We start from the raw sequence: 450472 nt of genomic DNA, 5'->3' as shown, positions 1-450472 counted from the left end.
GAATAAGCCTGGACACTGCCGCTGAAATTCTGGTCCAGCAACAGGTCCACGGCATGCTTGCGGTTGGCCAGATCATCGATCGCGGCAATCCTCGGCGCCCATTGGCGAGCGGCGCTCTGCCATTGATGATCAAGGCCGTAATGATCCACCAGCACCCAGTCGAAGGCCGGCTGAGAGGCCAATGCCAGCTGCAGCGCGGCAATGTCCGCCTGCCAGGGCAAAGGCGCCTCGATCCCCAGCTCTGGATGCTCGCCGACGTAGCACTCCGGCAATTCAAAGGCCTGGAAGCCCTCGGCCCGCAGCGCCTCCAGGCGATGGCCGGGCAGACGCCGACAGGCGAACGCCACATCAGCACCCTGACGGCGCAGTTCCTGGGCCAGGGTCAGGCAGCGGGCCACGTGGCCACTGCCGATGGCCGGCGACGCGTCGGCGCGGATCAGCACCCTCACTCCAGCTCTCCTGCGGCCTTCAGCGCGGCATACAGGTATTCAGCTCGCTGCCAGTCCTCTTCGGTATCGATGTCCTGCACCAGATGACGGGGCAGGATCACCGGCAGGCTGCGGGGCGAGAACAGCACCTCCCCCTCCAGCCAGGACTGGCTCCTGCCCCAGTAGAACTGCCCGGCATCCTGATAGGCCGGTGGCAGATCCTGGGAACGGCTCTGGCGAAATTCCGGGTACAGGGCATTGAGCGCCCCCTGCTCATCGAGGGTCAGCGCCCGCTGCACGGGAAAGCCGAAGCTGCACACCGAGAAGGCGAACGCCTTGTCCGGGTGCTGCACCAGCGTCTCCAGCCCCTGGCGCAGATAACGCACCTGCAGCAAGGGCGCGGTGGCGTAGATACAACACGCGTACTCAAACACTTGCCCCTGCTCCTGCAACGCCTGCAGGGCATGGACAATCACCGCTGCCGTGCCGGTGAAGTCATCTGCCAGGGACTGTGGCCGAATAAACGGCACCTCGGCGCCACAGGCGAGCGCCAGTTCGGCGATCTCTGGATCGTCGGTGCTGACCACCACTCGCTGGAACAATCCGCAACTCAAGGCCTTGTCAATGGAGCGAGCGAGCATCGGCACCCCATCAAAGGCCCTGAGGTTCTTGCGCGCGATACGCTTGCTGCCGCCTCGGGCAGGAATGATGGCGATTGCGCTCACGATATTGACGGCTCCTGAATCCAGCGTCGCACCTGCTGGACAACATAGTCCTGCTCGCTGTCACTCAACCCGGGATAAATCGGCAGGCTGATGGCTTCTGCGTAATAGTGCTCAGCCTCGGGAAAGTCCCCCTGGGCGAAGCCCAATGCCTGGTAATAGGGCTGCAGGTGCACCGGAATGTAATGCAGATTGACCCCGATTCCCGCCTCACGCAGCCCCTCGAAGACCTGCCGATGGGAGCGCTGCAATCCGTCGAGCTGCAAGCGCACCACATACAGGTGCCAGGCCGACTGCGCATCAGCCTGAGCCTTGGGCAGCGTCAACGGCAAGTCCTGCAACAGCTGCTGGTATCGGGCTGCCAGGTACTGGCGTCGCTGTACAAAGCCATCCAGTTTTTTCAACTGTGACAAGCCCAGCGCCGCCTGAAGATCGGTCATTCGATAGTTGAAGCCCAGCTCCACTTGCTGGTAATACCAGGGACCATGGCTGGCCTCACTCATCTGTTGCGGATCACGGGTCATGCCGTGGCTACGCAAGCGCCGTAAACGATCCGCCAACTCAGGACGATTGGTCAGAACCATCCCTCCCTCGGCACTGGTAATGATCTTCACCGGATGAAAGCTGAACACGGTCATGGCGGCAAACTCGCCGCACCCGACGGGCCGGCCGGCATAGCGCGCACCCACCGCGTGAGAGGCGTCCTCGATCACGGTGAAGGCATAACGCTCGGCCAGTTCCGCCAACTGGCGCATGTCACAGCTCTGTCCGGAAAAAGCCACCGCCACCACCACCTTGGGCAGGCGCCCCATGGCCTGGGCAACCTGCAGCTTGCCAGCCAAGGCCTCGACATCAAGATTCCAGGTCTGCGGATCGATATCGACAAAATCCACATCCGCGCCGCAATAACGCCCGCAGTTGGCCGAAGCCAGAAAAGTGTTGGGGCTGGTCCACAGCCAATCGCCTGGCCCCAGGCCGGCCGCCAGGCAAGCAATGTGCAAGGCCGCCGTGGCATTGCAGACGGCCACCCCAAAGGCTGCTTCGCAACGGGCCGCCACGGCCTGCTCAAAGGCATCTATGGTGGGTCCCTGAGTCAGCCAGTCGGACTGCAAGACGGCCAGAACCGCATCAATATCCGCCTGATCCACGCTCTGGCGGCCGTACGGAATCATGCCGAAATCCCGTCATGCAACTCAGCAATCTGCCCCACCGAGAGAAAGTGCGGATTGGTATCGGAGCGGTACTCGAAATCCTCGGCGACCGAAACGCCCCTCTCCCCGACCCCATCAACGGCAAAATCGACATTGACACTGGTGAAGCGAATGGACGGTTGAATCGTGTAGTGATCGGCAAACTCCAGGGTCATGCGCGCATCATCCAGAGGCACCATCAACTCATGGAGCTTCTCCCCAGGACGGATGCCCACCTGTTTCTGCGGCAGATGAGAGGCCATGCCCGACGCCAGGTCGACAATGCGAATCGAGGGAATCTTGGGCACGAAGACCTCACCGCCATGCATACGGGCAAAGCTGTCCAGAACAAACTGCACGCCGTGATCCAGCGTGATCCAGAACCGCGTCATGCGCTCATCGGTGATCGGCAGTTCCCTGGCGCCCTCGGCAATCAGCTTGCTGAAGAACGGCACGACCGAACCACGGGAGCCGGCGACATTGCCGTAGCGCACCACGGCAAACCGGGTTGGCTGCTCACCGGCAATATTGTTCGCCGCCACAAACAGCTTGTCCGACAGCAGTTTGGTGGCGCCGTACAGGTTGATCGGGCTCGCTGCCTTGTCGGTAGACAAGGCCACGACCTTCTTCACCCCGTTGTCGATGGCCGCGGCAATGATGTTCTCCGCACCATTGACGTTGGTACGAATGCATTCCGTGGGGTTGTACTCGGCAGCCGGCACCTGCTTCAGGGCGGCAGCATGGATCACATAGTCGATGCCGCGCATGGCTTGGCGCAAACGCTCGGCATCACGCACATCGCCGAGAAAATAACGCATGCAAGGGGCATTGAAGGTTTGCTGCATTTCATACTGTTTGAGTTCGTCACGGGAAAACACCACCACCCGCTTGGGCTGATACTGCTCCAGCAGACGACGAATGAAATTGCGCCCGAACGAACCGGTGCCACCGGAAATGAAAATCGACTTGCCGTTGAACATGACTGAATCCTTATCCGAGCAACTGGGCCCAGTTGACCGCACTGGCAGCACCCAGGGCAAAACCCTTGCCGCTCAACGCCAGGTTCTGGTTATAGGCAATATCCTGGGCAAAGCGTGCCGCCCATTTGTCTTGCAGGGCCGCGGCCGCCTGTGGGTGTTGCGGCAACGTCCCCGGATGCTGCACCTGGGCCTGGGGCGTCAGTACCGTGAGGTAACCGGCATCGGCCACTTTCAGGCACAGGTCGACATCGGCGAAAGCCTGGTCGAAATGCTCTTCATCCAGCCCGCCCACCGCCTCGAACAGCGCTTTGCCGATCATCAGACAGGCACCGGACACCGCTGAATAATTCTTCTCCACCCACAGGCTATTCATGTAGCCCGCAGCCTCCTTGGTCTCACCGGCGAAGGCCGCACCCAGGTGGCCGTCGAACCCCAGGATCAGCCCGGCCTGGGTGGTCACGCCGTTTTCGTTCACCAGCTTGGCGCCAACAATCCCGACTTCCGGGCGTTGAGCCTGGTTGAGCAAGCTCTCGATCCAGTTGGCGTTGACCACCTCGGCATCGGCCGCAAGCAGCACCAGGTACTCGCCCCGAGCTTCCCGGCACGCCATGTTGAACAAGGCCGAAGCGCTCAGGCGTTGGCCACTGCGCAACACACGAATGCGCTCGCCGCGGCCTTCCAGGCTGGTCAGCCAGCTGTCGAGCTCGACACTCTGGTTGTGGTTTTCGGCGATCAGCACTTCATAGCGCTGGTAGCGGGTGCGCTGCAGCACGCTGACCAGGCAACGTTGCAACTCGGCGAAATTGTCCTGGCTGGGCAGGATGATCGATACCAACGGCCGCTCGGCGTGCTGATACTCGATCTGGTAGGTACCCGGCTGCGCCGAACCGACCTGAGCGCGATAGCCTCGTGCGGCCAGGTGCCGGGTCAGCACCTGCCGCTCTTCGGCGTCAGCCTCGTCCCCCGGAGCCTGACAAATCAGCAAGGGCTCGGCCAGGTGGGCCAGACCGGCCAGGCCGCCGTCCTGGATCAGGCGCAGCAGCAGGTCCAGCTCCAGCGCCTGCTTGAGCTCACGGGAGAAACCACCAGCCTGCAGCACCGTCTCGCGGTCCAGCAACCAATGCCGGGCCATCAGCGCCGGTGTGCCTTGCAATTGATCGAGGTTGACCCCGGGGCGGAACACCGAAGTCAAAGTGGCATCGGCACGGCGCTGGATCTCGTCCATGGCCACGGCACGAATGCCTTCGGCGCCGAGCAATTCCAGGCTCGCCCGCAGCAGGCCGCTGGCGGTGAACTGATCACCGGCCTCGGCCAACAGCACCCAGTCGGCACGGGACTGGGCCATGGCCTGATTGATGCGCTCGACGTAGTTGTTTTCCGTGACCTTGACGAAATGCAAGGTGTCCTGGGCCGTGGTGGTGGCCGGCAGCTCGCCCGTGGTGAACACCACCAGTTTGAACGCCTTGTAATGACCGGCCAGCAGGCTGTCGAGCGTGGCCTGCAACTTGACCAGGTCAGCGTCCAGATCCAGCAGCAGGATCTGCACTTGCGGGCCACCGGCATGGCGGGCCAGGTGCGCAGCGATGGCACTCAACTGTGCCGGCTCCGGAGCACGGGCCTCGAGCCATTTGAGCAAGCGTCCCGACTCGGTCGCGTTGAACAGCGCACGGCTGTCCGCCCCCGGTACCGACGCCAGGCGCTCGGCCCAGGCCTGCAGCTTGCGCGCCTCCTCGGGCTCGTCGCTGTCTTGCATCGACTCGGCCAGGCGCTTGACCACCTCGCGGTTGAACAGGTTCAGGGTCAGCGCTTCCCACAACCGGGCGCGCAGGCTCTCTGGTGTGTCGTTGGGATGAACCCGCATCAACTCTTCCTGACGCAGCAACACACCCTCCAGCTCTTTGAGCTGCAGACGCCCGGTGGGCATGGCATGCATGAGGAATTCCAACTCGGTCAGCAGATCGAACATCGGCTGGTTGTAGAACGGCATCTCGACGAACTGCTCGGGACCGAAGGAGCGTACCGGCTCGGCTCCGACCTCGACCCAGGCCGAACGGAAGATCGCCGTGCCCTTGAGGGAACGTCCGCTGAGCAGGCAGTCGGCCATGGCGGTGAAACTGTCCAGGGCGATCTGCTTCACCTGCTCGGGGTCCCGACCACTGAAACCGGTGGGCAGCGAGGCGAGGAACTCGGCGAACGCCTCACGCTGGGCCACCGATTGCGCGTCCTTGTAGGTCAGCACCGTCAGCACATTGGTGTTGTGCTCCGAGGCCCCGTAGTTGGCCTCACGCACGGCAAACGGAATCGGCAGGATCCGAGCCTTGGCACAGGCCAGCAGGAAGAAGGAGTGACCGATTTCCTGCCATTCGAAACTCACTCCCGGCGGCAGCAGCTCATACCACTGGCGCAGCAGGTCGGTGCGGGTTACCGCATAGAACGGCGGCAGGAAATGCCCCATGAAGTTCATCACCCGATCCTGGGCATCATGGGAGTCATAGTCCTCCATGACCCGGCGATCACGGCGGTAGTAATTGGTTTCCGAAGCCCGGGCCAGATACATCATCCCGTAGCCATGGCACAGCCCGTAGTCGGGATGGGCCTCAAGAAACTCCAGGGAGCTGGTCAGCGCATCATGGAGGAGAAAATCGTCATCGGCAGCGAACGCCATATAAGGCGTGGTCACCAGGCTCATGCCGTAGGTCAGCTTGTCCTGCAGGCCCTTGTAGCCGAACTGCGGCAGATGCCGGTAGTCGACCTGGGGATAGAGCTGCGCCAGGGACTCATCCGCCTCCAACGACGAATCCAGTACCAGGATCGAGCACGGATAGGTGCTGTAATACTGCAAGGTGCGCCGCATGAACGCTTTGCGGTTGTGGGACAACAGCACAAGGGTGAAACGCTCACTCAGGGGTGCTTTGTCATTCATTGCTTTGTCTCCAACCCACATAGGTACTTCCCCACAACCGGCCAAACGCCTTGAACCTGCAACCATTGATAGTTAACGAACCCGACGCAGGTAACCGTCCGGCGCCACGGTGATCAGCAGCTTGTTCTGCATCTGGTAGTCGATCTCGAAATCGCGGTTCTCCTCCAGATAGGCCCAGACCGCGGTTTTCGGGTTGTCACCCGGGCCCCACGGACGATCCGGGAAGAAGCTTTCCGGCATGTCCTCGACCACGGTGTCCATGACCACGCAGTAGCTGTCCACCGACACCAGCGGCGCATACAGACGCAGCTCTTCGAGCACGTGCTCGTGGGTATGGTTGGAGTCCAGGACCAGAATCACCTTCTTGCCGGCGGCTGCAGCCCGTACCTGCTCGGCGATGGCCGGGTCGATGCTCGAACCTTCGATCATGCGGATCCGCTTGCTCATCGGGTGCTGCTCGATGGCTTCGCGGTTGTGCGGGCGGATATCCAGGTCGATGCCCAGCACTTCGCCATGGCCCTGCAACTCCAGCAGCGAGGCGTAGTAGATGATCGAGCCGCCGTGGGCGATACCGCATTCGATCACCAGGTCCGGCTTGACCTGCCAGATGATTTCCTGCATCGCCATCATGTCCTGGGGCAGCTGGATGATCGGCCGGCCCATCCAGGAAAAGTGATAGCTGTACTTGTGGGTCGCCGACTCGTTGAAAAAGTCACGGGCCAGGCCCTTGAGTTTTTCATCCTGGCCCTGGGCGCTGATCTGCGCCTGGCATTCTTGTTCAAAGGCTTGAATGACGTTGTGCTCGGTCATGTTCGGTTCTCAATGGCAAATTAGCTGAACGAAGCGCTGTCGACGGCGTGATAGACATAACGGCCGTCGGTCATGCGCTTGATTTCTTCGAGGTAGTTGGAATTCATCACGAACAGGTTGGCGCCTGCCGGCAGTGCCTCCATGGCTTCTTGTGGCGATGACACACGCATGCCACTGAGCGGCAGGTACCGGCCCTGTTTGGCCGGGTTGATATCGACGACCTGATCCACCGCCACACCCGCGCGTTGCAGGAACAGCGAATAGATCACGCCCTTGGACGAGGCGCCCCAGATCCCGGCAGCGGTGTGCGGCGCCGAGCCGATGATGCGTTTGGCGCACTCGATGCTGGCGGTGAAATCCGCCGGCATCTGCAAGGGCTGGATCGGCGCCGGCAACGACGACGTCAAGCTGCCCAGGTCCGCCACCACGTACAGGTACTGGCCGCCGAACAGGTGCCCGGCCTCGTGCACGGTGCCGAACATGCGCTGCAGGTCCTCGAGGCGGAAGTAGTTGACGTGCTCATAGAACACGTCGAACCAGGCGCGATGCTCGAGAATCCAGTCGAAACACGGCACTTCGATATAGATCTGCCCGCCCTGGTTGGCATCGGCAATCTCTGCCAGAAAGGCCAGCGGATCAGCAATATGCTCCAGCACATGACGCAGCACGATGGCCTCGGCAGCCAGCCCCAGGCCACGGGTGAAAGGCGCCTTGATCACCTCGGGGTTGGTCCCCTCGTAGGCCGGGTCGATGCCGGTGATGGCATAGCCCTCACTGCGCAGCAGTTCGAGGAAATAGCCCTTGCCGCAACCGACCTCGATCAGCTCGCGCCCCTTGAAGTGCCGGGCGATGATGCCCTCCACATCCATCAGGTGCTGCTGGAACTGCGCCGAATGGGCCTGTTCGTTCTGATAGTCGCTGTCGTAGCTGAGCTTGTCGGCATCGAAGGCCTGATTGAAGATCAGCCCGCTCTTGAGATCCTGCACCAGCACGATATCCGCAGACGCCGAGGCCCGGGCACTCTGGGCATCGGCGAAGGTACGGTTCTGCAACACCGGCAAGTCGGCGACCCGATACAACTCATGCGCCATGTTCGGCTCCTGTTATGTCCAACAAGCGCTGGTTCAAACCCCAGAACGCCATGGGTTCGTAATCCGGATACGGGTAATGCCCCAGGTTCAAGCGGATCGAGGCATCGCGCTGGGCGATACGCTGTTCCACCAGGGAGCGCACGGCTATCGGCCTGCCACTAGAGCAATTGACCACCCCGGAAAATTCTCGCTGCTCGAGCAGCGCCGCCAGGTAGCCGGCAGCCGCCTCGATGTCCAGGTAGTCCCGCAGTTGTTCGCCGCCGGACATATTGAAAACCTCGTCACCGGCATCGATCGCTCGGTCCAGTGCCGCCAGCAGGCTCTTGGGATTCTGTCCGGGGCCATGCAGGTAGAACAGCCGCGCCCACTGCAAGCTGAAGGGCAACTGCTGCTGCAGGGCCTGGAGGAACAGGTGCAGGCTGTGCTTGGCCAAGCCGTAGGGATTGCCTGGACGAGCCTCGGTCTGTTCTGTCAAAGGTCCGCTCTGCATGCCGTACTCGAAGCAGGTGCCGGTGACCAGCACCTGGCTCACCCCCGCCTCGACCACCGCCTTGATAAAGCGATAGTCGGCCATCAGGTTGTGCTCCAGGTGAAACAGCGCCTGGTAGTTCGGCAATCCGGGCCAGGCCAGATGGGCCAAGGCATCGACCCCGTCCACCAGGGCCTCGACATCCAGCTGCGGGTCATGCACATCCAGCGCGCGAAACTCTACCGCGTCGAACCAGGGCATCTGCCGCGCCTTGTCCAGATCCCGGGCCAGCGCCCGGACCCGGCAACCCCGGGCCAGCAAGGCCGCGACCAGATGCCGGCCGACAAAGCCGGTGGCGCCGGTGACCAGCACCGTCATGCCCTTCACAGCAGCTTCAACTCAGGCACGGCAATCACGAAACGCCCGCCCCATTGCCGCACCTGGGCCAGTTGCTCGCTGACTTCGCCCAACAGGTTCCAGGGCAACACCAGCACATAGTCCGGCTGCTCCTGGTCGATGCGCTCGGGGGCCACCACCGGGATGCGACTGCCCGGCAGGAACTTACCCTGCTTGTGCGGGCTGGCGTCGGCGACCCAAGCCAGCAAGTCGGCCTTGACCCCAGCGTAGTTGAGCAAGGTATTGCCCTTGGCTGCCGCGCCGTAGCCCACCACGCGCTTGCCTTCGGCCTTGGCCTGGAGCAGGAAGCGCAGCAGCTCGTGCTTGATCCGCTCAGCGGCTGGCGCCAGGGTCTGGTAGTACTCGGGCGTGTTCACCCCGGCACGCTGTTCCAACAGCAACTGCTGCGCCACGCTGTCTTGCACCGGCCGGCGCGAGCCGTCGATGCGCTGCACGAAGACCCGTAGCGAACCGCCATGGGTGGCCAGGGTCTGGACGTCGAAAACTTCCAGGCCGTTGCGCTGGCACAGGCTCAGGACGGCGGTCAGCGACAGGTAGGAATAATGTTCGTGGTACAGGGTGTCGAACTGCTGCCCGGCCATCAGGCTCAGCAGTTGGGGAAACTCGAAAGTCGCCACGCCCGTCGGCTTGAGCAACGTAGCGAAACCACAGAGGAAATCGTTGATGTCCGGCACATGGGCCAGCACATTGTTGGCCGCCATCAGGTCGGCGGCCCAGCCCTCCTCCAGCAACTGCGCGGCAGTGCCACGGCCGAAGAACAACTCACGGATCTGCAGGCCCTTGGCCCGCGCCGCCTGGGCGGTGCTGCGGGTCGGCTCGACCCCCAGGCAGGGAATGTCACGCTGGGCCACGTACTGCAGCAGGTAGCCGTCGTTGGCCGCCACTTCCACCACCCGGCTCCGGGCGTCCAGGCCGAAACGCTCGACCATCTGCGCCACGTAGTCTCGGGCATGCTGCAACCAGGTGCTGGAGAACGAACTGAAGTAGGCATAGTCGGCGTCGAACAGGTGGTCGGCGCGGGTGTAGTCCTCGGTCTGCACCAGCCAGCATTGCTGGCACACCTGGACCTTGAGCGGCACCCACTGCTCGGCCTGATCCAATTGCTCGGCCCGCAGGTAGGCGTTGGATGGCGGCGAGGTGCCCAGGTCGATCAGAGGCAGGCTCAGGCATGCGCCACAACCGCGGCAATTCATAGTCTTACTCCAGCGAAGGCAGCATCGAGCAAGGGGTGGCTGGCATCCCGGGTCGACAGATTATTGACAGGCAACGGCCAGTTGATCGCCAGTCGCGGGTCCAGCACCGACAACCCGGCCTCGTGCTCGGGGGCGTAGTCGGCGCTGTGCAGGTAGAGCAACTCGGCATCGTCGCTCAGGGCCTGGAAGCCATGGGCGAAACCCGCCGGCAGCAACAGGCTGCGCCCATCGCCGCCACGCAGGTGCTCGGCATGCCAATGCAAAAAGGTCGGTGACTCGGGGCGCAGGTCCACCGCCACATCCCAGACTTCGCCGCGCAAGCAACTGATGAGCTTGGCTTCGGGCCGGGCGGCGGTCTGATAGTGCAAGCCACGCACGCTGCCCTGTTCGCGGGTGCAGGAGTGGTTGATCTGGCGAATATGGAAGGGCTGGCCAAAGGCGCTCAGACTGCCTTCGCAGAACAGCCGGGAGAAATGCCCGCGCTGATCTTCGAAGCGTTTGTGGCGCACCTCGAACAACCCGGCCATTGGCAGAGCCAGGACCTGGAACTCGCTCACAGCGCCCCCCGGTACAGGTTCAACTGCCCAAGGGTCACGGCACGCATGTCCGCGCCGCTCTTCCAGGCCAGGTGCCAGTCCAGGGTCTGCGCCAGGCACTGTTGCAGCGTCCAGCGAGGTTTCCAGCCCAACAGCTGGCGCGCACGACTGCTGTCCAGACGCAGCAGGCCGGCTTCGTGCAGCTCACTGGGTTCGATTCGCAGGCCCGGGGCCTCGGGCCATTGCCGGGCCAGCAACTCCACCACTTCACCGACGCTGCACATGTCCTGTTCACCGGGCCCGAAGTTCCAGGCACCGGCGTATTGCGGGCCGTTCACGTACAGGCCGGCTGCCAGTTGCAGGTAACCGGCCAGGGGCTCCAGGGCGTGCTGCCAGGGGCGTACCGCCTGGGGATAACGCAAGGTCACCGGCTCGTCGGCCGACCAGGCCTTGAGCACGTCGGGAATCAACCGCTCGGGGGCGAAATCGCCACCGCCCAGCACGTTGCCGGCCCGGGCCGTGGCCAGGGCCAAGCCGTGCTCGGCATAACGCTCGGCAGCAAAGAAGGATGAGGCATAGGACTGAGCCAGCAACTCGCAACAAGCCTTGCTGCTGCTGTAGGGGTCATGGCCGCCCAGGGCTTCGTTTTCCCGATAGGGCCACAGCCATTCCTGATTGGCGTAGACCTTGTCAGTGGTCACCAGGACGCAGGCACGGACCCCACCGACCTGACGGATCGCTTCCAACAGGTTGAGGGTGCCCATGACGTTGCTTGAGTAGGTCCCCAGCGGATCACGGTAAGCCTCGCGCACCAGGGGCTGGGCCGCCAGGTGCAGGACGATTTCCGGCTGCACCTGGGCGATCAGCTCCAGCAGGCTGCCCAGGTCTCGCAGGTCGCCACGATGATCGTCGACACCTTCGGCCACCCGGGCCAGTTCGAACAGGCTCGGCTCGGTCCCGGGGTCCAGGGCGAATCCGCTGACCTGGGCCCCCAGGCTTTGCAGCCACAGGCTCAGCCAACTGCCCTTGAAACCGGTATGGCCGGTCAGCAGGACCCGCTTGCCACGCCAGAATTCCTGGCTCAGTCCCATTGCTTCCACGGGGCCTCCCCGCTTTGCCAGAGCTGCTCCAGATGATTCTTGTCCCGCAGGGTATCCATGGACTGCCAGAACCCCGAATGCTCGTAGGCGCTCAGTTGCTGATCCTTGGCCAACTGGATCAGCGGCTCGGCCTCCCAGGTGGTGCTGTCGCCATCGATGTAGGACAGCACCTTGGGCGACAACACGAAGAACCCGCCGTTGATCCAGCCACCGTCGCCACGAGGTTTCTCGGTGAAGCCCAGGACCTGGTCGCCATCGCGATCCAGGGCGCCATAGCGGCCCGGGGGCTGCACGGCAGTGACCGTGGCCAGCTTGCCGTGGGACCTGTGGAAATCCACCAATGCACCGATATCCAGATCGGATACGCCATCGCCATAGGTGAAGCAGAAAGCCTCGTCTTCCTGCAGATAACGTCCGGCCCGGCGCAAGCGTCCGCCGGTCATGGTTTCCTCTCCAGTGTCGATCAGCGTCACGCTCCACGGCTCGCTGTAATTCTGATGCACGTCCATGCGGTTGTTGCGCATGTCGAAGGTCACATCCGAAGTGTGCAGGAAGTAGTTGGCGAAGAAGTCCTTGATCGCGTAGCCCTTGTAGCCCAGGCAAATCACGAAGTCATGAATCCCGTGGGCGGAATACTGCTTCATGATGTGCCAAAGAATTGGCTTGCCACCGATCTCGATCATGGGCTTGGGCTTGAGGTGGGACTCTTCGCTGATTCGCGTACCCAGTCCACCTGCCAGAATTACTGCCTTCATCGCTGTCCTCTTGCTCTTCGTGGGCCAGCCCAGCCCTTTCAGGACTGGCACGGCGCCAGATGCAGATCATTCATCGCAACCAAAGGGGCCCTTGCACTGCGCCGCAGTGAAGGATTTATGGCGATTTGCCGAGGACTTGCAGGAAGTGCGCCAATTGCGTGCGCGGCGCCCGCAGGCGCCGCAGAAGACAGCGAGAGCAACCACCCGAACGGAGGATTGCCCCACATCCCGGCCAACGACGATGGCAATCGCCGGCCCGGGGGAGGACGATCAGTCCGCCAACCATCCCCACAGCCAGTGCCGCAGGTTGTCGTCGCGCAGCATGAAGTCGCGATGCACCGCTTCTCGCAGCTCATCCCCCATGCGGTAACTGGCTGCCGGGTCGGACAGGTGCATGCGGATCGCCTGCAACCATTCCTCGGTACTGTTGCTGCGGACCTTGGTGCAAGGCAGGAAACCGCGATAGGCCTCGGTGTCGGTGCAGATCACCGGGTAACCGCAGGCACCGTATTCCAGGAGCCGCAGGTTGCTCTTGCAGTCGTTGAAGATATGAAACTCCAGCGGCGCCAGCGCCAGATCCAGGTTCAGGCTGGCCAGCTTGAACGGATAGCTCTGCAGGCTGGTGAGCGAGTGAAATTCGTGTACGTAAGGACGCAGGTCGTCAGGGCACATGCCAAAGAATACCCACTCGACCTCGTTCGCCAGCTCGCGCACCACCTCGGCGATGATCTCCAGGTCGCCGGTATGGCTGGTGCCACCGCCCCAACCCACCCGCGGCTTGCTGGAGGTACCACGACGACTGGTCAAACTGGCCCAGGGGTCCAGCGCCAGCATGTTGGGCACCACGCGAATGTCGCTGTGCATGCTCGACAGGGCATCGGCCAGGGGCTGGGTGGTCACCACCACGCGATCACACAAGCCGATGCCTTCGCGCAGCATCTGCTCGGTGTTCACCGGCTTGTTCCGAGCGTGGGTGTTCTTCTTCGGCGCACTGACGATGTAGTCGTCGAGCTCGAAGACCCGCAGGGCGCTGGAGTATTTTTTCATCCGCAGAATGTCACTGGCCGCCCCTTCGCTGTAGCGGCACTGCAGGATGATGGTATCCGGCGACAGGCGCTCGATGTCCGCCGTGGACGGCGACTCGTAGGCCACCCGGGCAATCACCCGCCCCGCTTCTTCCAACGCCGTCAGGGGACCGGTCACCCGGTAATGCCCGACCGCGGAACTGTTGACCGGCAAGCCGAGGATCAAGGGCAAGGCGCGACTGCAGAACGGATTCCAGTTGTTGCGCAAGGAAGGCTCCAGACTGAAGCTGGAGTAGCCCAGGCTCAGGGCCGGGTTATAGGCCGGATCGCGAGCGATCTTCGCCATCCACTGCTGGTAGAAGCGCTCCTGCTCGGCCTCGCGGGCCAGCTGCCGCTCGCTGTCATCACCGGCAGGCGACGCTGGCCGCAGCATCAGGGTAGCGTGAGGCGTCCAGACCACCAGATAGCCGTTGCGGTCGACCCGCAGGCACAGGTCGGTCGCACCCAATTCGTCGGCGAACGCCTGCGCATCCAAGCCGCCCAGGCTGTCGAAGACCTCCTTGCGTACCATCAGGCAATCGCCACTGACCGCACTCCAGTTCTGTACCACTTGCAGCCGTTGCATGTAGCCCCGGGCGTCCATGGCTTCGCCGACAAAGGGCGAACTCGCAGGCCCGGCCATGCCCAGCACCTGGCCGGCATGGAGAATGGAGCCATCGGTGGCCAGAATCCGCGCCCCCACCACGCCCACCTCCGGACGCTGGGCCTGATTGAGCAACTCATCCAGCCAGTCGCCGCTGCAGATCAGCGCCCCCGGATTGAGCAGCAACAGGTAGTCGCCACGCGCCAGGCTCGCCGCACTGTTGATCAGCGCAGCCTGGCTGTGCGGACCGACATAAGGCAGAACCCGCAGCATCGCACCACCCAGCTGGGCCATGGCCGCCAGCCAGTCGGCCATGGCCGGGTCGCGACTGCCGGCATCCACCAGCACAATTTCGTAGTGGTTGTAGGCCGTCTGCTCGATCAGGCTTTCAACGCAGCGCTGCAGGGTCGCCAGGGAGTCACCGCACGGCAGGATGATCGACACCAGCGGCCGGCTGCCATGCAGGTAATCGATGCGATTGAGCAGGGGCAGGTCATCGTGAACAATCCGGTGTTCCACACCGATCCGCTGCAGATGCGCGGCCACCAGCCCTTCACTGGCCTCGATCACCTGGGGGCGGGACAACCACTGGGCGAAGCTGAACTCGGACTCCAGCTGGATATCGGCAATGTGCTCGATGGTCCGGGGGCCCGCCGCCTCCACCATCCGCCATAGAAGATCATGGGGCGCCAGTTCGCCATGGCGCGGATCGAACCCGCCTTCGGCCATGAAGCGCTCGCGGGAAAAAGCCAGGGCACGACCGACATAGGGATAGGAGCGCATCAGGTCGAGGTTGAAGTCAGGCTTGAACACCGGCTCCGACGACTCCCCCTCTACCAGCGCGCCTTCATCACTGTAGGCGCAGAGCATGGCCGGGGTATTGGCGATGCGCTCGGCAAGGATCAACAGTGCCGACTCCTGCAGGCGATCACCGGCCTGCAGCAGATAGAACCAGTCGCAACCTTCCAACTGCGGCACCAGCTCATTGAGCTGCTGCACCCAGTCGCCTCGCAGAGGCTGGTGCAGAACCCGGTCACGCACCTGCTCCTCGCCCACCGACAACACCAGCACCGCGGCAGGCGCGAACAGCTGGCCATCAATGCTGTCCAGAGTCCGGGCAAGCGCTTCGCCATCGCCCTCGAAGTCAAGGACCACCGGCACCAACTGCACCCGCCGCGGCCAGCTGTCGATGCGCTGAGGCATCAGCCGCTGCTCCACCGCCGAGAACTTGCGTACCGACAGCCACTCTCGATAGAAATCCTCGTAACTGATGCTCTCGCCACCCACCCGGCCATCGACCACGGTACTGCGGTTGCCCAACACCCGGGTCACGCACAGCTCCTGCCAGTTGCGCGGCTGCCCGGCCTCCCGAGCCATATCGACATACCGCACCCAGCCTGCCGCCGGCGCCGACTCGCCACTGCGGGCGGCCAGCATCTGCACCAGCCACTCCCACTCACTGCGTGCCTGCTTGAGCATTTCCGGGGTAGCGCTCAGGCGCCCCGGGTACAGGCGTTCGCAACTGAGCACCGTCACCAGCGCCGCGAGGTTGCCACGGCGCATCAGGCAGATGAACAGGGCGAAATCCAGCAGCGCGACAAAACCCGCGCCCTCCTGGATCAATGCCGGCAGCAGCTCCAGCACATCGGCACGACGCATCAGTGCCGAGCTGAAGTTGCCGAGGAAATTGCGTGGCGTGCTCTCGAAGATCGCCAGCATATCCTCGCCCTTGAGCACGGCATCGTTGTAGGTAAAACGGCAGTTGTCGACCCGCGGCGGCAGGATGAAATTCCCAGCGTCACTGAATACCCGCAGCGCACACACCAGATTGACATCCGGATTGTCGATCAGCACCGGCGCCTGCAGTGCGATGCTGGGTGCAAACAGCCGATCGTCGTCACACAACACCTTGATCAGCTCGCCACGCGCCTCTTCAACACAGCGCAGAACGTTCTTCTGCAGCCCAAGGCGTTGCGGGTTGCGCAGGTACCGCACAGGGTGCGCAGGCTCGGCCACGGCTTCAACGATACGCTGGATCTGATCGTCGGCACTGTCGTCGCAAATGACGATTTCCAGAGGCTGGTAGGTTTGGGCCAAGGCACTGTCGAGGGCCTGGCTGAAGAAGCGCGGGTTGAAGGCGGGGATAACGATGCTGACTAGAGGGGCTTGGTTCACGGTTGCAAACTCTCGAGCGGCGAGCCCTGGCCAGAAAGAACAGGGCTGCAGAACCGCTTAAAAAAGACGGCTGACGGCTCGACGGTCATGGCGTTCGAGCCGCAGCTCGAACGCCATGTTCTCAGACCTTGTTGAACAGGCCGAGCTGAGTGATCTTGCTGAAGGCCAACTGCGAGGCCTGCAACATGGTCTGCTGCAGGGTCAGGCGGGTCATGACTTCGGCCGGATCGGAATCACTGATGGCAGAACGGGTGGTGACGTTGGCTGCCGCCAGACTTTCGTTGATTTCGTTCTGGGTGGCCAAAGCCGAACCACGACCACCGATGGAGCTGATGCCGATGGACAGCTGATCGACACCACTGGCCAGGTTGGCCATGCCCGACGCGAGGTCGGCCAACTGCTTCTGGGTTGCCAGGACGTCACCGTCAGTGGGTGTGCTCAACGCGTTTTTCAACTGACTCACGGTGTCCAGGATGTTCTGGGTTTCGTGGGTGTTAACCGCCACGCTGAACTGATCGTTGGCGGCCGGCGAAGGAGCGCCCGTCAGGGTGAAGCTCACGCCTGCCGCAGTGGCGATATTGCCCGGCCCTACCACACCCGAAGACACCGGTTTGCTGTCTGCCGTCAGCGGCGCGGCATACAGATCGAAGTTGGTGGCGCTGGTGAACTTGAGCACGGCAGAGCCACTCGGGAACGTCGAGTTGTAGGCCACCGGATCAGTCACGCTGGCGGCCGAGACCTGAGTCATGCTCGGGTTGCCCGGAGAACGCGCAACGTTGAAGGTGTCCGGCTTCGACGCCAAGGTGAAACTGTGCCCCGGCAGCACCGCGCCAGCGACATCGCCGGACTTGAGATTGATGTTCAGGTTCAGATCGACACCACGGAAACTCACGGTCTGATTCGGCGAAGTACCGATCACGCCGCCCTTGCTGGCCTCGGCCGTCACATCGTTGCCGCTGCCATCGAGGATCTGCAACTGGGTACCGCTGACGAACGACACGGTATAAGGCTCGCCACCGCGGAACTGGCTGTTGTAGGTGCCGCTGTTGGTCATCTGGCCATTGGACAGGGAAACCCGCCCATCATCCACCACCGGCGAGGTCATGGTGACCTGGCTACGACTGGTGTTGAGCGCCTGCTGGAACACATCCCAACCGGTGCTGTTGGCAGCCATCATCATGGTGTCGCCCACCGGCAGCTTCAGGCTGCTCTGGTCACCGTTGTAGCTGTAGGTGCCATCGGAGTTGCGGCTGAACGGCGGAACGTCGTCCTTGGAGCCGCCAAAGAGATACTTGCCGTTTTCGTCCTGAGAGTTCATCAGGCTCAGCAGCTGCTCTTCGATCTGCCCCAGCTCGGCAGCATTGGCCTGCCGGTCGGCATTGGTGTAACCGGCGCTGCCGGCGCCGACGGCCAGTTGCTTGGCCCGGTCCAGAACGTTGTTGATGCTGGTCATCACCGACTCGGCCTGGCCCAGGGAAGCCTTGATCGAGTTGCTGTTGGCCTTGTACTGATCAAGCAGGGAAGCCTGCTGACCCAGCTGCAGCAAACGGGCAGCGCCCACCGGATCGTCGGCGGCGGTCTTGACCCGGACCAGGCTGCTGGCCTCTTCGCCGCTCTTGATCGCGTTGGAGAAGTTCTTCTGATAGTTGGCAGCCGAAGTCTCGTAATACTGGGCGGTGGAAATGCGCATGGGCTACGACTCCTTAAAGGCTGTTGATCAGCGTGCTGAAGGTTTCCTGCGCAGCCTTGATGATCTGCGAAGACGCGGTGTAGTACTGCTGGAACTTGACCAGGTTGCCGGTCTCATCGTCCAGGTTGACCCCGGACAGCGAGTCACGGGCACCCTTGGCGTTGGCCAGGATGGAACCGTTGGCAGCACTGTCGAGCTTGGCCTGGCTGGCCTTGGCGCCGACGTTCTCGATCAGCTTGCCGTAGGCATCCACCAGGGTGATGCCCTTGCTCGCCGAACCGGTGTCCACGGTCTGCTTGGTCTGCAGACCCGACAGCGCCAGGCCGTTGCGGTTATCCGAAGAACCGGCACCATTCACCGAAATGTTCATGTTGTCGCCGGCATTGGGCGAACCGGCGACGGTCATCTGCACCGTGAAGGTCTTGGTCACAGGTGGCGCGCCGCCGTCAGTGATCGGGTTGCCGCTGGCATCGAGCATCTTGATCTGCAGGTTCAGGACATTGCTCTGCCCTGGCACGATGGAGCCGCTGCCCATCTTGACGCCCTTGGCGTCAAAGTAATCGTAGGTCTGGCTGCCGCCGGACGCCGCATTGAACACCACCTTGACCGGGCCGGAGTTCTTCAGGGCGGTCTGCATTTCCAGCTTGCTGGCTGCATCGTAGTTGTTGATCGGCACCGCCAGGGACGGCTGCGCAGAGATGCTCAGGGAGCTCTTGACCCCGGCACCGATCTCGGCCTTCAGCGGCGCAGCCAGAGCCAGGCGCTTGGCGTCGGTCATTTCCGTCTGGATGGTGGCTGCGGCATTGCGGGTCGGGGTGATCTTGAAGCTGTCACCGGCGGCCACCGTACCATTGAGGTTCAGCGAAAAGCCGTCGATCACGGGTGCCGGGCTGGTCGTGGTGCTGAAGGTGCCCATGTCCTTGCCGTCGGAACGCTTGACGCTGTAATTCGTGGCGCTGCTGAAGGTCACGGTGTAGTCGCCGGTGCTCAGCTTGCCGGTGTCCTTGATGGTCACATCGAAGTTGCCCGAGCCCGCGCTGTTGGCGGCGCTGGCCATACTGCGCTGACTGATCATCCGCAGGCTGTTGATGTCGTTGAACAGGTTGCCGCCGAACTCACCGTTCTTGTCGATACCCTGGGCCATCTGGCTGTTCATCTGGTCGGCAACCACCAGGGCCACGCGCCCCAGTTCATTCATTGCCGGGTCCAGCACTTCACTGCGATAGCGCAACAGGCCACCAATCTCGCCACCGGTGGTGACGTTGGTGATGTCCACGGTGCTGGTGCCGCGATTGAGCTGCAGCATGGAGCGCGTCGGGTCGTTCTTGCCCTGCACCACTTCCAGGGTGTTGGCGGAGTTGCCCATCACCAGCGGCTGGCCACTGCCCAAGTACAAGTCGAGGCTGGAACCACGCTCCGACACCTGGACGCCGATAAAGGTCGAAAGCTGGCGCACGGTTTCGTTACGGGCATCCAACAGGTCGTTGGGCATGCCGTTGCCGTTGGTCGACAGTTCGGAAATCTTCTGGTTGAGCTGGGCGACGGTATTGGCCAGCTTATTGACCTGGTCGGCCATGCTCGCCATGTTGCCGTTGATGTTGCTGTTCTGTTCGTTGAGCTGGCTGGACACCGAGTTGAAACGGTTGCTCAAGGCCTGGGTGTCGCTGAGCAGCAACTGCCGGGAAGCCTCATCGGTAGGCTTGGCGTTGAGGTTCTGCAGCGAGGCGAAGAATTTGGTCAGCGCGCCATTCATGCCGGTGCCGTTGTCCGACAGCAACTGGTCGACCGGGCTGATCTGGCCCTGGTAGGCCGCGACGTCACTGTTCAAGGACGTGGCGGTGCGCAACTGGGCATCGAGGAAGCTGTTGTACACCCGGCGTACGTCCGCCAGGGTGGTACCGGTGCCGATGAAGACATTGCCGAATTGAGCGGAGGCCTTGGTGCCCTGCACGGTCTGCTGGCGCGAGTACCCGGCGGTGTCGGCGTTGGCAATGTTGTTACCTGTAGTCACCAACGACGTTTGGCTGGCGGCCAGCCCCGACATCCCAATATTGAGCAAACTCATGATTCAGACCTTATAAATTCGTGGAAACGCCCGCCGCAGCGTAGCTCTCGTAGTTCTTCATCTGCTTGGCTATCTGCGAAATCTTGCTAGCGTAATCCGGGTCCGTTGCATACCCGGCTTTTTGCAACTCGCGAACAAACTGTTCTGGTTTATCGGCAACCTTCAGCACTTCTTGATAGCGATTATTGCTCTGCAACAAGGTCACCAGATCGTGGAAGCTGTCCTGGTAGGAATCATAGGAACGGAACGCCGCCGTCTCCTTGACCATCTGCCCATCGCGGAACTCGCTGGTGATCGCTCGGGCCTGAGCGCCCTGCCAACTTTTGTTGGCCTTGATGCCGAACAGGTTGTGACTGCTGCTGCCATCCTGCTGACGCATGACCGATTTACCCCAGCCGGTTTCCAGCGCGGCCTGGGCTACCAGATAACGCGGATCGATACCGATGCGCTGGGCCGCCTGCTGCGCCATCGGCAACATGGTGGCGACAAAATCATCTGCGGAACTGAAGGCGCGCTTGGCCGGCGCCAGCGGCGGCTGAGCCATGGCCCGGCCATACACGCGCATCTTGCCCTGGGACTCGGCGTAGCCCTGGTTGACCCGCCACTCGCCACGCAGCACTGCATCGGCGGCTGCGCTATTGCGGGTGGGCACAACGTTCTGGGTAGAGGCGTCAGCAGTCGCACCGGCCGAAGGCACGATACCGGTCAACAGGCGATCGGTAAGCTTGCTCGGCAACGACAGGCGCCGTTGATTGAGCAACGCCATATCGTTATGCGACACCGTGCTGCGCAACGGGTCCTGGGCACGCGAGGCCCACATTGGACGCTGACCATTGACCCGGCTCAACGGACCATCCTGGGCGGTGGTACCGGCGGCAATCGGGGTCGGAGTCGCCACCGGCGCCGCGGCTGTCAAGGCCGTATGGGTCGCGCCCGGGTTGGCCGGCTTGTTCTTCATCATCTGGCGCATCAGCACATTGGCCAGGCCGATACCGCCACCCTCGCGAGACAGGGACACCGCCAACTGCTGGTCGTACATGTCCTGGTACTGCTTGGCGGCCGGGGTGTTGAGCGGGTTGTCCTGGGCAATGACATCGGTGGCCTTGCGCATGGACTTGAGCATTTCATTGAGGAACAGCGACTCGAACTCCTGCGCCACTTTGCGCACGTTGGCTTCGCCGTTCTTGTCGCCGACCTTGAGTTGCTGCAGGCGATTGAGGTCGGAGTAAGACCCGGAATCGCCGCTGCCAATCAGTCCGCTCTTACGAATATCCATGGCGCTCACCTCAAATCACGATCAGGTCGGCCTGCAAGGCGCCGGCCTGTTTCAAGGCTTCGAGGATCGCCATCAAGTCACCTGGCGCAGCCCCGACCTGGTTCACCGCACGGACGATCTCATCCAGGGTGGTGCCCGGGCCGAACTTGAACATCGGCTTGGCTTCCTGCTGGGCGTTGACCCGCGAACGCGGCACCACAGCGGTCTGGCCATTGGACAGAGGGCCAGGCTGGCTGACGATCGGGTCTTCGGTAATGGTCACGGTCAGGCTGCCGTGGGTCACCGCCGCCGGCGACACCTTGACGTTCTGGCCAATGACGATGGTGCCGGTACGGGAGTTGATGATGACCTTCGCCACCGCCTGCCCCGGATCGACTTCCAGATTCTCCAGGATCGACAAGTAGTCCACGCGCTGGCTTGGGTCCAGAGGCGCGGTGACCCGGATCGAACCGCCATCGATGGCCTGGGCCACGCCCGGGCCGAGCATGTCGTTGATCTTGTCGACAATGCGCTTGGCGGTGGTGAAGTCCGAACGATTGAGGTTCAGGGTCAGGCTGTTGCCCTGATTGAAACCGCTGGGCACGGCGCGCTCCACCGAAGCACCACCGGGAATCCGTCCGGCAGATGGCACGTTGACGGTGATCTTCGAACCGTCACGCCCCTCGGCATCGAAACCGCCCACCACCAGGTTGCCCTGGGCAATGGCGTAGACGTTGCCGTCGATCCCCTTGAGCGGGGTCAGCAGCAAGGTGCCGCCACGCAGGCTCTTGGAGTTACCGATGGAGGAAACGGTGATATCCACCTGCTGACCCGGCTTGGCGAATGCCGGCAGATCGGCGCTGACCGACACCGCCGCGACGTTCTTCAACTGCACGTTGCCGGAGCCGGCCGGCACCTTGATGCCAAACTGCGACAGCATGTTGTTGAACGTCTGCAGAGTGAACGGGGTCTGGGTCGTCTGGTCGCCGGTGCCGTTAAGCCCGACCACCAGGCCGTAACCGATCAATTGGTTGGAACGCACGCCGGAAATACTGGCAATGTCCTTCAACCGCTCGGCCTGGACGCCAAGGGAAGTGGACAGCAACAACGCCGCCGCCATCAGGTGCTTGAAGTTGAACATGAGGCTTCTCATCACCTAGAAAGGGAACAGCGGACTGAGGAAGAAACGATCGAACCAGCCAGGCTGGTTAGCATCGGCAAACGAGCCGGTACCCGAATAGGTAATGCGGGCATCTGCCACCCGGGTCGAGGAGACGGTGTTGTCGGTAGCGATATCGTCTGCCCGTACCAGACCGGCAATGCGCACCAGTTCGTCGCCGGTGTTGAGCGTCATCCACTTCTCGCCGCGCACCGCGATGATGCCGTTGGGCAATACATCGGCCACGGTGACGGTGATCGAACCGGTCAGGCTGTTGCTCTGCGCGGCCTTACTGTCGCCCTTGGTGGCGCGATTACCGCTGTAGCCGGCATTCAACGTCAGGTCGCCATCGCTCAACGGGTTGTTGACATTGGGCACAGCGCCAAACAGCGAGGTCAGGCCGATGCTGTTGGAGCTGGTCTTGTTCAGGGCCGAGTTGGCGCCCTTGCTGGCACTGGTCCGCTCGTTCAGGGTGATGGTAATGATGTCACCCACCCGGAACGCCTTGCGGTCGCTGTACAGGTTCTGCTCAAAACCGGCCTGGTAGATCGAGCCGTTGTTGGACGCGGAAGGCAGCGGCGTGCGCGGCAACACCGGGGCGTAATAAGGGTCATTGGGCTTGGGCGGCGGAGCAACACAGCCCGCGAGCACGGCACTCCCACTCAGCGCTAGAACACACATAAACCGATTCATGACCCTTCCTCACGATGTTGCCGGTGCGCCACTTCAGACCCGTGGCGACCTCAAGACTTGATTACAGCTTCTGCGTAATGAACGAGAGCATCTGGTCCGCAGTGGAGATCACCTTGGAGTTCATCTCGTAGGCCCGCTGGGTGGTGATCATGTTGACCATCTCCTCAACGGTGCTGACGTTGGACGCTTCCAGGGTGTTCTGCAGCGTGGTGCCGAAGCCGTTAAGGCCTGGAGTACCAATTTGCGGCGCGCCACTGGCGGCGGTTTCCAGGAACAGGTTGTTGCCCTGGGACTGCAGGCCAGCCGGGTTGATGAAGTCGGCGGTTTGCAGGTTACCGATCACCTGGGAAGCCGGGTTGCCGGCGATGGTGATGGATACGGTGCCGTCCTGACCCACGGTGAAGGTCTGTGCGTCGTTGGGCACAACCACCGCAGGCTCCAGGGCAAAACCGCTGGCAGTGACGATCTGGCCATCGGAATTGAGGTGGAACGTACCGTCACGGGTATAGGCCGTGGTGCCGTCGGGCTGCAGGATCTGGAAGAAACCACGGCCATTGATGGCCAGGTCCAGAGGCTGCTCGGTGGTCTGCAGGCTGCCGGCAGTGAAGTTCTTCTGAGTCCCGACAATGCGCACACCGGTACCGACCTGCAGGCCGGTTGGCAGTTCGCTGTCCTGGGTCGACTGGGCACCGGGCTGGCGCTTGATCTGATACAGCAGGTCCTGGAACTCGGCGCGATCACGTTTGAAACCCGTGGTCGAGACGTTCGCCAGGTTGTTGGAAATAACACTCAGGTTGGTGTCCTGGGCGGACAGACCGGTTTTGGCAACCCATAGAGCCGGAAGCATTCGATTCTCCTCTCGCGCCTGTTTTACGGCGCTAGATACTGGTAATTAGCTGATCTGCAAGACCCGAGCCATGGCCTGGTCGTCTTCTTTGGCGCTGTTCATCATCTTGACGTGCAATTCGAACTGGCGGGACAAGGCCAGCACCGCGGTCATTTCTTCCACGGCATTGACGTTGCTCGACTCCAGGAACCCCGAGACCAACTGCACATTGGCATCGGCAGGCGCCGGCTGGCCGTCCTTGGTCTTGATCGACCCATCCAGGCCCTTGGTCAGGTTCTTGATATCCGGATTGACCAGCTTGATGCGATCGACCTCGGCCATGACCCGCGGACCTTCACCCATGGCACGAATGCTGATGGTGCCGTCCTGGCCGACTTCGATCTTCTGCTCTGGCGGCACGGCGATAGGACCGCCATTGCCCATGACCGGCATGCCATTGCCTGCACGCAGCACGCCCAGAGCGTCGACATTCAAACTGCCGGTACGCACATAGCTTTCGCTGCCATCGGGGCTCTGCACGGCGATCCAGCCCTTGCCGCTGACGGCCACGTCCAGGTCACGGCCGGTTTCCACCATGGAGCCGGGAGTAAAATCCGTTGCCGGCCGCTCCCCCATGGCAAAGGCCCGCGCCGGAAAACTGTCACCAAACACCGGCATCGCGCGCGCCTGCTCCAGGTCGCGCTGAAAACCGTTGGTGGAGATGTTCGCCAGATTGTTGGCATGAGCCTTTTGCGCCAGAGCATTCTGGCTGGCGCCGGTCATTGCCACATAAAGGTACTTGTCCACAATCGTTCCTCATCTGCCGGACGTTTGCCGCCCCACACTGTACTGAGCATGGCGTAAGCAATTTCTACACCAACTTTAACTTCCAACAGCGCTCCCCATGCAGGCCGGGGCTTTGCCGCGAGCAACGGGTTTTTCAGGGCGGAATGAGAGACGAAAAAACGGCGGACTTATGCCGCTAACGGCAAGTCTCGGTCGCACGCCCCGGGTTCGTTCCGCACTCGAGCTGGACACTTTGTGAACGGATCTTGCTAGGCACAGTGACTGGCTATCGCAACTTCAGTTTGCGCAGGGGTGGCCGACACCTAAGCCAGTGACTGCCAAGGAGAACCACTTTGAACCTGTACCTCAATCAGCTGCGCAAGACAGCTGACTTCAAGGAAGCCATCTATTCCGGGGATATCTTCCTGGACACTGACCTGGCCACCGCAAAAGAACTCTGCGGGTACGCCAAGGAAAGCATCACCGCGGCATTCGATGGCGAAACCAACCACCAGGCTCTGCACACGATGATGCCGGTAGAAGAGTTCGTCAGCCGGGTTACCCGACTCAAGGGCCAGTTCACCAACAGCCAGCGCGTCAAGGATCTGATCCTTGGCTTCATTCACGAGATCGGCATCGATCCTCGGGACTACATTTTCGACGTACCGCGCCTGCGGGTCGTGCCCAACTACGACTACCTGCACGCTGGCGTCAGCTACGCCTACAAGCCTCATCGCGACAGCTGGTACGGCAGCGTGGATTGCCAGATCAACACCTGGATGCCGGTCTACACCATCACCCCGGACCAGACCATGATGATCAACCCCAGCTACTTCGAGAAGCCGGTGGCCAACACCTCGAAGGACTGGAGCCTGAAGGACTGGATCAGCAACCAGCGACACAAGGCCAAGGACAACCTGACCGAAGAAGTACGGGTCCACCCGGTGCCCCTGGGGGAGATCGACGACAGCTCTGAACTGCGCATCGCCGGCAACTCAGGCGAGATGCTGGTGTTCTCCGGCTCGCACCTGCACGGCACTGTCCCCAACCGTACCGACCGCACCCGCTTCAGCGTGGACTTCCGCCTGATGCACCTCGAAGACCTGAAACACAACCGCGGAGCCCCCAACGTAGACAGCGCCTGCCCCGACGTCGGCTCCGGCTTCAAAGACTACTTCCACGCCCACGACTTCTCGAATTTCCAAGGATTCAAGCCATGACCAAACGTCGCCTTACCCCCGCCGAAGCCCAATACAACGAAACCCGCGCCGGCGTACTCAAGCGGGTCGACGCCGAGTACGTAGCCGACGCGCCCTTCGTCTTCGCCAACCGCATCAACGTCACCGCCGCGCTGTCGCGCATGGAGCTGTTCAAGAAGGTCATGGATGTGCCCGGGGCGATCATCGAGTGCGGCGTGTACAAGGGCAACTCGCTGATGCTCTACATGCACCTGTCGATGATCCTCGAGCCTTATGCCATCAACCGCTCCATCGTCGGCTTCGACACCTTCGAAGGCTTCACCAGCATCAACAAGGACGAGGACCCGGCCGACATCAACGAAAGCATGTTCTCCGACACCGACCAGTCGCTGATCCAGGACATGATCGATGCCAACGACCTGCTGCGTCCGGTGAACCGCATCCCGCGCTGCGAGCTGGTCAAGGGCGACATCTGCAAGACCGTGCCGGAATTCGTCAAGTCGCGTCCGGACCTGGTAGTGGCCATGCTGATCCTCGACACCGACCTGTACGAGCCCACCAAGGTCGCCCTGGAAACCTTCCTGCCGTACATGCCCAAGGGCGCTATCGTGGTTCTCGACGAAGTCGCCTACCGCAACTTCCCGGGCGAAACCAAGGCCCTGCGCGAAGTGTTCGACATGAACAAGATCGAACTCAAGCGCCTGCCTTTTGACTCCTGTGTCGGCTACTTCCATATCTGAAGACAGCCAGCCCCGAGCCAAACGAAAAGCCCCGCTTCATAAGCGGGGCTTTTTTCATTCCGGCGACTCCTTGCCGACCTCGTACTGGCGCAACTTGTTGGCGATGGTGGTATGGGAAACCCCCAGGCGCTTGCCCAGTTGCCGACTGCTGGGATGCTCGGCATAGAGACTTTCCAGCACCGCCTTTTCAAAGCGACCGACAATCTGCTCAAGGCCGCCTTCCAGGGAAAAGTCCCCCAGGGGCTGGCGCGCGCCATAGTCCGGCAGACGGATATGCTCGGCCTTGACCATGCCGCCATCACACAGCGAGACCGCCTGGAACAGCACGTTCTCCAACTGCCGGACATTGCCCGGCCAGTGATAGTGACTGAGGCGCTCCATGGCCGCCGGAGCCAACCGTGGCAGCGGACAGCCGATCTGGCGACTGGCCTGATCGAGGAAGTGCTCCACCAGGGGCGTCAAACCATCGAGGCATTCGCGCAGCGGCGGAATATGCAGGGACAGCACGTTGAGTCGGTGGTACAGGTCCTGGCGAAACTCGCCCCGGGCACAGAGTTCGGACAGATCCACCTGAGTCGCACAGATCACCCGCACATCCAGGTACACCTCCTCGTCACTGCCGACACGACGGAAGCAGCCATCCTGGAGGAAACGCAGCAACTTGACCTGCAGGCGCGGGCTCATTTCCCCCACACCATCGAGAAACAGCGTGCCGCCGGCCGTCAGCTCCAGCAGCCCGAGCTTGCCCTCGGCCCGAGCCCCTTCGAAGGCCCCGGGGCCATAGCCGAACAGCTCGGTCTCGGCCATGGATTCCGGCAGCCCGGCGCAGTTCAGAGCCATCAGCGGCGACTGGCCCCGAGGGCTGGCCAGGTGGCAGGCGCGGGCCAGCAACTCCTTGCCGGTGCCGGTCTCGCCTTCAATCAACAGAGGCGCATCCAGGGGCGCCATGCGCCGGGCTTCCCGCACCACCGCTGCCATGACTTTCGAGCTCTGGAAAATACTGTCAAAGCCCCGCAGCTCCTGCTTGCGCACATTGTAGATACGCTCACCAACCCGATCCGCCCGATGCAGGGTCAATACCGCACCGGCCATAGCCTCGCTGTCATCGTGCTCGGATTGCAGCGGGGCGATGTCCGCCAGAAACACGTCGCCCTTGACCTTGACCCGCAGCCCGTTGATCCGCGACTGGTTGGCCCGCACCAACTCCGGCAAATCGAAGTCCTCGGCGTAGCGTGACAGCGGAATCCCCGGCACTTCATCCACCCGCACGCCCAGCAACTGCGCTGCCGCTCGGTTGGCGGCCACGATGGAGCCGCCCATGTCGATGGACAGCACCGGGAACTCCAGGGCACCCAGCAGCGCATTGAGCTCCATATGCCGACGCTCGCTGGGCATCAGCCCGACCCTTTTGACGCCAAACACTCCGGCGATGGATTCGAACTTGGGGCGCAATGCCTGGAACTGCAGGTTGATCAGGTTCGGACAGTGCAGATAGATGGCGTTGCCATGCTCGCCCCCCACCTCGCCCCGGGCCACGTTGATCCCGTATTCCACCAGCAGATTGAGGATGTCCCGCAGGATGCCGATGCGGTTCTGGCAGTGAACTTTGATACGCATGAAGAAAGGCCCGAAGCGGATAATGGAGGGCATAAACGCCGAAAACCGACGCTTTTGACGTCGGCATTTGCAAACTTTCTGCTGGATGGCGCAGATAATCGTCAAGATTATGTGACAGCAAAGGGCTTTTTCAAACCTGAAAACCCACAATACTTGGGAGCCCTGGGCAAAACCGTAACGATTAGTTTACAAATTGACGTCCTAACCCCCTCCGTCAGCGCCAGTCAGCTGCTGCAAAGCGTCGCACCCTGGGGTATCACTGGGGTCACACATAACAAGAACGCATCCCCTGGCAGGAGAGCAGCATGAAGCAGACGCAGTACGTGGCCCGCGAGCCCGACGCGCAAGGTTTTATCGACTATCCACCCGAAGAACACGCGGTGTGGAACACCCTGATCACGCGCCAGTTGAAAGTGATCGAGGGGCGCGCGTGCCAGGAGTACCTGGACGGCATCGACAAACTCGGACTGCCCCACGACCGCATCCCGCAGCTGAGTGAAATCAACAAGGTCCTCGGCGAAACCACGGGCTGGCAAGTGGCCCGGGTGCCGGCACTGATTCCTTTCCAGACCTTTTTCGAACTGCTGGCCAGCAAGCGCTTTCCGGTGGCGACCTTCATTCGTACTCCTGAAGAGTTGGACTACCTGCAGGAACCGGACATCTTCCACGAGATTTTCGGCCACTGCCCGCTGCTGACCAACCCCTGGTTCGCCGAATTCACCCACACCTACGGCAAGCTCGGCCTGCAAGCCACCAAGGAAGAGCGCGTTTACCTGGCGCGTCTGTACTGGATGACTATCGAGTTCGGCCTGGTGGACACCCCCGACGGACGACGCATCTACGGCGGCGGCATCCTCTCCTCGCCCAAGGAAACCGTCTACAGCCTGTCCGAAGAGCCGGAGCACCAGGCCTTCGATCCGCTGGAAGCCATGCGCACGCCTTATCGCATCGACATCCTGCAACCCATCTACTTTGCCCTGCCCAACCTCAAGCGCCTGTTCGACCTGGCCCATGAAGACATCATGGCCCTGGTCCACCAAGGCATGCAGCTGGGCCTGCACGCCCCCAAGTTCCCGCCAAAACCCAAGGCGGCCTGAGCAGCCCGCCCTCGCGGGCGGCTGCGAAAGATAGTAACTTCCAACAAGAATCGAACTCAGGAATACACCATGACCGCTCTGAACCAAGCCCATTGCGAAGCCTGCCGCGCCGATGCCCCTCAGGTCAGCGACGAAGAACTGCCGGTACTGATCAAGCAGATCCCCGACTGGAACATCGAAGTGCGTGACGGCGTGATGCAGCTGGAAAAAGTCTTCCTGTTCAAGAATTTCAAATTCGCCCTGGCCTTCACCAATGCCATGGGCGAGATCTCCGAGGCCGAAGGCCACCACCCGGGCCTGCTCACCGAATGGGGCAAAGTCACCGTGACCTGGTGGAGCCACTCGATCAAGGGCCTGCACCGCAACGACTTCATCATGGCCGCCCGCACCGACGAAGTGGCCAAGACCGCAGAAGGACGCAAGTAATGCATTTCGATGCCATCGGTCGCGTACCCGGCGATCCGATTCTCGGCCTGATGGAGGCCTACGCCAACGATCCCAATCCGCGCAAATTCGACCTCGGCGTGGGGGTCTACAAGGATGCTCAGGGCCTGACGCCGATCCCGCAATCGGTGAAGCTGGCGGAGCAGCGCCTGGTGGATCGCCAGACCACCAAGACCTACATCGGAGGCCACGGTGACGCGGCCTTCGGCAAGGTAATCAATGAACTGGTACTGGGCAGTGATTCGCCACTCATCGCCGCGCAGCGCGCCGGTGCTACCCAGACCCCGGGCGGCACCGGCGCCCTGCGCCTGAGCGCCGACTTCATCGCCCAGTGCCTGCCGGGCCGCGGCGTTTGGTTGAGCAACCCGACCTGGCCGATCCACGAAACCATCTTCGCCGCAGCCGGGGTCAAGGTCAGTCACTACCCCTACGTGGGCAGCGACAACCGCCTGGACGTCGAGGCCATGCTGGACACCCTGAACCGGGTGCCCGAAGGCGACGTGGTGCTGGTGCACGCCTGCTGCCACAACCCCACCGGCTTCGACCTGAGCCAGGCCGACTGGCAACGGGTGCTGGAGGTGGTGCGCAAGCGCAACCTGCTGCCGCTGATCGACTTCGCCTACCAGGGCTTTGGCGACGGCCTGGAACAGGATGCCTGGGCGGTGCGGTTGTTCGCCGCCGAAGTGCCGGAAGTACTGATCACCAGTTCCTGCTCGAAGAACTTCGGCCTGTACCGCGATCGCACCGGGGCCCTGATCGTCTGCACCCGGGACGCCGAAAAGCTCCTCGACGTGCGCAGTCAACTGGCCCATATCGCCCGTAACCTGTGGTCCACACCACCGGATCATGGGGCCGCAGTAGTCGCCACCATCCTCGGCGACCCGGAGCTGAAAAGCCTCTGGGCCGACGAAGTGGAAGCCATGCGCCAGCGCATCGCCCAATTGCGCGCCGGCCTGCTGGAAGCCTTGCAGCCCTATGGACTGGCCGAGCGCTTCGCCCACATCGGCGTGCAACGCGGCATGTTCTCCTACACCGGCCTGAGCCCGTCTCAGGTCAAGGAACTGCGTGAACACCACAGCGTGTACATGGTCAGTTCCGGCCGGGCCAATGTGGCCGGAATCGACGCTTCGCGCCTGAACCTGCTGGCTGAGGCGATCGCTCGGGTCGTCTAAAAGCAGAGCGCGTGCTTGCCGGCGCGGGAGGCCCTGAGGGTGCCTTCGCTGGCAAGCCGGTTCCTGCCGCCGCTTTGTCCTTTCATCCCGAAATCGCGATAAAAATCTTTTTGTCATTTCCAGTGCTGTATCCTGCCCAGGCTTTTTAAAAGCGCGGACCTACCCAGCGATTTAAAAAACAGACTTTGCGAGGAGCAACGACATGCATGAGATCCCGAATCTCCCCTTCCCAAGCCTGCACGAAACTGAGCAGACAACCACGCCACAAGCCAGTGCCGAAAAGCCTGTAGTGCAAGAAGCCGCCGACAGCCGCAAGGCCGACAGCGAAGACTGAAAAGAGCTGTAACCAGACCGTGTGGAAAGCGCTACTCAAGCGCTTTCCACACCGCCTGAATCTTTCCCCCCGAGCCCCTGCCGAACCATGACCGACTCCTTCAGCGAAACCCAAGCCAGCGTACTGCTGGGTACTGCGGAAAAAATGATCGAGATCTGGAATCGCCTCAGCCCGGAAAAACAGGCCGCCCTGCTGGCCCGTTTCGGCACCCAGGAAAATGCCCTGGCCGCTCTGGTCACCACTCAGCTGCTGAGCGCCAAAAACGCCTGACTCAATCCCTCAACCAGGGACGTTCTGAACAACGCGTCGATTTCTGCCCCTGCATCCCCGTCCACATCGGTATCATAAGCAGCCTATCTATTGAGCTGTCGCAGTGGACCCATTCCCATGCCAGATACCCAGCGCCCCTTGACGGTCACGCTGCAAGTCGTCTCCATCGTCCTGTTCACCTTTATTGGCTACCTGAATATCGGCATTCCCCTGGCGGTACTGCCAGGCTACGTCCATAGCGACCTGGGGTTTGGCGCGGTGATCGCCGGCCTGGTGATCAGCGTGCAATACCTGGCCACCCTCCTCAGCCGTCCCTACGCCGGACGCATCATCGACAACCTGGGCTGCAAGCGCGCTGTCATGTACGGCCTGGCCGGCTGCGGCCTGAGCGGCGTGTTCATGCTGCTTTCCGCCTGGCTGCAGGGTCAGCCGACCCTGAGTTTGATCAGCCTGCTGATCGGCCGCCTGGTACTGGGCAGCGCGGAAAGCCTGGTGGGCTCGGGGTCGATTGGTTGGGGCATCGGTCGGGTCGGCGCACAGAACACCGCCAAGGTGATTTCCTGGAACGGCATCGCCAGTTATGGCGCCCTGGCCATCGGCGCGCCCCTGGGGGTTTGGCTGGTCAACCGCCTGGGCCTGTGGAGCATGGGGGTAAGCATCATTCTGCTGGCGGTGCTCGGCCTGCTACTGGCCTGGCCAAAACTCGCCGCGCCGATAGTCGCCGGGGAACGCCTGCCGTTCATCCATGTGCTGGGCAAAGTCTTCCCTCACGGTTGCGGCCTGGCCCTGGGCTCCATCGGCTTTGGCACCATCGCCACCTTCATCACCCTGTACTACACGACCCAGCACTGGTCCAACGCGGTGCTGTGCCTGAGCCTGTTCGGCGCCAGTTTCATTGGTGCACGCCTGCTGTTCGGCAACCTGATCAACCGCCTCGGCGGCTTTCGCGTGGCCATTGCCTGCCTGTCGGTGGAAACCCTCGGCCTGCTCCTGCTGTGGCTGGCCCCCGATGCCAACTGGGCCCTGGCCGGCGCGGCCTTGAGCGGCTTTGGCTTCTCCCTGGTGTTCCCGGCACTGGGCGTGGAAGCGGTCAATCTGGTGCCGGCCTCCAGCCGTGGCGCGGCGGTGGGCGCCTACTCGCTGTTCATCGACCTGTCATTGGGCATCACCGGACCACTGGCCGGGGCGATTGCCGGCGGTTTCGGCTTTGCCTCGATCTTCCTGTTTGCCGCCATCGCCGCGTGCTGCGGCCTGCTGCTAAGCCTGTACCTGTATCACCAGGCCCCCAAGCAGCGTAAGGAACGTTCGAACCGCTAGAAGTCCACTTTGCCGCGGCCAGCCTTGATGCTGCCGCGCTTGGCCTTGCTCTCCAGGCGGCGCTTCTTCGAGCCCAGGGTCGGCTTGGTGGGGCGGCGCTTCTTTTCCACCTTGACGGCGCTGAGGATCAGCTCGGTGAGACGCTCCAGGGCATCGGCGCGATTCTGCTCCTGGGTGCGGTACTGCTGGGCCTTGAGAATGATCACGCCGTCACTGGTGATGCGACTGTCGCGCAGCGCCAGCAGGCGCTCCTTGTAGAAAGGTGGCAGGGACGAGGCCGGAATATCGAAGCGCAGATGCACTGCGCTGGACACCTTGTTGACGTTCTGACCACCGGCGCCCTGGGCGCGGATGGCGGTCAGCTCGATCTCGGCATCCGGCAGATGCACGTTGTTGGAAATCACCAGCATGGAACAGGAATCCGTCTTCAGGGCGCACAGGATACCCCCATTCCCCACGCTCTTGCGGACCTGTTCGCTGGCAAGCCAGCGCCTGCAACGGTCAGCTCCCATGCAGGAGCCGACTGGCCGACGAAAGCGATCTCGCTCCCACAAAGATCACAGGCATGAAAAACCCGGCCGGAGCCGGGTCTGTCATGGCCGAGGCCGCGCTTACTTCAGCGCAGTGCTGGCTGCTTGCAGCGAGTGCTGAGCACTGCGCTTGTTCTTGATCAGGTAGCAGCCCCACATGAACACCACCCACACCGGGATCGCGTACACCGAGATCTGAATGCCTGGAATCATCAGCATGATGCCGAGGATGAACACCACGAACGCCAGGCAGACATAGTTGCCGTAGGGGTACCACAGCGCCTTGAACAGCGAGGTCTGACCGGTACGGTTCATGTGCTGGCGGAACTTGAAGTGCGAGTAGCTGATCATGGCCCAGTTGATCACCAGGGTTGCCACCACCAGGGACATCAGCAGCTCAAGGGCGTGCTGGGGAATCAGGTAGTTGAGCACCACGGCAACGAAGGTCACCACCGCCGAGGCGAGGATCGACAGCACCGGCACGCCGCGCTTGTCGATCTTGGCCAGGACTTTCGGCGCATCGCCCTGCTCGGCCATGCCCAGCAGCATGCGGCTGTTGCAGTAGGTGCCGCTGTTGTACACCGACAACGCTGCAGTCAGGACCACGAAGTTGAGGATGTGCGCTGCCGTGTTGCTGCCCAGCATCGAGAACACCTGGACGAACGGACTGCCGCTATAGGCATCGCCGGAGGCATTCAGGGTCACCAGCAGGGTGTCCCACGGGGTCAGCGACAGCAGCACCACCAGGGCGCCGATGTAGAAAATCAGGATGCGGTAGATCACCTGATTGATAGCCTTGGGGATCACGGTTTTCGGCTTGTCGGCCTCTGCTGCAGTGAAGCCGAGCATTTCCAGGCCGCCGAAGGAGAACATGATGATCGCCATGGCCATCACCAGTCCGCTGACGCCGTTGGGGAAGAAGCCGCCATGGGACCAGAGGTTGCTCACCGATGCCTGCGGGCCGCCGTTACCGCTGACCAGCAGGTAGCTGCCCAGGGCGATCATGCCGACGATGGCCACCACCTTGATGATGGCGAACCAGAACTCGGCCTCGCCGAACACCTTGACGTTGGCCAGGTTGATGACGTTGATCATCACGAAGAACACCGCCGCCGAGGCCCAGGTCGGCACCTCCGGCCACCAGTAATGCACATACTTGCCGACCGCGGTCAGTTCCGACATGCCCACCAGGATGTAGAGAATCCAGCAGTTCCAGCCGGAAAGGAAACCGGCAAAGCCGCCCCAGTACTTATGGGCGAAGTGACTGAAAGAACCGGCCACCGGCTCTTCAACGATCATCTCGCCCAGCTGGCGCATGATCATGAAGGCGATGAAACCGCAGATGGCGTAACCGAGGATCATCGACGGACCGGCGGATTTGAGCACCCCGGCCGACCCCAGGAACAAACCGGTACCGATCGCGCCACCCAGGGCGATCAGTTGAATATGGCGATTTTTCAGGCCGCGTTTCAGCTCGCCCGAATGCGAGTTTTGTCCACTCATGAAAAGGTTCTCACGCAAGGTTTGATGATGTTTGCAAGACGTTGCCGCCCGGTGAAGGCTTAAGCGACGCGGAGCAAACCCCAGCGCAGGCACCCGAAGTTCAGCGTTTTTCTAACGGTCATGCGTCACCTGTTTGTTTTTATCTGTGACGAAATCGAACCCACCACGCTCGTGACGCGGCGGAGTGAACAAGGTGGATAACCTTGAGTTTATTGGCCCGGCAGCAGTGTCTTCAGCGCCCTGGTAGCAGGCTGAAACACGCGGCGCAGACGCAAAGTGCGCGGGTACGCAGTTGGGTCACAGTTAAAACGCCGCGCATTGTACACCCCTGACCCCCTGCCGCCAGACACCGCTGTATCAGCGTGCCGGTAACCGGGATCCTGAGGGGCCTGCTCGATGCTCGGCATCGGCGGCGCAAAGTTGGACGGACCGAGTGGGGTCGTCGATGAAGGTGCGATGACCATCGCCCTTCGAAGGGTGTCGGTGAAAGTCGGTTACGGCGTTCATTGCGCCTCCTTCTTGTTATGCACCTGTACGCAGGCAGGTGTGCATCTCACCTGCCTTGGCGCCCTGGAACAAGCGGGCCAGAGCTCTGGCGAGCGGATTAACCGATGCCCGACGGCAGCTTTTCCTTACAGCGTCCGAGCCTTGGCCGATTCAGGGCGAAACACGGAGGATTTCGTAATACTTTCTTTACAGTGCGTAACGTTAATTTGCCAAACCAGATCGACCAGCGCGGCGACTGCAAATTGACGCGCACGCCATCCCACATCGGAAAAAGCCTTAGCTTTTTGTTTTCAGGTGATAAATTTCCGCCCTTAAAATAGAAAATAAAGTTCAGTAGAAAATAATCTAATTATTTTTTTGCACTTCAAAATCCCCTGAACTAGGTTTCCAGCCACTTGCCGGATGCCTCATCCGACAAGTACGAGGAGTGGATGAGCAGCCCTCGCAACCATCCCGTTCGCCGCTGTTGATCCGTTCCGCCAATGGACTGCTGTGCCCTATGTCATCTAGGAGAGTCACCATGCAAACACTGGAACAAGACCTGGAAACCGAACTGCAACTGGACGATTGGTTCGAAGCGGCAACCCACGATGCGGCCGTGGAAATGATGCAGGCCGAGGCGGTGGTGCCGTTCGGCACGGCGATGTGGCCGATGTAAGGCGCCCGGACCGGAGCAGGCCTCGCGCCTGCCCCGGTCACCTTTGTCCTCCAGGGAGGTTTTATGGACCAGACCCGCGCCATCCGCCATTTCCTGTACTACCTCGAACGCCATCCGGCCTTGAGCGGTGCCCAGGCATCGAATGTGGTGATCGGTCATACCGCCGACTACCAGGCCATGGCCAACGCCATCATCGAACAATCGCGCCAGGCCACACCCCTGACTGTCAGCGCCCTGCGCCTGGACCTGGAGCCGGCCGAACGCCTCGCCCAGGCGATCATCGACTGTGACCTGTACATCTTCTTCTACGACTCCTCGACCCTGCCCCAGCCACGCCCCGATGGCCCGGAATTCCTCCGCCCCCTGCATGGCCTGATGGCCGAACACTGGAAGAAGTCCCTGCTGTTCAAGGATTACGGCGACTATTTCTACGACACCTTCAGCGTCGAGCCACAACGTATCGCCGACCTCAACGCCACCTTGATCCGGCGCCTGTCCCACGCCAGCACCCTGAGCTTCAGCGATCCCCAGGGCTCGTATTTCGAGGCGCCCCTGAACAGCGTGAAGAAGTGGACCGACATCAACGGCGTGGGCAATTACGACCTGGCACCGGGTGAGATCGCCACCCACAGCGATGCAATCAATGGCCATGTGAAATTCCTCGGCACCTTCCTCAGCACCATCCCCTTTGCTCGCAAGTACGGGGTGCTGCAGACTCCGCTGGAGCTGTGGATCGAGAACTCCAGCATCCGCCAGGTCGCCACCCTGGTGCCCGGGCTGGCCAATGACTTCAACAAGTACCTGGACGCCAACCCGTCGAACCGACGCATCGAGGAGCTGGGGATCGGCACCAACGAAGGCATCAAGTCCTTGTACGGACGCAACTCCGGCTTTGAAGAGCGTCATTGCGGCCTGCATCTGGGGCTGGGAGGCGGAGCCAAGGGCAGCCACCACCTGGACCTGATCTTCAGCGCCGGCGTGCTGGCGGTGGACAACAAACCAGTGTTCGACGGCCAGTTCGCCTTTTAACCCTCCTTGATGCAGGAACCGACTTGCCGGCGAAGGCGATCATGAGCCTTGCCCAAGGCTTGAGAGTCTATTCGCCGGCAAGCCGGCTCCTACGAAACACCGGGCAAAAAAAACGCCAACCCGAAGGTTGGCGTTTTTTTGTCTGCGGGCCGGAGCTTATTCCGGCTTGCGACGACCGAAGCCTGGACGCTGGCCGCTACCGGCCGGGGCACCACGGCGCTTGCCGGACGGTGCGTCCTTGTCCAGCACCAGGCTTGGGCGCTTGGACTTCGGTGCCGGCTTGGCTGGACGCTTGGTGTCCGCCGGACGCTCGGCTACTGGAGTACCACGGCCGCTTGCCGGACGCGGTGCACGTGGCGCGCGCTCGCCATCCTGACGGGCCGCCGGCTTGCGCCCTGGACGCTCGCCTTCGATCTGCGGCTCGCGGGACACCCGCGGATTGGCCGGTGCGCCATTGGCCGGACGCAGGGTGCGTACACGCTCGCTTTTGCCCACCGGACGCGAGGATTTGCGCTGCATGCGCTCCAGCTTGTCCTTGGACTTGGCGTTGAGCTGTGGCAGCGCCACCGGCGTCAGGCCGACTTCGGCGCTGAGCACGTCGACTTCGTACTGGCTCATTTCGCGCCAGCGCCCCATGGGCAGGTCGGAGTTGAGGAACACCGGGCCGAAACGCACGCGCTTCAGTCGGCTCACCACCAGGCCCTGGGACTCCCACAGGCGACGCACTTCACGGTTGCGGCCTTCCATCACCACGCAGTGGTACCAGTGGTTGAAACCTTCGCCGCCAGGCGCCTGCTGGATATCGGTGAACTTGGCCGGGCCGTCTTCGAGCATGACGCCCGCCTTCAGGCGCTCGATCATCTCGTCGTCGACTTCACCACGCACACGCACTGCGTACTCGCGGTCCATTTCGTAGGACGGGTGCATCAGGCGGTTGGCCAGCTCACCGTCGGTGGTGAACATCAGCAAGCCGGTGGTGTTGATGTCCAGGCGGCCGATGTTGATCCAGCGGCCCTCCCGCGGACGCGGCAGCTTGTCGAACACGGTCGGACGGCCTTCCGGGTCGTCACGGGTGCAGATCTCGCCGTCGGGCTTGTTGTACATGATCACGCGGCGCACCGATTCGGCGGCCTCTTCGCGCTTGATCACCTTGCCATCGATGGAAATGGCGTCATGCAGGTCGACGCGCAGGCCCAGGGTGGCCTCTTTGCCGTTGACCTTGATCCGGCCCTGGCTGATCCAGGACTCGACGTCGCGGCGCGAGCCGACGCCAATGCGGGCGAGGACTTTCTGCAGCTTCTCGCCGGCTGGACGGATTTCCTGGTCGTTCTGATCGTTATCGCTCATCTGGGCACCTCCCGGTGTATCGCTTCAGGCTAGAGCGGCCTGAAGACGTGAAAACAGGTTCTCTGGCGAAGGGATCGCCAAAGGGTCGCGAATCATACGCTCATGGCGGCGGTTGCGCATCACAGACTAGTTGATAAGTCGCCGCCCAGGCTTTTTTCCGCCCACCGGCGCCCCTTCTGCACAAGCCGGCTTGCCGGCGAAGAGGCCCACACGCCTTGCACCCAACCGGTCGACACCTTCACTGGCCAGCCAGCTACGGTCAGTCGTCCAGCAGACGGCGTTCGTTTTCGATCGCTTCGGCCAGGGCCAGGGCTTCGGCCTCTTCTTCACTCAAGTCCGGCGCCGAAGGCTCCAGGGCCGCAACGGCAGCCAGCAACTTGGCTCGGGCCTCGGCAACGCCCAGCACATCGTCCTCGGCGTCAAGCAGCGGCTCCTCTTCGGGCTCGACCGCAAGTTCATCGGTGTCATCAGAGTTGTCATCAGGGACGGCAGCCTCGGTTTGCCCCTCAGGCTGATCGAACAGCGGCTCCGGGTTCTCTGACTCAACCGCGCCATCACGATGCAGGTCGTCGAAGTCGGTCTTGATTCCCTCCTCCATGGAGTCCAGCTCCAGCAGCAGGCTATGGAAGCTGGTTTCTTCCTTGGGTTCCTCAGGCTCGGCGCTGGCATCGGCCAACTGCTGCAGGTGCTCGGGCACCGGCGCATCGTCGAACTCCAGCACCGGCTCGGCCTCGATCTCCCGCAACTCGGCCAGGGGCGGCAGGTCATCGAGGTTCTTCAGGTTGAAATGGTCGAGAAACGCCTTGGTGGTGGCGAACATCGCCGGTTTGCCCGGCACATCGCGGTAACCCACCACCCGAATCCACTCGCGTTCGAGCAGGGTCTTGACGATGTTGCTGTTGACCGCAACGCCGCGCACATCCTCGATCTCGCCCCGGGTAATCGGCTGACGGTAGGCAATCAGGGCCATGGTTTCCAGCAGGGCACGGGAGTAGCGCTGCGGGCGCTCTTCCCACAAGCGGCCGACCCAGGGCGCGAACTTTTCACGGATCTGCAGGCGATAGCCGGAAGCCACTTCCTTGAGCTCGAAAGCCCGCCCTTCGCAGGATTTGCCCAGCAGGGTCAGGGCCTTCTTGAAGACGGCCGGGTCCGGCCGCTCGGCTTCTTCGAAGAGCTCGAACAGGCGCTCCAGGGACTGGGGTTTTCCCGAGGCCAACAGAAAGGCTTCGAGCAGGGGCGCCAGCTCGCGGGGTTCATTCAAATTCATGATTTAAGCTCGTTATTCGGCTCGCGCCCGTACGTGGATGGCCGCAAAGGGCTCATTCTGCACCAGCTCGACCAGGGATTCCTTGACCAGTTCGAGGATCGCCATAAAGGTCACCACCACTCCCAGGCGCCCCTCTTCTGCGGTGAACAGCTCGACAAAGGGCACGAAGCCACCGCCTTTGAGCCGCTCCAGCACATCACTCATGCGTTCGCGGGTGGACAAGGCCTCGCGGCTGACCTGATGGCTTTCGAACATGTCACCACGGCGCAGCACCTCGGCCATGGACATCAGCAACTCTTCCAGGGCCACATCCGGCAGCAACTTGCGCGCCCGGGCCTCCGGGGCATCAAGCTTGGGCACCACCACGTCGCGGCCGACCCGGCTCAGGCCGTCGATGCCTTCGGCGGCCGCCTTGAAGCGTTCGTACTCCTGCAGGCGGCGAATCAGTTCGGCCCGGGGATCGTCCTCTTCTTCCTCGATCTCAGCGGAGCGCGGCAGCAGCATCCGCGATTTGATCTCGGCCAGCATCGCCGCCATCACCAGGTACTCGGCGGCCAGCTCCAGGCGCACCGACTGCATCAGCTCCACATAGCCCATGTACTGACGGGTGATTTCCGCCACCGGGATGTCGAGGATGTTGATGTTCTGTTTGCGAATCAGGTACAGCAGCAGGTCCAACGGGCCTTCAAAGGCTTCGAGGAAGACCTCCAAGGCATCCGGGGGGATGTACAGGTCCAGGGGCATTTCCATGACCGCCTGGCCGTAGACCATGGCGAATGGCAGCTCCTGTTGGGCGCCGGCCTGCTCGTCGACGGTTTCCAGTACGGACATCTAGGCCTCGGCCATGAACGGCGCAGGGTCGCCGCAACCGACGCGAATCACTTCCGGCTCACCATCGGCCAGGCTGATCACCGTGGAGGACTCGGTGCTGCCAAAGCCGCCGTCGATGATCAGGTCCACCTGATGCTCCAGTAGCTGGCGCATTTCATAGGGGTCGCTCAGAGCCTCGGTATCGCCGGGCATGATCAGGCTGACACTCATCAGTGGCTCACCCAGCTCGGCCAGCAGCGCCAGGGCAATAGGATTGCTCGGCACCCGCAGGCCGATGGTGCGGCGCTTGGGGTGCAGCAGCAGGCGCGGGACTTCCCGGGTGGCGTTGAGAATGAAGGTGTAAGGCCCCGGCACATGAGCCTTGAGCAGGCGGAAAGTGCCGGTATCGATCTTGGCGAACAGCCCCAACTGCGACAGGTCACTGCAGATCAGCGCAAAGTTGTGCTTGTCGTCCAGTTGACGCAAGCGCCGCACTCGTTCGATCGCGCCCTTGTCACCCATCTGGCAGGCAACGGCGTAGGACGAATCCGTGGGATAAATCACCACGCCACCGCCGCGAATGATCTCGACGGCCTGTTTGATCAGACGTGGCTGTGGGTTTTCCGGGTGGATCTGGAAAAATTGACTCACTGTCTCTACCTGTTCAGGCGGCAATAATTGGCTCATGTTTGAACCGACACCAAAGTGGCGGCAGGTCCTCCGGAACCGGACGATACTCGCCGATCTCGGACCAGCCTCCTGGGCCATGAAAGTCACTGCCAGCGCTGACCAGCAGTCCGAATTCACGAGCAAGGATAGCCAAACTGCCCACTTGCTCTGCAGGTTGGTGGCCATTGACTACTTCGATTGCATGGCCGCCGGCTTGAATATAGTCGGCAATCAAGCGGCGGCGCTTGCTGCGGGTGAAATCGTAATGCCAGGGATGGGCCAGACTGACCCAGGCCCCCGCCTCGCGAAGGGTGCCGACGGTGTCTTCCAGTGTCGGCCAATGCTGTTTGACGTCCCCCAGCTTTCCCGCCCCCAGCCATTTGCGAAAAGCTTCGGCACGATCCTTCACAAAACCGGCACGTACCAGATAGTCGGCAAAGTGCGGCCGCGCCGGGGCATTGCCACTGTCCCCCAACTCCTGCTGGATCGCCCTGGCGCCTTCCAGCGCCCCGGGCATACCCTTGAGGGCCAGCTTGCGGCTGATCTCCTCGGAGCGCAGCCAGCGCCCCTCGTGCAGTTTGTCGATGGCCGCCACCAGAGCCGGGGCCTGGGTATCGAATCCGTAGCCCAGCACATGAATAGTGGCGCCGCCCCAGGTGCAGGACAGCTCGACGCCGTTGACCAACTGCATGCCCAGTTGCGCCGCTGCCTGACGGGCCTCCGCCAGGCCTTCGAGGGTGTCGTGGTCGGTCAAGGACAGGATTCGCACGCCTCTCTCGTACGCACGCGCAACCAGAACCGCAGGCGCCAGGGCGCCGTCGGAGGCCGTGCTATGGCAGTGCAAATCAACATTCACAGGACGATAAAACCTCAAGTCAGCTGGCGCTTTCGCTACCAAGGATGTTTGTTATTATGCCGCCACATCCTGCTTCTGGCTGCCACTGTGAAACAATTCATCGACTTCATCCCGCTGTTCCTGTTTTTCATCGTCTACAAAATCGATCCCCGGATCGTCGACCTTGCCGGTCACGAAGTCAGCGTGGGCGGTATCTACAGCGCCACCGCAGTACTGATCATCAGTTCCCTGGTGGTTTACGGCGCACTGTTCATTTCCCAGCGCAAACTGGAAAAAAGCCAATGGCTGACCCTGATCGCCTGCCTGGTCTTTGGCAGCCTGACCCTGGCCTTCCATAGCGAAACCTTCCTTAAATGGAAGGCGCCGGTAGTCAACTGGCTATTCGCCCTGGCCTTTGCCGGCAGCCACTTCATCGGCGATCGCCTGTTGATCAAGCGCATCATGGGCCATGCCCTGACCTTGCCGGACCCGGTGTGGACCCGCCTGAACATCGCCTGGATCGCCTTCTTCCTGTTCTGCGGCGCCGCCAACCTGTTCGTCGCCTTCACCTTCCAGAGCATCTGGGTCGACTTCAAGGTCTTCGGCAGCCTGGGCATGACTGTATTGTTCCTGGTGGGCCAGGGCGTCTACCTGTCGCGCCACCTGCATGACGCTGATCCCACTACCCCGAAAACCGAGGACTGACATGCTTTACGCAATCATTGCCACAGACGTCGCCAACTCCCTGGAAAAACGTCTGGCCAACCGGCCGGCGCACCTGGAACGGCTGCAAGTGCTCAAGGACCAAGGGCGTGTGGTGCTGGCCGGCCCACACCCGGCGATCGACAGCAATGACCCTGGCGCCGCCGGCTTCACTGGCAGCCTGATCGTCGCCGAGTTCGACTCCCTGAGCGCCGCCCAAGCCTGGGCCGACGCCGACCCCTTCGTGACCTCCGGCGTCTATGCCCATGTGCAGGTCAAGCCGTTCAGGCAATCGATGCCGTAAATCCTCCCTGACGCGATGAACCTTCACGGTTCATCGCGTTCTCAATCGCTCATTATTCTCGTTTGACGGCCGACAACCTGCCCAACACTCGATTGGAATCAGGAGTTTCGATGCGCCAAGGTCCGCTGTGCCTGCTGTTGGTCATGTTGTCGATCGGGGCTCCGGCCCTTGCCGAGGAAACCCAGGAAACCGGCCATTCCACGCCGCTGTCCCTGAGCGCCGGCAGTCAGATCACCGAGTTGCAGCAACGCTTGAAAGAAAGCGAACGCCTGCGTGAAGAGCTGAGCAAACAACTGCAGAGTGCCGATGCCGAACGGGAAAGCCCGCAGCTGACCCGCTTGCGCCAGGAGAACCAGCGCCTCAAGCTGCAACTCAAAGAGGCCCAGGCCAACCCGGCGCCACGCCTGCTGACCGACCAGCAGCAATGGTTCGTCACCGGCGGCGGCGTGGCCCTCATCGCCCTGCTCTGCGGTATCTTTGCCAGTGGCGGACATCGCAAGCGTCGACAATGGCTAAATTGAGTGATTCATGAGCGACCTGTTACTGATTGATGACGACCAGGAGCTGTGCGAGCTCCTGAGCAGCTGGCTCGGCCAGGAAGGCTTTCAAGTGCGGGCCTGCCACGATGGCCTGGGTGCACGCCGGGCCTTGTCGGAAATGGCCCCGTCTGCCGTAGTCCTGGACGTGATGCTGCCCGACGGCAGCGGCCTGGAGCTGCTCAAGCAACTGCGCAACGACCACCCCGACCTGCCGGTACTGATGCTCTCGGCCCGGGGCGAGCCCCTGGACCGTATCCTCGGCCTGGAACTGGGCGCCGACGACTACCTGGCCAAGCCTTGCGACCCTCGCGAACTCACCGCCCGCTTGCGCGCCGTGCTGCGCCGCAGCCACCCGGTGGCAGCCTCCAGCCAGATGGAGCTGGGCGATCTGTGCTTCAGCCCAGTGCGCGGTGTGGTCAACATCGACGATCAGGACATCGCCCTGACCGTTTCCGAAAGCCGCCTGCTGGAAGCCCTGCTCAAGCAGCCTGGCGAGCCCCTGGACAAGCAGGAGCTGGCGCAGATCGCCCTGGGCCGAAAACTGACCCTGTATGACCGCAGCCTGGACATGCACGTCAGCAACCTGCGCAAGAAGATCGGCCCCCACCCCGACGGCCGCCCACGAATCGTCGCCCTGCGCAGCCGCGGCTATTACTACAGCCTGTGATTGCAATGTGCCCTGGCGCATTTGTCAGGGCCCGGAAATACCTTCTTTACCCAAGCTTTACCCTCCGCTGACTGCCGCTGACCTTGATCTGGGTAACCTGAACTCATCCGGAACTTACCGGGAATGAGACAAGGAGAGACACCATGCGCAAGACCCTGATCGCCCTGATGTTCGCCGCCGCCCTGCCAACCGTGGCCATGGCCATGCCTGAAGGCAACGGCCCGATGGGCCCGATGGACGGCCCTCGGCACAGCGAACACATGCGCGGCAAAGGCCCCTTCAGCGAACTGGACCTGAGCCGTGAACAGCGTCAGCAGATCGGCAAACTGATGGGCGAGCAAATGCACGACCGCAAGGCCGTGGTGGAAAAGTACCTGGAGAAACTCTCGCCGGCCGACCAGAAAGCCATGAAGGATGAACTGGCCGCCAAACAGCAGAAAACCCAGGCCGACATCCGCGCCCTGCTCAAGCCCGAACAACAGAAAGAGTTCGACGCCATCGTCAAGAAACAAGAGGAACGTCGCGCCGAATGGGCCCAGTTCAAGGCCTGGAAAGCGCAACAACCGCAAAAAGCGCAATAATGCGTTAGCGTTCACCCTAATAGCCCAGTGGCCTCCCCCACTGGGCTTTCGCGTTCGAGGAGTTCCTGTGCGTTCATTGTTCTGGCGCATCCTGGCCAGTTTCTGGCTGGCCATCACCCTGGTTGCAGGACTGTCGATCCTGCTTGGGCACATGCTCAACCAGGACGCCTGGATTCTCAGCCGCCATCCGGGGCTCAACAGCCTCACCGCGCAGTGGACGCAAACCTACGAGACCCAGGGCGAAGACGCCGCCCAAGACATCCTCCAGCAGCGCAAGCGCCAGTACCACATCGATGTTCAGGTACTCAACGAGAGCGGCGACCCGGTGGTACGCGGGACTTTCCCGCGCCGCGCGGCTGCCTTCGAAGCCCGGCAGAACAACGATGACCGCCACCTGCCCTGGCGCCGCCTGACAGCGGAATACACCAGCCCGACCACCGGCGACACCTACCTGTTCATCTACCGCATCCCCCATCCGGAACTGGATGCCTGGCATCGCGACAGCCTGACCTGGCCCCTCAGCGCCCTGGCCATTGCCCTGGTGGTGCTGACCCTGTTCAGCCTGCTGGTGACCCTGTCCATCACCCGCCCCTTGAGCCGCCTGCGCGGCGCGGTTCACGACCTTGGCCAGGCCACCTATCAGCAGAACAGCCTGGCGCGCCTGGCCAATCGCCGTGACGAGTTCGGCGTGCTGGCCCGAGACTTCAACCGCATGGGTTCACGCCTGCAGAGCCTGATCGGCAGCCAGCGCCAACTGCTCAGGGATGTCTCCCACGAACTGCGTTCGCCCCTGGCGCGCCTGCGTATTGCCCTGGCACTGGCGGAGCGCGCCGCCCCCGAAGAACGGGAGAGACTCTGGCCACGCCTGACACGGGAATGTGATCGTCTGGAGGCGCTGATCAGCGAGATCCTGGTGCTGGCTCGGGTCGATGCGGACAACGCCAGCGCCGAAGAGGTCGACCTCAACTCCTTGCTGCAGGCCCTGCAAAAAGACGCGCAACTGGCCTGTCCCGAGCAGCAGGTCCAGATCACTGCCCAAGCGCAACTGAGCCTGCGGGGCTGGCCGACCATGCTTGAACGGGCGGTGGACAACCTGCTGCGCAACGCCCAGCGCTTCAATCCTGCCGGGCAACCGATCGAAGTCACGGCCCTGCGCCAGGGCGAGAAGATCCAGATCAGCGTGCGCGACCATGGTCCTGGCGTGGATGCCGAGCACTTGCGACAACTGGGAGAGCCGTTCTTCCGCGCCCCAGGGCAGAGTGCTCCAGGCCATGGCCTGGGGCTGGCCATCGCCCGCCGCGCAGCGGAACGCCACGGCGGCAGCCTGATACTGGGCAACCATCCCCTGGGCGGATTCATCGCCACGCTGGAGCTGCCCCTGGTCCCGGGAGCCGTGGTGCAGGCCTGAATGCAACGCGGGCAAGCCGCTGCTGCGAGGTTCGACAGCAGCGGGCTTGCCCGCAAGGTACTCAGCTTTCGAAGGGGATAATCAGGCCCTGGCGGTCCAGGCGCTGACGAACTCGGCGGTGTCGACTTTCGGTGCGACCCGCGGTTCGTTCAGCGGCGTGCCCAGGTAAAGGAAGGCGATGATCTCTTCGCCGTCTGCCAGGCCCAGCCCCTTGGCCACATGGGGCGAATAGGACAACTCGCCCGTGCGCCATACCGCGCCGATACCCTGGGCATAGGCTGCCAGCAAAATACCGTGGGCTGCACAGCCCGCCGCCAGCAATTGCTCGGACTTGGGCACCTTGAAATGCTCCTGCAGCCGTGCCACGACCACGACCACCAGCGGTGCACGCAGCGGCATGGCCCGAGCCTTGTCCAACGCGGCCTGAGTCACTTCGCCGCCTTGCAGTTGTACCGCTTCGACCAGCAGTTCGCCCAACTGGTCACGGGCTTCGCCTTCAACGGTGAGAAAGCGCCAAGGGCGCAGTTGCCCGTGATCCGGCGCCCGCAAGGCGGCAGCGAACAGTGCTTCGCGTTGCTGCGCTGTGGGGGCTGGCTCCACCAGGCGCGGCACGGAAACACGGTTGAGCAAAGCGTCGAGAGCCTCCATCGGCCACCTCCTGAAAAAAATGTCCGGCTATTCTAGCGGTATCTGCCGGCCGGGTGCCGGTTTACATGCCCTGCACCGCAGGTAGAATGGGCGCCCTTCTCATACCAGCCCGAGCGGAACACATGGCGTTGCCGACCTTAAGGATCATTGGTTTCATTATCGGCATCTTCCTCATCACCCTGGCCATCGCCATGGTGGTGCCGATGGCGACACTGGTGATCTTCGAACGCACCGGCGACCTGCCGTCCTTCCTCTGGGCCAGCATGATCACCTTCATCGCCGGCCTGGCTCTGGTGATTCCTGGCCGTCCCGAACACATTCACCTGCGCCCCCGGGACATGTACCTGCTGACGGTCTCCAGCTGGGTGGTGGTGTGTATCTTTGCCGCCCTGCCGTTCCTGCTGACCCAGCACATCAGTTACACCGACTCGTTCTTTGAAAGCATGTCCGGCATCACCGCCACCGGCGCCACCGTGCTCAGCGGCCTGGACAGCATGTCCCCGGGCATCCTGATCTGGCGCTCGATGCTGCACTGGCTGGGGGGGATCGGCTTTATCGGCATGGCGGTGGCGATCCTGCCGTTGCTGCGCATCGGTGGCATGCGCCTGTTCCAGACCGAATCTTCGGACCGCTCGGAAAAGGTCATGCCGCGCTCGCACATGGTGGCGCGCCTGATTGTCGCCACCTACGTGGGCATCACCATCTTCGGCAGCCTGGCCTTCTGGTGGGCCGGGATGAACATCTTCGATGCCATCAACCACGCCATGTCGGCGATCTCCACTGGGGGCTTCTCTACCTCTGACCAATCCCTGGCCAACTGGCAGCAACCGGCGGTGCACTGGGTGGCGGTGGTGGTGATGATCCTCGGCAGCCTGCCCTTCGCCCTCTATGTGGCAACCCTGCGGGGCAACCGCAAAGCCTTGATCAAGGATCAGCAGGTCCAGGGCTTGCTGGGCATGCTCCTGGTGACCTGGCTGGTGCTCGGCACCTGGTACTGGTGGACCACCAACCTGCACTGGCTGGAGGCCTTGCGTCACGTAGCACTGAACGTGACCTCGGTGGTCACCACCACCGGGTTTGCCTTGGGTGACTACAGCCTGTGGGGCAATTTCTCACTGATGCTGTTCTTTTACCTGGGGTTCGTCGGCGGATGTTCGGGGTCAACGGCGGGCGGGATCAAGATCTTCCGCTTCCAGGTCGCCTACATCCTGCTCAAGGCCAACCTCAATCAGCTGATCCACCCCCGGGCAGTGATCAAGCAGAAGTACAACGGCCATCGCCTGGACGAGGAAATCGTCCGCTCGATCCTGACCTTCTCGTTCTTCTTCGCGATCACCATCTGCATGATCGCCCTCGCCCTGTCGCTGCTGGGCCTGGACTGGATGACCGCCCTGACCGGCGCCGCCAGCACCGTATCCGGGGTGGGCCCGGGCCTGGGAGAAACCATTGGCCCGGCGGGCAACTTCTCCACCCTGCCCGACGCTGCCAAGTGGATCCTGTCCCTGGGCATGCTCCTGGGCCGGCTGGAAATCATCACGGTGTTCGTGCTGTGCATTCCGGCGTTCTGGCGTCATTGATCGAGCCCGGCAGCGCCAGCAACCGCGCCCGGTACTCACCGGGCGTGACATCAAACCAGCGACGGAACGCCCGGAAAAAATTGCTGGGATCGGCAAACCCCAACAGGTAGGCAATTTCCAGCAAGGTCATGCGCGGCTGTGCCAGGTACTGTTCGGCCAGCTCGCGGCGGGTGTCATCGAGCAGGGTCTGGAAGCTGGTGCCCTCCTCCTGCAAGCGGCGTTGCAACGTACGCTGGGACAAGTGCAGGGTCTGCGCCACCATCTCGCGCTTGGGCTCGCCCTGCGGCAGCAGACGGCACAGCACTTGCCGCGCCTTGTGGGTCACCCGGCTCTCGGAGAAACGCGCCAGGTATTCGCCGGCGAAACGATCGTGCAACAAGGCCATGGCCTCGTTGGCAGTCGGCAGTGGCGCTTCAATGTCAGCCCGCTCGAAAATCAGCGCATCAAAAGGCGCAGCGAACACCAGCGGCGCATGGAACATATCCTTGTAAGGCTGCACATCCTGCGGTTGCGGCCCTTGCAACAGCACTTTGCGCGGCTGCAGGGCGCGCCCCGTCAACCAGCCACACAAGGCCAGGGCGCAAGCCAGCGAGGCTTCGGAGCTTTGCCGGGTAGGGGGCAGATGATCGCCATGCACCGTCAGAATCAGCGCATAACCCTCAGGTAAAAGACGGAAACTCAGGTCAGCACTTTCAGCAATGATCCGTTGATAACGCACCAGGCGCTGAAAGCCCTCTACCAGGGTGCGGCTCGACATCAGTGCATAACCGGCCACATGGAAGGACGCCGGGCGAACCAACTTGCCCATGTTCAAGCCAATCGCCGGGTTGCCGGACAACTCGACCGCACGCTGCCAGAGCCGTGTCATCGAGTCCTGGGTGAAACGTGCGTCGGGGTCGTCGAGGGCGCCATAGTCGAGCCCTAACTGCAGGAACAAAGCGCGGCAATCCAGGCCGTCCATCTCCAGGGCCTTGACTATTCCCAAGGCCCAGCTTGCAGAAGTCGTTCGTTCGCTCATGAGGGTTTCTTACATGATGAGCCGCATGCTACGGCCAATTTCCCAAGGATACTAAAGTGGCGCCTATTGTCACTGGCCAGCGCTGCCAAGGACTCTAGACTCAAATAAGCTCCCCGCAGAACATCCGCTCACAGAACAACAAGCACAGAGATCGCGGCCATGGAAAACATCCGACAGTTCAACAGCTTCGCCGAGTTCTACCCCTATTACCTGAGTGAGCACAGCGACAGCACCTGCCGTCGCCTGCACTTCATCGGCACCAGCCTGGTGATCTTCCTCCTGGCCTTTGCCATCGGCAAAGGCGCCTGGCTGCTACTGCTGGCCTTGCCGGTTGCCGGCTATGGCTTTGCTTGGGTCGGGCATTTCATCTTCGAGAAAAATCGCCCGGCCACCTTCCAGCATCCGCTGTACAGCCTGCTGGGGGACTTCGTCATGTACCGCGACATGATTCTCGGCAAGGTCCCCTTCTAGGCCCGGCCGGACAGCAAGCCGCCCCCTACAGCCACTGTGGTGACGGGACGCAGGCATAGACTCCAGCCCCAAGCGTCGCTGTACAAGGCGGCGATGGAACAGGCCAGCCCCACCTGAAGCCTGATCGACAACCCATCGCTCAGGCCGGCTCCGCCATCTTCATGCGCTCGGCCTTGAGCTGGGCTTCCCGGGCCTGGGCCTCGGCCAGGCGATAGAGTTCGATGCTGCCGTCCCAGTGCTCGATCAGGGCTGTGCAGGACTCCACCCAATCGCCGCAATTGAGGTAATCCACCTCGCCCACCTTACGGATCTCGGCATGGTGAATGTGGCCACAGACCACCCCGTGCAACTCACGCTTGACGCACTCGTGGGCAATGGCTTCCTCGAAGTCGCTGATGAAGCTCACCGCAGTCTTGACCTTGTGCTTGAGGTAGGCCGACAGCGACCAGTAACCGTAGCCATAGCGCGCCCGCCAATGATTGAGCCAACGATTGAGGGTCAGGGTGAACTCGTAGGCCGAGTCGCCGAGAAAGGCCAGCCAGCGGTGATATCGCGTGATGACGTCGAACTGGTCACCGTGGATCACCAGCAGATGGCGGCCGTCAGCCGTGACGTGCACGGCTTCGTCCACCAGTTGGATGTTGCCCAGGATCAGCTTGGAGTAACGGCGCAGGAACTCATCGTGATTGCCGGTGACGTAGATCACCTCGGTGCCGCGCTTGCTCATGGTCAGCAAGCGGCGGATCACGTTGGTATGGGCCTGGGGCCAGTACATGCCGCCCCGCAGTTTCCAGCCATCGATGATGTCGCCAACCAGATAGATACGGTCGGCCTGATACCCCTTGAGAAACTGCGCCAGGTGTTCCGCCTGACAATCCCGGGTGCCCAGATGCACATCGGAAATCCATAAGGTCCGTACCCGTTGCTTGCGGCTGGGCTTGGCGAGTTCGGCATGGGTCATGGACGCTCTCCGGGATTTTTTGCGAGCTTGCGCCGCAGCGATTAATAGCCCATGACAAAAATGCGGCAGTGCGATGACAACGCGAGCCCTCCGACCGCCGGTGTACACTGGCCGCCTGCCAAGGAGACCGTGATGGGATCTATTCTCACCCTGCGCCACTACACCCATGACCTGATCGCCCATAGCCACGAGCATGCGCAACTGGTGTTCGGCCTGCGTGGCCAGCTCCAGTTCGAAGTCGAAGGCCAGGGCAGCCAAGTGCAACAGCAGAGCTTCGTGGTGGTGCCGGCCGGCGCCCAGCATGTCTGCGGCAGCCCCAGCGGAAGCCATTGCCTGGTGTTGGACATACCCGGTGAACGCTGGGTGCAACAGTCTTTGGGCGAACATGCCGAGGCCAGCCGACGTTTGCTCGATGCGCCCCGACATCAGGTCTTGGGGCCGAGCCAGAGCCGCTTGGTCAACTGGCTTGCGGACAGCCCGGTCGACGACCCCTTGATTGCCCAACAAGGCGCTGTCCTGCTGCTGGCCAGCCTCAACCATTGCGCCGACAGCCAGCCTGGCGAGCGCCGCCTGCCCTATGCCGCCCTGAATGCCCACATCGATCGTCACGCCGCCCACCCCTTACAGGTGGCCGACCTGGCCCGCATCGCCGGGCTGTCCGCTGCCCGTCTGCACGCACGGTTCATCGCCGAGTGCGGGGCCAGCCCCATGGAGTACGTGCGACGCCGGCGCCTGCACATGGCCCTGGAACTGTTGCGCGGATCAGCCTTGCCCATGGGCGAAATCGCCAGCCGCGTGGGTTATAGCTCCCAGAGTGCCTTTGCCGCAGCAATACTGCGGCAGTACGGCCACTCGCCGCGCCAACTGCGCCAAGGAGCAGACGCTAGTCCCTCGACAAAAAACGCCAGGATCGCGACAGACCAACAGATCGCCCGCCCCTAGACTGAGCCCATTGCCGCCTAGGCTCTGTACGAAAAGTGTTGAGACGAAGGTCAGGCAAGGCGAAAACGGTCGAGGAACGGCTGGGGTCGCGTTCGACTTTACGGGGTGTAAATGAGCATTCCGATCGGACTCGCGCACGAGACCGTTTTCGACGCAGCATCACCGAGTATCAAGGCTTTTTGTACAAAACCTAAGGCCATTACTGCCCGTCTTGTGGCTAAGGATAGAGATGACTCCGCGTACCGCCCTTGGCGCCCTGCATATCGGCGCCCTGATGTTCGGCCTGACCGGTGTATTCGGTAAGCTCGCCGCCGCTTCGCCCGCGGTCATCGTCTTCGGCCGCGCAGCCTTTGCCGTACTCGCCCTGGGCGTCTTTGCCCGGCTGGCCAGCAATACCCCCTGGCAGAAACTGGCCGCCACCGATGGACGGCGCCTGCTGCTCAGCGGCCTGCTGCTGGCCGGCCACTGGGTGAGTTTCTTCGTCGCGGTAAAAGTTGCCGGGGTGGCCATTGCCACCCTGGGCTTCGCCAGCTTCCCGGCCTTTACGGTGATTCTCGAAGGCCTGATCTTCCGCGAGCGAATCCGCTTTAACGAGATTCTGCTGGTGATCCTCGTGAGCATCGGCCTGGTGCTGGTGACCCCGGACTTCGATCTGGCCAGCCAGGCCACCACCGGTTTGCTCTGGGCTGTGGGGTCGGGCCTGCTGTTCGCCCTGCTGTCACTGAACAACCGCGCCAGCTCCGGACGTATTCCTGCGGTGCAGGCGGCCCTCTGCCAGAACGTGGTGGTAGCCCTATGCCTGTTACCGGTGGCGGCACCGGAGCTTGGCCAGGTGCGGGCCATGGACTGGCTGTGGATCAGTCTGCTGGGAATCTTCTGCACCGGCCTGGCCCACAGCCTGTTTGTCGCCAGCCTGGCAGTGATCAAGGCACGCACCGCGGCAGTGGTCTTCGCCTTGGAGCCGGTCTATGGGATTACCGTGGCCTGGCTGCTGTTCGGCGAGAATCCGACGCTGCGCATGCTGATGGGCGGGGCCTTGATCATCGTTGCCATCGTGGTTTCAAGTCGCCTGTCGATAGGCTCAGGCAGCAAGGCAGCCACGGCTGAAGCCGGCTCTCACTGAGTACGATCGTTGTGGCCCAGGTTGCGCTCCGGATCGATCTGGTCGCGCACCCGTTGCTTGAGTACCTTGGCCTCGGGAAAACCGCCATCGGCCTTGCGCTCCCAGATCTGCACGCCATCGCAGGAAATGCGGAACGTGCCACCGGTAGCAGGCTCCAGAGACACTTTGCCCAAGTCATCGCTGAACGTGCTCAGCAACTCCTGGGCCAGCCAGGCGGCTCGCAACAGCCACTGGCATTGGGTGCAATAGGTGATGACCACTTCGGGTTTACGTTCAGTCATGGTACGGCAGACTCCTGAGTTCAAGGGCGTCGCTATAATAGCCGGCTTTATCGTCCGTCCCCGAGAACCACGATGCGCCGCCTGCTGTCCTGCCTGTTCCTCTGCCTGCTGCCCCTGCTCGCTCAATCCAGTGAAGCGCCGCGACCGAAAATCGGTCTGGTGCTGTCCGGAGGCGCTGCCCGTGGCATGGCGCATATCGGCGTACTCAAGGCCCTGGAAGAGCAAGGCATCCGCATCGACGCGATTGCCGGCACCAGCATGGGCGCGGTGATCGGCGGGCTCTATGCCTCGGGCTACAAGATCGACGAACTGGAAAAACTCGCCCTGAACATCGACTGGAGGCAAGCGCTGTCCGACGCTCCGCCCCGGGAAGACGTACCCTTCCGGCGCAAGCAGGACGATCGGGATTTCCTGGTCAAACAGAAACTCAGCTTCCGTGACGACGGTAGCCTGGGCCTGCCACTGGGGGTGATCCAGGGCCAGAACCTGGCGTTACTGCTGGAAAGCAAGCTGGCGCACGCCAGCGATACCCGGGATTTCGACAAGCTGCCCATACCCTTCCGGGCCGTGGCCACCGACATCGCCAGCGGCGAAAAGGTGGTGTTCCGCAAGGGCCACCTGCCCCAGGTGATCCGCGCCAGCATGTCGATTCCGGCAGTGTTTGCGCCGGTGGAGCTCGATGGCCGGCTACTGGTCGACGGCGGCATGACCGACAACATTCCCCTGGACGTCGCCCGGGACATGGGGGTCGACATTGCCATTGTGGTGGACATCGGCACGCCGCTGCGCTCGCGCAAGCAACTCAACACCGTGGTCGACGTGCTCAACCAGTCCATCACCCTGATGACCCGGCGCAATTCCGAGGAACAATTGGCGACGCTGCACAAGGACGACGTGCTGATCCAGCCGTCGCTGTCGAGCTTCGGCGTCACCGACTTCGGTCGAGCCCAGGAGGTGATCGACGCCGGTTATCGCGCCACCCGCATCCTCGACGCCCGCCTGGCGCGCTTGCGTGCGACCCAGCCTCAGGATGCGCAACTGGCCGCCGCGCGCCTGCCCAGCCAGCGCACGCCGATCATCAGCGCAATCAAGGTGGAGAACGACTCCAAGGTTAGCGATGAGGTCATTCGCTACTACATCCGCCAACACATCGGCGAACCCCTGGACCTGGGCCGCCTGGAAACCGACATGGGCACCCTGTACGGCCTGGACTTCTTCGAACAGGTGCAATACCGCGTGGTGCACAAAGGCCAGGACAACACCCTGGTGATCAGCGCGCGGGGCAAGCGCAGCGGCACTGACTACTTGCGCCTGGGCCTGAACCTGTCCGATGACATGCGCGGCGACAGCGCCTTCAACATCGGCGCCAGCTATCGCATGAACGGTATCAACAGCCTCGGCGCAGAATGGCTGACCCGGGTGCAGATCGGCGACCGACAGGAAATCTACAGCGAGTTCTATCAACCCTTGGATGCCGGTTCACGCTATTTCATTGCGCCGTTTATCGCTGCCCAAGCGCAGAATGTCGAGGCGGTGCTGGATAACGATCCGATCGCCGAATACCGCCTGGAACGCTACGGCCTGGGCCTGAATCTGGGGCGGCAGATCGGCAACAGCGGCGAAGTGCGTTTCGGTGTGGGCGAGGCCTGGGGCAAGGCCGATGTGAGGATCGGCGATCACGACCTGCCCAGCGAGAACTTCAATGAGGGTTATTACCAGCTGCAGTACTCCTTCGACTCCCTGGACAACGTCTACTTCCCCCACTCCGGTGAAGACATCGGCCTGACCCTGCGCCAGTTCGAACCGAGCTTGGGTTCGGACAATCGCTACCGCCAGTGGGAATTCAAGCTCGACAAGGCCTTGAGCAGCGGCCCCAATACCTTCGTACTGGGAGGGCGCTATGGCCGAACCCTGGACAATGCCGATGTCGTGACCTCCAGCTTCCTCCTGGGGGGCGCACGACAGTTGTCCGGCTTCCGTCAGGATGCCCTGTCCGGGCAGAACATCACCCTGGCCCGCGCCGTGTACTTTCGCCGACTCACACCACGCTCCTACCTGCCACTGGATTTCCCGCTCTACCTGGGCGGCTCACTGGAACGCGGGCGGGTGTGGAACAACGACAACGCCTTCGACAGCGGCTATATCAATGCCGCGAGCATCTTCCTAGGCTTCGACACCCCGCTGGGCCCATTGAACTTCAGCTACGGCTTCAACGACGACAACCAGAAGGCCCTGTCGCTGAACCTTGGCCAAACCTTCTGACAGGCGCACAAATGCAGCACCGGACGGCGCAATCAGCAGGATTCAAGGGAAGCGAAAATAGGACGAACCGGGGTCAGGCAACCCCGGCTGAAGGCATCAGGATTTTTCCAGATTAGCCAGGATGCGCCCATGAACGCGCATGCAGACCCGCAGGTCTTCGTCGTCGACGCCAATGAACAATTCATGGCGCAAGGCAGTGGCGATGGTCTCGATCTGCTCGATCAAGGGCCGCGCGGAAGGACAGAGGACGATCTTCTTCGCCCGGCGATCTTCCACCACCGATTGGCGCTGGACCAGGCCCTGGGTTTCCAGGCTATCCAGCAGCCGAGCCAGGGTTGGCCCTTCTACGCCAACGCTTTGCGCCAGCTCACGCTGGGTTGGCGCGTCTTCAAAACGGGCCAGGTGCAGCAGCACCAGCCAGCGGGCCTGGGACAGGCCAAGCCCGGCCAGGCGGCGGTCCAGTTCGGCACGCCAGCCGCGAGACATATGCGCCAGCTGCATACCAAAACGGTGTTCATCGGTTAACGGCATAAAACACTCATGATCAGACTGAAAATAAAGAAAAACTAATTATTAGTCAGCTAAGCATGACACTTGCCAGGAGGCAAGGCCTCTAAGGGACTGAATCGTTACAACATTGACGCACCCCTTCACATTTCAAACTCCGACTGCAGCGCGGCACGCACGCAGTACAAAACACCTTCGGGGACTCGTCCGGCAAACACTTGGCTGATCTCGACCACGGGCGGCAGTTCGCCCTCACCGTCGAGGAAAGCGTCCTGGATTTCACCCAGCAAGTCTTCTGGAAGATCCAGCGCCTGCTCCAGGGACAGTTGCTGCTTGCCAATGGCTTCAGCCAGCAAGGTGTAGACGTTCTTTTCCGTGCACTGCAGCTGCCCGGCGATCTGCACCGGGGTCATCCCGGCACGGGCCAGGGTAATCAGCTCGTGGCGGATATCGGCGACCACCTTCGGCGCCTCGACACCGCCCCCCAGCACTTCGAGGAACGCTGCGCCATAACGCTCCAGCTTGCGCGCACCGACACCACTGACCTCGGCCATTTCCGCCATGGAGCCGGGCTGGCTGCGAAGCATCTCCAACAAGGTTGAGTCGGGGAAAATGACATAGGGCGGCACCCCATGTTCTTCCGCCAGCTTGCGCCGCAGGGCTCGCAGCGCCTCCCATTGCTCGCGCTCCTCGCCACGTACCAGTTGGCTGGCCTGGCTGGTGCTGCTCTTGGGAGTGCTTTGCGGCTTGAGATCGCGTCGCAGCTCCAGGGTTACCTCGCCCTTGAGCAAGGGCCGGCACGTGTCGCTCAGACGCAGACCGCCATAACCTTCAAGGTCGATGTCCGCCAGCCCGCGAGCCACCAGTTGGCGGAACAGAGAGCGCCATTCGCCTTCGCTACGGGCCTTGCCGACCCCGAACACCGACAAGTGCTGATGACCGAAGCTGCGGACCTTTTCGGTGTCCTTGCCCAGCAACACGTCCACCAAGTGACCGACACCATAACGCTGACCAGTGCGATAGATGGCCGACAGTGCCTGGCGCGCCGGCTCGGTGGCGTCCCAGGTTTGCACGCCATCGACGCAATTGTCGCAATGGCCACAAGGCTGGGGCATGTCCTCATCGAAATAGGCCAGCAATGTCTGGCGCCGGCAGCGGGTTTCCTCGCACAGGGCCAGCATCGCATCGAGCTTGTGCTGTTCAAGACGCTTGTGGCGTTCGTCGCCTTCGGAGTTCTGCAGCATCTGCTTGAGCATCAGCACATCTTGCAGTCCGTAGGCCATCCAGGCGTCCGCCGGCAGGCCGTCACGGCCGGCACGACCGGTCTCCTGGTAGTACGCCTCCAGGGACTTGGGCAGGTCCATGTGGGCCACAAACCGCACGTTGGGTTTGTCGATGCCCATGCCGAAGGCAATGGTTGCCACCATGATCAGGCCTTCCTCATTGAGGAAGCGTTTCTGGTGATAGGCGCGCAACTCGTTGGGCAGGCCAGCGTGATACGGCAGCGCGGTAAAGCCCTGTTCACAGAGGAAGGCCGCCACTTCGTCAACCTTCTTGCGCGACAGGCAATAGACGATCCCGGCATCGCTGCGCCGCTCGTTGAGGAAAGCCTGCAACTGCTTGCGCGGCTGTTCCTTGGGCACGATGCGATAGAAGATGTTCGGTCGGTCGAAGCTGGAAAGAAAACGCTCGGCGTCCTGCAAGTGCAGGCGATTGACGATCTCTTCCCGGGTACGCTTGTCGGCGGTGGCGGTCAGGGCAATGCGCGGCACGTTCGGGAACATTTCCGCCAACTGCCCCAACTGCAGGTATTCAGGACGGAAGTCATGCCCCCACTGGGACACGCAGTGAGCTTCGTCAATGGCGAACAGAGCAATATCGAGGTTCTGCAGGAACGCCAGCATACGTGGCTGAACCAGGCGCTCCGGTGCCAGGTAGAGCATTTTCACCTCGCCGCGACGAATACGCGCCGCCAGGTCACGCTGCTGCTCGGCGCTCAAGGTCGAGTTCAAGGCGGCGGCCGCAACACCGAGTTCCTCAAGGGTGGCCACCTGATCGTCCATCAACGCGATCAAAGGCGAGACCACCACCGCCAGGCCTTCGCGAAGCAGGGCCGGAACCTGGAAGCACAGCGACTTGCCACCGCCGGTGGGCATCAGTACCAAGGCATCGCCGCCGCTGGCAACGCGCTCAATGATCGCACCTTGGCGACCACGGAAACTGTCGTAGCCGAAGATGTCCTTGAGGACGCGTTGAGCCTGTTCGAGCATGAAAAACTCCAAAAATCGCCGATTTCCCTGGATGCAGACTGGCCGAAAAGTCGGCGTGGTTCACCGACAAATGCGTTAGCGGACTTGTCCGCACTTGCCGTCGGGCCTGCAGGGCATCACAAAACGCGCGAGTATACCCGAGCCCTTCCCGGCAGAGGGCGCCGACAATGGACCGCTGGTAACCTTTAGAACCGCTCAAATCTGCCCCGTGGCTGGCTTGAGCGCTCAAGAAAGCCTAGAATTCAGCATCGTTTATTCCCCAAGGTAGCCGTCAATGTCCTTCGCTGAGCAACTAACCCGCCTGCAAGTCTTCCTCGACGCAGATGATCTGCACGACGAGGCGCTGGACTACGTGGCCGCTCACGGCTACCTGACCGCGCTGTCGATCTGCTCGGAAAGCGTTCCCGACCGTGAATGGATCGACGCCTTGTTCGCCGAGGAGCCGCATTACAGCGACGATGCCGAGCGCGAAGCCATCGAATCCACGCTGCTGGCCCTCAAGGCGCACATCGCGCGCCAACTGGCTTCCGATGAAGAGTTCGAGCTGCCTTGCGAACTCGATCTGGGCGACGACCCGGACGACTCCGACCTGCGCGGCTGGTGCATCGGTTTCATGGAAGGCGTGTTCCTGCGTGAAGCAGCCTGGTTCGAAACCGCAGAGGAAGAAGTCAGCGAGATGCTGCTGCCGATCATGGTGGGTTCCGGCCTGTTCGACGAGCAGCCGGAATTCTCCGACATCGCCAGCGATGCCAACCTGATGGACGACATGATCGTGCAGATCCCCGAAGCACTTACCGCGCTGTACCTGCTGTGCAACGCACCCGACGAAAAACCGGCGCTGCTCAAGCCTCGCCACCACTGAGTCGGCGCCTATGGCCAAGCCCATAGGCCAACGCCCCCTGGTATTGCGTTACGTTCTGCTGGCCATCGGCTGGCTGAGCGTAGCGCTGGGGGTACTCGGCATCTTCCTTCCGGTATTGCCCACCACCCCTTTTCTACTGCTGGCGGCCGCCTGTTTCGCCCGTAGCTCTCCACGCTTCTACCAATGGCTGGTGCAACACCCGCGCCTGGGTCCGTGGATCCGCGACTACCTGGATGGCAATGGCATTCCGCTCAAGGGCAAGGTGTATGCGATCGGCCTGATGTGGCTGAGCATTGGGCTCTCGTGCTACCTGGTGCCACTGCCCTGGGCACGAGGTTTCATGCTGACCAGCGCGGTGCTGGTCAGCATTTACATCCTGCGCCAGAAAACCTTGCGGCGCCCTTGAGCAGCCCCAGCAGCCGCTGCCTGGGCAGCGGCCTCAAGGACCGTGACAACCATCAGACGGTATCCACCTTCAACGAGTGATCGTTGAGCATGCCGTTGATGATGGTGGCCGTGTCCGCCCCTCCGGCAATCACCCCGCCCGCCCCTGGCGTGACTCCGTAATGGCTGGCCAGGTCGACCCCCGCCAAGTCAATGGTCTGGGTCGGCGTCGCCCCTGCCACCGCGCTGACATCGATGCTGGTGACCAGGGTTGCGCCACTGCCAGTGACCTTGAAGTGCAGGTAGTCATCCAGGGAAGCGGAAGTCGCATTCTCTCCCTGTAACAACTGCGACAGGTCCAGCTTGTCGGTGCCCGGCGTAAAGTCGGTCACCACATCGTGCCCATTGTTGCCCTGCAGCCACTGGAAGGTATCGCTGCCGCCGCCTCCGGTCAGGGTGTTGTTGCCCATCCCGCCGATCAGCAGGTCATCGCCACCACCGCCATTGAGCACATCGTTCCCCAGCCCGCCGGTAATGACGTTGGCGTTGCCATCGCCGGTCAAGGTGTCGTTGTAGTTGGAGCCCACCAGGTTCTCGATGCCGGTCAGGGTGTCAGTGCCCGCGCCCAGGGTGTTCTGCGCCCCCGCCAGGCCGAGGTTGACCGTCACCGCCGCCGTGGCATGGGCGTAACTGGCGGTATCGATACCCGCACCGCCATCCAGCAGATCGTTGCCCGGCCCGCTGAACAGCAGGTCATTGCCGCTGCCACCATTCAGGGTGTTGTTGCCCGAGCCTGCGGTGAGCACATCGTTGCCATCGCCGCCATTGAGGATGTTGTTACCACTGCCCGCCACCAGCACATCGTCACCGGAAGTGCCGGTCAGGGTGTTGCCATCCTGATAGGAGATGCTCACCGCCGCCACATCGCTGCCACCGTGACCATCGCTGGCGGTGTAGGTGCCGTGGTAATCCGGGGTGACGTCCTGCGCCCCGGAGTAATTCACGGTCATGGTCAGCTGATAGTTTTCCGCTGCCGTGGTGTTGCTGCCGCTGGTGTTGGTGATGTTGACGATATGGATCTGGTAAGGCCCATCCGCCGCCGCCGTGAAGGTGCCGCCATCAGCGATCGCCGTATAGGCTCCACCGTTAAAGGCGTATTCCATGGAGACGCGGCCGGCGGCCAGATTGTGATTCAGATTCAGGGTTTCCCCCTGTTTGAGATTGACGGTGATCACGTCCTCATCGTTGGCATTGGCGTTAGTGACGGCTCCCAGGTAACCGCTGACCAGCACCACCGCGGTCATGGTCGCGGCGTTGGCATTGAACGAGGCGCGATCGATGGTAATGGCCTGGTTGGCGGCATTGTTGCCATTCCCGGCAAAGCCGATGGTCTGCTGACTCGCCGCCGTGAACGCCGCGCCCTTGGCCGCCCAGCCGGTGTTGAAAGTGGTGGGCGCCGCATTCAGAGGATCACCATTGACGTCACTGTCGTTGGCCAGCAGTGCATCCTCGGGAATCGCCACACTGCTGGACAATACGTTGGTGATGATGTGGTCATCCCCGGCGACCGGAGACGCATTGGGATTGACCTTGACCACCAGAGTCGAGCTCGCCAGGTCACCGTCGTTGTCGCTCACCGTATAGCCAAAGGTTTCGGTGATTACGGCGTTTGTGACCTTTTGCGAGCTGTAGCTGAAGTCCCCGGTATCGAGGTTCACCACCAGGGTACCGCCATTGCTGGTGGCAATGCTGATGCTGTTGTTGACGGTATTGAAGGTACCGTTGTTGGTGGTGCCGCTGAAGGTCAGCGAGCCCTGGTTGCTGTTGCCTTTGGGGTCGTAGGTGTAGGTTCCGCCATCCACCACGATCGACTTGATGAACCCGCCGTCGGCACCAAAGCTGCCGCCATCCCCCAGCAAGCTGCCGGTGACCGGAGAGCCTTGCACCGTACCGGCCAGCACCGAATTGAGCTGGTTCAGGTCGGTGACCACCACCGCATTGGTGTTGACGTGAGTACTGCCGTCATAGGCCAGTGGATCGAGGTTGCCATTGCTGACCCCGCTGCCCAGGCCGATCGCATAGTTCTTGATGCCATTGGCATCGAGGAAGGCTCTCCAGGCCGTCTCGTCTGCGGTGCCGATTTCCTGACCCGAGGTCGGTGCGCCGTCGGAGAAGAAGTAGCCGACATTCTGCGCGCCACTGAGCTGGCCACTGGTGACAAAGGCCAGCTTCGCCGCCGCCACCGCCGCGTCGTAGTTGGTCCCGCCTCCTGCCACCAGCGTGGCGACAATTGCCTTGGCCGTGGCCACGTCTACCCAAACCGGAGTCTGGGCGGTAGCGGAGCTGCTGAAAGTGACGAGCTGGACTTTGACATCGCCCATGTTGTCGTACTTGTCGAGCAAGGCGCTGATGGCCTGCTTGGCCAGGCCCAGCCGCGTCAGCCCGGAAACACCTGAAGGATCAGCCATGCTGCCCGACACGTCGATCACCAGCAGCAGGTTGGAGTCCACCTCCACCGCCGTGACCGAACGCTCGCTGGCCACTGCCTTGGGCACATCATCGACAATGCTCACCAGGATGCTGCCGGTGGTGCTGTTGCCCAGGGCATCGGTGGCCTTGTAGGTGAAGCTCTCACTCAAGGTATTGGCGCCATCGTTGGCGTTGGGGGTGGTTTTCGGCGCCGAGGTCAGGGTGTAGGTGTAGGTGCCATTGGGGTTGAGCAGAATCTGCCCGTAGCTGCCCGTGGCACTGCCCACCAGACTGAAGGTGATAGCTCCAGAGCCGCCGGTGACCGAGCCCACCAAGGTACCGCTGGCGGTTTCCGCGGTGGAGCCCGGATCGCTACCAGCCACGGTGCCAGCAGCCAGGTCCTGACCATCCTTATTCAGGTCCAGGGCCTTTTCATAGACAGTGACGTCCTGATCGGTCACTGCCTTGAGGCCGCTGTCAGTGACATTGATGGTCAGGGTGGTGGTGCTCTCATCACCATCTCTGTCGCGGATGGTGTAGGTGAAGACATCACTGGCCCCGGGCGGGCTCACCGAGTTCGGATTGCTGTGGTACACCGCGTTGCCGGCGGCATCCAGGGTCAGGGTGCCGTAGGTGCCGGCAATGCTGCTGCCCAGCCCGCCGATGGCCGAGGTGGCGGTATTGCTGCCGGCGCGCACGCCGACCACCGCGCCACCAACGGCTGCACCATCGGCGCCCAGCACATCATTGCCCAGCACACTGACATTGATGGTGGCGCCTTCCGTGCCGCTGGCCGTATCCGCCACGGCGCCGGGCAGGTCATCGACGATGTTGACGTCTATCACCCCGGACGCGGTACTGCCGTCGCCATCGGTGGCCACCACATTGAATTGTTCAGCAATGCTATTGGCACCCAGCGCCGTTGGATGGGCCTCGTTATCCAGCAAGGTGTAGCTGTAGCTGATGACTCCGGTGCCGGCGTTGTAGCCAGTGATGGTCAGGGTGTTGCCCAAGGCGGTGGTGACGCTTTGCGGGAAGCCCGCAGCCACACCGCCGCTGACCACATTGATGCCGCCCACGGTCAGGGTTTGCAGGCCGTCCAGCGCGGTCACGGTAAACGTGCCGCTCTGGGTCAACGCAGGGGTATCCGGGCTGCTGCCATCGCTGAGGTTTTTCTCATAGACCGTCAACTCGCCACCGTTGACGTTAAGGCCGTTCAAGGTCACCGGATCGTCGTTGTTATGAATCTGCAGCACCAGGTTCGCTGTGCTGGGGTCGCCATCGGAGTCAGTGACGGTATAGGCGAAGGTCTCTGTGCCGTTGCCATTGCCGCGCAGGGCTTTGAAGTCGGCATCCGCAGTGTTCAACGTGTAGGTGTAGGAACCGTTGGCATTGAGCACCAGGGTGCCGTAGGTGCCAGTAAAGGTTCCGGCTGTCACCGGCCCGCTGGGCACTCGGTCTGCCCCTTGAGTGTCGTTGGTCAACACGTTGCCCGTCAGGGTCAGTTGGCTCTCCGAGGCAGTGGTCGGATTGCTGTCGTTGACCGCAGTCGGCAGGTCGTCCACCACGTTCACATCCAGGGTCCCGGTGGCACTGCTGCCATCCACATCCGTAGCCACCACATTGAACTGTTCGCTGAGGCCGTTGGCACCGTTGGCGCTCGGGTGGGCCTCGTTGTCCAGCAAGGTGTAGCTGTAGCTGATGACTCCGGTACCGGCGTTGTAGCCAGTGATCGTCAGGGTGTTGCCCAAGGCGGTGGTGACGCTTTGCGGGAAGCCCGCAGCCACACCGCCGCTGACCACATTGATGCCGCCCACGGTCAGGGTTTGCAGGCCGTCCAGCGCGGTCACGGTAAACGTGCCGCTCTGGGTCAACGCAGGGGTATCCGGGCTGCTGCCATCGCTGAGGTTTTTCTCATAGACCGTCAACTCGCCACCGTTGACGTTAAGGCCGTTCAAGGTCACCGGATCGTCGTTGTTATGAATCTGCAGCACCAGGTTCGCTGTGCTGGGGTCGCCATCGGAGTCAGTGACGGTATAGGCGAAGGTCTCTGTGCCGTTGCCATTGCCGCGCAGGGCTTTGAAGTCGGCATCCGCAGTGTTCAACGTGTAGGTGTAGGAACCGTTGGCATTGAGCACCAGGGTGCCGTAGGTGCCAGTAAAGGTTCCGGCTGTCACCGGCCCGCTGGGCACTCGGTCTGCCCCTTGAGTGTCGTTGGTCAACACGTTGCCCGTCAGGGTCAGTTGGCTCTCCGAGGCAGTGGTCGGATTGCTGTCGTTGACCGCAGTCGGCAGGTCGTCCACCACGTTCACATCCAGGGTCCCGGTGGCACTGCTGCCATCCACATCCGTAGCCACCACATTGAACTGTTCGCTGAGGCCGTTGGCACCGTTGGCGCTCGGGTGGGCCTCGTTGTCCAGCAAGGTGTAGCTGTAGCTGATGACTCCGGTACCGGCGTTGTAGCCAGTGATCGTCAGGGTGTTGCCCAAGGCGGTGGTGACGCTTTGCGGGAAGCCCGCAGCCACACCGCCGCTGACCACATTGATGCCGCCCACGGTCAGGGTTTGCAGGCCGTCCAGCGCGGTCACGGTAAACGTGCCGCTCTGGGTCAACGCAGGGGTATCCGGGCTGCTGCCATCGCTGAGGTTTTTCTCATAGACCGTCAACTCGCCACCGTTGACGTTAAGGCCGTTCAAGGTCACCGGGTCATCGTTGTTATGGATCTGCAGCACCAGGTTCGCTGTGCTGGGGTCGCCATCGGAGTCGGTGACGGTATAGGCGAAGGTTTCTGTGCCGTTGCCATTGCCGCGCAGGGCTTTGAAGTCGGCATCCGCAGTATTCAGCGTGTAGGTGTAGGAACCGTTGGCATTGAGCACCAGGGTGCCGTAGGTGCCCGTAAAGGTTCCGGCTGTCACCGGCCCGCTGGGCACTCGGTCTGCCCCTTGAGTGTCGTTGGTTAGCACGTTGCCCGTCAGGGTCAGCTGGCTCTCCGAGGCAGTAGTCGGATTGCTGTCATTGACCGCAGTCGGCAGGTCGTCCACCACGTTCACATCCAGAGTTCCGGTGGCACTGCTGCCATCCACATCCGTAGCCACCACATTGAACTGTTCGCTGAGGCCGTTGGCACCGTTGGCGCTCGGGTGGGCCTCGTTGTCCAGCAAGGTGTAGCTGTAGCTGATGACTCCGGTACCGGCGTTGTAGCCAGTGATCGTCAGGGTGTTGCCCAAGGCGGTGGTGACGCTTTGCGGGAAGCCCGCAGCCACACCGCCGCTGACCACATTGATGCCGCCCACGGTCAGGGTTTGCAGGCCGTCCAGCGCGGTCACGGTAAACGTGCCGCTCTGGGTCAACGCAGGGGTATCCGGGCTGCTGCCATCGCTGAGGTTTTTCTCATAGACCGTCAACTCGCCACCGTTGACGTTAAGGCCGTTCAAGGTCACCGGGTCATCGTTGTTATGGATCTGCAGCACCAGGTTCGCTGTGCTGGGGTCGCCATCGGAGTCGGTGACGGTATAGGCGAAGGTTTCTGTGCCGTTGCCATTGCCGCGCAGGGCTTTGAAGTCGGCATCCGCAGTATTCAGCGTGTAGGTGTAGGAACCGTTGGCATTGAGCACCAGGGTGCCGTAGGTGCCCGTAAAGGTTCCGGCTGTCACCGGCCCGCTGGGCACTCGGTCTGCCCCTTGAGTGTCGTTGGTTAGCACGTTGCCCGTCAGGGTCAGCTGGCTCTCCGAGGCAGTAGTCGGATTGCTGTCATTGACCGCAGTCGGCAGGTCGTCCACCACGTTCACATCCAGAGTTCCGGTGGCACTGCTGCCATCCACATCCGTAGCCACCACATTGAACTGTTCGCTGAGGCCGTTGGCACCGTTGGCGCTCGGGTGGGCCTCGTTGTCCAGCAAGGTGTAGCTGTAGCTGATGACTCCGGTACCGGCGTTGTAGCCAGTGATCGTCAGGGTGTTGCCCAAGGCGGTGGTGACGCTTTGCGGGAAGCCCGCAGCCACACCGCCGCTGACCACATTGATGCCGCCCACAGTCAGGGTTTGCAGGCCGTCCAGCGCGGTCACGGTAAACGTGCCGCTCTGAGTCAACGCAGGGGTATCCGGGCTGCTGCCGTCGCTGAGGTTTTTCTCATAGACCGTCAACTCGCCACCGTTGACGTTAAGGCCGTTCAAGGTCACCGGATCGTCGTTGTTATGGATCTGCAGCACCAGGTTCGCTGTGCTCGGGTCGCCATCGGAGTCAGTGACGGTGTAAGCGAAGGTTTCTGTGCCGTTGCCATTGCCGCGCAGGGCTTTGAAGTCGGCATCCGCAGTGTTCAACGTGTAGGTGTAGGAACCGTTGGCATTGAGCACCAGGGTGCCGTAGGTGCCCGTAAAGGTTCCGGCTGTCACCGGCCCGCTGGGCACTCGGTCTGCCCCTTGAGTGTCGTTGGTTAGCACGTTGCCCGTCAGGGTCAGCTGGCTCTCCGAGGCAGTAGTCGGATTGCTGTCGTTGACAGCAGTCGGCAGGTCATCCACCACGTTGACGTCCAGAGAGCCGCTGGCGGTGCTGCCGTCCACATCAGTGGCCAGCACACTGAAATGCTCGCTGAGGCTATTGACGCCATTGGCCGTCGGATGGGCATCGTTGCCATTGAGGGTATAGCTGTAGCTGACTACCCCGGTGCCTGCGTCATAACCGGTGACGGTCAAGGTGTTGCCCAGGCCGGTGGCGATGGATTGCGGAAAACCCGCCACCACCCCGCCGCTGATCACGCTGATGCCGCCCACGTTCAGGCTCTGCAGACCATCAAGGGCCGTTACAGTAAAAGTGCCGCTCTGGGTCAACGCCGGAGTATCCGGGCCGCTGCCAGTGGTCAGGTTCTTCTCGTAAACAGTGAGTTCGCCACCATTGACCTCCAGGCCGTTCAAGGTCAACGGGTCGTCATTGTTGTGCACCTGCAGCACCAGATTGGCCATACTGGGGTCGCCATCGGCGTCGGTCAGGGTGTAGGTGAAGGTGTCGGTAGCATTGCCGCCCCCGCCCAGCGCGAGGAACGCAGGGTCGGTGGGATGCAAGGTATAGGTGTACGAACCATCCGCTGCCAGCACCAGGGTGCCGTAGGTTCCGGTGAAGGTGCCGGCCGTGATCGGCCCGGAAGCGACCCGGTCGGCGCCCTGTACGTCGTTGCCCAGCACATTGCCAGTCAGGCTCAACAGGCTTTCCGAAGCGGTCCCGGGATTGCTGTCGTTGACCGCCGTGGGCAGGTCGTCCACCACGTTCACATCCAGTGAGGCGCTGGCACTGCTGCCATCCACGTCAGTGGCCACTACATTGAACTGCTCGCCAAGGCTATTGGCGCCATTGGCGTTCGGATGGGCATCGTTGCCATTGAGGGTGTAGCTGTAGCTGACCTCGCCGCTGGCCAGGTTGAAACCGGTGATGGTCAGGGTATTGCCCAGGCCAGTGGTGACGCTTTGCGGAAAGCCCGCCGGTACGCCGCCGCTGACCACGGTGATACCGCCGACAGTCAAGGTTTGCAGGCCGTCCAGGGCGGTCACCGTGAAGGTGCCGCTCTGGGTCAGGGCCGGGGTATCCGGGCCGCTGCCGGTGGTCAGGTTCTTCTCATAGACAGTGAGCTCGCCTCCCTCGACCTCCAAGCCTCGCAGCAGCACCGGATCGTCATTGTTGTTCACCTGCAGCACCAGGTTGGCGGTGCTGGCGTCGCCATCGGAATCAGTCAGGGTATAGGCGAAGGTTTCAGTGCCGCTGCCGCCGCCCTTGAGCGCCAGGAAGGCCGGATCGCTGGTGTTCACGCTATAGGTGTAACTACCGTCCGCCGCCAGCACCAGGGTGCCGAAGGTGCCATTGAAGGTGCCGGCGGTAACAGGTCCGGCCGCCACCCGATCAGCGCCCTGCACATCATTGGTCAGCACATTGCCGCTCAGGGTCAGTTGGCTTTCCGAGGCGGTGCCTGCGTTGTTGTCATTGACTGCCGTCGGCACATCGTCGGTGATATTGACGTCAAGGGTGTTGCTGGCCGAGTCGCCATTGCTGTCGATGGCAACCACGCTGAACTGCTCGCTCAGACTGTTGGTGCCATCCGCCGCGGAGTGCAGATCATTGCCATTGAGGGTGTAGCTGTAGCTGACCACCCCGGTGGCCGCGTTGAAGCCGGTGATGGTCAGGGTATTGCCCAGGCCGGTGGCGATGGATTGTGGAAAAGCCGCCGCCACGCCGCCGCTGACCACATTGATGCCACCGACATTCAGACTGAACAGCCCATCCGGGGCCGAGACTGTGAAAGTGCCACTCTGGGTCAGGGCCGCCGAGTTGCTTGCCGAGCCCTGCTCCAGGTTGGCTTCATTGACCGTGAGTTCACCGCCCTCCACCGCAAGCCCACTCAGGCTCACCGGGTTGTTGGGGGTTGCACCATTGATCGGAAGCAGGCCGTCGATGCGCTCAGGGACAAATTCGGGGATGCCATTGAAGCCCGCAGTCGGAAAGCCGATCACTGGCTCGACCCGGCCCCCGACTTCTTCCAGCAGAACAAAGCTGTGACCGCCGCCCTCGGCACCCGGCGCGCCACCGGTACCGGTGGGGCCCGCCGCAGTGGCTTCCGCGGTTTGGGTTGGGTCATCACCGGCGGCAATGGCTTGTTGCAGTTGTTCGACATCGCTCAGTTGCGCATCGCTGGGTGCCAGCACTTGCGGGGTATCGACCTGAGTGGCCTGCTGGTCAAGCAACTGCGCCGTCAGTTGCTGGCTGCTGTCACGGCCCAGGGTCAGATCCTGGCCATTTTGCAGATGCACTGCCACCGCACCTTCGGCTCCAGTGACCAACTGCTCACCGACAAACAGCCGGTCCCCTTCCACCAGGAGACGACGGGCGCCATCCGCGCCTACCGCGTAAACCTGCCCGATCACCTTGGTCACAATGCCGATTAACGTTGCCATGTGCACTCCTCCGATACCGAGAACAATCGGCATCCGCTTGCTAGCGGCAGCGCAGACAGCGTTAACCCGTGGTTGAACAGACCCTGTGTCTGGCCGCTCCGCCCCCATGGCGAAGCGCGCCAGTCTTGATGTCCCGCCCTCCCTTGCTACCAGTCGGACGGCTGATACCGCAGGGCGCCGGACAAAACAGCCTCATCCGTGCCTTCGGATCGCTCACCAACTACATTGTGCGAAACAGGTCAAAAGGCGAAATCGCCAAAAAAATGCCGCCATATCCTGTTCCGTACCTTCTTCCTTGTAACCACTTCCCCGCCCTGAACTACCTGAAATTTGAACGTCCCCAGAAATTTCAGAAAATGCCTCAACGCCTGAAAATTCCGGGCCTGCGATTGGAACAATGTCTTGCTTTGACAAACATGCATAAGTTTTTTTTGGCATAAAACTTATGAATTTTTTTTCTTAGCTATCCTTCTGGATGTTCTTAGCTCTGTTGTAAACAAGATGAGACGGTTAAGTCTCAATTTTTTAGTCATATTTTTGACGAAAACACTGTTTCACTGGATCAGGGAGAGACACCCATGCGCGTTTTCACCCCCCTCAGCGGTGCAATTCTTTTGGCCTCAATCTGCGTCAGCCCGGCTCAGGCCATGTCTTTGACTGAAGCGATCCAGAGCACTCTGGACAACCACCCTGAACTTCGCGCCAGCCAGAACAACCGGCTGTCTGCCGACGAGGATGTGAAGGTGGCCAAGGGTGGCTTCTATCCCAGCCTGGACCTCAATGCCGGCTATGGCCGCGGCTACAGCGACAACAGCACCACCCGCGGCTACGGGGTGGCACGCGGCACCGGCAACCACAACACCGAGACCCTGAATTACACCCAGTCGGAACTGCGCCTGCGGCAGATGCTCTTCGACGGCTTCAACACGGCCAATGAAGTGGGCCGCACCCAGTCGGTGGTCAACTCCCGGGCCTACTTCACCCGCGGCACCGCCGAAAGCCTCGCCCTGCGCACCATCGAGGTGTACCTGGAGGTGCTCAAGCGCCGTGAACTCTTGACCCTGGCCAAGAACAACCTGCAGGCCCACCTGCGGGTCAACGACCAGATCGGCCTGCGCAGCCAGCAAGGCGTGGGCAGTACCGCCGACCTCGACCAGTCCAAGGCCCGGCGTGCCCTGGCGGAGAACAACTACGACACCGCTCAGGTCGACCTGGCCGATGCCGAGGCCAACTTCTACAGCGCAGTCGGACGCTTGCCCGACGAGCTGGAAAGCCTGCCGTCGATCCGCGGCGAAATCCCGCAGAACCTCAACGACGCCAAGCAGAGCATGCTGCTGAACAACCCCTACCTGAAGTCCGCCCAGGCTGACATCCAGGCGGCGGAGAGTCAGTACGAAGTGGCCAAGTCGCCCTTCTATCCACGCTTCGACGCCGAGGCCGCAGTCAACGCCAACGACAATGTGCAGGGCGACCTGGGCCACGACAACGAATGGCGGGTCGGGGTGATCATGAACTACAACCTGTTCCGCGGCGGCAGTGACAAGGCCCGCCTGCAGTCCAACGCGCACAAGATCAACCAGGCCATGGACATCCGCAACAACGCCCTGCGCATGCTCAACGAAAACATCACCCTGGCCTGGAACGCCATGCTCAACGCCAAGAAACAGACCCCCACCGCCCGGGAATATGCGGAAACCACCACCCGAGTGCGGGCCGCTTATCAGGACCAGTTCGGCCTCGGCCAACGCACCCTGCTCGACGTTCTGGACAGTGAAAACGAGCTGTACAACGCCAACCGCCGCTACACCGAAGTGCGCTACACCGAAGAGTTCTCCATGTACCGGGTACTGGCCAACATGGGCGAACTGCTGAGCAAGGAAAAAGTCGTGGTACCGGCCGAAGCCATCGCCCAAAGCGAAGTGAAAAGCGAGGCGCGCCTGCCGGAAATGAAGTAGTCCCGTGGAGGACTCAATTTGACCAGCCTCGAACCCGGGAGCCCGCACGCCGATCCGCGTGCCAGCTTCGATGACCCGCTGTTGGACGGATTACTGATCCTGTGCCGACTCCACGGCTGCAACGTCAGCCGGGGCAGCCTCAGCGCAGGCCTGCCCCTGGACAAGCAACGCCTGAGCCTCGACCTGCTGCCCCGGGCCGCGGCCCGGGCCAGCCTTCAGGCTCGCCTGCTGCGCCGGGAACTGGGGGCGATATCCGCTCTCAACCTGCCGGTGCTGCTGATCCTCCAAGGCGGTCGTTGCGCAGTGCTCAGGCGCTGGGGCGAGGATGGCCAGGCCCTGATCCTGCCCAGCGAGGCCGAAGGTGGCGAGCAGTGGGTGAGCCGCGAGGAACTGGCCCGGGAATACAGCGGCCAGGCCCTGTTCGCACGCCCCCGCCATGAACTCGAAGACCTGCGCAGCCCCCTGGTGCCCAGGGTCGACGCCTGGTTTCGCGACACCCTGAAGCTCTCGCGCTGGCTCTACAGCGACGCCATTCTCGCCAGCCTCCTGATCAACCTGCTGGGCCTGATGGTGCCGCTGTTCGTGATGCAGACCTACGATCGGGTGGTGCCCAACCAGGCCACCTCGACCCTCTGGGTGCTGACCCTGGGCCTGCTGCTGGGCACCGGGTTCGAGCTGGTGTTGCGGGTGGTACGGGCCCACCTGCTGGACCAGGCCGGGAAAAAGACCGACGTGATCCTCTCCGCCACCCTGTTCGAACGCATCACCGGCATGAACATGAAGGCCCGACCAGCCACCATCGGCGGCTTTGCCCAAAGCATCCACGACTTCCAGGGCCTGCGGGAGTTTCTGACGGCCGTGACCCTGACCAGCCTGATCGATCTGCCCTTCGCCCTGCTGATGCTGGTGGTGATCGGCCTGCTCGGGGGCTGGCTGGTGGTGATCCCGATACTCGCGTTCCCCATCACTATCGTCTTCGCCATGCTGATCCAGGTGCGCCTGCGGGACACCGTGCAAAAAAGCCTGGCCCTGGGCGCCGAACGTCAGGCGCTGTTGATCGAGACCCTCGGCGGCCTGGAAACCCTCAAGGCCTGCAGCGCCGAAAGCGAACGCCAGCACAAGTGGGAAAGCACCCACGGCGCCCTGACCCGCCTCGACAGCCACGCCCGCAACCTCTCGGCCCTGGCCACCAACGGCACCCTGTTCATTCAGCAGTTGTCCGGCATGGCCACCATCGTCGCCGGGGTCTACAGCATCATCGCCGGCAACCTCAGCGTCGGCGCCCTGGTGGCCACCTATATGCTCGGAAGTCGAGTCCTGGCGCCATTGGGACAGATCGCCGGGCTGATCACCCGCTACCAACAGGCGCAGTTGACCATGCGCAGCACCGACGCCTTGATGGCCCTGCCCCAGGAACGCGATGCCCGTCAGCGGCCTCTGGAGCGCACCCAGTTGCACGGCGCCCTGGAAGTCAGCCGAGTGAGCTTTCGCTACCCCGGGCAAAGCACCCCGGCGCTGAACAACATCAGTTTCAGCCTCAAGCCCGGAGAGCGGGTCGGCATCATCGGCCGCAGCGGCTCGGGGAAAAGTACCCTGGCCCGGCTGTTAATGGGCTTTCTCGCCCCGGAGGAAGGCCAACTGCTGCTGGACGGCCTGGATCTGCGACAACTGGACGTGGCCGACCTGCGTCAACAGATCGGCTACGTCGCCCATGACCTGCCGCTGCTGGCCGGCAGCCTGCGGGACAACCTGACCCTGGGCGCGCGCTACATCAGCGATGCCCGAATGCTCGAAGTCGCCGAGCTCACCGGGGTCACCGAACTGGCCCGCGCCCACCCCCAAGGCTTCGACCGACCGGTGGGTGAACGTGGGCAACTGCTGTCCGGCGGCCAGCGCCAAGCCGTGCTGCTGGCCCGTGCCCTGCTGCTGGACCCGCCGATCCTGCTGCTGGACGAACCCACCAGCGCCATGGACAACAGCAGCGAAGACGCACTACGTCAGCGCCTGCACGCCAAGGTCCAGGGCAAGACTCTGCTGCTGGTGACCCACCGCACTTCGATGCTCAGCCTGGTGGACCGCCTGGTGGTTCTGGACGAAGGACGGATTGTCGCCGACGGACCGAAAGACGCGGTTATCGATGCACTGCGCAAGGGCCGTGTTGGCTCTGCAGCCGTCTAGGAGTGCCGAGCATGTCGACACCATCGTCACCCCGCAGTTACCTGGGCAGTTTTCGCCGAAGCGCGGAAAGCGAATTCATGCCGGAAACCGCAGAGGCCTCGTTGCAAGACTCGCCCCGCAGATCACGGTTGACGGTCTGGATCGCCGCCGCGCTGATCCTCTGCGCGCTGGTATGGGCCAGGTTCGCGGTGCTCCAGGAAGTCACCACGGGCGAAGGCAAGGCCATTCCTTCAAGCAAGATCCAGGTGATCCAGAACCTGGAAGGTGGCATTGTCACCGAGATTTTCGTCCGCGAGGGGCAGATGGTGGACAAGGGCCAGACCCTGCTGCGCCTGGATGACACGCGCTTTCGCTCGAACAAGGGCGAGAGCGAGGCGGATCGCTTCGCCTTGATGGCCCAGGTCGAGCGTCTGTCCGCCGAAGCCGAAGGCAAGCCCTTCACCCCATCCGCCGAAGTGCTGAGCAAGGCGCCGCAAGTGGCAGAAGACGAACGCTCGCTGTACGACCAACGCCAGCGACGCCTGGCCAGCGAGCAGCGCACCCTCAGCGAACAGTTGCGGCAGAAGACCCAGGAACTGGCGGAATTTCGCTCCAAGCAGGGGCAATACAGCTCCAGCCTGGCCCTGCTCAATCAAGAGATGAACATGTCGGCCCCCCTGGTGGGCACTGGCGCCGTGTCACCGGTGGAAATCCTGCGGCTCAAGCGCAGCGCGGTAGAGATTCGCGGCTCCCTGGACGCCACTACCCTGGCCATTCCACGGGCCGAATCGGCCATCAACGAGATCAAGAGCAAGATCGATGAATCGGTGCAGACCTTCCGCTCCGATGCCGCCAAGGAACTCAACGAGAAACGCACCGACCTGTCGAAGATCACCGCGTCGGGGATCGCCATCGATGACCGGGTCAACCGCACCACGGTGGTATCACCCGTGCACGGCGTAATCAAGCTGCTCAAGGTCAACACCATCGGCGGCGTAGTCCAGCCCGGCAGCGACCTGGTGGAAATCGTGCCCATGGAAGACAACCTGCTGATTGAGGCCAAGGTCCGGCCTCAGGACGTGGCTTTCCTGCACCCCGGACAGAAAGCCATGGTCAAGTTCAGCGCCTATGACTACACCATCTACGGCGGCCTGAGCGCCAAGCTGGAGTTGATCGGCGCCGACACCATCACCGACGACAAGGGCAACAGCTTCTATCTAATCCAGGTACGCACCGACAAGAACCACCTGGGGGGCGACGCCAATCCACTGCTGATCATCCCCGGCATGGTGGCCACGGTGGACATCATCACCGGCGAGAAAAGCGTGCTGGACTACCTGCTCAAGCCCGTGCTCAAGGCCCGCACCGAAGCCATGCGCGAACGCTGACTGCCGGCTACGTAGGAGCCGGCTGGCCGGCGAAGAGGCCCTCTGACTTTGCCGCAGACTTGAGAGTGCTTTCGCGGGCAAGCCCGCACCGACAGGCAAGACGTCAGGGTTTGGCGCCGTGGTTGCGTTGGTAGGTGTCTTCGCCCATCGCCGCGATCTGCCCTTCGATCAGGGCCTCGAAGGGGCGCAGCAAGGACTCGAAGGAGGCCGGCGCCTCCAGGACCTGCAACGCCTGGACAATGGCTTCCAGGGTCGACAGCGCACCCGGTCCCGGGGCTTTGCGCAGGCGATAGCGCGAGGGCGTCGCGGCGGCCAGGGTCACTCGCGGCAAGGCCGCCAGCAGCGGATTGAGGTGCAACAGCTTGCGGGCCTTGCGCCAGGTGCCGTCGGGCACCACCAGCAGCAGCGGTTCATCCGTCTCGGCATAGGCCTGCAGCGGCTGGGCATCGTCCGCCGGGAACAACAGGCAGGCACGGTATCCGGGTTGAGCGAGCAGCGTCGGCAGATCCTCGAACACCTCACCCACCCGCAACTGCGCATTGTTCAGCCCCAGGGCCGCCAGCCGCGCCGTGTTCAAGGCGTGGTTGACCTCACTGGGATGCTGCAGCAGCAACACCCGGGTGCGGCTGGGCAAATCCGGGATCAGCGGGCACAGACAATGGCCTGTGGGACGCAAGCAACGCTCGCAGCGTGCTCTGGACATGGGAATTCCTTATGACTGGTTGAGCTGGGCCTTGAGCAGATCGCGAAAGGTCTGGATCAGGGGTTCACGGCCCCGGCCACGACGCATGATCATGGAGAACGGCGCCTGGTAGCCGAAGGTTGCCGGCAGCAGCACCCGCAGGTCGCCCTTGTCGGCCCAGGCCTGGGCATAGTGTTCCGGCAGGTAGCCGATGTAGGCGCCGGACAGCACCAGGATCAACTGCGCCTCCATGCTCTCCACGGTCGCCGCGCTGTGCTTGAAACCGTGCCGAGCCAGTTCCGCCTGGCTCCAGTAGCCACGGCCGACCATGCGCTGCTGGGTGATGACCTGCTCCGGAATGCGCCGCTCGCTGTACAGCGGATGCCGGTTGCTGCAATACAACCAGTGCTGCTCGCGGTACAGCGGCATGTACACCAGGCCGCTCATACGCGTGGAAAAGGCGCCGATGGCCAGGTCCAGGCGGTTGTCCTGGACACCCAGTTGCAGTTCGTGGGGGCTCATCACCGACAGGTGCAAATGCACCGCCGGATGCTCCTGGCTATAGGCGCCGATGGCCTCGGCGAACGGCAGGGCCTTGTCGCTGACGGTGGAGTCGATCACCCCCAGGTTCAGGGTGCCGCGCAACTCGCCCTTAAGGGCCGCGGCGTACTGTTCGAAGCCCTCCAGCTCCCCCAGCAGACGCAAGGTCTCCTGGTGGAACAGCTCCCCCTTGCTGGTCAGGCTGAACCCGCCACGGCCACGGTGGCAGAGCACCAGCCCGAGGGCGCCTTCGAGCTGGCTCATGTAGGTGCTGATGGCCGACGTCGAGAGATTGAGTTCGTGCTGGGCATTGGCGAACCCCTGATGTCGCACCACGCTGACGAAGATGCGCAATAGTTTCAGATCAGGTAAAGCGTTGGCCATGACAGGCTCCGATAACAGGCAAAACAACCACTTCCCTGTGCCAAGAGAGCGTACTGACGCCGGGCGACCAAGCAGCCCCGATGACCTCCATGTGCACTTTCAACCAGACCCTGCAACCCGGATAACGGTGGCTACGCCACCGAGCGGATGCTCGCTCACTCACCACGCAGGGCCCTGGAAGCCGTGCGGGAGTCTAGCGCGACCCCGGCCATTAGTTTAGAAAAATCTGAACTAAGTATTTGTTCGTAGCGATTCTTTCCCCTCACTACATTTCGCAGAATCGGCCCAATCGGTTGAACGGGCGATACCTGCTGTGCCCTCAGCCCCATAAATATAAAACAACGATGAGGCCTATCCCGTGGACAAGATTCTCCACCAACCACTGGGCGGCAACGAAATGCCGCGCTTCGGCGGCATCGCCACCATGATGCGTCTTCCCCATCTGCAATCCGCTGCCGGCCTGGACGCTGCGTTCGTCGGCGTGCCTCTGGACATCGGCACCTCGCTGCGCGCCGGCACCCGTTTCGGCCCGCGGGAAATCCGCGCCGAGTCGGTGATGATCCGCCCTTACAACATGGCCACCGGTGCCGCTCCGTTCGACTCGCTGTCGGTGGCCGACATCGGCGACGTGGCGATCAACACCTTCAACCTGCTGGACGCGGTGCGCATCATCGAAGAAGCCTATGACGGCATCCTCGAACACAACGTGATTCCCCTGACCCTGGGCGGCGACCACACCATCACCCTGCCGATCCTGCGGGCCATCCACAAGAAACACGGCAAGGTCGGGCTGGTGCACATCGATGCCCACGCGGACGTCAACGACCACATGTTCGGCGAGAAGATCGCCCACGGCACCACCTTCCGCCGCGCAGTGGAAGAAGGCCTGCTGGACTGCGACCGCGTGGTGCAGATCGGCCTGCGCGCACAGGGCTATACCGCCGAAGACTTCAACTGGAGCCGCAAGCAGGGCTTCCGTGTGGTCCAGGCCGAAGAGTGCTGGCACAAATCCCTGGAACCGCTGATGGCCGAAGTCCGTGAAAAGGTCGGCAACGGTCCGGTGTACCTGAGCTTCGACATCGACGGCATCGACCCGGCCTGGGCTCCAGGCACCGGCACCCCGGAAATCGGCGGTTTGACCACCATCCAGGCCATCGAGATCGTCCGTGGCTGCCAGGGCCTGGACCTGGTGGGCTGCGACCTGGTGGAGGTTTCGCCGCCTTACGACACCACCGGCAACACCTCGCTGCTGGGTGCCAACCTGCTGTACGAAATGCTCTGCGTACTGCCCGGCGTGGCCCACCGCTGAGTCTCGGCCCTGGGAGGGCTGGTGCCGCGCTCAAGCACGAGCGCGGCCATGGAACCGTCATGCAAAGGAGCGCAACACCTTAGCCAACGTGGTCGGAGCAGATCATGAATAACAATAAAGAAAACAGCCTTAACAACATGAACAACGGGGACGCCCAGATTCCCGCCCCTCGACGCAGCACCCTGTACGACCTCTCTCGAAACAGGCCCCCCTTGGCCTGAACTGCCCCAGCAACCGCAGCTCTTCCGGAAGACCGGCCTCCACTGGTCAACGGGGTGACCGTCCGCATCGGCGGGTGGCAACAACAATAACAACTTGCTTGTGAGGACCCGAACATGGGCTTGGATATTCTCGTAGTACTGATTTATGCCGCCGGCATGATCACCCTGGGCTGGTACGGCATGCGCCGGGCCAAGACCCGTGATGACTATCTGGTAGCCGGCCGCAACCTCGGGCCGGGCTTCTACCTGGGTACCATGGCGGCCACCGTACTGGGCGGCGCCTCGACCATCGGCACCGTACGCCTGGGCTACGTCCACGGCATTTCCGGCTTCTGGCTTTGCGGCGCCATCGGCCTGGGCATCGTCGGACTCAGCCTGTTTCTGGCCAAACCCTTGCTGAAACTGAAGATCTACACCGTCACCCAAGTGCTGGAGCGCCGCTACAACCCCGCGGCACGCCACGCCAGCGGACTGATCATGCTGGTCTACGCACTGATGATCGGCGCCACCTCCACCATTGCCATTGGGACAGTGATGCAAGTGCTGTTCGGCTTGCCGTTCTGGGTATCGATCCTGGTGGGCGGCGGTGTGGTGGTGCTCTACTCGACCATCGGCGGCATGTGGTCGCTGACCCTGACCGACATCGTGCAGTTCCTGATCATGACCATCGGCCTGGTGTTCCTGCTGATGCCGCTGTCCATCGTCGATGCCGGCGGCTGGGATACCCTGGTGGCCAAACTGCCCGCCAGCTATTTCGACTTCACCGCCATCGGCTGGGACACCATCCTCACCTACTTCCTGATCTACTTCTTCGGCATCTTCATCGGCCAGGACATCTGGCAACGAGTGTTCACCGCCCGCAGTGAAGGGGTAGCCAAGGTTGCCGGGACCGCCGCCGGCATCTATTGCGTGCTCTACGGCCTGGCCGGCGCGCTGATCGGCATGGCCGCCAAGGTGGTCCTGCCGGATCTGGATAACGTCAACAATGCCTTCGCCAGCATCGTCCAGACCAGCCTGCCCAACGGCGTTCGCGGCCTGGTGATTGCCGCGGCTCTGGCAGCCCTGATGTCCACCGCCAGCGCCGGCCTGCTGGCGGCCTCCACCACCGTGACCCAGGACCTGTTGCCGCGGCTGCGCGGTGGCCGTGAAAGCGGCAATGGCGACGTGCATGAAAACCGCATCGCGACGTTGCTGCTGGGGGTTGTGGTGCTGGGTATCGCCCTGGTAGTGAGCGACGTGATCAGTGCCCTGACCCTGGCCTACAACCTTTTGGTGGGCGGCATGCTGATTCCGCTGATCGGCGCCATCTACTGGAAACGCGCCACCACGGCCGGGGCCATCACCAGTATGTCTCTGGGCTTCATGACCGCGCTGTTCTTCATGTTCAAGGACGGCCTGGACGCCAACACACCGATTTACTACAGCCTGGCCGTGGGCCTGGTGAGTTTCGTGGTGGTGAGCCTGGTCTCCCGGCGCTCGGTGCCTCTGGCCAACGCGATCTGACCTGAAGTCAGACGCCTGAAGCTTTCTTCGACGGGTGCGGCGTCGGTGGCCGCACCCGTTTTTTTCGTCCACGAAAAAGTGCCACAACGCCGGATGACGCTCGCTTCAGCCCGACCCAGGAAGCCGCCCACAGGACGAGCGGTCACCACCGCCGGAAAAAACCTCTGCTGTAATCTGATTCAGCGACGACTGTTACTGAACAGTACAAGGATCGCTGGCAGCCTCAGGGCACGCTATCGCTTCACCCTTGGACGGGGTCAAAAAACAATCAGAACCTCTCCCCTGCCCCGAGGTGTTTATGGACCGTTTCGACATCCAGCCAAGCATCCGCCTTGATCCGGACCTTGATCTGTACCGGATCAACTCCATCAGCGAACTCAGCCAGGTCATCCTGGAAAAGACACGCGCCGACGCTGCCCGTCCCGCCTGACCTGCTCGCTCCTCGGGAGTAACGCGATGAAACGGGCCGAAGCACGCGTGGCCGTACACCTGCTCATCCGTCGGGGGCTGGATGAACTCACCGACTTCGATGACCAAAGCGCTCTGCAAGCACTCGGACTCGACCGGGAGGATATCGAAGCGCTGCTCTGGCGCCTGGAGGACAGGTTCGATCTCTGCATCTCCCCCCGGGAAGAGCAGCGAGCGCTCTGGCGCCTGGAAAAGGTCGACGACCTGGTGCAATGGTTGCTGGAAAAGTCCCGGCAAAATCAGGATTGACCCGATTGCCTCGGGTGGATGGCCGAGCGACTGCCGGCCAGAAAACCCTGGCGAGAGCCGGAGTCTGCACTCCGCTCTCGCCCTGAGCTCAACGACGACGTTGCTGACGGCGCCGCAGTTCTTCGTCGGTAGGAATCGGCACCGGTTGCAGCGGTGGCTCGATCAGGCCCAGTGCGACACCAAGGTCGTGCAGCCAGCTTTGCAGTTTGTCTTTCATAGTGCCCCCTCAGGGTCGTGCCGAGCGGCGATACTGCGCCGCCTCAAGCAGATAATAGTCCTAACTTTTCCCGCGCGCTGCCTCGCAATAGCAATGAACTGTTACTGGATTGAAGCGAATCGGCCAAGGCTATTCAGCCATTGGCCCGCAGCGCCTGTGGCGCCTGCCCGACAGGCGCATGGGCAGCGGCTTATAGAAAGCGCTTGATCCGCCGACGCAGCCATTGCTCGGCGCTGACAAAGGTGATGCCCAACAACACCAGCAGCGCCCCCAGCACAAAGTTGAGGCTCAAGGGTTCACCCAGCAACAGCACGCCGAAGGTCACGCCAAACATCGGTGTCATGAACGAAAACACCGCCAGGTTCGCCGCCAGATAGCGACGCAGCAGCCAGAACCAGGTCAGGTAGCTGAAGAACGACACCACCAGCCCCTGGAACAACACACTGGCCACGGCCACCGGGGTCAGGCTGACCTGGGTCACCTGGCCGCTGAGCACCGCAATCAGCAGCAGGCCGACGAACCCGACGATCAACTGATAGAACAGGGTCAGTGTGGCTGGCGCTTCCGACAATCGCGAGGCGCGTACCACCACCGTGGTCGCGCCCCAGGCCAGCCCCGCCAGTAATCCCAATACATCGCCCAGGAGCATGCGCCGATCCAGATTGTCCAGGGAGATTCCACCGGCAAAGGCGATGCTGATGCCAATGAAAGCAAGGATGATCCCCAACCATTGCAACGGCCGCAGCCGCTCACTGGGCAGCAACCAATTGACCCCAAGGGCAGTGAAGATCGGGGCGGTGTAGAGGAACACCGACATATGCGCGGCGCTCGTCAGCTTCAGCCCCTCGGCAATGAACAGGAACTCCAGGCCGAACAGGGCGCCGGCCAGTAAACCGCCGCGCCAGGTACTGGAGACCTGGGACCAGCCCCCTTTCCAGCACATCAGCAGGGCCACCAGCAGCGCCGAAATCCCGGAACGAGCAGCCGCCTGCATCACCGGGGCAATATCCGCCGCCGCCCATTTGATCATCACCTGCTGCACGCCCCAGATCAGGCACAACCCCAGCATCACCTGCAGGGCAAAACCATCGGCGTTGCGCCGCTCGATGCTCACCGCAGTCCCTCAGATTGATTCATCGACATGACAGCTACCCGCTGTGGAAAAGACAACGCCCCCAGGCGCGCGCCCAGCCGTCGTGCTGCAAGGCCGGCCGCACCAGGAAAGACAAGCAACACGAGACAAAGAAGAGGTGGGGCTTTAAGCACATCCACCCCAGAGCGAAACAAGAATCAGCTTAGCTCGATACGATCTGCGTGAATGACAATCTGGCCCTGTTTATAGAGCGCGCCGATGGCCTTCTTAAAGTTGCCTTTGCTGACCCCGAACAAACTGCTGATCAAGGCCGGATCGCTCTTGTCGCTGACCGCCAGAGAGCCATTGTTTTCGCGCAACTTGGCGAGGATCTTCGAGTTCAGGCTGGTGGCCGCTTCTTCACCCACCGGTTGCAGGCTCAGGCTGATCTTGCCATCGGCCCGCACTTCCTTGATGAACCCCTTCTCTTGCATGCCGGAGCGCAGGAACTTGAACACTTCGTTCTTGTGAATCAGGCCCCAGTGCTTGTTGTTGATGATCGCCTTGAAACCCATGTCGGTGGATTCAGCCACCAACAGGTCGACTTCCTGACCAACCTTGTAGTTAGCCGGAGTCTTGTCCAGGTAGCGGTCCAGGCGAGCCGTGGCCGTGATACGACGGGTGTGCTTGTCCAGATAGACATGCACCACGCAGTACTCGCCGGCATTCATCTGGCGCTTCTCTTCCGAGTAGGGCAGCAGCAGGTCCTTGGGCAATCCCCAATCCAGGAATACCCCGATACTGTTAACTTCGACGACTTTAAGACTGGCAAACTCGCCAACTTGAACTTTCGGCTTTTCGGTAGTTGCGATTAACTTGTCGGCACTGTCCAGATAAACAAAAACATTCAACCAGTCTTCATCTTCACTGGGAATGTCCTTGGGAATATAACGATTGGGCAGCAATATTTCGCCGTCCGCCCCTCCGTCCAGATACAAACCAAAGTTAGTGTGTTTAACCACTTGCAAACTGTTGTAGCGCCCGACTAAAGCCATTTCCAATACCCTCATTGCGTGGGCGGCATTCTACCTGTTTTCCACGCCCAGGTTGGCGCTCCTGAGTCCCGGACCGGAAAATTCCGTGAAGAGCCTTGGTTTTTCTAGCATCACTGGCGCTCAAGCGGCCATTCGTCAGGCCAACAGCGACCTGCCGGGTAAGGGCAAACAGCCACCAGGCCGCATTTTCAGTAACGGGTCTTTATTTAAAACAGCCACTTAGGAAGATGTCAGCAAGATCAACTTAAGGAAAAAGCCCAAAAAACTGCCCTTTGTTTCAGAGGATATTTACCAAGCAATTGTCAAGTATTTCTGATAAGATGCCTGGCCAAATTAATTTTCCAAAAGGTTAAATGGCCGCCATGCGAGTAAAAGCCTCCAACAGCAAAGCAAAACCAGCTCCCGCCGTTGAAACCAGCGAATCGATCAACGAACAAATCGCGGCCTTCCTGAAATCGGGCGGCGAAATCCAGCAAATTGCCAAAGGCGTCAGCGGCCAGACTTTCGGCCCATCCAAGCAGATCAGCCTCGGCAAAAAGTAATTCCCCCGCATTATCCTGGTCCCTTAGCGCTTTGCCCTCAAAGCGCTAGGACTGGCACCCCTTCTCTCCTCCCCCTAGCACTAAAAGTCGACCAACGGCCCTTATCCGCTGTTCCTGGCCGCTATCCTTTCAGCTCTCTGGATCAATAGTTTCAGCCAACTCGCAGTTCATCACTGCCGGCCTTCCGCCCTGCGACTGAACGGCTGGCAGCCTTCCGGGTTCAGATGCAGGAACCCGAACTCGCAAGGACTCGAACATGGCGCGCCAGTGGCCCCTGCTTATCTCGTTGCTGATCCTCAGCCTGCTGCTCGGCGCCTGCAGCCGAGTCGGCCTGGCCTATCGCAACCTGGATGTAATCATCCCCTGGACCCTCAACGACTACCTGGACATGAACAGCGAGCAGAAAAGCTGGTTCAACCAGCGTCTGCAGCAGCACCTGAGCTGGCATTGCAGCACCCAGTTGCCCGGCTATCTGGACTGGCTCGATCGCCTGCAACTGATGGTGCAGAGCAATCAGGTCAGTGATCAGGACCTGCAAGCACGAACCCGGGAAGCCAAGCAGGCCATCGCCGAGACTGTAAGACAGATCACCCCTTCCGCTGTAGAACTGCTCCAGGGCCTGGACGACGGGCAAGTCAAAGAGATGAACAACGCCTTCGCCAAGGACCAGCAAGAACACCGCGAGCAGTACCTCACGCCATCATTGGCGCAACAGATCCAGCAGCGCAGTCAGCGCATGAGCAAGCGCCTGAATGCCTGGCTCGGCCCCCTGACCCCCAGCCAGCAACAACGAATCGAGCAATGGTCTGCCTCCCTGGGAGAGCAGAACCAGCAGTGGATCGCCAATCGCGTCCATTGGCAGACGCAATTCAGCGCCGCGGTGGCGCAACGCCGAGACAGCGATTTCCCACAGCGCATCGAGCAGTTGCTGATCAACCGCGAGAGTTTATGGACAGACGACTACCGCCAGGCCTACGCCCACACCGAACAGGCCGCACGCAGCCTGTTGGTTGACTTGATGGCCGCCAGCAGCGTGGACCAACGCCAGCACCTGCTGAAGAAAATCGACGGTGTACGCAAGGACTTCGCCGCCCTGAAATGCCTGCACAACGCAAGCCAGGGCTAGCATCGCGAAACTAGGCGATCTGCGCCTTGGAGGCCACCTCGTCAAAGGTATCCGCAGCCAGGGCATCAGCCTGTTCATCCAGCACCTGACGCGGGTGATCGTTGCCCGGAATACTGCTGTCGATCAGACACAACAGGCTTGAGCCGCGAGGCGTCAGTACAAAGTTCTCGCCGTTGCCGCCTTCTTCCTCGGGCCTGGTTTCAATAAAACCCCGGTCCAGCAGCAACTTTTCGTACTGGGTGGCGGTGACTTTCAGCTCATCCAGATTGCCGGTGGGCTCACCCTCCGCCTCCTTGGCCGCCGCATGCTGCTCGGCGTAGGGGCGAGGCGTGAAACTGTGGCCGGCGCCGTTCTGCACTTCGTGCAGCAGTCGTTCAATCAGATCCCAGTTATATGTGGTCATTGCGGTTCAACCTCCAGACATGAGAATGAAATGCCGTTCATAGGTTGTGACCGACCGGGTTTTCAGCCGTTCAGGAAATACGCCGCGCCAGCCTGACCCCTGATCGGAAAACCGCTGGGCAGCTTGTCGATCCAGCCCTGCGCCAAACGACTAGCGTGTGTAAGACCCATGCCCCCTGCCTTGAGGAGAAACGCCATGAGCACTACCGATCACCCCGTGGTCTCCCGGGAACAATGGCTGCTCGCACGCAAGCAGCACCTGATCCATGAAAAGGCCTTTACCCGCCAGCGCGACCAGCTCAGTGCCGAGCGACGGGCGCTGCCCTGGGTCAAGATCGACAAGCCCTACCGCTTTCAAGGCCCCGACGGAGCACTGAGCCTGGCGCAACTGTTCGGCGAGCGTAGCCAGTTGCTGGTTTACCACTTCATGTTCGGCGCCGGCTGGGAAGAAGGCTGCAAGGGCTGCTCCTTTCTTGCGGACCACTTCGACGGCGCCAACCTGCACCTGGCCCATCACGACGTAACGCTGGTGGCTGTCTCCCACGCGCCCTATGCCCAATTCCAGAGCTTCCGTCGACGCATGGGCTGGCGCTTCGACTGGTATTCCAGTGCCGGTGACGACTTCAATCAGGACTTCGGTGTCAGCCTCAGCGCCCAGCAGCTAGCCGCGGGCACCGCGACCTACAACTATGAACAGGCCAGTGGCGATGAAGCCGAGTTGCCCGGCCTGAGCCTGTTCTATCGCAACGACCAGGGTGAGATTTTTCACACTTACTCCACCTATGCCCGCGGACTGGACCTGCTGGTGGGAGCCTATAACTTCCTCGACCTGACGCCCAAAGGGCGCAATGAAGAGCAGATCATGGACTGGGTCCGCCTCCATGACCGCTACGAACAGACACCCGAAGGCAAGGGAAGCCACCAGTGCTGTGGTGACGCTTAAGATCGTGTTCACCGGCAAGCCGGCTACGGGGGCGTTTGTAGGAGCCGGCTGCCGGCGAATCGTACCGACAGGCGATTCGCTCTCACAAACGGCACAAATCTGCGGCAGACTGCAACGTCCGCCCCACAGCCAACTAATCTGCAAACATGAGCGCCGCCTACCACAGCCTCCACGAATACACCCTGCGCATGAGCCGGGTGCTGGAGCATATCGACCAACACCTGGACCAGCCCCTGGAGCTGACGGATCTGGCGCGGGTGGCGCATTTCTCGCCCTACCACTTCCACCGCCTGTTCAGCGCCTGGGTCGGAGAGCCCCTCGGGGCCTACCTGCGGCGTCGGCGCCTGGCCTGTGGGGCTTATCTGATGGCCAGCCGCCCCGAAGCCTCAATCCTGGAAATCGCCATGGATGTCGGCTTCGGCTCCGGCGAAGCCTTCTCCCGGGCCTTCAAGCAACACTTCTCGGTCTCACCCAGCACATGGCGCGACACCGAACCCAAACGCTGGCACCGCCGCCTCGACGACATCCGCGAACGCCGCCTGCGTGAATTGAGCAATCCTGATCAGACCCACATCCCGGCCTTCGACGATCCTGACGCCTTCATTCATCTGAAGGAAACCAGCATGAACGTCACCCTGCAGCAACTGCCCGCCACCCGCGTGGCCTACCTGCGCTACATCGGCGCCTACGGGCCCGGCATCGGCCTGTTCTGGCGCGAAACCGCCATGCCCTGGATGCTCGAACACCAGCTGTTCAACCAGGTGCGCTACGGCATCGGCCACGACGATCCGGACCTCACCCCCGCCGACAAATGCCGCTACGACGCCTGCGTCGAAGTGCCCAAGGACTTCAAGGCCAGCGCCCCCGCCGTCGTCACCACCCTGCCCGGCGGCCTGTACGCCGTGGCCCACTTCCGCGGCTTGGGCCCAGCTATCGCCGACGCCTGGATCGAACTGTGCCGCGACTGGCTACCCAAGAGCGGCCTGCAGTTCGACCCGCGCCCGGCCTTCGAGCGCTACCCGGCGGATGCGTACTACGACCTCAAGACGGGAGAGCTGGAGTGTGAGATCTGCATTCCGGTGAAGAAGCTGTAACCCCAAAAGCACGTTGATCCCCATGTAGGAGCTCGCTCGCGAAGAACGCCAACGATAATGCGCTGTTACTGACAGAGCGCGGCGCCATCGGGTTCATCGCGAGCAAGCTCGCTTCTACAATCCCGACACACCCACTCAACGAGAAGGAATGGCCGTGATATCACGAACGATGAACTTCGGCAGAGCACGAATGTAGAAGTTCTCCACATCCGAATTACCGCTGTTGGTGATCGCCCCCAACATGGTCTTCATATTGCGCAACTGGCCCACGGCCCCGGCAGGCTGCAAACCATTGCGCTCCTGGGCGAAATGCAACACCTCGGCGCCGTCGCGCTTGACCTGAACCTTGTAGCCGAAATCGACACTGGCAAGGATCGTATTGTCATCGACAACCATCGACACCAGCCCACCCTTGGAATCACTGAGGCGGCGCTTGTACACCGCATTCACATCCAGCAGGTAGTCGGCGCTGTCCTTGGTGGCGGCGTAGCGATTGGCATTGCCCAATTGGCGGATCAACTCCATGCCCAGTTGTTGGCGCAGCTTGTCCTCGGGCAGAAAGCGCTCGCTCTCGCCGACCAACTGCAGGTTGAAGGTATCGATCCAGTAAGTGGCGGTAGCGGGAATCTGTACTGGTTTGGGCGAGATGTAATAGTCCGGGGTGGAAGCACAACCGGCGAGCAAAGCGAGGGTGAAGAGCAAAGACAACAGACGCATGACGGATCTTCCTTGAGAAGGTTTTCAACAACGCACCGCCACCTGAAAACCACCTGTGGCATGGCGATAAGCGGCGGCATTGTAAGCCAGGAAAATCGCGGCGGACCGGCTCGAAAAGATACGCTCGGCAAATTAGGAATTGCCTTACGGCAGAAGCAGACGATCCAGTAGGAATGGGGCTTTAAGGACAGGGGGGACGCTGGATATAGTCGAGGGGTCGTTGAAAGGACGACCGGGTTTGGCGACCTGATTTACAGAGTCCTCAGTCAAACTAAAGAGGCTCAATAAATGACGCGTTATCAAGCTATAACCGGCCACGACTGCAACATTCCCTCCCTGCTGATCGATACCCAAGCCCCCATCGACGTCCTGCACGATGCAGCGGCTTACCGCATTCGCGCTGTGACTCAACTACTGGAAAACTTCGCGGTTTCTGATGAAGCGCCCAAAGGTGCAGTGGTGCTGCAGGAACTGTTGCTGGTGTGCAGCATTTTGCTGCGCGATGGATGTGATTTGATAGATGTGACGACAAGGCGAATGCAGGAGCAGGTGCTCCAGTAAGCAAAAAAGGGCGGCTTGAAAGTCGCCCTTTTTTATCGCAATTGATCGGATACCGATCAAAGGCTTACTTGCTCTCTTTGACGATAACGCCCAAGCCTGCATCCTGGACCAGATAACAGCCCTCAACCGAACGACTATCACACCAACTTCGACTTCCGACTTGAGAGAGATAGCCCTCGCCCTCACCGTCACAAGCATATCTGTCCGCTTTTAGACTTTGGACTGTTCACGTGCTAACCGGGAGCAATGTGAAACAGATATATTGATTGCGACGACTACAGCCCATTCACCTCTATCGCACTAGTTACCTTCGACTTCCCCCGCCACATAGATTCTCATATAAATCTTCTTCAGATCCTCAACCAGCTCCAGAGCACTTTCAGCATCACAAACCTTATATCCACTTCTATTTACACACTCAACTGGATAGTTATCACCAGCTTGCAAAGCCTTTATAGAAAAATCAAAAGTTCTCAAATAATTTTCGTGAAGGCCAGGATAACAAAAACTCAAAGACGCCATATCCTCAGCAGCCTCTTCAAGTGTCTGTTGATTCACAGTAGCAGCAAAAATATCAAGCAAATGTTCTTTCCACTCAAGACTAGCCACATGTCTCTCCATTAGAATTCAGGATGTGCCGTATGAATCATATAACTACGTTTCCCATCAGACTTAAGAACTAAGTTAACATTAGGCATAGGTCTAACTATTTTAGAAATCTGACCACCTGTAGTAAGAACTTCAAATCCTCGCCCCGAATTCCCTAACCCTGGATCAGCCAGGAAGGCCTTAGTCATACCCGCAAGAGGTGAGGATGCCAACCATGAATTCAAATCTTGCACTTTAATTAAAAATGTTTTGGCTATAGCATCCTCCACTTGCGCACGATCATTGAACGCTATTCGTGAGCCTGTACGCTTACTATTAATCAACTCATTTTGAACCCTATCTTCAAGGTATCCATCACTAGCATCGGACCCATGCTTTTCTAACGGGTGAGTCGGGCTGGACAATTTCCCATTTGGCTTAACCACTTGACTACCCTCAGTAGATGCCAGTCCTCTTGGTTGAGACAACTCTGAGTGCGGAGAGTTACTAAACCACTACAGGCACTTGGTGCAACATGCTGGGTTGGGTGTCAATCAGAAGATCAGAATTGAAGTCAGTAAGAATAGGCTCGTGATTACATCAGAGTGACAACAAATATTCCCTGGCAATGCCGGGAAATATTAATTTTCGATAACAATAATATAATCCAGATAACTTGTAGCATCGACGATAGTGCCCTGACGCAGAGAGAGGCCTTTTTCCTACAAATAGACGTAGATGATCGCAAAGATCGCAGGTACCAGTTGATGCTTTTCCAGCAGATGCCGGAAATTCATGATTGTGGTGTCTTTGGGGATCGTCGCGCTCAGCGTCAGGCCTGCGAACTGGCGCATGGGTTTGATTTCGTAGGGCGCTTCTTCCATGTCCAGATCGCTCAAAGAGAACCAATTCTGCAACAGATGGATACACAGCATGGTTTCCAGCGGATAAGGTTTTCGGCCGCCGCCAGCCTTCAGGTAGTACAGCTCGATGAGCCCTAGCAAACCACTCTAGGGCGCGACCTGATCCATCTCGGCCAGGAAGCGTTCGCGGCGCGTCTACTTGCGCCTGCCGGCTTACTCGAAGTAGGAAAAGCTCATCTGGCTCATAGGCGGCTCGTATCAGGAAGTCAGGTGTATTTCAGCACATTTGCAAACTTGATCGAAGAACCCCTAAAAACATCTAGTACATAGCAACACGAAAGTAGATACAACACCAAGAAACATAACAACAAAATTTATAATAGAGACAAACAACCAAACCTAGCCGATAAAAACATCAGCCAATCACGCCACATATCGACTACATCAATTTCTATTTCGCCTCAAGCGATGAACCAAGCTTAGCTCATCACAATACTCATACTCCCGCACATCAATTCCTCGTCTTTCAATAGCCAACCCATCGATCAAGCACGAACAAATCACTCTTAAATCTTGCGGAAAATCAAAAGGCACCGGCAACGACTCTAAAGATACTCCACCAGGAAGACAACCAACATGAAAAAAGTAAAGTATAGAACTTGAGATCACCCCCTTACTCCAAGTATCAAATGAGTCATAATAGGGCCTAACATACTCAGAAATAACCTCTCTTAATTGCCGTTCATCTTCACCATCAACACAAGCAAGCTTTGAATACAGAGGTTCCTGAGGCTCGATTATTGGAGCCAATACAGCTTCCAGAACAACAAAACCAACCTTAATCATAAATCACCTCAACTTTGGATAAGCCGTATATGGTTTACCGTTGATATCGAACCGCACAACGGCCTTTGTAGTCTGCACATAACTACCCCCACCCTTTAAGTATCCCTCCCCAATAACTCGTCCCAAATCAACTGTAACAGAGGTTTGTCCGTTTTTTCTATAGATCGCCTGAGCATTCTGAAATGCTTCAGACATATCCTGATATGAGGCCCATCTAGATGCATCAATTGGTCGCTTCGACTGATTATCTGGAGTCATTCCTGTTTTCGCCCTAAGCTCCTGTTGAATCAACGTTGTCTCTGGTCCATGCAGTGAAACAAAATGAGCATCATTGATAATTGCTTCCAGTACTTTTAACTCAGCAGCAGCTGCGGGCTGCTCTGCCAGAGATGCCCGAACTTTCAACTCCAGTCTTCCGCACTCGTGGCTGTCTGACCTCGGTCTCTCTTAAGTTTCTTATCAGCTCAGATCTCTAACAAATCACCTACAGCCCCAGCTTTAATATCGCCGCTGTTTGCACACATTAACATTTTCAACAAGCCACGTAGATCCCACTCGGTTTTTACAACACTCTCCACATTGGAGTCGTAATGATAAACTGCATCATCACCCTTTAAAGTCTGGATAAAATAGTACTGAGTCTCAGAAACCCACGCCAAGACAAATGGCCTATTCAGAAACTCATAATGCCCGGCTTCTTGCATCTGACTTAAGAACTCAGCCTGAAAAAGCAAATGAGTACGTACTCTCCAAGACGGGCGATACAACTGTATGAATGAGTCTCCAATCAATCCACCATCACTTCGCCCCATTTCAAATAAAAATGACTGTAGTTGACCACTGATACGAATATCGTAAAGCCTCTTGATCTTCTCCAGCTCATCTAAAATATAACCCAAAAACTCAATATTCCCCTCAAGAAGATCTTTACTTACAAGAGACTTAACAAACTCACCAATCATGAATCAACTCCCGTAGCACTCTAAAAAAGCAACGTCAAGAACATGGTTATTTTCAGAAAAAACTTACTTATCATTGAACATCCACTACACATAACGGACTTGGCTGCGGAAGTATTCTGTACGTCATCTGATGACACGCCAAAAGGTGCAGTGATGCTGCAAGAACTGTCGCTGGTGTGCAGCATTTTGCTGCGCGATGGGTGTGATTTGATGGATGTGGCAGGGCGACAGCAGCAAGAAAAATTGTCAATCTAAATCACAATGGGCGGTGTTAAGCCGCCCAGTCTTTGTGTATTCGGCAATATAAAACCTCCTGAAATTCCTGCCCTATCGTTCCGCAACCACTTTCAAATGACTGAACGGCCAAATAAAAAGTTTAGCGATCTAGTAAACCATCAACTACCTCTCACCCACAATAAGTCCTCGCAGCCCAATTAAAGCCTCTTCAATCAACTCAACCTTATAGTCCTCAACCAATTTTATTTTGGTCCTTACAAGAATTGCATTCAATCTATCCTTTGGATAAAACCCCGACACAAACTCCAAATTTCGAGCAACCTCTCCAATCAGGCTTACAATCAAGCTTTCACGTTCTTTATTGGTCAGATAAAAATCTAACTGCAGATCAATACAACCGGGACCATCATAACAAATTGAATCAACCCAAGCTTCAAACACATCACCAAGGAAAGTTGAAGCCATACCACTTCCAACTTCGATCACAAGAAAACAGGCAATACTTAAATCCAAATCATGAACCCGTATAAATCGTCCAGAAAACTCCAAAATTGAATAAGCCAAAAATACACCTCATTCAATATAAACAATGTGATTTTTTGATATGACGACAAGGTGAATGTAGGAGCAGGTATTTCAGCAAGCCAAAAAGGGCGATTTGAACGTCGCCCTTTTTCTCTCACCATTGATCCGATACCGATCAATCAAAGGCTTACTTGCTCTCTTTAGCGATAAAGCCTAGAACTGCATCCTTGACTAATAACAGTACTCCAGTCTGATTTTCGTATCTCAAAGCACCAACTAACCCATCATTTTCCACACGAGCCCCGGATTTATCTACTCCGTAATATGACGTTAGGATCCTTTCAAGTTACGGGCTATCCGCTTGTCTGTACATCGGACCGAGGCTGCCATCAATTGCCTTTGCACCGGGGAAATTAAAAGTGTCAGTTCCCAATCCGCTTTTTACATTTCACTATGATTCATAACCCTCAAACTCCCAAAGCCCTAGGCGTGAAACTTTTCTTGCAACTTCCCCCCAATCTTCACCAGAACAACCCAGCAAAAAAATCCTTATAGATTCAATAATTTTTTTATAATTATACTCACGAACAATCAAATAGTGACTTCCGATAATAACCACATCTTGCGCGCAATTTTCTTCAATCCATTTTGGAGTACAAACTTCTATATCAAATGACTCTTCCCCGTCCTCCCCCACTGGACCAATCATCGCTTGAAGGAGAAAACTAAAGTTCGCTGGTGATTCCGGCTTATAATTTTCCAGATCATAAATATCTGGACTATGAAGCCGTTTTAATTCTGCATTCATATTCTAATCCGTTATATTAAGATGACCATTTGATTGCCATCTCTTTGATTCTTGACCTGGGAATCTTTGCTCAAAGTTAGCTTGCGCCTTCCCCTGATTTGGTTTGTAAGTTGGTGGCCTATATTGCTTTAAACCGTCACTACTGACTAAGGTTTTTCCATCACTAGCAACCTTATACCCATCTCCTACCCATGCTTTTCCTAAAGCATCAGCTTGCTCTCTTGTACCAGTACCAATATTAAAATTACCTTTACCTTGCGAGGCATCTCTGAGCTGGCCGCTTAGTTTGGCCCAATCATCTGCTCCTGCTTTTGCATTCTGCAAATCAAGCATCGTATTCGGCGTCTTGCCCGTCAGATCAGGCCCTTTCGCATTGCTCCCAATACGATCCAACACCGCCTTTTCAGCATTGACTAAAGCCTCCGTTTCCTTAGCTGTTCCTTTTGCAGCATCATAGATCTCTGGTACCGACCCATGAATCGAACACGATCCATTATTACAGCTATAGCAAGGCCCAACGTTATGCACCCACGTACCAAGCTTACCAACATAGAACGTATGGCCAATATCCACCGTCAGGTTGTAGGTTCGCCCCTGAGGTTGCAGCAGCTCGACAGACGCCACCGTAATCGAACTGCCTTCACCAGCCCCATCCCCCAACGACTGTAGGCGATCACCGGATTTGAGCTCAATAAGAGGGACAAAACCCTTGCGTGCCGGAACATAGAATGGATGCCCTGGAGTCACCTCCAGCGTCTCCGACGCTGTAACGCCACCTAAACCGTCCTTTCTCAAACCCAAGCGATAGATAGGCTGATCAGTTCGAACATGAGTTGCGGTGATAGCTGCAGCGAAGGGTTCGCCACCCTGTTCAGGCTTGCTCCAAACAACATCACCGATCTTGAGCGTTTCAATAGCCCGCTCCCCTTTGGGAGTCGCGACCATAGTGCCGGCGGCAAAACAGCAGGGTTTATAGCCTGCCAGCTTGGCCTCGGACTGAGAGATCAACTTACTTCCTGTAGCGCCAGCAGAAGCTCCTTGCGTCGCCAACTCTTGGTCACGCAACGAGTTGGCAACCTTGCCAAGTTTGCCAGCCCGGTTGATAACCGCAAAATTCAGTGCAAACTCAGTCGCCCACTTCATCCTGACTTCAAGAGCGGCGCCAGGATTTCCCTGTAATTCGTACAAAAACGCCAAGTTCTCTGCATCCTGCTTGGCGCTATTAAAGGCAGCAATTACCTCTTGCGGGTTACTCGCAGCTCGTATCAAGCCATGGGTGACCCCATTGGCAGTGTTAGCCGTGTCTAATAACAACCCCTTGCCAAAGCCATAGAGATCCTCAGCACTGCCCTTAAGGGCACCGCCTATACCCTTTGCTGCCCCTGAGCCCTCTGCAAGAATGTCGAACTGGCGGTAATCGAGATTATTTTTATAGTAATCCCGCTGCTCTTTATCAGTGATGTACTCAAGATTAACCATCGGACTGAAGAAGTCAGCATGGGTAAACTCATAGTTTTTCAACATCGCCAAGGTTTCAGATGGCGTATAGGTTTTCCCCGGGCCAGGAGCGACAGGAATATCCCCTACAACCTCGGTCGGTGTGTCATAGAAAGCCCCCAGCGGTGCCAAGGCCTGTCCCAGATGCGCCAGAGTACTGTCCGCAAACACCACGCCTGATCTGCTCAGCTTTGTTTGCCAAGCCTTGTCCGTATAAAAAGCGAAGGCTTCAGCCAAACGTCGCTCTGCCTCTGCAACGCTGATTTTTTGTTCATCGGCCAACACCTTGGCCTGTTGTTGAATACGCTTGCGCTCTTCGGGGTGCAGTTGACGGTTGTAAGCGGTAGCGTTCTTGGCAATCTCTGCGCCTTTAGCCACATCACCATTGACCGCAGCTGCAGCACTGATACCTATGAGCTGAGAAACCATCAGCTCAAGGTTCTTGTCGTTACCAATCAGTCCAGAAAGGCGAGTAATAAGCGCTTCACTGGCCCCCGCTGCTGCGGCACCGGTAGCGAAGTCCCCCCCTGTCGCCTTGCTGAGGGCACCGCCAACAAGCGCATGGAAGGCAATCTTTTCTACGCTACCTTCTTTCCAGTCGTACTCATCCGAAACGTCCCCGACCCAATTGAAAACACCGGCCTGCAGCAAGTGCTGCCCTTGTGCAGTGAGGGATTTGCTGAGGTTTTCACTGAAACTGCCGCCCTGAATGACGCTTTGCGCCCCTGCCTGAACAACTCCCTGAGCGCCGAGGTAGGCGCCGAACTTGCCAAGATCCTTCACGCTGCCCAGATCAAAGCCCTTGGTCACTTTGTTGACGTTGTCGCCAGTGACCCCGAAGGCGTTATCCAGAACTCCGGCGGTGAAGCCTGCGGTCACCGCACCTGTGGCATAACCTTTGAGCGCGTCCTTGGAAGTGATGTCCTTTAACACCGCCCCCAGGTTGCCTTTGTTGTTGACGGTGCTGACTGCAGCGCTACCGGCCATGGAGCTCAGAATGCTGCTGGCCATGACGTTGCCCCAACCGGCTGCAACGGTGGTGGTGGTCGTCACACCTCCGACCGTAGCGGTCGTCGTCGTTGCAGCAGCCATTGCCGAGCCCTGAGCCGCCCCGGTCGCGACAAGACCACTGGCTAAACCTGCCGTGAGGTAGCTCACCAGAATCATGATGACCAACTGGGCTCCAACCCCCAGCCCGGAGTGACTGTAGTCCCAGCTGTCGTGCAACTCCTTGACCCGGCGCCAATCCACATCGCCGCGCTTCTCGGCCTCCTTGAGCCATGCCAGTTGCGGATCGGCTTGCACCATGGCGTCGATGGTTTGGCTGATGGATTTCTGGTCGATTTGCTTGATGTCGATCTTCAGGCCATCAGCTGCCTTGATGATCAACTCGCCTTTGGCCATCAACTGGCTCTGACGCAAGGTTTCATCCGTGTTGCCCTTGCCCTTGGAACTGGTCCAAGCCAGATCGCCCTTACTTTGTTCGTGGCTTTCTTGAAGAAGATCCTTCACCCCTTCAAAGGTGATAGCGCCACCACTCTCCAGGGTCAGGTCCTTGCCACTCTCCAGCTTGGCGACCTGATACCTCTGGTCACCATCGCTCTTGAGCGTCAGGTTGCCACCAGCGCTGATCTCACTGCCAACATGGGTAACCCGGGTGACTTCATCGCGCTTGGTTTCCTTGCTGCCCCAGCCCCCCTTCTTCTTCATGTCATACAGCGAATGCTCACTGTCCTGCTCCGCCAGCAGGTTCAACTGACCACCAGCCACCAGATAGGCTTCATCCCCGGCTTTGACCTTGCTGGAAATCAGGTTCATGTCCTGGCCGGCCTTGAGCATCACATCCCCGCCCGCCGTCACCGTGGTGGCTTGTTGGTGGACGCGATCCTCTTCGCTCTTGGTGGTACCGGTCTTGCTGGCCCAGTGTTGTTCATTGGCGGCCGAGGCCAAGGTCAGGTTGTCCTTGGCCGTCATCGAGACGTCGCCCTCGGCGTCGATCTGGCTAGCGACGGCGGTGACGTTGCCTCCGGCCTCAATGCTCAGGTCGCCGCCGCTCTCCAGGGTGGCGCCGTGCTGGGTTTTGCTCTGGTCGAGGTTGCCGATGCCGCGGTCGTTGCTGACCACTTGTTCGACGGCGTTGAGGCTGACGTTGCGACCGGCCTTGATGCGGGTGTCGCCGCCGCTGTGCAGGACGCTGCCGTTGCTGTCGAAGTCCCGTTCGGCATCGATGCTCAGGCTGTTGCCGGCTTCGATGCGGGCGGCGCTGTCGAGGAAGTCGCGGCGCTGCTCGCGGACGTAGTCTTCGCTGCTGCTCTGGTGGGTGGTCAGGGTGCGGTCGTTGATCACGTCGCCCTGGGTGGTGGTCAGGGTCACGTCGCGCCCGGCGATGATGCCGCCAGCACGGTTGACCAGGTAGTTGCCCGCGAGCAGATCCTGGCGGTTGCCCGCCTCCACCAACCCACTATTAACCAGGTTCTCCCCCGCCACCGCCGACAGGTCATTAGCCGCGCGCAGGGTGCCGACGTTGTTCAAGTCTTTACCGGCAATCAGGCTCACGTCCTTGCCGGCGATCAGCGCGCCGTTGGGCGCCAGGCGGTTGTTGGCCTGGGCCAGGTACAGCACTGGCACCAGCACCTGTTCGCCGTTCACTTCATGGCTTTCCAGCCAGACGATGTCGTGGGTCAGGGCGGCGATTTGTTCGGAGGTCAGGGTCACGCCCACCGACAGGTCAAGCTGTTGCTTGCTCTGGATGGCGTTGTCCATCAGGTGCTTGAAGAGCTTTTCGTTGCTGTCCTGGCCGTCGATAAAGCGCTGGCCGGTGCGGGCCACCATGGCTTGCTGGATGAGTTTCTGTTCGTAGAAACCGTCCCCCAGGCGTTTGGCGCTTTCGTCCGGGTTGTAGCCGAGGTGGGACAGCAGGTAGTCCGAGCTCATGAACTGCTTGAGGTTGGTCAGCGCCGGGTTGGTCTCGATCAGGTACTTGTGCGGCCGGGACAGGCTTGCGGCGTCCGGCAGGCCGGCGATCTGCGCAGGCGTCGGAGCCTGGGCCAAGGTGCTGCCCTGGCCGCTGAGGCGGAACAGGCCGTTGCCGCTGGTGGGCAGGGTGAAGCCCGGCAGTACCAGGGGGTTGACCTGTTGCTGGGCCAGTTCCGGGGGCAGTTGCGGGTTGATCCGGATCGGCGTCGAGTAGCCGTTGCCAACGCCGGTGTCGGTCAGGGTCTTGCCGGCGCCGACGTACTCGTAGAAGGAGCGGATCACGCTGTTGTCGAGGGTTTTATCAGCCTTGAGGTTGACCTTGCCGCCAGCCTGGATGGTGGCGGCGAAGGATTGGTCGCCATCCACCACTTTGCTGCTGGAGGACAGCAATACCCCGGTCCAGGCGATAAAGGCGCTGAGGTCGGAAGCAAAGCTGGCAGACGGAGTCGGGTTGTTGCGGGCGTTGAACGCGGCGGCACGGGCGGCGGCGTTGCCGGTTTCGTTGACGTAGCTCTGATACCGCCGCAGGGTGGTGATTTCCTGGGGTTGCAGGCCCTGGTTGTGGACGGTCTCGGCTTTGACGTTGATGTCGCCGGCCGCGGTGATCAGGCTGCTGGTGTTGGTCAGGATCTGGGTGTCGATCTGTAGGTCCGCGCCGCTGTTGAGGCTGGCGGCGGCGCTGCTGTTGGTCACCCGCAAGCGGTCGGTCTCGGCCACTTCCCATAGGCCGTTGATGCGACCACCGCCACGGTCGTCGCAACCAATCCACTCACACGGCAAGCGAGTGATACTGGCCGCGCTCTTTTCGTGCTCGGTGTACTCCAGCACGTCCATGACGTTGTTGACGGTGCTGGCGGCGATGCTCAGCTTGCCGAGGCTTTCGATATCCCCGGAACGGTTGTCCAGCAGGTCGGCGCGGGTTTGCTGGTCGTCCTTGGCGATCAGCGCGGTGCCCAGGCTGTACACCTGGGCGTAGCGGTTGCTGAAGCTCGTGGTCAGCAGCTGCATATTGCCGCCGCTGGAGATCAGGCCGTGGTCATTGACCAGGGTGGCGGCGGTGAGGTTCAGGTCTTCGCCGCTGCCCAGGGTGCCGTGGTTGTTGATGCTGGCGGCCGTGAGGTGCAGGTTCTGCTTGGCGGTGATGCGCCCGGCGCTGTTCAGCGCGCCGTCGACCTTCAGGGTGCTGTTGGCGCCGCCGGCGATGCTGGCGCTGTCCGCCAGGTCCAGTTGGGCGGCATGCAGGTCCAGTTGCCCGAGGCTGCTCAGGCGCCCCTTGCCGCTGTAGTTGCCGCTCAGGTCGAGGTTGAGCGCGGCGTCGCTGCCGATCAGGCCGTCGTTGCTCCAGTGGCTGCCGCTGCCGGTCAGGCCGTTGCCCGCCAGGAGCTGGCCATCGGCGGTCTGGGTCAGGTGGTCGACCTTGACCAGCAACTGGTCGGCCTGGATTGCACTGCTGTTGGTCCAGCGCTCGGCCTCCAGGGTCAGTTGGCCGGCGGTCTTCAGGCGGCCGCCGACGTCTTCGAGGTTGGCCATGGAGATGCCGAACACCCCGCTGCCGCTGTGCAGCAGGCTGCCGCCGCGGTTGTTGAAGCCGCCGGCGTCGAAGGCCAGGTCGTGGTTGGCGGTTTCCAGGAGGCCGTCGCGGTTGTCGAAGGTGCCGCCGATATCGAAGCGGGTTTTGCTCACCAGGCCCAGGGCCCGCAGTTGCCCGCGCTGGTTGTCCAGGCTGGCGGCGGCGGTGGCCAGGGTGCTGCGGCTTTCGATCAGGCCCTGGCGGTTGTCCAGCGCGCCAGCGAGTTCCAGCTCGATCTGCCGGGCGCTGATCTGGCCGGCGCTGTTGTCCAGGTCCTTGGCGCTGATATGCAGGCCCTGCTGGGCGAAGAGCGCGCCGTCGCGGTTGTCGAGGCGGCCACCGGCAGCGGTTTCCAGGGTGGCGCCGCCGTTGAGGGCGGACACCTTGCCGGCCCTGTTGTCGAGGTGGCCCGCCTTGAGCGTCAGGTCGCCCTGCTGGGCAATGATCTGCCCGCCCTGGTTGCCGGCAGCGGCGGCAACCTCAAGGCCCAGGGTGGTCTTGGCCTGCAGCAGGCCCTTGGCGTTATCCAGGCGCTCGGCATTGAGTTGCAGGTCGGCTTCGCGGCTGAGGATCTCGCCGCCATCGCTGTTCTGCACTTCGCCACTGGCGCTGATCAACACCGAGTCATTGGCCGCTACCCGGCCTTTCTGACGGTTGTCCAAGTGTTCGGTGAACAGCCGCAGCCACTGCTGGCTGGAGAGTTCGCCGCCCTGGTTCTCAACCTTAGTGCTGCGCTTGAGCAGCAAAGGGCCGGCGGCAGACAGCGTGCCCTGGTTGTTGATCAAGTGTCCCAGCAGATCGAGGGTGACGCCCTGCTTGCCGGTGAAGGTGCCGTGGCTGTTGTCCAGGTCACTGCCGATGAATTCCAGGTCGCCAGTGGCGTTGACTGTGCCGCCCTGGTTGCCCAGGGCCATGGCCTGCAGGGTCAGGGTGGCGGCGCTGTCGATGGAGCCGCCCTGGCTGTTGTCCAGCCGGTCGCTGAGTTTGAGGCTCTGTGCACCCGCGCTGGAGATCACGCCCTTGAGGCTGTTGTCGAGGCTCGCGGCCTTGACGTCCAGGGCCTGCTGGCTGACCAGGGCGCCGCCCTGGCTGTTGTTCAAGGCGTCGCTGAGGGTGATGTCGACACCGCCCTTGAGGCTGGAGACGGTGCCTTTGTTGCTGTTGTTCAGGCCGGTGCCCTTGAGGGTCAGGCCCTGCCAGCCCGACAGCAGCCCGCCCTGGTTGTCCAGTTCCGCAGTACCGGTAATCTCCAGGGTCTGTTGCGCCAGCACCACGCCGGTGAGGTTGTCCATGCCGGCCAGCACCAGGGTGCTGCTGCCCTGGCTCGACAGCTCGCCACCGCTGTTGCCCAAGTGGCCCAGGGTGGCGTTGAGGGACTGCTGACTCTTGATCAGGCCGCCCTGGCCGTTGCGCACTTGCTCGGCATTGAGTTGCAGGCGCTCGGCGCTCAGCAGCTTGCCCTGATGGCTGTTATCCAGAGTCCCAGCGCTGACCGTTACCTGGCGCTGCCCACTCAGGGTGCCGCCCTGGTTGTTCAGGGTCTGCTTGGTCGTGACCGTCAGATCACGGCTGGCCACCACGCTCTTGCCGCTGTTGTTCAGGTTTTGCGCCGTCAGGGTGACATCGCCGTTCGGGTTGCGGCTGTTGTCGAGGTTGACCCCGGCTTCGATGATGCCGTGGTTGTTCAGTTGCCCGCCGCTGCCCAGATTGATGCTGTTGGCCGCCGCCAGGGTGCTGTGGTTGTTCAGGTCGTCTTGGGTTTGCACCTTGAGATCGGTGCCGGCGTAGACCGCGCCCTGAGCGTTGAGGCTTTGCGCCTTGATCGCCACCGCGCCCTTCTCGGCAGTGGCTTCGGCCATGCGCAACTGGCCATTGGCATCCAGTTGGATATCACCGCCACTGGCGATCAGCTTGCCGTCGAGCTTGACCCCGACCCCGGCTTCAGTGCCAACCAGCTTGATGGCCCCGGCGTACATGCCGCCCAGGGCTGATGAGTCGATCGCCAGTTGCGGCGCATCCGCCGGGTTGGCGGTCCGCGCCGTGGCGTTCAAGGTCTTGGCGTCGACATCGTTGGCCCCCGCGATCACCGCCAGGTGCTTGGCCTGGATCTCGGCGTTGATTTTCGCGCTGCGGGTGATGATTTCGAACTGGTCGATATTGCTCGCGTTGAGCCCCGCGCCTTCAATGGCGACGCTGCCTTGATCCACCTGGTAACGCTGGAGCTGGCCGTTCTCGATCACCGGTTTGCCGGTGGTCAGGGTGGCTTTCGGGGTGTTGATGAAGCCGCAGCCGTTGCAGCTGACGCCGTAGGGGTTGGCAACGATGACATGGGCCGACTGTCCGGCCACTTCGGTGTAGCCCTTGAGCTGGCTGGGGCTGCCGCCGTTGACCTCGTTGAGGATCACATTCGCCGCGCGGCCACCCAGGTTGGGGTTGCCGAGGATGATCCCGCCAAGTTGGGTTTCCTGGGTGCGGTTGACGGCGTTGTTGAGGATCACGCCCTGCTGGCCGACGTTGTAGTCGCTGAACTGGTTGTGGGACAGCCCGCTGCCGTTGGGCGCGGCAATGTTGACGATGGGCACGCCATTGCCGGCCTGACCCAGTGTGGTGCCGCTGCCGTTGACCACAATGCCGTCGGCCATCGCCACCACGGGCTGCCAGAACATCATGTTGGCGAGGATGAACGCCAGTCCGCGCTTGGACAGCCCCCAGAACGTATCCCGCGCTTGCAGGGTGGCGGAAGGCTGGCGGGCCAGAAAGGCAAACTGACGAGCGTCCATGTCATGTATCTCGGGTAAAGAGCGGAATTAAAGGAACAGGTCCAAACGGAAATAGATCGGTGCTTCGCGTTCACTCAGGGCTTCGGGCCGTTCGAGGGAGTGAGCAAAGGTCACGCTGGCGGCGAGGTTCTTGCCACGGGCAAAGAACTCGATGGAGTCGCTGGAGACCCGGCCATGCTGCTCGGCGTTGTAGCGGTCGTTGCGGATCGCGCCGAGGTCATAGCCCAGCCCCGTGCCGTACTCGGCGAACACCGGGCGCAGCCAGTCCCAGGTCACCGGGCGACTCCAGCGCAGGTCGTTGCGCCAGTAGTAGCCGCTGTCGCCATTGAGGCTCTGGTCCTTGTAGCCACGGATCGAGGACTGGCTGCCCAGGCTCATGCGTTGCGAGCTGAACAGCACATCCTCGCTGCGCTGGCCGGTGACCAGGCTGCTGAACACCAGGGACTCGTCCCACAGCTTGAACGGCTGCAGGTAGCTGGCGGTGGCGGTGTACTTGCGGTAGCGGGCGTTGGCCTGGCGATTGCCGTATTTGTCGCGCTGGTTTTCGCGCTGGGCATCGAAGGCGCCAATACCGTCCTGCAGCCCCAGGTCGAGGTTGAGGAAGGCACTGCCGATACGCCGGCCGTGGTTGATGCCGAACTGGGCTTCGCTGAGGCGGTTGCTGCTGTTACTCAGCTTGCTGTCTTCGATGTAGTTGTTGGTGCGCAGGTAGCTCAGGCCGCTGTTCAGCGAGGTCTTGCTCACGGCATCGCGGTGGATCACTCGCTCAAGGCGCAGTTGATGGTTCTGGCTGTCGCCGGTCTGCTTGAAGTTGAAGCCCACGGCCTGGGCCAGGGAGCGGTATTCGCTCTGGCTGTAGCTGTAGCTGAGGTTCCACCAGCCAAACGGCAGGTTGTAGTAGAGCATGGCGTTGCGCGAGGTTTTCTGGTGGTCGCTGACGGCGTCGTGGCCGCCGCGCAGCACCAGTTGGTCGGCCAATCCCAGAGGGCTGTCCCATTCGAAAGAGCTGCCCCACTGCTGCTCGCCGGTGCTCTTCTGGCCCTCGTTGCTGCGCGACAGACCGACGCGCCAGGGCTTTTGCGGGTTGTTCTTGACCAGGACTTCACTGCCGCCCACGGCCTGCCCCGGGGCCAGTTCCATCTGCGCCTGGTTCGACGGCAGGCGGTTGAGCTGGTCCACCATCTGTTCGATCTGCCGCAAGTTGAGCAGCTCACCGCTGCTGCCGGGAAAGGCCATGTTCAGTTCGCGGGCTGTGAACTTGCTGCCCTCGGCGGCCTTGAGCCCTTCGAGCTTGCCCTCTACCACCAGCACCTGCAGGTGGCCGCTGGACAGGTCCTGTTGCGGCAGGTAGGCGCGGCTGGTGACCAGGCCCTTTTCGATGTAGCGGTTGGTGATGACCTTGAGCAGCTCGTTGAGCTGGGCCACCCCCAGGCACTGGCCGATATAGGGCTTGAGCAGGCTCTCGCGTTCGCTGGCGGACAGCGAATCGGCGCCTTTGAGCTGGATATCCTGAATCGGGAAGCAGCGGCTATCGCTGGGCGCGCTGGGCGCTACAGGCGCGGCGCTCTTGCCGGGCAGGTCCTTGAGTTCTTCGAGACGCCGCTGCTGTTCTTCCAGCAGGCGGTTCTGCCGGTCGCGGATCAGGTCCTGGTCACCGGGGTTGAAGGTCGGTGCGGGCAAGGGAGCGGCAACAGCCATGTGTACGGTGCCGGCCAGCAGTAGGCAAGACAGGGCACAGCACAACCTCATCCCGAGGGTGGGGATAGACATATTCGGTCCTTCGAAAGGGCAGCAAGGGTCAAGACAGGGCGCGCGATGTTAATGTGCCACCATCTTGGCGTCAAATAAGCGCTGAGCGCCCCGACAAACTGCGTATCCCCGCATAATCCGGGCACTGGAGCGGGTGCCGATACTAGATAGACCCCGGCAAGCGACACATCAGACGCTTCTGAATCTTCAGGAAAGTTTTCTTGGCAACGGACTGTTGATCCGCCAGAAGCGTCTCTTCGAGCTTTGGCCACTTAGCCAAAACTCGGGGGCATGGCCCAGATTGCCCGGGATGCCGGAATGGGCCGGGAAACCCAAGGCCAGTTGAGCCATCGAGGCCCGGAGTAGCTCTGAAAGCCAGCCAAAAAAAACCCGGATCAGGTCCGGGTTTTTCGTTTACCGCTGGCCGCTGGCTTATTCAGCTACCGGCGCCTGTGGCTTGCGGCGCTTGAGCGGCGCCAGACCGTCCTGGCTGACCAGGCTGTCGCTTTTCGGCCGGTTGGCGGTCTTGCGCTTGGTCGGGGCCTTGGCCACGGACTTTTTCTTGTCGCCCTTGGCGTCGGTCTTTTTCTTCTTCACGCCAACGGCCTTGCCGGACGCCTTGACCTTTTTCGGGCCGCTGTAGGTGCCTTTGACTTCCTTGATGGTGCGGCGCTCGAAGCTCTGCTTGAGGTAGCGCTCGATACTCGACATCAGGTTCCAGTCGCCGTGGCAGATCAGCGAGATGGCCAGGCCATCGTTGCCAGCACGGCCAGTACGACCGATGCGGTGCACGTATTCGTCGCCGCTGCGCGGCATATCGAAGTTGATCACCAGGTCCAGGCCATCAACGTCCAGGCCACGGGCGGCGACGTCGGTGGCCACGAGGATCTTGACCCCGCCCTGCTTCAAGCGATCGATGGCCAGCTTGCGGTCCTTCTGGTCCTTCTCGCCGTGCAGGACGAAAGCCTTGTAGTCCTGGGCCACCAGGCGGCCATAGATGCGGTCGGCCATGGCCCGGGTGTTGGTGAAGACGATGGCCTTCTGGTAGGTCTCGTTGGCCAGCAGCCAGTTGACGATCTGTTCTTTGTGCTGGTTGTGGTCGGCGGTGATGATCTGCTGACGGGTGGTTTCGTTCAGCTGGCTGACACTGTTGAGTTGCAGGTGCTCAGGGTTGTTGAGGACCTTGGCGACCATCTCGCGCAGGCCGGAACCACCGGTGGTAGCGGAGAACAGCATGGTCTGCTGGCGGTTCGGGCATTCGTCCACCAGGCGCTGCACGTCTTCGGCAAAGCCCATGTCGAGCATGCGGTCGGCTTCGTCGAGCACCAGCACTTCGACTTCTTTGAGGTCCAGGTTGCCGGCGTTGAGTTGCTCCAGCATGCGCCCCGGGGTGCCGATGAGGATGTCCGGCACCTTGCGCAACATGGCGGCCTGGACCTTGAAGTCTTCACCGCCGGTGATCAGGCCGGACTTGATGAAGGTGAACTGGGAGAAACGCTCGACTTCCTTGAGGGTCTGCTGGGCCAGTTCCCGGGTCGGCAACAGGATCAGGGTCTTGATGCTGACGCGGATCTTCGCTGGGCCGATCAGACGATTAAGGATTGGCAGGACAAAGGCCGCGGTCTTGCCGCTGCCGGTCTGTGCCGTCACCCGCAGGTCACGCCCTTGCAGCGCGAGCGGAATAGCCGCTGCTTGCACCGGCGTCGGCTCGACAAATTTAAGCTCGGCCACGGCTTTGAGCAGGCGTTCGTGCAGGGCGAATTGGGAAAACACGGGTGCTACCTCGAAGATATGCAAAAAAACAGCTGCATAGGGTAACGGTTTCGAGCGCGCAGGCCGAGTTTCTTTGTGCAAACGGTGGCAAAGAGTTGGTTTTTTGTTAGCCGATTTGTCCTTAACCGTAACTTTCCCAGGGTTAAATGCTCTAATCCTGCCCTTGTGCCTCATAGAAGAATCGTTTTAGCCCATGGATTTCAAACAGCTCTGGCTCAATACCCAGGACCTCTGGGGAGCCCTCGATCAACACCCTCTCCTGCACGCCGGCATCGGCCTGGCCCTGTTACTGGTGATCGCCCTGGTGCTCGGACGAGTGGCCCGCTACCTGGTCCTGCACGCCGTCAGGCTGCTGGGCCGCCAGCCGTCCCTGCACTGGCTCAATGACCTGCGCCACAACAAGGTGTTCCACCGCCTGGCGCAAATGACCCCGTCCCTGGTGATCCAGTTCGGCCTGCACCTGGTGCCGGAGCTGAGCAAGACCAGCCTGCTATTCCTCGGCAACCTGGCCATGGCCTTCACCATCCTGTTCCAGCTCCTGGCCCTGAGCGCCCTGCTCAACGCCCTGCTGGACATCTACGCGCGCACCGAACACGCCCGCACACGCTCGATCAAGGGCTACGTGCAACTGGCGAAGATGGTGCTGTACGTGTTTGGCGCAATCATCATCGTCGCCACCCTGATCGACCGCTCGCCGCTGTTGCTGCTGTCCGGTCTGGGCGCCATGTCGGCGGTGATCCTGTTGGTCTACAAGGACACCCTGCTGTCCTTCGTCGCCAGCGTGCAGTTGACCAGCAACGACATGCTGCGGGTCGGCGACTGGATCGAGATGCCCCAGGTGGGCGCCGACGGCGATGTGGTGGACATCACCCTGCACACGGTCAAGGTGCAGAACTTCGACAAGACCATCGTCTCCATCCCGACCTGGCGCTTGATGAGCGAGTCGTTCAAGAACTGGCGCGGCATGCAGCAATCCGGCGGTCGGCGGATCAAGCGCAGCCTGTACATCGATGCCAGCGGCGTGCGCTTTTTGCATGACGAAGAGGAACAGCGGCTGAGCAAGGTGCGCCTGCTCACCGACTACATCGGGCGCAAGCAGGCCGAGCTCAAGAGTTGGAACGAAGCCCAGGGCAACGTCGCCGCGCTGTCGGCCAACCGCCGGCGCATGACCAATATCGGCACCTTCCGCGCCTATGCCCTGGCGTACCTCAAGAGCCACCCGGAGATCCAGCCGAACATGACCTGCATGGTGCGCCAGATGCAGACCACGGCCCAGGGCATTCCGCTGGAGATCTACTGCTTCACCCGCACCACGGCCTGGGTGGATTACGAGCGCATCCAGGGGGATATCTTCGATTACCTGCTGGCGGTGATGCCGGAATTTGGCCTGAACCTCTACCAGCAGCCCAGCGGCACCGATCTGCGGGCCGGTTTGCTGCCGGCGATAGCGGGCGCCAGCCATGTTCCACAACCAGAAAAGCACGCGCTTTAACCTGTAGCCGCTGCCGAAGGTTCGGGCCGCGTTCGGACGATCGGCCCCGCAGGGGCCGTGAAACCTGTGTTGGCGGTTCGCCTGGTCATACGCGGCGGCCGCCTTGCGAGTCCTGCGGACTCGGTCGCAGCCTGCGGCAGCGGCTACAACCAGCCCGGCAGCGCCGCCAGCATCCAGCCCCTGGATCGCTGCCTCAGCGAGTCGCCAGCAGCGCAGAGCCGCGGCGGCTGATCCACACCGCCCCAAGGATCACCAACCCGCCCAACAACAAGCGCCCCAGGTCTTCATGCTGGTTCCAGATCAGCAGGTTGACCAGCAGCCCCACCGGCACATGCAGGTTGTTCATCACCGCCAGGGTGGCGCCGGTCACCAGGCACGCGCCCTTGTTCCACCAGTACATCCCCAATGCCGTGGACACCAGGCCGAGAAACAGCAGCACCGCCCATTGCAGCGGCGCGTCAGGCAGGTAATGGGCCTTGCCAAACAGCAGGAACGCCGGCAGTACCACCAGCAACGCCCCCAGGTAGAAGTAGCCGAAGCGCCGGTAATGCGGCAGGTCGCTGGGGTAGCGTGCCACCAGGTGCTTGTACAGCACTTGTCCGGCGGCGTAGGTGAAGTTGGCCAGTTGCAGCAGCAAGAAGCCGATGAAGAAGTCCGGGTTGACGCTGTCGTAGCGAATCACCACCGCGCCCGCCACCGCCACCAGCGCCGCCAGCAGCCCCCAGGGGTTGAAGCGCCGGTTCAGGGCGTCTTCGATCAGGGTCACGTGCAGGGGCGTGAGGATGGTGAACAGCAGCACCTCCGGCACCGTCAGCACCCGAAAGCTCAGGTACAGGCACACGTAGGTGATGCCGAACTGCAGGGCCCCGATCAGCAGCATGCCGCGCATGAAGGCCGGTTCCACCCGGCGCCAGCGGGTCAGCGGGAGAAACACCAGCCCCGCCAACAGCACCCGCACCAGCACCGCGAAGTAACTGTCGACATGCCCGGCCAGGTATTCGCCGATCAGGCTGAAGGAAAATGCCTGGATCAGAGTGACAAAAAGTAGATAGCCCATGTTCGCCTCATCTTGAATGGCGGCGACGATAGCGGTTTTGCCGGTACAGATGAAATCCCGGGCAAAAAAAAGCCCGATCTCGCTGGGCGTGCAATCGGGCGTCGGCACTGAAGAAGCAACCAGTGCAAAGGGAGGTTCGATGCGCGAACCGGCTTGAAGGGGATCCGCAGGCGCTACTTGAACACCGGCGGATTATCTACGGATTAACGGCGCCCATCTTGCAGCGCCGCTTCGTCCAACGGGGCTCAGGCCACCTGGGCCAGCTTGGCGTTGGCCTGGTTCAAGCCCTTTTCGTGGAAGTCGCCGCCCAGGTTCAAACCTTCGGCGTGGATGAACTCGACGTCGTGGATACCGATAAAGCCCATGACCTGACGCAGGTAGGGTTCCTGGTGATCGGCGCTGCTGCCGGCGTAGATGCCGCCCCGAGCAGTGAGCACGTAGGCACGCTTGCCGGTGAGCAGGCCCTGGGGCCCGGTGTCGGTGTACTTAAAGGTCACCCCGGCACGCAGCACATGGTCGAGCCAGGCTTTCAGGGTGCTGGGAATGGCAAAGTTGTACATCGGCGCGGCCATCACCAACACGTCGGCGGCCAGCAGCTCCTCGGTCAGCTCATTGGAGCGCTGCAGGGACTCCTGCTCGGCGGCGCTGCGCTGCTCGGCAGGTTTCATCCAGCCTCCCAACAGGTTGGCGTCCAAATGCGGCACCGGGTTGCGGGCCAGGTCACGCACCGTGATCGAGTCGCCGGGGTGAGCGGCCTGCCATTGCTGGATAAAGGTCTGGGTCAATTGCCGGGATACGGAATCCTGCTGGCGGGCACTGCTTTCAATGATCAGGACGCGGGACATGGCTGAAGCCTCCATCGGGGTATGCGTAAGTCGATGGAGCGCAGATTAAACAGAGTGATATCGATGAAAAAGCGCAAATAACTGCTATAACCAATCAACAAATTCGTTTATAAGCGGAGCCAGCCCCAACGCAGCACGCCGGGACGGCCCAGAGTCCATCATTTGGCCTGGCAGTTCAGGTCCAGGCGCAGCTTGATGATCTTGCGATTGAACTTGGCGGTCACGTTCTTGCTCTTGCCGGCCGCCACTTCCACCTTGCGGGTGCGGGGCGCCTCGGGGCCATTGCGAAACACCACCGAACACACGGCGTCGTTCTTGCCGTAGTTGTTCAACTGGATGGAGCCGATGTCTTCATCGGTAGCAAAGGTGGTGTAGTCGATGCTCTGGCCGTTCAACTGCTTCTCGACATCGATGGGATAGGCCCAGGCGCAGAGGGGCAACAGCGCCAGCAACACACAACAGAATTTTCTCATTCGGCAGTCTCCAATAAGGAGCGCCAGCTTAGGACAAGAGGAGTCCCTCATGAAAGCGCCCCGCGTGACCCTGGATCAATGGCGCACCCTGCAGGCGGTGGTCGATCACGGCGGCTTCGCCCAGGCCGCCGAAGCCCTGCACCGCTCGCAGTCCTCGGTCAGCTACACCGTGGCGCGCATGCAGGACCAGCTCGGCGTGCCGCTGCTGCGCATCGATGGCCGCAAGGCGGTGCTCACCGAAGCCGGCGGCGTGTTGCTGCGCCGCTCCCGGCAACTGGTCAAGCAGGCCAGCCAGCTGGAAGACCTGGCCCACCATATGGAACAGGGCTGGGAAGCCGAGGTGCGACTGGTGGTGGACGCCGCCTACCCCAACGCGCGCCTGGTGCGCGCCCTGACCGCCTTCATGCCGCAAAGCCGTGGCTGCCGCGTACGCCTGCGCGAAGAAGTGCTGTCCGGGGTCGAGGAAGTGCTGCTCGAAGGCGTGGCCGACCTGGCCATCAGTGGCTTCAACATTCCCGGTTACCTGGGCACCGAGATGAGTTCGGTGGAGTTCGTCGCTGTGGCCCATCCAGAACACGCCCTGCACCGCCTGCAACGGGAACTGCATTTCCAGGACCTGGAAAGCCAGCTGCAAGTGGTGATCCGCGACTCCGGCCGCCAGCAGCCGCGGGATGTGGGCTGGCTCGGCGCCGAACAACGCTGGACCGTGGGCAGCCTGGCCACCGCCGCGACCTTCGTCAGCAGCGGCCTGGGGTTTGCCTGGCTGCCCCGGCACCTGATCGAACGGGAGCTGCGCGAAGGCCTGCTCAAGGTCCTGCCCCTGGACCAGGGCGGCAGCCGCCATCCGACCTTCTTCCTCTATTCCAACAAGGACAAACCCCTGGGCCCGGCCACGCAGATCCTCGTGGAACTGCTGCGCACCTTCGACACCGCGCCCCTGGATGCGCCCTTTGCCGCCCCCGAGCAAGCCTGACGTCCCACCCACCAGAACAGGAGTTCTGCCATGGCGTATTTCGAGCATGAAGGTTGCACCCTGCACTACGAGGAATACGGCCGGGGCGACCCCCTGCTGCTGGTTCACGGCCTGGGCTCCAGCGCCCTGGACTGGGAAAAACAGATCCCCGAGCTCGCGGCCCGCTACCGGCTGATCATCCCGGACATTCGCGGTCACGGGCGTTCCGACAAACCTCGGGAGCGCTACAGCATCCCGGGCTTCAGCGCCGACATCGTGGCGCTGATCGAGCACCTGAACCTGGGTCCCGCGCACTACGTCGGGCTGTCCATGGGCGGCATGATCGGCTTCCAGCTGGCGGTGGATCAGCCGCAATTGCTCAAGAGCCTGTGCATCGTCAACAGCGCCCCCGAGGTCAAGCTACGCAGCGCCAATGACTACTGGCAGTGGTTCAAGCGCTGGAGCCTGGCCCGGGTGTTGAGCCCGGCCGCCATCGGCAAGGCCCTGGGGCCGCGCCTGTTTCCCAAGCCGGAGCAGGGCGAGCTGCGGCAAAAGATGGCCGAGCGCTGGGCAAAAAACGACAAACGTGCTTATCTCGCCAGCTTCGACGCCATCGTCGGCTGGGGAGTGCAGGAACGTCTGGGGCGGATCACCTGTCCAACCCTGGTCGTCAGCGCCGACCGCGACTACACCCCGGTGGCGGTCAAAGAGGCTTATGTCAAACTGCTGCCGGATGCACGGCTGGTGGTGATCGAGGACTCCCGACACGCCACGCCGCTGGACCAGCCGCAGCGCTTCAACCACACCCTGCTGGACTTCATAACCACAGTCGACACCACCACTCAGGATCACTGAACCATGCTGAAAAAAATCGCCCTCGTCGCCGGCTCCGTGCTGTTCGCTGCCAACCTGATGGCCGCCCAACCGGCCAAGGCGCCTCACGTCCTGCTGGACACCAGCTTCGGCAAGATCGAAGTCGAACTGGATCCGGTCAAGGCACCGATCTCCAGCAAGAACTTCCTCGACTATGTCGACAGCGGCTTCTACAACAACACCATCTTCCACCGGGTGATCCCGGGGTTCATGGCCCAAGGCGGTGGTTTCACCGCGCAGATGGTGCAGAAAGACACCCGCGACCCGATCAAGAACGAAGCCTCCAACGGCCTGCATAACGTTCGCGGCACCCTGTCCATGGCCCGCACCTCCAACCCCAACTCGGCCACCAGCCAGTTCTTCATCAACGTCGCCGACAACGCCTTCCTCGACCCGGGCCGCGATGCCGGCTACGCGGTGTTCGCCAAGGTGGTGAGCGGCATGGACGTGGTGGACCAGATCGTCAATTCCCAGACCACCACCAAGCAAGGCATGCAAAACGTGCCTGTGGACCCGGTGCTGATCAAGTCGGCCAAGCGCATCGACTGAATTCCGCAGCCTGTCCCGACGGCGGCGCCCTACCCGGCGCCCCGTCCGCTTTCAGAACAGGAGAGCCCGTACCCCGGGCTTCAAGACCCCCATGCTCTTTCGTCGTTTTGAACAACTGATCGATATCTTCCGCGACGCCCCCAGCGCCACCCCGCCCAATCGGGTCCTGCCGTTCTACTTCCACTACATCAAGCAAGTCTGGCCCAGCTTCGTCGCCCTGCTGGTGGTGGGCCTGTTCGTGGCCCTGATCGAGGTGTCGCTGTTCAGCTACCTGAGCACCATCATCGACCTGGCCCAGGGCACGCCCAGCGTCCAGGTATTCACCGACCACGGCCTGGAGCTGGCCTGGATGGCGGTGGTGGCCCTGCTGTTCCGGCCGCTGATGGTGGGCCTGCACGACCTGTTGATGCACCAGACCATCAACCCCGGCATGACCAGCCTGATCCGCTGGCAGAACCACAGCTACGTGCTGCGCCAGAGCCTGAACTTCTTCCAGAACGACTTCGCCGGGCGCATCGCCCAGCGCATCATGCAGACCGGCTATTCGCTGCAGGACTCCTCGGTACAGGTGATCGACGCGCTGTGGCACGTGACCATCTACGCCATCGGCTCCCTGGTGCTGTTCGCCGACGCCGACTGGCGCCTGATGATCCCCCTGCTGCTGTGGATCGCCGGTTTCATCGGTGCCATGCGCTACTTCGTGCCACGCATCCAGAAGCGTTCGGTGGACGCCTCCGACGCCCGCTCCAAACTCATGGGGCGGATCGTCGACGGCTACACCAACATCACCACCCTCAAGCTCTTCGCCCACACCCACTTCGAACAGAGCTACGCCCGCGAAGCCATCGCCGAGCAGACCGAGAAAAGCCAATTGGCCGGGCGCGTGGTCACCGCTATGGACGTGACCATCACCAGCCTCAACGGCCTACTGATCGTCAGCACCACGGGCCTGGCCCTGTGGCTGTGGAGCCAGTCGCTGATCAGCGCCGGGGCCATCGCCCTGGCCACCGGCCTGGTGATCCGCATCGTCAACATGTCCGGCTGGATCATGTGGGTGATCAACGGCATCTTCGAGAACATCGGCATGGTCGAGGACGGCCTCAAGACCATCGCCCAACCGCTGCAACTCACCGACCGCGAGCAGGCGCCGAAGCTGGCGGTGGCCAAGGGCGGCGTGCGCTTCGAGCATGTGGAGTTCCATTACGGCAAGGCCAACAAGGTCATCAGCGACCTCAACCTGGACATCCGTCCCGGGGAGAAGATCGGCCTGATCGGCCCGTCCGGGGCCGGCAAATCGACCCTGGTCAACCTGCTGCTGCGCCTCTACGACCTGCAGGGCGGACAAATCCTCATCGACGGCCAGAACATCGCCGAGGTGACCCAGGAAAGCCTGCGCGAGCGCATCGGCATGATCACCCAGGACACCTCGCTGCTGCACCGCTCGATCCGCGACAACCTGCTCTACGGCCGCCCCGATGCCACCGACGAGGAGCTCTGGGAAGCGGTGCGAAAGGCCCGGGCCGACGAGTTCATCCCGCAGTTGTCCGACGCCCAGGGCCGCACCGGCTTCGATGCCCACGTTGGCGAACGCGGGGTCAAGCTGTCCGGCGGCCAGCGCCAGCGCATCGCCATTGCCCGGGTGCTGCTCAAGGACGCGCCGATCCTGATCATGGACGAAGCCACCTCGGCCCTGGACTCGGAAGTGGAAGCGGCGATCCAGGAAAGCCTGGAGACCCTGATGCAGGGCAAGACCGTAATCGCCATCGCCCACCGTCTCTCCACCATCGCCCGCATGGACCGCCTGATCGTCCTGGAACAGGGGCGCATTGCCGAAGCCGGCACCCACGCCGAACTACTGGCCCATGGTGGTTTGTACGCGCGCCTGTGGCAGCACCAGACTGGAGGATTCGTCGGCATCGACTGACCGGCGGCGGCGACTGATCTGTAGCCGCTGCCGCAGGCTGCGATCGGCACCGCCGGGGCCGCAGAACCTGCATCCGCGGTTTGCCTGGTCAATCGCGGTGGTCGCCTTGCGAGTCCTGCAGACTCGGTCGCAGCCTGCGGCAGCGGCTACAGCAATCAGGTGCAGAAGGTTGTGCCTCGCAACGCCAGGGCCCCGTTTCCAGGGGCCCTGGCGTTTTTTTGTGGGCTGGAATTGCGCCAAAAGCCTGCTGTACTGAGCCTAGGTTCCGGGACAGAACCTGCAGTTAACCCGCGGGATGCATAACAGTTGTATCGCGTTGATAGGTTGACCTATCAAGGAATCACTCATGTCTTTGTTCAAACGTTCCATGACTGAATTGCTCGGGACCTTCTGGCTGGTTCTCGGCGGCTGCGGCAGCGCCGTGCTGGCGGCGGCGTTTCCCAATGTCGGCATCGGTCTGCTGGGCGTCGCCCTGGCCTTCGGCCTGACGGTGCTGACCATGGCCTTCGCCATCGGCCATATTTCCGGCTGCCACCTCAATCCCGCCGTGTCCGTGGGCCTGGTGGTGGGCGGACGCTTTCCGGCCAGGGAGCTGCCGGCCTATATCGTGGCGCAGGTCATCGGCGGGGCCATCGCCGCAGCGCTGCTGTATTTCATTGCCAGCGGCAAGCCCGGCTTCGAGCTGGCCTCGGGGCTGGCCTCCAATGGCTATGGCGAGCACTCCCCCGGCGGCTATTCAATGGCAGCGGGGTTTGTCTGTGAACTGGTGATGACCGGGATGTTCGTGGTGATCATTCTGGGCGCCACTGACAAACGCGCCCCGGCGGGGCTGGCGCCCATTGCCATTGGCCTGGCCCTGACCCTGATCCACCTGATCTCGATCCCGGTGACCAACACCTCGGTCAACCCGGCCCGCAGCACCGGCCCGGCGCTGATCGTCGGCGGCTGGGCCCTGCAGCAACTGTGGCTGTTCTGGCTGGCACCGATACTCGGCGCAGTGATCGGCGCCGTGCTCTACCGCTGGCTGGGCAAGGAAGACGGCTGAGCAACGGCGGCGAGGATCACGCCTGCCGATAGGGCAAGGCGTCCTTCGCCTCCTCGGCATAAGCGCGAATTCCGACCCGCTCCCGATGCAGGAAATCCTGCACCGCGGCATTCAGCCCGGGGTGACGCAGGTAATGCCAGGAGCGGGTGATCACCGGTTCGAAGCCCCGAATCAGTTTGTGCTCGCCCTGGGCCCCGGCGTCGAAGCGCTGCAGCCCCTGGGCGATGGCGTAGTCCATGCCCTGATAGAAACAGGTCTCGAAATGCAGGCGGTCAAACTCCGCCAGGCAGCCCCAATAGCGGCCGTAGAAACTGTCGCCCCCCACCAGGCTGAAGGCCATGGCCACCGGGCGCCCGCCCTGCTTGGCCAGGACCACGCGAATCGCCTCGGGCATGCGCTCGGCCAGCAGGCTGAAGAAGGCCCGGGTCAGGTACGGCGACTGGCGCCGCACCGCATAGGTATTGGCGTAGCAGGCATAGACGAAATCCCACAGTGCCTCGTCCAGTTCATGGCCTTCGAACCACTGAAAATCAAAGCCCTGCCCCGCCACCTGTTCGCGCTCCTTGCGCATCTGCTTGCGCTTGCGCGAGCTCAAGGCGTCGAGAAAATCCTGAAAATCCCGGTAGCCGCGATTCTGCCAGTGGAACTGACAGCCCAGGCGCTGCAACCAGCCCGGTTGCTGTTCCAGGGCCTGATCGCTGAAGTCATCGGTGAAGTTGATGTGAGCGCTGGAAAGCCCTTCGATCTCCAGGTAACCGGGCAGGCTTTTCAGCAGCTCGAAGGCATCCGCCTGGGTCGCTGCCAACACCCGGGCGCCGCTCACCGGGCTGAACGGCACCGCGGTCAGCAGCTTGGGGTAGTAGTCGATCCCGGCCCGCGCGCAGGCATCCGCCCAACCGTGATCGAACACGTATTCACCGTAGGAGTGCCATTTGCGATAGCTGGGCAGGGCCGCCAGCAGCCGGCCGTCTTCTACATGCAGCAGGTGCTCGGCCTGCCAACCGGAGCCCGGGCCCAGGCTGCCACTGTCTTCCAGGGCACTGAGAAAGGCGTGACGGACAAAGGGTTGCCCGTCCTTGAGCAGGCCATCCCATTGCACAGGATCGACGGCAGACAGACTGTTCAAGGATTGCAGCGGCATGGGGGTCCCCGGAATTCAGATCGAACGACCCGGCGAGTATCCTCCATCCCCGGACTCACCGAAACCGCCAGCACCCTGCCCCCCCTCTCAATGCCCCAGGTGTTCGGCGAGAAAATCGATGAACACCCGGGATTTGCGCGGCAAGTGGGCGCTGTTGGGAAACAGCACATGCACCGGCTGCGGCGCCAGGCTGTACGGCGGCAGCACCCGCACCAGGCGCCCGTTGGCCAGGTCGTCGAGCACCAGCCATTCGGGCAGCACCGCCAGCCCCAGGCCGGCCAGGGCCAGGGCGCGAATCGCCGTCGCCGAATTGGACTCATGCCCGGGGTTGACCCGCACCTCCACCTCGCCCCGACGCGGATGATTGAAGGTCCAGCTGGGCGGCCCCGCCAGATTGCTGTTGCCGATCCACGGCAAGAGGCAGAGATCCTCGGCCTGCGCCAGTTCCACGCCCTTGAGCAGGTCCGGGCTGGCCACCAGGGCGATGCCGTAGTCCGCCAGCTTGCGACCCTTGAACCCCGAGTCCGCCAGGTGGCCGAGGCGAATCACCAGATCGAGCTTTTCCGCCACCAGGTCATTCAACGACGAATTGAAGTGATAACTCAGGCGCACCTCGGGGTAGCGCGCGGTGAACAACGGTAGGATCGGCAGCACGAAAGTCTCGGCGTACTCCGCCGTGGAGCTGATGCGCAACTTGCCGCTGACCCGGTTGCGTCCGTGCAGCACGTTGTCAAAGGCGGTATCGATATTGGCGACAATCCCCTTGAATTCGTCATACAGGTCCTGGCCACTTTCCGTCAGGGCGATATGCCGCGTGGTGCGGATCAGCAAGGTACTGGCCAGGGCCTGCTCCAGCGCCTTGATATGCAGGCTGGCCATGGCCTTGCTGATGCCCAGGTACTGCGCGGCGCGGGTGTAGGAGCCAAAGTCCACCACCGCGAGAAAGGTCTGCACCCGGTGCAGTTGGCCGTGAAAGGTCTCGCTCACTGTCAAATCCTGTTAAACAATGCGTCAAGTATAGGCACCTCGACAGTCTCCGCCCAAGCTCCCTAAGCTGCGGGCAAAACGGAGGCGGCATGACCTACAGATACAAAGTGGCGGTGGTATTTCTTCTCGGGTTCTTTATCGACTGCGTGAACATCTTCATGTCGGCGGTGGCCCTGCCGAGCATCGCCGCGCACTGGCAGGTCTCCAGCGCCAGCGTGGCCTGGGTGGCCAACGCCTACATTCTCGGCCTGACCCTGGTGATTCCCATCAGCACCTGGCTGGCAGGACGCTTCGGCAGCCGGGAGATCCTCTGCGCCTCGATGCTGCTGTTCAGTGGCGCGGCCCTGCTCTGCGGGCTGGCCGACGACTTCAGGTGGCTGGTGTTCTGGCGACTGGTGCAGGGCATGGCCGGCGGCCTGCTGATTCCCCTGGGGCAAGCCCTGACCTTCAACCTGTTCCAGGGCCCGCAACGGGCGCGCATCTCGACCCTGATCATGGCCGTGGCATTGCTGGCACCCGCACTCTCGCCGACCCTGGGCGGTGCAATTGTCGACCACAGTTCCTGGCGCTGGGTGTTCTTCGCCAGCCTGCCGCTGTCCTTGCTGGCGGCGCTGCTGTCCTGGCGCTGGGTCCGCAGCGAACGCACGCCGCATCCGGCCCGACCGGACCTGCGCGGCCTGCTGCTGGTGAGCGCCAGCCTGGGCAGCCTGCTGCTGGGCATGTCGCTGTACGGCAGCGGCTACCCGGCCTATCAGGCCCTGCTCTGCCTCGCCGCCGGCCTGCTGTTGGCCGCGCTGTACCGCAGGCACTGCCAGGCTTGCCCACAGCCCATCGTCGATCTGCACCTGCTGAAAAATCCCCGCCTCGGCCTGTCGGTGGGCATCTACCACGCGATTCCCGGGATCTTCACCGGCGTCAACCTGCTGAGCCTGTTCTTTCTGCAGGACAGCCTGCACCTGAGCGCGCAACACAGCGGCATGTTCATGCTGCTGTATGCCGCCGGTGCCCTGCTGGCGATGCTGGCCTGCGGGCGTTACTACCACCGCATCGGCGCCCCGCGACTGTTCGCCATCGCCCTGGTGCTGCACAGCACCGGCATCGCCACCTTGTGTTGGGTCAACGCGACATCCGACCTGCCGCTGATCATGCTGGCCTACCTGCTGATGGGCCTTGGCGGCGGCGCCGGTGCCAACACCGCCCAGACCACCGCCCTGCTGGACTTCAGCGGCAGCGACACGCACAAAGCCAGCGTGATCTGGAACATCAACCGGCAGATGGCCTTCAGCCTTGGCGCAGCCTTGCTGCTGATGCTCTACAACCTCCTGCTCAGGTACCTGGACGCTCTCGCGGCCTATCACCTGAGCCTGCTACTGGCCGCCCTGGCCGGCCTGCTTCCCTTGCCGGCCCTCGGCAGACTCACTCCACAAAAGGCCTCCCATGCCCAACTCGATCGTTAAACAGGCACAGCACAGCGTGCACTGGATTCATCAACTGATTCACCGTGTCTTCACCGATCAACGGGGGGATGGCGCGGCCTGCATCGAGCAACTGCTGCCGCTGTTCGCCGAGGATTTCCAGATGGTGACCACCAGCGGCGCCCTGGTTGGCCGGGCACAGGTGGAGCAGCTGTTTCGCAGTGCCCTGGGCACCCGCGCGGGGCTGGAGATCATCGTCAGCGATCTGCACTGCCTGTGGCAGGAAGGCCACAGCGCGGCGATCCGCTACAAGGAAACCCATTGCCTGAACCAGAGCCAGACCTCGCGCCTGTCACTGGCGATCATCCGGGTCCAGGACGATGCGGTGCAGTGGCTGTACCTGCACGAAACCGCTTGCCCCTGAGCCCTTTGCCCGAGGCGCGGCACGCGCCCCGCCTCGGCAAAGCACGGCATCACATGGTGTCGACCACCTCGATCCCCAGCAGCCCCAGGCCCTCCTTCAGGGTGCGGGCGGTCAGTTCACAGAGTTTCAGCCGCGAACCATCGACACGCTCGTCAGCAATCACCGGGCAGGACTCGTAGAAACGCGAAAACGCCGTGGCCAGCCCGTACAGGTAGGCACACAGCACGTGGGGCAGGCTTTCGCGCAGCACTTGCAACATCACATCCTCGAAACGCAGCAGCTCGATGGCCAAGCTGTGTTCATGGGGCTCGATGATCTGCAGGCCTTGCTCCTTGACGCTCCCGGCCCGGGTCAGCACGCGGTTGGCCCGGGTGTAGGCGTATTGCAGGTAAGGCGCGGTATTGCCCTCGAAGGACAGCATCGCGTCCCAGTCGAACACATAGTCGGTGTTGCGATGACGGGACAGGTCGGCGTACTTCAGCGCGCCGATGCCCACCACCCGGGCCACGTGTCGACGGGCCTCGGGGTCCAGCCCGTTGTTCTTCGCGACGATCAGCACCTCGGCCCGCTCCACCGCCTCGGTCAGCAACGCATCGAGCTTGACCGACTCGCCGGACTTGGTCTTCAACGGCTTGCCATCGGCGCCCTTGATCGTGCCATGGCTGACATGCTCGAAATCCGCCTGGGGCGGCAGGAAGCCGGCCTTGCGCGCCACCAGGAACAACTGCTGGAAATGCAGGGACTGACGCACATCCACCACATACAGGCAGCGGTCGAGCTTGAGCTGGCGAATGCGAAAACGGATCGCCGCCAGGTCCGTGGTGGCATAGAGAAAGCCACCGCCCTGCTTCTGTACGATAAAGGCCGCCTCCTGGCCCTCCTTGTTGGCGTACTCCGCCAGCATCACCACCCTGGCGCCCTGGCTTTCGGTCAGCAGGCCCTTGTCCTGCAGGGCCTGGACCAGGGGCTGCAGGTCATCGTTGTAGAAACTCTCGCCACGGATGTCCGACTGTTTGAGCAACAGGCCCAGGCGCTGGAAGATATCCAGGGAGTGGGACAGCGACACCTCGACGAAGGTGTGCCACATGCGCAGCACCTCGGCGTCTCCCTGTTGCAACCGGACCACATAATCCCGGGCACGGCGGGCAAAATCCTCCGATTCATCGAAGCGCAGCTTGGCCTGTTGGTAGAAGCGGTTCAGGTCCCGCAGTTCGTAGTCCTGCCGGCAGGTATCGGTGGCCTCTTTCATATAGGCCAGGAGCATGCCGAACTGGGTGCCCCAGTCGCCGACGTGACTCTGCAGGATCACGTCCTGGCCCATGAACAGATTGATCCGCGCCAGGGCGTCGCCAATGATGCTGCCGCGCAGGTGCCCGACGTGCATTTCCTTGGCCAGGTTGACCGAGGCGTACTCCACCATCACCCGCTTGGCCGGCTGCGGCTCGACCCCTAGGTTGCGGGTCAGCAGCGCATGCTCCAGGCGTTCGCGCAGGAAGTCCTTACTGAGGGAAATATTGATAAAGCCCGGCCCGGCGATCTGCAGGTGCTCGGCGATGCCCCGCAGGTCCACCCGCTCCACCAGTTGCAGGGCCAGCTCACGCGGCGCCAGGCCCAGCTTCTTGGCCGCGGCCATGACTCCACTCATCTGGAAGTCGCCAAACTCGGGACGGCTGGCCAGTTGAATCACCGGCGGACTGTCAGTGGCGCCCAGGCCGTTGAGGGCGGCCGCGAAACGTTGGTCCAGAATGCGCATTACAGACATGTCGGATACACCTCATCCTTGAAGATTTCGAACCTCAGGCGGCAACCCTGCCCTTTACCTGACGGCGTAGTTTTGTACCACCATGACCAGCCCGCACAGTGCGGCCAATCCTATGAACATCCATTGCCCCCCCACCAGGTCGAGCATGCCGCCACCGTAGATCGGCGACAGCGCAATGCCCACCCGATAAAGGCTGGAGACCCCGAAATAGGTGCCGCGCAGACTCTCCTGAGCCAGCCGATCGACCTCGATGCTGAAGATCGGGAACACAATCAACTCGCCCACGCTCAACAGCAGCGTGGCCAGCGCCAGCCCCCAGAACAGCGTCACCGGCGAGCCGGCGAACACCAGCTGCGACGCTAACATCAGGGCCATGCCCCAGAACAGCCGGCAACGAGTGGAATAAACCTCCAGCAAGCGCAACAGAGGAAACTGAGTAAAGACCACAATCAGCGAGTTGAGGGTGATCAGGATCACCAGCAGGGTCACCGGGTCCTGTACTTCGCTACGCGCCAGGTACTGCGGCAGGGTCGAGTCGAACGAGGCATAGACGAAGGCCGCCACGGTGTTGCACAGCATCAGCAGGGTAAATCGCCGATGCTTGAGCACCGCACCGAAGGCCACCAGGAAGTTGGGGGTCGGAGCGCTGGCATGCCGCTGCACCCGGGCCTCCTTGTCCCGCAGCAGACGCCACAGCAGCAGGCCGAACACCGTGTACACCAGGGCGCAGACGGCGAACACCAGGGAGCGCACGCTGGACAGCAGCAACATGCCGATCAACGGCCCGATGGAGCCACCGACGTTCACCAGGAAATAGTTGGCATACAGTGCCAGCTCCCGGGACTGCAGATCCTCCACGTAATCGCCGATCAGCACTTTGCAGGTCGACTCCAGCAGCGAGCAGCCGATGCTCACGCCGGCCACTGCCACGCCGAACCAGAACACCGAGCCGGCCTCGATGAACAGCAAGAACGACAGCGCGCTCAACAAGGCGCCCGCCAGGATCAGGCGCCGTCGTCCGAAACGGTCCGAGAGCCAGCCGGTGTAGATACTGCTCAGTGCGCCGCCCACCATGGCCACCGCCAACAGGGTGCCGATCAACGTCGCCCCCAGGTGATAGTCCTGGTACAGGAAGATCGCCAGGAACGGCCAGATCATGAAGAACGCGCTACGGGTCAGCAGGGTGCCGAACAGCACCACATGGATCTCCCTGGGCAGGGTGGCGTAGCGCGCCCAGCTGAAGGTTCTTTCAATCATGGGCCGGCCCACTTCTCCCGCCAGGGGGAGCCTGTCCTCCCCGGCCCTGGTTCATTGCGCTAGAGGGCACGGTTCAGGCTCCTGGGTCTTGAGTTGCGCCAGCAGCCGCTGGTGCTCCTGGTCGGTGATCGGCAGCGCCCAGCCCGGCATGCCACCGGACAGCACATTGACCGCCCTGGAGCGACCGTTGCAGCGCAAATACAGGCCCGACATCTGCTGATTGATGTAGTACAGGCCAAACACCACGAACTGCTCCACCGGCTGGTTCCAGAAGGCCTGGGGCAAAGCATAGGAGCGCTGGCGGATGGTGGCCTGGGCAATCCATTCACTGTGACTTGGACCGATGCAGGCGCGGATCAGTTCGTCAGTGGCTTCCTCACCGAGGATCACCCCCTTGCCACCGGTGGAGTTGCAGGGCTTGAACACCAGCTCTTGGCGCCGCAGCAGCAAACCCTCAAGGTTTTGCGCACTGACCCGCACCGTCATGGGTATCCGGCGATCGATGGCGGCGCGCTGTTCATCGTCCAGCACCGCCCGCAGCGCCGGCTCATGAAACAGCGAGAACCATGACTTGCAGCTGCTCACGTAGTTTTCAAAGGTGTTGAGCAGCAAGGCGCCCGAACAGCAGATACGCCGCACCAGATCGCCGCCATCGACGATTTCCTCCTCCAGGAACAGGCGATAGACCAGGGTTCGCGCGCCTTCTTCGGCGCTCAGCCACTGCGCCTGGTACTGGTGCTCCTTGATCAGTACCACTTCCAGATCCGCACAGGCCTGACGCACATGGCGCAACAACGGCTGGTAGGCCGAAGCGCCTGCCCAGTGGTCATAGGCTTCAAGATCCAGGAGCACCACACGACTGCGCCGCTGCTCCTTGCACAGGCGCTGGATCAGCCGCGCCAGATCGACATAGGGCGATTGCCCGTGTTCGAAGCCACTGAGTTGCACCCCTCGCGTCTCCAGAAAACGCGAGCAGAATTCGTGCAACTGCGGGCCTTCGATGGCCGGGCCGATGTTCAGTTCGCACAGCTGGTACTGGCCATCCTCGCTCAGCAGAACGTCCGCACGGCCAATCAGCCGCCCGCCCTTTTCCAGCAGCGACCAATCCACCAGGTCGCGGACCTGAACCGGCACATTGAACAATTCCAGGATGTGCTCACGGCTGTGCAGGGTCAGCAAATGGGCAAGCATCCGCGACTGCGCCGCCAGGATCAGACGCAGGTCGGCGGCCACCGCCTGAAAGGCAGCGGCGGGAAACAGGGCCAGGGGAAAGGGGGTCGCCTTGTATCCCTGGGGCTTGATCAACTGCGGATTGCGCTGGCCAAACACATCGAACAACGGGCGATTGAGCTCTTCAAAATTCATGGATCGCGCTTCCTGATGCAAATGAGGGGGCAAGCCCTCGGTGGGAATGGATCAGAGGGTCGCTTCGCCGCCATCGATCACGATGTCGGCACCGGTCACCCAGGCGGCTTCATCACTGGCCAGAAACACCGCCGCGCCGGCGTGATCCTGGGGCGTGCCGGCGCGGCCCAGGGGAATGTCCTTGCCCCGTTCGCGCCACAACTGCGGATCGTTGTGCCACTGGTTGCGGTTGCCCTGGGTGGCGGTCAGTCCGGGTGACAGGGTATTGACCCGGATGCCCTGGGCAGCGAACTCGTAGGCCAGGCTCTTGGACAGCATCGACAGCCCGGCCTTGGATGACTGGTAGTGGGCCATCTGGCTGATGGCCTTGAAGGCACTGATGGAAGACACGTTGATCACACTGCCGGCGATCCGCCGTTCGAGCATGTGGGCGATCACCGCCTGGGTCAGAAAGAACGGAAACCGCAGGTTGGCATTCATCACCTTGTGGTAGTCCTCGACGCTGGTTTCGAGAAACCCCGTGCGTGTGGTGATGCCGACATTGTTGACCAGCACATGCAGCTCATCGAACCCGGCGAGGACTCGACCGGCCAGTTGCGGCGCGGCACTGGCCTCCCCCGCATCCACCTGGAAGGCCTGGCATTTCACCCCCAACTCTTGCAGTTGACCCAGCATCTGGGCCGCGGCGGCCTCATCGCGCTGATAGGTAAACGCCACATTGGCCCCTTCTCGCGCCATGGCCAGGGCGATGGCCTGGCCAATGCCATGACTGGCGCCGGTGATCAGCGCGTTCTTGCCGGACAATCGTTGTTCTGCCATGTATTCATCCTTGTCATGCCTGGGCCCCAGGCACTGTAGTTTCAGAGGCTGTGGTTTCAGAGGCTGACGCGTGTGCCCAGCCCCTTGGTCCGTGCCGAGCGCAGCAGGGCTGCCGCCACCGCCACATCCTGAATCGCCGTGCCCACTGACTTGAACAGGCTGCTGGCGGTGCCCCGCGGGACGACGGAGCCGCCCAGCAGGCTGGCGATTTCCTGCACATCCCCGGGCATCAGAACCCCCAGGCGCAGGCTTTGAATCAGCTCGCCGGCCTCACGCAGAGCGGCATCGCGCTCCTCGACGTACACCGCCGCCTGTCCCAGCAGCAGCGGATCGATCTCGCAGGCGATTTCATCGACCCCGCCGATGGCATTGATGTGGGTCCCGGGGCGCACATCCGCCGCCCGCACCAGCGGCTCGGCACTGGCGGTGGAAGTGGCCGTGCAGATCACGTCCGCCATGCGCACAGCCCGGGCCACGCTGTCGGTCACCATGACCTGGGGGCACAACCCACGATCGCTGACCCAGGCCGCCAGGGCCCGGGCCTTGTCCAGGCTCCTGGAATGCAGCAACAGCTGTTCGATGGGGCGCACCGCACAGACCGCCTCGATCTGGCTGCGGGCCTGGACCCCGGCACCGATCACCGCCAGCACCCGGGATGCGGGCCGCGCCAGCAGGTCGGTGGCCAGCCCGGCCATGGCCCCGGTACGCAGGGCCGTCAGATGGGCGCCTTCCATCAGCGCCAGGATTTCCCCGGTCTGGCTGCTGAGCAGGATCACCAGGGCATGGATCAGCGGCCGACCGTGGCGGGGGTTGTCCGGGGTGATGGTCGAAACCTTGACCGCCACCGCCTGGGCCAAGGGCAGGGCCGCCGGCATCACCAGCACTTGGTTGCTCTCGGCACTGTCGCCCAGGGTCATGATGGTTCGCGGCGGCACTTGCACGCCGTCCGCCATGGCCGGTGCCAGGGCCTGGCGCAGGGCCTCGATGGCCTCGCCCATGGACAGTGCCCGAGCCATGGCCTGGCGATCGAGGCTGAGAAAATTCATGGCACCTCCTGTTCGGCCGCGGGCAAGGCCAGGGGCTCGCGCCGGGGCACCAGGAATGAACGCTGGTAACTGAGCACCACACTGCCATCGGCCTTGAAGCCTTCGGTCTCGATGGTGGCGATCCCCTGCCCCGGCCGTGAACGGCTGGGGCGGATGGCCAGGACCTTCGACTTGGCGTAGAGGGTGTCGCCGATGAACACCGGGGCCGAGAGCCGCACCTGATCCCAGCCCAGGTTGGCCAGGGTGCGAAAGCTCATGGTCTGCACCGACATGCCATTGATGATGGCGAAGGTCACCACGCTGTTGACCAGCACCTTGCCGAACTCCGTGTCCTTGGCGTACTCCTGGTCGAAGTGCAGCGGGTGATGGTTCATCGACAGCAGGGTCAGCCAGGTGTTGTCGGTTTCCAGCACGGTGCGCCCGGGCCAGTGACGAATCACGTCGCCGGGCTTAAAGTCCTCGAAGAACATCCCCGGCGACTCCAGGTACTCACCGTTGTCCAGCCGTTGCAGGGTCGAGATCATGGATGTGGCTCCTGGGTAAAATTGTTCAGCAGCTTGCGGGCCTTCTTGATGAATGGAGGACCGATCATGTCGCCATCCAGGGTGAAGATTTCGCCCTGGCTGTGCTCCGCCCGACGCAGGATCTCCCGGGCCCGTTCCAGCTCGCCGGGGCTGGGGCTGAACACCTCCATGACCGTGGCCAGCTGGCGCGGGTGGACGATGGCCTTGCCATGGAATCCCAGGGCCTTGACCGCCCGGCTTTCCTGCAGCAACAGCTGCGGATCGTCCAGGTGATAGCAGGCGGTGTCGATGGCGGCGATGTCGTAGCGCGCCGCTGCGTTAGCGATGCGCTGGCGGGCGTAGAGCATGTTTTCCCAACCGATTTCCACCCCCAGCTCGGCCGCAAAGTCCGCCGAGCCGAACACCAGCCCCGAGCACTGGCTGGCAATCGGGTCGATGGCGTCGATGGCCTCCAGGGTCTCCACGGTGACGTACAGCTGCACCGGGTGCTGCAGCTCGCTGAGCTGGGCACGCACGATCTCCAGTTCGCAGGCATCGCGGACCATGGTCAGCATCACGATGTCCGGCGCCAGGCCATGGCGGATGAAGGCCTCAAGGTCCAGCAGGCCTTGGGGCGAGCGCAGTTCGTTGATCCGCACCGCCACCCGGGACGCCGACGCCGGAGCCTTGAGCAATTGCAGGCAATGCTCCCGGGCCAGGGCTTTCCTGGCTGGGGGCACCGAGTCTTCCAGGTCGATCAGGCAGACATCGGCCCCCGCCTCCCGAGCGCCTTGCAGCCGCTCCAGGTTGAAGGCCGGGGTGTAGAGGATCGAACGGGGCAACCGGGGAATGGGGGCAACTGAATAACCACGGGTTTGCATAACCGGACACTCGCAGCAATGGATGGGTTCAGGACTCGATGCAGCCACGCAGCAGTTCGCACATCGACAGCACCTGCTCCTCGCTGATGGTGGAGCGCAACATGACCCGCAGCCCGGCGTTGTCCTTGGCCACGATGGGGAAGAACACCGGCGACACATAGAAGCCGTTTTCGAACAGCAGCCGGCCGCTGCGGATCACCTTGTCGTTGGGCAACTGCACCAGGCGGATCGGAAAGGCATTGCCGGCCTGCTCGGTGCGGATGAACTCGTCGAACAGCTGGATGTTGCGCGACAGGGCGTTCTGCCGCAGCGCCAGTTCCGGGCCGCGATGCAGATCGGCAGACGCCAGGGAGGCGCCGATGGCCGCGGTGTTCATCGGCTGCGACCAGGCCATCGGCCCACCGAAACGGGTCAGGATGTCCTCCACCTGCTTGCCCTTGGGGCCGAACATGATGGCTGCGCCACTGGCGCCGAACGCCTTGTTCAGGGTGGCGACGATGATGGTGTTTTCATTGACCTGATCGATGTGCGAGCGCACATAGCCCTCGCCGTGGCGACCGACGATGGACAGCGAGTGTGAATCGTCCAGGTAGAGGAACAGGCCGTACTTTTCCTGCAGGGTCAGCAAGTCCCCGAGGGCCGCGTGGCCGCCCATGCTGTAGGTGCCGTCGGCGACATAGGCGACCTTGCGATACTTGCGGCACAGGTCTTCCAGGGCATTCATGTCGTTGTGGCCGATGGTGAACACCTCGGTCTCATCGCCGCACACCGGCTTGTACAGGCTCATGGAAAAGTGCGCGAACTTGTCGAAGGCCATCACCGGGCGCACGCCCTGGGTCAGGTGCCCGGACGCCAGCAGCGGGAGGATGCCTGCCGTGGCCGCACCTGCGGAAATGGCGGTGATGACCTTGGCCTCGAACAGCTGCGAGAGCGACGCCTCCAGCTCCAGCAGCGCCGGAATCTGGATGCGGATCCGGGAAATGCAGTGATCCAGCACGCCGTAGCGATGCAAGGCGTCGATGGCGCCCTGGACAATGCTCGGATGGGAATCCAGGTCCAGGTAGGAACAGCAACTGACGTTGATGAAACGATGGCCATCGGCGGTTTCCAGGCTGCCGTCCCCCACCAGGTTGGCGACGATGCCCGCCAGGCCGTTGCGTTCGGATTCGTCCCAGAACTGGTTGCCGTAATCGAAGGCCTTGAGGTTGTTGCGGTACTTGTTGGTGACCTGAGGCTGAGTGTTGTCGGTCATGATGCTCTCCGGAATTCGAGTGAGTAGGTGCCTGTCAGGTAGGCATGACGTCGAGGGCCTGGGCTTCGAACACCGCCAGCCGCCGCTTGAAGTCGCTGTCGGTTTTCCACACCGCGAAGATGTCGCCACTGGCGCCGACCATGATCAGCGCGTCCATGCCCTTGGCCCGCTTGAGGGTCTGCAGGGCATGGGCCGGGGTCTGGGCGATCGGGCTGCCGACGTTCAGCGAAGTGTTCACCGAGGCCTCGACCCCGCACTGTTTCCCCATCTGCTTGAGGTAGGCGTGGATCAGCGGGTTGAGGGACTGGCGCACGATCTGCAGGCGACTGGTGCCGTCCACATGGACCACCGCTGGAACCCGGCTGCGGGCCTCGGGGCGTGCCCGGGCGGTGAGCACCATGTAGTTGTAGGCCGAGTAGTCGTCGGTCTTGGCCCCTTCATCGAGCTCGAACAGCCGATGGGCTTCTTCCAGGGTGACCATGGGCGCCAGCGGCCGGATCTTCTCCCGGAACTTCACTTTCGAGTTGAGCAGTTCCAAGGTGTTGGGATTGCGCGGGTTGGCCAGGATGCTGCGATTGCCCAAGGCCCGCGGACCGGTTTCCGCCGGGCCCTGGAACACCCCGATCACGGCGTTGTTGCACACCAGGCTGGCCATGAAGCGCGCCACCTCGGTCAGGGAATCGGCCTGGCTCAGGGAGCCGATCTTGCGGGCTTCGACCCCCTGCTCCTCGATCACTGCGCGCTGGATCTGCGCCGTGGACGGTGCCAGGCCACACAGGTACGGGCTGGCGAAATCGTTGCGCGCGTCGGCGCCATTGCGCATGGCGAACTGTATCGCCGCGCCCAGGGCCACACCGCAGTCGCTGGGGATCGGCGGCACCCAGATCTTCAGGCACTGGTCCTGGCCCAGGTAGCGCTGGAAGTAGTCGCGATTGAAGTGCTGGACCAGATGCATGTTGGCAATGCAATTGAGCGCCGTGCCGCCGGTGAGCACCAGCTTGTGGGCACAGGTCTTGCGGATCAGGTGATCGACGATATGGAACAGCGCGTCCTCGAACACCAGTTGCAGGGCCTGGGCCTTGTCGACCCGATCCTGGGTGATGTCCGAATGCTCGATGTCGTCGACGCTGAGCACGCTGTCCGGGTTCCACATGTCCCCCGGAGCGATGGGCGCGCCGAGGATGTCGATCAGCGGCTGGCCATAGGGCTCGGTGTGGCTCTTGATGTGCCAGTTGACCATGGTCCGGTTGACGTGGATGTTGCCTTCCTCGGCGAAATACAGGATCTGCCGCAGGCGCTTGTAATAGGGGTTGGTCAGCCGGCTGGCATTGCCCCAGGCCGCGGCGCCCATGTAGCGCCCTTCGGAGCTGAGGAAACTCCAGCCGCCCTGGGTCGAGCTGATGTAGCCGTACAGGTAGCCCAGGGAGTCGATGGTGCTCTGGTTTTGCCGGTGACAGATGACCTGGCCGTCGCGGACTTCGTACAGCGAGATGGCACCGTTGTCGCCAGTGCCGTCGAGCACGGTGAGGATCACCGGCTCAGGCTCCCGGGCGAACGGCGACAGGGCATAGGCCAGGTAGGCATGGTTGTTGTGGTGATGCATGCCGATCAGCGGCTGGGTGGTTTCCAGGCCCAGGCTCTGGGAGATCCGCTTGGGCGCCCCCAGGCCCTTGACCAGGTGGCTGAGGTTGAAGTTCGGGTCGTGCCGCGGGTTGAGCAGGGTCAGGCTGCTGGGGGCATGTTCGAAGATGATCTTCAGGTCAAAGCCCAGGGCGCGGATGTAGTCCCAACTGCCAAGAATGCAGAAGATGTCCTGCGCGCTGATGTTGCGGCTGGCCATGATCAGGCGGATCTCTGCCAGGCTGTGCTGGGGAAACTTGTTGGAGTGTTTTTCTGCGCTGAAGCGCTCCTCCTCGTTGTTGGCAATGATGTGGATGCCATCCTTGGCGCTGACCTTGATCAGGGCCACGCCGGTGTTGTGCCCGAAGGGGCCGACCCCCAGCAGGTACAGGCTCTCGCCCTGAGCCAGACGCCGGGCGAACTCCGCTCCGCGCTCCTGGGCGAAGGCGCTTTCACCGCTGTAGAAATGCTGCCGCCGGCCCAACTTCTCGTAGACATAGTCGGTCACGCGCTTGACCCACTCGGGCAGGCGCTTGAGCTTCGGCCCGTAGGTTCCATATACCGTGGTCATGTCGACACTCTCCTGAGATAAACCTCGAACCCGTCCTGGGTTCAGTTCCGGCAACGATCTTCGGCGGCCCGGACTGCCGCACTGGTGATGATGTCCAGATTGCCCGCATAGGCCGGCAAGTAGTCCCCTGCCCCCCTGGCCCGGACCATGGTCACCACTTTGCCGTCGATCAGGCTGGGTTCCATGATCAGCGAGTAGCCGGGCATGTACTGGCGCACCTGATCGAGCATCACGCGGACACTGTGCCGCAGCTCGGCCATGTCCGGTTTGTCTATCAGGGCGAAGACCGTGGTCTGCATGTCCACCGGCGGATCGGCCGGATTGATGTTGAGGATCGACTTGACGCTCGGGGCGCCGGAGAAATGCTTGAGGGCCTTCTCCGTGGTGCACAGGTACTCGTTCACATTCAGCCGGGTTGCGGAGCCGGCACTGCGGGCGGAAATCGACGACACCGCCTCCACGTAGTTCAGGTGCTGCCCGGTGCGCCGCAGCGCGTGCACGATCGGCAGGGAGGCCTGGCCACCGCAGGTGACCATGTTGAGGTTCTCTACATCCCGCAACGTGCTCGAATTGATCGTGGGCACACACCAGACGCCGGTATCGGCCGGAGTCAGGTTGATCAGCAACTTGCCCTGCCCCTCCAACACTTGGGCATGTTGCACATGGGCCTGGGCACTGCTGGCATCGAACACCACATCAACTTCATCCAGATGTTCAACTAACTTATCAATACCGCGATGATCACAACGCACTCCCAGTTTTGCGGCATAGTCCAGCCCCGCCGACTGTTGATTGCGCCCAATAAAATAATCACAGCGCAAATAAGAACTGCGCATGACCTTCAACAGAAGATCACAGCCAATATTACCGCTGCCTAATATCGCGACTCTAAGTACCATAAAGCGCTCTCCTTGCTTATGGGAAGTCAGTTGAATTCACAGCGCCTTGGCCAGATTCATCGCAACTTCAATAATCAGGTCTTCCTGACCTGCCACTACTTTTCTTTTGCCCAGCACGCGATATATATCCAGCGCCGCGACACCATGTTGTTGTGCGGCCTTCAACACCGGTTTTTCAAACCCCGAGAACACCCCGTACAAACCGCTGACAATGTTCATGGCACTGATATGGGGCTGCGCGCTCTTGATCCGGTCCGTGCTCTGCTCCGAGGCGACGATCATGGCAAAGGCCCGAGCCTCGTCCACCAGACCGAGCTTCATCAGCGCCGCGCACAACACTTCCAGGGGGGTATTGCCGGCGCCGGCGCCGAGGCCGTTGATGGTGCCGTCGAGCAACCGGGCTCCGGCCCTGACCGCGCTCAGGCTGTTGGCCACCGCCAGCCCCAGGTTGTTATGCCCGTGAAAACCTATGGGCACCGGCAACTCCTGGGCCAGCAGCGAGACCTTTTCAAAGGCGTCCTGCTCCATGTAGGCCCCGGCGGAATCCATCAGCACAATGGCGTCGGCGCCGTAGCTGACCTGCAGTCGGGCCTGCTCCAGCAGGGTCCGGGCACTGGCCATGTGGGTCATCATCAGCACGCCCTGGGCCTCGGCGCCCCGTGACTTGACGAAGTCGATGTAGCGCGCGGTGATATCGGCCTCGGTGCAATGGCAGGCGATGCGCAGCACATCCACGCCCTGCTCGATGGCCATGTGCAGATGATCGATCCTGGCGAACCCGGGAATCGCATGAATCCCCAGGCGGGTCTGCTGCAAGGCTTCCCGGGCGGTGCTCAACATCGCTTCATCACTGTGGGGAGCCAGCCCCAACTGCAGGGACGAAGCGCCCAGGCCGTTGCCATGACCGACCTCCACGCAATAGAGCCCACAGGCATCCACGGCGCGGCAATAGGCACTGATGTCCTCCAGGCCAAGGCGGTGCCCGAGCGCATGATTACCGTCCCGAAGTGTCGGGTCGTAAAGTTCAACTTTCGTCATGTCAGCAATCCCTTGCGACCCCCGGTACAGGGGTACTTAATGACTCTGCCCCACCCTTCACTTCCTTGAAGGGCTTATCGGGCCGGGGCATGACCAAACCAACCAGCGCCGGCCACCAGCGTATTAACAATCCGGTTAAAGCTCTAACTTCCCTGACAACAATCAGCCTGACCAGCTCTACAAAACTCCATGTAGAACACTATCTTTCAGACAACTTCCCCAATGCTTGATCTGAAATCTTTTTTGATACTTCCATAGCCATTCCGAGACTGTCAACCGCACTAATTTCATTCTAAAAAACCGTAATATTTTTTAAGAAAGAAAATCACTCCAGAAAAAAAACCATATCGACGCCCTCGCCTCATCCACCATTGCCCCGTATCGACTGGCCCATGAGCACTTTCGCCAACGGCTGTAGCGAGAGCGATTGATGGCGGATTTCAACAGCGAAAATAAACTCGACGGGAACTATCCAGAGGCTATTTATTTTTTAAATTTGACGCCTGCCAAGGGGCTAACTAGCGTCCTTCGATCGCTATAACTTTCACTCCAGAAACAGCGTATTGCCGTATTCGGGCAAAAAAAAACCCCGCCGCAGCGGGGTCAAAACGAGAGGAGCTATAACGGATGAGAAAGAGCTCTACCTGGATGTTGCAACAGCCTTAGAACACGTACTGCACGCGAGCCACCAGGGCGTCGCCACTGTCATCGCCAACGCTGTTGCTGATCTTGTCGGTGCTGACCTTGATGTAGTTGGCGGACACCTTGATCGCCTCGTTGGCGTACCAGTTGACCCCGATGGTGTTCATGTTGGCCTTGGCATCGCCAACTTCACGGGTAGCGGTGGCGGCGACGATGTTCTTGTCATCAACCTTGATGTTGTCGTAGCGGTAGAACACTTCCCAGGCACCGTACTGCTTGTTTTCCGGCTTGATGGTGTCGAACTTGGCGCCATCGAGTTTGTAGACCCGGGATTCGCCGGTCAGGGTGTAGGCCAGTTGGCCGTAGAAACCGTTGGCCTTGACGTCCTTGTAAGCGTTGCTGTCGGCTTTGAGCTTGCGAGTCAGGTATTCCGCCTGGGCCGAGAACGGGCCACTGGCGAAGGCGAACTCGCCGCCGAACACTCGGTCATTGTCATAAGCGCCTGCTGTCGTCAGGTTCGAGGCGTTCAGGCCCACGCCACCGCCGAAGGTAGCGCGGTTGCCGTTGGCGCCGGCATCGTTGCCGCCGTTGGTGGCGATGCCACGCACGCCCAGGCGAGGACGAATCCGCGAGTCGAAGGCGGTGTCGCCCAGATCGCGGCTGGCGAAGTCCAGGCCGAAGTGCAGGACGTTGCCGGTTTCATGCAGCGGTGCAAACACGGCACGGGCGTTGAGCTGCTTGACGCTGTCGCCATCGCTGTCGTTGATGTCCTTGGCCGAGACGCTGCCGGACAGGTAAGCCATGTCGGCCACCACCGAGCTGACCTGCAGCCCCATGCCGTTCTCGTGGGAGTTGATCCAGTCGGCCAGCTCGTAGGCGGCGTTACGCTCCATGGAGGTGACCCACTTGGAGCTGGTGGCCTTCTCCAGACCGAAGTCGGCGTCGAAACGACCGGCGCGAATGGTCACCGGCTTGAAGCCCACATAAGAGATGGACGCCTCGTCGAAGTAACCGTCATCGGCGGTGCCCGAGTTGTGGGAGAAGTCGTAGCTGATCTGGTATTTCCAATCCTTGTAGGCGGTGCCGCCCAATTCCAGATAGGCGCGGCGGAAGTAGGCGCCGTCGCCGGTATCACCATTCTTGGTGTAGAACCCGTCGAAACGGCCATAGTCGGCTTGCAGACGACCGCCCAGCTTGAAGCTGAATGCGGAGTCGGTGGTAGCAACCTCAAGGCCGCCCTTGGTTTTGACTACGATATCGGCGCCGTCGGTGGTGACGGTGCCAGCGAAAGCCTGGGCGGTTACTGCCAGGGCCAGGGCGCTGGCGGCAAAACCGGCGAAGTGCTTACGGATCATCGAAGAGTTCCCCTAATTGGTGGTCTGTAGCGTTGGAAAACACGCGGGGTTGGCCCGCTGGTGTTGGGTGGGAATCTTGGCGATGGGTTATTTCAGCCGGGTTGCTGATAGATAAAGATTTAATTACAGGGGAACTTTTTTACTTCGAAATGCAATAAGGCAAAAAGCCCGTGCTAGAGCGCTTTCGCCAGGGTTTGCGGGGGAATGGGGGGACATTACAGGGCTGTCACCTTCGATCGGATGACCGATTGATGACAGATGCGGATGCACGGCGGCATCCGCATGGGGGAAAGGTCAGAGGTCGCGCTTGTGCTCGGCAGCCAGGCGTTCGGCCAGTTCGTCCAGGCCTTCCAGAGGCGGCTCGGGAAGCACCCGCAACGTAGCCTGGAGCAGGCGCATCTGACGAATGAAACGCCGGCAATTGGGGCAGAACAGCAGATGATGGCGAACCATCAGGCGCTCGCGAAAACTCAGCTGGCCGTCCAGGTAGTCGCTGGAACGTGCCACTTGTTCCTTACAGGTCAGCATTGGCCGGTTTCCTCAAAATGCTCCACGGTGGCGAAGACTTTCAAACGCGCCCGGTGCAACAGCACCCGTACATTGGAGAGCGTGAGCCCCAAAAGATTACAGATTTCTTCCAGCTCCAACCCCTGACGTTCGCGCAACAGCAGGACGCTGCTTTGCAGTTCCGAGAGGCTGAGCAGAGTGTGCTCCAGGCAGTCACGCAGCTCGGACTCGGTCAGCAGGGCCTCCGGGGTGTCTTCGTGCCAGGCGAAGGGCGCCACCAGCCAGTGGCCATCGCTGGAAGAGAAACGCTCATCGCCCACAGTGCCGTGGGGGGCGGGCAAGTCATCCAGCAGGACTTCCCGGCGATTCTGTTTGTAACGGCCCTTGGCCGCGTTGGACGTGATGGTCAGCAGCCAGGTCTTGAGGCTGGAACGCCCCTGAAACCCTGACAGATTGCGCACCACCGACAACCAGGCGTCCTGTACCACTTCATCGGCATGGCGGTTGCCGACAATGGCGTAAGCCACCGCGCGCATAGCGCTCTGGTAGGTACTGACCAGTTCCTTGTATGCCTTTTGCTCACCCGCCAAAAGGCGCTCTAGCAGTTGCGTGTCATCAGCAGCAGCCATTCGTGCCTCGTTCAATCATGCAGGTTTGAGAGGGTGTGACGCGCCAACCCGGCCCTGCGCCACACCCGCATCAGCCTAGATCAACGCTTGCGCAGCAGTACGCTGCCGATGGAGTAGCCGGCGCCGAAGGAACTGAGCACGGCCAGGGAGCCGCTGGCCAGGTCGTCCTGGTACTTGTGGAAGGCAATCACCGAGCCGGCCGAACTGGTGTTGGCGTAAGTGTCGAGAATCACCGGGGCCTCTTCCACCGTGGCTTCACGGCCCAGGAGTTTCTTGACGATCAGGTGGTTCATGCTCAGGTTGGCCTGGTGCAGCCAGAAGCGCTTCACGTCGCCGACATTGAGTTGGTTTTCTTCCAGGTGGGCCGCGATCAGTTCGGCCACCATCGGGCATACGTCACGGAACACCTTGCGGCCTTCCTGGACGAACAGCTTGTCCCGGGCACCTATGCCCTCTTCCGCCGCGCGGTTGAGGAAACCGAAGTTGTTGCGGATGTTGTTGGAGAACTGGGTCAGCAACTTGGTGCTGACGATCTCGAACTGCTGGGCCGAGGTGGCGAGGTCGGCACGCTCGATGATCACCGCGGTGGCGGCGTCGCCGAAGATGAAGTGGCTGTCGCGGTCACGGAAGTTCAAGTGTCCGGTGCAGACTTCCGGGTTGACCATCAGGATGGCCCGGGCCTGGCCCAGTTGCACGCTGTTGCAGGCAGCCTGGATGCCGAAGGTCGCCGAAGAACAGGCCACGTTCATGTCAAAGCCGAAGCCCTGGATGCCCAGGGCGGCCTGGACTTCGATGGCGATGGCCGGATAGGCACGCTGCAGGTTGGAACAGGCAACGATCACCCCGTCGATGTCGGCGGCGGTCTTGCCGGCCCGTTGCAGGGCCTGTTCGGCGGCGGCGACCGCCATCTGGCAAAGCACCGACCATTCGTCGTTGGAACGTTCCGGCAGGCGCGGAGCCATGCGTTGCGGGTCGAGGATGCCGTCCTTGTCCATGACGAAGCGACTTTTGATCCCCGAGGCCTTTTCAATGAAAGCGGCGTTGGATTCGGTCAGGGCCTGCACCTCGCCCCGCTCGATGGCCGCGGCGTTGTCGCTGTTGAACTGGTGGACGTAGGCATTGAAAGATTCCACCAGCTCTTCGTTGGAAATGCTGTTGGCCGGGGTAAACAGGCCGGTGCCGCTGATGACGACGTTATGCACGGTCGTTCCTCTAGTGTGATGAGGCAGAAGGTCTTGGCACCGCCGTGCCAAACCATAAACGGACTGCCCCGCTGGTGGGAGCCTTCCTGGCATCGCTTTATTCCGATCCGCCCGTTTGCCTGGGGTACAGAACAACAGGGCCGGTATTTATGACGGCGGAGTTTGCCATAAACACCGGCATTTCGCCGCAATTGCAGTGTGCCCGGTGGGCGCCGGCTTGCCGGCGAAGGGGCCTTGGAGCCTTGAGTTGCCCACGCAGACACCTTCGCTGGGGAGCCGGCGCCTGCATGGGCTCAGGCTTCGACCTGGCTCCACTGCTTGTTCAGGCGTTTGTCGGAAATCGGCACCTTGGTCCCCAGTTGCTGGGCAAACAAGGACACCCGGTATTCCTCCAGCCACCAGCGATACAGCTCCAGTTGCGGGTCGCGCTTGCCTTCCTGGGCATGCTTCTGCGCCCGGGTCTGGTACTGGCTCCACAGGCCCGCCAGCTCAGTGCTCCAGACCCGATCCTTCTGCAGCTGGCTGCCGAGTTTCTCGAAACGCAGTTCCACCGCCTTGAGGTAGCGCGGCAGTTCCTTGAGCCACAGGGCCGGGGTTTCCCGGACAAAGCCCGGGTACACCAGATTCGCCAACTGCGACTTGATGTCGTTGAGGGCCACCGCCTGGGCCAGGTCGATCTTGCCCTTGAAGCGTTTTTGCAGGCCGTGCCAGAGCTTGAGAATCTCCAGGGTCAGGCGCGCCAGACGCTCGGCGTGCTCGGTCCAGGCGCCGCGCTTGCGCTCGGCCAGGGACGCCAGGCCCGCGCCATCGCGAGGCAGCGAGGCTTCGCCGTCGAGGATGCAGCTGTCGAGGCTGGCCAGGAGGATATCCTCCACCAGGGCATCGACCCGGCCCAGTTCACGGTACAGCAGGCCCAGCTCAGTCAGCCCCGGCAGCTTGCCGCGCAGGAACTTGGCCGGTTCGGCCAATTGCTGCAACAGCAGGCGCTGCAGGGCCCGGCGATGCTGGAATTCGGCCTCGGCGGCGGTGGAGAAACGCCCTTCCTTGACCATCCCCGCCTCTTCCACCAGGGCCGGGTACACCGTCATCGACAGTCCGGCGATCTTCTGCTGGGTCTTTTCCGCGACCGCGGCAAACACACGGGCCTCCACCGGCTGCTGGCTCTTGGCGGTTTGCGGCACGGCCAGGGCGGCCTGGCTGGCTTCGGCAAAACGCGCGGTCAGTTCGGCCAGGTCGCGACCTTCGCCAAGGAACTTGCCCTGGGCGTCGACGATTTCCAGGTTCATCCGCAGGTGGCTCTCCACCTGCTGCGCGGCCTCGCTCCAGGCCTCGTCGCTGACCCGGGCACCGGTCATGCGCAACAGTTCGCGGCCCAGGGCCTGGGGCAACGAGCCTTCGGCGAAGACCATGCGCTGCAAGGCCGCCTTGACGAAGTCCGGCACTGGCACGAAGTTTTTGCGCAGGGCCTTGGGCAGGTTGCGCACCAGGGCGATGCACTTGGCCTCGATCAGTCCCGGCACCAGCCATTCCAGGCGTTCGGCGGGCAGCGCCGGCAGCAGGGGCGCCGGCACCCGTAGGGTCACGCCGTCCCGGGGGTGGTTGGGCTCGAAGTGATAACTCAGGGCCAGTTCCAGATCGCCAATATGCAGGGTGTCCGGGTACTGCTTGGCGGTGACTTCACTGGCCTCGCGAGCCAGCACGTCTTCTTCGCGCATGATCAACAGCTGCGGGTTCTTCTGGCTGTGGACCCGGTACCAACTGTCGAAGGTCGCGGTCTGGTGGATCTCCGCCGGCAGGCGCTCGTCGTAGAAGGCGAACAGGGTTTCCTCGTCCGCCAGGATGTCCCGGCGCCGAGCCTTGGCTTCCAGGGCGTCGAGCTGTTCCAGCAACTGGGTGTTGGCGCTCAGGCACTTGGCCTTGGACTGGATCTCACCGCGCACCAGGGCTTCGCGGATAAACAACTCGCGGGACACCACCGGGTCCACTGGCCCGTAATGCACCGGCCGACGGCCGACCACGATCAGCCCGAACAGGGTGATCTGCTCGTAGGCCACCACCTGGCCACGCTTCTTCTCCCAATGGGGTTCGAAGTGGTTCTTCTTCACCAGGTGGCCGGCCAGGGGCTCGATCCAGTCGGGCTCGATCTTGGCCACCATGCGCGCATAGAGCTTGGTGGTCTCCACCAGCTCGGCAGTCATCAGCCATTGCGGGCGCTTCTTGCCCAGGCCCGAGGACGGGTGAATCCAGAAACGTCGCTGACGAGCCCCCAGATAATCGCCGTCTTCGGTCTTCTGGCCGATCTGGCTCAGCAGGCCCACCAGCACTGCCTTGTGCAGTTTCGGGTAGTCCGCCGGTTCCTTGTTCAGGCTCAGTTGCAGGTCGCGGCAGATCAGGCTCAGCTGCCGGTGCGAATCGCGCCATTCCCGCAGGCGCAGGTAATTCAGGAAGTTCTTGCGGCACCAGTTGCGCAGCGGGCTGGCGGTCAGGGCCTGGCGCTGCTCTTCAAAGCCGCGCCACAGATTGACCAGCCCGGCGAAGTCCGAATCCACGTCCTTCCACTGCGCGTGAGCCTGGTCGGCGGCTTGCTGACGCTCCGGCGGACGTTCGCGAGGGTCCTGGATCGACATGGCACTGGCAACGATCAGCACTTCCTGCAGGCTGCCGAGCTTGGCCGCTTCCAGCAGCATGCGGCCCATCCGCGGGTCCACCGGCAGCCGCGCCAGTTGCCGGCCCAGAGGCGTCAACTGGCTGTTGCGGTCCACTGCCGAGAGTTCTTGCAACAGGTTGAAACCGTCGCTGATGGCCTTGCCATCCGGCGGCTCGATAAACGGGAAGGCGGTGATTTCCCCCAGGCGCAGATGGAGCATCTGCAGGATCACCGCCGCCAGGTTGGTACGCAGGATTTCCGGATCGGTGAACTCCGGCCGGCCGAGGAAATCTTCCTCGCTGTACAGGCGCACGCAGATCCCCGGCTCGACCCGGCCACAACGGCCTTTACGCTGGTTGGCGCTGGCCTGGGACACCGCCTCGATGGGCAGGCGCTGGACCTTGGCCCGGTAGCTGTAGCGGCTGATGCGTGCAGTGCCGCTGTCGATCACATAGCGAATGCCCGGCACGGTCAGCGAGGTTTCCGCAACGTTGGTCGCCAGCACCACCCGCCGGCCCGGGTGGGACTGGAAGATCCGCTGCTGTTCCGCCGGCGACAGGCGCGCGTACAGCGGCAGGATCTCGGTGTGCTTGAGCTGAGCCTTGCGCAGCATGTCCGCGGCGTCGCGAATTTCCCGCTCCCCCGGCAGGAACACCAGCACGTCTCCGGGACTGCGGCGTTCGCTGCGCTCGTAGGCGGCGATTTCATCCAGGGTGGCGAGGATCGCCTGGTCCACCGTCAGGTCGTCCTCGACCCGGTTGCCCTCCTCGTCCTGCTCCAGGGTCAGGGGGCGATACCAGGTTTCCACCGGAAAGGTGCGGCCAGAGACTTCGACGATCGGCGCGTTATCGAAGTGCTTGGAGAAGCGCTCCAGGTCGATGGTGGCCGAGGTGATGATGACCTTCAGGTCCGGACGCCGAGGCAACAGGGTCTTGAGGTAACCGAGGAGGAAGTCGATGTTCAGACTGCGCTCGTGGGCCTCGTCGACGATGATCGTGTCGTAGCGCTCCAGGTAACGGTCGTTCTGGGTTTCCGCCAGCAGGATGCCGTCGGTCATCAACTTGATCAGGGTGCTGGAGTCGCTCTGATCCTCGAAACGCACCTGGTAACCCACCAGCGCCCCTAGGGGCGTAGCCAGTTCTTCGGCCACTCGGCTGGCGACGCTACGGGCAGCGATCCGCCGGGGCTGGGTATGGCCGATCAGCCCCTGCTGGCCGCGACCGATCTCCAGACAGATCTTCGGCAACTGGGTGGTTTTGCCCGAGCCGGTCTCACCGGCAATGATCAGCACCTGATGCTTGAGCAGCGCCTCCTTGATCTCGTCGCGCTTGGCGGCGATCGGCAGGCTGTCGTCATAGCGGATCAGCGGCACGCTGTCGCGCCGCGCCGTCACCAGGTTGCACGACGCCTGCATCCGCTCCAGCCACTGGGCGAGCTTGGCCTCGTCGGGCTTCTTGCGCAGTTCAAGCAACTGCCGGCGCAACCGGTGGCGGTCGGCGAGCATGGCTTGATCGAGGTTTTTCAACAGTTGGTCGATTGCAGGCGATTCGGAAGTCATCAGGTACGCAAAATGTCGTCTATGTAGGCAGGGCGCGATTGTCGCAGAAAAGCGCAGGCAATACGTAGGAGCCGGCGTGCCGGCGAAGGCGTGCTCACGGGCACCTTCGCTGGCACGCCGGCTCCTGCACTTCTATTCGTCTTCCAGGCCTTTGCGCCGGTAAGGGAAGACATCGATGATCTTGCCAGCGCGGATGGCGTCCTGCAGGCCCTTCCAGTAGTCGGCGTTGTACAGCTCGCCGTGCAACTGGTCGAACAGCTTGCGCTGGCCGGCATCGGCGAACAGGAACGGCGGGAACTCCTCGGGAAACACGTCGTGGGGGCCGATGGAATACCAGGGCTCGGAAGCCATCTCGTCCTCCGGCGTACGGGGCGCCGGAATGTGACGGAAGTTGGCTTCGGTGAGGTAGCAGATCTCGTCGTAGTCGTAGAACACCACCCGGCCGTGACGGGTCACGCCGAAGTTTTTCAGCAGCATGTCGCCGGGGAAGATGTTGGCTGCCGCCAGTTGCTTGATCGCCAGGCCGTAGTCCTCCAGGGCCTCGCGGACCTGATCCGGGTTGGCGTGCTCCAGGTAGAGGTTGAGCGGGGTCATGCGGCGCTCGGTCCAGCAGTGGCGGATCAGCACGGTCTGGTCTTCCACGGCCACGGTGGACGGCGCCACTTCCAACAGTTCCTCAAGGCAGGCCGGGTCGAACTTGCTCAGGGGGAAGCGGAAATCGGCGAACTCCTGGGTATCGGCCATGCGCCCGACCCGGTCGACGCTTTTCACCAACCGGTACTTCTCGATCACCGTGGCCCGGTCGACGTTCTTCGACGGCGAGAAGCGGTCCTTGATGATCTTGAACACGGTGTTGAAGCCCGGCAGGGTGAACACGCTCATGACCATGCCGCGCACACCGGGAGCCATGATGAAACGGTCATCGGTGCTGGCCAGGTGGTTGATCAGGGCGCGGTAGAACTCCGACTTGCCGTGTTTGTAGAAGCCGATGGAGGTGTACAGCTCGGCGATGTGCTTGCCCGGCAGGATGCGCTTGAGAAAGCCGATGAATTCCGCCGGCACCGGCACATCCACCATGAAATACGAGCGGGTGAAGGAGAAGATGATCGAGACATCGGCTTCGTCGGTGATCAGCGCATCGATCTGGATGCCCCGGCCTTCACGATGCAGCAGCGGAATCACCAGTGGCCACTGTTCCTCGTGGGTGAAGATGCGCCCCACCAGATAGGCGCCCTTGTTGCGGTAGAGCACCGAGGAGAACAGTTCCAGGGTCAATTCCGGGTCCTTGCACACCCAGTCCGGCAGGTTCTCCCGCAGTTGCGCCTCCAGGCGCCGCAGGTCCCCCGGCAGGTCGGCATAGTCCTCGCTGAAGCGGTAGTCGGCGAACACCTGTTCGAGCATCGCCGGCAGGTTGCCCTTGGGGTGGTAGCTGCGGGTCTGCGCGGCCCGGGCCCGGCGCAGGCTGGGCCGGGTGGTGTGGATGAACATGCAGCCGTCGCTGATCAGGTCATGGCTGAACAGCCCGCAGAAGATCGAGTTGTACCAGGTCTCGGACAGCTCATCGTCAAAACGCAGGTCGATCAGGCTGATGTAGGCGCTTTTCACCAGGGGCCACTGGCCGACATCCATCAACGCATCGTCGCTGAAGGACTGGTGCAACCGGGCCACGGTTTCCCCGACCTTTTCCTCATACAGGTTGATCCGCGCCGCCGAGGCCCTCTGCGCTTCCTGCCATTGCGCCTGCTCGAAGCGTTGCCGGGCACCGTCGGTGATCTGGCGAAAATGCTCGCGGTAGTCGTCGAAGCCATCGAGGATCATTCGAGCGATATCGGCGGCGGGCCATGACTGCGGCATAAGTAGACCTCTGCGGGAATTTACGATGCCAGAGCTTAGCCAGTGAAACGGCTTGAGGAGAAGCGTATTTTTGTGATCAAGCGTACGCCGGAAAATGACCCGGCAGTCGCCCTGCTCCCCAGGCTTGTGTGGCGGATCGTGGGACACAACAAACCCAGTGCCGGGTTTCTTCGCCCTGTGCGCCAATAAGGTTTGCCATGCCCGCCAGCGCTGGGCAAGATCCCCGCCCTCAAACCGAAGGATCCTTCCGTGAGACTTGTCGATCTCCTGCGTCTGTTGTCGCTGGCCGCCATCTGGGGCGCGAGCTTTTTATTCATGCGCATCATCGCCCCGGTGCTGGGCAGCGTACCCACGGCGTTTTTCCGGGTGTCGATTGCCGCGCTCGGGCTGCTGGTCATGCTGGCGCTGATGCGGGTCGACTGGAATTTTCGCGGCAAGCTCAAGACCGTGTTGCTGCTCGGTGTGATCAACTCAGGCATACCGGCAACGATGTATTCGGTGGCAGCCCAGGTGCTGCCTGCCGGCTACTCGGCGATCTTCAATGCCACCACGCCCTTGATGGGGGTGTTGATCGGCGGGCTGTTCTTTCATGAGCGGCTGAGCCTGAGCAAGATCGCCGGCGTCTGCCTGGGCTTGTTCGGCGTCGGCATCCTGACCCGCGCCGGCCCCGTGGCCTTCGACCATGAACTGCTGCTGGGCGCCCTGTCCTGCCTGATGGCCACCACCTGCTACGGCTTTGCCGGCTTCCTCGCGCGGCGCTGGCTGGATCAGGCCGGCGGCCTGGACAGTCGCCTCTCGGCGCTGGGCAGCATGCTCGGTGCCACCCTGCTGCTGTTGCCCCTGTTCGCCTACAACGCCATCAGCCAGCCGCCAGCCAGTTGGGGTGGCTGGAGCGTGTGGCTGTCGCTGCTGGGCTTGGGGCTGGGCTGCACGGCGTTTGCCTATGTGCTGTATTTCCGTCTGCTCAGCGCCATCGGTCCGGTGCGATCAATGACCGTGACCTTCATGATTCCGCCGTTCGGCGTGTTGTGGGGGGCCTTGCTGCTGGATGAGCCGCTGTCCATGGCGCATCTGTATGGCGGCGCGCTGATTGGCGCCGCCCTGTGGCTGGTGCTGCGGCCCACGGTCACGAGCAGCGCTCGCTGACCCGTGGCTCTTGTGGCCACGGCTAGCGCGGGTCGTGTAGCCGCTGCCGCAGGCGGCGAACGGCTTGGGCGGCATTGCGACGCAGCAGACGCGGCCATCTGGCGCCCGCACAAGGTTCGGCAGCAGACCGTCAAGCAAGGCCCTGCGGGCCTTTTCGCAGCCTCGCCGGAGCTCGGCAGCGGCTACGGAGCCTAAAGCGCGGCGTTGCTCATTTCGCCATCCACCAGACGCCGAATACCCAACGGGTTGGCATTGCGCAGGGCTTCGGGCAACAGCGCGTCCGGGTAGTTCTGGAAACACACCGGCCGCAGGAAGCGCTCGATCGCCAGACTGCCCACCGAGGTGCCCCGGGCATCGGAAGTGGCCGGGTAAGGCCCGCCATGAACCATGGCATCGCAGACTTCGACCCCGGTCGGATAACCGTTGAGCAACAGCCGACCGACCTTGTCCTGCAGGGTCTCGGTCAACCAGCGATGCTCCAGCAACTCCGGCTCCTCGCCGATCAGGGTCGCGGTCAGTTGCCCGCGCAGCCCCTGCAAGGCCGCTGCCAGCTCGCTCCAATCAGCCACTTCGATGACGATGCTGGCTGGGCCGAAGACTTCCTCCTGAAGCCGTTCATCCCCCTCCAGCAACAGGCTGACATCAGCCTGGAATAGCTGAGCCTGTGCCTGGGCGCCCTGTTGTGGCCGACCCGCCAGGTGCCGCAGGCGGGGATGCTGGTGCAAGGCTTCAACACCCTGGCAGTAGCTGGCCAGCGTGCCGCTGTTGAGCATGGTCTGCGGCGCCTGCTGGTCCATCTGCGCGCTGAACGCTTGGAGAAAGGCGCTGAACTGCGGCGAGCGCAGGCCGATGATCAGGCCCGGATTGGTACAGAACTGACCCGCGCCCAAGGTCACCGAGCCCGCCAGTTCGGCGGCGATCCGCGCGCCCCGGACCCTGAGTGCCTCGGGCAGCAGGATCACCGGGTTGATGCTCGACATCTCGGCGAACACCGGGATCGGCTGCGGCCGGTTCGCAGCCATCTGACACAAAGCGTTGCCGCCCTTGAGGGAGCCGGTAAAGCCCACCGCCTGGATCGCCGGGTGCTTGACCAGCCACTCCCCGACCCCGGCGCCGTAGATCATGTTGAACACCCCGGCGGGCATCTCGCTGCGCTGCGCCGCACGGATGATCGCGTCGGCCACCCACTCGGCGGTCGCCATGTGTCCGCTGTGGGCCTTGAACACCACCGGGCAACCGGCGGCCAGGGCCGCAGCGGTGTCGCCACCGGCCGTGGAGAACGCCAGGGGAAAGTTGCTCGCACCGAATACCGCCACCGGGCCCAGGCCGATATGGTACTGGCGCAAGTCCGGGCGCGGCAGCGGCTGGCGCTCGGGCAAGGCGCGGTCGATGCGTGCGGCATAGAAGTCGCCCCGGCGCAGGACCCTGGCGAACAAGCGCAACTGGCCGCTGGTACGCCCACGCTCGCCCTGGATACGCCCGGCGGGCAAGGCGGTTTCCCGGCAGACGGTGGCGATGAAGTCATCGCCGAGACGATCCAGTTCATCGGCAATGGCATCGAGAAACTGGGCGCGCCTCTCGGCGCTGAGGTTGCGGTACATCGGGAAGGCCTGCGCGGCGGCCCGGGCCGCGGCATCCACTTCTGCCGCAGTCGCCTGGAAGAAGCTTCCCGGCAGGGCTTGGCCACTGTCGGCATCCAGGCTGTGCAGCTGTACCTCACCCTGTGCGCTGCGGCCGCCGCCAATGTAGTTGTGTCCAGACAAACGAGTCATGAGGCATTCCTTGACCGGCGCCAGGGGCCGGTGATTGAAGGTTTACAGGGCACGCACCTGGCCAATGGCCAAGGGCTGGGCGCTTTCGCCGATGGTGTTTTCCAGGGGCGCACCGAAGGCTTCGAGGCTGATCTGGAAGCGGTCGCCGGGACGCGTGCGCACCCCATCGGCAAAGGACAGGGTGGCGGTGCCGAAGTAGTGCACATGGACGTCACCGGGACGCAGGAACTGCGCGTACTTGAAGTGGTGGTATTCGAGGTTGGCCAGGCTGTGGCACATGTTGTCCTCGCCGCTGAGAAACTCCTTTTCCCAGAGCACTTCAGCGTCGCGGATGATGCGGCTGCGGCCCACCAGGTGCCGGGGCAGTTCGCCGACCCGCAATTCCGGGCCATAGGCGCAGTAGCGCAGCTTCGAGTGGGCCAGGTACAGGTAGTTGCGCCGCTCCATCACATGGTCGGAGAACTCGTTGCCCAGGGCATAACCGACGCGGTACGGCAGGCCATCCTCGCCGATCACATAAAGGCCGGTGAGCTCCGGCTCCTCGCCGGCATCCTCGGCAAAGGGCGGTACAGGAAAATCGCCGCCGGGAGGTACGACAATGCTGCCGTCGCCCTTGTAGAACCATTCCGGCTGGGCTCCCACTTGCCCGGCTGCGGGCTTGCCGCCTTCCAGGCCCCATTTGAAGATGCGCATGGTGTCGGTCATGCCGGCTTCCACCCCAGCGTCATGCTGGTGCATCTTGTCCCGGGCCGAGGCGCTGCCCAGGTGAGTCAGGCCGGTGCCGCTGATCAGGCAGTGGGCCGGGTCCTCATGATCCAGGGGCGGCAGGACCCGGCGCTGCTGCAGCAGCTGTGCATAGTCCGGCCCCGGATCACTGCCACGCCGTTGCGCTTCCTGCTGCAGGGTGCGCTGGTTGCGGATCGCCGCCAGGGCCAACTCTCGGGTGCTGGCGGTGTTGCGCAATACTCGCAGTTGCTGCTCTTCGATCACCCCGACCTGACGCTGACCGGTGCTGCTGAAAAATTGAATCAAGCGCATGTTCGCTCTCCCACAGGTCTGCACAGCGCCGCCCGCAAGCGGCGCCCGAGGCTTATTCGATGATGTTGAATTCGCTCAGGTAATCTTCGGAGATTTCCAGGCCCAGGCCCGGTTTGTGGTCGTCGAGCTGGATGTAGCCCTTGACCGGCTGCGGCTCGCCCTTGAACACGTAATAGAAGAGTTCGTTGCCGACCTCGACGTCGAACACCGGGAAGAACTCGGCCATCGGCGAGGCCGTGGTGGACAGGGTCAAGTGGTAGTTGTGCATCTGCCCGGCATGGGGAATCACCGGCACCGACCAGGCTTCGGCCATGGCGTTGATCTTGCGCGCGGCGGTGATGCCACCGACACGGTTGGTGTCGTACTGGATCACGTCGACGGCGCGACGTTCCAGCAGGTCCTTGAAGCCATAGGAAGTGAACTCGTGCTCGCCGCCGGAGATCGGCATGATGCCCATCTTCTTCAGCTCGACGTAGCCTTCGAGGTCATCGGCGATCACCGGCTCCTCCAGCCAGCGCGGCTCGAACTCCGCCAGCTTGGGCAACATGCGCCGGGCGTATTCCAGGGTCCAGCCCATATAGCACTCAAGCATGATGTCCACGTCCGGGCCGACCAGTTCGCGCAGGGCGCGTACCTGCTCGATATTGCGGCGCATGCCGAGCGGACCGTCCTTGGGGCCGTAGCCGAAGCGCATCTTCAGCGCGGTGAAACCCTGGTTGAGGTAGCCCTGGGCCTCTTCGAGGAACAGATCGAGATTGTCATTGGCGTAGAGCTTGGAGGCGTAGGTCCAGATCTGGTCCTTGGTGCGCCCGCCGAGGAGCTTGAATACCGGCTTGTTCACTGCTTTGCCCATGATGTCCCAGAGGGCAATGTCGATCGCCGAGATGGCCGCCATGCCGATGCCCTTGCGCCCCCAGGCGTGGCTCTGACGGTACATTTTCTGCCAGATGTATTCGTTGTCGAAAGGGTCCTCACCGATGGCGATCGGGGCCAGGTAGGTGTCGATGATTTCCTTGGCCACCCGCGGCGCCAGGGCGCAATTGCCAATGCCCACCAGGCCGTTGTCGGTTTCCACTTCCACCACCAGCCAGCCGTGGAAACGGAACGAGCCCATGGCATCGCCACGCTCGAAGAGGATGTCCGTGGCGTTGGTGCAAAAGTGCGCCTGGGGTGGCACGACTTTGCCTTTCCACTCGAATACACGGGTACGGATCGCGGTGATTTTCATCAGGAGGTTTTCCTTGCAAGGCGTGGGTAGTGATCAGCCGACCTGGGCCGGTGTGAGCTGTTTGGGAGTGGTCGGGGTGTGCCGGGTATTCAGGCGTGACAACAGAATGGCGCCGAGGATGCCGACCAGGGCCAGGGCGAACATCCCCGCACGCGGGTCGGCAAACTGGGTTTCCATCAGGGTCTTGAGGTTCGGCGCGACAAAGCCGCCGAGGTTGCCGATGGAGTTGATCAGGGCGATGCCGCCGGCCGCCGCGGCGCCGCTGAGGTAGCCGGTGGGAATGGTCCAGAACAGCGGCTGCACGGCGACAAAGCCGGCGGCGGCGAAACAGAAGGCCAGGACCACCGGCACCATGCTGCTGCCCAGCGCCGAAGCAGCGATGCCCAGGGCGGCCATGCTCAGCATGACCACCGCCAGGTGCCGGTGCTGACCACTGCGGTCGGCATAGCGAGTCACCAGACGGGTCACCAGCAGGGCGCAGATCCACGGAATCGCGGTGATCAGCCCGACGCTAAGGCCGACGTGGCCATCCAGCAGCCCGGCGATGCGTGTCGGCAGGTAGAACACCACGCCGTAGACGCTCATCTGGATGGTGAAATAGGCCAGGCAGAATTGCAGGACCCGGCGGTTGCGCAAGGCACTGAAGAAGCCGTGGGGGCTGCTGTCCTTTTTCCTCGCGTCCTCTTCGGCCAGGGCCTCATGCAGCGCCTGCTTCTGCTCGTGGCTCAACCAGCGTGCATCGCCGGGACGATCCACCAGGTAAAAGTAGGCGGCGACGCCGACGACCGAGGCCATCAGGCCCTCGACCACGAACAGCCATTGCCAGTTGGTCAGGCCGAACACGCCGTGGAACTCCAGCAACCAACCCGACAGCGGGCTGCCCAAGACCAGCGCCAAGGGCAGACCGAAATAGAACAGCCCCAGGGCCTGGCCCCGGCTCTGGGCCGGGAACCAGTAAGTGAGGTACAGAATGATCCCCGGGAAGAAGCCGGCCTCGGCCACGCCCAGGAGAAAGCGCAGCACATAGAAGGTCTGGGCGTTGTGGGCGAACATCATCGCCGCCGACACCAGGCCCCAGGTGACCATGATCCGGCACAGCCAGACCCGCGCACCAAGGCGATGCAGCATGTAGTTGCTGGGCACTTCGAAGAAGGCGTAGCCGATGAAGAAAATACTCGCGCCAAAGGCGAAGGCCGCATCGCCGAGGCCGGTATCGGCTTGTAATGCGGCCTTGGCGAAGCCGACGTTGGAGCGGTCGATAAAGGCCAGGATGTACATCAGGATCAGGAACGGCAGCAGACGCAGCCGGCTTTTGGAGATGGCGCTGGCGAGCGCCAGCGCGGAATCTGGACGAGTCATGTGGATGTTCCTTGAGTGCCGATCATGCCTTGCGCAAGGGACAAGGCGGGCTTCTTGTAGTTGTTCGATCGCTTGAGGGAGTCGCTGGCAGCCGCTCAATCGATGGGGCGACTTTAGCCAGCGCCGACAGCACCGGCTAATCACTTATGGGTATCCAGCGATAACCACCGGTGATCGCAAGAGACCTTTTATTGCCTTTCAGGGTTATCAGAGAGAGCGCCTGCCTTTCGCCGGCCAGCCGGCTCCTACAGCCATGCCGGCCCAGGCGTTCCGGCAAACGGCGGATGCCAGAAAGCATTCCCATGCCTAGGCATGGGAATGCGCGAGCAAGCAAACGCTGCGATCAGTGGCGGTGGGCGCCCATGCGGCAGGCGATCTCGAAGGCCTGGCCAATGGCGCCGGCATTGGCCAGGCCCTGCCCGGCAATATCGAACGCCGTACCGTGGGCCGGCGTGGTGATGGGAATAGGCAAGCCGCCCTGCACGGTGACGCCACGGGAAAAGCCCATGAGCTTGATCGCGATCTGCCCCTGGTCGTGGTACATGGTCACCACCGCGTCGAAGGCACTGGCGTCGCCCTGGACCTTGAGGAAGATGGTGTCAGCCGGATAAGGCCCGTCAGCGCCGATACCCAGGGCCTGGGCGGTCTTCACTGCCGGGCCGATGATATCCAGCTCCTCGCGACCAAAAGAGCCATGGTCGCCATTGTGCGGATTGAGACCGCAGACGCCGATGCGCGGCCGTGCCAGACCATTGCGTTTGAGGGCCTGATCGATCAGTTGGATGGCCTCCAGCACTCGCGCCTGGCTGAGCAGGCCCGGCACCTCGGCCAGGGCCACATGGGAGGTCACCCGTGAGGTCCAGAGGTTGTCGAGGACGTTGAACTCACAGAACGGCCCGTGGAAGTCCAACCGCTCAGCGAACCAGTGCAGCTCATCGCTGTGGGCCATACCGGCCATGTGCAGCGAGGTCTTGTTCAAGGGGCCGAACAGCACAGCGTCGGTGGTCCCGTCGCGGGTCAGGCCCAGGGCCACTTCGAGGGTGTCAAGGCAATAACGCCCACCCACGGCGCTGGCTTGGCGGCGCGCAAACTCGCCTACTGCATTGCCGCGAAAATCATAGAACAGCGGCGTGTCGTCAGTGAACGCCAACGACTCCAGGGTACTGACCTTGCGATAGGCAAACTCGCACCCGGCGATGTCCATGCCGCGACGCATTTCTGCTTCATCGGCAATCAGGATCACCTTGGCCTGGGCCCGCACCTGGGGCTGGCTCAACAACCGGGCAATGAGTTCCGGGCCGATGCCAGCCGGGTCCCCCAGGACCATGGCGATGGTGCTCTTGCTCATGCTTCACTCCTTGCAGGTTCAGGCTCGGGGCGCGCATCCACGCCCGGCTCGCAACGGAAGAGCTGTTGCGCATTGCTGTAGAACAGGCGCTGCTGATCGGCCCGTGGCAGATCGGCGACCCTGTGTTTGAAATTGTTGTAATGCATGCAGCGCTCGACTGGGACAGCGCCACGTTGGGGGCACTATCGAGGCCTTGGAGATAACCGTCTAATCAAAACTTGAGATACACCGATAGCTGGAAGATATGCCTACAAGGGATTCAGAGAACTCCGAAGCTCTACGGTATTTTCCAACCGCCGTTCACAAAAGGCTCTGAACCGCCTGTTTCAGCGTCTTCCCTGCTGCGCCGCCCCGTCGATCTATAACCCCAGGCTATCGGTGTATCTCATGTTTTGAGTAGACGTCGTGCCACCGGCTTCCCACACTCGGTTCCAGGCTTGCGGCCTCAGGCCACGGACAAGCCACTCATAACAACGACAAGAACCAGAGGCTCTACCATGCGCTCAACCTTCGTTCGTCGCACGTCACGCCTATTGCTCGGCGCCAGCCTGCTCTGCGCCCTGCCCGCCCTGGCCTGGCAGCCGGAAAAGAACGTCGAGATCGTAATCGCCGGTGGCCCCGGAGGCGGTACCGACCAACTCGGCCGACTGATCCAGTCAATCATCACCACCCACAAGCTGCTGGACGTCAACACCGTGGTCCTGAACAAGGGGGGAGGCAACGGCGCAGAGGCCTTCCTTGACCTGAAGATGGCCCAGGGCGATCCAGGCAAGCTGGTGATCGGCACAAACAACATCTACTTGCTGCCGCTAGTGGCGAAACTCGGCTACCAGTGGCAGGAGCTGACGCCGGTGGCCGCCCTGGCCGAGGACGACTTCATCCTCTGGACCTACCAGGACGCGCCCTGGAAAGACGCCAAGGCTTTCTATGAGGCAGTCAAAACCGAGCCGAAGCTGCGCATGGGCGGCAGCCAGTCCAAGGACGTCGACCAGACCCTGACCCTGCTGCTGAACCGCACCATTGGCAGCAAGCTGACCTACATCCCCTTCAAGAGCGGCAGTGAGGCGGCCACCCAGTTGGCGGGCAAACACATCGCCAGCAACGTCAACAATCCCGCAGAAAGCATCAGCCAATGGCGCGGCAATCAGGTCCGGCCACTGTGTGTGTTCAGCCGCGAGCCCATGCAGTACACCGACAAGGTCGCCGGCGAACGCTCCTGGTCAGACATTCCCACCTGCCACTCCCAAGGCCTGGGGATCGACCAGTACCGCTTCCCGCGCACCGTGTTCATGCCCGGCGGGGTCAGTGCCGAGCAGCGAGCGTTCTACGTCGAGCTGCTGCGCAAGGTCACCCAGGCTCCGGAATTCAAGGCCTATGTGAGCCAGAACGCCCTGGTGCCGACCTTTCTCGAAGGCGAGCCACTGAACGCCTACATCGAGCAGGACACTGCACGGGTGACCCCGGTCTTCAAGGAAGCCGGCTGGCTGCGCGACTGATCCCGCGGGCGGCCCCGCCCCGCCTGAGACTCAGGCAGGGCCGCTGCCGCTCGCCCTTTTTTCGGAGGTGCAAGCATGTCCCATTGCGCAAATTCATCATCACTCCTGGGCACCCGTTGGGTCGAACTCGGGCTGGCCCTGTTCACCGCCCTGATCGGCGCCGCGGTGATGCTCGGTAGCCTCGAACAAGGCATCGGCTGGGGCGACGCCGGCCCCCAGCCTGGGTATTTCCCGTTCTACATCGGCCTGCTGCTCAGTGGCGCCAGCGCCGCCAACGCCCTGCTCACCGGGCTGCGCTGGCACGCCCTGGGCCTGGCCTTCGTCAGCCGCAAGGCGTTCGTCCAGGTGCTCTCGGTGTTCATTCCCATTGCCCTGTTCGTTGCGGCCATGCCGTTCACCGGCATCTACCTGGCCTCAGCGCTGTTCATCGCCTGGTTCATGTGGCGCGACCGGTTGCGGGCCCGGCCTTATGGCAGATGGATGATCAGTGGCGTGTCCTTCGGAGCAGTGCTGGCCAGCTACCTGATCTTCGCCCTGTGGTTCAAGGTGCCGCTGGATGCCGGGCCGCTGGGCGACTGGTTGGCCCTGGCCGGGAGTCGCCTGAAATGAGCGAATTCGACTCCCTGCTGCAAGGCATGAACCTGATCCTCACCCCCGGCCATATCGGACTGATGGTGGTGGGCGTACTGCTGGGTATCCTGGTGGGAGTGCTGCCCGGGCTCGGCGCGCCCAACGGTGTCGCTCTGTTACTGCCGCTGACCTTCAGCATGACGCCGGTGGCGGCGATTATCCTGCTTTCGTGCATGTACTGGGGGGCGTTGTTCGGCGGTTCGATCACCTCGATCCTGTTCAACATTCCCGGTGAGCCCTCATCGGTGGCCACTACCTTCGACGGCTACCCCATGGCCCGCCAGGGTCGGGCGGCCGAGGCCCTGACCGCAGCCTTCAGTTCGGCACTGATCGGTGCCCTCTGCGGCGTGCTGCTGCTGACCTTCCTGTCGACGCGGATTGCCGAGTTCGCCCTGTCCTTCAGCTCACCGGAATTCTTCGCCGTGTACCTGCTGGCGTTCTGCACGTTCATTGGCATGAGCAAGAACCCGCCGCTAAAAACCCTGGTGGCGATGATGCTCGGCTTCGCCATGGCCGCGGTGGGCATGGACACGGTGTCGGGCAACCTGCGACTGACCTTCGACCAGCCGATGCTGATGACCGGCATCAGCTTTGAAGTGGCGGTGATCGGTCTGTTCGGCATTGGCGAGATCCTCTGCACTGTGGAGGAAGGCCTGGTGTTCCGTGGCGAGCACGCGCGGATCACGCCGATGATCATCCTGCGTACCTGGGCGCGCTTGCCGCGCTATTGGCTGACGCTGGTGCGCAGCACCCTGGTGGGCTGCTGGATGGGCATCACACCCGGCGGCCCCACCGCAGCCTCGTTCATGGGCTACAGCCTGGCACGGCGCTTCTCCAGGCACAGCGAGCACTTCGGCAAGGGTGAGATCGAAGGCGTGATCGCCCCGGAAACCGCCGACCACGCTGCTGGTACCAGCGCCCTGCTGCCGATGCTGACCCTGGGCATTCCCGGTTCTGCCACCGCCGCGGTGATGCTCGGCGGGCTAATGATCTGGGGCCTGCACCCGGGGCCGACGCTGTTTGTCGAGCAGCACGATTTCGTCTGGGGCCTGATCGCCAGCATGTACCTGGGCAACGTGGTCAGCCTGATCGTGGTGCTGGCCACCGTGCCGCTGTTCGCCTCGATCCTGCGAATTCCTTTCTCGATCATTGCGCCGATCATCATCATGGTCTGCGCCATTGGTGCCTACTCGGTGCACAACGCCTTCTTCGACGTGGTGCTGATGCTGGGCTTCGGCGCCCTGGGCTACCTGTTCAAAAAGCTCGGCTACCCCATCGCGCCGTTGGTGCTGGCGGCAGTACTGGGAGACAAGGCCGAGGATGCCTTCCGCCAATCGATGCTGTTCTCCGACGGGCAATTGGGGATCTTCTGGTCCAACCCGCTGGCGGGCAGCCTGACCACGGCGGCGCTGATCATGCTGTTCTGGCCCCTGCTGTCTACGGCCTTGCAACACGTGGTCAAGGGCCGCTCGCAGGGTCCGGCCGACAGTCATTCCTCCCCTTGAATGCTACTCCTGGCAACGCCTGGCATTTATTGTCAGGCTTGCCGCTGCCTCTTACTGCGAGCCCGGCCCTATGACCAAGATTCCTGATGCCAACATGATTCACAGTCGCCTGCGCCTGCGCCAATTACGACTGATGCTGGCCCTGCAGGAGTTCGGCTCTCTGCGCCGCGCTGCGGACAACATCGGCATGACCCAGCCAGCCGCTACCAAGATGCTCCATGAGGCCGAGGACCTGCTGGGGGTCGAGCTGTTCGAACGCCTGCCTCGGGGCATGCGCTCCACGCCTTTCGGCGAGACGGTGATCTACTACGCCCAGATGGTCTTCGCCGAACTCAGTGGCATGCGCGAGGAACTGGTAGCCCTGGAATCCGGCAACCTCGGGCGGGTTGCGGTGGGGGCCATTCCAGCCCTGGCCTCAGGACTGCTGACGCGGACCATCGCGACCCTCAAGCAGAGTCACCCCCGGCTGTCCATGAGCATTCAGGTAGACACCAGCGATGTGCTGGTACAGGCGTTATTGCAGGATCAACTGGACATCGTCCTGGGCAGGATCCCCGCTGGCGCACGGGCCGAGGAACTGCTCTTCGACAGCCTGGGTGAAGAGGCCCTGTGCGTGATCGCTGGGGCGCAGAATCCACTGGCACAAGCCACGCACTTGAGCTGGGCACAATTGCAGAACGAAACCTGGGTGCTGCAACAGCATCCCAGCCCCATGCGCTCGATCATCAACCAAGTGTTCCACAACGCCCGGGTCGACATCCCCAGCAGCATCGTCGAGACCACCTCGATCATGACCTTGCTGTCCCTGGTGCAGCAGACCGACATGATCGGTGTTACACCGGTTTCGGTAGTCGAGGACTATCCCGGGCGTCACCTGTTGGCGGTGCTGCCGATCCAGTTCGAGGCGCGGTTGCCGCCCTTCGGGTTGATCACCCGGCGGCACCGCATCCAATCGTCGGCGATGCAGGCCTTCATGAACTCGGTTCGCAAGGAACATGGGTTGAACCGAGACTGAGTGCCAGCAAGGGGCTCAAGGAACGTTCAGGGTAATCAGGTAGGTGCCGGAGGTTACGGCCTTTCCGGCCTGATCAACAAAGGCATAGTGCTGGTTGTAGTAGCGGCCCTGGGAACCGCTGTCGGCCAAGAGCTTGACCTTGACGGCGGAATGATCCGAAGCGCTGACGCTGGCCACGGCTCCCACACGGGCTACGTCGATTGCGGTGCCGCGCGAGCCTTGAGGACACTGGCGTAGGCTAAGCCCTGTGCTGGCGGCGCTGGTGGTGCAATGGCTCTCAACGATACTGCCGGTAAAGCGGATGACCCCCTGTGCCACGGGAGCAGCGGCGAAACAACTGCTCGACAGTCCCAAAAGCAAACCGAAAGCGGTTGAAGCGAACGTTGCGTTCATACTGACTCTCCTTTGTTTAAGGACTATGTCGTCAGTCTAGGTACCGGCTTTAGCTTTTAAGGTTTGTCTGATGGACTAATTTGGAATACCAACAAAAAAGTCTAAGCATCTGGTTATCAAAAGAACCTTGAGGGTTCGCTTCAGTCGCTCATTACGTGCACATACAAGGTTTGAAATCAGACCTTTATTGACCGGCAAAGAACTACACGACGATAGTGGCATCTAGCCACTATTCATGCTTATAGTCGATCATTAATTGAATCAATAATGGGCAAAAGCGACCGAGCATTGCGCTCGGCCGCAGGTCTGGACAACCACCGCGAAGATCGTCGCCCGTAACTATCAGGCGCTCTTACGGAACACGAAGACCAGGCCGACAATGATCAGGCCCATGCCCATCAGGCTCAGCCAGGCCAGACGATTGCCGAAAAAGATAAAGTCCATCAATGCGGTCACCGCCGGCACCAGATAGAACAGACTGGTGACATTCACCAGGTTGCCCTGAGCGATCAAGCGGTACAGCAGCAGTGTGGCCAGTACCGACACCACCAACCCCATCCACAGCAGCGCAATCACGAAGCCGGCGCTGTACTCGAAGTGAAACGGCTGGAACGGCACGAACAGCGCACACAGCAACAGGCCCGCCAGGTACTGCACCGGCAGGGTGCCCAAGGGGTTGTCGGTGATGCGTTTCTGCATGATCGAACCGGCCGTCATGCTGACCAGGGCCAGCAGGCCACAGAGCATGCCGGAGACGGATATCCCCGCCAGACCGATGCCCTGGTAGACCACCATGATCAGCCCGGTGAGCCCCAGACTGAGGCCGAACAGGCGGCTCCAGGAACGCTGGCGCTCCATCAGCACCACGGTGAGGATCGGCTGCACCCCCATGATGGTGGCCATGACGCCAGGGGTGACCTTCAGGTCCAGGGCCAGGATGTAGAAGATCTGGTAGGCCCCCAGCAGCACCAGGCCGGTGGCCATGGCAAAGCCCACGGCCCGACGCCCCCGGGGCAGGCGGAGCTTGAGCAAGGGCATCAGCAGCACCAGCCCCATCAGGGCGATGATGAAACGCAGCAGCAGGAAGGCAAAGGGCGAAGCCTGGGTCAGGCCCCATTTGGAGAAGATCGCGCCACTGCTCCAGAGCAGGACGAACAGGCTCGTGGAGGCCGCCGCAAGTGCGGACTTTTTGGAAATGAGCAACATGAAAACCACCTGTAATCAGGCAAGAAGCCAATTCAGCCAAGGCTGAAGTTCAGTAGTGTTTGGTTCAGGCGGGCACAGGGAACAGCAGCGATTGCTGATCAGCCCGAAAAGCCAACGCCCGGCGGTGATACGACTGCGTACACCGGCGTGCTACTGACAGGTGGGGGGTACTGACCGATCTGCACAGGCTGCTGATTCCCGCACGGCACGACGCCAGCGTTGACCGCTGAAACCACTACCGCGTTGAGAGGGGAAAAGGCCATGAGCTGATCTTTCTTGAAGGGAAAAAACCATGAGTCGGCTGACTCATCGAGCGCCGAATGTAACCGGCGCCCGATATTCATTGCAAGATTTATCCGAACAGCCACTTCCACAAGACCACCAGCACCACCACCGCCAGAACCGGGCGCAGGATGCGGTAGAGCTTGGGATTGCGGCGCTTCCACTGCTTGACCACACCGCTGAAGCTGTCGCTGAAACGCTTGCTCCAGGCGTAAGCCTGGTTAATCCCGCCGACGCGCTCGTCATCAAGGTTCTGCGGCGCGGTCGCACGCCCCAACTGGGCGCTGACCCAGCGATTGATTCGCGTCATCAGCGGGCTGCTCAACGGCCGTTCGATGTCGCAGAACAGGATCACCCGGGTGGTTTCGGTTTCGTTCTTCACCCAGTGCACATAGGTCTCGTCGAACATCACGTCTTCACCGTCGCGCCAGGCGTACTCCTGGCCATCGACAAAGATCCGGCAAGCGTCGGAGTTGGGGGTCGATAACCCCAGGTGATAACGCAGCGAGCCGGCAAAGGGATCGCGGTGCGGGTTCAGGTGACTGCCACCGGGCAGCAGGGCGAACATCGCACCCTTGACGTTGGGAATGGCGCTCACCAGCTCGACGGTCTTGGGGCACAGCGCGGCCGCCGACGGCAGGGGCTTGTCGTACCACTTGAGGTAGAAACGCTTCCAACCCTTCTTGAAGAAGGAACCGAAGCCGGCATCGTTGTTCTTCTCCGCCGCGCGGATATACCCCTCATCGAACAGATGCATGGCCTCTTCGCGGATCACTTCCCAGTTATCCCGCAGGATATCCAGCTCGGGGAACTTGCTGCGGTCCAGGTAAGGCTTGGAAGGCACTCCGGAAAACAGATACATCAGCGCGTTGTAGGGGGCAAACAACGCCGAATGGTTGACGAACTGGCGCAGTACCGGCAGACGCGCTTTGCCGCGCAGATGCACATAAAGGATGCTGCCGACGAACAGCGACAACACCGCGAACTTGGCGGCAAAGGAAAAGCTCATGCAACGACTCCTTGGAAATAGGCACCTGTGCAGGCTGTGTGGGGGAGTGTTCACCCAACCTGGCAGCCGGCAATGATAAACACTCCTGGACCCTGGAAAAACCCGCACGACTCAACATTCAGTGTTAACGGGCGTGCAACAAAGGCGCTTAAGTAGCATAAGCGGCCAGGCCCTTGCCTGATGTAGGTCAGCATTCACCGGCGAGCCGGCGCCTGTCGGCGAATGCCCGAGGTGCGTTACTGCTGGTTTTCCTGCTCGGTGAACAGGTCGCTGAACAGCATGCTCGACAGATAGCGCTCGCCGGAGTCCGGCAGGATCACCACGATGGTCTTGCCCTGCATTTCCGGGGTCTGGGCCAGGCGCACCGCCACCGCCATGGCCGCGCCGCAGGATATCCCGCAGAGAATCCCCTCTTCCTGCATCAACCGCAGGGCCATGGCCTTGGATTCCTCGTCGGTCACCAGCTCGACCCGGTCGACCATTTCCAGATCCAGGTTCTTGGGCACGAAACCGGCGCCGATGCCCTGGATCTTGTGGGGGCTGGGCTTGATCTCTTCGCCGGCCAGTTTCTGGCTGATGACCGGCGAAGTGGCAGGTTCCACCGCCACCGAGAGGATCGGCTTGCCCTGGGTCTTCTTGATATAGCGCGACACGCCGCTGATGGTGCCACCCGTGCCGACCCCAGCCACCAGCACATCCACGGCGCCGTCGGTGTCGTTCCAGATTTCCGGACCGGTGGTTTTCTCATGGATCGCCGGGTTGGCCGGGTTATCGAACTGCTGCGGCATGAAGTACTTGGACGGATCGCTGGCGAGAATTTCCGCCGCCTTTTCAATCGCGCCCTTCATGCCCTTGGCCGGCTCGGTCAGGACCAGCTCCGCCCCCAGGGCCTTGAGCACCTTGCGCCGCTCGATGCTCATGGACGCGGGCATGGTCAGCATCAGCTTGTAACCACGGGCAGCGGCGACGAACGCCAGGCCAATCCCGGTGTTGCCCGAAGTGGGCTCGACGATGGTCATGCCCGGCTTGAGCTTGCCGCGACTTTCCGCGTCCCAGATCATGTTGGCGCCGATCCGGCATTTCACCGAGTAGCCCGGGTTACGCCCTTCGATCTTGGCCAGGATGGTCACGCCGCGAGGGGCGATACGGTTGATCTGCACCAAGGGCGTATTGCCGATGGAATGGGCATTGTCAGCAAAAATTCGGCTCATGGCTGGGTCCTTATGCAGCAGTGAAGAAGTCCTCAAGGGTATGCCTGGTGCCTTTGAGCGTCCAGTCGCGCCGAACGACTGCGACCCCAGGCAGTCAATGCCTCTATACGGCTGGAGACTGCTGATCATGAAACGTCGTTACCGTTGGCCCCTATGGACCCTGGCCGGCCTGCTGGTCCTGCTGCTGGCCCTGCACGTCACCCTGCCCTATCTGGTGCGCGACTACCTGAATGACAAACTGGCGGACATGGGCGACTACCGTGGCCAGATCAGCGATATCGACCTGGCCCTGTGGCGCGGCGCCTACCGCATCAACGGGCTGGAGATCGTCAAGGTCAGCGGCAAGGTACCGGTGCCCTTCGTCAAGGCGCCGCAGATCGACCTGGCGGTGAGCTGGCATTCACTGTGGTACGACCACGCCGTGGTGGCCAAGGTGCAGTTTGTCCAGCCGGAGCTGAACTTCGTCGATGGCGGCGCCGACAAGCAAGCGTCGCAGACCGGTGAAGGCACCGACTGGCGGGCGCAACTGGGCAAGCTGTTGCCCATCACTCTCGACGAGCTGCGGATCAGCGACGGCAAGATCCACTTTCGCAACTTCAGCTCCACTCCCCCGGTGAACATCGGCGCCACCCAGGTCAATGCCAGTTTCTACAACCTGACCAACGTGGTGGATACCCAGGGCAAACGCGATGCGCGCTTCGACGGCAAGGCCTTGCTGCAAGGCCAGGCCCCCATGGAAAGCACCGCCACCTTCGACCCCCTGAGCAATTTCGAGGACTTCGAATTCCGTCTGCGGGCCCGGGGTATCGAACTCAAGCGTTTCAACGACTTCGCCTCGGCCTACGGCAAGTTCGACTTCAATGCCGGACACGGCGACGTGGTGATCGAAGCCCAGGCCGAGAAGGGCCAACTGCATGGCTATATCAAGCCGCTGCTGCGGGACGTGGAAGTCTTCAACTGGCAGCAGGATGTGGAGAACCGCAACAAAGGAGTATTCCGCTCGGTATGGGAAGCCTTGGTGGGGGCCGGGGAAAACCTGCTGAAGAACCAGCACAAGAACCAGTTCGCCACCCGGGTCGAACTCAGCGGCAGCGTGCACCAGCAAGATATCAGCGCATTCCAGGCGTTTTTGCAGATTTTGCGCAATGGATTCATCCAGGCCTTCAATGCCCGTTACGAACAACCCAAGCCCTCGACTGACTGAGTCACCCCGTGACGCTCCATTCAGAGACTGAATGGGGCGTCCACGTTCACAGTCGACCGGGCACCGCGTTATAGTCGCGCCATCACTCTCCATTCAATCGATCTGCCCCGGGCAGCTCGCCGTCACCGTTCGAGGAATTGCAGATGAAGTTCGAAGGCACCAGCGCATACGTCGCCACCGATGACCTGAAGCTGGCAGTCAACGCCGCCATCACCCTGGAGCGTCCGCTGCTGGTCAAGGGCGAACCCGGCACCGGCAAGACCATGCTCGCCGAGCAACTGGCCGAATCCTTTGGCGCCAAGCTGATCACCTGGCACATCAAGTCCACCACCAAGGCCCACCAGGGTCTGTATGAGTACGACGCGGTCAGCCGCCTGCGCGACTCCCAGCTGGGTGTGGACAAGGTCCACGACATCCGCAACTACCTGAAGAAGGGCAAGCTCTGGGAAGCCTTCGAATCCGAGGAGCGGGTGATCCTCTTGATCGACGAGATCGACAAGGCCGACATCGAGTTCCCCAACGACCTGCTGCAAGAGCTCGACAAGATGGAGTTCTACGTCTATGAAATCGACGAGACCATCAAGGCCAAGCAGCGGCCGATCATCATCATTACCTCCAACAACGAGAAAGAGCTGCCGGACGCCTTCCTGCGTCGCTGCTTCTTCCACTACATCGCCTTCCCCGACCGCACCACCCTGCAGAAAATCGTCGACGTGCACTACCCCGACATCAAGAAAGACCTGGTCAGCGAAGCCCTGGACGTGTTCTTCGATGTGCGCAAGGTGCCGGGCCTTAAGAAGAAGCCCTCGACCTCGGAGCTGGTGGACTGGCTCAAGCTCTTGATGGCCGACAACATCGGCGAAGCGGTGCTGCGCGAACGCGATCCGACCAAGGCCATCCCGCCCCTGGCCGGCGCCCTGGTGAAGAACGAGCAGGACGTACAACTGCTGGAGCGCCTGGCGTTCATGAGCCGTCGCGGTAGTCGTTAAGAGGCTGATTCCATGCTGCTCAACCTGTTCAATGAAATGCGCGCGGCCAAGGTGCCGGTGTCGGTACGCGAGCTGCTGGACCTGATCAACGCACTCAAGCAGCGCGTAACCTTCGCCGACATGGACGAGTTCTACTACCTCGCCCGGGCGATCCTGGTGAAGGACGAACGGCATTTCGACAAGTTCGACCGAGCCTTCGGCGCCTACTTCAATGGCCTGGAAAAGCTCGATGACCACCTGCAGGCGCTGATCCCCGAGGATTGGCTACGCAAGGAATTCGAGCGTTCCCTGAGCGATGAGGAACGGGCGCAGATCCAGTCCCTGGGCGGCCTGGACAAGCTCATCGAAGAATTCAAGAAGCGCCTGGAAGAACAGAAGGAACGCCACGCCGGCGGCAACAAGTGGATCGGCACCGGCGGCACCAGCCCCTTCGGCTCCGGCGGTTTCAATCCGGAAGGCATCCGCGTCGGCGATGCCGGCAAGCGCCAGGGCAAGGCGGTGAAAGTCTGGGACCAGCGCGAATACAAGAACCTCGACGACTCGGTGGAACTGGGCACCCGCAACATCAAGGTGGCCCTGCGCCGGCTGCGCAAGTTCGCGCGCCAGGGTGCGGCGGAGGAGCTGGACATCGACGGCACCATCGACCACACCGCCCGGGATGCCGGGTTGCTGAACATCCAGATGCGCCCGGAGCGACGCAACAGCATCAAGCTGCTGTTGCTGTTCGACATCGGCGGTTCCATGGATGCCCACGTGAAGATCTGCGAGGAACTGTTCTCGGCCTGCAAGACCGAGTTCAAGCACCTGGAGTACTACTACTTCCACAACTTCATCTATGAATCGGTGTGGAAGAACAACCTGCGTCGCGGTTCCGAGCGCACCTCGACCCAGGACCTGCTGCACAAGTACGGCGCCGACTACAAAGTGATCTTCGTCGGTGACGCCGCCATGGCGCCCTACGAAATCACCCAGGCCGGCGGCAGCGTCGAGCACTGGAACGAAGAAGCCGGCTATGTGTGGATGCAGCGCTTCATGGAGAAGTACAAGAAGCTCATCTGGATCAATCCCTACCCGAAAGACACCTGGGGCTACACCGCTTCGACCAACATCGTTCGCGAGTTGATCGAAGACCAGATGTACCCGCTGACCTTGCGTGGCCTGGAAGAAGGCATGCGCTTCCTGTCCAAGTAAGCGGCGCGGGACCGTCAAGCAAGGCCTTGCGGCCTTTTCGCAGCCTCGCCAAGGCTCGACAGCGGCTACAGGAAATCCCCTGTAGCCGCTGCCGCAGGCTGCGAACGGTCGCGAAGCGGCCGCCTTCAGCCACTACCCAAACCTGCGCAAGAATGCCACCTGCTGCCGATGCGCCGTTTCCTGCACCACCGGCGTCAATCGCACCTCGCTGCCCGGCAAGCACTGCGCCAACCGCGCCAGTGACAAGGGGGTCAACGCCCCCAATCGCGGATAGCCGCCAATGGTCTGCCGATCATTGAGCAGGATGATCGGCTGGCCGTCCGGCGGCACCTGGATCGCCCCCAGGGGAATGCCCTCGGAAATCATCGGCCGGCCCTGATACTGCAAGGTCGGTCCCAGCAAGCGCGCGCCCATGCGATCAGCGCGGCTGTCCAGGGTCCAGGTGCTGTTGAAGGCGTCGAACAGGCTCAAACCGCTGAACTGGCCGATCTGCGCGCCCAGAATCACCTCCAGGGGTGCTGCGCATTGCCAATCCGGCAACTGCGCAGCCGACAAGCTCCTGAGCGCACCGCCAGTCCCCGAATAACTCAAGGCCCCGCCCTCGCTCAGGGCCCGGCCATGACCATCCGGGCCGCCCAAGGCTTCGCGCAACACACTGGCGCAACTGCCCAGCACCTTGGGCGCGTCAAATCCGCCAGGGGCTGCCAGGTAGGCCCGGGCGCCGAAGAAAGGTTGAGTAAAACGCAGGCGCTGGCCCTTTTGCAGGATGAAACTGCGTCCCGGGCTCAAAGGCCGCTCATCGACATATGCCCCCAGATCGGCCCCGGCCAGGGCCAGCAGGCAATAGTCCTCGGCCAACAGGGTGAAACCGCCCAGGGTGATTTCCACCACCGGCGCATCCAGGGCATTGCCCAGCAGCCAGTTGGCCCAGGACATCGACACCCAATCCAGCGCCCCGCCCTGGGTCACGCCCAAATGGCGCACGCCAAAACGCCCGGCATCCTGCAGCAGGCACAGCGGGGTGCTGGCCTCGATCATCAAACGGCTCATGCCGGCACCTCCAGCGGCGTGTCATCGCCCCCCAGGCGCAGGAACTCGGCCCGCTCCACGGCAGCAAAGCGCACGCGGTCCCCCGGCTGCATCAGGCTGTAGCCTTCGCGTTCGCGATCGAACAGGCGGCTCGGGGTCCGGCCGATCAGGTTCCAGCCTCCCGGCGATACCACCGGGTAAGCGGCGGTCTGGCGTTCGGCGATCCCCACACTGCCCGCCGCCACCCGCTTGCGCGGGGTGTTCAGCCGCGGCGCCGCCAGCGCCTCTTCCACCAGCCCCATGAAGGCAAATCCGGGCGCGAAACCCAGGGCGAACACTTGATATTCACGCTGGCTGTGACGCTCGATCACCTCAGGCACCGACAGCCCGCTGCGCCGGGACAACAGCGCCAGTTCCGGCCCGACACTGAGGTCGTACCACACCGGCAGCACATGCTCGCGCCCGGCCTGAGTGGTACTGGGCGCCAGATCGGTCAAGGCGACCGCGATCCGCTGCCGAGCCTCGGACGGACTCAGGGCCAGCAGGTCGTAATGCACCATCAACGTGGTATAGGACGGCACCAGGTCGATCAGAGACTCGCCAAAGGCCCGCCGCAGCCCTTGGGCGGCGGCCAGCATCCAGGGCATGTTGTCCTCGGCGATCACCTCGAACAAGCGCACCATCAGGCAGTCGATGGCGACGACTTCAACCTGTGGCTTCATAGGCCGGACTGCTGGTTCAAGGCCTCGCGAATGCGCTGCACGGCAGCCACCGAACTGGCGTTGTCGCCGTGCACGCACAGGGTGTCGGCCTGCAGCAGCAAGGCGCTGCCGTCGCTGGCGGTCAGGGTGTCGCCCCGAGCGATGGTCAAGGCCTGCTGGAGAATGGTCTGCGGATCGTGATGCACCGCGCCCGGCAACTGCCGCGACACTAGATGCCCGGCGTTGTCGTAGGCACGGTCGGCAAAGGCCTCGAACCACAGGGTCACGCCGTATTCATCGCCCAGGGCCTGGGCCGTGCTGTTATCCCGCGTGGCCATGAGCATCAGCGGCAGTTGCGGGTCGTAGGCCGCCACCGCCTGGATCACCGCCCGCAACTGGGTCGGCTTGGCCATCATGTCGTTGTACATCGCGCCGTGGGGTTTGACGTAGCTGACCCGCGCGCCCTGGGCCCGGCAGATGCCGTCCAGCGCGCCGATCTGGTAGTGCAGCAGGTCACGAATCTCCTCGGGCGAATAGCTCATGGAGCGGCGGCCGAAACCGGCCAGATCCTGATAGGCCGGGTGCGCACCGATGCGCACGCCGTTGGCCAGGGCCAGGGTCACGGTCTTGCGCATGATGCCCGGGTCGCCGGCATGGAAGCCGCAGGCAATGTTGGCGCAGTCGATAAAGGGCATCACCTCGGCATCCAGGCCCAGGGTCCAGTTGCCAAAGCTCTCGCCGATGTCGCAATTCAATAACAGGCGGCTCATGGTCAGTGCTCCTGTGGTTCTTGTTGTGGGTCAGCTGCAGGGCTGTCGCGCAATGTCCGCGCAGATTATCAGTTAGCGCGCCTCAAGTTCCTTGCCGCGGGTTTCCGGCAGGCTCAGGGCCGCCAGCACCACCACGCCGTAGGACACCGCGGCAAAGCTGCCGATGGCCACGCTCAGGGGTACATGCTGGCTCAGCAGGCCGATCAGCAGCGGGAACAGCGCCGCCAGCGCCCGGCCGCTGTTGTAGCAGAAACCCTGACCGGAACCGCGGATACGGGTGGGGAACAGCTCAGTGAGGAACGCCCCCATGCCGCTGAAAATGCCTGAAGCGAAGAAGCCCAGGGGAAAGCCCAGCCAGAGCATCACGGCATTGCTCACCGGCATTTGCGTATAGAGCAGGACAATGGTGAAAGAGCCGGCGGCGAACAGCACGAAGTTCTTCTTGCGGCCGAGAATATCCGTCAGGTAGGCGCTGATCACATAGCCCACGTAGGAGCCGGCGATCACCATGGCCAGGTAGCCGCCGGTACTGAGCACGCTCAAGCCGCGCTCGGTCTTCAGATAGGTCGGCAGCCAGAAGGTGATGGCGTAGTAACCACCCTGGGCCCCTGCCGCCAGCAAGGAGGCGCGCAGGGTGGTGCTGAGAATCCCCGGGGCGAAGATCTCGTAGAACCGCGCCGGGTTGCTTGGCGCTTCACGTGCCTTGGTTGCCCGGTAGACCTCGGGGTCCTTGACCAGGCGACGAACGAAGATCACGAAAATCGCCGGCAGGATGCCCAGCAGAAATAGTCCGCGCCAGGCGTCCTCCGGCGGCAGCAAGGAGAACAGCAGCGCATACAGCAGCGCCGTCAGCCCCCAGCCCAGGGCCCAGCCGGACTGCACCATGCCCACCGCCTTGCCACGGTTCTTGGCGCGGATCACCTCACCGATCAGCACCGCCCCGGCGGTCCACTCGCCGCCGAATCCAAACCCCATCAAGGTGCGGGCGATCAGCAACTGTTCGTAGTTCTGCGCAAGACCGCAGAGAAAGGTGAAGACGGCAAACCACAGCACCGTGAGTTGCAGGGTGCGTACCCGGCCGATGCGGTCGGAAAGAATCCCGGCGATCCAGCCTCCCAGGGCGGAGGCCAGCAAGGTACTGGTATGGATCAGGCCGGCTTCGGCGGAAGTGATGCCCCACAGCGCGATCAAGGTCGGGATCACGAAGCTGAGCATCTGGGTGTCCATGCCATCCAGGCCGTAACCTATCTTGCAGCTCCAGAATGTCCGGCGTTCCTGCTGGTTGATGTCCCGGTACCAGTCAAACGGGCCGGCGCGGCGCGGAGCCTTGGCGGCCAATGTTTCGGGCGCACTCATGGCGATCTCCAGGGTAGTGTTGTTGGTATTGTTCTGGGCCCCGACGACGCATATCGTGGGTCGGGCCATTCTTCGGTTCAGGCACAACCTGCGTCCAACTAATAAAAACCGCCCCAAGGCATAAGAAAAGTTGATCCCATGAATCTCAAGTTTCTCGAAACCTTCGTCTGGGTAGCGCGGCTCAAGAGCTTCAGCCTGACCGCGGAAAAACTCTTCACCACCCAGGCGGCAATCTCCAGCCGTATCGCGGTGCTGGAAGGCGAACTGGGGGTGAAGCTGTTCCTGCGGGACTCGCGGGGCGTCAGCCTGACCCCGCAAGGGCTCAAGGTGCTGGAGCACGCCGAGCAGATGCTCGACACCCTGCAGGTGCTGAAACAGTCCATCGAGGCGCCGTCGAGCAAGGTCGGGCGGATTCGCATCGGGGTCATGGATACGGTGATCCACACCTGGCTCAGCCCCCTGGTGGCGGAAATGATGGATCACTACCCGCAAGTGGAAATCGAACTGGTGGCCGACACCTCGCTGAATCTCTGCGACCAGCTGCAAAAAGGCTTTCTCGACCTGGTGCTGCAGACCGACTTGCTGCGCCAGGAAAGTATCCGCAGCCGGGAGCTGGCCAGCCACCCGGTGGGCTGGATTGCCGCCAGCAACTCGATCTACAACCGCGACTACGCCAATCTCGCCGAGCTGGCCCGGGAGCGGATCATCACCTATTCGAAGAACTCCCTGCCCCACCAGCAGGTACTGAGCCTGATGCAGGCCAACGGGGTGCTGGCGCCACGGCTCAATTGCGTCAACTCGGTGTCGGCCATCACCCGCCTGTTAAGGGACGGCTTCGGGATTGGCGCCCTGCCGCCGGTGCTGGTCCGCGAGGAACTAGCCCGTGGCGAACTCACCTTGCTGGCCATCGACCAGCGCCCGCCCAACCTGCAGGTGGTGGTGTCGTGGCGTGTGGGCGTGGAGCTGGTGGAGGATATCGTGGAGCTGTGCCAGCGCGTGGTGCAGCGCTATGGGCAGAAGGTCGGCGAGGATCAGCTGGTTCTGATCGCCCCCCAGTAAACATCGCCATCACACCCCGCGTAGGAGCTGGTTTGCCAGCGAAGGCGATCTGCAGCCAGGCGCAAGCCACGCGGCCGCTTCGCCGGCAAGCCGGCTCCTACAGAGGTCAGAGGCCCTTTAGGTCGCGCTCTTCGATCGGACGGCTCTGGCGCAGGCGCCGCCCGCCCAAGACCACCCAGTCGATCAGGCGATACAGGCACTCAAGGCCGAAGGACAGCAGCAAAGCGCCGCTCATGCCCCAGATCATCGCTTCCGGGGTCAGCAGGATCTGGTAGCTGTAGCCGTCCCAGGTTTCCTTGCGGATATCCGGGTCGGCTGCCAGGGCCACTTGCAGTAGGCGGATGTACCACGGGCCCTGCATCGCCTGGTATTGCTTGTCCAGGGCCAGCTGACGATGGAGCAAACCGCTCAAGCTTTCGGCATCGCTGCGAAACACCGGGTCTTCGCTGGCCCGGTAATGGGCCACCAGCGCATTCAGATCGCCCTTGAAGAATTGCTGCGCGGTGCCCTGGAAGCCCCGCAGGCTGTTCTGCGACTCAATCAAGTGGGCTTCCACGCGCTTGGCGTAGTCGCTGATGAAACCCGGCACTTGCACACCGATCAACAGGCCGGCGGCGAACAACACCAGCCGCAGATAACTGAGCAACATAGAGATGTCCTTATTCGGTCTGGCCGTGGCTGACGCATTCACCGCGCCGCCACAGGCTCCATTGGCCCGGCTGATAGCGGGTCCAGGTTTCGTTTTCGGTCAGAGGTTCGGTGGCGATCACCGTCACAACGTCGTTGGGGGTGGTTTCCGCCTGGAAGTCGACAATCACATCGACATCCTTGAGCCGGGCCGGGCCGAACGGCGCGCGCCGGGTGATCTGCGCCAGCTTGGTGGAGCAGAAGCAGAACAGCCAGTCGCCGTCGCTGAGCAAGCCGTTGAACACACCCTTGCTGCGGTACTCGCTACAGGCCTGGATCAGGGTCGGCAGCAGTTGCTCGACCTCCACCGGTTCGGGAAAGGCTTCGCGCACCCGGTTGAGCAAGTCACAGAAGGCCGCCTCGCTGTCGGTATCGCCCACTGGACGATAGAAGCTGGTCTGGGGCTGGAAGTCCGCCAACTGACCGTTATGGGCAAAGCACCAATTGCGGCCCCAGAGTTCACGGACAAAGGGATGGGTGTTGGCCAGGCAGACCTTGCCGACGTTGGCCTGGCGGATATGACCGATGACCACTTCGCTCTTGATCGGGTAGCGCTGTACCAGGTTGGCCACTTCCGACTCGCTGCTGGCCGCTGGGTCCTGGAACAGCCGCAGGCCGCGGCCCTCGTAGAAGGCGATACCCCAACCGTCGCGATGGGGGCCGGTGCGGCCGCCGCGTTGCATCAGCCCGGTAAAGCTGAAGACGATATCGGTCGGTACATTGGCGCTCATGCCCAATAACTCACACATGCTCGGACTCTCGCTGCAATGCCGGGGCCAGGTTACAGACGCGGCTCGACCCGCGTGTTCAGGGGGGTGCCCGCAGCTGGCGGACGACCATAACGGTCATTGCCGGCACCGCCAAAGGGCTGGTCATCCTCGACTTCGGCAGCCTTGGCCGCGGCTTGCGCCGCTTCGTTGCGCTGGCGGCGTTCATTGGCGGCACGCTCGATGGGCCAGCGGATCAGCACGAACAGCAGGTACACGCCAAAGGCGATCATGCCGTACATGAACAAATCGGACACCGCGCGCCAGGCGTTGTTGCCGACCTTGAAGGCCATATCCAGGGCAGTGATGGCCACCGCCGGGGCAAATTTTTCCTTGACCGGGTCGATGATGGTGGGACTGAACAGCAGCACCGCCACCAGTACACGCAGCGGCTCGCGCAGCCAGCGCCACATCCAGCGGGTCAGGCGCATCCACACCAGCAGGCAGCCCAAGGCGGCAAAGGCGTAAAGGCCCCAGGCGATCAGATAGTCGTTCTCGGTCATGGTGTCCATGGCAAGGCAGGCAAAGAGGCGCTTATGATAACGACTTTTCCCGTGTCAGGCTGCACCGCCGTCTGCCAAGCCCTCATTTGTCTTCGTTCGAGAGCCACCCATGCCCCTACCCGCCAACGACAGCAGCGCCCCGATTGCCCACAAGGCCGAAGGCGCTGACCCGTATGCCTGGCTGCAGGAACGCGACACCGACGCGGTGCTCGACTACCTGAACGCTGAAAACAGCTACCAGGAAGCCCGGCTGGCCCACCAGGCGCCGCTGCGCGAGACACTGTTCCAGGAGATCAAGGGGCGAATCCTCGAGACCGACCTGTCCCTGCCCTCCCCCTGGGGCCCGTACCTGTATTACACCCGCACCACCGCCGGTGACGAATACGCCCGGCACTACCGCTGCCCGCGCCCGGCAGACGACAGCCTGACGGTGGACGAAAGCCGCGAGCAGCTGCTGCTGGACCCCAATGCCCTGGCCAACGGTGGCTTCTTCTCCCTCGGCGCCTTCAGCATCAGCCCCGACCACCAGCGCCTGGCCTACAGCCTCGACACCACCGGCGAGGAAATCTACACCCTGTTCATCAAGGAGCTGTCCAACGGCAAGGTCAGCGAGCTGTCCTTCGACAACTGCGACGGCAGCATGACCTGGGCCAACGACAGCCTGACCCTGTTCTTCGGCGAACTGGACGACACTCACCGCCCGCACAAACTGTTCCGCTACCGTCTGGACGGCACGGCCGCCGAGGAAGTGTTCCACGAACCGGACGGACGCTTCTTCCTGCACTGCTACCGCTCAAGCTCCGAGCGCCAATTGCTGCTGTCCCTGGGCAGCAAGACCACCGGCGAAACCTGGGCCCTGGATGCCGCGCAGCCGCAGTTGCCGTTCACCTGCCTGGCGCCACGGGTCGAAGGCCATGAATACGATGTCGATCACGGCCAGCTCGACGGCCAGTGGACCTGGTTCATCCGCAGCAACCGCGAAGGCATCAACTTCGCCCTCTACCAGGCTGCGGACGAAGGCGTTATCCCCGAGGAAAGCGACTGGCAACTGCTGGTCCCGCACAACCCCGAGGTGATGCTCGATGGCGTGACCCTCAATGCCGGCGCCATGACCCTGAGCCTGCGCGAAGGCGGGCTGCCGATCATCGAAGTGCATCCCCAGGACCTGCCCGTGTATCGCGTACAACTGCCGGATGCGGCCTACAGCCTGCACGTGCAGAACAGCCTGGAGTTTTCCAGCGATCGCATCCGCCTGCGCTACGAGGCGCTGAATCGCCCGGCCCAGGTACGCCAGCTGCAACTGGCCGACGGTCAACAGCAAGTGCTCAAGGAAACCCCGGTGCTGGGCCCCTTCGACGCCGATGCCTACGTCAGCCAGCGCCTCTGGGCCACCGCGGCCGACGGTACCCAGGTGCCCATCAGCCTGGTGGTCAAGCGCGAGTGCCTGGGCCAACCGACACCGCTGTACCTGTATGGCTACGGCGCCTATGGCGAGAGCCTCGATCCCTGGTTCTCCCATGCCCGCCTGAGCCTGCTGGATCGCGGCGTGGCCTTTGCCATCGCCCATGTGCGTGGCGGTGGCGAGCTGGGGGAAGCCTGGTATCGCGCCGGCAAGCAGGAACACAAACAGAACACCTTCAGCGACTTCATCGCCTGCGCCGAGCACCTGATCGCCCAGGGCCTGACCAGCGCCCAGCAACTGGCCATCAGCGGCGGCAGTGCCGGCGGCCTGTTGATCGGCGCCGTGCTCAACCAGCGTCCCGAACTGTTCCGGGCGGCCATCGCCGAAGTGCCCTTCGTCGACGTGCTCAACACCATGCTCGACCCGGACCTGCCACTGACCGTCACCGAGTACGACGAATGGGGCAATCCCGAGGAGCCTGAGGTCTATGAACGGATCAAGGCCTACGCCCCCTACGAGAATGTCCGGGCCCAGGCCTACCCGGCGACCCTGGTGATCGCCGGCTACAACGACAGTCGCGTGCAGTACTGGGAAGCCGCCAAATGGGTGGCCAAACTGCGCGCCACCAAGACCGACGACAACCTGCTGCTGCTCAAGACCGAACTGGGTGCCGGCCATGGCGGCATGAGCGGCCGTTACCAGGGATTACGTGACGTAGCCCTCGAATATGCCTTTATCCTGAACATTCTGGGCCTGGACTGAGGAACTACCTGCGGCGCTCTTGTCTTAACTCTGGACCGCCGCCGGCAACCGCCGGACCGGGCCTGCGCCCGTGCAACAGACACAAGAAAAAGACCCTGATCCCATGTCTGAACCCACCTTACTGAACAACGAGATCCGCGACTGGCTGATGGACTGCGGCCTGTTCGACCAACTGCAACCCGCCGACTTCAACGCGGCGGCCGGCTATTTCAGCATCAGCAGCATCGCCGAAGGCGAAGCGATCTTTCGTGAAGGCGATGCCGGCAGTTTCATGTGCATCATCCACAGCGGCCAGGTGGCCGTGCAAAAGAGCACCCTGGACGGCCAGCCCCTGACCATCGCCACCCTGCGCAGCGGCCGGGCCTTTGGCGAAATGGCAGTGCTCGATGGCGAGCGACGCTCGGCCACCTGCGTGGCGGCCAGTGATTGCCAGTTGCTCAACCTGGGCAAGGACTCCCTGGAGAAGATGCTCAACGATGCGCCGAAGATCGCCGCCAAGATCATCCGCGCCCTGGCTATTTCCCTGTCCAAGCGCCTGCGCATGGCCGACGGCCAGTTGCTCGCACAGCAGATCTAGGCTCCTTGCACCTTGGCCTTGTTGTCATTCTGCTCCAGCCCCGGCAGGGTCTGATCCTTGGGCGGCTTGGGCATGTCGATGGGCGGCAGCAAGGGCGCACTGCCACTGCTGCCGGTTTTCGGCGTGCTGGGTGGGGTCACTTGCGGATAAGGCGTGGGGGTGGCCGTGCCCGGGGTGCCTAGGGTCGGCGTCGGGGTCACCACCGGGGCGCTTTGCGGCTCGTCGGCCAGGGCCGGGCCAGCACTCAGCGCCAGGGCGGCGGTCAGGGCGAGCGCCGCTTGGGCAATCACCGTTAGAATAGTGCGCTTCATCAATGGCTCCATTGCTATTGTCTGGCGTCAGGCTACTCCCAACCGGGAGCTTTTGCCTTCCTCAATGAGATCTCCATGAAACGTTTCGTACTGCTGGACACCACTGCGATTCCCGACAACGGCGGTGCCTTGTGCCTGTTCGAATACGGTGAGGATTTCGTCATCAAGATCCAGGGCGGCGACGGCGGCCAATTGATGAACACCCGTATGCACGGCTCCGAGGACGCCCTGGCGCAGATTCCCTGCAGCAAGGTCGCCGGGCGCCCGAACTCGCGGGTGCTGATCGGCGGCCTGGGCATGGGCTTCACCCTGGCCGCGGCCCTCAAGCACCTGGGCCAGAGCGCCGAGGTGGTGGTCGCCGAACTGGTGCCCGGAGTGGTGGAGTGGAACCGCGGCCCGCTCGGGGAAAAGTCCGGCCGGCCGCTGCTGGACCCGCGCACGGTGATCCGCCTGGAAGACGTGGCCAAGGTCCTGCAGGCCGAGCCCCAGGGCTTCGACGCGATCATGCTCGACGTCGACAACGGCCCCGAAGGCCTGACCCAGAAAGCCAACAGTTGGCTCTACTCCAGCGCCGGCCTGGCCGCCTGTGCCCGCGCTCTGCGGCCCAAGGGCATTCTTGCGGTGTGGTCCGCCAGCGCCGACCAGAAGTTCTCCGAACGCCTGCGCAAGGCCGGCTTCAAGGCCGAGGAAGTGCAGGTGTACGCTCACGGCAATCGCGGCACCCGGCATACCATCTGGATTGCCGAGAAGCTCAAGGCCTGAGCTAAACTTTGTCCATTACCGTCATTAGTCCTTCTACAAAGGTGAACCCATGAGTTCGTCCACTCCCCCGTCCAACACCGCCAAGCTGGACCGTATCCTTGCCGACGCCCAGCGCGACCGGGAAATGGGCTACCGCGACAAGGCGCTGAAGATGTACCCCCACGTCTGCGGCCGCTGCGCCCGGGAGTTTTCCGGCAAGCGCCTGAGCGAGCTGACCGTGCACCACCGCGATCACAACCACGACAACAACCCCCAGGACGGTTCCAACTGGGAACTCTTGTGCCTGTACTGCCATGACAACGAGCACTCGCGCTACACCGACCAGCAGTACTTCGGCGAAGGCTCCCTGAGCACCCCGAAAATTGCCAAGGCGACCCACAACCCGTTTGCCGCCCTGGCCGGGTTGATGAAGAAAGACGACGAGTAAGCTTTTCGCGGGCCAGCCGCCCGGCTTGCCCGCGAACCGCCGAGCACCCCGCCACACCCCGCACAATCCCCGTATAATCGCGCTCTTTTCCCCCAAGGCTCCTCGCTCGTGGCAAACAAAAGGTACAGCTGCATCGGTTTGTATAACCCCAAGTCACCGGAGAATGTCGGTTCGGTGATGCGCGCCGCCGGCTGCTATGGCGTCGCCTCGGTGTTCTACACCGGCAAGCGCTATGAACGTGCCCGCGACTTCGTCACCGACACCAAGAAGGTCCACCAGGACATTCCCCTGATCGGCATCGACGACCTGAAGAAAATCCTCCCCCTGGGCTGCATCCCGGTGGCCGTGGAACTGGTGGAAGGCGCCCGTGCGCTGCCGGAATACACTCACCCGGACCGCGCGCTGTACATCTTCGGTCCGGAAGACGGCTCCCTCGACAAGGAGATCCGCGACTGGTGCGAGGACGTGGTCTACATCCCCACCACCGGCTGCATGAACCTGGCGGCCACGGTCAACGTGGTGCTCTACGATCGCCTGGCCAAGGGCAACAACACCCGCTCCGGTCCGAAGTACTGAAAACCCGCCGATCAATCCCCGGGAACCAGCGACGCCCTGGTGCAGTCAGCTTTGTATCCCACACCGCCCTTGGAGACAGAGCATGAGCGAGCGCAAACAGCTGCAAACGATCGAAGCCACACCCTTGCCGAGCCAACCGACCCAGAACGTCCAGGGCTGGGAGCGCATCGGCTCCCTGGCCGGTGGCGTGGTGATGATGGGCAAGGGCCTGCGCCGCGGCGGCGTGTTCGGCCTGATTCAAGTGGCCATCGGTGGCGTGGCCCTGGCCCGGGGGATTACCGGTCATAGCTCGGCGAAAAGCCTGCTGGAGAAGAGCCGCCAGGACATGCACAACGTGCGCAGCAAGATCGAACGCGCCGGGGAAGAACTGCGCACTCTGAAGGCCAATGCCGAAGCGGCCAGCCGCCATGCCAAGGCGGCCAGCAATGATGAAGTGAAGACGCCCAAGGCTTGAGGCGAAGGCGTTCCTGCGGGTCCCCTGCGCGGGCAGAGGTCAGTGCAGCAGGCTGGTGTCCAGGACCTTGGACGATTCGCCCAGCACGTTTTCACTGAGCTGGATGAACTCGGCGGTGCTGACGCTTTCCAGGCGCATCGCCGCTTGCAGTACATCGTCCAGGGAACGCTTGTTGCGGGTCTTGAGGCGGATTTCCCGATCCAGCTCCTGCAACAGCAGCACGGCCTTGGCCACGGTGGCGCTGTCCACCTGCTCGCCCCGCAGGCTGTCGACCTTGTGACTGTCCCGGACCAGGCGCTTGTGCAGCACCTGATAGCGCTCGTCACTGATGCCACCGGCCCGGCGCAACAGTTCAATGCCGTAGTACTCCGCCAGCCCCTCGCTGATCCAGTCGCTGCCCTGGCTGTCGTTGATCCGCGACAGTGACTGCACCAGTTCCCGCAACAGCGGGCTGCTGCCGCTCTCGCTGACCAGGGGCAGGCGGCTATGGAGGAACAGCGAGTCACGCCCCGCCAGACTACCGCGCCACATCGGATCGGCCGCGCCAACGATCAACAGCTTGCCGGGCTGACGCGGGAACACCGCCTGTACTTGCGGCCAGACAAAGGTCAGCAGGGTCAGCACGTCCATGCGGCGCATGCCCTGGCCCAGGGGCGACACCACGCTGACTTCGGTTGCTCCCAGACGCGTGCGGCGGCTGCCCAGGTTGCCGGCCAGCATCCAGCCGGCGGGACGGTCGAACAGCCGCGAGGGATTGTCGATGCGGAAGCGATTCTTGCCGATACGCGGCCAGGCGGTCTCGATACTTTTCCAACCGGCCGGCAAATCGAAGTCCAGGCGCGCCACCAATTCGACGCCATCCTGTTGATCGAGCCGGGCCGGGGGCACCAGGGTCTCACCGCGCAACAGCGCCCAGTTGGCGCTGCTGCGGCTGTCGTAGCTGCCCTTCTTGATGCTGTGACTCAGGCGCACCCTGTAGCTGAGGCTGGCCTTGCCGCTGGCCGGACGCCAGACACCGCGCTGGCCGGCGGCATCCGCCCCAGCCTGCCATTGGCCATCGGCCTTGAAGTCGCTGTAGTCGCCATCCCGCCCCAGGTCGAAGTCCAGGCTGCGCAAGGCCGAGCCCTCGGCCAGGGTCAGGCGCACCTCGGCCTGATCGCTCTGGGGCAGGAAACGCACGTGATAATCCAGATCGACTTTCTTCGCCGCAAAGGCCGATGCGCTCAATGCCAGCATTGCAGCGGCCAGCGCCAGTTTCGCCCCCACCCTCATACACACTCCTTTCCTGGGTAACCTGGTTCTGCAGCCAACGCGGCGAATCCTCAGCCGGCGCGGAAAATCAGATGATCCTCCCAGTCCTCCTCCGCCACACTGCCTTCGGCCAGCATGCGCCCGGACTGGGAAATACGTTCGTGGTGCACCGCATCGCGATCACCGCACACTAGGTGGTGCCAGAGCGGCAGGTCCTTGCCTTCGCTCACCAGGCGGTAGCCACAGGTGGGTGGCAGCCACTTGAATTCGTCGGCCTTGCCCGGGGTCAGTTGGATGCAGTCGGGCACCGACGCCCGGCGATTGGGGTAGTCGCTGCACTGGCAGGTTTTCAGGTCCAGCAGTTTGCAGGCGATGCGCGTGTAATAGACGCTGTTGTCGTCCTCGTCCTCAAGCTTTTGCAGGCAGCACAGACCGCAGCCATCGCACAGCGACTCCCATTCGTCCTGGTCGAGCTGTTCGAGGGTTTTGCGTATCCAGAAAGGTTCGACTTTGGCGGCCATGGCTCAAGCATCAGTATCCGAGGGTGAAAAGGCCGCCAGTCTAGTGCCGAAGGCCCGGCGGGCCAAGCGCTTACGACTGTCGGTAGGCCGGGGCTTGTCAGCAGCAGGCCCGCACAGTAGCTTTGCGCCTCGGACCACCCCGCGTCCGAGTGCCATTAACGCTCGACCGCGTTGCACCCGGCAAACCGCACGGGGTCAGGAATACCCCTTCGCTCAGCTGATCTGCGCTTGCCGGTTTATTCCACCCTTCTCACTTGCTGCCAGGAGTTTTTCCATGAGCGCCAATCCTCGCGTTGCCGATTACGCCATCCACCCGCAGTTCACTCAGCGCTGGTCGCCACGGGCCTTCACCGGCGAAACCATCCCTGAAGAAACCCTGCTGAGCTTCTTCGAAGCCGCGCGCTGGGCGCCTTCGGCCTACAACTCGCAACCCTGGCGCTTTCTCTATGCCCGGCGCGATACGCCGAACTGGGAGCGCTTCCTCGGCCTGCTCAACGAATTCAACCGTGGCTGGGCGCAACATGCCTCGGCCCTGGTGATCGTGATTTCCAAGACCACCTTCACCGCCCCCGGCGCCACGGAAGAAAGCCCGGCCCTGTGGCACACCTTCGACACCGGCTCGGCCTGGGGCCACCTGGCACTGCAGGCCAGCCTCAGCGGCTGGCACACCCACGGCATGGCCGGCTTCGACCAGGAGCTGACCCGCAAGGAGCTGAAGATTCCCGAAGGCTATGCACTGCACGCAGCGATAGCGGTGGGCAAGCTGGGAGACAAGTCGACCCTGGCCGACTACCTGCAGGCCCGGGAAGAACCGAGCCCGCGCCGTCCATTGAGCGAGACCGTGGCCGAAGGCGATTTCAGCCTCTAAAGCCGCGCTCGCCTCTGTAGGAGCGAGCTGGCTCGCGAAGCCCTGAAGGCCGCCGCGCGTGCCTGGCAAGCGCGGCTTTCGCGAGCAAGCTCGCTCCTACGATCAGGCACGGTTCAGTAGCCGCGAGCGAAATCCACTTCGCCGCGCAAGGCCTGCTTGGCCTGGTAGGCCCGCAGGTTGTCGACGAACAACTGCACCATCAGTTCCGGCGAGGTCGGCGCCGAGCTGTGGCCCGTCAGCAGCAAGCCCCAGGCCGTCCAGAACGGGTGCCGTTGCGGCAAGGGTTCCTGGCGGCAGACATCGATCACCGCCCCCGCCAGATGCCCATCCTTGAGGGCCTGCACCAAGTCGCCATCGACCACGGAAACACCCCGCCCCACATTGATGAACAGCCCCGTGGACTTGAATTGCTTGAACAGCGCCGCGTCATACAGGTCGTGGGTACTTGGGGTGTTGGGCAGCAGATTGACCACATAATCCACCTCCCCCACCAAGCGTCCCAGGTCTTCCAGGCCGGCCACCTCGATAAAGGGGGCCTGCTCCCGCGCCTGGCTGGCGATGCCGTACAGCTTCACGCCAAAGGGCAGCAGAAATTGCGCCACGCTCTGGCCGATGTCGCCGGTGCCGACGATCAGCACCTTGCGCCCCACCAGGCTCTGGCCCATGCGGTTGTCCCACTTGCGCTCCACCTGGCTGACCAGTCGCGCCAGCACTTCGCGCTCATGGCCGAGGATGTAGGTGAGCACGTACTCGGCCATTACCTGGCCGAAGATGCCCACCGCCCGGGTCAGGCGGTAATGCCGGGGCAGACCGTCGGCCAGCAACGGGGTGATACCGGCCCAGGTGGATTGCAGCCATTGGGGCTGATGGCCCTGACGCAGCAGGGTCGCCAGCAGGTCCGGCTGGCCCAGCCAGACCGGGCAATCGGCCGCCAGCCGCGACAGTTCGGCGGAATCGCCGCTGGTCAGCACTTCCAGCTCCGGAGCCGCCTGACGCAACAGGCGGGCATAAACAGCGTGATCGTGTTCGGCAATCAGAACGCGCATGGTTCAAACCTTAAAAAACGGTGCAGGCCGCCGCCGACGGAGCATTGCTCCATCGATCAAGGCGGTGGCCAGGTCAGTCAATTGCATTTCACAGCGGCTCGGAACCGAGCCTCTAGAGGTCAGACCGGATCATTGCGGCGCAGCAACTCTTCGGGCAAGTGCTCGATGTACTCGTCTTCCGCCGGCGGCATCTGCAAGTGATAGCCCTGCTTTTCGAGGTTCTCCAGCACCTGGTGGATGTCCTCCCGGGACAGCTTGCGCTCCGGGGTCAGCACCAGATCGAAGGCATGTTGCGGCTTGCCGAAAGCCAGCAGCAGGTTTTCCGGCACGCGTTCCAGGGCCTCGCTTTTCAGGACGTAGAGGTACATCTCGTTCTTGCGCGGGCTTTTATAGATGGAGCAGATACGTTTCAAGGCTGTTCTCCGGCGGTGGCCAGGCTGTCCAGCAGCGCCTGGCCCATCAATTCGCGGCGCCAGCCACGCAGCGAATCAGGCAATTGGTAAGGCCCGTTGGGGTAGCCGCTCTTGAGCAGGCTCTCCAGGGTTTTCTTGCGCAGCATGACTTCCGGGGCGATGCCCAGACGCTCGGCCTCGGCCTGCCCCACTGCCTTGAGGCGCTTGAGCAGGGCCGCGGCTTCGATCGGCAACGGCTCGGGTACGGCCGGCGGCCATTGATCCGGGCCAAGGGCCGCGGTGCGCTTGATCAGGTCGAGGAGAAACTCGCCATCCTGACGCACGGTACGCGGGTGCATGTCTTCGATCTTGGCCAGCGCCGCCAGCGTATCGGGCTGGGTCTTGGCCAGGGGCCAGAGGGCGTGTTCACGCACGATGCGGTTGCGCGGCAAGTCCCGGGCGCGGGCTTCACGCTCGCGCCAGGCACAGAGCTCACGCAGCACCGCCAACTGGGCACGGGAGAGTTTCCAGGCCAGCTTGGCCTCGCGATAAACTTCGTTGGGGTCCACTTCGCGGCACAGGTTGGCCACCAGCTCGGCGCCGTCCTCCAGCACCCAGCGGTACTTGTCCTCGGACAACTTCGGCCGCAGCTCGGTAAACACCTGGGCCAGATGCACGGCATCTTCGGCGGCGTAACTGACCTGGGTTTCCGAGAGTGGACGCTGCAGCCAGTCGGAGCGGGTCTCGCCCTTGGGCAGTTCGATGCCCAGGACTTCCTGCACCAGGCGCGAATAGCCCATGGAAAAGCCCAGGTTCAGGTAGGCAGCCGCCAGTTGCGTGTCGAACAAAGGCGCCGGCAGACTGCCGGTCAGGCGCAGCAGGACTTCGAGGTCCTCACTGCAGGCATGCACCACCTTGACCACCGCCGGGTTCTCCAGCAGGGCCGCCAGGGGCTTCCAGTTGTCGATGGTCAAAGGATCAATCAGGTAAGCGCGCTGCCCATCGCCGATCTGCAACAGGGCGGCGATGGGATAGAAAGTGTCGACCCGCATGAATTCGGTATCGAGGGCGACGAATGGCAACTGCTGCCACTCGGCGCAAAACTGACCGAGGCTATCGTTGTCGCGAATCCAGTGTATATCGATGGCCACACGGCTCTCCCTTGAAGAATGGCGCGCAGTATATATCGCCTCCGGCGATTTCTGAGCATTCACCCGACAAGAGCAAGTGCGAAACCTTATGCCGGACGGCAAGAATAGTCCGAGAGTCGCAATCAGCTGGGTTTTCTAAGGACATAGACCCGCGCCGCCCCACAGCCGGGCAGGAAATCCTGCTGGCTCACGACCTCGAAACCGGCCTGCTTGAACTCGCCTTCCAACTGCACCCTGCCGATCGCCAGTGACGCCGCGGACTCTCCCCGCGCAGTGGCCAGGTGCTTGAACAACGGCTCGACCCGGGTCGCGAGGATCACCGAATCACGGCTGACCCGATGAAACTCCCGCAGCAGCGCCAGACGATCCTCACTGCGGGTCACATGGGCAAACAGTTGCATGCAGATGATGCTGTCCACCGCATTGGCCGACAGACCAATGTCGAACGCCGAGCTGTGCAAGGTCTTGACCCGTTGCAGCAGGCTGGCCGGGTGATGGGTCTGGGCATGATTGAGCATGTCCTGGGAAGGGTCCGACGCCAGGATCACCCGGTTGCCATGTTCGGCCAGCACCGGCCAGTAGCGCCCGGCACCACAGGCCACATCCAGGATCAGTCCCGGCTCGCCGGCCACTTTCAGGGCATGGCGTACCAGGCGCACCGTGCGCCACAGCGCCAGGCGCGCGGCAAGCCCGGCAGGCCGGGGCTCGCCGCAGACCCGGGCGTGCTCCTGGTCATAGCGCCGGGCGAACTCCAGCTCGATGGATGGTGGGGGATGGGACGACATGACTGGCGAACTCTTGTAGGTATCCAGAAGCCACAGGTTAAACAGTCGTTCGTGAAAAAAAGGTCGAAAGCCCTCGAGCGGTTTTGTCCAGGCGGGGCACCAGGCCACCCTTGCCCGACCCAGGGCCGATGCCAATAATGCTTCGGCACCGCGTCCCGCCCTTCACTTCAAGGAACGACCCATGCTGCCCCGCCTCTTGCTCTGCACTCTGCTCGGCCTCAGTGCCCCCGCCCTCAGCTTCGCCCAGGACCCGACCTCCCGTCTGGACCAGGTACTCGAACGTGGCCACCTCACGGTCTGCACCACCGGCGACTACAAGCCCTACAGCTACCTGCGCGACGATGGCCACTACGAAGGCATCGACATCGACATGGCCGAATCCCTGGCGAAAAGCCTCGGGGTCCGGGTGAAGTGGATCAATACCACCTGGAAGACCCTGATGGCGGACTTCCAGAGCCAGCAATGCGATATCGCCGTCGGGGGTATTTCCGTCTCCCTGGAGCGGCAGAAAAAAGCCTTCTTCAGTCAGCCCCTGGGGATTGACGGCAAGATTCCCCTGGTGCGCTGCCAGGACCTCAAGCGCTATGCAACCCTGGAGCAGATCAACCAGCCCTCGGTGCGCCTGATCGAACCACCGGGTGGCACCAACGAAGTCTTCGCCCGGGCCCATGTGCCCAAGGCCGAGCTGATCCTGTTCGCCGACAACGTGAAAATCTTCGATCAGTTGCTGACCAAGCAGGCCGACGTGATGATCACCGACGCCTCGGAGGCGCGCTTCCAGCAGAAGCACAAGCCGGGGCTGTGCGCGGTCAACCCCGAGCGCTACCTGCAATACAGCGAGAAGGCCTTTCTCCTGCCTCGGGATGACATGGCCTGGAAAAGCTACGTCGACCAGTGGCTGCACCTGAGCAAGGCCACCGGCGCCTATGACCAGGTGGTGAATCAGTGGCTGGCGGCGCCGTAGTCCTGGTCCAGCAGCATCTGCCGAAAGGCCTGGCAGGCGGCGCTGCGATAGGCGCCCCGGCGTTCCAGCAGCACCACGCTGCGGGGCGCCGGGGGTGATTGCAGGGCCAATGCCCGCAAGCCCGGCTGCTCGCGGGCGATGGCACTCGGAAGCAGGGTCGCCAACGGCCCGCGACGCACGATCTCGACAATCCCACTCACCGAATTGGCCTCGATGGCGATACGCGGCGCAATGCCCTGTTGCCGGCAATACAGGTCGATATGCTGGCGCGTGGCAAAGTCGGCGCTGAGCAGCACCAGGGAATGACGAGCCAGGGCCGAGGCACTCAAGGGTTGCTGGCCCTGCTGCGGATAGTGCAGGCCGACCATCAGGCTCAGGGTTTCGGTGAACAGCGGCTGGCAGTGGATGTCCGCCAGGTGCTCGCCGGCAAAGGCGATCCCCAGGTCCAGGCGGTCCTCGGCCAGGGCTGCTTCCAGGCGATCCTGGGTCATTTCCTCAAGGCTCAGGTCGATCCCCGGGTACTGCTGGTTGAAGCGGCTGAGCAAGGGGCCGGTGAGGTAGGCAGTGAAGGTCGGGGTCAGCGCCAGGCGCAGTGAACCGCGGCTCAGGTCCTGCACATCATGGATCGCCCGCTTGGCCGCCTGCAGGTCCTGCAGGGCGCGGCGTGCATAGACGACATAGGCCTGACCGGCATCGGTGAGACGCACGCTGCGCCCGGAGCGGTCGAACAACGGCGCCCCCAGGGACTCCTCCAACTGTTTGATCTGTTGCGACAAGGTCGGCTGGGAAACATGCAGCGCCTCGGCGGCACGGGTGAAATTGCAATGCTCGGCCACGGCCAGCAGGTAACGGATATGACGCAAGAGCATGACGGCTCCAACTATAGGCAGGGCTTATGGAAAGCATAATAAACCGGTCTTGGACGCTATAGCCGAACACTTCCATCCTTGCCCCATCAGCGACGCAAGGAGACTCCCATGCAGAACATCATCGACGGCTTCCTCAAGTTCCAGCGCGAGGCCTTTGTGCAACGCAGCGAGCTGTTCAGGCAGCTGGCCAACAAGCAGAGCCCCGGCACCCTGTTCGTCACCTGCTCCGATAGCCGGGTCGTTCCCGAGCTGCTGACCCAGCAGGAGCCCGGCGACCTGTTCGTGATTCGCAACGCCGGCAACATCGTCCCCAGCTACGGCCCGGAACCCGGCGGTGTGTCGGCCACCGTGGAATACGCGGTAGCGGTGCTGGGGGTGAGCGACATCGTTATCTGCGGCCATTCCGACTGCGGCGCAATGACCGCCATCTCCACCTGCAAATGCCTCGATCACCTGCCCGCCGTGGCCAACTGGCTGCGCCACGCCGAGTCGGCCAAGGTGATCAACGCCGCCCGCCAGCATGCCTCCCCCGCCGAGCACCTGGACGCCCTGGTGCGTGACAACGTGATTGCCCAGTTGGCGAACCTCAAGACTCATCCTTCGGTGGCCTTGGCCCTGGAACAGGGCCGGCTGAACCTGCATGGCTGGGTGTATGACATCGAGCGCGGCGCCATCGCCGCCCTCGACGGCAACAGCCAGCGCTTTGTCTCCCTGACCGAACACCCGCAGACCTGCGCCCTGGCCCGCCACGCTTCAACCGCTGCCTGAGCAACCCCTTTCATCCCCCAAGAGGAACAGACCCATGCTGCAATCTCAATTCGCCCAAGCTCCACGCCTGGCCCTGGCCGACACCATCATCGACGCCAAGGCGCGCAAGAACCTGTCGTGGCAGGACCTTGCCGACGGTACCGGGCTGAGCCTGGCCTTCGTCACCGCCGCCCTGCTGGGCCAGCATGCCCTGCCCGCTGCTGCTGCCGATCGGGTATGCGAAAAACTCGGCCTGGACCAGGACGCCAGCCGCCTGTTGCAGAGCATTCCCCTGCGGGGCAGCATCGCCGGCGGCATCCCCACCGACCCGACCGTCTACCGCTTCTATGAAATGCTCCAGGTCTACGGCTCGACCCTCAAGGCCCTGGTGCACGAGCAGTTTGGCGACGGCATCATCAGCGCCATCAACTTCAAGCTGGACATCAAGAAGGTCGAAGACCCGGAAGGTGGTTCCCGCGCGGTAATCACCCTGGATGGCAAGTACCTGCCAACCAAACCGTTCTGATCCACCATGCCTAGTCGCCGCCGCTGCAGGCGGCGCCGGGTCGCAACGAGGCACCGGGCCTTACCGATAAACCGCGGCGCCCGGTTTGCCCCGTCCTGCGCACCGAATCGCAGCCTATGGCAGCGGTTACAGGTCCGCAGTGATATTTAGTTTTTAAATAACACTGCGGACTTTCTGATTTGCCCCGACTGTCCCCCTCGCCGCCTAATCAGCCCCTGTTCCTTGAAGGTCTGGTTATGGAAAACGTTCGTGCAAGTTCCCGTCCCGCGCTCTGGCTGATGGTCAGCGTGGTCCTGGTGGCCCTCAACCTGCGGCCGTCGATGGCCACCGTCGGCCCTCTGCTGTCGGGCATCCGTGGCGATGTCCCGCTGAGTTTCAGCCTGGCGTCGCTGCTGACCATGTTGCCGGTCATGGCCATGGGCCTGGCGATGTTCTTCGGCATGGCCATCAGTCAGCGCCTGGGCGAACACCGCACCGTGGTCCTGTCCTTGCTGATCATCGGGCTGGCCACGGTCTCGCGGTTGTTCATGGACTCGGCGGCGGAGCTGATTCTCAGCGCCGTGCTGGCCGGTGTCGGCATCGCCCTGATCCAGGCACTGATGCCGGCCCTGATCAAGTCGCGCTTTGCCGATAATGTCTCACTGTTCATGGGCCTGTATGTCACCTCGATCATGGGCGGCGCGGCCATCGCGGCGTCCTTCGCCCCACTGGTGATGAACCACAGCGGCAGCTGGCGCCTGGCCCTGGCGATCTGGGCCGGCCTGGCCCTGCTGGCCCTGGTGTTCTGGTCCGCCCAGCGCCGTTCACTACCCAGCCTGCCGGCCGCCGGCGGCGGGCGTGAGTCCTTCAGCGGCAATCGCCGGGCCTGGCTGCTGGCGGTGTTCTTCGGTCTTGGCACCGCGTCCTACACCTGCGTGCTGGCGTGGCTGGCGCCCTACTACGTGGAGAACGGCTGGAGCGAACAGAACGCCGGCCTGCTGCTGGGCTTTCTCACCGCCATGGAAGTGATTTCCGGGCTGGTCACCCCGGCCATCGCCAACCGCAGCCAGGATCGGCGCCGAGTGCTGGTGGCCCTGCTGGTGCTGATCATCGCCGGCTTTTGCGGCCTGATCCTCAGCCCGCAATACCTGAGCCTGCTCTGGCCGTGCCTGCTGGGCCTGGGCATTGGCGGACTGTTTCCCATGAGCCTGATCGTGTCCCTGGACCACTTGCCCGACCCGCGCCGGGCCGGCGGCCTGACCGCCTTCGTGCAGGGCATCGGCTACCTGATCGCCGGCCTGTCACCGCTGCTGGCGGGGATGATCCGCGACCAGTTGGGCAGTTTCGAATGGGCCTGGTGGTCACTGACGGCAGTGATGGGGGTGATGATCCTCATGGTGCTGCGCTTCGACCCTCGGCATTACGCCCGGCACATCCGCTGAGCATCGGCCCGGGAGGCCTGCATGAACCCTGTGAGTTTCACCCAAGCCAACCTCGGCATGCTGCTCTGGGCAGCGCTGATCGCCGCCTCGTTCTTCGCGGCCGCCCAGGTCAGCCAGGCCATCGATCCGGTGCTGCTGACCGCCCTGCGCCTGTTGTTCTCGGCACTGATGTTCGTGCCCTTGCTGTGGTTCCAGGGCGCTGCGGCGCCGACCCGGGCCGGATTGGGCGCCCACGCGGTACTGGGCCTGCTGCTGGCGCTGTACTTTGGCTCGCTGTTCGAAGCCCTGCGCTACACCTCGGCGGTCAACACCGGCACCCTGTTCACCCTGGTGCCGCTGCTGACCCTGGCGTTCGAAGGCTGGCTGTTGCCCGGCGGCAGCCAGCAACGCCGCCTGCTGCCGATGCTGGTGGCCGGCGCCGGGGCCTTGCTGTTGGTGCTCAAGGGGGGCGCGCCGGGGCAGTTACCCTCCCTGTATGCCATGGCGGTCTATGCCCTGGGCTGCCTGGCCATGGCGGCCTATTCGCCCCTCAGCCAGCGCTTCAAGGCTCGCAGCCTGCAAGGCCGCAGCCCGGCCGCCATGACGTTCTGGAACATGCTCTTCGGTGCGCTGTTCCTGTTTGCTGCCAGCCTGGTCAGCGGCGGCTGGCGCAGCGCCGCCCTGCTCGGCAGCAACGACCTGCTGTGGCTGCTGTACCTGGCCCTGTTCGCAACCCTGGCGACCTTCTGGTTGTTGCACCGGGCCATAGGCGTCATCGCCCCTTCCACGGTGATTTCCTACATCTACCTGAGCACCCTGTTCCTCACCCTGTTCCACTGGTTGTGGCTGGGCCAGCGTCCGCTCCTGGGAGAAGGGCTCGGTGCTCTGCTGGTGGCCCTGGGCATGTTCGGTCTGGTGCGCGGCAGCCGTCCCGGGGCAGCCATGGCCTGAAATGACCCTGAGACAGGGGACATTATTCTGCGAGAAACTGCGCAGGTCGTGTTATCGGAATTTAATGTCCGGATGCTGTCCGCGAATCCCCACCCCGGGCATTTGATTAGGACGATCGTTCCGCTAGCATCGACCCGGTTTGTGCGCCACCGGCGCCAGGTGCTCAGCGGGATGGAACAGATGCTCATCAGCAACGTGCTCAGAAAACTCGACATGCAGGACCTGATGGTCTTTATCGCGGTGTACGAGCAAAGCAGTGTCACCGGGGTATCGGAAACCCTGTGCGTCAGTCAGTCGACTGTCAGCTACTGCCTGAAGAAACTGCGCAACGGCTTCGAGGACGAGCTGTTCATCAATACCCGCACCGGCATGCGCCCGACCTACAAGGCCACCAGCATGTACAGCCACGTGCTGAAGATCCTGGAAAGCATCAATCTGTGCCACAGCGGCGTACCGGCCTTCGATCCGACCCGCCAGGCCGTGACCTTCAACCTCTGCGCCCCGGAATACTTCGAGCTGCTGATCCTGCCGCGCCTGCTCAAGGGGTTCGACTACGCCGACCTGCCGGTGACGGTCAATGTGCAGAAGCTTGAGAGCGACATTCCTGCCGAGGAGCTGCGTGACGGCAGCATTGACCTGGTGATCTGCTTTGGTCCGAACTTCCATCGCAGCCATGCCGACTTCAAGTCGCAGATGCTGCTGGAGGACGATCTGGTGTGCGTCTTCGACAAGCGCGCCACACCGCCCAAGGAGCCGCGTTTCAGCCTGCAATCGTTCATCGAACGGCGCCACGTTTTTCCTACGCCCTGGACGTCGGACAGCAACATGGTGGATGGCTGGCTGGCCCGCCAGGCGCACAAGCGGCAGATCGTCGCCCGCTCCAACAGCTACAGCGCAGCGCTGAAAATGATCACCGGCACCGACTTCATCCTGACCCTGCCTCGACGCATCCAGGCCTTGCTGGCCAACGAAGCGGTGTTCAACCATTGCGAGGCCCCCAGCGGCCTGCCGGGGTTCACCCTGGACATGCAATGGAACCAGAACACCGATCAGGACAGCGCGCAGACCTGGTTCCGCGAACAGGTGGTCAAGGTCTGCGCCGAACCGGGCCTGCTTTAGGCCCTGCCCCCATCAGAGACCGACAGCCGCCTTGCTGTAGGACGCGCGGTCGATGTCGATAATCTCCACGCACAACTGCACCGCCAGCTCAGCCGGCCAGGGCGCCAGGTCCTGCAGCAGGGCCAGCAGGCTGTCGGACAATTGCTTCTTGATCTCCGGCGAGCGGCCGCTGAGCAGGGCCAACTTGACGTGGACAAAGGCCCGCTCCCCCAGGCCGGTACCCACCCGGAACGACTCGACCTTCACTGCCCGGCTCTTGATATCGAACTCATCGGCAAACTGCCCGGAGGCCACCAGCCCGTGATTGAGCCGCAGCAGCGCCTTGTCGACGTCCAGCTGGGGCAGGTTGGCGGTGTATTCCATATGCAGGTGCGGCATGGCAGAACTCCTGGTCTGTCAGGGGGAAAAGGCGCTCCATACTACACAAGGCCCGCCCCCGCGCTTGCATTATCCGCCGGCCTCATTGCCCCGCCGTCGCTGCCCGCTCGCGCAGGGCCAGGGTTTCCCAGGCGGCCACGAGCACCATCACCAAGGTGGTCAGGCTGCCCAGGGCCAGAGCAGAAAACAGCTGATTCCAGGCGGCCGGCAACAACAGCAACAGCACCGCGAGCCCGGCCAGGTGCGACAGCGGCGGCAACGGCCGATCGTTCATCACCCACTTGAACAGGGCGCAGCCCAAGAGGAACAGCCAGGGACCACCAACTATCACCAGCACCCTGGCCGGGCTGGCGTGCTCCGGGTGCATCAGCACCAGCTCATCGGCCACGGCACTGACAATGATCCCCGCCACGATCAGCAGGTGCAGATAGGTGTAGGCGATGCGCGCCTGACGCCCCGGGTCGTCGGAATGAGCGATACGGTGGTGGGCACGCTCGGCGCCACTGTCGAAATACACCCACCACATGGCGATGCTGCCCAGCACCGCCACCACGAACCCCAGCAGGCCCTGGGCGCTGGTGGCCAGCTCGGCGAAGGTGGCACCGGTCACCAGCAGCGATTCTCCCAGGGCGATGATCACGAACAGGCCGCAGCGCTCGGCCATGTGATTGCCTTCCACATTCCAGTCGGCCAGGGTCGAACGCCCCAGCCCCGGCACCCAGAAATACAGCGACGGCGACAGTACTTCGATGGCCAGGGCCAGCCCCCACAAGGCCAGCCGCTGCGGGCCCTCCAGCAGGCCGCCGGTGATCCAGAACCCCCCCGAGAACATCAGCCACAACAGGATTCGCTGGAAGTTGCGAGTCATGTTCACCGGCTCGCCGCGCACTGCCCACAGGGAATAGGCGGTGCGGCCCACCTGCATGAACACATAGGCGCCGGCAAACAACAGGCCGCGCTCACCGAAGGCCTGGGGAATCGACGATGACAGCAGCAACCCCGCCACCATCAGCACGAACAACCCGAGGCGGATCGGCAGGGTTTCCGGGTCCAGCCAGTTGGTGATCCACGACGTGAAGATCCACACCCACCACACCGCCACCATCAGCAACGCGACCTGCAGCGCCCCGCCCAGGGACAGATGGGCCAGCAGGGAATGGGACAACTGGGTCACGGCGAACACGAACACCAGGTCGAAGAACAGCTCGACCATGCCAACCTTGCCGCTGTCGTGGCTGCCACGCCCACGCAACAGGGAACGGGAACGACTCATGGGCACACTCCACCGATCAATGTTTCAACAGACGATCCACACAGCAAAGCAGCCGCCTGTGCCTATGCCAAGCTGGCGGCCTCCGTTCACTGCGCCGCTGTAGCCGCTGCCGCAGGCTACGACCCAGTCCGCAGGACGGGCAAGGCCGCCCACCCGATCCGCCAAGCAGACCGCATGGGCCAGTTTCGGGCCCGCTGCGCGGTCCATCGCAGCCTGCGGCAGCGGCTACAAAGCACGATTAGCTCGCGAGGGGCTCCCGCTCGCTCATGAAGGCTTCCAGCCGTGAGCGCAGCCAGCGCTCGGCGGGGTCGGTATCGACATGGCTGAGCCAGACCATGGACAGGTCCAGGGTTGGGGTCTTGAACGGAAACGGCTCGCAGTACAGCTGCCCCGAGGCGGCCATGGCCGCGGCGGCATAGTCGGGCAGGCTGGCGATCAGCTTGGTCCCGGCCAGCAGGGCCGGCAAAGAACTGTACTGCGGCACCGACAACACTACCTGACGGGTGCGGCCGATCTCCGCCAGCCACTCATCGGCGAAGCCGGCGACATTGGCGGTGTGGGATACCAGCACATGGGGCCGCGCACAGTACTCATCGAGGGTCAGCGGCGTGTCGCTGGCGTCGGCCCGCAGCAAGCAGGGCTGAATGTGCCGCAACAGCTTGCGCTTGGCATTGGCCGGCAGGCCCCGGGTCTGGCTGATGCCGACGGTGATGTCGCCGGAGGCCAGCAAGTCGGGAATCCGCCAGTAGTCCACGTGCTGCACCACGACCACCACCTGCGGTGCTTCCTGGCGCAGGGCTCGCAGCAAAGGCGGCAGCAGGCCGAACTCGACGTCGTCGGACAGGCCGATACGGAAGGTCATGGTGCTGCTGGCGGGATCGAAATCGTGGGTCAGGCTCAGGGCCGAGGACAGCGCGTCAAGGGCCGGCGACAGGTGCTGGATAAGCTGCTCGGCACGCGCCGTGGGCTCCATGCGATGGCCGACACGGATGAACAGCGGATCGTTGAACATCGCCCGCAAACGGTTGAGGGCGGAGCTGATGGTGGGCTGGCCGAGAAACAGCTTCTCCGCTACCCGGGTGACATTGCGTTCCAGCATCAACGCCTCGAACACCACCATCAGGTTGATGTCGGCCTTGCGCAGTTCATTGCGATTCATCGGTGCTCCCCCGGTCCCCAGACGGAGGTCAGTGTAGAAAGGCCTGTGGGCCGACGTCCAGGTAAACACCCGAGGCCTGCGGCCGGTGCTTCAGTCGAAGGTGAAGTTGAACTGGGCGCTGCTGTTGGCTGCCCCCTCAGTGATCGGCCCCGTGCGAATGTACTGGGCGCGAAAGCTGAAGCTGGCGCTATCGCTGCCCAACAGGCGCTCCATGGCGTATTGAGTGCCATTGCAATGAATGCGCGGAATCTGCTCATTGAACATGACGATGCCGACGCCCTTGGCGACGGACCGCCCCTGATCCTGAGCCGATTGAGTCAGCCCCAGGACCCCTGTCGGGTCGCAGCGCGAGGCGGGTTCGGCGCTGAACGAGACCTTCGGCAGGCTGTTGAACGAGCAGTCGTTGACCTCAAGCCTGGCCACGGCCGAAGGCGGCGAAGTCGAGCCCAGCGTGGGAAAGTCATGGGCCGAGGGACTGCCCAGACGCAGCGTAACGTTGCGGGTGACCACCTGGCACTTGGCGGCGAACTTGACGCCTTCGGCGCCCAGCAGATCCTGTTCACTGAGCAACAGTTGTTTCGAACACCGATCCCGGTTGTCCTGCTGCGGCAGGTCCAGCAAGTGTTGCCCTACCGTCACCGCCCCCTTGTCCAGATCCAGCGCGTACAGCGCCACCTGGGCACCGCTCAAGCTGTTGACCACCAGCGCGCCCTTGGGCAACTCATCGGCGGGCCGGGTCAGGATCAGCGAATACACGTAGGCCGTGACTACCTTTTTCAACGCGGCACTTGAATGCTCCACGATGTACTTTTCCAGTACCCGGGGATAGAAATTGCCCGTGAGGACATGAGGGTCCGAGCCGGACGGATAGGCCGTCACCTTGAGGCTGATGCCATCGATATTGGTCGGAATGATGCCGTCGGGAAATCTCACCCCCGGCAAATGCGCAGCGGCCACCAATTCATGCCACTCCTGGGATTCAGACTCTTCGGTGGTGTATTCGATGATCGGGTTCACGTGACGCTGCTGCAATACGGACCCCACTGGCGTGCTGCGGGTCAGTGGCGTGATCTCGACCCAGTCTTGGGCAGAGCCGTCATAGCTACTGAATGCGCAGCCTTGGGCCATGCCACTCTTAGCGGCATACGCCGGTAAGCTGCCTTGCAGGCAGGACAGCATCAGGATGATCGCGCGAATCAACAGACCGGGCCGCCGCCCATCGGTGAGGAGCCTGAGCCATGAGTCACTCATCGGTCATTGCCTCTTTTTCCATGCCGGCCCCTGGCGCGCTAGAGCGCCCCGGGAGCCCGCCAATCGATAGTGGATAGGTTGCGGTGCCCGGCGTGCCAGGGACAGTCCCTGGCAGCCGGGCCGAGGTTTTACGGACGATACTTACTCCGTCAGGCTGGCAAACCGCGTCAGACTGTCGGGAACGCGGGCCTTAGAGTAGGTACCTTGGTTGATGCCGACCTGATCATCGGAGGTCTGGAAGTAGTGCAAGACGGTATCGACCTTGACGGTGGATTTCGAGCCTTGGATCTGCCCCTCGTTCACGCCCACCAGGCCACCCAGGGTGGCACGCCAGCCGCCACTGACCTTGCTATGGGATTCGGAGTTGACGATCCGCGACTGGTTGTCGCCGACCAGGCCACCCACCTTGCTGTGCCAGGTTCCATGGACGTCGCCCGTCGCCACTGCACGCTCGATGACGTGGTTGGAGTAGTTGGTGTTAGTACCCACCAGTCCCCCCACCGAGCTGTAGGTATCGCCAAATACCTTGCCATGGGCCTCAACCGAGATCAGGTCGCCATCGTTGTAGCCCACCAGGCCGCCAATATTACTGCTGGCATAGCCCTCCACCGCGCCAAGCGCTTTGGCATCGTAGATGAGCCCACCGATGTTGCTGCCGACCAGGCCGCCGACGTTGGCCTTCAATCCGCCTTTGACCTGTCCCTTGGCCTCGATGTAACCGCGGATCGTGCTGTCATCGCTCTTTCCTACCAGTCCCCCCAGATTCACGCCAGCGCGGTCAATGACATTCCCGGAGGCCTGGACGTTGCTCAGCACGCTTTGGTTCTGCTGCGAGCCGACCAACCCGCCGGCCGCCTCAGTGCCCACCCCATAGACATTGCCGCTGGCACTGGAACCGCTGATGGTGCCAGACCGGTTGACCCCGACCAGGCCGCCAATATGGCTACCCAGCGAGCCATGCACGGTCGCCGAAGAACTGGAGCCGGTAATGGTGCCGTTCTGGTTATTACCCACCAACCCGCCCAGATACAGCCCCTTGTAGAACGGGTTGTAAGTACCGACGGAGCCCTTGCTCGACGAATTGATAATCACCGCGCCATTATTGACCCCCACCAGCCCACCGGCGGCGCCCATGATCTGCCTATGCATATGGGTAGTGATATCGACATGACTGGAACTGCCGCTGATGATGCCGGTGTTGACAAGACCGAAGCGGTTTTCCCCGGCCACGCCGCCGATGGCCGCGGTATGGGCGCCGCCGTACAGCGAACCCGCTACCGAAGAGTCCTTGATCGAACCGCCGTAGTTGACCCCCACCAGGCCGCCCAGCTTGTTGCGCTGGCCGCTCTTGGCGTTGACCTGCATATCACGGGCACTGACCCGAGCGATGCTGCCGCTATTACGCCCCACCAGGCCGCCGATTTCACTGAAACCCTTCGCGCTGTTTTGCCCGTTGACGGTGATCGAGGCCAGCTTCAGATCGCTGATGGTGCCCGAGGACTGGCCGAACAATCCGGCGTACAGGCCCGAACTGTCGATGGTGAAGCCACTGATGGTATTACCCAGACCATTGAGCGAGCCGGTGAACAGCTCATCGCCGCCAATGGAGTTGATGGTCCCTGATCCCTTGATCTGATTGCCCAGGACATAGTGGTCATCGAGCTTGTTGCCGATGGCCTGCAACTGCTGGCTGTTCTGGATCACTTTGTGCTGCTTGCCATTGGCGTCAAACCCGGCGTTATCTCCAGACAAGGTCACCAGGCCCTGGTTGCCCACGACCAGTTGCTCGCCATGATTGACCCCCAGGCTGTTGTTGACGCCGGTGAGGCTCACGTGATTGTCGAGCCGGACCGACTTGTCGGCGTTCAATTCCAGACGCGACTTGTCACCCGTGGCGTTGATCCGTTGATTGACCTTGACGTCCTTGGCGGAGGTCAGGGTCAGTTGGTTGCCGCTTTTCCACTCCACCGCAGCGTCCACCGCCACATCGCCATTGCGGCTACGCAGATGAACGTTGGTGTTGTTCAGGTTCTGGGAGAGCGTGCTGTTGACCAGGGTCGGGCTGCCAGCCACGCCCGTCGAACCCACCTTGACCTCGTTGGACTCGATGACCCAGGTGCCGGCGCGATTGTTCCTGGAGCTGGTATCGACCTCGGCATTGAGCTCGACTCGGGTGACCGCGCCCGATGTCTGCACCGTACCGCCGTCGCCGTAGCTGGATTCGGCCTTGGCCGTCAATTTCCCCCCCACATTGACCACGCCACGCTCGCCACCGTCCAGAACAATGCGCCCATCCTTGTTGGACAGGGTATTGGCCTCGATCACGCCCTGGTTGTTGACCACCGCCTGAGTCAGCGCATTGGCGCTCTTGGCCAGCATCAGCACCTGACCGCCATCGGCCTTGAGCAACGACGTGTTCTGCGCCAACGCATCCGCGGCGGCAGCGTTAATCTGCAAGCTGATCAGATTGTCGTTACCCAGGCTCAGGGTGAAGTCGTTACCAGCCGCCAGTGCCACGGCTCCTCCATTGGCAACGATTTCGCCATTGTTGCGCACCCGCGCGCCCAGCAGTGCCACGTAGCCGCCCTCGGCGGCAGTGATCTTGCCGTCGTTGATCACTTCCACCGCCGATTTTCCGGAGAACTGGTAGCGAGCGTTGGCGAAATCCTCATCACTGATGCCACGGGTAGAGGCCACCAGGCCGCCCACGTTGACCTGCGCACCCTGGCCGATCAGCACACCGTTGGGGTTGATCAGAAACACCTGGCCGTTGGCGTTCAGCGCGCCCTGAATGTTGCTGGCCTTGAAGCCGGTCACCCGGTTCAGGGCGATGGAGTCGCGTCCCGGCTGGTTGAAGGTCACCGACTGATCGGCGGCGATGTTGAACTCGGTCCAGTTGGTGACCAGCTTGTCGGTCTTTTGATTGATCACCAGGTCGTTGCCATAGACGTCATAATTGGCACTGCCGGAAACCGGCGTGCCTCCTTGGGGCAACGCCATCGCCGGCGTCAGTCCTCCCAGGGCAAGCAAGCCGGCTGCCATCACCAGCAACCCCTTGCGCCCACCACTGCGACGCCGGCGCCGCGCGCCCTCGCACGTCACGCTCCAGCGACCTTGGGCCTGGTTCCATACCAACGCATAAATCTTATTCACAATGACTCCTTATTGACGTTTAAACGCTCTGCTGTTTTTCGCAGAACGGCACTACTTCCAAAGCACGCGCAGGCCTTCAGAAAAACTGTGTCGCGCTGACCCAGATCCGTGGGGTGCGCTCGGGACCGTCCCCGGCCTTCTGGTTATCCAGGGGCCAGGCACTAGTCAGGTTGAGTTGCCGCTGATCGCCGCTCCAGCGTGCCCCCAGCCCCGCCGCTTGCAGGCGCTGGGTATTGATTTCGCTCGTCCAGGGCAGGCGGTTGACCTGCACATAGCCCTTGTCGGCAAACAGGCTGAGCTGCCAGCCGGGTGCCAGGGCGTAGCTCAGCTCCAGGCCGGCCTGCCAGCCCTGGTCGCCAATACCGGCGCTCAGGGGATAGGCGCGCACGCCGTAGGGGCCGCCCAGCCCCATCTTTTCCGAGCTGTCGAGGTTGGCCGAGGTCCACTGGGCATTGACTTGGGCATAGAGCTGGAAGCGGTTGCCCAGGCGCTGCAGCCGCGCAACCTGCAGGTTGGTCTTGGCGAAGCCGCCGCCGGTGGCGGCGCTATAGCGATCCAGGCGCTGCTCAAAGGCATCCTCGAAGGTCAGGCGGCCGGAGCCGTAGGACAGGCTGAACTGGTTGTAGCCACCGCCGAGGAACCGGTCCTGACGGTTGCCGCCCAGGCTCAGGGTCCACAACTCGATGTGCTTGCGCTTGCTCAGCTCAAGCAGGTCGATGTCGTCGCGCAGTTGCTTGTTCTCGTACTGCAGTTGCGCACTCAGGTCGAAGGTCCGCCCGCGCAGGATCGGCTGAGCGAGGAACAGGCTCTGGACACTGGCCTGGCCATTGATCTGCAGCTTCTTCAAACGCTTTCTGTTGAGCTCGTAGCTCATGTGCGAATAGGCCGCGCCGACCCGGGTCGACCAGGGCCCGAGGGGCAGCTGATAGGCGCTGCGCCAGTAGCGCTGGTCGCGGTCACTGCCCAACAGGCGCACATTGAGCTGGTCCCCCAGGCCCAGGGGGTTGTTGAGGTTGAAGCTGCCCCCCAGGCGGAACTCGCCGGTGTGGTAGCCGCCGAAGTTGTCCGCCTCCAGGCTGCCACTGGCCCAGGGACCGGGCTGTGCCTCCACCAGCAGATCGCTGGTGCCGGGGGCCTGTCCCGCACGCAACGTGCCCTTGACCCGGACCCCGGGCAGATCGTTAAGCAGCAGCAGGCTGCGCTCAAGGTCCGCGCTGTTGACCGCCGCGCCATCGTCCAGTGCGGCCAGCGGCCCACGGAGCACGCCATCCCGGGCACGGGACTGGTTGCTCAGCTCGACCCGGCCATAGCGACCTTCCATGACCTCGATGCGCACCACGCCGCCATCGATTTCCTGAGCCGGCAAGAAGGCCCGGGCCAGCAGGTAGCCCTGTTGCTGGTAATGGGCGGTGATGCGCTGCGCCGCGTCACGCAAACCGTCAAGGTCGAGTTCCCGCCCGCGCAGATCGTCCAGCAGCGGCTGCAGGTCCTGATCGCTGAACACTTGATTGCCCTCGATGACGAAAGCCTTGACCTGCAAGCGCACCCCAGAAGCATCCGCAGCCGATGTCGACCGCTCGGCCTTGGGCACATCCAGTTGCACGTCATCGGTGGGCGGCGGCAGCGCCGGCTGGGTGGCTTCGATATCCCGTATGGCCTGTCCGGCGCTGGGCACCTGAACCCGCATCTGGGCCTGCGCCAGCACAGGCAACAACAGCGCCAGCAACATCACCGGCCGCCGCGCCAACGGCACTCGCGCCCGCTCCGGACCTCGCCCCTTGCCCACACCAACCGACAGTCCGGCTGGCGCACCACTACAGCTGTACTTGCACACTTCCACTCAGCGTCTCCCCGCTGTCTAAAACCACTTGGTATCGAATTTCTGCCGCGCCGCCGCTCAACACCGGCGCGGCGAACAAAGGCAGGCGCGCCGAGCCGAACGGCTCGACGGTGATGCCCTGCACAGTCATGGGTTGGCCTGGGTCGCCCACATCCACCCGAGCCAGGGACACGTAGTACGGCGTCGGATTGCTCACGCTGAGCAGCGCAGCCCCAGCCGCCTGCGCCGCCATCTGCAGGCTCCAGCGCAGCTGGCGCGCCGCCTCGTCGGCGCGACCCGGCAGGCCCTTGGGGCGATACAGCAGCTTCATGCGCAGGCGGTAGCTCAGGCTCAGCTGGTTGCTGCTCAAAGGCCGCAGGGACGGCACTTCCAGAAAGTTGAGCCAGAACACCGACTCGCGATCGGCAGGCAGCGGCTCACCGCTGTAACGCAGCGACAGGACGGAGCTCTGCTGCGGATCAAGCCGCGACAGCGGGGGCGAAAGCACGAATGGCACCGCCAGCCGGCTCGGATCGACCGAGGCATCGCCCTTGTCCAGCCAGGTCTGCAGCAGCAGCGGCGCCGTCCCGAGATTGCCGACCCGGATGCTCAAGGCCGCCAGCCCCTGGGGATAGATAAAGCGCGTGCCGACAATCGACAGATCGGCGCGCACGCCCTGACTGAACAGCAGCACCGCCGCCAACAGGCACACGCAACGCACCACACCAGCAAGACGGCTACTCAAGATGCAGGCTCCGTGGTGATGGCGCTCTGCTGCGCCCAGCGGTGACACGGCAAGTCGAGCAGAAGCGAATCGTTGCCCGGCTGCGCCGCGGGCGCCGGCAATACATAGTCGATCAGGCACTGCTCGCCAGGTCCTTCGCCCCACTGCACACGGATGCGGCCCCGGTCCTTCTCGCTGCGCAGCACCAGGCGACTGCCCTGCCCCACCGCCCCCAGCTCCTCGCCGCTGTCGGCGTCCAGGGCACTGGCGGCAAAGGGCAGCGGCGCGCCATCGGCCTGCCGGCTGTCGATCAGAAACGCCCGGGCCTTGCGGGTCGGGTAGGACAGCCTGACCACGGCCCCCGCCCGGGGCGCGACATTGCGCGAACTGACCTGCAGTTCGACATCCTCATCCATGCCGCTGGGGTCCAGGTCCACGGTATTGAGCTGATAGGGCGCCAGGCTCGGCAGCACCGCATAACCTTGTCCGTCCACCTGCGTACCGGCGTAACCGACACTGGCGCCCCTGGCATGGGGGGCATGCACCAGGGCTGCGGTTTCACTCAGGGTCTGGGACAGGGTCAGGCCCCCGGAATGCAGGAGCATGCCGCCGGAGGCACCCAGCGACTGGGCCCGATAGTCACGGCCCTGGGACAGACTCGAACTCAGGGTCACCTGCGGCAGGTAGTAGCTCAGGTTGGCGTTGGTCGAGGTTTCCCGCGGCTGGGCATCATGGGACACCGAGACGCCATAGGACGCCGTGTCGTGCTCGCCCAGTGAACCGGAAATGCCGCTGGAGTAACGGGCACCGGAATTCTGGTCGTGACTGGCAAAGGCATTGGCCAGGGTGGAACGCCCGGCGACGCCCCCCAGGGGCAGCGACAGACTGAGGCTCCACAAGGTGTTCTCACTGCGGGTGCGACGCCCCGAGAACTGGCTCGAACCCTGGGTACGCTGGACGCTTAGGGCATAGCTGAGGCCGCGCCACTGGTGGTTGTAGCCCATGGCGTAGTTGCGGGCCTGACCGCGGCTGTTCCAGTAGTTGAGGGAGGAACCGTTGAGGTAAAAGTTACCGCCGATGCCATCCACCCGCTGGTTGATCGTCACATCCAGCCGATCGCGGACACGGGCGAAGTCTTCGAAGCGCGCGCCTCGGTTGACGAAGTCCTCAAGGTCGATGGCGTCCCGCAGGCTCAGGTAGCCCCGGGTGGAATAGCGATAAGCCAGCAACGAGAACTGGGTGCCGCTGTCATGCAGGTTCTTGCTGTAGGAAAGACGCAGGCTGGTGCCCTGCAGGTTGCCATTGCGCGGCACCTGGGTGCGGGACTGGGTCAGGTCGAGACCGAAACCACCGAGCTCGGTGTTCAGCGCCGCGCCGATCAGGCCGGCCATGTAGCTGCCGGTGAGCGAGGCGCCGGCATAACCGGTGACCCGGTTGTCCAGCCCGCGTTGCAGGGTGCCCTGGGCCACATACTGGTGCAGGCCACGCCCTCCGGCCCTGATCACCTGACCGCCGGTCAGGCTGTAGCGGGTGACGCCGGGACGCAGGTGGCGGGCCATGGTGGCAAAGGGCACGGTAAAACGCTGGGTACGGCCATCGGCCTCGGTGACCGTCACCTCCAGGTCACCACCAAAGCTGGCGGCCTGCAGGTCGGCAATCTCGAAGGGGCCTGGGGCAACGGTGGTTTCATACACCAGGTAACCACGCTGCTGCACCGTGACCTTGGCGTTGGTATTGGCCGTGCCGCGCACCACCGGGGCGAAATAGCGCTGGGTGGTGGGCAGCATGCGTTCATCGCTGAACAACTTGACCCCGCGAAACGACACCGAATCGAACAGCTCGGAATCGGTCACGCTCTCCCCCACCAGTAATTGCGAACGCCAGTCGGTCAGGTCGGTCTGGCCGTAGATGTAGCCCCGCTGATAATCGCTGCCGCTGTCGGGCGACCAGGACAAGGTGCCGCTGTGACGCAGGCGCAGGTTTCCCAGGTTCAGGCCCATGCTCAATCCGGCATAACCGTTGGTACTGCGCTGGCCACGGCTCTGGGAGCTGAACAGGTTGGTGCTGTAGTTCAGCCGGGCAGCGTTGATGCCCGAGTCCCAACTGGCCGGATCGACATAGCTGGAGGCGACTTCAGGCAGCACGAACAGCTGTGGAACCGAGAGCTCAAGCTGCTGTTCGGCCATGTTGACCCTGGTGGTGACGTGGTGGATGTAACTGGCAAGGTCCCCGCAGAACAGGCCATCGCCTTGCAGCGGATGGCTGGCAGGCGCCAGCGCAGCGTCGGCTTTGTGCAGGTCGATGCCCAGTTGCGTGAGCAACTCGCGGTCGTAGCAGGGCTGGCTGCCCTGGGGGTCAGCGCTTTCGCGCAATTCGATCTCGATCAGCCCGCGCCAGGCGCCACTGACCCGCACATCCAGCAGGTACTTGCCCGGCGCCACGTAACCCGCGCGCTCGAAGCGCTGCGTGTCGATGAGGGTTCCCGGCCCCTTGAACAGCATCTGGGTATCGAAGAACACCGGGCTGTTCTGCGGCGTGTCGCCGGACACCTCCGACAGCACGGCTTGATCAGCGGTCATCGGCTGGGCAGCCACAGGAGCCGCCAGCCCCAGTAGCCCGGCCAGCACCGACAGTGCTCGCAAGAGCCGGGCCGGACCATCGCCAGGACAGACTCGCGCAAGCACAGGAAAACCCAGCCAAAAGGGCCGCACACTGAACATAATCGATACCAATGCACTCAGCGTTTAATAACCAGGGCCAAGAGCGGAGTTGAATTAACAGGGCAACTAGAGAAGGTTCTTTTCAAGCGGCACCCGGCCACCGAAGTCATTGACTACTTCAAAGTGCACAGCCGCATTGCGTGGCGCTCTTTCAGCGCCTGCCGGCCAGGCGAAGGACTCCCGAGCAAAAGGCGCGACCATCCCGGCCCCCAGGTCGACGGTGCGTCCTTGCACTTGCACCTCGACCTTGCTGAAAGACAGGTAGTAAGGCGTTGGATTGGATACCTGGATGACCGGACCTGCGGCCTGGTCTTTGGCCACTCCCGCGGGCTCAAACTTCCAACTGAGTTTTCCCACCGCCGAGTTGACATCGACCTTCAAGTCCGCAGGGCGAAAGAACAACTTGATCCGATGACGGAAGGTAAAGGCCAATCGGTTTTCATCCTGCTTCTGTTGTGGCGGAACTTCCAGAATGTTCAGCCAGTACAGTGACTCACGATCAGCGGGCAACGGTTCTTTCGAATAACCAATACGCAGTACCGCCGCGGCATTGGGCTCCAGGCGACTGAGTGCCGGTGTAAGTTGAAAGGGCACTTTCATTTCTTCCGGCGCCTTACTGGCATCACCATCATCAATCCAGGCCTGAACCAATATCGGCATACCGCCTGGATTATTCATTCTCAGTGTCACATCACGCGCACTCGCCGGATAAACCACACGAGTGCCATGAATGACTATTTCCGCATTGACTACCGAAGAGAACAAACTCAGGAAGAGGGCGCCGATAACGAACGTTTTAAATACATGCGCTTTCGGCGCCATGAGCAACTCCTTATGTAACTGACAGATGTCAGTTGTACGTCACATCGAAGTTGATATTGGAGTCGGCACGACCTTCGACGATCGTGTCGCTGACCGCCACATAAGAGGCCTTGAACTTCAGCACGGCCTTGTTACCGATAACTTCGGCAACCTGCTGATTGTTGTTTTCCGACAGGTCGATTTTCCCCGGCGTGGCGCCGTTGTTGTGAATCTGGATCTGCACGCCCGAGGCCGAACCGGAACCGCTGTCGATCAGACGCAGGTTGCCGGTGGCGTTATCAATGAAACCATCCTTGTGGAAGCTGACGGCGGCTTTGGAGCCGTCGGTGCAGCCGCCGCCACTGAGGTTGATGTTGAATTCCTTGAACTCGGAAGCCGTGCCGACGCCACCGGTGAAAACCGAAGGCAGGACGTTGCCGAACTTGACCGTGCCGGTGTTCGCTCCGGATTCGTTGGCATCGACCTGAACCTTGCAACTGACACTGGAGATCAGGCCTTCGAACTTCACGTTGCCGGAGTTGAGACCGGTTTCTGCGTAGCTCAATGCCGGAGTCAGTGCCGCAAGCAGCAACCCGGAGGTCGCCATGGATGCAAAAGATTTAAGTTTCATCTGATTCCCTATTATTAAAAACCGTCTAAGAGCACAGTATTCAAAACAACTTCGCCCTCCCGAGACGTACAGCCTTGCTGAACTTCGAGCCAACGAGACATGAGTTGAACACCACAACAACCTCGACCAACCGCTCTCGCCCACAATAAAATGCATATTGACAACAGGCATCTGCATTCCATCCAGAGCGGACATTACGATACCGACTGCCCTCTTCTTTTAGAATAACGACCAATCTTCATGTAACGAGGAGCACTCTCTAAATGAACAAGATTTTTCTCGGAAACTTGTACTACTTAAAAACCACTAAACACACTAAAAACAGCCAATAAATAAGACACTTCTTATATAGAGCCCCATAGACTGCAAACACGCGATATACGACAGAGATTCAGCGCTGTAACCAACTGATCAAGTGACGGTCGGCCGGATCCGGACCCAAGTGCTGGGCAAGCCCCGAACATCCGCCCAACGAAAAACGCCCGGTGCATTGCACCGGGCGTTTGGCCAGAGTTCTCGACAACGCAGCCTGTGCTGCAAGCGCTCACAACGCGTTTGAGCGCCCCGAAACAGGGTGCGCAACTGCGGCCATGGGGCGCACCGGTCGCGGGTCTTCCTGGCCCTGACGCAAGCGCAAGGCCGCCAGTGCCGCCACCAGTAGCACCAGGGCAATGGCCTTGAGGCCGTTCATGGCATCGCCGGTGCTCATCTCGATCGCCCCCATCACCGAGGGGCCGACAAAACCGCCCAACAGTCCGCAGGAGTTCACAAAGCCCAGGCCTCCCGCCAGGGCCGCACCTTTGAGCCGTGACGCCGGGTACAGGAAGATGATCGACTGCACCACAAAGAACATCAGCGCCGCCACGCAGAACCCCAGCAGACTGAACACCGGCCCGGAAAAGGCCGCAATCAGCAGCCCGGCCGCCATCGTCAGCAAGCCGCAGACCAGCAAGCGCCGGGCCCGCTGCGCGCTGGTGGCCAGCCGTGGCAGGCTGATCGCCCCCAGCGCCGCGACGATCCACGGCAAGGAGGTCAGCAGGCCGACGCTCATCAGGCTCAGGCTGCCGTACTTGCCGATGATGCTGGGGAGGAAAAAGATCACGGTGTAGATGGTGATCTGGTGGCAGAAGTAGACAAAGATCGCCAGCAGGATCTGCGGCGTAAAGCACTGCCGGAACGAATGCCCGCCCTGCCCTGCCCCCTCATCGGCTTCGTCGGCCAGGCGCTGCTCGATGCCCCGGGCCTCCTCGGCGCTCAACCAGGGCGCGCGGCTTGGACGGTCCGGCAGGCGCCGCCAGACCACCCAGGCGAAGAACACCGCCGGCAGCCCTTCGAGCAGGAACATCCACTGCCAGCCATGCCAGCCCAGCAAGCCGTCCATCTTCATCAGCGCGGCGCCCAGCGGACCGCCGATGATATTGGCCAGGCACACCCCCAGCAGGAAATAGCCGGTAGCCCGGGCCCGTTGCCGGCGGTCGAACCAGTAGGTCAGGTACAGCATGACCCCGGGAAACAGGCCGGCTTCGGCGATCCCCAGCAGCAGGCGCAGTACATAGAAGGAGGTCTCGCCCTGGACGAAGGCCATGGCGGCGGAGATCAGCCCCCACGTGACCATGATCCGGGCAATCCAGAAGCGCGCGCCGACCTTGTGCATGATCAGGTTGCTGGGCACCTCGGACAGCGCATAAGTGAGGAAGAACAACCCGGCACCCAGGCCATAGGCGGCGGCGGAAATACCCAGGTCCACATCCAGTTGATGCTTGGCCAGGGCGATGTTGGTGCGGTCGAGAAAGCTCAGGACATAGGCCGCGATCAACAGCGGCATGAGTTTGAGAAACATCAGGCGGGTCAGCTGTTGCGGGTCCCGGGGCGCTGCAGTGGTTGCAGTGTTCATGGGGCATATCCCTTTGTAGTTGTTATGCGGGATCGTCAGCGGGCCTGGAGACAGGGCCGCTGACACGGACCTTCAAGGGTCAGAACGCGACGTGCTCACGCCCCTTGAGCCCGAGCAGGGCCCGGGCTTCATCCGGGGTCGCCACACGACCGCCCAGGGCTTCGATGACCGTGCGAATGCGCCGCACCTGATCAGCGTTGCTGGCCGCCAGTTTGCCGGGGCCATCCCACAGCGAGTCCTCCAGGCCGACCCGGGCATGGCTGCCCATGGCCAGGCCCATGGTGGCCAGGGGAATCTGGTTGCGCCCGGCGCCGAGGATCGACCAGTGATAGGCATCGCCAAACAGCCGGTCGGCGGTACGGCGCATGTGCGCCAGGTCCTCGGGATGACCACCGATGCCGCCCCGCAGGCCGAACACCGACTGGATGAACAGCGGCGCCTTGAGCAGGCCGCGCTCAAGAAAATGCGCCGCGGTATACAGGTGACCGATGTCGTAGCACTCGATCTCGAAGCGGGTGCGATTCTCGGCACAGGCGCTGAGGATATGGGCGATATCGCGGAAGGTATTGCGGAAGATCCGGTCGTCGCTCTCCTCCAGGTACGGCCGCTCCCAGTCGTGCTTGAACTCGGTGAAGCGGTTGAGCATTTCGTACAGGCCGAAGTTCATCGAGCCCATGTTCAACGAGGCCAGCTCCGGCTTGAATTCCAGCACCGGCTGCAGGCGCTCCTCGACGCCCATCGTGGGGGCACCACCGGTGGTGAGGTTGATCACCACGTCGCAGGCCGCCTTGATCTGCGGCAGGAAGCGCCGGAACAGCTCGGGGTCCTGGCTCGGCCGCCCGTCCTCCGGGTCTCGGGCATGCAGGTGCACGATGGCCGCACCGGCTTGGGCCGCAGCGATGGCCTCGGCGGCGATTTCTGCGGCGGTGATCGGCAGGTGCGGCGACATGGACGGGGTATGAATCGCCCCGGTGACAGCACAAGTGATGATGACAGGCGTTTTTTCAGACATGACGGTACTCCGACTTTTATTCTTGATGAAAAAAATCCCTGGGTGTCGCTGATGGAATTCACCGCTGACGACCTTCAGCGGTGCGGATCGCGGGCGCGGCTAGAGGTACTCGACGTTGCCGTCGACGCTGATCGCCTGGCCGGTGATGTTGCGAGCCGCCGGCGAGCAGAGAAACAGCGCCATGGCGGCCACGTCCTCGGCGCTGACCATGCGCTTGAGGGAGATCTTGTTCAGGTACTCCTGGCGCATTTCGGCCACCGGCACTCCGGTCTGTTCGGCCCGGGCCTGAATCACCGCGTCCATGCGCGGCCCCTGGACTATCCCCGGCAACAGCGCATTGACCCGGATATCGCTGGCCCCAAGCTCGGCCGCCAGAGACTTCATCAACCCGACAATGGCCCACTTGGTGGCCGCATACGGCGTACGCCAGGCATATCCCAGGCGCCCGGCCACCGAGGCGATGTGCAGCAGATGGGCGTTGTCCGAAGCCTTGAGCAAGGGCACTGCGTGGTGGGCAAAACGGTACTGCGCGGTCAGGTTGATATCGATGGTGCGCTGCCAGTCGGCGTCGCTGACGGCATCGATGCCGGCCGTGGGCCCGGCAATACCAGCGTTGTTGACCAGCACATCAAGCCCGCCGAAGCGCTTCACCTGAAGCTCGAACAGCGCGTGGATCTGTGCCGGATCAGCGACATCGGTGCGGGTCGCCAGCGCCTCGGGGTAGCGATCCCGGAACGCCGCCAGGGCCGCCTCACTGACATCGCAGACGTGCACCTGGGCGCCGGCTTCGAGATAGGCCCTGGCCAGCACTTCGCCGATGCCCGCCGCGCCGCCGGAAATCATCACCCGCAAGCCCGGGTATGGCTGTAAACGCTGCAAGATGCTCATGCCCGACCTCCTTTGAGCGCCGCCGCACCAGGCTTCTTGGCCAACAGCCGGCCCAGAGAATCCGCCGCTTGCATGATGTCGTCGGTGACGGCCGCTCGCACTCCCGGACCATCGCCGGTGGCCAGGGCTTCGACGATGCGATTGTGGGCTTCCATGGAACGTTGCAGGTGGGCCTGGTCCGGTGCCACCAGGGCAAAACACGGCCCCATGTGCAGCCAGAAATTCTCCACCGCGGCCATGGTCAGCTCGGCTCGGGCCACGGCATAGATACGTCGGTGAAAGGCGAAGTTGGTCCACAGGTAACGGGACACATCCACCTCATCGGCAGCCTTTTGCATCTGCCGGCACAGATCGGTGATCTCCTGCAGATCGCTCTTTTGCAGATGCTGCAGAGCTTTTTCCGCCAGCAGCCCTTCCAGGGCCACCCGTGCATCACGGATCTCCCGCAGACGCTCCAGCGTCATCATTCGCACTCGCAGGCGGGAAGTTTCCGTGACCTCAAAGGCATTTTCCGCACTCAGGCGCTGCAGGGCTTCGCGCACCGGCATGGGGCTGGAACCCAGGGCTTCGGCCAGGCCACGAATGGTCAACTTCTGGCCGGGCTGAAAACGCCCACTCATCAAGGCTTCGCGAATCTGCCGGTACACCTGCTCCTGCAAGGTATCGCGAGAAACCTGACGCAACGTGGGAAGGGGGATTGGGCCTTGGGACATAGGACCTTCAGACATGGCATCTACCTGTGTTGTGGTTCTTGTGTCCGACAATATGTGATCACAAATCAAATATGTCAAACATCAGGATTTGATCCACAACCCGTCATGAAGGGCAAATTAACCGTTAAAACATTTAATAAATTCCGCACAGCGGAACAATATTCCGTATTGACCACAATATTCATTGATGACAGGATTATTTTCTCCAAGTGATTCAAATAGCGGAATAAAGCTATCCGTGACTGGGATGTTCTGCTGGTCACCCTCAACGCCATGCCGCGCCCACCGACCTCTCGCTGCCCTTCACCCCGGAGACTGCTGCAATGAGTTGCGAAACAGCCCTGCCAATCGTCGAAAGCGCATTACACGGAAACATCCTGGTGCTGACCCTCAACAACCCGCCGGTCAACGCCCTGGGGGTGGAGATCCGCCGCGGACTGCTGGCGGCCATCGACAGCGCCAACGACAACCCGGTGGTCGAAGCCATACTGCTGGTCGGTGCAGAACGACACTTCTGTGGCGGCGCCGACATTCGCGAATTTGGCCAGACGCCCCAGGCTCCGGCGCTGCCGGAGGTGGTCAAGCGGATCGAGGACAGCAGCAAACCGGTGCTGGCGGCGATCCAGGGCGTGGCCCTCGGAGGAGGCCTGGAAGTCGCCCTCGCCGCCCATTACCGCCTGGCCACCGGCAGCGCCCGGCTCGGCCTGCCAGAGGTGTTGCTGGGCTTGCTTCCCGGGGCCGGCGGCACCCAGCGTCTGCCACGCCTGATCGGTGCCAAAGCGGCTCTGGAACTGATGCTCAGCGGGCGCCATCTGAGCGCCAAGGAGGCCCTGGATCTGGGTTTGGTGGACCGTCTGGGGGACAGCGATGACGCCCTGGCCGAAGGCCTGGCCTACATGCGCCAGTTGCTGGCACAGGGCGCCACTGTCCGACGCACCCGGGATGCTCAGGCCCTTAGCGAGCCAGCCGCCCAGCGCCAAGCGATAGATGCCGCCCGCCAGCAGGCCACGCAGAAATTCCGAGGCCTGCTGTCGCCGTTGCACATCATCCAGGCCGTGGAAGCGGCCCTCGATCAATCCTTCGAAGACGGCCTGCGCGAAGAACGCCGACTGTTTCTGGAGTGCCTCGACAGCCCGCAGCGTGCCGGGCTGGTGCATGCTTTTTTTGCTGAACGGGAAGTGCTCAAGGCCCCCGAGACCCGCGCGGCAGCACCCCGGGCCATTGCCCGGGTGGGGGTGGTGGGCGGTGGCACCATGGGCGCCGGCATCGCCGTAACGGTCCTCGACGCGGGGCTGGAAGTGACCATGATCGAACGCGACCAGGACGCCCTGAATCGCGGCCGCGGCAATGTCGAGAAGGTCTACGACACCCTGATCGACAAAGGTCGCCTGACCCAGGCCGACAAAGCCGCGACCCTGGCCCGTTTCCGCGCCAGCACCGACTACCAGGATCTGGCCCAGGCCGATCTGGTGATCGAAGCCGTGTTCGAGGACATGGCGGCCAAGCTCGCGGTGTTCGCCGAACTGGATCGCGTGTGCAAGGCCGGCGCCGTACTCGCCAGCAACACCTCCTACCTGGACATCAACGCCATCGCCCAGAGCGTCTCGCGACCTGCCGACGTGATCGGCCTGCACTTCTTCTCCCCGGCCAACATCATGAAGTTGCTGGAGATCGTGGTGCCGGCCAAGGTCGCCGCGGAGGTCGTCGCCACGGCCTTCGAGCTGGCGAAACAGTTGCGCAAGGTGCCGGTACGCGCCGGCGTCTGTGATGGATTTATCGGCAATCGCATCCTCGCGGTCTATCGCCAGGCCGCTGACTACATGATGGAAGACGGCGCCTCGCCCTATCAGATCGACCAGGCCCTGCGCGATTTCGGCTTCCCCATGGGCCCCTTCCAGGTGGCGGACCTGGCCGGTGGCGACATCGGCTGGGCGACCCGCCAGCGCAAGGCCGCCACCCGTGATCCCCGGGCCCGCTATGTACAGATCGCCGACCGCCTCTGCGAGCGCGGCTGGTTCGGGCAGAAAACCGGTCGCGGCTACTACCTCTATGCCCAGGGCCCGCGCAGCGCCAGCCAGGCCCCGGAAGTCCTGGCGATCATCGACGCCGAGCGGGCCCGGGTCGGCATCACGCCCCGGGCCTTCAGCAACGCGGAAATCCTGCGGCGCTACATGGCGGCCATGATCAACGAGGGCGCCAACGTGGTGCATGAAGGCATCGCCCTGCGGCCCCTGGACGTGGACATCACCCTTATCCACGGCTACGGCTTTCCGCGCTATCGCGGGGGCCCGCTCAAGTACGCCGACCAGTACGGCCTGCCCCAGGTCCTGGCGGATATCCGCGAGTTTGCCGAAGAAGATCCGCTGTTCTGGACAGCCTCACCCTTGCTGGTGCAGCTGGTAGAGCGCGGCGAGAACTTTGACAGCCTCAATCACAGCCACTGACCAAGGAGCACGTCCCATGCGCGAAGCCGTCATTGTCTCCACTGCCCGCACGCCCCTGACCAAGGCCCATCGAGGTGAATTCAACATCACCCCCGGCCCCACCCTCGCCGCCTTCGCGGTACGCGCCGCGGTCGAGCGGGCCGCCATCGATCCGGGGCTGATCGAAGATGCCATCCTCGGCTGCGGCTACGGCGAAGGCACCACCGGGCGCAACGTCGCGCGCCTGGCAGTGGTCCGCGCCGGCTTGCCCATCAGCATCGCCGGCACCACGGTCAACCGCTTCTGCGCCTCCGGGCTGCAGGCCATTGCCATGGCGGCGGGACGCATCGTGGTGGACGGTGCCCCAGCGATCATCGCCGGCGGTGTGGAGAGCATTTCCCAGATCCGTGGCCGCGGCGCCAGCGACGACCCGGACCTCGACCCCTGGCTCCTGCAGCACAAGCCGGAACTGTTCCTGCCGATGATCGAAACCGCCGACATCGTCGCCGCGCGCTATGGCATCAGTCGCGAGGCCCAGGACCGCTTCTCGGTGGAGAGCCAGCGCAAGACCGAAGCGGCACAACTGGCCGGCCGCTACCGCGAGGAAATCATCCCTTGCACCACCACCATGGCGCTGACCGACAAACAGAGCGGCGTGGTCAGCCAGCTGCAGGTCACGGTGGAGGCCGACACCTGCAACCGCCGCGGCACCACTTACGAAGCCCTGGCCAAACTGCAGCCGGTGCAAGGCCCTGAGCGTTTCATCAGCGCCGGCAACGCCTCGCAACTGTCCGACGGCGCCTCGGCCTGCGTATTGATGGAGGCCCGGGAAGCGTCCCGCGCCAACCTGAGCCCGTTGGGGGTGTTTCGCGGCATGGCGGTGGCCGGCTGCGAGCCCGACGAGATGGGCATCGGCCCGGTGTTCGCGGTGCCCAAGCTGTTGGCCCGGCATGGCCTCAAGGTCGAGGACATCGGCCTCTGGGAACTCAACGAAGCCTTCGCCTCCCAGGCGCTCTACTGTCAGCAGCGACTGGGCATCGCCGACGAATGCCTGAACGTCAACGGCGGAGCCATCGCCCTGGGTCACCCGTTCGGCATGACCGGCGCGCGCCTGGCCGGCCATGTGCTGCTTGAGGGGCGCCGTCGGGGCGTGAAGTACGCCGTGGTCAGCATGTGCATCGCCGGCGGCATGGGCGCCGCCGCGCTGTTCGAAATCTATTGAGGACGTCGCCATGGACCTGAGTTTCACTCCAGAGGAAGAAGCCTTCCGCGACCAGGTGCGACGCTTTCTTGCCGAACACCTGCCCACTGGCCTGAGTGACAAGGTGGCCGCAGGCGAGCGTCTGTCCAAGGCCGACATGGAGCAATGGCATGCGCTGCTCAATGCCCGGGGCTGGCTGGCCAACCACTGGCCCCAAGCCTTTGGCGGACCGGGCTGGAGCCCCGTGGAAAAGTTCATCTTCGAGCTGGAGTGCGGACTGGCCAATGCGCCGCGCATCGTGCCCTTTGGCGTCAATATGCTGGGGCCAGTGCTGATCAAGTACGGCACCCCACAGCAGCAGGACTATTGGCTGCCACGGATTCTCGACGGCCGCCACTGGTGGTGCCAGGGCTATTCGGAACCCGGTGCCGGCTCGGACCTGGCCGCGGTGAAAACCAGCGCCGTGCGCGACGGCGATCACTATGTGGTCAACGGCCAGAAGACCTGGACCACCCTCGGCCAGCACGCCAACATGATTTTCTGCCTGGTACGCACCGACCGTGAAGCCAAGCCCCAGGAAGGCATCAGCTTCCTGCTGATCGACATGGCCAGCCCCGGGGTCGAGGTACGGCCGATCATCACCCTGGAAGGCGATCACGAAATCAACGAAGTCTTCTTCACCGACGTGCGGGTGCCGGTGGCCAATCGGGTGGGTGAGGAACATAAGGGCTGGACCTGCGCCAAGTATCTCTTGACCTACGAGCGCACCAATATCGCCGGAGTGGGTTTGTCCATGGCTGCGCTGCAACGGGTCAAGCAGTTGGCCGCGCAGCGCACCCGCAACGGCCAGCCGCTGCTGCAGGACCCGCAGTTCGCCGCCCGCCTGGCCCGGGTCGAGATCGACCTGGCCAATATGCAGACCACCAACCTACGGGTGATCGCCGCCGTGGCCGGGGGTGGGGCTCCGGGTGCGGAAAGTTCGATGCTGAAGATCTGCGGCACGCAAATCCGTCAGGAACTTACCGCGCTGCTGCGCCGGGCCATGGGCCCCGAAGCCCGGCTCATGCTGGATGACGCCAACGCCCAAGCGCTGGACGCCGGTCCCGGGTTCGCGGCCAACGCCGCGGCGCAGTACTTCAACAATCGCAAGCTGTCGATCTTCGGCGGCTCCAATGAAATCCAGAAAAACATCATCTCGAAAATGATTCTCGGGCTCTGAGGGCGCGCACATGAACTTCGAACACAGCGCAGAACGGCGCATGCTCGCCGACAGCTTGAATCGCTTCATCACCCAGCAATACAACCTGGAAAAGCGCCAACAGAGCCTGCAGTCCGGGCTGGGTTTCAACCCCGATATCTGGCGCCAGCTGGCGGACCTGGGAGTCATCGGTGCCCTGTTCAGTGAGGCCGACGGCGGCTTTGGTGGCGGTGGCTTCGACCTGGCCCTGGTCTTCGAGGCAATAGGCCGCGGACTGCTGGTGGAACCTCTGCTGGGCAGTGCGGTACTGGCCGGCGAGGCCATCGCCAGCGCCGGCACCGAAGAACAGAAAATGCACCTGGGGCCCATCATCGACGGCAGCCTGATCGCCGCCCTGGCCCATGAAGAACCCGGCAACCACTATGCAACCTACCGGGTCGCCTGCCGCGCCGAGGCGGACCCTGCCGGCTGGCGTCTGGACGGAATCAAGAACATGGTCCTCAACGGCCGCCAGGCCGGGTTGCTGGTGGTCGCGGCACGCACGGCCGGAGCCCTGGACGATAGCCAGGGCATCTCGCTGTTCCTGGTGCCGGCGGACACCCCGGGCCTGGAGATCCTGGCCTGCCCGACCCTCGATAGCGGCCCCGTCGCGCAAGTGCGCCTGCACCATGCAAAAGTGCCGGCACAGGCCTTGCTGGGGCCCTTGCATCAGGGCCACGCGATCCTCGAACGGGCCATCGGCCGCGGCCTGTTGGCGCTCTGCGCGGAAGCCCTTGGCGCCATGGAAGTGGCCAAGCTGACGACCCTGGACTACCTGCGCACCCGGCAACAATTTGGCCGTCCTATCGGTAGCTTCCAGGCGCTGCAACATCGCATGGCGGTGTTGTTGCTGGAGATCGAGCAGGCGCGTTCGGCGGTGATCAACGCCGCTGCCGCCCTGGACGCCGACCGCCTGACCCGCGAACGCAGCCTGTCGGCAGCCAAGGTCAGCATCGGCCGCATCGGCGCCCTGGTGGCCGAGGAATGCATCCAGCTGCATGGCGGTATCGGCATGACCTGGGAGCTGCCACTGGCCCATTACGCCAAGCGGTTGGTGATGATCGACCACCAGTTGGGAGACGAGGATCATCACCTGCAGCGCTACATCGCCCTCGGCCAAGCACCGACCCCATGAGTCTCTCGGGCAGACAACCACAGGCCCAGGCCAAACACCCCGCCCCCCGAGCGATGGCGACGAGCCCTGACTCTATCGTTGAACACCAACGACATGGCGAGCACGCCACCGGGGACCGAGGTCCGCGCCGTGGCCTGCACCCGGGGTGGTGGCACGAGGTTCTATATCGCCAGTGACGACCTGCTGGATGCCGAGGATTGACTGCTGGTCAGCGCCAAGGGCGTATTCAAACGTGGCCGCCTGCGTCACGACAGCCTCTGAGGCGGTACGGCGCAGACGGCAGATCGACTGGACCGTGATCGCCTGACGAGACAGGTGCCTGCCTGGCGTAACAGCGTTCCGAGAGGGAATCGTCGATTTCAATTCAAGCGGTTCCGGGATAACATTTTTCCCTTGTTTCCAAGAAACCGCTGTGTGGTCAACTGGCATTGCGCCCGGCACCAGCCCCTACCGGAAGACCCCATGCACGACCCGAACGACGCCCCGGAACCAGCGCCCAAAGACCGCAAGTTCGTCGAAGCCCTGGCCCGTGGCCTGGAAGTCCTGCGGGCCTTTACCCACGGTCACGCGGTACGCGGCAACCAGGACATCGCCCGCATCACCGGCCTGCCCAAACCCACGGTGTCGCGCCTGACCTACACCCTGACGCAGTTGGGCTACCTCAAGTACAACCAGGACCTGGAAAAGTACCAGCTGGATTCGGCGGTACTGGCCCTGGGTTACGCCTACTCCGCCAGCCTGCGAGTTCGCCAGTTGGGCAAACCCTTCATGGACGAGTTCTCCCGGCGCACCAACACCACGGTCAGCCTGACCTGCCGCGATCGCCTGTCGATGATTCACGTGGACAGCAGCCGCCCGCCGGAGGTCGCCAGTCTGCGCATGGAACCCGGACTGCGCCTGCCCCTGGCCACCAGCGCCGCGGGGCGGGCCTACCTGGCGGCCACGCCGAAAATCGAGCGTGACCATCTGCTGCGGGAAGTGGCGAAAAAAGTCGGAGATGAATGGCCGGCCCTGGAAAAGTCCCTGGAGGACTCCTTCCGTGAATACGAAGCCTTTGGCTTCTGCCTGTCATTGGGAGAATGGGACCGCAACGTCAATGGCGCGGGCGTTCCGCTGCGCCTGGCCGACGGCAGCATCATGGCCCTGACCTGCGGCGCCCCGAGCTTTCAGCTGTCCAGCGAAAAACTCGAAAGCTCCCTGGCCCACCAGTTGGTGATGCTGGCCCGGGATCTTGAAAGCCTCGGCGTCTGAAGCACACGCCAGGGCAGATTTTCGGCTTCTGCAACGAGCCGGGGTACATCGGGTACATCATGAATGACCATGAAGCCCCCGAGACCGGCCCCGTTATCAGCGGGGCCGTCCCATCCGTTACTCGTCACCCCACCTATCGTGGCCAGCAATTACCTGGCTATTGCCGAAGGCTGCAGATTGACGAATGTCACCCAAGCCCAGGCCCGCCAGGCCACCCAGCCGAGCATCCCGGTTGCCGGTGAGTTCGCCGTTGGCGAATGTTGGGTTATCGAAGGCGACTGGCACTGCGGTGCCAACCAATGCCGCCATACGTTCGCGAGCCTGATGCTGTGGAGTTAGGTTCCTGCCGAGTGGGTGGCGCGCCAGCTAGGCCATGCCGACTAGAGCGCCCCTGCATGCCGCATCTTTTGCCCTAAAAATGCCCTGACAACTGCCACAGAAACGAAAAAGCCCCCGTAATCTTCAATGATTACGAGGGCTTAGTCTTGTTCAATAATGGCGGAGAGATAGGGATTCGAACCCTAGGTACCGGTGAAGGTACAACGGATTTCGAATCCGTCCCATTCGGCCACTCTGGCATCTCTCCAACGGCGCGCATCATAACAGCACCTTTGCCGGATGCGAAGCCCCCGAGCAAATTTTTTCCGTGCTATCAGATGCTTGCGTCGATTACAGCGGCACGCCCAGGCGCTGGGCGACTTCTTCGTAGGCTTCGATGACATCACCGAGGCCCTGGCGGAAGCGGTCCTTGTCCATCTTCTTCTTGGTGTCCTTGTCCCACAGACGGCAGCCGTCCGGGCTGAACTCGTCGCCCAGGACGATGGAGCCGTCGCTGAACACGCCGAACTCCAGCTTGAAGTCCACCAGCAGCAGGCCAGCGTCATCAAACAGCTTGCTCAGGACTTCGTTGACCTTGAGCGACAGCTCTTTCATGCGCGCCAGTTGCTCGGCGGTACCCCAGCCGAACGCCACAACGTGAGATTCGTTAATGAACGGGTCGCCCTTGGCGTCGTCCTTCAGGAACAGCTCGAACGTGTAAGGGTTGAGCTTCATGCCCTCTTCCACACCCAGGCGCTTGACCAGGCTGCCGGCCGCGTAGTTACGCACCACGCACTCCACCGGGATCATGTCGAGCTTCTTCACCAGGCACTCGTTGTCGCCCAGCAGCTTGTCGAACTGGGTCGGCACGCCGGCGGCTTCGAGTTTCTGCATGATGAAGGCGTTGAACTTGTTGTTCACCATACCCTTGCGGTCCAACTGCTCGATGCGCTTGCCGTCGAACGCCGAGGTGTCGTTGCGAAACAGCAGGATCAAGCGGTCAGCGTCGTCGGTCTTGTAAACCGATTTGGCTTTGCCGCGGTAGAGTTCTTCACGTTTTTCCATGATGGGCTCCGCTTGCTAAGTAGGTGGGCTAGGCGATGTGGCGCCAGTCGAGCCCTGAATCTTGATCGGCCAATTGCAGCCAGTCCGGATCGCACCCGAGGGTGTCGACAAAACATTGCCGGGCCAGCTGCGGCAGGTTGTTCTTGCTGCTCAGATGAGCAAGGACCAGATGCTGCAAGTCCTGCCATCCCAATTCGGCCACCAGGCTTGCGGCCTGATGGTTGTTCAAATGCCCTTGGTCACCGCCGACCCGCTGCTTGAGAAAGTACGGGTAATAACCGCGCGCCAACAGGTCCCGGCAATGGTTGGCCTCGATCATCAAGGCATCCAGGCCACGGTAGCCTTCCAGTACGCCGGTACAGTAGGAACCCAGGTCGGTCAGCAGGCCAAAACGCCGCTGACCGTCGCTGAAGACAAACTGTGTAGGTTCCTGGGCGTCGTGGGCGACGGCAATCACGTCAATGCACAAGGCACCAATCTGCAGTTGCTCGCCACCGCGGACAAAACCTGCAGCCTCCACCGGCTTGCGCATCCCGCGCAAAGTGCCCTGGCTGAGGTAGACCGGTAAATTGTAGCGCCGAGACAGCAAACCCACGCCATGCACGTGGTCGGCATGTTCGTGGGTCACCAGGATGGCGCTCAACTGCGAGGGATGAACTCCCAGGCGCAGCAGGCGCCGCTCGGTTTCCCGCAAGGAGAAACCACAATCCACCAGGATGTAAGTGTCAGCACTGGCGATCAGCGTGCCATTCCCTTGGCTACCACTGCCGAGAACGGCGAAACGCATCTGATCAGCCCAGGTTGTCCTGAATCGCGCCCAACACCTTGCGCGCCACATCGGCCGGCGCCACGGTGTTGATGTTCTTCTCGACGGTCACTTGGACGTTGTCACCCACCTTGCTCAGGCGCACCTGGTAGCGCTCGGCGCGGGCTTCGATCTCTTCCTTGGCCGGCTTGCTGCCGAACAACTTGCCGAAGAAGCCCGGCTCGTCGTTCTTCTTCTCGGCTTTTTCCGCCAGGTTGATGTAGTACAGGCCCAGGCTGCGGTTGATGTCCTCAACCCGCCATTCGCCCTGCTCCAGGGCGCGGCCCACGCTGGACCAGGCACGATCGAGGTCGGCGCCCAGGTTCAGCACCGGGTTGCCGCTGCCGTCTTCGCTGAGGCTGACCCGGCTCGGGGTATCGAAATCGCGAGCAGCCAGCAGGGACACCGAACCGCCCTTCTCGGAGGTACGGCTCATGCTGGCCAGCATGTCATCCACCAGCGCGGCGTCCAGGCCGGTGTTGACCGAACGGTTGGTGAACTCCACATCGGCGGTGCTGCCGGCGGGACGCTCAGCACTGACCACGTAGACTTCACTGGTATTGCGCTGCACACCCGGTTCGATGCGCACCCGCACTCGAGTTTCGCTGTCGGCGGCGACGCCGGCGCTGCTCAGGCGCTTGGCCACGGCAGCGGAAAGCTCGTCGGAACGCTGCCAGCGGGTGCTGAACTCGCCGGTTTGCGGGCGTTGCTGATCCAGGCGGAAACCGTTGTCCTGGAAGAACTGCACTGCCACCGGCCAGACTTCGGCCGGCGGATGCTGGGCCATGACCCAACGGGAGTCGCCGCTTTTCTGCAGGGTGTAGTCGCTGGCATCGGCAATCGCCGACAGCGGCTGCGGACGAGGCACCTGGTACTCGCCCTTGACGTTGTCGTCGGCCACGTTGCGCGGGATTGGCAGCAACGGATCCAGACGCTTGGCGGTCTGGACATCCGGCGGCAGTTGCATTGGTGCTGTTTGTTGCGCTTGCAAGTAATCGCTACCCCGGTCACGGAAGTAGCCTTCCGGGCCCCAGATCCAACCGCAGCCACTGGTGCTGGAGATAATCAAGGCAAGTGCGGAAAGTCCGGCCATTCGCTTCATGCGTTGTACTTCCTCAATTAAACCAAGACGCCGGACTGGCGCATGGCCTGCCGCAGCGGTTCGTGACAGGCGGCACTGAGCCAGGTGAGCGGCAGACGGATACCGTCCGGCATCAAGCCCATTTCGTGCAGGGCCCATTTCACGGGAATAGGGTTGGATTCGATGAACAGTGTCTTGTTCAGCGGCATCAGGGTTTCGTGGATCTCGCGGGCCTTGGCGGCGTCGCCGGCCATGGCTGCGGCGCACATCTGGCTCATGGCCCGAGGCGCGACGTTGGCGGTCACCGAGATATTGCCCTTGCCGCCCAGCAGGATCAGTTCAACGGCAGTGGCGTCATCGCCGGAGTACACCAGGAAATCGTCGGGCACGCCGGCCAGGATGGCCTTGGCACGCTGCAGGTCGCCGGTGGCTTCCTTGATGCCGATGATGTTTTTCACGGAGGACAGACGGATCACGGTCTCGGCCTGCATGTCGCATGCGGTACGGCCTGGAACGTTGTAGAGGATCTGCGGGATGTCCACGGCCTCGGCAATGGCGCGGAAATGCTGGTACAGGCCTTCCTGGGTCGGCTTGTTGTAATACGGGGTCACCAGCAGGCAGGCATCGGCGCCGGCGATCTTCGCATTGGTGGTCAGTTCGATCGCTTCACGCGTCGAGTTGGCGCCGGTACCGGCAATCACCGGGATACGCCCTGCAACCTGGGCCACCACCCGACGAATCACTTCGATGTGCTCGTTGACATCCAGTGTGGCCGATTCACCTGTGGTGCCGACCGCCACGATGGCGTTGGTGCCCTCTTGCAGGTGGAAGTCCACCAGTTTGCTCAGGCTGTCCCAGTCGAGATTTCCCTGTGCATCCATGGGTGTGACCAGTGCCACCATACTGCCCGCAATCATGCAACCGCTCCTGCCGGAAAAAGAGAGCGGTAATGGTACTGGCGCCAAGTTCCTTGCACAAGCGAAGTCCCTTGCCGTGAGCATTCCCCTGAGCGATGGTTTTCGCTACCCTTCAGGCTTTGATCGCTACTGATAAGCATGTAAACCGGGTTATCGCCTGCCTGTTGGATCTGCAAAGCCCCATTCCCGCGTTGCCAGACTGTGTTCCGAGCGTTTCGGGGCCCGTCGCCGGCTTGTGGTTCAAGGCCCTGAAGTTCAGCTTGCAACGCTTGCCTGCTACTGGCTTGTCAAAAAGTACCGACCGCTCATCGCTTTAGGAATGCTGCATGTCCACCCCCACAGTTCGCGAACAATTCCTTGTCATCAGTGCCCTCGGCGCCAACCCCATGGAGCTGACCAACGTCCTGTGCCGCGCCAGCCATGAAAACCGTTGTGCCGTGGTGACTTCGCGTCTGACCCGACACGGCGAGTGCAGCGCCCTGGTGCTGGAGATTTCCGGCAGCTGGGACGCCCTGGCGCGCCTGGAAAGCAGCCTGCCGTCCCTGGCCAAGAAGCACGCCTTCACGGTCAACGTGGTGCGCAGCGCCGCTCTGGAAAGCCGTCCCCAGGCCTTGCCTTATGTCGCCTACGTCAGCGCGGCCTACCGCTCTGACATCGTCAATGAGCTGTGCCAGTTCTTCATCGACCATCATGTCGAACTGGAAAACCTCACCTGCGATACCTACCAGGCTCCGCAAACCGGCGGCACCATGCTCAATGCCACCTTCACCGTGACCCTGCCCGCCGGCACCCAGATCAGCTGGTTGCGTGACCAGTTCCTGGATTTTGCCGATGCCATGAACCTCGATGCGCTGATCGAACCCTGGCGCCCACAGAACCCCATGTAAGGAAGCTCCCATGGCTGTTGCTATCGACCAACCCGTCGCTGATTTCCAGGCCCCTGCCACCAGCGGCCAGACCGTCAGTCTGTCCGGCCTCAAGGGCAAGCAAGTGGTGATCTACTTCTACCCCAAGGACAGCACCCCAGGCTGCACCACCGAGGGCCAGGGCTTTCGTGATCAATACGCCGCCTTCCAGGCCGCCAACACCGAGGTCTTCGGCATCTCCCGCGACAGCCTGAAGTCCCACGAGAACTTCAAGTGCAAGCAGGAGTTCCCCTTCGAGCTGATCAGCGACAAGGACGAAGCCGTCTGCCAGCTGTTCGACGTGATCAAGTTGAAGAAGCTCTATGGCAAGGAATACCTGGGCGTGGACCGCAGCACTTTCCTGATCGACAAGGACGGCGTCCTGCGCCAGGAATGGCGCGGGGTCAAGGTTCCGGGCCATGTCGACGCCGTACTGGCAGCAGCCCAGGCTCTGAACAAGGCCTGAAACCAACGGGGCGGCTGAATCAGCCGCCCCGCGTTATCTAGAGTAAAGGCGCCACCACCGGGTCCTTCCTCGGCCAGGCATCCAGCACAGCCTTGAACAGCGTGGCTAGGGGAATCGCAAAGAAAATCCCCCAGAAGCCCCACAGCCCGCCAAACAGCAACACCGCACAGATGATTGCTACCGGGTGCAGGTTCACTGCACCGGAGAACAGCAGTGGCACCAGCACGTTGCCATCCAGGGCCTGGATGATCCCGTAGACCGCCATCAGGTAGATGAACTGGTCGCTCCAGCCCCACTGGAACAGGGCGATCAGCGCCACCGGCACAGTGACCACAACGGCGCCGACATAGGGCACCACCACCGAAATCCCTACCAGCAGGGCCAGCAGGGCCGCGTAGTTAAGCCCCAGGGCGACGAAGGCGATGTAGGTCACACCACCGCAAATAACGATCTCGATGACCTTGCCGCGGATGTAGTTGGCAATCTGCCGGTTCATCTCGTGGGCAACCCGAGTGATCAAGGTCCGCTCCTGAGGCAGGTAGCCGATAACCCAACGGCTGATCATCGCCCGATCCTTGAGGAAGAAGAACACCAGGATCGGCACCAGCACCAGGTAGATCATGATGTTCACCAGCAAGGGCAGGCTGGACAGGGAGAACGTCAGCGCCCATTGACCGAACTTGCCGATCTCGCCCCGAGCCACTTCGATGGCCTGCAGTACCTGCTCGTCCGACACCAGGTGCGGATAGCGCTCGGGCAACAGCAGCAACAGTGACTGCCACTTGGCGAGCATCCCCGGCAACTCGTTGAACAGGGTGACGAACTGGTGCCAGAGCAAAGGCACCACCACCAGGATGAACACCAGCAGCAGGCCCATGAACAACGCGAACACCAACCCCACCGCCGCCCCACCGGGCAGGCGCAGGCGCTCCAGACTGACCACCAGCCCCTGCATCAGGTAAGCCAGGACCATGCCCGCCAGTACTGGCGCCAGCATCCCACCCAAGGTCAGCACAGCGGTAAAGGCCAGGAACAGCAGCACAGCGAGCACCACCGCTTCTTCATCCGAGAAGTAGCGCTGTATCCAGTCACGTAGCACTTTGAACATCAATGATCCTTAGATGAAAACGGTGAACGGCCGTCAGGCCTTTTTCAGCCAGTAACGATAGACCCCGGCCTCGTCCTCTTCGCGCAACAGGGTATGACCGGCCAGGCGAGCGAAGGTGCGGAAGTCACGCTGGGACCCGGCATCGGTGGCAATGACCTTGAGCACCGCGCCACTGGCCAGGCGATTGAGTTCCATCTTGGCCTTGAGCAGTGGCAGTGGGCAGTTCAGTCCACTGGCATCGAGCTCGGCGTCATGGGCGACAACATCGGTCATTGGCTTACTCCGATCATCAATTCAAGGCGCCTAGAATACCCTGCAAGGCAAAGCCGTCGGCAATAAAGAAGCCTGAAACCAGAGCGCTGCAGCGCCGTGATAGAAGCTCGATGAGGTAGACGTCGGAATTTCCCCGAAAGCACTTTTTTATCCGCAGAGTTTTCACTGGCTTTATCTGGTCCCCGGACCAGCGGGCAGCTACAGTAGAGCCTTTGTCGAATAAGGCTTTGTGCATGAATTTATTGCGCCCTACCCTGCTGACGCTCGCTTGCCTGCTCGCCTCACCGGGCTTCGCCGACGACCTGCCGTCACTTGGTGATGCCAGTTCATCCATTGTCTCTCCACAACAGGAACACCAGCTGGGCCGTGCCTGGCTGGCTTTGCTACGCAGCCAGGTCTCGCAACTCAACGACCCGCAACTCAAGGACTATGTCGAAACCAGCGTCTACAAACTGGTGGAGACCAGCCAGGTCAACGACCGCCGCCTTGAGTTCATCCTGATCAACAGCCCGCAGCTCAACGCCTTCGCCGCCCCCGGCGGGATAGTCGGGGTCAACGGTGGCCTGTTTCTCAATGCCCAGACCGAGGGAGAGTACGCCTCGGTGATGGCTCACGAACTGGCGCACCTTTCCCAACGCCACTTTGCCCGCGGGGTTGAAGCCCAGCGGCGCATGCAGGTGCCAATGATGGCCGCCTTGCTGGCCGGGATCGTGATCGCTGCCGCTGGCGCCGGGGATGCGGGGATCGCCACCATCGCCGGCACCCAGGCCGCGGCCATCCAGGAACAGCGGCGCTTTTCCCGGCAAAACGAACAGGAAGCCGACCGCATCGGCATTCTCAATCTGGAGAAAGCCGGCTACGACCCACGCTCGATGCCCACCATGTTCGAACGTTTGATGCGCCAATACCGCTTCGATGCCAAGCCTCCGGAATTCCTCCTGACGCACCCGGTCACCGAATCGCGAATCGCCGACACCCGCAACCGCGCAGAACAGGCCAAACTCGGAGGCACCGAAGACAGCCTGCGCTATCAACTGATCCGTGCGCGAGTGCAGTTGAATTACGAAGAATCTCCTGGTCTGGCCGCCAAGCGCTTTCGCGCCCAGCTCGATGAAAACCCGAAGAACGACATTGCCCGTTACGGTCTGGCCATCGCCCAGATCAAGGGCAGCCAGTGGAACGAGGGTCGGGAAAACCTCAAGCCGCTGCTGGCCAAATCCCCCAACGATGTCACCTACAACCTGGCCCAGATCGAATTGGACATGGCCAACAACCGCCTGCCGGATGCGCAAGCTCGTGTGGAGCGGATGCTCAACCTGTACCCGGGCAACTACCCGCTGAATCAGATCCGGGTGGACCTGCTGCTCAAGCAGAACCGCCCCGCGGATGCGGAAAAGGCCCTGGAAGGCTTGCTGAAAAGCCGTCCGGACGATCCGGATGTCTGGTATCTGGTGGCGGAAACCCGCGGCCTGTCGGGCAATATCATTGGCCTGCACCAGGCCCGGGCCGAGTACTTCGCCCTGGTCGGCGACTACCGCCAAGCCATTCAGCAACTGGACTTCGCCAAACGGCGGGCCGGCAGCAACTTCCCACTGTCGTCGAGAATCGACGCTCGTCAGCGGGAGATGATGGACCAGGAGCAGATGGTCAAAGACATGATGCGCTGATGTTTCCAGGCGCCATAAAAAAGCCCGCCTCTTACGAGGCGGGCTTTTTACTACGCGAGCACGGCGTCAGACGTATTACTCGGCCAGTTTGAAGGTAATGAAACTGGCTCGCCCCTGACGCAGTACGCGCATGGACACCGAACGGTTCTTCGGCAGCGCCTTGGCGATTTCGGTGAACTCCTTGGCGGTGGTAATCGCCTGGTTGTTCAGGTGGGTGATCACGTCGCCCGGCTGCAGGCCGATCAACGCCGCTGGGCCATCCTGGACTTCCTTGATGACTACGCCACCCTTGAGGTCAAAAGCCTTTCTCTGCTCATCATTGAGCTCTACAACGGCTACGCCGAGACGGTTACTGCTGCGCTCGACGCCGGACTTGGGCAGCATGCTCAGATCCTTGTCTTCTTCAGGAATGGCGCCCACGGTGAGCTCGACATTCTTGCGCTTGCCTTCACGGATCACTTCCAGGTTGGCCTTGGCTCCGGCCTTCAGTGCCCCGACCAGATGCGGCAGGTCCGCCGACATGACAATGGGTTGACCATTGAGGCTGAGAATCACGTCCCCCACTTGCAGGCCGCCCTTGGCCGCTGGGCCTCCGTCCTGAACCTGCGCGACCAGTGCACCGGCAGGTTTTTCCAGGCCAAAGGATTCTGCCAGGTCTTTATTGACCTCCTGAATCACTACGCCCAGCCAGCCACGACTGACCTTGCCACCGGTTTTCAGCTGATTGGAAACGTCCATGGCCACGTCGATAGGGATCGCGAAAGACACCCCCATGAAGCCACCGGAACGGGTGTAGATCTGCGAGTTGATGCCCACCACTTCCCCCGCCAGGTTGAACAGCGGGCCACCGGAGTTACCCGGGTTGATCGGCACGTCGGTCTGAATGAAGGGAACGTAGTTTTCGTTTGGCAGACTGCGACCAATGGCACTGACGATGCCCTGGGTCACGGTGTGGTCGAAACCAAATGGCGAGCCGATGGCCACGACCCATTGCCCGGCTTTCAGGTCCTGGGATTTACCCAGCTTCAGCACAGGCAGGTCCTTGCCATCGATCTTCAACAGTGCCACGTCGGAACGCGGATCGGTGCCTATCAGCTTGGCTTTCAATTCACTGCGGTCGGCCAGACGCACGAGAATCTCGTCCGCATCGGCGATCACGTGATTGTTGGTGAGGATGTAGCCATCCGGGGAAATGATGAAACCCGAGCCCAGGGACTGGGCTTCACGCTGGCGGTCCCCTCTCGGAGAGCGCTGCTGAGGCATGCCACGCTCGAAGAACTCCCGCAACATTGGCGGCAGGCCTTCCAGTTCGGGCATCTGTGCCGAGTTGGAAAACCGCCGATCAGGCAGCTTCTGCGTTGTACTGATATTCACCACAGCAGGCGAGGCCTGCTCGACCAGTTGGGTGAAATCAGGCAACTCCGCTGCCTGGGCAGACACGGCCTGCCCCAGCACCAGCACGGTGGCAAGAATGGTGAAGTAAGACTTCAAGCGTGGTATCGACATACGGCTCCCGTTACGACGAGCGTGGTTAAGCGATATGGAGCAAGTCACACCGAAAATACAGGGGCGGTACTTTTGCTCCAGGAACGACAAATAAGGTCAGAACCGAGGGGTTCTGACCTATAAAAAAACTCTGGGGATTTTGCAAATGAAATTGCTCACCAAACATTTCATCTTCTCAATTGTGGAGTAGGCATTACCGACCTCTTACACAACCAACAAAGGCTCATTGCTTGGCGGTGGCATCGGAACGCATCGACAGCGCAATACGTTCAGCTGTGCCAATGGGGATTTCCCCGACCACGGTGACCATCATTTCGCCTTCAGGCGTGGTCAAGCGACGTGATACGGCAACAGTCGGACCGAGCTGGGTGCGGGTATCGGTAACCGTCGCACCATTGAGTGGCTCGAGGAACACCGAGAACCGCGCCAAACCGTCGTCATACAGCAAACTGTTGACCAGGGTCTTGGTTTGCGGATCCTTGCGGGCGGAGCTACTGGTCAGCTCGAAACCTGGAGGTAGCCAGTCGGAATGCCAGGTTTGCGCAGTCTTGATAGCTGAAGCCTTGTCGCTGTCCAGGCTCACGGGTTTGCAGTCAGCACCAGCTTGCAACTCGGCATCTTCAGGCACATCTGCAGTATCCAGACGAGTGAACTGGAAGCGCTCCAATAGTTGTCCCTTATCGTTCAACAACAGGGATTTGAGCGGCAGGCCGGTTTCCCGATCCAGATGCAACTCAAAGCCATAACGATGTTGATCTCTGGGCGTAACCGAAACGATCACTGCCTGACGCCCAGCCACACGTGACTTGCCGATAACGGCAAGGTCATACCAATTCTTGAGCTTTCGCGGGTCCAGCGCACGGGCCGCAGAGTCCGGAGCATCGCCCAACCCTGCCATCAACGTACCGCTTACGCACTGGGTGCGACCATCGACACGCACCACCTCTTGAGCAGATCCATCGAGCTGAACCAAACGCTCACGGACCTCTCCACCTTGGACGCGATGCCAGATGTTATGGGTAGAAAAACTACCGTTACGCTCGTAAACGAAAGTGCCCTGAAAGCTTTGCTGCTGTTCCGCTTGCCCAAGACGCTGCAACCAGCCCTGGGCTTCATCGGCGTGGGCTGGAACCACAAACCAGCCACTAAGCAGAAGCGAAAGTAGAGGTATGGCGCGCATGATCCTCCTTAGCGGTTTTCCAGGCTTGCCGCACGGGCATAAGGCAGTGCGCTTTCAGTGCCTTTGAGTGCAGCTTGCTGAGCATGCTGACGCAGGTAGCTTGGCAGACGCTGATCGTGCCAGCCTGGCTGCCCTTGCAATACGCCATTAGCCATGGGGCCAGTGGCTTCCGAGCTTTCATTGTAGCCGGCCAGTACAGCAGGGCCCTTAATTTGTGGAGTCGCCAGGGTCGGTTGAGCGGCTTGCTGAGCCAGTTCAACGCCTGCGATCTCATCTTGGTTGTACAGGCGCACACCGGCCAGTACCGCCACAGTCACCGATGCAGCTACCGCCAGACGGCCCAGACTGCGCCAAGGTCCACGGGACGCTTTGGCTGGTACGGCCTCATCAGCCAGAGCTGCCGAAACAGCAGCGGCGATGTCCAGACGTGGAAGCAGCAACTCCTTGTGCATAGCTGCCCGGGCGATTTGATAACGAGCCCAAGTCTCACGGGTTTCTACTTCGTCGACGGCATTCAACACCCGACGCAATTCCAGTTCGTCCGCTTCGTTATCCATCACCGCGGACAGCGATTCCTGCAGGGCTTCACGACTCATGGCGGTTCCTCTCTTGGCTGTCGCCGCTGTCTCAGGTTTCCTGCAACAACGGCTGCAGGGCTTTATCGATGGCTTCCCGAGCGCGGAAAATCCGGGAGCGCACGGTACCCACCGGACACTGCATGACGCTGGCAATGTCCTCGTAACTCAGACCATCGAATTCACGTAAAGTTAAGGCTGTACGCAAATCTTCAGGCAATTGCTGAATGGTTCGATGGACGGTGCCCTCGATCTCATCCCGCAGCAATGCACGTTCCGGCGATTCGAGATCCTTCAGGCCATGATCGCCGTCATAGAACTCCGCATCCTCAGAACTCACATCGCTATCCGGCGGCCGGCGGCCGCGTGAAACCAGATAGTTTTTCGCCGTGTTGATGGCGATACGGTACAGCCACGTATAGAACGCGCTGTCCCCCCGAAAATTACCTAGTGCACGGTAAGCCTTGATAAAGGCTTCTTGTGCGACATCCTGGGCTTCATGGGTGTCGTGCACGAAACGCACGATCAACCCGAGAATTTTGTGCTGGTATTTCAGCACGAGCAGATCGAACGCTCGCTTGTCGCCACGCTGAACGCGCTCGACCAGCTGCTGATCCTCTTCCTGGGTTAGCATGAACACTCCTCGATAAGCTCGGAGGAGGCTTGCATCACTAATCGATCAGGCTTGCAAACATAGACTCGGGCTTTTCGCAAAAGTTCTCCCCCTCCAAGCAAGTTTCCTGCGGGCTCTGATCCGGCACGCACGAAAAACGCAGCGCGGGCAAGGCCGGCTGCGCGAATAATCCTGTCGTCGATTTCTGTCACCAAGGGACAGATTGCAAACCCTGGCCAGAACCGACGCTGTCCCTTCTTTCAGGCAACCTTCTATTGAGTTTGGGGCCTTGGCAAAAGTTCCCAATCTTTATAGCTGCGCCGAACGAAGATTGTGTAACGGTGAAGAGAAAAACAGCCCTACTTCTCCGATCAACCCGCGCGGCAGCTTGAACGCCGCGAGTAGAGGCTGGTCGAGAGCAACGCTTTTGCTCAGCGAAGTCGCACAACGCCATGAAGGCGCGACTATTGTGCCGATCCCCCCCTCTATATACTAGTGGGCTGTGTGGCTGCTTTGACTCGCCGATTCAGGCGTCTGGCGCCAACCCCATATCGGGTCGCTTTGAGCGGAATCCTTCAAATGAGCCAACAGTTTCAACACGATGTTCTGGTGATTGGCAGCGGCGCCGCCGGCTTGAGCCTGGCCCTGACACTGCCCCGCCACTTGCGTATCGCCGTCCTGAGCAAAGGCGATCTGGCCAACGGCTCGACCTACTGGGCCCAAGGCGGCGTCGCTGCCGTTCTGGACGATACCGATACCGTCGAATCCCATGTCGATGACACCCTCAACGCCGGTGGCGGCCTGTGCCACGAAGATGCCGTGCGATTTACCGTGGAACACAGCCGTGAGGCCATCCAGTGGTTGATCGACCAGGGGGTTCCCTTTACCCGTGATGAAGACGCCAGCAGCGATGACAATGGCTTCGAGTTCCACCTGACCCGTGAAGGCGGTCACAGCCACCGACGGATCATCCATGCCGCAGACGCCACCGGCGCAGCCATTTTCAAGACACTGCTGGCCCAGGCCCGACAACACCCCAATATCGAACTGCTGGAGCAGCGGGTTGCCGTTGACCTGATCACCGAAAGACGCCTGGGCCTGGAAGGTGATCGCTGCCTGGGCGCCTACGTACTCAACCGCGGCACGGGTGAAGTGGACACCTTCGGCGCCCGCTTCGTGATCCTCGCCTCCGGCGGTGCAGCCAAGGTCTACCTCTATACCAGCAACCCCGACAGTGCCTGTGGCGATGGCATCGCCATGGCGTGGCGCTCGGGTTGCCGAGTGGCCAACCTGGAGTTCAACCAGTTCCACCCCACCTGCCTGTATCACCCACTGGCCAAGAGCTTCCTGATCACCGAGGCCCTGCGCGGTGAAGGCGCCCACCTCAAGCTGCCCAACGGCGAACGCTTCATGCAGCGCTTCGACCCTCGGGCTGAACTGGCTCCCCGGGATATCGTCGCCCGGGCCATTGACCACGAAATGAAGCGCCTGGGGATCGACTGCGTCTACCTGGATATCAGCCACAAACCGGAAGCCTTCATCAAAACCCACTTCCCCACCGTGTATGAACGCTGCCTGGAATTTTCCATCGATATCACCCGGCAGCCGATCCCAGTGGTGCCGGCCGCCCACTACACCTGCGGCGGCGTAATGGTCGATCAACAAGGGCGCACCGATGTGCCAGGCCTGTATGCCATTGGCGAAACCAGTTTCACTGGCCTCCACGGAGCCAACCGCATGGCCAGCAACTCGTTGCTGGAGTGTTTCGTCTACGCCCGCTCGGCAGCGGCCGACATTCTCCAGCAGCTGCCTCAGATCTCGATTCCCATCGCCCTGCCGGCCTGGGATGCCAGCCAGGTCACCGACTCTGACGAAGACGTGATCATTGCGCACAACTGGGACGAACTGCGGCGATTCATGTGGGACTACGTCGGTATCGTGCGGACCAACAAACGCCTGCAACGGGCTCAACACCGGGTTCGCCTGCTACTGGACGAAATCGACGAGTTCTACAGCAACTACAAGGTCAGCCGTGACTTGATCGAGTTGCGCAACCTGGCCCAGGTGGCCGAATTGATGATTCTCTCGGCCATGGAGCGCAAGGAAAGCCGCGGCCTGCACTACACCCTCGACTATCCGCAACTGCTGCCCGAAGCTCGCGACACTATTCTGCTGCCGCCCACCTACGCCGGCCGAACTTGAGCCGCACCCGCAGACGCCGATGCTCATCGGCGGTCTGCGCGTCCCTCGGCACACAAAGGGAGCGCACCCAGCGCTCGCCCTGCAGACGGAAGCGCAATACCACGATCAGCGGCAATGCCAGGCTGTCAGGCCGCAACTGCACCCCCTGCCAACCCGTGGCCGGACTCCACAGCTGCCAGCCCTCTGATGAATGCCGCAAGCGGCTGAATGCTCGGGAATGGGTCAACAAAATCTGTCGAGGCAGCACCCAGCCGCCGTGCAACAGGCACAGCAGGATGCCCAGCCCCTTGGCGACAGACGGGATATCCAGCAGGAAAATGGCGACCAGGGCGAATGCCTGGGCCAGCAGGTAGGCCGCCAGCAGTTGCCGTGAAGCACGCCAGCGGCACTCGAACAGCCTACTTGGGCTGGACACGGTCCAGAATCATGCGAACCATGCGCTGCAGCTCAGGATCCTCGGACTCGCTGCGCTCCATGAACCAGCCGAACATGTCCTGATCCTCACACTCCAGCAACTTGCGGTAGCACTCGCGATCGGTCTCATTGAGATGCGGGTACACCTCCCTGACGAACGGCACCAGCAATACGTCCAGCTCAAGCATGCCGCGACGGCTGTGCCAGTAGAGGCGATTCAGTTCAACATCTTCAACCATGGAGCGCTCCTCAAATAGAGCGCAAGTATACAGCCCGGGGAACACGAGAACAGTCGGCTTTGGTCGGTCACCACCTGTCCTTTGTGAACTATCCATTTCAGGGGCGCCCCCTTATGATGTGCCCCAGACTTTTTACCCTGCGATGAACCATGGCTGACTCCGCTTTTTTCTGCCCCCTGTCCCACGAAGGCGTCCTCGCCGTCCGCGGCCCTGATGCCAGCAAATTCCTTCAGGGTCAGTTGACCTGCAACCTCAATTACCTCAGCGACAGCCAGTCCAGTCTGGGCGCCCGTTGCAACCAGAAAGGCCGCATGCAGTCCAGTTTCCGTATCCTCCTGGAAGGTGACGGCTGCCTGCTGGCCATGGCCAGCGAACTGCTTGAGCCGCAACTGGCGGACCTGAAGAAGTACGCAGTCTTCTCCAAGGCCAAGCTCACCGATGAAAGCGCCAACTGGGTGCGCTTCGGCCTCAGCCATGCCGACTCCAGCCTGAGCGGCCTGGGCCTTGAACTGCCCCAGGAAGACGGCGCCGTAGTCCGCGCCGACGACCTGATTGCCGTGCGCGCCTCAAGCCACCGCGTCGAACTCTGGGTCCCGGCGGAACGCGCCGAGAGCCTGGGTCAGCAACTGGCCGCGCAACTGCCCCAGGGCGAGCTCAATCAGTGGCTGCTGGGCCAGATCCGCGCGGGCCTCGGCCAGGTCATGGCGCAGACCCGTGAACTGTTCATTCCGCAGATGCTCAACCTCCAGGCCGTGGGCGGCGTCAGTTTCAAGAAAGGCTGCTACACCGGTCAGGAAATCGTCGCCCGCATGCAATACCTGGGCAAGCTCAAGCGCCGCCTCTACCGACTCGCATTGCCCAGCGGCGAACTCCCCATACCAGGCACCCCGCTGTTCTCCCCGACCCACAACAGCTCCATCGGTGAAGTGGTCCTGGCCGCCCAGGCACAAGACCAGGTGGAACTGCTGGCCGTGTTGCAGGCCGAAGCGGCAGAAGATGGCAACCTGCACCTGGGCGCACTCGAAGGGCCTGGTCTGCAATTGCTGGACCTGCCGTACCAGCTGGACCGCGATCGCGAAATCCAGCGCTGACCGACTCCCCCTTTCCTGCAACACCCTAGAGAACTGAAATGACTGAGCTGGCGCAAAAGGTCCAACAGGATTTGGTGGAGGCCATCGACAACGATGACCTGGTTCTGCCAACTCTACCGGAGGTGGCCATGCAGATTCGCCGGGCCGCCGAAGACCCGGAAATCAGCGTCAGCACCCTGAGCAAAGTGATTGGCCGCGACACCGCGTTGTCGGCGCGACTGATCAAGGTGGTCAACAGCCCACTGTTGCGGGCAGCCCAGGAAGTCACCGACCTGCATACCGCCATCACCCGCCTGGGCGTCAACTACAGCAGCAACCTGGCCATCGGCCTGGTGATGGAGCAGATCTTCAATGCTCGCTCCGAGGTGGTTGCACAGAAAATGCACGATGTATGGCGCCGCAGCCTGGAAGTGGCCGGGGTCAGCTATGCCCTGTGCCGCCGCTACACCCAGCTCAAGCCCGACCAGGCAGCGCTCGGCGGACTGGTACACCAGATCGGCGTGCTGCCGATCCTGACCTACGCCGAAGACCACTACGAACTGCTTTCCGACCCGGTCAGCCTCAATCACGTGATCGAACGCATTCACCCGCTGCTGGGGGACAAGCTGCTACGGGTCTGGGAGTTCCCCGAGCAACTGGTGGAGATCCCCGGGCACTACCTGGAGTTCAACCGCCAGACCACCGGGATCGACTACGTCGACCTGGTCCAGGTGGCGACCCTGTACTGCCACAAAGACACAGATCACTCACTCTCGCGCATTGACGCCTTCAGCGTGCCGGCGTTCAAGAAGCTGGGGATCGACCCGGAAAACCAGGCCATGTGCAACGAGCTGCAAGAATCCCGCTCAATGCTCTACTGATCCTAACCCCGCGATAAAACTCACCCGCACCTTGAGCCCCGAAGGCTGGCCATCGTGCAGGCTGATCTGTGCCAGATGGGCGCGACAGATTTCCCCCACGATTGCCAGCCCCAACCCCGAACCGGCCACCTGCTGATTACGCCGGTAAAAACGTTCGAAGACCCGGTCGCGATCCTCCAGGGGAATACCCGGCCCGTCGTCCTCCACCTCCAGCACCCCCGGCGCCGATACCCGCAGCACCACATTGCCGCCCGACGGCGTGTGGGCCAGGGCGTTGTCCACCAGGTTGCTCAGCAGTTCATTGAGCAGGGTTGGCTCGCCCTTGAGCCACACCGGCTCGTCGGCTTCCAGGGCCAGGGCCACCCCCCTGGCATGGGCCAGAGGCGCCATGGCCATGCCCAGTTCCCGGGCCAACTGGCTGAGATCGAGCAACTGTGCGCCGCCCTCGGCGATCGCCCGGGCGCCATTTTCCACCCGGGCCAGGGACAGCAACTGATTGGCCAGGTGGGTCAAGCGATCGGTGCCCTGAGCCGCGCTTTCCAAGGTCGTGCGCCAAGTGTCCGGCTCGCTGGAGCGCAGCCCCAGCTCCAGACGGGCCTTGAGTGCTGCCAGCGGTGTTCGCAACTCATGGGCGGCCTCGGCAATAAACTGTGCCTGGCGCTCGAACTGCCCCCGCAGGCGTTCGGTGAAATGGTTCAAGGCCCGCACCAGGGGCCACAACTCACGCTGTACCGAAACCAGCGGCAGCGGCCGCAAGTCATCGGGCTGGCGCTCCTCCACCGCACCGCGCAAACGTTCCAGCGGACGCAAGGCGGCACTCACCGCAAACCACACCAGCAGCAACGCCCCCATGGCCAGCATTCCCAGGCGCAGCAAGGTGTCGGCCATCAAGCTACGGGCCATGGAGACCCGCGCCTCGTCGGTCTCCGCCACGCGAATTTCCGCCATGCCGTTCATGTTCGGCTCGCTGACCGCCTTGAGCAGGCTCACCACCCGCACATTCTGGCCCTGATAGGTGGCATCGTAGAAACGCGCCAGGGCCGGATAGTCATCGGTACGCGGAGTACCCGGCGGCGGACCAGGCAGGTTTTCGTAACCGGAGATCAGTTGCTGGTGAATATCGTTGACCTGGTAATAGATGCGCCCGGCACTGTCGTAGGCAAAGGTGTCCAGGGCCACATAGGGCACATTGGCGCTGAGGCTGCCGTCACGCTGGGACAACCCGGCGGCGATGGTCCGCGCCGAGGCCAGCAAGGTACGGTCGTAGGCGGTGTCGGCGGCCTCACGGCCGTTCCAGTAGGCACTCAAGCCGCTGGCCAGCATCAGCACCACCAGCAGCAGCGCCAGGTTCCACAGCAACCGCCAGCGCAGGCTGCTGGGCCTATGCATCGCGGCTTTCCAACAGATAACCCAAGCCACGGAACGTCACGATGGCCACTGCATGGCCATCGAGCTTCTTGCGCAGGCGGTGGACGTAAATCTCGATGGCATCCGGGCTGGCCTCCTCATCCAGGCCGAACACCTGGGAGGCCAGTTGCTCCTTGCTCATCACCCGGCCGGGACGGGCAATCAATGCCTCGAGCACGGCCTGCTCGCGGGACGTCAGGGTCAGCAGTTCTTCGCCCAGGGTGAAGCGCCGGGTATCCAGGTCATAGGCCAGCACTCCGCAACGCTGCTGGCGCTCGCCCCCCAGCACGCTACGGCGCAACAGCGCCTTGACCCGGGCTTCGAGCTCGGTCAGTTCGAACGGCTTGGCCAGGTAATCGTCGGCCCCCAGGTTCAGACCGTGAACCCGATCCTTGACGTCGCTGCGGGCAGTGAGCATCAGCACCGGCAGGTTCTTGCCCCGGGCCCGCAGGCGCGCCAGCACCTCGAAACCGTCCAGGCGCGGCAGGCCGACATCGAGGATCGCCATGGCGTATTCCTCACTGCCCAGAGCCAGGTCGGCGGCCACGCCATCGTGCAGCACATCCACGGTCAGGCCGGTGCTCTTGAGCGCCTGGGCGACACTTTCGGCCAGTTGCAGATGGTCTTCGACGAGCAGGACTCGCATGTTTTCTTACCTCGTTCCGGGGGGATCGACGCCGCTCTTTGGCGCGGAGTGTACCGCTGCATTCGCCGCTGTGAAGCCCGAAAACCGTGAAAGTACGTTGAAAGGTTAGCGAAAGGTTGGCCCTTTAGAGTCCGGCTACGGACAGTCTCGACTGCCCTGGCCCCGATGGCCGCTGATACGCAAAACGCCTCGAAGCGTTTTCGTCAAAATAAGAACAATAACGGAGTACCCCTGGATGCCGTCCACGCGCCCTCACGCCGTCACACCTGTATTTTTTTCCCGTCTGACCCCGACTGCCCTGGCCAGCGCCGCGGCCCTCGCCGGTGTCGCGCCCTTAAGCCAGGCCGCCTTCTTCGAAGACAGCAGCGCCACCTTCGAAACCCGCAACATGTATTTCAATCGCGACTTTCGCGACGGCACCAGCGCCCAGCAATCCAAGCGCGATGAATGGGCCCAGGGTTTCATGCTCAACCTGCAGTCGGGCTACACCGAAGGCACCGTGGGTTTCGGCCTGGACGCCCTGGGCATGCTCGGGGTCAAGCTCGACTCCAGCCCCGACCGCACCGGCACCGGCCTGCTGCCGACCCACGATGACGGACGCGCCGCCGACCAGTACTCCAAGCTCGGCCTGACCGGCAAAGTGAAGATCTCCGCCACCGAACTGAAAATCGGCAGCCTGATCCCCGAACTGCCGATCCTCAAGCCCAACGACGGGCGCATCCTGCCGCAGACCTTCGAAGGCGGCCTGCTGACCTCCAAGGAAATCAAGAACCTGACCTTCACCGGCGGGCGCCTGGACAAGGCCAAGGACCGCGACGACAGCAACTACGAGGACATCCGCCTCAACAACAAGAACAGCCGCTTCGCCGGCACCGTGGCCGGCAAGCACTTCAATTTCGGCGGCCTGGACTACAAGTTCACCGACAAGATCACCGGCAGCTACCACTTCGCCCAACTGGACGATGTCTACAACCAGCACTTCCTCGGCCTGGTAGCGTCCCAGCCCATGGGACCGGGCACCTTCGGCACCGATCTGCGCCTGGCCATCAGCGACGACCAGGGCCAGGCCCGGGGCGGCAAGATCGACAACAAATCCCTCAACGGCCTGGTGAGCTATGCCCTGAACGGACATAAACTCAGCGCCGGCTACCAGCACATGTCCGGCGACAGCGCATTCCCCTATGTCGATGGCAGCGACCCGTACCTGGTGAACTTCGTGCAGATCAACGACTTCGCCGGGGCCGAGGAACGCTCCTGGCAGGCCCGCTATGACTACGACTTCGCCAAGCTGGGGATTCCCGGCCTGAGCTTCATGACCCGCTACCTCAGCGGCGACAACGTCGCCCTGAAAAACGGCGACACCGGCAAAGAGTGGGAACGCAACACCGAGGTCAAATACGTGGTGCAAAGCGGCACCTTCAAGGACGTCGCCGTGCGCCTGCGCAACGCCACCTACCGTTCCAACTATTCGGCACGCGATGCCGATGAAGTACGCCTGCTGGTGAGCTACAGCGTGGCCCTGTGGTAAGCCACCCGTATCACGCTGCGTCGTAGGCGCTGGCTTGCCAGCGAAGAGGCCCGCAAGCCCTGTACTAAACCAAGGCCCCCTTCGCCGGCAAGCCGGCTCCTGCGGAAAAAGGGTCGGGGATGACCCGGACATACCGATAACAACAACTCCTGTGGAGACGTTCATGGACCTTTCACTGCGCAAACTAGCCCTCGCCGCCGGCTGCATGCTGTTCGCCGGCCAACTGCTGGCCGCGACCGCCGAGCCCAAGCGCCCGGAATGCATCGCCCCGGCCTCCCCCGGCGGCGGTTTCGACCTGACCTGCAAGCTGGTGCAAAGCGCCCTGGTCAACGAAAAACTCCTCACCAAGCCGATGCGCGTCACCTACATGCCTGGCGGTGTCGGTGCCGTGGCCTACAACGCCGTGGTGGCCCAGCGTCCCGCCGACGCCGGAACCCTGGTGGCCTGGTCCAGCGGCTCGCTGCTGAACCTGGCCCAGGGCAAGTTCGGCCGTTTCGATGAAAGCGCGGTGCGCTGGCTGGCAGCGGTCGGCACCAGCTACGGCGCTATCGCGGTGAAAAGCGACTCGCCCTACAAGACCCTCGACGATCTGGTCCAGGCTCTTAAGAAAGATCCAAGCAAAGTGGTGATAGGTTCCGGCGGCACCGTGGGCAGCCAGGACTGGATGCAGACCGCGCTGATCGCCAAGGCCGCCGGGATCAACCCCCGGGACCTGCGCTACGTCGCCCTGGAAGGCGGCGGTGAAATCGCCACCGCCCTACTGGGCGGACACATCCAGGTGGGCAGCACCGACATCTCCGACTCCATGCCCCATATCCAGGCCGGCGACATGCGCCTGCTGGCGGTGTTCTCCGAACAGCGTCTGGACGAGCCGGAAATGAAAGACATCCCCACCGCCAAGGAGCAGGGCTACGACATCGTCTGGCCGGTGGTACGCGGTTTCTACCTCGGGCCGAAAGTCACCGACGAGGAATACGCCTGGTGGAAAAACGCCTTCGACCAGCTCCTGGCCTCCGAAGAGTTCGCCAAGCTGCGTGACCAGCGCGAGCTGTTCCCCTTCGCCCTGACCGGCCCCGAGTTGGACACCTATGTGAAGAAACAGGTGGCCGACTACAAGACCCTGGCCAAAGAGTTCGGCCTGATCCAGTGACCGTCCCTTGCTGAAGGCGCGACCCTCGCGCATCGAGGGCCGCGCCCAGGAGTTAGCCATGCTCGTTCAACGTCTCTTCGCTGCGGTGTTGCTGCTGGCCTGTGCCGGCCTGGCACTGATGGCCTGGCCGTATCAGGCGGCCTTTTCCTATGAACCCGTGGGCCCGCGGGCCTTCCCTTTGCTGATGCTCGGTCTGATGGGGCTGGCCCTGCTGTACATGCTGTTTCGCCCGACACCCATCAAGCACAGCGAAGATGAACCGCCCCTGGACCGGCAAACCCTGACCAAGATCACGATCTGCGTGACCTTGCTGCTGGTGTTCGCCGGAACCTTCGAACCCCTGGGCTTCATCGTCGCCAGCGTGCTCATCGGCGTACCCATGGCACGGCTCTACGGCGGCCGCTGGCTGCCTAGCCTGGTGATCATCAGCCTGCTCAGTGTCGGCCTCTACTGGTTGTTCGACCGGGTCATGGACGTACCACTGCCCCTCGGCCTGCTCGACGTTCTGGAGAATTGATATGGATACCCTCAGTTATCTGGGCCAGGGCTTCGGCGTTGCGCTGACCCCTTACAACCTGGTCACCGCCCTGTCCGGCACCCTGATCGGCACCGTGGTCGGCCTGCTCCCGGGCCTGGGCCCGATCAATGGCGTGGCGCTGTTGATCCCCATTGCCTTCGCCCTGGGCCTGCCACCGGAATCGGCGCTGATCCTGTTGGCGGCGGTGTACCTGGGTTGCGAATACGGCGGCCGCATCAGTTCGATCCTGCTGAACATTCCGGGCGAAGCCTCCACCGTGATGACCACCCTGGACGGTTACCCCATGGCCCGCAAAGGCCTGGCGGGCGTGGCCCTGTCACTCTCGGCCTGGAGTTCGTTCATCGGCGCCTTCATCGCCACCTGCGGCATGGTGCTGTTCGCCCCGCTGCTGGCCAAGTGGGCGATCGCCTTCGGCCCGGCGGAATACTTCGTACTGATGGTGTTCGCCATCGTCTGCCTGGGCGGCATGGCCGGCGATCGGCCGCTGAAGACCTTCATTGCGGCGCTGATCGGCCTGTTCCTATCGGCGGTGGGCATTGACGCCAACAGCGGTGTGTACCGCTTCACCGGGGACAACATTCACCTCACCGACGGCATCCAGTTCGTGGTGCTGGTGCTGGGCCTGTTCTCCATCAGCGAGATTCTGTTGCTGCTGGAGAAGACCCATCGCGGCCAGGAAGCGGTGAAAGCCACCGGACGCATGATGTTCAACTTCAAGGAAGCGGCCTCGGTGTTCGTGGTGAACATCCGCTGTGGCCTGCTGGGCTTCATCATGGGCGTACTGCCCGGTGCCGGCGCGACCCTGGCCAGCGCCGTGGCCTACATGACCGAGAAACGCATCGCCGGCGCCAGCGGCACCTTCGGCGAAGGCGACAAGCGCGGCCTGGCCGCCCCGGAAACCGCCATCGGCGCCTCGGCCTGCGGCGCCCTCGTGCCGATGCTGACCCTCGGCGTTCCCGGCTCCGGCACCACGGCGGTGATGATCGGCGCCCTGTCGCTGTACAACATCACGCCCGGCCCACTGCTGTTTCAGCAGCAGCCGGACATTGTCTGGGGCCTGATCGCCTCGCTGTTCGTCGCCAACATCATGCTGGTGATCCTCAACATCCCGATGATCCGCCTCTTCACCCGCATCCTCGCCGTGCCGAACTGGGCCCTGGTGCCGGTGATCGCGATCATTACCGGGATTGGCGTCTACGCAGTGCACGCCACCACCTTCGACCTGTTCCTGATGGTGGGCATCGGCATCTTCGGCTACATCCTGCGCAAGCTGGACTTCCCGTTGTCGCCGGTGCTGCTGGGCTTCATCCTCGGCGGCTTGATGGAGCAGAACCTGCGCCGGGCGCTGTCGATCTCCAATGGCGCGATGGAGATCCTCTGGTCGAGCCCGATCACGGTCGGGGTCTGGGTGTTGACCCTCCTCATGCTGTTCATGCCGCTGCTGCGCATCTGGCGCAAGCGCTCGGCCCAGCAACGTGCCGTGGCCGATGTCTGAAGCCCGCTTCAGACAATGGTGGGGCACGCCCCTGGTGGGCCTGGCTGGCGGTTATCTCGCCAGCCAGATCGGCTGGCCATTGCCCTGGATGGTCGGCTCGTTGCTGGCGATCATCCTGGTGCGCTGCCTGACGCCCTGGCAATTGGCGGAAATCCCCGGCGGCCGCAAATGCGGGCAATGGGTGGTCGGCATCGGCATTGGCCTGCACTTCACGCCGCAGGTGATGGAACAGGTCATGAGCCACTTTGGCCTGATCTTCTTCGGCGCCCTGGTCACCAGCCTGTCCAGCGTGGTCGGGGTGTGGTTGCTGCGGCGCACCGGAGAAGACCGGGCCACCGCGTTTTTCTCCAGCATGCCCGGCGGCTCCGGGGAGATGGTCAATCTCGGCGCGCGCAATGGCGCGGTGCTCAGCCGCGTGGCGGCTGGGCAGAGCCTGCGGGTGCTGGCCGTGGTGCTCTGTGTTCCGGCGGCCTTCAAATATCTGCTGGGGGAAGGCACCCCCGCCCTGCATGCCACCAGCGTGGACTGGCAGTGGCTGGCCCTGCTGTTTCCCGCGGGCGCGCTGCTGGCCTGGGTCTGGCAGCGTCTGCACCAACCCAACCCCTGGCTGTTCGGCCCCTTGCTGCTCAGCGCTACGGTGAGCATCGCCTGGGACCTGCACATCGGTCTGCCAGAGGGCGGCAGTCAGGTGGGCCAATGGCTGATCGGCAGCGGCCTGGGCTGTCACTTCAATCGGCAGTTCTTCCGCCGAGCGCCCTCGTTCATGGGGCGGACCTTGATCGGCACCGCCCTGAGCATGCTGATCGCCGGCCTTGCGGCCCTGGGCCTGAGTGTGTTGACCCACTTGGATCTACGTTCGCTGACATTGGGCATGATGCCCGGCGGTATCGCGGAAATGAGCCTGACGGCCGAGACCCTGCAACTGTCGGTGCCACTGGTGACCGCGATGCAGGTGATGAGGTTGTTGTTCGTGCTGTTTCTCGCCGAGCCCCTGTTCCGCCACTGGAACAAAGGCCCCCTATAGCCGCTGCCGCGGGCGGCGACAAGGTCAACAGGACCTTCCACCGCCGCGTCCCTACGGACCGTTCGCAGCCTGCGGCAGCGGCTACAGATATGCCTTGGTTCAAGTCGCAGGTGGTTTTGCCACCAAGCAGCCCCCATCGAGCAATAGTTACAACGGCGGCAGGCGCCACTCGATGGGCGTCTCGCCATTCTGCTCAAGGTATTTGTTGGTGCGGCTGAAATGCCCGCAACCGAGGAAGCCGCGGTAGGCCGACAGCGGTGAAGGATGCACCGAGGTCAGTACCAGATGCTTGGTGGCGTCGATCAGTTTCTGCTTGCTCTGGGCGTGGGCACCCCACAACAGGAACACCAGGTGCGACTGGTGCTCGCTGACCACTTCGATGATCCGATCGGTAAAGAACTGCCAGCCCTTGCCTGCATGGGATGCCGCGTTGGCCCGCTCCACGGTCATGGTGGTGTTGAGCATCAGCACGCCCTGGTCGGCCCAGCTTTGCAGGTAGCCGTGGTTGGGAATGTCGATGTTGAGGTCACGCTTGAGCTCTTTATAGATGTTCACCAGCGAGGGCGGCGCTGGCACTCCGGGCTGTACCGAGAAGCACAAGCCATGGGCCTGGCCCGGTCCGTGGTACGGGTCCTGGCCGAGGATCACCACCTTGACCTTGTCCAGCGGCGTTGAGTTCAAGGCATTGAAGATCATCGGACCCGGCGGATAGATTTCCTTGCCGGCGGCATGTTCCTGGCGCAGGAATTCGCGAAGTTCGCTCATGTAGGGCTGCTCGAATTCGGCACGCAGCGCCTCCTTCCAGCTCGGTTCGAGTTTGATACGATCGTCAGCAGTCATGGCCATGCCCGTGAAAAAAACAATGGCCGCACCCTAGGAAAGCCGACTTCGCTTGTCAATTGATCTGACACGGAACCTGCACTTTCCCTACCAGCGATCATACTGAGCGCTTCTATTTCCCCTCGAGGTCACGATGAACCTGCACGTCGAAGAACTCACCGGCACCGATGGCGCACGCATCGCCATTGCCACCCTGGACGCGGAAAAATCCCTGAATGCCCTGTCGCTGCCCATGATCCAGCAGTTGAGCGAGCGTCTCGATGCTTGGGCCAAGGACCCGCAAGTGGTCTGTGTGCTGCTGCGGGGTAACGGCGCCAAGGCCTTCTGTGCCGGCGGCGAGGTACGCAGCCTGGCCCAGGCTTGCCTCGATCACCCCGGCGAAGTACCGGCCTTGGCCGGGCATTTCTTTGCCGCGGAATACCGTCTCGACTATCGCTTGCACACCTATCCCAAACCCTTGATCTGCTGGGGCCACGGTTATGTGCTGGGCGGTGGCATGGGTCTGCTGCAAGGTGCCGGGATTCGTATCGTCACCCCCAGCAGTCGCCTGGCAATGCCGGAAATCAGCATCGGCCTGTATCCCGACGTCGGCGCCAGCTGGTTCCTCTCGCGGATGCCCGGCAAGCTCGGCTTGTTCCTGGGGTTGACCGGCGCCCACATGAATGGCCGCGATGCCCTGGACCTGAACCTCGCCGACCGCTTCCTGCTGGACGAACAACAGGAAGCACTGATCGAGGGGCTGTTGCAGTTGAACTGGCAGGAACAGACGCCAAGGCAACTCAACAGCTTGCTCAAGGCCTTGCAGCAGGAAGCCTCGGCTCAACTGCCCGAAGCCCAATGGCTGCCGCGTCGGCAGCAGATCGACACCTGGCTGGACGTCAGTGACGTGGCCTGTGCCTGGCGTGCCATCAGCCAGTTGCAGAACCACAGCGATGCCCTCTACAGCCGAGCGGCCAAGACGCTGGTCGAGGGCTGCCCGCTGACCGCGCACCTGGTATGGGAGCAGATCCACCGTGCTCGCTACCTGTCCCTGGCCGAGGTATTCCAGATGGAATACACCCTGAGCCTGAACTGCTGCCGGCACCCGGAATTCGCCGAAGGGGTGCGCGCCCGCCTGATCGACAAGGATCATCAGCCCCATTGGCATTGGTCGGATATCAACAGCGTGCCCGAGGCGGTGGTGCAAGCGCATTTCCACAAGGCCTGGGAAGGACGTCATCCCCTGGCGGACCTGACGGATTACTAAAAAGCCTGCAGCCGCCGACAGCGGCTACAGGCTTTTGGCCCACTCGGGATCAATGGCCGCGACCGCCTCGCCCATGGTCGCCCCGGTCACGATCGCCTCGGCCACGATCACCACGTCCGCCGTGACCGCCCCATTCCCGATGGCCACCATTGTTGCCCCAATTGTTGTTGCCCCAGTTGCTGTGGCGATCGTGCCCGCCCCAGCCCTGGTTCGGATACGGCCGGTACACCGCTCGGGGTGGCTGGTAGTAGCGCGGAGCCGGTTGGTAGTAACGCGGAGCCGACTGGTAATAACGGGGTGCCGGCTGGTAGTAACGCGGTGCGTAGTAACTGCGGCCAGTGGAGTAATAGGAAGAACCACCACCGTAGTAATAGGCCGGCGTGGGAGAACTGTAGACTTCGGAGCTGTAATAGCTTGAACCTCCACCGTAATAAGGGACGCACGCGCTAAGACTCAAACCCAGTAATGCAACAAGCAGAAGTCGACGATACATGGCGGCCTCCTGGACCGCGAAGAAGCCACACCAGCGACGCTGGCAGGCGGCAGTCGACAACAGGCCGACTGACGAAATATCTGACCGCGAAAACCCCTTCTGGTGCGATTTTGGCAACACGTTGATACAAGTCCTTCGACCGCCGGTAACCGCCCTGTCAGGACGACTCAGGGCCGCATTTCCGGCGCCGGAAAAACACCATGCCGCGTGTCGATTCCGAGACAACTCAGTGCGCTGATGAACGAGTTATTTCCGCGCTGTGCCACTAGAATGCGTCATCGGGCCACTATCACGGAATTGCCATGCCGCTTCGTTCTCCCTTGTATTCGCAGCGTTCGCTGGTACTGGTCCTGATCACCTTGCTGGGCAGCGGCTTCCTCGCCACTTCCCTGCTCAGCTACTACGCCTCCCGGGACTCGATCCGCGACAACATCGTCAACACCGAGCTGCCCCTGACCTCCGACACCGTGTACTCGGAAATCCAGAAGGACCTGGTACGGCCGGTCCTGATCTCCTCGATGATGGCCCGCGACACCTTCATGCGTGACTGGGTGGTGGCCGGCGAACGCGACCCTACCCAGATGACCCGTTACCTCAACGAGGTCATGACCCACTATGGCGCCTACACCGCGTTCTTCGTCTCCAACACCAGCCTCACCTACTACCAGGCCAAGGGCGTGCTGAAGCAGGTCAAGGTCGATGAGCCCCGGGACGCCTGGTACTTTCGCGTACGCGATATGGCCACGCCCTATGAAATCAACGTCGACCCGGACCTGGCCAACCAGGACAAACTGACCTTCTTCATCAACTACAAGGTCTACGACTATCAGGAGCGCTTCATCGGTGCGGCCGGAGTGGGCTTGACGGTGGACGCGGTGATCAAGCTGATCGACAAGTACCAGCAGCGCTACCAGCGCAGTGTGTACTTCGTCGACACCTTCGGCCGCATCGTCCTCACCGGCGCCGACGGTGGGCCCCAGGGCGCCCGCAGCGGCCAGTCCCTGCATGACCTGGACAGCCTCAAGGAGCTGATGACCCAACTGCCCAAGCCCCACAGCGGCAGCTATGAATACTCGACCCAGGGCCAGGGGCATTTTCTCAATGTGCGATTCATTCCCGAACTGAACTGGTACCTGTTCGTCGACAAGCGCGAAGACGGCGCCCTCAACAGCATCCGTCAGTCGCTGTACCTGAACCTGCTGATCTGCCTGGTGGTCACCAGCATCGTGCTGATCCTGCTCAGCGGCGTGGTGCGTCGCTACCGGCGCAAGATCGAGGCCCAGGCCACCCTCGACAGCCTCACCCGCCTGCCCAATCGCCGCGGCTTCGATCTGCTGGCAGCCCAGGCTCTGCAGGAAGCGCGGCGGGACATGACGCCACTGTGCGCCCTGCTGCTGGACCTGGATCACTTCAAGCGCCTCAACGACACCTACGGCCATCTGGCCGGGGACCTGGTGCTCAGCGGTTTTGCCCGTGACCTGCAGGACTGCCTGCGCCAGTCCGACATCGTCTGCCGCTGGGGCGGCGAGGAGTTCATTGTCCTGCTCAAGGACACCCAGAGCAGCGCCGCCCTGGTCATTGCCGAGAAGATCCGCCAGCAGACCGAACAACAGCGCTACTACTATGAAGGGCAGCCTCTGCAACTGACCGTCAGTATCGGCTTGACCGCTCTGCAATCGGCAGACACCCTGCACAGCCTGCTGTCCCGTGCCGACCATGCGATGTACCGCGCCAAGCAGAGCGGACGCAATCGAACCTGTGTGGAAATGCCCCACTCCAGCCATGAATGAACCTGACCTTTGCCCGGCCTGCGGTGCCCGCAACGACTGCACCCTGGCCGACCCGCGTACTGCGGACCAAGCCTGCTGGTGCTACAGCGTGAGCATCGACCCGGCAATCATCGAAGCCTTGCCGCCAGAGCTGCGCGACCGCTCCTGCCTGTGCCCCCGTTGTGCCGGGGTCGAGGCGCAGTTGCGCGCCGGCACCTTGCCGCGCTCCTGAACCTCCTCACCTTGCCCCCAAACGCCGATCACCATGCGCATTGACCGTTTCCTCAGCAACCTGCCCCGCTTCAACCGTCAGCAGGTGCGCCTGCTGCTGGTGCAACGCCGCATCCGCATCGACGGGCAGCCGGTAAGCGACCCCAAGGCCGAGGTCCGTGAGTTCAGTCGCGTGGAACTGGATGAGGAAGTGCTCCAGGTCGGCAAGCCGGCGCGTTATTTCATGCTGCACAAGCCCATGGGCTGTGTCAGCGCCACCCGCGACCCGGAGCACAGGACCGTGCTGGAACTGATCCACGAGCCGGATCCCCAGGACCTGCACATCGCCGGGCGCCTGGATTACAACACCACCGGGCTGATGCTGATCACCAACGACGGCAGCTGGTCGCGACGCTTGACCCAGCCGCAGACCAAGCTACCCAAGCTCTACTACGTGGAAACCGAGCAGGAGATTGGCCCCGAGTACATCGAGACCTTCGCCCAGGGTCTGTATTTCGCCTTCGAGGACCTCACCACCCTGCCTGCGCAATTGCAGATCCTCGGCCCCCATAGCGCCAGGCTGAGCATCGTCGAGGGGCGCTATCACCAGGTCAAACGGATGTTCGGCCACTTCAACAACAAGGTGGTGCGCCTGCACCGCGAACGCATGGGACCACTGGTACTGGATGAATGCCTTGCCCCAGGCCAATACCGCCCCCTCAGCGCAGACGAAATCCGCCTGATCTGACGCCGCGTCCCACTGAATGACCGCTGGGCAGAAGCTGTCGAACAATTTGCCCAACGCACTTGCAGGTTCCCGGTTGCCCTGCTTGAATCAGTCCGTCGGCCGAAATGTGACCGATGAGTCACCAACAGACATCTAAGAAACCTTTTGCCGGCCTGAGCCCTGCCTGCTCTGCATTCAACCCGGTAAATCGCCCGCCTATAACAATACCCGTCGACCTGCATTACCGGATCGACATGGGCTCCGATTCCAGGCGTATGCCTACCTGTCACATTGCCCGTGCACACTCAACGTTGCGCGCATACCCGCTTGCCAGGAGTCTTATGACATGAGGCCAGAAATCGCTGTGCTGGATATACAGGGTCAGTATCGGGTTTACACGGAGTTCTATCGCGCAGATGCCGCAGACAAGACCATCATTCTGGTCAACGGCTCGATGGCCACCACTGCGTCCTTTGCCCAGACCGTGAAGAATCTGTACCCGCAGTTCAACGTGGTGCTCTACGACCAGCCCTACGCGGGCCGGTCCAAGGCCCACAACAAGCACGAACGGATGCTCACCAAGGAAGTGGAAGGGCAGATCCTGCTGGAGTTGATCGAGCACTTCGCCGCCGAGCATGTGCTGTCGTTCTCGTGGGGCGGCGCCGCGGCTTTGCAGGCCTTGTCCCAACGTCCTCGACGCATCGAGAAGGCGGTGATCAGCTCGTTCTCTCCGGTGCTCAACGAACCCATGCGCGACTACCTGGAGCGCGGTGTCGACTACCTCGGCAGCCTCGACCGCCATCGCGTCGGCCACCTGGTCAACGACACCATCGGCAAACACCTGCCATCGCTGTTCAAGCGCTTCAACTATCGCCATGTCAGCAGCCTGGCGGAGCATGAGTACGGGCAGATGCACTTCCACATCAGCCATGTGCTCAACGGTGATCGCCAGTGCTACTTGCGGGCGGCGAAGAACATCCAGGTGCCGGTACTGTTTCTCAACGGTGAGTGGGACGAGTACACCTCAGCCAACGACGCCAAGCTGTTCGCCGACCATGTACAGCACGCAAGCTTCAGCACCATCCAGGCCACCGGGCATTTTCTCGACATGGAACACAAGGCCGCCTGCCGCGACAGTCGCCAGGCACTCCTGGGCTTCCTCAAGCCAGCCCAGTACGACAACCGCTCGCGTCCACACTATGTTCATGATCAGCATGCACGGGCCATCTGAAACCCCGTCGCCACAGGCCGTCACCCCGCCTTGAAAAACCCTGTTTTTCCTGGCGGGTGAGGCACCTGTGGCGACCTCAACCGACACGCAAGCACAAGTCAGATAAAGAAAAACTTCAAATCCCCGGCCACTTCTGGTACAAAGTCAGCCGTTCGAGCGGGTGTCGTATAATGGCATTACTCCAGCTTCCCAAGCTGATAACGAGGGTTCGATTCCCTTCACCCGCTCCACTTCCCCAATCTGCGGGCTCCCGCAGATATCTGTAGAAGCTTCTCAAGTCGTTGATTCAAACGATTTCCTCTCCTCTCAGCAGCAAACCTAGCGAACCAAGCCCAAGCCTCGTGCAGATCATTGGAGCGCCGCTGTTTCAGCATTGACCTGTGCCAACGGCCTATCAGCCGGGTGCGTGGCACAACTGATCGGGATTGGCCAAAAAAGCGGCATAGCCATCCGCAACGACGCAGGTTCGGCCCGTCTCATGGGACCACAGCACCACGACCGGCTCACCGGCGTCGCCCAGTACCGCGTAATCGAAGCAGTAATAGTCGCCCGTCCCAAATTGAGCGAACGGCAACAGGCTGGAGCAGTCGAGCTCGATGCCGGAGAAAGTGTCTTGCCAAGCCCGCCAGCCTTGCTCGAAATGGCGGACTATCGACTCCCAGGTCTTGCGGGGATCACGCGCATCAAAGACAGGAAACACTTCCAGCCCCCCCAGCGCCTTGCCGTTGTGCTCCAGCAGCCAGTCCACGAATGACCTGGGCAAGGTTCGCCCCAATGCCGTCTCGGCAGCATGAATGGCCTCTATTGTCGTGCCTATCACTCGCGCTTTGCCCAAGGTGCCTCGCTTAGGGTACAGACCCAGGTTCGGGGGATTCGGTTGGCCCTTACAGACGATCACCCAGCGCTATCGGTTGGCTTGGTGTCGATGACGACGCTGATCGTTTGAGGCGTGGCGCACGATAATGCATAACCCACACTGAGTGAAAATCGCCGTGACCGGGTCAGAGGAAAAACCTCAGCCGCGTCTTTTGCATCATCCGCCCGACATCACGGCTGCACACGAACCTCAAGGAAACGCTGCATGACCCAGAATATTTACGACGATCCGACCTTTTTCCAGGGCTACAGCCAGATGGGCCGCTCCCTCGGCGGCCTCGATGCGGCACCGGAATGGCCAGCCCTGCAAGCTCTGCTGCCCACCATGAACGGTCTCAAGGTGGTGGACCTGGGCTGCGGTTATGGCTGGTTCAGCCGCTGGGCCAGCGAACAGGGGGCCCGACAGGTACTGGGCCTGGACGTTTCGCAAAAGATGCTGGCGACCGCCCGCGCCAGCACCTCGGCGCCCAACATCGATTATCAGCGGGCCGATCTGGAACACCTGAGCCTGCCCGCCTGCAGCTTCGACCTGGCCTACAGCTCCCTGGCCCTGCACTACATCAAGGACTTGCGCGGGCTGTTCACCCAGGTCCATGCCGCCCTGGTACCCGGGGCACGCCTGGTGTTCTCCATCGAGCACCCGATCTTCATGGCCCCGCGCAACCCGGGTTGGCAGGTGGATGACCAGCGCCGCAAATCCTGGCCGCTGGACAGCTACCAGCAAGAAGGCGAACGGGTGACCCATTGGCTGGCGGAGGGCGTGATCAAGCAGCACCGGACCCTGGGCACTCTGCTCAACACCCTGATCGACACAGGGTTCAGCATTCGCCATGTCGAGGAGTGGGGACCGAGCGCCCAGCAAGTGCTGGAGCAACCGGCTCTGGAAGAAGAGCGCGAGCGACCGATGATGTTGCTGGTGGCCGCACAGCGCTGAGGCGGCCGCCGTTGCGCGGCCACCTCGGCAGGCTTGTCCTGCATGCTAGACGCCCTGCTGCAACGGAAAACGCCGGGCCCCGCTGTGAGCGAGGAATTTTTCCTGGGCCATGGGCCGGGCCAGGAAATAGCCCTGGGCTTCGTCGCAGCCAAAGGCTCGTAGCATCTGCAGGCATTTGAAACTCTCGATGCCCTCGGCCACGGTGCGATAGCCCAGCTCCCTGGCCAGGGCAATGACCGAACGGGTGATCTTCTGGTGCTGGGCGCTGCTCTCAAGGTCCGTGACCATGGATTTGTCGAGCTTCACCACATTGGCGGGAATCTGATGCAGGTAGGCGAAGTTGCTGTAGCCGGTACCGAAATCATCGATGGCCACGTCCATGCCCAGGCCGCGTATCTTGCTCAACTGATCCAGCACCTTGGGGTTGGAGCGCAGCCAGGCACCTTCAGTGATCTCCACCTCCAGGCGCCGGGGATCGATGCGGTGACGCTGGCAGGCCTCCCTGAGGACATCGGCAATGTCCTGGTCCTCGAAATCCTGGGGGGACAGGTTGATCGACAGGCGCTGTACATCGCTGGAACTCCAACTGTGCAGCCTGTCCAGCACCGCGTTGATCACCCAATGGGTCACCCGGTGGATCAAGGCGTTGCGCTCCATGACCGGAATGAATTCCGCCGGGGAAATCGGTCCCAGCCAAGGGTGATCCCAGCGGATCAGTGCCTCTGCGCTGACCTGGGCACCATCGGGCAGGGCGAAGCGCGGCTGGAACATCAGGTAGATCTGTCCGCTGTCGAGGGCTTCGCTGATGTCCGACGCCAGATTGAAGGCACGTCGATAGGCCTGGTCCCGCACCACGTCATAGGGCGCCCAGGTGCTGCGCTTCAAGGTCGCCAGCTCCAGGGCGAACATGGCTTTGCGCAGCACGTCCGGCACCGCGTCGCGGTCCGTGGAGAACTCCACGGTGCCCGCACATACCCCGGGAATCATCGGCAGCTCAAGGCCCGGCGGCTGGCGCCGCAAACGCCGAACCAGCCCTTCGAGAAAACGTTCGATGCCCGGCGCTGCCGGTAGCAGAAAGCCAAAACGCTTGACCGAGACGTGATACACCCGGACATGCCGCCCCAGGTAGGTGAGCAGTTGCTGGGCCAGGAAGCGCACGATGATTTCAAACGGAGCCATGCCCATGGCCAGGGTCAGCTCGTGAGCCACGGTCATGTCCACCGCATCCACCAGCACCAGCACGCGCTTTTCACCAGGATGCTGTTCCGCCAGGTCGTACAGATCGCTCTGGAATTGCTCCCGATTGGGCAGGCTGCTGACCGGATCGCGACGGGTCTGGCGCTGACGGTGCTCGATCTGCTCCATCACCAGGCACGCCAGGTCCCGCAGTTGCTGGCGCTCGACGGCATTCAAGCGCTGGGGCTGTTTATCGATGACGCACAAACTGCCGATGGCGTGGCCGGTGGATGTGATCAGCGGCGCGCCGGCATAAAAGCCGATGCATGGATCTTCGGTGACCAGGGGATTGGCATGAAAGCGCACATCCCGGCGGGCGTTTTCCACTTCAAACACATCGCCGGACTTGATGGTGTAGGCACAGAACGATTGATCGATGGGGGTCTGCTCGGCGACGAAACCCACCCGCGACATGAACCACTGGCGATCCCGATCCACCAGGGTGATCAGGGCCGTGGGTACCTTGAAGTACTGCGCCGCCAGGCGACAAATACGATCAAAACGCTCACAACGGGCCGTGTCCAGCAGTTCCAGGGCATACAGAGCAGCCAGGCGCTGCTCCTCGACCAACGCCTTATCGGGCATACCGCGCCTCAGGCAGGATCAACACACTCATCAGAAAACCTATCTCAGCAGCGCAGGGGGAAAACACCACCTGGAAACGGGTTGAGCCCAAAATGGTGGCATTACGACATCCATCGACAGCATGACGCAGTGACTAGTGCTTGCCAATTCCATCCGTCGGACGAACGGTATTGCCCGGAACAATACATCGCGACCTTGAAAAGACCGTTCCAGAGCGCTCGCGCCCCATGACAAAGAGACCTTGCCGGCCATTGCGTCCTGCTCGAACCCCTCTCTGCAAACCCTGGCAGATCGGCAGGTGCGTACCTTGCGAAGACAAAAAAAGCGATCCGCAGATCGCTTTCTTTGCTATTGCATCATCAGGCCAGTTCCAGAGTCCCGACCTTCTTGCCCCCTTGTCACGACCCTGCTCCTGCCGGGCGTCCGAATCTTTTAACAGCCTGCGACTGTCTGCTGGCTGAACCTGCCGGCGGCAAGCGTGACAATTCATGACAGTCCCTTGCCAAGCATGAGCAAAGCCGGAACCATGCGCCGCCCTGCCCATGGATGGAGCCGTACCATGAAAAAACTCGTATTCCTGCTATTCCTCGGCCTGCTGGTGGTGCTCAACGTCGGCTACTACACCGAGCTGGAAGAAGCCGAGACCCACACCCGCTGGTTTATCAAGCAGTCCCCGACGCTGCGCCTGGAGTTCTTCAATATCCACGCCAATGACGGCGACTACCGGCGCGTGGAAAAGCTCACTCCCGAGCACCGGCAGATGATCATCGACTACTGCAAGTACCGTTTGGGCATCGATACCCAGGTCACCACCCAGGCCGACGTGGAACGTTGCGCCAAGCTCTGAGCCCTCCCCTCCAGCACGCCAACCCCGGGTCTTTGGTACTCGTCTCATGGCAACCGGGCCAGCCCCCGGCTAGGGTCGCTACAACTCTCCTGCCCCAGGGGAGCCCTGCGCCCGTCCTTGGTCCAGGGGTGCTATGGTGGTCGGCTGCCCTGCGTGCCAGGGCTCATTGGAGGAGTGCGACGCTGAACGCCTGGTCGTGAAGCTTGAGGAGGTCACTGAATAGATATGTGCAACGCCAAAGATATTTATACCGCGGGTTGGATTCTGGTGGTCATGTCCGGTCTGGTGTCCCTGGTGATCCAGGTCTACCTGGGCTATTTCAAGATCGATGACATGGTCAAGTACCTGGCCCGCTGCCGGGTCATCGCCATTCGCATGCCACTGCTGGGCAAAGACCCTCTCAGCCGTCTGTGCATGCTGGTGTGCATCGGCGGGATGTTCGCCATGCCCCACCTCTTTCTGCGCAATGGCGGCATGGATGTACGGGACTACAAGAACTTCCCCCTGGGCCTGAAATGGCTGATCAATCTGTTCCAGCTGTCAGCCCTGGCCGCGGTCATCGCCTTCCTGGTGTTGTGGTGGGTCAGCCGTCACCTTTGACCGGCAACGGTCTTCATTGCGGGGCGCCACGCAACGGCGCCCCGTCTCCCCAGAGCCAGCAGCCCTTCAAGCGGTCGCTGTCTGCTGATGAAAATCCTCACGGGTCATTTCGAAAAACCGGCTTGGCAGGCCTTCGAATTCGCCGTCGTGAGTGAAACGAAAACCCAGCTTGCGAGCCACCGCCAACGAGGCGCCATTGTCGATGTGAGCATCAGCGACAATCCGCTCGACCTCCGGGTCGGCAAAGGCGTGCTCAACAATGCGCCTGGCGGCCTCAGAGGCCACCCCCCGGCCCCAGGCCCGCCGCACCAGACGCCAGCCCATCTCCAGTTCCGGGCCCACGGCGTCGAAAGGAATGAACGAGACCCAGCCCAGTAAATCGTCCGGGGCCTCCTTGGCGAAGATCGCCCAATAACCGCATCGCTCACCAAAGTCCTGGGTCATGCGCGACTGCAAGAAATCCCGGTGCCATTGCCCACCGTCCCAGATTCCCGGAGTGAAGCGCGTGACTTCAGGGTCCAGGTCCATGCGCAAGCAGGCCTCGAAGTGTTCGAGCGTGCGTGGGCGCAATATCAAGTTGGGGGTTTCGAAGTGCAGATTCATCCGTGATCTCCTGGGTTGATGGTCGACCATGAAACAGCGGCTGGCGGAAAAAGAAAACAGCCCGCCGCAGGAAAATATGTCGCTCCGCACAGCAAACCCGATCAAGCCCCCCTCTTCGTATACAGCTACGCATACACTTTTCGACACCATTGTTCAGAACTATCTGATTGAATGATAATAATTATCTAATGAGAATCGCTTCCAAATAAAACGGAGGCTCTATCTCAATGTCCAGTCCCGCCCGCCCACAACCCTGGAAGTTGTGGTCCACCTCTCTCGGTCTGATGGCCCTCAGCGAAGCCAGCCTGGGAGCCGCTGCTGAAGACGCCAAGCGTCACACCGAGGCGACACCTGTCACCCTGGCGCCAACCCATGTGCAAGGGGTGCATCAGCCCGGCTACAAGCGCGAGGCCTCGGATTCGGTGAAGTTCACCGCGCCCCTGCGGGAAACGCCGAAGTCGGTGACCATCATCACCGACACCCTGATGCAGGAACGTGCCGTGTCGACCCTGACCGATGCCTTGCGCACGACCCCGGGCATCACCTTCGGCGCCGGGGAAGGCGGAACGCCGCTGGGGGATCGCCCCTTCATCCGCGGCTTCGAGGCCAGCACCGACATCATGATCGACGGCATCCGCGACGTCGGCCGGATGAACCATGAAGTGTTCAACTACGAGCAGATCGAAATCGTCAAAGGCCCGGGTTCGGCCTACTCGGGACGCGGCTCCACCGGCGGCACCATCAACCTGATCAGCAAAGTACCGCAGCAGGAGAACTTCAGCGCTGGCAGCCTGACCCTGGGCACCGATCATCAGCGGCGCAGCACCCTCGACCTCAACCAGTACCTGCCCGAACAGAACATGGCCCTGCGCCTGAACGCCATGAAGCATGAAGCCGATACCCCCGGGCGCGATCATGTGCAGGTGTCGCGCTGGGGCGTGGCACCGAGCGTGACCTTCGGCCTGAACACCGACACCCGCGCCACCTTGAGCTACTACCACCTGCAGACCGACGACATGCCCGACCAGGGCATCCCGGTGTCGGAAATCTCCGGCAAGCCGCTCAAGGTCGACCGCGACAACTTCTATGGCTTCACCCAGCGCGACTTCCGCAAGACCTCGGCAGACCTTGCGACCTTGCAACTGGAACATGACGTCAACGACCACCTGACCCTGCGCAACACCACCCGCCAGGGCCGCAGCATGCAGGACTACGTCATGAGCCGGCCGATATCCACGGCGGCGCAGGAACAGGCGAACACCGTGCAACGTGCGGCTCGCGGGCGCAACGTGGTCAACGAATCGCTGATCAACCAGACCGACATCTTCGGCACATTCGACACCGGCTCCATAGGCCACCGCTACAGCGCGGGCCTGGAGTTCTCGCGCGAACGGATCGACGTCAAGAATCGTTATGCAAGCCCCAAGAACAGCAACCTGGGCGACCTCAATCACCCCAATCCCAAAGACCCATTCGCCCCGGTGCTACGAGGCGACGGCCAACACACGGTCACCCAACACAACAACCGCGCCGTCTATGTGATGGACACCCTGGCCCTGCACGAGCAATGGGACCTGAACCTGGGGGTGCGCTATGACGCCTATCACGTCAGGGACCCCAGCCAGAGCAACCGCAGCAATATGTGGACCTACCAAAGCGGTATCGTCTTCAAGCCCCTGCCCTACGGCAGCATCTACCTGTCCTACGGCACCTCGTTCAACCCTTCGGGCGAAACCGCCGGGCAGTCGGGCGGCGCCGATGGCGCAGCAGGCGGCCGGCTCAGCAACCTGGACCCGGAAAAGAGCCGCAGCCTCGAACTGGGCACCAAATGGGACCTGCTCAACGAACGCCTGGCCCTGACCGCAGCGGTGTTCAAGACCGAGAAGACCAACGCCCGAACCTACGACCCGATCAGCAACGAAGTGACCCTGGATGGCGATGTCGAAGTGAAAGGTTTTGAAGTCGGGGCTACCGGCCACCTGACCGATCAATGGGAGGTGATGGCGGGCTACACCTACCTGGATGCCAAGACGGTCAAGTACGCCTCAGGCAGGAACACCGACTTCAACGGCAACCAGATGAAATTCATCGCCCCCAACAGCGCCTCGCTGTGGAGCACCTACATGCTCACCGACCGCCTGAAAGTCGGTGCCGGCGCCAACTATGTGGGCGAGCGCTACACCAACGATGAAAACACCCGCAGCCTCGATGCCTACTGGCGCTACGACGCCATGCTGGCCTATCGGGTGAACAAGAACCTGGACCTGCAGTTCAACGTGCTCAACCTCACCGACAAGACCTACTACGACGCCTCCCACGTCGGCATGTTCGCCACTGTCGCGCCAGGGCGCTCTGCCGAGCTGGCGGCGAACGTCAGGTTCTGATGCTTTCGCCGGCAAGCTAGCTCCTACGTGTGGTTGGAGCTGGCTTGTCAGCGAACACCTGCCTAGAGCAACCGCCGGATCTCCTCCAGCAACTCCCGTGGAATCTGCACCCCGTGCTCCAGGCTGCGCGCCCGTGCCTCGAACCTGCGTTGGGACGGCAACCGCGCTCCATCCCGGGCAATCCCCGCGAACAAAGCCTCCGCCCGCTCCAGCCCCGCCTGATAACCCTGCCCCAGAAACACCTGGGGATCGAACGCCAGCACCAGCTCGCCATGACAAGGCGTCGCCCCGACGCCTTCATCGAAGGCCATGGACTCCACACTGGTGAGGTCGCCAATCAGGGCCCCGGCCAACAACTCGATCATCGCCGCCAGGGCCGAGCCCTTGTGACCGCCAAAGGTCTGCATGGCACCGCGCAATGCAGCCTGGGCGTCAGTGGTGGGTTCGCCGTCGGCATCGATGGCCCAATGGCTGGGAATCGGCTTGCCCTGGCGTGCATGCAATTCGATATCGCCGCGGGCAATGGCGCTGGTGGCGAAGTCGAAGACAAAAGGATCGCCCCCCGGTCGCGGCCAGGCAAAGGCCAGGGGGTTGGTGCCGAACACCGGGTGCCGGCCTCCGGCCGGAGCCACCCAGCTATGACTGGGGTTCATCGCCAGGCCCACCAGCCCGGTGGCGGCAATCGCCTCGACCTCGGGCCACAGGGCGGAAAAGTGGAAACAGCGCTTGATCACCATGGCGGCGACCCCCTGGCTACGAGCCTTCTCCACCAGGACCGGCAGGCCGGTGTGGAAGCCCAGCAAGGAGTAGCCGTAATGGGCATCCACTTCCAGCACCCCAGGCGACACATGCCGCAGGCTGGGCTCGGCCCGGGGGTCGATCTTGCCTTCGCGCACCGAGCGCACGCAGCCCAGCAGGCGATACACCCCGTGGGAATGGCATTCGTCACGCTGGCCCTGGGTAATGACCTCGGCGATCGCCCGACTGTGAGCCTCGGACAGGCCGTGTCGGCTGAGCACCTGGAAAGACAGGCTGCGGACTTCGTCCAATGACAGGGTGATGTATTCAGACATGGTGGAACCTCTATGAGCGGTGAGTGAAAGCTCCTGTGGGAGAGTGTGTTGTGGGGCTGATCGGCCCCTGGCCATCGATCAGTTGCGGCACATGCAACCGATTGCCGCTGGACAGTTCGGCAGGCAACAGCGCCTCGGGCAGATCCTGGTAGGACACCGGGCGCAGAAAGCGCTGGATCGCCAGGCTGCCCACCGAGGTGCTGCGGCTGTCGGAAGTGGCCGGGAACGGACCGCCATGAACCATGGCGTGGGCCACTTCGACCCCAGTGCCGAATCCGTTGACCAGCAGGCGTCCGGCCTTGCGCTCCAACAGCGGCAGCAGCGTGCGGACCTGGGGGTGATCGCCATCGCTCAAGTGCAGCGCAATGGTCAACTGGCCCTCCAGGCTCTGCAGCACCTGTTGCAAGGCGGCAAAGTCCGGGCAACGAACAATCAACGAGGCCGGACCAAAGACCTCTTCCCGCAATTGAGCGCAGCCCATGAAGGCCTCGGCCGAGGTGGCGAACAACGCGCCTCGGGCCTGAGTGCCCTGCCCCGCCAAGCCCTGGGCCAAGGTCTGCACCTGGGCATGGGCCGCCAGGGCGGCAACGCCCTGGCAGTAACTGCGGTGAATGCCTGGGGTAAGCATGGTCTGCGCTGCCTGTGTGGCTAGGGCAGCGGCAGCGGCGCTTTCAAAGCGCTGCAATGCCGGGCCTTCCAGGGCCAGGATCAAGCCCGGGTTGGTGCAGAACTGCCCGGCACCCTGGGTCAGCGAGGCAACGAACGCCGGGGCAATTTGCTCCGCCCGCGCCTCCAGGGCTTGGGGCAACAACAGCACCGGATTGATGGAGCTCATCTCGGCATACACGGGAATCGGCTCAGGACGTAATGCGGCGATCTGCATCAGCGCGACCCCGCCCGTGCGCGAGCCGGTAAACCCCACTGCCTTGATCCGCGGGTCCGCCACCAGTCCCTGGCCGATGGCCCGACCGCTGTCGAACAGCAGCGAAAACACCCCCTCGGGCAATCCCAGGCTCTGCGCGGCCCGGGCAATGGCCTGCCCCACCAACTCTGATGTACCGGGGTGCGCCGAGTGGGCCTTGACGATCACCGGACAACCCGCCGCCAGGGCCGAAGCGGTGTCGCCGCCGGCCACGGAAAACGCCAGGGGAAAGTTCGACGCGCCAAACACCGCCACCGGGCCCAGGCCGATATGCCGCAGGCGCAGCTCGACCCTGGGCAGAGGCTGACGCTCAGGTTGCGCCGGGTCGATCCTGACCCCGAGAAAACCACCGTCACGGACTACCTGGGCAAACAGGCGCAATTGGCCGACGGTGCGCCCCCGCTCACCTTCCAGGCGAGCCCGGGGCAAGCCGGTTTCCAAGTGACAGCGCTCAATCAGCTCCTCGCCCAAGCCCAGAACATGGCTGGCAATGCTCTCCAGAAAGGCCGCCCGCTGTGCAAGCGGCAACTGGCGATAAGGATCGAACGCCGCCTCCGCCAGGGCACAGGCGCGCTCAAGTTCAGCGGCCGAGGCGCCACCGAAAGCCGGTTGCAACACCTCGCCACTGGCGGCGGCCAGCCCATGAATCGAGCCCTGGCCGCCAAGCACGGCGGTGTGACCTATCAGCATCTGTCCGGTAACAGTCATGGATAACCTCGTCTGCATGAAAGTGGTCATGGTCATTCCACCTCATCGCCGTCCAGCACCAGCTTGGCACTGGGCACTCCGGTGTTGGCGCCCCAGTAGTAGATGCACAGGGCCATGAGGGTGACGGTGAGGGTGTCGTAGGGATGAGTCAGGGCGCCGATGCCGCCGAAGCTGCCCAGGTAGGAAATGACAATGGTCAGCCCATAGAAGGCGATCAGCCACAGCGATGAGCGCACCTGCTCGCCCAGGCTCAGGTGGTCGGTGGGCACCAGGCGTTTGCACAGCAGGTAGATCACGAACATCAGGATCTGCAGCCCCAGCAGCCAGGACACCGTGCCCCAGCCGGACCAGTAGACAATCAGTGCCGCGATCACGAACGACACCGGGCCCAGCACTGCAAAGGCGCGGACCCGAAACGGCCGCGCCAGCTGCGGTGCACTCTTGCGCAACGCCGCGACGCTGATGGGGGCCACCGCATAACTGAGCACCAGGGCCGCTGACACCACGTTGATCAGCGCTTCCCACGAGGGGAACGGCAGGGTCCAGAACACCGACAGGCCGAAGGTCAGCCACAGCGCCGGACGCGGGATGCCGGACTCTTCATCGATGCGGGTGAAAACCTTGAAGAAGGTCCCGGTCCGGGCCCAGCCGTAGACCACCCGCGGCGTGGCGTTCATGTAGATGTTGCCGCAGCCGCTGGGGGAGATCACCGCGTCGGCCACCACCAGATAGGCCAGCCAGCCGACCCCGAGGGTCAGAGCAATGTCGCGGTACGGCAGAGAGAATTCCTTGCTGATGCCGCTCCAGCCGTTGGCCAGCATTTCCGTGGGAATGCTGCCCAGAAAGGCCAGTTGCAACAGGCCGTAGATCAAGGTCGAGAGCAGCACCGAGAGAATCAGCGCGATGGGGATGGTGCGCTGGGGATTACGCACTTCACTGGCCACGGAGATGATCGGCGTCAGCCCCAGGTAGGCGAAGATGATGCCCCCCGCCGAGACCGCCATCTCGATCCCCGACAGGCCGAACGGGGCAAAACCCTGGACATGGAAGTTGTCGGGCTTGAAGAAGGTGAACAGCACCGCGATCACCAGCAGCGGCACGATGAACTTGAACAGGCTGATGAAGTTGTTGGATTTGGCGAAGGTCTTGACGCTGTAGTAGTTGAGCCAGAAGAACAGGCACAACAGGGCAAACTGCACCAGCCAGCCGATGATGGTCGGGTTGCTGGAGCCTTCGTGGGTCAACGCCGGGAACCAGGCCGCGGCGTATTGCCGGGCCGCCACCACTTCAATCGCCACTAGGCTGGAAAAGGCGATCAGGGTGATGAACCCCATCAAATAGCCCAGCAGCGGGCCATGGGAGAACACCGGGTAGCGCACCACCCCACCGGCCCGGGGCAGAGCGGCCCCCAGCTCGCAGTAAACGATGCCCAACAGCAGCACGGCGAACCCGCCCAGCAGCCAGGAAAAGATCCCCGCCGGCCCGGCAATCGCCGAAACGTGGCTGGCCGCGAACAGCCAGCCGGAACCGAAGATCGCACCCAGACCGATAAAGGTCAGGTCCACCAGAGAGAGTTGTTTCTTGAATTTGCCTTTGCCTGACATGGGGCTGCGCCTTTTTTGAGGTTATTGGAATAGGCAAGTCGAATGTCACGTCGGCGGAGCCGCTCGACGCTTGCAGCACATGGGGTATTGCAGAAGCGGGTGCCCCCACCCAGGGCACCCGACCAAATCCTGCAGGCCCGTTTCTACAGGCCGACGTCCGGCAGGCTCGGGCGCGTGGCCAGGGCCTTGGCGACCAGGGCTTTGACTTCGGCCAGGGTTTCACCCTGCAGCGCCAGACGCGGCGGCCGGGTAATGGACGAACCACGGCCCACCAGTTCTTCACAGAGCTTGATGCACTGCACCAGGTCCGGACGAGCGTCCAGGTGCAGCAGCGGCATGAACCAGCGGTACAGGGCCAGGGCCTCCTCGAAGCGTTTTTCCTTGGCCAGGCGGAACAGGGTCTCACCCTCCTTGGGGAAGGCCACGGACATGCCCGAGACCCAGCCCTCGGCCCCCACCGCTACGCTCTCGACCACCACATCGTCGAGACCGGCGAACAGCACGAAGCGATCGCCGACCGCGTTGCGCAAATCGATGAAACGCCGGGTATCGCCGGAGGAATCCTTGAAGCAGACGATGTTCTCGCAGTCCTGCAGGGCGATCAGCACCTCGGGGGTGACGTCATTCTTGTAGATCGGCGGGTTGTTGTAGACCATCACCGGCAGGTCGGTGCCGGTGGCCACCGCACGAAAATGCGCCGCGGTTTCATGGGGCTTGGCCGAGTACACCAGGGCCGGCATCACCATCACCCCATCGACCCCGACCCGAGCCGCTTCGCGCACCGTATGGCGGGCGAACTCGGTGGTGAATTCGGCCACCCCGGCGATCACCGGCACCCGACCGCCGGCGGCGTCCTTGGCGACTTCGATCACCGACAGTTTTTCCGCGGTGCTCAAGGAGGTGTTTTCCCCCACGGTGCCGCACACCACCAGGCCGGATACGCCGTCGTCCACCAGGTTGCGCATGACCTTGTGGGTGGCCTGCAGGTCGAGGGAGAAATCGGCTTTGAATTGAGTGGTCACAGCGGGGAATACACCGCTCCATTGGATGGCTTTACGGCTCATGATCTTGTCCTTGTTTGAGGTCGGCCGGGCCGACTGACGTTGAAAACCCAGACCAGAGTCGCCTTTTATCCCCCTCGCAGCTTGAGGCTTTTCGCCCCTGCAAGAGACGAAATCGGCACACTCGCCCCTCACCCCATTGCGGCTCCAGCGCCACAGCGGCCATCGCGAGACTGTGCTGATTTCGTCACCTGCCACAGCGAAAACCCACAAGCAACGCCGCCCCCGCCAAGGCCACTCTGTAGTTCTTTCCCGTCAGGTGCCGCCATGAAAAAAATAACCGTGATCGACTCACACACCGCAGGTGAACCCACTCGCCTGGTGATCGACGGCTTTCCCGAGCTGGGCCGTGGCTCCATGGCCGAGCGCCTACAGACCCTGCGCAGCCAGCACGATCACTGGCGCCGCGCCTGCGTCCTCGAACCCCGGGGCAGCGACGTGCTGGTCGGGGCCTTGCTCTGCGAGCCACAGGCCAGGGATGCCTGTGCCGGCGTGATCTTTTTCAACAACAGCGGCTACCTGGGCATGTGCGGCCACGGCACCATCGGCCTGGTGCGTTCGCTGTACCACCTGGGACGCATCGACTACGGCGTGCACCGCATCGAAACCCCGGTGGGCACGGTGGAGGCCACCTTGCACGACGACCTGTCGGTGAGCGTGCGCAATGTCCCCGCCTATCGCTACCGCACCCAGGTGGCGCTGCAAGTGCCGGGGCACGGCACGGTGCATGGCGATATCGCCTGGGGCGGCAACTGGTTCTTCCTGATCAGCGATCACGGCCAGGACATTGTCCTGGACAATGTCGAAGCCCTGACCCAATTCACCTGGCGCGTGCGCGAGGCCCTGGAAGCCGCCGGGGTGACCGGGGCCGAGGGCGAAGTCATCGACCACATCGAACTGTTCGCCGACGACCCACAGGCCGACAGCCGCAACTTCGTGCTCTGTCCCGGCAAGGCCTACGACCGCTCCCCCTGCGGCACCGGCACCAGCGCCAAGCTGGCCTGCCTGGCCGCAGACGGCAAGCTCGCTCCGGGCCAGACCTGGCGCCAGGCCAGCGTCATCGGCAGCCAGTTCAGCGCCCACTACGAGCAGGCCGGCGAGCGGATCATTCCCACCCTGCGTGGCAGCGCCCATATCAGCGCCGAAGCGACCCTGCTGCTCGATGATAGCGACCCGTTCGCCTGGGGCATCAGCTCGTGAATGCCCAGGGCGAGGCCGACGTGATCGTGGTCGGCGCCGGCATCATCGGTGCCGCCTGCGCCCATGAACTGGCCGGCCGCGGCTTGCGGGTGCAGGTGCTGGACGACGCCCGTGGCGGCGCCACCGGGGCCGGCATGGGCCATCTGGTGGCCATGGACGACAACCCGGCGGAGCTGGCCCTGAGTCATTACTCCATCGGCCTGTGGCGGCAGTTGCGCGAACGTCTGCCCGAGGCCTGCGCCTATCGCAACTGCGGCACCCTGTGGCTGGCCGCCGACCGCGAGGAAATGGACCTGGCGCGAGCCAAGCAGCAGGCCCTGACAGACCACGGCGTCACCGGCCAACTGCTCGACGGCCCGCAGCTGGCGGCGCTGGAGCCGATGCTGCGCCCGGGCCTGGGCGGCGCCCTGAAGATCCCCGGAGACGGCATTCTCTACGCCCCGGCCACCGCCCACTGGCTGCTCAGCAGCCATCCACTGATCCAGCGCCAGTGCGGCCATGTGCGTAGGGTGGCCGGCGATCAGCTGGAGCTGGACGACGGCCGGGTCCTGCGCGCCCCCCGGGTGCTGCTGGCCAACGGTTTCGCCGCCCGGGAACTGCTGCCGGCCCTGCCCCTGCGGCCGAAGAAGGGCCACCTGCTGATCACCGACCGCTACCCGCAACAGGTCCAGCATCAACTGGTCGAACTGGGCTACGCCGCCAGTGCCCACGCCAGTGACGGCACCTCGGTGGCCTTCAACGTCCAGCCGCGTCCGACCGGCCAGTTGCTGATCGGCTCGTCCCGACAATTCGACACCCTCGACCCTCAAGTCGAACCGGCCGTGCTGGCGCCCATGCTGCAACGGGCAGTGGAATACCTGCCGGAGCTGGCAGCGCTCAACGGCATCCGCGCCTGGACCGGCTTTCGCGCCGCCACCCCGGACGGCCTGCCGATCCTGGGTGAACACCCGCAACAGCCGGGCCTGTGGCTGGCCGTCGGCCATGAAGGCCTGGGCGTGACGACCGCCCCCGGCAGCGCGCGGCTGCTGGTGGACCTGATGCTCTGCGAATGCCCGGCAATCGACCCGCGCCCCTATCTGCCCGGACGCTTCGCCGCCCTGACTGGAGAATGCCCGTGATCATCTACCTGGATCAGCAAGCGCTGGAGGTCCGCGGCGGCCTCACTGTGGCCGCCGCTGTGGCCAACAGCGGTGTGCCCTATACCCGCACCGCCTGCAGCGGTGCTCCACGAGCGCCGTTCTGTGGCATGGGCATCTGCCAGGAATGTCGGATGACCATCGACGGTCGCCGTCAACTGGCCTGTCAGACCCTGTGCCGGGATGGCATGCAAGTGGAGCGCAGCCAATGAGCGCCCAACGCCTGCACTGCCAGATCGTCATAGTCGGCAGCGGCCCGGCGGGGCTCGCCGCCGCCCAGGCCGCCAGCCACGGCGCCACCTCGATCCTGATGATCGACGACAACCCGCGGCCCGGCGGACAGATCTGGCGCAATGGCCCCGGGCACCCGCCCACCGCCCTCCAGGCCGAGCGTTTCAAGATCCTGCAGCACCCGGCGCTGCGCTACCTCAGCGCCACCCGCATCATCGCCGCGCTGGGCCCGCAACGCCTGTTGCTGGAGGACGCGCAACAGGCCTGGCAGGTGGACTTTGAACAGCTGATCCTGTGCTGCGGCGCCCAGGAGCTGCTGCTGCCCTTTCCCGGCTGGACCCTGCCCGGGGTCACCGGTGCCGGGGGCCTGCAGGCCCTGCTGAAGAATGGCCTGCAAGTGAACGGTAAAACCCTGGTGATCGCCGGCAGCGGCCCCTTGCTGCTGGCCAGCGCCGCCACCGCGCGCCAGGCCGGCGCCCGCGTGGTGCGGGTGCTGGAACAGGCCACCGCAGCCTCCGTGCTGGGTTTCGCCGGCCAACTGTGGCGCTGGCCAAGCAAGCTGGCCCAGGCCCTGAAGCTGGCTACCCCGGCCTACCGTTGCAACGCCCATGTGGTGGAGGCCCTGGGGGACCGGCACCTGCAAGGAGTACGCATCCGCCAGGGCCGACGCAGCGAGGAAATCCCCTGCGACTACCTGGCCTGCGGCTTCGGCCTGGTGCCCAATACCCGTCTGGCCAGCCATCTGGGCTGTCACCTGGAACACGGCGCCATCGCGGTCGACCAGCAGCAGCGCAGCAGCCTGCCCCAGGTCCTTGCCGCCGGAGAGTGCACCGGCATCGGTGGCAGCGAACTGGCCCTGATCGAAGGCGAGATTGCCGGCTGCGTGGCCAGCGGCCAGAGCGCCCGCGCCGCCGGCCTGATCCGCCAGCGCCAGCACTGGCAGGCCTTTGCCAGGCAGTTGCAGCGTCACTTCGAGCTGCAACCGCAGATCCTCGAACTGGCCCGACCCGAGACGCTGCTGTGCCGTTGCGAAGATGTGCCCTACGCTGCGGTGGCGGCGGCAGCCGATTGGCCCAGCGCCAAGTTGCACAGCCGGTGCGGCATGGGGGCCTGCCAGGGCCGGGTCTGCGCCAGCGCCGCCCAGCGCCTGTTCAACTGGCCCATGGTGGCCCCGCGAACGCCGCTGGTGCCGGCCCGGCTCGCCACCCTGATGCTCGACGAGACCTGCCACGACGCCGCAGACTGAGCCCCTGAACCCACCCTGGCCGGGAACACCCGGCCAGCTTGCACAGCCCTTTTGTACCCCCTGGCTTTATCGACACAGATCCATCCCCCAAGCCCCCTAGAGAGAGGCCGACGATGATCGATAGCGCACAGCTCCACCACTTGCCCAGGGCCATCGCCGCCCAATCCCTCGGGGACATCAACAGCCTGCTGGCCAGCATGGCCCCGATCACCCCCCTGCTGGACTGCATTCCCAGCGCAGTGTTCTTCATCAAGGACCTGCAGGCCCGCTACCTGATCGCCAACCTGACCCTGGCCCAGCGCTGCGGCTTCAAGAACATCCGGCCATTGCTCGGCAAGACCTCCGCCGAAGTCTTTCCGGCGGTGCTCGGCCCGGTCTACACCGAGCAGGACCAGCGCGTGCTGCGCCAGGGCATCACCATCAAGGGCCAACTGGAATTGCACCTGTACGGCAGTCGCGAACCCGGCTGGTGCCTGACCCACAAACTGCCGCTGTATGGACACGACCGACAGATCATCGGCATGGCCGGCATCTCTCTGGACCTGCAGGCAGCCCGTGACACCCATCCAGCCTACGAGCGCTTGGCGGCCGTGGACCGGCATATCCGCGAGCACTACAGCGAAGCCATCCGCCTGCAGGATCTGACCCGCATCGCCAACCTGTCCACGGCGCAGCTGGAACGCTACTGCAAGCGCATCTTCCACCTCACGCCCCGGCAGATGATCCACAAGGCACGCCTGGAGCACGCCTCACGGCTGCTGCTGACCCAGGAGCCGATCACCGAGGTGGCACTGCAATGCGGCTACACCGATCACAGCGCCTTCAGCCGGCAGTTCAAGTCCCTGACCGGACTCAGCCCACGGCAGTTCCGGCTCAACGCCACGACGTAGCCAGGACTTACGCCTGGCAGAAGGTGCAGTAGTCGAACAAGCCCGTGAAGCCGACCTTGCGGTAGATCGACAGGCCGTCGAGAGAGGCCTCGAGCACACAGATTTTCGCGCCCTGAGCCTGGATCAGGCGCAGCACCGAGTGGATCAGCGCCGTGGCATAGCCCCGCCCCTGGCACTCCCGCAAAGTGCCGATATCATCCAGCCGCGCCACCCCCGGCCCCAGGGACAGCGTCAGGGCACTGACCGGACGCTGGTCGACATACAAAGTGAAATGGCGCAGTGCCCTGCCGGCCAGCAACGCCGCCCGGTGCCGCTCCAGGTACAGCTCAATGCCTCCGCCATCGGGCTCGAACGCGCTCTGCACCGGCAGCCCCCAATCCTCCAGATGCTCATCGGTGCAACGCACATCCGCCAGTGGCGCCAGTCCCTCCTGCACTTCGTAGGTCGCCAGATCCAGCACCATGCAAGTGGTCTTGTCCGCGGCCATCAGGTGCTGCTGTTGCAACTGCAGACTGACCCGCGACACCTGCGCCTGAGGGATCACCACACAGAACGGCATGCCGGTGCGCTGCAGGAACGCCACGCCCTCGGCCAGTTGCTGGCTGTTGTCGCCAGGCCGGTCCTTCATCATCAACAGATTCAGGCTGCTGGCTTCAAGCCCGGTGCAATAGGCACTCAGATCGGCGCCGAAGCGCCGATGGAACTGCGAGATGGAAACGAAGAAATAGTCTTCCGCCTGGTGATACAGATCGATGATCGACGCGCTGGGCACCTGCACCATCTGCTACCTCCTTGAGCCTCGCGACGCGCCATGCGCCGCCTGACCCGGGCCACGTTAAGCCCACAGGCCCAGCGGCTCCAGCACAATCCTGTTTTATTGTGCGAAGGGATGTTCTGAGGTGTAAGCAGACGGCGCTAGTTGATCATCACTCAACCCTCCAAGCGCTCGGTGTGACGTCCGGCCTGGATGGCCTTGGCCATTTGCAGGTGGTTCTCCAGCTTGGGCAGGGTTTCCTCGGCGAAGGCCTTGAGTTGCGGCACGTCACTGGTTTGCGCCTGCTGCTGGATCTGTCGGATCGCCGCTTCAGTGGCCTTGATCTGGTTGGCGGCATAGGCGCGGTCGAAATCCGTCCCCTCGGGTAGCTGCGGCATCAAGCGCTTGGCCTGGTCCATGACCTGCTCTCGGGGGGCCACCGGCAGGTCCAGTTGCCTGGCGATTTTGGCCAGGTGTTGGTTGGCCGTGGTGCGATCGTTGATCACCTGAATGGTGTATTCCTTTACCGCCCTGGACGAGGTGTGCTGATGCGCCAGGCGGCTAGCTTCGATATCGGCCATGCCCTTGGCCGAGGCGTCGTCGATAAAGGCCGCGGGGGACTGGGCCAGGGCGTTGCTGGCGCCAAGGCCGAGCAACAGGGCCAGGCCGGCACGACCGAGGATGGTGGCCATGGGGTTCATGCTGGGAGTCTCCTCTTGCAAGTCAGTACGGCGGGAGCCACAGCACCCGCCTGCATAGGGAAAACCCGAAGCCGCAAAGGTTTAGAAGAATCGCCGGTGGAACGACGAATGGCGAGTCGTACAGGCTGGAAGCAGAGCCTCGCCCCTGGCCAGGACCTCAGGCGCTGGAGCGGCTTTTGCGCTCGCGCTTGACCGCGTACATCGCCTCATCGGCGTGCTTGAACAGCTGCTTTTCTTCCAGGCCATGTTCGGGGTACAGGCCAATGCCGATACTCGGCAGGATGTTCAGCGAATGGCCATCCAGGCGCAGCGGCTCGTTGAGCGCGCGGCGAATCTTCTCGGCGACATGCTGGGCATCGTCGCTGTGCTGCACGCTCTCCAGCAGCACCACGAACTCATCACCGCCCATGCGTGCCACGGTGTCGGTTTCCCGTACGCAGCCTTTGAGGCGATTGGCCACCGCTTGCAGCAGCATGTCGCCCACAGCATGCCCGCAGGTGTCGTTGACCTCCTTGAACTTGTCCAGGTCGACATACAGCAAGGCCATGCGTCCCGAGTCGCGCCGGGCCCGAGCCAGGGCTGAACGCAAGCGCTCGCGCAGCAGCTCGCGGTTAGGCAGGTGAGTCAGTTGATCGTACTCAGCCATGTAATGCAGGCGCGCATGCAATTGCGCCCGTTCGATGGCCGCGGCGAGCTGGGCGCTGACGTACTGCAGCAACTCCAGCTCTGCCTCCCCGTAGCCCTGCGCACCGGGTGCACTTTTGACCATGAGCACGCCGATGGTGCCCTTCTGCGAATTCAGTGGCACGCCCAACCAGCAGCGAGGACCTTGAACGACGGCGAACTGGTTCCACAAATCCCGGCTCAACGGACACTCCGGCGCCAGCAGCAAGGACTGGCCGTGCCGCAGCACCTGCGCGCAGAAACGCCCGATCAGGGTCCCGGGCAGTTCCGGGCTGCTTTCGCAGTCATCGACGTGGTAGGGAAAGTTCAGGCTATCGCTGCGCTCGTCGTACAGCGCCAGAACGAAATTGAGCGCCGGCAGCCACTCACCGATGATCCGATGCACATGCTTGAACAGCACCAGCAGGTCCTCGGTGGCGTGGGCCGCTTCGGAAATGGCATACAACGCCGCCTGTTTCGATTCGGCCTGTTTGCGCTCGGTAATGTCCCGGGCCACGGCGATGCGCAACTGGTCCACTTCCGACCAGCGCGCCGACCAGAGGATGTGCGCCACCCGCCCGTCCTTGCGCAGGTAACGGTTCTCGAAATTGGGCTTGGGCACGCCCCCCATGATTTCCCGGGCGGCCTGCAGGGTGCGCTCTCGATCGGCCGGGTGCACCAGCTCGATCATCGGCCGGCCGATCAGTTCATCGGCGGTGTAGCCGAAGACCCGCTCGCAGGCGGCACTGACAAATACGAAACGACCCTGGCTATCTACGGCGCACACGACGTCCAGAAGCAGATCGATGAAACTCGCCAGAGGCGCGGAGTTCTTGGTTGCCATCAGAGAAAGCTACTACCCATGAAAAATGCACTGAGTACCCATCCCTTGAGCCCGGTCAGCCAGTGACGAACACCGGCTGAACACCACCCTCGCACTCCGCGAGCGGCGTTATGCCTTGTTGCCGATCAGCCCCGGCACCGCATGCAGCAGGGCATTGATCGCGAAACCGATGAACATCACCCCGCAGACCCGGGTGATCGCCAGCTCGTGACGCTGATACCAACTGCGTACCTGCCGCGCCCCCACCACGCCGATGAGAATAGCGTAAGCGCCGAGGCCGCCCAGGAAGCTCAGGGCAATCAGGCCGGGAAGCATGGACCAGCTGAGCAGCTCCGCACGGCTGGACAGCAGAGCGGTGAACGTCGCCACCGCCACCGGATAAGCCTTGGGGTTGGTCAGGCCGAAGATGATCCCGTGCCAGAACGGATTGCGCGCTGCTCCCTGAGGCTCATCACCATTGCCACCACGGCTGCGGATCGCCCGCAGCCCCAGCCAGAACAGGTACAGACCGCTGAGCACCCCGAGAATGTTGAAGGCGTCGCTGCCGATTTCCCGGGCGCCGACAATGGCGATCAGTGCCGTACTGCACCAGACCACATCCCCCAGCAGGTGCCCGCAGAGAAACCCTGCGCCAGCCTGTCGACCACGGGAAGCGCCAATACCGAAGACCGCCAGGACCCCGGGCCCGGGGGTGATCGCGTAAATGAAACCCGAGGCGATAACAGCCAGCAACAGCGATGAGGTCATCAGCAAGACTCCAGAACGGATGCACCTCACGGCAACGCCAGGCACAGAACGAATCTGGCGGATTCTGCACGATCAAGGCACCTTGCCACCAGCGGCTTTCGTCAGCTGCTTCCCGGTAGCGGCGCCTCAGTCGGCGGGGTAAAAGCGCATTCCTGCGTAAGGATGTTCGCGACAGGCCCGTAATCGCGAAGCCAAGTCACCGACATGAACCTCCAGTCGATGCCCATCGGGATCGAGAAAATAAAACGATGCGCCCTCGCTGCGGTTGTCGCGCCACTCCGGCACTCGCGCCTCACACAGGCGCTGGACCAGCGCTGCAAAATCCGCAGCGCCGACGCCAAAGGCGTAATGGGTGTAATCGGCAACTGCCGGTGCCTGCCGTTGCGGGTCCAAGGAAAGGCACAGCCACAGTCCCGGCAGTGACAGGTAGGCTCCTGCATCCCAGGTGGCCTCCAGACGCAGTTGCAACAGCGAGTGATAGAAGGCCAGGCTGCGGGGCACGTCGCTGACCGCCAGGGTCAGGTGATTGAGGCCGGTGAGCATCGATTACTGTCCTTTCAGGGCTTTGCTAAGTGCATAACGCTGGCCGTCATAATGCAGGGTCGCCACCGTGTTCCTGGGCGGCAGATCACGGCTTTCACAGCCGTCTCTGCCCTTGAAATGCTTGGTGCTGACTTCACGGGTACGCACGATCAGATCGGCGTAACCGTTGCGCTGGCCACTGCCGACTTCCAGGGTCCGGTGCAGGGTCCGGGAGCGGCCCTCGCACTCACTGCCCCAGCCAAACTCGCCGTGGCTCTCATCCATCACCAATCCTTCCAGCAGCGGCAGGACTTCCTTGTCTTCATGTCGATACAGGGTCAGCACGCTTTTCTCGTAGGGCATGGCACTGGAGCTGTGGTGATAGAGAACCCGCAGGCCAAAGGCTCGCTGCTCTTTATTCAAACGGTAGCGCCCGGTGTCGATCTGCAGCCCCTGCAGGGCCACGGCATCGGAGAACAGAGCGCAATCCTTGTAGTTGCTGGCCAGGGTCCAACCGGAGTCGATGTCCTGCAGCGATACGTCCAGGCTGTAGCTGCTGACGTCGCCAGTCTGGCTCCCGGGCATGGGCGTCGCCCGGGCACTGATGCTCAGCTCCGGCTCCGCGGGCCAGGGCTTGCAGACATAGAACTCTCCGGGAACACCCGTCGTGTTGTCGCACCCCGCCTGCGCCGCCGTGACACCCCCCAACCCGGCACAAAGGGCCAGGCCCAGGCCGCATGATTCAAGCCACTTCATCAAAATTCCCTCAGATACCGCTGTAGCCATTGGGCAGCACGTAACGCTGGCCGTCGTAATGCAGAGTGATGAGCACCGGCTTGGCGGTCACGGACTTGGACTGGCACTCCTCCCCGACTTTTTCGCTCCGGGTACTGACGCTGACCGAACGCACGATCAGGTCGGCATAACCATGGCTGCGGGTCTTGGCGATCTCCAGGGTACGCGTGGTTTCAGTGCCCTCGCCGGCGCACTGGCCATCCCATTCGCCGTTGTAGGAATGGGCCAGGAACTTCTCCAGCACCGGGCGCAGGGTGCTGCCTTCGCGCACATACAGGCTGAGCCAGATCTGATTGAAAGGGTTGACCCGGGACGAGCCCTCGAACCCGGCCCGAACCCCGAAGGCCCGCACTTGTGGCGCCAGTTGGAAGCGCCCGGTGTCGAGCTTCACGCTTTCCAGGCGGAAGGCGTCGGAGACGAAAGCCACAGGCTGCCTGTAACTGGCCAGGGGCTTGCCGCTGTCGCGGTCCAGCACCGCCAGTTGCAGGTTGTAGGTGCCGTCACCGTCGCCGGTGTCGCTGGGGTCCGGGACCTGTTCCGACAGCAGGCTGATGCTCTGGTCGTCAAAGGCCGGCCAGTCCTTGCACAGGGAAAAGCCCGGAACCTCGGCGTTGCGTGGCGGCGGCAGGCACTGGGCCGCGACGGATGTGGTGCCGGCCAGCAGCGCCAGGCTGCCCAGAAGCGGGATCAAAGAAGAGCGACGGAACATTCACGACTCCTTGTGACAGGCGGATACAGCGCGATTTCAGGTCGCACTATCCTCTGCCCCGTCGACGCTTTCAACGCTGGGAGCACGCGCGTGGGAGTGACCTTGCCTTGTAACAACTGCAGACCTGACGAATGGCCGGACCTGGGCTAGGGTATGACGGGGTAATATGTTGTATTACACATCACTACAACGAGACTGCCATGTCCATCATGTCCCTACGCTTGCCCGATGAACTTGCTGAAACTCTGGCCCTGCTGGCAAAAGCCACCGGACGCAGCAAGTCGTTTCTCGCCGTGGACGCCCTGCGTGAATACCTGGCGCGGGAAGCCTGGCAAATCGAGGAAATCCAGAAGGCCCTGAACGAGGCCGACGCAGGTGACTTCGCCAGTGCCGAAGAAGTGGCGGCCATCGCCGGCAAGTGGACCGACAATGCGCATTGAATGGCTACGCAGCGCCCTGAACAACCTGGACGCTGAGGCCCGTCATATCGCCCAGGACGATCCCCGGGCCGCCGGGGAATTTGTCAGGGCGCTGTTGATCAGTATCGAGCAACTGGCCCGGTTCCCCTCAAGTGGCCGCGAAGGCCGCCTGCCCGGCACCCGGGAATGGGTAGTGCCGGGCTGGCCTTACCTGATTCCCTACCGGGTGCGCGGGGACCGGCTACAGATTCTGCGAATTTTCCATACCCGCCGTCAGCCCCCGGCACGTTGGTGAACGCTTCACTTGTAGGAGCTGGCTTGCCAGCGAAATGGACCTACCCGTTCCTCAAAACGCGCTACGGAAAATCTCTTCGATCTGCCGTTGCTCCGCCGGACGCGGGTTGGTCAGGCCGCAGGCGTCTTTCAGGGCATTGGCCGCCAGCAGTGGAATGTCCTGCAACTTGGCGCCCAGTTCCCGCAAACCGGCGGGGATTTCCACGTCCCGAGCCAAAGCGCGAATCGCCGCGATTGCCGCCTGGGCCCCCTCCTCCGGGCTGAAGCCTCGAATATCCGCCCCCAGGGCGTGGGCCACATCGGTCAGGCGCTCGGCACAGACGCTGGCGTTGAAGCTCTGCACATGGGGCAACAGCACCGCATTGCACACACCATGGGGCAGATCATAGAAGCCACCCAACTGGTGAGCCATGGCATGCACGAAGCCCAGGGAAGCGTTGTTGAAGGCCATGCCGGCGAGGAACTGCGCATACGCCATGTTCTCCCGGGCCAGCAAATCGCTGCCGTCGTGCACCGCCTGGCGCAAGTTCGCGCTGATCATGCTGATGGCTTTGAGCGCACAGGCATCGGTGATCGGGTTAGCGGCGGTGGACACATAGGCCTCCACCGCGTGGGTCAGGGCGTCCATGCCGGTGGCGGCGGTCAACCCCTTGGGCATCGCCACCATCAGCGCCGGATCGTTGACCGACAGCAGTGGCGTGACGTTGCGGTCGACGATGGCCATTTTCACGTGGCGCGACTCGTCGGTGATGATGCAGAAGCGGGTCATCTCGCTGGCGGTGCCAGCGGTGGTGTTGATGGCAATCAACGGCAGTTGTGGCTTGCTCGACTGGTCGACCCCTTCGTAGTCGCCAATGTGTCCGCCGTTGGTTGCACACAGGGCAATGCCCTTGGCGCAGTCATGGGGCGAGCCGCCGCCCAGGGAGATGACGAAATCACACTGCGACTGCTGCAACTGCGCCAGCCCTTGCTCGACGTTGGCGATGCTCGGATTGGGCTTGGCGCCATCGAAGATCACCGAATCGATGTCCTGCATGGCCAACTTCTCGGCGATCATGCCCGCCACCCCGGCCTTGGCCAGGCCGACGTCAGTGACGATCAGCGCCTTGCGAAACCCATAATTGCGAATGGCGCTCATGGCCTCGTCCAGGCAATTGATGCCCATGATGTTGACGGCTGGGATGAAGAAGGTGCTGCTCATGAGGAAGTCTCCAGGCGAATGCCCAATGCGGGGTGTCGATTCATGTCTGCCCGACAGGATCGACTCATCGGTCACGGGCGATCTTGATCTGGCTCAAGGGTCGGTCGTGATAAAGTCGCCGCCCTGATGACCTTCTGCCTTGAGACCAATGACCGCGATGACGGATTTCCAGGAATTTGACGCCGAACTTGAAGACTGGAACGGCCTGGGCACGAGCACACCGTTCAATGGCCTGCTGATCGGCAACGGTGCCAGCCGTGCCGTCTGGGAAGACTTTGCCTACGACTCGCTGTTCGAAAACGCTCGCACAGTGGAAGAAAAGCCCCTGAGCCAGTCCGAGCTCAGCGTCTTCGAAGCCCTGCAGACCCGCAGCTTCGAACAGGTACTGGGCGCGCTGAAAACCACCAGCCGGGTCAACAAGGCCCTGGCGGTCAGCTCGGCGGCGCCGCGCAACCGCTACTACGCCATCAAGGAAGCCCTGATCAACACCGTGCATGCGGTGCACATCCCCTGGCGCCTGGTACAGCCGCAAAGCCTGGCGGCGATCAACCAGGAACTGCGACGCTATCCCACAGTGTTCACCAGCAACTACGACCTGCTCAACTACTGGGCGGTGCAGCACGACAACCAAGGCATCGATGACCTGTTTCACGGCGCCGATCCGGCCTTCGCACTGGGCACCACCTCCAGCGCCGCTACCCGCTTGCTCTACCTCCACGGCGGCCTGCACCTGGTGCGCAACCTGGACGGCAGCGCGCGCAAGCTGAGTTCCACCGAAGGCACCCTGCTGGGCAGCTTCGCCATCAACAACACCCTCAAGACCCTGGATGACGTGCCGCTGTTCGTCAGCGAAGGGCCCCTGGCGGACAAGCTCAAGACCATCCGCAGCTCGGACTACCTGTCGTTCTGCTACCAGCAACTGCTGGACCACAGCGGCGCCCTGTGCATCTTCGGCCACAACCTGGGGCCCCAGGACCAGCACCTGGTGCAGGCGATCCGCCAGTCGGCCGTCACGACCCTGGCGATCTCCATCTACCCGCGCAGCGCGGCGTTCATCCAGCACCAGAAGCGCCACTACGCCAAGCTGTTCGAAGGGTTGGAGTTGAACCTGCGCTTCTTCGATTCCAAGACCCACGCCCTGGGCAACCCGGCCCTGTCGGTGCCCGTGGAACGCTGATTGCGCCGGGCGCGGGCGTCCTTGGGATCGCTGCGGGCCTGCGGCCCGTTCGCAGCCTTCGGCAGCGGCTACAGGGCTCATTCTTCGTTGCTGTGTACCACCACTAGCAGCTGCGCCTGCTCGTCGCCCAGGGAGCGGATGCGATGGGGCTTCTGGGCATTGAAGTGCAGCGCGTCGCCACGGTTGAGAATCACCCGCTCGGTCATGAAATCCACTTCCACCTGGCCTTCATGGACAAACAGGAACTCCTCCCCCAGGTGTTCCTTGAAGGTCTTGTCACTGAACTCTTTGGCCGGGTAGATGATGAACGGCAGCAGGTTGCGCTCGCTGACCTGATGGGCCAGCACCGCATATCCCGGCGTCTGGTCGTTGGCCGCCAGTGACTGGCGCTCATCGCTGCGCACCAGGCTGTAGCTGTCCAGGCTGATGCTGTCCTCGGCGAACAGTTCCTCGACCTTGACGTTCAGCGCCTTGGCCAGCTTCAAGGCGGCGGCGATCGACGGGGTGTTCAACCCGCGCTCGACTTTCGACAGGTAGCTCTTGGTCATCCCGGATTTTTCGGCCAGGGCCTCCAGGGTCACGCCAAGTTTTTTTCTCAGTAATTTCAAACGGATAGACATGTGGAGCGATTAATCCATCTAGAAAACAACGATTGGCGCTTGCCAATGACACAAAGTGTCATATAGCCTCTTTAGTGTCATTAGCATTCACCCAACAACCTTGCAAGTAACAGGTGAAGTGCAAACCCGACGTCCATTGCAGCCTCACCAAGGACCCCGATATGGCCAAGACATTAGCACTGCCCAAGGACCAACTGATCAAGCAAGCCCTGACCCAGATGCAAAACACCCTGGCGGATAATACGTGGACCGACCGGCAAAAGCTGGCCCTGACCTGCCGCATTCTGTTCGAGAACGGTCACGACTCGGGCCTCGCCGGGCAGATCACCGCCCGCGGTCCGCAGCCCGGCACCTACTACACCCAGCAACTGGGCCTGGGTTTCGATGAAATCAGCGCCAGCAACCTGCTGCTGGTCAACGAAGACCTGGAAGTCCTCGAAGGCCACGGCATGCCCAACCCGGCCAACCGCTTCCACAGCTGGGTGTACCGCGCCCGGCCGGACGTGAACTGCATCATCCACACCCACCCGACCCACGTTGCCGCGCTGTCGATGCTGGAAGTGCCCCTTGAGGTATCGCACATGGACCTCTGCCCGCTGTACGAGGACTGTGCCTTTCTCGAAGCCTGGCCCGGGGTGCCGGTGGGCAACGAAGAAGGCGAAATCATCTCCGCGGCCCTGGGCGACAAACGCGCGATCCTGCTTTCCCACCACGGTCAGCTGTCCACCGGGGCCAGCATCGAGGAAGCCTGCGTCATCGCCCAACTGATCGAGCGCGCAGCCAAGCTGCAACTGCTGGCCATGGCGGCCGGCACCATCAAGCCGATCCTCCCGGAGCTGGGTCGTGAAGCCCACGATTGGATTTCCAAGCCCAAGCGCCACGGCGCCGCCTTCAACTACTACGCGCGGCAGAACCTGAAAAAACACGCCGACTGCCTGAACTGATCCACCCCTTATGCCTTGCTAGGAGTTGCACCATGTCCACACCCGATATCCACGGCATCATCGGCTACACCGTTACCCCCTTCGGCGCCCATGGCGAAGGCCTGGACCTGGACGCCCTCGGGCGTTCCATCGACCGCATGATCGACGCCGGCGTCCACGCCATCGCGCCCCTGGGCAGCACCGGCGAAGGCGCCTACCTCAGCGACGCGGAATGGGACCAGGTCGCCGAGTTCAGCATCCGCCACGTCGCCAAGCGCGTGCCGACCATCGTCAGCGTCTCCGACCTGACCACCGCCAAGGCCATCCGCCGCGCGCGCTTTGCCGAAGCCCAGGGCGCCGACGTGGTGATGGTGCTGCCCACCTCCTACTGGAAACTCAGCGAAGCCGAGATCCTCACCCACTACCAGGCCATCGGCGCCAGCATCGGCGTGCCGATCATGCTCTACAACAACCCGGCCACCAGCGGCACCGACATGTCGGTGGAGCTGATCCTGAAGATTTTCCACACCGTGGAGAACGTCACCCTGGTCAAGGAAAGCACCGGCGACATCCAGCGCATGCACAAGCTGCACCTGCTGGGTGAAGGCCAGGTGCCGTTCTACAACGGCTGCAACCCCCTGGCCCTGGAAGCCTTCGCTGCCGGTGCCCGCGGCTGGTGCACAGCGGCGGCGAACCTGATCCCCCAGCTCAATCTCGATCTGTACCAGGCCGTGCTGGAGCATGACTTGCAACGAGCCCGGGAGCTGTTCTACCGCCAGCTGCCGCTGCTGGACTTCATCCTCAAGGGCGGCTTGCCGGCCACGGTCAAGGCCGGGCTGGAACTGGCCGGACTGAACGCCGGCGAGCCGCGCCGGCCGGTGTTTGCCCTGAACGAGGGCGCACGCCAACAGTTGCAGGCGCTGCTGCAGACCCTGGGTTGAAGCCCTGACAAAAAAGCCCGGGCGGCTGTCACCGTCCGGGCTTTGGCATGGGCCGCGTTCACGCGTGGCTCAGTGACTGTTCTGCACCACTGGGGCCTGGGCCTTGAACTGCGGGTCCTGCAACATCTGCGCGATGAAGTCGTCGGTGATGCGCTGCACATGCTGGTATTGGCCACCATCGGGATTGGCCCAGCCGCGCCAGGAGCGGGTCTGATTGCTGACCCGATACTTGGCCAGCGGCTGGTCACCACGGCTGACATGGAACATCACCTGGCTGTCCCAGGTGGCCCGGCCCGGCACGATAAACAAGGTCATCGCACTGAGCAGCCCCATGGGAATGTTCTGCCAGCCAAAGTAATCACTGTTGGCCATTACGATCACGTTGTAGCCATCGACACTGAACCCCGACTGCACCTGCTCGAAGGTGCCGCGACGACGCAGGTTGTCACGGATCAGGCCGGCGGGGATGGCTCCCATCACACTGACGCTGATCGCCGGCAACCGCTGCTGATAATCCACCTCGGCCGGCTTGAGACTATGGCTGGTCTGGCAACCGCCAAGTCCCAGCATCAGCACCAGCAACAACCACAACCGACTGCTCATTACAGATCCCCCGACAGCATGGCTTTGAGCATCGACGCCTTGGGCCCCTGCTCCTTGACGATCAACGACGTGACGTCTTCCATCTTCTCTAGATCGACCCGCTGCAGGCTCGGCACCTGCGGGTACTTGGCGCGTACCAGGGCGGCGTCGCGCTCCAGGTGGTCACTGTGCAGAAACACGCACTTGGCCCCTGCCGCCGACAGGCAGCCGGCGCGGAAATCACCGACGTAATAGGCCTTGCCGGCTTCCAGTTCCAAGGGGATGGAGAAGTCTTCGCGGCTCCAGGCGGTGGCGTTACCGCGGTCGAAGTGCAGGTTGTAGATCTCGTAGCGCCCGGGTTTGAGCGGCATCACGAACAGGCTGCCGATGCCGTGCCAGGTCTCGCGCACATCCCGTGGCGTGCGGCCGTAGATCTGGTTGTACAAGCGTGCCGAGGCGAATCCCTCACCACCTCGTGGGCGAATCAGCAGCATCTGTTCGTTGGCGGTGTGCACCGCCTTCGGCCAAATGCCCACCACGCCCACCACATAGGCCACCCCCGACTGCGAATCCGGGCGCATGCTCTCGGCGATTTTCGTGGAAGGCAGGCTGTAGCAACCGCTCAGCGCCAGCAGCGCAGCGAGTAATACGAGAGGGCGAATCATGAGGTCGCAGATCCCTTGGACAATGATCGATAACGTCACCCAAGGTGCCTGGCATGCCGAGCGCCCGGTGACGGGCGCGGAGGATAAAGCAAGTAATATCATTTCGCCATAATTCAGTCGCCAATCGGCTGGCGTCCGCCAGGGGCTCGAACCAAAGCTTGCCGCCATCACGGGCGACAAGCTTCAGTTGGGCAAATGGCGGCGCAGCCGTGCGGCCTTGCCCCTGATCAGGCCGAGCGGCCTCAGGCATTACCGAACCGGGTTCAAACGGCTGTCAGGTCCTTGATGTTGTGGCTCGGACCGTTGGCCTTGACGCTGGCGATGCCCTTGTCCCGGGCCGCTTCCGATGAATAGGCTTCACTGCTGCCGATGATCTGGTGATTGGCCGCCTTCAGCGTGAAATAGGGCTGGCCGTCCTTGGTGCTCTTGCGCTCGTAGCGCTCCTCCAGGGGACTGTTGGCCTGCACCGAGGCAATGCCGTTCTCCGCGGCCGCGCGAGTGGTGTATTGCTCGCTGGTGAGAATGGTCTCGGCGTTGGCCGCCTTGAGCACGAAACGAAATTGACCGTTGCTGCTTTTCTTCAACTCATACCATCCGGACATGCTGTTGTTCCTTGCGTTGATTGATGGGCGTTGATCGATGGGCGTTGCGCCTTGAAAGTAAAGACTCTTTGCGCGATTCAGCCATTGCCCCGATGACTGAAAAATCGGTTTTCCACTCGCGCAAGCCCCAGGTGTTCGCGCAGGGTGTGTCCCGTGTAACGCTGGCGAAACAGGCCCCGGCGTTGCAGCTGCGGGGTGATCAATTGCACGAAATCCTCGATGGCTCCCGGCAAATGGGTAAACAGCACATTGAAGCCATCGGCGGCGTACTCCTCGTACCAGGTCGCCAGTTCATCAACGATCTGCCCTGGCGAGCCGTTCCCAGCACGGTTCAAGGCCTGGTTGATCCGGAAAAACAGGCACCTGCTGGCCAATCATTCGCAAAGTGACAAATAGCAATAATTCTCGATATCATTCGCGACCTTGTGCTCACCGCGTCGTCAAGAAGGATATCCATGTCTCGCTCCAAGACCGACTCTGCGTCGGCGGACTCTGTTCGCGGGTTCTATGCGGACATCCTGCATTTCCTGCGTAAACGCACGGACAACGCCAGCGACGCGGCGGACATGACCCAGGACGTGTTCACCCAATGGCTCGATTACCGTGATCGGGCCCAGGTCGAGCAGCCCCGGGCCTTCCTGTTCCAGATGGCGCGTAATCTGTTGCGCGATCATTGGCGGCGCCAGCAAGTGCGCTCCAAGGTGCACCACGAGGCCCGCCACGAGGAAAATTTCGACAGCGAGCCCCTGGCCGACGAACAGCACGAGCCGCTGCCCGCCGCCCAGCGCCTGCAACGCCTGGAACAATTGAAAGAAGTCCTCGCCCAACTCTCGCCGCGCCGCCGCGAAGCCCTTATGCTGCACCGCTTCGAAGGGCTGAGCCAGGCGCAGATCGCCGAACGCATGGGGATTTCCGTGAGCATGGTGGAGAAACACATCGCCTTTGCCCTGCTGCACTGCAAGCAGCACCTACAACGAGAAAATGGCAAGGAGCAGCCTGAATGACCCGCTTTCCCGGCACCCACGACGACCTCGACAGCGAGCAGATCGATGCCCAGGCCGCCAGCTGGTTCGCCCGTAACCGCAATGATCCGGACCGTGCCACGCGTAAGGCCTTCGAGAGCTGGGTCAGTGAACCGGCCCATGCCCGGGCCTACGCCGAATTCGAGGAGCTGTGGGACGACCTGGCGCAGCTGCAACAACTGAGCCGCCCGGTGCCACTCCCCCGGCGCAAGGCGCCGCTCTGGCGCCCGGCCCTGGCAGTGGCCGCTGCTCTGCTGTGCGCGGTACTGGCGGTCAATCTGGGCACGCCCCAGGCACCCTACCGGCAGCAGATCGCAGCCCAGGAACAGGGAGCGCGAGCCTTCAAGCTGCCGGACGGCAGCACTTTGTACGTCAATGCCAATACCCAGTTGAGCGTCGATTTCAGCGCCCATCAGCGCAACATCTACTTGCAGGCGGGCCAGCTGTACCTGGAAGTCGCCGCCGACAAGGAGCGTCCGCTGTGGGTGCACAGCGGCGAGGCCAAGGTACGGGTGGTGGGCACCGCTTTCGACGTGCGGCGCGGCCAGCGCCAACTGGTGGTCAGCGTGGCCCACGGCCAGGTGGCCTTCAGCCCGGACGGCAAGCCCGGGGAGCTGACCCTGCTGGGCGCTCGGCAACAGGCCACCTATGACCTGCAAAAAGGCACCTTGCGCCAACAGACCCTGGACCGCGACGAGGTGGCCGACTGGCGCAGCGGGCGCCTGGCCTTTCGCAACCGCGACCTGGCCAGTCTGGTGGACGAGTTGAACCTGTACCGCCAGCAACCGGTACAACTGGCCGAGGGCCCGCTGGGTTCCTACAAGGTTTCCGGCAACCTCGACGTCAACGATCCGGATGCCCTGGTCAAGGCTCTACCGGCCCTGATCCCGGTGAAAACCCGGGTCCAGGCCAACGGTCAGCTGAAGATCGAAGCCCGCTAATTTTTTATATGAGAATATTTTGCATTCGCATATGAGGTTTTTTTTCACTGCCGCGTCTTCCTCCCGTCTGCGATCTGTCCGCAGCGCCTTTTTGGCCTTTAAGCCGCTCTGGGGGAAGTCATGTTTCGCGCGTTCTTGCCTGTTCCGTTAGTCCGTACCCGCCCGACCCTGCTCGCCGCCTGCCTGGCATTCAGCCTGCAGGCCCATGCCGGGCCACTGCATTTCCAGTTGCCGGCGCAACCTCTGGCCGCCTCCCTGAGCCAGATCGCCCAGCAGGCGAAAATCCAGCTGCTGTTCGATGAACAACTGCTGCGCAATGCCAAGGCCCCGGCCCTGCAAGGCGACTACAGCCCGGAAGAGGCGATTCGCGCCCTGCTGCAGAACGGCCAGTTCAACCTGATGAAGGTCGACAACACCTACATCGTGCGCCCTGCCGAGACCAGCCTCAGCAGCGGTTCGGCCCTGCAGTTGGGGGCCATGAGCGTGATCGGCAACGGCACCGAAGTGGACGCCGCCAGTGTTGGCCGCTCGACCTTGAACCAGGCGGAAATCGATCGCCACCAGGCCACCAACGTGGTCAGCCTGATCGACACCCTGCCCGGCGTAAGCCTGGGCGGCTCGCTGAAACCCGGCGGCCAGACCATCAACATCTGGGGCCTGGGGGACGCCGAAGACGTGCCGATGAGCGTCGATGGCGCCACCAAGAGCGGCTTCGAACGCTACCAGCAGGGCTCGGTGTTCATCGAGCCGGAACTGATCAAGCGCCTGGAGGTGGAAAAGGGCCCGCACTCCCCCGAGACCGGCAATGGCGGTTTCGGCGGCACCGTGCACATGGAGACCAAGGACGCACCCGACCTGCTGCAAGACGGGCGCAACAGCGGCGCCATGCTCAAGTACGGCTACAGCAGCAACAGCCACGAACAGGCTTACACCGGCGCGGTGTACGGCCGCACCGATGATAAGCGCTTCGACGCCCTGGCCTACTGGACCAAGCGCGACGGCGATGACATGAAGATAGCCAGCGCCCAGCCCGACCCGAAGAATGCCTACCCGATCAACCCCAAGCGCCTGCCCAACACCGCCCAGGACATGGAGGGCGAGCTGTTCAAGCTAAACATGCAACTGACTGACGAGCATCGCCTGGGCTTCAGTTACATGCGTTCCAACAGCGACATCTGGGCGCCCTTCTCGGCCAAGAGCTACCCGACGCCGCCGAGCCAGAGCGACATCGACAAGTACGGTTATGACGGCGCCACCCGCCGCTTCCTGGCGCAGCGCAATACCATCGACACCACCTGGATCGCCAAGTACCAGTACACCCCCGTAGACAATCCCTGGATCGACTTCGAGGCCAAGTACTCCGACTCCACCACCGACCAGACCGACGAACGCGGGCCGAACGCCTACTTCCAGCCGGCCTCCGGTGGCCGCAAGATCACCGTGGGCTATGACGACAAGATCCTGGCCCTGAAAAACACCAGCCGCTTCAGCACCGGCCCGCTGGAACACGCGCTGACCAATGGCATCCAGATCCGCAAGCACACCCGCGAAGTCGACATGTGGATGCCGGGCAAGACCTATGAAGTGCCCAAGTACAACTACGGCCACTACCAGCCGGGCTTCATGCCCCACGGCAAGGTCGACAACAATGCCTTCTACATCCAGGACGCCATCACCCTGGGGGACTTCACCCTGACCCCGTCCTTGCGCTACGACCATGTGCGCAACCGCGGCCAGAAGAACGACGCACCGATCTACAACAGCCCCGACCCGGTGGCGGGCCACGACTACGGCGACAAGACCTACACCGGCTGGTCGCCTCGGCTGTCGGCGTTCTGGACGGTGACTCCGCAATTCGCCCTGTTCGCCGACTACAGCAAGACCTGGCGCGCGCCGGTGATCGACGAGCAGTACGAGGTCCAGTCGGCCGCCTCCACCCGTTCCGCCACCAGCCGCGACCTCGACCCGGAACGTATCACCGCGTTGCGCGCCGGTAACATCACCAGCTTCGCCGACGTGTTCACCCAGGCCGACCGCGTACAAGTGCGTACCACGCTGTTTCACAACACCATCAAAGACGAAATCATGAAGAACCTCGGGATCGGCTGCCCCGAGCAACTCACCAGCGGCAAGAGCATCGGCCAGGTGTGCAACCAGCCGACCATCGGGGTTTATCGCAACATCGGCGACCTGACCATCAAGGGCTTCGAGGTGGAAAGCTTCTACGACTCGACCTACCTGTTCGGCTCCCTGTCCTACTCATGGATCACCGGCAAGCATGAAGGGGCCTACACCAACCCCTGGGGCCCGAACGTCTGGGCCCGGGACATCCCGCCACGCAAGTGGGTGGCCAGCCTGGGGGTGAAGATTCCACAGTGGGATGCGCAAGTGGGCTGGCAGGGCCAGTGGGTGCGCCAGACCGACCGCGTGCCCAGCGATCTCTATGCCGGCGGCCCGGCCAGCGCCCTGGGCGACGCCTACTGGGACCAGTACAAGAACGACCGCTACAACGTGCACGGCCTGTTCGCCAACTGGAAACCCCAGCAGCCTTACCTCAAGGGCACCGAAGTCAACTTCACCCTGGACAACATGTTCAACCGTGACTATCGCCCACCGCTGAGCGGCGAGAACGCCTCCAGCCTGGGACGCAACGCCAAGATCAGCGTGACCCGCTTCTTCTGACGGCAACTGGCTGCGGTGCATCGGACGCACCGCAGCAGGCCAGCCGTTGGCCATCACGGATGTATTGCAAGCCTTTAGCCAAGCCCTGCCGCCCGCTCCTGCCGGGCTAAGATCGACTCCCCCCTGAAAACCGCTGAAATGCCTTTGGGCGCTTTCAGTCGACTTCCCATTGATTGTGTACGACATCTGTCGTACAACCGAGAAAGCATCATGGACAGAGGCTTCAGGAAGGTCAGGCGTGACCTGATCAATGCACTACAGAATGGCGACTATCTGCATGCCGCGCGCGGCTCGATCGAGGTCAAGAACCTGCTGGCCACGGGCGAAGTCTCGGTCGGTCAACTGATCGAGGTCATCAGCGCCTGCAAGGGCCCGGACCACAGTTGCAGCGCATATCACAGCGTCCCGGGCATCGCGGTCCACGTGCTGAAAAAGGCCGGCTGGTACATCAAGTTCTACTTTATCGAGCCAGATGTGTGGTTCATCAGCGTTCACCGATGAGGGCAACCCATGAAACTCTTTCTGCAAGGCGACCGGGGCAAGGCGCTCTGCGAGCATTGCCAACAGGTGGTCGGCATCACCTACCTGCGGCGCGACGTCCCCTTCAGCGACGGCAACGGCCTGGCCCGGGACATCCTGGTGGGGGTCTGCGACCAGTGCGCCACCACCGTGGCCATTCCGCCCCAGTCGACGCCGGCGATCAAGGACACGCGCCAGCACCCGTTGACCTCCATCGAGGCGCGGCTGCCCGCGGTCTATCTGGATGTTCTGGATGCCGCCATGCACTCGGTGATCCAGGACGCCGGGGTGCAGATGCGCAAACTGTTCTTCAGCTACTACTTCAGCGCCCGGGTCGCCCCGTGCCTGGAACGGGTGCATAGCACTTTCACCGCCTACCTGGCCGAACAGGCCGAGGCCCGCCAGCTGCCGGCGGTCCATTCAATGAAACGCCTGTCGCTGAAGGTCAACCACTATGTGGCCGAGGATCTAGCGCGCCTGCTGCAAGCCACCCGGATGACCCAGACCGAGCTGCTGAAATCGCTGATCGCGCAAATGCGCCTGGATGTGCTCGAAGGCGGCAACCCGGCGGTGATCGCCGACCTGCGCCAGCTGGCACGCCTGGGGCTCTAGCCCTCAGCCTTTGCCGCGGCCCTGAACCTTCGCGAACACCTGCAACGCGCCGGCCAGCGCATGCTGCAACGCCTCAAGGTGCTGTCGGTGCTCCCGGAACCGGAGCTACCAGGCTTCCTCAGCAAAATCAGCTGAGCCCTGTAGCCGCTGCCGAGCCCGCGAGGCTGCGCAAAGGTCCGCAGGACCTTGCTTGGCGATCGCCCGTCAAACCTCCGGCGGCCTTCAGAGCCCCGCGTCCCTGCGGGCCGTTCGCAGCCTGCGGCAGCGGCTACAGTGCGTTGCGCCGTACCAGGCTGAGGTCAGGGGCGGCGGTGCGCCGCTGGCTCAGGTAGCGGGTACAGCTGACCCGCAGGAAGGAGGCGAAATTCACCACTTCGCCGCGGTAATCCATGACCTCTTCATACAGCTTGGCGATCAGCTGGTTGGTGGTCATGCCGTCCACTTCGGCAATTTCGCTGAGGATGTCCCAGAACTGGTTTTCCAGGCGCAAGGTGGTGACCACGCCACAGATGCGCAGCGAGCGGGAACGGGATTCGTAGAGAATCGGGTCGGCCTTGACGTACAGCTCGCACATGGCGTGGTCCTCGCTTACAGGGTGATTTTGGTGCCCAGCAGCCCCAGGAAACCCGCCAGCCAGCTGGGGTGCGCCGGCCAGGCCGGGGCGGTGGCCAGATTGCCCTGGACGTGGCCTTCGGTCACCGGGATATCGATGTAGGTGCCACCGGCCAGCCGCACTTCCGGGGCACAGGCCGGGTAGGCGCTGCACTCGCGGCCTTCGAGGATACCCGCCGCCGCCAGCAGTTGCGCGCCATGGCACACCGCGGCAATGGGCTTGCCGGCCTGGTCGAATTCCTTGACCAGTTGCAGCACCTTGGCGTTCAGGCGCAGGTACTCCGGAGCACGTCCGCCGGGGATCAGCAGGGCGTCGTAATCAGCGGAGCTGACCTGGGCGAAGTCGTAGTTGAGGGCAAACAGGTGACCCGGTTTCTCGCTGTAGGTCTGGTCGCCCTCGAAGTCGTGGATCGCCGTGCGCACCGTCTGCCCGGCGATCTTGTCCGGGCACACGGCATGCACCGTATGACCGACCATCAGCAGGGCCTGGAACGGCACCATCGCTTCGTAGTCTTCGACGTAATCGCCAACCAGCATGAGGATCTTTTTCGCGGCCATGGAGTGGACTCCTTTCAGGGAAAGACGTGGGCGGAAGGAGTACTCAAGGTAGTCCCATTGCGCCAGCCCGGGTAATAGCCTGGTACTACAGCGGCTTCAACCCAGATAGCCGTCGGCCTTGAGCAGGGTTTCCAGGCAGTGTTCGCTGATCTGGTAGAAGGCCTTGAGTTCTTCGATCCTGGCCAGCAACTGGGTCGGGTCAACCGGCTCGGCGCGCTTGACCGCCAGGATCATCTTGTTCTTGTTGGTGTGTTCCAGGGAGATGAACTCGAAGACCTTGGTTTCATAACCGCAGGCTTCGAGGAACAGCGCCCGCAGGCTGTCGGTGACCATCTCCGCCTGCTGTCCCAGGTGCAGACCGTATTGCAGCATCGGCTTGAGCAGCGCCGGGCTCTGGATCTGCAGGCGGATCTGCTTGTGGCAGCACGGCGAGCACATGATGATCGCCGCGCCGGAGCGGATGCCGGTGTGAATCGCGTAGTCGGTGGCGATGTCGCAGGCATGCAGGGCGATCATCACGTCCAGCTGGCTGGGGGCTACGCTGCGCACGTCACCGCACTTGAACACCAGGCCCGGGTGTTCCAGGCGCTGCGCGGCGGCGTTGCACAGGGTCACCATGTCCTCGCGCAATTCGACGCCGGTGACTTCGCCCTCGGCCTTGAGGGTGTTGCGCAGGTAATCGTGGATGGCGAACGTCAGGTAGCCCTTGCCGGAGCCGAAGTCCGCGACCCGCACCGGCTGATCGAGCTTGATCGGCGAGCTGCCCAGGGCGTGGCTGAAGACCTCGATGAACTTGTTGATCTGCTTCCACTTGCGCGACATGGCCGGGATCAGTTCATGCTGCTTGTTGGTCACCCCAAGATCGGCGAGGAAAGGCCGGCTCAGGTCAAGAAAGCGGTTCTTCTCGCGGTTGTGCTCGGCCGACGGCACATCACGCTGGGTTTGCGGCTTGCCCTTGAACAGCGAACTCTTGCCCTTCTTGCTGTATTCGAGCTGCACTTCGTCGGTCAGGGTCAGCAGGTGGGCGTTCTTGAACGAAGCCGGCAGCAGCCCGGCGATGGCGGCGATGCCTTCGTCCAGGGAGAAGTTCTTGGTGATGTCCCGGGTCTTGTAGCGGTAGACGAAGGACAGGCACGGCTGCTCCTTGACCGTCAGTTGCTTGATGATCAGGCGTTGCAGGTCCGCCTCCGGGCCCACGTGCTTGGCCAGTACCAGCTTGATAAAGGCGTTTTGCGCAAGGCTGGTGTCGAGCAATTGCAGGAACTGGGCGTGATGATCCGGCGCGGGACGGGCGGAAGGTGCGGTCACAGACATGGGGGCAGGTGCCTCGGGCGATGCGGGGTGTGAATCAGGGAGTGGCAGGTATTTTAGGGAGCAAGCCGCGTCGGGGCACGAAGTTATTCACTCGACGGTAAAAAATCCTCGCCCGAGGGCGGTGCAAGGCTCAGAGGCCATTCGCCGGCAAGCCGGCTCCTGCATGAACAACAGCGATATCGCACCGCCGTAGGAGCTGGCTTGCCAGCGAAGGCGTCCTCAAGGGCGGCGCAAGACTCAGGGGCCTGTTCGCCGGCAAGCCGGCTCCTACGGCGGTGGGCTCAGTTGAGCACCACCAGGCGGTTGGGCAATTCGTTGCGTATCTGGGTCAGGGGCACATGGGTCTTGAGCAACTCGCCGCTGGCTTCAATACAGTCGAGGAAGCCCTGCAGGGTCTGGCCCTGGCGGACTTGCTGGGTAAAGTTGCGCACGATGCCGTTCCACTGCTTGTTATCCAGACGCTTGGAAATGCCCTCGTCCACGAGGATTTCCACGTAACGCTCGGCTTCGCTGACAAAGATCAGCACCCCGGTGCCGCCCACGGTGTGGTGCAGGTTCTGTTCGAGAAACTGCCGTCGGGCCAGGTTGGAAGCCCGCCAATGGCGCACCGAGCGCGGGATCAGCCGGGTGGTGATCCAGGGTAGGCGAAACACCAGGCACAGCACGATAAAGGTCGCCCATTGCGCCAGCAGCAACAGGTGCATGTTCAGCCAGCCAGTGGCGTAGTGCACCAGCCCCGGCACCACCAGCGCCAGCAGGCTGGCCCAGAGCAGCGGGATATAGGCGTAGTCGTCGGCTCGGGCGGCCAGCACCGTCACCAGTTCGGCGTCGGTCTGCTGTTCCACCCGGGCAATGGCTTCGGCCACTTGCCGTTGTTCGTATTCACTGAGTAATGCCATGTCGTTGGATTTCCACTTCTTATTTTGAGTTACCAGCCGCCGGAGGAACCGCCGCCGCCAAAGCTGCCACCGCCGCCGCTGAAGCCGCCACCGCCGCCGGACCCACCACCAAAACCGCCGAAGCCACCGCCTCCGTCACCGCCGCGCCCGCTGGTGGTGGTGATGAACCCGAGCGCCTGCGCCACTATCACCACCAGGATGAACAGCAGCACCATGAAGATGAACAGCCACGGGTGACGCTGGACAAAATCGTCCTGGTCGCTGCTCTCGCCGCCTCTGTCATAGGCCGTGGCCGGCTCGTCCAGCGGCGTGCCGCCGAGCACCAGGAGCATGGCCGAAACCCCGTCGCTGATGCCCTTGCTGAACTGCCCGGTCTTGAACGCCGGGGTGATCACCTGGTTGATGATCACCGAGGCCTGGGCGTCGGTCAGGCGCTCCTCCAGGCCGTAGCCTACTTCGATGCGCAGCTTGCGCTCGTCCCGAGCGACGATCAGCAGCGCGCCGTTGTTCTTGTCCTTCTGGCCGATGCCCCAGTGGCGCCCCAACTGGTAGCCGTATTCCTCGATGCTGGCGCCTTGCAGGTCCGGCAGGGTCACCACCACCAACTGTTCGCCGGTGGCCTGTTCGTGGGCTTGCAGTTGCCGAGTCAGCAGGGCGCTGATGGTCGGCTCGATCATCTGCGCGTCGTCCACCACCCGCCCGCTCAGGGCCGGAAACCTCAGCTCGGCCTGGGCCGTGACCGCAAAGACCCAGAGCAACAGCACCAGGCCGATTTTATAAAGTCGCATCAGCACCTCATCCTTAATGTTTGTCCGCGTGTGCTACCAACTGCCGGACGCCCCGCCACCGCCAAAACTGCCGCCGCCGCTACGGCGGCGGTCAGAGTCGGAACTGGAGCTGGAACGGCTGTTGCGACAATACGGCGCCACTCACCAGCCATAGCGACAGCCGCGTGCTTGGCAGCACGCGCTGCCCGCGGCCCATCAGAATTTCACTTGCGGCGCTTTGTCGGCGTCAGGGCTGGTGGCCTCGAAGGTTTCACGCACCGGCAGGTCGCTGTACATCAGGCTATGCCACAGGCGACCAGGGAAGGTGCGGATCTCGGTGTTGTACTTCTGCACCGCGAGGATGAAGTCGCGGCGGGCCACGGCGATGCGGTTCTCGGTGCCTTCCAGCTGGGATTGCAGGGCCAGGAAGTTCTGGTTGGCCTTCAGATCCGGATAACGCTCGGAGACCACCATCAGACGGCTCAGGGCTCCGCTCAACTGGTCCTGGGCCTGCTGGAACTGCTTGAGTTTTTCCGGGTTGTCCAGGGTCTTGGCGTCCACCTGGATCGAGGTGGCCTTGGCCCGCGCCTCGATCACCGCGGTCAGGGTGGCTTCCTCGTGCTTGGCGTAGCCCTTGACGGTTTCCACCAGGTTGGGGATCAGGTCGGCGCGGCGCTGGTACTGGTTCTGCACCTGGCCCCAGTCGGCCTTGACCTGCTCGTCCAGGGTCGGAATGTTGTTGATGCCGCAGCCGCTGAGCAGGCTGGTAAGCAGCAACAGGGCAGCGATGGGCCAGCTCGAGCGCAGGCTTTGGGTGATGTTCATGGGTGGGGCTCCTTGCACAACCTGATGGAAAAGAATCTTTTGCCCGGTTTCACACATCCTGTGGGGCAAAATCTGCCTGCGCCACTGGAATGCATCGGGCTGATGGGCTAAAAGATGCCCAGCGCGAAAAAGAGTTCAGAAGTGTGCTGGATTTATCTGAACAACAATAGCCGCTCCCTAAATTTTGGCTGTTCGACGCGTCACTCATGCGTCGGTCTTGAGCCCTTGAGAACACTATTCATGAATAAGCTGTGTTTGCTGGGCCTGCTGGTCAGCCTGGCCAGTCACCCTGTGTTGGCCGAATCTGCCCCGGTCCCCCTGGAAAACAAAGAAGCCTTTATCAGCGATCTGCTCAAGCGCATGACCCTGGAAGAGAAGATCGGCCAGTTGCGCCTGATCAGCATCGGCCCGGAAATGCCCCGTGAGCTGATCCGCAAGGAAATTGCCGCGGGCAATATCGGCGGCACGTTCAACTCCATCACCCGCCCGGAAAACCGGCCGATGCAGGACGCGGCCATGCGCAGCCGGCTGAAGATCCCGATGTTCTTCGCCTATGACGTGATCCACGGCCACCGGACCATCTTCCCCATCAGCCTGGCCCTGGCGTCCAGCTGGGACATGGACGCCATCGGCCGTTCCGGGCGCATCGCGGCCAAGGAGGCCAGCGCCGACAGCCTGGACATCACCTTCGCGCCGATGGTGGACATCTCCCGCGATCCGCGCTGGGGCCGTACCTCCGAAGGCTTCGGCGAAGACACCTACCTGGTCTCGCGCATTGCCAAGGTCATGGTCAATGCCTACCAGGGCCAGAGCCCGGCCTTGCCGGACAGCATCATGGCCAGCGTCAAGCACTTCGCCCTGTATGGCGCCGTGGAAGGCGGTCGCGACTACAACATCGTCGACATGAGCCCGGTGAAGATGTACCAGGACTACCTGCCGCCCTACCGCGCAGCCATCGACGCCGGTGCCGGCGGGGTGATGGTGGCCCTGAACTCCATCAACGGCGTGCCGGCCACCTCCAACACCTGGCTGATGAACGACCTGTTGCGCAAGGAATGGGGCTTCAAGGGCCTGGCGGTGAGCGACCACGGGGCGATCATCGAGCTGATCCGCCACGGCGTCGCCAAGGACGGTCGTGAAGCGGCCAAGCTGGCAATCAAGGCCGGCATCGACATGAGCATGAACGACTCGCTGTACGGCAAGGAACTGCCGGGGCTGCTCAAGTCCGGCGAGATCGAGCAGAAGGACATCGACAACGCGGTGCGTGAAGTGCTGGCGGCCAAGTACGATATGGGCCTGTTCAAGGACCCTTATGTGCGCATCGGCAAGGCCGAGGACGACCCGGCCGACACCAACGCCGAAAGCCGCCTGCACCGCAGCGACGCCCGGGACATCGCCCGCCGCAGCCTGGTGCTGCTGAAGAACCACAACGACACCCTGCCGCTGAAGAAAACCGCGAAGATCGCCCTGGTCGGCCCCCTGGCCAAGGCCCCCATCGACATGATGGGCAGCTGGGCCGCCGCTGGCGTACCGGCGCAGTCGGTGACGCTGTACGACGGCATGCGCAACGTCCTGGGTGACAAGGCCCAACTGGTGTACGCCCGGGGCTCGAACATTACCGCCGACAAGAAGGTGGTGGACTACCTGAACTTCCTCAACTTCGATGCCCCGGAAGTGGTGGACGACCCGCGTCCGGCGCAGCAGATGATCGACGAAGCGGTCAAGGCGGCCAAGCAGGCGGACGTGATCGTGGCCGCTGTGGGTGAGTCCCGTGGCATGTCCCACGAGTCTTCGAGCCGCACCGACCTGCACATTCCCGCCAGCCAGCGCGAGCTGATCAAGGCCCTCAAGGCCACCGGCAAGCCTCTGGTGCTGGTGCTGATGAATGGCCGGCCGCTGTCACTGCTGGAAGAAAACCAGCAAGCCGACGCCATCCTGGAAACCTGGTTCAGCGGCACCGAGGGCGGCAATGCCATTGCCGACGTACTGTTTGGCGACTACAACCCGTCGGGCAAGCTGCCGATCACCTTCCCCCGCTCCGTGGGCCAGATTCCCACCTACTACAACCACCTGACCATTGGCCGGCCGTTCACGCCGGGCAAGCCGGGCAACTACACCTCGCAGTACTTCGACGACACCACCGGCCCGCTGTATCCGTTCGGCTATGGCTTGAGCTACACCAGCTTCAGCCTGTCGGACATGGCACTGTCCTCCACCACCCTGAACAAGAGCGGCAAGCTCGATGCCAGCGTGACCGTGAAGAACACCGGCAAGCGTGACGGCGAAACCGTGGTGCAGCTGTACATCCAGGACGTGGCCGGCTCGATGATCCGCCCGATCAAGGAATTGAAGAACTTCCAGAAAGTCATGCTCAAGGCCGGCGAAGAGAAGTCCATTCACTTCACCATCACCGAGGACGACCTGAAGTTCTACAACGCGCAGCTCAAGTACGCCGCGGAACCGGGCGACTTCAATGTACAGATCGGCCTGGATTCCCAGGACGTCAAGCAACAGAGCTTCGAACTGCTCTGATGCCTGTCAGCGGCCGGCGCATGACCTGCGCCGGCCGACTCCTTCTGCAATCCCCGCAATCCCCACAATCGCTGCAATATCTGTAGCCGCTGCCGAGCCTGCGAGGCTGCGAGGCTGCGCAAAGGTCCGCAGGACCTTGCTTGTCGATCTACCGCCAAACCTCCATCGGACTCACGACCGCCGCGACCGCTTCGCGCTCGTTCGCAGCCTCCGGCAGCGGCTACAGCCAGCCATGTCAGCCGTGTCGGTCAGCCGCGCCGGTCCAGCAGGTTGACCACCAGGCGGTCGACCCAACCCCAGATCCGCTGCTTGACCCGCCGCCACAACGGCCGGTTGCGCCACTGTGCCAGGCTGATCTCTTCACTCTGGGCGAAGTCCGCCTCGAAGCTCGCCGCCACGGAGTGGGTCAGTGGCGGGTCCAGGGCCTCCAGGTTGGCTTCCAGGTTGAAGCGCAGGTTCCAGTGGTCGAAATTGCACGACCCCACACTGACCCAGTCGTCCACCAGCACCATCTTCAAATGCAGGAAACACGGCTGATACTCGAAAATCCGCACACCGGCCTTGAGCAAGCGCGGGTAGTAACGGTGCCCGGCATAGCGCACGGCCGGATGATCGGTGTGCGGTCCGGTCAGCAACAGGCGTACGTCGACGCCCCGGGCGGCGGCCTTGCGCAATGAGCGCCGCACCGACCACGTCGGCAAGAAGTAAGGCGTGGCCAGCCAGATGCGCTGCTGGCCGCTGTGCAGGGCACGAATCAGTGAATGCAGGATGTCGCGATGCTGACGCGAGTCGGCATACGCCACCCGGCCCATGCCCTCTCCCGAGTCAGGCACACGGGGCAGATGGGGCAGGCCGAAATCCACGTCGGGCCGCCAGGCGCCCTTGCGCAGGTTGGCGCTCCACTGGCGGTCGAACAGCCTTTGCCAGTCCAGCACCGCGGGCCCGGCGATCTCCACCATCACTTCATGCCAGTCGCAGCTGTTGTCCTCGGGCCGCCAGAATTCATCGGTAACCCCAGTACCGCCCACCACGGCCAGGGACTGGTCCACCAGCAACAGTTTTCGATGGTCGCGATACAGATTGAGAAAGCCCTGGCGCCACTTCAGGCGGTTGTAGAAACGCAGCTCGACACCGGCCGTGGTCAAGCGCAGGCGCAAGGCCTGGGTAAAAGCCAGGCTGCCATAGTCATCGAACAGACAGCGCACCCGCACCCCGCGCTCGGCAGCCTGGACCAGGGACTGGACCAGAGCGTCGGCACATGCGCCGGCTTCCACCAGATACAGCTCCAGCTCCACCTGCTGCCGGGCGCGGGCAATGGCCACCAGCATGCGCGGAAAGAACTGGGGACCGTCGATCAACAGCTCGAAGCGGTTGCCTTCACGCCAAGGGAACACCGCTCCGCGCATTTCAGCGCGCCGTGAAGATCAGTACCGCACCCACCGGTACCGAGAAACTGATGGCCGACAAGCCAGCCACTTTGCGCAGGCTGTCGAGGCCCGGTGCCAGGTTGAAGTCTTCGGCATTGAGAACCAGCGGTTCCAAGGTCACCACCTGGAAACGCCGCTCATCCAGGCGAGTGGCCAGCAGCTCGGCGTTGTAGGTGTGTTCCTGGCCGTGCAGGGCCACGGTGACCGGCAACAGCAGCTCGATCTGCGCCCCGGGGGCCAGGTCGTTGATCGGCCGCAGGTTGATCTGCGTCGTGATCTGCGCCTCGGGAAACTGCTGGACCTGGAACAGCTCCTGGCGCATGCGCTCATCGCGCAGGGGAATGCCGCTGCTGATCGAGTCCAGCTCGATCTGCAACCGGGCCTGGCCCTTGGCGTCGACCTTGCCGTGCAACACCAGAAAGCGCTGGACCTCGGAAATACTGGCGTTCTTGGTGGTCACGAAGGACACCCGGGAAGACTCGTTGTCCAGGTACCAGTTGGCCTGGGCCGGCAGGGCGAGTACCCCGAGCAGGCTGATAAGAAGGCGGATCGGCGTACGCATGCAAGCTCCCGTGAACAGAAGGCGCCACCTTAACCGGCTGCCAGGGGGCTGGCAAACACCGCGCTCAAGTGGGGCCCAGCCGTTGTAGACGGGGAATGGCTCAGGCAATGGACTTCTGCAATTGCTCAATGGTGTCGGCCAGCAATCCCAAGTGACGATTGCGCACCTGCTCGACACAGCTCAGATCCATCGGCCAATGCAGAGCGATGCTGCCGATCACCCGGCCTTCGGCCTGCAACGGCAGGGCCACGGCACGAATCAGAAAAGGCAGGCGTACCGGATATTCCCAGTGGCCCTCGGTACGCTGACCGAAGCCCAGATGCTGGGACTGGGCGCAAGCCTGCTGCTGGTCTTCGGCCGGTACTCGCTCACGCTCGGCCAGACGCTCGACTTCATCACTGGCCAGGGCCCCCAGGCAGGCCTTGCCCATGGCCGAATGAAACAGGCTGGCATGCTGGCCGACAATCCGGCTGTTGTTCGGGTAGCGCTTGCGCAACACCGCAGGCACCGCACTTTCCAGGACCTCAAGGTGCTCACCGTCAAAACTCGACAGGTCGCTGACCAGTCCGGTGCGTGCACTCAACTCCAGCATCCAGGGCGCCGCCTGCTCCACCAGATGGCGCTTGAAGCGTTGCCGGCTGTCGCCGAACAGGCTGCGGGCGCTCAGGCGATAACGCCTGTCGCTCAGGCCACGGTAGATCCAGCCCTGCTCCTGCAGGGTCAGCAACATGCGCGACACCGTGGCCTTGGCTAGCCCCGTCAGGTAGTGCAACTCCTCCAGGCCCAAGGCCTGGTGCTGGCCCAGCAACTCGACGATGGCCAGGGCCCGTTCCACGGAACGCACGCTGCCGGTTTCTACCTTGCTGGCCATAGTCCGAACTCCCTGACTGAAGATGGGTAAAGGTTTTTCCCAGCAAGATGCGGGCCTTAGGCTCTGTACGAAAAGTTTTGAGACGAAGGTCAGGCAAGGCGAAAACGGTCGAGGAAGCGGAGTTTACGGGTTGTAAATGAGCATTCCGAGACCGTTTTCAACGCAGCATCACCGAGTATCAAGGCTTTTCGTACAGAGCCTAGAACCCTATCAACGGCATTTGCCTGGTTACAGCAGGTTACCCGGAGGGCATTGCCGCACCCAGTGCGTCAGTTGCTCGTGGGCATAGGCCAGTTGCAGCACGGCGTGGTCGGCCTGGGCCGGCCCGATGATCTGCAAGCCCATGGGCAGGCCCGCCAGATTGAACCCCACCGGAATGCTGATACTGGGCAGGCCGGCCAGGGTCGGACCGATCACCACTTCCATCCAGCGGTGATAAGTGTCCATTTCCTGCCCATCGATCTGCCTTGGCCAGGCCTGCCGTGCATCGAAAGGGAACACCTGGGCCGTGGGCAGCAGCAGAAAATCGTAACGTTCGAACAGCCGCAGCAAGGCGCGATACCAATCGCTGCGACTCTGGGAAGCGCGATACACGTCCGCGGCACTGAGGCTGGCCGCGCCCTCCACTTCCCAACGCGCCTCGGGCTTGAGCCAGCGGCGCTGATCCGGGTCGTTGTGCAACAGTCCCAGGGAGCCCTGGACCAGCCAGTGCCGGTGCACCAGCCAGCAGTCCCACAGTTGCGCCATGGAAAACTCCGGCTGGCAGCTTTCCACTTCACAGCCCAGATGGGTGAAGTCGGCCAGGGCCTTTTCGCACAGGCTCAGGACGCCCTGCTCCATGGCCAGGTAGCCGTTGTAGTCACCCAGCCAGCCCAGGCGCAGGCCGCGTACATCCCGTTGCAGAGGCGCCTGCAACAGCGCCGGATCGTCCTTGAGGGACAAGGGCACTCGCGGATCGTATCCGGCCTGGGTGCTCAACAACCGCGCCACATCAGCCACCGTGCGCCCCATCGGCCCTTCGGTAGCCAGTTGCTGCACGAACAACTCAGGGGTCGGGCCGAATGGCACCCGCCCCTGGGAGGGGCGCATGCCGAACACGTTGTTGAAGGCCGCCGGATTGCGCAGCGAGCCCATCATGTCGCTGCCATCGGCCACCGGCAGCATGCGCAAGGCCAGGGCCACCGCCGCCCCGCCGCTGCTGCCGCCGGCGCTCAGGCTGCTGTCATAGGCATTGCCGGTGGTGCCGAACAGCTGGTTGTAGGTATGGGAGCCCAGGCCGAACTCCGGCACGTTGCTCTTGCCGACAATGATCGCGCCGCTGGCCCGGACCCGGGCCACGCTGATGGCATCCACCTGGGGTACCTGATCGGCGAACAGCGGCGAGCCCATGCTGGTGGCCAGCCCTGCGGTGGCTGCCAGATCCTTGATTGCCTGGGGCATGCCATGCATCCAGCCCATGGACTGCCCCCGGTCCAGTTGCCGGTCACGCTCATCGGCCTGGGCCAGCAGATCCTGCGGATCGCACATAGAGACCAGGGCATTGACGCCCGGGTTGTAACGCTCGATCTGCTGCAGATAGGCCTGCATCACCTCGCGACAGGACAGCTCGCGCGCATGGATCGCCCGGGATAGTGCCAAGGCATCCAATTCGACGATGGACTCGTTGGCCATTGCTTCGCTGCGCTTGATCAAGACTCGCCTCCCAGGGTCACGGCATCGGGTTTGTCGTCTCTGACCGCGTCATGCATGCAGTAGATACCCAGCAGGCTGAGGATCGAGGTCAGCAAGACATAGAAGGATGGCGCCACCGGCGTGGCCATGACCTTGCTCAGCCAGGTCACGATCAAGGGCGCAAAGCCACCGAACAGCATCACCGTGACGTTATACGCCACCGACACCCCGGTGGAACGCACCTCGATGGGAAACTGCTCGGCCAGGGCCGTAGGACCGGGACCGAAAAAGCCGCCAATGGCACCGCACAGCAACATTTGCATCACCAGCAGGCGCTCAATGGACGGCGCCGCGGCGACCCACACATACAAGGGATAGACCATGACGAAAAACGCCAGGGTGAAGGCCATCAGCACTGGGCGCCGGCCGATGCGGTCCGACAGCGCCCCGGCAAAGGGAATCACCACGGTCATCAGGGCCACGGCGAACATCTGCACCAGCAGCACCTGATCCAGGGGCAGGCCGAGGTTGGTGTGGGCGAAGGTCGGCATGTTCACCAGCACCACATAGAAAGACACCGTGCTGCCGCAGCACAGGCCCATGGAGATCAGGATCGCCCGGCGATGGGCCGACACCACCTGCCACAGCCCCGGCCCCTTGCCACCTGCCTGCTTGCGCGCCTCGATGAAGGCCTCCGGCTCCTCCATGTACTTGCGAATCCACAGTCCCACCGGACCGATCAGCAGGCCGATCACGAACGGCAGGCGCCAGCCCCAGAGATCCAGGGTCTGCGGCGAAAAGAGGTGGGTCACCGCCGCCACCATCGCCGCTCCGCTGAACACCGCCAGGCACTGTCCTACCAACTGCCAGGAGCCATACAGCCCCTTCTTGTCCACCGGGGCACTTTCCACCAGGTAGGCCGTGGCGCTGGCGTACTCCCCCCCGGTGGCAAAGCCCTGGAGCATCCGCGCCACCACGATCAGCAACGGCGCGCCCAGGCCAATGGCCGCGTAGTTGGGGGCAAAGACGATCATCGCAATGGCCACAGTCATCAGCTGGATGATCACCAGCATCGCCGCCTTGCGGCCTTTGCGGTCGGAATACATGCCCAGCAGCACGCCGCCCACCGGGCGCATGAAAAAGCCCACGCCGAAGGTGGCCAGGGCCATCAGCAGCGAGGTGTACTCGTCTTCAGCCGGGAAAAACTGGCGGGCGATAAAGCTGGCGAGAAAGCCATAGACGATGAAGTCGTACCATTCCAGGGCGTTGCCAACCACGGCGGCAACCACTTGCCGGGTCTTGGAAACAGCAGGTGTCGAGACGCTCATGGGAGGTTCCTTGATACTTTTGAGCCTTCTTGCGGGCTCGGAAAAGTGCCGGACGCATGGCACGCCCGGGCCGCACAGCGCTACAGGAACAGGAGGGCTCAGACGGGCTTGAGCCAGCTCTCCGCCAGGGCGCCCCAATAGGCCGCACCGGTGAGCAGGATGTCGTCGTTGAAGTCGTAACCCGGGTTATGCACCATCGGTTGCGCTACGCCATTGCCGATGAACAGGTAGCTGCCGGGGCAGCGCTGCAGCATCCAGCCGAAGTCTTCGCTGCCCATCAGCTTCGGCGTGTGGCCATCGACCGCCTCGGCCCCCACCAGCTCGACACCGACCCGCCGGGCAAACTCGGTTTCTTCCGGGCTATTGATCAGCACCGGATAAGCCGGGCGATGGTCGATGCTGGCGCTGCAGCCAAAGCTTTCGGCCTGGGTGCGGATGATCGACTTGACTCGCTCCAGCATCTGCTCGCGCACCGGTGCGTTGAGGGCCCTGAGGCTCAGGCGCAGTAACGCCTGCTGGGGAATCACGTTGGCCGCCTCACCCGCCTGCAAGGCCCCCACCGTCACCACCGCCGCTTCCTGCGCGTCGATATTGCGCGCCACCACCGTCTGCAAGGCCATGACCATGCTGGCCGCGGCCACCAAGGGGTCCATCGCCAGGTGGGGCATGGAGCCGTGACCGCCGACGCCTTCGACAATCACCTCAAGCAGGTCCTGGGACGCCATCATCGGCCCCTCGCGAAAGCCCAGGTGACCAGCCGGCAGCCCAGGCATGTTGTGCAGGCCGAACAGCGCATCACAGGGGAAGCGTTCCAGCAGGCCATCGGCAAGCATCGCCTCGGCACCGCCCTGGCCTTCTTCCGCGGGCTGGAAGATCAGGTTCAGGGTGCCGTCGAACGCTCGGGTCGCCGCCAGGTAGCGCGCCGCCCCCAGCAGGATGGTGGTGTGGCCGTCATGCCCGCAGGCGTGCATGCAACCGCCATGGCGGCTGCTGTAGGGAACCCCGGAGTTCTCGATGATCGGCAAGGCGTCCATGTCCGCCCGCAGGCCCAGGGTGCGTGTGCCCGTGCCGTTGCGCAGAACACCCACGACCCCGGTTCGGCCGACGCCGGTGTGCACTTCATAACCCCACTCCTGCAGACAGCGAGCCACCAGCGCCGAAGTGCGTTGCTCTTCGAAACCCAGTTCCGGGTGGGCATGAATATCCTGGCGGATGGCCCGCAGATCGCTGGCAATGTCGTTGAGCCAGGCAAGGATGTGCTGGTGTCGGGTCATGGCGAATCTCCTCTGGGCCGGGTGGCTTCCCGTTCTTTTTTTCGGAGCGTTGCACGAGGCGCCGGAGCGTGCTCGAAGCTCGGCGTCAGATAACCGCGAGCCGGAGCACAGGACAATCAAATGTGGTTCCACTGGATGGAACACATAATCTGCAGCGCTGCCTGATCCAGGGATCAGGGGGCGAGGCGACAGCCTTCCCGGGGGCCTAGCCAGAGCGCGCTGTGGGTACGCCCCAGGGCGCTGGCGGTAACACGTCGGCTCTGCGGCTCATCGCTAAAACCGTTGATGGGCAGGTACTGGCGCACATAGGCGCGACAGTAGTCGGCAGGTTGTTGCATCACGTAGCGGCAGGAGCAGTACTCCTTGGCGGTGTAGGCACCGAGGATATCCGGGAAGGCTTGCAGGGCCACCCGGTGCTGCCAGCTCCAGCCCAGCAGCAGGAGCAGCGCCACCAACACCAGGCCGAGCAGCGGATGACGGCGGAAAAAGGCCCGACGCTTCATGGTCGCCCCTGGCTGGAAAACGCCGCCAGGACTCGCTTGAGCAATTCATTGTGCCGATAGCTGCCATCGCGATCATCGCCGTAACGCACGATCACCAGGCGCTGCGCCGGCAGGACATACAGCGCCTGTCCCCAGTGCCCCAGGGCCGCATAGGTATCCGCCGGAGCATCGGGCCAGGGCTGAGGAGCACCGTCCACCGAGCGGTTGAGCCACCAGTGCCCGCCCGCCACCGCCTCATCCTGGTTGGCCCGATAGCCGGCAAAGGGCGTGCGGCTGAACTCGACCCAGGCCCTGGGCAGCAACTGCCGATCACGCCAGCGACCCTCGCGCAGCATCAACAGGCCGACACGGGCCAGATCGCGGGCCGTCAGGTAGAGGTAGGAAGACGCCACGAAGGTGCCGGCGGCGTCGCGTTCCCAAACCGCCTGGGTGATGCCCAGCGGTTCGAACAGGGCCTGCCAGGGGTAGTCCGCGTACTGGTCTGCCCCGACCATCCCCCGCAGGCTGGCCGCCAGCAGGTTGCTATCGCCGCTGGAATAACGGAAGACCTGCCCCGGTGGGGTGGAGCGCGCCTGCTGTGCAGCAAATGCCGCCATGTCCCGATGCCCGCGGGTGTAGAGCATGGCCACCACTGAGGAATTGAGGGGGGCGTACTCGTAGTCTTCCTGCCAGTCCAGACCCGAGGCCCAGTGCAACAAGTCACCCAGGGTGATGGCCGGATGCGGCTGCAGCGCCGGGTAATATTTTGCCGCGGGGTCCTGGAGCTGGAAGCGGCCTTCACCGTAGGCAACGCCCAACACCACCGCCAACAGGCTTTTGCTGGCGGACCAGATGAGATGGGGCGTCTGTGGTCCGGTGGCGCCGGCGTAGCGTTCGTAAAGCACCTGGCCATCGCGGATCACCAGCAAGGCGTCAGTGCGAATGCCTTTTTGGGACTGGTCGTCCCTGGGCACAAAGGCATAGTCCTCCAGAGCCTTGAGCGCCGGGCCGCTGACAGTCGGCCCCCGACTCCATTGCTGCGCCGGCCACTCCTCGGCCCTGGCCGGCAAGCAGAGGTACACCAGTAACGCCAGCAGAATCGGAGCCTTGGCCATGGATGACACTCGAACAACGTCAGTGGCCGAGCCTAGTCCAGGCTGATGACAATTTCACTGCAAGCGCCCCCGTTTGTTGGAGCTGGCTGGACAGCGCAGACGTCATCGAGCCTTGTGCGAGGCCCTCGGGCCCTTTCGCCGGCAAGCCGGTTCCTACGCAAGGGGACGCCGCTGCTGAAACGAGGCCAGGGCTTTGGCCAGGCGTTGTTCCCGAGCGCTGGCCGCCAGGTCCAGGAGGGCCTGGTCCCGGGACCATTGGTTGCGCCAATGCTCGGGGCCATTGGCGAATGCGACGTCGATTTCAGGCCGCAATACCTGGAACTGCGTGAACAAACCAGCCAATAGAATGTGCCCGCCACTCAAGGAGGGATTCTGCCGACTGACTTCGGCACAACCTGCAAGCAACCCCAGCACATGCAACTGCAAGGGCTGCGGCCAGCCGCTGTCCTGCCCCACGCCATACAACCAGGCGAGCATGGCGCTCAGGACATAGATGTCCTCCAGGGTGCGGAAGGGTTTGACATAGGCGTCCCAGCCATCGCCGGCCAGCAGTTCGCAGGCGGCGTTTTCCAGCAACAGGCAGCCGTGGCTGATCTCTGGCATCAGGGCGATGGCGGGCAGGGTCTGGACCTTGACCCCAGGCTCCCCGGCATAGACCACGGTCAGGCGCAAGGCCGCCCGCTCACCCGGGGCCTCGCTGCGGGCCGCCACCAACAGCCAGTCGGCGGCATCGCCAGCGGTCACGAAATCCTTGCGCCCCTGCAGGCGCAGATCCTCCAGCCGGGTCTGCATGTCCGCCGGGCGCAGGCTGCGGCGTTCGGTCGCGCACATAGCCCCCAGGCTTTGCGGCGCACTGGGCCACAACATGCGCAACGCCGCCTGGTAGCCCACCAGGAACGCCAGCCCCGGAGTCTCCATCAGGCGGCCGCCGAGCACCGCCAGTTCGAAGGGCGTAACACTGCCCAAATGGGCCAGCAAAGCCCCGTAGCCCTCGGCCAGATCGGGGTTGACGGGCAGTCGGTCACGGCTCTCGAGCAGGGCTTGCCAGGGCATTCGAAGATCCTCAGGGGCTGTCATATAAGCATCACCAAAGCTTCATGGCGATGACACCGGGGCTACATAGCCTGACTTTGCACAACAAAGTCGATTGGCTGCAACCCAAGGCGGGTCGGTAGCCCGCACGGAGATTCACGATGACTCAGATCGCCCGCATCAGCGACACCGGCACTGAACGCCGCCTGCAAGCCGAACGCCTGATTGGCGCCCAGGCCCTGCAAGAAGCCCAGGCCCTGCGTTTCAACGTCTTCAGCGGCGAGTTCAACGCCAAGCTCAAGGGCGCGGAATGGGGTCTGGACATGGATGACTATGATGTTCACTGCAGCCACATCGGTGTACGCGACTTGAACACCGGGCGTCTGGTAGCCACCACCCGCCTGCTGGACCATCAGGCCGCCAGCAGCCTGGGACGCTTCTACAGCGAGGAAGAGTTCAGCCTGCACGGCCTGGCGCACCTCAAGGGCCCCATCCTGGAAATCGGCCGTACCTGCGTCGACCCGGCCTATCGCAACGGCGGCACCATCGCCGTGCTCTGGGGCGAGCTGGCCGAAGTGCTCAACCAGGGCGGCTACAGCTACCTGATGGGTTGCGCCAGTATCCCCATGCAGGACGGCGGCATCCAGGCCCAGGCCATCATGCAACGGCTGCGCGAGCGCTACCTGAGTACCGAACACCTGCGGGCCGAGCCGAAGCACCCGCTGCCCAGCCTGGATATTCCTTCCAATGTCATCGCCGAGATGCCGCCACTGCTCAAGGCCTACATGCGCCTGGGGGCGAAGATCTGCGGCGAACCCTGCTGGGACCAGGACTTCCAGGTCGCCGACGTGTTCATCCTGCTCAAGCGCGACGAGTTGTGCCCGCGTTATGCCCGGCACTTCAAGGCGGCGGTCTGATGCGCCGGCTGCGGGTCTACGGGCGCATCGCCCGGGTACTGCTGGTGGTCGCGCTGGGCCTGAGCATGGCCAGTATCTTCGGCTTGCTGGAACGCCTGGGGGTCGCCAACTCCATGGTCCGGCGCCAGCGCTGGTCGCGGTTCTTCATGGCTCGCCTGAGCAATGCCCTGCCGTTTCGGGTCACGGTGCACGGCGAGTTGCCTCGCCAGCCGATGCTCTGGGTCAGCAATCACGTGTCCTGGACCGATATTCCGCTGCTGGGCATGTTGACGCCGCTGTCGTTCCTGTCCAAGGCCGAGGTGCGCACCTGGCCGGTGGCGGGCTGGCTGGCGGCCAAGGCCGGCAGCCTGTTCATCCGTCGTGGGGCCGGTGACAGCCAGCTGATCCGCAAGCAGATGACCCGCCACCTGCAAGAGCAGCACCCGCTGCTGCTGTTTCCCGAAGGCACCACCACCGACGGCCGTGGCCTGCGCACCTTCCACGGCCGCCTGCTGGCCAGCGCCATCGATGCCGAGGTGTCCCTGCAACCCGTGGCGATCCGTTATTTGCGCGATGGCCAGATCGATACCCTGGCCCCCTTCATTGGCGACGACGACCTGCTCTCGCACCTGATGCGGCTGTTTGCCAACGATCAGGGCCGAGTGGAAATCCATGTGCTCAAGCCCATTGCCTGCCAGGGCCAGGAACGTGCGGCGCTGGCCTTCCAGGCTCAGCAAGCCGTGCAGAAAGCCCTGTTCGGTGATGTCGTGCAGCCCGCCGAACCACGCCGCAACGGCGAACTGGTCGCCGCCTGAAACTCTCTGTAGGAGCCGGCTTGCCGGCGAAAAGGCCTTCAAGCCTGGCGTCATTCATGAAGGCGCCTTCGCTGGCAAGCCAGCTCCTACCGGGGGAACGTTCGTCAGGGCAACTGGGTGTGCTGCGCGGCGAATGCCTGCAACTGCGGGTAGAAGGCTCGGAAATCTTCGCTCAAGGGCTGATACAGCCGCTCCAGCTCGATCATCGCTGCAGTCAATTCCTCTGGCCGTGACAGGCGTCGGGCAATGCCCCGCAAGACCTGCTCCAACACCGCGAAATCCCGATAGGAACCCAGCCAGTCATCCGCCGCCATGTACGGCGCAATCTGTGCCAGGCGCGCCGGCAGTTGCGGCTCGGCCGCCAGCACCCGGTACACCTCGGCGGTGAACAGCGGCAAGGGACGATCGGCGTAATGAGCCCAGTCACGGGCCAGGCAGTGGTCGAAGAACACGTCGATGACGATGCCGGCATAGCGCCGCCGGGTCAGGGAGAAACGCGACAGTGCCGCCGTCACCAGAGGATGGCTGTCGGTGTAGGTATCGATGCGCCGATGCAGCTGGATCGCCGCCTCGACCTCGGGGGCAAACTGCCCTTGCAGGCGGCCTTTGACGAAATCGCCATACAGGCTGCCGAGTAATTGACCCGGACGCTGGCCGCCAAGGTGTAGATGTGCGAGATAATTCATTCGCGCAGCTTAGCACCGCGCCCAACATATCGTTATAACCCGATATACCGATAAGTGATGATTTAAGATCAAAATCATATTGGTATATCGCGAAATAACGATTTAAATTTCGCCTCATCGCGATACAACGTTTTATGGAAAACGAGCACCGCCATGTCCCTCGACCTCGACGAAATAATAAAAGCCCTGGCACATCCGGTTCGCAGGGAAATCCTGCACTGGCTGAAAGACCCGACAGTCGAATTTCCCGATCAGGCTCACAGCAATGAGCACGGCGTCTGTGCCGGACAAATTGATCAACGCTGCGGCCTGTCGCAGTCGACCGTGTCCGCCCACCTCGCCACGTTGCAACGCGCAGGCCTGATCAGCAGCCGGAAAGTCGGCCAATGGCATTTTTTCAAACGCAATGAGGAAGTCATCCAGCAGTTCCTCACGCAAATGAGCCAACAGCTCTGATCTGACAAGGACCCGACAATGCCCCTTTCACTCATCATCCTGGCCTTGAGTGCCTTCGCCATCGGCACCACCGAGTTCGTCATCATGGGGCTTTTGCCCGATGTGGCGGCGGACCTCGGGGTGTCGATTCCCGGTGCCGGCTGGCTGGTGACCGGCTACGCCCTGGGCGTGGCCATCGGCGCGCCGTTCATGGCCCTGGCCACCGCACGGCTGCCGCGCAAGGCAGCCCTGGTAGCACTGATGGGGATCTTCATTGTCGGCAACCTGCTGTGTGCACTGGCCAGTGATTACAACGTGCTGATGTTCGCCCGGGTAATCACGGCGCTGTGCCACGGTGCCTTCTTCGGTATCGGTTCAGTGGTGGCCGCCGGCCTGGTGCCCGCCAACAAGCGCGCCTCGGCCGTGGCCCTGATGTTCACCGGCCTGACCCTGGCCAACGTACTCGGCGTGCCCCTGGGTACTGCCCTGGGCCAGGCAGCCGGCTGGCGTTCGACCTTCTGGGCGGTGACGGTCATCGGTGTGGTGGCGCTGATCGGCCTGCTGCGCTTTTTGCCGGCCAAGCGCGATGAGGAAAAACTCGATATGCGCGCGGAACTGGCGGCCCTCAAGGGCGCGGGGATCTGGCTATCCCTGAGCATGACCGCACTGTTCGCCGCGTCGATGTTCACCCTCTTCACCTACGTTGCGCCGCTGCTCGGCGATGTCACCGGCGTCTCGCCCCGGGGCGTGACCTGGACCCTGCTGCTGATCGGCCTGGGCCTGACCCTGGGCAACATCATCGGCGGCAAGCTGGCGGACAAGCGCCTGGGCGCCACCCTGATCGGCGTGTTCGCGGCTATGGCCGTGGTCTCCACCGTACTGACCTGGACCAGCGTGGCGTTGATTCCCACCGAGATCACTCTGTTCCTCTGGGCCACCGCTTCGTTTGCTGCGGTGCCGGCTTTGCAGGTCAATGTGGTGACCTTCGGCAAAGCCGCACCCAACCTGGTTTCGACCCTGAACATCGGCGCTTTCAACATCGGCAACGCCCTGGGCGCCTGGGTCGGCGGCAGCGTCATCGCCCACGGTTTCGGCCTGACCAGCGTGCCCCTGGCGGCGGCGGTCCTGGCGATCCTGGCCTTGCTGGTGACGCTGATTACCTTCCGCCAGGGCGGCAACGCCGAACTGGCTGCTGCAACCCACTGATCCGTTCCTTTCCTATATAGAAGGCTGTATTCCATGACCACTCTCTTTGATCCGATCAAGATCGGCGACCTCGAGCTGTCCAACCGCATCATCATGGCCCCACTGACCCGCTGCCGCGCCGACGCCGGCCGCGTGCCCAATGCGCTGATGGCCGAGTACTACGTGCAGCGGGCCTCCGCAGGCCTGATCCTCAGCGAGGCCACCTCGGTGACCCCTATGGGGGTGGGCTACCCGGACACCCCCGGCATCTGGTCCAACGACCAGGTGCGTGGCTGGGCCAATGTAACCAAGGCCGTGCACGGCGCTGGCGGCAAGATCTTCCTGCAGCTGTGGCACGTGGGGCGGATTTCCCACCCGTCCTACCTGGACGGTGAAACGCCAGTGGCGCCAAGCGCCATCCAGCCCAAGGGCCATGTCAGCCTGGTGCGTCCACTGGCCGACTACCCAACCCCGCGAGCCCTGGAAACCGCTGAGATCGCCGACATCGTCGACGCTTACCGGGTCGGTGCGGAAAACGCCAAGGCCGCCGGTTTCGACGGTGTGGAAATCCACGGCGCCAACGGTTACCTGCTGGATCAGTTCCTGCAAAGCAGCACCAACCAGCGTACCGACCAGTACGGCGGTTCTCTGGAGAACCGTGCCCGCCTGCTGCTGGAAGTCACCGACGCCGCCATCGAGGTCTGGGGCGCTGGCCGAGTGGGCGTGCACCTGGCACCCCGTGCCGACTCCCATGACATGGGCGACGACAACCTGGCAGAGACGTTCACCTACGTAGCCCGCGAGCTGGGCAAACGCGGCATCGCCTTTATCTGCTCCCGCGAGAAAGAAGGCGCCGACAGCCTGGGCCCGCAGTTGAAAGCGGCTTTCGGTGGCCCCTACATCGCCAACGAGCGCTTCACCAAGGACAGTGCCAATGCCTGGCTGGCCGCCGGCAAGGCTGACGCCGTCGCGTTCGGTGTACCTTTCATCGCCAACCCGGACCTGCCGGCCCGCTTGAAGGCCGATGCTCCCTTGAATGAGGCGCATCCGGAAACCTTCTACGGCAAGGGCCCAGTGGGCTACATCGACTACCCGGCGCTGTAAGCCTGCCTCTGTAAATAGAAAGCCCCGACTCTCGCGAGCCGGGGCTTTTCTTTGAGTGCCAGGATTAACGCTTGCGTTGACTCCAGGCCACCGCCAGGCCGCTCAGGCAGATCACCGCAATCCCGATAAGGCCGTAGCGGTCCGGGGTATGGTCGAAGATCAGGTAGCCATAAAGGCCAGCGAACAGTATCTGTCCGTAGCTGAAAGGCGCCAGCATCGCCGGGGCGGCATGACGGAAGGCCTGGGTCAGCAGCATATGGCCAAGCATGCCGCAGGTGCCGAGGCCGATCATGAACAGGCCGTGGACAAAGCTTGGCGTGCTCCAGAAAAACGGCAACAACGCGCTCATGATCAGGCTGTTGAAGATCCCGGTCAGGAAGTTGCTGGTGGTCGGGCTGTCGATGCCGCTGAGCTTGCGGGTGAGCAACTGATAAAAGCCGAAGCACAGCGCCGACCCCAGGGGCAGCAGGATCGCCGGAGTGAAGAGAACGCCACCAGGGCGCACCACGATCAGCACCCCGACGAAGCCCGCGAGCACCGCCAGCCATTGCCCGCGGCTGACCCGCTCGCCCAGGAACGGCACAGACAAGGCCGTGACCAGCAAGGGCGCAAGAAAGTTGACCGCGGTAGCTTCCGCCAGGGGGATATAGCGCAGGCCAGTGGTGAACAGCAGGCTGGTGCCGATCAGGCACAAGGCCCGGAGCAGTTGCAGGCCGGGACGCTTGGTTCGTACCACCGCGGAAAAACCGCTGCGAGGGACGAACACCACCAGCATCATCAAGGTATGAACCACGTAACGAGCCCAGACCACCATGACGATGGGGTAAAAGGCCGAGAGGTATTTGGACAGCGTGTCGTGACTGGCGAAGAGCAGAACCGCCAGACAAATCAGGGCGATCCCCTTGATTGGCTGTTCTGCGCCTTTGAACGGTGAAGGGTTCACACTCATTCACACACCCGCAACAAAATCACTACAAAATACGTAGCTCGCTATCTATCAAGATGCAGCCAGCCCGTATATAAAAGCACCCCATCGCGATCCGGCGAGCGCGGTAATGAATCTCCCTCGCCGTAAATCTTGACATAACTGGACTCAATTACGCATTTTGTCTTAATGACGCAGGTTCGGGCTCAAGCGCAGCATGTCCAGCCCGATGTCGATCCAGCGCTCTGCCTCGGTGTGCAGAGCGAAGCTGTCAGGGGCCAGCAGCCATTGATAAAGGATGCCATCGATAAAGGCCCGCATGCTGATAGCCGCTCGCATAGTGTCGAGGTTTTCGGGCAATTGCCCACGATTCACTGCATTGGTCAGCGCCAACTCGATACGCAGGTTGCAGTCCAGGCTGGCGGCACGACGCTGGCGACGCAGGTCGCACATTTCATCGGTGAATTCGCACTTATGAAACAGAATTTCATTAATGCGTCGGGTTTTCGGGTCCAGGGCAACTTGATGAAACAAATGAATGAGCAACTTGCGCATCCAGCCCAACGGATCCATTTCATCTACATTTTCACTGGCGGCAGCCATCTCATCCAAGGGTTCACGCAGGCTGTCGAGCATGGCCTGCACCAGATCGGCCTTATTGCTGAAGTGCCAATAGATGGCACCCCGAGTCACCCCTGCCAGCGCCGCGATATCGGCCAGGGTGGTACGCGCCACGCCACGCTCGTAAAAGGCCTTTTCGGCGGCCTCGAGTATCTGGCTGCGAGTTTCTTGAGCTTCCTCTTTGGTACGACGGACCATGGCAGTAAAACCTCGATCAGGATCTTTCAGCGATGCGTGAAGACCTTCTGAATAAATATGGAACGGCATCTCGAGTGCCGTTTGCCCAACCTACAATTCAACACCTACAGGGGCTTTTGTAACCGGATGGGTACGCCGCCAGGGTATTTACAAACAACCATGAACGTAAGTATATTCCTTAGCAAGCTACTAATCCACTCAGCCAACTCTTTTTACCCTTCCACTTTTCTTGTGCGCATCTTGCGTGCCTGACCCGAGGATCTTCATGCAACTCAAGCCAGCTGTTACCGCTCTGGTCACTGCCGTCGCCCTGGCATCGCTGCTCAGCGGATGTAAAAAGGAAGAGGCGGCGCCAGCCCCTCAAGCCCCTCAGGTCGGCGTCGTTACCCTGCAACCACAAGCCTTTACCTTGACTTCCGAACTCCCGGGCCGGACCACTGCTTTCCGCATCGCCGAAGTTCGCCCACAGGTAAACGGGATCATTCTCAAGCGTCTGTTCAAAGAAGGCGGAGATGTTAAGGAAGGTCAGCAGCTTTATCAGATCGATCCATCGGTCTATGAGGCAACGCTGAAGAGCGCCGAGGCCAATCTGCAATCGACCAAGTCAATTGCAGATCGCTACAAGCAATTGGTCGATGAGCAGGCCGTGAGCCGCCAGGAATACGACACCGCCGTGGCCAACCGTCTGCAATCGGAAGCCTCCCTGCAAAGTGCCCAGATCAACCTGCGCTTCACCAAAGTGCTGTCGCCCTTGACCGGCCGCATTGGCCGCTCCTCGGTGACCGAAGGCGCCCTGGTCAGCAACGGCCAGGCCAATGCCATGGCGGTGATCCAGCAGTTGGACCCGATCTACGTCGACGTCACCCAGTCCTCGGTTGAGCTGCTGGAATTGCGCCGCGAGCTGGAAAGCGGTCGCCTGCAGAAAGTCGGCGACAACGCCGCCAAGGTCAAACTGACTCTGGAAGACGGCAGCCAGTACAAGCTCGACGGCAAGCTGGAGTTCTCCGAAGTCTCGGTGGATGAAACCACCGGCTCGGTGACCCTGCGCGCCGTGTTCCCCAACCCCCAGCACACCCTGTTGCCGGGCATGTTCGTCCACGCCCAGCTGCAAGCTGGGGTGAACAGTGCGGCGATCCTGGCCCCACAACAAGGCGTGACCCGCGACCTGAAAGGCACCCCGACCGCCCTGGTGGTTGGCCCGGACAACAAGGTCGAGCTGCGCCAGCTCAAGGCCAGCCGCACCGTCGGTAGCCAGTGGCTGGTGGAAGATGGCCTGAAAGCTGGTGATCGGCTGATCACCGAAGGCCTGCAATTCGTCAAGCCAGGCATTGAAGTCAAGGCCAGCGAAGCGACCAATGTAGCAACCAAGAACCCGGCCCCTGCACAGGCAACTGACAAAGCTGCAGGCGGCAAAGGGGAGTAAACCATGTCGAAATTTTTTATCGACCGTCCGATTTTCGCCTGGGTAATTGCCCTGGTGATCATGTTGGTCGGGGCTCTATCGATCCTCAAATTGCCGATCAACCAGTACCCGAGCATCGCCCCTCCGGCGATTGCGATCTCCGTGACCTACCCAGGCGCTTCTGCACAGACCGTGCAGGACACCGTGGTCCAGGTGATCGAGCAGCAGCTCAACGGTATCGACAACCTGCGTTACGTGTCCTCGGAAAGTAACTCCGACGGCAGCATGACCATCACCGCCACCTTCGAGCAGGGCACCAACTCGGACACCGCGCAGGTCCAGGTACAGAACAAGCTCAACCTGGCCACCCCGCTGCTGCCGCAAGAAGTGCAGCAACAGGGTATCCGCGTAACCAAGGCAGTGAAGAACTTCCTGCTGGTGATCGGCGTGGTTTCCGAGGACGGCAGCATGTCCAAGGACGACCTGTCGAACTACATCGTGTCGAACATGCAGGACCCGATCTCGCGGACCGCGGGTGTGGGTGACTTCCAGGTGTTCGGTGCCCAGTACGCCATGCGGATCTGGCTCGACCCGGCCAAGCTGAACAACTTCAACCTGACCCCGGTGGACGTGAAGACCGCGGTTGCCGCGCAGAACGTCCAGGTGTCCTCCGGCCAGCTCGGTGGCCTGCCCGCCCTGCCCGGCCAGCAGCTGAACGCCACCATCATCGGCAAGACTCGCCTGCAGACGGCCGAGCAGTTCAAGGCAATCCTGCTCAAGGTCAACAAGGACGGTTCGCAAGTACGCCTGGGTGATGTTGCCGATGTCGCGCTGGGCGGCGAAAACTACGCCATCAGCGCCCAGTTCAACGGCAAGCCGGCTTCCGGTCTGGCGGTGAAACTGGCCAACGGCGCCAACGCCCTGGACACCGCCAAGGCGCTGCGCAAGACCATCAGCGACCTGGAACCCTTCTTCCCGCAAGGCATGAAGGTGGTGTTCCCGTACGACACCACGCCAGTGGTGACCGAATCCATCAAGGGTGTGGTTGAAACCCTGGTGGAAGCGATTGTCCTGGTGTTCCTGGTGATGTTCCTGTTCCTGCAGAACTTCCGCGCCACGGTGATCACCACCATGACGGTGCCGGTGGTGCTGCTGGGGACCTTCGGCATCCTTGCGGCGGCCGGCTTCAGCATCAACACCCTGACCATGTTCGGCATGGTACTGGCCATCGGCTTGCTGGTGGACGACGCCATCGTCGTGGTGGAAAACGTCGAACGGGTGATGCACGAGGAAGGTCTGTCACCCAAGGAAGCGACGAAGAAATCCATGGGCCAGATCCAGGGCGCCCTGGTGGGTATCGCCCTGGTGCTGTCCGCGGTACTGCTGCCGATGGCGTTCTTCAGCGGCTCCACAGGCGTGATCTACAAACAGTTCTCGATCACCGTGGTGTCGGCCATGGCCCTGTCGGTGCTGGTGGCCCTGATCTTCACCCCGGCCCTGTGCGCCACCATGCTCAAGCCTGTGGTTGCGGGGCAGAATCACGAGAAGCGCGGCTTCTTCGGGTGGTTCAACCGCACCTTCGATCGCAGCGTGAAAAGCTACGAGCGCGGCGTCGGCAACATGCTGCGCCACAAGGTCCCGTACCTGCTGGCCTACGTATTGATCGTCCTGGGCATGATCTGGCTGTTCACCCGCATCCCGACCGCGTTCCTGCCGGAAGAAGACCAGGGCGTTCTGTTCGCCCAGGTACAGACCCCAGCCGGCTCCAGTGCCGAACGGACCCAGGTGGTGGTGGACGAGATGCGCGCCTACCTGCTGGACAAGGAAAAGGACACCGTGGCCTCGGTGTTCACCGTGAACGGCTTCAACTTCGCCGGTCGCGGCCAGAGCTCGGGCATGGCCTTCATCATGCTCAAGCCCTGGGGCGAGCGCTCCGCAGAAAACAGCGTGTTCAACCTGGCGGCCCGCGCCCAGCAGCACTTCTTCAGCTTCCGTGACGCGATGGTGTTCGCCTTCGCCCCTCCGGCGGTACTGGAGTTGGGTAACGCCACCGGTTTCGACGTGTTCCTCCAGGATCGCGCCGGTATCGGCCACGAGAAACTCATGGCGGCACGCAATCAGTTCCTCGGCATGGCCGCCCAGAGCAAGGTGCTGTCCCAGGTGCGTCCGAACGGCCTGAACGATGAACCGCAGTACCAGTTGACCATCGATGACGAGCGCGCCAGTGCCTTGGGCGTGACCCTCACCGATATCAACAACACCCTGTCGATTGCCCTGGGCAGTAGCTACGTCAACGACTTCATCGACCGCGGTCGAGTGAAGAAGGTCTACATCCAGGGTCAGGCCGGTGCTCGCATGAGCCCTGAAGACCTGAAGAAGTGGTACGTACGCAACAGCGCCGGGACCATGGTGCCGTTCTCCGCCTTCGCCAAGGGCGAGTGGATCTACGGTTCGCCGAAACTGGCCCGTTACAACGGCGTGGAAGCCATGGAAGTCCTCGGTGCTCCAGCCCCTGGCTACAGTACCGGTGAGGCCATGGCCGAAGTCGAAGCCATTGCCGCCAAGCTGCCGCCGGGTGTGGGCATTTCCTGGACTGGTCTGTCCTACGAGGAACGCCTGTCGGGTTCCCAGGCCCCAGCGCTGTACGCCTTGTCCCTGCTGATGGTGTTCCTGTGTCTGGCAGCCCTGTATGAAAGCTGGTCGATTCCGATCGCGGTCATGCTGGTGGTGCCTCTGGGGATCATCGGTGCACTGATGGCCACCAGCCTGCGAGGTCTGTCCAACGACGTGTACTTCCAGGTGGGGCTGTTGGTGACCATAGGCCTGGCGGCGAAAAACGCCATTCTGATCGTCGAGTTCGCCAAGGAACTGCACGAGCAGGGCCGCTCCCTGGTGGACGCGGCGGTGGAAGCCTGCCGCATGCGTCTGCGGCCGATCATCATGACCTCCCTGGCCTTCGTCCTCGGGGTTGTGCCACTGGCCATCTCCACCGGCGCCGGCTCGGGCAGCCAGCATGCGATCGGTACCGGGGTGATTGGCGGTATGCTCACCGCGACGATCCTGGCGATCTTCTGGGTGCCATTGTTCTTCGTCACCGTGTCGTCCATGGGCCGCAGGAAAGCGGACCAATCAGAAACTACTGCAACTGCTAATGAGGCTGGCCAATGAGCAAGTCGCTACTCTCCCTGGCAATCACCGCCATCGCGCTAAGTGGTTGCTCGCTGATACCGGATTATCAGCAACCGCAGGCGCCGGTGGCGGCGCAATTCCCCCAAGGTCCTGCCTACTCGCCCAAGGAGGCCGCCAACGTGGCGGCCGCCGAACAGGGCTGGCGGCAATTCTTCCATGACCCGGCGTTGCAGCAGCTGATCCAGACTGCACTGGAAAACAACCGCGACCTCAAAGTCGCGGCGCTGAACATCGATGCCTACGCCGCGCAGTACCAGATCCAGCGGGCTGACCTGTTCCCTGCGGTTTCGGCCAACGCCAGCGGTAGCCGCCAGCGTACTCCAGCACGCATGTCGCAGACCGGCGAAGCCGGGATCACCAGCCAGTACTCGGCCACCGTGGGCGTCAGCGCCTATGAGCTGGACCTGTTCGGCCGGGTTCGCAGCCTGAGCGAACAAGCCCTGCAGACCTACTTCTCCAGCGAAGAGGCCCGGCGCAGCACCCAGATCAGCCTGGTGGCCAGCGTGGCCAATGCCTACATGACCTGGCAGGCCGACAAGGAGCTGCTGAAACTGACCCAGGACACCCTCGCTGCCTACGAGGAAAGCTACCGGCTGACCTCCCGCAGCAACGAAGTGGGCGTGGCCTCGGCACTGGACCTGAGCCAGGCGCGAACCTCGGTGGAAAACGCCCGGGTTCAACTGGCCCGTTACACCCGCCAGGTGGCCCAGGATGAAAACAGCCTGACGCTGCTGCTGGGCACGGCGATTCCGAGCAATCTGCCGGCGGCCCAGCCGCTGTCGGCCAATCTGTTGAGCGAGCTGCCGGCCGGTCTGCCGTCGGAACTGCTGCAACGGCGTCCGGATATCCTCGAAGCCGAGTACAAGCTCAAAGCAGCCAACGCCAATATCGGCGCGGCGCGGGCGGCGTTCTTCCCGAGCATCAGCCTGACGGCCAACGCCGGCACCTTGAGCCCGGACCTTTCCGGGCTGTTCAAGGGCGGTTCGGGAACCTGGCTGTTCCAGCCGCAGATCAATCTGCCAATCTTCAACGCCGGCAGCCTGCGGGCCAGCCTGGACTACTCGAAGATCCAGAAAGACATCAGCGTCGCGCAGTACGAGAAGTCCATCCAGACCGCTTTCCAGGAAGTCTCCGATGGCTTGGCCGCACGCCAGACCTACAACCAGCAGTTGCAGGCCCAGCGTGACTTCGTCAACGCCAACCAGGACTACTACCGCCTGGCCGAGCGTCGCTATCGCATCGGGGTCGACAGCAACCTGACCTTCCTCGACGCCCAGCGCTCGCTGTTCAGTGCCCAGCAGGCCTTGATCACCGATCGCCTGTCGCAGCTGACCAGCGAGGTCAACCTGTACAAGGCCCTCGGCGGCGGCTGGAGCGAACAGACCGCGAAGAACGAGCCACTGGCTGAAAAGGCCCCGGCGCTGCACCTGTTCTGAAGCACAGTCTGTCTGTATGAAAAACCCACCTGACCAGGCTGTGTGAAAACGTTGCGAGTGAAGGCAAGACAAGGCAAAAACAGGCGAGGAACGGCCGGGGTCGCGTTCGACTTTAGGGGCCTAAATGAGCATTCCGAGCCTGTTTTTAACGCAGTATTGCCAAACGCAGTAGTTTTCACACAGCCTGTGACGGTGGTTTTTTTATGCCTCGCTCGCCCTCCCCTCAGCCGCCGGCACCATTGAGCAGGAACACCGGCTCGCGCAGGTAATCCAGGCCCAGTCGGGTTTCGAAGGTCTCGTCGCGCAAGGCTGCCGTGGTGCAGCTCTTGAGCCCCAGCGCCGTGGCCACCAAGGCGAAGCTCTGGCTCAGGTGGCCGCAGTCCATCAAGGCCACACGCAAGGCCCGGCTGCCCGGGTATTTCCAGGCCAGGCGCTCAAGCCGCGCGGTGGACAGAAACACCACGGCGGTCTTGCTGATCCAGTCCTGCTCGCCACAGGCTGCGCCAATCCACGCCCTGGGGTCCTCTCGCGACAGCAGTTCAAGCCCGTGCCGACGCACCGAATAGTGGTACAACCCTGCCTCGAAGCCCTGCACATTGAGCAGGATCGGATAGACCTCGATGGCATGCAGAGAGCCGCCGGACGCCGAGGTTTTCTTCAGGAAGAAGTCGCCCATGGGGTTGCGGCGCATCTGGGTAGCGCCCCAGGTGTAATACAGCAGCAGGGACAACTGCCGGGCGCTCAAGGGCGAACCGTCGAAGGTCCGGCAAGTCTCGCGATCGCTCAAGGTATCCACCAGGCCCTGCTGACCCAACGCCGGTGCAGATGCCAACAGAGGATTGTCCAGGGCAAGGAACGGGTGTGAAAAGTAGTCCTTGAACGCCGATGGCTGACGCTGCTGCAACGCCTTGCCAGCCAGCTGTTCTTCCATCTGCGCCACACTGATGTAGGGCGTAGCGGTTTGAGTGCGAGTCCCCAGGTAGAAATCCAGGGCGTCCTGCCAATGGGCCCAGATATCGCCGGCGTCCTCGGGCTCGGCAAGGCCCTGGGACTGCCCGGGCTGCAACAGGCCCAACTCAATCAGCTCCTGGAGCACCGCCAGGCTCTCGCCCTGCAACGCGCCGGGTAGCAAGAGTGCGCTGTCCAGGGTCCGCGGGCAGAGAAAATGCCGTACCAGCGGCAAAAACTCCGTCGACAACTCCAGGTCCAGGCCCCGCCGACGATCGCGCAGGGAAAAGGCCTGATGGGCGAAACCGAGCCAGGTCCCCGGCCGCAGTTCGAACAAGCTCTGGCCATCCACCGCGCCAACCGTCGGGGCCGGCGCGCTGGCAACAGGCGCGGCCTGCCAGAACAGAGGTTCGGGCCGCAGGGCCTTGATCTCCTTGATCAGCGCCGACAACTGCGGGTCCTCGGCTCGATCGGCGATGTCCCACTCGATGGTGACCGCCTTGAGCGGCGCACACTGCAAGAGTTGGCGCAATATGTCCCAGTCCCGGCGCGGATCGCCGATATGCACCTCAATCAGACGTTGCAGCGGCAATGAGCGCAGGTAATCGCGCAAGTCGTAGCCCAGGGCCCTGGCCGTGCTGATGGCGCTGTCCAGGTCCAGAAGAAAGCCACTGTCACTGCGCTCGACCACACTGCAAATGAACCCGCCTTCGGAGAGTTCCTGGCCAATGTCCATGGAAAACAGCCGGGGGGCGTTCTCCAGCACCAGGGGGGTCCGGGTGAAGGCCTGCAGCTCGATGGCATTGGCCACCACCGTATCGGCCACTTCACGGGCCAGGCTCGGCAGAATGAAATGCTGGGTATCACCACCCTGAAACCGTGACCAGGAAATATGCTCGGCCAGCCAGGGGGATGAGGTTCGGTCGCACAGACGACGGGTCATGCGCAAAAACTCCCGGTCCATCTCAATGCCGACGCTGCCCAGGGACAGGCTGGAAGAATGCAGCAGCACCGGCACCCGTCCGCCCAGCTCGTTCAGCCGCGGCTGCAGAATGCAGTGGGTGGGCTGGAACTCCAGGTAATCGAAGTACGGCAGCCCTTCATCCAGAATCCGCTCGATGGTGGGATCAAGCCCTGCTGAGCCGGCCCCGGCGCCATGTGGCAAATGGTATTCCAGCCCCACCCCGGCTTCGGGGAAACGCGAAGAATCGAAGTTTTGCATGTCCGCCTCCCTGGCTCAGGCCGTCAGGTGCAGGGGCGCGGCAACGGTGCTGGCACCCTCGCCCCGACTCAGCAACCCGGCATGACGACGCTCCAGCCGATGCACTTCCTGCATCAGGTTGCCCAGCAGTTCCCGCCCTTGCGCGGTGAAACCCGGTGCGGTTTCGAAATCTGCCAGCGCCTTGCTCAAGCCCCGCAGGATAAACAGCATGCGCTGCTCGGCCCGGCGCATTTCCTCTGCCGGACGGGCCTGGACCCGCTCCAGGTACTTGACCAGGGCGATGTAGACGTAGAAGGCGTGGAAGTAGCCATACAAGTCCCGCTGCTGCCCCGACCAGGGCAAGGAATACAGGGCCTCTTTGGAGGCGTGGGGCTCCACCACCGCAGCGACTTCGACGATGTTGTACAGCAGCTGGTGGGTCGCTTCATGCACCAGCGACTCTTCCATGTCGAGTATCGAGTTGTCCCGGCTCGACAGCAGGATCACCCCGGTATAACGGGACGCCGAGCAACTGCGAAAACTGCCGTCGGGCAAATAGCACACGGCCTTGACCAGCACTTGCCACTGTTCATGACAGGCCGGCCAGGTGTGCTTGATCCGCAGCAGGGCAAGCTGCATGACGTCCTTGAAAAAGGCTTTGGAATAACCCGCCCGCTCCAGCTGACGCCGGGTTTGCTCATCTGGCGGATAGTCATAACTGGGCGGCGTGACCTGGGTGATCAGCGGGTCGACATCGAATCGATAAACCGGCGGGTATTGCTCATCGACCTGTGCATCCTGCGAAGCTTCGATCCGTTGCAGTACTTGCGCAAACTCCAGCAGCCTGGCTTTAACTTCAGCATCATCCAGCGTCGTTCCGGTCAACAGATAGTTAACATCACGAAACGTCAGAATGTTCCAGATCTGAAACACTGGATGGGCGATAAGTTTGGCGCGAACACTGGGTGGAGACAGAATAATATCCAGCGCCTGTTTAAAAAAAAGATTCAACGCAGAATCAGCAGCAAACAACTTTGACAGCTCGGCATATAACGCGACAAACATCGTATAACGATTCTTTTCGACTTGCTCCTGTAACTTTAAAAAACGTTCCGGCTCGCTGTCCGGGAGAAAAGTAGTGCCCTGAAATAGCTCATCAATGGAAAGTTCTGGTTGCTGACTGTTAACACTGTCCATGGTTCAACCTTCCCTTAAGGTCACGGCAAGGGCTTGCTCATCGTCAGGCTGGCGACTTCATAGCCCAGCAGTTCATAAAGACGACGCGCCCCTTGGTTGTGCCCGAAGACATGCAAACGCATCTCGTCACAACCCCACTCACGCGCCGCCGACTCACCGGCCAGCAGCGTCTGCCTGGCGTAACCCCGGCGACGTTCGATCGGTTCGATATAAAGATCGAGGATAAAGGCAATCCGTCGAGAGCCCACCTGGCGCTCGGCGATCCACAACTCGCCCACCGCCCGTCCCGCACACAGCGCCCGCCACAAGTGATTGTGCGTACTCAGACGCCCCTGCGGCAGCAACTGGCGGAACACCTCTGCCGCCTGGAGCGACGCCTGCTCAGGCAACCACTCACCGGCCGCCACCATGCCGGTGGCGTATTCATCCAGGGCTCGCTGGGCGAAACGACTGAAGTCGGCTTCCTGCATCGACACCAGGGTGATGGACACGGACAGGCACTCCACGATGACCTTGAATCCCGGTTCCGGTGTGCCGCACTGATGAAAACTTGAGCGCGGCACACCGGACTGCACACGCCTGGCTCAGTCCATGCGCGCCTGTTGCTGTTGAGTGTCAAAGATTGCCGCGACACCAATTTTGTCGCGAATCGCCGAACCGGCGCTGGTCAGTTTTGCCGTATCGATACTTTTCACTGCACCCACTTCGGTAACACTCAGGTGCACACCGATACCTTTGGCCGCTGCTTCTGGGTCCTTTTGCAACTGTGCGGCGAACTCCTTATCCAGAAGTGCGCGACCGACTACCGACGCCAAGCGTTCCTGATTGACTCTCGTACTCATGGTATTTCTCCTTGTATATTCACAACACGATAAAAAGCCCTCTCCCGACGAAACTTTAAACTTATCCTTGTCCGCCTTGAGGAACTTCAATATAGCAAGGCAAACCTGCTTTTCCAGCGAGCACAAACCTTTCACTTAAACCTTTTTACGATAATCGATAACACCGAATATCAAGTTTAACTGGCGATTAGCCCTATATCCTTTTATATAAGAACAACATCCAACAACAAGGATTTACTACTAAAGCAATAAGTCCTTTTTATTAACTAGTTGATGCCGCCCGCAGCGTCATGGAAATAGCGCAACTTCCAGCATTGATCGATCAGCGAGGACAACCTCAGGATTCATCAGGGATATATACCCTGGCGCCCCACCACACCCGGCCCGATAACTGTTCGTTAATCGCCCAGAACCCGCATTCGCCAATTGATCGGCCCTGATCCGCGACGCACCATTCCCGGCACCCGAACACACCAATAACAACAGGTTCGATGCCATGCCCTCACGTCCTGCCCGCTCCGGCTGATCCTGCAAGCGCCACCTCCCACACCTTGAAAGCTGTCCGCATGGGCTTTTTGCGGCAGTGGATCGTTGCACCCCTAACAATTAGAGAGACCGACGAATGAAGCCAATCACCCCGCCGCAACACCTTCTGCCCAGCCTTCTGGCCCTGGCGCTGACCAGCGCCGCCCTGCCGGTCATGGCCGCAGAGTCGGGCTTTCTCGAAGATGCCCAGGCCAACCTGAACCTGCGCAACTTCTACATCAACCGCAACTTCACCAACCCGAGCAAGGTCCAGGGCAAGGCTGAAGAGTGGACCCAGAGCTTCATCCTCGACGCCAAGTCAGGATTCACCCAGGGCACGGTAGGCTTCGGCATGGATGTATTGGGCCTGTACTCGCTGAAGCTCGACGGTGGCAAGGGCACCGGCGGCACCCAGCTGCTGCCCCTGGACCACGACGGGCGCCCGGCGGACAACTTCGGGCGCCTGGGAGTGGCCTTCAAGGCCCGGCTGTCGCAGACCGAGGTCAAGGTTGGCGAATGGATGCCGGTGCTGCCGATCCTGCGTTCGGATGACGGTCGCTCGCTGCCGCAAACCTTCCGCGGCGGCCAGATCACCTCGAAGGAAATCGCCGGTCTGACCCTCTACGGCGGTCAGTTCCGTGGCAACAGCCCACGCGACGACAGCAGCATGAGCGACATGACGATGTTCGGCAAAGCGGCCTTCACCTCGGATCGCTTCAACTTCCAGGGGGCCGAATACGCCTTCAATGACAAGCGCACCCAGATCGGCCTGTGGAATGCCGAGCTCAAGGACATCTACAGCCAGAAGTTCGTTAACCTGATCCACACCCAGCCGCTGGGCGACTGGACCCTGGGTGCCAACCTGGGCTTCTTCTACGGCAAGGAAGACGGCAGCGCCCGGGCCGGCGATCTGGAAAACCGCACCTGGTCCGGCCTGTTCTCGGCCAAATACGGCGGCAACACCTTCTACGTCGGCCTGCAGAAACTCACTGGCGACAGCGGCTGGATGCGGGTCAATGGCACCAGCGGCGGGACCCTGGCCAACGACAGCTACAACGCCAGCTACGACAACGCCAAGGAAAAATCCTGGCAACTGCGCCATGACTACAACTTCGCCGCCCTGGGTGTGCCTGGTTTGACCCTGATGAACCGCTACATCAGCGGCAGCAACGTGCACACCACCACCGTCAGCGATGGCAAGGAATGGGGCCGGGAAAGCGAGCTTGGGTACACGGTGCAGAGCGGCACCTTGAAGAACCTCAACCTGAAATGGCGCAACTCCACCATGCGCCGTGATTTCAGCAACAACGAGTTCGACGAGAACCGCCTGATCGTCAGCTATCCGCTGAGCCTGCTGTAACCGCGCAACGCCCAACAAAAAGGCCAGCCCGGTGATCGGGCTGGCCTTTTTGTTGAGCCATGGAACGGGTTACACACGCGATTCGGTGCCCAGTTCGTCCCACACCGATTCGGCCAGGTGGAAGGTGGCATTGGCTGCCGGGATGCCGCAGTAGATCGCGCTCTGCATGATCACCTCCTTGATCTCGGCTCGGCTCACGCCGTTATTGGCAGCAGCCCGCAGGTGCAGCTTGAGTTCTTCGTTTCGGTTCATGCCGATCAGCATGGCAATGGTGATCAGGCTGCGGGTATGCCGCGGCAGGCCCGGACGGGTCCAGATATCACCCCAGGCATGGCGGGTGATCATTTCCTGGAACTCCGAGTTGAACTCGTTCAGGGCATTCAGGCTGCGGTCCACATGGGCGTCGCCCAGTACGGCGCGGCGGACCTGCATGCCTTCGTCATAACGTTGTTTCTCGTCCACAAAGGGCTCCTTGAATCCGGGGTCAGGCCAGCAGGAATTCCACGACACGGTCGCTGAACGCGTCACCGGCCTGGACGTTGGACAGATGCGCGGCATAGAACTCGGCGTACTCGGCGCCGGCCACGTGCTGCTGGATGAAGTGACTGCCAGAAGGCGGCGTCACCGCGTCTTCGCTGCCGGCAATCACCAGGGTCGGCACCTTGATCGCTGCCAGTTGCTCACGGAAATCCGCATCCCGCACCGCTGCGCAGTTGGCGGCATAACCCTGGGGCGAGGTGGCGGCGAGCATGTCGGTGATCAGTTTGGCCTGATCAGGACGCGCGGCGGCAAAGTCCTCGGTGAACCAGCGGGCAATGGAGGCATCGCGTAGCGCCACCATGGCGGCCTGGCCGTCACGCAGCACGGTCTCGATCCGTGGGTTCCAGATGGACGGGTCGCCGATCTTCGCCGCGGTATTGCACACCACCAGCTTGTGCAGACGCTCGCCGGCATTGATCCCCAGCCACTGGCCGATCAGGCCGCCCATGGACAGACCGCAGAAATGCGCCCGGCGGATATCCAGGGCATCCAGCAGTGCCAGCACATCCTGGCCCAGTTGCTGGATGCTGTAAGGCCCCTCGGTCACCAGCGAACGGCCATGGCCGCGCGTGTCCATGCGCAACACCCGAAAGTGCCGGGTGAACGCCGCGATCTGCTTGTCCCACATGTGCAGATCGGTGCCCAGGGAGTTGGACAGCACCAGTACCGGCGCGCCCTCTGGCCCTTCGAGTTGATAGTGCAGATCGCCCTCGGCGAGTTTCACGAATCCCACAGCAGTCTCCTTCAGGCCTTCAAGGCAAAATGTTCAGCCACGGCGCGCTCGACCCAGGCCTGGGCCTGACCGAGGTAATGCGCCGGGTCCATCAGACGATCCAGCTCTGGCGCCAACAGCTCGGCGCTGACCTGGGCATCGTCCGCCAATACCTCGCGCAGATGGCGTCGTTCAGCCACCGCACGCTTGCAGCATTGTTCCAACAGGTGATGGGCCGTCTCCCGCCCCAGGCGCTGGGCCAGTTCAATGCTCACCGCTTCCGCCAGAACCAGGCCCTGGGTCAGGTCAAGGTTGCGCGCCATGCGTGCGCTGTCGACCTCCAGGCCCTCGGCGACCAGCAAGGCCTGTTGCAGGGCTCCAGACACCAGGCAGCAGATCTCCGGCAGGGTTTCCCATTCAGCGTGCCACAAGCCGAGGCTGCGCTCGTGCTCCTGGGGCATGGCGGCAAACATCGTCGCCAAGAGGCCCGGAACCCGGGTCGCGGCGCTGATCAATACCGCCGCGCCCACCGGATTGCGCTTGTGCGGCATGGTGGACGAACCGCCCTTGCCCGGCGCCGAAGGCTCGAAGACTTCCGCCGCCTCGGTCTGCATCAACAGGCTGATATCCCGCCCCAGCTTGCCCAGGCTGCCGGCCAGCAGGCCCAGCACCGAGGCGAACTCCACCAGACGGTCGCGCTGGGTGTGCCAGGGCTGTTCCGGCAGGCTCAGTTGCAGTTCTTGCGCCAGGGCCTGGGCAATCGGCAGGGCCTGTTCGCCCAGGGCCGCCAGGGTTCCGGAGGCACCGCCGAACTGCAGCACCAGCAGACGCGGCTTGAGTTGCTGCAGCCGTTCGCGGCTGCGGGTCACGGCCCCCAGCCAACCGGCGATCTTCATGCCCAGGGTCACCGGCGTGGCATGTTGCAGCCAGGTACGGCCGGCCAGGGGCGTGTCGGCATAGCGCTGGGCCTGGGCCGCGAGTATGCCGCCCAGACGGTTCAGGTCCTGCTCCAGCAAGTCCACGGCGCGGCGCAATTGCAGCACCAGCCCGCTGTCCATCACGTCCTGGCTGGTGGCGCCCAGGTGCACATAACGCTCGGCCTCGGCATCGGTCCGGGCGATCTGCTTGCCCAGGGCCTTGACCAGAGGAATCGCCGAATTGCCGGCCGTGGCGATCGCTTCACCCAGGGCCTGGAAGTCATAGAGATGGGCGTGGCAAGCCGCCTCGATGGGGGCAACCGCCGCGCTTGGAATCAACCCGGTGCGCGCCTCGGCCCGGGCCAGGGCAGCCTCGAAGTCGAGCATGGCCTGGACTCGCCCCTGGTCACAGAACACCCCACGCATTTCCCGGGCAGTAAAGTAGGCATCGAACAACTGGTTGCTCGCAGGTAAGGTCATAAACAGTCCTTGGTGCGCCTGTGCCCTGGGCGGGCACAGGCGTACGGGTCAAAGGTCATGGTGCAAGTATGCAGCCTGTTTCGGCAGACGCAGGCTGAACAGGAAAGCAATCGCCATCATCGCCGTGACATACCAGTAGAAGGTGTTTTCCATGCCCATGTTCTTGAAGTTCAGGGCCACCCATTCTGCCGAGCCACCGAAGATCGCATTGGCCACCGCATAAGCCAAGCCTACCCCCAGCGCCCGCACTTGTGGCGGGAACATCTCCGCCTTCACCAGACCGCTGATGGAGGTGTAGAAACTGACGATGGCCAGGGCCAGGGTGATCAGTACAAAGGCCAGGAACGGACTGGTGACGGTCTTGAGGGTCATCAGGATCGGCACCGTGAACAGGGTGCCCAGGGCGCCGAACCAGAGCATCGAGTTACGCCGGCCAATCCTGTCCGCGAGCATTCCGAACAGCGGCTGCATGCACATATAAAGGAACAGCGCGCCGGTCATGATGTAGCTGGCGGTCTTGGCGTGCATGCCCGCGGTGTTCACCAGGTACTTCTGCATGTAGGTGGTGAAGGTGTAGAAAATCAGCGAGCCGCCAGCGGTGTAGCCCAGCACGGTGATAAAGGCCGCCGAGTGATGCTTGAACAGCGCGGCGATGCTGCCGGCGTCCTTGTTCTCACGCATTTCCTTGCTGGTGGTTTCCTTCAGCGAACGCCGCAGCAGCAACGAGATCACCGCCGCGATGGCGCCGATCACGAAGGGAATGCGCCAACCCCAGGCCTTGAGCTCGGCCTCATCGAGGAACTGCTGGAGGATCACCACCACCGACACCGCCAGCAGTTGTCCGCCGATCAGGGTCACGTACTGGAAGGACGCGAAGAAACCGCGCTGGCCCTTGAGCGCCACTTCACTCATGTAGGTGGCGGTGGTGCCGTACTCGCCGCCCACCGACAAGCCCTGGAACAGGCGCGCCACCAGCAGCAGGAACGGCGCCCAGGCACCGATGCTGGCGTAGGTCGGCAGGAAGGCGATGACCAGGGAGCCGGCGCACATCATCAGCACCGAGATCATCATCGAGTTCTTGCGCCCATGACGATCGGCAACCCGGCCGAACAACCAGCCGCCGATGGGACGCATCAGGAACCCCGCAGCGAATACCCCGGCCGTGTTGAGCAGTTGCACGGTGGGATCGTCAGAGGGGAAGAAAGCCGGAGCGAAGTAGATGGCGCAAAAGGCATAGACGTAGAAGTCGAACCACTCCACCAGGTTGCCGGAGGACGCACCGACAATGGCAAAGATCCTTTTGCTGCGCTCCTCTGCGGTGTAGTGACTTGTCGTTGTAGTCATGGTTTTTCACTCATGGGGGACAGTGCGAATCTAGACACACTTTGCAACAACCCCGTTCCCTACGGGACGTGGGCCCTGTGGTTCTGCCCTGTAGCCGCTGCCGAGCCACGGCGAGGCTGCGAAAGGCCGGGCCGCGTTCGGTACGCAGGGCCTTGCTCGGCAATCTCTCGCCAAACTCGCCGCAACCTTGAGAACCCCGCGCCCCTTCGGGTCGTTCGCAGCCTGCGGCAGCGGCTACACAGTGCTCCGGCTCAGTAGTCGAAGAACACGGTTTCGGCGTCGGTGCCCTGGAGGATCACGTTCCACTGATAGCGGCCCTCGGCATCGGACTTGGCCAGCAAGGTGCTGCGGCGTTCCTCGGGTACACAGGCCAGCAAGGGGTCAGTGGCATTGGCCGGTTCACCCTCGAAATAGATCCGGGTCAGCAAGTGCTTGACCAGGCCCCGAGCGAACACCAGCACCACCAGGTGCGGCGCCTGGGTCGTGCCCTTCAGACCCGGCACCGCGCCCGGCTTGATGGTGGTGAAGCGGAAGCGCCCTTCGCCATCCACCGGGACCCGGCCAAAACCCTGGAAGCTCGGGTCCAGAGGTTTGTCCTGGTCGTCCTCGCAGTGGCGGTACTTGCCGGCAGCGTTGGCTTGCCAGACTTCCAGCATGGCGTCGTTGACGAAGTTGCCGTTGCCGTCCACCACCTGGCCGGTGATTGCCACTCGCTCGCCCAGGGTGCCTTCTTCGGTCAGGTCTTCGCGGTTCAGCCAGGTCAGGCCGATGTGGTAGTAGGGGCCGACGGTGTGGGAGGTAGTCGCGGTCAGGCTCATGTTATTTCTCCATCGGCGTGGCATCGCGGCCGCGCAGGACAATGTCCCAACGGTAACCGAGGGCGTAGGAAGGAATGGTTTTCTCCAGGTCGAAGCGGGCGATCAGGCGTTCCTTGGCACGGGTGTCCGGCACGCAGTTGTAGATCGGGTCATATTCCAGCAGCGGGTCCCCGGGGAAATACATCTGGGTCACCAGACGGGTGAGGATGCTCGGGCCGAACAGCGAAAAATGGATATGCGCCGGACGCCAGGCATTGTGGTGGTTGCCCCAGGGGTAGGCGCCGGGCTTGATGGTCTGGAACTGATACCAGCCCTCAGCATCGGTGACGGTACGCCCGGTGCCGGTGAAGTTCGGGTCCAGGGGCGCGTCGTGCAGGTCGCGGTCGTGGTTATAGCGACCGGCGGCGTTGGCCTGCCAGATCTCTACCAGGATGCCCGGCACCGGCAGGCCGTTCTCGTCCAGCACCCGGCCGTGGATGATGATCCGCTCGCCCTGGGGCTGGCCTTGGTGCTGGGCCGTCAGGTCGTTGTCCCGCTCCTGGATCGACTCGGCGCCGATGCTCGGGCCAGTGATTTCCGACAGCGAATGGGGCAGGAACACCAGCGGCTTGGACGGCGAGCGGGTGTTGGTCGACTGGTAGGCCGGGTGCAGGTAATCAGGCTGAGTACCCGCTTGCGGGCGCCGGTAACCGGGCTTGTCACTCATGGTGGTTCCTCGCTCTCTTCTTATATAGGGCAGGCATTCAAACCCGCTCGATGGCCAGTGCCAGCCCTTGGCCGACGCCCACGCACATGGTGGCCAGGCCTTTTTTACCGCCGCTCTTTTCCAGCTGATGCAGGGCTGTCAGCACCAGGCGCGCGCCGCTCATGCCCAAGGGGTGACCCAGGGCAATGGCGCCGCCATTGGGATTGACCTGCGGCGCATCGTCGGCAAGACCCAGCTCCCGCAGTACCGCCAAACCCTGGCTGGCGAAAGCTTCATTGAGTTCGATCACATCGAAATCGCTGACGGCCACACCCAGGCGCTCGATCAGTTTGCGCACCGCCGGCACCGGGCCAATGCCCATCACTCGTGGCGCCACACCGGCGCTGGCCATGCCCAGCACTCGCGCACGTGGAGTCAGGCCGTGTTTCTTGACCGCCTCGGCCGACGCCAGAATCAGTGCGGCAGCACCATCGTTGACCCCGGACGCATTGCCGGCGGTGACGGTCTTGTCCGGGCCGTTGACCGGCTTGAGTTTGCCCAGGGCTTCCAGGGTCGTGTCGGCCCGTGGATGTTCGTCCTGTTCCACCACGCTCTCGCCCTTCTTGTGGGCAATGCGCACCGGGACGATTTCCTCGGCGAAGAAACCGGCGGCCTGGGCCGCGGCGGTGCGCCGCTGGCTGCGCAGGGCGAAGGCGTCCTGGTCAGCGCGGGACACTTTATAGTCGTCGGCCACGTTGTCGGCGGTCTGGGGCATGGCATCCACACCGTACTGGGCTTTCATCAGCGGGTTGATGAAGCGCCAGCCGATGGTGGTGTCTTCCAGCTTCATGTTGCGCGAGAAGGCGGCATCGGCCTTGCCCATCACAAAAGGCGCACGGGACATGGACTCGACGCCGCCGGCGATGGCCAGTTCCATCTCGCCACTGGCAATGGCGCGGAAGGCGGTGCCGATGGCATCCATGCCCGAGGCGCAGAGGCGGTTGAGGGTGACGCCCGGCACGCTGTCCGGCAGGCCCGCCAGCAGCAGCGCCATGCGCGCCACGTTGCGGTTGTCTTCACCGGCCTGGTTGGCGCAGCCGAGGAACACCTCGTCCACGGCAGTCCAATCCACCGTCGGGTTGCGCTCCATCAGCGCCTTGATCGGCACCGCCGCCAGGTCGTCGGCGCGCACCGCCGACAGGCCGCCGCCAAAGCGGCCGATGGGAGTACGAATGGCATCACAGATGAATACGTCGCGCATCAGGCTTCTCCAGGTGCTTGGCCGTGGGCCGCAGCGGTGCGTGCTTCCAGCTCACGCAGGGCGGTCAGTTCGACTTCAGTAGGCGCGGCCGTCTCGGCCACGTGCTCGGCGAAACGGATCGCCCAACCGGTGGCGGCCACCACCTGCTCGCGGGTCACCCCCGGGTGCAGGGAAGTGACGACGAATTCGTGGGTACCGGCTTCCGGTTCCATGATGCACAGGTCGGTGATGATCCCCACCGGCCCGGCGCCGGGCAGGCCCAGACGCTTGCGCGAGTCGCCGCCCTCGCCGTGACCGACGGAGGTGATGAAGTCCAGCTTGTCGACAAAGGAACGGGAAGACTGCTTGAGGATGATCAGCACGCTTTTCGCCGAACCGGCGATCTCCGGAGCGCCGCCGGCCCCCGGCAGGCGCACCTTGGGCCGGTGGTAATCACCCACCACTGTGGTGTTGATGTTGCCGAAGCGGTCGACCTGGGCCGCGCCGAGGAACCCCACATCGATGCGCCCGCCTTGCAGCCAGTAGCGGAAAATCTCTCCGGTGGGGACTACGGTGTCGGCAGTTTCCGCCAGTTCACCGTCACCGATAGACAGCGGCAGCACGCTGGGTTTGGCGCCAATCGGGCCGGATTCGTAGATCAGCACCACGTCCGGCGACGAGGTCAGGCGCGCCAGGTTGGCGGCCTTGGACGGCAGGCCGATGCCGACGAAGCATACCGAGCCGTTCTGCAGGCGACGGGCTGCGGCCACGGTCATCATTTCATTGGTGGAGTAGGTCATTACTGGGCCTCCGAAGCTGCGGCCAGCTTGGCCTGGAATTCGCTGAAGTCGGCACTGCCGTGGATGTATTCGTTGATCCACGCGGTGAAGGTCTCACGGTCGCGGGCGATCGGGTCCCACGCCTGGTAGAAGCGGTTGTCGCGCTCGGAATAACCATGGGCGTAGGACGGATGGGCGCCGCCGGGCACATGGCACACCGCGCTCAGGGCCCAGGTCGGCAGCACGCAGGCGTTCATTGGCGCATTCAGGTCGTCGACGATTTCTTCGACGGTAACGATGCAGCGCTTGGCGGCCAGGGCGGCCTCTTTCTGCACCCCAAGGATGCCCCACAGCAGGACGTTGCCCTTGCGATCGGCTTTCTGCGCGTGAATCACCGTCACGTCAGGACGCACCGAAGGCACCGCCGCCAGCACTTCACCGGTGAAGGGACAGGTCACGGTCTTGATCAGTGGGTTGACCTTGGGCAGATCGGAGCCGGCATAGGCCCGCAGTACCGCGAATGGCAGGCCGGAGGCCCCGGCCACATAGGCGTTGGCCAGGTCGGCGTGGCTGTGCTCTTCAATTTCCAGGGGCTGTGGCCACTGCTTTTCCACGGCGTCGCGCAGACGATGCAGGGAGCCGACACCCGGGTTGCCGCCCCAGGAGAAAATCAGCTTGCGAGCGCAACCGGCACCGATCAACTGGTCGTAGATCAGGTCAGGCGTCATCCGTACCAGGGTCAGGTCTTTCTTGCCCTGGCGGATGATTTCATGACCTGCGGCCGTAGGAATCAGGTGGGTGAAGCCTTCGAGTGCGACGGTGTCACCGTCGTTGACGAATTGCTTCACCGCGTCGTGCAGCGAAAGGATTTCAGCCATGGATGGGGTCTCCCGATTGTTATTCAGCGACTGGAGAAAAGGCGCTCTAGGCGCGCCGCAGTGACTGAAGATTAAGCCGGAGCAATACCCCAAACAATCCGATAATCGACTGAGCGTTCGATTATCGAACGGATTGTTGCGTGGCTATCGATTACCGCTCCTGCGCCCCGAAACAGCCTTGCGGGCCGGCTGTGCGTGCTGCCGTAGGCTGCGATGCACTTCGAGGCACCTTGCGATGGGCCTTCAGGAGCAGCGGGCCCTCCGGGCCCGGTCGCAGCCTGCCAGCGGCTACAGGGCGAGATAGCCTCAGGTCGCGTCCGCGTGGCTGACCATGCCCTTGATCACCACCGCCGTGGTGGCCAGCGCCGCCGGGATCACCAGCGCGGTCAGCACCTGCTCGAAGTTCCAGCCCAGGCCCAACAGGGTGGCGCCCATCCAGGCACCGAGAATGGCGCCGAATCGACCGATGCCGAGCATCCAGGACACCCCGGTGGCCCGTCCCTGGGTCGGATAGAAACGCGCCGCCAGGGAAGGCATCGCCGATTGCGCACCGTTGACGCACATGCCGGCGATCAGCACCAGGGTGGCGAGCACGGTGATATTGCCCAGGCTTTGTCCCACGGCGTAGGCGAAGACCCCGGCCAGCAGGTAGAAACAGCCAATCACCTTGTGCGGATTGAAACGGTCCATGGCCCAGCCCACGGCGACTGCACTGAGCACTCCGCCAAACTGGAACAAGGCGCCGATAAAGGCCGCCTGCTCCATGCTCGCGCCACTGTCGCGCATCAGGGTCGGCAGCCAGCTGGTCAGCAGGTAGACAATCACCAGGCCCATGAAATAGGTGAGCCACAGCAGCAGCGTGCCGACGCTGTAAGTGCCGGAGAAGACCACGGCAAAGACGTTGCGCGCCTTCACCGTCTTCTGCTCCGGCACGCTGAAACTGCCGGCCTCGCTGACGATGGCTGGAGCGATGGGGGCCAAGGTCTTGCGCACCTTGTCGGTGCCACGATTGCGCACCACCAAGTAACGCGCCGACTCCGGCAGCCAGACCACCAGCACCAGGGCCAGGATCAGCGGCAGGACGCCGCCGATCAGCAGCAGGCTGTGCCAGCCGAAGGCCGGGATCAGCTTGGCGGAAATGAAACCACCGCCCGCCATGCCCAGGTTGAACCCACAAAACATGCTGGTCACCAACAGCGACTTATGACGTTCGGGGGTGTACTCCGAAAGCAGCGTGGTGGCATTGGGCATCCCCGCCCCCAATCCCAGGCCGGTGAGAAAGCGCAGCACCAGCAACTGGTCGACGTTGGTGCTGTAGGCCGAAGCCAGGCTGAAGGCGCCAAACAGCAGCACCGCCCCTACCAGCACCACCTTGCGACCAAAACGGTCAGCCAGGGGCCCGGAACCCAGGGCACCGAAGACCATGCCGATCAGCGCCGCACTCATCACCGGGCCCAGGCTGGCACGGTCGATGCCCCAGTCCTGGGACAGCGCCGGGGCGATGAAGCCCATGGCCGCGGTGTCCAGGCCATCGAGAAAGACAATCAGGAAACACAGGATCACGACTCGCCACTGGTAACGCGACAGCGGCTGGGAATTGATGAAGGACTGCACATCGAGGCAGTTCCCTACAGCGGATTGGGGTTGATTCATTGTTTTTATTTCCACACTAAAACGCAGGCGCGCACAGGCCGCCAAGGGCTGATCAGGTCACGTAGAAAAGGTGGCGAAAATCAGGCGATTCGAGCGGGACGGCAGGAACGGTCACGGCAACGACGCAGGGAGAGCATGCTCATGAGTTGGCCTCTTCATTATTATTGGACGGGTCATCGGCCGCAGGCTGGCAATGCCGGCTGGCCGCCGATGACGCTGGCGCGACATTAATGAGCCAGGGGAAAGAGCGTCAATTCGTCAAAGGCGGATCTGTGCGTTTATCGAACGCTTAAGCAAACAGCTGGGCGCTGAGATCGCGGCTGGCGCTCAGCAGGCCGGGGAGAAAACGCTGTTCCAATTCGGCGCGGCTGACCCGACCCGCGTGGGTGCTGACGTTCAATGCTGCCAGCACCTGGCCCGAGGCGTCGTACACCGGCACCGCTATGGAGCGCAGTCCCTGCTCCAGCTCCTGGTCGACGATGCACCAGCCTTGCTGACGCACTTGTTGCAAGCACTCCAGCAAGGCTTCGGGGGTATGCAGGGTACGGCTGGTCTTGGCCTGCAGATCGGCGTGTTCCAGATACTCATGCAGCGAGGAGTCATCCAGCGCGGCCAACAGAATCCGCCCCATGGACGTGCAATAGGCCGGTAGCCGGCCGCCCACCGAAAGATCGACGGAAATCAACCGCTGGGTAGTGGCCGAACGGGCGATATAGAGGATGTCGTCACCTTCCAGGGTGGCCATGTTGCAGGCTTCGTGGAGTTGCTCGCTCATGCGGTCCAGATAAGGCTGCGCGGAAACCGCCAGGGGCGTCGACGACAGGTAGGCGTGACCCAGGGTCAGCACCTTGGGCAGCAGCGAATAGGTACGCCCGTCGGTGGTGGCGTACCCCAGCTTGATCAGGGTATGCAGGCAGCGGCGCACTGCCGCTCGGGGAATCTCCGTGCGGTGGCTGATCTGGGCGATGGTCAGGTGACGCTTGCGTTCCTGAAACGCCTGCACCACCGCCAGGCCACGGGCCAGAGACGTCATGAAATCCGGGTCACCGGTCAACGCCTGAATCCTCTTCGCTGCCGAAGCCACGATAGGCGGCGCCACTGAGGTGAAGGAATTACGCATCTGATCGTTCATTTCAGGGTCTCTGCGATGAAATTCTTCCGTATTACAAGCCGTATTGGAGAGGCAGCACAAGTCAGCCCCTACAAGATTGGGCGATTATCGAACCGTCGACCGATAATCGCAATCTGCGGTACTTGCCGCTGCCAACCACTCGCCCACTCTTTTATTGCAAAAACTCATGGTAATAATCACCAGCAGGCGGTGGACTCAGTGACCATCTTCAAACCTGCCACTTGTATCAAGAGCGGAATAGCCCCATATAGATTTCTACCAACGGAGTACGAAGACGGGAAGCGCCGTGTAGGAATTCATTAGAACTTCCGTGTCACAAAACGCTCACAATAAAGTTGACAGTTTTAAACTTGCCGAGCGTAGAGTTATTCTTTGCCGAGGCTATACTGCCGAAGTGAGTAACGCGCAATCAGTCCCGCTCGTACCTCGCTCAGGTGACCCAAGGCTGCAATCGGTCACCTGTCGCAAGCGCTTGACCCCTAACCAGATTCGGCCAATCCGCTTGCAACAAACAACACTGTTGCTACGACAGTCGTTTTCATCCGGTGACGTGGCCGCATGCAACAAAAGGCTGACTGGAAAGAGCAGGCCCCAAGGCCTCGGCAGGCAATCAGTCTGCTTTCTTGATAGTCGCCCACAAGCAATGCGTTGCACCGGAATGGACCCTTACTCAATTAGGTAACACTGTGACGAAAGACGAACTGCGCGCGGAACTTGAGCGCCAGGAACAACGTTACAAGGAAGTTTACGGCGGCGAGATCACCCGTTATGCCGCCCAACCGGAACCTGAACGCAAACCTTGGCGCAAACGCGCAAGTATTCGCGACCAGGCGTTCACCCAAGAACTGCAAAAGATGGAAAAAGAGCTCAAGGCCGAACAGCCATAATGCCGGCGGCCTGAGCTTCTCAGGGCTTGCTCTCTTGTCCGCTCGATCACCCCAGCGGCCAGGCAGACCATTGATGCTCGCTACCCCGGGCCCCTCACCGCCTCGCCCCACCCACAGCGAGAAACGGTACCCGGCAGGCCCTTTCGTTGAAATTTCATACAAGCGTTTGAACCTTCTCACTCCCGGGCTCAAACCCTCGTCATCGTGCTTTGGCCCAATAAACTCAATGACTTGCCACATTTGGTGAAAATTGGCGAAAACTCTGCTCCCGGTCAGTTTTTTCGTTGAAGAATGTTACCGGTTAGCACCTTGTGCATTGATTAGCAGGGTTTTCTGGCATAATCGCGCCCCCTTATGACCGGGTCAGAAAACCTTCATGATCGATTTATTCAGCGGACTGGATGCTTGGGTGCTTGTGAGCCTCTTGCTCGCCCTGGCTTTTGTCCTCGCCTACGAGTTCATCAACGGCTTTCATGACACCGCAAACGCGGTTGCCACTGTCATCTACACCAAAGCCATGCCGCCACACCTGGCCGTGTTCTTTTCCGGTGTCTTCAATTTCCTCGGTGTGCTGCTGGGCGGCGTCGGCGTGGCCTATGCCATCGTTCACCTGCTGCCGGTCGAGCTGCTGATCAATGTCAACACCGGTCACGGTCTGGCCATGGTCTTCTCGCTGCTGGCCGCGGCCATCGCCTGGAACCTGGGCACCTGGTACTTCGGCATCCCGGCTTCCAGTTCCCACACCCTGATCGGCTCGATCCTCGGTGTCGGCCTGGCCAACGCCCTGATCAACGACATTCCCCTGGGGGACGGCGTGAACTGGCAGAAAGCGATCGATATCGGGGCCTCCCTGGTGTTCTCGCCGATGGCCGGCTTCCTTATAGCTGCGCTGGTGCTGATTGGTCTGAAATGGTGGCGTCCGATCTCGAAGATGCACAAGACCCCGGAACAGCGCCGCAAGGTCGATGACAAGAAGCACCCACCGTTCTGGAACCGCCTGGTTCTAGTGATCTCGGCGATGGCCGTGAGCTTCGTCCACGGTTCCAACGATGGTCAGAAAGGCATTGGCCTGATCATGCTGGTGCTGATCGGCATCGTGCCTGCGCAGTTCGTGCTGGACCTCAACAGCACCACCTACCAGATCGAGCGTACCCGCGACGCGACCCTGCACCTGAGTCAGTTCTACGAGCGCAACCACGACTCCCTGGGCGAGTTCCTGGCCCTGGGCAAGAGCGTGAAAGACGACCTGCCGGGCAAGTTCCGCTGCAACCCGCAACAGACCGAACCCACCATCAGCGCCCTGCTGAGCAGCCTCAAGGGTGTCGCCGACTACCACTCGCTGTCGCCGGAAAGCCGCATCGAAGTGCGTCGCTACCTGCTGTGCCTGGACGACACGGCGAAGAAAGTGGGCAAACTGCCGAACCTGTCGGCCCGTGAAAAGGCTGACCTGGACAAGCTGCGCAAGGACCTGACCGCCACCACCGAGTACGCACCGTTCTGGGTGATCCTGGCCGTCGCCCTGGCACTGGGCCTGGGCACCATGATCGGCTGGAAGCGTGTGGTGCTGACCATTGGCGAGAAGATCGGCAAGCAGGGCATGACCTACGCCCAGGGCATGTCGGCACAGATCACCGCGGCGGGCCTGATCGGCCTGGCGAACATCTTCAGCCTGCCGGTCTCCACCACCCACGTACTCTCCTCCGGCGTGGCCGGGACCATGGTCGCCAACAAGAGCGGCCTGCAAGGCGGTACGGTGAGAACCATCCTCCTGGCCTGGGTCCTCACCCTGCCGGCGACCGTGGCCCTGTCTGCCGGTCTGTTCTGGGCGGCCTCCAAAGTCCTGGGTAGCTGATACCCCAGCACCAACAAAAAAGGTGCGCCCCTCGGGGCGCACCTTTTTTTATGCCTTTTCCACAGGCAAAAAAAAGGGCAACCGAAGTTGCCCAAAATGCCTTGCGTGCTCGTTGCTCTGGAGAGACTTAAGGTTTTTTACGCTTATTCGCGTCTTTCCAGATGAAGAATCCAAACCCTGCGAAAAACAGAACCATGAGGCCGACAGTCAGCACTCCGGCGATCACCACATTGTCGAAAAACATGACTGGCCTCCTGCTCTTGCCCTGTTGCGATGGGGCTAAGTTAACCAAAGAGGCCGCGGGGAAAATTGACCGGGGTCAATGTCGCCCAAGACTGGGCGCGAGGAAGGGGAAATAACTGACCTGTATCAACAGAAAGCGCCCAGTTCAGCGCTTTTTCGGTTTGTTTTTCGGCTTTTTCTTGGCCTTGCCCAAAGGCATGGCCTGCTCGAATGCCTGGCGTACTTCATTCAGCCGTTTCTCGTTCAGGTCATGCACACGCTTGGCGCGTTCGGCATTCAGGTCGATCAGCTTGTCGTCTTGATTCATGGCTTGGCTGGCATCACTGGGAGGTCAATATCAACCGCACTGCTACAGGATGCAGAGCGGCCCTGGCGGATAGGCCAATAATGCGGCGTGCCGCCGCACCTGACCAGTGATCAGACCGGCACAAAGGCAATAAAGTCGCTGCCGTGAAGAGTTTTTATCCGCACAATGGCCCTTTGCAAACCGCCCCACGGAGCCTGATGTGGAAATGCCCAAGCACCTGCCGCCACTGCTGGCCCTGCGCGCATTCGAGGCCGTGGCCCGCCACCTGAGCTTTATCAAGGCGGCTCGGGAACTGTGCGTGAGCCAGAGCGCGGTCAGCCATCAAGTGCAGAAACTCGAACAGCACCTGGGCCAACGCCTGTTCATACGTCGGACTCGCGCCATCGACCTGACCGCCACCGGCGACACCTATTACCGACAGATTCGTCCGGCCCTGGAGCAGATCGCCCAAGCCACCCAGGCGCTGCTTGCGCCCGCTGGGCAACAGGTGTTGCGCATCGGTCTGCTGGCGTCCTTCGCCACCTTGTGGCTGGCGCCTCGCCTGGCAGACTTCAACCGCCGCCATCCAAAGATCCAGTTGGAATTGCTACCGGCCATCGACCTGGCGGATGTCGCCGGCGCCGAGGTCGACCTGGCTATTCGCTACGGCAAGGGCAACTGGCCAAAGGTCCGGGCCACGCGTTTTCTCGCCGAGCAGCTATCGCCAGTCTGCAGCCCTGCCTTCAAAGCCACCTCACTGTCCAATGGCCCCTTGCTGATGGCTCGCTCCCATCAACCCTTCGAGTGGGATGACTGGAGCAGGCAACAGGCTATGGACCTTGCCTCCCACCCCAGGGTGATGCTGCACGACTACAACATCGTGGTAGAGGCCGCGGTGGCCGGCCAGGGCATTGCCATGGGGCGTCGCCAGTTGATCCAACGCCATCTGGCCCAGGGCAGCCTGGTGGATGCCTTCGACCTGCCGCCCTTGTGCAGTCAGATCGGCTACTGGCTGGTGACCGCTGAAGGAGCGTCGAACCCAGCTCTGGAGTGCTTTACCCAGTGGCTGCAGGAGCAAGGCCTCGACCCATGAGAAATTCAGATACGTCAAATTAGATCTATCCGTTTGTCGCTCCTGGACTGAACGCGGATGCTGCAGACCTTGCATCCGAGGACTTCCCATGAGCGACTCCCTGAAACACCGCGTGCAGCAACTGGGGCTTGAACTACCCGCCCCCAGCCAGCCAATCGCCAACTACGTCAACCATGTACGCAGCCAGAACCTGCTGCTGATCTCCGGACAGATTCCCTTGTTGCAAGGTCAACCGACCCTGCAGGGCCGTCTCGGCGAAAGCCTGACAGTGGAGCAAGGCACCCAGGCCGCCGAGCTCGCGGCCCTGGCCTTGCTGGCCCAGTTGAGCGCGGCACTGGACGACGACCTGTCGCGGCTGCAGCGCATCAGCCAGCTCGGTGTATTCATTGCCGCCAGTGCCGACTTCCAGAGCCATGGCATCGTGGCCAATGGCGCTTCCAACCTGCTGGTCAACGCCCTGGGTGAGAAAGGCCGGCATGCACGCACCGCGGTGGGTGTGGCCAGCCTGCCCGCCGGGGTCGCCGTGGAGGTCGACGCGATTTTCGAACTCAAGCCATGAGTCCCCTGGACCCAGCGCACCTCGCCCGTCTGCGCGAGGCCACACCCGGCTGTGCCCAGGTCTGCCACTTCAACCACGCGGGTGCTTCATTGCCCAGCCAGGGCAGCCTGGACGCCATGCTCGGACAACTGCAACGGGAAGCCCGTGAAGGGCCGATGGAGGCCGCCATCACCGGCGCACAGCTGCAGGAACAGGCCCGCGAGGCCGCAGCCCGGCTGCTCAATACCAGTCCCGCTGCAATCGCCTTTGCCAGCAGCGGCTCGGCAGCCTGGAGCATGGCCTTCAGCGCCCTGCCGCCGTGGCAAGCGGGCGACCGGATTCTGGTGGGGCGCCATGAATGGGGGGGCAACCTGGCCTGCCTGGCCCAGGCGGTAAGTGCCGGCGCCCAACTGGAAGTCATCCCCTGCGACCGCCATGGCGCGGTTTCGGTGGAGGCCATTGAATCCATGCTCGACTCGCGCGTGCGCCTGATCGCCCTGACCTGGCTGCCGGCCAACGGCGGCTTGATCAATCCGGCCGCCGCCGTCGGCCAACTGGCCCGAAATAGGCGCATTCCCTATTTCATCGACGCCGGCCAGGCCCTGGGGCAACTGCCCTGTGATGTAGAGGCGCTGGGGTGCGACGTGCTCAAAGGCGCGGGACGCAAATACCTGCGCGGGCCACGGGGCACGGCCCTGCTCTATGTCAGGCCGGGCTTCCTGGAACAGTTGCAGCCACTGCCGCGGGATGTCTTGTCTGCTCCCTGGAACGGCCAGGGCTTCAGTTTGCGAGACGATGCACGGCGCTTCGAAACCAGCGAAGTTTCGCTGGTGCTGCTGGCGGGGCTGGCCAATGCCTTGCAGGAACTGAACAGCATCGGTATCGACGCCATACACCAGCGGATCAAGACCCTGGCCGACACGCTGCGTCAGGACCTCGACCGCCTGCCCGGCCTGCAGCGCCAGGACCTGGGGGTCGCCGGGCAGCAGTCAGGCCTGATTGCCTTCACCCTCAAGGGCTGGGACTGTTTTGCACTGAAGGAAGCGTTGGCTCGAAGGGGCATCAATATCGGTGCTAATGGCGTGGCCTACACCCCGCTGGACATGCAGGCCCGAGGCCTGACCCAGATTGCCCGGATCGCCCTGAGCTATTTGAATACCGAAGCGGAAATCCAGTGCCTGCTGGAGGCGCTGACGGAACTGGCCGAACACGGCCCCGCAGGCTAGACCTGCACGTCCACCCACAGGCCCTGGCGCGGGGCATCCTCGATCAGCGGTGCCACCGGCACGGTGTTGTCGGCGTTCAATTCGTCGCCGGGCACTGCCAGGTGCTGCTCCGGATCGTCATCGGCCTCACGCTTGCGCCGCTGCTTTTCCTGTTGGCGCTGCTGCTCCTCGCGCAAGAGCAGGGCCGACTGCTCGGCATCGCGCTTTTGCAAGTCGATGGTGCTTTCGTTGGAGCTTTCCTGCACCGGCACCACTGGCGGGATATCCGGACGCTGCCGGATCGGGTCCTGCTGGGCGGTGATGGGCACGGCACTCAAGGGGAGCATCGGTGGCAGCATGTTATGGGTCTCCTGTCGGCAGGCTGTCGGCTGCGGCACGGGCGACTTGAGCCATCGGTCGCAAAACTGTGACCCGGTCGTCAGCCGATAGTGCCCTCGGGGCCGACGAACGCCGCTGTACGCTACCTTTTATTCCAGGGGTTTTTATCAGAGTTCTTTGGACTGGAAGCGTCGTTCCGTTAAGATAGTCGGCTTTTTCAAAGCGGGAGTCAGGCAGCATGGCGCAGCAGTATCAACCGGGGCAACGCTGGATTAGTGACAGCGAAGCCGAGCTAGGTTTAGGCACCGTTCTGGCACAGGACGGTCGCTTGCTGACCGTGCTCTATCCGGCCACTGGCGACACCCGCCAGTATGCGCTACGGAATGCGCCCCTCACTCGCGTGAGGTTCTCTCCAGGGGACAGCATCACCCACTTCGAAGGCTGGAAAATGACTGTTCAGGAAGTCGACGACGTCGACGGCCTGCTGGTCTATCACGGCCTCAACGGGCAGAACGAGGCCGTTACCCTGCCGGAAACCCAACTGTCGAACTTCATCCAGTTCCGTCTGGCCAGCGACCGTCTGTTCGCCGGGCAGATCGACCCGCTGGCCTGGTTCTCCCTGCGCTACCACACCCTGGAACACACCAGCCGCCAACTGCAGTCCTCGCTCTGGGGCCTGGGCGGCGTGCGCGCCCAACCCATCGCCCACCAGTTGCACATTGCCCGTGAAGTCGCCGACCGTATCGCGCCACGGGTCCTGCTGGCGGACGAAGTGGGCCTGGGCAAGACCATCGAGGCCGGCCTGGTCATCCATCGCCAACTGCTCTCGGGCCGCGCCAGCCGGGTGCTGATCCTGGTTCCGGAAAACCTCCAGCACCAGTGGCTGGTGGAAATGCGCCGGCGCTTCAACCTGCAAGTGGCACTGTTCGACGAAGAGCGCTTTATCGAAAGCGATGCCAGCAACCCGTTCGAAGACACCCAGTTGGCCCTGGTGGCCCTGGAGTGGCTGGTGGACGACGAGAAGGCCCAGGACGCGCTGTTCGCCGCCGGCTGGGACCTGATGGTGGTGGACGAAGCCCACCACCTGGTGTGGCACGAAGATCAGGTCAGCCCGGAATACGCCCTGGTGGAACAGCTGGCCGAGACCATCCCTGGCGTGCTGCTGCTGACCGCGACCCCGGAACAACTGGGCCAGGACAGCCACTTCGCCCGTTTGCGCCTGCTGGACCCGAATCGCTTCCACGACCTCGCGGCCTTCCGCGCCGAGAGCGAGAACTACCGCCCGGTGGCCGAGGCCGTCCAGGAGTTGCTGGACAAGGGCCGCCTGTCCCCCGAAGCGCACCAGACCATCCACGGCTTCCTCGGCAACGAAGGCGAAGCCCTGCTGGCCGCAGTCAACGACGGCGACAGCGAAGCCAGCGCGCGCCTGGTGCGCGAACTGCTGGACCGCCACGGCACCGGCCGCGTGCTGTTCCGCAACACCCGCGCCGCCGTGCAAGGTTTCCCGGAGCGCAAGCTGCACGCCTACCCGCTGCCGTGCCCGGACGAATACCTGGAACTGCCCCTAGGCGAACACGCCGAGCTGTATCCGGAAGTCAGCTTCCAGGCCCAGCCCGACGCCAGCGATGAAGAACAGCGCTGGTGGAAATTCGACCCGCGGGTCGAGTGGCTGATCGACCAATTGAAGATGCTCAAGCGCACCAAGGTCCTGGTGATCTGCGCCCACGCGGAAACCGCCATGGATCTGGAGGACGCCCTGCGCGTGCGCTCCGGCATTCCGGCCACGGTCTTCCATGAAGGCATGAACATCCTCGAACGCGACCGGGCTGCCGCCTACTTCGCCGATGAAGAGTTCGGCGCCCAGGTGCTGATCTGCTCGGAAATCGGCAGTGAAGGCCGCAACTTCCAGTTCGCCCACCACCTGGTGCTGTTCGATCTGCCGTCGCACCCGGACCTGCTGGAGCAGCGGATCGGCCGTCTCGACCGGATCGGCCAGAAACACGTGATCGAACTGCATGTGCCGTACCTGGAAACCAGCCCGCAAGAGCGCCTGTTCCAGTGGTACCACGAAGCCCTGAACGCCTTCCTCAACACCTGCCCGACCGGCAACGCCTTGCAGCACCAGTTCGGCCCGCGCCTGCTGCCGCTGCTGGAAAACGCCGACGACGGCGAGTGGCAAGCCCTGATCGACGAAGCCCGTGGCGAACGCGAGCGCCTGGAAGCCGAGTTGCATACCGGCCGCGACCGCCTGCTGGAGCTCAACTCCGGCGGCGCCGGTGAAGGCGATGCGCTGGTGGAAGCGATCCTCGAACAGGACGACCAGTTCGCCCTGCCGATCTACATGGAAACCCTGTTCGACGCCTTCGGCATCGACAGCGAGGACCATTCGGAAAACGCCCTGATCCTCAAGCCCAGCGAGAAGATGCTCGATGCCAGCTTCCCCCTGGGCGACGACGAAGGCGTAACCATCACCTACGACCGCAACCAGGCGCTGTCTCGCGAAGACATGCAGTTCATCACCTGGGAGCACCCGATGGTGCAGGGCGGCATGGACCTGGTGCTATCCGGTTCCATGGGCAACACCGCCGTGGCACTGATCAAGAACAAGGCGCTCAAACCCGGCACCGTGCTGCTTGAACTGCTGTATGTGAGTGAAGTCGTGGCCCCGCGTTCGCTGCAACTGGGCCGCTACCTGCCGCCGGCCGCCCTGCGCTGCCTGCTGGACGCCAACGGCAACGACCTGTCGGCACGGGTGGCTTTCGAGACCCTCAACGACCAACTGGAAAGCGTGCCCAAGGCCAGCGCCAACAAGTTCATCCAGGCCCAGCGCGACCAGCTGGCGCCGAAGATCAACGCTGGCGAAGCCAAGGTCGCACCGCGTCACGCCGAGCGCGTGGCCGAGGCCCAACGTCGCCTGGCGGCCGATACCGATGAAGAACTGGCGCGCCTGACCGCCTTGCAGGCGGTCAACCCGACCGTCCGTGACAGCGAGCTGGTCGCCCTGCGCAAGCAACGGGAACAGGGTCTGGCGATGCTGGAAAAAGCCGCCCTGCGCCTGGAAGCGATCCGGGTGCTGGTGGCGGGCTGATTGCCCGACGCCAAGCGCTAAACAAAAGGCCCGCATCGTGCGGGCCTTTTTTTCATCTGCCAGATCAGACCGCCAACGCCGTCGCCGCAGGCTCAGCCAGCGCCAGCCCCTCCTTCATGCGCTGGGCATCGCGGACAAAACAACGAGCGGCCTGGAACAGAAACAGCAGGGTCAGGAACAGCGCCACCGGAATCAGGTACATGGCGTCGTGCAGGCCGATGGCCTTGAACTCCTCGGTCATCAGCTCGGCACCGGCGGCATACATCGCCGAGTGGGCGAAGTGATCCGACAGCGCGCCGACCACCACTGGCCCCAACCCGCCGCCCAGCAGGTACAGACCGGCGAAAAACAAGGCCATGGCCGTGGCCCGCAAACGGGGTTCGACCACGTCCTGCAAAGCGGTATAGACACAGGTGTAGAAGTTGTAGGCAAACAGCCAGCCGACGCTGAACACCGCGACAAATACCCCGATCTCGACGCGCCCGGCATGCAACGCCCAGCCAGTGGCCAAGGTCGAGATGATCAGGCTGCAGGCCGCAAACAGCAGGCGGCCGTTGGCAACCCGCTGATGAATCTTGTCGGCGACCCAGCCACCCAGGGTCAAACCCACCAACCCGGTAACGCCGACAATCAGCCCCGTCGCCATGGCCGCCTCCTGCAAGGGCATGAGGAAGTAACGCTGCAGCATCGGCACCAGGAAGGAGTTGCAGGCGTAAGTGGCGAAGTTGAAGGTCAGCCCGGCCAAGGTCAGCCAGAGAAAGGTCGGAATCGCCAACACCCGGCGAATCGGACGGTCGACAGGCACTTGTGCCACCTTCACCGCTTCCGCCGCGCCGCGCTTGGGCTCCTTGATGAAAAACATGAACACCGCCAGCACCAACCCGGGTACCGCAGCGATGAAGAACGGTGCCCGCCAGCTGTCAAAAGCCTTGACCATGGCCCCGATGGTGAAGAAGGCCAGCACCAGCCCCAGGGGCAGGCCAAGCATGAAGATACCCATGGCCCGGGCCCGGCGGTGCGCGGGGAACAGGTCGCCGATCAGCGAGTTGGCCGCCGGTGCGTAGCTCGCCTCGCCAATGCCCACCCCCATGCGCACCAGCAGGAAACTCCAGAAACTGCCGACCATGCCGTTGACCGCCGTCAGCCCGCTCCACACCGCCAGGCCCCAGCCCATCAGCTTGCTCCGCGAGCCGGTATCGGCCAGGCGCCCGAGGGGCAGGCCGGCGATGGCATAGACGATGGTAAAGGCGGTGCCGATGATCCCCAGCTGGAAGTCACTCAAGTGCCATTCCATGCGGATCGGCTCGATGATGATGGCGGGAATGGTGCGGTCGAAGAAGTTGAACAGGTTTGCCAAAAACAACAGGAACAGAATGCGCCAGGCATTTGCCGCTTGAGTCGAGTTATCCATGGGGTCGATCTCTTTATTGTTATTCGGCCAGACGCGAGCGAGCCTGGAAGCTGCAATCTAGTCAGGCCCGGCCTGGCTGTCTGTGATCATTCGTCAGCCTGATATCAAACCATCGCATGCAGGCCCCGGCCGCGACCTTCAAAACCCTCACAGCGCGGCGCGGCGAATTCGCCACAGCCCCCAGTACCCGGGGCTTTCCCAGTCTTTTCAAGGGCTTGGCCGGCACTGAAAAAATACCTGGCGCCCCCCCTTCCCAAGGCCGATGGGAAGCCTAGAATAGCCGCCTTGCCTGCCCCCCTTACCCTTCCCTCTCCCTTTGAATACGCCTATGTCCGAAGCCAGTCCGTGTCTGAATTGCGGTGCCTGCTGTTCATACTTTCGTGTGTCTTTTTTCTGGGGCGAATGCGCCTCATCCGGTGGCACGGTCCCCGACGATCTGGTGCAGAGCATCAGTCCCACTCGGGTAGCCATGCTCGGCACCGACTGCAAATCGCCGCGCTGCATCGCCCTTGAAGGCGAGGTCGGCCAGGGCGTGAGCTGCTCGATTTATGAGCAGCGTTCCAGCCCCTGCCGGGAGTTCGAAGCCTCCTGGGCCGACGGCCAGCACAACAGCGACTGCGACGCCGCCCGGGCCGCCTTTGGCCTGGCGCCCCTGGAGCCGCTGGATCACGAGCCCTGGTTCGAGAAAAGCGCATAGCACCATTGGCGATAGGGCTCATAAGCAAATCATTAGAGCCAGATTGCCACCTCCCATTGCAGCCAACGGGTGCCTTCTATACTGCAAGCACTTGTTGGCGCGCGGGTCCGCCGACACCACATGACTCAGAGATGGGCATGCTATGGAATGGCTGGGTCTGCATTTCCTCACCGAGCTTCCAGATAGCGGGCAAGTGGTTCTGCAATGCAGTCACAACCCGGTCCTGGTGCTGCTGGCTTATATAGTGGCCTGTGCCGCCAGCTTCGCGACACTGGATATGGCCGAACGTGTCAGCCACGTCGAACAAGCCACCCATCAACGCCTGTGGCGCTGGGTCGGTGTCTGCTGTCTGGCCGGCGGTATCTGGGCCATGCACTTCATCGCCATGCTGGCGCTCGAAGTGCCCCTGGAGATCCAGTACGACCTGCCACTGACCCTGGTTTCCCTGCTCCTCGCCCTGATCGCCGCCTGGCTGGCAATGAACACCTTGAGCCATATCGAGCTGCCGCTCTGGCGCTATGGCGTGGCTTCGGTGTGGATTGGCTTGGGCATCTGCTGCATGCATTACGTGGGCATGGCCGCTATGCGCTCCAGTGCCAGCCTGTACTACGAACCAATGCTCATGGGGCTGTCGCTGCTGGTGGCGATCGGCGGCAGCCTGGCCGCGCTGCTGCTGTCCCGGCACTTGCGCGATGGCAGCGGGATGTTCCATCAACTGCTCAAGTACGCCATCAGCCTGGTGCTGGGGGGCGCCATCGTGCTGATGCATTTCACCGGCATCTGGTCCATGACCCTGGTGCTGCCCGCAGGCAGCCTGCCGACCTCAGTGGCACCCAACGGCCACATGCAACTGGGCCTGACCCTCAGCGTGATCACGCTCCTGATCATCGCCAGCGGTATCAGTGCGGCCCTGGCGGACAAGAAGCTGCAACACAAGGAGCGGGACCTGCGTCGGGTCAACGCCTTGCTCTCGCAACTGGACCAGGCCCGGGTTTCGCTGCAGCAGGTGGCTCATTACGATGCCCTGACCAACCTGATCAACCGCCGTGGCTTCAACCAGCTGTTCGCGGAAAAACTCATGGAGAAAAACACCTTCGGCGGCATGCTGGCGGTGATGTTCCTCGACATCGACCACTTCAAGCGAATCAACGACAGCCTCGGCCACGATGCCGGCGACGAGTTGCTCAAGGTCATCGCCGGGCATATCAAGAGTTCCACCCGCAGCCACGAAGACGTGGTGGCACGCTTGGGTGGCGATGAATTCTGCATTCTCATCAACCTCCATGAGCGAGATGAGGCGCGGCTCATGGCCCAGCGCATCATGCAGAAGATGAAGGAACCGATCGAACTGGGGGGCCGGCGCATGGTGATGACCACCAGCATCGGCATCAGTGTCTTCCCTGACGACGGCAAGACCTGCGAGGAGCTGCTGAAGAACGCCGACCTGGCGCTCTATCAGTCCAAGGGTGCCGGGCGCAACAGCCTGCACTTCTTCAGTTCCGGCCTGAAGACCCGCGCCACCCTGGAGCTGCAACTGGAAGAAGAGCTGCGCAATGCCCTGCGCGACGATCAAGGGCTGCTGCTGTATTACCAGCCGATCTACGACCTCAAGCTCGGCAGGGTCACCAAGCTCGAAGCCCTGGTCCGCTGGCAACATCCGCAGCATGGATTGCTGTTACCGGATCGCTTCATCGACATTGCCGAAACCAACGGCATGATCGCCGAGCTGGACAACTGGGTATTGCGCAAGGCTTGCGAGGACCTGGCCTACCTGTCCCAAAACGGCAGTGGCGAGTTGAAGATCGCAGTCAACTGCTCGGCCCTGAACCTGACCCGTGACACCCTGGCCGAGGAAATCGCGGCCGCCCTGCGTGACGCCCAGGTAGCCCCGCAACGCCTGGAACTGGAGGTCACGGAAAACGCCCTGATGGGCAACATCGCCAGTACCCTGGCCCTGCTCCAGCAGATCCGCGACCTGGGTGTATCCCTGTCGATCGACGACTTCGGCACCGGTTACTCATCCCTGGCCTACCTCAAGCGCCTGCCGCTCAATACCCTGAAGATCGATCGATCGTTCATCCAGGACATCCCCAAGTCGACCCAGGACAGGGAAATAGTCCAGGCAATCATCGTCATGGCCCACACCCTGCACCTGCAGGTGGTCACCGAAGGGGTCGAGACCCTGGAGCAGCAGCAGTTCCTCGAACACTACGGCTGCGACTACCTGCAGGGCTACCTGCTCAGTCGCCCGGTGCCGCTGCAGGACCTGGGTCGGGTACTGGATGAACTGAACCAGCGCCACGACAGGCTCAATCTGCGGATGCCGGGTCTCGATAGAGGCGAACCAGGGTCGCCGGGTCCTGCTCCAGATAGCCCTGACCACCATGCAGACGCATCAACTGTGCAGCTAATCCGCTGATCGGCGTAGCCGAACCCTGCTCCCGGGAAAACTTCACCGCACCGTCCAGATCCTTGAGCAGGGTCCGCACATGCCACTTCACCGGTTCGAAACGGCTCTCAGCCATCTGCGGGGCCAGGATCTGCAGCGGCTTGGAGTCAGCGAAACCGCCAGCCAGGGCCTCGGCAATCAACCGTGCATCCACGCCGGAACGCTCCGCCAGGGCCACCACTTCGGCAATCACCAGGGCATTGCAGGCGACAATCATCTGGTTGCAGGCCTTGGTGACCTGGCCTGCCCCCACAGCCCCCATGTGCGTGACCCGCTGCCCCAGGGCCAGCAACACCGGGCGGACCCGTTCGATATCCGCCGCCTCACCGCCCACCATGATCGCCAGGCTGCCGGACTCGGCACCGGGGGTTCCACCGGAAACCGGGGCATCGACCCAGGCCATGCCGGTGTCGCGAGCCAGCATCGCGGCCATCTCCCGGGTGGCGGTGGGTTCCAGGCTGGACAGGTCCAGCAGCAGTTGCCCGGCCCGGGCGCCCTGGGCGATGCCATCGGCAGCAAACACCACCTGGCGCACCACGTCAGTATTGGCCAGGCACAGCAGCACCAGATCCGCGTGCTCGCACAGCTGCGCGGGTGTGGCCACTTGTCGCGCCCCGGCGGCCACCAGGGGCGCGCACTTCTGCGGATTGCGGTTCCACACCGTCAGCGGATAGCCCGCAGCCAGCAGGCGCCGGCACATGGGCAGCCCCATCAGGCCGATCCCGGCAAACCCGAGTGAAGGTAACGCTGACATCATATTGCCCCCATTTGATTAAAGATCATCGAATACTGGCCGATTCATCATGATTCAGGAAAGGATTCCCCCGAGCGACGCTCAGTAAATACCCTGACGCCTTGGGCAAAATTCGCGCTCCACGCAGCGGCGAGGTCCCATTCCGTGATGGTTCGCTGACACCTCGTCTCGAGCCAACCAGACCAGGCATATGGCGCACAATGACTTCTAAAAACAATCCTGCCAACGCAGTCTCCGAGATGACGCTGACCTCCCCCACATCAAGCCACTCAGATACGAAGCCATTGTCCAGTTCACGCCCCCTGTCGACCCAGCAGTACCTGTATTTCACCGAAACCAACACCGACCGCATCCTCGACAACCTCGATGGCCTGCGCGACTCCGTGTTCCCGCGCCCGCCGCACCTGGAAGACGAGCAGGAAAATCGCCGTGACCAGGAATTCCCGTCGGTGTGCCTGATCGGCCTGGGCCGCTGCGGCTCCAACATCGCCCTGGATGTGGCGGAGCTGGTGTACAACGCCCGCAAGTTCTACCTCAACGAATTCAATAACGAAGACAAGGCCTACGAAGGCGGCTACAGCCCCGGCCAGTGGATCCGCCAGAACCTGCGCCTGGGCCAGAGCAAGGCCAGCAAGCCGGTGTTCCTGGTGGAGCCCCTGGTGATGCTCGGTGACCTGGACAAGGACATCGCCGGGCGCATCCGTTTTTCGCGCAAGGGCGAGAAAAGCGGCTTCATCCGCGACTACAGCAAGATGAAGATCATGGACCTCTCGGAAGTCCACGCCGGTGGCGCCGGTAACGCGCCGATCCTCGGCCAGTACCTGGCCAAGATCATCCTCAACAAGGACACCCAGCGTTTCTCCAGCCCTGACTGGAAAATGATCCACTCGTACCTGATCGATTCCTGCGGGATCAAGGCCAACCAGTCGCGCCTGTACTTCTCGATCTTCAGTGCTGGTGGCGGTACCGGCTCGGGCATGGCCTCGGAATTCGGCCTGGCCCAGCAGTACTCGTACATGAACAAGACCTTCGACACCAAGCCGATGGACGAGCACGACAGCAAGAGCGGGCACTCCTTCGTCTTCGAGCCGATCTTCACCAGCGGCATCTGCGTACTGCCGAACATCTCGGACCATCGCAGCGAAATGTCCGAGGCGCTGCACATCAACGCCGGCCGCCTGCTGTGCAAATACCTTTCGGAAGAGTGGGACTTCTCCTACAACTTCGACAATGAAGACAGCAGCGAAGCCAGTGTCATGGGGCGGATCCGCCCCTGGAACGCGATGATGCTGATCTCCAACGACATCATGCGCTACGCCGAAGAAAGCGATGACGGCAACATCCAGAACATTGACGTCAACGCCATGGAGAAGCACGCCAACCAGTACATCTCCCAGCAGATCTTCAACATCCTCACTGCCCAGGCAGTGACCACCGACTACGACCAGAACTACTTCCGTCGCGCCGGCATCGACATCGGCGAGACCATCCGCCTGGACGCCAACGACCTGTTCATGAGCCTGGCCGGCCCGGTGGCGATCGCCTACGCCGAATCCGTGGTGCCGGAGCAGCCGGTACCCAGCGGCGACAAGTTCAAGGTGTTCGAGAAAGAGCCGCAGCGTCTGAACATCGACGACCTGTTCTTCCGCTCCATCGACCTGCCGCACTTCAACAAGGTGACCCAGGCCATTGAAGGCATCAGCCTGCTGCCCATCGAGTCCAAGCGCTATCGTGCGGCCCTGGAGCAGTACAAGGCCTCGGGGTATGACGCCGCGGCGCTGCACGACCTGCATTTCTTCAAGAACTGCTCGTCGGTGGTATCGATTGTGTCCCTGCCCAAGGACTACAAGCTGTCCTACATGGACCTGAACCGGCTCAAGACTCACCTCAACAGCCTGTTCCCCAACACCACCCTCAAGCGCTACGCGCTGGTGATCGGCGCCTCGGCCAACCTGTCGCTGACCACCCTGATCGCCAAGAGCCCGTGCCTGTCGGATGACTTCCTGACCCTGATCGTGGCCTTTATCAAGCGTTGCTTTGCGCGCAATCCGTACCGCTTCGACGACACCCTGGACAACTCGGTGCTGGATTTCATCGTCAGCGAGCAATTCGACGAAGACCGCATCGACGATCTGCTCAACGAATTCGAGAACCCGGCGAAGATCCTCGACACCAACTGGTACGCGATCAAGCCGATGTACGAGAAGAAGTACCGCGAGCTGATCAACGACAAGGACAAGTTCGTCTCGATCAACGACATCCGCCTGTCCCGCGATTGCGTGAAGAAGGCCATCAAGTACCTGCGCGAGATCTACCGTCACCGCATCGGCAAGACCCGGGTCATCTCCCTCAATAGCCACACCGGCAAGACCGCCTATTAAGAAGGGCTTCGCCAGCGAGCCGGCTCCTACACAGCAGGGAAAAAACCTGCTGCCCTGTAGGGGCGGCCGGGCGGCGTTCCACTCGCCGGCGAATGGTCAATTTGCTCACACCACGAAACAATTAAGCAGCTCGTCGGACCGACTTGAAACTGTGCCCCTTCCGTGAACGTCACCCAGGCTGAAATCCCTGTGGGGCCTTTCTCCACGGCAAGATGCCATCACTGGACTCACGGTTACTCGGCTACACACTTTTGTCCGACAAAATAGCGCACCAGATTGGCGCGCACCTTCAGCGCGACGCCCTCTCCTGGGTCAGAATCCAGGGCGAGACCACCACGGCCCACAGCTGCGGATCACGCTCCAACAGATCGGACGCCCGCGTCGCAGACAGCTTTTCAACCTTCCCTTCGGCCAGCCAGGCCGCGACTTTTTGTGCCTGATTCTCCGCTACCGCCTGGGCCGCCTCGATCAGATCCAGGTCGGCGTCGACCCACAATAGGGCACCCTTGGCAAAGAACGGCTCCAGTTCCTTCCAGCTGATAGATGCGGTCTCACCAAGCAGCTTGGCATAGAGGGTGCTAGGTTCTTGAGTCATGGGACTGTCCAGAAATGAAATCGGCGCAATCATAACGTCGGTGCTCTGGCAGAAAAACCCAGAAGCAAATGCATCACCGATCGAGAAGCTCAGAAGCGCCAGGGACTGACGCCGAACCGGGCGCAAGCCACGCCGCAAATCTGTCTTTTTCTTTCAATTAAGCGACACCCCGCGTTTTTGCCCCCAGCCGCCAGCTTTTCAAGCGAACAACCGGCGCTCTACACTGTACCGGTACAGTTGCCAGGGGCACTTCCGACGGATATTCGCGATATATCTGATTCGGTTCTGCGACCAAGGCCGCCGGAACTATAAAAATTACAACAGTAAGAGTGGAGCACTATGAATAAGGCTACTAAGCAGATTTCCAAACTGTTTGCCGCTATGGTCCTGGCCGGTGTTGCCAGCCATTCGTTCGCAGCTGACACCATCAAGATCGGTATCGCCGGCCCCAAGACCGGCCCGGTAGCCCAGTACGGCGACATGCAGTTCAGTGGCGCGAAAATGGCCATCGAGCAGATCAACGCCAAGGGCGGCGTCAACGGCAAGAAGCTCGAAGCCGTTGAATACGATGACGCCTGTGATCCAAAACAAGCCGTGGCGGTGGCCAACAAAGTGGTCAACGATGGCGTCAAGTTCGTGGTCGGCCACCTGTGCTCCAGCTCCACTCAACCCGCTTCCGACATCTACGAAGATGAAGGCGTGATCATGATCACCCCGGCAGCCACCAGCCCGGACATCACCGCCCGTGGTTACAAAATGGTGTTCCGCACCATCGGCCTGGACAGCGCCCAGGGCCCTGCCGCCGGTAACTACATCGCCGACCACGTGAAGCCAAAAGTCGTTGCCGTCCTCCACGACAAACAGCAGTACGGTGAAGGCATCGCCAGCGCCGTGAAGCAGACCCTGGAGAAGAAAGGCACCAAGGTGGCCGTGTTCGAAGGCATCAACGCCGGCGACAAGGACTTCTCTTCGCTGATCGCCAAGCTCAAGCAAGCCAACGTCGACTTCGTCTACTACGGCGGCTACCACCCGGAGCTGGGCCTGATCCTGCGTCAATCCCAGGAAAAGGGCCTGAAGGCCAAGTTCATGGGTCCGGAAGGCGTGGGTAACGACTCCATTTCGCAGATCGCCAAGGACGCGTCCGAAGGCCTGCTGGTGACCCTGCCCAAATCCTTCGACCAGGACCCGGCCAACGTCGCCCTGGCTGACGCATTCAAGGCCAAGAAAGAAGACCCGAGCGGTCCTTTCGTATTCCCTTCCTACTCCGCGGTTGAAGTGATCGCTGGCGCCATCACCAACGCCAAGAGCGAAGACGCGGCCAAGGTGGCTGAAGCCATCCACGCCGGGACCTTCAAGACCCCGACCGGTGACCTGAGCTTCGACGCCAAGGGCGACTTGAAAGACTTCAAATTCGTGGTCTACGAGTGGCACTTCGGCAAACCTAAAACCGAAGCCTCTCCTCAGTAAGGCGCGCCCTGACTGACTGCCAATAAAGCCCACGGCTCGCCGTGGGCTTTGTTTTACGAATGTATGGGCCTGTGTTCCGTGATCCGGAATCCCGCCCACCTGAAAATCTCAAAACCGTCATCAGCGGTTCGCTGGCAAAACCCAGCCCGAAGTGGGTGCAGATCCACGGGGCCTGGGCGGGAAAATGACTCCACCAGTGAAATGCGTATCAGGTTTTTAGGAGCGTTGTAATGCCTGACCTCTATCACTTTTTCCAACAGCTGGTTAACGGTCTCACCGTTGGCAGCACGTATGCCCTGATCGCCATCGGCTATACGATGGTTTACGGCATCATTGGAATGATCAACTTCGCCCACGGCGAGGTGTACATGATCGGCTCCTATGTGGCGTTCATCGCCATCGCCGGGCTGGCCATGATGGGACTCGACAGCGTGCCGCTGTTGATGACCGCAGCCTTTATCGCGAGCATCGTCGTCACCAGTGCCTACGGCTACAGCATCGAACGGATCGCCTACCGCCCCTTGCGGGGCAGTAACCGCCTGATCCCGCTGATCTCGGCCATCGGCATGTCGATCTTCCTGCAGAACACCGTTCTGCTGGCGCAAGACTCCAAGGACAAATCCATTCCCAACCTGATCCCGGGCAATTTCTCCATCGGGCCAGGTGGCGCACATGAAGTGCTGATTTCCTACATGCAGATCGTGGTGTTCGTGGTGACCCTGGTCGCCATGCTCGGTCTGACGCTGTTCATCTCCCGTTCTCGTCTGGGTCGCGCCTGCCGTGCCTGTGCCGAAGACATCAAGATGGCCAACCTCCTGGGGATCAATACCAACAACATCATCGCCCTGACCTTCGTGATCGGCGCCGCACTGGCGGCCATCGCCGCCGTGCTGCTGAGCATGCAATACGGTGTGATCAACCCCAACGCCGGTTTCCTGGTGGGCCTCAAGGCCTTCACCGCAGCGGTCTTGGGCGGCATCGGCAGTATCCCGGGCGCGATGCTCGGCGGGCTGGTGCTGGGGGTGGCCGAAGCCTTTGGCGCCGACGTGTTCGGCGACCAGTACAAGGACGTCGTGGCGTTCGGCCTGTTGGTTCTGGTGCTGTTGTTCCGTCCGACCGGCATTCTGGGCCGTCCGGAGGTTGAGAAAGTATGACTAGGAATCTTAAATCGGCGCTATTCAGCGCCTTGCTGGTCTGGGCCGTCGCCTACCCGGTACTGGGCCTGAAACTGACCATCGTCGGCATCAACCTGGAAGTCCACAACACCAGCCCGACCATCCTGGCCACCATCGCGGTGTGCTCGGTGCTGATGTTCCTGCGGGTGCTGTTCCATAGCCAGATCAGCGCCGCCTGGAAGTCTTCTCCCAGCATGCCGCTGATTCCGGCCAAGGCCAGCAACTTCCTGACCCTGCCGGGCACCCAGCGCTGGATCATCCTGGCATTGATCGTCGTTGCCCTGGTCTGGCCATTCTTTGGCTCCCGCGGTGCGGTGGACATTGCCACGCTGATCCTGATCTACGTGATGCTGGGCCTGGGCCTGAACATCGTCGTCGGTCTGGCCGGCCTGCTGGACCTGGGTTACGTGGGGTTCTATGCCGTCGGTGCCTACAGCTACGCGCTGCTCTCGCACTACTTCGGCCTGAGCTTCTGGATCTGCCTGCCGATCGCCGGGATGATGGCGGCCACCTTCGGCTTCCTGCTGGGCTTCCCGGTGCTGCGCCTGCGCGGTGACTACCTGGCGATCGTGACCCTGGGCTTTGGCGAGATCATCCGTCTGCTGCTACGCAACATGACCGATCTCACTGGCGGCCCGAACGGCATCAGCAACATCGACAAGCCGACCTTCTTCGGCCTGACCTTCGAGCGCAAGGCAGCAGAAGGCATGCAGACCTTCCACGAGTTCTTCGGCCTGCAATACAACTCGATCAACAAGGTGATCTTCCTCTACCTGGTGGCCCTGCTGCTGGCGCTGGCGGCGCTGTTCGTCATCAACCGCCTGCTGCGCATGCCCATCGGCCGTGCCTGGGAAGCGCTGCGTGAAGACGAGATTGCCTGCCGCGCGCTGGGCCTGAACCCCACCGTGATCAAGCTCTCGGCCTTTACCCTGGGCGCCGCGTTCGCCGGTTTCGCCGGCAGCTTCTTCGCCGCGCGCCAAGGCCTGGTGACCCCGGAGTCCTTCACCTTCATCGAGTCGGCGATCATCCTCGCCATCGTCGTGCTGGGTGGCATGGGCTCGCAGCTGGGTGTGATCCTGGCGGCGATCGTGATGATCCTCTTGCCTGAAATGATGCGTGAATTCAGCGAATACCGGATGTTGATGTTCGGCGCCATGATGGTGCTGATGATGATCTGGCGTCCTCAAGGTCTGCTGCCCATGCAACGTCCTCACATGGAGCTGCGCAAATGAGCCGTGAGATCCTCAAAGTAACCGGCCTGTCGATGCGCTTCGGCGGCCTGCTGGCGGTCAACGGCGTGGCCCTGACCGTCAAGGAAAAACAAGTGGTGGCATTGATCGGCCCGAACGGCGCCGGCAAGACCACGGTGTTCAACTGCCTGACCGGTTTCTACCAGCCAAGCGCCGGCAGCATCCTCCTGGACGGTGAGCCGATCGAAGGCCTGCCGGGCCACCAGATCGCCCGCAAGGGTGTGGTGCGCACCTTCCAGAACGTGCGCCTGTTCAAGGACATGACCGCGGTCGAGAACCTGTTGATCGCCCAGCACCGTCACCTGAACACCAACTTCCTGGCCGGTCTGTTCAAGACCCCGGCGTTCCGCAAGAGCGAGCGCGAAGCCATGGAGTACGCTGGCTACTGGCTGGACAAGGTCAACCTGCGGGAATTCGCCAACCGTCCCGCCGGCACCCTGGCCTACGGTCAGCAACGCCGTCTGGAAATCGCCCGCTGCATGATGACCCGCCCGCGGATCCTCATGCTCGACGAGCCGGCCGCCGGCCTCAACCCCAAGGAAACCGAGGACCTCAAAGCACTGATCAGCGTGTTGCGTGAGGAGCACAACGTCACCGTGCTGCTGATCGAGCACGACATGAAGCTGGTCATGAGCATTTCCGACCACATCGTGGTGATCAACCAGGGCACGCCCCTGGCCGACGGTACGCCGGAACAGATCCGCGACAATCCCGAAGTGATCAAAGCCTACCTGGGGGAAGCGTAAATGCTGCAGTTCGAAAACGTTTCCACCTACTACGGCAAGATCCAGGCGTTGCACAGCGTCAACGTCGAGATCCGCCAGGGCGAAATCGTCACCCTGATCGGCGCCAACGGCGCCGGCAAATCCACCCTGCTGATGACCCTCTGCGGCTCGCCACAGGCCCACAGCGGCAGCATCCGTTACCTGGGTGAAGAGCTGGTGGGGCAAAGCTCGGCGCAGATCATGCGCAAGAGCATTGCCGTGGTGCCGGAAGGCCGCCGGGTGTTCGCCCGCCTGACCGTGGAAGAAAACCTCGCCATGGGCGGTTTCTTCACCGACAAGGGCGACTATCAGGAGCAGATGGACAAGGTCCTGGAGCTGTTTCCACGGCTCAAGGAGCGCTTCACCCAGCGCGGCGGCACCATGTCCGGCGGCGAGCAGCAGATGCTTGCCATCGGTCGGGCGCTGATGAGCAAGCCCAAGCTGTTGCTCCTGGACGAACCGTCCCTGGGCCTGGCGCCGATCATCATTCAGCAGATCTTCGACATCATCGAACAGCTGCGCCGCGACGGCGTGACGGTGTTCCTGGTGGAGCAGAACGCCAACCAGGCGCTGAAGATCGCCGACCGCGCCTATGTGCTGGAAAACGGCCGGGTGGTGATGCAAGGCACCGGCGAAGCGCTGCTGACCGATCCGAAGGTGCGCGAAGCCTATCTGGGCGGCTAAACACCTGCGTCACAAAAAACGGCCCTTCGGGGCCGTTTTTTTTATTCCGGGATAAAAAACTGTCCCGGGCTGTAACGAATGCCAATGAGCCTTCTCTAGAGGGGTAAGCAAGCACAAATGCTTCCTTACCCAACCGATCTGGAGAAACATCATGAGCACCACTCGCACCCTGTCCGCCACCGCCCTGGTCCTGGCCCTGGGCTCCGCCCTGAGCATCGCTGCCGTCTCCACCACCGCGCAAGCCGCCGACGACATGGAGAAATGCTTCGGCGTGGCCATGAAGGGCAAGAACGACTGCGCCGCGGGCGCCGGCACCAGCTGCGCCGGTACCTCCAAGGTCAACGACCAGGCCAACGCCTGGAAACTGGTGCCCAAGGGCACTTGCGAAAAAACCGCCAGCAGCACCTCGCCCACCGGTTTCGGCCAGCTCGAAGCCTTCAAAGCCAAGTCCTGATCCTGCGCCAGCCTGAGTGTCGATGATGAACACAGCCTTGATCCCACGTCCCCGCCACGACATTCAGGCGTCCACCCCGAGCCTGCCGCCCTGTGCAGGCCTGGGGCTCAAGAGCCAACACTTCAAGGACGTCCTCGAACAGCGTCCCGACATTGGCTTTTTCGAGGTGCATGCCGAGAACTACATGGTGACGGGCGGGCCCTTCCATCATTACCTGGGCCTGATTCGCCAGGAGTATCCGCTGTCGCTGCACGGTGTCGGTCTGTCCATTGGCGGCGAAGGCCCCCTGGACAGCGAGCATCTGCGACGTCTGGCGGTCTTGATCGAGCGCTATCAACCCCAGTCCTTTTCCGAACACCTGGCCTGGTCCAGCCACGGCCCGGCGTTTCTCAACGACCTGCTGCCCCTGGCCTACGATGTGCCGACCCTGCTGCGGGTCTGCGACCACATCGACCAACTGCAGAATCATCTGGGGCGAACCATGCTGCTGGAAAACCCCGCTACCTACCTGCAGTTCCAACGCTCGACCCTGGACGAGACGGACTTCATCCGCGAAGTGATCCAGCGCAGCGGTTGCGGCCTGCTGCTGGACGTCAACAACCTCTACGTGTCCTGCATCAACCACCAGCGCGATCCCCTGGCCTATCTGCAGGCACTGCCGCTGCAAGCCGTGGGCGAGATCCATCTGGCCGGGTTCGCCGAAGACCGGGACAACCTCGGCGACCGCCTGTTGATCGACGACCACGGCGCCCCGGTAGACCGGGAAGTCTGGACCCTGTACCAACAGGTGCTGGGGCGGATCGGCCCCATGGCCACCCTGATCGAACGGGACAATCAGGTGCCGAGCCTGACCACGCTGCTGGGGGAGGCCGCTCAGGCCCAGGCGCTGTTACACCAGGCGCGGGTGCAGCCATGAGCAACCACGCCCTCTTTGCCCAGGCGCTACTGAGCGCCGAATCCATCTGCCCGGAGGGGCTTTGCAGCAGCAACGGCGCCGATCCGGCCAGTCGCTTCGCGGTCTATCGCAACAACGTGCAAGGCTCGCTGATCAACGCCCTGGCGGAGGCCTACCCAGTGCTGGCACAACTGGTGGGGCAGACATTCTTCAACGCCATGGCCCGTCTGTATGTGCAGGATTTCCCTCCACACAGCCCGTTGCTCAACGACTACGGCCAGGACCTGGCGGACTTCATCCAGGGCTTCGCTCCGGCGGCGGCCCTGCCCTATCTGGCCGATATTGCGCGCCTGGAACGGCTGCGGGTCGAGGCTTATCACGCCGCCGACGCCGAGCCTCTGCAACCGGCCCAACTGCTGGCGGCGATGAACCAGCCCGATCGCCTCGGCCAGCTCTGCCTGCAGTTGCATCCGTCACTGCGCACCCTGCACTCGGCGTTCGCCGTCGTCAGCCTGTGGGCCGCTCACCAGAGCGACGCTGCCTGGCCGGCGTTCGACCTGCACCAGAGCCAGCACGCCCTGGTGCTGCGCAATGCCCTGGAAGTGCGGGTGATCGCACTGGACGCCGGCAGCGCCACCTTCATCGACAGCCTGCGCCACCACTGGCCGCTGGAAATCGCCGCCGCTTATGCCCTGGACGCCCAGGCCGACTTCGACCTGGGCCAGTGCCTGGGCCTGCTGCTGGCCCACGGCGCCCTCATCGACCTGCAACCTCACCAAAAGGCTTGACCATGAACACCCAGACACCTGCCCCCGTTAGCGGACTGCTGCACCGAATCATTCAAGGGTTCGAGCGTATTCCCTACAGCCTGATCGCCTTTATCGCGCGCTTTTCCATCGCCGCGGTATTCTGGAAATCCGGCCAGACCAAGGTCGAGGGACTGGCCATCGACCTGGTCGATGGCACCTTCGAACTGGGCTGGCCGCGCTTGGCGGACTCCACCATTCCCCTGTTCCAGAGCGAATACCACGTACCCCTGCTGAGCCCGGAAGTGGCGGCGCACCTGGCGGCCTTCGCCGAGCACTTTTTCCCAGTGCTGATCCTGCTGGGCCTGGCCACGCGCTTTTCCGCCCTGGCGCTGCTGGGGATGACCCTGACCATCCAGCTTTTCGTCTACCCCGACGCCTACCCGACCCACGGCACCTGGGCGGCGATCTTGCTGCTGTTGATGGCCCGTGGCCCGGGCGTGTTTTCCCTCGACCACCTGCTGGCCCGGCATTTTCACCACCGTCCTCTGTAGCCGCTGCCGCAGGTTGCGAAAAGGGCCATAGGCCCTTGAACCGATTCAAGTTCGCAACCCACTGGCCGCGGCTACAGACGATCCAGCGCCTCACCGCTGCGGCGGAACCAGTCCATCAGGTAATCGGCCAGCACCTGGGTGCGCCTGGGTAGGCCGCCCTGATAGGGATGCACCAGGTACATCGGCATGCTGCGGGTCTGGTAGTCCCGCAGCAGCCAGCGCAAGCGGCCATCGGCCAACTCGCTGTGCAGCATGTAGGAAGGCAACCGGGCGATTCCCGCCCCCACCAGGGCGGCCTTCTTCAGCAGGTTGTAGTGATTGCTGGCAAAAGGACCGCTGACCCGCACCCGCAGCAGCTCGTGACGCTGGTGATAGAGCCACTCTTCCCGCCCGCTGTAGTGGCTGTTGAGCAGGCAGCGATGCTCGGCCAGCTCCGCGGGAGTCTGCGGCTCGCCGTATTGCTCCAGATAGGCCGGGCTGGCGCAGGTCATCTCATGCCAGGCCAGCAGCGGCCGGGCGACCAGGCGCTGATCGTTGGCCACTTCCGAGCGCACCGCCAGATCAAACCCCTCCCGAGCCAGGTCGCGGTAGCTGTTGTTCAGGTCCAGCTCGATCTGCACCTGGGGATAGTGCCGGGAGAACTCCAGCAGCAGGCCGTCGAAAAAGGTTTCGCCCAAGGACACCGGCACCGTCAGGCGCACCGGGCCGGCCATGTCGTCCTTGAGCCGCGCCAGGGCCTGATGCGCTCGCTCGACTTGAGCCACCAGCGCCTGGGCCTGAGGCAAAAGCGCCGCGCCGGCGGCGGTCAGGTCCAGGCGCCGAGTGGTGCGTTGCAATAGCACCACGGCGAACTTGGCTTCCAGAGCACTGATGCGCTTGGACAGCTGGCCCTTGCTGCACCCCAGTTGCTGGGCCGCCAGGGTAAAGCTGCCCGCCTCCACCAACACTGCAAACGCCACCAGATCATCCATCTCGCTCATGGATTGTTTCCATTTGAAAACCAAAGGTTGCCTATTAGCGCGTTAATCCATGGAAAAAACCACTCTAGACTGCAACCTCCCCCCCTTTTCGAGGAACAGCCCATGAAGATTCTCTTGATCGGTGCCAACGGCACCATTGGCTCGGCGGTTGACCGGGAACTGTCCCAGCGCCACGAAGTGATCCGTATCGGCCGCACCAGCGGTGACTTCCAGGTGGATATCAGTGATGCCCAGTCGATCCGCGCACTGTTCGAAAAGACCGGTCGCTTCGATGCGCTGGTCTGTGCCGCAGGCAACGTCACTTTCGCCCCCTTGGCAGAAATGACCGCCGAACACTTCAGCCTGGGCCTGCACGACAAACTGATGGGCCAGGTCAACCTGCTGCTGATCGGCCGCGAATACGCCAACGACGGTGCGTCCTTCACCTTCACCACCGGCGTGCTGAGCCACGACCCGATCCGCAGCGGCGCTTCGGCCGCCCTGGTCAACGGCGCCATCGACAGCTTCGTGCGGGCCGCCGCCATCGAGCTGCCCCGGGGCCTGCGAGTCAACTCCATCAGCCCCAACGTGCTGCAGGAAGCCATGGGCAGCTATGCCCCCTACTTTCGCGGCTTCAAGCCGGTGCCGGCGGCCGACGTGGCCCTGGCCTACGCCAAGAGCGTGGAAGGCCTGCAGACCGGCCAGACCTACCACGTCGGCTGATCCGGCTTGTGTAGGAGCTGGTTTGTGTAGGAGCAGGCTTGCCAGCGAAGGCGTCCTCCCGAACCACACAAGGCTCCAGGGCCTCTTCGCCGGCAAGCCGGCTCCTGCGGTTGATGGCGCTGCTGCGTTCAATCCGGGGTTGTGGTGACCGGGCGGGCTGCGTAACGTGTCGGCTTCCGCTTGGAGGCCCCATGATGCGCACCGCCCGTTCACTGCTTTGCTTCGCCCTGTTACCGCTGTTTGCCGGCTGTCAGATGTTGCCGATGTTCAACTCTCAACCCGAGGCGCCCTCCATGGCCGGGCTGACCCGGATGCAGGGTGAACTCAGCGCGGCAGACGGCAAGTTGCTGTTCAAGCCCTGCACCGAAGATCGCCGTTATGTGGTCAGCGATGGCGGCGACACCAGCGTGCTGCAAGAGGCCGCTACCCTGGCTGAAAAACAAGGCAAGCTGTTCGCCGACCTGCGGGGCAAGTTTTCCGCCAGCGGCAGCAGCGACGGGCAGTTGGACCTGCGCCAGCTGTATCGCATCGAAGGTTCCGGCAATGCCTGCAACGACCCGAATTTCCAGCGTCTGATCCTGCGGGCCGGCGGCAAGAATCCGGCCTGGAATGTCGATGTCAGTGCCAAGGGCATGATGATCGAGCGCGTCGGCCAGCCAAACCTGGCCCTGCCGTATCTGGAAGAGCAACTGGGCGACGGCCGTTTCAACCTCAGCAGCGAAGCCAATCACCAGCACGTGGAGCTTTGGGTCGCACCGCAACGTTGCGTCGACCCCGTTACCGGCAGCGTCCAGCACCTGAGCGCCGAGCTGCGGGTGGATGGTCAGGTGCAGCGCGGTTGCGGCTATTTCGGCGGCTCGCGCAACGACTGATTCGACGAGCAGCGGTTTTAGCCTCACGGCGACGGTGGATTGCGGCTTATAATCGCCGGTTTGTGCAAAGCAAGCCGGCGCACTGTTGCGCACCGCCTACCCGGATCCTGTCATGTTACGAATCACCGAACTCAAGTTGCCGATCGACCATCCCGATGAAGACCTGCGCGCCGCTATCGTGCAGCGCTTGGGGATCGCCAGCGATGACCTGCTCGATTTCACCTTGTTCAAACGCAGCTACGATGCGCGCAAGAAATCTTCCGAGCTGTGCTTCATCTACACCATCGACCTCAACGTGCGCGACGAAGCGGCGCTGCTGCTCAAGTTCGCCGACGACCGTAACGTCAACCCGGCGCCGGATGTCAGCTACAAGGTGGTGGGCCAGGCCCCGGCAGACCTGAGCGAGCGACCGATCGTGGTGGGTTTCGGCCCTTGCGGCATCTTTGCCGGCCTGTTGCTGGCACAGATGGGCTTCAAGCCGATCGTCCTCGAGCGCGGCAAGGAAGTGCGCCAGCGCACCAAGGACACCTGGGGCCTGTGGCGCAAAAGCGTGCTCAACCCCGAGTCCAACGTGCAGTTCGGCGAAGGCGGCGCCGGGACCTTCTCCGACGGCAAGCTCTACAGCCAGATCAAGGACCCGCAGCACCACGGCCGCAAGGTGCTCCACGAGTTCGTCAAGGCCGGTGCGCCAGACGAGATTCTCTACGTCAGCAAGCCGCACATCGGCACCTTCCGCCTCACTGGCGTGGTGGAAAACATGCGCCAGCAGATCATCGCCCTGGGCGGTGAAGTGCGCTTCGAGCAGCGGGTCACCGACGTGCTGATCGAAGACGGTCAATTGCAGGGCGTGGAACTGGCCAGCGGTGAACAACTGCATTCCCGGCACGTGATCCTGGCCCTGGGTCACAGCGCCCGCGACACCTTCCGCATGCTCCACAGTCGGGGCGTGTACATGGAAGCCAAGCCGTTCTCGGTGGGTTTCCGCATCGAACACCCGCAATCGCTGATCGACAGCGCGCGCCTGGGCAAGTACGCCGGCCACCCGAAACTCGGCGCCGCCGACTACAAGCTGGTGCACCACGCCAAGAACGGCCGTTCGGTCTACAGCTTCTGCATGTGCCCGGGCGGCACCGTGGTTGCCGCCACCTCTGAGCCAAACCGGGTGGTGACCAACGGCATGAGCCAGTACTCGCGCAACGAGCGCAATGCAAACTCCGGAATCGTGGTGGGCATTACCCCGGAAGTGGATTACCCGGGCGGCCCGCTGGCCGGCATCGAATTGCAGGAACGCCTGGAGTCCCACGCCTTCGTCCTGGGTGGCAGCAACTACCAGGCCCCGGCGCAGCTGGTGGGCGATTTCATTGCTGGCAAGCCGACTACCGCCCTGGGCAGCGTCGAGCCCTCCTACAAGCCCGGCGTGAACCTGGGTGACCTGGCCCTGGCGTTGCCGGACTTCGCCATCGAGGCCATTCGTGAGGCGCTGCCGGCCTTTGAACGGCAGATCAAGGGCTACTCGCTGCACGACGCGGTGCTGACCGGCATCGAGACCCGCACCTCATCGCCACTGCGTATTACCCGTGATGCCTCGATGCAGAGCCTGAATGTGAAGGGTCTGTACCCCGCTGGCGAAGGCGCCGGTTATGCCGGGGGAATTCTTTCCGCCGGTGTGGACGGGATTCGTATTGCCGAAGCCGTGGCCCGCGACATCCTCGGCATTCAGGCCTGACGCACCGGCCCTTTCGCCGGCAAGCCGGCTCCTACCGCCTGCCGTAGGAGCTGGCTCGCCAGCGAAGATGTCATCCAGGACAGTGCAAGGCTCAAGGGCCTCTTCGCCGGCAAGCCGGCTCCTACGACAGGTTCAGATGCCGGCACGCAATACGCTGGCCGGGAGTGCCTCGCCACGCTCGACGCTGGCCGCTACCGCATCGATCAAGGCATCCAACTCATACCCCTGCTCCGCCAGCCACTGCTCATCGTAGTAAGTGGTCGCATAGCGCTCGCCACCGTCACAGAGAATCGCCACGATCGACCCCGTCTCACCCGCGGCGGCCATCTGCTGCGCGGCCATCAGTGCGCCAATCAGGTTGGTGCCGCTGGAGCCGCCAACCCGTCGGCCAAGGCGCTGGGCCAGGTAATGCATGGCCGCCAGGGACAAGGCATCCGGCACCTTGACCATGGCGTCGATCACTTTGGGCAGGAACGAAGCTTCGACCCGCGGCCGGCCGATGCCTTCGATCCGCGAACCGCAGTCCAAACGCAAACTAGCATCGCCGCTCAGGTAGTAGTCGAAGAACACCGAACGCTCGGCGTCGGCACACAACACCCGGGTGCCGTGCTGGCGATAACGCACGTAGCGCCCCAGAGTCGCGGTAGTGCCGCCGGTACCAGGGCTGGAGATCAGCCAGCTGGGCTCGGGATAACGCTCGAAGCGCAGCTGCTGGAAGATCGACTCGGCAATGTTGTTGTTGGCCCGCCAGTCGGTGGCCCGCTCGGCGTAGGTGAATTGATCCATGAAGTGGCCGCCACTCTCCCGGGCCAAACGCTCGGATTCGGCATAGATCTGCGTCGGGTCCTGCACCAGATGGCTCTTGCCACCATAGAAGGCGATCTGGGCGATCTTTTCCTGGGAGGTGGTGGCTGGCATCACGGCAATGAAAGGCAATCCCAGGAGACGGGCGAAATAAGCCTCGGAAATCGCCGTGGAGCCACTGGAGGCCTCGATCACTGGCGCACCGGGCTTGAGCCAGCCGTTACACAGGGCATAAAGAAACAGCGAGCGAGCCAGGCGGTGCTTGAGACTGCCGGTGGGATGGCTGGATTCATCCTTGAAATACAATTCAATGCCAGGCAGTCCCGGCAAAGGCAGCGGAATCAGGTGGGTGTCGGCGCTGCGCTGGAAGTCGGCTTCGATGATGCGGATGGCCTCACGGGCCCACTGGCGATTGTCACTCATGTTCTATTCTCGTCAGATCGAACGCCGTACCGGCGCAAGAAGATGAAATGCACCCGGCGGAGATGATCCGGGTTCGTGGCTGACTGGCGTTTTCCCGGGAAAAACAGCTCGGAACGGCCCTGAGAAGACATGTTATGAAATAACTTTCGGACCTTACAGATACAGCTGGGAAGCAATTGGAAACACAACTGCAAAAGCGCATTTTCAAGCAGGCCCTTTAGCCTCTGCATATAATAAAAAAGAATATAATTTTTGTTTTAACAACTATCTGTACGGGTTAGGGTGTGCCACCTTTTTTAGATTTAGATGGAGAGCGACCTTGCCTCTGCGTAGCACTTTCACTCGTTTCTTTGCCATGGAAGCTGCCAGCGGTCTGTTATTGATCGCCGCTGCCATCCTGGCTCTCATCATCAACAACTCGCCACTGTCCTGGCTGTACAACGGCCTGCTGGAAACCCCGGTGGTGGCCCAGATCGGCGCCTTGAAGATCGCCAAACCGCTGTTGCTGTGGATCAACGACGGTCTGATGGCGCTGTTCTTCCTGCTGATCGGCCTTGAGGTCAAGCGCGAAGTCCTGGAAGGGCAACTGTCCAAGCCTTCGCAAATCGTCCTACCGGGCATGGCGGCCATTGGCGGCATGCTGGTCCCGGCGCTGATCTACTGGTTTCTCAACCGGGACAATCCGGCGGCACTCAATGGCTGGGCGATTCCCACCGCCACCGACATCGCCTTCGCCCTGGGGGTCCTGGCCCTGCTGGGCAAGCGGGTGCCGACATCGCTGAAACTGTTCCTCATGACCCTGGCGATCATCGATGACCTGGGGGCCATCGTGATCATCGCGATCTTCTATTCCGGCGCCCTGTCGACTCTGTCACTGATGCTGGCGGCCGCCTGTATTGCCGCCCTGGTGGCGATGAACCGCATGGGGGTGGTGAAACTCGGGCCGTACATGATCATCGGCCTGATTCTCTGGGTTTGCGTGCTCAAGAGTGGTGTCCACGCCACCCTGGCCGGCGTGACCCTGGCCTTCTGCATTCCCTTGCGTACCCGTAATGCCGAACCCTCGCCCTCGCTGGCCCTGGAACATGCGCTGCATCCCTGGGTGGCGTTCGGCATCCTGCCACTGTTCGCCTTCGCCAACGCCGGCCTGTCCCTGAACGGCGTGACCCTTGAGAGCTTCACCCACCATGTCCCCATGGGCATCGCCATCGGCCTGTTGCTGGGCAAGACCATCGGTGTGTTCGGCCTCAGCTGGTTGGCGGTCAAAGCCGGACTTACGGCCTTGCCTGCCGGCGCCAACTGGGGCCAGATCCTCGGGGTGGCAATTCTCTGCGGCATCGGCTTCACCATGAGCCTGTTCGTCGGCTCCCTGGCCTTCGTGCCCGGTAGCAGCGAATACGCCGGCATGGATCGCATGGGGATTCTCACCGGCTCGTTGCTGGCCGCACTGATTGGCTATGCGGTTACCGCCGCCGCCAGCCGCAAGAACACGGCGCTGGCCTCCTGATCCACACCGATCCGACCGCCTGAAAACACAAAACCCCGACCAGTTGCCTGGCCGGGGTTTTGTTTTGTAGCAGAAATATCAGCGGGTAACGCGGCTGGTACCGTTGACGCTCATGATGCGTACGCGATCGCCAACCCGGAACACTTCGTTTTCCTGCACCTGCTGCACATAGGCACGCATGCTGCCGTCGTCTTCACGCACGGTGATTTCCACGCCCTGGGTACGGGTCAGGCCTTCTTCAGTGGCCGAGCCCAGCAGACCGCCAGCTACCGCACCGATCACAGCGGTGACGATGCTGCCACGGCCGCCGCCGATGGCGCTGCCACCCACGCCACCAATCACAGCGCCAGCAGCGCCGCCGATGGGGGTCTTGGTGCCTTCGATTTTCACCGGACGCAGGGACTCGATGGTGCCCATACGCACGGTTTGCACACGACGTGCTTCATCACGGGAGTAGGAGTCACCGGTCAGGTTAGAGGCACAACCGCCGAGCAACATTGCCATCGTGGTGAAAGACGCAACCAGCAAAACAGACTTACGCATAGGATCAACTCCAAAGGACAGATAGCCATTAGACTCCGCAGCTTGACGCCTGTCACGGCACCGCCCGGATAAAATTGGTTTCATTCAGCCAAAGTACAGACTGCAAAAAAGCCAAACCGTCTCAATACGGTAACGCCGATTTCCAGCATAGCGCCAACCAGCAAGGGATTTTCATGGATTACTTCATCATCATCGTGACCACCATCGCCGGTCTGTATTTCCATTGGTGGCTTTACGTGCGCATCAAGCGTTGGGTGGACCGGGACCTGGCTTTGTCCCTGGCCGGAACCGATGAACAGAAGAAACAATTCATGCTGCAACAGCTGGCCGAGGCCCAACGCCAGAAAGTAAAACGCCGGGACCTGCCGCAATGGCTGGAAGCCGCCGCGGCCGGTTATCCCGGCGACTGACCTGCGCGCTTCAGGGGGCCAGGCGCTCCCGGCTCCACTGCCCCGCCTGCAGGCGATAGTTCAAACGGTCATGCAGGCGGCTGGGGCGACCCTGCCAGAACTCGATGCGCTCCGGCAGCAGGCGATAACCACCCCAATGTTCCGGGCAATCGGGCTGACTATCACTGAAACGCGCCTCGGTGGCCTTGAGCAATTCCTGCAACTCGTTGCGATCGGCGATCACCCGGCTTTGCGGTGAAGCCCAGGCCCCCAACCGACTCCCCAGGGGGCGCACCTGATAATAGGCATCAGACTCCTGGGGAGTGACCTTGACCACCTTTCCTTCGATCCGCACCTGACGCTCCAGGGTCGGCCAGAAGAAGGTCATGGCGGCAAAGGGCCGTGCGGCCAGTTGCTCGCCCTTGGCGCTTTCGTAGTTGGTGAAGAAGGTGAAACCCTGTTCATCCAGCCCCTTGAGCAACAAGATGCGGCAGTGGGGACGACCCTCGGTATCGACAGTCGCCAGCGTCATGGCATTGGCCTCTACCGGCGGTTGCTCGGTCTTCACCGCTTCGGCAAACCACTGATGAAACAGCGCGAAGGGTTCACCCGGGGCCTGAGCCTCGGACAAACCATCGCGGGTGTAATCCCGGCGCATATCAGCCAGAGACTGAGTCATGCCTGCTTCCTTATCCTTGAGAATCAGTTTTTAGCCTGAGCAGTAGCCGTTGTTTTCTTCGCTGGAGCTGCGGCCTTCTTCGCTGGAGCCTTCTTGGCGGCAGGCTTCTTGGCAACGGTGGACTTCTTCGCCGGCGCTGCGGCCTTTTTGCCGGAGGCGGCAGGAACGGGCAGCTTGGCATCTTGCACCGCGACCATTTCGGTCTCGGACGGCGTCGGCTGGTTGTACTTGCTCAGCAGGCCCAGCATGGTGCTGCGCTGGGTCAGCATGATTTCCACTCGACGGTTCAGCGAACGGCCTTGAGGGCTGTCATTGGCAGCACGTGGCATGACCGCACCCATGCCACGCAGCATCAGGCGGTCCTGCTTCAAGCCGCTGAGGCTGAAGATGGCAGCAACGGACTGGGCGCGATCACGGCTCAGCTTCTGGTTGGCCAGGGTCGGGCCGGTCGCATCGGCGTGACCGAGAATCAGTACGGCGGTCTTGGGGTCACCTTCAACAGCCTTGGCCACGCGGGTGAATGGGCCCAGGGTCACCGGCAGCAGCATGGCTGGACGGTCCGGGTTGAAGGACGCATCGACCAGCGCAGTCACCACCAGCACGTTTTCGCGACGTTCTACTTGCAGCTTGCTGTCCTTCACCGCTTCACGCAGGCGCGGCTCGTAGTCGTCCAGCCAGGCCTGGGTGATTTTCGGGTCGGGCATTGGAATGTCCGCCACATTGACCTTGCTCAGGGGCTTGGGCTGGCTCTTGGCAAACGGCCACCACCAGTGGGTCTCGGAGTCGGCGGCCTTGGCGACCTCTGGAGCTGGAGTCGGCTCGGCTTTCTTGGTCTCAGCCACAGGCTTGTCGGCGGATTCCTTGGAGGAGAACGGCCACCACCAGTTGCTGCTCTCGGCCTTGGCGGCAGGAGCGGCAGGTGCTGCGGCTACAGGGGCAGGAGCTGGAGCAGGCTCGGCTGCTGCCGGCTTGGCGGCAACCGGAGCTTTGCCTGCCGGTGCTGCCTGCTTCGCGGAGGCGGTGGTTTTACCGGCAGCGGCCGCAGGAGCAGCGGGCTTGGCCGCCACTGCCGGCTTGCCCGCTGGAGCGGCAGGAGCTGGCGCTTCGGCTGCGACGGGTTTTTCAGCGGCCTGCGGGGCTTCCTTGCTGCTGGCCTTATCGGACCCGAACGACCACCAATGGCCGCCATCCGCTTCATTTTGTGGGGTTTGTGCACAACCGGTGACGGTCAGGCAGATGGCCAAGGCTAGAGACTTGTTCGACGACATGGGATATCCACAAAATGAGATAAAAAATTCGGTCTACATGACCGGTACAAACAGACGCTTGGAAATTATAAAAGCCACAGGGTTCCGTCCTGCAGCTTTCCAAGCATGTTTAAGCAAAAAAGTGCTTAACAGCAACCTTTTTACAGACAATCCGACAAAGCCCGCACCAGCTTCTGTGCCCGTGGATCCATCAATACATAAGGCCCCAGGGTATTTGTCACAAAACCGAACGCCACATCATGCTCCGGGTCAGCAAAACCGATGGAACCCCCGGCCCCCGGATGCCCGAACGCCCGAGCCCCCAGGCCAAAAGTGGCATTGGCGACCTGGGGTTGATCAAGCATGCAGCCCAGGCCGAATCGGGTCTGGGTCAGCAGGGTCTTGTCCATGCCCAGGCTGTGCTCGCGGGTCAGCTCTTCGAGCATATCGGCCTCCAGCAAGCTGCCATCGAGCAGGCCGCTGTAGAACCCGGCGAGACTGCGGGCGTTGCCATGGCCATTGGCTGCCGGCTGCTGCATGCGCCGCCATTCGGGTTTGTTGGTGCTGGTCATGATAGACGGTGGATTGGTGAAGGCCCGGGTGGTCATGGCCGTCGGCTCGCGCAGGGTCACCTGCAGCAAGCGCTGGGCTGCTGCGTCACCCACATTGCCCTTGCCACGGGCGATATGCGCCACCCGATGGAACTCTTCGTCGGCCAGGCCGACATGGAAGTCCAGCCGCAGGGGTCTTGCCACCCGGGCCGCAATGGACTCTCCCGGACCGCGTCCATCGGCGCGTCGGATCAGTTCACCCACCAACCAGCCATAGGTGATAGCGGCGTAGCCATGCCCATCACCCGGCGTCCACCAGGGCTGCTCGGCGGCCAGGGCATCGACCATGGTCTGCCAGTCGTAGAGGGCCTCGGCAGGCAGCAACTCGCGCAGGGCCGGCAAGCCCGCCTGATGACAGAGTAATTGGCGCAAGGTAATGGCAGCTTTGCCTGCTGCGGCGAACTCCGGCCAGTAACTGGCGACCGGCGCATCCAGCCGGAGCTTGCCTTCGGCCACCAGTTGCAGGGCGGTGACCGCAGTGAAGGTCTTGGTGCAGGAGAACAGATTGGCGATGGTATCGCTGTGCCAGGCCTCGGCACCGTCCTTGTCGGCGGTGCCGGCCCACAGGTCGATGACGGTTTCTCCGCCGATCTGGATGCACAGCGCCGCGCCGCGCTCCTGGGGATCGTCGAACAGTGCCGCGAAGGCTTCGCGTACCGCCTCGAATTTAAGTTCGTAATGACCCTGAATCTGCACCCTGACTCCCCCAGCACATTTGCTCGACAACGAGGCGCGCATTGTTCCAGCCCGAAACGGATTTGGGAACAGCCAACGGAGCTCTGCGCAGCGCGGCAGAGCCCCGGATCGATCAATGACCGTTAGCGGAATGGCCGCCAGCGTGCTCACCCGCGCCCTTGCCTTCGTGGCCCTTGCCCGCTTCCTCGCTGCCATGCTCGGCGGCTTCAGCCTGCTGCGCCTGAACCCGGGCCTTCTGTGTTTCCTTGGCCAGTTGTTCAATCGCCTGCAGGTTGCTCTTGCGCACATTGTCGACAAAACCCTGGAAGGGCACATCGGTAATGCCCACCAGGCCAAAATGGCCATTTTCACCGTCCAGCAGACGTCCGGTTACCGGTTGGTCGAGATACTGGAACCAATGCACACCGACAATCGATGGCTCACTCACGGCCTGTTTGAGGAAGTTGGCGTAGGCCGGCCCACGATCTTCCTCCCGAGCCAGCTCGGTCACCCCGCCCCAGAACGGGCCACGATCCCGGGAGCCGAAATTGAACTCGGTCACCAGCACCGGCTTGTCCAGGCTGCGCAGGTACGCAAAGTCCTGACCGTCCTGAGGCTTGAGGGTGTACATGTTGAAGCTCAGCACATCGCAGTACTGGGCACAGGCCGCCACCGCCTCGGGATTGCTGACGGCAAAGCGACCGCCCAGCAGCAGATGGTTGGGGGCATGCCACTTCAGCGAGTCGGCGATGGTCTTGAAATAGGTCTCGGCAAAGACTTTCTGGAAATACTTGAAGTCAGCCTCGATCTCCGGGTGTTCGGGACTTGGCTGTGGCGGCACGAAACCCGGGTCTTCCATCAACTCCCAGGCCGGCAGATCGATGCCCCAGGCTTTCGACAGGCCCGCCTGGTTACGATATTTGTCCCGCAGTTGCTTGAGGAAGGCCCGTTTGGCCGGCACATCGGTGGTCAGACGCAGGGTGCCGTAGGCCAGGGCATAGCGGGCTTTCGGATCATCACCGGGACCGGCCCAGGCCAGCTCGTTGTCGGCAAAATAACCAATCAGCCAGGGATCATCCCGATGGTCGCGGGCGGCGATGGCCACGGCGCGCTCGGTGGCCATGGCAAAGCGCGGATCGAAGGGGTCCGGCATGCCGCCCCACCAATCACTGCCCGTGCTGATGCTGGCGTAATCACCCACGATCGACAGCGGCAAGGTGTAGGGCACCCGGTCGGCCGCCCCTAGCGCCGGGGCGCTCCAGTTGCCGATGGTGTTGAATCCCCAGGCCTGCAAGCGGTCCAGGGTGTGGCTGACCCAGCGTCGCTCATCGAAGGTCGGTGCCGCGCATGGGACTGCGGCGGCTTCAGGCGCCGCTGGCTTGCGCTCGGTACTGGAGGCTTCGGCCGGAGCTTCGCTGGCCATTGCACAGGGGGCGCTGTAGGTACGTTGCAGGTTGGCCCGATAGAAGTCGTACCAGCGGCCGGCGTTGTAACCACGTCCCCGGTCGGCGCCGTTGCCGCCACGGTTGTCGCCCTCACCGTAATGGCTCGCCAGGGGCTCGCCATCCTTGGGCAAGGCGCTGAACATCCACTCACGCCCGGCGACATAGGTCTGGCTGTTATCCGGGGCCACGGTGTTGACGCCCAGGGAGTAGAACGGGTGACCTTGCGGAGTCACCAGGAACCAGCGCCCGTCACGCTTTTCCGTGCGGAAGAAGCCGCTGGCCTTGAAGCTCGGGCCCTTGTCCCAGCCGCCAAACTTGTCCAGGGAAGTCTTCTCGCGCTCGCCAAGCCACGCCTTGAGTTGCTGCTGTTCCTTGGCATCGGCCGCCTTGAGCTGATCGTCGCTGGTAATCTTTTCCGGCCAGCGGGACCGGGTCGACTGGCCGTAGCCATCCACCAGGGAACCGTAGACCGCCTTGATCACGCCCTCGCCGTCCTGCACGCCAAAGCGCTCGAGGAGAATACTCTGAGCGGCCTTGGGGCTATCCAGGGACAAGGTCACCGACACCACCTGGCTGCGGTCCAATTGTCCCTCGCTGCTGGCCAGCAGGATGCGCTGGCCGTCCACGGTCATCGGCATCGGCGGCGCGGCCTTCATGCCCTGGCTCAGGGGAGTGTTGGCCACCAATGGCACCAGCAGGGTCTGCGCCGGCCCCGCGGGCAGATCGACGCGGCTGACCAGGGTCTTGCCGTCGTTGCTTTGAATGGTCACATAGAGGGTCAGGGCCCAGTTCATGGCGCTCTGGATGCGCAGGCTCATCATCCCCGACTGCGACCAGTCCCAAGCGCCGCTCTGGGGCGTCAGGGTCAGGCTGGGCCGACTGGTCGGGTTGAAGATGATGCGCCGCAGCACTTCGCCTTCGGCCGTTTGCTCCGCGTTGGACTGCGGCAGGCTGGCATCTTGTGTCGCCACCTGCACCACAGCGGCAGGCCGGACAAAGTTGAACAGCGTCTGTTGTCCGGTCGGGGCCGCCCACACAGGCGCGGTAAACAACAGGGCAAATACAGCGGGCAACGAACGGCGAATCATATGAACCTGGCTCTCCCTAAAGACCGATAAACGGCCGGTGCTGAAGCGGTGATATGAAATAGACAGCAAGGCGCGCAAAGGTGCGCGCCTTGCTTATGATATTTCTCGGCGAAATGGCGGCAAGGCATTGAGGATAGCCTTGCCATAGCGCTGGGTGACCAGGCGGCGGTCCAGCAGGGTGATGGTGCCGCGGTCCTGCTCGGTGCGCAGCAGACGGCCGCAGGCCTGAACCAGCTTGAGAGAAGCATCCGGCACCGAGATTTCCATGAATGGATTGCCACCCCGGGCCTCGATCCATTCCGCCAGCGCCGCTTCCACCGGATCATCCGGTACCGAGAACGGGATCTTGGCGATCACCACGTGCTCACAGTAAGCACCGGGCAAGTCCACCCCTTCGGCAAAGCTCGCCAGGCCGAACAGCACGCTGGAATCGCCACCGTCGACCCGGGCCTTGTGCTTGTTGAGGGTTTCCTGCTTGGACAGGTTGCCCTGGATGAACACCTGCTTGCGCCAATCCCGATCCAGACCGTCGAACACGTCCTGCATCTGCTTGCGCGAGGAGAACAGCACCAGAGTGCCCCGGGAGCCTTCCACCAATTCCGGCAGGTCGCGGATGATCGCCGCCGTATGCGCCGGCGCATCCCGCGGATCGGCACGCAGGTCAGGCACTCGCAACACCCCGGCATCAGCGTGATGGAACGGGCTGGGTACCACCGCAGTCACGGCTTTCTTCGGCAGCCCGGCACGCATGCGGAAGCGGTCGAAGGTGCCCAGGGCGGTCAGGGTCGCCGACGTCACCAGGGCGCCGTAGGCCACGTTCCACAAATTGCGTCGGAGCATCTCCGCTGCGAGGATCGGGCTGGCGTTGACCTCGATGTCGAACAGCGAGCCGCTCTCGGCCAGGGTCAGCCAACGGGCCATGGGCGGATTGTCTTCCGGGTCCTCGATGGTGAACGCGGTCCACAGTTCCCAGTTGCCCGACGCCCGCGCCAGCAGGCTACCGAACAGCGGATACCACTCTTCGGCCTGGTTGCTGGCGATGCCAATATTGACCTCGCCATCCATGCCTTCCTTGAGCAGCTCAGTGAGGCGGGTGAACAGATCGGTGAGACGGGAGAAGCCCTTCTTCAACTCGATGCCCATCTCGCGCATGTGGTCGGGAATCAGCCCGCCGACGAAGCGATGGCGTGGCCGTTCGCGGCCTTCCATGTCTTCGCCGGTCTTGAAGTCGGCGATCTGCTCGCAGGCGCTGAACATGAACTGCTGCTGGGTCTTGATCTCCCGCGCCAGCTCCGGCACTTGCTCGATCAAGCGCCCCAGATCCCCCGGCAGCGGGTGCTGGGCCAGCAACTTGGTGAGGTTCTTGGCGGTCTGCTCCAGCCAGTCGGCGGTGGAGCGCAGCCGGGTGTAATGGGCAAAGTGGCCGATGGCCTTGTCCGGCAAGTGGTGGCCTTCGTCGAACACATAGAGGGTGTCGCGCGGGTCCGGCAGCACCGCGCCGCCGCCCAGGGCCAGGTCGGCCAGGACCATGTCATGGTTGGTGACGATCACGTCCACCTTGCCCATGCCTTCCCGAGCCTTGTAGAAGGCGCACTGGCCGAAGTTCGGGCAGTGTCGATTGGTGCACTGGCTGTGGTCGGTGGTCAGGCGTGCCCAATCGGCGTCTTCCAGGGCGGTGGGCCAGCTGTCGCGGTCACCGTCCCATTTATTCCCGGCGAGCTTCTCGATCATGCTGGTGAACAGCTTCTGGCTGGCTTCATCCACTTCGATCTTGAAGCCTTCTTCCTCGAACAGCTGGGCCGTGGCGGTCTGCGCGTGGCCTTCCTGAAGCAGCATGTCGAGCTTGGACAGGCACATGTAGCGCCCGCGGCCCTTGGCCAGGGAGAAGCTGAAGTTCAGCCCGCTGTTGCGCATCAGGTCCGGCAGGTCCTTGTAGACGATCTGTTCCTGCAGGGCGACGGTGGCGGTGGCAATCACCAGGCGCTTGCCGGCGGCCTTGGCCGTGGGAATGGCCGCCAGACTGTAGGCCACGGTCTTGCCAGTACCGGTGCCGGCTTCCACCGCGACGACCGCCGGGTCGCCACTGCGCCGGCCCTCGTCGTCGGTGTCGATATCACCCAGGACCTTGGCCACTTCGGCAATCATCAGGCGCTGGCCGTAACGCGGCTTGAGGCTCTTGGCTTCGAGAAAACGCGAGTAGGCGCCCTGGATCGTGGTTTTGAGTTCGTTGCTGATCATGGTTTTTCGGGCGCACAAAACGCTGGATAAATTTTCAGTGGTTCGAATCGGCCGCTATCATACCCCGCTAATTCATGTCGCGCAGAACGGAGTACCCGAATGACCGCTTTCGCCCTTGCCTACACCTTGCATGTACTGGCCGCCCTGGTCTGGGTCGGCGGCATGTTTTTCGCCTGGATGGTCCTGCGCCCGGCAGCCGTGGCGGCCCTTGAGGGACCGGCGCGACTGCAGCTCTGGGTGCAAGTGTTTCCGCGTTTTTTCGTCTGGGTCTGGTTCGCCGTGGTGCTGCTGCCGATCAGCGGTATCGGCCTGCTGCATTTGCGCTTCAGCGGCTTTGAAACCGCACCGAAGTATGTGCAGATCATGATGGGGCTGTATCTGGTGATGACCGCCCTGTTCATCCGCATCCAGTCCCTGCAACTGCCGGAGCTGCGCAAGGCCGTCGCGGCGCAGGACTGGCCGGCGGGCGCCGCGGCGCTGGGCAAGATCCGCCGGCTGGTGGGCAGCAACCTGATCATCGGCCTGGTACTGGTGGCCCTGGCAGCGGCCCGGCCAAGCTTCTGAAAGCAACCGCCCGCTACAGGAGCGGGCGGCTGGAACAATCCATCTTTCGAAGTTGACTACAAGCGCTGGACCGTCAGTGACCCCGCCTCGCCCACAGGGCCCGGCTGCCCCTGAGCACCGGGACGCCCGCTTTTGCCGCCGTCGGTTCGGTAAACCAGGCAGCCCTTGGACTTGCCCCCGGCGCCCGGTTTGCCGCCAGCACCGGCCAGGCCGCCGGCGCCACCATCGACCAGGACCTTGATCTGCTCGCTGGGGTAATCACGGGGCAACTCCAACCGGACCACGGCGCCCGAAGCCCCGGGCCGGCCGTCACCGCCGTTGTCACCGTCGGCACCGCGCCCGGCCTGCCCCCAGGTGCAACCCGGCTCCTGGCCATTGGCGCCATCAAGGCCGACGTAACCGGGAGCCCCCTTGCCACCGCGGGCATCCACGAACAATTGCTCGGCCTTCAAGGACTCGATTCGCAGGTTCAGATTGCGCCCCGGCTTGGCCACCTTCTCATAGGTGCCCGGTGCACCACGGGAGCTGATCTGGCTGCCGCTCTCCAACTGCGCATGGCGGACAATCAGTTGCAGGCTTTGCCCGGTAGGCACGATGGCGATCCGCGCGTCACGTCCCAGATGCAGGTCGTCGACCTTGAGTTCGGTGACATTGGCCGGAATCAGCAAGGTGCCGTAGTCCGCCACGTCCAGACGCTCCAGCTGCAGGGTGCTGGCGGCATTGGGCAGGCGCATGAAGGAGTTGGTTTCAACCTGGACCACCTGGGCCACGGCCAGAGGACTGCAGAACAGGGCCAGCAGGCAAAGCTTACGCATGGTCGGTCTCGGCAACAGGAGCAGCAGCGGGAAGGGTTTGCAGGTGGAAGATCCCCACCAGCAGGATGTGTAAACGATCACGCCAGGGATGTGCACGCTCCTTGAGGCTGCCATTGAACAGCAGCAGTTCCAGCAAATGGGTCAAAAGCAACAGGCTACCCGCCAGGTTGACCAGCAGGTGCAACGGATTGATCAATGGATTGACCAGATTGATCAACACCACCAGCCAAAAGACCAAGGTCAGAAACTTCCCCGCCCCCCATAAGACCTTCATAGGCTCCCCTTGTGAATTATTCTTTGCGCGCACAGTAACGACTTACCCCGGGGATACGCCAGAGGTCGATGAAAATTCTTCCCGAAGCGTCTGTTTAGCGGCCCGATCGGCGAGGATCGCCGACCCGGACCGCCTCGTTTCAACGTTGGAGATGCAGTTCCACGCGACGATTCGTTGCTCGCCCCTGCTCACTGTCGTTATCCGCTACCGGCTGACTTTCTCCCAGGCCCTGGCTGCTGATTTTTTCCGACGCCACGCCCTGGCCAACAAGAAAGGCGACGACACTGCTAGCGCGGCGCTCCGAGAGCTTCTGGTTATAGGCATCGGAACCCTGGCTGTCGGTATGCCCGAGCACCTTGATGCTGACCACATCGGCATTGGCCAGCTTGGCCATAAGTCCCTGCAGCTGGCTGCGCGCCTCGGCGGTCAACTCCGCGGAGTCGAAGGCGAACAGCACATTGCCCTGGTCACTGAGGGTGATCACTTCCGCAGGCGCTGCTACCTCAGGCTCCGGCGCCTTGACCACTGCCGGATACTCGGGCATCGGGCAACCGCGATTATCCACCGCCGTGTTGGAAGGCGTGTCCGGGCAACGATCGCGACGATCGAATACCCCATCGCCATCCTCGTCGCCATCCTGGGCATAACAGATCAGGCCACCACCGATCAGCCCCAGGGCCGCGCCTCCAGCCGCCCAACTACCACTCTCGATCGCTCCCAAGCCACCGCCGGCCAGCCCGCCGAGCAGACTACATAGGGGCCAGGTGCGTTGGTTGAGGGGAGCAGTGCCATCACTGTGGGTTGCGCAACCTGTCAGTAGGCCGCCGAGCAACAGGACCGGGAAAACGGCCCGAGGAAGAAGGTTCATCATGAATGCTCCTGTGTCACCGGCAAGACCGGTCACACAGGAGTAAAGACTGCCATCGACGGCTGCACAAGCCGCGCAGGCAAAGGGTTTCAGCGGTTGATCTGGATCTCCGTACGACGGTTCATCGCCCGGCCCGCGGCCGTCTTGTTGTCCGCCACCGGCTTGCTTTCACCGGCTCCGGTCACTGACACGAAACTGTTGCGGGGAATGCCGTTGCTGATCAGATAGTCCACGACCGAGTGGGCACGCTTGTCCGAGAGTTTCTGGTTGTAGGCATCGCTGCCGACGCTGTCGGTGTGGCCGGTCACGCGCAGCTGTGCAGTCGGCGCTTCCTGTTTCAGGCGGCTCACGATGGTGTTGAGCTTGGTCTTGTCGGCGTCGGTCAACTTGGCCGAGTCGAAATGGAAGTAGACATCGCGGATGACGATGGTTTCCTCCTTGACCACCACGACTTCTTCCACCACCGGTGGTGGCGGCGGTGGGCAACCGTCGGCATCGACCTGTACACCTTTGGGGGTATGCGGGCACTTGTCGCGGCTGTCCGGCACGCCATCGCCGTCTTCGTCGCCATCGCCTTTTACCCAGCAGTAGGCACCTGCCAGACCACCGACCAACAGTGCGCCACCACCCGCCCACGAGGCGCTTTCGGTGGCGCCCAACGCCGCGCCCGTGACGCCGCCGACTGCGGCACAGGTTGGCCAGTCGGTTTTCTGCAAACCTGCACAACCAGTCAACACACTGGTTAACAGAACCAAGGGTACTGCCGTCCGAATGATGCTCATCTGATTTCTCCTGAGGGATCGGCTCGAGGCCGATTCACGGAGTAAAGACTGCACATTTCATCTGCGCCAGCACCGGGCTATCAGTGATTTCGCCCCGTAAATACGGGAGGTTCGCCGATTTAGTGGCGAACCGCTCTAGGCCCGAGGGTGCCAGCACGCTAGTCTTGGGCGTTCTGATCGAGGAGCTACAATGAGCGCCGGAATTTCTACCCGTACCCCCCAGCAGGCTCTGGCGGCCTTGCTGGACCGTTACGCCCCCCAACAGCTGCTGCTGATCGGCGCCAGCGACTTCCCCGCCCTGGCCGCATTCAAGGAGGCTCATCCCGCTACCGAGGTGGCTCAGGCGGCCCCCGGCCCCTTACCTGCGGAGCTGGCTGCACGGCGTTTCGACCTGGCCCTGGCGGTGGATTGCCTGGAGCACCTGCCCAAGCGCGATGGCCTGAACCTGCTTGGGGGCATTCGCAACCTCAATGCCAGCCGGATTGCCGTGCTGGCCGACCTGAGTGCCTGCGGCTGGCAGGAGACCGACTTTTTCTCCCTGGCGCTGCAGGCCAGTGAACGCTTCCAGCGGGACGAACAGGTGCTGACCCTGTTTACCTATGATCTGCTTGAATACAAACAAGTGCCCGACTGGCTCAACGCTCGCTTCTGGGCGAACCCGGAAAACTTTGGAAAGTATTGGTGGTAACACAATGAGCGCCTCGATTTGTCCTTGTGGCAGCGGCAACCTGCTGGACGCCTGCTGCGGCCACTACCACGCCGGTCATCCCGCCCCTTGCGCCGAAGCCCTGATGCGTTCGCGCTACAGCGCCTATGTACTGGGGCAAGTGGACTACCTGCTGGCCACCACACTGCCCGTACAACAGGCAGGCCTGGATCGCCAATCCATCAGTGACTGGAGCGCACAAAGCACCTGGCTGGGGCTGGAGGTAGAAAGCTCGGAGGTCTTCGGCGGTCAGCCCGAACATGCCTTCGTCACCTTCACTGCGCGCTGGCATGACAACCAGGGCGAACACAGCCATCGCGAACGCTCGTCCTTCGTGCAGAATCATGGACGCTGGTATTTCATCGACCCCACCGTGCCCCTGAATGCCGGACGCAACGACGCCTGCCCCTGTGGTAGCGGGCAAAAATTCAAGAAGTGCTGCGCCGGCTATTTCACACGCTGAGCCTTTGCAGGCCAGGCACCCCATGCCCAGGACGGGTACAGGGGGTTCAAAGGGAGTCTTGCAATGATCGGTGAACTGCGCGCACTACGGGCCGTCTGCCTGTTCGGACTATTGAGCCTGTCGGGATGCGCGTCCTGGTTCACCGATGAGGACCTGGCCCCTGCGGTCCACCTGGTCAAGGTCGAAGTGGTCAAGGCCAACCTGCTGGAGCAGCGCTTCACCCTGCACCTGCGGGTCGACAATCCCAATGACAGCGACCTGACCGTGCGCCGCTTGACCTACCGGGTCTACCTGGAGCGTTTTCTGCTCAGCGAGGGCGAGCATGAACACTGGTTCACCGTCACGCCCCACAGCAGCCGCTACTTCAAGGTGCCGGTGCGCACCAATCTCTGGCCGCAGATCCGGGATGTGGTGAAACTGTTGCGCAAGCCCGAACGGCCGATCCCCTATCGCCTCGAAGGGGAGCTGGAAATCGGATTATTCATCGGCCAGGACGTGCACCTGAAGCGCAATGGCGTGATAATTCCCGGCGATTTTATCCCGGAGTAACCCGCAATGACCCAGCAACCTCATGTCCATGGCCCGGACTGCAACCACGATCATGACCACCACGATCATGACCATGGCCATGTTCACGGTCCGCACTGCAACCACGCCCACCAGGAACCCGTGCGCAACGCGCTGAAAGACGTTGGCCGCAACGATCCTTGCCCATGCGGCAGCAGCAAGAAGTTCAAGAAGTGCCACGGCGCTTGATCTGATCGCGCAGTAGAGGCCTGTCCGCGCCACGTCGTCGTCCGGCCTCTCCTAAAAAAGCTGCGCCAGGTTCAACACCGTGGCGTACTCGCCGTGCAGGTTGGCCAGCGACATGTCATGCACCTCCTCGGCAGAACGGGCTCGACCGGCAAAGTCGCGCTTGTCGAAGGTGAAGCAGGCGTCGGCCACCACCCATACCGCAAAGCCCAGGTTACCGGCGGTTCTCGCCGTCGACTCCACCGAATTGTTGGTGGCCACACCGACTATCACCAACTGCCCGATCCCCTGCTGGCGCAGATCCGCCTCCAGCGAGGTGCCACAAAAGGCATCCGGCACCTGTTTCTGAATCAGTCCCTCCCCCGTTTGCGGACGAAAACGCGGCTGAAATTCCACGCCGGACTGCCCGGGCCAGAACACCGAATCCGTCGAGCGCGACAGATGCTGCACATGGATCACCGGCCAACCCCGGGAGCGCCAATGGGCCAGCAACTCGAGCATCCGCTCCTCTGCCTCGGGATTGTTTCGTGGACCGAGCCGGGGATGCAGGATGCCTTGCTGTTGATCGATGATTAGCAGCGCGGTGTCGGCCGGAATGGGCATGCAACATTCTCCGTTGGAGCGTCATTGAATTTTGCCAACTTCAACATCACCTGCTGTGACAGGCAAGCCACTCATTACACACCGCACGACCTAATGCAGACGCTTGCTGTCGTGCCATCGTCGAGCATGAAACGACAGATGACGGCGCTCCGGCGCTGGCTATTTGTGGCGCGGTCAAGAAATACCTCCAGCCCCCGCTTGCGCGGCACTCGCCTGCTCACTAACGTAGCGCCTTTATCGACGCTACCCCCCGCAGGAGCTTTGCCATGGCCTCGCCAGCCCTCTCACATTTTCTTCCCCGGTTCGGCGTTGCCGCGGCAGTGGCCGGTGCTCTCAGCCTGGCCGGTTGCCAGTCCTGGAACACTCAAAACAGCCTGCCACCCACCTCCGGCGTACAGCCCCTCAAGGGCCTGGCGCAGAATGTTTCGGTTAGGCGTAGCGTCGTCGGTGTACCGCTGATCGAAAGCAACAGTTTCCACGACGCGCTGTTCACCCTGGGCTATGTACACGCCAGCGATCGTATCGAGCAGATGGTCACCCTGCGCCTGCTGGCCCAGGGCCGCTTGGCGGAGATGTCCGGCGCCGAGGTGCTGGAAGTCGACCGCCTGATGCGCGCGGTGAATCTGAAGAAAAGCGCCGACGAGCTGTACAAGGCCTCATCACCACGGATCAAGCGTTTCTTCGAGGTCTACGCTCGAGGCGTCAACGCCTACCTGTTCCGCTACCGCGACAAGCTGCCGCCAGACCTGGCCGCCCGCGGCTACATCCCTGAATACTGGAAGGCCGAGGATTCGGCACTGATTTTCTGCCTGCTGAATTTCGGCCAGTCCGCCAATCTGCTGGAAGAGATCAACAGCCTGGTACTGGCACAAAAGGTCGGCAGCGACAAACTGCCCTGGCTGACCCCGAGCTACCCCGATGAACCGCTGCCCACGGCCGAGGCCGACAAGCTCAAGGGGCTGGCCTTGCATGTGCCGGGCTTGAGTGAACTCAGCCTGGCCGCCAAGCAGATGTCGACCCTCAACTCACTGGGTGTCACCGCCGGCAGCAACCTGGCCGTCGCCCCGCAGCGCGCTCGCAGCGGTCGCAGCCTGCTGGCCAGCGATAGCCAGATCGGCGCCTGGTACTACGTACAGATCCGCGCGCCGAAATATCAGGCGGCCGGGGCCTCGATCGCTGGTCTACCGGCCATTCTGCAAGGCTTCAACGGCAAGCTGGCCTGGAGCATGAGCTCGGCGATGGGCGACAACCAGGACCTGTTCCTGGAAAAACTCAAACGCCAGGGCAACGCTCTGTACTACCAGAACAACGGAAAATGGCAGCCGGTCATCGTTCGCAACGAGACCTACTTCGTCAAAGGCCAGCGGCCAATTCGCGAAGCGGTGTACGAAACCCGCCACGGTCCGCTGCTCAACAGCACCCTGGGGATCAACGCCAACAATGCCCTGGCCAGTGGCTACGGCCTGGCGCTGCAAATGCCGGAGCTCAAGGACGACAGGAGCCTGGATGCGTTCTTCGATCTGTCACGGGCCCAGAATGTGGAGAAGGCCTCCGACGCCAGCCGCGAGATCCGCGCCATTGCCCTGAATATGGTCTACGCCGATGCCAGCAACATCGGCTGGCAGGTCACCGGGCGCTTCCCCAACCGCCGCGAAGGCGAAGGCCTGCTGCCCTCTCCCGGCTGGGACGGACGCTATGACTGGGATGGCTACGCCGACCCGATGCTCCACCCTTATGACCAGGACCCGGCGCAAGGCTGGATCGCCACCGCCAATCAGCGGGTCATCCCCCGCGGTTACGGCATGCAGCTGTCCAACTCCTGGGACGCTCCGGAGCGGGCCGAGCGCATCGGCCAATGGCTGTCGGGCGGCAAGCAGGACAACCGCAGCCTGATTGCCCTGCAGTACGACCAGACCACCCTGTTCGCCGCCAAGTTGAAGATGATGTTCGAGGCGCCGGGCATGGCCCTGCCGCTGAAAAACGCCATCGACGCCCTGCCTGAGGCAGACCGCGCCAAGGCCCGGGAAGCCTACAGCCGACTGATGGCGTTCGACGGCAAGCTCAGCGCCGGGTCCGCCGACGCCGCGCTCTACGAACTGTTCCTCCAGGAAAGCGCCAAGCAGACCTTCCTCAAACAGCTCGGTCCGGAGCCCGGCGTTGCCTGGCAGGCGTTCGTTGCCAATGCGGGCCTGTCCTATCCGGCCCAGGCCGACCATCTTCTGAGCCGGGAAGACAGCCCGTTCTGGGGCGACTCGCGCAACGGGCAAAAAGAGGACAAGCCGGCCATTATCGCCCGCAGCCTGGCGGCGGCCATCAGTTCGGGCGAGCAACTGCTGGGCACGGACCGCAAGGCCTGGCAGTGGGGCAAGTTGCACAGCTACCGCTGGACCCGCAACAGCGGCCAGGCGATACGCGCCCCCTTGCAGGCCGGTGGCGACCAGAACACCGTCAACAGCGCCGGCTATCGCTGGGGACAGGACTTTGCCATCACCACGACCCCGGCCCTGCGTTTCGTCGTCGACTTCGCGCTGAGCGAGCCGCTGATGGGTCTCAACAGCAGTGGCCAATCCAGCAACCCGGTGAGCCCGAACTACGCCAACGGCATCGACGGCTGGCTCAAGGCCCAGTACCTGAGTTTCCCGATGCAACCGCAGAACTTCGAACGCAGCTACGGCAAGACCCGCCTGACCCTGGTCCCGGGCAAGTAACCTCCCCCCGGCCGAACCCGCTGGCGCATCCTGCGCCAGCGGTGTCGCCCCATAACGATCACTAGCTCTCCAGACGCCAGCGCCCAAACCAGCGGACATGCGCTCTGCAGCGCCTCGTAGTCCGCTCCCCAGCATCGCCGCCCCCTCTTGGCGCCGCGCCGCCCACACGCCTCCTTTCAGTGCACAACAGGCCTTGCCCAGGTGTTGCCAACTGCTTTTAAAACACTTGTTCGGGGCTCTGGTTCGGAAATTGCTACTTTCAATAAGTCTTATGCGTTCCAGTAACAGTACTCATGCGCCACAAGCGCTCATATTGGTTCTTAGGGATTGAATAATGAAAAAAGCATTGCTGACCCTTTCCGCACTGGCTCTCTGCATGGCCGCCGGCTCCGCGCTGGCCAAGGAATACAAGGAACTGCGCTTTGGCGTCGATCCGTCCTATGCCCCCTTCGAGTCCAAGGCCGCCGACGGTAGCCTGGTGGGCTTCGACATCGACCTGGGCAACGCCATCTGTGCCGAGCTGAAGGTCAAGTGCAAATGGGTCGAAAGTGACTTCGACGGCATGATTCCCGGGCTGAAAGCCAATAAATTCGACGGTGTGATCTCGTCCATGACCGTCACTGCAGCCCGGGAAAAAGTCATCGACTTCTCCAACGAGCTGTTCTCCGGTCCCACCTCGTTCGTGTTCAAGAAAGGTTCGGGCTTGAGCGCAGACACCGCCTCGCTCAAGGGCAAGACCGTGGGCTATGAGCAGGGCACCATTCAGGAAGCCTATGCCAAGGCCGTACTGGACAAGGCAGGAGTCAAGACCCAGGCCTATCAGAACCAGGATCAGGTCTATGCCGACCTGACTTCAGGGCGCCTGGATGCCTCGATCCAGGACATGCTGCAAGCCGAACTGGGCTTCCTCAAATCGCCGCAGGGCGCGGGCTACGAAGTCAGCAAGCCGGTGGATGACCCACTGCTGCCGTCCAAGACCGCCATCGGTATCTCAAAAGGTAACAAAGAGCTGAAAGCGCTCCTGGATAAAGGTATCAAAGCGTTACACGATGATGGCACCTACGCCACCATCCAGAAAAAACACTTCGGTGACCTGAACCTCTACAGCGGTAAATAACCTGCCGGCGCCCATCCTCGATGGGCGCCTTTTTTATCGCCACGGGTCACTGATCAATGCTCGAAGAACTTCTAAAAAACCTGGGGCTTTCCGCCTTCAGCCTGAAGGGGTTCGGCCCCCTGCTGCTGGAAGGCACCTGGATGACCATCAAGTTATCGGTGTTGTCGCTCCTGGTCAGCGTCTTGCTCGGCCTGCTCGGCGCCAGTGCCAAACTCTCCAGCGTTGCCTTGCTGCGGGTCCCCGCCCAGCTTTACACCACCCTGATCCGCGGGGTGCCGGACCTGGTACTGATGCTGCTGATTTTCTACAGCCTGCAAACCTGGCTGACCTCCTTCACCGACTTCATGGAGTGGGAATACATCGAGATCAACCCTTTCAGCGCCGGGGTGATCACCCTGGGTTTCATCTATGGCGCCTATTTCACCGAAACCTTCCGCGGGGCGATCCTCGCCGTGCCCCGGGGCCAGGTAGAAGCGGCCACCGCCTATGGCCTCAAGCGCGGCCAGCGCTTTCGCTTCGTGGTCTTCCCGCAGATGATGCGCTTCGCCCTGCCGGGCATCAGCAACAACTGGATGGTGATGCTCAAGGCCACGGCCCTGGTGTCGATCATCGGCCTGGCCGATCTGGTCAAGGCCGCCCAGGATGCCGGCAAGAGCACCTATCAGCTGTTCTACTTCCTGGTCCTGGCGGCACTAATCTACCTGTTGATCACCAGCGCCTCCAACTTCGTCCTGCGCAAGCTTGAACGGCGCTATGCCGCCGGCGCCCGGGAGGCCGTGCGATGATCGAACTTCTGCAGGAATACTGGCGTCCCTTCCTTTACAGCGACGGTTACCACATGACCGGGCTGGCCATGACCATGTGGCTGCTCACGGCCTCGATCTGCATTGGCTTTTTGGTGTCGATCCCGCTGTCCATCGCCCGGGTTTCGCCCAAGCGCTACATCCGCTGGCCGGTGCAGTTCTACACCTACCTGTTTCGCGGCACACCGCTCTATATCCAGTTGCTGATTTGCTACACCGGGATCTACAGCATCGCCGCGATCCGCGCGCAACCGCTGCTCGACGCGTTCTTTCGCGACGCGATGAACTGCACCATCCTCGCGTTTGCCCTGAATACCTGCGCCTACACCACGGAGATTTTCGCCGGGGCGATCCGCAGCATGGCCCACGGCGAAGTGGAGGCAGCCAAGGCCTATGGTTTGAGCGGCTGGAAGCTGTATGCGTACGTGATCATGCCTTCGGCCCTGCGCCGCTCGCTGCCCTACTACAGCAACGAAGTGATCCTGATGTTGCACTCCACCACGGTGGCCTTTACCGCGACCATTCCCGACATCCTGAAAATCGCCCGGGACGCCAACTCGGCGACCTTCCTGACGTTTCAGTCGTTCGGTATCGCCGCCATCATCTACCTGTGCGTGACCTTCACCCTGGTGGGCCTGTTTCGTCTCGCTGAACGCCGCTGGCTGGCCTTCCTCGGGCCGACCCACTAGGACTTGCTGCCGGGAAATCATCAATGCGCCACGAGATCCACGACCTGCTCGCTCCGCTGCCGGGCACCGCGCGCCAGGTCCACAGTTTTCATTTCGGCCCCGCCCAGGCCCAAGGCAAGGTCTACATCCAGTCCTCCCTGCATGCCGATGAAATGCCCGGCATGCTGGTGGCCTGGCACCTCAAGCAGCGCCTGACGGAGCTGGAAGCCGCCGGTCGCCTGTTGCATGAAATAGTCCTGGTGCCGGTGGCCAATCCGGTGGGCCTGGAACAGGTGTTGATGGACGTTCCACTGGGGCGCTACCAGCTGGAAAGCGGGCAGAACTTCAATCGCGGCTTCGTCGACCTCAGTGAAGAGGTCGGCAACGCCATCGAAGGGCTGCTCACTCACGATCCGCAGCACAACCTCGACCTGATTCGCCGACACCTGAGCGATGCCCTGAGCCGTCAACGACCACAGACGCAATTGCAGTCCCTGCAACTGGCCCTGCAACGGCTGGCCTGCGATGCCGACATGGTGCTGGACCTGCACTGCGACTTCGAAGCCGTGGCGCACCTGTACACCACCCCCGAAGCCTGGCCCCAGGTAGAGCCATTGGCCCGCTACCTCGGCGCAGAAGCCTGCCTCCTGGCCACCGACTCCGCGGCCTGGTCGTTCGACGAGTGCTTCAGCCTGCTGTGGTGGCAACTGCAACAGCGCTTCGGCGAACACTTCGCCATTCCCACGGGCACCTTTGCGGTCACGGTCGAGCTGCGTGGCCAGGGCGACGTCAACCACGGCCTGGCCAGCCTCGACTGCCAGGCCATGCTGGACTACCTGACCCGCTTCGGCGCCATTGCCGGCCAGGTTCCGCCGCTGCCTGAGCTGCCCTTTCCGGCCACGCCGCTGGCGGCGGTCGAACCGGTAGCGACGCCTATGGGCGGGCTGCTGGTGTTCGCTGCGCTACCGGGGGAATACCTGGAGGCCGGGCAGTTGGTGGCGGAAATCATCGACCCGATCCATGACCGGGTTACCCCTATCCATTGCAACAATGCCGGGCTCCTGTATGCCCGCTCGCTGCGGCGCATGGCCACCGCCGGCATGGTGATCGCCCATGTCGCCGGCCGCGAGGCCTATCGCAGCGGCTATCTACTTTCGCCTTGAGGATGCAAGCCCCATGTACAAACTGACCGTTGAAGGCCTGCATAAATGCTACGGCGATAATGAGGTGCTCAAAGGTGTGTCTCTGAAGGCCAAGACCGGTGACGTGATCAGCCTGATCGGCGCCAGTGGTTCGGGCAAAAGCACCTTTCTGCGTTGCATCAACTTTCTCGAAACCCCGGACGACGGCGCCATGAGCCTGGATGGCCAGCCGATCCGCATGGTCAGCGACCGCCACGGCATGCACGTGGCCGATCCTGCCGAGCTGCAGCGGATTCGTACGCGCCTGGCGATGGTGTTCCAGCATTTCAACCTGTGGAGCCACATGACGGTGCTGGAAAACATCACCATGGCCCCGCGTCGGGTGCTGGGAGTCAGTAACAAGGACGCCGAAGAACGGGCCCGGCGCTATCTGGACAAGGTCGGCCTGCCGGCCCGCGTCGCTGGCCAGTACCCGGCGTTCCTCTCCGGCGGCCAGCAGCAGCGAGTGGCCATCGCCCGGGCATTGGCCATGGAGCCGGAAGTCATGTTGTTCGACGAACCCACGTCAGCCCTGGACCCGGAGCTGGTGGGCGAGGTGCTCAAGGTGATCCAGGGCCTGGCCGAGGAAGGCCGGACCATGATCATGGTCACCCACGAGATGAGCTTCGCCCGCAAGGTGTCGAGCCAGGTGCTGTTTCTGCACAAGGGCTTGGTGGAAGAGGAAGGCACTCCTGAAGAGGTGCTAGGCAACCCGAAAAGCGAGCGCCTGCAGCAGTTTCTCAGTGGCAACCTGAAATAGCGGCAGCGTAGAACGCCACCGTCCGCGCAAGATTGTCGCGGACGGGGCGACTGACGGTATCCAGTGAGTTCAAGCCACAGGCGCGGGCGGCGGCTCGTCCGGCAAAGTGGGCTCGCCAGGTTCGGTCGGTTCTGGGGGTTGTGGAGAGTCCGGGTCGGGCTGACCGGGAATGCCGCCTGCCATGTTGACAGGCGGATGTGCCAGCAGGGTCCAGGCCAATACCCCAACCTGATTGGGTTCCAGCCTGGCCAAGGTGGCGCTGATTCGCGGATCTATCTTCATGGGGCACTCCTGAGCTGTGCCCGGTACACCTTGCGCATACCGGAAATACACCCAATAGAGTGTGGGTGTGCTCAGGAATTCCCGCTATTTGTCAGACGGACGCAATCAGGTACGCGGCAGGGTCACGCCACGCTGGCCCTGGTATTTGCCGCCACGGTCCTTGTAGGAAACTTCGCACTCTTCATCCGACTCCAGGAACAGCATCTGCGCCACGCCTTCATTGGCGTAGATCTTGGCCGGCAAGGTGGTGGTGTTGGAGAACTCCAGGGTCACGTGGCCTTCCCACTCGGGTTCCAGCGGAGTCACGTTGACGATGATGCCGCAACGGGCATAGGTGCTCTTGCCCAGGCAGATGGTCAGCACGTTGCGCGGAATGCGGAAATACTCGACGGTACGGGCCAGGGCGAAGGAGTTTGGCGGGATGATGCAGACGTCGCTCTTGATGTCGACGAAGCTCTTTTCATCGAAGTTCTTCGGGTCGACGGTGGCCGAATTGATGTTGGTGAACACCTTGAATTCATCGGCGCAACGCACATCGTAGCCGTAGCTCGACACCCCGAAAGAGATCAGCCGATCCGGGCCTTCGCCACGCATCTGGCGCTCTACGAAGGGCTCGATCATGCCGTGCTCTTGCGCCATGCGGCGAATCCACTTGTCCGATTTGATGCTCATGGCGGGTGTCCTGAAATAACGAGGTGAAAAAAATCTGTCCGGCATCTTACCGGGGCGCGGGGTCGGGTTCAAAGTCCGGGACGTTTTTCTCGCCCGACACCAGGATTTTCAAGGGTTCGGCGACGAACGACGGGCCGTCAGTCACGAAAACCGAGAAACCTTGGCCCTAGCCATTGGCACGTTCAGGAAAAAGGGTTAAGGTGGCGCCACTGTGCTGCTTGTGTCACTGAGAATCTCTACACGATGTTGAATTTCGATCCAACCATCTCCAAGAATTTTTCCTGCTCTTTGCACTCAGTCTCGGCCAGGGCTTTTCCTGAGTCGCAGTTAACTTTGTCCAAGGAGATACACCATGTCTAATCGCCAAACCGGTACCGTTAAGTGGTTCAACGATGAAAAAGGCTTCGGCTTCATCACTCCACAATCCGGTGACGACCTGTTCGTACACTTCAAAGCTATCCAATCCGACGGCTTCAAAAGCCTGAAAGAAGGCCAACAGGTTTCTTTCATCGCTACCCGCGGTCAGAAAGGCATGCAAGCTGAAGAAGTTCAAGTTATCTAACTTGTACTGATCCAGTAAAAAAGCCCCGCCCTCAACAGCGGGGCTTTTTTGTGCCCGCAGGTTTTTGCGGCGTGCAGCCAAGGCGCATCCTCGCGAATGCTCCTGGCTGGTACCCCGTTACCAGGTCACGCCAAAGCCCACGGTATAGCGGGTCTTATCCAAGTCGCTGTCCTCGGTACCGCGGATCAGATCCTTTTCCGCCTTGAGGTTGAGCGACGCCCAGTCCGTGACCTTGTAGCGCAGCCCCATCTCCGCATCCAGCGCGTAATCGGCGACGCCGGAAAACGGCCTGCCCACTTCGCCATTAGTGAAGAACTCCACCCGCTTGCCAATCAGGTAACGGTTGTAATCCCACTTCATCGCCAGTGAGTAGAAGCTGTCCTTACCGCCATCGGCGTACTCGTAATCCGTGCGGTTGAGCAGCGAGCCCAAGGAGAACGCCCCAAGCTCATCGTCCCAGAACTGGTAGCCGGGACCCGTACCCACCACCCGTTGCCGCGCAAGATCTTCTACTTTGTCGCGCTTGTAGGTCAGGCGTCCTTCCCAGAACCACTTCTCGGTAATGAAGCGGTCCAGAGCGTACTCGGCATTCCAGTTGTCGGTAGTCACCACCTGATTCTGGAACTCACGGTTGTACTCACCCTGGGCGTTGTGACGCCAGGCACCATGGCGCGCCGAAGTCTTGAAGTCGATGTCATAGTCATCGGTGTCCTTTTCAGCACGTTTGTAATCCATGGCCACGTCGACATTGCCCTTCCAGACCACATCCTCCACCAGCGGCTTGGGTTTCATGATCTGCTGGATACTGGCCAACTCCACGGTCTTGGGCGCTTCACCGTTGGCCAGGACAACCTTGCCCTCCTCCGCCGCCTGCAGCGACTTGGCCTTTTCCCCGGTGTAGGCATCCTGTTTGACCAGCAACTCCTGATCGCTTTCCAGGGTCTTGACCTGCTTCCAATCAATGGAAATGGCGCCACCGTAATCGGTCTGGATCAACAGCTTACCGCCGTCGAAAACCTTGATCTTGCCGCTCAACCGGTCACCGTTCTTCAACCAGACGGTATCGGCCAGAGCAGGCATGGAGGCGCTGAGCACCGCGAAACACAGCAACGTTCTAGGCAACATAAGCAATACAGGACTCGATCTTGCGAAAAAAAACGGCATTATTCCTGCTGAACAAGCCTTAGTCAGGACTGACCCGGGTATCGAGAGTGAGTTCAATACTCACAAGACTTTCATCCTCACAATCTCTCCGTGCCCCTGCCCCTATCTGGAACCGCGAATGTGACCGAACACGGCGAAGACTCGCAAACCCCCGCGCAAATCCGACGCACGGCGCTGTACCTGACCCTGGCCCAAGTCCCCGAAGGCAAGGTCGTCAGCTATGGCCAACTGGCAGAAATGGCCGGCCTGGGCCGGGCCGCGCGCTGGGTTGGACGCACCCTCAGTCAGCTACCCGCCGATACCAGCCTGCCCTGGCACCGGGTACTCGGTGCTGGCGGCCGCATCAGCCTGCCCGTCGGTAGCCCATCAGGCGACGAGCAGCGCGCCAGACTGCGCGGCGAAGGTGTCTCTATCCTGAACAATCGCGTGGATATTCAGCGCCATGGCTGGCGCCCGGTAGAGCACAGCGGTTAGAGTGCGCGCTTTGTTTCCGTAATCTGAGGCAGACTTCAGCCCATGCCCCGTAAAACCTGGCGCGCCGCACTTGCCGCCTATGCCAGCCCCTCGACGCTCGTGCTGTTGCTGCTTGGTTTCGCTGCCGGCATGCCTTACATGCTGGTGTTCTCGACTCTTTCGGTGTGGTTGCGCGAGGCCGGTGTGGCCCGCGAAACCATCGGCTACGCCAGCCTGATCGGTTTGGCCTATGCCTTTAAATGGGTGTGGTCGCCACTGCTCGACCAATGGCGCCTGCCTCTATTGGGCAAGCTCGGCCGACGCCGCTCCTGGCTGGTACTGGCCCAGGTCCTGGTGATTCTCGGCCTGATCGGCATGGGCTTCTGCGATCCGCAAAAACACCTGTCCTGGTTGATCGCCATTGCGGTGGTCGTGGCCTTTGCCTCGGCGACCCAGGACATCGCCATCGACGCCTATCGCCTGGAAATCGCCGACGACAGTCGACAAGCCGCGCTGGCCGCCAGCTACATGTCCGGCTATCGAGTCGCGGTACTGCTGGCCACCGCCGGCGCGCTGTTCTTCGCCGAAGGCTTTGGCTCCACCGGCTTCAGCTATAAGCATTCGGCCTGGACCGGTACCTACGTGCTGTTCGGCGTGCTGATGATTCCAGCACTGCTAACCACCCTGCTGATGCGTGAACCAGCAGTGCCATTGCGCACTCAACTGTCGGCAGGGCGCTACAGCTTCGCCCACCAGTTGATCTCGGTGTTCGTCCTGATCGTGCTCCTGGTTTCAGTGCCTGCCACCTTTACCCAGCTGTACAACACCGACTTCGCCAGCGTGATCTTCGACGGCGTCAGCCTGCTGGACCTGCTGCTGGAAGACCGGGCCTTCCTGCGGGCGATCCTCTACATCACCCTCAGCACCCTGTGCCTGTCGGCCATGGGCCGCCGGGGCCTGGCGCCGGTGCTGACCCCGGTGAACGACTTCATCCTGCGCTACCGCTGGCAAGCCTTTCTGTTGTTGGGTCTGATCGCCACCTATCGCATGTCGGACACGGTCATGGGCGTGATGGCCAATGTTTTCTATATCGACCAGGGTTTCACCAAGGACCAGATTGCCGGGGTCAGCAAGATCTTCGGCCTGATCATGACCCTGCTTGGGGCCGGCATGGGCGGCCTGCTGATCGTGCGCTTCGGCATCCTGCCGATCCTGTTCATCGGCGGTGCCGCGTCTGCCGGCACCAACCTGCTGTTCCTCATGCTCGCCGACATGGGCCCGAACCTGAAAATGCTGATTGCCACCATTTCCCTGGACAACTTCAGCTCGGGAATGGCCACTTCCGCCTTCGTCGCCTACCTGTCGAGCCTGACCAACCTCAAGTTCTCGGCCACTCAGTACGCCCTGCTCAGCTCCATCATGCTGCTGCTTCCACGCCTGATCGGCGGCTATTCCGGAGTCATGGTGGAAAAATACGGCTATCACGACTTCTTCCTCATCACCGCCATACTCGGGGTGCCGACCCTGATTCTGATCGCCATTCACTGGTTCCAGGAGAGCCGCCGCGCCGGACCGAAAGACCCGTCGGAGCAGCCCGCCAAGGGCGCTGTCGTGGGCGAGGAATCCTAGAAAATCCCGGGAGTTGCGGCTTTTCTCCGCGGCTCCCGTCCCCTCAAAGCGCAATCCTGTACGCCAGCGGAACTCGCCCGTACAATGCTCCGTCACTTCCAGTCTCAGCAACCGACAACGGCCTACCATGCGTACCAGTCAATATTTGCTCGCCACACAGAAAGAAACGCCTTCCGACGCGGTCGTGATCAGCCACCAGCTGATGCTGCGCGCCGGCATGATCCGTAAACTGGCTTCCGGCCTGTACACCTGGCTGCCGATGGGCTTGCGAGTGATGCGCAAGGTTGAAGCCATCGTTCGCGAAGAAATGAACGCCGCGGGCGCGCTTGAAGTGTTGATGCCGAGCACTCAACCGGCTGAGCTGTGGCAGGAATCCGGTCGCTGGGAAGAGTACGGCCCGGAGCTGCTGCGCTTCAAAGACCGTCACGGGCGCGATTTCTGCGCCGGCCCGACCCACGAAGAAGTGATCACCGATCTGGCCCGCAACGAGTTGAGCAGCTACAAGCAGCTGCCGCTGAACCTGTACCAGATCCAGACCAAATTCCGCGATGAGATCCGCCCACGCTTCGGTCTGATGCGCGGCCGCGAGTTCATCATGAAGGACGCCTACTCCTTCCACGCCGACCAGGCGTCCTTGCAGGTCACCTACGACCGCATGCACCAGGCTTATTGCAACGTCTTCACCCGCCTGGGCCTGAAGTTCCGCCCGGTTGAAGCAGACAACGGTTCCATCGGCGGCGCCGGTTCCCACGAATTCCACGTACTGGCCGAGTCCGGCGAAGACGATATCGTCTTCAGCAACGGTTCCGACTACGCAGCGAACATCGAGAAGGCTGAAGCCGTGCCGCGCGAAACCTCGCGCCCGGCTCCGACCGAAGAGATGCGCCTGGTTGACACCCCTGACGCGAAAACCATCGCCCAGCTGGTGGAAGGCTACAACCTGCCGATCGAGAAGACCGTCAAGACCCTGGTGGTGCATGCCGAAGAAGCCGGCAAGCTGATCGCCCTGATCATCCGTGGCGACCACGAACTGAACGAAATCAAGGCCGCCAACCAGCCTGGCGTTGCCAGCCCGCTGGTCATGGCCTCCGAAGCCGAACTGCGTGACGCCATCGGCGCCGGCGCCGGCTCCCTGGGCCCGGTGAACCTGCCACTGCCGATCATCATCGACCGCTCGGTGGCGCTGATGAGCGACTTCGGCGTCGGCGCCAACATCGACGACAAGCACTACTTCGGCGTCAACTGGGAACGCGACCTGCCGGTTCCGACTGTTGCCGACCTGCGCAACGTGGTGGCCGGCGACCCGAGCCCGGACGGCAAGGGCACCCTGGAAATCAAGCGCGGCATCGAGGTCGGGCACATCTTCCAGCTGGGCAACAAGTACAGCAAGGCGATGAAGTGCGAAGTGCTGGGCGAAAACGGCAAGCCAGTGACCCTGGAAATGGGCTGCTACGGCATTGGCGTGTCCCGCGTGGTGGCGGCCGCCATCGAGCAGAACAACGATGAAAACGGCATCATCTGGAGCGATACCCTGGCGCCGTTCCAGATCGCCCTGGTACCGCTGCGCTACGAAACCGAGCAGGTTCGCGAAGCCACCGACAAACTGTACGCAGAACTGACTGCCGCCGGTTTCGAAGTGCTGCTGGACGACCGCGACAAGAAAACCAGCCCGGGCATCAAGTTCGCGGACATGGAGCTGATCGGCATTCCTCACCGGATCGTGGTCAGTGACCGCGGCCTCGCCGAAGGCAACCTGGAATACAAGAGCCGTACCGAAGCCCAGGCACAAGCGCTGCCCGTGGCCGACGTCCTGTCCTTCCTCCAAGCCCGTATCCGTCGCTGAAACCAGATAGAGAAGTCATGTTCAAGCGAAACACCTTAAGCCTCGGGGGCGCCGCCTTGTGCGGCGCCCTGCTGGTCAGCGGCTGCGCCAACCAGATGTCGCAACGCAGCGAACACGAGGAACGCGTCGAGCGCAAACTGCTCGACCACAGCCTGCAGATCGATGTCGGTGAGCCTAAGGTGCTTGAGCTGCCGCAACGCCGGGTACGCATCCACGAGCAGAAGACCTTCGAAGTCACCGAATTCGAGGTCACTCGCCGCTACGATCGCTATACGCCCTACCAACCCTGGCGGGAAATCTACGAGATCCCGCTGGGCGCGGTGGCCCTGGTGGCCGGCGTCGGCGCCAATGTGGTCAACGTGTTTGCTCTGGGCAACCTGCCGGACAGCGTCACCAAGGACTGGGTCAGCTACGGCGTGTCCGGGCTCAACCCGTTCATGAACATGCCGTCCCACGGCCGGGCTCAGCAGAACCTGGCGGCCATCGATGAAGTCCAGCGTGACAAGCGCCTGGAGTATTCGAGCCTGCCCTGGAGCGAGCGCCCGGTGCAGGTCAAGGCCGGCAAGCAAACCTACGACATGAGCACCGATCGTAATGGCGTGCTGCGCTTGAACCTGCTGGACGCGCCATTCTCCGAACAGGACCTGAACCACATCGGCAAGTTGCAGATCAGTGTCGAGGATGCTCAGGACGAAGTGCATTCCGACTCGTCCCTGAGCCTGAGCAGCACCCTGCGCGGCAAGCTGGTGGAAGCTCACGCACTGATCTACGACGACCTGGAAGATGACGAAGTGAGCCAATGGGTGCACCGGGTCAAGCGCCTGTCGGAGTTGGGTCTGGAAGAAGAGGCCAGCGAGCTGGAGCAGAGCCTGATCGAGCTGACACGCAACGATCCGGAATTGCAGAGCGAGTTTCTAAAGTCCCTGACCAAGAACGCCGGCCGCCTGGTCGCCGATCCCGGTCACTGATTGACAAGGAGCCGGCTTGCCGGCGAACACCACGCCGCGGATCGATCGCGACGCCAAATTCGCCAGCCAGCCAGCGCCTACAACACGCCCCGAAACAGCTCCAGCTGTTCGTGACCACCGCGTAGATCCTGCAATCGCACGCCAATCCCCAAGAGCCGCACTGGCTTGCCGCCACGCTTGAAGGCCTGGGTCAGCAGTTGCCGATAACTCTCCAGATCCCGTCCGGCCCCCGCCTGCTCAAGAGTGGTCTGGGTAAAGTCGTGGAACTTCACTTTGACGAAGGGTTTGCCCGGCCGATAACTGCTGTCGATACGCGCAATGCGCCCTGCCAGAGTCTCCATCAGCTCCGGCAGCTTCTGCAGGCAGCTATCCAGATCGGGAAGGTCCACGTCGTAAGTGTTTTCCACGCTAATGGACTGCCGCCGACTGTCATTCTGCACCGGCCGCTCGTCGATCCCCCTGGCCAGACTCCACAGGCGTTCGCCGAAACTGCCGAACTCGCGCACCAGGGCCAGCTTGTTCCAGTCGCGCAACTGCAGGCAGTCGACAATCCCCAGGCGACCCAGTTTGTCCGCCGTGACCTTGCCCACCCCATGCAACTTGCTCACCGGCAGTTCGGAGACAAAATCCTCCACCTGATCCGGGGTAATCACGAACAATCCATTGGGCTTTTTCCAGTCGCTGGCAATCTTGGCCAGAAACTTGTTGGGCGCGACCCCGGCCGACACCGTGATATGCAACTGGTTGGAAACCCGCCGGCGAATGTCCTGGGCAATGCGCGTGGCGCTACCGGCGAAGTTCGGGCTATCGGAAACATCCAGATAGGCCTCGTCCAGCGACAAGGGTTCGATCAGATCGGTGTAGTCACGAAAGATCGTATGAATCTCTTTCGACGCCTCGCGATAGGCATCCATGCGCGGCTTGACGATCACCAGGTCCGGGCACAGGGTCAACGCGTGCCGCGACGACATGGCAGAGCGCACGCCATAGGCCCGCGCCTCGTAGTTGCAGGTGGCGATCACCCCCCGCCGATCTGCGGAACCACCCACTGCCAGCGGCTTGCCGGCCAGTTGCGGGTCGTCGCGCATTTCGATGGCGGCGTAGAAACAATCACAGTCGATGTGGATGATTTTGCGCTGCATCATATAAAGGCAGTGATCATTGAAAGCCGAAGTTGGAATTAAAGCGGGCAGCCAGTATCTACCGACACCTGTATATAGCACCAGTACCTTGCATCTCGGATCAATCGGCAAAGCGCCATGAGAAATTTATTCTCTTAATGAGCACCAAGCGTTCCATAGAGCTGAAAGCCACGTTCTACCTGGGCCCAAGCCTCGAAAAACGCTCCTGGAAGCACGCTAAGCGATTGAACAGGAAGCCTTTTTTAAAAATTAATGATTGACAGGCGCCAGCGACGCTGTAGAATCCGCCCACACAGACGCGGGATGGAGCAGTCTGGTAGCTCGTCGGGCTCATAACCCGAAGGTCGTCGGTTCAAATCCGGCTCCCGCAACCAAACATCAAAAAAGGCTACTCGAAAGAGTGGCCTTTTTTGTGCGCGCCTGTTTTGCACTACTCCCTCTCAAACACGGCATAGGCAAAACTCTTTAGCTGTCGATGACTTAAGAGACGGAACCGGCCATTCGACGTTTATTTGACCTGTCGAACCATTAATGGTTGACACTCAGTCGTTCGCCTGTAGAATGCCGCCACACAGACGCGGGATGGAGCAGTCTGGTAGCTCGTCGGGCTCATAACCCGAAGGTCGTCGGTTCAAATCCGGCTCCCGCAACCAAACATCAAAAAAGGCTGCTCGAAAGAGTGGCCTTTTTTGTATCTGTTGAAAAAGTCCTTTCGCAACAATGACCTGGCAAAGTGTTGCGAGCCTTTTAGCGATGCTTCGACCCTTCAAGATGCGAGCTATGCTCTGTCTCGAGCAACCACCCGGCGGCCATCGCCCAGGGTCGCCGGGCCACGGTGAGACGCGTTAATATTTGAAACTATTTTTTCTACAGGGATTGGTAACTTGGCCGGATACCCCCATCCTGTCGCGCACAATCCACGAGGTGATTGATGCGCGCCAACACGTCTGATTCGCAAGACAGCGATACCACTACCGCCACTCAACCTGTGACAACCACTCGCCTGCGCTGGCTGGACCTGTTGAGCAAGTACCGCCAACCCCTGGGCCTGGCCATAACCCTGCTGCTGTTCGCCATTGCCCTGATCGCTTGCCGTCACCTGCTTAGCGAGCTGGACTTCTACGCCCTGCACGACTCGATCCTCGAAGTACCCAAGCCCGCCCTACTGGGCGCCCTGGGCGCGACCATCGTCGGCTTCATCATTCTGCTGGGGTACGAGTGGTCCGCCAGCCGCTATGCCGGAGTCAACCTGCCCGGCCGCACCCTGGCTCTGGGCGGCTTCACCGCCTTCGCCATCGGCAACGCCATTGGTCTGTCGCTGCTGTCCGGCGGCTCGGTACGTTATCGCCTGTATGCACGTCATGGGCTGGGGGCCTCCGACGTCGCGCACATGACCCTGTTTGCCAGCCTCTCTCTGGGTTGTGCCTTGCCACCGCTGGCGGCACTGGCCACTTTGAGCAACTTGCCGGCAGCCTCGGCGGCCCTGCGCCTGCCTGAAAGCCTGCTGGCCGGCATTGCCCTGGCTATCCTGCTGCTGGGCGCGGTACTGGCCGTCGGTATCTATCGCCGACGCCTGCCGGAACAGCCTTTGCGCGACAACCTGCTGGTCCGGGTCGGACGCCGCACCCTGCGCCTGCCTGGACGGCGCCTGACCTTCCTGCAACTGATCATCACTGCTCTGGACGTTGCCGCAGCCGCCACCGTGCTCTACTTGCTGCTGCCCGAAGCACCGCCGTTCGGCGCCTTCCTGCTGGTGTATCTGCTGGCCCTAGCCGCTGGTGTACTCAGTCACGTACCCGGCGGCGTCGGGGTGTTCGAAGCCATCCTGCTGGCGGCGTTTGCCGACAAGCTCGGGGCCGCGCCCCTGGCGGCCGCATTGCTGCTGTATCGCCTGATCTACGTGGTGCTGCCGATGCTGGTGGCCTGCGTCCTGCTGCTGATCAACGAAGCCCAGCGCCTGTTCCAGACCCGACAATCCCTGCGAGTGGCTTCAGGCCTGGCAGCGCCAATCCTGGCGGTGCTGGTGTTTCTCTCCGGCGTGGTGCTGCTGTTCTCCGGCGCCACCCCGGAAATCGATACCCGCCTGCAACACATCGGCTTCCTGATTCCTCACCGCCTGGTGGACGCTTCGCACTTCGGCGCCAGCCTGATCGGCGTGCTCTGCCTGCTGCTGGCCCAAGGCCTGCGCCGGCGCCTGTCCGCCGCCTGGATGCTCACCACCATTCTGTTGCTGGTAGGCGCCCTGCTCTCGCTGCTTAAAGGCTTTGACTGGGAAGAAGCCTGCCTGATGACCCTCACCGCCAGCCTGCTGGCCGTGTTCCGGCGCTCGTTCTATCGCCCCAGCCGCCTCACCGAACTGCCCTTCTCGCCGCTGTACCTGGTGGCCAGCGTCTGCGTGCTCGGCGCCTCCACCTGGCTGCTGCTGTTCGCCTATCAGGACGTGCCCTACAGCCATCAACTGTGGTGGCAGTTCACCCTCGACGCCGACGCCCCTCGGGGCCTGCGTTCGCTGTTGGGGGCTGCGGTGCTGTTGCTGGTGGTGTCCCTGACCTGGCTGCTGCGTACCGCGCGCCCGGTCATCCACCTGCCCACCAGCGACGAGCTGGACAAGGCTGCGAAGATCCTCATGGCCTCGTCCCAACCTGACGGCGGCCTGGCCCTGACCGGCGACAAGGCGCTGCTGTTCCACCCCAACGACGATGCCTTCCTGATGTACGCTCGCCGCGGCCGCAGCCTGGTGGCGCTGTACGACCCCATCGGCCCGACCCAGCAGCGCGCGGAAATGATCTGGCAGTTCCGCGACCTGTGCGACCTGCACCACGCGCGCCCGGTGTTCTACCAGGTACGGGCGGAAAACCTGCCCTACTACATGGACATCGGCCTGACCGCGATCAAGCTCGGCGAAGAAGCCCGGGTCGACCTCAAGCGCTTTGATCTGGAAGCCAAGGGCAAGGAGATGAAGGACCTGCGCTACACCTGGAACCGCGGTACCCGCGACGGCCTGTCGCTGGAGATCCACGAGCCGGGGCAAGCGCCGATGGACGAGCTGAAAGTGATCTCAGACGCCTGGCTGACCGGCAAGAATGTCCGCGAGAAAGGCTTCTCCCTGGGGCGCTTCAGCGACGACTACCTCAAGCACTTCCGCATCGCCATCATCCGTTTTGAAGGACGCCCGGTGGCCTTCGCCAACCTGCTCGAGACCTACAGCCATGACCTGGCCAGCCTCGACTTGATGCGCGCGCACCCGGACGCGCCGAAGCTGACCATGGAGTTCATGATGGTCGGCCTGATCCAGCATTATAAAAATCATGGATACGCCCGCTTCAGCCTGGGCATGGTGCCGCTGTCCGGCCTGCAACCCCGGCGTGGCGCGCCGCTGACCCAACGCCTCGGCTCGATGGTCTTCCGCCGTGGCGAGCAACTGTATAACTTCCAAGGCTTGCGCCGCTTCAAAGACAAGTTCCAGCCCGACTGGGAACCCCGTTACATGGCCGTGCCGGCCGGGCTCGACCCGCTGGTGGCACTGGCCGACACCGCCGCCCTGATCGCAGGCGGCCTGACTGGATTGGTGAAACGCTGATGATTCAACGCTCTTGGCGGTATCTGCTGGCCACACTGGTGGTACTGGCTTTGCTTGCGGGTGGTGGCTACTGGTGGTGGAACCGCCCCGCCCCTGAACCGACCCTGGAACAACTGACCCAGGCCGACGGCTCGACCCTGACCCGAGTGACCCCAGGCGCCAAGGCCAAGGCCCGGGTGGTGGTGGCGGTGCTGCCTGATTCGACCCTGACCGATAAACAACTGCTGGCCCTGAGCCGCAGCGGCGCGGCGCAGATCGTCCAGGTGATCCTGCCCAAGGACGATTGCAAACTGCAGGAACAAGCCCTGCAAAGCGCCCTGCCCCAGCTCAGTGGCCCGGCCACCCTGGTCAGCGGCATCGGCCCGGGCGCCGCCCTGGCCTGGCGCTGGGTCGCCACCCAGAACGACGACAAGGCCCAAGCCGTGTCGGTAGGCTTCACCATCAACCCGGCGCCCGGCTGCACCGATCCACTGCCCAAGACCCTGGCCCACGGCCACTGGCTGGTGGCCTGGAACGACAACCCGGATGACGAAAGTGCCGGCTTCGTGCGTGATACCCCCAACGCCACTACCAGCATCAGCGACTACGACATCCACCTGCCCCAAGTGCTGAACAACGAGCTGCGCAAGCTGCTGGTGGGTTCGGAAAACGGCGGCCTGAACATTCCCGTGGTGGAAGTCCCGGCCGGCCAGGCCAAGGACACCGTGACCCTGTTCCTCTCCGGCGACGGCGGCTGGCGCGACCTGGACCGCGACGTGGCTGGCGAGATGGCCAAGATCGGCTACCCGGTGGTGGGCATCGACACCCTGCGCTACTACTGGCAGCACAAGACGCCTGAGCAAAGCGCCGTTGACCTCACCGAACTGATGCAGCACTACCGGCAGAAGTGGGGCACCAAGCGCTTCGTGCTGACCGGCTACTCATTCGGCGCCGACGTGCTGCCGGCGATCTACAACCGCCTGCCGGAAGCCGAGCAGCAGCGGGTCGACGCCATTATCCTGCTGGCCTTCGCCCGTACCGGCAGCTTCGAGATCGAAGTCGAAGGCTGGCTGGGCAATGCTGGCAAGGAAGCTGCCACCGGCCCGGAAATGGCCAAGCTGCCCGCCGCCAAGGTGGTGTGCATCTACGGTGAGGAAGAAGTCGACGAAAGCGGCTGCACCGACAAGACTGCGGTCGGTGAAGCCATGAAGCTGCCGGGCGGCCATCACTTCGATGAGAACTACCCGGCACTGGCCAAGCGCCTGGTGGATGCCATCGAAAAGCGCCAGGCCAAGGATCAGGCCACCGCTCAAGAGTGAGCTGAGCCTCGCCCCATCAAAGCCCCCGCAGCCTCAGGTTGCGGGGGCTTTTTTACATCAGCGGCCTGAGCTTCCTCGCTGAAGACCGCGTAATGGCGGATGACTCCCGCGCAGGTTGTAGGCAAACTCCGAGAGTTGTGTAAGGGGTGCGTTTTGGGCACTTTGCTGCCTTGTTGGCCTGCGCTTCGACGGGCTAGGCTCCGGGTGTCGCTGAACTTCAGCGACCGGGCTTGGAAACCCGAAGAGTCTGGGCAACTAGCACCCCATAGTGATTGCAGGCGAATTTAGCACCTGTAATCCATCAGTTATGGCGGCTGTGCGTGGGAGACCTTCGGGTCTGCCGGTTTCCTGGATTCCCGGTTTTCCAACCTGCGTACAGCTGCCACCCATTCGCTTGGAAACGAACGTGGTAGCTCCTCAAATTCAGGAGTTGGACCATGAACAATGCGAACCCGCCTCAACTGTCAGATCTGAAAACTATCGGCTTAAGCACTTTCCTTTACTGCTCGGAACGCCCGCTGTTCCAGGTCAGCCCCGGCCTGCCCATTGGCGACGCCCTGGCCCAAGCTTCCGATCTGCTGTCCCTGGCCAAGGCCTTTGCCGAGGACGCTGCCTACAGCAAAGACAGCGATCGTCACGCCTGGGCCGCGCACTACCTGACCGCCATGGGCAAGGCGGTGGTGGACGATGTGGTGCAGGCGCTAGCCGCGTAAAGGCCGGGGCGATCACGGGGCCGGTGGGCTCCGGGGAGAAACCGTCCTGTCATCAGCATCGATGTCGATGGCCAGTCCGTCATCGCGAGCAAGCCCGCTCCTACAGAACCGTAAAAACGAAAAAGCCCCCGCTGCCGCAAGGCAACGGGGGCTTTTGTCTGGTCAGGATTACATCTCGACCTGAGTACCCAGTTCAATCACCCGGTTCACCGGCAGCTTGAAGAAGCGCAGGTTGCCGTTGGCGTTCTTCAACATGAAGGCGAACAACGCTTCGCGCCAGCGGGCCATGCCCACCAGCTTGGAGGCGATCACGGTTTCACGGCTGAGGAAGTAGGTGGTGCGCATGGGGCTGAAGTCCAGCTCGTCCAGGTGGCACAGTTTCAGGGCTTCCGGGACGTCCGGTTCGTCGGTGAAACCGAAGTGCAGGATCACCCGGAAGAAACCTTCACCGTAGGAGTCCACCTCGAAGCGCCGATTTGCAGGCACCCGCGGAATGTCCTCGTAGACCACCGTCAACAGCACCACTTGTTCGTGCAGCACCTGGTTATGCAGCAGGTTGTGCAGCAAGGCGTGGGGCACGGCGTCTGGACGGGCCGTGAGGAACACCGCAGTGCCCTGCACCCGATGCGGCGGCTGTACGCGGATACTGCCGATAAAGATTGGCAGCGGCAGCCCGCCTTCGTCCAAGCGATCCACCAGCAATTCCTTGCCGCGTTTCCAGGTGGTCATGAGCAGGAACAGCACAATCCCCGCCAGCACCGGGAAGGCGCCGCCCTGGAAGATCTTCGGCACGTTGGCGGCGAAGAACAGCCCATCCACCAACAGGAATCCCAGCAGGAGCGGCACCACCAGCATCGGCGGCCACTTCCACAGCAGCAGGATCACCGCCGACACCAGGATGCTGGTGATCAGCATGGTCCCGGTCACCGCCACGCCGTAGGCCGAAGCCAGGGCACCGGAGGACTCGAAACCGAGCACCAGCAGGATCACACCCACCATCAGCGCCCAGTTCACCGCACCGATGTAGATCTGCCCCTGCTCGGCGCTGGACGTGTGCTGAATGTGCATCCGCGGGATGTAACCCAGCTGGATTGCTTGGCGAGTCAGGGAGAAGGCTCCGGAAATCACTGCCTGGGACGCGATCACCGTGGCCAGGGTGGCCAGCACCACCAGCGGAATCAGGGCCCAGCTCGGCGCCAGCAGGTAGAAGGGGTTGCGGGCGGCTTCAGGGTTTTCCAGCAGCAACGCGCCCTGGCCGAAGTAGTTCAGCACCAGCGCCGGCAGCACCAGGGCGAACCAGGCCCGGGCAATGGGCTTGCGCCCGAAGTGCCCCATGTCGGCGTACAAGGCTTCGGCACCGGTCAATGCCAGAACCACCGCCCCGAGGATGGCGACCCCCATGCCCGGATGAACGATGAAGAAACGCACGCCCCACATCGGGTTCAACGCCTGCAGCACTTCCGGGTGCTGGAGAATGCCGTTGACCCCCAACCCGCCAAGGACCACGAACCAGGCCACCATCACCGGACCAAACAGCTTGCCGATGCGATCAGTGCCGTGTTTCTGGATCAGGAACAAGGCCACCAGCACCACCAGCGCCATTGGCACCACCCAGTGTTCCAGGCCGCTGAATGCCAGCTCCAGGCCCTCGACCGCCGACAGCACGGAAATCGCCGGGGTGATCATGCTGTCGCCATAGAACAGCGCCGCGCCGATCAGGCCCAGAATCACCAGCATCGAACGCAAGCGCGGATAGGAACCGGACGCCCGTCTGGCCAGCGCGGTCAGGGCCATGATGCCGCCCTCGCCCTGGTTGTCGGCCCGCAGGACGAACAGCACGTACTTGATCGAAACCACCCAGATCAACGACCAGAAAATCAGCGCGAGGATGCCAAACACCCCGTCATGATTGACCTGAACCCCATAATGGCCGGCAAACACCTCCTTGAGGGTGTAGAGCGGACTGGTGCCGATATCGCCATACACCACCCCGACCGCCGCCACCAGCATCCCCAGAGGCTTGCCCCCGGAGTGCTCGCCACTCGCCGCCTGACTACTTGCCTGACCCATCAATGACTCCTACTACTCAAGACCGGGGCTTCTTATATAGAAAGCGCAAGGTTATACAAGCGCTATTCTCTTAAGTTGCGCAGTTTGCCATGTAATTTGCAGATTCTTATTACCACTAAGGCGCCAACTAACGTCGTATGAAAGCAAGCGGGCATAACGGGAAGAAGCATAGTCCAGCGCTGGTCGTATTTCCCCCGTATAAAGCTGGTCAAGCGCGTCGACCATCGCTAGAATTGCGCACTTTTTGATCAGAGGCGCAGCCAGCGCCCAAGCGTCGCACTTGCCCCCCAAGTGATTCGACACCCAATACCGAGGTTAGACATGTCCACCCCCTCCGCGCCGGCCAACCCGAAAGTCGGCTTCGTATCCCTGGGTTGCCCAAAAGCTCTGGTCGACTCCGAGCGCATCCTCACTCAACTGCGCATGGAAGGCTATGACGTGGTGTCCACCTACCAGGACGCCGATGTCGTGGTGGTCAACACCTGCGGTTTCATCGACTCGGCCAAGGCCGAATCCCTGGAAGTGATCGGCGAAGCCATCAAGGAAAACGGCAAGGTCATCGTCACCGGCTGCATGGGCGTGGAAGAAGGCAATATCCGTGACGTGCACCCCAGCGTGCTGGCCGTGACCGGTCCGCAGCAGTACGAGCAGGTGGTCAATGCCGTGCACGAAGTGGTGCCGCCGAAACAGGACCACAACCCGCTGATCGACCTGGTGCCGCCGCAAGGCATCAAGCTGACCCCGCGCCACTACGCCTACCTGAAGATTTCCGAAGGCTGCAACCACAGCTGCAGCTTCTGCATCATCCCGTCGATGCGCGGCAAGCTGGTCAGCCGCCCGGTGGGCGATGTGCTCGACGAGGCCCAGCGCCTGGTCAAGTCCGGGGTCAAGGAACTGCTGGTGATCTCCCAGGACACCAGCGCCTACGGCGTCGACGTCAAATACCGCACCGGGTTCTGGAACGGCGCGCCGGTGAAGACCCGCATGACCGAGCTCTGCGAAGCCCTGAGCACCCTGGGTGTGTGGGTGCGCCTGCACTACGTGTACCCGTACCCGCACGTGGACGAGCTGATCCCGTTGATGGCCGCCGGCAAGATCCTGCCGTACCTGGACATCCCGTTCCAGCACGCCAGCCCGAAAGTGCTCAAGGCCATGAAGCGTCCGGCCTTCGAAGACAAGACCCTGGCGCGGATCAAGGCCTGGCGCGAGATCTGCCCGGAGCTGATCATCCGCTCGACCTTTATCGTCGGCTTCCCTGGCGAAACCGAGGAAGACTTCCAGTACCTGCTCAACTGGCTGACCGAAGCCCAGCTGGACCGCGTCGGCTGCTTCCAGTACTCGCCGGTGGAAGGCGCTCCGGCCAATGACCTGGACCTGGAAGTGGTCCCGGACGAGGTCAAGCAGGACCGTTGGGAGCGCTTCATGGCGCACCAGCAGGAAATCAGCTCGGCACGCCTGCAACAGCGCATCGGCAAAGAGATCGAAGTGCTGATCGACGAAGTTGATGAGAATGGCGCCGTGGGCCGCTGCTTCTTCGATGCGCCGGAGATCGACGGCAACGTGTTCATCGACGGTGCGGGCGACCTGAAGCCGGGTGACAAGGTCTGGTGCCGGGTCACCGACGCCGACGAATACGACCTCTGGGCCGAGACCCTGTAAGGCGTAAAAAAACTGCCAAGCCCCGCTCTCGCCACGAGATGCGGGGCTTTTTTCGGTCTATCGTTAGCCCTTGCCAATCACTTCAGGGACAAGCGGCATGCGCCACCACTCGGTCATCCACACCCCCAAACTCAGCGACTACCCGGAACTGGTCCGCGTCTGGGAAGACTCGGTGCGCGCCACCCACGACTTTCTCCCGGACAGCTATATAGAGCTGCTGAGAAACCTGGTACTGACCCGCTACCTGGATGCGGTGATGCTGATCTGTACCCGGGATCAGCGGCAACGCATCACCGGTTTCGCTGGCGTGGCAGCGGGCAAGATCGAGATGCTGTTCATCGACCCGGCTCATCGCGGCCAGGGCCTGGGCCGGCAACTGCTGCATTACGCGGTGGAACACCTGAATGCCCAGCAACTGGACGTCAATGAACAGAATCCCCAGGCCCTGGGCTTCTACTTCAAGCAGGGCTTCGAAGTGGTCGGCCGCTCCGAACAGGACGGCATGGGCCAGCCCTACCCGTTGCTGCACATGCGCCTGAAACAACCACAACTGCAGGCCCGACGCGGCTAAAAGCCACAGCGGGCAAATGGACCCGCGATTAACCGGCGCCAGGCAGGTACAATAGCCGCCCTCTTTTGATACGGCCCCTGACATGACTGACCCGATTCGTCTCTCCAAACGCCTCATCGAACTGGTCGGCTGCTCCCGCCGGGAGGCTGAGCTGTTCATCGAGGGCGGCTGGGTCACCGTAGACGGCGAAGTCATCGACGAACCGCAGTTCAAGGTCGGCGCGCAAAAGGTCGTCCTCGACCCCGAGGCCAAGGCCACCGCCCCGGAGCCGGTAACCATCCTGCTCAACGTGCCCGCCGGCCAGGATCTGGACAGCGCCCTGGCATCCATCGGCGCCGACAGCCTGTCGGATGAGCACCGCTACGGCAAACGTCCGCTGCGCGGGCACTTCCTGCGCCTGACCGCCAGTGAAGACCTGCAGCCCAACGCCAGTGGCCTGCTGGTGTTCACCCAGGACTGGAAAGTGCTGCGCAAGCTGACGGCCGATGCGGCCAAGATCGAGCAGGAATACGTGGTCGAGGTCGAAGGCGAGATGATCGACCACGGCCTCAACCGCCTGAATCACGGCCTGACCTACAAAGGCCGCGAGCTGCCGCCGGTCAAAGCCAGCTGGCAGAACGAAAACCGCCTGCGCTTCGCCATGAAGAACCCGCAGCCGGGCGTGATCGCGCTGTTTTGCCAAGCCGTCGGCCTCAAGGTCGTCGCCATTCGCCGCATCCGGATCGGCGGCGTGTCCATCGGCAAAGTGCCGCTGGGCCAGTGGCGCTACCTGTCGGCCAAAGAAAAGTTCTAAAACCGCCCCCATTCAGACGCCGTGCCCTGGCGCGGCGCTCAACGCGCATTGATCAGGACTGTAACCATGATTCATAACGATGTACTGCGCAGCGTGCGCTACATGCTCGACATCAGCGACAAGAAGGTCGTGGACATCATCAAGCTCACCGGCTTCAAGGTCAGCCTGGACGACATCGTCAGCTACCTGAAGAAGGACGAGGAAGAAGGCTTCGTGCACTGCCCGGACGAAGTCATGGCGCATTTCCTCGACGGCCTGGTGATCTTCAAGCGCGGCAAGGATGAAAGCCGTCCGCCGCTGCCGATCGAACTGCCGGTGACCAACAACATCATCCTGAAGAAGCTGCGCGTGGCCTTCGAGCTCAAGGAAGATGACATGCACGCCGTGCTCAAGGCCGCCGACTTCCCAGTGTCCAAGCCTGAGCTGAGCGCGCTGTTCCGCAAGTTCGGCCACACCAACTACCGCCCTTGCGGCGACCAGTTGCTGCGTAACTTCCTCAAGGGCCTGACCCTGCGGGTTAGAGCTTAAGACAGCTGCAAGCCTCAAGCTGCCAGTTCAACGCTTGTAGCTTGCGGCTTGTGGCTCAAAGCTTGAGGCCTGCCAAATGACCTACAGCGTTTCGCCCATCGGTTTCGTGCGCTCCTGTTTCAAGGAGAAGTTCGCCATCCCGCGCCAGCCGCAACTGGCACCCGCCGCCCGTGGGGTACTGGAACTGGTGGCGCCCTTCGATCAGGGCGAGGCGGTGCAAGGGCTGGAGCAGGTCAGCCATGTCTGGCTGCTGTTCCTGTTTCACCAGGCCCTGGAAGACAAGCCGCGGCTCAAGGTGCGCCCGCCGCGCCTGGGGGGCAACAAGTCCATGGGGGTCTTCGCTACCCGAGCGACCCACAGACCCAACGGTATCGGCCAGTCGGTGGTCAAGCTGGACAAGGTCGAGGCCAACCGCCTGTGGATCTCCGGCATCGACCTGCTGGACGGCACACCGATCCTCGATATCAAACCCTACGTGCCTTACGCCGACATCATTGCTGCGGCGAGCAATGACATCGCCAGCGCTGCACCACAGTTGATACCAGTGCAGTGGCAGGACATTGCCCTGCAACAGGCTCAGACCCACGCTCAGCGCCTGCAGGAGCCCTTGGTGGAGCTGATCGAGCAGTGCCTGGCCCAGGACCCGCGCCCGGCCTATCAGGTGCCTACTGCCGAGCGGGAATACGGCGCGCAGTTCTGGGACCTGGATGTGCGCTGGCATTACCCCGAGCCAGGGCTGATCCGGGTGTTGGAAGTAGTCCCGGTGGGCTGAACCGCGGAAACGAAAAAGCCCGCGTTGCCTTGACAGGCAACGCGGGCTTTTTTGCGTTCGGGAGATCGTGCCCAATCAGCACCAATGCGCTGCTTGGGCGATCTTCGCGAGCAAGCTCGCTCCTACTTCTCGACGAAGGCGCGCTCGATCAGGTAGTCGCCCGGTTCGCGCATGCGCGGCGAAACGGTCAGGCCGAAGCTGTTGAGCACTTCGCTGGTTTCTTCCAGCATGCTCGGGCTGCCGCACAGCATGGCGCGGTCGTCCTGCGGGTTGATGGGTGGCAGACCGATGTCGCGGAACAGCTTGCCGCTGCGCATCAGGTCGGTCAGGCGGCCTTCGTTCTCGAACGGCTCGCGGGTCACGGTGGGGTAGTAGATCAACTTCTCACGCAGCGCTTCGCCGAAGAACTCGTTCTGCGGCAAGTGCTCGGTGATGAACTCGCGGTAGGCGACTTCGTTGACGTAGCGAACGCCGTGGCACAGGATCACTTTTTCGAAACGCTCGTAGGTTTCCGGATCCTGGATCACGCTCATGAACGGCGCCAGGCCGGTGCCGGTGCTGAGCAGGTACAGGTGTTTGCCCGGCTTCAAGTCATCCAGCACCAGGGTGCCGGTAGGCTTTTTGCTGATAATGATCTCGTCGCCTTCCTTCAGATGCTGCAGTTGGGAAGTCAACGGACCGTCTGGAACCTTGATGCTGAAGAATTCGAGATGCTCTTCCCAGTTCGGGCTGGCAATGGAGTAGGCACGCATAAGCGGACGGCCATTGGGCTGTTGCAGGCCGATCATCACGAACTGACCGTTCTCGAAGCGCAGACCCGGGTCGCGGGTGCACTTGAAGCTGAACAGAGTGTCATTCCAGTGATGAACACTGAGGACACGCTCGTGGTTCATGTTGCTCATGTACGGGGGCTCCTAGAAATTGCCTGCGCTGACCATGAGCGCAATTGCACAGCATTCTAATGGCGGCGACAATATCTGTTAACTGGATTATTAAGATAAGGGTTATCGGTTATATCGATATGCGATTCACTCTCCGTCAACTGCAAGTCTTCGTCGCCGTCGCCCAGCAAGAGAGCGTTTCTCGCGCTGCCGGGCTCCTGGCCCTGTCGCAATCGGCGGCGAGTACCTCGATCACCGAGCTCGAGCGCCAATCCAGCTGCCAGCTGTTTGATCGCGCTGGCAAGCGCCTAAGCCTCAACGCCCTGGGCAAACAGCTTTTGCCACAAGCGGTGGCGCTGCTGGACCAGGCCAAGGAGATCGAGGATCTGCTCAACGGCAAGTCCGGGTTCGGCTCACTGTCGGTGGGCGCCACCCTGACCATTGGCAACTACCTGGCGACCCTGCTGATCGGCAGCTTCATGCAGGTGCATCCGGAAAGCCAAGTGAAGCTCCATGTGCAAAACACTGCGCATATCGTGCAACAGGTGGCCCACTACGAAATTGATCTGGGTCTAATCGAGGGCGACTGCAGTCACCCAGATATCGAGGTGCAAACCTGGGTCGAGGATGAGCTGGTGGTGTTCTGCGCGCCCCAGCACCCTTTGGCCAAACGCGGCCACGCCACCATGGAGGAGCTGACCCACGAAGCCTGGATTCTCCGGGAGCAGGGTTCCGGGACACGCCTGACCTTCGACCAGGCCATGCGTCATCATCGCAGCGCGCTGAACATCCGCCTGGAACTGGAGCACACCGAAGCCATCAAGCGTGCGGTGGAGTCGGGATTGGGGATTGGTTGCATCTCCAGGCTGGCGCTGCGAGATGCCTTTCGTCGTGGCAGCCTGGTGCCAGTGGAAACACCGGGCCTGGATCTGGCCCGGCAGTTCTACTTCATCTGGCATAAACAGAAGTATCAGACTTCAGCCATGCGCGAGTTCCTCGAACTGTGCCGTTCCTTTACCGCCGGGGTACAGCGAAGCGACGAAATCGTCCTGCCGAGCATTCCTTAGATCAGGATCACGGCCCACACGATGGTGATCATGCTCAGGGCGACAAATTGCGCCGCGCTGCCCATGTCCTTGGCGTTCTTCGACAACGGGTGACGATCCAGGGAAATCCGGTCGATCGCTGCCTCCACCGCCGAGTTGAGCAATTCGACGATCAGCGCCAGCAGGCACACGGCAATCAGCAGCGCGCGCTCGACCCGGCTGACGTTGAGCAGAAAGCTCAAGGGAATCAGGATCACGTTGAGCAACACCAACTGACGAAATGCCGCCTCGCCGGTGAAGGCGGCGCGCAAGCCATCGAACGAATAGCCAGCGGCGTTGAGGATACGTTTGAGACCGGTTTGACCTTTGAAAGGCGACATAAGCTGAGCAACTGAAAAAAAGGAGTGAGGAAACTAGTTCAACCAAAGTCAAAAAAGCGTGAACAAGCAGCCGGTTAATGGCTGGAAATTGACTCAAGTTGTTGCAAGAGCAAGGCCGCCTGGGTACGGGTGCGAACCCCGAGCTTGCGGAAAATTGCCGTCACGTGAGCCTTGATCGTCGCCTCGGAAACACTCAGCTCATAAGCGATCTGTTTGTTCAACAACCCCTCGCAGACCATGGTCAGTACCCGAAACTGCTGAGGCGTCAGGCTTGCCAGGCCTTCACTGGCGGCCTTGGCTTCCGCCGAAACACTGACTTCTTCAAAAGCTTGCGGCGGCCACCAGACGTCACCATCGAGGACACTGCGCACCGCCTGCTGAATGACTTCCAGGGAGCTGGACTTGGGAATGAAACCGCTGGCCCCGAACTCGCGGGAACGAACCATGACGGACGCTTCTTCCTGCGCCGAAACCATCACCACCGGAATCTGCGGATACTGCCCACGCAACAGCACCAGGCCAGAAAAACCGTAGGCACCAGGCATGTTCAGGTCCAACAGCACCAGATCCCAGTCAGCTTTTTCGGTGAGGCGGGCTTCCAGCTCGGCGATGCTCGCCACTTCCACCAGACGCACATCAGGACCCAGGCCCAGAGTGACAGCTTGATGCAGTGCGCTGCGAAAAAGCGGGTGGTCATCGGCAATCAGGATTTCGTATGTGGCCATTTTTCAAATGATCCTGTTTTTCATGGCAGGACTGATGCATTCAGCCCTCACCCAGCAACATGGGGGGCTCGCCAGAATGCGATACCCAAAGAGCACGAACACCGCGAAAAGCCTGAGCAAAACGGTGGTTCAAACAGCGCTGGCGCCCTAATCGGCGCCAAGCATGCCCAGCGAAGCCAGGGTGGTCAAGCGTGAAGCTTTGCGGCATCTTAGCCAGCTAACTAATAAGAGAGCCCTCATGCGAAGCCAAGCCTTGCGTGCCGATGTCCTGATGCTGATCACCGCTGTCATCTGGGGGGCTGCGTTTGTCGCACAATCCTCCGGCATGGATCATATCGGCCCCTTCCTCTATTCCGGCCTGCGTTTTGCTCTGGGCTCACTCTGCCTGCTACCACTGGTACTACGCAGAACGCCCGCTGATCGCCACCCCGCCCCCCTGCTCAATCGTGGCCTGTTGCTGGGCGGCGTACTCATGGGCCTGGCCCTTACTCTGGGGATCAACCTGCAGCAGGTCGGTCTGATGTTTACCAGCGTAACCAATGCCGGGTTCATCACCGGGCTCTACGTCATTGTAGTGCCGCTGCTGGGACTGCTGATTGGCCACAAGACGGGACTAGGTACCTGGCTCGGCGCGGTGCTGGCCGTGGTGGGCATGTTCCTGTTGACTGTCAGCGACAGCTTTCACGTTGCATCCGGCGACTGGCTGCAATTGATCGGCGCCTTTGTCTGGGGCGCACACGTGATTCTGGTGGGAGTATTCGCCAGCCGCCACGACCCGATTCGCCTGGCCTTCCTGCAATTTGCCACCTGTTCGGTGGTGAGCCTGATCCTCGCGCTGTGCCTGGAGCCGATTCACTGGAACGCGATTGTCGCCGCCGGTCCGGCCATTCTTTACGGGGGCGTGATTGCTGTGGGCATCGGCTACACCCTGCAAGTGATTGCCCAGAGGGACGCGATCGCCTCCCACGCGGCAATCATTCTGTCCCTCGAAGCCGTGTTTGCCGCCATCGCCGGGGCCTGGCTGCTGGATGAATCACTGCAGCTGCGCGGTTACTTCGGCTGCGCACTCATGCTCAGCGGCATGTTGGTGGCCCAGCTATGGCCGCAAAAACCCCAGGCCAGCGCCGCCACTACACAAAGGGCTTGAGCCGGGAGTGCACTTCATCCAGAGGATCGATGGCCTTCTGGAACTTCGCCGACAGGTAATGAGTGCTGAATACGTCAAGGTAGGCGTCCATGACCTGGCTGACCTGCTCGTCCCCCGCCAACTCCAGGCACAGGGCAGCTACCTCGGCGGTACAGAAATGGTCGTCACGCTTGGAGCGCCGCAACTTGTAGCGCGAGAGCTTCTCCGATGACAGGCTCAGCACCGGCAAGTGCTCAAGATAGGGGCTCTTGCGAAACATCTTGCGGGCTTCGCTCCAGGTGGCATCCAGCAGAATGAACAGCGGGCGCTTGCCTTCCTGCTGCCGGACCTCGCTGACCACTCGCTCGGGGGCCACGAACTCTCCGGGAAAGACGATATAAGGCTGCCACTGCGGATCAGCCAGTAAGGCCAGCAATTGCGGATCGACCTCGGTACGGGACCAGTGAAACGCCCAGGTATCGGCAATCACATCAGCGATCAACCAGCCGGTATTACTCGGTTTGAGCGGCTCCACATCGTGCATCACCAGGCACATGGCCGACTCGGCGCTGACCTTGGGCCGCCAGGCACACAGGCAGTGGCTGGGAATCACTCGGCAACGCGGGCAGCGCTCAGCGCGTGAGCCCCGCGCAAAAAAGGGTTTGACCGCACGAGCCATGCGCAGATCACGTAGACGGGATACAGCATGGCTCATCGCTGAGCACACCGGCAAAGGACAGGAATCGACACGGAAATAACTCGAAGGGGTAAAAAGTCGGACAAGTTTATCAGAGCCATCAGTTCAAACCTGTACCGCCTTCCTAGCTCTCCCCCTATAATTCGTCGCCACTGAACGCACAGTCGAGTGGCTGGTCGAAGCATCAGTCACTGCACCAGGAGAGTTTCATGTTGCGCTTTACCATCCCTACCGTCGCCCTTCTGCTGGCCTTGCCCCTGGGTGTCCAGGCTGCGTCCTTGCAAGAGTTCGAACTGAGCAAAATGCTGGAGAAGGTCGCTGCGGAAAGCAACGTCGGCACTCCCCGGGAAGTCAACGAGAACATTCTCGATCAGGGTTATACCGTTGAAGGCAAGGAGTTGATCAATCACCTCAGCGTCCAGGCCGGCCACGCCGAACAAATGCGCGCCAACCCCAAGGCCGTCTACTTGCAGCTGGGTGCCAGCGTCTGCCGTAACCCCAACTACCGCAAGCTGATGGCCAAAGGCGCAGTCATGCGCTACGAGTTCACCGAAAACCGCACCAATCGCCCTGTAGCCTCGGCGCGCTTCCAGGAATCGGATTGCCCTTCCCAAAACACGCCCAAGAAGAAGTGAATCAAGAACGGGACGCGCGCCGCTGCTGATCATCAGCGCGCAACTCCGCTACCAGGGCCTGCAGATATCGCGAAGGCCGCTCCTCCCCCGCCAAGCGACGCCGGCACTCTTCCTCAAGACTCAAATGATGGGCTGCCGCCGCAGCTTGCAACAACTGGTACAACTGCGGATCGACTTCCAGCACGACAGTGGTCATCCCTTGCCTCCCTGCCCTCGGCTTGCACGGACGGATGGCCGCGCCCCCTTCCTGGAGCCGGCTCCTGAACCAAGCGCTGCACTTTAGTAAATCAGAGGCTCGAGCCCTTGCCGCGGCGCCTGACCAATGGTGCCAAGGCCGCTAAATTCACTAAGAAGCGGTTGCCAGCCAAGACTTTATGGGCACATGATCAAGTCATGTCCGAAGGTTCCCATCGATTGTTCCAGGACGGTTCAGGAGGCCGTTCTTGTGCGTCTTGCAGTGCAATTTTTTCTTAATAAAGGAAAGCAGAACCTCTGTGGATACCTCGATTGCTGCCCAGCGACGGTCAGCGGTGATCGGGTCAAGAGAGTTGCTCACACGCTGGGCTGAGCAGGCAGCGACACAGGCTGTGTCGTGGCACGTTCGAATACCTCGGCCGTGCACAAGGTTCTGTGCAGAAGGAGAAGCTGAATGCCTTACCAATCGAATGACCTGTTAACTCGTCATTTCCAAAGCAAGGGCGTCGACCTCACAAGCCAGGTCGAAGCGCAACTCAACCAGATTGCCCCCAACAGCCCGAATATCCCCCTCTACCGCGACATGGTTCTCACCGTCCTGCGCATGGCCGAGGACGACCTCAACCGCTGGAACGCCAAGATTACCCTGCAAGCGCTGCGCGAGCTGGAACACGCCTTCCGGGTACTGGAACAGTTCAAGGGCCGGCGCAAAGTGACGGTATTCGGCTCGGCGCGAACGCCCAGCGAACATCCGCTTTATGCCATGGCCAAGGAACTGGGAGCAGCCCTGGCCCGCTCGGACCTGATGGTGATCACCGGCGCTGGCGGCGGCATCATGGCAGCGGCTCATGATGGCGCAGGGCTGGAGCACAGCCTGGGCTTCAATATCACCCTGCCCTTCGAACAGCATGCCAACCCCACCGTGGGCGGCACGGAAAACCTGCTGTCGTTCCACTTCTTCTTCACACGCAAGCTGTTTTTCGTCAAGGAAGCCGATGCCCTGGTGCTTTGCCCTGGTGGTTTCGGCACCCTGGACGAAGCCCTGGAGGTCCTGACCCTGATCCAGACCGGCAAAAGCCCTCTGGTACCGGTGGTATTACTGGACGCACCTGGCGGGCAGTTCTGGCAAGGCGCCCTGGACTTCATCCATAACCAGTTGGAGGCCAATCGCTACATCCTGCCCAGCGACATGAAGCTGGTGCGCCTGGTACACAGCACCGAAGAAGCAGTTAAGGAAATCCAGCAGTTCTACGCCAACTTCCACTCCAGCCGCTGGCTGAAACAGGAGTTTGTCATCCGCATGAACCACAGCCTCAATGAGCAGGCGCTGGAACACATGCAGACAGCATTCGCCGACCTGTGCCTGAGTGGCCAGTTTCGGCAACATACCTACAGTGGAGAGGAGCACGACGAAGTTAATTTCAGCCATCTGACGCGGCTATCGTTCGTTTTCAACGCTCGTGACAACGGCCGTCTGCGGGAACTGATCGACTTTATCAACCTGCCGGAGAACTGGACCAGGCAACAATCCGAGACCCGCCAGCGCGCACGAGAAACCAGTAAAGTCAGCTGACCTGCACCATCACCCGCTGCACCAGGCAGCGGGTACAACCTCAGTCATCCATCCCTCGGCCGCTCAACAGACGGCCGATCATGTCCATGGAATACCCGCGATAACTCAGAAAGCGCCCTTGCTTGGCCCGTTCACGGGCATCCACAGGAAACTGCCCGGCAAACTTGCGCTGCCAGACGTCTCGCAACTGCTCTTGCCAGTCGATACCGCACTCGCGCAGCGCAAGATCGATATCACCTCGCTGCAAGCCACGCTGGCTGAGCTCTTCGCGAATACGCATCGGCCCGTAACCTGAGCGCGCACGATAGGAAACAAAACTTTCGAGATAACGGGATTCGGACAGCAGCCCCTCTTCCGTCAAACGGTCCAGGGCGGCTTCGATCATTTCAGGAGGAGCGCCGCGCTGACGCAGTTTACGCGTCAGCTCGACTCGACCGTGCTCGCGTCGCGCGAGCAGGTCCATTGCAGTTCGCCGCACCGCGACGAGGGTATCGAGTACGGCGGTCATTGGATCAATCAGATATCAGCGTCGGCCATATCGTCTTCGGTCTCTTTCACCGGATTGGCTTTGACGTCTGGCGAAGCGGTCAGCAGCTTCTCGCGGATCTGCTTCTCCAGCGCGTTGCCGATTTCCGGATTGTCCTGCAGGAACTTGGCCGAGTTGGCCTTGCCCTGGCCGATCTTGTTGCCCTGGTAGCTGTACCAGGCACCGGATTTCTCCAGGAAACCATGCAGCACGCCCAGATCGATGATTTCGCCGTTGAGGTAGATACCCTTGCCGTAAAGAATCTGGAACTCGGCCTGACGGAACGGCGGAGCCACCTTGTTCTTGACGATCTTGACTCGGGTTTCGCTACCGACCACCTCGTCGCCTTCCTTCACCGCACCGGTACGACGGATATCCAGACGAACCGAAGCGTAGAACTTCAGCGCGTTACCACCGGTGGTGGTTTCCGGGCTGCCGAACATCACGCCGATCTTCATACGGATCTGGTTGATGAAGATCACCAGGCAGTTGGCATTCTTGATGTTACCGGTGATTTTACGCAGCGCCTGGGACATCAGGCGGGCTTGCAGGCCCACGTGCATGTCACCCATCTCGCCTTCGATTTCAGCCTTGGGCACCAGGGCCGCCACGGAGTCGACGATGATCACGTCAACCGCGTTGGAGCGCACCAGCATGTCGGTGATTTCCAGGGCCTGCTCGCCGGTATCCGGCTGAGAAACCAGCAGGTCGTCGACATTGACACCCAGCTTGCCGGCGTATTCCGGATCCAGCGCGTGCTCGGCGTCGACGAAGGCACAAGTGGCACCAGCTTTCTGCGCCTGGGCAATGACCGACAGGGTCAGAGTGGTCTTACCGGACGACTCAGGGCCGTAGATTTCAACGATACGGCCTTTTGGCAGACCGCCAATGCCCAGAGCAATGTCCAGACCCAGAGAGCCAGTGGAAATGGCCGGGATCGCCTGACGGTCGTGATCGCCCATACGCATTACGGCACCCTTGCCGAATTGACGTTCGATCTGACCCAGGGCCGCAGCCAAGGCTTTCTTCTTGTTGTCGTCCATTAAAGTCCTCACGTAATCAATAAGGCCTGACGGCCAACACCTGTATAAGTAGCCAGTATTATTCCACAGCGCTCGAGGATCGCCTACCCCTGATTTGCGATTTCTGCTGCAGCGTGTTGCAGCAACCCCTCTAGCGCGGCCTTCACCGTTTGTCGGCGAACCTCATCGCGATTCCCGGGGAAGTGTCGGCACTCGGAGGTCAACGTCTCTCCCGCGCCCCAGGCCAGCCAAACCGTACCCACCGGCTTCTGCGCAGAACCGCCATCCGGACCAGCGATGCCACTGACCGCCACCGCAAAATGCGCATGACTCTTGGCCTGTGACCCACGGACCATGGCCTCTACCACTTCACGACTGACCGCACCAACCGAATTGAACAAATCGGCCGGCACATTCAATTGAAGGGTCTTCTGGCGGTTGGAATAGGTGACATAACCGGCCTCAAACCAGGCCGAACTGCCCGGGATCCGCGTGATCGCCTCGGCAATCCCGCCGCCAGTGCAGGATTCCGCCGTGGTGACGTGGGCATTCAGAACCTGCAGACGCCGGCCGAGTTCAGCGGCAAGCTGGGTAATTTCTTTCACAGTTCTCTCCTGATGGGGCTGGCGTGTGCTTACCGTACACCAGGAAAGAAGGCTTGCAAGTGACAAGCTGTCAGGAAAACCAACGGCTCTGGAACAAGGCTTCAGAGGAGCTGGCGCGAACAGTCCATCATTGCGCCAGGAACAGCACCAGCCACCAAGCTGACGCGGCCAGTCCAGTGATCAAAGCCTGCCGAAATGAGCAAAAGCACCGGCGCCTGTTGATCCACCTTCTCTGCGCAGACAGGTCAGGCCAGCAAGTCCCAAGTCAAAGCTATCGCGCCACCCGGAGTGGATGCGTATGCCCACAAGGCCTGGCCTGCGGGAATACGGATCGGGTACGGCATGACAATCTCGGAGTCGCTGCCGGAAATGCTAGAGCCGTTGCCAGAGAAGATGACGGCCGAATTGGAGATGGAAGAGCCGGTCGGTCCCACATACAGGTCGACAACACCGGTCGAGGTCTTGATCAACCCCGTCTGGATGATCAGGCCACCGGTGTTTTGAGCTGCCGAAACGATCTCCACAATCCCTTTTGGAAATACGGTAATGAAGTGCTTGCCCATGGTTACTGCGTTCATATTTTTCACCTTTGAGTGGAATGTTCGGTCACTGAGAGTGCCGTTTTCATGTCGCTCAAAGGCGATTGCCCAAGGCTCGAGGCCTTCACATGATTCAAGGTTCCGCAGCGGGAACATTTGATCTGGAGCTCGGTAAACTCGCCCACACGGGCGAGCAGTCGTTTGCAGTTGCCGCATCTGCATTCTTTTAACATCTGCAAGTCCATTTGATTTCAGTCACTCCACGCGCCTACACAAACCGCGGCAGCGATCCATCTTCATACACGCCTCAAGGCCCTCAGCGCATCGCCGGGGCACCTTGCAGCAACGCCTGAGACTCCCGCACCCACTGCTGCAACGCTTTCAGTTGCTCGGCGTTTGCGTGGCATTGGCTGTAGTTGTCGACGACGCTGGCGGCGACGGTAGAGAGTGCAAGGCCCGAGGTGGCGTCATCAGCGACGCCGGGGCCTGCGGCCATGGGCAGGTTGGCGGCGCCGGCGTCGTGCACCCGGACAAAACCAGCAGGTACAACGCAGGCGTTATCAGCCGCTTTCGAAACATAGATAGGAACCTCCTTGGTGATAGTGGCGCCCGCCTGATAGACCTTGACGACGCGATCGACGTACTCGACCACCACCTTCTCCTTGACCCGGCCCAACGCCTGGCCCTGCTCGAAGGATTGCTGCAGTCGTGCCTCGTCCAGGCGCTGCTGCTTACTGCGTTCGCTGCCGGCACCGCTGACGAAGCCAAGGGCATAGAGCAACCCAGCTACGACGGCGAGAACCAGCCAACTGCGGATATTCATCACGCCCTCCCTTGACCGATGTGAAATGCATCAAGTGGCCTGCAAAAATCCCTGTAGCCGCTGCCGCAGGCTGCGAAAAGGTCCGCAGGACCTTCCCTCCAGGTCCAATCGCAGCCTACGGCAGCGGCTACAGAAGGTGCCCGCCTCCCCATGAACTCAGACCACGGGCAGGCACAGCACCGCCCGCGCCCTGGCCCAGAGTTGCAGGCGATCCTGCAAGCCGTTCAAACCGCCATTGATACGGCGGGTGATGCTGTTGAACTCATCGCGATCAGCCAGAGCATTAAGCCCGCCGCGCTCCCAAAACCAGGCCGCCGACTCGGCGGCCCATTGCGGCTGCTCCAGCAGTTCCGGCAACTCCAGCAGGCGCTCATCGCCAAACAGCCCGAGGCTGCACTGGCGATAGTTGCTGCGCCCGGTGATCTGGATCAGCCCACGCCCGCGATACCGCTGGCCGTCGCCATCGGCCTCGGGGGTGTTGCCCAGGCGTGCCGCGAGCGTGCCGGTGTCGTACTTGCTCAGGTATTGATCACTGCCCAGCTCGCGCACGTATTGCAGTTGCCCGGATTCGTGGCCGATCTGGGCGAGAAAGGCCGCCTGGCGCTTCGGCGTATCGATCTGCCGATGAGCCATGGCGGTGTTGAGTGGAGAAACAAAAACGCCCGCTTGGCGGCGGGCGTTAGGCATGATTTGTTGCAGTTGTTGTTCGGTTATAGACATATACAACCTTCAATCGAAAAAGCGTCCTTGGAGCACCGTGACATTTTACAGAGTCGTCTCAGAATGAGATGTGCACATAGGACGCTCTCCTACCCCTGCTGGCGGCCCTAGTTCATCTGCCAACATCCAGCGCATACGCTCGATCGGGTCAAGCGGAATAACCGACTCCTCGACAAACCAAAAAGACACGCCACCGGGAACGTCCTGACGAGCAATTTCATCGATCGTCAATCCGCAATTGCAGGGTGTCAAAGATGCAACTGGCTCACCAGGCAACTGATAAACAATACGCATAGCCATTACTTACCTCCGAAAATCTGCACGCTATTGTAAGGAAAGTCTGTCGGCTGAAAGTTTGCGCCTGTTCCCATACCAGAAGCGCTAATACTGACAACACGCAAAGAGGTAGAAGTGGGAGTAGTTGTGGCTCCTGAGGCGAGATTCAACGAGTTGTTACTTCCTCCAACCGTATAGCAATAACTAAATCCAGCATTCGTCAGTACACCAGGGATAATGTTGACAGTGAAGTCGCCGACACCATTATCTGTGATGCTCGATACGTTGTAACTATCTCGAATAGTGACCGCTCCGGTCCCATTCCAACTTACCCAGGCTGAGCATGTTCCCTTAGCAGCGCGGTACTTCCTGGGGGTTACTATCAGTGAGTCGTCAATGCCGGAATCGACTTGAGCCTGAGTACTCAACCTCGCAGTTCCCTGCTTGTTTTCGGTTGCCTGGGCCGCTTGGGATGCAAGTGCCGCAATGTCTATATTTCCCTGATTAATCGGAGCATTCCAAGCTTTGATACACCACATGACAGCCAGGTTGCGTGGACGGGTTTCAATGCCACCCGATGAATTTGTCCTTAAGTTTTCATCCTCAGTGACTCCATTCCCTGTATCGCCATAGACCCAGGAGTCAAATACATTTCCAGCGTATGAAGAGTCCTTTACTGAGTGTGTATGACTCTTGAACTCATCAGCTTGCCAACTGCCAAGTCCCCTTCCCGCATCCACCCCCCGACCATGATCCCAACCCCGCAGGAACTCTCCCCGCGACTCCGGCAAACGGAAGTTACCCGCGCCCTCGCCCCCGGTGTTGAAGGTCGTCCCCAGATAAGCCGCCAGATCCGGATAGGTCGCAGCACTCTGCACACTACCATCCACCTCCAGGAATCCCGGTGGCACCGTACCCTTGGGAAACGGCACCATGGCCCCCACCGGTAAGGCCGACATGTTCTTCAGCAACGCTTCGATCTCGGCCTTGGTGTAGGTCACCGACTTGGTGTACGCATCGGTGATCCCATACTCGGCCAAGGTCGTGCGTATCTTTTCCGGCGGAATCGAATCGCGCACGATCGCCTTGATCGCCGCCAACAACTGGTCATGCTCGGCCTCGGCCGGCTCCTTCCCACCCGCACGAATCACGTTGAGCAATTCATCGGTCACCGCATTTCCCCAGTCGGAAGAAATCAGTGAGCCGACTTGCCCCGTGACCGGGTTCTCGTCGACAAACTTCCCATTAACCAACCCAACACTTGGCACACTCTTTGGATAATCCACTCGTCTGTCCTCTCGTTGTCATTCATCCACGCCGACACAGCTCGGCGTGGACATAGTTAGAAAACTGGAAAAGAAAACGCCCCGGCGAGACGGGGCGTTTATTGAACTTGTTTGGCAATCCAGGGGGGCGCTAGCGGACGCAGACCGGCATCGGGGAAATCCACCGATTGCGGCCAGTCGCGCAGGGCTTGCATATACACCAGCAGCTCCTTGAATTGCTCCCCATCAATACTCGTCGGGGCTTGAATTTCGAGCTGGTCGCGATGCCGCTCACGCAGCCACATCACCGAAGTCAGTTCGGTATCACGCCAGTTGCGCTCCGAATCTTCTTTGGTAGGCAAGGCAGTTGTTGCACTGTCGATATAGGCTTGTACCTGCGTTTCGGACATTGGCAACAAGCTGCTCGAGATGAAGTACTCAGGGGCATCCTCATCGTAGGCATGGACTGCGTTGGTCTCGGGGTTATGGAAATACTTCATGTGCGCAACTCCGACCAACACAAGTTAACTGGATTGTTGAGTGTGACTGTATAAGTGGCTCCTGCTGGCACTACGAACGCTGCGTGATAGGCCGAGAAAGATACGTCCACAGGACCTACCCGGGCGTAAACAGCTCCACTCGAGATCGCCACATGCACCTGAATTGGCCGCCCTGTCGTGTTGGTGTAGACCGTTCCAGAAACCCGGCTCGTTGTAAGGTTCTGCCAGACTTGACCATCGCCCAGGCCACGTGGTCTGGCCTCAAGTGCCGCAACGTTTGCGGCCAGGCTTGCGATGTCGATGTTTCCCTGATTGACAGGTGCGTTCCAGGCCTTGATGCACCACATGACTGCCAAGTTGCGAGGCCGGGTTTCTGCCCCTCCTGTCGCTTCCAAGCCAACTGACGACAATACACCTGCTGACGTATACCCTGGGGACCCTAACCCAGTACCTGCGTATGCTCCGTATTGCACACGGTGGGTATGAGACTTGAACTCATCCGCCTGCCAACTGCCAAGCCCCCGTCCTACATCCACCCCCCGCCCATGATCCCAACCCCGCAAAAACTCCCCTCGCGACTCAGGCAAACGGAAGTTCCCCGCGCCCTCGCCCCCGGTGTTGAACGTAGTCCCCAGATAAGCCGCCAAATCCGGATAAGTCGCAGCGCTCTGCACACTGCCATCCACCTCCAGGAACCCCGCCGGCACCGTGCCCTTGGGAAACGGCACCATGGCCCCCACCGGCAGGGCCGACATGTTCTTCAACAGTGCCTCGATCTCCGCCTTGGTGTAGGTCACCGACTTGGTGTAGGCGTCGGTGATGCCGTACTCGGCCAAGGTGGTGCGAATCTTCTCTGGCGGTATCGAATCACGGACGATCGCCTTGATCGCCGCCAGTAACTGGTCATGCTCGGCCTCGGCCGGCACCTTGCCACCCGCACGAATCACGTTGAGCAATTCGTCGGTAACCGCGTTTCCCCATTGCGAGGAAATCAGTGAGCCGACTTGCCCCGTGACCGGGTTCTCGTCGACAAACTTGCCGTTCACCAGCCCTACGCTGGGAACACTTTTCGGATAATCCACTTGTTCTTGTCTTCTCTAGTCATAGTTGATGTACACCTGGGTATGCGCCGGTGCACTGCGATGGATCAGGCACTCCAAGGCGCTGCCCGGGTTCATGCCAAAACGTTCGCCCCAATAGCTCGCGCCGAAGCGCCGGCCCAGTTGCAGGCGGCCGCCGGTATTGAGGGTCCACATGAAATTCGCCCGCCAGGTGCCGAAATGCGCGTGACCAAAACGTGAGCGGCCCATGCGCGGAGTGCTCAGTTCGGTGACGCTGGCATTGGGGTAGCCCTGGCTGCGGGCGATTTCGACGAAGTAGGCGGCGCGCTGGCTGCCCACCGCCAACAGGCGGCGGCGCACGGCCAGGCGCCGGTCTTCGAACAGCGGGGTCAGGCCCAGGCAGGGATCGGGCAGGTTCATGACCTTTTCCCAATCGGTCACCAGTTCGCTGACGCTGGCCGGGTCCATTTCGTTTTGCAGGTCCACGGCCCGGGCGTCGATGCGCGCCAGCTCCTGGGAGATGCCCTGCAACACTCGCTCAAGCTCCGGCACCCGCTCCGGGTCCCAGGCCGGGCCGCTGGGCAGCAGGCTGTGCAACTGATCCTGGTACTGGGTGGCGCTTCTTATTGCTGCCATTGGCAACCTCCGAATACCAGCAACTGATTATTCGCCGCCGGAACATCGGCCAAGGGCGCCAGCAGTTGGTGATCCTGCTCGCCGGTAGCGCTGCTGATGGCTTCGCGGATATGGCTGAGCAACAGGGTCTGGCCCAGGCCCGCCTCGCGGCTGTGCAGATCGCGCAGCTGGTCCTCGACGGCGGCGCGCACCGCGCTGGTGTCGGGAGTCAGGCGCAGTCTGTAGGTCACCGGCAGCATCACCGGGGCCAGCACATGCACCTCGGCGGTCACCGGGCGCAGCGGCTCGATATACGCCTGAACCTGCGCCAGTTGCTCGGCGTTGGGGATCGGCTGCGGGTCATCGTCACGCATGACGAACAGGCCCACAGTGCCCGGCCCCAGGTAATTGCGCCGGCACCAGGCGCGGGTGATCCCCGGGCATTCCAGGGCCCAGGTTTCGTAGTCGTCCGCCGAACCGCCGTGGGGAATGATCCGGTAGGAGCGAATCACCCGGGAGCGCAGGGATTCGAGGCTTTCCCGGGCCACGCCACCGCTCAGCCCCGGGGCCAGGACGGTGAACGCGTTGCCGATGCCTTGCACCGGCTGCACCGCGGTCAATTCCAGGCCCGCATCGGCATTGCCCAGGGTCCCGCCATCGACCGCCTGGATCGTGGTGCTGTTGAGCCCCGCGATGGTGGTGCGGGCGGCCATCACCTTGTAGCTGCGGCCGTCGCTGCTCTGCAGCAGGGTGTCGACATCCAGCACGGCACCGGCCGCGGCGTTGAAGCTGACGCTGCCACGGGCGGCCTGGGCCACCTTGCGTGGCTGGTTCAGACGCAGCGCAGCGATGCGTTCCAGGGTCGACTCATCGGCCTTGTCCGGGAGGATCTGTTCGGCGATCCAATCCAGGTAGCCATACAGGCCAAAGGCGGCACCGCTCAGGGTGCGGGCCAGCACTTGGGCATCGGACTGGCGCAGCGAGTCGCTGGCCAGGTCGCTTTGGGTGCGCTGAATCAGCACCGGCAGCGAAGGGGTTTCAAACGGCATAGGTCACCTGCCAACTGTGAGTGGGGTTGAGGTCCAGGCGTTCGCCGTCGGCCAGGATCAGCACCGTGCGCAGGTTCAGTCGCTGGGCGTCGAGGCGCTCGGTCATGATCTCCACGGCGTTGCAGTGGCCATCGTCGATCAGCCACTGCAAGGCCTCGCGGGCATAGAACTCGGCGTCGAGCTGGGTCTGCCGGCTGAGCTTGACCCGGCGCAGCAGCCACAGCCGCGAGCCGATGCGGTCGTCGGCCACCGTGGGAAAGCTATCGCCCCACCAGCCGTAGCGCTGGTCATCGTCCAGGGCGTCGTCATCAGCAGCACGGCGCCAGGTGAACAGGCTGATTTCCACGGCCCGGGTCAGGGCGTTCTTCAGGTCATAGGTGGCAAACATGCTTAACCTCCCACCGGCGCGCCGGTCTGCCCCGGGCCGGGTTGCACGCCGCTGTGGACGTGGTTGATCTGGCTGATACCGGCGGCGACCTGATCGCCCTGGGAGACGATCTTGCCGCTCATGCTCAGGGTCGGGCTGTCGATGTTGACGCCGCTGCTGGCGCGGATATTCAAGGTCGCGGTGTCGATGTCGATGACCCGACCGCGCTTGAAGTGGATCTTGTCGCCCTCGTCGGTGTAGATCGCCACTTCGCCGGCGGCCAGGGCCTGCAAGCGGTAGCGCCGGTCCGCCACCACCAGCACCACCGCGTGGGAACGGTCGCCACCGAGGAAGGTGGCAATGCCCTCGGCGCCGGCCAGGGGATTGCTGGTGAACCCGTAAGGCTCGAAATGCTCCATGTCGTCGTTGACCTCGCCGGCGGTGAGGCGCATTTGCAGCGATTGCAGTTTGTTGGCCGAGTTGGCGAGCACCACGGTGCCCCGCGCCAACAGGCGTGTCAGTAGGCTCATGCTGAGTTCCTTGGAGGGTAGGAGCCGGCTTGCCGGCGAACAGGGGTTGCGCGGTTTCGTGCCGGATGCCTTCGCCGGCAAGCCGGCTCCTACGGATGGGCGCGGGTTTCAGGTTTTGCCGGGTGTCGGGTTGGCGTCGAAGGTGTGAGGCGGGGCCACCTGCAGGGTGGTGATCGAGCCCTGCTCGGACAGCGACCAGGTGACCTTGGAGATCAGCATGTCCTGATCAAACCCCAGCACCGGATCGATCACTCGCACCAGGGTGTTGTGCCTCCACAAGTCGCCATTGCTCTGGCGCCAGCCCTGCACCTGATAGGTGGTGGTCAGGGCCTTGCCGGTGCGGGTGCCGCGCTCCCAGTCAGCGCGCTGCTGAGCCAGTTCCGCACTCAGTTGCGCCGCCTCGCTGATCACCGTCACCCGTTTGCGTGAAGCACTGGCATCGCTGGACTGGCCGGATACTTCGCTGACTGCAGCCCCACTGCTCTGGTCGCTACCCTTGTGCTGGCCGATCACCCGGTACTCGGAAAACACCGCGGAAAAATCCATGGCGGCATTGGCCGAGAGAATGTTCTTGCCCAGCTCCAGGGCATCGCTGGCGCGCCCACCACTGCCCGGCGCCGCCAGCAGCAGGTAACCGTCAGCGTCGTCGGTGGAAAATACCCGGTACAGAGTCAGCAAACGGTCGATGGAGGCGAACACCGTCTCCCCCGGCACGATGCTGTGGGTGTGCAACTTGCCGGTCGGGGCGATCTCGCTGCGCACCCCGACCCCGTAGGATGCAGCCAGGGCGCGGACGATGCTCAGCACGTCCTGCTGGCGCCACTGGCTCGGCCGGTTGATGGCCGCGCAATCCACCAGATCCTGGGTCAAGGAACTGCCCTGGATGCTCAGGCTGATCTGCTTGCCGTCGTAACTGATCGGCGCCTTGTAGACATGCCCGGTGAGCACCAGATCGCAACCGATGCGCACCTGGCAGCGAGCGCCCGGACGGATGCGTACCTGCGCATCCTGCCCCGGCCATTGCCAGGTGATGTTGAGGCTGAAGGTACGGAACTGACGCTCCAGGTCCGCACTGATTTCGACGCTTTTCCAGCCGCTGTAATCCAGTCCGTCCACCGTCAGGGTGACGATATTTGCCAATTCGTCCATGAGTCACTCCCGAGCGATTTGCAGATCAGCCGGCGGCAGGAAGCCCGGATGAGCCACCCGGTTGCGCTGCACCACTTCGCCGACCCGCGTCGCATCGGCAAACCGCTGATAGGCCAGCACCAGCGCCGGCAGGCTGCTCTTGGGGCTGAGGCTGACCAGCCGCACCCCCGAGGACGCCACCGCATTGAGGTGCCCCTGCACCTGCTGGCGCAGGGTGTTGAGCGCCTGGTAATGCACCGCGTCGGCCTTGAGCGCGGCTTGCCAGATCAGCTCATTGAACTGATCGCGCAGCGCCAGTACATCGTCGGCCACCGGCACTTCCAGGCGCTGCACCGGCCGGCTGGCCTGCTGCGCCAGGGGCGGCGTGTTCTTGAGCTTCACCACCGGGGTAGCTACCGGCAACGCCGACACCAGCCGGGCGATCTGCACCAGCAGCGCATCCTGCACCAGATTGGCCACCGCCTCGGCCGCCGCCGTGGTGTCCTTGCCGGTGGTCAGCTTCGGCGCATCGATGCGCCGGGCCGCCTCCACCTGCTGGGAAATATCGGCGAGCATTTGCCGATAGCCGGTACGGGCAAAGTCCTTGAGCCCGCGTACATCGTCCAGCAACCCCTTGAACTCCGTGCTCAGCTCCTTGGGTATTTCCTTGACCGCTTTGACCAGGGTGTTGAGATCGCCATAGAACTCGATCAACGGCTTGAACTCGTGCTCGATGACCTGATACACGTCCGCCAGCCCCTGGCGCAAAGACGCCACGCCGATCCGTGCCTGCTTGATCAGGTTGGTGGCAAATTCGAACCGCAGCACCGCCGCCCCCAGCAAGGTATCGCTGGCCACCAGCACCTGCTGCTGGGTATTGACCACCGCCGAGGGAAAGCGCAACGGCTGGTCCGGATAGAACTTCAGGCTGAAAGTCACCAGGCCGCCGTCCTGGCGGCTCTGGGTCATCTCGCATTCGCCGACCTTGACCTGCATCCGCCCGAGCCAAGGGTGCACCAGCTCGCCGCTGCCCTCCTCCAGGGCCTTGAGCAGCTTGTCGCGCTGCTCCAGGCAATCGGCACCGACGATAAAGGCCGTCAGATCGTGGATTTTCGCCTGCTGGCCAAGGCCCTCGAAAAACGGCTGGTCGCGCTGTGGGTACTCGTGCAACTGGCCTTTCTGGCCCACCGGGGTTTTCGCCTGATCGACCCAGAACGGCACGCCGCGAAAGGATGCGGGCAACAAACGATCACGCCAGTTATCCGCCATTGGAACCTCCTAGGGAAAGTGAGCGATAGCCCAGGGTCGAAGCCACGTTCAGGCCTGGTTGATTGGTCTTGGCCTGTTCCGCACGCAGGCCGGGAGGGGCGTTCTCAAAGCGCAGCAGCAACCCGCCTTCAAGCCGAGTGCGATTGTTGGCCGCCGCCTGTTGCAGCAGCGAACTGGAGCTTTGCGGCAAATTGCCTGGGGTCAGCAGCGGAGAAGGTGTATCGGTCAGCGAGTCCTCACCCCGGTTTGCCGAGTTGTTGTGCTCCACCACACTCTCGGTCAGCGAATTGATGCTCCCGGTGACACTGACAAGCAAATTGCCAAAGGTCGCTCTGAGCTTTTCGCGGATTGGCTCCAGGACCTTTTCCAGCCGCTCACGAAACGAAGAGAACCACTGGATCAAACCGTCGAGGTCCTTTCTCATCCCCTCACCGGGTGACCAACTGAACAGGCTGGCAACGTTGTTCTTTGCCGTGATCGACAACGCCCAGATCAGATCCCAGATAGCTGCAAACAGGCCTACCACGGGTTGCCAGTTACTGCTTATCAAGCCAAGCGGGCTCCACTCGAAAACCTCTCGCAGGCTGCGAAAAATCACCTGGACAGCCTCTCTGATCGGTTCCAGGTTTCTGATCAACACCCCAAACCCGCTCATGTTGAAGAGCAGATTCAACGCCTGGTACACCCGCCCGGTACCGGCGCTGAAGTCTTGCCAGAGGGCGCTCAGATAAGCGCTAACCGGCCCCCAGTTGGCAATCAATTGCCCAATGGGCGTCCAGGCGAACACCTCCTTGAAAAGACCGACCATGGACATGATCGTGGGTGAAATCTTCCCCCACAGCTGGATGAAAAACCGCGAAACCGGCTTCCAATTGGCCACCACCACACCGGCTACCGCAGCAATCGCCAGCATCGCCAAACCTATAGGCGAGGACAGTGCGGCAAAGACCGTGGCCGCCGAAGCTGCCACCGTAAAGGCGATTGCGGCGGCCGCGAGTCCCTCCACCAACCCGGGGTTATCAGCGACAAATTGACCGACCGATGTCAGTACGGGCTGAAGTCCCGTGACAATGCTGTTGATGGCCGGCAACAGTGCAACCCCCACATTGAGGGTGATTCTTTCCACTGCCTCATCGAAGTGCTTGAGGTTTTGCGCGGTATTGCCCAGCTCATTCTCCGGACTTGACTCCCCCCTGACCGCGGCAGCCGTGACAGCCTGGATGTTCTCCGCCTTGATCGCCGACTGCATGCCCGCAACAAAGGGGGTCAATAGGCCTTGCCCAGAGAACAATCCTGAAAGATCGAGATTTCCTAGGCCACTTTCTTCCAGGCTTTTCCTGAACTTGCCCACCACTTGGCGAATGCCGGTGAGCTCCGGGTCGACGGCCTTGCTTGCGCTCTCGGCCACAGCAGGCTTGACCACCTCAGTTTCGGCTTTGACCTGCTGCACAGGTGCTGCCGGTTTAACCTGTCTTGTCTGCTTGGGCCGCCGGCCCTTGGTCTTGTTTCTTTTTCGATACGCCATCACTGCACCTGCTGCATCGCATTGATCCGTTGCGCGTGCTCCAGGGATTCCCGGAGCACATCCAGTGGCCTGGCCATCATCTGTTCGGGGTCGACCTTCCAGAACCAGGCCAGGTCATAGGCGACAGCGATCAGGTCGGCGATGGCTGCGATGCCGCACTCATGAAAAAACTCGCCACCGCCCAGCTCAGGGCGTTGAGGTCCACCAGGTCCAGCTGGTTCACCGAAGACGGTGGAATGCCGGCGCAGACCGCGATGTATTTGGCCGCGACGTCCATGTCGAGGCTGACTTCTTCGCTCTTGTCGATCTTGTACGGCAGCGCCTTGATCGCCCGCACTTCCTGCACCGTCGGGCGGCGCAGGGTGAGTTCGGCCAGGGGCTCGCCGTGGGCCTCGATGGGCACCTGCAGCTTCACGGTGTTGCTCATTGCCAGGTCCCCTTCTGCCCTTCGAAGTTCAGCTCGATGCTGGCGTCGTCGCCCTTGGCAATAGGCTCGTCCACCAGGTAGGCGCCAGCCAGCACGTAGACCTTGCCGTTGGCGAACTCGCAGGTGACGGTCATGTCGACACCTTCGATCAGCTGCTTGAGCGGAAAGTCCGGGGTGTGCAGCGCGGTGACTTTGAACGACGGGGTGAGGTCGGTTTCCTTGTAGAAACCCGGAACCACGGTTTCCCGCTTGACGGCCATCAGCGGTGCTTCGCAGCCACCGCTGATGGTCAGTTGAGCGCCGTCCACTTTGACGTAGCAGGTGCCCGCAATCAGTTGACCCATGATGTTTCTCCCAAAAAATAAGCCCGCTCAAGGCGGGCTGAAAAAGCGCAGTGATGCAGGTCCGGCTCAGGCCGCGGCGTCGTACTGCAGACGGAATTGGTTGAGCAGCGCAAACACCCGCAGGCCGTTGATGTAGTCCGGCGGGAACAGCACGTTGACCCGGCTCGGGTCCTGCACGTCGCGTTCAACGATCAGGTGCTCGGCAAACAGTTCGGCGTTCTCCACATGGCCTTCCAGCTCCAGCTTGGCGTACTGGGCGATCAGCTCACCGCGAATGGTGCTCGGGGTCACGATCGGCTGGCCGGCGCCGAAGCGGGTGCCGTCCGCGGCCAGCTTGTGGCGCCCGTACTTGCTGGTGATCACGCTTTGCAGCCGGCGCACGATGAACGCCGACTGGTGCATGGTTTCGCTGTCCAGGTAGGAGTTGTCAGCCTGGCCGTAAGCGTTCTTCTGGTAGGTGGTGATCGCCCGCTGAATGCGCATGTAGCCGCCTTCGTAGTAGGCAGTAGCAATGCCGTAGCTGAGCAGCGACTGGCGCTCGGTCAGGGTAAAGCGTTCGCTGGCCGGCGCCGGATCGATCCCCGGCAGGCTACCGCTCTGGGTCGGACGGCTGGCGTCAGCGGAGATGAACACCGAGGTCCGCGCCGCCAGGGCTGCGGCCTGAACCCACACGGGTTGGGGCACGCCGGTTTCCAGGGCCTGGATGGTGATGTGCTGGTCGTTGCGCGCCTGACCGGCCGCCACCAGGGTGCCGACGGTGCCGCGCTTGGCGCTGTAGACATGACCGAACAGCTGCTTGGCCCAGGACCAGCGGCCGGTGTTGTCGTCCATCACCGCTTGCCACGCATTGAGGCTGGCGGTGTCGGTCCAGGGCATGCAGATGAACTCGAACGGCTCGTCGCCCAGGGCCGCCAGGGCCGCGACCTGATCCGGCACGCCGGTGCCGCCGGCCATCTTGCCCAGCACCAGGGTCAGGCCCGCCGGGGTTTCTTCACCATTGCTCTTGCCCAGGCGATTGAGTTGCAGGCTGATGTCATTGCCGCTGTCGCCGGTCCACTTGGCACTCAGGGTCACCGTGCCGTCGACCGCTGCTGCGGTCACCGGCAGATCCACTGCCGCATTGACCTTCAGCGCCAGGGCGCTGGCCGCCTGAGCGGCAGTGGCGCCGCTGACGATCGAGGCCTGCACCCGCACACCGCCGACGTACAGATTGAGCAGGCCGGCGGCGCTGGCGCTACCGGTGAGCTTAAGCTCGGCCTTGGCCACGCTGCCTTCGGTGCTGTGCAGCGGCAGGCACCAGATCTCGCCCACCGGGTCGGTCTTGCGCCAGGTTTCATACATCGAGGCGAGCATCGAACCTTGCCCGCCGATGCTCTTGGCCAGGGCCACGCTGGACACCAGCACCAGCTTGCCGAGGTCATCGCCGGTCTGGTTGTCATTGACTTGGGCGACGATCAGACGGCGCATGGCCGAAGACGCGCTATTGGCCGCCGAGTTGTCCATCTCGGCGTAGAACAGCGGAACACGGATGTCCGCCGGGATATTGCTGAAACCGATCGCCATTATTTGGCTCCTTGAGATTTCGCCGCTTTCACGGCTTTGCTAGTGATATCGCCATCGGCCAGACGCCGGCGCCACCAGGCGTTGTCCGGCACTTCACGGCCGGAGGCGGGCAGCAGATCGCCTGCTTCCGGGTCCGGTACGGCGCGGCCAGCGACCGGCAGCACGGTGATGCGTTTGCTCATTGCTTCAGCTCTCCTGAAAAAGTCAGCTCCAGGCGCCCATCGGGGCCCGGTTTCTTCAAATTGGGGTCCGCCGGATCGATGGCATCGACCCGCACCGTGACCCCGGTCAAGGACGGCAAGCCGTCGAGTTCACGCTCATGCCAGGTTTCCGCCGGCTGCCCGGGCAGATTGCGCCCCAGCTGGAATTCGGCGAAGAAGCGCAGGCGGTAGAGCAAGCGGGTGGCGTCGAACGACACCAGTTCACCGCCGTCGTATTGGATCGGGTTGTACTCGGCGCCGGGCTTGAAACCGACCAGGGCGCGCCAGAGTTCGGCGCGCAGGTCGTGGAGTTGGTCCAGGGCTTGTTGTGGGTTGCTGGCGTCGAGGAGCAAGGCGACTTCGAAGCGGTCGCGGATGGTCTGGCGGTGGACGTTCTGGGCGGTGTTGCCGGAAGCCAAGTCGTTGATCGGAGCCCAGTAGGCAGCCGGTAGGGGTTGGCTGGTGTTACCGCCCAGAGTATCGAGGTTGATGCCCGCCAGAATGCGCCCGCTGAGACGGGGACACTGGCTTTGCAGTTGGTTGATAACAGCACTGAGTTTCATCGAGTGGCTCCGGGACCGGGGCTGCCCCAGGTCCGTTGCGGGCTGCCACGATCGAGCATCAGGGCCTCTCGGGAAGCAGTTGCCATAGGTTTCTCCAAGGCACAAAAAACCCGCCGCAGCGGGTGGGAGAGAAGTAGCCTGAAGCATCCACCCCAGGCCGATGACAGGGTCCTGCGAATGCCCGCAGGACCGCAGGTTCAGGCATAAACGATCACGCACTCGGACAGCGCGGCGTAGAGTCCGGCCGTGACCGGCCCTTGAGTTCCGACCAGTCGAGCCATGAACTGCAACCTGTCGGTATCCGCGGGGTAGTGCGCAGCGGCTTGCCCCAGGGTCATGGCATTGCCGAACGCGTCCAGGATCTGCACACCGACATTTCGCGCCGCGCTCGCTCCGCTGCGCTCGTTCTCCAGTGTCACGCCGTCATGGGTAATACCATCGAAATAGACCTGAACCGTCTTCGCGCCGTGGCACTTTTGCGGGTCAAGCAAGACCTCGAACATGACCGCCGGGACGCCCCCCTGGTCAATCTGCGAGGCCGATGTCGCTCCCAGATCGACAAACCGCTCCCACTCCACGGCGCGAGCACGCAATGGCAGAAGCTCGACATCGGTACACAGGTCGTCGTCGATGCTGCAGGTAGGCGCGACAACCGTTGCCAGGAAGTTCATGAACTGAAGATGTTTTTGCGAAGTCATTGATCTGTTCCTTCAAGTCGACAGGAGCCGATAGACATTGATCTGGCACCTGTATGGTTAAAGCGCAGGCTCCCGGCAACTCCCAGGACATTACGCGCAACGCATAAACTCCCGCCGGCAAGGACTGCGATGCCGCAGGAAACGCGGTTCTACGGCCGCTGTTTTCTCGCTAATCGGCCTCTCACTCCTGCCCGACAGGCAGCAGTGCTCGACCTTCATTGAGCCCCGCCTGCAGCGCCGTCCAGAACTCGGCATTTTCATAGCCCATGGCCCAGACACTGGTACCACCCAGGCCCAGCTTGGTCACCAGTGCGGTCTTGGTCTTGATGCTCGTGGCATCGTCGTACCAGAGCACCGGTTGCGCGCGCTCCGGGGTCCATTCCACGCCATCGGCGAAGCTCTTGACCGGCCCCCAGGTGGCATAAGGCGTTGCGGAAGCGGCGTCTCGGCGGGTGACGGCGCGGTGCTCGGCAATCACTTCCTGATAAGCCGACCAGTGCACTCGGTTGCCAATGCTGTAGTCCTGACCGTAGGCCGGCAGCCCGGCCAGGACCTTGCTCGGCGCAACTTGCGACACGGCGTAGCTGAGCAGCACCTGCTGCCAGTCGGCACCGGACACGGGGCCTGGCCAGACTTCGCCATGGAAACCGCCACTGCTCCAGCCTGGGCCGACCTGGTCGTAGGTCATGACCTGGAAGTAATCCACCGCCGCGCCCAGGGCCTTGTAGTCGTAGCCTTGCAGGTACTCGGGCTCGCGGTCGCTGGACTTGGGCGGGACGCTGATGATCAGTTTCTTGCCGCTGGCATGCAGGGCGTTGCCCAGGGCTTTGACATAGGCGGAAAAGGCCTTGGCATTCCTTGGCTCGACCTTTTCGAAGTCCAGGTTGATGCCGGCAAAACCGCCCTCCCTGGCCAGTCTCACCAGTTGCTTGATGCTGCCGGCACTCAAGGTCTTGTCGTTGACGATGGAGTGGGAAATGGCCGGGTCGAAATCAGCAATGCCTTCGTTGTAGTCGGAGACGGTGGGGTACAGCGGCAGCGATTTGGACTGGGCGAAGCGAATGATGTTTTCGCTGGTTGGGTTCATCCCTTCCTGGTGCAACTGACCGGTGACGGTCAGCCCGTAGGTGCTGCCCAGACCGACAGCAGAAAGGTGGCGGTGGAACGCTTGCAGGTTGCTGTAGGACGCTTCGACCTGGCCATCGGTGTAGGCCAGAACAAAGGGCCCGGCATGGGCTGCAGTTGCCAGCAACAGAGTGCAACCAGCGATCAATGCCTGAAAAAAATGCCGGATGCCTCGCTTCGAGGCCGGGCTGCTGAAGCCTGGATTCATGAATGCTCCTGCGGACTTTCCGCGTGGATTGAAAGGAAATGAATGCTGGATCGGGGGCGATCCGAATGAGCCGCTCGCAAGGATGCTCGCGGCGCCATTGAAGGGTTAAAGCTGCACCACCCTGAGTGGTTTTTTGGCGGGGGTTTTCTTGGCCTTGGCTTTGGCCTTGCCTTGTTTGCCGCCGTTGCATTCGACCGTGGTGCTCCACCCGGAGGGGTTGAACAGCTGCTCCACCGAGTCCACCAGATACTCGCCGTCCAGGCCGGCCTTGAAGCCCTGGGCATTGATCAGGCGCTCGGCAAACAGATCGGTGCGCCCGGGCATTTCCAGGCGCAGGCTGGCGCTGCTGCGGTTGAAGGCTGCCAAGCGGGCCTTGGCCGCTTGCTCGGCGGCGGACTTGTTGGGGTACAGGTGCCGATCGGTGTGCACCGCCGGCACGCTGGCCGGTGAGTCGCTGTTGCCCAGGTCGATGACCTTGAGCGTGCCGCTCTTCGGGTCCTGATGCTTGGTCTGCACCGCCTTGTGGGTGCTGCTGTCACTGAGGCGGAACTGATAACGGCTGACGTCGCGACGGCTGAGGCTGACAACGCCCAGGGCCTTGCCGCTGGCACTCAATCCGGACTGACGGGGCAGCACCAGCAACCTGCCTTCGGCCACCTTGGCGGTGCAGTCGTACTGCCGGGCCAGGCGGGTGATGAAGTTGAAGTCGGACTCGTTGAGCTGGTCGATCCGCGGCACCTTGGTCGCCACCGGACAGACCGCCTGCCAGCCGTTGCGGGCTGCCAGATCGCGGACTATCTGCGCCAGTGCCACGTTCTCCCAGCTGCCGCTGCGGGTGGTCTTGCCACTGCCGCGCATGTCGCTGGCCTTGCCGCGGATCTCGATGGAATCCGGCGGCCCGTTGACCACCACTTCATCCACCGTGTAGCGCCCCAGGCGGGTCAATGCCTGCCCGGCATAGCCGATGAACACTTCGATGGCGGCGCCACGACGGGGCAAGGCGACCGCACCGTCACGGTCATCGATGCGCAGTTCGAACTCATCCGCTTCCATTCCCGGTTTGTCCAGGGTGCGCAGGGTCAGCAGCCGGTCATTGATCTGCGCGGTGATGTCGCGGCCATCGGCGAGGATACGAAAGACCGGGGTCATGGCCTGTGCTCCAGAAAATGAAGACCCCGCACGCAGCGGGGTCTGTTGAGTGGAGGCAAGGTCAGTCCCATAGCTGAACCATCGCTTCTGTGCGAATCGGCAGCTCCGGTAGCAGGATCAGTACCCCGGCCCGAAAGGGTTGTGGCTCATCGGCCAGGCCCTGGTTGGCGTCCAGCACCGCCTCGACGCTGCCATTGAGGTGCCCGTAGTAGCGATGACACAGGGTGTCGAGCAGATCACCGTCAGAGGTTCTGCAGGTCGTTGCCATAGCTCACAAACTCCAGTGAAAACCCTTGTTTGCGGGGAATGCCGCCCGCCAGCAGGTGGCTCTGTTCCTCGTCGATGCTGGTGAGGCACCAGGTGCCCAGCACTTCGCCGTAACCCGTGGTCAGGCTCAGGGGCTGCAAGCGCCGGCCAATGCTGCGCAACGCCTGCAACTGCCCCAACCCACCCTTGAACCCGGGAAAGATCGCGCCCTTGAGGGAGATCTTGTCGTCGCCCTGCCCCACCGCCTGCTGCGCAATGCTGCGGCTCAGGCGCTCCTGGGCCGCCCAGCGAAAGCCGGTTTGCCGGCGCAACTCATCGAAGGCCGCGGTATCGAGGTTGAAGTAGAACGGCTCGGCCGCGGTCCCCAGGGGCTGCAGAATCAGCAGGTGCGGGAAGGGTTTCACCGCCTCCGCCGCCGGGGTGTCCTGAGGCGCCAGCGCGCCGGAAGGGAAGATATTGCCCAGGGCAGGGCTGATCTGCCCGCCGATGCGGTTGATCGCCGCGCCGGCCTTGGCCACCTGTTCCTGCAAGGCGCCAAGACGCTGCTGCATCTGCCCCGCCACGGTCACGGCCTGGCTGTATTTGGCCGCGACTTCACCCACCGCCGACTGCGCCGCGCCGATGCTGCGCATCGTGCGCTGCAGCTTGGCGCCCAGCACCGGGCCGACCCAGGGCAGATTTTCCAGCTCCGAGGCGGCGCCGGTGATGTCGCTGATAGCGCCGTTCATGGGCCCCAGCATTTCATCGGCGCTGCGCCGCCCCGCCTCCGCTGCCGCCACCAGGGACGTGAGCCCCGATTGCAGCTGTTCCATATAGGCCATGCCGCCTCCTTAAACGTGTGCCGCGTCGAACAACTGACGACCTGCCGCCTGACGGCTGTATTCGTCGAACTGAAAGCGCAGATAGGGTTCCAGCTCCCGGGCCAGTTGCGCCGGATCTCTGACATCGCCCTGCACCGAGATCGACAGGTAAGGCGCGAAGCTGAACTGCTGTTCGATCGAAGGTGGCGTCGCCGATGTGAACGGCTCCGCCGGTTTGAGCAGCGAAGAGGTCGATGCCGACGGCGACGGGCTGGCCATCGAACGCACGGCCTGCCCCATCAGCGGAGGTGTCTGCCCCGGCTGGAAGGACTTGGCGATATCGCCCATTACCGGCGGGATGTTCTGCCCGGCGTTGCGCATCATCAGCGGACCGGCTGCAGGCATTCTCTTGAGCGAGTCGTCGGAGCCGAACATCGCCTTGCCAGCATAGGAGCCCAAGGCTCCACCGCCCCAGTAACCAAGAGCGCCACCGATGACGGAACCTATGGCGCCGCCAATGGCTGTTCCAAGGCCTGGCACGACAGAGCCAATGGCAGCCCCGGCAACAACCCCCGCTTTGGCCCCGGCCAATGTGCCTGCTAAACCTCCGAGCGCACCGCCATAGCCTTCGGCCTTCTCATCGCGGGTCTTGGCATTCTGATAGGTGTCTGCGATCTGCAGACCGGCATCCAGTATCGACAGGGCACCACCCCGCTTGAATAACTTCTTGCCGTTACTCCACAGAGACTTCAAGCCGCTTCCGACAACCTGGGCGACTCTCATCCCAGCATTGGCAAGGCGACTCAAATTGCCAGGGCTGAATACATTTTTCAGTGTCTGGACAATGCGACCGAGCACGCCACGCTTGGGTCTTGCGCCACCGGGGCCATTGCCGCCTTTGTTGCCCTTCTTGTTCCTACCACCGTCTACGTCGAAATCACCCGCGCCCATTCCCAGCGCATTGGTGACAAACACGCGCTGGACAACGTTGGGGTCAACCTTCAACCCACCACGCAAGACATTGATCAGGCCCTTGCCCATGGTGTAGACGGCCATGAGCTTTTTCACCGCGACATAAGCAGCGCCCAGGGCAACCACACCCTGCACCAACGATGGGTTGTGCTCCGCCAGTTCGCTCAGCTTGCCGACCACCACGGTGATGCTTTTGGCCACCAGATCCGTCACCGGTTGCAGGGCCTGCCCCACGACCCGCTGGCCTTCATCGATGGCTTGACCTGCTTCAGCCCACAACTGCTTGGAGGCTTCTCGACGCTCCGCGAGGTTCCTGGCGAGAACGCCAGAGGCGCTCAACGAGTCCTTCTTCACTTGCTCATACTGCTGCCGGCCCTGGGTCTGGGCCAGCAAGGCCGCCTTGATCTGCATATCGGTAAACAGGTCACCGGTACGCAGGGACTCTTCCAGAGCCTCAAGCATGGCCTTGGCCTTGGCCGGGTCGGTTTCCTGGCTGATCTTCGCCTGGGCCTCGGCCATCTTCGCCGCCTTGGCCGGGTCGATGGCCCTGACGTAACGCATGGCCAGGGCAAAGCTCGCCTCCAGGCTCGACATGCCCTTCTGGATACCGGTGTTCAGCGAAGCCTGATAATCAATGCCAGCGTCTTCATAAGCCTTGACCGCCTCACTGGAGCCGATTTTCTCGATCCAGTTCTGCAATTGGCCAGCGGCCTGATCAGCACTGCCCGCAGTGTTCATCTGCACTTGCAGCATGGACCCCAGCTGACTCACCGCCTCCATGCCGGTGAGTCCTTCCGCGCTCGCGCTCTTGAGCAGCGCCGGGAGCAAGCGCGCCATGTCGGCCGCCTCGAAATTGCCGGCCTGCCCCTGCAGGGCGATGGCCTCAAGAGCCTGCTCCATGAACTTGGGATCGCTGATCCCGGCCTTCAGCTCCAGGGCCCGCATCAGCTTCGCGGTGTCGTCGACACTCGCGCCCTGCCCCACCGCAAACTTGGCGGCCAACCCTGTGTAGCCTTGTGCCTTGTCCAGCGACATGCCGCTGGCCATCATCTGGCTCACCAGAGCCGCCACATCGTTACGGGCCATGCCCGTGTCACGGGAGGTCTGAATCACCGTGCGGCTCAGCTGCGCTTCCTGAGGCTGGTTGACCACATTGGCCTTGATCGCCATGTCGCGGATCAGCGCTTGATAATCAGCACTGATCTTGACCGGGGCGCGGAGCTTATCGACGCCAAACTTTGCCCAGTCATAAGCCACCTTGAAGTCGGCCTTGCCCTGGGCAACCTGCTGCAGTCCTCGGGCCTGAAGCGCCGAGCCCCGCGCTACATTGCCCAGCGCTTGATATTCCTGGCGCAGCTTGTGCACCTGAATCCCCTGCCGGCGCAGCCCATCCCGGCTCTCCTCCAACCGGCGCAACAGCCCGGCCGCGGAAGCGGCGCCGGTGTCATGGGCCTTTTTCCATTCATCCTGCAGGCGCAGGGTCTGGCCGATGGTCTTTTCCAGCACCCTGGCCTTGCTGCCCTGCCGCTCCAGCTGCTTGATCCGGTCTTCCACCGTCTTGAAGGCGGCGTCCCAGGTCGAACTGAGGGCAGTACCCACTACCACCAGCCCCGATACCAGTTTGTTCGCCATGTGCTTCTCCTGATCCTTGGGTGACGGGCTCAATCCGTGAGCCACCAGACCATGTCGGAAAACCTCATGGTCATGATTTCCTCAGCGGCGAAATGCAGCTCGCGAGCGAGCCGTTTCGCCGCCACCTTCATCACCGCCGGATCAAAGCTCGTCGTCTTGCACCAGGCGAAAATAGCCGGCCTGCAGGCGTTGATAGTCCTTGAGTGCCATGCTCTCCAGGTCCTTGGTACTGATTTGCGCGAGGCTGGCAAACAGCATCAGCTCGCGCTGTTCATCGTCACCAACGCCGGCCGCACTGGCGGCGCGCACATCACGCACCGTCGGCGCTCGCAGGGTGAGCCGGTCGCAGACCACACCGTTCATCTCCACCGGCTTGCTCAGCGCCACCACCACGCTGTCGCTGCTCAGGGTCATCCAGGCCGGGGTCTTGTCGATTGCTTGAGACATGAGGTGTCTTCCTTACAGGCCCAGGGCCGAACGTTGAGCGGCGAGCTGGTCGACGCCGTTAATCACACGCTTCATGCCCAGGGCATCAATCTCGTAGATCAGGCGACCGTCGACTTCCAGCTTGTAGTAGGTCAGGGCCACGTTGTGCTTGATCTCGGCCTTGTCGCCGGACTTCCAGTCGCCCATGTCGACCTCCTTGAGCAGGCCGCGCAGGGTGACGATCACCGGGGTGACCTTGCCCTTGAGGCCCTTGAAGGCGCCACGGAACACACCGTTGAAGCCGCTGCCATCGGCCAGGCCGAACATCTTCAGCGACTCGCGGCGCACGCCGGTGGTGGTGAAGCCGGCCTCTTGTTTCTCCATGCCCATGTCCAGTTCCACCGGCACATCCATGCCACCGACGCGGTGTTCCTCGGTCTTGAGGGTCAACTTGGGCAGGGTCAGGCTCGGCACGTCGCCTTGAAAGCTGATGCCATCGACGAACAGGTTCATGTTCGCCAGGGTTTCGGGAATCATTGCCATTACTGCGGCTCCTTAAGCGGCTTGGTCGAGGACTTCGGTCAACCACTGGTTGGTGACCTCGACCCGGAAGTTGGGGTTTTCGGCGGGCGGTACGTCGGTGAAGCGGATGTTCCAGTACACCTTGCCCTGCTCCAGCTGGCTGGCGGTGTTGAGCTCGGTGTCGGCGTAGACCTCGAAATTGATGATCGCGCCCTGGTTCTTCAGATCACGCATGAACGCTTGCAGGCCCTCGGTGACGTCCTTGACGTAGGTCGCGGTGATCGAGCGGTCCACGGCCCATTTGTGGCCGAAGAGGATGGCGTCCATGACGATGTCCATGGTCCGCACCCGGGTGACGAAGGCCCATTTCGGATCGCTGGACAGCGTGCGGTTGCCCCACAGGCGGAAGCCCGCATCCCGAATGATGGTGGTGATGTTGGCGTTGTTCAGCAGGTTGGCGCGGCAGGTTTCATCGCCGTCGAGGAACTCGATCGGCCGCTTGGTGCCGGTGATGCCGACGAACTCCTTGTTCGACGGCGAGGCCCAGAAGCCGTACTCGTTGTCGGTCCAGGCAAACAGACCGGCAACCCAGGCCGAGGCCGGCGCATCGACGGTGGCATTGGCACCGTTGTCCCAGTGCTGAACACCCGGATCGACCATATAGGCGCGCTTGGCGCCGAAATTCTTGGCGTAGGCCATGGCCGCTTCGTCGGTGGTATTGGGACCATCGAGAATGGCCAGGCCACGCAGCTTGTCCGCCAGGGCCACCAGGGCGGTGCCGATGGCCAGGGTCGAACTGTGCTTGGGGGTGACCAGCAGACGTGGCTGGGCGTTGAAACGGCTCTTGCCGTCCAGCAGCGCCTGCAGACCGGTACGCTTACCGTCGGCCAGCACCCCGCCGATGATCGCCGAAGTCTGCTCGGCCGCATCAGTCATCTTGGCCACGCCACAAGCGACGATCACCGCCTTGGCCCGCTGATAGATGGCCTGACAGGCCTTGGTGATGGCCGCATCCGGGCCCCAGGCCGCAATGGCCTCACGCTCGTTGGTGATCAGCAGCAGGTCATTGACTTTGGCAGCAGCGGTCGGGCCTTCGGTGAAGGTGTCCACCAGGCCGATGATCGAAGACGACGGCAGCGAAATAGTGCGCGTGCCGGTGTCGACGTTAGTAACGGTAACGCCGTGGAAAAAACCACTCATGGATAAACTCCAGACATGAAAAAGCCCCGGATGAAGGGGGCTGTAAGGGATGTTGAGTTAAGGGAAAGCGGGAAAGAAAACGCCCCGGCGGTGCGGGGCGTTTATTGGGTTTGTTCGGCGATCCAGGGCGGCGCCACCGGGCGATGTTCAATCTGTGGAAAGTCCGGGGATTGCGGCCAGTCGCGTAGGGATTGCATGTACACAAGCAGCTCGTTGTACTGATTGTCCGAAAGGGCAGTAGGCACTTTGATTTCAAGCTGATCTCGATGGCGGTCGCGCAGCCATGTAACGGCCGCCAACTCGGCAGCTCGCCAGATTCGTTCATCCTCACCCTGGTTGAAAGGTTCAACCATAGCGTGGAGCGCATCAGGCAGCGGCAACGTGACAGCTGGTGCCGGCCGCATACCTTCGATGACTTTTGCCAATGCCACCGAGTCGATGTCAGGGTTAGTTAAGATTTCTTGGGGGATGTAGTGGTTTAACGTCACATTTCCCCAGTCGACAAGCATGGTGCCAGCGGTAGCCGACACAGAGAGAACTTTAAATCCACTCACAAGATATTCCCCTTTACTCGATCAGGGCTGTTGCCCCCTTCAAAGATCAAGTTGTTGCCATTTTTCTCAATCGAATAGCCACCAGCACCAGGTGCATTGGTCGACGCTGCACCGGGGCTACCAGGAGCGCCGCCTGCGCCACCGTTCCATCCGGCTGTATACCAGCCCCCAGCGCCACCAGCATCCAAACTGCCTGCCGCTGGGTAGCCATAGCCGTAAGTAGAAACTTGATACATTCCGCCACCTGCGCCGCCAGGACGTCCCGCGCCACCGCCACCTCCGGTATGCAGTACGTTGGGCCAGTAGGCATCCCCGCCTCCACCTCCGCCACCGAAAATGTAGCCATTGCGGTTATCGAGCGTTGCAGGAAAATCAAGAACAACAGCTGTAGCGCCTGGCAAGGGCCGAGCGGGATAAGCCCCCGCGCCACCCGCACCACGGATGTAGTGTTCATTGACGATTTTTAGCGTGGAGCCTGGTGGAAAGACTCCCGTTCTCAATGAAAACCCCGTACCACCGCCATAAATCATTGCCCGGTTGATAAAGAGATAACGTCGCGCCTTGGTCGGCTTGCCCATGAGGTCAAAAATGCTCGCACCTGCTCGTTCTACTGTGTTGATAAACACAACGGTTCGACGCCAGACCGTGCGCCACCCACTTTCGGTTTTGATGAACAGCTCTGCCCCTTCTCGCCAGCCATCTGCAAGCTTTACATAAGGCATAACACCAGGTCGGTAACCTCCATCCAGCTTTACGTGGAAGTTCATTATGGTTCCTCGTATTGCAGCCAAAGCGTACCAACCGAACCGTCAGTTGGTTTAGGGGCATTTGGAGAGTAGATAAAACGGTTGGCCGGCAATGCATCGGTGATGCCGTATCCCGCAAGGGTGGTCGCCTTGTCTGCTTTGCGTGTCGGGTCAAAATTGGCGGCGTCCCATAGCAAGTTGCCAAAGACGGTTGCGGACTTGTTGGCAAGGCTCAAAAGAAGCGGCGTTATTGTTTCCCCGCCATAATTTGCAAAAATCCTCACATTGTCATTCAGAAGATCCATGCGGGCTTCGCTGCTGGGCGTCACCCAACCGAACTCCGGAGAGTCGCTACCTTCACTCGACAGTAATATTGAGCCATTCAACCGTCCACCCGTTATGGGAAGGAGCTTGCTGACTGCGCTAGTCAGCTCTGCCTTTGTTGCCCCATCAGCAATCCCATAACCAGACAGAGTTGTGGGGTTGATACCACTAACAACTAGGCCTCGTTTATCGATCGTGACTTGCCGATAAGTACCAGCCACCTTATCCGCCGGAAGTGCAGCAGCCAGGGAGTCGTCCACATACTGGCGGGTAGCAAGCACCACCGCCGGATCAATCTTCAACACGATCTGCGCGGTATTAGCGACGATGAAGTTCATGCGGATGACTTGGGTCTTGCCGGTGCCTTGGGCCAGCAGGGGCTTGAAGCTTGGGGCGCAGTTGGCTACCGCCACTAGGTCACCGTCGGCATCGAACAGGCCGATCTCACGAATCCAGCGACCGCCAACATCAGGCGGGATCACTTGTTCGGTGATGATGATGTTGGGGTTGGCCGGGTCGGTGCGCACCTGGTTGACCGGGGCGCGACGCCATTCGTTGATCAGCTTGGTCTGGGCCCGGTTCGGGATGGGGTCGGTGCCGTTGGCATCGCCGACCGCCATTTCCTTGAAGGTCCAGGGCGTGCCCAGGGCCGTGGCGTTGGCCTGTTTCGCCTCGCCCACCGCCGTGAGAATGGCAAAGAACTGACTGTTGGAATCAATCATGAGTACACATCCAGGGTGTCTGTTTCATCAATACACATGACCTGGCCATAACGGCCGGTCACTTCGATATCGCGGGGTGTCGGGGGGTAAACGTCGATGTCTTCGCCCTGATATTCATAGGCGCCAAGACCAATCACTCCGGAGCTTTCCAGGCTGATGGCCAGGCCAGTCATGTGCCGGCTGACGGGCCTGGCGTCGTCGATCAGCCGGGTCAGCTCCTGGTACATTTCCTCAGTGATACCGGTGTCCAGAACGCCGACTTTCAGGGCAAAGGTGGCCGGTTCGCCTTCAGGGACCGTCTGCCACCATTCGACCACTTCGATCAGGTAGCCCAGCGGTTCCACCACCCGGCGCAGTGCACCGATGGTGCCTTTGCGAGCGTGGATGAAGTACGAGGCACGAATGGCGTTGCGCTTGACCGTCTCGGACCAGCGCGGGTCCCAGCGATCCACCGACCAGGCCCAGGCCAACTGCGGTAGCAGATGCACCGGGCAGGTGGACGGGTTGTACAGGGTGCGCAGCATGATGGCGGTATCGCCCGCGCTGGCCGCCTCGAGGGCGCGCTCCAGCGGCGTGCTATTGATCGGCAATAGGCTGGTCATCTCAGCTCCCCAGCGTGACGCTGTAACCAGTGCAATACGCCGCTTGAGCCTTGGTCGGGGTGATGTCTTGCCAACCCGCCAGATCGACCCGAGCCACGCCGGCCACATGCAACTGCGCATCAATGGCCGAACGGGCCACCTCGATGCCCAGGCGCCGGCGTGGGTTGACCCAGGCAGCCAGCTTGCGCTCGGCTTCTGCCAGGGCAGCGTCACCTTCCGGGCCGGAGCCCTTCATGTGCAGCACCGCGTCGATGCGATACGGCAAGACTTGGGCACTCTGGACCGTGACCCGGTCGCCGAGCGGTCGCACGTCTTCATCATTGAGGGCTGCGGCAACGGTCGCCAGCAAGTCAGGACTGGCCGCGCCATTTCCCTCCAGGCTCAGCACCGTGACCGTCACCCGGGCCGGTGCCGGGCTTTCGGCCTCGGCGTCTGCTACCAGCGCAGAAGCGTTACGGGCATGCAGGATGTAGCTGTTGCGCGGGCCGGCCGTGGTCAGTCCTTCATAGGCCAATTGCACGCGCTCGCGCAGAGCGTCGTCGGCTTCCTTGACCTCCTCCACCGGCGGCACCGCCTGCGGGTCACCCTGCAGGATCACCAGGCGCTGCAGTTTGACGTTGGCCGCCAGGTGATCCAGGTCCGTGCCCTTGGCATGAGCCAGCAGCAGCGCCTTGGCTGCATCGTTGACCCGGGCCCGCAATTGCATATCGCCGTAGGCCGATAGCTCCAGCAGTTTGCTCACCGGATCGCTTTCCAGGTTGGCCGTCCAGTTATCGCCCATATGCCGGCGAAAGGTGGCCAGCTTGCCTTGGTACAAGTCCTCAAAATCCAGGGCCTCAAGCACCTGCGGCGCCGGCAGCGCCGACAAGTCCAACGTACTCATGCCGTCACCTCCAAAACCGCGCTATCACCCAGGTACTGGCCGGTCAGTTGAAAGCTGATCTGACCACCCACCACCGCAACCACTCTTACCCGTTCCAGCTTCAGCCGGGGCTCCCAGCGCAACAGCGCTCGGGCCACTTCGGCCTGCACCGCACTTTTCCACCCGCCGGTTACCGGCAAGTCGACGTAGCGGCGCAGGTTGCTGCCGTACTCCGGGCGCATCCGCCGACTGCCCAGCGGCGTGGTCAGAATGTCCTCGATGGACTGCCGCACATGCTCGATGCCGGACAGCGACAGGCCGGTACGGCGATCCATTCCGATCATCGTGTCACTCCTGCGCTTGCAGATCCGGGTGGGCGTTCAGGTAGTCCAGGGCGACAAGGTCGCCGGCCTTTACCGACACCTGTCCCTGGGCAACCCGCAACTGGCGGCCATCCGGCAGGATCAAATTGCGCGAGGTGTAAAGGGTGTCGCGAAACACCACAGTGCCGGCGCCCACAGGGCGACCGGGAGTTTTCTTAGGGGTGGCCATAGGTATCTCCGGGTACAAAAAAACCGCTCGGGGCGGGTTGATGGGGTGTTCGGTGATAGGTGAGACGTGAGCGCTGAGTCGTGAGGGCCACGACCCGCATGGGTCACTGCGGCGTTGCAGTTGAACCGGGCCCCGGCATCACACCCAGATGGGTATGGGTCGAACCGACGTTGACCCCGTTGTGCTTCAAGCTCCCACCGTTGATGTGCACATCGCCATTCAAGGTGATCGCTCCGGTCAGGGTGATACTGTCGGCCTTGCCGGTCAGGGCGCTGTCGGTCACCACCGCCGAGCTGCCGCCGACCTGAATGGTCACCGTGCCGCTGGGCAGGCTGATGCTGTAGCTCTTGGCCTGCCAGTCATAGACCAGCGAGCCGCCATCCTCGAAACGCCAGACTTCGACGTGGTCGCGGTTGTCCGGCTGGGGACCGGCGTTGCCATACAGGCCGGGAACGAAGGTGCCCTGGGCCGGCTCGCCGCTGGGGCTGATCAGCACGCCCTGCTCCCCCAGGCTCGGCGCCCGCCAGTGCCGGGCCTTGCCGGCGGCCTGGCTGTGCCAGCGCACCCAGGCGCTGGTCCAGCCGGCGCCATCGGACACCCGCACCAGGCCGGCAGCCAGGTCCACGCCGACCACGCTGCAAGGCAGGATCAGGCCGGCAATCATGCGGTCGTGGGTTGCAGACACGTAACTCACGCCATGTGCTCCGGCGACTGGTAGCCGCCCTCATGACCGGAGCCAGTGTCGGGACTGAAACCCAACACCAGCGTGCCCGGTGGTTGATTCGGCCAGGGCCATTGCTCCTGACCCAGGTAGATAAGCTGCTGCCACTGCACGATCCACTCGGCCCGGTAAACCGACTCTGCAGCCGTACCAACAGGCTTGGCCCACACGGCCGTCGCGCCTTCGACAAAGTCCAGATCCCACTGCTGACAACGCAGCAGCTCGATTAACTGAGCCGCCAGAATGGCCGCCTGCAAAGGGGCCTGTGCAAGCTCGGGGTCAACCCGTACCCGGGCCTCCAAAGTGGCCCGCATGCAGCAGCGACCGTCACCCGGGTCGGCTGCCTGGTCCAGGCCGGTGACGGCAAAGTAGAGCGCCGGCTCAGTGGCGCCTTCAAACGCCTTGGGGAATGCCTCAACCGTCTGCAGATGGGGCATCGCCAGCTTGATCGTGGACGTGATGGCGTCTTTTAGCTGGGTCAGTTCGTTCATTGTCTAGTTCCAGAATAAGAGCGAGGCAGCCTAGTCACAGGGGCCTGGGCCGGTGGACCTTGTTGAGGGCCGAAGCCGATCGGGGCTCAAGGCCGATCCGAGTTCGAATCCCGTGAAGGCGGTTCGCAAACCCCGATGCGCTTGGCCGCCCAGCGCTCATAAAGGCCGATGGCGACGTCGGCGCCGGCCATGGCGGTCAGGCAGCCGAAGGCGCAGGCGGTCCAGATCGAGACGCCGGCGGCATACAGCAGCATGATTGCCGAGACCCCGCAGACCACGCAGGCTCCGGAGCGCAGCGCCAGGCGCCGCAGCAGCGACCAGCCACGAGCGCCCTCCTTGTCGGCGCGCCACATTTCGCCGGAAACGCCACCGACCAGCGCCAGGACGATGACCAGCCAGATCGGCATGTCCAGCAACGCTTGTTGCTCGTTTGTCATTCACGTCTCCCGTGCGGATTGAGGCCAGCGAGATGGCCAGTTGATAGAAGGCTGATAACGATGTTTCAAGGGGTCCCTGTCTGTTGGTGGCCCACGTTAGGCAGGCATTCCAAAAAGCCCGGTCGCCCGGGCTTTTCAGTAATGCAAACCTTGGTCTTTCGGCACGACTGGTGCGGTACGGACCCATTCAAATTGTTCCTCCGACCGCGACCCTGTCCGCCGGATAACTGCTTCTGGTGCTTTACGCTGCACACCCGGGTCAGTTGCCAACCCTCTGAACCGTCGAGGCCGGTTCATCGCTGCCTTTGCTTTGCCACTAAAGAGCGTCGTTGCAGCCGTTGTTGAACGGCTTGAGACGGATAATATGCATTCGTGCATATGCAGTCAATGCGTAAATGCATTTATTTATGCATTAGAATTGCGCAAATGCATGAGAGCCGCATAGATGCAGGGCGGGGGGGGATTTTTCGAGGGCGAAAAAAAGCCCGCTCAGTGGCGGGCTTTGTCTGACAGTGATGGCTTAGCGGGCGTACATGCCCCACCAGAAGACGTGACCGAGGATGCTGATCTGCTCCTCCTGGATTTCCTGGAAGCTGTAGTCCTCATCCGGATGCTCATCGCGGTTGAAGCTGCGCAGGCGAATCCCGGTAGGCAAGCGATACAGCTGCTTCACTCGCAGTTGGCCATTGTGGTTTATCGCATACAGGTCGCCATCGACGATATCGCCGATGGCGCACTTGCCAGCATTGACCCCGACCGTGGCGCCATCGCGCAGCACCGGCAACATACTGTTGCCCCGCACCGTGACGCACTTTGCCTGGTCGAACTGTACGCCGTTGTGCCGCAGGCTGCGCTTGCCGAAGCGCAGGCTGGCGCGCTCGCTCTCCTCGATGACGAATCTTCCTGATCCAGCAGCCAATTCAACCTCACGCAGAAAAGGAACCGACACCTCGTCGTCATCGACAGGGGTATCGTCGTCCCACAGGCTTATGTCCTTGAGTTCCGAATGAATCTCGTCGCGGGGCGCAGCAACCCGGGCAGGCGCGATATCCACGCGCCCGCGCAATTGGTCGGTGCTCACCTGGAAGTATTCAGCGATCCGCGAGATGTGTTTATCCGAAGGATCGACGATCTTCCCGCTGAGAATCCGCGAGAGGGTGGATTGAGGCACACCAGTCCGACGGTGAAGCTCCGTGGGGGAGATTCCATCACGATCCAGCAGCTCTCTTAAGACGGTAGAAACATTGCGTATTTGCATAGAACGCATAGTGCTCGAACTTTTAGCCCATGACAAATGCTGTTTTGCATATTTGTGCTGCATTTACCGGACAAACGCAGTAGTGCCTTGGTGTCTGCGAGGCCAGGGCACCCATGGTAACCTTGCCGCCATCTGCAAAAAGCCGGGCCCAGCGCTCCTTTGCTTCACCCATTCAACGAATCCGCCTAAATACCAATGAGTAAAAATACCTCCGATCTGTCCTCCCACACGCCGATGATGCAGCAGTACTGGCGCCTCAAGAACCAGCACCCTGATCAGTTGATGTTCTACCGCATGGGCGACTTCTACGAGATCTTCTATGAAGACGCGAAGAAGGCCGCCAAGCTGCTGGACATCACCCTGACGGCACGCGGACAGTCGGCGGGACAGGCAATTCCCATGTGTGGCATTCCCTACCACGCCGCCGAAGGTTACCTGGCCAAGCTGGTGAAGCTCGGCGAGTCGGTGGTCATCTGCGAGCAAGTGGGTGATCCGGCCACCAGCAAAGGCCCCGTGGAACGTCAGGTGGTGCGCATCATTACCCCGGGCACCGTCAGCGACGAAGCCCTGCTGGACGAACGCCGCGACAACCTGATCGCGGCCGTGCTGGGCGATGAGCGCTTGTTCGGCCTGGCGGTGCTGGACATCACCAGCGGCAATTTCAGCGTCCTGGAAATCAAGGGTTGGGAAAACTTGCTGGCGGAGCTGGAACGCATCAATCCAGTGGAGCTGCTGATCCCTGATGACTGGCCACAAGGCCTGCCGGCGGAAAAGCGCCGGGGTGTTCGACGTCGCGCCCCCTGGGACTTCGAGCGCGACTCGGCCCACAAGAGCCTCTGCCAGCAATTCTCGACCCAAGACCTCAAGGGCTTTGGTTGCGAGACCCTGACCCTGGCCATCGGCGCCGCCGGATGTCTGTTGAGCTACGCCAAGGAAACCCAGCGCACCGCCCTGCCCCACTTGCGCAGCCTGCGGCACGAACGCCTGGACGACACGGTGGTGCTGGACGGTGCCAGTCGCCGCAACCTGGAGCTGGACACCAACCTGGCCGGTGGACGCGACAACACCCTGCAATCGGTAGTCGATCGCTGCCAGACCGCCATGGGCAGCCGCCTGCTGACCCGCTGGCTGAACCGCCCGCTACGGGATCTCAAGGTCTTGCAGGCGCGTCAGTCCTCGATCACCTGCCTGCTGGACGGCTACCGTTTCGAACGGCTGCAGCCGCAGTTGAAGGAAATCGGCGATATCGAGCGGATTCTCGCGCGAATCGGCTTGCGCAATGCCCGTCCTCGGGACCTGGCTCGCCTGCGTGATGCCCTGGCAGCGTTGCCAGAGCTGCAAGAGGCGATGACCGAACTGGAGGCAGAGCACCTCAAGCAACTGGCAGTCACCACCAGCACCTACCCGGAACTGGCCGCGCTGCTGGCCAAAGCGATCATCGACAACCCGCCGGCGGTGATCCGCGACGGCGGCGTGCTCAAGACCGGCTACGACGCCGAGCTCGACGAACTGCAATCCTTGAGCGAGAACGCCGGGCAATTCCTGATCGATCTGGAAGCCCGGGAAAAAGCCCGTACCGGTCTGGCCAACCTCAAAGTCGGCTATAACCGCATTCATGGCTACTTCATCGAGCTGCCGAGCAAACAGGCCGAGCAGGCACCTGCGGATTACATTCGTCGCCAGACCCTGAAGGGCGCCGAGCGCTTCATCACTCCGGAACTCAAGGAGTTTGAAGACAAGGCGCTGTCGGCCAAGAGCCGCGCCCTGGCCCGGGAAAAGATGCTCTACGATGCGCTGCTGGAAACCCTGATCAGCCATCTGCCGCCGCTGCAGGATACCGCCGGTGCCCTGGCGGAACTGGACGTGCTGAGCAATCTGGCCGAACGCGCGCTGAACCTGGACCTCAATTGCCCGCGTTTTGTCAGCGAGCCTTGCATGCGCATCACCCAGGGCCGTCACCCGGTGGTGGAGCAAGTATTGACCACACCTTTTGTGGCCAACGACCTGAATCTGGACGACAACACCCGGATGCTGGTGATCACCGGTCCTAACATGGGCGGTAAATCCACCTACATGCGCCAGACTGCGCTGATCGTACTGCTGGCCCATATCGGCAGTTTTGTCCCGGCGGCGAGCTGCGAGCTGTCCCTGGTGGATCGGATCTTTACTCGGATCGGCTCTAGCGACGACCTGGCCGGCGGTCGCTCGACCTTCATGGTGGAAATGAGTGAAACCGCGAACATCCTGCACAACGCCACTGAACGCAGCCTGGTGCTGATGGACGAAGTGGGCCGCGGCACCAGTACTTTCGACGGACTTTCCCTGGCCTGGGCTGCGGCAGAACGTCTCGCCCATCTGCGGGCCTACACCCTGTTCGCCACCCACTATTTTGAACTGACCGTACTGCCGGAAAGCGAGCCGCTGGTGGCCAACGTGCACCTCAATGCCACTGAGCACAACGAGCGCATCGTCTTCCTGCACCATGTATTGCCCGGCCCTGCCAGCCAGAGCTATGGCCTGGCGGTAGCCCAGCTGGCGGGGGTTCCCAGCGCTGTCATCGGGCGAGCCCGTGAACATTTGAGCCGCCTGGAGACCACCAGCCTGCCCCACGAAACGCCACGACCCGCGCCAGGCAAAGCCTCGGTTCCGCAGCAAAGCGACCTGTTTGCCAGCCTGCCGCACCCAGTCCTCGAGGAACTGGCCAAACTGGATCTGGATGACCTGACGCCACGCCGGGCACTGGAAATGCTCTATACATTGAAGACACGCATCTAACGCGAACGCCTTCAAGCTGTTAGAATCTCGCGCGGTTTGGGATGCTGCGGACTATTAGCCTGGTTCGCAGACTATCGCTCCCAAACCTGGCGACCCCGTCATGTAGGGGCTCCGCTGCCGCCGCCTGAGGAGAGAATTAGAAATGACCTTCGTCGTCACCGACAACTGCATCAAGTGCAAGTACACCGACTGCGTAGAAGTCTGTCCGGTGGACTGCTTTTACGAAGGGCCGAACTTCCTGGTGATTCACCCGGATGAGTGCATTGACTGCGCGCTGTGCGAGCCTGAATGCCCGGCTGTAGCCATTTTCTCCGAGGATGAAGTCCCGGAGGAGATGCAGGAGTTCATTCAGCTGAACGTCGAGCTGGCAGAGATCTGGCCGAACATCACTGAAAAGAAAGAATCGTTGCCGGATGCCGCAGAGTGGGATGGCGTCAAAGGCAAGATCAAAGACCTCGAACGCTGATTGCCCCCGCGTTCCTGAAAAGGCCCCTTGCGGGCCTTTTTGCATTTCTGGGAATAGGGCTCTTGTCCTCGGGACTTTTTCGACAGGCAAAAAAAAGGGGCGGTATGACCCGCCCACATTTTTCCCTAGTCCCTGTGTTCCTTTTCATCATCCTGATGAATCGCTTCCTGCGATGTCCTGACCATCGTCCTTGATGGCTGTGTCTATCCGTCGACACAGGGCTGATATTAGAGAATTCCCTGGTAAGAGCAATCGCACTATTCCCCGGAAAACTTGTCGAACACAAACAGAAAGACTTAAAAAATACTTATAAATCAACAATATAAAAAATCACTTAAACCATTTCAGGCAAGTCTGAAGCAATCGAGAACCGAACACTTACGGAAACGTAATCTATTGCTTACACGCCAGTGAAGAGTAATCCCAACCCTGACCAGAATCCCAGAACTCAGAGCCAAAATAATCACGCAATAAAAAGCCCCGAACAGATCGGGGCTCTTGCGAGTCAGTTCCAGAAGCTACTGAAATAGAGACTCACTGGACAACCCATTCTTCTCAAGGATCTCTCGCAGGCGCTTGAGGCCTTCAACCTGGATTTGTCGAACCCGCTCACGGGTCAGGCCAATCTCCAGGCCAACATCTTCAAGAGTGCTGCTCTCATGACCTCGCAGGCCAAAGCGGCGAACCACCACTTCACGCTGCTTTTCAGTCAATTCGGACAGCCATTGATCGATGCTTTGCGACAGATCATCGTCCTGCAACAGTTCACAAGGATCCGTTGGACGATCGTCAGTCAAGGTGTCCAGCAGGGTTTTATCCGAATCCGGTCCCAGCGAGACATCAACCGAAGAAACCCGCTCATTCAGACCGAGCATGCGTTTGACTTCAGCCACCGGCTTCTCCAGCAGGTTGGCGATTTCTTCGGGAGAGGGTTCATGATCGAGTTTTTGCGTCAACTCACGGGCGGCGCGCAAGTAGACGTTAAGCTCTTTGACCACATGAATCGGCAACCGAATGGTCCGGGTTTGATTCATGATCGCCCGTTCGATGGTCTGGCGAATCCACCAGGTGGCGTAGGTCGAAAAGCGGAAGCCGCGTTCCGGGTCGAACTTCTCCACTGCCCGGATCAGGCCGAGGTTGCCCTCTTCAATCAGGTCCAGCAGCGACAATCCACGATTGACATAGCGCCGGGCAATTTTCACCACCAGTCGCAAGTTACTTTCAATCATGCGCTTGCGCCCGGCGGGGTCGCCACTCTGCGACAAACGCGCAAAGTGCACTTCCTCTTCGGGAGAGAGCAATGGAGAAAAGCCGATTTCATTGAGGTACAACTGCGTTGCATCGAGGGCACGCGTGTAATCAATGTACTTGTGTTGCTTAAGTGAAGCGGAGCTTTTGGATTTGGCGCGAACGGAAGGTGGAGTTGCCCCCTCATTATTCGACATCGAATCCATATCGATACTGCTCTCCATAAGGAGAACTTCATCGTCGATGTCAAACTCCGGCACTTCTTTACTGAGAGCCATTGTTATAGTCCTTTGGTGAGTTCGACCTCAGGCTCAAGCGGCGCCTTAATCCTTGGCAACGCTGGAGCCTGTTCCCTCTACGTGAGCGGAACAGGCTGGTAACGGATCAACGACGTGGCAGGAATTGCAGCGGATCTACAGGTTTACCTTGTCGGCGAATCTCAAAGTGCAGTTTCACCCGGTCTGTACCAGTTGATCCCATCTCGGCAATTGTCTGTCCGACTTTGACCTGCTGTCCCTCCCGAACCAATAGCTTGCGGTTGTGGCCGTAAGCACTGACGTAGGTTTCGTTGTGTTTGATGATGACTAATTCGCCGTAGCCCCTTAAGCCACTCCCGGCGTAAACCACCGTCCCATCAGACGCAGCTAAAACAGGCTGTCCCAAATCCCCGGCGATATCAATGCCTTTATTCAAACTACCGTTTGAAGAGAATTTTCCAATCAGAACACCGTTGGAAGGCCAGCCCCAGCCCGTCGGAGCGGGGCCTGCAGGCGTAACCGGAGCGGGCGCCGGCTTGCTTACAGTAGCTGTAGAAGTGCCCGTTGCGGTGGCTGTCGTTGCCCCCGCCGGACGACGAATAACCGTGGTCTTGCTGGAGGACGATGCACCAGACTGGGTGCTGGTAACCACAGTTGTCGGCGCAACACCCGTGCGACCATCAAAACGAATGGTTTGCCCAGGATGGATGGTATAGGGCTCGGCAATATTGTTACGAGCAGCCAACGCCTTGTAATCCCAGCCGTAGCGAAACGCGATGGAGAACAGCGTATCCCCGCGACGTACTACATATTGTCCCGTGGTCACAGTTGGACGCTGAGGCGCCGCATTATTACTGCGTTCAACCACACCCACACTGCTGGACTTGGTGCTGGAGCAACCGACCAACAAGGAACTCAAGACAAGGCCAATCATCAGTCGCTGAAAGCTTGTTATACCCATACGCTGCGCAATGACTGTGAGACTCACCCGCCGCTCCCTTTATGGTGGTTGACGATATTAATTGCCTGGCTCAGGCATGAAATGACGCAAGTATAACTGGAGGCAGGCGCTTTACGGCTGGCAAAGCGCAACACACAGTCACAAGAGGTTGCCATTGATCGCCGTCCCACTCATTGCCGATCAATACGGCACTAAGACACAACCCGGCAAACAGAATTCACCCAGGCGGCGATAAATGCTCAGGCCAGTGGCCCATTGAGCAACGGCACAAACCGCACCGCCCCCAGGACATGTCGGGCAAAGCCATGTTCTTCACGAATGATCAGCATCAACTGCTGTACTTCTCCGGCTCCCACTGGAATGACCAGGCGCCCACCAGGCGCCAGTTGATCAAGCAGTGCCTGAGGAATATCGGTAGCCACGGCGGTGACGATGATGCCGTTGTAAGGCGCCAACGCTGGCCAGCCCTCCCAACCATCGCCCCAGCGGAACACCACATTACGCAGGTTCAATTCCTGCAGACGCTCCTTGGCCCGATCCTGCAGGACCTTGATCCGCTCCACCGAAAACACCCGCTCAACCAACTGCGACAGTACTGCCGTCTGGTAGCCAGAACCGGTACCGATCTCCAGCACTTTGTCCAGCGGGCCTGCCGCCAACAGCAACTCGCTCATGCGAGCCACCATATAAGGCTGGGAAATCGTCTGGTTATGGCCGATGGGCAGCGCTGTGTCTTCATAGGCACGGTGCGCCAGAGCTTCATCAACGAACAGATGCCGTGGTGTACGACGAATGACTTCCA

The 450472-nt window shown here is 62.2% G+C and carries 427 protein-coding genes, 4 tRNA genes and 3 pseudogenes (2 of these 434 cut by a window edge); 175 read left to right on the top strand and 259 right to left on the bottom strand.

From position 1 onward, the window contains the following. The 20 genes from pseG to PFZ56_RS13925 form a co-directional block, all read right to left on the bottom strand. Window positions 1–449, bottom strand: partial view of a UDP-2,4-diacetamido-2,4,6-trideoxy-beta-L-altropyranose hydrolase gene (pseG, locus tag PFZ56_RS14020; RefSeq protein ID WP_170001276.1) — the beginning only. The gene continues 1057 nt to the left of window position 1, outside the view; only the first 449 of its 1506 coding nucleotides appear in the window; it begins with the start codon at window positions 447–449; the stop codon falls past the left edge of the window. After that, a complete protein-coding gene (pseF, locus tag PFZ56_RS14015) occupies window positions 446–1153 on the bottom strand; it encodes a pseudaminic acid cytidylyltransferase (protein ID WP_170001277.1) in 708 nt (235 codons plus the stop codon). The genes pseG and pseF overlap by 4 nt, the downstream gene beginning before the upstream one ends. Beyond that, window positions 1150–2322, bottom strand: a complete 1173-nt coding sequence (gene pseC / locus PFZ56_RS14010) for a UDP-4-amino-4,6-dideoxy-N-acetyl-beta-L-altrosamine transaminase (RefSeq protein ID WP_102878850.1) — start codon at window positions 2320–2322, stop codon at window positions 1150–1152. Before pseC ends, pseF begins: the two co-directional genes overlap by 4 nt. Continuing rightward, entirely contained in the window at window positions 2319–3320 is a 1002-nt protein-coding gene (gene pseB, locus PFZ56_RS14005; protein WP_170001278.1) for a UDP-N-acetylglucosamine 4,6-dehydratase (inverting), read from the bottom strand. The genes pseC and pseB overlap by 4 nt, the downstream gene beginning before the upstream one ends. A gap of 10 nt (window positions 3321–3330) precedes the next feature. Next, window positions 3331–6264: a TIGR00180 family glycosyltransferase gene (locus tag PFZ56_RS14000; RefSeq protein ID WP_170001279.1), complete on the bottom strand. Its 2934-nt coding sequence runs from the start codon at window positions 6262–6264 to the stop codon at window positions 3331–3333. 51 nt (window positions 6265–6315) lie between these two features. Then, window positions 6316–7053 (bottom strand): cephalosporin hydroxylase family protein, encoded by a 738-nt coding sequence (locus PFZ56_RS13995; protein ID WP_102878847.1) that lies wholly within the window; start codon window positions 7051–7053, stop codon window positions 6316–6318. 20 nt (window positions 7054–7073) lie between these two features. Beyond that, entirely contained in the window at window positions 7074–8144 is a 1071-nt protein-coding gene (locus tag PFZ56_RS13990) for a class I SAM-dependent methyltransferase (RefSeq protein ID WP_110595148.1), read from the bottom strand. Further along, window positions 8134–8991, bottom strand: coding sequence for an NAD(P)-dependent oxidoreductase (locus tag PFZ56_RS13985; protein WP_170001280.1), 858 nt, complete (start codon window positions 8989–8991; stop codon window positions 8134–8136). Before PFZ56_RS13985 ends, PFZ56_RS13990 begins: the two co-directional genes overlap by 11 nt. A 5-nt stretch (window positions 8992–8996) precedes the next feature. Continuing rightward, window positions 8997–10223: a class I SAM-dependent methyltransferase gene (locus tag PFZ56_RS13980; RefSeq protein WP_170001281.1), complete on the bottom strand. Its 1227-nt coding sequence runs from the start codon at window positions 10221–10223 to the stop codon at window positions 8997–8999. Next, window positions 10220–10780: a dTDP-4-dehydrorhamnose 3,5-epimerase family protein gene (locus tag PFZ56_RS13975; RefSeq protein ID WP_102864045.1), complete on the bottom strand. Its 561-nt coding sequence runs from the start codon at window positions 10778–10780 to the stop codon at window positions 10220–10222. The genes PFZ56_RS13980 and PFZ56_RS13975 overlap by 4 nt, the downstream gene beginning before the upstream one ends. Further along, window positions 10777–11859 (bottom strand): CDP-glucose 4,6-dehydratase, encoded by a 1083-nt coding sequence (rfbG, locus tag PFZ56_RS13970; protein ID WP_102864046.1) that lies wholly within the window; start codon window positions 11857–11859, stop codon window positions 10777–10779. The genes PFZ56_RS13975 and rfbG overlap by 4 nt, the downstream gene beginning before the upstream one ends. Continuing rightward, window positions 11841–12614 (bottom strand): glucose-1-phosphate cytidylyltransferase, encoded by a 774-nt coding sequence (gene rfbF / locus PFZ56_RS13965; RefSeq protein WP_102864047.1) that lies wholly within the window; start codon window positions 12612–12614, stop codon window positions 11841–11843. The genes rfbG and rfbF overlap by 19 nt, the downstream gene beginning before the upstream one ends. A 270-nt stretch (window positions 12615–12884) precedes the next feature. Continuing rightward, a complete protein-coding gene (locus PFZ56_RS13960) occupies window positions 12885–16457 on the bottom strand; it encodes a glycosyltransferase (protein WP_170001282.1) in 3573 nt (1190 codons plus the stop codon). 121 nt (window positions 16458–16578) lie between these two features. Further along, on the bottom strand, window positions 16579–18147 hold the full coding sequence (locus PFZ56_RS13955) for a flagellar hook-associated protein 3 (protein WP_102878842.1): 1569 nt from the start codon (window positions 18145–18147) through the stop codon (window positions 16579–16581). 13 nt (window positions 18148–18160) lie between these two features. Further along, a complete protein-coding gene (gene flgK, locus PFZ56_RS13950; RefSeq protein WP_110595145.1) occupies window positions 18161–20212 on the bottom strand; it encodes a flagellar hook-associated protein FlgK in 2052 nt (683 codons plus the stop codon). Window positions 20213–20222: 10 nt separating this feature from the next. After that, window positions 20223–21488, bottom strand: coding sequence for a flagellar assembly peptidoglycan hydrolase FlgJ (gene flgJ / locus PFZ56_RS13945; RefSeq protein WP_170001283.1), 1266 nt, complete (start codon window positions 21486–21488; stop codon window positions 20223–20225). A 10-nt stretch (window positions 21489–21498) separates the two neighbouring features. After that, window positions 21499–22608: a flagellar basal body P-ring protein FlgI gene (locus PFZ56_RS13940; protein WP_016963126.1), complete on the bottom strand. Its 1110-nt coding sequence runs from the start codon at window positions 22606–22608 to the stop codon at window positions 21499–21501. Window positions 22609–22623: 15 nt separating this feature from the next. Then, window positions 22624–23319 (bottom strand): flagellar basal body L-ring protein FlgH, encoded by a 696-nt coding sequence (flgH, locus tag PFZ56_RS13935; protein WP_102864052.1) that lies wholly within the window; start codon window positions 23317–23319, stop codon window positions 22624–22626. Between the two features lie 61 nt (window positions 23320–23380). Then, a complete protein-coding gene (gene flgG / locus PFZ56_RS13930; RefSeq protein ID WP_102864053.1) occupies window positions 23381–24166 on the bottom strand; it encodes a flagellar basal-body rod protein FlgG in 786 nt (261 codons plus the stop codon). A 45-nt stretch (window positions 24167–24211) separates the two neighbouring features. Continuing rightward, the gene (locus PFZ56_RS13925) at window positions 24212–24952 is read right to left on the bottom strand and encodes a flagellar basal body rod protein FlgF (protein ID WP_102864054.1); all 741 of its coding nucleotides are present in this window, start codon (window positions 24950–24952) and stop codon (window positions 24212–24214) included. A gap of 332 nt (window positions 24953–25284) precedes the next feature. Between PFZ56_RS13925 and PFZ56_RS13920 the strand changes: the two genes are divergently transcribed. Together PFZ56_RS13920 and PFZ56_RS13915 are read left to right on the top strand one after the other, a co-directional pair. Continuing rightward, complete coding sequence (locus PFZ56_RS13920) at window positions 25285–26151, top strand: hypothetical protein (protein ID WP_102878839.1); 867 nt, start codon at window positions 25285–25287, stop codon at window positions 26149–26151. Beyond that, window positions 26148–26870 carry a TylF/MycF/NovP-related O-methyltransferase gene (locus PFZ56_RS13915; RefSeq protein ID WP_047302638.1) on the top strand — a complete coding sequence of 241 codons (723 nt, stop codon included), beginning with the start codon at window positions 26148–26150 and terminating at the stop codon, window positions 26868–26870. The genes PFZ56_RS13920 and PFZ56_RS13915 overlap by 4 nt, the downstream gene beginning before the upstream one ends. Window positions 26871–26924: 54 nt before the next feature. Here the strand turns inward: PFZ56_RS13915 and PFZ56_RS13910 are convergent, their stop codons facing one another. Next, complete coding sequence (locus PFZ56_RS13910; protein WP_060838115.1) at window positions 26925–28487, bottom strand: sigma-54-dependent transcriptional regulator; 1563 nt, start codon at window positions 28485–28487, stop codon at window positions 26925–26927. Between PFZ56_RS13910 and PFZ56_RS13905 the strand changes: the two genes are divergently transcribed. The 7 genes from PFZ56_RS13905 (at window position 28470) to PFZ56_RS13875 (ending at window position 33121) form a co-directional block, all read left to right on the top strand. After that, window positions 28470–28796 carry a hypothetical protein gene (locus PFZ56_RS13905; RefSeq protein ID WP_170001284.1) on the top strand — a complete coding sequence of 109 codons (327 nt, stop codon included), beginning with the start codon at window positions 28470–28472 and terminating at the stop codon, window positions 28794–28796. The two genes, PFZ56_RS13910 and PFZ56_RS13905, sit on opposite strands and share 18 nt — an antisense overlap. Further along, window positions 28793–29584, top strand: coding sequence for a phenylalanine 4-monooxygenase (phhA, locus tag PFZ56_RS13900; protein WP_102864057.1), 792 nt, complete (start codon window positions 28793–28795; stop codon window positions 29582–29584). The genes PFZ56_RS13905 and phhA overlap by 4 nt, the downstream gene beginning before the upstream one ends. A gap of 69 nt (window positions 29585–29653) precedes the next feature. Then, window positions 29654–30010 (top strand): 4a-hydroxytetrahydrobiopterin dehydratase, encoded by a 357-nt coding sequence (locus tag PFZ56_RS13895; protein WP_007930096.1) that lies wholly within the window; start codon window positions 29654–29656, stop codon window positions 30008–30010. Then, entirely contained in the window at window positions 30010–31200 is a 1191-nt protein-coding gene (locus PFZ56_RS13890; RefSeq protein ID WP_102878837.1) for an amino acid aminotransferase, read from the top strand. Before PFZ56_RS13895 ends, PFZ56_RS13890 begins: the two co-directional genes overlap by 1 nt. A 202-nt stretch (window positions 31201–31402) precedes the next feature. Next, window positions 31403–31534, top strand: coding sequence for a hypothetical protein (locus PFZ56_RS13885; RefSeq protein ID WP_258009278.1), 132 nt, complete (start codon window positions 31403–31405; stop codon window positions 31532–31534). An 87-nt stretch (window positions 31535–31621) separates the two neighbouring features. After that, a complete protein-coding gene (locus PFZ56_RS13880) occupies window positions 31622–31804 on the top strand; it encodes a hypothetical protein (RefSeq protein ID WP_102878836.1) in 183 nt (60 codons plus the stop codon). Window positions 31805–31921: 117 nt separating this feature from the next. Then, window positions 31922–33121, top strand: a complete 1200-nt coding sequence (locus PFZ56_RS13875) for an MFS transporter (protein WP_102878835.1) — start codon at window positions 31922–31924, stop codon at window positions 33119–33121. Here PFZ56_RS13875 and arfB read toward each other — a convergent pair. Further along, window positions 33118–33531 carry an alternative ribosome rescue aminoacyl-tRNA hydrolase ArfB gene (gene arfB / locus PFZ56_RS13870; RefSeq protein WP_170001285.1) on the bottom strand — a complete coding sequence of 138 codons (414 nt, stop codon included), beginning with the start codon at window positions 33529–33531 and terminating at the stop codon, window positions 33118–33120. The two genes, PFZ56_RS13875 and arfB, sit on opposite strands and share 4 nt — an antisense overlap. Before the next feature lie 201 nt (window positions 33532–33732). Continuing rightward, window positions 33733–35154 (bottom strand): amino acid permease, encoded by a 1422-nt coding sequence (locus PFZ56_RS13865; protein ID WP_110595144.1) that lies wholly within the window; start codon window positions 35152–35154, stop codon window positions 33733–33735. A gap of 1027 nt (window positions 35155–36181) precedes the next feature. Between PFZ56_RS13865 and PFZ56_RS13860 the strand changes: the two genes are divergently transcribed. Together PFZ56_RS13860 and PFZ56_RS13855 are read left to right on the top strand one after the other, a co-directional pair. Beyond that, window positions 36182–36319, top strand: coding sequence for a hypothetical protein (locus tag PFZ56_RS13860; RefSeq protein WP_162884115.1), 138 nt, complete (start codon window positions 36182–36184; stop codon window positions 36317–36319). A gap of 63 nt (window positions 36320–36382) precedes the next feature. Next, on the top strand, window positions 36383–37348 hold the full coding sequence (locus PFZ56_RS13855; RefSeq protein WP_170001286.1) for a leucyl aminopeptidase: 966 nt from the start codon (window positions 36383–36385) through the stop codon (window positions 37346–37348). A gap of 156 nt (window positions 37349–37504) precedes the next feature. Here the strand turns inward: PFZ56_RS13855 and rluB are convergent, their stop codons facing one another. From rluB to PFZ56_RS13830, 5 genes are all read right to left on the bottom strand, one after another. After that, window positions 37505–38695, bottom strand: coding sequence for a 23S rRNA pseudouridine(2605) synthase RluB (rluB, locus tag PFZ56_RS13850; RefSeq protein WP_102878833.1), 1191 nt, complete (start codon window positions 38693–38695; stop codon window positions 37505–37507). 259 nt (window positions 38696–38954) lie between these two features. Further along, window positions 38955–39962: an SMC-Scp complex subunit ScpB gene (gene scpB, locus PFZ56_RS13845; protein WP_102878832.1), complete on the bottom strand. Its 1008-nt coding sequence runs from the start codon at window positions 39960–39962 to the stop codon at window positions 38955–38957. 12 nt (window positions 39963–39974) lie between these two features. Then, a complete protein-coding gene (locus PFZ56_RS13840) occupies window positions 39975–40673 on the bottom strand; it encodes a ScpA family protein (protein WP_170001339.1) in 699 nt (232 codons plus the stop codon). Window positions 40674–40793: 120 nt separating this feature from the next. Then, a complete protein-coding gene (locus PFZ56_RS13835) occupies window positions 40794–41423 on the bottom strand; it encodes an L-threonylcarbamoyladenylate synthase (RefSeq protein ID WP_102864113.1) in 630 nt (209 codons plus the stop codon). Window positions 41424–41436: 13 nt separating this feature from the next. Beyond that, a complete protein-coding gene (locus tag PFZ56_RS13830; protein WP_102864067.1) occupies window positions 41437–42297 on the bottom strand; it encodes a PHP domain-containing protein in 861 nt (286 codons plus the stop codon). An 87-nt stretch (window positions 42298–42384) separates the two neighbouring features. On the opposite strand from PFZ56_RS13830, the gene PFZ56_RS13825 reads away from it, so the two are divergent. From PFZ56_RS13825 to PFZ56_RS13800, 6 genes are all read left to right on the top strand, one after another. Continuing rightward, complete coding sequence (locus PFZ56_RS13825) at window positions 42385–42981, top strand: septation protein A (RefSeq protein ID WP_102864068.1); 597 nt, start codon at window positions 42385–42387, stop codon at window positions 42979–42981. A 1-nt stretch (window position 42982) separates the two neighbouring features. Next, window positions 42983–43282 (top strand): YciI family protein, encoded by a 300-nt coding sequence (locus PFZ56_RS13820; RefSeq protein ID WP_102864069.1) that lies wholly within the window; start codon window positions 42983–42985, stop codon window positions 43280–43282. Between the two features lie 110 nt (window positions 43283–43392). Continuing rightward, a complete protein-coding gene (locus tag PFZ56_RS13815; protein WP_102864070.1) occupies window positions 43393–43803 on the top strand; it encodes a translation initiation factor 2 in 411 nt (136 codons plus the stop codon). A 7-nt stretch (window positions 43804–43810) separates the two neighbouring features. Continuing rightward, on the top strand, window positions 43811–44488 hold the full coding sequence (locus PFZ56_RS13810; RefSeq protein ID WP_170001287.1) for a response regulator transcription factor: 678 nt from the start codon (window positions 43811–43813) through the stop codon (window positions 44486–44488). A gap of 143 nt (window positions 44489–44631) precedes the next feature. Next, complete coding sequence (locus tag PFZ56_RS13805) at window positions 44632–45069, top strand: Spy/CpxP family protein refolding chaperone (protein WP_102864072.1); 438 nt, start codon at window positions 44632–44634, stop codon at window positions 45067–45069. A 67-nt stretch (window positions 45070–45136) separates the two neighbouring features. Next, a complete protein-coding gene (locus PFZ56_RS13800) occupies window positions 45137–46477 on the top strand; it encodes a HAMP domain-containing sensor histidine kinase (RefSeq protein WP_170001288.1) in 1341 nt (446 codons plus the stop codon). A gap of 81 nt (window positions 46478–46558) precedes the next feature. Here PFZ56_RS13800 and PFZ56_RS13795 read toward each other — a convergent pair whose 3' ends face one another. After that, window positions 46559–47125 (bottom strand): nitroreductase family protein, encoded by a 567-nt coding sequence (locus PFZ56_RS13795; RefSeq protein WP_102864074.1) that lies wholly within the window; start codon window positions 47123–47125, stop codon window positions 46559–46561. 122 nt (window positions 47126–47247) lie between these two features. Here PFZ56_RS13795 and PFZ56_RS13790 point away from each other — a divergent pair, with 122 nt between their 5' ends. Further along, complete coding sequence (locus tag PFZ56_RS13790; RefSeq protein WP_102864075.1) at window positions 47248–48702, top strand: TrkH family potassium uptake protein; 1455 nt, start codon at window positions 47248–47250, stop codon at window positions 48700–48702. Here the strand turns inward: PFZ56_RS13790 and PFZ56_RS13785 are convergent. After that, on the bottom strand, window positions 48659–49720 hold the full coding sequence (locus tag PFZ56_RS13785) for an AraC family transcriptional regulator (protein WP_170001289.1): 1062 nt from the start codon (window positions 49718–49720) through the stop codon (window positions 48659–48661). The two genes, PFZ56_RS13790 and PFZ56_RS13785, sit on opposite strands and share 44 nt — an antisense overlap. A 159-nt stretch (window positions 49721–49879) precedes the next feature. Here PFZ56_RS13785 and PFZ56_RS13780 point away from each other — a divergent pair, with 159 nt between their 5' ends. After that, window positions 49880–50191 (top strand): DUF962 domain-containing protein, encoded by a 312-nt coding sequence (locus PFZ56_RS13780; RefSeq protein WP_170001290.1) that lies wholly within the window; start codon window positions 49880–49882, stop codon window positions 50189–50191. A 139-nt stretch (window positions 50192–50330) separates the two neighbouring features. On the opposite strand, the gene PFZ56_RS13775 is transcribed toward PFZ56_RS13780, so the two are convergent. Continuing rightward, complete coding sequence (locus PFZ56_RS13775; RefSeq protein ID WP_110595139.1) at window positions 50331–51152, bottom strand: UDP-2,3-diacylglucosamine diphosphatase; 822 nt, start codon at window positions 51150–51152, stop codon at window positions 50331–50333. A gap of 132 nt (window positions 51153–51284) precedes the next feature. Here PFZ56_RS13775 and PFZ56_RS13770 point away from each other — a divergent pair, with 132 nt between their 5' ends. Next, window positions 51285–52094: an AraC family transcriptional regulator gene (locus PFZ56_RS13770; RefSeq protein WP_170001291.1), complete on the top strand. Its 810-nt coding sequence runs from the start codon at window positions 51285–51287 to the stop codon at window positions 52092–52094. A 229-nt stretch (window positions 52095–52323) separates the two neighbouring features. Continuing rightward, on the top strand, window positions 52324–53217 hold the full coding sequence (locus tag PFZ56_RS13765; RefSeq protein ID WP_170001292.1) for a DMT family transporter: 894 nt from the start codon (window positions 52324–52326) through the stop codon (window positions 53215–53217). On the opposite strand, the gene PFZ56_RS13760 is transcribed toward PFZ56_RS13765, so the two are convergent. Continuing rightward, window positions 53211–53498: a SelT/SelW/SelH family protein gene (locus tag PFZ56_RS13760; protein WP_102864080.1), complete on the bottom strand. Its 288-nt coding sequence runs from the start codon at window positions 53496–53498 to the stop codon at window positions 53211–53213. The genes PFZ56_RS13765 and PFZ56_RS13760 overlap by 7 nt on opposite strands. 72 nt (window positions 53499–53570) lie before the next feature. On the opposite strand from PFZ56_RS13760, the gene PFZ56_RS13755 reads away from it, so the two are divergent. Beyond that, a complete protein-coding gene (locus PFZ56_RS13755; RefSeq protein ID WP_102864081.1) occupies window positions 53571–55760 on the top strand; it encodes a patatin-like phospholipase family protein in 2190 nt (729 codons plus the stop codon). A gap of 96 nt (window positions 55761–55856) precedes the next feature. Here the strand turns inward: PFZ56_RS13755 and PFZ56_RS13750 are convergent, their stop codons facing one another. Next, on the bottom strand, window positions 55857–56291 hold the full coding sequence (locus PFZ56_RS13750) for a MarR family transcriptional regulator (RefSeq protein WP_102864082.1): 435 nt from the start codon (window positions 56289–56291) through the stop codon (window positions 55857–55859). 119 nt (window positions 56292–56410) lie between these two features. Next, on the bottom strand, window positions 56411–58537 hold the full coding sequence (gene recQ, locus PFZ56_RS13745) for a DNA helicase RecQ (protein ID WP_102878823.1): 2127 nt from the start codon (window positions 58535–58537) through the stop codon (window positions 56411–56413). Between the two features lie 274 nt (window positions 58538–58811). On the opposite strand from recQ, the gene PFZ56_RS13740 reads away from it, so the two are divergent. Continuing rightward, window positions 58812–59399 carry a YecA family protein gene (locus PFZ56_RS13740; protein WP_102864084.1) on the top strand — a complete coding sequence of 196 codons (588 nt, stop codon included), beginning with the start codon at window positions 58812–58814 and terminating at the stop codon, window positions 59397–59399. Window positions 59400–59409: 10 nt separating this feature from the next. Continuing rightward, window positions 59410–59805 carry a YbaN family protein gene (locus PFZ56_RS13735; RefSeq protein WP_102864085.1) on the top strand — a complete coding sequence of 132 codons (396 nt, stop codon included), beginning with the start codon at window positions 59410–59412 and terminating at the stop codon, window positions 59803–59805. 52 nt (window positions 59806–59857) lie between these two features. On the opposite strand, the gene PFZ56_RS13730 is transcribed toward PFZ56_RS13735, so the two are convergent. Continuing rightward, window positions 59858–69187, bottom strand: a complete 9330-nt coding sequence (locus PFZ56_RS13730; protein ID WP_394304639.1) for a retention module-containing protein — start codon at window positions 69185–69187, stop codon at window positions 59858–59860. A gap of 578 nt (window positions 69188–69765) precedes the next feature. Here PFZ56_RS13730 and PFZ56_RS13725 point away from each other — a divergent pair. From PFZ56_RS13725 to PFZ56_RS13715, 3 genes are read left to right on the top strand one after another with little or no spacing between them, the layout of a single operon-like run. Continuing rightward, window positions 69766–71142 (top strand): TolC family outer membrane protein, encoded by a 1377-nt coding sequence (locus PFZ56_RS13725; protein ID WP_102861704.1) that lies wholly within the window; start codon window positions 69766–69768, stop codon window positions 71140–71142. Window positions 71143–71160: 18 nt separating this feature from the next. Continuing rightward, on the top strand, window positions 71161–73320 hold the full coding sequence (locus tag PFZ56_RS13720) for a type I secretion system permease/ATPase (RefSeq protein WP_102878820.1): 2160 nt from the start codon (window positions 71161–71163) through the stop codon (window positions 73318–73320). A gap of 11 nt (window positions 73321–73331) precedes the next feature. After that, window positions 73332–74687, top strand: coding sequence for an HlyD family type I secretion periplasmic adaptor subunit (locus tag PFZ56_RS13715; protein ID WP_102878819.1), 1356 nt, complete (start codon window positions 73332–73334; stop codon window positions 74685–74687). 103 nt (window positions 74688–74790) lie between these two features. Here the strand turns inward: PFZ56_RS13715 and PFZ56_RS13710 are convergent, their stop codons facing one another. Both PFZ56_RS13710 and PFZ56_RS13705 read right to left on the bottom strand, forming a co-directional pair. Further along, complete coding sequence (locus PFZ56_RS13710; RefSeq protein ID WP_102878818.1) at window positions 74791–75390, bottom strand: tRNA-uridine aminocarboxypropyltransferase; 600 nt, start codon at window positions 75388–75390, stop codon at window positions 74791–74793. A gap of 9 nt (window positions 75391–75399) precedes the next feature. After that, window positions 75400–76293 (bottom strand): LysR family transcriptional regulator, encoded by an 894-nt coding sequence (locus PFZ56_RS13705; protein ID WP_102878817.1) that lies wholly within the window; start codon window positions 76291–76293, stop codon window positions 75400–75402. A gap of 358 nt (window positions 76294–76651) precedes the next feature. On the opposite strand from PFZ56_RS13705, the gene speB reads away from it, so the two are divergent. The 4 genes from speB to PFZ56_RS13685 all read left to right on the top strand — a co-directional run bounded on the left by speB (window position 76652) and on the right by PFZ56_RS13685 (window position 80043). Next, on the top strand, window positions 76652–77602 hold the full coding sequence (speB, locus tag PFZ56_RS13700) for an agmatinase (protein ID WP_011059912.1): 951 nt from the start codon (window positions 76652–76654) through the stop codon (window positions 77600–77602). Between the two features lie 335 nt (window positions 77603–77937). Continuing rightward, a complete protein-coding gene (locus PFZ56_RS13695) occupies window positions 77938–79326 on the top strand; it encodes a sodium:solute symporter (RefSeq protein WP_102878816.1) in 1389 nt (462 codons plus the stop codon). Window positions 79327–79624: 298 nt separating this feature from the next. Further along, window positions 79625–79756: a hypothetical protein gene (locus PFZ56_RS13690; RefSeq protein ID WP_258381420.1), complete on the top strand. Its 132-nt coding sequence runs from the start codon at window positions 79625–79627 to the stop codon at window positions 79754–79756. Between the two features lie 26 nt (window positions 79757–79782). Then, complete coding sequence (locus PFZ56_RS13685; protein ID WP_123393330.1) at window positions 79783–80043, top strand: hypothetical protein; 261 nt, start codon at window positions 79783–79785, stop codon at window positions 80041–80043. Between the two features lie 88 nt (window positions 80044–80131). On the opposite strand, the gene PFZ56_RS13680 is transcribed toward PFZ56_RS13685, so the two are convergent. From PFZ56_RS13680 to PFZ56_RS13670, 3 genes are all read right to left on the bottom strand, one after another. Next, on the bottom strand, window positions 80132–80260 hold the full coding sequence (locus PFZ56_RS13680; RefSeq protein WP_011059908.1) for a PA1414 family protein: 129 nt from the start codon (window positions 80258–80260) through the stop codon (window positions 80132–80134). Between the two features lie 190 nt (window positions 80261–80450). Beyond that, window positions 80451–81374, bottom strand: a complete 924-nt coding sequence (locus PFZ56_RS13675; protein ID WP_102878814.1) for a DMT family transporter — start codon at window positions 81372–81374, stop codon at window positions 80451–80453. Between the two features lie 176 nt (window positions 81375–81550). Beyond that, window positions 81551–82387, bottom strand: a complete 837-nt coding sequence (locus PFZ56_RS13670) for a S1 RNA-binding domain-containing protein (RefSeq protein WP_060838083.1) — start codon at window positions 82385–82387, stop codon at window positions 81551–81553. A gap of 353 nt (window positions 82388–82740) precedes the next feature. On the opposite strand from PFZ56_RS13670, the gene PFZ56_RS13665 reads away from it, so the two are divergent. After that, entirely contained in the window at window positions 82741–82929 is a 189-nt protein-coding gene (locus PFZ56_RS13665) for a hypothetical protein (protein ID WP_016962619.1), read from the top strand. Between the two features lie 256 nt (window positions 82930–83185). After that, window positions 83186–84055, top strand: coding sequence for a DUF6279 family lipoprotein (locus tag PFZ56_RS13660; RefSeq protein WP_170001294.1), 870 nt, complete (start codon window positions 83186–83188; stop codon window positions 84053–84055). A 10-nt stretch (window positions 84056–84065) separates the two neighbouring features. On the opposite strand, the gene PFZ56_RS13655 is transcribed toward PFZ56_RS13660, so the two are convergent. Next, entirely contained in the window at window positions 84066–84458 is a 393-nt protein-coding gene (locus PFZ56_RS13655) for a transcriptional regulator (RefSeq protein WP_102861695.1), read from the bottom strand. A 195-nt stretch (window positions 84459–84653) separates the two neighbouring features. On the opposite strand from PFZ56_RS13655, the gene PFZ56_RS13650 reads away from it, so the two are divergent. After that, complete coding sequence (locus PFZ56_RS13650) at window positions 84654–85400, top strand: thioredoxin family protein (protein ID WP_170001295.1); 747 nt, start codon at window positions 84654–84656, stop codon at window positions 85398–85400. Between the two features lie 146 nt (window positions 85401–85546). Further along, complete coding sequence (locus tag PFZ56_RS13645; protein WP_170001296.1) at window positions 85547–86494, top strand: GyrI-like domain-containing protein; 948 nt, start codon at window positions 85547–85549, stop codon at window positions 86492–86494. Between the two features lie 135 nt (window positions 86495–86629). Here PFZ56_RS13645 and PFZ56_RS13640 read toward each other — a convergent pair whose 3' ends face one another. After that, entirely contained in the window at window positions 86630–87211 is a 582-nt protein-coding gene (locus PFZ56_RS13640; protein WP_170001297.1) for a hypothetical protein, read from the bottom strand. A 288-nt stretch (window positions 87212–87499) separates the two neighbouring features. Between PFZ56_RS13640 and PFZ56_RS13635 the strand changes: the two genes are divergently transcribed. Then, entirely contained in the window at window positions 87500–87772 is a 273-nt protein-coding gene (locus tag PFZ56_RS13635) for a hypothetical protein (RefSeq protein ID WP_170001298.1), read from the top strand. 300 nt (window positions 87773–88072) lie between these two features. On the opposite strand, the gene PFZ56_RS13630 is transcribed toward PFZ56_RS13635, so the two are convergent. The 6 genes and pseudogenes from PFZ56_RS13630 to PFZ56_RS13605 form a co-directional block, all read right to left on the bottom strand. Further along, the gene (locus tag PFZ56_RS13630; RefSeq protein ID WP_170001299.1) at window positions 88073–88381 is read right to left on the bottom strand and encodes a hypothetical protein; all 309 of its coding nucleotides are present in this window, start codon (window positions 88379–88381) and stop codon (window positions 88073–88075) included. An 11-nt stretch (window positions 88382–88392) separates the two neighbouring features. After that, window positions 88393–88806, bottom strand: coding sequence for an RNase A-like domain-containing protein (locus PFZ56_RS13625; protein WP_170001300.1), 414 nt, complete (start codon window positions 88804–88806; stop codon window positions 88393–88395). Window positions 88807–89085: 279 nt separating this feature from the next. Then, window positions 89086–89400, bottom strand: a pseudogene (locus tag PFZ56_RS13620) (transposase); the annotation flags it as partial. 267 nt (window positions 89401–89667) lie between these two features. Beyond that, window positions 89668–90069 carry a hypothetical protein gene (locus PFZ56_RS13615; protein ID WP_170001301.1) on the bottom strand — a complete coding sequence of 134 codons (402 nt, stop codon included), beginning with the start codon at window positions 90067–90069 and terminating at the stop codon, window positions 89668–89670. 3 nt (window positions 90070–90072) lie between these two features. Continuing rightward, a complete protein-coding gene (locus tag PFZ56_RS13610) occupies window positions 90073–90474 on the bottom strand; it encodes a hypothetical protein (protein WP_146232623.1) in 402 nt (133 codons plus the stop codon). Window positions 90475–90533: 59 nt separating this feature from the next. Further along, window positions 90534–91031 carry an SMI1/KNR4 family protein gene (locus tag PFZ56_RS13605; RefSeq protein WP_222933494.1) on the bottom strand — a complete coding sequence of 166 codons (498 nt, stop codon included), beginning with the start codon at window positions 91029–91031 and terminating at the stop codon, window positions 90534–90536. 42 nt (window positions 91032–91073) lie between these two features. Between PFZ56_RS13605 and PFZ56_RS13600 the strand changes: the two genes are divergently transcribed. Then, the gene (locus tag PFZ56_RS13600; RefSeq protein ID WP_110595128.1) at window positions 91074–91286 is read left to right on the top strand and encodes a hypothetical protein; all 213 of its coding nucleotides are present in this window, start codon (window positions 91074–91076) and stop codon (window positions 91284–91286) included. 144 nt (window positions 91287–91430) lie between these two features. On the opposite strand, the gene PFZ56_RS13595 is transcribed toward PFZ56_RS13600, so the two are convergent. From PFZ56_RS13595 to PFZ56_RS13575, 5 genes are all read right to left on the bottom strand, one after another. Further along, complete coding sequence (locus tag PFZ56_RS13595; RefSeq protein ID WP_170001302.1) at window positions 91431–91832, bottom strand: hypothetical protein; 402 nt, start codon at window positions 91830–91832, stop codon at window positions 91431–91433. 412 nt (window positions 91833–92244) lie between these two features. Then, complete coding sequence (locus PFZ56_RS13590; protein WP_110595126.1) at window positions 92245–92601, bottom strand: immunity 8 family protein; 357 nt, start codon at window positions 92599–92601, stop codon at window positions 92245–92247. A gap of 3 nt (window positions 92602–92604) precedes the next feature. After that, a complete protein-coding gene (locus tag PFZ56_RS13585) occupies window positions 92605–101424 on the bottom strand; it encodes a DUF637 domain-containing protein (RefSeq protein ID WP_178128473.1) in 8820 nt (2939 codons plus the stop codon). 27 nt (window positions 101425–101451) lie between these two features. Next, a complete protein-coding gene (locus PFZ56_RS13580) occupies window positions 101452–103194 on the bottom strand; it encodes a ShlB/FhaC/HecB family hemolysin secretion/activation protein (RefSeq protein ID WP_170001303.1) in 1743 nt (580 codons plus the stop codon). A 411-nt stretch (window positions 103195–103605) separates the two neighbouring features. Beyond that, on the bottom strand, window positions 103606–104946 hold the full coding sequence (locus PFZ56_RS13575; RefSeq protein WP_170001304.1) for a DEAD/DEAH box helicase: 1341 nt from the start codon (window positions 104944–104946) through the stop codon (window positions 103606–103608). Window positions 104947–105139: 193 nt separating this feature from the next. Between PFZ56_RS13575 and PFZ56_RS13570 the strand changes: the two genes are divergently transcribed. Further along, a complete protein-coding gene (locus PFZ56_RS13570; protein ID WP_170001305.1) occupies window positions 105140–106438 on the top strand; it encodes a mechanosensitive ion channel family protein in 1299 nt (432 codons plus the stop codon). A 193-nt stretch (window positions 106439–106631) separates the two neighbouring features. Here PFZ56_RS13570 and PFZ56_RS13565 read toward each other — a convergent pair whose 3' ends face one another. The 3 genes from PFZ56_RS13565 to PFZ56_RS13555 all read right to left on the bottom strand — a co-directional run bounded on the left by PFZ56_RS13565 (window position 106632) and on the right by PFZ56_RS13555 (window position 108813). Beyond that, window positions 106632–107495: a carboxylate/amino acid/amine transporter gene (locus PFZ56_RS13565; protein ID WP_170001306.1), complete on the bottom strand. Its 864-nt coding sequence runs from the start codon at window positions 107493–107495 to the stop codon at window positions 106632–106634. A 245-nt stretch (window positions 107496–107740) separates the two neighbouring features. Continuing rightward, window positions 107741–108340 carry an FMN-dependent NADH-azoreductase gene (locus tag PFZ56_RS13560; protein ID WP_102861686.1) on the bottom strand — a complete coding sequence of 200 codons (600 nt, stop codon included), beginning with the start codon at window positions 108338–108340 and terminating at the stop codon, window positions 107741–107743. Between the two features lie 158 nt (window positions 108341–108498). Further along, the gene (locus PFZ56_RS13555) at window positions 108499–108813 is read right to left on the bottom strand and encodes a 3-phosphoglycerate kinase (protein WP_102878800.1); all 315 of its coding nucleotides are present in this window, start codon (window positions 108811–108813) and stop codon (window positions 108499–108501) included. 49 nt (window positions 108814–108862) lie between these two features. On the opposite strand from PFZ56_RS13555, the gene PFZ56_RS13550 reads away from it, so the two are divergent. The 5 genes from PFZ56_RS13550 (at window position 108863) to aqpZ (ending at window position 114156) form a co-directional block, all read left to right on the top strand. After that, complete coding sequence (locus tag PFZ56_RS13550; protein WP_102878799.1) at window positions 108863–109786, top strand: LysR family transcriptional regulator; 924 nt, start codon at window positions 108863–108865, stop codon at window positions 109784–109786. Window positions 109787–109816: 30 nt separating this feature from the next. Beyond that, complete coding sequence (locus PFZ56_RS13545) at window positions 109817–110620, top strand: alpha/beta fold hydrolase (protein ID WP_115581830.1); 804 nt, start codon at window positions 109817–109819, stop codon at window positions 110618–110620. A 3-nt stretch (window positions 110621–110623) separates the two neighbouring features. Next, window positions 110624–111187 carry a peptidylprolyl isomerase gene (locus PFZ56_RS13540; RefSeq protein ID WP_102861682.1) on the top strand — a complete coding sequence of 188 codons (564 nt, stop codon included), beginning with the start codon at window positions 110624–110626 and terminating at the stop codon, window positions 111185–111187. Between the two features lie 91 nt (window positions 111188–111278). Then, the gene (locus tag PFZ56_RS13535; protein ID WP_102861681.1) at window positions 111279–113111 is read left to right on the top strand and encodes an ABC transporter ATP-binding protein; all 1833 of its coding nucleotides are present in this window, start codon (window positions 111279–111281) and stop codon (window positions 113109–113111) included. 346 nt (window positions 113112–113457) lie between these two features. Further along, window positions 113458–114156, top strand: a complete 699-nt coding sequence (gene aqpZ, locus PFZ56_RS13530; RefSeq protein WP_102861680.1) for an aquaporin Z — start codon at window positions 113458–113460, stop codon at window positions 114154–114156. A 16-nt stretch (window positions 114157–114172) separates the two neighbouring features. On the opposite strand, the gene PFZ56_RS13525 is transcribed toward aqpZ, so the two are convergent. After that, window positions 114173–115297 carry a GNAT family N-acetyltransferase gene (locus tag PFZ56_RS13525; RefSeq protein WP_110651940.1) on the bottom strand — a complete coding sequence of 375 codons (1125 nt, stop codon included), beginning with the start codon at window positions 115295–115297 and terminating at the stop codon, window positions 114173–114175. 87 nt (window positions 115298–115384) lie between these two features. After that, window positions 115385–116290 (bottom strand): LysR family transcriptional regulator, encoded by a 906-nt coding sequence (locus PFZ56_RS13520; protein WP_170001307.1) that lies wholly within the window; start codon window positions 116288–116290, stop codon window positions 115385–115387. Between the two features lie 83 nt (window positions 116291–116373). Here PFZ56_RS13520 and PFZ56_RS13515 point away from each other — a divergent pair, with 83 nt between their 5' ends. Then, window positions 116374–117741, top strand: coding sequence for an MFS transporter (locus PFZ56_RS13515; protein ID WP_170001308.1), 1368 nt, complete (start codon window positions 116374–116376; stop codon window positions 117739–117741). Beyond that, the gene (locus tag PFZ56_RS13510) at window positions 117722–118123 is read left to right on the top strand and encodes a DUF4440 domain-containing protein (RefSeq protein WP_170001309.1); all 402 of its coding nucleotides are present in this window, start codon (window positions 117722–117724) and stop codon (window positions 118121–118123) included. The genes PFZ56_RS13515 and PFZ56_RS13510 overlap by 20 nt, the downstream gene beginning before the upstream one ends. 49 nt (window positions 118124–118172) lie before the next feature. Here PFZ56_RS13510 and argS read toward each other — a convergent pair whose 3' ends face one another. From argS to aceK, 17 genes are all read right to left on the bottom strand, one after another. Further along, window positions 118173–119885, bottom strand: a complete 1713-nt coding sequence (gene argS, locus PFZ56_RS13505; protein WP_170001310.1) for an arginine--tRNA ligase — start codon at window positions 119883–119885, stop codon at window positions 118173–118175. A gap of 54 nt (window positions 119886–119939) precedes the next feature. Further along, the gene (locus PFZ56_RS13500) at window positions 119940–121142 is read right to left on the bottom strand and encodes an MFS transporter (RefSeq protein ID WP_110595120.1); all 1203 of its coding nucleotides are present in this window, start codon (window positions 121140–121142) and stop codon (window positions 119940–119942) included. A 51-nt stretch (window positions 121143–121193) separates the two neighbouring features. Then, complete coding sequence (locus PFZ56_RS13495; RefSeq protein ID WP_170001311.1) at window positions 121194–122507, bottom strand: hypothetical protein; 1314 nt, start codon at window positions 122505–122507, stop codon at window positions 121194–121196. 51 nt (window positions 122508–122558) lie between these two features. Beyond that, window positions 122559–123326 carry an SDR family NAD(P)-dependent oxidoreductase gene (locus tag PFZ56_RS13490; RefSeq protein ID WP_170001312.1) on the bottom strand — a complete coding sequence of 256 codons (768 nt, stop codon included), beginning with the start codon at window positions 123324–123326 and terminating at the stop codon, window positions 122559–122561. Between the two features lie 56 nt (window positions 123327–123382). Beyond that, entirely contained in the window at window positions 123383–124372 is a 990-nt protein-coding gene (locus PFZ56_RS13485; RefSeq protein WP_123393367.1) for an ornithine cyclodeaminase family protein, read from the bottom strand. After that, complete coding sequence (locus PFZ56_RS13480; protein WP_102878788.1) at window positions 124369–124896, bottom strand: MaoC family dehydratase; 528 nt, start codon at window positions 124894–124896, stop codon at window positions 124369–124371. The genes PFZ56_RS13485 and PFZ56_RS13480 overlap by 4 nt, the downstream gene beginning before the upstream one ends. Beyond that, window positions 124893–125756 (bottom strand): CoA ester lyase, encoded by an 864-nt coding sequence (locus tag PFZ56_RS13475; protein WP_170001313.1) that lies wholly within the window; start codon window positions 125754–125756, stop codon window positions 124893–124895. The genes PFZ56_RS13480 and PFZ56_RS13475 overlap by 4 nt, the downstream gene beginning before the upstream one ends. Window positions 125757–125784: 28 nt before the next feature. Continuing rightward, window positions 125785–127008 (bottom strand): aminotransferase class I/II-fold pyridoxal phosphate-dependent enzyme, encoded by a 1224-nt coding sequence (locus PFZ56_RS13470; RefSeq protein WP_170001314.1) that lies wholly within the window; start codon window positions 127006–127008, stop codon window positions 125785–125787. Between the two features lie 34 nt (window positions 127009–127042). Next, a complete protein-coding gene (locus PFZ56_RS13465) occupies window positions 127043–129199 on the bottom strand; it encodes a carbamoyltransferase C-terminal domain-containing protein (RefSeq protein WP_170001315.1) in 2157 nt (718 codons plus the stop codon). A gap of 41 nt (window positions 129200–129240) precedes the next feature. After that, complete coding sequence (locus tag PFZ56_RS13460; RefSeq protein ID WP_394304638.1) at window positions 129241–130035, bottom strand: acetaldehyde dehydrogenase (acetylating); 795 nt, start codon at window positions 130033–130035, stop codon at window positions 129241–129243. Window positions 130036–130134: 99 nt separating this feature from the next. Then, window positions 130135–131136: a 4-hydroxy-2-oxovalerate aldolase gene (dmpG, locus tag PFZ56_RS13455; RefSeq protein ID WP_110595115.1), complete on the bottom strand. Its 1002-nt coding sequence runs from the start codon at window positions 131134–131136 to the stop codon at window positions 130135–130137. A 662-nt stretch (window positions 131137–131798) separates the two neighbouring features. Next, window positions 131799–133133: an OprO/OprP family phosphate-selective porin gene (locus PFZ56_RS13450; RefSeq protein ID WP_110595114.1), complete on the bottom strand. Its 1335-nt coding sequence runs from the start codon at window positions 133131–133133 to the stop codon at window positions 131799–131801. Window positions 133134–133427: 294 nt separating this feature from the next. Then, the gene (locus PFZ56_RS13445) at window positions 133428–133661 is read right to left on the bottom strand and encodes an anti-sigma factor (protein WP_102861663.1); all 234 of its coding nucleotides are present in this window, start codon (window positions 133659–133661) and stop codon (window positions 133428–133430) included. Further along, window positions 133655–134269, bottom strand: a complete 615-nt coding sequence (locus PFZ56_RS13440) for an RNA polymerase sigma factor (protein WP_102861662.1) — start codon at window positions 134267–134269, stop codon at window positions 133655–133657. The genes PFZ56_RS13445 and PFZ56_RS13440 overlap by 7 nt, the downstream gene beginning before the upstream one ends. Before the next feature lie 80 nt (window positions 134270–134349). Further along, window positions 134350–135471, bottom strand: coding sequence for a beta-ketoacyl-ACP synthase III (locus tag PFZ56_RS13435; protein ID WP_102861661.1), 1122 nt, complete (start codon window positions 135469–135471; stop codon window positions 134350–134352). Between the two features lie 293 nt (window positions 135472–135764). Next, window positions 135765–139676 (bottom strand): ATP-dependent RNA helicase HrpA, encoded by a 3912-nt coding sequence (hrpA, locus tag PFZ56_RS13430; protein ID WP_170001316.1) that lies wholly within the window; start codon window positions 139674–139676, stop codon window positions 135765–135767. Between the two features lie 132 nt (window positions 139677–139808). Beyond that, window positions 139809–141530, bottom strand: coding sequence for a bifunctional isocitrate dehydrogenase kinase/phosphatase (aceK, locus tag PFZ56_RS13425; RefSeq protein ID WP_110651930.1), 1722 nt, complete (start codon window positions 141528–141530; stop codon window positions 139809–139811). A gap of 249 nt (window positions 141531–141779) precedes the next feature. Here aceK and PFZ56_RS13420 point away from each other — a divergent pair, with 249 nt between their 5' ends. Next, on the top strand, window positions 141780–142676 hold the full coding sequence (locus tag PFZ56_RS13420; RefSeq protein ID WP_170001317.1) for a DMT family transporter: 897 nt from the start codon (window positions 141780–141782) through the stop codon (window positions 142674–142676). Window positions 142677–142867: 191 nt separating this feature from the next. Here PFZ56_RS13420 and PFZ56_RS13415 read toward each other — a convergent pair whose 3' ends face one another. The 6 genes and pseudogenes from PFZ56_RS13415 to PFZ56_RS13390 all read right to left on the bottom strand — a co-directional run. Continuing rightward, window positions 142868–144448, bottom strand: a complete 1581-nt coding sequence (locus tag PFZ56_RS13415) for an aldehyde dehydrogenase (NADP(+)) (protein ID WP_110651929.1) — start codon at window positions 144446–144448, stop codon at window positions 142868–142870. 42 nt (window positions 144449–144490) lie between these two features. Then, window positions 144491–145486, bottom strand: a complete 996-nt coding sequence (gene araD1 / locus PFZ56_RS13410; protein ID WP_110651928.1) for an AraD1 family protein — start codon at window positions 145484–145486, stop codon at window positions 144491–144493. Between the two features lie 52 nt (window positions 145487–145538). Further along, the gene (locus PFZ56_RS13405) at window positions 145539–146714 is read right to left on the bottom strand and encodes an L-rhamnonate dehydratase (RefSeq protein ID WP_102878776.1); all 1176 of its coding nucleotides are present in this window, start codon (window positions 146712–146714) and stop codon (window positions 145539–145541) included. 33 nt (window positions 146715–146747) lie between these two features. Beyond that, window positions 146748–148073 (bottom strand): MFS transporter, encoded by a 1326-nt coding sequence (locus PFZ56_RS13400; protein WP_102878775.1) that lies wholly within the window; start codon window positions 148071–148073, stop codon window positions 146748–146750. A gap of 343 nt (window positions 148074–148416) precedes the next feature. Continuing rightward, entirely contained in the window at window positions 148417–149421 is a 1005-nt protein-coding gene (locus PFZ56_RS13395) for a 4-hydroxythreonine-4-phosphate dehydrogenase PdxA (RefSeq protein WP_170001318.1), read from the bottom strand. Then, window positions 149418–149561, bottom strand: a pseudogene (locus PFZ56_RS13390) (thioesterase); the annotation flags it as partial. The pseudogene PFZ56_RS13390 and the gene PFZ56_RS13395, both read right to left, overlap by 4 nt. A 357-nt stretch (window positions 149562–149918) precedes the next feature. On the opposite strand from PFZ56_RS13390, the gene PFZ56_RS13385 reads away from it, so the two are divergent. The 4 genes from PFZ56_RS13385 to PFZ56_RS13370 all read left to right on the top strand — a co-directional run bounded on the left by PFZ56_RS13385 (window position 149919) and on the right by PFZ56_RS13370 (window position 154067). Beyond that, entirely contained in the window at window positions 149919–150917 is a 999-nt protein-coding gene (locus PFZ56_RS13385) for a tripartite tricarboxylate transporter substrate binding protein (protein WP_110595107.1), read from the top strand. 75 nt (window positions 150918–150992) lie between these two features. Further along, window positions 150993–151526, top strand: coding sequence for a tripartite tricarboxylate transporter TctB family protein (locus PFZ56_RS13380; RefSeq protein WP_170001319.1), 534 nt, complete (start codon window positions 150993–150995; stop codon window positions 151524–151526). Further along, complete coding sequence (locus tag PFZ56_RS13375) at window positions 151523–153052, top strand: tripartite tricarboxylate transporter permease (protein ID WP_170001320.1); 1530 nt, start codon at window positions 151523–151525, stop codon at window positions 153050–153052. Before PFZ56_RS13380 ends, PFZ56_RS13375 begins: the two co-directional genes overlap by 4 nt. A gap of 70 nt (window positions 153053–153122) precedes the next feature. Then, window positions 153123–154067 carry a LysR family transcriptional regulator gene (locus tag PFZ56_RS13370; RefSeq protein WP_102878770.1) on the top strand — a complete coding sequence of 315 codons (945 nt, stop codon included), beginning with the start codon at window positions 153123–153125 and terminating at the stop codon, window positions 154065–154067. 15 nt (window positions 154068–154082) lie between these two features. Here PFZ56_RS13370 and PFZ56_RS13365 read toward each other — a convergent pair whose 3' ends face one another. The 4 genes from PFZ56_RS13365 to cysK all read right to left on the bottom strand — a co-directional run bounded on the left by PFZ56_RS13365 (window position 154083) and on the right by cysK (window position 158168). Then, complete coding sequence (locus PFZ56_RS13365) at window positions 154083–154460, bottom strand: hypothetical protein (RefSeq protein WP_102861657.1); 378 nt, start codon at window positions 154458–154460, stop codon at window positions 154083–154085. Between the two features lie 342 nt (window positions 154461–154802). Further along, window positions 154803–155666, bottom strand: a complete 864-nt coding sequence (locus PFZ56_RS13360) for a DMT family transporter (RefSeq protein ID WP_102878769.1) — start codon at window positions 155664–155666, stop codon at window positions 154803–154805. Window positions 155667–156018: 352 nt separating this feature from the next. Next, window positions 156019–156957 carry an aspartyl/asparaginyl beta-hydroxylase domain-containing protein gene (locus PFZ56_RS13355; protein WP_102878768.1) on the bottom strand — a complete coding sequence of 313 codons (939 nt, stop codon included), beginning with the start codon at window positions 156955–156957 and terminating at the stop codon, window positions 156019–156021. Between the two features lie 236 nt (window positions 156958–157193). Next, on the bottom strand, window positions 157194–158168 hold the full coding sequence (gene cysK / locus PFZ56_RS13350; RefSeq protein WP_102861654.1) for a cysteine synthase A: 975 nt from the start codon (window positions 158166–158168) through the stop codon (window positions 157194–157196). Between the two features lie 127 nt (window positions 158169–158295). On the opposite strand from cysK, the gene PFZ56_RS13345 reads away from it, so the two are divergent. From PFZ56_RS13345 to PFZ56_RS13335, 3 genes are all read left to right on the top strand, one after another. After that, the gene (locus PFZ56_RS13345) at window positions 158296–159372 is read left to right on the top strand and encodes a DUF748 domain-containing protein (RefSeq protein WP_170001321.1); all 1077 of its coding nucleotides are present in this window, start codon (window positions 158296–158298) and stop codon (window positions 159370–159372) included. Window positions 159373–159515: 143 nt separating this feature from the next. Continuing rightward, a complete protein-coding gene (locus PFZ56_RS13340) occupies window positions 159516–160361 on the top strand; it encodes a MoxR family ATPase (RefSeq protein WP_011059855.1) in 846 nt (281 codons plus the stop codon). 12 nt (window positions 160362–160373) lie between these two features. Beyond that, window positions 160374–161552, top strand: a complete 1179-nt coding sequence (locus tag PFZ56_RS13335; protein WP_102861652.1) for a VWA domain-containing protein — start codon at window positions 160374–160376, stop codon at window positions 161550–161552. Window positions 161553–161684: 132 nt separating this feature from the next. Here PFZ56_RS13335 and PFZ56_RS13330 read toward each other — a convergent pair whose 3' ends face one another. The 4 genes from PFZ56_RS13330 to PFZ56_RS13315 form a co-directional block, all read right to left on the bottom strand. Continuing rightward, window positions 161685–162602 carry a biotin-dependent carboxyltransferase family protein gene (locus PFZ56_RS13330; protein ID WP_170001322.1) on the bottom strand — a complete coding sequence of 306 codons (918 nt, stop codon included), beginning with the start codon at window positions 162600–162602 and terminating at the stop codon, window positions 161685–161687. Next, complete coding sequence (gene pxpB, locus PFZ56_RS13325; RefSeq protein ID WP_115581810.1) at window positions 162599–163303, bottom strand: 5-oxoprolinase subunit PxpB; 705 nt, start codon at window positions 163301–163303, stop codon at window positions 162599–162601. The genes PFZ56_RS13330 and pxpB overlap by 4 nt, the downstream gene beginning before the upstream one ends. Beyond that, window positions 163300–164052, bottom strand: a complete 753-nt coding sequence (locus PFZ56_RS13320) for a 5-oxoprolinase subunit PxpA (protein ID WP_170001323.1) — start codon at window positions 164050–164052, stop codon at window positions 163300–163302. Before PFZ56_RS13320 ends, pxpB begins: the two co-directional genes overlap by 4 nt. A gap of 72 nt (window positions 164053–164124) precedes the next feature. Further along, window positions 164125–165408 (bottom strand): MFS transporter, encoded by a 1284-nt coding sequence (locus PFZ56_RS13315; RefSeq protein WP_102861648.1) that lies wholly within the window; start codon window positions 165406–165408, stop codon window positions 164125–164127. Window positions 165409–165546: 138 nt separating this feature from the next. Here PFZ56_RS13315 and PFZ56_RS13310 point away from each other — a divergent pair, with 138 nt between their 5' ends. Further along, on the top strand, window positions 165547–166467 hold the full coding sequence (locus PFZ56_RS13310) for a LysR family transcriptional regulator (protein WP_102878752.1): 921 nt from the start codon (window positions 165547–165549) through the stop codon (window positions 166465–166467). Between the two features lie 106 nt (window positions 166468–166573). On the opposite strand, the gene PFZ56_RS13305 is transcribed toward PFZ56_RS13310, so the two are convergent. The 3 genes from PFZ56_RS13305 to PFZ56_RS13295 are packed head-to-tail and all read right to left on the bottom strand — an operon-like array spanning window position 166574 to window position 168433. After that, entirely contained in the window at window positions 166574–167116 is a 543-nt protein-coding gene (locus PFZ56_RS13305; protein WP_170001324.1) for a DUF2937 family protein, read from the bottom strand. A 10-nt stretch (window positions 167117–167126) separates the two neighbouring features. Then, window positions 167127–167903, bottom strand: a complete 777-nt coding sequence (locus tag PFZ56_RS13300; RefSeq protein ID WP_110595098.1) for a class II glutamine amidotransferase — start codon at window positions 167901–167903, stop codon at window positions 167127–167129. A gap of 32 nt (window positions 167904–167935) precedes the next feature. Continuing rightward, entirely contained in the window at window positions 167936–168433 is a 498-nt protein-coding gene (locus PFZ56_RS13295) for an MFS transporter (protein WP_102861644.1), read from the bottom strand. A 100-nt stretch (window positions 168434–168533) separates the two neighbouring features. On the opposite strand from PFZ56_RS13295, the gene PFZ56_RS13290 reads away from it, so the two are divergent. Then, the gene (locus tag PFZ56_RS13290; RefSeq protein ID WP_170001325.1) at window positions 168534–170588 is read left to right on the top strand and encodes a S9 family peptidase; all 2055 of its coding nucleotides are present in this window, start codon (window positions 168534–168536) and stop codon (window positions 170586–170588) included. Window positions 170589–170691: 103 nt separating this feature from the next. Beyond that, on the top strand, window positions 170692–171165 hold the full coding sequence (locus tag PFZ56_RS13285) for a cyclic nucleotide-binding domain-containing protein (protein ID WP_102861642.1): 474 nt from the start codon (window positions 170692–170694) through the stop codon (window positions 171163–171165). Here PFZ56_RS13285 and PFZ56_RS13280 read toward each other — a convergent pair. After that, window positions 171162–171476, bottom strand: a complete 315-nt coding sequence (locus tag PFZ56_RS13280; RefSeq protein WP_102861641.1) for a hypothetical protein — start codon at window positions 171474–171476, stop codon at window positions 171162–171164. The two genes, PFZ56_RS13285 and PFZ56_RS13280, sit on opposite strands and share 4 nt — an antisense overlap. Before the next feature lie 75 nt (window positions 171477–171551). Here PFZ56_RS13280 and PFZ56_RS13275 point away from each other — a divergent pair, with 75 nt between their 5' ends. The 4 genes from PFZ56_RS13275 to PFZ56_RS13260 all read left to right on the top strand — a co-directional run bounded on the left by PFZ56_RS13275 (window position 171552) and on the right by PFZ56_RS13260 (window position 173695). Next, entirely contained in the window at window positions 171552–172238 is a 687-nt protein-coding gene (locus PFZ56_RS13275) for a spermidine synthase (protein ID WP_102878749.1), read from the top strand. A 49-nt stretch (window positions 172239–172287) separates the two neighbouring features. Then, window positions 172288–172665 (top strand): YajD family HNH nuclease, encoded by a 378-nt coding sequence (locus PFZ56_RS13270; RefSeq protein ID WP_102861639.1) that lies wholly within the window; start codon window positions 172288–172290, stop codon window positions 172663–172665. Between the two features lie 108 nt (window positions 172666–172773). After that, on the top strand, window positions 172774–173241 hold the full coding sequence (locus tag PFZ56_RS13265) for an RNA methyltransferase (protein WP_102861638.1): 468 nt from the start codon (window positions 172774–172776) through the stop codon (window positions 173239–173241). 82 nt (window positions 173242–173323) lie between these two features. Then, window positions 173324–173695 carry a DUF2892 domain-containing protein gene (locus tag PFZ56_RS13260; protein WP_102878748.1) on the top strand — a complete coding sequence of 124 codons (372 nt, stop codon included), beginning with the start codon at window positions 173324–173326 and terminating at the stop codon, window positions 173693–173695. Between the two features lie 39 nt (window positions 173696–173734). Here PFZ56_RS13260 and PFZ56_RS13255 read toward each other — a convergent pair whose 3' ends face one another. Both PFZ56_RS13255 and PFZ56_RS13250 read right to left on the bottom strand, forming a co-directional pair. Further along, window positions 173735–174967: a hypothetical protein gene (locus PFZ56_RS13255; protein ID WP_170001326.1), complete on the bottom strand. Its 1233-nt coding sequence runs from the start codon at window positions 174965–174967 to the stop codon at window positions 173735–173737. A gap of 50 nt (window positions 174968–175017) precedes the next feature. Next, window positions 175018–175467: a YcgN family cysteine cluster protein gene (locus tag PFZ56_RS13250; protein ID WP_102861635.1), complete on the bottom strand. Its 450-nt coding sequence runs from the start codon at window positions 175465–175467 to the stop codon at window positions 175018–175020. Window positions 175468–175741: 274 nt separating this feature from the next. On the opposite strand from PFZ56_RS13250, the gene PFZ56_RS13245 reads away from it, so the two are divergent. Further along, window positions 175742–176335 carry a nitroreductase family protein gene (locus PFZ56_RS13245; protein WP_102861634.1) on the top strand — a complete coding sequence of 198 codons (594 nt, stop codon included), beginning with the start codon at window positions 175742–175744 and terminating at the stop codon, window positions 176333–176335. A 113-nt stretch (window positions 176336–176448) separates the two neighbouring features. Here PFZ56_RS13245 and PFZ56_RS13240 read toward each other — a convergent pair whose 3' ends face one another. From PFZ56_RS13240 to PFZ56_RS13225, 4 genes are all read right to left on the bottom strand, one after another. Further along, on the bottom strand, window positions 176449–177381 hold the full coding sequence (locus PFZ56_RS13240) for a D-2-hydroxyacid dehydrogenase (RefSeq protein ID WP_102878746.1): 933 nt from the start codon (window positions 177379–177381) through the stop codon (window positions 176449–176451). Between the two features lie 119 nt (window positions 177382–177500). Beyond that, on the bottom strand, window positions 177501–177794 hold the full coding sequence (locus tag PFZ56_RS13235; protein WP_016964446.1) for a YcgL domain-containing protein: 294 nt from the start codon (window positions 177792–177794) through the stop codon (window positions 177501–177503). After that, window positions 177791–178924, bottom strand: coding sequence for a ribonuclease D (gene rnd / locus PFZ56_RS13230; RefSeq protein WP_170001327.1), 1134 nt, complete (start codon window positions 178922–178924; stop codon window positions 177791–177793). The genes PFZ56_RS13235 and rnd overlap by 4 nt, the downstream gene beginning before the upstream one ends. Before the next feature lie 122 nt (window positions 178925–179046). Continuing rightward, complete coding sequence (locus PFZ56_RS13225) at window positions 179047–179709, bottom strand: class I SAM-dependent methyltransferase (RefSeq protein WP_102878744.1); 663 nt, start codon at window positions 179707–179709, stop codon at window positions 179047–179049. 181 nt (window positions 179710–179890) lie between these two features. Between PFZ56_RS13225 and PFZ56_RS13220 the strand changes: the two genes are divergently transcribed. Beyond that, window positions 179891–180673 (top strand): transporter substrate-binding domain-containing protein, encoded by a 783-nt coding sequence (locus PFZ56_RS13220; RefSeq protein WP_110595093.1) that lies wholly within the window; start codon window positions 179891–179893, stop codon window positions 180671–180673. Here PFZ56_RS13220 and cynR read toward each other — a convergent pair. Then, entirely contained in the window at window positions 180652–181542 is an 891-nt protein-coding gene (gene cynR / locus PFZ56_RS13215; RefSeq protein ID WP_170001328.1) for a transcriptional regulator CynR, read from the bottom strand. The two genes, PFZ56_RS13220 and cynR, sit on opposite strands and share 22 nt — an antisense overlap. A 108-nt stretch (window positions 181543–181650) precedes the next feature. Between cynR and PFZ56_RS13210 the strand changes: the two genes are divergently transcribed. The 5 genes from PFZ56_RS13210 to PFZ56_RS13190 all read left to right on the top strand — a co-directional run bounded on the left by PFZ56_RS13210 (window position 181651) and on the right by PFZ56_RS13190 (window position 186285). Then, window positions 181651–182310, top strand: a complete 660-nt coding sequence (locus PFZ56_RS13210; protein ID WP_170001329.1) for a carbonic anhydrase — start codon at window positions 181651–181653, stop codon at window positions 182308–182310. A gap of 34 nt (window positions 182311–182344) precedes the next feature. Next, window positions 182345–182815, top strand: coding sequence for a cyanase (gene cynS / locus PFZ56_RS13205; RefSeq protein WP_102878740.1), 471 nt, complete (start codon window positions 182345–182347; stop codon window positions 182813–182815). 236 nt (window positions 182816–183051) lie between these two features. Next, window positions 183052–184236, top strand: coding sequence for a cyanate transporter (locus PFZ56_RS13200; RefSeq protein ID WP_170001330.1), 1185 nt, complete (start codon window positions 183052–183054; stop codon window positions 184234–184236). A gap of 21 nt (window positions 184237–184257) precedes the next feature. Next, complete coding sequence (locus PFZ56_RS13195) at window positions 184258–185166, top strand: DMT family transporter (RefSeq protein WP_110651915.1); 909 nt, start codon at window positions 184258–184260, stop codon at window positions 185164–185166. Window positions 185167–185346: 180 nt separating this feature from the next. Continuing rightward, window positions 185347–186285, top strand: a complete 939-nt coding sequence (locus PFZ56_RS13190; RefSeq protein WP_102879086.1) for a LysR family transcriptional regulator — start codon at window positions 185347–185349, stop codon at window positions 186283–186285. Window positions 186286–186297: 12 nt separating this feature from the next. Here the strand turns inward: PFZ56_RS13190 and PFZ56_RS13185 are convergent, their stop codons facing one another. The 14 genes from PFZ56_RS13185 to PFZ56_RS13120 form a co-directional block, all read right to left on the bottom strand. Continuing rightward, a complete protein-coding gene (locus PFZ56_RS13185) occupies window positions 186298–186663 on the bottom strand; it encodes a 5-carboxymethyl-2-hydroxymuconate Delta-isomerase (RefSeq protein WP_102878737.1) in 366 nt (121 codons plus the stop codon). Between the two features lie 82 nt (window positions 186664–186745). After that, entirely contained in the window at window positions 186746–187936 is a 1191-nt protein-coding gene (locus PFZ56_RS13180; protein WP_170001331.1) for a low temperature requirement protein A, read from the bottom strand. Between the two features lie 238 nt (window positions 187937–188174). Beyond that, the gene (locus PFZ56_RS13175; RefSeq protein WP_110595086.1) at window positions 188175–189095 is read right to left on the bottom strand and encodes a LysR substrate-binding domain-containing protein; all 921 of its coding nucleotides are present in this window, start codon (window positions 189093–189095) and stop codon (window positions 188175–188177) included. Between the two features lie 90 nt (window positions 189096–189185). After that, complete coding sequence (locus tag PFZ56_RS13170) at window positions 189186–190346, bottom strand: fimbrial protein (protein ID WP_170001332.1); 1161 nt, start codon at window positions 190344–190346, stop codon at window positions 189186–189188. 141 nt (window positions 190347–190487) lie between these two features. Beyond that, window positions 190488–193499: a GLUG motif-containing protein gene (locus PFZ56_RS13165; protein WP_110595084.1), complete on the bottom strand. Its 3012-nt coding sequence runs from the start codon at window positions 193497–193499 to the stop codon at window positions 190488–190490. 76 nt (window positions 193500–193575) lie between these two features. After that, a complete protein-coding gene (locus PFZ56_RS13160) occupies window positions 193576–195228 on the bottom strand; it encodes a ShlB/FhaC/HecB family hemolysin secretion/activation protein (protein WP_170001341.1) in 1653 nt (550 codons plus the stop codon). A gap of 85 nt (window positions 195229–195313) precedes the next feature. Then, a complete protein-coding gene (locus PFZ56_RS13155) occupies window positions 195314–196063 on the bottom strand; it encodes a fimbria/pilus periplasmic chaperone (protein ID WP_262379236.1) in 750 nt (249 codons plus the stop codon). Then, on the bottom strand, window positions 196060–198684 hold the full coding sequence (locus PFZ56_RS13150) for a fimbria/pilus outer membrane usher protein (protein WP_346010514.1): 2625 nt from the start codon (window positions 198682–198684) through the stop codon (window positions 196060–196062). Before PFZ56_RS13150 ends, PFZ56_RS13155 begins: the two co-directional genes overlap by 4 nt. A 144-nt stretch (window positions 198685–198828) precedes the next feature. Beyond that, complete coding sequence (locus PFZ56_RS13145; protein WP_170001333.1) at window positions 198829–199584, bottom strand: molecular chaperone; 756 nt, start codon at window positions 199582–199584, stop codon at window positions 198829–198831. 28 nt (window positions 199585–199612) lie between these two features. Continuing rightward, window positions 199613–200194: a fimbrial protein gene (locus PFZ56_RS13140; RefSeq protein ID WP_170001334.1), complete on the bottom strand. Its 582-nt coding sequence runs from the start codon at window positions 200192–200194 to the stop codon at window positions 199613–199615. Window positions 200195–200738: 544 nt separating this feature from the next. After that, entirely contained in the window at window positions 200739–202088 is a 1350-nt protein-coding gene (locus tag PFZ56_RS13135) for an MFS transporter (protein ID WP_249735487.1), read from the bottom strand. A gap of 79 nt (window positions 202089–202167) precedes the next feature. Next, window positions 202168–203100: a 3-keto-5-aminohexanoate cleavage protein gene (locus PFZ56_RS13130; protein WP_170001335.1), complete on the bottom strand. Its 933-nt coding sequence runs from the start codon at window positions 203098–203100 to the stop codon at window positions 202168–202170. A 99-nt stretch (window positions 203101–203199) separates the two neighbouring features. Continuing rightward, entirely contained in the window at window positions 203200–203988 is a 789-nt protein-coding gene (locus PFZ56_RS13125) for an SDR family oxidoreductase (protein ID WP_170001336.1), read from the bottom strand. Further along, window positions 203985–204701 carry a GntR family transcriptional regulator gene (locus tag PFZ56_RS13120; protein ID WP_102879083.1) on the bottom strand — a complete coding sequence of 239 codons (717 nt, stop codon included), beginning with the start codon at window positions 204699–204701 and terminating at the stop codon, window positions 203985–203987. The genes PFZ56_RS13125 and PFZ56_RS13120 overlap by 4 nt, the downstream gene beginning before the upstream one ends. 323 nt (window positions 204702–205024) lie before the next feature. Here PFZ56_RS13120 and PFZ56_RS13115 point away from each other — a divergent pair, with 323 nt between their 5' ends. The 6 genes from PFZ56_RS13115 (at window position 205025) to PFZ56_RS13090 (ending at window position 211948) form a co-directional block, all read left to right on the top strand. Continuing rightward, entirely contained in the window at window positions 205025–207145 is a 2121-nt protein-coding gene (locus PFZ56_RS13115) for a 3-hydroxyacyl-CoA dehydrogenase NAD-binding domain-containing protein (RefSeq protein ID WP_170001337.1), read from the top strand. A 16-nt stretch (window positions 207146–207161) separates the two neighbouring features. Next, window positions 207162–208346: an acetyl-CoA C-acyltransferase gene (locus PFZ56_RS13110; RefSeq protein ID WP_102878726.1), complete on the top strand. Its 1185-nt coding sequence runs from the start codon at window positions 207162–207164 to the stop codon at window positions 208344–208346. Between the two features lie 10 nt (window positions 208347–208356). After that, window positions 208357–209544, top strand: a complete 1188-nt coding sequence (locus tag PFZ56_RS13105; RefSeq protein WP_110595077.1) for an acyl-CoA dehydrogenase family protein — start codon at window positions 208357–208359, stop codon at window positions 209542–209544. Between the two features lie 10 nt (window positions 209545–209554). After that, entirely contained in the window at window positions 209555–210697 is a 1143-nt protein-coding gene (locus tag PFZ56_RS13100) for an acyl-CoA dehydrogenase family protein (protein ID WP_170004598.1), read from the top strand. Window positions 210698–210775: 78 nt separating this feature from the next. After that, on the top strand, window positions 210776–210898 hold the full coding sequence (locus tag PFZ56_RS13095) for a hypothetical protein (RefSeq protein WP_262379906.1): 123 nt from the start codon (window positions 210776–210778) through the stop codon (window positions 210896–210898). Window positions 210899–211159: 261 nt separating this feature from the next. Beyond that, on the top strand, window positions 211160–211948 hold the full coding sequence (locus PFZ56_RS13090; RefSeq protein WP_102861610.1) for an IclR family transcriptional regulator: 789 nt from the start codon (window positions 211160–211162) through the stop codon (window positions 211946–211948). Between the two features lie 496 nt (window positions 211949–212444). On the opposite strand, the gene PFZ56_RS13085 is transcribed toward PFZ56_RS13090, so the two are convergent. The 5 genes from PFZ56_RS13085 to dapA all read right to left on the bottom strand — a co-directional run bounded on the left by PFZ56_RS13085 (window position 212445) and on the right by dapA (window position 216134). Further along, window positions 212445–212534: transfer RNA gene (locus PFZ56_RS13085), tRNA-Ser, on the bottom strand. An 83-nt stretch (window positions 212535–212617) separates the two neighbouring features. Beyond that, a complete protein-coding gene (gene purC, locus PFZ56_RS13080) occupies window positions 212618–213331 on the bottom strand; it encodes a phosphoribosylaminoimidazolesuccinocarboxamide synthase (RefSeq protein ID WP_011059799.1) in 714 nt (237 codons plus the stop codon). Between the two features lie 28 nt (window positions 213332–213359). Next, entirely contained in the window at window positions 213360–214118 is a 759-nt protein-coding gene (locus PFZ56_RS13075) for an MBL fold metallo-hydrolase (protein WP_102878722.1), read from the bottom strand. Window positions 214119–214122: 4 nt separating this feature from the next. Next, complete coding sequence (gene bamC / locus PFZ56_RS13070) at window positions 214123–215238, bottom strand: outer membrane protein assembly factor BamC (protein WP_102861607.1); 1116 nt, start codon at window positions 215236–215238, stop codon at window positions 214123–214125. A 17-nt stretch (window positions 215239–215255) separates the two neighbouring features. Then, the gene (dapA, locus tag PFZ56_RS13065) at window positions 215256–216134 is read right to left on the bottom strand and encodes a 4-hydroxy-tetrahydrodipicolinate synthase (RefSeq protein ID WP_102878721.1); all 879 of its coding nucleotides are present in this window, start codon (window positions 216132–216134) and stop codon (window positions 215256–215258) included. A 326-nt stretch (window positions 216135–216460) separates the two neighbouring features. On the opposite strand from dapA, the gene PFZ56_RS13060 reads away from it, so the two are divergent. Next, window positions 216461–217021: a glycine cleavage system protein R gene (locus tag PFZ56_RS13060; RefSeq protein WP_102861605.1), complete on the top strand. Its 561-nt coding sequence runs from the start codon at window positions 216461–216463 to the stop codon at window positions 217019–217021. A gap of 10 nt (window positions 217022–217031) precedes the next feature. Beyond that, window positions 217032–217505: a peroxiredoxin gene (locus PFZ56_RS13055; RefSeq protein ID WP_102861604.1), complete on the top strand. Its 474-nt coding sequence runs from the start codon at window positions 217032–217034 to the stop codon at window positions 217503–217505. A 37-nt stretch (window positions 217506–217542) separates the two neighbouring features. Here the strand turns inward: PFZ56_RS13055 and PFZ56_RS13050 are convergent, their stop codons facing one another. Together PFZ56_RS13050 and PFZ56_RS13045 are read right to left on the bottom strand one after the other, a co-directional pair. Next, window positions 217543–218613, bottom strand: a complete 1071-nt coding sequence (locus tag PFZ56_RS13050; RefSeq protein ID WP_102861603.1) for an AI-2E family transporter — start codon at window positions 218611–218613, stop codon at window positions 217543–217545. 33 nt (window positions 218614–218646) lie between these two features. Further along, window positions 218647–218886, bottom strand: a complete 240-nt coding sequence (locus tag PFZ56_RS13045; RefSeq protein WP_011059792.1) for a sulfurtransferase TusA family protein — start codon at window positions 218884–218886, stop codon at window positions 218647–218649. 233 nt (window positions 218887–219119) lie between these two features. On the opposite strand from PFZ56_RS13045, the gene PFZ56_RS13040 reads away from it, so the two are divergent. Continuing rightward, window positions 219120–220553 carry a M48 family metalloprotease gene (locus PFZ56_RS13040; RefSeq protein ID WP_170004600.1) on the top strand — a complete coding sequence of 478 codons (1434 nt, stop codon included), beginning with the start codon at window positions 219120–219122 and terminating at the stop codon, window positions 220551–220553. A gap of 75 nt (window positions 220554–220628) precedes the next feature. Here PFZ56_RS13040 and PFZ56_RS13035 read toward each other — a convergent pair whose 3' ends face one another. The 4 genes from PFZ56_RS13035 to rpoE form a co-directional block, all read right to left on the bottom strand. Further along, a complete protein-coding gene (locus tag PFZ56_RS13035) occupies window positions 220629–222059 on the bottom strand; it encodes a DegQ family serine endoprotease (RefSeq protein ID WP_102861601.1) in 1431 nt (476 codons plus the stop codon). Window positions 222060–222282: 223 nt separating this feature from the next. Continuing rightward, the gene (locus PFZ56_RS13030) at window positions 222283–223239 is read right to left on the bottom strand and encodes a MucB/RseB C-terminal domain-containing protein (protein ID WP_170004602.1); all 957 of its coding nucleotides are present in this window, start codon (window positions 223237–223239) and stop codon (window positions 222283–222285) included. A gap of 8 nt (window positions 223240–223247) precedes the next feature. Continuing rightward, window positions 223248–223835, bottom strand: a complete 588-nt coding sequence (locus PFZ56_RS13025) for a sigma-E factor negative regulatory protein (RefSeq protein ID WP_102861599.1) — start codon at window positions 223833–223835, stop codon at window positions 223248–223250. Between the two features lie 31 nt (window positions 223836–223866). Further along, complete coding sequence (gene rpoE, locus PFZ56_RS13020; protein WP_007930230.1) at window positions 223867–224448, bottom strand: RNA polymerase sigma factor RpoE; 582 nt, start codon at window positions 224446–224448, stop codon at window positions 223867–223869. Between the two features lie 558 nt (window positions 224449–225006). Here rpoE and nadB point away from each other — a divergent pair. Continuing rightward, the gene (gene nadB / locus PFZ56_RS13015; RefSeq protein WP_170004604.1) at window positions 225007–226629 is read left to right on the top strand and encodes an L-aspartate oxidase; all 1623 of its coding nucleotides are present in this window, start codon (window positions 225007–225009) and stop codon (window positions 226627–226629) included. Here nadB and PFZ56_RS13010 read toward each other — a convergent pair. After that, window positions 226592–227044, bottom strand: coding sequence for a protein YgfX (locus PFZ56_RS13010; RefSeq protein WP_123393429.1), 453 nt, complete (start codon window positions 227042–227044; stop codon window positions 226592–226594). The genes nadB and PFZ56_RS13010 overlap by 38 nt on opposite strands. Beyond that, on the bottom strand, window positions 227028–227282 hold the full coding sequence (locus PFZ56_RS13005) for a succinate dehydrogenase assembly factor 2 (protein ID WP_011059785.1): 255 nt from the start codon (window positions 227280–227282) through the stop codon (window positions 227028–227030). The genes PFZ56_RS13010 and PFZ56_RS13005 overlap by 17 nt, the downstream gene beginning before the upstream one ends. 149 nt (window positions 227283–227431) lie before the next feature. On the opposite strand from PFZ56_RS13005, the gene PFZ56_RS13000 reads away from it, so the two are divergent. Next, window positions 227432–228373, top strand: coding sequence for a folate-binding protein YgfZ (locus tag PFZ56_RS13000; protein ID WP_170004606.1), 942 nt, complete (start codon window positions 227432–227434; stop codon window positions 228371–228373). 38 nt (window positions 228374–228411) lie between these two features. Next, window positions 228412–229233, top strand: coding sequence for an HDOD domain-containing protein (locus PFZ56_RS12995; protein ID WP_170004608.1), 822 nt, complete (start codon window positions 228412–228414; stop codon window positions 229231–229233). Here PFZ56_RS12995 and PFZ56_RS12990 read toward each other — a convergent pair. Further along, entirely contained in the window at window positions 229219–230622 is a 1404-nt protein-coding gene (locus PFZ56_RS12990) for a sensor histidine kinase (RefSeq protein ID WP_170004610.1), read from the bottom strand. The genes PFZ56_RS12995 and PFZ56_RS12990 overlap by 15 nt on opposite strands. Continuing rightward, complete coding sequence (locus PFZ56_RS12985) at window positions 230615–231286, bottom strand: response regulator (protein ID WP_102861593.1); 672 nt, start codon at window positions 231284–231286, stop codon at window positions 230615–230617. Before PFZ56_RS12985 ends, PFZ56_RS12990 begins: the two co-directional genes overlap by 8 nt. 235 nt (window positions 231287–231521) lie before the next feature. Here PFZ56_RS12985 and PFZ56_RS12980 point away from each other — a divergent pair, with 235 nt between their 5' ends. From PFZ56_RS12980 to PFZ56_RS12960, 5 genes are all read left to right on the top strand, one after another. Further along, complete coding sequence (locus PFZ56_RS12980) at window positions 231522–232814, top strand: OprD family porin (protein WP_110595068.1); 1293 nt, start codon at window positions 231522–231524, stop codon at window positions 232812–232814. Between the two features lie 163 nt (window positions 232815–232977). Beyond that, entirely contained in the window at window positions 232978–233964 is a 987-nt protein-coding gene (locus tag PFZ56_RS12975; protein ID WP_102878712.1) for a tripartite tricarboxylate transporter substrate binding protein, read from the top strand. A gap of 58 nt (window positions 233965–234022) precedes the next feature. Next, the gene (locus tag PFZ56_RS12970) at window positions 234023–234481 is read left to right on the top strand and encodes a tripartite tricarboxylate transporter TctB family protein (RefSeq protein WP_110595067.1); all 459 of its coding nucleotides are present in this window, start codon (window positions 234023–234025) and stop codon (window positions 234479–234481) included. Between the two features lies 1 nt (window position 234482). Beyond that, window positions 234483–235997, top strand: a complete 1515-nt coding sequence (locus tag PFZ56_RS12965) for a tripartite tricarboxylate transporter permease (protein WP_102861589.1) — start codon at window positions 234483–234485, stop codon at window positions 235995–235997. Further along, complete coding sequence (locus PFZ56_RS12960; RefSeq protein WP_170004612.1) at window positions 235990–237021, top strand: AbrB family transcriptional regulator; 1032 nt, start codon at window positions 235990–235992, stop codon at window positions 237019–237021. The genes PFZ56_RS12965 and PFZ56_RS12960 overlap by 8 nt, the downstream gene beginning before the upstream one ends. A gap of 147 nt (window positions 237022–237168) precedes the next feature. Here the strand turns inward: PFZ56_RS12960 and ung are convergent, their stop codons facing one another. Next, window positions 237169–237861, bottom strand: coding sequence for a uracil-DNA glycosylase (ung, locus tag PFZ56_RS12955; protein ID WP_110595065.1), 693 nt, complete (start codon window positions 237859–237861; stop codon window positions 237169–237171). Window positions 237862–237994: 133 nt separating this feature from the next. Between ung and PFZ56_RS12950 the strand changes: the two genes are divergently transcribed. Beyond that, on the top strand, window positions 237995–239107 hold the full coding sequence (locus PFZ56_RS12950; protein ID WP_115581788.1) for an enoyl-CoA hydratase/isomerase family protein: 1113 nt from the start codon (window positions 237995–237997) through the stop codon (window positions 239105–239107). Window positions 239108–239156: 49 nt separating this feature from the next. On the opposite strand, the gene PFZ56_RS12945 is transcribed toward PFZ56_RS12950, so the two are convergent. Then, window positions 239157–239600, bottom strand: a complete 444-nt coding sequence (locus PFZ56_RS12945; RefSeq protein WP_102878709.1) for a hypothetical protein — start codon at window positions 239598–239600, stop codon at window positions 239157–239159. Window positions 239601–239902: 302 nt separating this feature from the next. On the opposite strand from PFZ56_RS12945, the gene PFZ56_RS12940 reads away from it, so the two are divergent. The 5 genes from PFZ56_RS12940 (at window position 239903) to PFZ56_RS12920 (ending at window position 243767) form a co-directional block, all read left to right on the top strand. Then, on the top strand, window positions 239903–241390 hold the full coding sequence (locus tag PFZ56_RS12940) for a sensor domain-containing diguanylate cyclase (RefSeq protein ID WP_110595064.1): 1488 nt from the start codon (window positions 239903–239905) through the stop codon (window positions 241388–241390). Next, window positions 241383–241601, top strand: coding sequence for a cysteine-rich CWC family protein (locus PFZ56_RS12935; RefSeq protein ID WP_170002678.1), 219 nt, complete (start codon window positions 241383–241385; stop codon window positions 241599–241601). The genes PFZ56_RS12940 and PFZ56_RS12935 overlap by 8 nt, the downstream gene beginning before the upstream one ends. 33 nt (window positions 241602–241634) lie before the next feature. Continuing rightward, window positions 241635–242327 carry a 16S rRNA pseudouridine(516) synthase gene (locus PFZ56_RS12930; RefSeq protein WP_102861582.1) on the top strand — a complete coding sequence of 231 codons (693 nt, stop codon included), beginning with the start codon at window positions 241635–241637 and terminating at the stop codon, window positions 242325–242327. Window positions 242328–242652: 325 nt separating this feature from the next. After that, entirely contained in the window at window positions 242653–243537 is an 885-nt protein-coding gene (locus PFZ56_RS12925; RefSeq protein WP_102861581.1) for an alpha/beta fold hydrolase, read from the top strand. Between the two features lie 156 nt (window positions 243538–243693). Continuing rightward, window positions 243694–243767, top strand: a tRNA-Gly gene (locus PFZ56_RS12920). 164 nt (window positions 243768–243931) lie between these two features. On the opposite strand, the gene PFZ56_RS12915 is transcribed toward PFZ56_RS12920, so the two are convergent. Next, the gene (locus PFZ56_RS12915) at window positions 243932–244357 is read right to left on the bottom strand and encodes an SMI1/KNR4 family protein (RefSeq protein WP_258010234.1); all 426 of its coding nucleotides are present in this window, start codon (window positions 244355–244357) and stop codon (window positions 243932–243934) included. A 261-nt stretch (window positions 244358–244618) separates the two neighbouring features. On the opposite strand from PFZ56_RS12915, the gene PFZ56_RS12910 reads away from it, so the two are divergent. Next, entirely contained in the window at window positions 244619–245347 is a 729-nt protein-coding gene (locus PFZ56_RS12910) for a class I SAM-dependent methyltransferase (protein WP_170002676.1), read from the top strand. A 45-nt stretch (window positions 245348–245392) separates the two neighbouring features. On the opposite strand, the gene PFZ56_RS12905 is transcribed toward PFZ56_RS12910, so the two are convergent. Then, window positions 245393–247168 (bottom strand): sensor domain-containing phosphodiesterase, encoded by a 1776-nt coding sequence (locus PFZ56_RS12905; RefSeq protein ID WP_170002674.1) that lies wholly within the window; start codon window positions 247166–247168, stop codon window positions 245393–245395. Between the two features lie 559 nt (window positions 247169–247727). On the opposite strand from PFZ56_RS12905, the gene PFZ56_RS12900 reads away from it, so the two are divergent. Together PFZ56_RS12900 and PFZ56_RS12895 are read left to right on the top strand one after the other, a co-directional pair. Next, entirely contained in the window at window positions 247728–248015 is a 288-nt protein-coding gene (locus tag PFZ56_RS12900) for a hypothetical protein (protein ID WP_102878703.1), read from the top strand. Window positions 248016–248240: 225 nt separating this feature from the next. Then, window positions 248241–248615, top strand: a complete 375-nt coding sequence (locus PFZ56_RS12895; protein ID WP_110595061.1) for a hypothetical protein — start codon at window positions 248241–248243, stop codon at window positions 248613–248615. A gap of 66 nt (window positions 248616–248681) precedes the next feature. Here the strand turns inward: PFZ56_RS12895 and PFZ56_RS12890 are convergent, their stop codons facing one another. After that, the gene (locus tag PFZ56_RS12890; RefSeq protein WP_170002672.1) at window positions 248682–249218 is read right to left on the bottom strand and encodes a GNAT family N-acetyltransferase; all 537 of its coding nucleotides are present in this window, start codon (window positions 249216–249218) and stop codon (window positions 248682–248684) included. 28 nt (window positions 249219–249246) lie between these two features. Between PFZ56_RS12890 and PFZ56_RS12885 the strand changes: the two genes are divergently transcribed. Both PFZ56_RS12885 and PFZ56_RS12880 read left to right on the top strand, forming a co-directional pair. Then, window positions 249247–249393: a hypothetical protein gene (locus PFZ56_RS12885; RefSeq protein WP_170002670.1), complete on the top strand. Its 147-nt coding sequence runs from the start codon at window positions 249247–249249 to the stop codon at window positions 249391–249393. 52 nt (window positions 249394–249445) lie between these two features. Further along, a complete protein-coding gene (locus tag PFZ56_RS12880) occupies window positions 249446–251602 on the top strand; it encodes a TonB-dependent siderophore receptor (protein ID WP_170002668.1) in 2157 nt (718 codons plus the stop codon). Window positions 251603–251664: 62 nt separating this feature from the next. Here PFZ56_RS12880 and PFZ56_RS12875 read toward each other — a convergent pair whose 3' ends face one another. The 4 genes from PFZ56_RS12875 to PFZ56_RS12860 form a co-directional block, all read right to left on the bottom strand. Beyond that, the gene (locus tag PFZ56_RS12875) at window positions 251665–252675 is read right to left on the bottom strand and encodes an Ldh family oxidoreductase (protein ID WP_170002666.1); all 1011 of its coding nucleotides are present in this window, start codon (window positions 252673–252675) and stop codon (window positions 251665–251667) included. A 10-nt stretch (window positions 252676–252685) separates the two neighbouring features. Further along, window positions 252686–254305 carry an aldehyde dehydrogenase (NADP(+)) gene (locus tag PFZ56_RS12870; protein ID WP_110651888.1) on the bottom strand — a complete coding sequence of 540 codons (1620 nt, stop codon included), beginning with the start codon at window positions 254303–254305 and terminating at the stop codon, window positions 252686–252688. A gap of 32 nt (window positions 254306–254337) precedes the next feature. Next, window positions 254338–255909 (bottom strand): APC family permease, encoded by a 1572-nt coding sequence (locus tag PFZ56_RS12865; RefSeq protein ID WP_102878697.1) that lies wholly within the window; start codon window positions 255907–255909, stop codon window positions 254338–254340. 143 nt (window positions 255910–256052) lie between these two features. Next, the gene (locus PFZ56_RS12860; protein ID WP_102878696.1) at window positions 256053–256973 is read right to left on the bottom strand and encodes a dihydrodipicolinate synthase family protein; all 921 of its coding nucleotides are present in this window, start codon (window positions 256971–256973) and stop codon (window positions 256053–256055) included. A 264-nt stretch (window positions 256974–257237) separates the two neighbouring features. On the opposite strand from PFZ56_RS12860, the gene PFZ56_RS12855 reads away from it, so the two are divergent. From PFZ56_RS12855 to PFZ56_RS12835, 5 genes are all read left to right on the top strand, one after another. Then, window positions 257238–258170 carry a 4-hydroxyproline epimerase gene (locus PFZ56_RS12855; protein WP_170002664.1) on the top strand — a complete coding sequence of 311 codons (933 nt, stop codon included), beginning with the start codon at window positions 257238–257240 and terminating at the stop codon, window positions 258168–258170. Then, window positions 258167–259288 carry an FAD-binding oxidoreductase gene (locus tag PFZ56_RS12850; RefSeq protein WP_170002662.1) on the top strand — a complete coding sequence of 374 codons (1122 nt, stop codon included), beginning with the start codon at window positions 258167–258169 and terminating at the stop codon, window positions 259286–259288. The genes PFZ56_RS12855 and PFZ56_RS12850 overlap by 4 nt, the downstream gene beginning before the upstream one ends. Continuing rightward, on the top strand, window positions 259285–259518 hold the full coding sequence (locus tag PFZ56_RS12845; RefSeq protein ID WP_102879082.1) for a (2Fe-2S)-binding protein: 234 nt from the start codon (window positions 259285–259287) through the stop codon (window positions 259516–259518). The genes PFZ56_RS12850 and PFZ56_RS12845 overlap by 4 nt, the downstream gene beginning before the upstream one ends. Next, entirely contained in the window at window positions 259515–260783 is a 1269-nt protein-coding gene (locus tag PFZ56_RS12840) for an FAD/NAD(P)-binding oxidoreductase (protein WP_170002660.1), read from the top strand. Before PFZ56_RS12845 ends, PFZ56_RS12840 begins: the two co-directional genes overlap by 4 nt. 113 nt (window positions 260784–260896) lie before the next feature. Further along, window positions 260897–261673, top strand: coding sequence for an AraC family transcriptional regulator (locus tag PFZ56_RS12835; RefSeq protein ID WP_102861566.1), 777 nt, complete (start codon window positions 260897–260899; stop codon window positions 261671–261673). Between the two features lie 7 nt (window positions 261674–261680). On the opposite strand, the gene PFZ56_RS12830 is transcribed toward PFZ56_RS12835, so the two are convergent. From PFZ56_RS12830 to PFZ56_RS12800, 7 genes are all read right to left on the bottom strand, one after another. Beyond that, window positions 261681–262454: a GNAT family N-acetyltransferase gene (locus PFZ56_RS12830; protein WP_123393452.1), complete on the bottom strand. Its 774-nt coding sequence runs from the start codon at window positions 262452–262454 to the stop codon at window positions 261681–261683. A 149-nt stretch (window positions 262455–262603) separates the two neighbouring features. Continuing rightward, window positions 262604–263128 carry a DUF4142 domain-containing protein gene (locus PFZ56_RS12825; RefSeq protein ID WP_170002658.1) on the bottom strand — a complete coding sequence of 175 codons (525 nt, stop codon included), beginning with the start codon at window positions 263126–263128 and terminating at the stop codon, window positions 262604–262606. 157 nt (window positions 263129–263285) lie between these two features. Further along, complete coding sequence (locus PFZ56_RS12820; protein WP_102878690.1) at window positions 263286–264635, bottom strand: GGDEF domain-containing protein; 1350 nt, start codon at window positions 264633–264635, stop codon at window positions 263286–263288. A gap of 108 nt (window positions 264636–264743) precedes the next feature. Beyond that, window positions 264744–265382 carry a LysE family translocator gene (locus PFZ56_RS12815; RefSeq protein WP_102878689.1) on the bottom strand — a complete coding sequence of 213 codons (639 nt, stop codon included), beginning with the start codon at window positions 265380–265382 and terminating at the stop codon, window positions 264744–264746. A 126-nt stretch (window positions 265383–265508) separates the two neighbouring features. Further along, window positions 265509–265925 carry a fosfomycin resistance glutathione transferase gene (gene fos / locus PFZ56_RS12810; RefSeq protein WP_170002656.1) on the bottom strand — a complete coding sequence of 139 codons (417 nt, stop codon included), beginning with the start codon at window positions 265923–265925 and terminating at the stop codon, window positions 265509–265511. Window positions 265926–265928: 3 nt separating this feature from the next. Next, a complete protein-coding gene (locus PFZ56_RS12805) occupies window positions 265929–266660 on the bottom strand; it encodes a hypothetical protein (protein WP_170002654.1) in 732 nt (243 codons plus the stop codon). A 10-nt stretch (window positions 266661–266670) separates the two neighbouring features. Beyond that, window positions 266671–267408, bottom strand: a complete 738-nt coding sequence (locus PFZ56_RS12800; protein ID WP_110595049.1) for a hypothetical protein — start codon at window positions 267406–267408, stop codon at window positions 266671–266673. A 200-nt stretch (window positions 267409–267608) separates the two neighbouring features. Between PFZ56_RS12800 and PFZ56_RS12795 the strand changes: the two genes are divergently transcribed. Next, a complete protein-coding gene (locus PFZ56_RS12795; RefSeq protein ID WP_092320301.1) occupies window positions 267609–267848 on the top strand; it encodes a CopG family ribbon-helix-helix protein in 240 nt (79 codons plus the stop codon). Further along, complete coding sequence (locus PFZ56_RS12790; protein ID WP_110595048.1) at window positions 267838–268122, top strand: type II toxin-antitoxin system RelE/ParE family toxin; 285 nt, start codon at window positions 267838–267840, stop codon at window positions 268120–268122. The genes PFZ56_RS12795 and PFZ56_RS12790 overlap by 11 nt, the downstream gene beginning before the upstream one ends. A 51-nt stretch (window positions 268123–268173) precedes the next feature. Here the strand turns inward: PFZ56_RS12790 and yiaY are convergent, their stop codons facing one another. Beyond that, window positions 268174–269322 carry an L-threonine dehydrogenase gene (yiaY, locus tag PFZ56_RS12785; RefSeq protein WP_102878685.1) on the bottom strand — a complete coding sequence of 383 codons (1149 nt, stop codon included), beginning with the start codon at window positions 269320–269322 and terminating at the stop codon, window positions 268174–268176. 157 nt (window positions 269323–269479) lie between these two features. On the opposite strand from yiaY, the gene PFZ56_RS12780 reads away from it, so the two are divergent. Then, a complete protein-coding gene (locus PFZ56_RS12780) occupies window positions 269480–270499 on the top strand; it encodes a DUF4917 family protein (RefSeq protein ID WP_170002693.1) in 1020 nt (339 codons plus the stop codon). 77 nt (window positions 270500–270576) lie between these two features. Here the strand turns inward: PFZ56_RS12780 and PFZ56_RS12775 are convergent, their stop codons facing one another. Next, complete coding sequence (locus PFZ56_RS12775; RefSeq protein ID WP_110651880.1) at window positions 270577–271119, bottom strand: helix-turn-helix domain-containing protein; 543 nt, start codon at window positions 271117–271119, stop codon at window positions 270577–270579. Between the two features lie 161 nt (window positions 271120–271280). Here PFZ56_RS12775 and PFZ56_RS12770 point away from each other — a divergent pair, with 161 nt between their 5' ends. Beyond that, a complete protein-coding gene (locus tag PFZ56_RS12770; RefSeq protein WP_102878683.1) occupies window positions 271281–272063 on the top strand; it encodes an aldolase in 783 nt (260 codons plus the stop codon). Window positions 272064–272095: 32 nt separating this feature from the next. Further along, on the top strand, window positions 272096–272983 hold the full coding sequence (locus tag PFZ56_RS12765; RefSeq protein WP_170002652.1) for a dihydrodipicolinate synthase family protein: 888 nt from the start codon (window positions 272096–272098) through the stop codon (window positions 272981–272983). A gap of 69 nt (window positions 272984–273052) precedes the next feature. Here the strand turns inward: PFZ56_RS12765 and PFZ56_RS12760 are convergent, their stop codons facing one another. The 4 genes and pseudogenes from PFZ56_RS12760 to PFZ56_RS12745 all read right to left on the bottom strand — a co-directional run. Continuing rightward, window positions 273053–273586: a hypothetical protein gene (locus PFZ56_RS12760; RefSeq protein ID WP_110595045.1), complete on the bottom strand. Its 534-nt coding sequence runs from the start codon at window positions 273584–273586 to the stop codon at window positions 273053–273055. Then, window positions 273586–274230, bottom strand: a complete 645-nt coding sequence (locus tag PFZ56_RS12755) for a hypothetical protein (RefSeq protein ID WP_110595044.1) — start codon at window positions 274228–274230, stop codon at window positions 273586–273588. Before PFZ56_RS12755 ends, PFZ56_RS12760 begins: the two co-directional genes overlap by 1 nt. A gap of 263 nt (window positions 274231–274493) precedes the next feature. Further along, on the bottom strand, window positions 274494–274832 hold the full coding sequence (locus PFZ56_RS12750) for a YegP family protein (RefSeq protein ID WP_102878679.1): 339 nt from the start codon (window positions 274830–274832) through the stop codon (window positions 274494–274496). A gap of 77 nt (window positions 274833–274909) precedes the next feature. Next, window positions 274910–275149: pseudogene (locus tag PFZ56_RS12745) on the bottom strand (nitrilotriacetate monooxygenase); the annotation flags it as partial. A gap of 138 nt (window positions 275150–275287) precedes the next feature. Here PFZ56_RS12745 and PFZ56_RS12740 point away from each other — a divergent pair. The 5 genes from PFZ56_RS12740 to PFZ56_RS12720 all read left to right on the top strand — a co-directional run bounded on the left by PFZ56_RS12740 (window position 275288) and on the right by PFZ56_RS12720 (window position 280608). Then, window positions 275288–275836, top strand: a complete 549-nt coding sequence (locus tag PFZ56_RS12740; protein ID WP_102861537.1) for an RNA polymerase sigma factor — start codon at window positions 275288–275290, stop codon at window positions 275834–275836. Next, on the top strand, window positions 275833–276795 hold the full coding sequence (locus PFZ56_RS12735; protein WP_170002650.1) for a FecR domain-containing protein: 963 nt from the start codon (window positions 275833–275835) through the stop codon (window positions 276793–276795). The genes PFZ56_RS12740 and PFZ56_RS12735 overlap by 4 nt, the downstream gene beginning before the upstream one ends. A gap of 120 nt (window positions 276796–276915) precedes the next feature. Next, entirely contained in the window at window positions 276916–279477 is a 2562-nt protein-coding gene (locus PFZ56_RS12730; protein ID WP_170002648.1) for a TonB-dependent receptor, read from the top strand. Between the two features lie 210 nt (window positions 279478–279687). After that, window positions 279688–279978, top strand: a complete 291-nt coding sequence (locus PFZ56_RS12725) for a hypothetical protein (RefSeq protein ID WP_262379549.1) — start codon at window positions 279688–279690, stop codon at window positions 279976–279978. Window positions 279979–279987: 9 nt separating this feature from the next. Continuing rightward, a complete protein-coding gene (locus tag PFZ56_RS12720; RefSeq protein ID WP_170002644.1) occupies window positions 279988–280608 on the top strand; it encodes a hypothetical protein in 621 nt (206 codons plus the stop codon). A gap of 268 nt (window positions 280609–280876) precedes the next feature. Here the strand turns inward: PFZ56_RS12720 and PFZ56_RS12715 are convergent, their stop codons facing one another. The 6 genes from PFZ56_RS12715 to PFZ56_RS12690 all read right to left on the bottom strand — a co-directional run bounded on the left by PFZ56_RS12715 (window position 280877) and on the right by PFZ56_RS12690 (window position 285583). Next, window positions 280877–281182 carry a ribbon-helix-helix domain-containing protein gene (locus PFZ56_RS12715; protein WP_047302295.1) on the bottom strand — a complete coding sequence of 102 codons (306 nt, stop codon included), beginning with the start codon at window positions 281180–281182 and terminating at the stop codon, window positions 280877–280879. 14 nt (window positions 281183–281196) lie between these two features. Further along, entirely contained in the window at window positions 281197–281778 is a 582-nt protein-coding gene (locus PFZ56_RS12710; RefSeq protein WP_123393474.1) for a DJ-1/PfpI family protein, read from the bottom strand. A gap of 96 nt (window positions 281779–281874) precedes the next feature. Next, complete coding sequence (locus PFZ56_RS12705; protein ID WP_102878665.1) at window positions 281875–283092, bottom strand: SAM-dependent methyltransferase; 1218 nt, start codon at window positions 283090–283092, stop codon at window positions 281875–281877. Window positions 283093–283373: 281 nt separating this feature from the next. Next, window positions 283374–283991 carry a TPM domain-containing protein gene (locus tag PFZ56_RS12700; RefSeq protein WP_110595023.1) on the bottom strand — a complete coding sequence of 206 codons (618 nt, stop codon included), beginning with the start codon at window positions 283989–283991 and terminating at the stop codon, window positions 283374–283376. A 29-nt stretch (window positions 283992–284020) separates the two neighbouring features. Continuing rightward, entirely contained in the window at window positions 284021–284779 is a 759-nt protein-coding gene (locus PFZ56_RS12695; RefSeq protein ID WP_110595022.1) for a YgcG family protein, read from the bottom strand. A 195-nt stretch (window positions 284780–284974) separates the two neighbouring features. Continuing rightward, on the bottom strand, window positions 284975–285583 hold the full coding sequence (locus PFZ56_RS12690) for a LemA family protein (protein WP_170002642.1): 609 nt from the start codon (window positions 285581–285583) through the stop codon (window positions 284975–284977). Window positions 285584–285823: 240 nt separating this feature from the next. Between PFZ56_RS12690 and bglX the strand changes: the two genes are divergently transcribed. Next, window positions 285824–288115 carry a beta-glucosidase BglX gene (gene bglX, locus PFZ56_RS12685; RefSeq protein WP_102878661.1) on the top strand — a complete coding sequence of 764 codons (2292 nt, stop codon included), beginning with the start codon at window positions 285824–285826 and terminating at the stop codon, window positions 288113–288115. Between the two features lie 248 nt (window positions 288116–288363). Here the strand turns inward: bglX and PFZ56_RS12680 are convergent, their stop codons facing one another. The 9 genes from PFZ56_RS12680 to PFZ56_RS12640 form a co-directional block, all read right to left on the bottom strand. After that, a complete protein-coding gene (locus PFZ56_RS12680; RefSeq protein WP_102878660.1) occupies window positions 288364–289521 on the bottom strand; it encodes a phosphatidylserine/phosphatidylglycerophosphate/cardiolipin synthase family protein in 1158 nt (385 codons plus the stop codon). Between the two features lies 1 nt (window position 289522). After that, a complete protein-coding gene (locus PFZ56_RS12675; RefSeq protein ID WP_102861522.1) occupies window positions 289523–290104 on the bottom strand; it encodes a YceI family protein in 582 nt (193 codons plus the stop codon). A 100-nt stretch (window positions 290105–290204) separates the two neighbouring features. Continuing rightward, window positions 290205–290975, bottom strand: coding sequence for an IclR family transcriptional regulator (locus PFZ56_RS12670; protein ID WP_102861521.1), 771 nt, complete (start codon window positions 290973–290975; stop codon window positions 290205–290207). A gap of 228 nt (window positions 290976–291203) precedes the next feature. Next, window positions 291204–292646, bottom strand: a complete 1443-nt coding sequence (locus PFZ56_RS12665) for an amidase (protein WP_170002691.1) — start codon at window positions 292644–292646, stop codon at window positions 291204–291206. Between the two features lie 17 nt (window positions 292647–292663). After that, entirely contained in the window at window positions 292664–293974 is a 1311-nt protein-coding gene (locus tag PFZ56_RS12660) for an MFS transporter (protein ID WP_110595017.1), read from the bottom strand. A 98-nt stretch (window positions 293975–294072) separates the two neighbouring features. Next, on the bottom strand, window positions 294073–295248 hold the full coding sequence (locus tag PFZ56_RS12655; protein ID WP_170002640.1) for a M20 aminoacylase family protein: 1176 nt from the start codon (window positions 295246–295248) through the stop codon (window positions 294073–294075). A gap of 173 nt (window positions 295249–295421) precedes the next feature. Then, window positions 295422–295751 (bottom strand): amidase, encoded by a 330-nt coding sequence (locus PFZ56_RS12650; protein ID WP_102878657.1) that lies wholly within the window; start codon window positions 295749–295751, stop codon window positions 295422–295424. Then, entirely contained in the window at window positions 295748–296845 is a 1098-nt protein-coding gene (locus PFZ56_RS12645; protein ID WP_170002638.1) for a serine hydrolase, read from the bottom strand. Before PFZ56_RS12645 ends, PFZ56_RS12650 begins: the two co-directional genes overlap by 4 nt. 153 nt (window positions 296846–296998) lie before the next feature. Beyond that, window positions 296999–297898, bottom strand: a complete 900-nt coding sequence (locus PFZ56_RS12640) for an acyl-CoA dehydrogenase (RefSeq protein ID WP_170002636.1) — start codon at window positions 297896–297898, stop codon at window positions 296999–297001. Between the two features lie 140 nt (window positions 297899–298038). Between PFZ56_RS12640 and olsB the strand changes: the two genes are divergently transcribed. Both olsB and PFZ56_RS12630 read left to right on the top strand, forming a co-directional pair. Further along, window positions 298039–298794 carry an L-ornithine N(alpha)-acyltransferase gene (gene olsB, locus PFZ56_RS12635; protein ID WP_102861515.1) on the top strand — a complete coding sequence of 252 codons (756 nt, stop codon included), beginning with the start codon at window positions 298039–298041 and terminating at the stop codon, window positions 298792–298794. After that, entirely contained in the window at window positions 298794–299588 is a 795-nt protein-coding gene (locus PFZ56_RS12630) for a lysophospholipid acyltransferase family protein (protein ID WP_102878654.1), read from the top strand. Before olsB ends, PFZ56_RS12630 begins: the two co-directional genes overlap by 1 nt. A 104-nt stretch (window positions 299589–299692) precedes the next feature. Here PFZ56_RS12630 and PFZ56_RS12625 read toward each other — a convergent pair whose 3' ends face one another. Beyond that, the gene (locus PFZ56_RS12625) at window positions 299693–300274 is read right to left on the bottom strand and encodes an ACP phosphodiesterase (RefSeq protein ID WP_102878653.1); all 582 of its coding nucleotides are present in this window, start codon (window positions 300272–300274) and stop codon (window positions 299693–299695) included. 153 nt (window positions 300275–300427) lie between these two features. Between PFZ56_RS12625 and PFZ56_RS12620 the strand changes: the two genes are divergently transcribed. From PFZ56_RS12620 to PFZ56_RS12610, 3 genes are read left to right on the top strand one after another with little or no spacing between them, the layout of a single operon-like run. Beyond that, entirely contained in the window at window positions 300428–300730 is a 303-nt protein-coding gene (locus PFZ56_RS12620) for a helix-turn-helix transcriptional regulator (protein ID WP_016965050.1), read from the top strand. A gap of 18 nt (window positions 300731–300748) precedes the next feature. Continuing rightward, complete coding sequence (locus PFZ56_RS12615; RefSeq protein WP_110595012.1) at window positions 300749–301915, top strand: MFS transporter; 1167 nt, start codon at window positions 300749–300751, stop codon at window positions 301913–301915. Between the two features lie 33 nt (window positions 301916–301948). Next, entirely contained in the window at window positions 301949–302998 is a 1050-nt protein-coding gene (locus tag PFZ56_RS12610) for an alkene reductase (protein ID WP_102878651.1), read from the top strand. Window positions 302999–303062: 64 nt separating this feature from the next. Here PFZ56_RS12610 and PFZ56_RS12605 read toward each other — a convergent pair whose 3' ends face one another. Together PFZ56_RS12605 and emhR are read right to left on the bottom strand one after the other, a co-directional pair. Beyond that, window positions 303063–303947 (bottom strand): DMT family transporter, encoded by an 885-nt coding sequence (locus PFZ56_RS12605; RefSeq protein WP_110595011.1) that lies wholly within the window; start codon window positions 303945–303947, stop codon window positions 303063–303065. Window positions 303948–304109: 162 nt separating this feature from the next. Next, window positions 304110–304742, bottom strand: coding sequence for an efflux system transcriptional repressor EmhR (gene emhR / locus PFZ56_RS12600; protein ID WP_102861509.1), 633 nt, complete (start codon window positions 304740–304742; stop codon window positions 304110–304112). 265 nt (window positions 304743–305007) lie between these two features. Here emhR and emhA point away from each other — a divergent pair, with 265 nt between their 5' ends. The 3 genes from emhA to adeC are packed head-to-tail and all read left to right on the top strand — an operon-like array spanning window position 305008 to window position 310769. Further along, window positions 305008–306165 (top strand): efflux RND transporter periplasmic adaptor subunit EmhA, encoded by a 1158-nt coding sequence (gene emhA, locus PFZ56_RS12595; RefSeq protein ID WP_102861508.1) that lies wholly within the window; start codon window positions 305008–305010, stop codon window positions 306163–306165. A gap of 3 nt (window positions 306166–306168) precedes the next feature. Continuing rightward, entirely contained in the window at window positions 306169–309312 is a 3144-nt protein-coding gene (locus PFZ56_RS12590) for an efflux RND transporter permease subunit (RefSeq protein WP_102861507.1), read from the top strand. Beyond that, window positions 309309–310769 carry an AdeC/AdeK/OprM family multidrug efflux complex outer membrane factor gene (adeC, locus tag PFZ56_RS12585; RefSeq protein ID WP_110651861.1) on the top strand — a complete coding sequence of 487 codons (1461 nt, stop codon included), beginning with the start codon at window positions 309309–309311 and terminating at the stop codon, window positions 310767–310769. The genes PFZ56_RS12590 and adeC overlap by 4 nt, the downstream gene beginning before the upstream one ends. A 223-nt stretch (window positions 310770–310992) precedes the next feature. Here the strand turns inward: adeC and PFZ56_RS12580 are convergent, their stop codons facing one another. From PFZ56_RS12580 to PFZ56_RS12565, 4 genes are read right to left on the bottom strand one after another with little or no spacing between them, the layout of a single operon-like run. Then, window positions 310993–312939, bottom strand: a complete 1947-nt coding sequence (locus PFZ56_RS12580; RefSeq protein ID WP_110595009.1) for a DUF692 family multinuclear iron-containing protein — start codon at window positions 312937–312939, stop codon at window positions 310993–310995. A 15-nt stretch (window positions 312940–312954) separates the two neighbouring features. Then, the gene (locus PFZ56_RS12575; RefSeq protein ID WP_102878647.1) at window positions 312955–314115 is read right to left on the bottom strand and encodes an aKG-HExxH-type peptide beta-hydroxylase; all 1161 of its coding nucleotides are present in this window, start codon (window positions 314113–314115) and stop codon (window positions 312955–312957) included. 20 nt (window positions 314116–314135) lie between these two features. Further along, window positions 314136–314678: a GNAT family N-acetyltransferase gene (locus tag PFZ56_RS12570; protein WP_258379214.1), complete on the bottom strand. Its 543-nt coding sequence runs from the start codon at window positions 314676–314678 to the stop codon at window positions 314136–314138. A gap of 21 nt (window positions 314679–314699) precedes the next feature. Then, a complete protein-coding gene (locus PFZ56_RS12565) occupies window positions 314700–314957 on the bottom strand; it encodes an Os1348 family RiPP precursor (protein WP_102861503.1) in 258 nt (85 codons plus the stop codon). Between the two features lie 622 nt (window positions 314958–315579). On the opposite strand from PFZ56_RS12565, the gene PFZ56_RS12560 reads away from it, so the two are divergent. Next, window positions 315580–316842, top strand: coding sequence for an OprD family porin (locus PFZ56_RS12560; RefSeq protein ID WP_170002632.1), 1263 nt, complete (start codon window positions 315580–315582; stop codon window positions 316840–316842). A gap of 69 nt (window positions 316843–316911) precedes the next feature. Here the strand turns inward: PFZ56_RS12560 and pcaC are convergent, their stop codons facing one another. The 11 genes from pcaC to pcaR form a co-directional block, all read right to left on the bottom strand. Beyond that, the gene (gene pcaC, locus PFZ56_RS12555) at window positions 316912–317304 is read right to left on the bottom strand and encodes a 4-carboxymuconolactone decarboxylase (RefSeq protein WP_102861501.1); all 393 of its coding nucleotides are present in this window, start codon (window positions 317302–317304) and stop codon (window positions 316912–316914) included. Between the two features lie 22 nt (window positions 317305–317326). Beyond that, entirely contained in the window at window positions 317327–318115 is a 789-nt protein-coding gene (pcaD, locus tag PFZ56_RS12550) for a 3-oxoadipate enol-lactonase (RefSeq protein ID WP_102861500.1), read from the bottom strand. Window positions 318116–318126: 11 nt separating this feature from the next. After that, window positions 318127–319491 carry a 3-carboxy-cis,cis-muconate cycloisomerase gene (locus PFZ56_RS12545; protein WP_170002630.1) on the bottom strand — a complete coding sequence of 455 codons (1365 nt, stop codon included), beginning with the start codon at window positions 319489–319491 and terminating at the stop codon, window positions 318127–318129. Between the two features lie 48 nt (window positions 319492–319539). Continuing rightward, window positions 319540–320835, bottom strand: a complete 1296-nt coding sequence (locus PFZ56_RS12540; protein ID WP_102878644.1) for an MFS family transporter — start codon at window positions 320833–320835, stop codon at window positions 319540–319542. A 251-nt stretch (window positions 320836–321086) separates the two neighbouring features. Continuing rightward, window positions 321087–321653 (bottom strand): protocatechuate 3,4-dioxygenase subunit alpha, encoded by a 567-nt coding sequence (gene pcaG, locus PFZ56_RS12535; protein WP_102861497.1) that lies wholly within the window; start codon window positions 321651–321653, stop codon window positions 321087–321089. Window position 321654: 1 nt separating this feature from the next. Then, entirely contained in the window at window positions 321655–322359 is a 705-nt protein-coding gene (gene pcaH, locus PFZ56_RS12530; RefSeq protein WP_102861496.1) for a protocatechuate 3,4-dioxygenase subunit beta, read from the bottom strand. Window positions 322360–322396: 37 nt separating this feature from the next. Next, a complete protein-coding gene (gene pcaF / locus PFZ56_RS12525; RefSeq protein ID WP_170002689.1) occupies window positions 322397–323602 on the bottom strand; it encodes a 3-oxoadipyl-CoA thiolase in 1206 nt (401 codons plus the stop codon). Continuing rightward, the gene (locus tag PFZ56_RS12520; RefSeq protein WP_102861494.1) at window positions 323599–324378 is read right to left on the bottom strand and encodes a CoA-transferase subunit beta; all 780 of its coding nucleotides are present in this window, start codon (window positions 324376–324378) and stop codon (window positions 323599–323601) included. Before PFZ56_RS12520 ends, pcaF begins: the two co-directional genes overlap by 4 nt. Beyond that, on the bottom strand, window positions 324378–325235 hold the full coding sequence (locus PFZ56_RS12515; protein ID WP_102861493.1) for a CoA transferase subunit A: 858 nt from the start codon (window positions 325233–325235) through the stop codon (window positions 324378–324380). The genes PFZ56_RS12520 and PFZ56_RS12515 overlap by 1 nt, the downstream gene beginning before the upstream one ends. 306 nt (window positions 325236–325541) lie before the next feature. Beyond that, window positions 325542–326888, bottom strand: coding sequence for an MFS transporter (locus PFZ56_RS12510; RefSeq protein ID WP_170002628.1), 1347 nt, complete (start codon window positions 326886–326888; stop codon window positions 325542–325544). A gap of 289 nt (window positions 326889–327177) precedes the next feature. Continuing rightward, window positions 327178–328020 carry a pca regulon transcriptional regulator PcaR gene (gene pcaR, locus PFZ56_RS12505; RefSeq protein WP_016962563.1) on the bottom strand — a complete coding sequence of 281 codons (843 nt, stop codon included), beginning with the start codon at window positions 328018–328020 and terminating at the stop codon, window positions 327178–327180. Window positions 328021–328706: 686 nt separating this feature from the next. Here pcaR and PFZ56_RS12500 point away from each other — a divergent pair. Together PFZ56_RS12500 and PFZ56_RS12495 are read left to right on the top strand one after the other, a co-directional pair. Beyond that, entirely contained in the window at window positions 328707–328907 is a 201-nt protein-coding gene (locus PFZ56_RS12500; protein WP_102861491.1) for a hypothetical protein, read from the top strand. Window positions 328908–329283: 376 nt separating this feature from the next. Then, entirely contained in the window at window positions 329284–330759 is a 1476-nt protein-coding gene (locus tag PFZ56_RS12495; protein WP_170002626.1) for an inorganic phosphate transporter, read from the top strand. Between the two features lie 127 nt (window positions 330760–330886). On the opposite strand, the gene ccoM is transcribed toward PFZ56_RS12495, so the two are convergent. Both ccoM and PFZ56_RS12485 read right to left on the bottom strand, forming a co-directional pair. Then, entirely contained in the window at window positions 330887–331003 is a 117-nt protein-coding gene (gene ccoM / locus PFZ56_RS12490) for a cytochrome c oxidase subunit CcoM (RefSeq protein ID WP_015634423.1), read from the bottom strand. A gap of 144 nt (window positions 331004–331147) precedes the next feature. After that, entirely contained in the window at window positions 331148–331309 is a 162-nt protein-coding gene (locus PFZ56_RS12485) for a hypothetical protein (RefSeq protein WP_162884110.1), read from the bottom strand. A gap of 205 nt (window positions 331310–331514) precedes the next feature. Here PFZ56_RS12485 and PFZ56_RS12480 point away from each other — a divergent pair, with 205 nt between their 5' ends. The 3 genes from PFZ56_RS12480 to PFZ56_RS12470 all read left to right on the top strand — a co-directional run bounded on the left by PFZ56_RS12480 (window position 331515) and on the right by PFZ56_RS12470 (window position 334145). Then, on the top strand, window positions 331515–332381 hold the full coding sequence (locus PFZ56_RS12480; RefSeq protein ID WP_222933714.1) for a LysR substrate-binding domain-containing protein: 867 nt from the start codon (window positions 331515–331517) through the stop codon (window positions 332379–332381). Between the two features lie 88 nt (window positions 332382–332469). Then, the gene (locus PFZ56_RS12475; RefSeq protein ID WP_102878640.1) at window positions 332470–332940 is read left to right on the top strand and encodes a RidA family protein; all 471 of its coding nucleotides are present in this window, start codon (window positions 332470–332472) and stop codon (window positions 332938–332940) included. Next, window positions 332937–334145, top strand: coding sequence for an aminotransferase class V-fold PLP-dependent enzyme (locus PFZ56_RS12470; RefSeq protein WP_170002624.1), 1209 nt, complete (start codon window positions 332937–332939; stop codon window positions 334143–334145). Before PFZ56_RS12475 ends, PFZ56_RS12470 begins: the two co-directional genes overlap by 4 nt. Here PFZ56_RS12470 and PFZ56_RS12465 read toward each other — a convergent pair. After that, a complete protein-coding gene (locus PFZ56_RS12465) occupies window positions 334142–334483 on the bottom strand; it encodes an aspartate-semialdehyde dehydrogenase (protein ID WP_102861487.1) in 342 nt (113 codons plus the stop codon). The two genes, PFZ56_RS12470 and PFZ56_RS12465, sit on opposite strands and share 4 nt — an antisense overlap. 218 nt (window positions 334484–334701) lie before the next feature. On the opposite strand from PFZ56_RS12465, the gene rapA reads away from it, so the two are divergent. Next, window positions 334702–337551, top strand: a complete 2850-nt coding sequence (gene rapA / locus PFZ56_RS12460; RefSeq protein WP_102878638.1) for an RNA polymerase-associated protein RapA — start codon at window positions 334702–334704, stop codon at window positions 337549–337551. A 64-nt stretch (window positions 337552–337615) separates the two neighbouring features. On the opposite strand, the gene PFZ56_RS12455 is transcribed toward rapA, so the two are convergent. Next, window positions 337616–338962: an MFS transporter gene (locus tag PFZ56_RS12455; protein WP_110595004.1), complete on the bottom strand. Its 1347-nt coding sequence runs from the start codon at window positions 338960–338962 to the stop codon at window positions 337616–337618. Window positions 338963–339290: 328 nt separating this feature from the next. Between PFZ56_RS12455 and PFZ56_RS12450 the strand changes: the two genes are divergently transcribed. Together PFZ56_RS12450 and PFZ56_RS12445 are read left to right on the top strand one after the other, a co-directional pair. Next, a complete protein-coding gene (locus PFZ56_RS12450; RefSeq protein WP_102861484.1) occupies window positions 339291–339659 on the top strand; it encodes a YkgJ family cysteine cluster protein in 369 nt (122 codons plus the stop codon). Window positions 339660–339801: 142 nt separating this feature from the next. Next, window positions 339802–342078: a bifunctional diguanylate cyclase/phosphodiesterase gene (locus PFZ56_RS12445; protein ID WP_102878636.1), complete on the top strand. Its 2277-nt coding sequence runs from the start codon at window positions 339802–339804 to the stop codon at window positions 342076–342078. Here PFZ56_RS12445 and PFZ56_RS12440 read toward each other — a convergent pair. Next, window positions 341969–342865, bottom strand: a complete 897-nt coding sequence (locus PFZ56_RS12440; protein WP_110595002.1) for an NAD(P)-dependent oxidoreductase — start codon at window positions 342863–342865, stop codon at window positions 341969–341971. The two genes, PFZ56_RS12445 and PFZ56_RS12440, sit on opposite strands and share 110 nt — an antisense overlap. 197 nt (window positions 342866–343062) lie before the next feature. On the opposite strand from PFZ56_RS12440, the gene PFZ56_RS12435 reads away from it, so the two are divergent. Further along, on the top strand, window positions 343063–345243 hold the full coding sequence (locus tag PFZ56_RS12435; RefSeq protein WP_102878634.1) for a hypothetical protein: 2181 nt from the start codon (window positions 343063–343065) through the stop codon (window positions 345241–345243). A 289-nt stretch (window positions 345244–345532) separates the two neighbouring features. Here the strand turns inward: PFZ56_RS12435 and PFZ56_RS12430 are convergent, their stop codons facing one another. Further along, window positions 345533–345838, bottom strand: coding sequence for a DUF2288 domain-containing protein (locus PFZ56_RS12430; protein ID WP_102878633.1), 306 nt, complete (start codon window positions 345836–345838; stop codon window positions 345533–345535). A gap of 339 nt (window positions 345839–346177) precedes the next feature. Between PFZ56_RS12430 and PFZ56_RS12425 the strand changes: the two genes are divergently transcribed. The 9 genes from PFZ56_RS12425 to PFZ56_RS12385 all read left to right on the top strand — a co-directional run bounded on the left by PFZ56_RS12425 (window position 346178) and on the right by PFZ56_RS12385 (window position 353827). Further along, entirely contained in the window at window positions 346178–347305 is a 1128-nt protein-coding gene (locus PFZ56_RS12425; protein WP_102878632.1) for a branched-chain amino acid ABC transporter substrate-binding protein, read from the top strand. Window positions 347306–347535: 230 nt separating this feature from the next. Continuing rightward, on the top strand, window positions 347536–348459 hold the full coding sequence (gene livH, locus PFZ56_RS12420; RefSeq protein ID WP_102861478.1) for a high-affinity branched-chain amino acid ABC transporter permease LivH: 924 nt from the start codon (window positions 347536–347538) through the stop codon (window positions 348457–348459). Next, entirely contained in the window at window positions 348456–349712 is a 1257-nt protein-coding gene (locus PFZ56_RS12415) for a high-affinity branched-chain amino acid ABC transporter permease LivM (protein WP_102861477.1), read from the top strand. Before livH ends, PFZ56_RS12415 begins: the two co-directional genes overlap by 4 nt. Further along, complete coding sequence (gene livG / locus PFZ56_RS12410) at window positions 349709–350476, top strand: high-affinity branched-chain amino acid ABC transporter ATP-binding protein LivG (protein ID WP_016967588.1); 768 nt, start codon at window positions 349709–349711, stop codon at window positions 350474–350476. Before PFZ56_RS12415 ends, livG begins: the two co-directional genes overlap by 4 nt. Further along, window positions 350477–351178, top strand: coding sequence for an ABC transporter ATP-binding protein (locus tag PFZ56_RS12405; protein WP_025127774.1), 702 nt, complete (start codon window positions 350477–350479; stop codon window positions 351176–351178). A 151-nt stretch (window positions 351179–351329) separates the two neighbouring features. Continuing rightward, a complete protein-coding gene (locus tag PFZ56_RS12400) occupies window positions 351330–351632 on the top strand; it encodes a DUF2282 domain-containing protein (RefSeq protein ID WP_222933713.1) in 303 nt (100 codons plus the stop codon). Between the two features lie 22 nt (window positions 351633–351654). Continuing rightward, a complete protein-coding gene (locus tag PFZ56_RS12395) occupies window positions 351655–352548 on the top strand; it encodes a DUF692 domain-containing protein (RefSeq protein ID WP_394304637.1) in 894 nt (297 codons plus the stop codon). Continuing rightward, window positions 352545–353315 carry a DNA-binding domain-containing protein gene (locus PFZ56_RS12390; protein ID WP_170002622.1) on the top strand — a complete coding sequence of 257 codons (771 nt, stop codon included), beginning with the start codon at window positions 352545–352547 and terminating at the stop codon, window positions 353313–353315. The genes PFZ56_RS12395 and PFZ56_RS12390 overlap by 4 nt, the downstream gene beginning before the upstream one ends. 2 nt (window positions 353316–353317) lie before the next feature. Beyond that, on the top strand, window positions 353318–353827 hold the full coding sequence (locus tag PFZ56_RS12385; RefSeq protein ID WP_170002620.1) for a DoxX family protein: 510 nt from the start codon (window positions 353318–353320) through the stop codon (window positions 353825–353827). 71 nt (window positions 353828–353898) lie between these two features. Here the strand turns inward: PFZ56_RS12385 and PFZ56_RS12380 are convergent, their stop codons facing one another. After that, the gene (locus PFZ56_RS12380) at window positions 353899–354807 is read right to left on the bottom strand and encodes a LysR family transcriptional regulator (protein WP_102878628.1); all 909 of its coding nucleotides are present in this window, start codon (window positions 354805–354807) and stop codon (window positions 353899–353901) included. Between the two features lie 102 nt (window positions 354808–354909). Here PFZ56_RS12380 and PFZ56_RS12375 point away from each other — a divergent pair, with 102 nt between their 5' ends. The 3 genes from PFZ56_RS12375 (at window position 354910) to PFZ56_RS12365 (ending at window position 358107) form a co-directional block, all read left to right on the top strand. Then, entirely contained in the window at window positions 354910–355509 is a 600-nt protein-coding gene (locus tag PFZ56_RS12375) for a short chain dehydrogenase (RefSeq protein ID WP_102878627.1), read from the top strand. A 194-nt stretch (window positions 355510–355703) separates the two neighbouring features. Continuing rightward, window positions 355704–356381 (top strand): COG3650 family protein, encoded by a 678-nt coding sequence (locus PFZ56_RS12370; RefSeq protein ID WP_170002683.1) that lies wholly within the window; start codon window positions 355704–355706, stop codon window positions 356379–356381. 112 nt (window positions 356382–356493) lie between these two features. Then, window positions 356494–358107: an NAD(P)/FAD-dependent oxidoreductase gene (locus tag PFZ56_RS12365; protein WP_110651847.1), complete on the top strand. Its 1614-nt coding sequence runs from the start codon at window positions 356494–356496 to the stop codon at window positions 358105–358107. Window positions 358108–358239: 132 nt separating this feature from the next. On the opposite strand, the gene PFZ56_RS12360 is transcribed toward PFZ56_RS12365, so the two are convergent. Continuing rightward, window positions 358240–359334 (bottom strand): PLP-dependent cysteine synthase family protein, encoded by a 1095-nt coding sequence (locus PFZ56_RS12360; protein ID WP_102878624.1) that lies wholly within the window; start codon window positions 359332–359334, stop codon window positions 358240–358242. A gap of 319 nt (window positions 359335–359653) precedes the next feature. Here PFZ56_RS12360 and nhaA point away from each other — a divergent pair, with 319 nt between their 5' ends. Further along, a complete protein-coding gene (gene nhaA, locus PFZ56_RS12355) occupies window positions 359654–360841 on the top strand; it encodes a Na+/H+ antiporter NhaA (RefSeq protein ID WP_123393513.1) in 1188 nt (395 codons plus the stop codon). A 78-nt stretch (window positions 360842–360919) separates the two neighbouring features. On the opposite strand, the gene PFZ56_RS12350 is transcribed toward nhaA, so the two are convergent. Continuing rightward, window positions 360920–361384 (bottom strand): glycine zipper 2TM domain-containing protein, encoded by a 465-nt coding sequence (locus tag PFZ56_RS12350; RefSeq protein ID WP_025127763.1) that lies wholly within the window; start codon window positions 361382–361384, stop codon window positions 360920–360922. A gap of 173 nt (window positions 361385–361557) precedes the next feature. Here PFZ56_RS12350 and PFZ56_RS12345 point away from each other — a divergent pair, with 173 nt between their 5' ends. Beyond that, entirely contained in the window at window positions 361558–361794 is a 237-nt protein-coding gene (locus PFZ56_RS12345) for a hypothetical protein (RefSeq protein WP_102878622.1), read from the top strand. A gap of 10 nt (window positions 361795–361804) precedes the next feature. Here the strand turns inward: PFZ56_RS12345 and pdxH are convergent, their stop codons facing one another. The 5 genes from pdxH to dinG all read right to left on the bottom strand — a co-directional run bounded on the left by pdxH (window position 361805) and on the right by dinG (window position 369756). Beyond that, window positions 361805–362452 carry a pyridoxamine 5'-phosphate oxidase gene (pdxH, locus tag PFZ56_RS12340; RefSeq protein ID WP_170002618.1) on the bottom strand — a complete coding sequence of 216 codons (648 nt, stop codon included), beginning with the start codon at window positions 362450–362452 and terminating at the stop codon, window positions 361805–361807. A gap of 23 nt (window positions 362453–362475) precedes the next feature. Continuing rightward, window positions 362476–363720, bottom strand: coding sequence for an OmpA family protein (locus tag PFZ56_RS12335; protein WP_110651846.1), 1245 nt, complete (start codon window positions 363718–363720; stop codon window positions 362476–362478). A 140-nt stretch (window positions 363721–363860) separates the two neighbouring features. Continuing rightward, a complete protein-coding gene (locus PFZ56_RS12330; protein ID WP_110651845.1) occupies window positions 363861–365006 on the bottom strand; it encodes a serine hydrolase domain-containing protein in 1146 nt (381 codons plus the stop codon). A 112-nt stretch (window positions 365007–365118) separates the two neighbouring features. Continuing rightward, window positions 365119–367518: a beta-galactosidase gene (locus PFZ56_RS12325; protein WP_170002616.1), complete on the bottom strand. Its 2400-nt coding sequence runs from the start codon at window positions 367516–367518 to the stop codon at window positions 365119–365121. 93 nt (window positions 367519–367611) lie between these two features. Beyond that, the gene (gene dinG, locus PFZ56_RS12320) at window positions 367612–369756 is read right to left on the bottom strand and encodes an ATP-dependent DNA helicase DinG (protein WP_102878618.1); all 2145 of its coding nucleotides are present in this window, start codon (window positions 369754–369756) and stop codon (window positions 367612–367614) included. A gap of 99 nt (window positions 369757–369855) precedes the next feature. On the opposite strand from dinG, the gene PFZ56_RS12315 reads away from it, so the two are divergent. Then, complete coding sequence (locus PFZ56_RS12315) at window positions 369856–370320, top strand: CopD family protein (protein WP_110651843.1); 465 nt, start codon at window positions 369856–369858, stop codon at window positions 370318–370320. Window positions 370321–370376: 56 nt separating this feature from the next. On the opposite strand, the gene PFZ56_RS12310 is transcribed toward PFZ56_RS12315, so the two are convergent. The 4 genes from PFZ56_RS12310 to PFZ56_RS12295 form a co-directional block, all read right to left on the bottom strand. Further along, window positions 370377–371135, bottom strand: a complete 759-nt coding sequence (locus PFZ56_RS12310) for a collagen-like protein (RefSeq protein WP_110651842.1) — start codon at window positions 371133–371135, stop codon at window positions 370377–370379. Further along, on the bottom strand, window positions 371128–371409 hold the full coding sequence (locus PFZ56_RS12305; protein WP_110651841.1) for a DUF1145 domain-containing protein: 282 nt from the start codon (window positions 371407–371409) through the stop codon (window positions 371128–371130). The genes PFZ56_RS12310 and PFZ56_RS12305 overlap by 8 nt, the downstream gene beginning before the upstream one ends. A 139-nt stretch (window positions 371410–371548) precedes the next feature. Further along, window positions 371549–372277 (bottom strand): OmpA family protein, encoded by a 729-nt coding sequence (locus PFZ56_RS12300; protein WP_110651998.1) that lies wholly within the window; start codon window positions 372275–372277, stop codon window positions 371549–371551. An 89-nt stretch (window positions 372278–372366) separates the two neighbouring features. Next, a complete protein-coding gene (locus tag PFZ56_RS12295) occupies window positions 372367–373059 on the bottom strand; it encodes an OmpA family protein (RefSeq protein WP_110594989.1) in 693 nt (230 codons plus the stop codon). A gap of 190 nt (window positions 373060–373249) precedes the next feature. Here PFZ56_RS12295 and PFZ56_RS12290 point away from each other — a divergent pair, with 190 nt between their 5' ends. The 4 genes from PFZ56_RS12290 (at window position 373250) to PFZ56_RS12275 (ending at window position 374984) form a co-directional block, all read left to right on the top strand. Beyond that, entirely contained in the window at window positions 373250–373747 is a 498-nt protein-coding gene (locus PFZ56_RS12290) for a DUF6231 family protein (protein ID WP_102861456.1), read from the top strand. Window positions 373748–373751: 4 nt separating this feature from the next. Next, window positions 373752–374228 carry a YchJ family protein gene (locus tag PFZ56_RS12285; RefSeq protein WP_102861455.1) on the top strand — a complete coding sequence of 159 codons (477 nt, stop codon included), beginning with the start codon at window positions 373752–373754 and terminating at the stop codon, window positions 374226–374228. A gap of 63 nt (window positions 374229–374291) precedes the next feature. Then, window positions 374292–374777 (top strand): LEA type 2 family protein, encoded by a 486-nt coding sequence (locus PFZ56_RS12280; protein ID WP_102861454.1) that lies wholly within the window; start codon window positions 374292–374294, stop codon window positions 374775–374777. 6 nt (window positions 374778–374783) lie between these two features. After that, a complete protein-coding gene (locus PFZ56_RS12275) occupies window positions 374784–374984 on the top strand; it encodes an SEC-C metal-binding domain-containing protein (protein WP_007923047.1) in 201 nt (66 codons plus the stop codon). Window positions 374985–375035: 51 nt separating this feature from the next. Here PFZ56_RS12275 and PFZ56_RS12270 read toward each other — a convergent pair whose 3' ends face one another. After that, window positions 375036–375584, bottom strand: a complete 549-nt coding sequence (locus PFZ56_RS12270; protein ID WP_102861453.1) for a cysteine hydrolase family protein — start codon at window positions 375582–375584, stop codon at window positions 375036–375038. 266 nt (window positions 375585–375850) lie between these two features. On the opposite strand from PFZ56_RS12270, the gene PFZ56_RS12265 reads away from it, so the two are divergent. From PFZ56_RS12265 to PFZ56_RS12240, 6 genes are all read left to right on the top strand, one after another. Continuing rightward, complete coding sequence (locus PFZ56_RS12265; RefSeq protein ID WP_394304636.1) at window positions 375851–378292, top strand: penicillin acylase family protein; 2442 nt, start codon at window positions 375851–375853, stop codon at window positions 378290–378292. Between the two features lie 334 nt (window positions 378293–378626). Next, complete coding sequence (locus tag PFZ56_RS12260; protein ID WP_102878612.1) at window positions 378627–379409, top strand: transporter substrate-binding domain-containing protein; 783 nt, start codon at window positions 378627–378629, stop codon at window positions 379407–379409. Window positions 379410–379465: 56 nt separating this feature from the next. After that, window positions 379466–380194 (top strand): ABC transporter permease, encoded by a 729-nt coding sequence (locus PFZ56_RS12255; RefSeq protein ID WP_102861450.1) that lies wholly within the window; start codon window positions 379466–379468, stop codon window positions 380192–380194. Further along, the gene (locus PFZ56_RS12250; RefSeq protein ID WP_102861449.1) at window positions 380191–380901 is read left to right on the top strand and encodes an ABC transporter permease; all 711 of its coding nucleotides are present in this window, start codon (window positions 380191–380193) and stop codon (window positions 380899–380901) included. Before PFZ56_RS12255 ends, PFZ56_RS12250 begins: the two co-directional genes overlap by 4 nt. A 23-nt stretch (window positions 380902–380924) precedes the next feature. Further along, the gene (locus PFZ56_RS12245) at window positions 380925–382043 is read left to right on the top strand and encodes a succinylglutamate desuccinylase/aspartoacylase family protein (protein ID WP_170001049.1); all 1119 of its coding nucleotides are present in this window, start codon (window positions 380925–380927) and stop codon (window positions 382041–382043) included. Between the two features lie 13 nt (window positions 382044–382056). Continuing rightward, window positions 382057–382821, top strand: coding sequence for an ABC transporter ATP-binding protein (locus tag PFZ56_RS12240; protein ID WP_110594985.1), 765 nt, complete (start codon window positions 382057–382059; stop codon window positions 382819–382821). 69 nt (window positions 382822–382890) lie between these two features. Here the strand turns inward: PFZ56_RS12240 and PFZ56_RS12235 are convergent, their stop codons facing one another. Together PFZ56_RS12235 and dcd are read right to left on the bottom strand one after the other, a co-directional pair. Beyond that, window positions 382891–383103, bottom strand: a complete 213-nt coding sequence (locus PFZ56_RS12235; protein WP_102861446.1) for a hypothetical protein — start codon at window positions 383101–383103, stop codon at window positions 382891–382893. Between the two features lie 105 nt (window positions 383104–383208). Continuing rightward, complete coding sequence (gene dcd / locus PFZ56_RS12230; protein ID WP_016965530.1) at window positions 383209–383775, bottom strand: dCTP deaminase; 567 nt, start codon at window positions 383773–383775, stop codon at window positions 383209–383211. A gap of 352 nt (window positions 383776–384127) precedes the next feature. Here dcd and PFZ56_RS12225 point away from each other — a divergent pair, with 352 nt between their 5' ends. Then, window positions 384128–384337, top strand: a complete 210-nt coding sequence (locus PFZ56_RS12225) for a cold-shock protein (RefSeq protein WP_002554837.1) — start codon at window positions 384128–384130, stop codon at window positions 384335–384337. Between the two features lie 117 nt (window positions 384338–384454). On the opposite strand, the gene PFZ56_RS12220 is transcribed toward PFZ56_RS12225, so the two are convergent. Further along, entirely contained in the window at window positions 384455–385462 is a 1008-nt protein-coding gene (locus PFZ56_RS12220; RefSeq protein WP_102878608.1) for a DUF481 domain-containing protein, read from the bottom strand. Window positions 385463–385591: 129 nt separating this feature from the next. Here PFZ56_RS12220 and PFZ56_RS12215 point away from each other — a divergent pair, with 129 nt between their 5' ends. The 4 genes from PFZ56_RS12215 (at window position 385592) to PFZ56_RS12200 (ending at window position 390394) form a co-directional block, all read left to right on the top strand. Continuing rightward, window positions 385592–385975, top strand: coding sequence for an MGMT family protein (locus PFZ56_RS12215; RefSeq protein ID WP_375106565.1), 384 nt, complete (start codon window positions 385592–385594; stop codon window positions 385973–385975). A 42-nt stretch (window positions 385976–386017) separates the two neighbouring features. Beyond that, entirely contained in the window at window positions 386018–387583 is a 1566-nt protein-coding gene (locus tag PFZ56_RS12210; RefSeq protein ID WP_102878606.1) for an AmpG family muropeptide MFS transporter, read from the top strand. A gap of 127 nt (window positions 387584–387710) precedes the next feature. Then, on the top strand, window positions 387711–389426 hold the full coding sequence (locus PFZ56_RS12205; protein ID WP_102861442.1) for a proline--tRNA ligase: 1716 nt from the start codon (window positions 387711–387713) through the stop codon (window positions 389424–389426). Window positions 389427–389443: 17 nt separating this feature from the next. After that, window positions 389444–390394, top strand: coding sequence for a hypothetical protein (locus PFZ56_RS12200; protein ID WP_102878604.1), 951 nt, complete (start codon window positions 389444–389446; stop codon window positions 390392–390394). Between the two features lie 77 nt (window positions 390395–390471). On the opposite strand, the gene dinB is transcribed toward PFZ56_RS12200, so the two are convergent. Further along, the gene (gene dinB / locus PFZ56_RS12195) at window positions 390472–391539 is read right to left on the bottom strand and encodes a DNA polymerase IV (RefSeq protein WP_110594983.1); all 1068 of its coding nucleotides are present in this window, start codon (window positions 391537–391539) and stop codon (window positions 390472–390474) included. 294 nt (window positions 391540–391833) lie between these two features. Between dinB and PFZ56_RS12190 the strand changes: the two genes are divergently transcribed. The 5 genes from PFZ56_RS12190 (at window position 391834) to PFZ56_RS12170 (ending at window position 397127) form a co-directional block, all read left to right on the top strand. Beyond that, a tRNA-Met gene (locus PFZ56_RS12190) sits at window positions 391834–391910 on the top strand. A gap of 202 nt (window positions 391911–392112) precedes the next feature. Beyond that, a tRNA-Met gene (locus PFZ56_RS12185) sits at window positions 392113–392189 on the top strand. A 278-nt stretch (window positions 392190–392467) separates the two neighbouring features. Then, window positions 392468–395116 (top strand): bifunctional lysylphosphatidylglycerol flippase/synthetase MprF, encoded by a 2649-nt coding sequence (gene mprF / locus PFZ56_RS12180; RefSeq protein WP_102878602.1) that lies wholly within the window; start codon window positions 392468–392470, stop codon window positions 395114–395116. After that, window positions 395116–396414 carry a virulence factor family protein gene (locus PFZ56_RS12175; protein WP_170001050.1) on the top strand — a complete coding sequence of 433 codons (1299 nt, stop codon included), beginning with the start codon at window positions 395116–395118 and terminating at the stop codon, window positions 396412–396414. Before mprF ends, PFZ56_RS12175 begins: the two co-directional genes overlap by 1 nt. Before the next feature lie 437 nt (window positions 396415–396851). Further along, window positions 396852–397127: a DUF3077 domain-containing protein gene (locus PFZ56_RS12170; protein WP_170001051.1), complete on the top strand. Its 276-nt coding sequence runs from the start codon at window positions 396852–396854 to the stop codon at window positions 397125–397127. Between the two features lie 168 nt (window positions 397128–397295). Here PFZ56_RS12170 and PFZ56_RS12165 read toward each other — a convergent pair whose 3' ends face one another. Beyond that, the gene (locus tag PFZ56_RS12165) at window positions 397296–399137 is read right to left on the bottom strand and encodes a potassium transporter Kup (RefSeq protein ID WP_372820914.1); all 1842 of its coding nucleotides are present in this window, start codon (window positions 399135–399137) and stop codon (window positions 397296–397298) included. Window positions 399138–399518: 381 nt separating this feature from the next. On the opposite strand from PFZ56_RS12165, the gene rimO reads away from it, so the two are divergent. The 5 genes from rimO to tsaA all read left to right on the top strand — a co-directional run bounded on the left by rimO (window position 399519) and on the right by tsaA (window position 403520). Then, complete coding sequence (gene rimO / locus PFZ56_RS12160; RefSeq protein ID WP_047284184.1) at window positions 399519–400856, top strand: 30S ribosomal protein S12 methylthiotransferase RimO; 1338 nt, start codon at window positions 399519–399521, stop codon at window positions 400854–400856. 97 nt (window positions 400857–400953) lie between these two features. Beyond that, window positions 400954–401427, top strand: coding sequence for a GNAT family N-acetyltransferase (locus tag PFZ56_RS12155; protein ID WP_102861435.1), 474 nt, complete (start codon window positions 400954–400956; stop codon window positions 401425–401427). A gap of 82 nt (window positions 401428–401509) precedes the next feature. Further along, on the top strand, window positions 401510–402220 hold the full coding sequence (locus PFZ56_RS12150) for an rRNA pseudouridine synthase (protein ID WP_102878598.1): 711 nt from the start codon (window positions 401510–401512) through the stop codon (window positions 402218–402220). Between the two features lie 66 nt (window positions 402221–402286). Then, complete coding sequence (locus PFZ56_RS12145) at window positions 402287–402748, top strand: DUF1456 family protein (protein WP_110594980.1); 462 nt, start codon at window positions 402287–402289, stop codon at window positions 402746–402748. A 76-nt stretch (window positions 402749–402824) separates the two neighbouring features. After that, on the top strand, window positions 402825–403520 hold the full coding sequence (gene tsaA, locus PFZ56_RS12140) for a tRNA (N6-threonylcarbamoyladenosine(37)-N6)-methyltransferase TrmO (RefSeq protein ID WP_170001052.1): 696 nt from the start codon (window positions 402825–402827) through the stop codon (window positions 403518–403520). A gap of 122 nt (window positions 403521–403642) precedes the next feature. Here the strand turns inward: tsaA and fpr are convergent, their stop codons facing one another. After that, window positions 403643–404422 (bottom strand): ferredoxin-NADP reductase, encoded by a 780-nt coding sequence (gene fpr, locus PFZ56_RS12135; protein ID WP_016966062.1) that lies wholly within the window; start codon window positions 404420–404422, stop codon window positions 403643–403645. Window positions 404423–404541: 119 nt separating this feature from the next. Here fpr and PFZ56_RS12130 point away from each other — a divergent pair, with 119 nt between their 5' ends. Next, window positions 404542–405468, top strand: a complete 927-nt coding sequence (locus tag PFZ56_RS12130) for a LysR family transcriptional regulator (protein ID WP_102861432.1) — start codon at window positions 404542–404544, stop codon at window positions 405466–405468. Here the strand turns inward: PFZ56_RS12130 and PFZ56_RS12125 are convergent. Then, window positions 405465–405827 carry a diacylglycerol kinase gene (locus tag PFZ56_RS12125; RefSeq protein WP_011059587.1) on the bottom strand — a complete coding sequence of 121 codons (363 nt, stop codon included), beginning with the start codon at window positions 405825–405827 and terminating at the stop codon, window positions 405465–405467. The two genes, PFZ56_RS12130 and PFZ56_RS12125, sit on opposite strands and share 4 nt — an antisense overlap. A 74-nt stretch (window positions 405828–405901) precedes the next feature. Continuing rightward, window positions 405902–406552 (bottom strand): response regulator transcription factor ErdR, encoded by a 651-nt coding sequence (gene erdR, locus PFZ56_RS12120; RefSeq protein ID WP_102861431.1) that lies wholly within the window; start codon window positions 406550–406552, stop codon window positions 405902–405904. A 238-nt stretch (window positions 406553–406790) separates the two neighbouring features. Here erdR and PFZ56_RS12115 point away from each other — a divergent pair, with 238 nt between their 5' ends. Further along, complete coding sequence (locus tag PFZ56_RS12115) at window positions 406791–407699, top strand: DMT family transporter (protein ID WP_170001053.1); 909 nt, start codon at window positions 406791–406793, stop codon at window positions 407697–407699. Here PFZ56_RS12115 and PFZ56_RS12110 read toward each other — a convergent pair. Further along, window positions 407683–408393 (bottom strand): tRNA-uridine aminocarboxypropyltransferase, encoded by a 711-nt coding sequence (locus PFZ56_RS12110; RefSeq protein ID WP_102878594.1) that lies wholly within the window; start codon window positions 408391–408393, stop codon window positions 407683–407685. The genes PFZ56_RS12115 and PFZ56_RS12110 overlap by 17 nt on opposite strands. Window positions 408394–408584: 191 nt before the next feature. Here PFZ56_RS12110 and PFZ56_RS12105 point away from each other — a divergent pair, with 191 nt between their 5' ends. Next, complete coding sequence (locus tag PFZ56_RS12105) at window positions 408585–409010, top strand: quorum-sensing-regulated virulence factor family protein (RefSeq protein ID WP_102861428.1); 426 nt, start codon at window positions 408585–408587, stop codon at window positions 409008–409010. A gap of 1 nt (window position 409011) precedes the next feature. Here PFZ56_RS12105 and PFZ56_RS12100 read toward each other — a convergent pair whose 3' ends face one another. Beyond that, window positions 409012–409206: a hypothetical protein gene (locus tag PFZ56_RS12100; protein ID WP_110594975.1), complete on the bottom strand. Its 195-nt coding sequence runs from the start codon at window positions 409204–409206 to the stop codon at window positions 409012–409014. 453 nt (window positions 409207–409659) lie between these two features. Here PFZ56_RS12100 and PFZ56_RS12095 point away from each other — a divergent pair, with 453 nt between their 5' ends. Further along, window positions 409660–410778 (top strand): LOG family protein, encoded by a 1119-nt coding sequence (locus tag PFZ56_RS12095; protein WP_170001054.1) that lies wholly within the window; start codon window positions 409660–409662, stop codon window positions 410776–410778. Between the two features lie 40 nt (window positions 410779–410818). Here PFZ56_RS12095 and recX read toward each other — a convergent pair whose 3' ends face one another. The 43 genes from recX to PFZ56_RS11880 all read right to left on the bottom strand — a co-directional run bounded on the left by recX (window position 410819) and on the right by PFZ56_RS11880 (window position 443972). Next, on the bottom strand, window positions 410819–411286 hold the full coding sequence (recX, locus tag PFZ56_RS12090; RefSeq protein ID WP_102878592.1) for a recombination regulator RecX: 468 nt from the start codon (window positions 411284–411286) through the stop codon (window positions 410819–410821). An 8-nt stretch (window positions 411287–411294) separates the two neighbouring features. Beyond that, the gene (gene recA / locus PFZ56_RS12085; RefSeq protein ID WP_011059579.1) at window positions 411295–412347 is read right to left on the bottom strand and encodes a recombinase RecA; all 1053 of its coding nucleotides are present in this window, start codon (window positions 412345–412347) and stop codon (window positions 411295–411297) included. An 83-nt stretch (window positions 412348–412430) separates the two neighbouring features. Beyond that, entirely contained in the window at window positions 412431–412931 is a 501-nt protein-coding gene (locus PFZ56_RS12080; protein ID WP_110594973.1) for a CinA family protein, read from the bottom strand. A 245-nt stretch (window positions 412932–413176) separates the two neighbouring features. Continuing rightward, window positions 413177–413509, bottom strand: a complete 333-nt coding sequence (locus tag PFZ56_RS12075; RefSeq protein ID WP_102861423.1) for a hypothetical protein — start codon at window positions 413507–413509, stop codon at window positions 413177–413179. A gap of 5 nt (window positions 413510–413514) precedes the next feature. Further along, on the bottom strand, window positions 413515–413709 hold the full coding sequence (locus PFZ56_RS12070; protein ID WP_262379215.1) for a Com family DNA-binding transcriptional regulator: 195 nt from the start codon (window positions 413707–413709) through the stop codon (window positions 413515–413517). A 77-nt stretch (window positions 413710–413786) separates the two neighbouring features. Then, window positions 413787–414293 carry a hypothetical protein gene (locus tag PFZ56_RS12065; protein WP_170001055.1) on the bottom strand — a complete coding sequence of 169 codons (507 nt, stop codon included), beginning with the start codon at window positions 414291–414293 and terminating at the stop codon, window positions 413787–413789. Between the two features lie 156 nt (window positions 414294–414449). Next, window positions 414450–415013: a glycoside hydrolase family 19 protein gene (locus PFZ56_RS12060; protein WP_170001056.1), complete on the bottom strand. Its 564-nt coding sequence runs from the start codon at window positions 415011–415013 to the stop codon at window positions 414450–414452. 45 nt (window positions 415014–415058) lie between these two features. Further along, window positions 415059–415313 carry a hypothetical protein gene (locus PFZ56_RS12055; RefSeq protein WP_170001057.1) on the bottom strand — a complete coding sequence of 85 codons (255 nt, stop codon included), beginning with the start codon at window positions 415311–415313 and terminating at the stop codon, window positions 415059–415061. Beyond that, complete coding sequence (locus PFZ56_RS12050) at window positions 415313–416575, bottom strand: tail fiber protein (RefSeq protein ID WP_346010511.1); 1263 nt, start codon at window positions 416573–416575, stop codon at window positions 415313–415315. The genes PFZ56_RS12055 and PFZ56_RS12050 overlap by 1 nt, the downstream gene beginning before the upstream one ends. Before the next feature lie 98 nt (window positions 416576–416673). Continuing rightward, window positions 416674–417054 (bottom strand): phage tail assembly chaperone, encoded by a 381-nt coding sequence (locus tag PFZ56_RS12045; protein WP_102878588.1) that lies wholly within the window; start codon window positions 417052–417054, stop codon window positions 416674–416676. Continuing rightward, window positions 417051–418136: a phage tail protein gene (locus PFZ56_RS12040; RefSeq protein ID WP_102878587.1), complete on the bottom strand. Its 1086-nt coding sequence runs from the start codon at window positions 418134–418136 to the stop codon at window positions 417051–417053. The genes PFZ56_RS12045 and PFZ56_RS12040 overlap by 4 nt, the downstream gene beginning before the upstream one ends. A 15-nt stretch (window positions 418137–418151) precedes the next feature. Further along, the gene (locus tag PFZ56_RS12035; RefSeq protein ID WP_170001058.1) at window positions 418152–418751 is read right to left on the bottom strand and encodes a YmfQ family protein; all 600 of its coding nucleotides are present in this window, start codon (window positions 418749–418751) and stop codon (window positions 418152–418154) included. Beyond that, entirely contained in the window at window positions 418739–419779 is a 1041-nt protein-coding gene (locus PFZ56_RS12030) for a baseplate J/gp47 family protein (protein ID WP_170001059.1), read from the bottom strand. Before PFZ56_RS12030 ends, PFZ56_RS12035 begins: the two co-directional genes overlap by 13 nt. Next, on the bottom strand, window positions 419769–420167 hold the full coding sequence (locus PFZ56_RS12025) for a phage GP46 family protein (RefSeq protein WP_102861417.1): 399 nt from the start codon (window positions 420165–420167) through the stop codon (window positions 419769–419771). The genes PFZ56_RS12030 and PFZ56_RS12025 overlap by 11 nt, the downstream gene beginning before the upstream one ends. A 2-nt stretch (window positions 420168–420169) precedes the next feature. Continuing rightward, window positions 420170–420676, bottom strand: coding sequence for a phage baseplate assembly protein V (locus PFZ56_RS12020; protein ID WP_170001060.1), 507 nt, complete (start codon window positions 420674–420676; stop codon window positions 420170–420172). 108 nt (window positions 420677–420784) lie between these two features. Next, window positions 420785–421825: a phage baseplate assembly protein gene (locus PFZ56_RS12015; RefSeq protein ID WP_170001061.1), complete on the bottom strand. Its 1041-nt coding sequence runs from the start codon at window positions 421823–421825 to the stop codon at window positions 420785–420787. A gap of 3 nt (window positions 421826–421828) precedes the next feature. Then, on the bottom strand, window positions 421829–423073 hold the full coding sequence (locus PFZ56_RS12010) for a DNA circularization protein (protein WP_159896229.1): 1245 nt from the start codon (window positions 423071–423073) through the stop codon (window positions 421829–421831). After that, window positions 423063–424598 (bottom strand): hypothetical protein, encoded by a 1536-nt coding sequence (locus PFZ56_RS12005; protein WP_110652376.1) that lies wholly within the window; start codon window positions 424596–424598, stop codon window positions 423063–423065. The genes PFZ56_RS12010 and PFZ56_RS12005 overlap by 11 nt, the downstream gene beginning before the upstream one ends. A 130-nt stretch (window positions 424599–424728) precedes the next feature. Continuing rightward, window positions 424729–425025, bottom strand: coding sequence for a phage tail assembly protein (locus PFZ56_RS12000; RefSeq protein ID WP_102861412.1), 297 nt, complete (start codon window positions 425023–425025; stop codon window positions 424729–424731). Further along, window positions 425022–425369, bottom strand: coding sequence for a phage tail tube protein (locus PFZ56_RS11995; protein ID WP_011059564.1), 348 nt, complete (start codon window positions 425367–425369; stop codon window positions 425022–425024). Before PFZ56_RS11995 ends, PFZ56_RS12000 begins: the two co-directional genes overlap by 4 nt. A gap of 66 nt (window positions 425370–425435) precedes the next feature. Next, on the bottom strand, window positions 425436–426932 hold the full coding sequence (locus PFZ56_RS11990; protein ID WP_102878580.1) for a phage tail sheath subtilisin-like domain-containing protein: 1497 nt from the start codon (window positions 426930–426932) through the stop codon (window positions 425436–425438). Continuing rightward, window positions 426932–427114, bottom strand: coding sequence for a DUF2635 domain-containing protein (locus PFZ56_RS11985; RefSeq protein ID WP_047302105.1), 183 nt, complete (start codon window positions 427112–427114; stop codon window positions 426932–426934). The genes PFZ56_RS11990 and PFZ56_RS11985 overlap by 1 nt, the downstream gene beginning before the upstream one ends. After that, complete coding sequence (locus tag PFZ56_RS11980; RefSeq protein ID WP_170001064.1) at window positions 427111–427695, bottom strand: hypothetical protein; 585 nt, start codon at window positions 427693–427695, stop codon at window positions 427111–427113. Before PFZ56_RS11980 ends, PFZ56_RS11985 begins: the two co-directional genes overlap by 4 nt. Before the next feature lie 197 nt (window positions 427696–427892). After that, window positions 427893–428393: a fimbrial protein gene (locus PFZ56_RS11975; protein WP_102878578.1), complete on the bottom strand. Its 501-nt coding sequence runs from the start codon at window positions 428391–428393 to the stop codon at window positions 427893–427895. Window positions 428394–428574: 181 nt separating this feature from the next. Next, a complete protein-coding gene (locus tag PFZ56_RS11970) occupies window positions 428575–429726 on the bottom strand; it encodes a glycosyl hydrolase family 18 protein (RefSeq protein WP_170001065.1) in 1152 nt (383 codons plus the stop codon). A 105-nt stretch (window positions 429727–429831) separates the two neighbouring features. Next, window positions 429832–430875: a phage late control D family protein gene (locus tag PFZ56_RS11965; protein WP_170001066.1), complete on the bottom strand. Its 1044-nt coding sequence runs from the start codon at window positions 430873–430875 to the stop codon at window positions 429832–429834. 61 nt (window positions 430876–430936) lie between these two features. Next, window positions 430937–431143, bottom strand: coding sequence for a tail protein X (locus tag PFZ56_RS11960; protein ID WP_047302087.1), 207 nt, complete (start codon window positions 431141–431143; stop codon window positions 430937–430939). Then, on the bottom strand, window positions 431118–431963 hold the full coding sequence (locus PFZ56_RS11955; RefSeq protein ID WP_170001067.1) for a phage tail protein: 846 nt from the start codon (window positions 431961–431963) through the stop codon (window positions 431118–431120). Before PFZ56_RS11955 ends, PFZ56_RS11960 begins: the two co-directional genes overlap by 26 nt. A gap of 9 nt (window positions 431964–431972) precedes the next feature. After that, entirely contained in the window at window positions 431973–434546 is a 2574-nt protein-coding gene (locus PFZ56_RS11950) for a phage tail tape measure protein (protein ID WP_170001068.1), read from the bottom strand. Between the two features lie 141 nt (window positions 434547–434687). After that, on the bottom strand, window positions 434688–434993 hold the full coding sequence (locus tag PFZ56_RS11945) for a phage tail assembly protein (protein ID WP_110596493.1): 306 nt from the start codon (window positions 434991–434993) through the stop codon (window positions 434688–434690). A gap of 12 nt (window positions 434994–435005) precedes the next feature. Beyond that, the gene (locus PFZ56_RS11940) at window positions 435006–435515 is read right to left on the bottom strand and encodes a phage major tail tube protein (RefSeq protein WP_016965333.1); all 510 of its coding nucleotides are present in this window, start codon (window positions 435513–435515) and stop codon (window positions 435006–435008) included. Window positions 435516–435527: 12 nt separating this feature from the next. Further along, window positions 435528–436694 carry a phage tail sheath family protein gene (locus tag PFZ56_RS11935; protein WP_102878571.1) on the bottom strand — a complete coding sequence of 389 codons (1167 nt, stop codon included), beginning with the start codon at window positions 436692–436694 and terminating at the stop codon, window positions 435528–435530. A 101-nt stretch (window positions 436695–436795) separates the two neighbouring features. Further along, complete coding sequence (locus PFZ56_RS11930; RefSeq protein ID WP_258010200.1) at window positions 436796–437248, bottom strand: phage tail assembly chaperone; 453 nt, start codon at window positions 437246–437248, stop codon at window positions 436796–436798. After that, window positions 437245–438015 (bottom strand): hypothetical protein, encoded by a 771-nt coding sequence (locus PFZ56_RS11925; protein WP_146036617.1) that lies wholly within the window; start codon window positions 438013–438015, stop codon window positions 437245–437247. The genes PFZ56_RS11930 and PFZ56_RS11925 overlap by 4 nt, the downstream gene beginning before the upstream one ends. Next, window positions 438015–439040 (bottom strand): phage tail protein, encoded by a 1026-nt coding sequence (locus PFZ56_RS11920; RefSeq protein WP_102878570.1) that lies wholly within the window; start codon window positions 439038–439040, stop codon window positions 438015–438017. Before PFZ56_RS11920 ends, PFZ56_RS11925 begins: the two co-directional genes overlap by 1 nt. Next, window positions 439037–439642: a phage tail protein I gene (locus PFZ56_RS11915; protein ID WP_102878569.1), complete on the bottom strand. Its 606-nt coding sequence runs from the start codon at window positions 439640–439642 to the stop codon at window positions 439037–439039. Before PFZ56_RS11915 ends, PFZ56_RS11920 begins: the two co-directional genes overlap by 4 nt. A 1-nt stretch (window position 439643) precedes the next feature. Next, entirely contained in the window at window positions 439644–440525 is an 882-nt protein-coding gene (locus PFZ56_RS11910) for a baseplate J/gp47 family protein (RefSeq protein ID WP_170001069.1), read from the bottom strand. Then, on the bottom strand, window positions 440522–440848 hold the full coding sequence (locus PFZ56_RS11905; RefSeq protein ID WP_102861399.1) for a GPW/gp25 family protein: 327 nt from the start codon (window positions 440846–440848) through the stop codon (window positions 440522–440524). Before PFZ56_RS11905 ends, PFZ56_RS11910 begins: the two co-directional genes overlap by 4 nt. Window positions 440849–440852: 4 nt before the next feature. After that, window positions 440853–441056, bottom strand: coding sequence for a hypothetical protein (locus PFZ56_RS11900; RefSeq protein ID WP_102861398.1), 204 nt, complete (start codon window positions 441054–441056; stop codon window positions 440853–440855). Window positions 441057–441159: 103 nt separating this feature from the next. Beyond that, complete coding sequence (locus PFZ56_RS11895; RefSeq protein WP_170001070.1) at window positions 441160–441750, bottom strand: phage baseplate assembly protein V; 591 nt, start codon at window positions 441748–441750, stop codon at window positions 441160–441162. Then, window positions 441747–442268, bottom strand: coding sequence for a hypothetical protein (locus PFZ56_RS11890; RefSeq protein WP_170001071.1), 522 nt, complete (start codon window positions 442266–442268; stop codon window positions 441747–441749). Before PFZ56_RS11890 ends, PFZ56_RS11895 begins: the two co-directional genes overlap by 4 nt. Window positions 442269–442354: 86 nt before the next feature. Beyond that, a complete protein-coding gene (locus tag PFZ56_RS11885; protein WP_110596488.1) occupies window positions 442355–442705 on the bottom strand; it encodes a phage holin family protein in 351 nt (116 codons plus the stop codon). A gap of 520 nt (window positions 442706–443225) precedes the next feature. Continuing rightward, window positions 443226–443972, bottom strand: a complete 747-nt coding sequence (locus tag PFZ56_RS11880; RefSeq protein ID WP_102861394.1) for an XRE family transcriptional regulator — start codon at window positions 443970–443972, stop codon at window positions 443226–443228. Window positions 443973–444158: 186 nt separating this feature from the next. Here PFZ56_RS11880 and mutS point away from each other — a divergent pair, with 186 nt between their 5' ends. Together mutS and fdxA are read left to right on the top strand one after the other, a co-directional pair. Next, window positions 444159–446738, top strand: a complete 2580-nt coding sequence (mutS, locus tag PFZ56_RS11875) for a DNA mismatch repair protein MutS (protein ID WP_102861393.1) — start codon at window positions 444159–444161, stop codon at window positions 446736–446738. Window positions 446739–446880: 142 nt separating this feature from the next. Then, window positions 446881–447204, top strand: coding sequence for a ferredoxin FdxA (gene fdxA / locus PFZ56_RS11870; protein ID WP_102861392.1), 324 nt, complete (start codon window positions 446881–446883; stop codon window positions 447202–447204). 518 nt (window positions 447205–447722) lie between these two features. On the opposite strand, the gene rpoS is transcribed toward fdxA, so the two are convergent. From rpoS to PFZ56_RS11855, 3 genes are all read right to left on the bottom strand, one after another. Next, entirely contained in the window at window positions 447723–448730 is a 1008-nt protein-coding gene (gene rpoS, locus PFZ56_RS11865; protein ID WP_016964675.1) for an RNA polymerase sigma factor RpoS, read from the bottom strand. Between the two features lie 106 nt (window positions 448731–448836). After that, on the bottom strand, window positions 448837–449697 hold the full coding sequence (locus tag PFZ56_RS11860) for a peptidoglycan DD-metalloendopeptidase family protein (protein WP_170001072.1): 861 nt from the start codon (window positions 449695–449697) through the stop codon (window positions 448837–448839). A gap of 212 nt (window positions 449698–449909) precedes the next feature. Continuing rightward, on the bottom strand, window positions 449910–450472 hold the 3' portion of the coding sequence (locus PFZ56_RS11855) for a protein-L-isoaspartate(D-aspartate) O-methyltransferase (RefSeq protein WP_170001073.1). It continues 73 nt past the right edge of the window; only the last 563 of its 636 coding nucleotides appear in the window; the start codon falls outside the window, past its right edge; the stop codon is at window positions 449910–449912.

This window comes from Pseudomonas danubii (assembly GCF_042980055.1).
Taxonomy (GTDB): domain Bacteria; phylum Pseudomonadota; class Gammaproteobacteria; order Pseudomonadales; family Pseudomonadaceae; genus Aquipseudomonas; species Aquipseudomonas danubii.
This window is presented reverse-complemented; position numbering and strand designations above follow the sequence as displayed.

What these genes read in the sequence shown, in the direction of transcription:
- PFZ56_RS12055 (WP_170001057.1), bottom strand. Translation starts at nt 415,313, where the DNA reads ATGGCTATGCGTATTGTTTATCAGTTGCCTGGTGAGCCAGTTGCATCT.
- fos (WP_170002656.1), bottom strand. Translation starts at nt 265,925, where the DNA reads ATGCTCACCGGCCTCAATCACCTGACCCTGGCGGTCAGCGACGTGCCC.
- PFZ56_RS13120 (WP_102879083.1), bottom strand. Translation starts at nt 204,701, where the DNA reads ATGTCCCAAGGCCCAATCCCCCTTCCCACGTTGCGTCAGGTTTCTCGC.
- PFZ56_RS13635 (WP_170001298.1), top strand. Translation starts at nt 87,500, where the DNA reads ATGACGCGTTATCAAGCTATAACCGGCCACGACTGCAACATTCCCTCC.
- PFZ56_RS12275 (WP_007923047.1), top strand. Translation starts at nt 374,784, where the DNA reads ATGACCCAGCAACCTCATGTCCATGGCCCGGACTGCAACCACGATCAT.
- PFZ56_RS13730 (WP_394304639.1), bottom strand. Translation starts at nt 69,187, where the DNA reads ATGGCAACGTTAATCGGCATTGTGACCAAGGTGATCGGGCAGGTTTAC.
- PFZ56_RS13695 (WP_102878816.1), top strand. Translation starts at nt 77,938, where the DNA reads ATGGGCTTGGATATTCTCGTAGTACTGATTTATGCCGCCGGCATGATC.
- rluB (WP_102878833.1), bottom strand. Translation starts at nt 38,695, where the DNA reads ATGAGCGATAACGATCAGAACGACCAGGAAATCCGTCCAGCCGGCGAG.
- emhA (WP_102861508.1), top strand. Translation starts at nt 305,008, where the DNA reads ATGCAACTCAAGCCAGCTGTTACCGCTCTGGTCACTGCCGTCGCCCTG.
- PFZ56_RS12235 (WP_102861446.1), bottom strand. Translation starts at nt 383,103, where the DNA reads ATGAAGATAGATCCGCGAATCAGCGCCACCTTGGCCAGGCTGGAACCC.
- dcd (WP_016965530.1), bottom strand. Translation starts at nt 383,775, where the DNA reads ATGAGCATCAAATCGGACAAGTGGATTCGCCGCATGGCGCAAGAGCAC.
- PFZ56_RS13190 (WP_102879086.1), top strand. Translation starts at nt 185,347, where the DNA reads ATGCTCATCAGCAACGTGCTCAGAAAACTCGACATGCAGGACCTGATG.
- PFZ56_RS13110 (WP_102878726.1), top strand. Translation starts at nt 207,162, where the DNA reads ATGCGCGAAGCCGTCATTGTCTCCACTGCCCGCACGCCCCTGACCAAG.
- PFZ56_RS12440 (WP_110595002.1), bottom strand. Translation starts at nt 342,865, where the DNA reads ATGATGTCAGCGTTACCTTCACTCGGGTTTGCCGGGATCGGCCTGATG.
- PFZ56_RS12560 (WP_170002632.1), top strand. Translation starts at nt 315,580, where the DNA reads ATGAAGCCAATCACCCCGCCGCAACACCTTCTGCCCAGCCTTCTGGCC.
- PFZ56_RS13050 (WP_102861603.1), bottom strand. Translation starts at nt 218,613, where the DNA reads ATGTTCAAAGTGCTACGTGACTGGATACAGCGCTACTTCTCGGATGAA.
- PFZ56_RS12105 (WP_102861428.1), top strand. Translation starts at nt 408,585, where the DNA reads ATGTTGCGCTTTACCATCCCTACCGTCGCCCTTCTGCTGGCCTTGCCC.
- PFZ56_RS11955 (WP_170001067.1), bottom strand. Translation starts at nt 431,963, where the DNA reads ATGGCCTATATGGAACAGCTGCAATCGGGGCTCACGTCCCTGGTGGCG.
- PFZ56_RS12200 (WP_102878604.1), top strand. Translation starts at nt 389,444, where the DNA reads ATGTTCAAGCGAAACACCTTAAGCCTCGGGGGCGCCGCCTTGTGCGGC.
- PFZ56_RS12150 (WP_102878598.1), top strand. Translation starts at nt 401,510, where the DNA reads ATGACTGACCCGATTCGTCTCTCCAAACGCCTCATCGAACTGGTCGGC.
- PFZ56_RS12125 (WP_011059587.1), bottom strand. Translation starts at nt 405,827, where the DNA reads ATGTCGCCTTTCAAAGGTCAAACCGGTCTCAAACGTATCCTCAACGCC.
- livH (WP_102861478.1), top strand. Translation starts at nt 347,536, where the DNA reads ATGCCTGACCTCTATCACTTTTTCCAACAGCTGGTTAACGGTCTCACC.
- PFZ56_RS13585 (WP_178128473.1), bottom strand. Translation starts at nt 101,424, where the DNA reads ATGGACGCTCGTCAGTTTGCCTTTCTGGCCCGCCAGCCTTCCGCCACC.
- PFZ56_RS12615 (WP_110595012.1), top strand. Translation starts at nt 300,749, where the DNA reads ATGCCCCTTTCACTCATCATCCTGGCCTTGAGTGCCTTCGCCATCGGC.
- ung (WP_110595065.1), bottom strand. Translation starts at nt 237,861, where the DNA reads ATGACTGCTGACGATCGTATCAAACTCGAACCGAGCTGGAAGGAGGCG.
- PFZ56_RS12280 (WP_102861454.1), top strand. Translation starts at nt 374,292, where the DNA reads ATGATCGGTGAACTGCGCGCACTACGGGCCGTCTGCCTGTTCGGACTA.
- PFZ56_RS13380 (WP_170001319.1), top strand. Translation starts at nt 150,993, where the DNA reads ATGTCCCATTGCGCAAATTCATCATCACTCCTGGGCACCCGTTGGGTC.
- PFZ56_RS12270 (WP_102861453.1), bottom strand. Translation starts at nt 375,584, where the DNA reads ATGCCCATTCCGGCCGACACCGCGCTGCTAATCATCGATCAACAGCAA.
- PFZ56_RS13815 (WP_102864070.1), top strand. Translation starts at nt 43,393, where the DNA reads ATGCGCCAAGGTCCGCTGTGCCTGCTGTTGGTCATGTTGTCGATCGGG.
- PFZ56_RS12795 (WP_092320301.1), top strand. Translation starts at nt 267,609, where the DNA reads ATGTCCATCATGTCCCTACGCTTGCCCGATGAACTTGCTGAAACTCTG.
- PFZ56_RS11985 (WP_047302105.1), bottom strand. Translation starts at nt 427,114, where the DNA reads ATGAGCAAACGCATCACCGTGCTGCCGGTCGCTGGCCGCGCCGTACCG.
- PFZ56_RS11990 (WP_102878580.1), bottom strand. Translation starts at nt 426,932, where the DNA reads ATGGCGATCGGTTTCAGCAATATCCCGGCGGACATCCGTGTTCCGCTG.
- PFZ56_RS12625 (WP_102878653.1), bottom strand. Translation starts at nt 300,274, where the DNA reads ATGAATTATCTCGCACATCTACACCTTGGCGGCCAGCGTCCGGGTCAA.
- PFZ56_RS14000 (WP_170001279.1), bottom strand. Translation starts at nt 6,264, where the DNA reads ATGTGGGTTGGAGACAAAGCAATGAATGACAAAGCACCCCTGAGTGAG.
- PFZ56_RS13540 (WP_102861682.1), top strand. Translation starts at nt 110,624, where the DNA reads ATGCTGAAAAAAATCGCCCTCGTCGCCGGCTCCGTGCTGTTCGCTGCC.
- PFZ56_RS13305 (WP_170001324.1), bottom strand. Translation starts at nt 167,116, where the DNA reads ATGTTGCTCAGTTATCTGCGGCTGGTGTTGTTCGCCGCCGGCCTGTTG.
- pcaR (WP_016962563.1), bottom strand. Translation starts at nt 328,020, where the DNA reads ATGAACGATCAGATGCGTAATTCCTTCACCTCAGTGGCGCCGCCTATC.
- PFZ56_RS12645 (WP_170002638.1), bottom strand. Translation starts at nt 296,845, where the DNA reads ATGGCCAAGGCTCCGATTCTGCTGGCGTTACTGGTGTACCTCTGCTTG.
- PFZ56_RS12000 (WP_102861412.1), bottom strand. Translation starts at nt 425,025, where the DNA reads ATGAGCAACACCGTGAAGCTGCAGGTGCCCATCGAGGCCCACGGCGAG.
- PFZ56_RS13075 (WP_102878722.1), bottom strand. Translation starts at nt 214,118, where the DNA reads ATGCGTTTCGCCGTTCTCGGCAGTGGTAGCCAAGGGAATGGCACGCTG.
- PFZ56_RS13515 (WP_170001308.1), top strand. Translation starts at nt 116,374, where the DNA reads ATGACCTACAGATACAAAGTGGCGGTGGTATTTCTTCTCGGGTTCTTT.
- PFZ56_RS13310 (WP_102878752.1), top strand. Translation starts at nt 165,547, where the DNA reads ATGAATCTCAAGTTTCTCGAAACCTTCGTCTGGGTAGCGCGGCTCAAG.
- PFZ56_RS13145 (WP_170001333.1), bottom strand. Translation starts at nt 199,584, where the DNA reads ATGGCGCCGAAAGCGCATGTATTTAAAACGTTCGTTATCGGCGCCCTC.
- PFZ56_RS12015 (WP_170001061.1), bottom strand. Translation starts at nt 421,825, where the DNA reads ATGGACGAATTGGCAAATATCGTCACCCTGACGGTGGACGGACTGGAT.
- PFZ56_RS12895 (WP_110595061.1), top strand. Translation starts at nt 248,241, where the DNA reads ATGTGCAACGCCAAAGATATTTATACCGCGGGTTGGATTCTGGTGGTC.
- PFZ56_RS13790 (WP_102864075.1), top strand. Translation starts at nt 47,248, where the DNA reads ATGGCGTTGCCGACCTTAAGGATCATTGGTTTCATTATCGGCATCTTC.
- PFZ56_RS12855 (WP_170002664.1), top strand. Translation starts at nt 257,238, where the DNA reads ATGAAAAAAATAACCGTGATCGACTCACACACCGCAGGTGAACCCACT.
- PFZ56_RS12060 (WP_170001056.1), bottom strand. Translation starts at nt 415,013, where the DNA reads ATGTCTATAACCGAACAACAACTGCAACAAATCATGCCTAACGCCCGC.
- PFZ56_RS12265 (WP_394304636.1), top strand. Translation starts at nt 375,851, where the DNA reads ATGGCCTCGCCAGCCCTCTCACATTTTCTTCCCCGGTTCGGCGTTGCC.
- PFZ56_RS13805 (WP_102864072.1), top strand. Translation starts at nt 44,632, where the DNA reads ATGCGCAAGACCCTGATCGCCCTGATGTTCGCCGCCGCCCTGCCAACC.
- PFZ56_RS12435 (WP_102878634.1), top strand. Translation starts at nt 343,063, where the DNA reads ATGACTTCTAAAAACAATCCTGCCAACGCAGTCTCCGAGATGACGCTG.
- PFZ56_RS12925 (WP_102861581.1), top strand. Translation starts at nt 242,653, where the DNA reads ATGAGGCCAGAAATCGCTGTGCTGGATATACAGGGTCAGTATCGGGTT.
- PFZ56_RS13375 (WP_170001320.1), top strand. Translation starts at nt 151,523, where the DNA reads ATGAGCGAATTCGACTCCCTGCTGCAAGGCATGAACCTGATCCTCACC.
- PFZ56_RS12385 (WP_170002620.1), top strand. Translation starts at nt 353,318, where the DNA reads ATGAACACCCAGACACCTGCCCCCGTTAGCGGACTGCTGCACCGAATC.
- rpoE (WP_007930230.1), bottom strand. Translation starts at nt 224,448, where the DNA reads ATGCTAACCCAGGAAGAGGATCAGCAGCTGGTCGAGCGCGTTCAGCGT.
- PFZ56_RS11915 (WP_102878569.1), bottom strand. Translation starts at nt 439,642, where the DNA reads ATGACCAGCCTATTGCCGATCAATAGCACGCCGCTGGAGCGCGCCCTC.
- PFZ56_RS12960 (WP_170004612.1), top strand. Translation starts at nt 235,990, where the DNA reads ATGTCTGAAGCCCGCTTCAGACAATGGTGGGGCACGCCCCTGGTGGGC.
- PFZ56_RS13040 (WP_170004600.1), top strand. Translation starts at nt 219,120, where the DNA reads ATGAATTTATTGCGCCCTACCCTGCTGACGCTCGCTTGCCTGCTCGCC.
- PFZ56_RS11885 (WP_110596488.1), bottom strand. Translation starts at nt 442,705, where the DNA reads ATGACAAACGAGCAACAAGCGTTGCTGGACATGCCGATCTGGCTGGTC.
- PFZ56_RS12780 (WP_170002693.1), top strand. Translation starts at nt 269,480, where the DNA reads ATGACGGATTTCCAGGAATTTGACGCCGAACTTGAAGACTGGAACGGC.
- PFZ56_RS11880 (WP_102861394.1), bottom strand. Translation starts at nt 443,972, where the DNA reads ATGCGTTCTATGCAAATACGCAATGTTTCTACCGTCTTAAGAGAGCTG.
- PFZ56_RS12375 (WP_102878627.1), top strand. Translation starts at nt 354,910, where the DNA reads ATGAAGATTCTCTTGATCGGTGCCAACGGCACCATTGGCTCGGCGGTT.
- PFZ56_RS12880 (WP_170002668.1), top strand. Translation starts at nt 249,446, where the DNA reads ATGTCCAGTCCCGCCCGCCCACAACCCTGGAAGTTGTGGTCCACCTCT.
- PFZ56_RS12310 (WP_110651842.1), bottom strand. Translation starts at nt 371,135, where the DNA reads ATGCGTAAGCTTTGCCTGCTGGCCCTGTTCTGCAGTCCTCTGGCCGTG.
- PFZ56_RS12695 (WP_110595022.1), bottom strand. Translation starts at nt 284,779, where the DNA reads ATGCGACTTTATAAAATCGGCCTGGTGCTGTTGCTCTGGGTCTTTGCG.
- PFZ56_RS12905 (WP_170002674.1), bottom strand. Translation starts at nt 247,168, where the DNA reads ATGCCCGATAAGGCGTTGGTCGAGGAGCAGCGCCTGGCTGCTCTGTAT.
- cynS (WP_102878740.1), top strand. Translation starts at nt 182,345, where the DNA reads ATGCTGCAATCTCAATTCGCCCAAGCTCCACGCCTGGCCCTGGCCGAC.
- PFZ56_RS13670 (WP_060838083.1), bottom strand. Translation starts at nt 82,387, where the DNA reads ATGGCTTTAGTCGGGCGCTACAACAGTTTGCAAGTGGTTAAACACACT.
- PFZ56_RS13655 (WP_102861695.1), bottom strand. Translation starts at nt 84,458, where the DNA reads ATGACCACATATAACTGGGATCTGATTGAACGACTGCTGCACGAAGTG.
- PFZ56_RS12950 (WP_115581788.1), top strand. Translation starts at nt 237,995, where the DNA reads ATGAACCTGCACGTCGAAGAACTCACCGGCACCGATGGCGCACGCATC.
- PFZ56_RS12590 (WP_102861507.1), top strand. Translation starts at nt 306,169, where the DNA reads ATGTCGAAATTTTTTATCGACCGTCCGATTTTCGCCTGGGTAATTGCC.
- PFZ56_RS13180 (WP_170001331.1), bottom strand. Translation starts at nt 187,936, where the DNA reads ATGAGTCGTTCCCGTTCCCTGTTGCGTGGGCGTGGCAGCCACGACAGC.
- PFZ56_RS12210 (WP_102878606.1), top strand. Translation starts at nt 386,018, where the DNA reads ATGCCCCGTAAAACCTGGCGCGCCGCACTTGCCGCCTATGCCAGCCCC.
- PFZ56_RS12380 (WP_102878628.1), bottom strand. Translation starts at nt 354,807, where the DNA reads ATGAGCGAGATGGATGATCTGGTGGCGTTTGCAGTGTTGGTGGAGGCG.
- PFZ56_RS13240 (WP_102878746.1), bottom strand. Translation starts at nt 177,381, where the DNA reads ATGCGCGTTCTGATTGCCGAACACGATCACGCTGTTTATGCCCGCCTG.
- PFZ56_RS13600 (WP_110595128.1), top strand. Translation starts at nt 91,074, where the DNA reads ATGGTTATTTTCAGAAAAAACTTACTTATCATTGAACATCCACTACAC.
- PFZ56_RS13000 (WP_170004606.1), top strand. Translation starts at nt 227,432, where the DNA reads ATGGCTGACTCCGCTTTTTTCTGCCCCCTGTCCCACGAAGGCGTCCTC.
- PFZ56_RS12095 (WP_170001054.1), top strand. Translation starts at nt 409,660, where the DNA reads ATGCCTTACCAATCGAATGACCTGTTAACTCGTCATTTCCAAAGCAAG.
- PFZ56_RS12965 (WP_102861589.1), top strand. Translation starts at nt 234,483, where the DNA reads ATGGATACCCTCAGTTATCTGGGCCAGGGCTTCGGCGTTGCGCTGACC.
- PFZ56_RS13725 (WP_102861704.1), top strand. Translation starts at nt 69,766, where the DNA reads ATGCGCGTTTTCACCCCCCTCAGCGGTGCAATTCTTTTGGCCTCAATC.
- aqpZ (WP_102861680.1), top strand. Translation starts at nt 113,458, where the DNA reads ATGTCTTTGTTCAAACGTTCCATGACTGAATTGCTCGGGACCTTCTGG.
- PFZ56_RS13415 (WP_110651929.1), bottom strand. Translation starts at nt 144,448, where the DNA reads ATGACTCGTTTGTCTGGACACAACTACATTGGCGGCGGCCGCAGCGCA.
- bglX (WP_102878661.1), top strand. Translation starts at nt 285,824, where the DNA reads ATGAATAAGCTGTGTTTGCTGGGCCTGCTGGTCAGCCTGGCCAGTCAC.
- PFZ56_RS12765 (WP_170002652.1), top strand. Translation starts at nt 272,096, where the DNA reads ATGTCCACACCCGATATCCACGGCATCATCGGCTACACCGTTACCCCC.
- PFZ56_RS12700 (WP_110595023.1), bottom strand. Translation starts at nt 283,991, where the DNA reads ATGGCATTACTCAGTGAATACGAACAACGGCAAGTGGCCGAAGCCATT.
- PFZ56_RS12395 (WP_394304637.1), top strand. Translation starts at nt 351,655, where the DNA reads ATGATGAACACAGCCTTGATCCCACGTCCCCGCCACGACATTCAGGCG.
- tsaA (WP_170001052.1), top strand. Translation starts at nt 402,825, where the DNA reads ATGACCTACAGCGTTTCGCCCATCGGTTTCGTGCGCTCCTGTTTCAAG.
- pseB (WP_170001278.1), bottom strand. Translation starts at nt 3,320, where the DNA reads ATGTTCAACGGCAAGTCGATTTTCATTTCCGGTGGCACCGGTTCGTTC.
- PFZ56_RS13990 (WP_110595148.1), bottom strand. Translation starts at nt 8,144, where the DNA reads ATGGCGCATGAGTTGTATCGGGTCGCCGACTTGCCGGTGTTGCAGAAC.
- PFZ56_RS13955 (WP_102878842.1), bottom strand. Translation starts at nt 18,147, where the DNA reads ATGCGCATTTCCACCGCCCAGTATTACGAGACTTCGGCTGCCAACTAT.
- PFZ56_RS13255 (WP_170001326.1), bottom strand. Translation starts at nt 174,967, where the DNA reads ATGAGGGTGGGGGCGAAACTGGCGCTGGCCGCTGCAATGCTGGCATTG.
- PFZ56_RS13685 (WP_123393330.1), top strand. Translation starts at nt 79,783, where the DNA reads ATGAAACGGGCCGAAGCACGCGTGGCCGTACACCTGCTCATCCGTCGG.
- PFZ56_RS12630 (WP_102878654.1), top strand. Translation starts at nt 298,794, where the DNA reads ATGCGCCGGCTGCGGGTCTACGGGCGCATCGCCCGGGTACTGCTGGTG.
- rapA (WP_102878638.1), top strand. Translation starts at nt 334,702, where the DNA reads ATGGCGCAGCAGTATCAACCGGGGCAACGCTGGATTAGTGACAGCGAA.
- PFZ56_RS12580 (WP_110595009.1), bottom strand. Translation starts at nt 312,939, where the DNA reads ATGCAAAACTTCGATTCTTCGCGTTTCCCCGAAGCCGGGGTGGGGCTG.
- PFZ56_RS12415 (WP_102861477.1), top strand. Translation starts at nt 348,456, where the DNA reads ATGACTAGGAATCTTAAATCGGCGCTATTCAGCGCCTTGCTGGTCTGG.
- PFZ56_RS13320 (WP_170001323.1), bottom strand. Translation starts at nt 164,052, where the DNA reads ATGAGCCGCCTGTTATTGAATTGCGACATCGGCGAGAGCTTTGGCAAC.
- PFZ56_RS12480 (WP_222933714.1), top strand. Translation starts at nt 331,515, where the DNA reads ATGCCCAAGCACCTGCCGCCACTGCTGGCCCTGCGCGCATTCGAGGCC.
- PFZ56_RS13580 (WP_170001303.1), bottom strand. Translation starts at nt 103,194, where the DNA reads ATGTCTATCCCCACCCTCGGGATGAGGTTGTGCTGTGCCCTGTCTTGC.
- PFZ56_RS11905 (WP_102861399.1), bottom strand. Translation starts at nt 440,848, where the DNA reads ATGATCGGAATGGATCGCCGTACCGGCCTGTCGCTGTCCGGCATCGAG.
- PFZ56_RS13895 (WP_007930096.1), top strand. Translation starts at nt 29,654, where the DNA reads ATGACCGCTCTGAACCAAGCCCATTGCGAAGCCTGCCGCGCCGATGCC.
- PFZ56_RS13055 (WP_102861604.1), top strand. Translation starts at nt 217,032, where the DNA reads ATGGCTGTTGCTATCGACCAACCCGTCGCTGATTTCCAGGCCCCTGCC.
- PFZ56_RS12985 (WP_102861593.1), bottom strand. Translation starts at nt 231,286, where the DNA reads ATGCGAGTCCTGCTCGTCGAAGACCATCTGCAACTGGCCGAAAGTGTC.
- PFZ56_RS13300 (WP_110595098.1), bottom strand. Translation starts at nt 167,903, where the DNA reads ATGTGTGAGTTATTGGGCATGAGCGCCAATGTACCGACCGATATCGTC.
- PFZ56_RS13445 (WP_102861663.1), bottom strand. Translation starts at nt 133,661, where the DNA reads ATGCTGACCTGTAAGGAACAAGTGGCACGTTCCAGCGACTACCTGGAC.
- PFZ56_RS12045 (WP_102878588.1), bottom strand. Translation starts at nt 417,054, where the DNA reads ATGAAGTATTTCCATAACCCCGAGACCAACGCAGTCCATGCCTACGAT.
- PFZ56_RS13615 (WP_170001301.1), bottom strand. Translation starts at nt 90,069, where the DNA reads ATGATTAAGGTTGGTTTTGTTGTTCTGGAAGCTGTATTGGCTCCAATA.
- PFZ56_RS12400 (WP_222933713.1), top strand. Translation starts at nt 351,330, where the DNA reads ATGAGCACCACTCGCACCCTGTCCGCCACCGCCCTGGTCCTGGCCCTG.
- PFZ56_RS11925 (WP_146036617.1), bottom strand. Translation starts at nt 438,015, where the DNA reads ATGAACTTCCACGTAAAGCTGGATGGAGGTTACCGACCTGGTGTTATG.
- PFZ56_RS12770 (WP_102878683.1), top strand. Translation starts at nt 271,281, where the DNA reads ATGGCCAAGACATTAGCACTGCCCAAGGACCAACTGATCAAGCAAGCC.
- PFZ56_RS13865 (WP_110595144.1), bottom strand. Translation starts at nt 35,154, where the DNA reads ATGAGTGGACAAAACTCGCATTCGGGCGAGCTGAAACGCGGCCTGAAA.
- phhA (WP_102864057.1), top strand. Translation starts at nt 28,793, where the DNA reads ATGAAGCAGACGCAGTACGTGGCCCGCGAGCCCGACGCGCAAGGTTTT.
- PFZ56_RS12660 (WP_110595017.1), bottom strand. Translation starts at nt 293,974, where the DNA reads ATGAGCGTCTCGACACCTGCTGTTTCCAAGACCCGGCAAGTGGTTGCC.
- PFZ56_RS13710 (WP_102878818.1), bottom strand. Translation starts at nt 75,390, where the DNA reads ATGTCCAGAGCACGCTGCGAGCGTTGCTTGCGTCCCACAGGCCATTGT.
- cysK (WP_102861654.1), bottom strand. Translation starts at nt 158,168, where the DNA reads ATGAGCCGAATTTTTGCTGACAATGCCCATTCCATCGGCAATACGCCC.
- PFZ56_RS13250 (WP_102861635.1), bottom strand. Translation starts at nt 175,467, where the DNA reads ATGGCCGCCAAAGTCGAACCTTTCTGGATACGCAAAACCCTCGAACAG.
- PFZ56_RS13735 (WP_102864085.1), top strand. Translation starts at nt 59,410, where the DNA reads ATGGCCAAGCCCATAGGCCAACGCCCCCTGGTATTGCGTTACGTTCTG.
- PFZ56_RS12030 (WP_170001059.1), bottom strand. Translation starts at nt 419,779, where the DNA reads ATGCCGTTTGAAACCCCTTCGCTGCCGGTGCTGATTCAGCGCACCCAA.
- PFZ56_RS13660 (WP_170001294.1), top strand. Translation starts at nt 83,186, where the DNA reads ATGGCGCGCCAGTGGCCCCTGCTTATCTCGTTGCTGATCCTCAGCCTG.
- rimO (WP_047284184.1), top strand. Translation starts at nt 399,519, where the DNA reads ATGTCCACCCCCTCCGCGCCGGCCAACCCGAAAGTCGGCTTCGTATCC.
- PFZ56_RS13030 (WP_170004602.1), bottom strand. Translation starts at nt 223,239, where the DNA reads ATGCGCGCCATACCTCTACTTTCGCTTCTGCTTAGTGGCTGGTTTGTG.
- PFZ56_RS12335 (WP_110651846.1), bottom strand. Translation starts at nt 363,720, where the DNA reads ATGTCGTCGAACAAGTCTCTAGCCTTGGCCATCTGCCTGACCGTCACC.
- PFZ56_RS12715 (WP_047302295.1), bottom strand. Translation starts at nt 281,182, where the DNA reads ATGTGCGAGCTGTACGTCAAGGCCGACCCGATTCTCTACGAATCCCGT.
- PFZ56_RS13775 (WP_110595139.1), bottom strand. Translation starts at nt 51,152, where the DNA reads ATGACCCATGCCGAACTCGCCAAGCCCAGCCGCAAGCAACGGGTACGG.
- PFZ56_RS13525 (WP_110651940.1), bottom strand. Translation starts at nt 115,297, where the DNA reads ATGCCGCTGCAATCCTTGAACAGTCTGTCTGCCGTCGATCCTGTGCAA.
- PFZ56_RS13910 (WP_060838115.1), bottom strand. Translation starts at nt 28,487, where the DNA reads ATGCGTATCAAAGTTCACTGCCAGAACCGCATCGGCATCCTGCGGGAC.
- PFZ56_RS13225 (WP_102878744.1), bottom strand. Translation starts at nt 179,709, where the DNA reads ATGTCGTCCCATCCCCCACCATCCATCGAGCTGGAGTTCGCCCGGCGC.
- flgK (WP_110595145.1), bottom strand. Translation starts at nt 20,212, where the DNA reads ATGAGTTTGCTCAATATTGGGATGTCGGGGCTGGCCGCCAGCCAAACG.
- PFZ56_RS12065 (WP_170001055.1), bottom strand. Translation starts at nt 414,293, where the DNA reads ATGAATATCCGCAGTTGGCTGGTTCTCGCCGTCGTAGCTGGGTTGCTC.
- PFZ56_RS12790 (WP_110595048.1), top strand. Translation starts at nt 267,838, where the DNA reads ATGCGCATTGAATGGCTACGCAGCGCCCTGAACAACCTGGACGCTGAG.
- PFZ56_RS11940 (WP_016965333.1), bottom strand. Translation starts at nt 435,515, where the DNA reads ATGGCAATGATTCCCGAAACCCTGGCGAACATGAACCTGTTCGTCGAT.
- PFZ56_RS13360 (WP_102878769.1), bottom strand. Translation starts at nt 155,666, where the DNA reads ATGTTGCTCATTTCCAAAAAGTCCGCACTTGCGGCGGCCTCCACGAGC.
- PFZ56_RS13650 (WP_170001295.1), top strand. Translation starts at nt 84,654, where the DNA reads ATGAGCACTACCGATCACCCCGTGGTCTCCCGGGAACAATGGCTGCTC.
- pdxH (WP_170002618.1), bottom strand. Translation starts at nt 362,452, where the DNA reads ATGACTCAGTCTCTGGCTGATATGCGCCGGGATTACACCCGCGATGGT.
- PFZ56_RS11935 (WP_102878571.1), bottom strand. Translation starts at nt 436,694, where the DNA reads ATGAGTGGTTTTTTCCACGGCGTTACCGTTACTAACGTCGACACCGGC.
- recQ (WP_102878823.1), bottom strand. Translation starts at nt 58,537, where the DNA reads ATGCTCGAACAGGCTCAACGCGTCCTCAAGGACATCTTCGGCTACGAC.
- PFZ56_RS12475 (WP_102878640.1), top strand. Translation starts at nt 332,470, where the DNA reads ATGAGCGACTCCCTGAAACACCGCGTGCAGCAACTGGGGCTTGAACTA.
- PFZ56_RS12225 (WP_002554837.1), top strand. Translation starts at nt 384,128, where the DNA reads ATGTCTAATCGCCAAACCGGTACCGTTAAGTGGTTCAACGATGAAAAA.
- PFZ56_RS13860 (WP_162884115.1), top strand. Translation starts at nt 36,182, where the DNA reads ATGCAAACACTGGAACAAGACCTGGAAACCGAACTGCAACTGGACGAT.
- PFZ56_RS12900 (WP_102878703.1), top strand. Translation starts at nt 247,728, where the DNA reads ATGAAAAAACTCGTATTCCTGCTATTCCTCGGCCTGCTGGTGGTGCTC.
- argS (WP_170001310.1), bottom strand. Translation starts at nt 119,885, where the DNA reads ATGTCTGTAATGCGCATTCTGGACCAACGTTTCGCGGCCGCCCTCAAC.
- PFZ56_RS12890 (WP_170002672.1), bottom strand. Translation starts at nt 249,218, where the DNA reads ATGAATCTGCACTTCGAAACCCCCAACTTGATATTGCGCCCACGCACG.
- PFZ56_RS13460 (WP_394304638.1), bottom strand. Translation starts at nt 130,035, where the DNA reads ATGCGCAGTTCTTATTTGCGCTGTGATTATTTTATTGGGCGCAATCAA.
- PFZ56_RS12840 (WP_170002660.1), top strand. Translation starts at nt 259,515, where the DNA reads ATGAGCGCCCAACGCCTGCACTGCCAGATCGTCATAGTCGGCAGCGGC.
- pxpB (WP_115581810.1), bottom strand. Translation starts at nt 163,303, where the DNA reads ATGAAGCCACAGGTTGAAGTCGTCGCCATCGACTGCCTGATGGTGCGC.
- olsB (WP_102861515.1), top strand. Translation starts at nt 298,039, where the DNA reads ATGACTCAGATCGCCCGCATCAGCGACACCGGCACTGAACGCCGCCTG.
- PFZ56_RS13115 (WP_170001337.1), top strand. Translation starts at nt 205,025, where the DNA reads ATGAGTTGCGAAACAGCCCTGCCAATCGTCGAAAGCGCATTACACGGA.
- dinG (WP_102878618.1), bottom strand. Translation starts at nt 369,756, where the DNA reads ATGATCAGCAACGAACTCAAAACCACGATCCAGGGCGCCTACTCGCGT.
- PFZ56_RS12445 (WP_102878636.1), top strand. Translation starts at nt 339,802, where the DNA reads ATGGAATGGCTGGGTCTGCATTTCCTCACCGAGCTTCCAGATAGCGGG.
- PFZ56_RS12465 (WP_102861487.1), bottom strand. Translation starts at nt 334,483, where the DNA reads ATGCTGCCACCGATGCTCCCCTTGAGTGCCGTGCCCATCACCGCCCAG.
- PFZ56_RS11970 (WP_170001065.1), bottom strand. Translation starts at nt 429,726, where the DNA reads ATGAATCCAGGCTTCAGCAGCCCGGCCTCGAAGCGAGGCATCCGGCAT.
- PFZ56_RS12450 (WP_102861484.1), top strand. Translation starts at nt 339,291, where the DNA reads ATGTCCGAAGCCAGTCCGTGTCTGAATTGCGGTGCCTGCTGTTCATAC.
- nadB (WP_170004604.1), top strand. Translation starts at nt 225,007, where the DNA reads ATGAGCCAACAGTTTCAACACGATGTTCTGGTGATTGGCAGCGGCGCC.
- ccoM (WP_015634423.1), bottom strand. Translation starts at nt 331,003, where the DNA reads ATGTTTTTCGACAATGTGGTGATCGCCGGAGTGCTGACTGTCGGCCTC.
- recA (WP_011059579.1), bottom strand. Translation starts at nt 412,347, where the DNA reads ATGGACGACAACAAGAAGAAAGCCTTGGCTGCGGCCCTGGGTCAGATC.
- PFZ56_RS13025 (WP_102861599.1), bottom strand. Translation starts at nt 223,835, where the DNA reads ATGAGTCGTGAAGCCCTGCAGGAATCGCTGTCCGCGGTGATGGATAAC.
- PFZ56_RS12720 (WP_170002644.1), top strand. Translation starts at nt 279,988, where the DNA reads ATGAAACTCTTTCTGCAAGGCGACCGGGGCAAGGCGCTCTGCGAGCAT.
- PFZ56_RS12665 (WP_170002691.1), bottom strand. Translation starts at nt 292,646, where the DNA reads ATGGCCAACGAGTCCATCGTCGAATTGGATGCCTTGGCACTATCCCGG.
- PFZ56_RS12305 (WP_110651841.1), bottom strand. Translation starts at nt 371,409, where the DNA reads ATGAAGGTCTTATGGGGGGCGGGGAAGTTTCTGACCTTGGTCTTTTGG.
- PFZ56_RS11910 (WP_170001069.1), bottom strand. Translation starts at nt 440,525, where the DNA reads ATGAGTACGTTGGACTTGTCGGCGCTGCCGGCGCCGCAGGTGCTTGAG.
- PFZ56_RS13125 (WP_170001336.1), bottom strand. Translation starts at nt 203,988, where the DNA reads ATGAGCATCTTGCAGCGTTTACAGCCATACCCGGGCTTGCGGGTGATG.
- PFZ56_RS12365 (WP_110651847.1), top strand. Translation starts at nt 356,494, where the DNA reads ATGTTACGAATCACCGAACTCAAGTTGCCGATCGACCATCCCGATGAA.
- PFZ56_RS12820 (WP_102878690.1), bottom strand. Translation starts at nt 264,635, where the DNA reads ATGGCAACCAAGAACTCCGCGCCTCTGGCGAGTTTCATCGATCTGCTT.
- PFZ56_RS12710 (WP_123393474.1), bottom strand. Translation starts at nt 281,778, where the DNA reads ATGGCCGCGAAAAAGATCCTCATGCTGGTTGGCGATTACGTCGAAGAC.
- PFZ56_RS12860 (WP_102878696.1), bottom strand. Translation starts at nt 256,973, where the DNA reads ATGAGCCGTAAAGCCATCCAATGGAGCGGTGTATTCCCCGCTGTGACC.
- PFZ56_RS12655 (WP_170002640.1), bottom strand. Translation starts at nt 295,248, where the DNA reads ATGACCCGACACCAGCACATCCTTGCCTGGCTCAACGACATTGCCAGC.
- PFZ56_RS11920 (WP_102878570.1), bottom strand. Translation starts at nt 439,040, where the DNA reads ATGATTGATTCCAACAGTCAGTTCTTTGCCATTCTCACGGCGGTGGGC.
- PFZ56_RS13855 (WP_170001286.1), top strand. Translation starts at nt 36,383, where the DNA reads ATGGACCAGACCCGCGCCATCCGCCATTTCCTGTACTACCTCGAACGC.
- PFZ56_RS12675 (WP_102861522.1), bottom strand. Translation starts at nt 290,104, where the DNA reads ATGCGTACGCCGATCCGCCTTCTTATCAGCCTGCTCGGGGTACTCGCC.
- PFZ56_RS13690 (WP_258381420.1), top strand. Translation starts at nt 79,625, where the DNA reads ATGGACCGTTTCGACATCCAGCCAAGCATCCGCCTTGATCCGGACCTT.
- PFZ56_RS13995 (WP_102878847.1), bottom strand. Translation starts at nt 7,053, where the DNA reads ATGACCGAGCACAACGTCATTCAAGCCTTTGAACAAGAATGCCAGGCG.
- PFZ56_RS13045 (WP_011059792.1), bottom strand. Translation starts at nt 218,886, where the DNA reads ATGACCGATGTTGTCGCCCATGACGCCGAGCTCGATGCCAGTGGACTG.
- PFZ56_RS13980 (WP_170001281.1), bottom strand. Translation starts at nt 10,223, where the DNA reads ATGAATTGCCGCGGTTGTGGCGCATGCCTGAGCCTGCCTCTGATCGAC.
- PFZ56_RS12730 (WP_170002648.1), top strand. Translation starts at nt 276,916, where the DNA reads ATGTTTCGCGCGTTCTTGCCTGTTCCGTTAGTCCGTACCCGCCCGACC.
- PFZ56_RS12970 (WP_110595067.1), top strand. Translation starts at nt 234,023, where the DNA reads ATGCTCGTTCAACGTCTCTTCGCTGCGGTGTTGCTGCTGGCCTGTGCC.
- PFZ56_RS12805 (WP_170002654.1), bottom strand. Translation starts at nt 266,660, where the DNA reads ATGAAGTGGCTTGAATCATGCGGCCTGGGCCTGGCCCTTTGTGCCGGG.
- PFZ56_RS12325 (WP_170002616.1), bottom strand. Translation starts at nt 367,518, where the DNA reads ATGATTCGCCGTTCGTTGCCCGCTGTATTTGCCCTGTTGTTTACCGCG.
- PFZ56_RS12250 (WP_102861449.1), top strand. Translation starts at nt 380,191, where the DNA reads ATGATCGAACTTCTGCAGGAATACTGGCGTCCCTTCCTTTACAGCGAC.
- PFZ56_RS12825 (WP_170002658.1), bottom strand. Translation starts at nt 263,128, where the DNA reads ATGAACCCCATGGCCACCATCCTCGGTCGTGCCGGCCTGGCCCTGTTG.
- PFZ56_RS13740 (WP_102864084.1), top strand. Translation starts at nt 58,812, where the DNA reads ATGTCCTTCGCTGAGCAACTAACCCGCCTGCAAGTCTTCCTCGACGCA.
- PFZ56_RS11890 (WP_170001071.1), bottom strand. Translation starts at nt 442,268, where the DNA reads ATGAACGAACTGACCCAGCTAAAAGACGCCATCACGTCCACGATCAAG.
- PFZ56_RS12755 (WP_110595044.1), bottom strand. Translation starts at nt 274,230, where the DNA reads ATGATTCGCCCTCTCGTATTACTCGCTGCGCTGCTGGCGCTGAGCGGT.
- PFZ56_RS13340 (WP_011059855.1), top strand. Translation starts at nt 159,516, where the DNA reads ATGAAGTTCGAAGGCACCAGCGCATACGTCGCCACCGATGACCTGAAG.
- PFZ56_RS12995 (WP_170004608.1), top strand. Translation starts at nt 228,412, where the DNA reads ATGACTGAGCTGGCGCAAAAGGTCCAACAGGATTTGGTGGAGGCCATC.
- PFZ56_RS13555 (WP_102878800.1), bottom strand. Translation starts at nt 108,813, where the DNA reads ATGAGAAAATTCTGTTGTGTGTTGCTGGCGCTGTTGCCCCTCTGCGCC.
- PFZ56_RS12005 (WP_110652376.1), bottom strand. Translation starts at nt 424,598, where the DNA reads ATGGCGTATCGAAAAAGAAACAAGACCAAGGGCCGGCGGCCCAAGCAG.
- PFZ56_RS13590 (WP_110595126.1), bottom strand. Translation starts at nt 92,601, where the DNA reads ATGAATGCAGAATTAAAACGGCTTCATAGTCCAGATATTTATGATCTG.
- PFZ56_RS12405 (WP_025127774.1), top strand. Translation starts at nt 350,477, where the DNA reads ATGCTGCAGTTCGAAAACGTTTCCACCTACTACGGCAAGATCCAGGCG.
- purC (WP_011059799.1), bottom strand. Translation starts at nt 213,331, where the DNA reads ATGGAAAAACGTGAAGAACTCTACCGCGGCAAAGCCAAATCGGTTTAC.
- PFZ56_RS12115 (WP_170001053.1), top strand. Translation starts at nt 406,791, where the DNA reads ATGCGAAGCCAAGCCTTGCGTGCCGATGTCCTGATGCTGATCACCGCT.
- PFZ56_RS11960 (WP_047302087.1), bottom strand. Translation starts at nt 431,143, where the DNA reads ATGGCAACGACCTGCAGAACCTCTGACGGTGATCTGCTCGACACCCTG.
- PFZ56_RS12035 (WP_170001058.1), bottom strand. Translation starts at nt 418,751, where the DNA reads ATGGCAGCAATAAGAAGCGCCACCCAGTACCAGGATCAGTTGCACAGC.
- PFZ56_RS13940 (WP_016963126.1), bottom strand. Translation starts at nt 22,608, where the DNA reads ATGTTCAACTTCAAGCACCTGATGGCGGCGGCGTTGTTGCTGTCCACT.
- PFZ56_RS12945 (WP_102878709.1), bottom strand. Translation starts at nt 239,600, where the DNA reads ATGTATCGTCGACTTCTGCTTGTTGCATTACTGGGTTTGAGTCTTAGC.
- recX (WP_102878592.1), bottom strand. Translation starts at nt 411,286, where the DNA reads ATGACCGCCGTACTCGATACCCTCGTCGCGGTGCGGCGAACTGCAATG.
- PFZ56_RS12175 (WP_170001050.1), top strand. Translation starts at nt 395,116, where the DNA reads ATGATTCAACGCTCTTGGCGGTATCTGCTGGCCACACTGGTGGTACTG.
- PFZ56_RS13545 (WP_115581830.1), top strand. Translation starts at nt 109,817, where the DNA reads ATGGCGTATTTCGAGCATGAAGGTTGCACCCTGCACTACGAGGAATAC.
- PFZ56_RS12640 (WP_170002636.1), bottom strand. Translation starts at nt 297,898, where the DNA reads ATGCCCTGGCAAGCCCTGCTCGAGAGCCGTGACCGACTGCCCGTCAAC.
- PFZ56_RS13005 (WP_011059785.1), bottom strand. Translation starts at nt 227,282, where the DNA reads ATGGTTGAAGATGTTGAACTGAATCGCCTCTACTGGCACAGCCGTCGC.
- dapA (WP_102878721.1), bottom strand. Translation starts at nt 216,134, where the DNA reads ATGATTGCGGGCAGTATGGTGGCACTGGTCACACCCATGGATGCACAG.
- PFZ56_RS12740 (WP_102861537.1), top strand. Translation starts at nt 275,288, where the DNA reads ATGTCTCGCTCCAAGACCGACTCTGCGTCGGCGGACTCTGTTCGCGGG.
- bamC (WP_102861607.1), bottom strand. Translation starts at nt 215,238, where the DNA reads ATGAAGCGAATGGCCGGACTTTCCGCACTTGCCTTGATTATCTCCAGC.
- flgJ (WP_170001283.1), bottom strand. Translation starts at nt 21,488, where the DNA reads ATGGATATTCGTAAGAGCGGACTGATTGGCAGCGGCGATTCCGGGTCT.
- PFZ56_RS12775 (WP_110651880.1), bottom strand. Translation starts at nt 271,119, where the DNA reads ATGTCTATCCGTTTGAAATTACTGAGAAAAAAACTTGGCGTGACCCTG.
- PFZ56_RS13220 (WP_110595093.1), top strand. Translation starts at nt 179,891, where the DNA reads ATGCTGCCCCGCCTCTTGCTCTGCACTCTGCTCGGCCTCAGTGCCCCC.
- PFZ56_RS13245 (WP_102861634.1), top strand. Translation starts at nt 175,742, where the DNA reads ATGAGCGCCAATCCTCGCGTTGCCGATTACGCCATCCACCCGCAGTTC.
- PFZ56_RS12605 (WP_110595011.1), bottom strand. Translation starts at nt 303,947, where the DNA reads ATGAGTGTGAACCCTTCACCGTTCAAAGGCGCAGAACAGCCAATCAAG.
- PFZ56_RS13280 (WP_102861641.1), bottom strand. Translation starts at nt 171,476, where the DNA reads ATGAAGCGCACTATTCTAACGGTGATTGCCCAAGCGGCGCTCGCCCTG.
- PFZ56_RS12020 (WP_170001060.1), bottom strand. Translation starts at nt 420,676, where the DNA reads ATGAGCCTACTGACACGCCTGTTGGCGCGGGGCACCGTGGTGCTCGCC.
- PFZ56_RS13755 (WP_102864081.1), top strand. Translation starts at nt 53,571, where the DNA reads ATGCGCCGCCTGCTGTCCTGCCTGTTCCTCTGCCTGCTGCCCCTGCTC.
- PFZ56_RS12130 (WP_102861432.1), top strand. Translation starts at nt 404,542, where the DNA reads ATGCGATTCACTCTCCGTCAACTGCAAGTCTTCGTCGCCGTCGCCCAG.
- PFZ56_RS13885 (WP_258009278.1), top strand. Translation starts at nt 31,403, where the DNA reads ATGCATGAGATCCCGAATCTCCCCTTCCCAAGCCTGCACGAAACTGAG.
- PFZ56_RS12620 (WP_016965050.1), top strand. Translation starts at nt 300,428, where the DNA reads ATGTCCCTCGACCTCGACGAAATAATAAAAGCCCTGGCACATCCGGTT.
- PFZ56_RS12100 (WP_110594975.1), bottom strand. Translation starts at nt 409,206, where the DNA reads ATGACCACTGTCGTGCTGGAAGTCGATCCGCAGTTGTACCAGTTGTTG.
- PFZ56_RS12245 (WP_170001049.1), top strand. Translation starts at nt 380,925, where the DNA reads ATGCGCCACGAGATCCACGACCTGCTCGCTCCGCTGCCGGGCACCGCG.
- PFZ56_RS13450 (WP_110595114.1), bottom strand. Translation starts at nt 133,133, where the DNA reads ATGATCCGTAAGCACTTCGCCGGTTTTGCCGCCAGCGCCCTGGCCCTG.
- PFZ56_RS13210 (WP_170001329.1), top strand. Translation starts at nt 181,651, where the DNA reads ATGCAGAACATCATCGACGGCTTCCTCAAGTTCCAGCGCGAGGCCTTT.
- PFZ56_RS12885 (WP_170002670.1), top strand. Translation starts at nt 249,247, where the DNA reads ATGAAACAGCGGCTGGCGGAAAAAGAAAACAGCCCGCCGCAGGAAAAT.
- PFZ56_RS13170 (WP_170001332.1), bottom strand. Translation starts at nt 190,346, where the DNA reads ATGAGTGACTCATGGCTCAGGCTCCTCACCGATGGGCGGCGGCCCGGT.
- PFZ56_RS11965 (WP_170001066.1), bottom strand. Translation starts at nt 430,875, where the DNA reads ATGACCCCGGTCTTTCGTATCCTCGCCGATGGCCGCGACATCACCGCG.
- PFZ56_RS13060 (WP_102861605.1), top strand. Translation starts at nt 216,461, where the DNA reads ATGTCCACCCCCACAGTTCGCGAACAATTCCTTGTCATCAGTGCCCTC.
- PFZ56_RS11995 (WP_011059564.1), bottom strand. Translation starts at nt 425,369, where the DNA reads ATGGGTCAACTGATTGCGGGCACCTGCTACGTCAAAGTGGACGGCGCT.
- PFZ56_RS13500 (WP_110595120.1), bottom strand. Translation starts at nt 121,142, where the DNA reads ATGATTGAAAGAACCTTCAGCTGGGCGCGCTACGCCACCCTGCCCAGG.
- PFZ56_RS13330 (WP_170001322.1), bottom strand. Translation starts at nt 162,602, where the DNA reads ATGAGCCGTTTGATGATCGAGGCCAGCACCCCGCTGTGCCTGCTGCAG.
- PFZ56_RS12345 (WP_102878622.1), top strand. Translation starts at nt 361,558, where the DNA reads ATGGATTACTTCATCATCATCGTGACCACCATCGCCGGTCTGTATTTC.
- PFZ56_RS12865 (WP_102878697.1), bottom strand. Translation starts at nt 255,909, where the DNA reads ATGTCAGGCAAAGGCAAATTCAAGAAACAACTCTCTCTGGTGGACCTG.
- PFZ56_RS13485 (WP_123393367.1), bottom strand. Translation starts at nt 124,372, where the DNA reads ATGAATTTTCTCAGCCTCGATCGCCAGGCCATGGCTCGGGCACTGTCC.
- PFZ56_RS12495 (WP_170002626.1), top strand. Translation starts at nt 329,284, where the DNA reads ATGATCGATTTATTCAGCGGACTGGATGCTTGGGTGCTTGTGAGCCTC.
- adeC (WP_110651861.1), top strand. Translation starts at nt 309,309, where the DNA reads ATGAGCAAGTCGCTACTCTCCCTGGCAATCACCGCCATCGCGCTAAGT.
- PFZ56_RS12610 (WP_102878651.1), top strand. Translation starts at nt 301,949, where the DNA reads ATGACCACTCTCTTTGATCCGATCAAGATCGGCGACCTCGAGCTGTCC.
- araD1 (WP_110651928.1), bottom strand. Translation starts at nt 145,486, where the DNA reads ATGCGCTTGATTCAATTTTTCAGCAGCACCGGTCAGCGTCAGGTCGGG.
- PFZ56_RS13295 (WP_102861644.1), bottom strand. Translation starts at nt 168,433, where the DNA reads ATGGACACCATGACCGAGAACGACTATCTGATCGCCTGGGGCCTTTAC.
- livG (WP_016967588.1), top strand. Translation starts at nt 349,709, where the DNA reads ATGAGCCGTGAGATCCTCAAAGTAACCGGCCTGTCGATGCGCTTCGGC.
- PFZ56_RS13640 (WP_170001297.1), bottom strand. Translation starts at nt 87,211, where the DNA reads ATGCGTCTGTTGTCTTTGCTCTTCACCCTCGCTTTGCTCGCCGGTTGT.
- PFZ56_RS13705 (WP_102878817.1), bottom strand. Translation starts at nt 76,293, where the DNA reads ATGGCCAACGCTTTACCTGATCTGAAACTATTGCGCATCTTCGTCAGC.
- PFZ56_RS13270 (WP_102861639.1), top strand. Translation starts at nt 172,288, where the DNA reads ATGAGTTCGTCCACTCCCCCGTCCAACACCGCCAAGCTGGACCGTATC.
- PFZ56_RS12205 (WP_102861442.1), top strand. Translation starts at nt 387,711, where the DNA reads ATGCGTACCAGTCAATATTTGCTCGCCACACAGAAAGAAACGCCTTCC.
- fdxA (WP_102861392.1), top strand. Translation starts at nt 446,881, where the DNA reads ATGACCTTCGTCGTCACCGACAACTGCATCAAGTGCAAGTACACCGAC.
- PFZ56_RS13495 (WP_170001311.1), bottom strand. Translation starts at nt 122,507, where the DNA reads ATGAATTTTGAAGAGCTCAATCGCCCGTTGTTCGATGTGTTTGGCCAG.
- PFZ56_RS12515 (WP_102861493.1), bottom strand. Translation starts at nt 325,235, where the DNA reads ATGGCTGAAATCCTTTCGCTGCACGACGCGGTGAAGCAATTCGTCAAC.
- PFZ56_RS12430 (WP_102878633.1), bottom strand. Translation starts at nt 345,838, where the DNA reads ATGACTCAAGAACCTAGCACCCTCTATGCCAAGCTGCTTGGTGAGACC.
- PFZ56_RS12255 (WP_102861450.1), top strand. Translation starts at nt 379,466, where the DNA reads ATGCTCGAAGAACTTCTAAAAAACCTGGGGCTTTCCGCCTTCAGCCTG.
- PFZ56_RS13985 (WP_170001280.1), bottom strand. Translation starts at nt 8,991, where the DNA reads ATGACGGTGCTGGTCACCGGCGCCACCGGCTTTGTCGGCCGGCATCTG.
- PFZ56_RS13405 (WP_102878776.1), bottom strand. Translation starts at nt 146,714, where the DNA reads ATGAAAATCACCGCGATCCGTACCCGTGTATTCGAGTGGAAAGGCAAA.
- PFZ56_RS12800 (WP_110595049.1), bottom strand. Translation starts at nt 267,408, where the DNA reads ATGTTCCGTCGCTCTTCTTTGATCCCGCTTCTGGGCAGCCTGGCGCTG.
- pcaH (WP_102861496.1), bottom strand. Translation starts at nt 322,359, where the DNA reads ATGAGTGACAAGCCCGGTTACCGGCGCCCGCAAGCGGGTACTCAGCCT.
- PFZ56_RS13880 (WP_102878836.1), top strand. Translation starts at nt 31,622, where the DNA reads ATGACCGACTCCTTCAGCGAAACCCAAGCCAGCGTACTGCTGGGTACT.
- PFZ56_RS13820 (WP_102864069.1), top strand. Translation starts at nt 42,983, where the DNA reads ATGCTTTACGCAATCATTGCCACAGACGTCGCCAACTCCCTGGAAAAA.
- scpB (WP_102878832.1), bottom strand. Translation starts at nt 39,962, where the DNA reads ATGAATTTGAATGAACCCCGCGAGCTGGCGCCCCTGCTCGAAGCCTTT.
- PFZ56_RS13750 (WP_102864082.1), bottom strand. Translation starts at nt 56,291, where the DNA reads ATGCCGTTAACCGATGAACACCGTTTTGGTATGCAGCTGGCGCATATG.
- PFZ56_RS12940 (WP_110595064.1), top strand. Translation starts at nt 239,903, where the DNA reads ATGCCGCTTCGTTCTCCCTTGTATTCGCAGCGTTCGCTGGTACTGGTC.
- PFZ56_RS13875 (WP_102878835.1), top strand. Translation starts at nt 31,922, where the DNA reads ATGCCAGATACCCAGCGCCCCTTGACGGTCACGCTGCAAGTCGTCTCC.
- PFZ56_RS13365 (WP_102861657.1), bottom strand. Translation starts at nt 154,460, where the DNA reads ATGAACGCAACGTTCGCTTCAACCGCTTTCGGTTTGCTTTTGGGACTG.
- PFZ56_RS13680 (WP_011059908.1), bottom strand. Translation starts at nt 80,260, where the DNA reads ATGAAAGACAAACTGCAAAGCTGGCTGCACGACCTTGGTGTCGCACTG.
- hrpA (WP_170001316.1), bottom strand. Translation starts at nt 139,676, where the DNA reads ATGACTTCCGAATCGCCTGCAATCGACCAACTGTTGAAAAACCTCGAT.
- PFZ56_RS13490 (WP_170001312.1), bottom strand. Translation starts at nt 123,326, where the DNA reads ATGGCAGAACAACGATTGTCCGGCAAGAACGCGCTGATCACCGGCGCC.
- PFZ56_RS12520 (WP_102861494.1), bottom strand. Translation starts at nt 324,378, where the DNA reads ATGACCTACTCCACCAATGAAATGATGACCGTGGCCGCAGCCCGTCGC.
- PFZ56_RS12975 (WP_102878712.1), top strand. Translation starts at nt 232,978, where the DNA reads ATGGACCTTTCACTGCGCAAACTAGCCCTCGCCGCCGGCTGCATGCTG.
- PFZ56_RS12725 (WP_262379549.1), top strand. Translation starts at nt 279,688, where the DNA reads ATGGACAGAGGCTTCAGGAAGGTCAGGCGTGACCTGATCAATGCACTA.
- PFZ56_RS12145 (WP_110594980.1), top strand. Translation starts at nt 402,287, where the DNA reads ATGATTCATAACGATGTACTGCGCAGCGTGCGCTACATGCTCGACATC.
- PFZ56_RS12690 (WP_170002642.1), bottom strand. Translation starts at nt 285,583, where the DNA reads ATGAACATCACCCAAAGCCTGCGCTCGAGCTGGCCCATCGCTGCCCTG.
- PFZ56_RS12010 (WP_159896229.1), bottom strand. Translation starts at nt 423,073, where the DNA reads ATGGCGGATAACTGGCGTGATCGTTTGTTGCCCGCATCCTTTCGCGGC.
- erdR (WP_102861431.1), bottom strand. Translation starts at nt 406,552, where the DNA reads ATGGCCACATACGAAATCCTGATTGCCGATGACCACCCGCTTTTTCGC.
- PFZ56_RS12360 (WP_102878624.1), bottom strand. Translation starts at nt 359,334, where the DNA reads ATGAGTGACAATCGCCAGTGGGCCCGTGAGGCCATCCGCATCATCGAA.
- PFZ56_RS12750 (WP_102878679.1), bottom strand. Translation starts at nt 274,832, where the DNA reads ATGTCCGGATGGTATGAGTTGAAGAAAAGCAGCAACGGTCAATTTCGT.
- arfB (WP_170001285.1), bottom strand. Translation starts at nt 33,531, where the DNA reads ATGCTGGTGATTTCCAACAACGTGCATCTGCCGGATGCCGAGATCGAG.
- PFZ56_RS13915 (WP_047302638.1), top strand. Translation starts at nt 26,148, where the DNA reads ATGACCAAACGTCGCCTTACCCCCGCCGAAGCCCAATACAACGAAACC.
- PFZ56_RS12565 (WP_102861503.1), bottom strand. Translation starts at nt 314,957, where the DNA reads ATGAGTACGAGAGTCAATCAGGAACGCTTGGCGTCGGTAGTCGGTCGC.
- PFZ56_RS12390 (WP_170002622.1), top strand. Translation starts at nt 352,545, where the DNA reads ATGAGCAACCACGCCCTCTTTGCCCAGGCGCTACTGAGCGCCGAATCC.
- aceK (WP_110651930.1), bottom strand. Translation starts at nt 141,530, where the DNA reads ATGCCGCAGTCATGGCCCGCCGCCGATATCGCTCGAATGATCCTCGAT.
- PFZ56_RS12295 (WP_110594989.1), bottom strand. Translation starts at nt 373,059, where the DNA reads ATGAGCATCATTCGGACGGCAGTACCCTTGGTTCTGTTAACCAGTGTG.
- PFZ56_RS11945 (WP_110596493.1), bottom strand. Translation starts at nt 434,993, where the DNA reads ATGTCTCAAGCAATCGACAAGACCCCGGCCTGGATGACCCTGAGCAGC.
- PFZ56_RS12835 (WP_102861566.1), top strand. Translation starts at nt 260,897, where the DNA reads ATGATCGATAGCGCACAGCTCCACCACTTGCCCAGGGCCATCGCCGCC.
- PFZ56_RS13160 (WP_170001341.1), bottom strand. Translation starts at nt 195,228, where the DNA reads ATGTTGCTGGCGCTGTTGTTGCCTGTGCTGGCGCAGGCCCAGATGCGG.
- pseC (WP_102878850.1), bottom strand. Translation starts at nt 2,322, where the DNA reads ATGATTCCGTACGGCCGCCAGAGCGTGGATCAGGCGGATATTGATGCG.
- PFZ56_RS13480 (WP_102878788.1), bottom strand. Translation starts at nt 124,896, where the DNA reads ATGATCTCGACCCTGCAACGGCTGGACAACGGTGAGTACCTGGAGTCG.
- PFZ56_RS13100 (WP_170004598.1), top strand. Translation starts at nt 209,555, where the DNA reads ATGAACTTCGAACACAGCGCAGAACGGCGCATGCTCGCCGACAGCTTG.
- PFZ56_RS12910 (WP_170002676.1), top strand. Translation starts at nt 244,619, where the DNA reads ATGACCCAGAATATTTACGACGATCCGACCTTTTTCCAGGGCTACAGC.
- PFZ56_RS13260 (WP_102878748.1), top strand. Translation starts at nt 173,324, where the DNA reads ATGAGCGAGCGCAAACAGCTGCAAACGATCGAAGCCACACCCTTGCCG.
- PFZ56_RS13440 (WP_102861662.1), bottom strand. Translation starts at nt 134,269, where the DNA reads ATGGCTGCTGCTGATGACACGCAACTGCTAGAGCGCCTTTTGGCGGGT.
- mprF (WP_102878602.1), top strand. Translation starts at nt 392,468, where the DNA reads ATGCGCGCCAACACGTCTGATTCGCAAGACAGCGATACCACTACCGCC.
- PFZ56_RS12575 (WP_102878647.1), bottom strand. Translation starts at nt 314,115, where the DNA reads ATGGACAGTGTTAACAGTCAGCAACCAGAACTTTCCATTGATGAGCTA.
- PFZ56_RS13130 (WP_170001335.1), bottom strand. Translation starts at nt 203,100, where the DNA reads ATGTCTGAAAAAACGCCTGTCATCATCACTTGTGCTGTCACCGGGGCG.
- PFZ56_RS11980 (WP_170001064.1), bottom strand. Translation starts at nt 427,695, where the DNA reads ATGAAACTCAGTGCTGTTATCAACCAACTGCAAAGCCAGTGTCCCCGT.
- PFZ56_RS13345 (WP_170001321.1), top strand. Translation starts at nt 158,296, where the DNA reads ATGAAACGTCGTTACCGTTGGCCCCTATGGACCCTGGCCGGCCTGCTG.
- PFZ56_RS12670 (WP_102861521.1), bottom strand. Translation starts at nt 290,975, where the DNA reads ATGGCCAGCAAGGTAGAAACCGGCAGCGTGCGTTCCGTGGAACGGGCC.
- PFZ56_RS12980 (WP_110595068.1), top strand. Translation starts at nt 231,522, where the DNA reads ATGCCGTCCACGCGCCCTCACGCCGTCACACCTGTATTTTTTTCCCGT.
- PFZ56_RS12760 (WP_110595045.1), bottom strand. Translation starts at nt 273,586, where the DNA reads ATGAGCAGTCGGTTGTGGTTGTTGCTGGTGCTGATGCTGGGACTTGGC.
- PFZ56_RS12170 (WP_170001051.1), top strand. Translation starts at nt 396,852, where the DNA reads ATGAACAATGCGAACCCGCCTCAACTGTCAGATCTGAAAACTATCGGC.
- flgH (WP_102864052.1), bottom strand. Translation starts at nt 23,319, where the DNA reads ATGAATCGGTTTATGTGTGTTCTAGCGCTGAGTGGGAGTGCCGTGCTC.
- PFZ56_RS13175 (WP_110595086.1), bottom strand. Translation starts at nt 189,095, where the DNA reads ATGAATCGCAATGAACTGCGCAAGGCCGACATCAACCTGATGGTGGTG.
- PFZ56_RS13200 (WP_170001330.1), top strand. Translation starts at nt 183,052, where the DNA reads ATGGAAAACGTTCGTGCAAGTTCCCGTCCCGCGCTCTGGCTGATGGTC.
- PFZ56_RS13315 (WP_102861648.1), bottom strand. Translation starts at nt 165,408, where the DNA reads ATGAGTGCGCCCGAAACATTGGCCGCCAAGGCTCCGCGCCGCGCCGGC.
- PFZ56_RS13780 (WP_170001290.1), top strand. Translation starts at nt 49,880, where the DNA reads ATGGAAAACATCCGACAGTTCAACAGCTTCGCCGAGTTCTACCCCTAT.
- PFZ56_RS13765 (WP_170001292.1), top strand. Translation starts at nt 52,324, where the DNA reads ATGACTCCGCGTACCGCCCTTGGCGCCCTGCATATCGGCGCCCTGATG.
- PFZ56_RS13550 (WP_102878799.1), top strand. Translation starts at nt 108,863, where the DNA reads ATGAAAGCGCCCCGCGTGACCCTGGATCAATGGCGCACCCTGCAGGCG.
- PFZ56_RS13395 (WP_170001318.1), bottom strand. Translation starts at nt 149,421, where the DNA reads ATGAGCAAGAGCACCATCGCCATGGTCCTGGGGGACCCGGCTGGCATC.
- PFZ56_RS12025 (WP_102861417.1), bottom strand. Translation starts at nt 420,167, where the DNA reads ATGTTTGCCACCTATGACCTGAAGAACGCCCTGACCCGGGCCGTGGAA.
- PFZ56_RS12110 (WP_102878594.1), bottom strand. Translation starts at nt 408,393, where the DNA reads ATGAGCCATGCTGTATCCCGTCTACGTGATCTGCGCATGGCTCGTGCG.
- PFZ56_RS13510 (WP_170001309.1), top strand. Translation starts at nt 117,722, where the DNA reads ATGCCCAACTCGATCGTTAAACAGGCACAGCACAGCGTGCACTGGATT.
- PFZ56_RS13185 (WP_102878737.1), bottom strand. Translation starts at nt 186,663, where the DNA reads ATGCCGCACCTGCATATGGAATACACCGCCAACCTGCCCCAGCTGGAC.
- emhR (WP_102861509.1), bottom strand. Translation starts at nt 304,742, where the DNA reads ATGGTCCGTCGTACCAAAGAGGAAGCTCAAGAAACTCGCAGCCAGATA.
- PFZ56_RS13760 (WP_102864080.1), bottom strand. Translation starts at nt 53,498, where the DNA reads ATGACTGAACGTAAACCCGAAGTGGTCATCACCTATTGCACCCAATGC.
- PFZ56_RS12350 (WP_025127763.1), bottom strand. Translation starts at nt 361,384, where the DNA reads ATGCGTAAGTCTGTTTTGCTGGTTGCGTCTTTCACCACGATGGCAATG.
- PFZ56_RS13285 (WP_102861642.1), top strand. Translation starts at nt 170,692, where the DNA reads ATGTCTGAACCCACCTTACTGAACAACGAGATCCGCGACTGGCTGATG.
- PFZ56_RS12485 (WP_162884110.1), bottom strand. Translation starts at nt 331,309, where the DNA reads ATGAATCAAGACGACAAGCTGATCGACCTGAATGCCGAACGCGCCAAG.
- PFZ56_RS12260 (WP_102878612.1), top strand. Translation starts at nt 378,627, where the DNA reads ATGAAAAAAGCATTGCTGACCCTTTCCGCACTGGCTCTCTGCATGGCC.
- PFZ56_RS13385 (WP_110595107.1), top strand. Translation starts at nt 149,919, where the DNA reads ATGCGCTCAACCTTCGTTCGTCGCACGTCACGCCTATTGCTCGGCGCC.
- PFZ56_RS12990 (WP_170004610.1), bottom strand. Translation starts at nt 230,622, where the DNA reads ATGCATAGGCCCAGCAGCCTGCGCTGGCGGTTGCTGTGGAACCTGGCG.
- PFZ56_RS11900 (WP_102861398.1), bottom strand. Translation starts at nt 441,056, where the DNA reads ATGGCCACCCCTAAGAAAACTCCCGGTCGCCCTGTGGGCGCCGGCACT.
- PFZ56_RS12705 (WP_102878665.1), bottom strand. Translation starts at nt 283,092, where the DNA reads ATGTCTGTGACCGCACCTTCCGCCCGTCCCGCGCCGGATCATCACGCC.
- rpoS (WP_016964675.1), bottom strand. Translation starts at nt 448,730, where the DNA reads ATGGCTCTCAGTAAAGAAGTGCCGGAGTTTGACATCGACGATGAAGTT.
- PFZ56_RS12875 (WP_170002666.1), bottom strand. Translation starts at nt 252,675, where the DNA reads ATGTCTGAATACATCACCCTGTCATTGGACGAAGTCCGCAGCCTGTCT.
- PFZ56_RS13795 (WP_102864074.1), bottom strand. Translation starts at nt 47,125, where the DNA reads ATGGAGGCTCTCGACGCTTTGCTCAACCGTGTTTCCGTGCCGCGCCTG.
- PFZ56_RS13785 (WP_170001289.1), bottom strand. Translation starts at nt 49,720, where the DNA reads ATGAGCGAACGAACGACTTCTGCAAGCTGGGCCTTGGGAATAGTCAAG.
- PFZ56_RS12650 (WP_102878657.1), bottom strand. Translation starts at nt 295,751, where the DNA reads ATGAAGCGTCGGGCCTTTTTCCGCCGTCATCCGCTGCTCGGCCTGGTG.
- PFZ56_RS13290 (WP_170001325.1), top strand. Translation starts at nt 168,534, where the DNA reads ATGCCCCTACCCGCCAACGACAGCAGCGCCCCGATTGCCCACAAGGCC.
- PFZ56_RS13400 (WP_102878775.1), bottom strand. Translation starts at nt 148,073, where the DNA reads ATGACTCGTCCAGATTCCGCGCTGGCGCTCGCCAGCGCCATCTCCAAA.
- PFZ56_RS11950 (WP_170001068.1), bottom strand. Translation starts at nt 434,546, where the DNA reads ATGGCGAACAAACTGGTATCGGGGCTGGTGGTAGTGGGTACTGCCCTC.
- PFZ56_RS12470 (WP_170002624.1), top strand. Translation starts at nt 332,937, where the DNA reads ATGAGTCCCCTGGACCCAGCGCACCTCGCCCGTCTGCGCGAGGCCACA.
- PFZ56_RS13715 (WP_102878819.1), top strand. Translation starts at nt 73,332, where the DNA reads ATGTCGACACCATCGTCACCCCGCAGTTACCTGGGCAGTTTTCGCCGA.
- PFZ56_RS12545 (WP_170002630.1), bottom strand. Translation starts at nt 319,491, where the DNA reads ATGACCTTACCTGCGAGCAACCAGTTGTTCGATGCCTACTTTACTGCC.
- PFZ56_RS12155 (WP_102861435.1), top strand. Translation starts at nt 400,954, where the DNA reads ATGCGCCACCACTCGGTCATCCACACCCCCAAACTCAGCGACTACCCG.
- PFZ56_RS11975 (WP_102878578.1), bottom strand. Translation starts at nt 428,393, where the DNA reads ATGACTTCGCAAAAACATCTTCAGTTCATGAACTTCCTGGCAACGGTT.
- PFZ56_RS13890 (WP_102878837.1), top strand. Translation starts at nt 30,010, where the DNA reads ATGCATTTCGATGCCATCGGTCGCGTACCCGGCGATCCGATTCTCGGC.
- PFZ56_RS13275 (WP_102878749.1), top strand. Translation starts at nt 171,552, where the DNA reads ATGAAACGTTTCGTACTGCTGGACACCACTGCGATTCCCGACAACGGC.
- PFZ56_RS13475 (WP_170001313.1), bottom strand. Translation starts at nt 125,756, where the DNA reads ATGCAAACCCGTGGTTATTCAGTTGCCCCCATTCCCCGGTTGCCCCGT.
- PFZ56_RS12680 (WP_102878660.1), bottom strand. Translation starts at nt 289,521, where the DNA reads ATGCGCGGAGCGGTGTTCCCTTGGCGTGAAGGCAACCGCTTCGAGCTG.
- PFZ56_RS13465 (WP_170001315.1), bottom strand. Translation starts at nt 129,199, where the DNA reads ATGACCACGGTATATGGAACCTACGGGCCGAAGCTCAAGCGCCTGCCC.
- PFZ56_RS12455 (WP_110595004.1), bottom strand. Translation starts at nt 338,962, where the DNA reads ATGGATAACTCGACTCAAGCGGCAAATGCCTGGCGCATTCTGTTCCTG.
- dmpG (WP_110595115.1), bottom strand. Translation starts at nt 131,136, where the DNA reads ATGACGAAAGTTGAACTTTACGACCCGACACTTCGGGACGGTAATCAT.
- PFZ56_RS12935 (WP_170002678.1), top strand. Translation starts at nt 241,383, where the DNA reads ATGAATGAACCTGACCTTTGCCCGGCCTGCGGTGCCCGCAACGACTGC.
- PFZ56_RS13665 (WP_016962619.1), top strand. Translation starts at nt 82,741, where the DNA reads ATGGCCGCCATGCGAGTAAAAGCCTCCAACAGCAAAGCAAAACCAGCT.
- PFZ56_RS12510 (WP_170002628.1), bottom strand. Translation starts at nt 326,888, where the DNA reads ATGAATCAACCCCAATCCGCTGTAGGGAACTGCCTCGATGTGCAGTCC.
- PFZ56_RS13135 (WP_249735487.1), bottom strand. Translation starts at nt 202,088, where the DNA reads ATGAACACTGCAACCACTGCAGCGCCCCGGGACCCGCAACAGCTGACC.
- PFZ56_RS12930 (WP_102861582.1), top strand. Translation starts at nt 241,635, where the DNA reads ATGCGCATTGACCGTTTCCTCAGCAACCTGCCCCGCTTCAACCGTCAG.
- PFZ56_RS12285 (WP_102861455.1), top strand. Translation starts at nt 373,752, where the DNA reads ATGAGCGCCTCGATTTGTCCTTGTGGCAGCGGCAACCTGCTGGACGCC.
- PFZ56_RS12425 (WP_102878632.1), top strand. Translation starts at nt 346,178, where the DNA reads ATGAATAAGGCTACTAAGCAGATTTCCAAACTGTTTGCCGCTATGGTC.
- PFZ56_RS13335 (WP_102861652.1), top strand. Translation starts at nt 160,374, where the DNA reads ATGCTGCTCAACCTGTTCAATGAAATGCGCGCGGCCAAGGTGCCGGTG.
- dinB (WP_110594983.1), bottom strand. Translation starts at nt 391,539, where the DNA reads ATGATGCAGCGCAAAATCATCCACATCGACTGTGATTGTTTCTACGCC.
- PFZ56_RS12870 (WP_110651888.1), bottom strand. Translation starts at nt 254,305, where the DNA reads ATGACTGTTACCGGACAGATGCTGATAGGTCACACCGCCGTGCTTGGC.
- fpr (WP_016966062.1), bottom strand. Translation starts at nt 404,422, where the DNA reads ATGAGCAACATGAACCACGAGCGTGTCCTCAGTGTTCATCACTGGAAT.
- PFZ56_RS12315 (WP_110651843.1), top strand. Translation starts at nt 369,856, where the DNA reads ATGACCGCTTTCGCCCTTGCCTACACCTTGCATGTACTGGCCGCCCTG.
- PFZ56_RS12290 (WP_102861456.1), top strand. Translation starts at nt 373,250, where the DNA reads ATGAGCGCCGGAATTTCTACCCGTACCCCCCAGCAGGCTCTGGCGGCC.
- PFZ56_RS12830 (WP_123393452.1), bottom strand. Translation starts at nt 262,454, where the DNA reads ATGGTGCAGGTGCCCAGCGCGTCGATCATCGATCTGTATCACCAGGCG.
- PFZ56_RS13570 (WP_170001305.1), top strand. Translation starts at nt 105,140, where the DNA reads ATGGATTTCAAACAGCTCTGGCTCAATACCCAGGACCTCTGGGGAGCC.
- PFZ56_RS13035 (WP_102861601.1), bottom strand. Translation starts at nt 222,059, where the DNA reads ATGTCGATACCACGCTTGAAGTCTTACTTCACCATTCTTGCCACCGTG.
- PFZ56_RS13105 (WP_110595077.1), top strand. Translation starts at nt 208,357, where the DNA reads ATGGACCTGAGTTTCACTCCAGAGGAAGAAGCCTTCCGCGACCAGGTG.
- PFZ56_RS12370 (WP_170002683.1), top strand. Translation starts at nt 355,704, where the DNA reads ATGCGCACCGCCCGTTCACTGCTTTGCTTCGCCCTGTTACCGCTGTTT.
- PFZ56_RS13605 (WP_222933494.1), bottom strand. Translation starts at nt 91,031, where the DNA reads ATGATTGGTGAGTTTGTTAAGTCTCTTGTAAGTAAAGATCTTCTTGAG.
- yiaY (WP_102878685.1), bottom strand. Translation starts at nt 269,322, where the DNA reads ATGAGCAGCACCTTCTTCATCCCAGCCGTCAACATCATGGGCATCAAT.
- PFZ56_RS12735 (WP_170002650.1), top strand. Translation starts at nt 275,833, where the DNA reads ATGACCCGCTTTCCCGGCACCCACGACGACCTCGACAGCGAGCAGATC.
- PFZ56_RS13565 (WP_170001306.1), bottom strand. Translation starts at nt 107,495, where the DNA reads ATGGGCTATCTACTTTTTGTCACTCTGATCCAGGCATTTTCCTTCAGC.
- PFZ56_RS13370 (WP_102878770.1), top strand. Translation starts at nt 153,123, where the DNA reads ATGACCAAGATTCCTGATGCCAACATGATTCACAGTCGCCTGCGCCTG.
- PFZ56_RS12815 (WP_102878689.1), bottom strand. Translation starts at nt 265,382, where the DNA reads ATGACCTCATCGCTGTTGCTGGCTGTTATCGCCTCGGGTTTCATTTAC.
- rfbF (WP_102864047.1), bottom strand. Translation starts at nt 12,614, where the DNA reads ATGAAGGCAGTAATTCTGGCAGGTGGACTGGGTACGCGAATCAGCGAA.
- PFZ56_RS12300 (WP_110651998.1), bottom strand. Translation starts at nt 372,277, where the DNA reads ATGAACCTTCTTCCTCGGGCCGTTTTCCCGGTCCTGTTGCTCGGCGGC.
- PFZ56_RS13560 (WP_102861686.1), bottom strand. Translation starts at nt 108,340, where the DNA reads ATGTCCCGCGTCCTGATCATTGAAAGCAGTGCCCGCCAGCAGGATTCC.
- PFZ56_RS12165 (WP_372820914.1), bottom strand. Translation starts at nt 399,137, where the DNA reads ATGCTGGTGGCGGCGGTCGGGGTGGTGTATGGCGATATCGGCACCAGT.
- PFZ56_RS13195 (WP_110651915.1), top strand. Translation starts at nt 184,258, where the DNA reads ATGAACCCTGTGAGTTTCACCCAAGCCAACCTCGGCATGCTGCTCTGG.
- PFZ56_RS12075 (WP_102861423.1), bottom strand. Translation starts at nt 413,509, where the DNA reads ATGAACGCAGTAACCATGGGCAAGCACTTCATTACCGTATTTCCAAAA.
- PFZ56_RS12220 (WP_102878608.1), bottom strand. Translation starts at nt 385,462, where the DNA reads ATGTTGCCTAGAACGTTGCTGTGTTTCGCGGTGCTCAGCGCCTCCATG.
- PFZ56_RS13470 (WP_170001314.1), bottom strand. Translation starts at nt 127,008, where the DNA reads ATGACCGACAACACTCAGCCTCAGGTCACCAACAAGTACCGCAACAAC.
- PFZ56_RS12240 (WP_110594985.1), top strand. Translation starts at nt 382,057, where the DNA reads ATGTACAAACTGACCGTTGAAGGCCTGCATAAATGCTACGGCGATAAT.
- PFZ56_RS13810 (WP_170001287.1), top strand. Translation starts at nt 43,811, where the DNA reads ATGAGCGACCTGTTACTGATTGATGACGACCAGGAGCTGTGCGAGCTC.
- PFZ56_RS13645 (WP_170001296.1), top strand. Translation starts at nt 85,547, where the DNA reads ATGAGCGCCGCCTACCACAGCCTCCACGAATACACCCTGCGCATGAGC.
- PFZ56_RS13090 (WP_102861610.1), top strand. Translation starts at nt 211,160, where the DNA reads ATGCACGACCCGAACGACGCCCCGGAACCAGCGCCCAAAGACCGCAAG.
- pcaG (WP_102861497.1), bottom strand. Translation starts at nt 321,653, where the DNA reads ATGAGCCTGACCGCGACTACCTCCCACACCGTCGGCCCCTACTACCAC.
- mutS (WP_102861393.1), top strand. Translation starts at nt 444,159, where the DNA reads ATGAGTAAAAATACCTCCGATCTGTCCTCCCACACGCCGATGATGCAG.
- PFZ56_RS12540 (WP_102878644.1), bottom strand. Translation starts at nt 320,835, where the DNA reads ATGACTACAACGACAAGTCACTACACCGCAGAGGAGCGCAGCAAAAGG.
- PFZ56_RS13770 (WP_170001291.1), top strand. Translation starts at nt 51,285, where the DNA reads ATGGGATCTATTCTCACCCTGCGCCACTACACCCATGACCTGATCGCC.
- cynR (WP_170001328.1), bottom strand. Translation starts at nt 181,542, where the DNA reads ATGCTCTTGCGTCATATCCGTTACCTGCTGGCCGTGGCCGAGCATTGC.
- PFZ56_RS13355 (WP_102878768.1), bottom strand. Translation starts at nt 156,957, where the DNA reads ATGAGCTTTTCCTTTGCCGCCAAGTTCGCGGTGTTGTCGCTGTTCGTC.
- flgG (WP_102864053.1), bottom strand. Translation starts at nt 24,166, where the DNA reads ATGCTTCCGGCTCTATGGGTTGCCAAAACCGGTCTGTCCGCCCAGGAC.
- PFZ56_RS13140 (WP_170001334.1), bottom strand. Translation starts at nt 200,194, where the DNA reads ATGAAACTTAAATCTTTTGCATCCATGGCGACCTCCGGGTTGCTGCTT.
- PFZ56_RS13535 (WP_102861681.1), top strand. Translation starts at nt 111,279, where the DNA reads ATGCTCTTTCGTCGTTTTGAACAACTGATCGATATCTTCCGCGACGCC.